The sequence below is a fragment of the Aureispira sp. CCB-E genome (genome assembly GCF_031326345.1).
Classification (GTDB): domain Bacteria; phylum Bacteroidota; class Bacteroidia; order Chitinophagales; family Saprospiraceae; genus Aureispira.
In genome coordinates this window covers 6,193,357-6,605,000 of sequence record NZ_CP133671.1, presented here as the reverse complement: position 1 = coordinate 6,605,000, position 411,644 = coordinate 6,193,357, and the positions used below count along the sequence as shown (strand labels likewise).

Here is a 411,644-nt window from a genome sequence, read left to right as displayed (position 1 = left end):
GGTGAGAGTCCCGTATTCGTAAAATTTGTAAAGAGTCAGGATCCTGAGTAGCACGAAACCAGAGGAATTTTGTGTGAATTTGCCGGTACCATCCGGTAAGGCTAAATACTCCTGAGAGACCGATAGCGAACAAGTACCGTGAGGGAAAGGTGAAAAGAACTGCTAGGAGCAGAGTGAAAAGAACCTGAAACCATACGCTTACAAGCGGTCGGAGCGAAAGTGACGGCGTGCCTTTTGCATAATGAGCCTACGAGTTACACTTCACTAGCAAGGTTAAGGTATAGAGTACCGAATCCGTAGGGAAACCGAGTCTGAATAGGGCGAATAAGTTAGTGGAGGTAGACGCGAAACCAGGTGATCTACCCATGAGCAGGTTGAAGTTGTGGTAACACACAATGGAGGACCGCACCAATATACGTTGAAAAGTGTTTGGATGACTTGTGGGTAGGGGTGAAAGGCCAATCAAACCTGGAGATAGCTCGTACTCCCCGAAATGCATTTAGGTGCAGCGTTGGAGTTAATTTGTGATGGAGGTAGAGCTACCGATAGGGCTAGGGGGAGTCAAATCCTACCAACCCCTGACGAACTCCGAATGCCATTACAAAGAACCAGCAGTGAGGCTATGGGTGCTAAGGTCCATAGCCAAGAGGGAAACAACCCAGACCACCAGCTAAGGTCCCCAAGTATATATTAAGTTGAAAGAACGAGGTGGAGTTGCTATGACAGCTAGGATGTTGGCTTGGAAGCAGCCATTCATTTAAAGAGTGCGTAACAGCTCACTAGTCGAGTGACTCTGCGCGGAAAATACTCGGGCATCAAATATATCACCGAAGCTGTGGATCGTAAGATGGTAGGGGAGCATTCTAAGGTCAGCGAAGATGTGCTGTGAGGCATGTTGGAGAGCTTAGAAAAGAAAATGTAGGCATGAGTAACGATAAAATAGGTGAAAGTCCTATTCACCGAAAGACCAAGGATTCCAATTCTATGCAAGACAGAGTTGGGTTAGTCGGGACCTAAGGCAAAGCCGAGAGGCGGCGTCGATGGCGAACTGGTTAATATTCCAGTACTTGCTGTAATTGTGAAGCAGGGACGGAGCAGGCGGTTGGCTGCGAGCTGATGGAATAGCTCGTTGAAGAGTGGACGTAGGATGTGTAGTGAAGTACGCACATCACAGGAAACTCGATAGTACTAGAAACTCTATGGAGTGGATAGATAATGCCATTAGTCATACTTCCAAGAAAAGCTGCTAAACTATAGATTACAGGAACCCGTACCGTAAACCGACACAGGTGGTCGAGGAGAGTATCCTAAGGTGCACGAGAGAATCATGGCTAAGGAACTAGGCAAAATGGGCGCGTAACTTCGGGAGAAGCGTCGCTCGGTGTAAAAACTGAGCCGCAGTGAAGAGGCCCAGGCGACTGTTTAGCAAAAACACAGGACTCTGCGAAGCTGAAAGGCAAAGTATAGGGTCTGACACCTGCCCGGTGCCGGAAGGTTAAGGAAGGGGGTTAGCTTCGGCGAAGCTCTTAACTGAAGCCCCGGTAAACGGCGGCCGTAACTATAACGGTCCTAAGGTAGCGAAATTCCTTGTCGGGTAAGTTCCGACCTGCACGAATGGTGTAACGATCTGGGCACTGTCTCAGCCATGAGCTCGGTGAAATTGAAGTATCGGTGAAGATGCCGATTACCCGCAACGGGACGAAAAGACCCCGTGAACCTTTACTATAGCTTAACGTTGTCTTTGAGTAGTTGATGTGTAGGATAGGTGGGAGACTATGAAGCTGGTACGCTAGTGCTGGTGGAGTCGTTGTTGAAATACCACCCTTCAATTGCTTAGAGACTAACCCCTGTGTGGGGACATCGTTAGGTGGGTAGTTTGACTGGGGTGGTCGCCTCCTAAAAAGTAACGGAGGCTCCCAAAGGTTCCCTCAGCATGGTTGGTAATCATGCAAAGAGCGTATAAGTACAAGGGAGCTTGACTGCGAGACAAACAAGTCGAACAGGTACGAAAGTAGGGTTAAGTGATCCGGTGTTTCTGAATGGAAGGGACATCGCTCAAAGGATAAAAGGTACTCCGGGGATAACAGGCTGATCTCCCCCAAGAGCTCACATCGACGGGGAGGTTTGGCACCTCGATGTCGGCTCGTCACATCCTGGGGCTGGAGAAGGTCCCAAGGGTTGGGCTGTTCGCCCATTAAAGTGGCACGCGAGCTGGGTTCAGAACGTCGCAAGACAGTTCGGTCTCTATCTGTTGTGGGCGTAGGAATATTGAGAAGCTTTGACTCTAGTACGAGAGGACCGAGTTGAACGAACCACTAGTGTATCTGTTGTACAGCCGTGTGCATTGCAGAGTAGCTATGTTCGGAATGGATAAGCGCTGAAAGCATCTAAGCGCGAAGCCAACTTCAAGATGAGTATTCCATGAAGGGACGTTAAAGATGATGACGTAGATAGGTTGCAGGTGGAAGCGCAGTGATGTGTTAGGGAGCCGAGCAATACTAATGACCCGAAAGCTTTCTATTTTTTAAAATAGAAGAATCTATAGCTAAATTGCTTTAGTTTATCTCCATTGTATGTTAATAAATCGGCAATAGAAATTGTTGATTAACAAGAAAAAGAAGTTCAGAACAAGAACAGAAGAAACGTCTAGAAATAGACAAAGAATAGTAGGCGGCAATAGCGAAGGGGAGACACCTTTCACCATTCCGAACAAAGAAGTAAAGTCCTTCAGCGCCGATGGTACTGCCTTATGGTGGGAGAGTAGGTCACCGCCTTCTTTTTTTTTCTTAAAAAATCTGTTGAAAAGTTAGGAACGATATGCCAAAAGCGGCGATAAGATCTATAGGATTTTATCGCCGCTTTTTTTGTTATGATAAATAATTTACCAATTTTACATGTGAATAAAAATAAGGATTCTACTAAAAAAGGAACCTTTGAAAAGATTTTTTCGTTCTTTTTTTGATTATCTTACACAAGATTGGTGAATTATTTGTTTCACCTTCATTTTTACATTAGATTAAATAGCTTTGAGATGTTCAAAAATTTGAAATCTTTATTTATAATTGAAACAACAGAGGATAATCAAAAAAAAGAGGAAGAATTAACTTCAGATAGTTCTGTCGAAAATGCAGAGTATCTTTTAGGAGAATTGGATGATTTTGATGATTTTGATGAGAAATTAGAAGCTGCGTTGAGTGGCGAAATGATTGAAAAGGAAGGGGTCATAGATAATCAAATTATTGAACAATTATTATTAGAGGTTGAAAAGAATGATTTAGAAGGCTTTGATTATTTTGAATATAAAAAAGCATTAAAAGCATTGGATAAAATGCCAATGAATGAAGTTACTAAATATCGATCTGCATTTGCGACAGCTTCAACAATGGGGGTCACTTTAGATGATCTACTAAAAAGTGCGGCATTTTACGTATCTATCCTTGATGCTGAAAATGAAAAAGTCAACACAGATTTTGAAAAAAAAATCACAGAAAGTGTCGGTAAAAAGGAAGAAGAAATAGCGGATCTTAAAAATACGATTCAAGAAAAAAAAGCTTTGATTAAAAAGCTGACAGAAGAAATCGAGACGCATGAAAACCAAATCACAGATTTAAAATATAAAGTAAAAGATGCCAAAAAGGAACTGACTGAAAACCAGAATGATTTTAAAGTTTCTTTTGATTATTTAAAATCTCAGTTTACAATAGATATTGCTAGAATGAAGGAATATTTAAAGTAAAAGATACATATCTTATGTTATGTAGTAACTCAGCAATTTGTAGATATATAGCTTCAATCCAATCTTACTTTTATTGAAAAGTTTGCCTTTATTCTTTTCATCTGAATAGTACTCAAATAAGGAAAATAGAGCTGTATATTAAGTTTATTATCACTATTATTTACAAACAAATTAGACACACTTAGAACTTATTAAAATTATGGCGACAGCAAAATTAACTCCCTTGTCAAAAATATTAATTGCAATTATCGTAGCAGGAGCAGCCTATTATGCTTATACTTTATTTGCAGGTGGAAAAACAAGTGAAATTTCATCACCAGATGGAACTTCAACAGCAACAAAAGAAGGTTATAAGGATGTAATAAATATTGGTGTTGTTACTTGGGGAGGTTATGCTGGAGGACAATATTTTAATGAAGGTTTCAAGGCTAATACTGAATCTAGGTTTTTTAAAGAGTATGGGTTTAAGGTTAATTTTGAAGTAATTGATGATTTTGATGCTTCTAGAGATGCTTTTAAAAATGGCTCTATTGATTTGATGTGGGCAACTATTGACGCCTTTCCTACAGAGGTTGAGGGATTGGCACAATATCAGCCTCAGGTTGTTTTTCAAGCAGACTGGAGTCGTGGGGGAGATGCCATTGTTGCTAGAAGAGGGATCTCAAAAGTGAGTGACTTAAAAGGTAAAAAAATCGCTGTAGCTCCAATGACTCCTTCTCATTCATTTTTGATTTGGCTATTAGAAGCAGGAGATTTATCTACCAAAGATGTGACAATTATAGAAGTACCAAGTGCAATTGATGCTGCTGATGCGTTCAAAAGTAATACGGTTGATGCTGCTGTGGTTTGGAGTCCAGATGATATTGATTGTGTCAGCAAAGTAGCTGGTTCTAGAGTGCTTGAAAGTACTAAAAATGCAACGCATATTATTGCAGATGTTTTTGTTGCTAAGAAAGAGTTTATTGAAAAAAATAAAGATCAATTAAAAGATTTGTACGAGGGGTGGATGACTGGTGCTGCTGAATTGAATGCTTCTGAAGAGAATAAGAAAAAAGCAGCTAAAATTTTGGCAAAAGGCTTGTCTCAGCCTGAAGGTTTCTGTTATGACGCTATTAATAACGTACGTCTAGCAACGCATGAAGATAACAGAGATTTCTTTGGGCTTAACACAGATTATAATGGAGTGACTGGCGAGGATTTGTATAATAAAATGAAAGTGAAGTACAATGAGTTGGGGTATAATACGAGTGGCGCAAAAAGTTGGAGATTATTATCGACCAAAGACTTAGTCAACAGCGTTGCGCTTTCTGGTGCTGAACACAAGGCAGAAGAAGAAAAGACATTTACAGAAGTGAGCGAAGATTTAGAAACCAAAGAATCTATTTCAACCCTAAAAGTTAGTATTAGTTTTAGAACTGGAGAGTACGAAATTGATGATAATGCTAAGCAACTGATTGATATTAAATTTACACCTATCGCAAAGGCTTTTTCTAATGCACGTATTAGAATCGAAGGGAATACAGATAATGTAGGTTCTACAAAATCGAATATTGAGTTGTCAAAAAAGAGAGCACAGTCTGTTGCGAACTATTTGATTGAAGAGCATAACATGCCTGCTAATCGTTTTATTATTGTAGGAAATGGTCCTAATAAACCTGTAGAAGGTTGTGAGGGAAATCAAAATAATGCTTGTAAAGCTAAGAATAGACGAACAGACTTTGAATTGGTTACTGACTAATCGCTCATTTTATGAATACTAAAAATTTATTCGAATTACGAGGAAGTTTATCTTCTAGAGATAATTTTATTCTTTCGTTGGTAGGAGTAGTTATTCTAATTGGGCTTTGGTTTGGTCTAGCCGAATTTTTAGCTCAAAAGGTGATTACTCAAGATGATAAAATTGATGTGAGTACGCTTGCTCTAGAAAAAAGAGTTTATTATGAAAGTGACTCATTATTAATTGCAGAATACGATCAATTAGAAAAGTTAAGTACTGAAGAAATAAAGAGCTATGGACTAAAGAGCAACAAAGTGTATCCTTTGTTGCCTTCTCCTATGCAAGTAATTCAGGCCTTTCCTGATCTAAATAACAACGATGATGTGGTGAGCAATACCATCTATTCTATCAAACTCAATGTCTTAGGTTATTTATTAGCAATACTTATTTCGATTCCTTTAGGGTTTTTATTAGGCTTAATTCCTCTATTTCGAGGTTTGTTTAGCCAAATTATAAATTCCTATCGTTTCATACCATTAACAGCTGTTACAGGGATTTTTATTATGTGGTTGGGATTAGGAAGCAGCATGAAAGTTACCTTTTTAGCTTTTGGTATTATTGTTTACTTGATACCTGTTATTATACAAAGAATTGACGAAGTACAAAAGGTATATCTAAATACTGTTTTTACATTGGGCGCAACCTCTTGGCAGACGGTGAGAACGGTATATATGCCTTATGTGTTTTCTAAAATAGTTGATGATATTCGAGTTTTAACTGCCATTTCATGGACGTATATTACTATTGTAGAGATGTTGAACAAAGGGGGAGGAATTGGTGAGTTGATTTGGACAGCAAAACGGCAAAGTAGAATTGATAAGGCTTTTGCAATTTTGATTATTATTGTTGTAATTGGTGTTATTCAGGACAAACTCTTTGTTCTGATAGATCGCATGCTTTTCCCTCACAAACACGTTAATAAAGTGAACAAACACTAAATATTATGGGATTAAAGTTTGAAAATACTTCAGCTGAAAATTTGATAGAATTAAGAGGGGTTGATCAGTCCTATGGCGATACAAAGATTATTGAGAATTTAGATTTATTAATAGAAAACAAGCCCATGCAAGGACAATTTGCTTGTATTTTGGGCATGTCTGGATGTGGAAAGTCTACCATACTGAGATACATTGCAGGTTTGCAACAACCAACTAAGGGAACGGTGTTGGTAAAGGGAGAACCTGTCAGCGCTAATAATAGAGTAAGTATGGTTTTTCAGCAATACTCCTCTTTGCCTTGGATGACGGTTTTGGATAATGTTAGCCTTGGTTTACGATTTCAAGGTGTTCCAAAAAAGGAACGAGATGAAAAGGCAATGGAAATGATTCAACTGGTTGGTTTGGAGGGGCATCATGATAAATATGCACAATATCCCAATCTGTCGGGAGGGCAATTGCAGAGAATTGCGATTGCTAGAAGTCTAATGTCTAATCCTGAAATTTTGTTAATGGATGAGCCGTTTGGCGCATTGGATATCAAAACTAGATTGCAAATGCAAGATTTACTGATTGGAATTTGGGAAAAGTTTAATCCAACCATTCTTTTTGTAACACATGATATTCAGGAGGCAGTATACTTGGGGGATGATATTTTTATTATGAAGCATGCGCCATCAAATTTCGTTAAAAAAATTCATGTAGATTTACCATTCCAAAGAACAAGGGCAACAAAGCGTTTGCCTCGATTTGATGAATTGGTGCATGAGGTAGAGGATGCAATGATGCAGATTGATACAGAATAAGGTGGTCGAGCCTAGGAGACTGTTGTTTAGAAATAGAAGATTGGGACGAAGTTGATACAAGTACTTAAAGTACTCTTTAATCTCAATTAATGTAGATAATGTCTATAAAACGATATCGCCCAAGATGGTTCTTTCCGTCTTGGGCGATGTTGTGAGGAGCTATTGATAGTAATCAAAACAAGGTGATTTCAGAAATAAAATCCTTCGATTGTTAGCAAATATTACCATTTGGTAAAGGGCAAAAAACGAGGAACTGTTTTTTGATACTCCTTATATTCAGGATATTTTTTGGTAGTAATACTTTCTGAAAAGTCAGAGCTGCTTTTGAATAAAATAACGAGTAATAAAGCCCCTGCAATACTCCAGTTTAAAATTTCACCTGTTGCGACAATACTGAAGCAATAGAATACAATCCAAATGGCTTGTTCTGCCATATAGTTAGGATGCCTCATAATGCCCCAAAGTCCCGTTCTAATAAAACCGTGTGCATATTCTCCAAGTTCTTCATTGGCATTGATACGACGGTATTTTTCGGTCTGAAAAACCCATTGTTGTTGATCGGCAATAGTTTCTATAATAACAAAGAAGATAAATAAGGCTGCCAACAAATAATCAGTCCAAATAAGACCAGTAGGAGCCGCTTCGCTCAAACCAGTTAAAATAGGTAACGTAAATAAGTAAATCAGGGTCATTTGGTAGGCACAAATAAAGAAAAGATTGAAGAGAAACCAAATTGCCTTATTATTAAAGCCTGGTCGTTGGCGCAGGACTTCCCAACGATAGTCTTCTTCTCCTTCCCAAAACTTGATGGAATATCCACCTCTACGGGCAAAATTTAAAGATAAACGGATGCCCCAAATAGTTACTAAAACGGACATCAGAACCATACGGCTGTCCCAACCTCCTGCATAAGTAATATACCAAGCATAGACAATTGGTATGATGCTCCATAATTTATCGACTTGGCTATTATTGCGTGCTAATTCTCCGACAATAAAACAATAGGCGGTAGCACCAATTAAAATATAAGAACTATCCCAAAGAATCATTTCTTGCAGTTCGGTTAGCGGAGTCCCATAGTTGAAGGCTACATAAGGAACAACCAAAAGTGTAAAGATTAAGATAATTATCGTAACTAACATTTGATTATATTTTATAGTTTTTGGATAAGGTTTGCTCAGGGTAAACAACTAGTAAATCTATACAAAACTTTTGGGATAGGGGAGTATTGAAGTTAAAAAATGCCATTAGAAGATATTTCTAATGGCATAATAAATCGTATAGAAGATTTCTATTTTTGTCGGAAGAAAAAGACAACGGGTGAACCTGTGAAGTTAAATTGTTCCCTAAATCTATTTTCTAAATAGTTTTTATAAGACTCCTTAATGTGTTTTGGGTAATTACAAAACATGGCAAACGCAGGATAAGGAGTATGTATCTGTGTTGCATATTTGATGCTAATAAAATGACCCCGATGCGGTGGTGGTGGATGTGCAGCAACAATTTCTTGCACGAACTCATTTAGTTTAGAAGTGCTGATACGAGTCGCTCTATTTTGATATACTTCTAAGGCAACATCGATTGCTTTGTAAATACGTTGCTTTTCTAATACAGAAATGAATACAATTGGTACGTCATTGAATGGCGCAATACGTTCTCTAATTTTATCTTCAAAATCTTTTGCCGTATTGGTTTCTTTATTTTCTACCAAATCCCACTTATTGACCAAAATAACAATCCCTTTGTTGTTCTTAATAGCCAAACGGAATATATTCAAGTCCTGTCCCTCAATCCCTTTGGTTGCGTCCAGCATCAAAATGCAGACATCTGCATTTTCCAAAGAGCGTACAGCACGCATTACTGAGTAAAACTCCAAGTCTTCAGAAACATTTTTCTTTTTGCGAAGCCCTGCTGTATCAATTAACAAGAATTCTTTGTCGAATTTGCTGTATTTAGCATGAACACTATCTCTAGTTGTCCCAGCAATCTCGGTAACGATACTACGATCTTCTTCTAACAAAGCGTTGGTGAACGATGATTTTCCTGCATTGGGTCTACCAACAATAACAAACTTAGGAAGCTCGTCTTCGACCAATTCTTCTTCAGGAAGAAGTCGTATGACTTCATCCAACAAATCTCCCGTACCACTTCCTGAATTAGAAGAAATAGGAAACATTTTGTCAAAACCTAAAGACCAAAATTCATGCGCATCCAAATGGCGGGCACTGTTGTCTACTTTGTTGACAACCAATAATACTTGTTTTTTGGTACGATGCAAGATTTCTGCAAGATGCTCATCCAAATCGGTGACACCTGTGTTGACATCTACAACAAAAAGAATGACTTGCGCTTCTTGAATTGCAGTATGAACTTGAGTGCGAATAGCTGCTGCAAAGTCATCTTCTGAGTCTCCAATAAAACCTCCTGTATCTACCAACATAAACTGTTGACCATTCCACTCTGAAGAACCATATTGACGATCTCTAGTGACGCCACTAACATCGTCTACAATAGCTTTGCGCATCCCTAGCATTCTATTAAAGAAGGTCGATTTACCAACATTGGGGCGACCAACAATAGCTACTAAATTGCCCATTATAAATGTTTTAATTTTTCTTGGTACCTTATTATTATAAGGTAAGTAATCGTTCAAAAAAAAATAATCCCATTTTTTGTTCTTATTTTTTCTGACCACTTACTTAGTCAGTAAATGCACCAAAAAAATGATTTTTTTAATATACTTTGAACCTAAAAAAAGCCATCCCGAATCAGGTTCGGAATGGCTTTTTATCATTGGTAGTGTAATTATACTACATGAATGAAGGTACGATTCTTGTATCCTTTTTTGAATTCAACGATACCATCTTTTAAAGCAAAGATAGTGTGGTCTTTACCTATTCCTACACCATTACCTGGGTGGAAGCTAGTACCTCGTTGACGTACGATGATATTTCCTGCAATAGCCGACTGGCCGCCAAACAATTTGACACCAAGACGTTTACTTTTACTATCACGTCCGTTATCCGTACTACCTACCCCTTTCTTATGAGCCATGATTTATACTTTTTATAAGTTATTGACTTAAGGTTAAATAATAAGATCCAGCATTATGCAATGCTATCAATTTTGATTTTTGTGAATTGCTGACGGTGTCCGTTTTTGCGACGGTATCCTTTGCGGCGTTTTTTCTTGAACACGATGACTTTATCACCTTTTACTTGCTCAAGAACAGTAGTGTTTACTGTTGCTGCCACACTAGGAGTTCCTACTTGGAAGTTTCCTTCCTTCGCTACGAGGAGTACTTTGTCGAAAGTAACTTTATCACCCTCAGCAGCTTCTAAGCGATTTACGAAGATCTCTTGTCCTTCGCTCACTTTGAACTGTTGTCCTTTGATTTCTACTATTGCGTACATTTTTTTAATTAAATTGTTATCTACAAATCACAAATAGGTCACAAAGATAGTCTTCTTTGGGAAAGAATCAAAAAAAATGTAAGTAATTAGTGTTTTTTTTGAGAATTAACTCAAAAATATCGTTTAAAACCCAAATAGAGGACTTGGAGGAAAGAGCTTTTAAATAAAAGCTAGCGTTTGAATAGCAAATACCACAGCTAACACTATCTCGTCAACTGTGGCAAACTCTAATTAACCAACATTCTATAATCCTCTTGTTATTTGACGGTTAAACTATATTGTTCTGTTGGATTCAATGGGCAAAAATAGATGTACTCCCCTTTTTTTAAAGTAACTTTTTGTGTCAATGAGGATTCGCCATCTTTGATCGTTTTTTGCACATATCCTTCTTTTATATGATGTTTTTGTTCTGGTTTACCTTTGGGAGCTATGACAAAGCCTATTTCGTGATCTACCCCAACATTTGCAATTTCGAATTGATATGTTCCTGCTTCTAAAGTTAAACTTTGAACCGTAAACTTACCAGGTGTTTGCTCTAATTTTATCACTGGAGTTTGCATTGCGTCTTGTGCAAAACCCAAACTAACAAAGCCCATAACCAAAATAACGATTGCAAATAATTTATTTTTCATTGTAATAAGAATTTAACTGAAGTTGTTAGGTATTGTATCTTCTGAATTTGAATTCAATAACAGGTGTTAAGACCAGCAACTTCATGATTTAATAATGTGTATTTGAATTACTTAATACAAAGGTGAGACATTATGCTTGCTTAGAGTTAGGCTTCTTTTCCCTAGAAGTTGGCTAAATTACCTTTGTTATTAAAAATTAATAGCTGAACCCCAAAAGCAACCTGCATTATGGGTAGAAAAGCCTTTAGTTGAATTAGCTAAAAAATTTTTAATTACAATATTTTGTATAAGGTGTGGTAGAATAATACTAAAGAATTGCTACTAGATTTTCTCTTTAAAAACAATATTTCAAAAAGTGAACTTCGCACAAGTGTATCTTTTGATTAATAATGAATTATGAGGGAAATGAAATGAGAATACTATGGCAATTTATCGAATTATAAGTTTATACTTAGGTTTATGGTGGGTGCTTGGTTGCCAAGCACCTGCTGAAGAAAGGATACTCGCAAGGAAGTCTGAAAATGCCTTTGTTGATACGAATGTTTTACCCTTGCAGGAAGATGCAATAATGTCTGATGCATCAATTTATGGAGACTTACCAGATAGTGTTGTTGCAGAATTAAAACTAATGGATAGTTTATTGTTATTATCAGATGCTAAAATTAAGAAAATAGCAGCAGAAAAAGAATCACTAGAAACGGCTTATTGGTTAGATATAGCTGCTTTGGATACTGTTTCACTAGAACATTGGGAGGATTTGAAATCAGGACATTTCAAACAACAACAACTCTCTTTTGACAATGTGCAATCGATTTATCAGAGCAATTTTAAACAAGTGAAGCAGTTGTTGGCTACCCAAGGAATTTATTCTTTTGATATAGATCTATATTTACGTGCCTTTAAAGAGGAAGGAAGGCTGGAGTTGTGGGCAAAACCTAAAACTAAAAAACATTATACATTAATTACAAGTTATCCTTTTTATCAAGGCACGAGTCGTTTGGGACCTAAGCGCCGTCAAGGAGACCACCAAGTTCCAGAAGGGATATATTATATTGATTATTTTAATCCAGAGAGTACTTTTAAGATTTCATTGCGATTAAACTATCCCAATGCTGCAGATAAGATTAGAAATGCAAAAGAGGCGGATTTGGGAGGGGCAATTTGTATTCATGGAACGGACGCTTCTATCGGTTGTTTGGCGATTACAGACTTAAGAATTCCTAACGTATATATTTTAGCAACAGAAGCAAAAGATAAAGGTCAACAAGAAATTCCAATCCATATTTTTCCTACTCGTCTAACATGGGAAAATATGGAAGCATTGAACAACCGTTTTGCCGATAACAAAGAATTTAGAGATTTATGGGCAAGTATGGCACCTATATATACCTATTTTGAAAAAAATCAAGCATTGCCTAATATAGAAATTACGGCAAAAGGCATTTATAGTCTAAAATAAGTTAGCATACCAGCATAGGATTTTTAATGTCAATCAATTATCTAATTTTGTTGTGCTATATTCACAATAATGTGTATTTTTGATAGAAGAACCGCCCCTTTCTTATCATATAAATATACAAAACAAACATGAAAAAATACCTACTACTGAGTTTGATCTCTTGCTTAATAATTGGATCGAGTTTTGGACAAATTACGTACACGTCGATTAGTTTTCCGCAAGCTGGCGATATTCTTTCGATTTCTACTGCTGTAGATTCTTCCCTAACGATTACCCCCCCTAGTGCCACTGCAACCGCTTGGGATTTTTCGCAACTGGTGGCCATAAATACCAATTATGATACGATACAGGCTGCCTCAACAGGCGGTTTTTATACGCAATTTTCAGATGCAGATATTTTACAGCCACTTCTAGGGCAAGTAGGGGTAGCCTATACCGATGTGACCGCTACTCAAATGGAACGTATAGGAGGAGGTTTTGAGATATTAGGAATTTCTTTTGTCAATGCTTTTGCCAATACGCATGTTACACAGGTAGTTCCATTAACGTATAACGACATGGCATCTGATGTATATGCATTTCGATTTAGCGAACATATTGATAGCGTGCCTTTTTTGCGCCAATTAATTGATTCTTTAGTAAGTGGATTGCCATTTGGTTTGAGTCCTGATTCTGTTCGAATTGCAATTGATGGAGATGAAGATAGAGTTGTAGATGCATGGGGAACTTGCGCTATGGCAGACAGTACTTATGACGTTTTGCGTCAAAAAGTAGTGACAGAGTTTGAGGTGAAATTTGAAGTAAGCGTGAATGTACCTTTTTTAGGAAACCAATGGGTTAATGTTGCCAATTTTATACAACTGCCTTTCCCTACCAGAGGAACAACAGTACAATACAATTTTTTGTCCGAAGGCGTAAAACAACCTTTGGTAAGCCTAACCTTGGATAGTGCAGAAACAATGGTGACTAATATCGAGTTTTTGGATACCACCATCAATAACCCACCAAACACCATTGATGTTCGTTATGTGGAAGATGAAATTGCTGCGCAAATTTATCCAAACCCTGCGCAACAACAGGTGCAAATAAAAATGAATGCTGCTGATTTGCCTACTGATGGTTATAACTTATTGTTGGTAGATATGTTGGGACGGGTTGTTTTGTCAACATCCAACATTCAAAATGAGAATCATGTAGTAGATATACGCACTATTGAGAATGGCCATTATATTCTGGTCTTGCAAAATCAAGTCGGTAAAATACTTAAACGAGCAACCCTCGAAATACATAAGTAATAATTACTCGTAAGAGAATAAACAGTCTGCTAGCTAGGCAACTATAAAGTGAGATAGCAGGCTGTTTATTGTATTCAATAGTTAGCTTTGTTGCTATGTATTGTAATCAAGCAGATTAATCCCAAGTATTGTTTTTGGACATCGCATATTTTCCTGCTCCTGTAAAAAACAAAGCAACTGCACCAAACAAATAGAGTCCTAGTAATTCAATGCCCCAACCTCCATGTTGGTTTAAAGTGAAAATATCTCCCATGTGTACCAATAAGATTGCTACCAAACAATTGAAGGCATAAATAGCCGCTGCTATTCGAGTTCTAAAGCCAGCTAAAATAGCGATAGGAGCAAGAACTTCTCCGACTATAACTCCATAAGCAATAAAGGTTGGAATTCCTTTGTCTGCTAAAACGCTTTCAATAAAGCCCAGACCTCCTCCTAGTTTTCCAATACCATGCAACAACATTAAAACTCCGATAGAAATTCTAAGTACTAATAATCCTAGATCTGTGTTCTTTTTCATGTTCTTTTTTTTTTGATAAGAGGTAGAACTAATAGACCTTAATTGATCAACTAGCTTCTCTGTTTTTGAAAATTATTTTTTGAATGATCGCTTGATTTTTTAATAATTAAAGACAACTTTGAAAATGCTATATCTTTAATAGCCAAAAATCTATGAGCAGAAAACAAAGGTCTGAAAAATAAATAAGAAAAAAATTGAACTAGATTAAGAAATCATTTGGTACGTCTATTTCTTAAAATACTCAAAAATTCAGGTGTGATGCCCAAATAGCTTGCAATGTGTTTTTGAGTGATTCGTTGAACCAAGTGAGGATACTGGTGGATAAAAAAATCATAACGTTCTTTTGCGGTAAAGGACAAACTTTGAACAATTCTATCTTGCTGCCCAATAACAGAGTTTAAAAATAAAGCATGAGAGTACTTCAAAAAGCTAGGAACTTCTTCTATTAAAATTTTCCAGTTTTTACTGGTTATAGCCAAGACAGTCATGTCTTCTAATGCTTGAATACTAAAAGTAGCAGGGCTGTTGTTGATAAAGCTCTTTAAATCCCCTGCCCACCAATTTTCTACTGGAAAAAATGAATTGTGCTCTACTCCATTGTAATCGGTAATGTATACTCGTGCACAACCTTGAATTACGAAAAATTCGTATCGGGCTAAATTTCCATACTGAAGCAAATGCTCTTTTTTTCTAAACTGTTTTTGTTCAAATTTTTGTAAAATCACTTCCAATTCATTGTCAGGAATAGAGACTTGATTTTTTAGATGTTTGATTAATGGCTCCATTGTATTTACTTATTTGGTATAATATAATGATAGCCAGCTAAATTTTTACTTTTTTAGCAAGAAACATAAAAAGCATCTAGTATTAAATAGCTACTATCTTGCATTTCATGAGCGTTACGCAATTAATCGTCAGTATTTTAAGGTTCAGAAGGCTTGGATGGTATGCTGTTGATTATTAGTGTGATACAGTTTTGAGAAAAAACAGTGCTCTAAGGAATAAATCTCTTTTTCAACCAATCTTTTATTCATTTGATTTTTATTCTCAAAATACTTATTTTTGATGCTCTTTTACGCAGAAGAGTTACAATTATACGATTGTAGATATTCATCAAATAAGTAAATTAATAGTTCGTTGAAACCACGCAGTAACAGTGAACCGAGCTATGCGAGCTCACGACTGTAGGGAGTAACAAAGCTAACTAAAAGCAAAGCGCTCACGCAGTACCACGAAGTAGCAGCGCAGCTAACTAAAAGCGCAGCGCTCACGAAGTAAACTAATATGAATGTGTTTTTTTATCTTTTTGGTAAAAAAATCAACGAACTACTATAAATTGTAACGATTATAAACAAAGTAAGCAACACATTAGATTAAAAAGTATGATAAACAGAATAGCTCAGGCATTAAACTTAAGTCCAAAGCCAGTAGAAAATGTCATTGAATTATTTGAGGATGGAGCAACCATTCCATTTATTGCACGTTATCGAAAAGAAGCAACAGGGAGTTTAGATGAGGTAGCCATCATGGAAATTTTTGAAGAATGGGAACGTCAAAAGGATATTTTGAAACGTCAGGAATCTATTCTAAAAACAATTGAAGCACAGGAAAAACTGACACCTGAATTAAAATCTAGAATTGAACGTACGTTTGATTTGACAGAGTTGGAAGACATCTATTTGCCATACAAAAAGAAACGCCAAACTCGTGCCGCAAAAGCTAGAGCAAAAGGATTAGAGGGATTGGCAAAATTACTTTTGGAACAGCGAATTGGTAATGTATCGAAAGAAGCACAAAAGTTTGTAAAAGGAGAGGTAGTAGATGTTGATGATGCTTTGCAAGGGGCAAAGGATATTATTGCAGAATGGATCAATGAGGATGAAAAAGCTAGGAATGCTGTTCGTCGTCAATTTGAACGATACGCTAAGAGTGTCGCTAAATTGGTAAAATCAAAAGAGGAGGAAGCCATAAAGTATAAAGATTACTTTGAGTTTGAAAAATCTTTGGATAGAGTACAACCACACCAGTTGTTGGCGATCTTGAGAGCTGAAAAGGAAGGCTTCTTGAAAGTAAACATAGAGCCAGAGGAGTTCCGTCCTCTAGAGAGTTTGGATAGAATTTATCTAAAAGGTGGCAAGGACGAAGTAGAGGATGTGGTAGCCGATGCCATCACAGATGCTTATAAGCGTTTGTTGAAACCATCTATTAGCACAGAATTTAGAAACAAAGCAAAAGAAAAAGCAGACGAACACTCTATCAATATATTTGCGACCAATTTGCGTCAATTATTGTTGGCTTCTCCTTTGGGACAAAAGCGTATTTTGGCCATAGATCCAGGTTTTGCAACAGGATGTAAAGTAGTGTGTCTTTCAGATACAGGAGACTTAAAAGAGCATGCGGTAATTTATCCTACACCACCTCGCAACAAAACAGCAGAAGCAGAACGTATTCTAACTCGTTTGGTTCAAAAATATAATATTGAAGCGATTGCTATTGGTAATGGAACAGCTGGTAGAGAGACAGAAGCTTTTGTACGTGGCTTGAAATTTCCGAATAAAGTAGATGTATTTTTGGTAAACGAGAGTGGAGCTTCTATTTATTCTGCATCAGATATTGCTCGCAAAGAATTTCCAGATGAAGACATTACAGTGCGTGGCTCGGTATCTATTGGTCGTCGTTTGGCGGATCCATTGGCTGAGTTAGTGAAGATAGACCCTAAATCGATAGGAGTAGGACAATATCAGCACGATGTAGACCAAAAGAAATTGCAATCCAAACTAGATGCTGTCGTAGAGAGTTGTGTGAATGCTGTAGGGGTTGATTTGAACACTGCCAGTGAGCATTTATTGACGTATGTGTCAGGGTTGGGGTATAGTATTGCTCGTAATATTGTGGCGTATCGCAAGGCAAATGGTTCGTTTAAAAGTAGAAAAGAATTACTTGATGTGCCTCGCTTGGGAGCCAAAGCATACGAGCAAGCAGCTGGGTTTTTGAGAGTTAAAAATGCTAAAAATCCATTGGACAACACAGCCGTACATCCAGAGTCATACCCTTTGGTTAAGCAAATGGCTAAAGACCTTAAATGCAAGGTAGAAGACTTAATTGCAAATGCAGAGTTGCGCAAGCAAATTGATTTGCATACTTATACTTCTGAAAAAGTAGGTTTGCCAACCTTAAAAGATATTCTAGGAGAGTTAGAAAAACCAGGGCGTGATCCTCGTTCTACACGCCAAGTCTTTTCTTTTGCTAACATTAGTACAATCGAAGAACTAAATTCAGGGATGAAATTGCCTGGAATTGTAACGAATATTACGGCTTTTGGTGCTTTTGTAGACATAGGAATCAAAGAAAATGGGTTGATTCACAAATCAAAAATGAGTCACAAATTTGTAGACGACCCAGCGACTGTATTAAAGCTTGGACAAGAACTAGAAGTAACTGTAATGGAGGTAGATTTAGGACGCAAGCGAATTCAATTGTCTTTAATAGATTAATTGGATCCTAGTATCCTATATTTAGCTAAGTATTGTAATTAGGCTGCTTTATTTTAAACTTGTATTGCAAAGAATAAGTTTAAAATAAAGCAGTTTAATTTTTACATTACTCCATTAAAAAATCAATGGAGATTCGTTTTACAATGTTTAGCTAACTACTAGTTTTATATACCTCTAATTATTTACTTAATGGGTATTTTGATGGTATACGTACGGTTTTCTGTGTTGCTCAAGGTTGCATCCAATAACCAAGGATTATATAACTTGAGCATTCGATAAGAAATATGGTGTTTCTGAGCATAGGCAGCCAGATCAGGGATATTGCCTTTTTCCGTTATTGCCTTGAAACGAGGCATTGGAGGATAGAGATCTTTTTGAGAAAGCTGAAAACCATAGGTCTCTGGAGCTTGCATAATGGTTTTTATAGCCATAATTCTAAGAATATAACGAGCTGTTTCAGCATTTAAATCCAAATCAAAATAGCTTGTTCCGCCTTGCTTTTTTAATTGCTTTCTGAGTCCAAGGCTTCCCATATTGTAAGCAGCAGCAGCTAATGTCCAAGAGCCTAATTGTTGGTAAGCCTCTTTTAGATACTGACAAGCGGCAACCGTTGCTTTTTCTAAGTGATAGCGTTCATCTACCTCCGCATTAACTTCTAATCCTCGTTCTTTGGCACTTTGAGGCATAAATTGCCAAAATCCTTTGGCACCAGCAGGAGAAGTGGCGTTGGATAATGCTGATTCGGCTACTGCCAAGTACTTGATGTCATCAGGAACGCCTTGTTGGGCTAAAATAGGTTCGATAATAGGAAAGTATCGATTCGCCTTTTTTAGAAATAGTAGTGTAGATGAATGACGAAAACAATTGGCAATTAATTCACGGTCAAAGCGCTCTTTGGCATCAAAATTATCCATAGGCAAAAGTTCTCCAGCAAAATCAACTTGTTCAGGAATAGGAGGTGCTGTAACGCCATCTCCTGTTGGAAGGTTTGTTGCTGTTTGGGGAGCTTGAAAGCTGAAAAATGAAAATAACAAACCTATGACAGGAAGCAGTAAAAATAAACGAAAAGCAGTATGTTTTTGAAATGATTTATTTTGAGCGATCATTTTGATACGATTTAATGTTAATGAATGACTAAAATGGTTGCTAAAAGCAAACTGATTGGATAGAGAGGCATATTTGGCAATGAGTTGTTGATACTGTATCGCATCTACTCCTTGATCAATAAGTACTTGATCTACTTGATACTCATGCACCTCAATTAGGTTTTTTCGGAACCAATATATAAAAGGATTAAACCACTGAAAAAGACAAACAATTTCGGTTAGAAAACGGTCAATACTGTGTTTTAAATTAGCATGGATACACTCATGCTGGACGATTAATGTTTTGTCTTTCGATTCCCAAATATTTCTACTAATTAAAATATAATGCAAAAAGGTAGCGGCATAATTGGGTTGATGGAGTAAGACGAAACAATGACCATCTTTTCTTATGTTATGGTGACTAAAAACAGCACAAAAAAAATAAAACAATTGAATTAAAAAGCGACCACTTACAATGCACAAACCTAGCCCATACAATACAAGCAACCAGTAGATTTTGGGTTGGTTAGAAGAAGAGGGGTTCGCAATTTTTTCTGGTGAAGCAGTAGCACTAAGTATCGAGTCTTTTGCCCCAATCAAACTTACAGTAGGCACTATTTCGTGTGCCAAATCATCTTCGGTTAGACTGTATTGTTCTGTAATCTGTGTGACAAAAAGTGTATCAAAGGTGAAGGAAAAATCAACATTTGATTCAACTTTAATAAAGGGTAAAAGCACACTTATTATTAGTATAAATAATAGGCTGATTCGCCGTATACGTATAGATGTTTTCTGACGAATTGCCAAGTAATAAATAATTGTGAGCAAACTTAGTGTTGAAGCAGAAACTAAAAGGCATCGCATTAAGTCCATAAATAGCTGTTTTGTCAAGAACTAAACATTAGTACTTGGGTAAGAAAGGCTTAGGATCTACTTTTTGACCTTCAACAACGATTTCAAAGTGCAAGTGTGGGTTGGTACTCGAACCTGTTGAGCCAACCGTTCCAATCTCACTTCCTTGAACCAAGAGTTGTCCTGCTTTTACTTGAATGGAGTCCATGTGAGCGTACATTACTTGAGTCGTTTCATTAATTTGAAGAACAACGTTATTTCCATAGCCTTTTTGGGAATGTTGGACTCGTAAGACTTGTCCATTTTGAACCGCTAAAATGGGCGTACCCAAAGGCGCTGCAAAATCTACTCCTTTGTGCAGCTTTTTAACTTTTTGAATAGGATGCATTCGCAGACCATAACCAATCGTTTTTTTGTATTTGCCTTTTTCTATTGGTAAAATAAAAGCCCCATTAGTAGGTTGAATATTTAGTGTATTGGGAGTTGGAGCTTTCGTGAAAATCGTGCTTTGAAAAGCAAATAGAGTGAATAATATTGTTGTTACAGGAATAAGAAATAAGATACGATATATGCTGGATATAGGGAACGATTTATTTTGAGCAATCATTTTAATACGATTTAAAGTTAATGAATGGCTAAAATGGTTTCCAAATGCTAATGACTTAGACGAAATAGCATGTTGAACAATGAGTTGTTGATATTGAATGGTATCTACACCATTGCGAATCATGGCTTGGTCAACTTGAAATTCGTGCAGTGCAATTAACTCTTTTCGAAACCAATAAATGAAAGGATTGAACCACTGAAAAACGCATAAAATCTCGGTCAAAAAACGGTCTATACTATGCCAAAAATCAACATGTTGGCGTTCATGTTGGACAATGGGTAATTTATCTTCTGCTTCCCAAATATGCTTGCTAATAATAATATAATGCATAAATGCTGCAGCATAATTAGGAGAATCTATCAGGACATAACGATATTTGTTTTCGTGGATGGTTTTATAATGTAAAACTAACCTCAATAATTGTCCTAGTTGTACTAAAAATCGGCTTCCGAATACGACAACACCAATTCCATATAAGGATAGAAGTATTGGTTGGAAGTCTATGCTATTATAGAATGATAATTGATCTATAGGCACATCAGAAATAGGTGTACCGTTAATCCAATTGTCTATGAAATCCATGTCTTCCCAATAAGTAGAAAGCACAGGAACAAAAGAGCGATTCAACCATTCTACAGGTATGAAAGGCAACAAAATAGAAGCAACTAAAATGAAGCACAAAGCAATGCGTTGTGCTTTGAAAGTTGTCTTTGATCGAATGGTTAGTTTGTACCAAAGTAGTAGCACTGTTAGGGTGCCTACAGAAATAACCAACCCTCGAATTAGACTCATTTATCAAAGCGTTTTTTATCAGCAATCTGTTGCTCTATAATTTGTTTCATTTCTTCTAACTCATCTATTGTCAACTCGTTGTCTTTTGCAAAAAAAGAAGTGAAACGAGTCGCTGAATTGTTAAAAAATCGTGCAAAAAAACCTTTGAAAAAACCAGAAAAGTATTCCTCTTGACTAATAAGAGGGTAGTATTCGTTGGTTTTTCCATAAGTATTAAAACCAATGTATTTTTTCTTAACCAAAACTCTAATCACTGTTGATACCGTAGTGTAAGCAGGTTTAGGGTCTTGATAAGCATCTACAATATCTTTTAGGAACGCTTTTTTTAACGCCCATAGATGATGCATTACTTGTTCTTCAGCTTTTGTTAATCCTTTCATGTTTCAAATGTATGACTATTTTTATAGTAATACAACTATTTTTATAGTAATGTTGATTTTTATTTTCAAATTAAGCCAAAAATGCTTCTAAACCAAAGGTTGATTTTTAGTGTTATGATACTGTAAACTTAGTATCACTTGTTTTTATTCTCATAAATAAGAAAGGTATGAATGGGCAAGCAATAGGATGATTGCTAAGTCTTGTGTAAAACTTTTGCTCTGTACCAAAAATTTTTATCTTATAGGGGAAGTTGTTGTTGTAAATCGAGCCAATTTTTAATCGCTAAAAAATTTTATGAAGACATTATACTTAGTACGCCATGCAAAATCCAGCTGGAAAGATGAGCATTTGTCAGATATTGATCGTCCTTTAAATTCTAGAGGAAAACGAGATGCTCCGTTTATGGGAAAACTTTTGTATAAAAAGGGGATTGATCCCGATGTATTAATATCTAGTCCAGCAAGGCGCGCACGAGCCACTGCTTTTGCTTTTGCCGAAGCATTAGATTATCCTAAAAATAGAATCAAAATCAACCCAATGGTTTATGAGGCTAGTGTGCCTGATTTGTTCCAAGTAATAGAGCATTGGCACGATGATTTGGATGCTGTTATGTTGTTTGGGCATAATTTTTCTTACACAGAATTTGCAAATCTCTATGCAAAATCACCAATAGATAACGTACCTACAACAGGTGTTGTCGCTATTGAATTTAAGGTAAATAGGTGGAAGGATGTTTCCGCAGAAAATGGAAGAATAGTATTCTTTGAATATCCCAAAAAGTATCTATAACTCTGTTTGGGTGTCAATATTTTGATAATTAGGTTTTTATGAGTGGTTTGGAGAGTTGGATCTATAAAAAAAGCATTAAAGTTGGTTTGATTTTTTTTTCTACTACTGCTACCTTTGCTTTACCTCTTATGAACAAACTATATTTTTAATTGTGTGAATATTTTGATGACAATGTTAGGCTCTTATAAACCTATTTATCAAAACACCAATATTTTATTTTTAGCATTCTTAATGTAGAGCCCCCAATCTCAAACTGATTAAGGAGCAAAATATAACCCAAATTATTAAATGGTTGATTTAGAATATTTAGCACCTATAAATGATGCAACTTATAAAATAAGTGTATATGGTGAAGTTCTTTCTCCAAGATTACAAACTGCCAATGAAGGTAGTTGTAATTGGATGAATAGGATAAGCTATTGTGGAAATAAATTAGTGCAATTGAGACAAAGATATTTCCATGGATTATTTGCTACACCCAAGCAACTATTTTCTTTTGTCCATTCTCTGTTTTATAAAAAACTACTGCTAACGAAGCGACTACGTTTTACAATAGGAAAGTATACCGATGTTATGCGTTAAAAATTAAACTAGTTTGCTCTATCAATTCCTCCATAAATTTCTAAATGGAGTGAATTCCTAAAAATAAATGATGTTTTAGCCATTGGCTTTATAGTATAACTCTTTCAATTGAATAGAATTCTCTTGAGAAGAGAACCCCTCTGTGTGCTTACTGAAGGAGAAACGGTATGGTTAAATCATGTTATATGTGAATATGAATTATTATTAGTGTTGTTATGTTTTTTGACAGCCAAAATAAAGAGGGAGTACACAGATACCCCTTGAAAGAGTATCTTTTATAATTAAAAAATTAAAAAATGAAACGATTAAAATTAGATGATTTTAAACTGAAAAGTTTGAATAATGAAACAGAAAAAAATGCTCAAAAATTGTTGGGACAAGTCTTGGGAGACTGTCATGATGAACCTTACTCAATAATGGTGATGCATTTTGATCATAATAGTGAAACAGGCGAAATACTAAATCCTAGATAAGACGAATTGTAGTCACCTCTTTATTGATATAGCGTTAGATGATACTGAGTTTTGAGTATTCTATTTTGCGTTGTATTTCTGAGAAACGTGAAGGGATTTTATAACATCACAAAAAGATGAAATGATTTGAATTAGATGACTTTAAGTTAAAAACCTGGAAGAAGAATAAAAGCAAGAAATGAATCAGTTACTAAGATTAATGCTCCATTGATTACGTGAGCGCTGCGTTTTTACTTAGCTGTGCTGCTACTGCGTGGTTTCAACGGAGTAATGTAAGATAAGTCTTAGGAAATTGTCATGATGAACCTCTGTCAGATATAGTATTTCTTGGAACGTTTGAAGCGTGTACTGCTCTACTTCCATTTAGCGTTTTATCGCTACATTCTAGTTATTATTTTTAAATCTTTATAAATCATTAAATCATGAAACGATTAAAATTAGATGATTTTAAACTGAAAAGTTTGAATCGTGAAAATGAAAAAAATGCTCAGAAATTGTTGGGACAAGTCTTGGGAGACTGTCATGACGAAGGCTCTATTCTAGTTCCCATTATTTTGCCTGATGGTACCTTTATCGGTGCAGATGATTTATCAACAGGAGGTAGCAATGAATTATCTAGTAATGCACAATAATAGCTCTATTAAGAGTAAGGCGGTGCTGCTTCATTTAATAATGACAAAAATCAAAAAATGCAACGATTAAAATTAAATGACTTTAAGTTGAAAAACTTGAATGCAGTTGATGAGAAGAGGGCAGAAAAACTGTTGGGACAGGTCTTGGGAGATTGCCATGACGAGCCTCAATGCGATTTCTGTTACGGAGATGCTTTAGGTTGTGATGAGCGTTCTGGAGGAGGAGGAAAGCCAAGTGCTATTCTTTAAGTAAATGAAGTCTTTGGGTTGGGTAAGGTGAAGCTCGACTCAAGGACTTCTATATGGCGTAATTGCAATTTGTTACAGAATAAATGAACTCAATAGTTTTTATAATCCCTTAAATGAAACATTAATATGCTTGGTTATTGGTTAGCGAAACTAACGACATTTGAAATTATATTTATTTAATTCATAAATCAGTGCCTATCGATACTTGCGAAGTTTCAAAAGGAAACTATAAAATTTAACATCCCAAAATAATGTCTAAAAAATGCTCTAAAAGCCCTTGTTTTAGGGATTTTTCAGGTCTTTTTTTTGCGATTTTAGCACTCTATTTTGACTCGTATGTCCTATAAATGCAGACTTATGGTAAAATTAAATATAATTCCGTTTATCGTTAGAACCGCTGGTTATTGGTTACACGTAGAGTGGTGCTGTCAGGATGATAGGGTTTTGTGGACACTGTTTGGATCATCTGAACTTAATAAGCCTTATAGAATATTTGAGGATGATATTGTTATGTGAATTGTAAATGTTGTTCCATAAATAGAATTGGATACTGGATAGATAGGTATTGCCTACAATTATAAAACGCTTATCATTTAGTTTAATACTCCGTTGATTATTCCCTCTGGTCATGAGGGCGCAAGCTTAGTTTTTTAGTTTTCCTACGAAAAACGTAAAAAAGCATCTTGCATTAGTTTGATTATCAGTCTTTTAGTATAAAAGTCAACAAGAGTGCATCTTGCTGATAATCAACTGCGAAGCACTCATGCAATAAACTAATACGATTTTTTAACGGAGTAATGTTAGTTGCTTGTTTTTGATAAAAAACACAAAATACACAGAGTAGCATTATTATGATGGATATTAATAAAAAAGAAACATGGTTTAAACTTCATTCGTCTTGCATTCCTGTAAAAGGGAAAGATAGCAGTCTAATTTACGATATAGAAAAAGAGCAATTATATCCTATATCAGGCGATCATTATGAATTGTTGCGTCTTTGCAAAACGAATAGTTTGTCTGAAATAGAGCGTATTTTGTTAGAGGTTTCAGAAGAAGAGCTTAAAAACTTTTTAGAACAATTTATAGAAGAGTCTCTAGGCTTTTACACCAGTAATCCCGAAAGTTTTCCTGAATTAGACTTGGAATGGATGGCTCCTGCTGTGATTACAAATGGAATCATTCAACTCAATGCAACTAGCCAATTTGATTTTGAAAATTTAGTCGAGCAATTTCAAAACTTGGGTTGCGATGCCATTCAAGTACGGTTAGAAGCTGACTTTGAATGGTCAACAATAGAAAAGTTGATGCTAGCTTTTGAAACGACTAGAATTAAACTAGTTGATTGGATAATGCCGTATCGTCCAAGTTTAGATAAAGAGGTCTTGTTAGAATTAATGGGGAGGTACAAACGAGTTGGATTGTTGAGAATATATGGAAGCCCAAAAAATGATTGCTGGGAGTCAAAAGATGGAAAAGTTACAATATTATTACTACAAAAAGATATTCGATTAGATCCTTCAGAGATTATCACCCCTGACCGATTGACGGTTAATTCTTATGTTTTTATGGAAGCTCAGCGACACAATGTAGGCTTGAATAGAAAAGTCTGTGTAGATGCAGAGGGCAATATTAAAAATTATTTGAGCCATGCCAAAAGTTGGGGGAATATAACAGAAGTAACTTTAAAGGAAGTTGTCAATCGTCCTGATTTTCAGGAAAAATGGTTTGTGACCAATGACAAGATTGAAAGGTGTTGTGAATGCTCGTTTCGTTACTGTTGTGTTAGCAATTCGGATGTAGAGTTTCAACAGGGAAGCTATCGAAAAGTGGAGTATTGTACGCTTTAATATAAGGAGTTAGGAATAGTATTGTTTAAATCTTTATAAATCTAAAATTATGCAACGATTAAAATTAAATGATTTCAAGTTAAAAAACTTGAAAGATGAAGAAGGAAAGCATGCTCATAAGTTATTGGGGCAAGTCTTGGGCGATTGCCATGATGGACCTAGATGTATTCCTGTTGGAAATCCTCTTTATGGTTTGGATATTCCTGCGGGTAATGAAGAAGCATAGTCGAGTGCTAGTTATTTGTTAGAACACCATTAACTCTTGACCTATTTATTAAAATCAATGTTCAATTAAAAATTCAAAAAATGCAACGATTAAAATTAGATGATTTTAAGTTGAAGAACTTAAAAGATGAAAAAGAGACCAAAGCGAATCACTTGTTAGGACAGGTCTTGGGAGATTGTCATGATATAAGTGGTTGCGATTGGTGTGGAGTTGGTTTGTCTTGTGATGAACGTTCTGCCAATGGCGGCGATGGTATTATACAATAGAAGTTAACTTGGAGCGTATTCAAAATAACAAATAGTGCTTAGTTTGAATGTTGGATGCGCTCTTAATTTTGCATCAGCAAAGGCGGATAAAGCACGTCTTTATCCGTCATCTTAAACTTAATTATTAATGATTATCATAGCATCTAGCGAGGAAGATATTTCTACTAATAAAGTCATTGATTGGTTGGCGCATACTTATGAAGTTGATTATAGAAGGATTAATGGTTTAGAATGGTTTGGTTATCAAACGAAAACTTCTTTTCGATTTAACAAAAATCAAGTACAAGCTAATTATAGCGACTCCAATAAGAGATTTAGTATCGAGGAAGTTACTTCTATTTGGTTTCGAAAAGATACTTACGCTATTTTTTCAAAAGAAGTTGGGTGAGGGAAGGAAATAGACGCTCAAGTCAATAATCACTTAAAAGAAGAGCATTACTACGCAAAAGAAGGTTTTTATGAGTTGTTAAAAAAACAAGCAAAGCAGGTAATTGGTCATCGAATTATTAGCGAGCCAGAAAAAATAAACAACTTACTAATTGCCAAATCTATTGGGATTGATATTCCAGATACATTAGTAACAACCAATAAAGCGGACTTATTGGAGTTTTTTAAAGAAAACAATGGCGCGATTACGAAGCCAATTAAAGAATCTAGGCGTATATCGGATGGAGAAAGTGCAGCGACTATGTATGTAGCTAATATTGATCAAACAGCTTTAGAGGAAATTCCCGATTCTTTTATGGTTTCTCTTTTTCAAGAACGTTTAGATATTGCATTTGATATTCGGGTTTTTTATTTGGATGGTCAGTTTTATCCTATTGCGATATTTACGCCCAAGGGATCGGAGCGGGTTGATGTTCGGGATACCAGTTCAAAAGATAGGGCATTTCGAGAAACTAAGTACAAATTGTCGGAAGCGTTGGAGAACCAGTTGAGGCAATTTATGGATGAATTAGATTTGGTTTCTGGTTCTTTGGATTTGATTCATACCAAGGACGGACGAACTGTTTTTTTGGAAGTGAACCCCTGGGGGCAATATGGCAATGTTTCTCGCAGTGGCAATTATTTTATCAATCAAAAAATCGCTCAATATTTAGTTTATGGAAGTGAAAGAACCTAAGGAGGAAAAGACTTATTATTATCCAACAGAATTAAGAACAGAATTGCCTGTAAATTTCTTTTTGAGCAAAATTATTGCTCAAAATGCGTCTGCTAAAATTCCTTATTTAAAGGAAAAGGTTTATTGCAAGATGCACAATACAAAATGCTATCCTGTTGGAACATTCCAAAAACCTATTTCAAATATTTTATAACAGGTAGGGATAGACTCGTTGTCGATAAATGATTTGAAACTACGACGTAGCAGTATGACTAATTATTAACTAGTTATCAAAAAATTAAAATTGATGAAAAAAAATATTTTTTTAATCATTCTTGTAATGTTTATTACTTATTCTTGTTCCATCGAAATTCAAGGTTTTTTCTCTGGGTACAAAAAAACGATGAAGCGTGACCCAAACTTGCTTAAAGTCATTGCTGACAGCGAAGGAATCTGTGAAGCTAAATACTCTGATTCTTGTAAAGTTTTAGTCTTAAATGGCAAAGATTTGCAGCAGTGTATTAAGACAGAAGAACGAACGGTAATTTATTTGTGGAGTCCACATTGCACGAGTCGATATTGCTATGGTTTGGATAGATTGCAACAATACATGAACGACAAAGGCATTGTATTTTATGCTGTTGCAGATTATTATGACAGTAGACCAATGAAGGCATATTATAACCTTGAGTATCCTATTATTGGTGTAGATGTAACGTATTACAAAAGTTATACAATCACATCTTACTTAAAAAAGTTTTTGGCTGATTTATCAATAAATGATACTGCAAGTGCTAGATTATTCTATTTGGAAAGAGGAAAATTTATAAGGAGCTTTCGTGAGTTAGAAGAGATTCAGTAAAAGTGTGTTCCAATTCAGAATTACTAGTCTATTGGTAAATAAAATATAAAGTATCAAATGGTTAACTTAAAGGATATTTCATCTGTAGGTGTTGGGACTTATAGAATGAATGTAGACAATGAGATTCATTTTCAAGCAATAAAAACGGCTGTAGAGGCTGGATATAATTTAATTGATACGGCTACAAATTATCAGAAAGGCAAATCAGAGGAACTTATTGGTCATTTTTTGAAAAAATATCCTGAGTTTGCAGGTAAGTTGTTTATTATTTCTAAAGCAGGTTACTTTCCACCACAAACCTTACAAAGTTCTGATTTTGTCAATTATGTGAATCAGAAAGCTATTGAGAAAGCCGAAATAGAAGCAGATTTTGCCTATTCTTTGGATCCGAATTTTATAGCCTATCAATTAGAATCTAGTTTAAAAAAGATTGGAAGAGAGTATCTTGATGCTTACTTGTTGCACAACCCTGAGCGGCTTTTTCAAAGCAAAAACCTTGCTTCTACTGCTTATCTGTATCAGGCTATAGAGCGAGCTTTTATGTTCTTAGAAAAAAAAGTAGCAGAGGGCAAAATTCGTTATTATGGCATTAGTTCGGGGGCTTTATTTGACCCATCAAAAGAGGAATCTATTGATTTTGAGAAATTGTTGAGTATGGTCAAATCTATCCAAGAAAATCATCACTTCAAAGTGGTTCAATTTCCATTTAATTTTAAAGAGCAAGCTGCTCTTCAAAAAAATTATGATCAGCAGTCATTATTGGATTTAATTCATAAAAATGGATTGATAGCTATTGGCAATCGTCCGCTGAATATGAACGATAATGGAATGGAATTTAGGTTGGTAACACATGAAAAAAGCTTGGAAGCTTGGAAGGAAGAGGATGCTCAAAATTGCTTGAATGATTTGCTAACACAAGTAGAATCGAGAATTAAAACACTAACAAATGGGAACAGCAGTAGTGATGATTTTGAACCCATGGTTTTGCTAAAAAAGCATTATACTCATTTTTATGCAGCAGAGGCTGTTGAAACTTTTTTTCAAAAGCACTTGCTTCCTTTTTTACAGTTAATTTATGAAGAAGAAACCAGTCTAATTGAGGATGTTGTTCAGACTGTCAAAGATCACGCAACGTGTTATGCACACAAGAATCAAACGACTAAAACCAAGGCATTTCTTAAACAAGAGGACATTCCACTAAAATCCAATAGTGTTTTGACAGCTTGTGATGCTTATCTCAATCATTTTCATCTGAATCATATCTTGGTGGGCTTACGAAAACCTCAATATGTAATGGCTTTAGAAGGAGCATTTACCAAGCTAATGTAGTCATTTTAAATGCGCTCTAGGGGTAGGGGGAGTTTTGATGATTTGTCAATGAAAAAGAAAAAAAATGGAGGAGATGCATTGGTTTTCTACAAAAATAGAAATCATGATTCAAAGTGAAAATAGTAGTTTTAAAAAAGTTTTTAATTGTTTAATGTGTTTGTTATCAGTTTTTAATGCTCGAAAATATGCCAGTAATTTTTGAGAATGCCCAAATAATGTTTTTTTTCTATTTTTCTTTAGATGATATATTTGATTAATATGAGTAATAAAGATGTGATGTTGAGATAATTTTTAATCTAAAGCATCTGAACAATATCTTTAATAACTCGTGCATAAAAATTTATATCACAATTAAAATTAGAATTAAAAAATGAAACGATTAAAATTAGAAGATTTCAAAGCAAAAAAATTGACGAATCAAGCTGATGAAACAACAGAATCGAAAGTCGATCAATTGTTGGGTCAAGTACTAGGTGATTGTCATGATGACGACATTGATAATAACAATGGCGGTGACAGAGGTGGAGATATTTTTCAACAGAATCTTGTGTAATAATCTTCTTTTATGATGGGGCTTTTTAAGTTAACAGAAGAGAGTAGAATCGTTCTTCTGCTATAAAAAAATCGACCTGTCATATGTCTTAATTTTACTGGTAATCCGCTTTTTGCTTTTAGCAAAAGAGCGGATTACTAATAGATACTATGTGCGTTATTGTCCTTGTTTACTAGATTAAAACGAATACAAAGTCCCCTAAATTAAACAGATTCCAATACTTTATGCTCGGTATAAAAAATAAAATCAAATCGCTTTTTTATGCACAACAATTTCCTGTATTTAAGCAGACCGACCGATTTGATTGTGGTCCGACCTGCTTGAGAATGTTGGCGAAGTTTTATGGAAAAAACTTTAGCATGGAGTATTTGCGGTACCAATGCAAGATTGGTCCGAACGGTGTCTCTGCCAAAAATTTGATTGCAGCTGGTGAACGCTTGGGCTTTCATATTATACCTGCTTTGATTGATTATGAAACGCTAGCAGTAGAAGCACCTTTGCCTTGTATTGTATATTGGCGAGACCGGCATTTTGTCATCGTTTATAAAATAAAAAAAGATAAAGTATACGTTGCAGATCCTGTTTATGGTCGTATTGTATATAAGAAAAAAGAATTCATCAAAGCATGGCAAAATAGTAGTCGAGCAGATGGTAGCGAAGGAGGGATGACAATTTTGTTGGAACCCACCGCAAGTTTTTATCAACAAGAAGAGGACGAACCCGCTACAGGATTAGCTATCATATTGCCCTATTTATCGGCACACAAAAAATACATTGTACAAGTTTTTATTGGAGTTCTAGTCGGAATGGTTGTACAATTAATTATTCCTTTTGTCACTCAAGCCTTGGTTGATAAAGGAATCAATTATGGTGATTTGCAATTTGTATACATTTTATTGTTGGCACAGTTGGTTCTTTTTCTGAGTGCCTCTTTTCTAAATATCGTCAGGAGTTGGCTGTTGCTGTATATTGGTGCTCGAACCAGTATGTTAATTACGTCAGATTACTTAACCAAATTATTAAAAAAGTCGGTAGCGTTTTTTGATGGCAAGACACCAGGAGATATTTTGCAACGAATCAATGAGTCCAATCGCCTCGAAAATTTTTTGAATGCTGCCCCAGGGCAAATTTTTTCTTATGTTAATGCCTTTGTCTTTCTATTTATTTTAGCCTATTACAGCTTGATAATTCTAGGGATTTTTACAGTAGGAATTATAGCCTATACAGCTTGGGTATGGTTTTTTATGAAGCGGCGAGAAGAACTAGATTTTAAACGTTTTGATGCGTCTTCTAGCATCAACTCAACCTTAATTCAAACAGTAAATGGCATACAAGAGGTCAAGGTCAATGCCTCTGAAAATCGGCATATATGGAGTTGGGAAAAAAATAGGGTCCAATATTATAAGAATGCCGTTTCTACTTTAAAACTAGGTTTGTTTCAATCGATAGGAGGCGACATTATTAATCAACTAAAAAATATTGCGATTACGTTTACAGCAGCTTTATTGGTTATTGAAGGTAAAATTACCTTAGGGACAATGTTAGCCATACAATATATCGTTGGGCAAGTAAATACTCCTTTGCTAAGTCTAATCGGTTTTTTTAGGCTTGTGCAAGATGCTCGACTGAGTGTAGAGCGCTTTGAAGAAATTGAGTTTGTTAGCCCAGAAGAAGCTGTTTTGAATGCTCCCAACTTATTGACGTTGCCCCAAAAATCAGAAGATATTATTGTTGAAAATCTTAATTTTTCTTACAGTGGTAGTGCTAATGATTTTGTATTAAAAAATATCAATCTCAAGATACCCAAAGGCAAAACAACGGCTATCGTTGGAACAAGTGGAGGAGGAAAAACGACACTTATCAAATTACTCTTAAAATTATATTTACCAACCGAAGGAGCGGTTAAAATTGGCTCTACGAATCTCAATCATATTGATACGCAAAGTTGGCGTTCGTTGTGTGGGACGGTTTTGCAAGATGGCTATATTTTTTCAGATAATATTACCAACAATATTACCGAATCTGCTCCAAACGAAATGGTAGACACAGAGCAATTACTCAAAGCTGTCCAATTAGCAAATATTGAAGAACTCATCAATAGTTTGCCCTCAGGATTTAATTCTATGGTTGGTCCTGCTGGATCTACTGGGCGTACTTTGAGCGGTGGACAGCGGCAGCGGCTATTGATTGCTAGGGCAATTTATAAAAATCCTGAATTTTTGTTTTTTGACGAAGCGACAAGTGCTTTAGATGCTAATAATGAGCGCATTATTATTGATAACCTGAATGCCTTTTGTCAAGGAAAAACAGTGGTTGTCATTGCTCATCGATTGAGTACGGTAAAAAATGCCGATCAGATTGTTGTCTTGGATCAAGGCAGTATCCAAGAAGTAGGCACACACGAAACATTGATTTCTAACAAAGGTTATTATTATCAACTTATAAAAAATCAACTCGAACTTGGCAATTGATAAAGATAAAATCATCCGAATTGAGGATAAAAGTTACTTTTTTCAAGATATCTTGGAAAAAACACCATCGTGGATTGTTCGATGGGGCAACACGGTTTTTTTTGTTGTCTTTTTCCTTTTGATATTGGGGCTTTGGCTAATAGAATATCCAGATGTCATTGTGTCAGAAGCAAAAGTTCTGACTGAAAATCCTTCAATAGAGGTCTATAGCGAAAGCAGTGGACAGATCGCTTATATTTTGGAGAAAGATAAGACAAAGGTTCAAAAAGGGGCTTGGATTCTAATCTTAAATAATAGTGCAGACTATAAAAGTATTCTAAAGCTTATGGAGCTTACTCAAAAATTGGAAGGAGGTACCTTTTGGGAGCAAATCGAGCAAATACGCCTAGACGATCAATTGCGTTTGGGAAACTTGAATGATGAGTACTTAAATTTATTTAGGAATATTAGTGAATATCAGCTCTTTCAAAAGCTAAATCCTCAATTTCAACAAATCGGAATTAATAAAAATCGAACCAAGAACCTAGATGAAATTTTATTGAACTTAGAACGTCAAAAGCGATTGCTAGAGCAAGAATTGAAGTTGGTTCGAGGAGATTATGAACGGATGCAGTTGCTGTTTGAGGACAAGGCTGTTGCCAAGATAGAAGTAGAGCAAAAGGAAATGCAGTGGTTGGCGTTAAAGAGTCAAGTAGAGGAGCTCAATAGTTCGATCTTGAATGCACAACTCCAACAGCAGGTCATTAGCAAAGAAAATTCTTCTTTGGTCATTGAGCAATCGGACCGATATTTACAATTGCGAAACAACATTTTGAGTAGCTATAATCGCCTTCTTTTTTTATTAAAAGAATGGGAGCAAAAAAATGTCTTATCTGCCCCTGTCGAAGGGATTTTAAATATGTATGACATTCGTTCTAAACGGCAATTTTTGGCACAAGAGCAGCATGTTTTTACCATTAGCCCGATAGGCAAACAGACTTATTATGCTTGGGTGAAAATGCCCATTGCCAACTCAGGAAAAGTAAAGATCAAACAAGAGGTTTTAATCAAATTGTTAAACTATCCTCATCGAGAATTTGGAACCCTAAAAGGACATATTCTCTCTATAACGAGCGTGCCAAAAGATGGCAACTATTTGTTGAAAGTTGCTTTGCCTCAACAATTAAAAACGAGTGCTAATATTGAGTTAGAAGCCAAACAAGAATTAATAGGAACTGCTGAGGTGATTACAGAGAAGCTTTCTTTATTGCGCCGAATATTTAACTTTTTGGATTTGAATTAGGAAAGGAAAATTTAATCCTTCCAAAAGAATGAAAATAAAAAGAAATGGTTTTTGATTATTTGCCAGAAGAAGAAAAGGTTTATTGGTTGAATTATCTTGTTAGAATGGAGGTGTTTCATGAAAATATGGCACGTCGGGCAGAAACGGTAGACGATTCAACAGGCATGCACCCTAGACGTTGTGCCTTGCTAAAAGAAGCAAACTTGTTCTACAGGGATTTCTATGCAACAGCTAAATCAGCTTTGTCCCCCTTGGTGTCTAAAGATGCCATGCTTGATGCCAAGGTATTGGATTTTGATTATAAGGGCATAGGAACATTTTCGTTCAACTATTTAATTCGAGATTGGGCAGTCAAGCCAGCCTATCAAGAAGAAGTTATTACAAAATCAATCGTACAAAAATTAGTAGACTTAGAGCTGGATTGCTCAGCTGCCACCGCTCTTTTTTTAGGATGTGGCACAGGAAAATATGCTGTCAATCTTGCGCCTAATTATAAACAAGTAGAAGCTTTTGATGCTTCAGTCTTGATGATTTGGTGTATCGAGCGTTTGCAACAATTAAAAACATGGGAGGTACTCCGAAAAGTAGAACGTAACTGTCGAAAAATTGAAGATACGGTAGAGCGAGTTCGTCTAGAAATGACAACCAGCGAGTTGGATACGATAGCATCAAAAGTACACTTTTTTGTAGCCGATGCCCTTAAACTTCCTTTTAAACCCAATACCATCCAGCACATCCATTCTATTTATTTTACGGATGTACTGCCTTTGCATCAACTCTATGATCGAATCATTGATTATTTGTTGGTAGAGGAGGGGGTATTTATTCATTTTGGACCTCTAGAGTATTTTTTTAATAACTCTCAAGAAATGTTGACAGCAGAGGAAGTGCGTTTGTTTTTTGCTCAAAAAGGCTATCGTATTTTATGCGATGAATTTTTAGAGACCAAGCACTTATTTAATCCCAATAGTATGCGCCATCGAGTGTATGAAAATTGGTTTTTTATTGCTCAAAAACCTGTTGCATCTAAGACAGCTGCTCTAAATGTAGATAGTTGTTTGTCTTTAAATTCTTCTATTAATTTACAAAAAACAGCTGTCCTAAATCAAGGTGTTCCAATTGAGTATGAATATAGTATTGCATTAGATGAAGCTGCCTATCAATTGCCAGAGGTTGTCTATGAAATGCTGTTACATTGCAATGGCAGCACTAGTATTAATAGGATACTTGAGGTTTTGGAATTACAAGACATTGCCAAAGAAGAACAGCGCCAATTGCTATTTATTTTGCAAGAATTATTGGATGCCAAAATGATAAAAATTTAAAAAATCCACGATCCCACAGTAGCAGCATAGCTAAGTAGTTTAAATATTAATAGAAAAAAGAACAGTCATGAAAGATGAAACAACACGATTAGAAGAAGGGCAAGGGGCGTTTTGTGATATTATTAAAGGAGCATTGTACCAAGAAGACGAAAGTATTTTTGACCGACTGGATTTTTATAACGATACAATTTTTTTGGAGCCTATGTTATTTGGGTACTGCACTTCTAAAACAGTACCTTATAATCGAGAACAAATTTTGTTTGGATATTATGATAAGGAGAATCGCCCCTCTAATATTGAGGTATACACGAATAAAAGGGGCGTCGTTTACTTACCTCAATATGGTTACCTCAAGACAGTTTTTCCAAGTACCTTATTACAATTGAATTATGATGCTAAGGCAGAAGTTATATATTTGGAGCAAAACGGTCAGCATGTTGAATTTGAGTGGGAAGCGTTGCATTATTTAGATGTACTTCCTAATGTTGAAATTAGTACTTCTTTGGATGCTTATTCAGAGGGATTGATTGCAGCTTGGCCGAATGTAAGTCCAACAGCTATTCATAAAGTATTGCAAGAAGATAATATTTCTATAAAAACGTATCAACCTGCTTTGGAAGAAGCATTTAGAATTTTGAAAACTTATTTTCCTGAAGAATTTAAATTCTATACGACTACAACGCGGCGTATCCTTTTATTTTCGTCGCCAGAGCTTCGTAATTTTGCAACAAGAGAAGCACATGGCGTAATTTATCTCAACGTAAATGCACAAAGTACTGTAGCCTTTTTCTTAGAAGAACTTATTCACCAATGTTCGCATACGGTTTTTAATGCCATGACTTGCGATACACAAGCATTATTTTTAGTTGATTACAATCGTCCAGTAGGTGATTTTGTACCCAACTATGACCGCCGAACACTATACAGTGCCTTGCATGGTATTTATACAACAGGGCGTATTGTCGATTTGTTGTTGCAACTTCTCAAGCAAAAGCCTCCTTTTGATGTAGAGTTATTGTATGAATTGGAAGGGCGTATTGCTATTAACAAGAAACGACATAATATAGGTTTAGAACGTGTTCCATTGGATGAAGTATTTACGCCAAAAGGAAAAGCATTGTTTAATTATTATTATCAACAGTTGGATCATAATATAAAGGCAAATACGTCATTTTTTGATTATAACATGCAGACCCATCCTGTTGTTTTTAACTATCAAAAATTTAAAGCGGACAACCCTTTGGTCAAAGGTTGAGTGTATAATTGATCGGCTAAATCGAAGAAAAAGAGCTATTCATCTAAAATAAATGCCCCATCGTCTGTTTATCGTAACTTTGTATTAAACTAAGTGGTTAGAGAGCTGTCTAATTAATTAGAACAAAAGTGTGTCTGAACATCATTTTAAGTCCACCCAATTGATGTTAGAACACTATATTAGGAACACTTACTTACCAATACGATAAATTATGAAAGTTTTATGTACCCTACTTTTTGTCCTATCAACTAGTATTTTATTGTTGGCTCAGCCAGGAGGCAAAGATGGTCGATCAATGCCTAAAATCGCTAAAATTACAGGAACCGTATACGATTCTGTTAGCCGCAAACCACTAGAATTTGCTACGGTGTCTGTATTCAGGATACGAGACTCGGTTTTAGTTGGAGGAGTTATTACCGATGAAAAAGGAAAGTTTGAAATAGATAAATTACCCATTGGTAGACATCGAGTAACGATCAATTATATGGGCTATGAAACGTATACTATACAGCCTGTTGCCTTACCACCAAATGAGCCAATTGCGAGTCTAGGGAAAATTTATGTTAGCCCAACGGCGGCGACACTTGAAATTGCGGAGGTGACTGCCGATAAAGCTGTTTTTCAATTGGGTTTAGACAAAAAGGTGTTTAATGTTGACAAAACGAATCTAGGCGATAGTGAAAATGCTACCGAAATTCTAAGAAATACCCCTACTGTAGAAGTAGATTTTGATGGAGCTGTTAAAATTCGTGGCTCGGAAGTTCAAGTGTATATCAATGGAAAACCAACGGGGTTGACAGGCGATAGTCAAGCTGAAATTCTAGACCAATTGCCTGCTAATAGCGTCAAGAAAATAGAGCTAATTACAAGCCCATCTGCTAAGTATGATCCTGAAGGTGGTTCTGGAATTATTAATATTGTGTTGAAAAAAAACGTGTTGGAAGGATTCACAGGCTCTGCAAATGTATCGGTCGGGACTTCTACATGGAATCCTTTTAAGCGTTATCGAGGAGGTTTGAGCTTAAATTTTAGAAATAATAAGATCAATATTTTTTCTAATTTTAGTTATAACTATGGTGAAAATTTAAGCCGTGGATACAACTATCGCCGTACAACAGCGCCACAAGACACTTCTTTCTTGGAACAATATACCAATGGAACTCGCATTCGAAACGGTGGTATGGCTAGAATTGGTATGGACTATTATTTTGACGATTACAATACCTTAACAGTAGCTGCGCGCCTCCGCCCAAGTGGTGGTGGTAATAACAACCGCATTCAATACGATTTCTTCGATGACAATCAAGACAAAACACAAATTAACGAGCGTTTGAGCGATGGGGATCGGAATAGGTTTAGCATGACATACAATCTAATCTATGCCAAAGTTTTTAAACAGAAAAAAGACAAAAGTGGGGCAGGACCTCGCCGAGATAATTCTAAAGATTCAGGAGGTGGGCGTAGACATTGGCGTGGACATGGAGATGGTCGAGCGAGTGGTCGTTCGGGAACAATGGGGGACAAACAGGAGCTGGTTATTGATTTGCAATATTCCATGAATGATAATGCTAGTTACGAAACGTTTTCAGAGCAATTGTATACCCCCGACTGGTCGGAAATTAACAACACGCCTGATTCTCAACAAACGGCAAGTTACAATAAAATGCACCAAGGTACTGTGATGATTGATTATACGCATCCTCTAGGCAAGGAGATGAAGTTTGAAGCAGGGTACAAAGGGAATATTAGATGGATTGGCAATGATTTTAAATCAGAAACATTTGATTATACTCAAATGCAAATGATTCCTGATACAGGAAGAACCAACAACTTTCAATACCAAGAGCAAGTACACGCTGTGTATGTAACCTTTGCACATAAGATTGGTAAGTTTAATTACAAATTGGGTTTGAGAGGCGAATATACATTAGCCAATTCTAGATTGGTATTTCCTACCGATTCTACTTTTGTCAATAACTATCCTAGTATTTTTCCAACCGTTAATTTGTCTTATGCATTGGCTAAAAATCAACAAATACAGTTAGGGTTTAGTAGACGAATTCAACGTCCTTCTTCTTGGGCTTTAAATCCATTCCCAAGTTATAGTGATCCTTTGAATTTAAGATATGGAAACCCCTATTTGTTGCCTCAATATACCAATGCTGTAGAATTGAGTTATGTGAATTATTGGAAAGGAGGAAATACCATTATGTTAACCGCATTCTATAAATACAACACCGATCTAATGGAGCGTTTAAGAACCTTGCGTTCGGATGGAGTTTCTGTTGTCACACAATATAACTTTAGTACTAGCCATATGTGGGGAGGAGAGGTTGTGACACGATTTGCACCTTATAAGTGGTTCAATTTTGGAATTACAGGTTCGGTGTACCAAAATATACAAAACGGAACAAACATAGATGCTGCTTATACCTTGAATGCTATTGCAGGAAATGTTAATGCATATATGAATTTTGTGTTTAAGTTTGGTATGCGTATTTCTGCATATGCTTGGTATTCCATACCAACACGAGTTGCCCAAGGTTGGACAGGGGGATACACATGGAATTCGTTCTCTATTAGTCAAAAAGTATTAAAAGACAAGGGAACAGTGACATTGAGTGTTCAAAACCCTATCTTGGGTGGACGTTATCAATTTGAAACGGCCGATGGGAATACTTTTTATCAAGTAGGAAAAAGAGAATGGGAATCTCCTGTATTTGAATTGCGTTTTTCTTATCGTTTTGGTAAGGTTAATGTGCGTGATGGTCGCTCAAAAAATGCTGGTCGTTTGAACAGTAGTGGCGATGGTGGAAGCGAAGGCGGAAGTGGTGGTGGAATTGATTAGATGCTAGTCATTGATGGTTTGAAATGCTTCATTTTGAATGGTTACACATTCAGAATGAAGCATTTTTTAATTGAAATTGTTATTTAGAAGTTGTTTGTTTTGAAGAAGGCGTGGACGATGAATTGTCTTCAAAATAATCGGGACGCCAAGTTAGTCCACCAAAGATGATTTTTAGCCGATCTTTCCAAGAATGACATTTTTTAACATCATTCCAAATGTGTTTAAATTCAACAAAATTGATTACAATGGGGTTGTTACTATGGATGTTTTTGGTCAAACCATAAACGACTTTTTCATCTTCTCGTTGAAACGTACCAAATAGTTTATCCCAAACAATGAGTACCCCACCATAATTTTTATCAAGATATTGAGTATTAGAACCATGGTGTACTCGGTGAACAGATGGTGTATTAAAAATTTCGTCTAGCCAGCCTAATTTTCTTATCCGTTCGGTATGAATCCACGTTTGAAATTGTGCCACTAAAATAAGACTTACAATAGCCTGAAAAGGAGTAAAGCCAATTAAAATCATTGGAATTAAGAAAATCCATTCAAACAAACTTTCGATAATACTCAACCGCATTGAAACAGTTAAATTATAATCCTCTGAAGAATGGTGAACACTATGTACAGCCCATAAAATCCTGTGTTCATGTTCCATGCGATGCATCCAATAATAAGTAAAGTCTGCTACAAAAAAAGCAATCACCCAAGTTCCTGTATTCAGAGGAATATGAAAAGGCGTTATCCATGAAATTGGAACAAGGAAAAGAATTCCAAAGATACCTAAACCGATTCGTTCTGTCAGCAAACCTAAAAAGAAGATACTAATATTGGCAATGGAATCGCCCCATCTTCTTTGCCTAGACGTCCATAAATCCAAGGCTATTTCAAAGGCAACCAACCCAAGGTTAAACATAAAAAAATAGGCAACGTAACGCATGATACCTGCCGTATCAAATAAATAAGTTAATTGATCAAAGCTCATAAAATATTCTTTTAAATATTGGTAGCGAAAAAGTGACTTAGGGGGTGTTTTTTTGAGGCAAGAAATGCAAAAACCAGAAAAACCATAGTAAGTTGGCAAGATCCCATACGGAACCATCTCCTTGAAAATAAACAATGACTTTAGGCAATTCATAGATGCCTACAAAGCCTAAAAAACCTAAGTACCAATATTTGTCAAATGTGTATGTTGATTTATTCATACAGCAAAACTAGAGGAATAAAGACATACTTTTTTGTCCATTTTGGACAGTTTGGAAGAAACAATTATTTTGTTGAGCTTTATTGTTAAAAAAGGTTCTAGTTCATTACCAACAAGCTACTCGATAGGGATGTATATTTCAGTAATCAATTCGTTGATAGGTGTAGAAGGAAGGTCGTTGGGATAAAATTCAAGCGTAGGCGCATCTTTGAGTTCTAAACCAACATCAAACATCCAAAAGGCATATATTTTTTGATATGTTTCAGGGCAGGTTTCGTGAGATCCTTGATGAATGAATTTAGCATATTTTTGTTGAGAATGCCTTTTGGTTTGAAATAACCCATCGGGCTGAAAGTCTAAAGGACGATCTAAAAGAAGTGAGAGTCGATAACGGCAATGAATCGCATCACTGATAGCATCGTCGTCTAAGCATTCGCCCATAAAAATAGCTTGTTCTGAATATAAATTTTTTTGCTCTAGGTAGGTGAAAAAATGTTCCCACATTTGTTGTAATTCAGAAATGTTGTCATAAGCTCCTTTGTATTCTAGATATAAGGTTTCAAATTGCGGCAAATACTCGATTTTATAAGATAGTTGTTCTCTTTCGTTGTGGGAAGGAAATAGTGTTTTTCTCGTAATATCTTGAAGTGTTTGGCATCGGCTTCGAAAAGCAGAAGGCGTACAGCGGTATCTTTTTTTGAATGCTTTGCTAAATGCTGCAATATCTTCAAAGCCCACTTCAAAGGTGATGTCGGATATTTTAATAGAAGAATATTTGAGGTATTCTGCTGCTTTTTCGAGGCGAATTCGTTTGATGTATTTGCCAATTGTCTCGCCGTGAATTGCTTGAAAAATTCGATTGATATTTCGATAAGAATAGTGACAAATTTCTTCGATACGTTTGATGTTAATAGCCTCCTTAAAATGTTGGTCGAGATAAGCCATCAATTTTTTATAGTTGTCCAACTGTACTTTGTTCTGCATCTTTTTAGAGGTAAAACTATGCTAATTTAAAGGAAGAAATTTGTCTTTTTTGGACAAGTTGTTTTTCTTTTTAGGCATCACAATCCAAATTATAGTTGCTATTGGTTTGGCTAGCTGTTTGAATAATTCGTTCGTATGCTTCTTCCATTGACATTCCTTGCCCTTGGTTTTTCTCCATTAGGTAGTCAAATGTTGGTCCATTAGGATTGCCATACTTAGCCAAATCACGTTTTTGAAGCAGGGCAACTTCATCTTTGTTGGGCATCATATGTCGAGCATGAATTCTAGCTTCGTGTCGCAGGGTATAGGCTTTGAGGGCCCGTTCCTCTAATGAAATTCCTTGACTCAACCAATATTCATTTAGTTTGGGAATGGCTAATACTTGGAAATTATACCATGTACGAATATCACAATTATTATTAGGAGTATCAATACGAACAGTGGCAGGAGCAATGATTTTGTGCCCAAGCATCCAGTAAGTGCTACCCGAAGATAAGACAATTAAAAAAATGCTGTAAATGATTAATTGTACAATTGTTTTGCTGTTCATGTCTTGAGATGCTTTTTAATATCTTGTGCAACGTCTTTATCTTCAATTCTTTTTTGAATAAAAGAAGCTAGTTGCTGATTGTATTCCTTCCATATTGTTTCAAAATTCATAGATTTAGATTTATAAATAAAAAGTAATCGTGTAAAAAATTAGTTAAAAATTAGATGCGCTTTAATACCTTACAAAGGTTTTACCAAACCGATCATTTCTAATAAATGTCGCCCATAATTTACTTTTTTATAAAGCGCTGCATCTCTTTTCGCACGGCGACAAGCCCCAACTTGATCTTGGATAGGCTTTTCTAATTGCTGCAAATCATATTCTAAACGTTCGAGTTGCTGTAAACTAATTCGTTGCTCCTCAATTGTAATTTTAATCCTTTTTTCCTCTTCTTTACCTATTAATTGATGATAACGCCTGATATCTTCTATTAAATCTTGGTGCTTTTGCGTACAACGGTAAATGATATCTTGTGTTTTTTCAAAATAATTACTTTCCAATTCTGCCAACTCGATTTCCTGTTGTGTCAAAAGCTGCTCTAAAATTTGCAGATGATCATTGTACTTTTCTAAGTCTTGTTGACTAAGCTCATGGAGGCGTTTTTTTCGTTTTAATAGCAATATTTTTTGGCGCAATGTCTGTGCTGTTAAAGCGGGGAGGGTCGTTTGAGTTTCTATTTTTTGATGATAATAATCGTATAATTCTTCGTAGTGGGCTTTTTCTTCCTGTCGAAGTTGGCTTAATTTATGTTTTTCCTGTTTGACAAAAGTTGCAAAAGCATGGATTTTATTTTGGATGATGGTCTTATGATCTATACAATCTTTAATGTACTCTTTGGGGGTCTTGGCTTGTATTGTGGCAATTTTTTGTAAATAATTGGCAATACTTTTTTCATATTTCTCAGCTGTTTGAATTAAGTCATTAAAATATTGCATTTGCTTATTAAGAATGCTTTTGATGGTATCTTTTTTGTCGGCATATTTTCGGCTTCTATAAGTCAAATAATTAAAACCAAAATAAGCAATCGCCCCAATAAGCGCTGCGAAAAACCAAGGCATCATAATAGACAAGGCAGCTGCAATGACAAGAATTAACAAGAGAACAACAAAATTAAAGAAACGTTGTGATTGAACCTTCTTAGGGTCTTGACTATGAGTAAGCCCCATTGCTTGTTGCAACTCTTTTTTTTCTATTGGCTTTTTTATCTGAATTTTGGGCGCAGGGCTAATAGATCGAGTAGCAGGAATCACAAAGAGTTGATCCAAATTAAGATTTTTAGGCAGCTGTTGAAGGGCTATATTGGGAATGCTAATTTGCTCATCAGACAACGTTCGCTCCAAATTGTACGTTCTCAATACTCGAACCCATTCTTCTGCACTTGGTCGAGCAAAGGGGGTGTGGTGCCCATCTATAAAACAACGTTCAAACAGTTGCTGAATTTTTTGAGGCAACTTTTGGTATCGTTCATGTCGCTCAGGAATCGTTAATAGTTGAGGACGGATGAGAGGATTTTGGACAAATAAACCCTGTTCTATTTTTTGATAGAGCCCCGTGTATTGGTCGTAAGGAGGTTTGGCAGAAGCTGCATATGGGTGGATTCCCAATAGAAGTTTATAAAAAATAACAGCCATTCCAAAACGATCCCAAGGGTCTTCTTGGGTAGGATCGACCGCATTATTTTTTAAATAACTATCTGGCGGAGTATATTCAGGGGTTGCAACAGGGGCATCATAAATAGTTGTCCCATTTTCGACGACTTCTACAGAATCTAAATCCACCAACGCAACTTTCCCATCAGGGCTGACCATGATATTGTCAGGTTTCATGTCGACCAGAATATAACGCTCGGTATTGTGAAGGTATTGGATGCTAGATGCTATTTTATAACAAAGATCTAAGCGTCTTTTTAATTTGGTATCTACCTCAAAGTCAAATTTCTCCCAAGTTGCCAGATGTTTTTTAGGAATATTCGGTAGAGATAATAATTCTAATTTTTCACCAAGAACCTTGGGCATTAGAAAGCCGACAAATTGATTGTTGGCATCCAATAGCAATTCTTGTGGCCAGACTAACGTAATTGGACTATTTGCAGGGAATCGTTTTGGTGGATGTTGTTGTAGATAGCGTATTTTTTGATGCCTAAGTGTTGTTCTGCGTTTGGGATGATAAATTTTAGCAACCAAGTGTTGATAATTGCTAGGCGATAAAATGTTGTATAGATTTCCCTCGCCACCACCTGCTAGAGGTGTTTCGTGAAGTTGAATGGGAGTAGAGCTATTATTTTGAATCCAAACTTTCATGGGCAAAACAATTTTTAATCTTTGGTCTGTCGTATGGAATTTTAGAGCAAATGGAATGAGATGATAATCGTTGTTAATGAATGTAAGTTAAGGAATAAAGTTCTGAATGAAAACGATTTTTATAGGATCTCTAAAGGGTTTTCTTTGAGTTAGAATAAAATTTGTGATTTGAGCGAACTTTTTTTGCCCTTTTGTAGTTCTAATTATATATTTAGATAAATGTCTAAATATTGAAAATGTAACTACTGTTACAATAAAAATAAAACTTAAAAGTATGGTAAAAGACTTGATGTAAGATTAGTCCTACAGAAAGGTTGTTTTACAATTATCAACAAATTAATACTACAAACAATGAAACACCTAATAATTAGCACCCTTATTTTATTGATGACGACAAGCCTTTGGGCTCAGAATGATTGGGAAGGAACTTGGGAAGGAAATTTGAATGTTGGCATGCAAGAACTTCGCCTTGTTTTTCATATTAAAAAAGGAGAGAACAATACTTGGACTGCGTTAATGGATAGCCCTGATCAAATGGCTTATGACTTGAAAATGGATGATGTGGTTATTCAAAAAGATAAAACAATTAGCATGAGTTTGAAAGCAGCACAGGCAAAATTTGTCGGTGAGTTGAGCGATGATAAACAGCAAATAAATGGTGAATGGATACAAGGTCAATCGTTTCCTTTGGAATTGAAAAAAGGTAAAACGAAGCAATTAGCTCGTCCACAAGAACCTCAAGCCCCTTTTCCTTATTCGATTGAAGAGGTGCAATATGAAAATAAAAAAGCCAAAATTAAATTGGCAGGTACATTAACCATTCCTGAAGGAAATGGTAAACACCCTGCGGTGATTTTAATTTCTGGGTCAGGACCACAAGATCGAGATGAGACTATCTTAAAACACAAGCCATTTTGGGTTTTGGCAGATTATTGGACTAGAAATGGTTTTGCTGTTTTGCGTTTTGATGATAGAGGAGTCGGTAGTTCTGAAGGTGATTTTAGCAAAGCAACTAGTGCGGATTTTGCAACAGATGTGGAGGCTGGATTTAATTTTTTGAAAAAACATGATCGCATTGATGCGAAAAAAATAGGCTTGGTAGGACATAGTGAGGGAGGAATGATTGCACCGATGGTTGCCAGTAAAAACAAAGGTGTTGCTTTTATTGTCTTATTGGCAGGTCCTGGAGTTCCTGGCAATGAATTGTTGATAAGACAAAGCCATGATATTATGAAACAACAAGGCTTGAGTGACGAAGCGATAGAGGGAACACAAAAGGTAACTCGCAAAATTTACGAAGCAATTATACAAGACAAAAAAGATGAATTAGGAGTTGGAGATATTGTAAAAATGGTGCGAGGAGATGTAGAGCTGTTGGATGAAGAAACTCGAAAGGCTGTCGGGCTTAGTGAGGGAGCTTTGAGGCAAACCGTTTCAACAGTACATAGCCCATGGATGCGTTATTTTATTCGCTATCAGCCTCAAGCATATTTAAAAAAGGTAAAATGCCCCGTATTGGCAATCAATGGAGAAAAAGATTTGCAAGTTGCTGCTACTCCTAACTTAGAGGCTATCGAAGCAGCTTTGAAAATGGCCAAGAATCAACAGGTAAAAACCGTTGCCATACCTAATTTAAATCACCTCTTTCAAACAGCCGAAACAGGCGCAGTAGACGAATATGTTAAGATTGAAGAAACCTTTTCACCTGTTGCGATGGAGTTGGTTTTAGATTGGATGAAAAAGCAATAGGTACAATAGTTTGGATTGCTCAAGCTAATCGCTGACTACTAAGATAAAATAAAAATGGGATGTCGAACAATTTGTTGTGACATCCCATTTTTGTATTATGGATTCCAATCAAAATAAGTAGGCGCAGAATTATTTTGAGTTAAAAAATCAATAGTATAGGTATTGGCAGTTCCTGTTGGAGGGGGAACGCCAGGAGGTAGATTGACCAAGTATTTTCTTAGTTGATAAGGATTAGCCGTAACACTACCTCTATTCGTCTCTTTATAATAATTTTCAGCATTATTTAAGGTTGTACTTTGTGTAGTTATACGGTTGGTACTTCCTTGGTAACTATAAGCAGCAACTGAATAAGCCGTATAGTTATTTTCGCTCCCATTGGTAATCAGACCAATCGTTGCATTATCACTCGCTTCATTATAGGTAATACTATGATAATAAGGATAGGATTGACTGCTATAAGAAGACGAAGAAGGTGAATAAACACCATCTTCTGTAGCAAATTGTTTGCCAAGACTGCTATTGCTAAAATTAACACCAACACCATGATAATACTTTCTTAAAGACGAAGTGGGGGTAAATGGACGTTGAAATCTATAAGTAAATAGAATATCCAGATTATCATTAATAGATAGAGCATCAACGGCTCGAAATGTTACATCAGAAGGAAAGGCATAACTAAAAGGATCACTACTAATGGCTAAGCTTGGACCATAAAATTCGATGGTATTATTTACCAAAATGACCAAAGTTGGGTTGCCATTGTTTTTGTGCCAAAAAATATCAGAAACGTTGTTGTACTGACTTAAAACAGCAATTTGTGCTCCTACTGTATCAATAATAACAGGCGTTTTATTAGCATTTAAATAGGCAATTTTATCGTGTTTAGGACTAAGAGCTATATGTGTTTTAGAACTAGTAGGAGAACTAGTTAATTTTTTTCGCTCAGATAGTATTTCGTTAACTAAGTAAATATCGTTGCGATGAATATAAGCCAAGTCCTTTTTCAATTCAACAGAATTGGTTGCTGAATTGCCAGCAACTCCATAGATTGGATCGTATTTGGTACAACTACCAATACCTAGCAACAAAACGATTGCCAAGCAACTTAAATATAGATGTTTCATAATAGAATAGATTTAATCAGGATAAGAGTTAGATTAGGTTTAAATGGACAATATATTTTTAGCCTCAAATAATACTCCAAATTATTGGCACATCTAAAAGAGTAGCGCACCAACTCCAATATGTATCCCAAAAAGGTAACGATCTTGAATGCTGCGGATGGTTTCTAATTGATAAACATGGATTTCTTGATTATTGCCACTTATATTAAAAGGAGTGGGCAATGGACCTCCAGGATTTCCAACAAAAATGTATTGAGGGAAAATAGTAGTTTCAATTCCAACTCGAAAGGTTATTCGGTCGGCAATAACAGTTCGATAGCCCCAACTAGCTGCAACACCCAACATAAACGTGGAAGTTTCGTGCGTCAATGCAGCTACTTGATCTGGATAAGGTCGATTATCGGCTCTATTGTCAGCATATTCTACGCGTTGATCTCTCAAGTTGCCATTTACAAATACAAAACGCAATCCAAAGTCCCAATAAAAACCTAGAGGGGCAAGATTGGCAGTGGCTCTTCCATATAAATTAATACCCAAGTTAATGTCATGAGCATGGAGTTGATAAAATAGATTGTGAATATCTCTGCTTGACTGAAATAGGCTAGGAGTAGAGGTCGTAACATTCAAACCAGATACTTGATAGTTGTAGGCTAGTTTGAGACTTTGTTTTCTTCCAACTACATATTGTAAACCTATATTATAACGATCTTTTAAGGTAAAATGTCCCGTATGAGCATCAAACGGAAATGATTTTGGTCCTTTGTTTTGAGCTGTAGGGTAACCCAGGTTAAAAAAGAAAGAACCACCTAGTTCTATAAAAAAACGTTTCCCTTGATAGCCAGGAACTTGGGCTTGCATAGACGTAGACTGTGCTAAGCAAGAAAGGGTAATTACAAAAATTAAAAAATACTTCATGGTTTTATAATTGTATGATGGTGCTAAGAGCAATATTTAAAATTTAGAAAATGAGGTTAATAACCTGCTTTGGGTTTAGATTTTATTTGAAACAGCGCATCAAATAAATGTGCATTTAATTGCGTTTTGGTATCTTTTCTTTTGTAATAATCTTCTTTTATAACACTATAGCGTCCCGTTGTCAAATCAAAAACGACAGACCAATAAATCCAATGTGTTTTGCGGCGTTGAAGGGATGCAATTCCAGTAAATAGAAGGTACTTAACACCATATTTTTTGACAATAGCATCTGTTGCGCTTTGATTAAAGCCTTTCATGAGTAGACTTCCGCCAAAACGATTTTGTTGCGACATCCATTCAGACAAAACACGAAGTTCGTTAAACGCTTCAGCATCGGTATTGGATAAGTTAGCTGTGTTGAGTAACGTAACATCCAATTTAGCAAGTTGGGCATTTTTGAGTAGTAAATCTGTCAGCAGGGCTTGATTCTTCTCTGAAGTCAAATGATCGACTTTAGTTTTTCTACCATCTATGATCTTAACATAGTAAGGAGCATATACCAAAACGGAATCAATTCCAAGTGCAACGGCATTGCGTTTTTTGCGTCGACGCATTTCAGCTCTACCTTCATGACTATTGTAGTATTCTGTGCGATTGTTTCGTTCCTTTTTTTCAAGTTGTCCCTTAGAAAATAAGTCGATGAATTCTTCGGACTCTAATATATCTCTAAAAGCATATATTTCGTAATCTTTCTCCTCAACCTCATCCTCTGTAATAACTTCTTGTTGCTTTTTTTGTTTTTTGATCTTGTCGTATTTGGACAGTTTCTTATTAGAAGTAGAATTGTTATTAGCTTTGTCAATACTATCTTGCTGTTGTTTTGCTAATTCTGCCACTTCAACCTCAACGATACTTTGCGTCGAAAACTCAGAGCGTTTGTCATAGTGGTAAGCCAACTCCAAGAATAAGTCTTCTTTGATGTGGTTGAGCTCACTATCATTAGGATGTTCTGCTGTCAAGTCCCAAATATAACGGAGTGCAAATACCGTTAATTCATTTGGTTTTAGTTGAGATAAGAAATAGTATACCTGCTGAGAAGGACCCTCTATTTTCTTGTAAGCACTCTTGCTCATGTATTCAGAATCTATGCCCTCATTGCTATAAGAAATAGAATAGGTTTTTACGCCCTTTATTTCATTTTGAAATTTTGTAAAGCCGTAAAGTGACTTAGCAATTATTTTCTTTAAAAAGAAGCTGTTAGGATATTTTTGCATCAAAATATAGCAAGCATAGATCGCATCTTGGTATCTAAAGGCATGCAAATAGTAATAAGCCAATTCAAAACGAGCAATGTCTCTAATTTTTAAAAATGCTTCTTGATTGTTAACAATAAAAGATTGGCGATTGGCAAAGCTGTTTTTAGCAACAATATCGGCACAGGCTGCCCTTCTTTTATCAATACTAGGATGTGTGCTTTTCGATTCATCTTCCTCGTATTCGCCATTAATTTCACTAATTTCTTCTTCTGGCAAAAAATAATCTTCTGGAAATTCAATGAATTCATTCTCAAAGAATTCTTTTTTAAAAGTTAAGATGTCAAAAGGTAGGTAGGAGTATTGTAGAACATCAAAAACGCCATCTAAATCATCTAAACTATATTGACTAGCTAAGTACAAGTCTAACCCTTCTTTGTCTGCGGCAGTTTCTAGTTCTTTGGAATAGTAATTAGTAGCGACCATTTTATCGTCAAAAGAAGTGTTTTCAAGCAAATCAGATCGACTAGAGTAACGGTTGATTTTTTGAGCTTCCATATACATATCTAACGCATGACCATGACGGACATGGGAGATTTCATGAGCTAAAATAAAAGCCAACTGAGCTTCATTTTCCAATTGTGCCAACAGTCCGATGTTGACAAAAATAATTCCTTGATTGGTAGCAAATGCATTTACAGCTGACGAACGAACAGCGTAGAAGCGTACCTTTTTACGGAGTTCTGGATCATTTTTTAAGAGTTCATCAGCAACTTGGTTGATATACTGAGTAATTGGGTCGTTGAACAAAACTTTGGCACTTTGTAACAAATCATCAACAACAAAATTACTTTCTAAATAAAATTGTTTCTCATCTTTTTGATCTGATTTTTTAGCCTCTTGGTTTACTTTTTCCAACTCCTTCTTGTACTTTTCTGACGATGGAGTTAAAAATTCTTGAGGAATCGTACCTGTGCTTTTTAACAATTCATAATTGTCAAAATCAACATTTTGAGCCAATAGGCAAGCGCAGAAACAAAGACTTAACAGTAGGGAAATTGTGTACTTTAACATGAATTTTTTAGTTCTAGTGATTTGAATAGATTAGTGTTTAAGGGAGAGGAATGTAGTTTATGGCATTATCTCAACTTAAAACGATAATTGACCTTTATACGCTTGAGAAAGATACTTTCAAAAACGATAGGTTTTAACATTTGATTATAAGCTCCTATTTTATATAGGAATGTTTATGGGTGTCCCAATATCAAAATTTATACAATGTGTTTTTGATAAAAGAAAATCGTTGACGCATTATTTACTTCTTTAGTATTTGTTAATAGACTATTGTGGTCTACTTGAAGTTAAAATCAATTGAATTTTGACCCTATATTCGGTGTTCAAAGATACTACTTTGCTATCTTAATAGCAAATGTTTGGTCTTTGGGATATGAGGAGTTTAAAGGTGTGCCAATCAGGAAATCGTCAGATTTCTGGTCAAGGGATTAATTAAGAGGCGTTTTTTAGTTAAAGATAAAGGTAAATGTTAGATTTGTACCAATCGGTCGTTCTAAGGTAGATTGATTGTAGGAGATTTGAAAGAAGCACTAGTTTACTTTTATAAATATTGTAAAGGTCTTCTTCGACAAATTTTAATAAATAGCGTTTATGAAAACTGCTGAATAGTTTGCATAACCTTACCCATTTTTGCTTTTGGTATGTTGTACAGCGTTCATATAACGCATGGTAACTGTACTACCTAAATGCTCGTTAGCTTACTTTTAAAACATTATTTCGATAGAAAGTTGCATAAGATTAGCCGCACCGCTAAGTAGTATTAAAAAGAGACGTATCAAAAATTTATCAACAAAAGCTCAGAAAGTAACCTTAAACAACTGATTAAAAAGACCACCATAAAGATTATTTAGAGGAGCAGACTTTTGTGCATCTTGAATTGTGTTTTTGAATCCAACTTTTAGCCTCCTATAGTCTGTATAACTTTCTATTATGAAAAAAATTTTACTAGTCGTTTTTATTGCGCCACTTATTTTCTTGTTATTTAGTAGAGAACAGTATAAGGCACCTTATCAGCCAGATACGTTCTATTTAGGCGGTATTCAAATTAATGAAGCAAATAATGAGGACTGGGTTAAGATGTTGCAAGATGCAAACATGAATACTGTTGAGGTAACCATATATGCTAAACAAGGAGAGTGGGACAGTGATTCTTTGAGTTTTGATGATGAAAATCAAGGGGTATTATCTGAAATAAGAGCAGCCAAAGCAGCAGGTTTACATGTTATTTTGATTCTTCGAGTATCCTTAGATCACGCCTTTGTTCGCAATCGTTTTATGTGGCACGGTATGGTATTGCCCAAGAACGATAGTTTGTTGGTCAATTGGTTTGGTCGATATCAAGCTTTTGCCAAGAAGTGGGCTACTATTGCTGCCCAAGAAGGAGTCGATGTGTTTTGTATTGGCAGCGAAATGAATGCTTTAGTTTCCACGTTTGAAGTGAACTCAATGCCTTCTTTGTATGCCTATTATAATAGTGTGCCTGCTCAAAGAAAATTTGAACAGCGAGCTTTGAAGTATAAAAAGCAACTCAAGGAAGAAGATTTGTGGGTAAGAGGTTATGATAATTATAAAAATTTAAGAGCCTATATAGACGACCGCATCAAATACAATCATACATGGGGGCAGCAAGCGACTTTTGCAGGAAAAAGAAACCGATTGGCTTTGATGAATCAAAGGAGAAAACAAGCTCTTTATCAGTGGAAGAAGCTAATCAAAGAAGTCCGAACAATTTATAAAGGAAAGCTAACTTATGCGGCTAATTTTGATAATTACCATGAAGTTGCTTTTTGGGATGACTTAGACTTTATAGGAATCAATGCTTACTTCGCGCTTAGAAATGCCAATCAAACAATTGTGAGTCCTCAAAAGATGCAAAAAACGTTAAAAAGAGGTTGGGAAAATGTATTTGATCAAGTTGATGCTTTTCGTGCCCAGCATGATTTAAAAGATAAACCGATGCTTTTTACAGAACTAGGATATATCAACCGCAAAAATACGACTATAGAACCTTGGACAGGTTTTGGTTTTTCAATAGTCGGCTCTAATCAGAATGAGCGTCTTATTGTTTGGGATAGGGAAGAAGCAGATTGGGAAGAACGAAAATTTGCGATTGATGCTTTGTATGAGGTGGTTAAAGAGCAGCGAATTAACTTAGAAGGAATTTTATACTGGAAACTAACAACACATGATTATCACTTGCCCTACGAGCCATTTGCTTTGCACTTGACACCTGAGGCGAAGGATTCATTGCAAACAAGTTTGGGATTATTTTCTAAGTTGGACGACTAAATTTCATTTATAGAAGTTATAATACCTAATAAAAAAAAGCTTTCTACAATGTAGAAAGCTTTTTTTATCTATTTTTTATAATCAACTTAGTTCTTTTTTAGAACATCAGGATATTTTTTTGCTTGTGCATTGGCATTAATCCAAGGCGGAATTGTATGTCCAGAGCCACCGATATAAGCAACTTCACCTCCTTCGCTTACCGTAAATTTCCATTCATGGAATTTTTGACATTGGTTCACACAGTTACCAAATTTAACACTGTAGACAATTTCCCACCCGTCATTCGTACGAGCAATATTGATATCATTGCCATCTCCATAAGGTAAAATTTCTTCAATAGAACCAACCCCTTCGCTTGTAAAGAACTTCATCATTAAAGCAGGCATATTTAATGGTTCTCTAGATTGAAGAACTAAACCTGCTCGTTCTTCGTCAAGATAAACCATGCGAGTCATTACTAAATTGTATTCTCGAATGAGGTTATTGATAGAAACACTTCCTGTGGTATCTTGGCGTTGTTTTAGTGGTTCCACCCAAGGAGCATCGTGTTCAAAGACCAAAATGATACTTTCTACATTAGGAATAGGAAATGAACGAACGTTGTACTTGGTTGAAATGGTATCAATCGCACCATAATCAGAAGTACGAACCGCTACCAAAGCATTGTAGATAGCTTGCACCAACTCCTCTGGCACACGTATCGTTTGTTTTGAAATACGTTGTTCTTTGTTGATTAGACGAAGAGCCAAACGGGCAGCGTCTTTTTTATAAATGACTTTTAAATATTTAGGTAGTAGATTATCGTTTACAAAAAACTCAGGCAAGTTTTTTAAGATTGTCAATTCTCCCCCTTTGCCTTTTTTACCACGTTTACCTCGCTTTCCACGCTGAGCATCAGCGTCATCGGCAGAAAACATAATAACAAGGGCAATTAGAGCTAAACATTTAGTGAATCTGAGTACAGTTCTTACAACCATAAAATTTTAGTTTTTAGTCAAATTACAGAATTTGTAAGATAAGATAATGCTTTGTAAAGATAATTATTTGATTTTTATTATCAAAAAAAATAAAACTTTAAATAAGCAAATGCAATCTAACCTTATTTAGTCAAAAAAAGAAGAAGTTTGATACAAAAGTGACAAGAATACAAAGACAAGACTTTTCTTCTTTTGAGGTAATTAAATGTAGAAGCATTATAAAAGATATATCTATTGTACGTAGTATTTGTCAATTTGTTGCTGCAACTTCAGCGCTTTATCTTTGTGAGCATGTGGTGTTTGGGAATTCAGAATGTTGTTCAATTCTGCTTTTGCTTGCTCTACACTATCCTCTTTAATCAAAGTTAGTACCAAATACCACTCTGCATCTTGTTTAATACGCTTTTTTTCTGTTTTTATTATGGTTGTTAGTAATTTTTTTGCCTCAAGTGGTTTGTTATCAGCTAAATAAGCTTTGGCTAAATAAAGCTCAATTTTTGATTTATTTTTGATGAATGCATTAGAGGCTAGATAACTTTCAAATAAGTTAATTGCTTCCGAGTATTTTTTTCCATTATAGGAAATAATAGCTTTGGAACGGATACGGGCACTTTTTTCTGCTTCAAGTTCTTTTGAATTCAATTTGTCCTGTGTTTCATCAAAGCCACGTTGATTCTTGAAATCTGAAATTTTTTCAGTTGTAAAGTTAGCAGCAAAAATTTCTTCTGCACTCATTCCTTGGCTCAAGAATTGATACCCTAGAGGCAAAAAAGATAACAAAAGAATAGTTGCAACGGCGTATTTGGATAAATTAGTCATTTTTCAAATCTTTCTGGATATACATGGAGTGTTTGATTCCCAATAGTTTAATTTAAGTGATTGTTCAAGGAAAAGTAATAATAAGCATGTAGTAGCATTGCAAATAATAGTACTCTTTTCCTTCGATTAGCACTAAAAATAAGATTATTTTTTATCTATGTTTTTTATGAACAGATAGTTATCTTGAAATTTTTTATTTCAAGTTTCAAGCAGGTTTAAAAATAGGTTTCTTTGCTAAATAGAGCAGAAAGTACGCTGCTGTATTTGATTGGTCTAGTTCAAGTTCTCTGTACGTGGTTGTAAGAATAATCATTTCATTTGCTAATCTCAATAACATTTTGATATCGTTTCTGAGAGTGCTTGTACAAAATTATACTTCTTTCTGCTTAATGTGTTGGGAATATATTGTAATGCAAGAGTTTGATTAACAGTGTGTAAGTGCGTTTCGTTTCTTGCTTTTGTTTATGGAGGAAACAATCGTATTGTTACCCTCATTTTGATAATCCATTAGATTTTTACTCTTAGGGTTTTTGGGTGTTTAAAAAAGTAATTAATTGATTTTTTGATGTTGATTGTTATGAGTAAATGAAAATTCTACTGAATTATGTATTTGTGTTTTAGTATTTTTAGTTTTACATAAGTAATCGTCCATAAAAAATTCTATAAACCACGAAGTCGCACTGTTTGGCTATGCCTTTGGTACACTGTACCAAGCTCTCGCAGGTTGATAATGATTATATATGATAATTTAGCTTCATTTGTTTTTTGTTAAAAAATGAAAACTTTATTGGCAATTGATTTTGCTTATAATTACGATTACTACAAAAGTAATAAAAAAAAAGAGAGCAAGTGGTTTCATTTTTGCCATGAAACGGCTCATTTGTGCCAAGTCCTTCAAATTAACAGTGTTTTAGACTTGCGTATTTTATCTATAAAAACAATAAATATTTAAAAAATGCAAAAGAACTAAAAGAAGACTTCTAATCTATCGGTTTTTTCATTTCTGTTTATGCTGTAATTATAAAATCCTTTGTTACTTTTGGTGTATAATACAGCATCAAAATTTTTATTTTTTTACTACTGAGATAGTTCATCCGAATTAGAAAACTAAACAATTGTTTAAATAATTCCATTGGTCTACTTAAACTATATTAATATTGCTTTGGGAGTGCTATGCAGCTGATAACCCATATGCTGTTTTTTATATGATATTTGAGTGTTGGGTATTAGAGGGATATAAGACGATTCTTTGGTTGATTAAAACCACCATTGGACAGGGGGGAGAGTTGTATGTTTTATAGGCATGAGTTAGTATGGATAGATATTGGTTGCTGTTATGGACTTTTTAAATGCTATGAAGTTGGTAATCATCTTTTTAATACTTTGAATAGCAGAGGCACAATGTGCTGCTGCTCAATTTGATATAATTTATTCTGGATGATTGTTTAAATAAAGTTGTTAAAGTTATTACACAAATAAGCTTTTACCCCTTTATTTAGGAATCTAGAAATCAACTAAATGATTGAAAAACGATACATTTATGTTTAACAAAAAAGATATTCCTTTTATACATAGAGACATTAGCTGGCTTTCATTTAATTATAGGGTACTCCAAGAAGCAAAAGACCCGTCTGTACCATTGTTTGAACGAATTAAATTCTTAGGTATCTATTCTTCCAACTTAGATGAGTTTTTTAGAGTGCGCGTTGCTTCTATCAAAGCTTTGATTCGTTTGGGAAAAAAGACCAAGAGTCAAATGGATTTTTCCCCAGAGTTGATTTTGAAGCGAATTCGCCAAATTGTGACAGAGCAGCAACTGGAGTTTGATTCGATCTACAAAGAGCAAATCTTACCAGAACTAGCTAAACACAGTATTTATATACTTCGCCCTAAAAATTTAAAATCTTATCATAATTTATTTTTAGATCGATTTTTTGAAGAAAAATTAATACAACATCTACAACCCATATTGTTGGTAAAAAATAAGATTAAAACTTTTTTGCCTAGTAATGCCATATATCTAGCAGTTCGGTTAAAAACAGCAGGTCATATCAATCGATATGCTGTTGTGAGAATACCTTCTGAAAAGTTTCCACGATTTATAGAACTGCCTAGCCGCAACGCAGAACGAAAAGAGCTTATTATCTTAGACGATGTGGTACGATATTGTTTGCCTCGTTTGTTTCCAGGGTATCATATTCGGGATGCCTATTCTATCAAAATGACGAGAGATGCTGATATTTACATAGAAGACGAATATACTGGAAACTTAATTGAGAAAATTAGAAAGGGAATTGCAAAGAGGACGATAGGGCGAGGGACTCGTTTTGTATATGACAGAAGGATGTCGAATAGGACATTGAATTTCTTGACGGCAGCTTTGCAAGTGAAAGAAGGTGATTTGCAACCAGAAGGTCGATATCATAACAATTATGATTTTTTCAAGTTTCCGAACTTTGGGATTCGAGAATTACAAGATATTCCTTTGCCTCCACTTAATCATGTGGATTTGCACAACCAACCCAAGCTGTTTCCAGTTATAGAGAAAAAGGATCATTTGTTGCATTTTCCATATCAAAAATACGAATATGTTATTCGTTTGTTGGAGCAAGCAGCTTTGGACCCAGAGGTGACCGACATTAAAATTGCACAATATCGAGTTGCTAAGGACTCAAGAATTGTTGCTGCTTTGCGTTTTGCTATTCAAGAAGGTAAAAACGTAATGGTCTTTATGGAAGTAAAGGCTCGTTTTGACGAAGAAGCCAATCTGTACTGGGCAGAACGGCTAGAAACTTGGGGAGCAAAAGTAATTTATAGTATTCCTGAGCTCAAGGTTCATGCGAAGCTGTTGCTGATTACTAGAAAATCTAAGCATTACGCTTATATGGGGACGGGAAACTTTAACGAAGATACGGCTAGAATTTATAGTGATTTCGGTTTTATGACGGCTGATAAACGATTGACAAAGGAAGTAGAGCAGGTTTTTGATTTTTTGGAGTACAAAAAACGTCCAGAAAAGCCGTTTAAACATCTGTTGGTTGGGCAGTTTAGAATGCGACGAAATATATACCAGTTAATTGAACAAGAAATAGAACACGCCAAGGCTGGTAGAAAGGCTGCAATTACTTTGAAGTTGAATAGTATTCAAGATTCTAGAATGATTGCTCGTTTGTATGAGGCTAGCAATGCAGGGGTGAAAATTAAGATGATTATTAGAGGGGTTTGTAGTGTGGTTCCCAATCAAAGTGGTTTTAGTGAGAATATAAAAATTATTAGTATCGTTGATCGTTTTCTGGAGCATACTAGAATTTATCGTTTTCATAATAATGGAGATGAAAAAATATACCTTTCATCTGCCGATTGGATGACACGTAATTTATTCTATAGAATTGAATGTGCGTTCCCGATTTATGCCAAAGATTTGCAAAAAGAAATCAAGGATTTTTTGAACATACAATTCAAAGACAATGTCAAGGCTCGGATTATAGACGCTAAGCAAAAGAATGAGTATAAGCACAACGATTCTTCTCCAAGGAGATCACAACATCAGATGTATGTGTATTATCAAGATAAATTATTACGAAAAACAGATAAATAGAAAGCAGTAATTGTCTAAATTTGTGCGGTTTTGGGGTATGAAAAATGACAAGACTACAATTTTGACACTGTGAAGAGCAGCAATTGGTTGGTAACAGGTCAATTAGAATAGTAGTTCGTTGCTTTTTTACTTTTTTACCAAAAAGATAAAAAAGCACATTTATATTAGTTTACTTCGTGAGTGCTGCGCAGTTGATAATCAAAATTTTAACACAAAACGCAACAAAGGCGCAACTTGCTGATTATTAAACTAATAAAGTTTAGCTTCGCTGCTACTGCGTGGTTTCAACGAACTATTGTTAGAAATAAAAAATAGCAAACTACTAACTAAAATATAAAGTAAAATAATGTTAAAAAACGATTTATTTTTAAGAGCAGCAAGAGGAGAAAAAACAGAACGTCCCCCCGTATGGTTGATGCGACAAGCTGGGCGTATATTGCCACAATATAGAGCATTGAGAGCTAGTTTGTCGGGTTTCAAAGAACTGGTTGAAACACCAGAATTGGCTTGCGAAGTGACGATTCAACCTGTTGACGAGTTGGGAGTAGATGCCGCAATTATTTTTTCAGATATTTTAGTTATCCCAGAAGCGATGGGACTGCCGTACGAAATGATTCCAGGCAAAGGACCGTTTTTTCCAAAAACAATTCAGTCAGAAGCAGATATTGATGCTTTGTTTGAAGGAGAAGCTGCTGCTGCTACATTGGGGTATGTTTATGATGCCTTGAAATTGACCAAGAAGGAACTTAACGGAAGAGTACCATTGATTGGCTTTGCCGGTGCTCCATTTACCATCTTTTGTTATATGTTAGAGGGGCAGGGAAGTAAGACTTTTTCTAAAGCTAAAAAATTGTTGTACCAAAATCCTGCTTTAGCACATCGATTGCTAGACAAAATTACCACTTCTACCATTGCTTATTTAAGAGAACAGGTTAAATCGGGCGCAGATTTAATTCAAGTATTTGATTCTTGGGCAGCTGTGTTAACGCCTGATAGTTTTAGAACGTTCTCTTTGCCTTATATGCAACGAATTGCCGAGGCTATTGATGTTGTTCCTGTAACTTTATTTGCAAAAGGGGCATGGCATTCTTTGCCAGAAATAGCAAAAGCAGGTTGTGATGTCGTGGGGCTGGGGTGGTTGCAGACACCTAAAGATGTTCGCTCTTTGTTGGGAAAAACACAAGTTGTACAAGGAAATTTGGATCCTTGTGCCCTGTATGCTGATCATAAAACAATTCGGTCTATGACACAAGAAATGTTGCGTGCTTATGGTCCTCATCATATTGCAAATTTAGGTCATGGGGTGTATCCTGATACTCCTTTAGATGGAGTTAAAGCATTTGTGGATACCGTGAAGTCGTTTGATTACGCTTCTAACTTATAATTATAGAAATTGAAGACATGGGATTTTTTTCGAAAATAAGACAGTGGTTTTTGCCCAACGAAATGCCGCCTGTTTCTGAGAAAACAGAGCTAGAAATATTGGAAGAGGAGGCACAACCGATGGAGACAGAAGTGCTAGTCGAAGAAAATTCCTTGTCTGAGGAAGAACAACAGTTTGCACAGATTAAGCAGCTTATTGCAAGCGACGATATGAGCAATCATGAGTTGGCAGCTATGTTTATGTTGGGCTTAGAATTGGAGTGGGATGATGAAATGTATGGAATGGTTGAGCAGTCGGCAGAAAAAATGACTTTCTGGGCAGAAAAAGAGGAAAACGATGCTTTCTTAAATCATTTCGAACAATTAATTATTAGCCCCAAGTTTTTTGGGCAGTATAGCGAAATTGCAACCTTTGCTGCTATTTTGCCTAAGTTTAAACGGATTGAAGAACTGCAATGGAAAGCAAAGCATTATTGGAATCAGCACCCTGTGCTAGTTGCAGCCAGCGAATTGCCTAATTTAAAGCGGCTATATGTTGAAGATTGTCGAATGAACTTTCTTCCAGAAAGCTTAACCAATGCAACTAGTTTGGAAGAACTTTATTTATCCAATAACAAATTAACCGAAATGCCAGCGGATCTAGGACAATTGGTTAATTTGAGAATTCTGGATTTAACTTCTAACGAACTAAAAAATTGCCCTCGCTCTGTTTGTGATATTAAGAGGTTAGAAGTCTTAAAAATGCAACACAACCCCATGGTTGATATAGAACCTAGAATGTTGGGGCGTCTCTATCGATTAAGAGATTTAGAATTGCCTGAAGTAGTGGCTAAGTTTAATTTAGATAATTTAAAAGATTGGCTACCAGATGTAGACTTTGATAAACCTTATTGGAAATTTGATTGATATGAAATAGGAAGAACAATTTGCTATGACAAGATTTAAAAAATATATACTAGTATGGGCAGCCTGCTGTTGGTTTATAGGTTGCCAATCATCTTCTAATATTTCAGTTAATAATAATCGAAATACAGGAAAAGTAGACAAGGGGGAACAAGAGTTTCAGGCATATTTGGATCGAAAAAAAAATAAGTACATTGGTACTAAAGTTCCAGAATTGGTTCTAAAAACCTTAAAGGGGAAAACATATAATTTGGCTGATATGGGGGGCAAAATTGTTCTGTTGAACTTTTGGTTTGCTGCATGTAAGCCATGTATAACGGAGATTTCTAGTCTTAATGAATTACAGGAGCAGTATAAAAGTAAAAACTTGGTAGTTCTTTCGGTAGGAACGGATAAAAAAGAAGTAGCCGAAAAATTAGTGACCGAGAAAAATATGCGCTATCCAGTAGTAGCAGATAGAGCAGATATTGCCAAACAAATGGATGTTTCTACGTATCCAACATCATTTTTGATAGATCAAAAGGGGGTGATTCAGCAAGTGTTTATTGGAGCAAGTGCTTTTGATGCAACACATACCTATACCGAAGTAAAGCCTCACATTGAACGGTTGATAAAAAAATAAAAATACAAAAGCTATCCTCTACTTGAGAATAGCTTTTTTACTAAATGAAACTGAAAAAGCATACTATTTATCTGTTATAGACTAGTTGAGAGAAACCTGTATTTTGTGGAGTGTTTTCTTTTAAGACAACATGAAAAACAGTACCAAATGAACTTGTATTTATCCTAGCAATAGTTTCACCTTTTTTAAAAATAGTTTGATGCAATACTTTACCATCTAAGCTAGCTATTAGTATGGTTACATCCTCTGTTAGAGGAACACTAGTTTGTAAAACTAACTCATCTGAGGACTGAAATAAATGATAAGAATCAGATCCATTAAAATGAATGTTTCTAACTTTTGAATAAGTCGTTGTTAAATCAACATCAACCATTTTTAAACGGTAGTAATTGTCTTGAAGCATAGGATAATAATCCGTACTAGTATAACTATTAAAGACTTGATTCTTTGCTTTTATTTCGGCAATTGTTTCAAATTCAATTCCATCTCTAGACCGTTGAACTTCAAAGTGACTTACATTAAGTTCTTGCGCAGTAGTCCAATGTAGTTTTACAGTTTTTTGTTCTCCATTGCCATTTTGTTGTTCTTTTTGAGCATCAAAGCTTAATAAATCTAGCGGGAGTGTACCTGCAACAACTGAGAAGATGGCATAAAGTCTTAATTCTGTAAACAAGCCAATACTAGGGGCTACTCGTCGAACTTCAACCCGATCAACTGTTTTGCCTTGCGGGATATCAAAGACAACTTGGAATCTTCCAGATCCTTTACCAATAGATTTAGCATTGAGAAAACTAGAATTGTTGCTATATATGCTACTAGTTAAATCTGTATAAGTCACTAGAAATTCAATACCGCCACTATTCCAAAGATTAATTCCCAAGTCAGCAAGCCCCATATCAATTAGATCAACTTCTTGTAAGACAAAGGTAAGTGCATCAGGAATTCCATCTTGATCTCCTAACAAATCATAATTAGGAGTGTTTCCCCAGTCGTACTCTATATATTGATACTCTGAACCAAGTAAACTCAAACCGAGTTCCCATCGATAAGTTGCGTATTCCATGTTAGGGTCTGCAAAGTAGGTTGTTGCAAGACTCTCTTGGGCTACCTCACAGTTTAAACAGACCAATAATGAAGCACCATGTTGCCCTGAGTGTCCTGTAAATCTGGAAGCATAATAACGATTAGTCATTGTAGAAGTAATATCATATACATTTAGATTAGTTGGAGTAATTCCTGTGCCAATACCGGCTAGAGCTCCTGTTTTGATTCGGATTCCATCAACAGTAGTTGTTGGAACTTTTATAACCATATTAAATCTGGAGGTATTAAGGTCGATAATGTCGATTTCTGTTAATCGACTCGCTAACCCATTGCCTCCATATCTAGCGACAACAGTATTCCCATCAAGCAGTTCTATTTCTACTCTATTGAATACAATAGCATTGGCTGTCGTTGAAATGAGTGAGCCAAAAATATTAGGATCATCAAAAGACATCTCTAGCTTAATTTCATCCGTCATAGGAAGGTCTGTTGGAAAGCAATAATCTCTAGAGATGTAGCCCAACACGTTAATAAGCAATGGAGAGACATCAAATGTAGAAAAAGTATTGGTATTTAAATCATACGAATTTTCTGATGAGACAACATTGCAAGCAATACAGGTAGCAGATTGTTGTGTATTTTGATCTTTATCTGGGCGTGTTTGCGCTTGAGCTTCTTGGATCAATAATAAAATGACAATGGGTAGTAATATTTTTTTCAGTAATGTGTTCATTGGTTCTAATTTACATTTTTTAATAAAATAGGGACATACGGGTACTGTCCATTATCAGACAAATAATGGTTTCGTTTAAACATGACGAGGGACATGAAAGAGGAACACAGCTGTGCTTACAGTACACACTAAGACTTATGATTAAGCAAGAAGGCAAGGAGGTGTTTTGTTGTTAGGGATAGGAAGATGACAAAACAAATCCCGTACGTTCGCTTATATTACAGCTGTAGACAAAAAATTACTTTGTTTTACAATGAGAAAACTCAATTTGTGTGAATAACAAGCATTTTTGATTTGGTAAGAAGTAGTTTTGTGTGATCATTGTACGACTTTTTTTAGAGTGAATAATAAAGTGAGTATATGGGTTATTCAGTTATTATGCTTGTGAGAACATAATAATAGAGCGCATACTAGGCTTGTTGTTTAGGTGTAGTGATGACTTAACAACTTAGCTATTAATAAAATGTGTGTGACTAAATAGGAACTGTGCTTGTGTTAATTCATTAAATGTATCATGTGAGAAACCTAAAAATGCATAACAGTCCATTCGTGTATGAAGAATCTGTGTTGCTTATTTGTTTTCACAAATACAATGAATGCTCATGAGCAAGTTGCATGCGGATATTCTAGTACTTGTGTATTTTGTATTGTTTTAAAATGTTTACCTATGATGAAGTGTGAAGAAAGTAAACGTAACTTCAGTTTATAAAAAATTTAGTATGAAGTTGTTTTAAATTAAATAAGATTTTAATTTAAAAATACAAAATTATTGAGGTGAGAAAGTAGTGAATTCCTTTGTAGGATTCCTCACTTTATATAAATGTAATAAAAAAAAATATAAAAAAACAAGTGTTGGTACGAGTTTTTTTATTAGTATTTTATTTTAATTGATTTAATATTGATTGATTAGTAGTTGTTTATGGTTTTTATTGTTTTTGGTCAATCTATTTTTATGAAAAAAGAATAAGACACTAACAAAATATCCCCTCGCAAAGATATGTTTACTCTTTGTGAGGGGAATCTATTTACTCTACGATGGAAATTAATTTAGTAAACTGCCCTTGAGAGTTTTTGATTCTAATGGCAAATAACTGTCCTAAAGTGCTACAATCTACGATAGTAAGCCGCTCTTCTTTGTTTTGGATCAATTGTTTTACGACACGACCATTTAGATCCATTATAGTAATAATGGCTTTTTCAGTTATTGGAGTATTGTTTTTGATAAAGAGTTGGTTCTGTTGTGCATAAATGTGGTAAGAGTTGGGAACATTAAAATGAACATTCTTAATAGGAGAGTATTGAACTTCCTCATATTCATCGATAACTTTTAACCGATAATAGTTGTGAGCTGGTACAGGTTGGTTATCAGTAAAAGTATAGAGAGAGGCACTAGTTGCAGCAACTACGCCTAAAGAAGTAAATTCTATGGCGTCAGTAGAATGTTCAATTTCAAAATAGTCTATATCTTTCTGTTGGGTCGACCAATTTAGTTGTACACAATTTTTGTGTTGTACGGCATCAAATGCTTCAAGCTCCAAAGGCAGTAAATCGTTGGGGATGCTATATATGGAATATAATCTTAATTCAGAAAATAAGCCCGCTGTTGGGGCAACTCGCCTTACTTCAATTTGATCGACAGTTTTGCTAGATGGTATATGAAATATGATATCAAATCTGCCAGAATGCCTACCTAGTACTTTGGCTGTTAAAAAATTGGAAAGATTATTATACGTTTCAGTTGTTAGATCGGTATACGTGACAAAAAGCTCAATTCCTCCTGAGTTCCATAGGTTGAGTCCTAAGTCTGATAAGCCTAAATCTGCTACATTAGATTCTTGTAGAGTGAGTACGAGCGCATCTGGAATACCATCTTGGTCACCCAAAAAATTGTAATTAGGACTTGCGCCCCAGTCAAACTCTGCGAATTGATACTCTGAACCCAATAACGTAAGTCCTAAATCCCATCTATAGCGAGCGTATTCTAAATTGGGGTCAGACAGGTAGGTTGTAGCCAAAGCCTCTTGAGTTACACCACAACTGATACAAGACAATAAAGAAGCACCAACTTGCCCAGAGTTGCCTGTAAATCTAGATGCATAATAACGATTGGTGATTGAGGAACGTATGTCGTATACAAGCAAATTGGATGGGCTGACGCCTGCTCCAAGAGAAACCAACGCTCCTGTTTTAATACATATTTTGTTGACATTGTTAGCAGGGACTTTTATAATGACTTGAAAACTACCTGTAGATGGGTTGAGAACGTCTACCGTAGCAAGGTTAGAAAGCAAGCCGTTGCCACCATATGTCGCAATTGAATTGGTACCATCTAGTAATTCTATCTGTAAGCGATCGAAAATAATTGCTGTGGCAACATTTGTTCCTAGAGAGGCTAATAAGCTATTGTCCGAAAATTGGAAATCAATAGTAATTTCTTCATCGATAGAAAGGTTAGAGCTAAAATTATAATCTCTAGAGAGAAAACCTAAAATGCCTACGGGTAACCCTGTAACATCAAAAGTCGCAAAGGTGGTAGAAGAAGCATCTCTAGCTTGTATTGCATTGCTAATAGTACACCCCAGACAAGTGCCTGATTGTTGTGTATTGCCATCACTATCAGGTCTTGTTTGACCCATGGTAGAATAAGATAAAAAATAGAAAAAAGTTAGAAGTACGAATTGGTGTAAATGTTTCATATTCATATTTGTTAGGTTTGGTGGTTAAGTAATGTTATGGAGTTATGGACATAGGAAACCTGTTGTTGAAATGTCGTTACATTTAACAAGAGCTATTTTTTAATATTGAAGGGGAGGTTTTAAAAGAGGGATTTACTTACAACAAGTTGGGGAATAAATGGAATTATGGACAGGTGTAAGTAGTAGGATTCTGATTTGTCTGTAAGGGACATTCAGACAAAATCACGGGTATTCAATTTGAGAAGTATAGGGGAAATAAGACATTTTTTGAGGGTTATGCAAATTTCGTTTCTTCAATTATAGGTTAATATAATATGAAAAACTAAGAAAATGAAATGTATTATACATTTATTTAAAATTTTATTTATTTAATTATTCTTTATTTTGTGTTGATTAGTAGGTGTGTATGCAGGTGGTTTTAAGGGGGCAAAAAGTTAACTTTATTGTAAGTAGGCTTATGTCATTAGATAACTGCTGTTTAGTTCATTGGGTTGTATTGTATGAGCGTGATGCGTTTTAAGAAATCTAAAATTGCTAATGTTTTGATAATTAATTTGATGTAAGAGAGATTTTCTTTTTTGTCTAGAAAATGAAAAAATACACGAAGTATTCATTATACTAAACTTGATTTTTTTAAGTTTAAAGACTATCTTTAGCCAGCACTTGCAAAAACGTGTCATTCTATTCTAACCAATTAGAATAAATCAAGAAACAAGAATCCATTAAAATCACATCTTAACTGTGTTTAGTTGCAATCTAATAAATGCATACAGGGAGCAATAAAAATAGTTTGGTCAATACTTAAATACCATCTATGGAGTTATAAGAATATATCTCTAAAAAATTGTTGAGGTATTTGTAACAAACAGACTTGTGTGAAACAGGTAAGATTAGAAGGATTAATGGACAACTAAATAAAAATAAACCAAGCTTATTGAGCGTACCTCTACACTTTCAAGGCATTTATAAATAAACAACACAAATGATCTCTTATTGTAAGAGAAAAGTAGTGTTATTTCACTTTTACAAATTCTTAAGCTAAATGGACAATATCACAATACTGTGGGCTGATGATGAGATTAGATTGCTCAAGCCTCAAATTATGTTTCTAGAAAAAAAAGGCTACAAAGTGATTACGGTATCGAATGGTCACGATGCAATAGAGGAAGTCGAGGAGCATATGGGAAACATTGATGTCATCTTTTTGGATGAAAGTATGCCAGGTATAACAGGGTTAGAAACCTTGCCTAGAATCAAAGAAATATTGCCAAGTGTGCCCGTGGTTATGATTACCAAAAATGAAGAAGAGGGCGTTATGGAACAGGCTATTGGTTCTCAGATTAGCGATTATCTAATCAAACCAGTTAACCCTGTACAAATATTGACTTCAATTCGCAAATTGATTGACTCAGATCGCTTGGTGCGCGAACAAACGGCTACAGATTATCAGCAAGAATTTCGGAAAATTTTTATGGAAATCAATAGTGGTCTAGAATTTCAAGAATGGGCAGAAATTTATAAAAAGATCATTCATTGGGAACTCAAATTGGATGAATCCAATACAACAAGCATGGCGGAAATTCTGGCTACTCAAAAAGAGCAAGCAAATGCAGAGTTTTCAAAATATGTAGAGCGCAATTATTTGCATTGGATCAATAACGATGATGATGCGCCCGTTATGTCGCATGATTTGCTGCGGTCTATGGTTTTTCCTGATGTGAATTCAGATCGACCAACCTTCTTTTTGTTGTTAGATAATTTGCGTTACGACCAATGGAAAATGATAGAGCCGATTGTGTCGGAGTATTATAGAATCGAAGAAGAAGATTATTTTTATAGCATCTTGCCAACGACAACGCAGTATAGTCGTAACTCCATTTTTGCAGGTTTGATGCCAAGCGAAATTCAAGAGTATTATCCCGATTATTGGTTGAATGACAATGAGAAAGGTGGCAAAAATATGCACGAAGAAAAATTGCTTTCAGAGCAAATTCGACGTACTTTCCGCAAACCTGTTAAACACGCTTATTATAAAGTAACTACTGTAGACAAAGGCAAGCAGTTGGTGGATACGATTCAGAATTGCTTGAATAATGATTTTACAGCCATTGTCTATAACTTTATAGATATGTTGTCTCATGCTCGTACAGAAATGGAAATTTTAAAAGAATTGGCAAGTGACGAAAAAGCATATCGTTCTTTGACACGTTCTTGGTTCTCTCACTCTGCGATTTGGGAGGCACTAAAAATTATAGCCGAACACGATGTTCAGTTATTCATAGGAACAGATCATGGCAGTATTCGTGTCAACGAGCCGTCTAAAGTTGTTGGAGATAGAGAAACAACGACTAATTTGCGTTATAAAGTAGGAAAAAATTTGCAATACGATCGCAAAGACGTACTAGATGTACGCCGCCCTGCTGATGCTAAACTGCCTACGCCTAATGTAAGTTCGACGTTTATTTTTGCTAAAAACAATAAATTTTTCCTTTACCCTAATAATTATAATCATTACAATAAATATTATCAAAATACTTTTCAACATGGAGGGATTTCTTTGGAAGAAATCATCATACCAATTATTAAGTTGAGAAGCCGCAAATTATAATTGACAGACTATATTGTTCTTCAAAAAAATGGCTATTTCGTTTAGGAATAGCCATTTTTAACTATCTAATTAGAGAACGCAGAGAAAACCCAAAATACCTTTTGCCTTGCAAAAAAAAATCTTATACATGTGTTCTATTGCACGGTAATAATCTCTAATATAAAAAATTACAAAGCTTGATTTTTGAATGAAGATATAGTATATTGTCCTGCAATGCTATTTTGAATCTTAATATAGGTAATAAAGCTCATCTATTAAACAGGTTTTACAGATAAATTAATATGCCAACGATTAAAAAAATACTATTTCCAACTAGTTGTAGCGAAAGTTCCAAAAAAGCTTTTGAATACACTCTTGCAATTGCTCGACGATTTGGAGCTGAAATTGATTTGCTGCATATCTGTGAGCCTAATATGGATATTTTAGTACCTGGAATTTTGCGGCATCAACTGTTACAAGAACAGAAACAGGCTGCTCAGCGTATGCTTCAAAATTGGTTGAATGAGTTTGAAGTAGAACAGGTGAAAGTTAGCCAAGAAGTAGAGTTGGGATATGCTAAAGAAATGATTGCTACCTATGCCAACCAGCAGAAAGATTTGGATTTGATTGTTATAGGAACGAAAGATAGTAGCAGTAGTTTTAAGAAAATTATTTGGGGGACCATCATTTCTACAACCATAGAAGCCGTTGTAAATGTACCCGTTTTGGTTGTTCCTAAAGGAATCGTTTTTCAAGAAATTAAAAACATTGCCTACGTTACTCCTGTCAACCCAGCTTGGCAAGCGGTATATCCTAGAGTAAAAGAAATTGCCGCAGCTTTTAAAGCTAAATTATACGTAACTCATTTACCACAAGGAAAGTATGACGATGTTGAAGGCGAAAACCATGTGGTGATAGAGGATTATGCGTCTGCTTTGCATGCTTTTTCGTATAATAATAACCTTCACTTGCTAGTCACAGTTGCGTCTGTTCGAAATACATTTCAAAAGATACTACAATATAGCAAAGCTCAAAAGATGGCTTTTGAGACGATTATCCCTTTGTTGGTACTAAAAAAAGGGGCATCTCAAGGATAGATTCTAAAGGAAGACAGAAAGAAGGAGAATTCTCGTCATAGGGCGTAAGACAAACAACTTTCTTTAAAATCGTTCAAACAAAGTTCCTTAAATACAAAAGGATTCTCTATTTTTGAAGGCTCTTAGGAGAAATAGACTCTATGGAAAAATAATAGGAGTCTAAAAGGTTGTTTGGAACAACCAAAATCATCGTAAATTTTATAGGCTAATACACACATAATAAGAAACAATGTTTCAATATATCATTAAACGTATATTGATTTTTATTCCAACCTTTTTTGTCATTTCTCTACTTATTTTTGGTTTAAGTAAAATGGCGCCAGGTGACCCTGTGTTGGTTGTAATGGGAGGAAATGATAGCAATGGCGTTGGACAACGATCTGATTTGGTTAACGGAGAAAAAGCATATGCACAGGTGGCGGCAAGTTTGGGCTTGGACAAGCCTGCTTTTTATTTCTTGTTTACTTCTGCGGCTTATCCTACCGATTTATACACGATCAACAAACGAAACCATCGAGAAACCATTAGTAGATTGATTGATGAATATGGAAATTCGGCAGCTGTAATGGATTATTACGAAACGTTAAAAGCTATTCATTACAAATCTGCAGATGTTGAAGATGCTCGATATTCTACACAACGTACAGCAAGAAACTGTATTAATGATTTGTTTAATGAGTATGAAGATGGTGCCATTCAGTTTAAACTGAATTTACTAAAAGATTCTTTGGCAACCCCAAATAACGGCATGGAATCTATTCGAGAAGATTGGAATAGTTTGATTGATAAATATAACTATCTAAAAAACAATCCCACTAGATTACAATTGTATCTTCCTGCGGTTCGATGGTATGGCCTCAACTCTCAATATCACACTTGGATGTTTGGCGATTATCCTTGGTTTAGCAAAGTAGATAGCTCTAGCCATTATAGAATAGAGGAATTGTCTACTGAAATTACAGATTTAGTGCCTCAAAAAAGACGTCTAAATAACTCTATTAGTAAGCTGAGAGGTCGAAATTATACGATTCAGCAAGAATTAGATAGTGCGACGACGAATGCCAATCCAGATAGTTTGCGTCAAGTGTTTGCAACCAATGAACTACAAATTGAACAATACTTACAGGATCAGGAAGCTTTAAAGGCATCTTTGAATGTCTTGTCTTCTGAACGAGATAGTTTGTCTGCCAATTTGACTAGATATGCTAGTAAAGGATTTTTAAGAGGTGATTTTGGGCTTTCTTATATTGATCGAAAGCAGGTGTCACTCAAAATGAAGGATGCTTTGTATTGGACTTTGATCATGAACTTTTTTGCCATCTTAATTTCCTATTTGATTTCTATCCCTTTGGGGGTTAAGAGTGCTTTGTGGAAACTAAAAGGAAAAAAGGTGATTGATAACATTAATACGGCGGTGTTGTTCATTCTGTATTCCTTGCCAAGTTTTTGGATTGGGACGATTTTATTAGTTTTCTTTACTACCGCAGAATACAGCGAGTTATTAGATTGGTTTCCGACTAGTGGGGCTCAAGATTTGGATTTGGTAGAAGATCCTAATGCTACTACATGGATGAAATTTTGGGATGCAGCACACCACCTTGCCCTGCCAATTTTCTGCATCACGTATGGTTCGTTTGCTTATTTATCACGTCAAATGAGAGGCTCTATGCTGGGAGTTATTCGCCAAGATTATATTCGTACGGCAAGAGCCAAAGGATTGAGCGAACGAAAAGTAGTTTGGAAACACGCTTTTAGAAATTCTTTATTCCCAATTATTACGTTGTTTAGTTCGGTTTTTCCAAGAGCATTGTCGGGGTCTATTGCCATCGAGTTGATTTATGCCATACCAGGAATGGGACAACTAGTATTGATGTCTATTACATCAAGAGATTGGCCTGTTGTGTTTACAATTGTAATGTTTGCCGCCATACTGACCATGATTGGTAATTTGATTGCAGATATTTTATATGCTATTGTGGACCCACGTGTATCTTTTAAATAAATAAGTATGTTTTTTCTAAATAAAAAAAGAACGGATATAATAGCTAAGGCGATTGAAGAGTCGGAAGATAGAAGCTATTGGGCAATTGTTCGAAAACAGTTTTTCAAAAATAGGTTGGCTGTATGGTCGTTACGTGTTTTTTATGTGATATTGTTTATAGCCATTTCTGCTGATTTTATAGCGAACGAACGTCCATTTTATTGTGAACTAGATGGAGAGACCCACTTTCCTATTTTTCATCAATACTTAGTTGATTTAGGTTTGTCCACATGGGACGAAAAATTTATCTCGACCAAATGGTTAGAGCAGGACTATGACTACGCTATCTTTCCTCCAATTACTTACTCTGCAACAACCAGAGATGCTCAAAATAATAAATTCAAAAGCCCATTTGGAGAGCAAAATTTTGAGGAGGGGACAAACCGAGGTTGGCACTATTTGGGAACAGAACGAATTGGACAAGATGTAGCAGCAGGAATGATTCATGGAACTAGAACTGCTATGTTGGTTGGTTTGGTTGCGATGTCTATAGCAACATTGATTGGATTGTTTTTTGGCGCTATTTCGGGGTATTTTGGTGATGAGCGTTTGAAGGTTTCTAGGATTAGAATTGCCTTGAATATAATTGGTTTTATATTAGCTGTTTTTTATGCATTTATTACAAATGGTTATGTCATCGCTGATTTGATTGGAGAAGGGCGCTTATTAAGCGGCTTAGGCGTTATATTTGCGTGGTTTATCGGTTTGTTATCTTTGGCGAATTTGTTAGCAATACCACTGAAACGAATTCCTTTCTTGGGTAAAAAGGTTACGGTTGCTTTAGATATTATTGTGATGCGTTTTATAGAAATAGTAAACTCGATTCCATTGTTGATTTTAATTTTAGCCATCGTTGCTATTATAGAAAAACCTTCTGTGCTATTTGTTATGGTTATTATTGGAACTGTAAGTTGGACAGGTATCGCAAAATTTATTCGAGCAGAATTGCTTCGAATTCGACGTTTGGAATATATTGAAGCTGCTCAAGCTTTTGGATATAGTGAGTTTAGAATTATATGGCGCCATGCTTTGCCAAATGCTTTAGCACCTGTTTTGATTGCCATTGCTTTTGGAGTAGCCACGGCTATTCTAACAGAAGCCTTTCTATCGTTTATTGGAGTAGGAATCCCAGACGATCAAGTTACTTGGGGATCATTATTACAACTATCAAGAGATAAATTCTCTGCTTGGTGGTTGGCAATTTTTCCAGGGTTTGCCATTTTTATAACGGTAACCATTTTCAATTTAATAGGAGAAGGTTTAACAGAAGCACTTGATCCTCGATTAAGAGAATAAGGGCAGCCCCTTATAGAGTAGGGGCTTTTAAATAAGCATTGAACTTAAGAACTGATTGAGCGAATTGCAAAAAGAATTATCTTTTTCCAATTCGCTTTTTTAGTTGCTCGTCTAAGGCATAGCGTCCAGGTCCAAGCAGAAATAAAGCAATATAAGTCGCTCCATACAGAATGGCTTTTTCTTGCTTGGGAAATGGGTCTGACAAATGAACCAGAAATAAAGCAACAAACATTGTAAAAATTAACGGAACTAGGGCTGCTCGAGTAAATAAACCTAGCATTATAAGAATAGAACAGAGTACTTCCGCAAAAACAGCTAAAAATAAAGAGATTTCAACGCCCATTCCTAATGGATCAGGAAAAGAGATTGCTCCACCTCCAAAGAGCATTTTCATCTTGCCAATTCCATGCCCAAAGAGCATTCCGCCACCAATAATAAGACGTAAAAAAAGTAAGCCTGCATCCTTGCTTCTAGGGGGCAAATCAATTAAGAGGAAATTAAGTACTTTCATTATAAGAATAATTTAATTTGTAGAAGATTATTTTGATAATTAATGATATATAGCTTTTTTAGAGCCAATGAGGCTATGAAATTGGAACAATAGGAGAATAAACTTTGTTTTCTGTTTTTACTTTCCTTATCAATAGAACAATGAATTGTATTATAATAGAAGATCAACCACCTGCTCAGCGAATTTTGAAAAAGTACATCAGTGAAGTAGGTGCTTTAACACTAGACGCTACCTTTTCGAATGGAATTGAAGCCATCAATTTTCTTCAAACCAACTCTGTTGATGTCATCTTTTTAGATATTCACTTGCCTAAAATATCAGGTCTTGATTTTTTAGAAACAATCACGAATCCGCCACATATTATATTGACGACAGCATTTCCCGATTATGCGCTAGAAAGCTATGAATGGAGTGTTGTAGATTATTTATTAAAGCCATTTTCTTTTCAACGTTTTGTTAAGGCAATTGCCAAGATTCCTCAGAGCATCCCCCTCTCTAATTCAGAAAAAAGAACTACTTTCCCAGATGCCTTATTTATAAAATCGGGATACGATCACATCAAGATTCAGGTGAATGATATTTTATATATAAAATCTGACGGAGATTATACAGAGCTATTTTTGGCGCAGAAAAAATACCTATCTTCAGAACCGTTGCGTTATTGGGAAGAATGTTTGGACAACCAGCAATTTGTACGGATACAAAAGTCTTTTGTCGTTAATACCGCGCATATTGAGAAAATATCTGGCAATCGTGCTTACCTGATAGGAGGAGCTAAAGTTCCTATTGGTAGAGCTTACAAAGAAACATTCCTTAATCAGTTGTACAAAACTTAGGGTACTGGGCGCTTGCTTTTCAATTGCAAGGACAAAAAGACTTGATACATTTGCCCATTTTCTTGAATGTCCAATTGATGGCTTTGTGGATAGAGTAATTGTAGTCTTTTTCTGACGTTAGCTAAACCAATTCCATGCGATAAATTTTTTGTATTGGATTGTTTGTCAAAAGAATTGGTGCATGTGAATTCTAAGTATCCAGATGCAGTGATTTCTAATTGAACATTAATTGTAATTTGTGCCACTTGACTAGCAGTACTATGTTTAAAGGCATTTTCAACAAAAACAATCAAGATTAAAGGTGCAATCTCATAATATTGCGCTAAGTCAGGGTAGTGGAATTGAACATGACCTCTATCTTCAATTTGCAATTTGCTGATGCGAATAAAGTTTTCTAGATGTTCGATTTCTTTTTTTAATGGGACTGAGGTAGCCTTGCAGTCGTACAGCATATAACGCAGTGTAGCGGATAAATCTAAAATTATTTCAGGGGTTTGAGGCGATTCTTCAATGGCGTGAGCATATAAATTATTGAGGTTGTTAAATAAGAAATGAGGGTTGATTTGAGAATTTAAATATTGCAATTCGCTTTCTTGTACAATCGCCTTTAGGTGCTCTAGTTGTTGCTGCTGTTCGATCAAATCCCAACAAAATTTAAACCCTACTAGAATCGTTACAACAGGCAAAATTCCGATTGAGGTATAGAAAATACTAGAAAATCGGTGCCCTCTTGTATCTGGAAAATAAATTTTCTCCAATACGAGTTCTTCCATCAATACAGCGGCTAAAATGACAACTCCTAAACCTACAACAAAATGAAAATACTTCTTTGCATAAAAAAAACAGGGAAGTAAGATGTAGTTAATTAGAAATGCAGAAGTTGCCAAACTCAAAAAAAAGGCAATTTCGTAGGCTTCTATTTGAGGGTTTTTTCGATCAATAGCATAGAAGATAAATACCAAAAAAGTTAGGATGGTTTGGAAAATAAATTCTTTGAAAAAAGGGGCTATTTTTTCTAAATACGCTTTCATTAGTAGTGTACTAACTTTTTAGTTTTTATGATTTTGTTTTAGGACTAAGCAACGATTTTATGATCTGGCATAATCGAATTACCAATGTCAAATAACAACTTTTTTTTGCGTGATTTCAACATAAATCAGGTAAACGACAGTTTTTTGTGGTTCAACGGAGGGTGTTACCCTAATATGAGTTAAGAATGTTGTTTGTCCAATTAAAAATGCTGTTCAAAGAATTCATTTTCTTTTTTAGAATTATCCTTCGTTCTTTGTAAAGCAGCACTAAAAACCAAAGATATCGATAAAGTAAATGACAAGATTATGGATTAGGTAGTTGCTCTTTTAAACACTATAAATTTATCTAAAACAATTCGTTACAATGAAAACGATCATTAGTTTCACACTTTGTATGGTGCTGTTTTTTGCTTTTGAGCAGAATGCATGGGCTCAAAAATCCAAGCCATTAAAAGTATTTGGCAAAGTCATCGAAAAAAGTGGCCAACAGCCCGTCGAGTTTGCGACGATTATGGTGGCAAACCAGCAAACGAAACAACTCATAACAGGAACAACAACAAAAGAAGATGGGAGTTTTGAATTAGAAGTAGACTCTAATAATTTTTACATCGAAATTAGCTTTATAGGATTCAAAACGCAAAAAATAAGCAACCTATCTCTAGAAGGAAATCAAATAGATGTTGGAACAATCGAACTCTCAGAAGATGGAGAGGTGTTGGAAGATGTGGTTGTGCGTGCAGAAAAATCTCAAATGGAGTTCAAGTTGGATAAAAAAGTATTTAATGTTGGCAAGGATTTGAGTAGTACGGGAGCAAGCGCCTTGGAGTTATTAAATAATGTGCCTTCTGTCGATGTGAATATTGAGGGGCAAGTTAGTTTGAGAGGAACGAGTGGGGTACAAATATTGATTAATGGTAAACCATCTATTTTGGCAAGCGATGAGAGCAATGCTTTGGGGACAATCACTGCTGATATGGTTGAAAAAATAGAGGTTGTGACCAATCCATCGGCTAAGTACGATGCTGAAGGAACGGCTGGCATTATCAATATTGTTCTAAAAAAAGAAGAGCGAAAGGGGGTAAACGGCTCCATTTCTTTAAACACGGGGTATCCTCATAACCATAGCATCGGGTTTAGTTTAAATCAACGAACAGAGAAATTTAATTTATTTAGTCAAATAGGAGCAGGGTATCGTTCCTTGCCAAGAAATAATGAGAATATCAATCGAAACTTAGTTACTGGAACAAGTATTTTGAGCGATGGAGTGGAATATAGGAACGAAACTTTTTTTAATGTTTTGTTAGGAGCAGATTATCATATTAATGATCGTAATGTGCTAACCTTATCAGGAAACTTTGCTTACGAAATAGAAAGCCAACCCTCTCAAACAAATTTTAAAGAGATAGACAACAATGACTTTACAGTAGCAGAGTGGTATCGAAAAGAAACAACAGGGGCAACCAATCCCAAAGGGCAATATGAATTGATTTATAAAGGGGAGTTTAAAGACAACAAGGAACATACCCTACAAATTAGTGCTTTGGGTAATTTCTTTAGTAAAGCGCAAAATTCAGAGTTTGAAAATATTACCACATCAGGAAATTTAGAGAATAGCTATCAACAAACCAATACAGCTTTTAAAGAGGCACGATATACGTTTCAGGCAGATTATGTAAAGCCTTTTGGTAAGAAAGTTAAGATGGAGTTGGGAAGTCAATATGTTATCATGGATATTAGCAATGACTATGCTGTTTCTGATCTGATTAATGACAACTGGGTACTGAACCAAGGACTAACGAATGTATTTGAATACGATCAAAAAGTATTGGCATTTTATGGAACGGGCTCTTATGAAGATAAAAAATGGGGCGTTAAAATAGGTTTGAGAGTAGAAAATACCGACCTACGAACCTTTTTGGTGAATACGAACGAGGCGAACAATCAAAATTACACCAACCTGTTTCCTAGTGCCCATGCCTCTTACAAAATTAACGAACGTTTCTCTATGCAGGCGGGGTATTCTCGCCGAATATTCAGACCTAGGTTATGGGATTTGAACCCTTTCTTTAATATTCGAAATAACTTTACGATACGTTCTGGAAATCCTGATTTATTACCAGAATTTACAGACTCGTATGAACTGACAGGAATTTATATTCTAGATAAACTCTCTTTGAATTTGAGTGTCTACCATCGTTATACAACAGCTGTCATTGAACGAGTATCTACTTTTGAGAACAATGTTAATACATTTATGCCAATGAATATTGGTCAACGAAATGCGACAGGAGTAGAGTTTAATGCGAAGTATACACCATTGAAATGGTTAACGATTAATGGTGATTTTAATTATAACTATTTTAGCCGTCAAGGAACCTTTGGTACCGCAGAGTTTGATTTTAAGGCAGACCAGTGGTCAACGAAATTAACAACGAAATTTCAATTGCCTTATGATATTGATTTTGAACTGATGGGAGATTACCGTTCTAAATATAAAACCGTACAAAGTACAGTAGGGCAGAGTTTTGCTTTGAATCTAGGCGTTCGCAAAAAGTTGTTGAAAGGAAAAGCTGTTATAAGTTTGAGCGTGCGAGATCTTTTTGCGACTCGTGTTCGAGAAACAGAAATAGAACAAGAGGATTTTTATATCTATAGTTTTGGACAACGTGGACGTTTTATAACGCTTGGATTTAGCTATGGATTTGGCAAAGGAGAAGCCATGGAGTATTCGGGAGGTCGCCGTCGTTAGGATTTAAGGATTCAAAAATTGAGAAATACTTAATGTTGAATGGTACTATTGGATACCATTCAACATTAATATTATTCCGTTTATTTTTCAGAGAAGTATATGAGTGTTAGAACAATCATTGAACACCAAACAGTTCTAGGGCTGTAGCACTGGTTACCTTGCCGACTTCTTCTACGGAGATTCCTTTGACTTCTGCTAGTTTTTCGGCAATAATCTTAATATAAGCACTTTCATTTCGCTTGCCACGATAAGGAGTTGGAGTCAGATAAGGAGCATCCGTTTCCAAAACTAAGTGTTTTAGATCAATGTGTTCAACAACGGCACCTAAGTTTGCCTTTTTAAAAGTTAAAACACCTCCTAGACCCATTAAAAAACCTAATTCAATGATTTGGTTTGCTTGTTCGAGACTTCCGCCAAAACAGTGAAAAATACCTCTAAAATTAGCGGTTTTTTCTTCTCTTACAATTTGAATTAAATCGTCTAGCGAATCGCGGGCATGAATGACAATAGGAATATCCAGTTCTTTTGCCCAACGGCATTGAGTGCGAAATGCATCTTTTTGTTCAGCAACAAACTCTTTACTCCAGTAATAATCCAAACCAATTTCACCAACAGCACAGAAAGGACGTTTGTCGAACCATTCTTCCATCATGGCGAGTGTTTTTTTATAATCAGCATCGACAGAGCAAGGATGTAAGCCCATCATAGCGTGGCATTGATTGGGATAAGCTTTTTCTAAAGCTAGCATACCGTCGATAGATTGAGCGTCTATATTGGGCAAAAATAAATGCTCAATGCCATTATCAAAAGCACGTTGAATCATTTCTGCTCGATCATCTTTGAATTGAGAGGCGTATAAATGTGCGTGTGTATCTACTAACATAAGGTTATTTGTGAATAAGTATAATTTTTGATGATTGTTGATATAATTTGATAGACTATCTATCAAATAGATGGAGGATTATTATTTTTTGCCTACTGGCTTAAAAGCCTCAAAGGTATAAAAAAAACAATAGAGAATGGTATAAGTATATGGTTGTCGTACAAAGCTATTGATGTACTTTGTTGTTCATCGCTACCAACATCGAACGCTCAAAATTAGTTCAAGAGCAACCTGTGAATGGTAATAAAATAGAGTTGAAAAGAGGAACTACGTTGCTGTTTGAATGGAGCGAATGGAAATATTAACAATGCTTTAGCAAAATGTTAAAGAAATTTTATTTTCAAAACTTACTGAAAGTTTAGAAGAAAATTTCTTTTTACGGAACATTTTACTAGTTTTGTTCGTTTCTTTGAAAGAAAATTTAACCAAAAAGTTAATCAATTATACATCAAAACAATTAAATCAATTAAAATTATGATGATGGACACAGAGCAAAAGCTATTGAAAGGTGGTGAGTTCTTGATAACAGAGACAGATCCCTCCAGTGTATTTATAGTAGAAGATTTGACAGAAGAGCAGAATATGGTCTTAGGAATGGCCAATGAGTTTGTGAATAAAAAGGTACTTCCTGTTGCAGATCAAATTGAAAAATTAGATTTGGAGTTGACCAAAAAGCTACTAAAAGAAGCTGGTGACTTGGGACTGTTGGGAACTTCATTTCCTGAGGAATATGGAGGGTTTATGCAAAACTTTGAGACCAACATGGCTTTGACCGCAGCTTTGGCACCTACGCGTTCTTTCTCCTTGTCGCATGGAGCACATACAGGGATTGGAATGTTGCCAATCTTGTATTTTGGTACAGAGGCTCAGAAGCAAAAGTATTTGCCACCTTGCATTGCAGGAGATAAGTTTGCTGCCTATTGTTTGACAGAGCCAACATCTGGTTCAGATGCTTTGTCTGCCAAAACTCAGGCGGTATTGTCTGAAGATGGAAAGCACTACATTGTAAATGGTCAAAAAATGTGGATTACAAATGCTGGATTTGCAGATGTATTTACCGTATTTGCACAAGTAGACGGAGATAAATTTACAGGGTTTATTATAGAAAAAGACTGGGAAGGCGTTTCTTTAGGAGCAGAAGAGCAAAAGCTAGGAATTAAAGGTTCTTCTACTCGTCAAGTATTCTTCGAGAATGTAAAAGTTCCTGTAGAAAACTTGTTGGGAGAAATAGGAAAAGGGCACAAAATTGCTTTTAATATCTTGAATATTGGTCGTATCAAATTGTGTGCGGGCGTTTTAGGTGCTTCTAAAACATTGAGTACTTTATCTATTCAATATGCTAATGAGCGCAAACAATTTGGCAAAAATATTGGTCAATTTGGAGCAATTAAATACAAATTAGGAGAGCAAGCAACTCGTATTTACGCTGTAGAATCAGCAATGCACCGCGCAGGAAGAGATATTTCTCGAATGGAGCATAAGTTGACAGAAGAAGGAAAACCTCTAGCAGATGCTTTGTTGGGAGCAGCAGAAGAATACGCTATCGAGTGTGCTATCTTGAAAGTATATGGTTCAGAATGCTTGGATTATTGTGCAGACGAAGGTTTACAGATTCATGGTGGAATGGGCTATTCAGAAGAAATGCATATGGCTGGTGCTTATCGTGATGCTCGTATCAATCGTATTTTTGAAGGTACCAATGAAATCAATCGTATGTTGACAGTGGATATGTTGATGAAACGTGTTCTAAAAGGAGAAATGGATATGATGACTCCTGCTATGGCTGTTCAAAAAGAATTGACAGGAATGCCTTCAATGGGAGATATGGCAAGTGGTTTGTTAGCAGATGAGAAAAAATATGTTGCCAACTTGAAAAAACTATTTTTGGCAGTAGCAGGAGCTACCATTCAGAAATTAATGCAAGCATTACAAGATGAGCAAGAAATCTTAATGAATTTAGCAGATATTATGTCTGAAATTTATGTCTGTGAATCAGCTATTTTAGCAACGCTAAAAGCATGCAGTGTTCGAGGAGAGGAAGCTTGTAAGTCAGAAATAGCAATGACTCAATTGTATGTGAACGATGCGATTGAACGTTGTGGCATTCATGCTAAAAATGCAGTTGCTGCTTGGGCGGATGGAGACACCAAGCGTATGATTATGCTAGGAATTAAGCGTTTTACCAAGCATGAGTTTTTGAATACTAAAGAATTGCGTCGAACAATTGCAGATCAATTGTTGGAGGCTAATCAATACTGTTTTAAATAAACATACGTTGTATCGAATAAATAACAAAAGGCTGTTGGAGCGAGGTGCTTCAACAGCCTTCTTATTTTACTGTGGGCTTAGTGTAGCATTTTGAATAGAGTCTTGAACTCGAATAAATTCTTCGACAACAGCTTCCGTTTCTTTTCCTAGATTTTTTAAGCCACTTCGAGCAGATTCCGCAACTTCATAATTGGGGAAACGCTCAATAATTTCTTTATATAATTTCCCCCCTTCTGCAATTACATCCATATTTTTTAATTTGGCAGCTGTAATATTATCATTTAAAGGAGAGGAAACAACCTTGTTTTTGCGAAGATAAAGCGTAATGTTGGTATCGTATTCAACGGCTAACATCAACATTGCATCAGCGTATTGTTCAAATTTAGGGTAACTTGTATAGATCTTGTCTAAAAACTGTATTGCAATCAAATGCTCCTCTAAGCGAACAGCTAACCGAGCCCCTTGTAAGCAATAGGTAGGCGATAGAGGACTATCTGGATTGCTTTTAACAAAATTAGCATATAAAAACATCAATTTTTTTAAGACCGTTTCGCTAGGACTAGCACCTCTTGGAAGGCTGTTAATTTCTTTTAATACTTCGTCAATTCGATCTTGTAATTTCTCATTCTCTGGTCGAAAAAAATAATTGGCTTCGGCAATACCTTTACCTTGTGGATATTTTTCTAAATATTCCTTGTATATTTCTTCGGCACGAGATTTTCTTCCCACAGGACTGGCTTGAATCATTGCCAAAAAAAGATAGGTATCTTCCAAAATAGGCGTTTCGGGATACTCTCTCAAAATCGTTTCCAAATGTTTGGATGCCTCTCCATGATTATGAAGTCTATAGTACAAAACAGCACAACGATAAAGATAAATAGGTGCCATTTCATCTTCTTTAAAATCTTTGTAATATTGGAGGTAATTGGCAATCAAAGGACGCAAAAACTTATCTTCCGTATTTTTAGCTACAGCAGCTTCCATTCCTGTAATTATCTCGCGTTGATTGTTTCTTTCTGTATTACAGGCTGTAAATGCGAATAATACGAGTAGCAAAAGTAAGTATCTCATTTTGGTAGTAGTTTTATTTTTTTTGAACATCCATTAACTCGATAAAAAAGATAACCCAAGAGTTGGGAGCAATGGCATCGCCATTGCCTTGAGTACCATAAGCCAAGTTAGGAGGGATAAACAAGACTGCTTTTCCGCCTTGGCTTAATAAAGTTGTTCCTTCTGACCAACCTTCAATCAAAGATTGACTTCCAACAATAAAAGACAAAGGAACCATATTGGTATAAGAATCGTCAACAATTTTTCCTGTATTAGAAAAACAAATATAATGAACACTAACCGCATCGCCCAAAGCTGCTCTAGGTCCTGTTCCATTTTCAAAAATTAGATAGGACAAACCCGATGGCGTTGTCTGTAAATTAGGGAGTTCTTTTTTGTCAAATTGAGCAATTAACTCTGGAATTTTCAAACGAACAGAATCTAAGTAAACTTGTTCTGCTAAAATTTCTGCTTGAAGATCAGCTTGGCTTTTAATTTGGTGCATCTTATAAGTAAATGTAACCAAATCTTCTTCTTCAAATTCTAATACATACTGACCTAATAACTCTGGAACCTCTGCCGCAGGGATTAACAATCGAAGGCTGTCTCCTTCTGCCATCAATTTGAGTGCTTTGGTGAAAAAGTTGTCGTAACGTTCTTCTGGAATTTGTACTAAAACAGGATAAACATTATCATAGGAATGATCTAAAATTTTATCTCCTTTTCTTAAGGTATAGTCAATTCGAACTTCTTCACCTACTTTGGGAAGGCGATTAGTGGATGTTTTGGGAACTTTTTCATACCAAAATTCATGTTTGTTATAAGGCTTTAAGCCTTTGATTTGCTTGCGCCAAATGGCGGGTTGGCAGCTGCTGAGTATAAATAAAATTGATAATAGAAAAAAGAAGGTGGGGCGCATAAAATTAGTTAATCTTCAATACTTTATATATAAATGTTGCCTTGTCTCCAGCATTAAAATGCTCTTTGTAGGCAGATAATTCTAGTTTTGCATCGGCAGCATCAATTGTTGCGACACAACTATCTCCTAATCCTAACCAAGTAAGTGGATATTGGAATTTATCTAGACTTTCGTTTGGGGGTATTGTGATAACAGAAGGTTCAATGGCATCATCAGAACTAGCAATGACTTTATCTTTATTTTTGAGGCAGTAATAAATAGTAACTTTGTCGCCTGTTTTTACTTTAGTTTTTGATGTGTCTGTTGTGAAAATCGTTTTCTCATAAAGCTCATCTAGGGTTTGGGTAGGCTTAGGAGAGCAGCTGATTATAAAAAGTAAAACAAATAAAAAGAGAGATAACTTATTGATTAGTATAGCCATTGATATATCGTTAAATCCTCTTCTAATTGCCGTTGTAGCAATTAGAAGAGAAAAAATGGAGTCAAATTAGAACCAACCAGCACCTAGTGCTGCTCTAAATGGCCAAGGAATACCAGCTAAAATGAGCACCAAGCCAATTAAATAGGTCATAAAAACAAGTCTAAAACGTAATGGGGTTTCTTTTATTTTCTTAGAACGGCTAAACCCAATTGTAATAACAATCATGGCAATTAGCATCATGGTCATGTGTTCGACTGTAAAAAATCGAATCATTGGGCTTTCTTTAATGGCTCCAAAGTTGACTTTGCCACCTAAATTTAAATAATAAGATATAAAACCAATAAGTACTTGGATGTGAACAAAAATCATGGCAAAAAGATGGATCTTTTTGTCTTTGTCAGTATAAGATTTTTTACTGCGCCAGCCACTAAAAGCATTGGCAATGGCTAGAAGTAGCAAAATAAGAACAATCCATCGAAGCCCTGAATGAGCATGTCTAATACCTGATAACATAAGTGTATTTTTTTCAAGTGGTCAAAATATGAGTCTATCTGTTTTGTTGTGCCTCAAAGTTAGGGATTTTTGCTATTTTACTTTAGTGAATAGTGTGCTAATTTTTATGTTTTTTAACAGGAAACTTAAAAAAGTACCTTGTATTAAGTTGATAATTAGATTGTTAAAATTTTGTGAGGTTTGATTGTATAAGACTGATTATCAACTGAACAGCACTACTGAAATAGCCTATACTAGTAATGTAGTTGGCTAATAAAGTGCTTGTATAAAATAATAATACTCCGTTGATTAGCTTCGTGAAGGCTACTCGGCAAGCTTAGTTTTTTAGTTTTTACTTCGTGAGTCTTCGGGTTCTATAAAAAATAGAAGAAAGCATCTTGTTGATAATTAGGATGATATGCTTTTTAGGTAATCTGTTTTTAGTAGTGGTTTTAAAAGATATTGCGAATAATCTGTAAAAGAGAGTTTTTTAGACCACTTTTTGTGGAGATAAGAGTGGTCACAATAACCATTTTGGGGTGTTTTTCAAAATGTATAAAAGGTTACCTTGGCGAACGATTAACTTTTGAAAAGGCTTGGTAGATTGGTTTAACAGATTAAAAAATGGATGAGGATAAAAAAATTGAACGGATAAAAAAGAGTTTTTGGATTACGTTTGTTATAGGAGTAGGAACTTTTTTGTGTCCATTTTTAGAGGGGCATAATCGGACAGAAGTTTATTGGAAAATTTTTGAGTTTTATTACTTAGAAAGAAGACGTGCGCCAATAGATGTGATGATCATCATAACCTTAGTATTTAGTACTTTATTTTGGTTGCCTATTATGGGTTATGCATTTTATAAATATACCATTAAGAAACGCTATTATTCCACTCGCCAACGAATGATCAATTATTTTCTCTTTGGCGTTGGAAGTGTGGTGTATTTATTGCCACTTTATGCATTATATGATCGTGGTTTTTCAATGGCAAGCTTAAGGATGTTTGACTGGGGGTATTGGGTATTATTAACGTGTACGACTGTCTTATTTGCTTGTTATATAAATATACAAAAGATACAATTGATAGATAAAGATTTATCAGAACATTTGATTATAGATGATAAAAATTAATAAGAAATGGATTGGGTGAAAACCTTTTATGAGGCGCAAAACGAATGGTTTGGTGTGTATCTGGGACCTGTTGAAGAAAGTCATAGAGAACGGGCGTTGTTGCTCAATAAAATGACAGACTCAAGTGCTAAAAAAGTTTTAGAGCTGGGAGCAGGAGGGGGGCAAACAGCAATTGCTTTGGCAGAATTAGGGCATGAGGTGAGCATGATTGAGTTGTTGGAAGAATCGGTGTGGCATGCTCAAAAGTTAAGTCATCAAATGAAGGTGGAAATTGCTATTCAACAAGGCGATTTTTATACATTTGCTTACAAAGAACAATTTGATTTGATTTGCTATTTTGATAGTTTTGGGATAGGAACGGATGAAGATCAAAGAAATTTACTAAGACGAATGGCAGCTTGGTTAAAGCCTAATGGGAGTATTGTTATCGAGGTAGGGGCAACTTGGTATTGGGCTGGGATTGCCAATGGTAGGACAATGGATTTAGGAGCTTGTTTTCGGCAATATAATTTTGATGTTTTGGAGGCTCGATTGGTAGATAGTTGGTGGCGTAAGGATGACCCTAATACGGTCGTTCGTCAATTTTTACGTTGTTATACTCCTGTAGATTTTCAACTTTTGCTGGAAGGAACAGGATTGCAATTGATGGATATTCAAGCAGGTGGGCGTGTCGATTATGAACAGATGGAATTTATAAAAGAAGCTAACTTGGAAGAGGCCATGACTTACTATGTTAAGTTATCGAAAGAAGATATTTAATGAAAGTTAGCCCAAACGCTTTGTGTGTATTGTTCGTAATTAAGGTGATGTGTTTTTGTGTGAAGTGAAATAAGTAAAACAAAGAGTATAAAATGAAAAAAAGATATTTTATAGGGATTGTATTTTGTTGGTTGTTCATGGCTTGTGAAAAAGCAACACCTGAGCATAAGGCGGAGATCCTCGTAGGCAATTGGTTGCGAGTGAGTAGTACAGATGCTCGGTCAGATAGTATGACCATACATATAGCAAAAGGAGATAGTGCTGTGATCACTTCTGTGCCTCCTAATAGCAATTTTCGTTTGCAAGAATTGAAATGGAGAAATATTACAGCAATAGCAGAGTCCGGTGATTTTCAGTTCTTGGATTTGAGTGCTGATGGTACACTTTGGAAAGCATTTATAGAAGTAGAATCAGCCAGTCAACTCAAAATAATTAACGCCAAACATCCCAATGCTCCAGGGGGCAAACAAATTTGGACGAAGTTCTAAATGTCTGGAGGTGCATAGAGTATTGTTTATAAAAATATACCAATCGGTATTTTTTATGCTTTTAAAATTATACCGTTTGGTATATTTTTGTATCTTTGTATTCAAATCATATTAAGAAAATAGAAAAAATGGCTAGAAAATCTGCTGAAACAAGCTTGTATATTCTCAAAAAAGTAGCTCCTATATTCAATAAACATGGATATATGGGAACGAGTATGAAGGCAATTACAGATGCAGTAGGGTTGACTAAGGGAGCTATTTATGGTAATTTTAAAGACAAAGAAGAATTAGCCATAGAGGCATTTAATTACAATGTTCGGTTAATTATGGGGCAGGTCTCTGCTCGAATTAAAGCCGAAACATCTCCATTGAACCAGCTGTTTGCCATTACCGATTTTTATAGAAACTATTTAGATTTTACAGATTCTAATGGTGGCTGCCCAATTTTGAATATTGGTGTTGATGCCAACAATCAAAACGAACGCTTATTGGCTAGAGTAAAATATGTTATTCGCAAATTAGAGCAAAGTATGGCGAATATTATTCTAAAAGGAATTGAGCAAGGTGAAATGAAAGCTGGAGTAAATGCAGAACAGTATAGTAAGCGTTTGTTTGCGATGATTCAAGGCGGTATTTTTATGACCTTGACTTTAGGGGACAAAAGTTATGTAGTTGATATGATGAATCATATTGATAAAATGATAAAATTAGAATTGAAGTATTCATAGTAAAAATATTTTTTTACCTAATAATATACCGATCGGTATATTATTGATAATGAAAGATTATGCAAAAATTAGAAAAGGTAATCAGTAGTAGAACAAAGGTTAGGTTTCAAGATTCAGATCCTTTTAATCATCTCAACAATGGAAAATACATTGATTATATGATGAATGCTAGAGAAGATCAAATTCAAGAACACTATGGCTTGGATTTATTTGATTTGGCTAGAAACAAAGGTATTGGATGGGTCGTTGCCACCAATCAAATTTCTTATATCAACTCAGCTGTTACCATGGAAGATTTGTATATGGACTCTCAGTTGATGAATTTTTCGGAGAAACACCTTGATGTGGAAATACGAATGTGGAATAAAGATAGAACACAATTAAAAGCATTTTTGTGGGTACGCTTTGTCCAAGTCAACTTGAAAAATCAAAAAGTGGGCACTCATTCAGAAGAATTGATGGAACTGTTTGGACAAGTGGTATTGCCTGTAGAGCAAGCTAATTTTGATGCTCGTAACCAATATTGGAGAAGGAATGCTGTTCAGCAAGAACCTGTGTTAGTGTAATCTGTTGACTGATAGAAGGGCTTGTTTTTTAGAACTTCTTTCAAAAAAATAAAGAACATGATGTTATCAAAAATGTATTTCAAAATAATGAATACCTTGTTTCCTAGTGTTTTGGCTAAACAAGTGTATCAATTCATGTCTAACCCTAGAATCAAAAAGTTGCGTGCTTTTGAGGATGAAGTTTTGGATCGAGCTAAACAAGAGCGCATTCGATTCAAGCAATTTGACATACAAATGTATATGTGGGGAAACCCTAACGATAAAACAGCTTTGTTGATACATGGTTGGGAAGGGCAGGCAGGTAATTTTGGGGCAATGGTAGATATTTTGTTGTCAAAGGGATACTATGTAGTTGCTTTTGATGGTCCCTCGCATGGTCGAAGTTCAAAAGGCAACACTAGTATGTTTGAGTTCTCAGAATTGGCAACGGATCTTTTGAACCAATATAAGCCGACCACGATTATAAGCCATTCTTTTGGGAGTGTTACCAGCATAATTGCAATGAGCAACAATATCGAAATACCAATCCAACAATGGATGGCTGTAACGACCCCCCATGATTTTAGAGATCGTATAGAGCAGGTTTCTAAAACGTTGGGTGTTGGGACTCGAACGGTCAATAAAGTAATTGAATTGGTAGAATCGGATATGGGAATTCCAATTAATGATATGAATATCAATAACTATGGAACGAAGGTAAAGCATGTGAAAAATGCTCTAATCGTACATTCTAAAACAGATCGAGTAATTCCCATTGATTCTGCGAGAATTGCGCACAAAGCAATTCATCAGTCTCGTTTAATTGAGCTGGATAATCTGGGACACTATTCTATTCTGTGGTCAGATGAACTTAAAAAAATTGCTACAGAACAACTTAACTAAGTTAGCAGCCTATTAGGCTTTCTTTTGTTGTTTGTGGAAATGAAAAATACTTTTGTATATACTTGACAATCATTTGTTAATTTTTGGTTGTCTAAAATAAAAATCACCTTATGAATAAAATCTTATTGGTCTTGTTCTTTGTCAGTTTTTCTTTGCATCTAATGGCGACAGAAATAAAATTAGAACAAATAAAAGCCAATGACTTTGAGTTTAACTGTCGAACAATTGGCACTCCTTCTGATGGTCCTGCTGTCATTCTATTGCATGGGTTTCCTGAAACTTCTCATATGTGGGAATCTACGATGGAACATTTGCATCTTCAAGGCTATTATTGTATTGCTCCTGATATGAGAGGATACAGTCCTAAGGCAAGACCAAAAGGAATTAAAAATTATGCGATTGAAAAGATTGCCAAAGACATTATTGAAATTGCTAAAGCTAAAGGAATCGAAAAATTTCATCTTATGGGGCACGATTGGGGTTCTGCAATTGGCTGGTCTATTGTTGGTTTGTATCCTCAACACGTCAAATCTTGGGTGGCTTTATCGGTTCCGCATCTAACTGCATTAGGAAATGCGGTTAAGAACGACGAAAAACAAAAAGAAATGAGTTCGTATGCTAGGTTGTTTCAATTAAGTTTTTTGCCAGAAGCGGTTCTAAAAGCCAAAGATTTTAAACGGTTAAAAGAATCGTGTTGGTATTTATCAACACCTGAACAAGTGGCAGCTTATCAAGCTGTTTTTAGTGGAAAAAGAGCCTTGACCACTTGTTTGCACTATTATCGCAAGAATTGGAATAAAATGATTCAAATTTCAGAAAATTTGAATATTGCTGAAGTTCAAATACCAACAACCTTAATTTGGGGCAACAAAGACCAAGCTTTAGGCCGTCAATCTGTAGAAGCTACTCAACAGTATATGAAAGGCGAGTACCAACTCATTGAGTTAGATGCTAGCCATTGGTTGGTACAAGACCAGCCTAAAGAGGTTTGGAAAGCGATGGATGCTCATTTGAAAAAGTACAATTAATCAATCAACCACAATACTATGTCAATCTATCAATCAATTGCCAAAATTGGCTCCAAGTATATTGGAAAGTCCACCTTGTTTAAATATGGTTTCAACTGGTCTCCTATGTATCGAAGAAGTACGGCTAAGATTTCGGAGGTATCTACAGACTTAATGACAATTAAAATTGAACTGCCAATTAGTTATAAAAACAAAAACTATGTCAATTCTATTTTTGGTGGAAGTATGTTTTCTGCTGTAGATCCTATTCCGATGGTTCAGTTAATGAATATATTGGATGAGAACTATGTTGTGTGGGATAAAGCTGCTGAAATTTTCTTCAAAATACCTGCTAGAGAAAATATCTATGCTAGTTTTACATACACATTGGACGAAGTGGAAGCAATCAAGAAAAAAGTAGAAACGGAACAAGAGATAGAAATTGTAAAAACAACTTATTTAACCAACAAAGATCAAACGAAGGTTTATTGTGAAGTAAGAAAGACAATTTATATTGCCAACAAATCTTATTATAAAGAAAAGCGCGCCAAGCGAAAAGCTGCATCTGTATAAACCAACAGTTAAAGTATCAGAAAGAATTAAAAACATAATTTTAAATACGAGCTACTTCATAAGTTGGAGTAGCTCATTTTTTATTGTTACTTTGTTATACAATAGTTTGTTGCACTGCTACTGCAAGGTACTTGTTATTTTTTATATTCAATTGATAACAAAAGAGAAAAATAAACGATTTTGAATGTATTGCGTTACATATTGTATCCATTTTCGTTGTTGTATGGTAATTTAGTTAGATTGCACAGAGCCTTTTATCAGTACGGAAATAAAAAAGCAAAGTCATTTGACATTCCTGTGATTAATGTGGGCAACTTATCGGTAGGTGGAACAGGAAAAAGTCCTCATGTCGCTTATTTTACTCAAATGCTACAACCCATTTTGACGCCTGGAATTGTTAGTCGAGGTTATCATAGACAAACAACAGGAGTTCGATTGGTTGAAACAAATAGTCTTGCTAGTGAGGTAGGGGATGAGCCTTTGCAATTGAAACAACGTTTTCCCAATAATACAGTGGTAGTAGCCGAGCGCCGAGTGTTAGGGGTAGAAGCTGCCTTAAAAGAAAACAAGGCAATTGATTGTATTTTGTTAGATGACGCCTTTCAACATTGGGCGATACAGCCTAGCTTACAGATTATGTTGACTACGTTTGAACAACCTTTTTTTAGAGATTGGGTACTGCCAATGGGGCGTTTAAGAGAGTTTAGAAGTGGTTATCAGCGGGCGGATATTATTATTATTACCAAGTGCCCTAGGATCATTAGTCAGGCACAAAAAGTTGCCTTCCTTCAAGCTATAAAGCCATTGCCTTCTCAACGTGTTTTCTTTTCTTATTTTAAGTATCAAGCCTTGTATCAATTGTTTGATAAACAACAATTGGTAGAGTTAGACCAATTGAAAAACCAGAAAATTACTTTGGTAACAGCGATTGCTACTACTCATTATTTGGAAGAATATATTACATCTTATGCTTCCGAGGTTCAAGCACTAAAATTTCCTGATCACCATCATTATACGCTAAAAGATCTTGAAAAAATCAAAAAAATAAGTTCAAGTCAACTTATTATTACAACAGAAAAGGATGCAACTAAACTAAAGCCATATCAGGCTTACTTAGCACAAGAGAATCTGCTAATATATGTATTACCAATTGAAGTTCAGATTGCTTTTAACGAAGAGAATTTACTCCGAGAAACTTTATTAAATCATTTGAATAGGGACTGAAATAAAAAATTCCTGCTAGTACCCCTACTAGCAGGAACAAAAGTAGCAACGAACTACTTATAACCAACTTTCTATCTTGTTATTATTTTATTTCTTGAGTGTTGTGCAGTTGATTATCAGTTTTTTAGAATTAAAACAGGTGAAAGTGTACCTTGTTGATAATCAATTTAATGCGATTTTATTGGTATAACCTTTATTTATTTTATTATTAATTTTCCAGAGTCGATAAACTTGCCTTGAGCTTCTATTTGATAAAGATACATACCTTGCAATAAGTTTTCTCGCTCAATTTGGAATGTTCGTTGACCTTCAATTTCCATGATACGGACTATCTTGCCTGTTGCATCATATAATCTAAACATGAATCGGTCAGCTATAGGACCTTCTATTTCAACTGTTGTATAGTAATTAAATGGATTAGGGAAAACTTTTACAGTTGTTTCGGCTACTTCTAATTGTTCTAAATCGGAAGTATTTCCATTATTATTACTGTTAGTTGTTGAACTATTATTGTAATTAGGCGATGAATTAGCGGCAGGAATAAAGGATGAGTTGGTCTGAGCCGTTGCTTCTCCATTGATAGCGCAACCTTGACTAATAGACGGCAATATACCGCCATTTCCAAATTGATTCAAGTGTTGGTGTGTGTGGAATGTATTGATAACAACATTTTGAGAGCCTGCATAACAATTGTTTACTCTTGAGTGTACCAATTGATTGCCTTGTCCATCTGTTAGTTTGAGTTCATAATGTTGTTGCCCTCCAGTAAAGCCACGAACAAAAGTACCCTGACTTTCAAGCTCCAAAGTGTCATCCAAATAAACAGCAGGTGTGCCTCCTGCCAATAAGTGATCATCAATAACAATTAATTGCATGTACTGATCTAATGTAACTTCAGTACCATGATTATTAAGAGTAAAAGTTGTTTTTCCTGCTGCATTACAATTAGCATTGACAGTTATCAAAGGCGTATTTTGCACACTATTGCAAAGCGTGTCAGGATAAATATGTGCTTGAATACAATGTTGATCTCCTATAAGACTAGAATCACAAGTTGTTGTAAAATAAAGCTCAAATTGATTGCAATTAGCAACAGGAATATTGCCAAGTTGAAAGCGGTACACATTAGCTCCTTGAACTGTATAGGGAATTTCAGCACTATCCAATGATAACTCCGCAGGCAACTCAACATCAACGTAAGAATTTATTGCTGTTGCCGTTCCATGATTACAGTAGTCTATTTGAGCAACTGAATTGACACAACTTTGCAAAAAAGGAATGGTTACCTGTACATACATCATCGGACAATTAACAACATCGTTATTGCTATTGCTATTGCTGTTGCTTGTCATATCTCCACCAGCAGAAGTTAAAATATTATTGGTATAAACATTTCCAGGAATAACTCCTAAGCTAGTTCCAGAAATTTTACGCTCTTGCTGTGCCGTTGTGCTAGACGTAATAGAGAGGTTTCGAATTCTATTTGATTGTATTTGTGTCGTTCCTGTTTGACCATTGTTATTACTTAGAGTGACACTGCCTGTGTTGACTTGTTTTTGTGCAAATAAAGAAAAGCTGCTTATTGCAAATAGGACTAATAGGAAATTTGAACGGAGATTGTGTTTAGATTTATCCATGTGTACTTTTTTTTTTCGTCTAATCTCTCAGTTGAACGTAGAATGTTTGGTAGGTTCAACACCTCTATGGATTTATGATTTTAATGGTGGTGGTGCTGCGTATATTTTTGATTCAGCAGGTAATAATCATATAAATCCGTGCTAGATTATAATAGGTTCTCTTAATGTATCAAAAATCGTACTACCTAGGTGTACGATGACTTTTTTTTAGAAAAAGGAGCTAAAGTTTTTTTTCGTTCCCCAACTTAATAACAACTTTAGCTCCTAAATTTTTACTAGATTTCTCTAATAAACCTTCCATCTTGCTTGAATGATTCAAAATTTGAAAACCCCTTTTCAAATTTAAGATGGAAGTAACCAACAAATTCTGTATTTAATGAACATGCTTTTACACATATTCTAACCAAAGTAAGACAACCAGACTTTTTCTAGTTGCTGCCAATTCTAATATTTTAATAGTATTGGCTTCTTCTCTTATACAAATATCTAAATAGATTATCGTAGAAAAAAAGACAAAAAAGTTCAATTCTCTAATTAATTTAATTTAATTTAGCCTTAATATAAGCTTTACACTGTCATTTTCTCAAAAAAAAAAGTTATGTATAGTAGTAAATTGGTCGATATTTTTTATCGTTTGTCGAAAAGTCAGCTTAGAGGTTTGCGTAAATTCGTATGCTCTCCTTATCATAATAAGCGGGAAGATGTGATTGCTTTGTTTGAGCTTTTGTATAAAACTCCTTTAGAAAATCGAGTTGCCCTTCGAAAAGAAAAAGCATTTCCCAAAATATTTGGCAAGAAAAAATATAGTTCTGACCAGATGGATTATACAATGTCTTTTTTATTCAAAGTCATTGAACAGTTTTTGGTGTACGAAAATGCCGTCGAGAATAAGATCAATGTGCAAATAGCCTTGATGGAAGAATATCGAAAGTTGGGGCTGTCCAAACATTATCGACAAGCATTAGTAGCTGCAGAACGGTACCAACAAAAAAGTCCTTTGAGAGATATTTATCACCACAAAAAGGCATTGGCAATAGAGTTGGATTATTGTACTTTCTTGTCGGTACAACAACGTAATACCTCCAAAAATTTGCAAGAGGTAAATACAAAGTTAGATTTATATTTCTTGTCTCAAAAATTAAAAATGGCTTGTGTGGCTCTAGCGCATGAGACAGTTTATAAACAAAAATATGATTTGGGTTTGTTGGATGTTGTGTTGCCGTACATCGAACAAGCGCCAGAGTTATTAGAGTATCCAGCAATTTCCTTGTATTATTATTATTATAGAGCAACTACATTAGATGGGGAAGAAGCCGAAGCTGATTTTCAAAAGTTTAAAACCATCTTTTTAGCTTCGTTAGAAGCTTTTGATCACGGGGAATTAGAGGATTTGTATACATTTGCTTTGAATTATTGTGTACGGAAAGTAAACCTTGGGCAGAACGAATACCGAGAGGAACTCTTTCAACTATATGAAGCAGGGTTAGAATTGAAAATTTTGATAGATGATGGAAAGTTAAATCAATTCAAGTTTAATAACATTACAAAATTAGCCTTGCATCTAGGCAAAATTGATTGGACAGAGCAGTTTATTGAGGAATACAAGCCATTTGTAGAACCTCAGTATCACGAAACCTATGTTCACAATGCTTATTCAATGCTTTACTTTGCGCAAGAGAAATACGAGGAAACAATGATTCGCTTACAGCAAGTGGATTATAAGGAACTTTTTATTACGATGGATGCCAAAGTATTGTTAATGAAAGTCTATTACCAACTAGATGAGTACGATGTTTTGGAATCATTTATCAATAGCTTTAAAGTATTTTTGCGACGAAAAGAAATCTTGGCTTACCATCAAGAGATTTATAAGAACTTTATTCGGATGATGCAAAAACTCATCAATTTACCTCCCTTTAATAAGAAGGCAAGAGAAAAATTGTATAAAGAGATAGAGGGAACTCAAAAATTACTGGAGAAAAAATGGCTCTTGGAGCAATTGAAGTAAGATCAAACAAATGAAAACACCCTATAATTTTAATCAAACTACAGGATGTTTTTTGCCTTATTTGCACTTACAAAATAACTAATATTTATTTTGTGAAGCCGATGTTGGTAAACTAGTTTCAGGTCTTTTGGGTAATAAGCAATTGTTTAGAAAAGTAAAAAATTAGAAGACAATGGCTGTAATTCTTACATTGGTTTCATGGCTATTATTTTCATAGTGAAACGATAGATTACCAGAAGTGTTGGGAGTCCCCCAGAAAACGGCTGTCATAGTTTCATCATTTCCAACTAGCGGAATTTCTTTTTCCATCCAGACACCATTGCCATAAAGCTTATGAGAAGAAAGGTAACCGCCATTAGCTCTTCGGTCTCCTGTACCTGTTACCTGCTCAATTAAGAACAGTATTTTGCTACCAGCTCTACAATTATTAACGGTAAACGAATAAAGATAACCATAGCCACTTGTATTCCAGTTGGTAATATTGCTACCAGCTCCATCTAAACTGGAGTTGACCCCATCTCTTAGCGAAAAAGTTTGGATATAGGGTTCTCCCGCACAACGCCAAGAAGAACCGTCATAAAATTCAATGCATTTTTTGGTCGTATTATAACGCATCGCCCCCTCTACGTCTGCTCCACCAGTAACATCTGTTCCAACTTCTATATAACCATTGACATCTAGTTTATTAGATGGGGTAGTTGTGCCAATTCCAACATTTCCTGTTATGCGTTCTATTCTAAACCGAGAAGTGAAACTTGTATTGGCATTGTCAAAATAACCAAAATCTATATTGTGATCTGAGTTGCCCCCAAAGGCGACAACTTGATTGGAAGGGGTGGCTAATCTCCACGTTGCATTGACATTGTCTGTTCCTAAAACTTGAACATGAGCGCCATTGGTATTACTCAAAATATGAAGTTTAGCTCTAGGATTGGATGCTCCAATCCCGACGTTTTGCGCTTGTGCAATAGAGCAAAGTGAAAAAAAAATAACAAAGGAGTACATTTTCTTTTTCATAATAAAATTACATTGATATAGTCTTAATTAGGAACGGTGGGGGAGCCTACCCCTAAAATTAAGCTACTAGATTAGAAAAAATTAATAGCAATATTAAATAAGACTTTTAAGAAGGGTATTTGAATATACGACATTAAATAAATACGGTTGCTATATTGAGCATTTTTATTGGAATAATTAAACAATAAAAAAAGCGTTCTTAGTTGATTGTAACTAAGAACGCTTATATATAATAAAGGTGTATTTTTAGCCTACTATTTCATTAAATCGACCGATTTTTTGATGAAATTGGTCAATTCACCTCCTTTTAGCATACCGTTGTGCAAACGAGCCAAATCATAAAGATGTTTTGCTTTAGATTCGTCGTTGCCCTTTAATACATTGCCTACTACTTCGTGGTTGGTATTAATAACAACATTGTACATATCTCCCATGTTCATTGTCATACCTTGCATAACCGACATTTCTTGCATACGGCGCATGAATTCTGGGCGAGTGATAACGATTGGCAAATCAGAAGGTGCCAAGGCTTCTAGTTTTACAGTAGCTCCTTGTTCTGTCACGCATTTTTTGAAAATTTCTTCCAAGTTCTTTTGCTCATCATCAGATAGAACCGATTCACGTGTTTCATCTTTAGGAATCAAGTTGGTTGGTGTGTCGGAATCAACGCGAACAAAGTGTACATTTTGCAACTTACGCTCTAAGGCTTGAATGAAGTGAACATCAATCATAGTATCCATGTGTAGAACATCGTAGCCCATTTCTTTAGCCGCTTGGATATAAGCATCGTGCTCATCTCTGTCATTGGTATACAAAACAACCGTTCTATTGTCTTTGTCTACTTGATTAACGCCTACTTTTTCTTGATATTCCTCGATGGTAAAACGCTCTCCGTCTACATTTTCTAATAAGATGAATTTTTGAGCTTTATCTGCAAATTTTTCTTCTGTTACATAACCATATTTAACAAATACGCTCATGTTCTCCCAGTTTTTATCAAACTCTTCCCGTTCTTTGCGGAACATTTCGTCCAAGCGATCTGCCACTTTACGAGTGATGTATTCTGTGATTTTCTTTACATTACGATCACTTTGTAGGTAAGAGCGAGAAACGTTTAGTGGAATATCGGGAGAGTCAATAACACCATGCAACAAGGTCAAAAATTCTGGTACAATTTCTTTGACTTCATCCGTAACATAAACTTGGTTGCTATACAAGTGAATTTTGTTGCGTTGAATTTCTAATTGGTTGCCCAATTTAGGGAAATACAAAATACCTGTTAAGTTAAATGGATAGTCAATGTTCAAATGTACCCAAAACATTGGAGGTTCGCCAGAAGGTAACAACTCTGTATAAAAACTGCGGTATTCTTCATCGCTTAACTCAGAAGGTTGTTTCTTCCAAGCAGGATTAGGGTTGTTGATAACATTAGGAACTTCGATGGATTTTTTCTCTTCAGTACCATCTTCTTTTGTAATGGTTTCATCCTCTAAGTATTCGGTACGCGTTCCAAATTCGATTTCGATAGGCAAGAATTTACAGTGCTTGTTCAACAATTCACTAATTCTGTATTGTTGCAAGAACTCCTCGCTATCTTCACTAATGTGCAACACGATATCTGTTCCATAGTCTGCTTTTTCAACTTCTTCTAGTGTGTACTCAGGATCTCCTGTGCAAGACCATTTTACAGGAGCACTATCTTTTTTGTATGATTTGGTGATAACATCTACCTTATCCGCTACCATAAATGCAGAATAAAAACCAAGACCAAAATGTCCGATAATAGATGCTTCCTCTTTATATTTTTCTACAAATTCTGTTGCAGAAGAAAAGGCTACTTGATTCAAGTATTTTAAAACTTCCTCTTCTGTCATTCCGATACCACGATCAGAAATCGTTAATGTCTTAGCATCAGCATCAATAGACACACGGATTCTAGTGTCGGTAACTTCATGTTCTACTTCGCCACGTCTAGCTAAGGTAAGTAGTTTGCTTGTCGCATCTGTTGCATTGGCAATTAGCTCACGCAAGAAGATTTCTTGGTCAGAATATAAAAATTGCTTAATGATTGGAAAAATATTTTCCGTTTCTACAGAAATACTGCCCTTTCGCATGATTTAATTTATTTTTTGAGTTAATAATTTACATTTTTATAATAATAAACTATTCTTACCAAAATGTATTCCATCCAAAAAATGACTGACAAAATGACTTTATAGCTGTCAGATGTTGTTAAGAAACATTTGAAAAGGGTACTTTTGACGGAAAATGTGCGAGAAGTGGGGAAGGTTTAGCAAAGCTGTTTTTTATATTTCTTCCTTATGTTGAACCTATTGGGTATTTATAGAATAGTTTTTAAATCATCAATATCAACAGGTCCTGCCCATGTTTTTAAGTTCCAAATATTTTCAAAATGTCCGTTGGTACTATAAAAAATAGAAGCAGCAATATTTTTTAATTGAGATTGATGTGCTGTTTCTAGCATCCAAAGTGTAAAAATATGGTTGAGCTGAATGCTTGTTTCTAACCATAAAAAATCACTGATAGGATGTTCTGGATTTTCGTCTTCTGTATCCCATAAGCCAAATGCTTGATGGTCGCTAAAACTTACTTCAAATTGGTCTAAACTTGTCCAGTCTTCATTCTTATCAACAATAGAGACATTTTGAAAGAACTTAGTCTCATGATTAACAATAAAAAGGTGTTCAAAGTCATGCTGTTCTTTTAGTTGCTTATAACTTGAAGCAAGTTGGGCATAATAATCTAAAAGGCGAGGAGTATTCTTCTGCAAAATGTTTTTTTGTTCTGCGAAACAATTGAATAAATTATTCATGTTTATCGTATTAATTTATAATTAAACAAATAGCCCCTTGATTTTATGCCATTTGAGACAACAACCAAGGGGCTATTAAAAATAAATAAAGGATTAAAAAAGGCTATAGTTTTTTAGTGCCATCTTCACTCTCTTCCTCTTCGTCATAAACAGGCTCTTCGTCACGACCTCCCATTTTGCTTTCCATTACTTTAAGCATTCCATCAACCATGATTTGTAGAGAGTTAGCATCTTTGTTTTTGAAAATTAGACGCATATCTGATTTAATTTGATTACCCTCAGGAGCAAATGTTTTAATTTCAAACTTGTTTAGATTTTCTTCTACAGTAGCCAACTCTTTGGGGAAGGTTTGCCCCATTTCCTTCATAGTTGATTTAGAAGTGCTAATCATTTTTTGAGCATCCAAGAAACCATATTGCACTAGAGCCGTAATATCCTTTACAGCTTTTGCAGGCATCTGTTTGTTTTTGGGAAGACCATTGAGATTTTTGGTAATATTTTCATCATTGGTAAACATTAAAACACCATCTTTGATAATGACAAACATATCGACACCAATCTCTTCTCTAACACCACCAACAGCCCAAACGCCATCTGCTCTTTTGGAAAGTACACCAGCATTGGCACCAAAATCAATGAATTTCATAATATTTTCTTCGCTGCCATAAGAGAACATCATAACAGCCATAGGCATGGGCTCTTTTACGGTTGTTGTAATTTCTTCCCATTTATCGGTTTCTTCGTCGTATTCAAAGTCAGAAGATTTGCGATCCAATACTTTTATATCGGTAACAGCAAACAACATATCTCCTTTTAGCAAGGTATAAATTTCTTCTTCATCAATAAAAATATCAACGATATCAAGCATATTGGCAACAAGTGCTCCTTCTTTACTTTTCTTTAATGCTTTGTAAACCTCAGAGCTGTAAGAATCCATAAAACCTTTGGGACTCATGGCGAAGGTATACATACCCATTAGGTTAGTATTGTCAATATATTTGAAAAAGTCTTTGTTGATTTTAAGGTTGTATGCTTGGTTAAAAACGCGAGCCATAGATTCGTTGGCATACATTGTTGTTGTGAATTCACCTTCTCCTTTTTTTGCATAACCGTGACCACTAATTTTAATGCCGCCAACAAGATCATACAAAGAACCTACCAAGTCTCTAGCTTGCATGGGAACTTGCGCTAAAGGAGGCATTAAATTGTTGTAGTCCATCCAAATGCTAAAGTCAGCGTCTTTGTCCAATTGTTGTTGATAATCGGTGTCTTTTGCCAATGAGTTATCCAAGGTAACCGAACCCAAAGATTTGGCATGTTCCAAATACATTTCAGATTGACGGCTTTCAAATTCCTCTCTTTCTTCAAAAAAACTTTGCTCACTAGTAGATGCAGTTATAATTAAGCGTTCTTTATTCCAGTTAATGAGCATACCATTGTGTACCATATTTAGTGCCTCCCCTTTAGGAATCATTGATTTGATTTTGTCTGCACCAAACAATTGATCTAGAAAGGATCTAAATTTGTCGCCATCTGTCACTGGAACGATTAGATTAATAAATAAAGCTTCTGGGTCTTCTTCGTTCATTTCGTTTGGACGTTGTGCCCAAATGTAAATATCTTCTTGAGTGTTTAACCCCACTTTTTTGGTGTCAGCCAAATCTTGTTCTACTTTTTTGACGTTTTCTTCGGACATATCCCCGCCAGCAATTCCAAGCAACATGGGGGCAAGAATTTCACTAACATTGTATTTGTCTGTAGTGGCTTTGTCTAGTTTGCTATAAGTTTGGTAGGGAGATAACGTTGCGATAAAAGCAGCTTTGTCTTTATCAATAAATCGTTGCATTGTATTTTCTTGAGCAACTAGCAGTTGTGTAGCCATAAAGAGTACAATTAGGGTGGAAATACTTTTCATAATTTATTTTATAATTTTGTTGGTTAGTAAAGATTGAAAAATAAGCTATCAAAAATTTGCAACGATATTTTTGGATTCATTTTAGACTAAGATTGTGGTGCATAATAGATAAAACGCACAAATTTTAGGTTGAAAGGAAACAAAAAGATTAGGCAAATCGACAAATTATTTTTTAGATTTACTTAGTATATTTATTGTGACCTTGCATACTTTAGTACACTGCAACATAAATTTTTAAGCAAGCCTTTGGCAAGTCTTATATCCTATCCTCACTCTGATAGTTAAGATTATCAAGGTGTAGAATGTTTTGAGTTTTTGCCAAAATACTCTAGATAACAATCAAAAATTCTTATTACAATATACTAAGCTTTTGAGGATTCAAAAAATCAGCAGTTGTAGCATATAAAATACAAAATTAGACTAATTATAGTTCAATACAAAATTCTTTATTTAATAAACAAGAGACTATATGTTTGATCAATAACATTCTTAAAAATGTAGAAAACCTCTGTTGGATTTAAATTTTGTGTTGGTTTATCTTTTGTCTCAAAGGCTTTCCAATAGCAATCATAAAACTACTATAAAAATCAGTATTTTTCTTCTTTGCAAATTAATTCACAATAAAGTCTCCTTTAATAAAGAAAAGGTTCTATTTTTACCAGTACTTAAAACTTCCAATAACAATAGACAGTTGTTTGTCCCCACCAATTATTTGAAGTGTTGATGATTGTTAAGAATGAAACTTGTTAATATGAACAGTGTTTTGGTTTTTTGTTCAAAAAATCAAAAATTGGTATTCTTATAGAGTAGAGACGATAGGTCTTTTAAAATAATGCTAATAAGTAAAAAAATGTAGTCAACAGCAGTTAGTTGTGCTGCTACTACGTGGTCGTTGAAATCATGCAGTAGCAATGTCGTTAACTAAGCTTGTCGAGGAGGCTTGTGCGGACGTAGTGCCAGAGGTTATTTAATGAACGACTATATTCGACGATATCGATATTATTACTTTAGAACAGCATCAATTATGAATTAATCTCGTGCAAATATTATAATGACTCAAAATATCGTAAAAGTAGCAGTAATTGGATTTGGATACTGGGGCCCCAATATGGTGCGAAATTTTAATGCACAAAAAACTGGGGAAGTACTCTATGTCGCCGATTTTCGTGAAGAGCGCCTACGGGTAGCAGAACAATTATATCCTGCTATCAAGACAACTAAATCTCCTGATCAAGCAATTTTAGATGTTGAGGTGGATGCTGTTGTAATTGCAACCCCTGTATTTACACATTTTGAATTGGCAAAAAAAGCACTAGAGGCAGGCAAGCACGTTTTGTTGGAAAAACCGATGGTGACTACTTCTGAAGAAGCAGAAATACTCATCAACTTAGCAGAACAAAAGCAACGGATTCTTATGGTGGATCACACGTTTTTGTATACGGGAGCGGTACAGTCGATTAAGCGATTGGTAGACTCAGGGATGATTGGCAAATTACAATACATAGACTCTACACGAATTAACCTAGGATTATTTCAGCCTGATGTGAATGTATTGTGGGATTTGGCACCCCATGATATTTCTATTCTAAACCATTTGACAGATGAAAAGCCTTACAGTGTGCAAGCAACAGGGGTTTCGCATACCAATAATGGCATAGAAAACATTGCTTATTTGACAATGAACTACGAGAGTAATATCATCGCACACTTTAATTGCTCGTGGACTTCTCCTGTAAAAATACGCAAGTTCTTAATCGGTGGAGATCAAAAAATGATTGTTTTTGATGATACAGAACCCACCGAAAAAGTACGTATTTATGATACGAGTTATCACTACACCGAAAAACGCAGTGATGAGGAAAAGAGAAGGGTTTTGGTAGATTATAGGGTAGGAGATATTCAAATTCCTAAAATACCTATGATAGAAGCATTGTCTGGAGTTGCAGCGGATTTTATTGCTGCTATTTTATACCAAAAACAACCCCTCTCAGATTACGTTTCAGGAATCAATGTCATCAAAGTTTTAGAGGCTTCTCAGTTATCTATCAAAAATGGAGGTAAAGAGGTAAAAGTTTCTTATTGGTAATAAGAGCCGAAATAGTAATTAACTATTGAAAGTATATAAATGAAGATTAAAAATGAAAGAATTAACATGGAATGCCAATCAGCAAATTCTTAACCATGTAAAGGTTGGTAAGGATGTTAAAATATATAGTTTTGTGAATGCTTATCATTGTTCTATTGATGATGGTTCAAAAATTGGTACCTTTGTAGAAATTCAGAAAGGAGTACGAATTGGCAAAAATTGTAAAATATCCAGCCATTCTTTTATTTGTGAAGGTGTGCAGATAGAAGACAACGTATTTGTTGGTCATAACGTCTCTTTTATTAATGATATGGTACCAAGGGCAACCAATCCAGATGGAAGTCCTCAAACAGAGAAGGATTGGACATTAGTAGAAACCTTGGTTAAGAAAGGGGCTTCGATAGGAACGAGTGCTACGATACTAGGAGGCGTAACTATTGGTGAAAATGCCTTGGTAGGAGCTGGTTCTGTGGTTACCAAGGATGTTCCTGCAAATGCTGTAGTTGTTGGCAATCCTGCTAAGTTGGTGCGATTTATAACCTAGCAGATCGAGGCTCAACTATACGAATTTTTATATCACAGGCACTAAACGTTTATCAAATTGTCAGAAGTTGCGAATCAGAGTTGGTCAATTGTTGTTCTTTGTTTTAATGAAGCAGAAAACATTGTACGTGTTATTCAGCATGTTCAAGCTAAGTTAGCCCTTATTTCTAACCCTCAAGGAGAGATTATTGTGGTAAACGATGGTAGTTCTGACAATTCCGATGCAGTAATTCGAGGATTGCTGGACGAACCACAGCACAAAAACATTAAGTACATTCACCATCCTATAAACTTAGGCATCGGAAAAGCCTTGCATTCGGGGTATCGACAAGCAACAGGGGATAATGTAGTGATGATTCCTGGCGATGGTCAATTTGACTTGGGAGAGTTGCTGCCCTACAAAAATATACCAGAAAGGACAATTATAGCTTTTTATCGAGTAGAGAATACTACTTATACACTGTCTAGAAATATTTTGTCTTTGTTCAATAATGTTTTAAATTGGCTGTTTATTGGTCTCAAACTCAAAGATGTGAACTGGGTAAAGGTCTATAAAAATAACGCTTTACAAGATTTGGAACTAGAAATAACAAGCTCTTTGGTAGAGTCCGAAATATGTAGCAAACTAATGTATTTGGGACATCAAGCGATAGAAGTAAAGTCTAAATACTTGCCAAGACAGGCAGGGAAAAGCAAAGGCGCTTCATGGGCTATTGTGAAGCAAGCTGTGATTGATATTCCCCGTTTGATTCTAGTTTTTAGACGATTTAAACGAAAAAATAAAAATAAATTATCAAAATAGGACACAATAAATTGTAGTTTTGCTCTTAAAATCAATACCCAATACGTTCTCTAACTAAATTTAGTGTGAGAAAAGTAGCAATACAAGTTAAACCTAATAATTATATGGCGGCTAAAAATAAGAAGAAGAGTTCTCGACAAGCCCAACAGTCAAGAAAATATCCTGAAAATAAATATCAAGGTAAGTTGTCTATCGTTATTCCTGTTTATAACGAAGAGGATGGACTTCAAACAATATTTAGGGAGCTTCAAAAAGTGGAGCAAAACTGGAAATTACCTTACGAAGTTATTTTTGTTAATAATGGAAGTAGTGACGATACCTTATCTGTCATCAACCAAACTTATAATAACGAGGGACAATCTGAACAAGTTTCTTATGAGGTAATTGATTTAGAAGAACACCAAACAGTAGCCGCTGCTCTAAAAGCTGGTGTGGCTCAAGCTACTGGGAATCATATTTTGACTTGGTCTCGGAAATCTCAAGAAGAAGGAGAGTCGCCTATTAATTGGTTGAGAAAACTCGCCCAAGAGGATTGGGACGATAGTAGTATTATCGTAGGAGTTAGGAATTATGTAGAAGGCGAAAGTACAACAGACGGCATTGTGAAGAAGTTGTCAAATGGATGGGTACAGTTGTGGTCGGGTATGAATGTAGTTGATGTAGAAGCTCCTTTTAGATTGTATCCTCAAACAGTTGGCAAATTATTATTTGATAAACTTAGCTCCAAAAGTAAGACGCCTGACCTAGAAGTAATTCATTATGCTCATTTGTATGATCTGGCTATTGTAGAAGCATCTATTGATAATGTAAAAAAAGGAGCATCTTCAACAAGTACAGGGAATGCTTTGACCAACTTTGTGAATATTTTCAAGAATATATTCAATTTCTTTTGGATTGACTCTATCAAAGAAATGAAGGTTGAACATAGTTTGAGCAATTGGAAGCAAGCCAATTCTATTTATAGATTCTTATTTGCTGCTTTGTCTTTGTTGGTATTGTTTATGTTGCCTTACTTGAGCTTTGATTATGGTATTACAGGAGACGAAGGATTTCAGGAAAAATATGGGACACATGTTTTAAATTATTTTGAGACAGAAGGCGTAGATGATAATGCGCTTAATTTTGTCAATTTATATTTTTACGGAGGGATATTTGACTATACCGTTACTTGGATGCACAAGTATGTATTTACAACTTGGGATTTGTTTGAAGTAAGGCATATGTTTAATGCTTTGGTAGGAGCTATTTTGTTTGTGTTTGTTGGTTTGTTGTCTTATTCAGTCACAAGAAAATGGAAAATAGCTTTTTGGACAATTATCTTAGTCATTTTCTTCCCTCGCCTTTTTGGTCACGCAATGAATAACCCTAAGGATATTCCTTTTGCAGCAGGATATATCATCAGCATTTATTTTATGATGAATTTTGTTCGCCAACTGCCCCGACCTTCTTTAAATTCTATTGTTGGGCTTATTGTAGGCATTTCATTAACTATGGGAATGCGATCGGGAGGAATTATTATCATTCCTTATTTATTCTTATTTACAGGAGGAATGCATCTCCTCAATACTAAGTTGCGAGCTCAGTTGTTTAACTTTAAGTATTTGATAAAACTGGGGAGTATTTTGGTAGCTATTGTTGTTTTAGGATACTTTGGTGGTATACTGTATTGGCCATACGCTTTAGAAGATCCACTAAACAATCCGTTTTACGCTTTGCAAGAAATGTCTAATTTCTCTGTTGGAATACGCATGTTATGGGAAGGGCAACATTATTGGTCTGAGTATTTGCCATGGTATTATGTGCCTAAGTGGTTGGTAACGGTATTGCCTTTGGTTGTTTTATTGGGATTGATATTTGCTATCGTGCCAATTGTCAAAGATACGCGCAATAGAATAATAACATTGATGCTTGCATTTACAGCCTTGTTTCCTGTAGCTTATGTTATTTATAAAGATTCTGCTTTGTATGATGGGATAAGACACTTCTTATTTGTTTGTCCCCCATTAATTATTTTAGCAACCTATGGATACTTTTTCACGATTGATTATCTAAAACCCAAAGCAGCTAAAATTGGTGTTTATGTCATTTTCTTTGGTTTATTGGCGTTGCCAGTAAGATGGACTATTGCGGCACATCCACACCAATATACCTACTTTAATGAATTCATGGGAGGAATAGAAGGCGCTTTTGGTGCTTATGAAACTGATTATTGGATGAATTCAACCAAAGAAGCAGTAGACTGGGTCATAGAAAATATACCAGAGGTAAAAGCAGGAGAAGAAGTGCGATTTGGAACGCAAGCACATTTACCAATCAATCATTATTTCAAAGATTATCCTAATGTAAAGGTGATTTATACTCGTTATCATGAACGGGCTAAACACAATTGGGATTATGGAATATACATTTCTAGATTTATCAATAAAAAAGCATTAGAGCAGGATGTTTGGCCAGCAGGAAATGAATTGTTACATGCTGTAAAAGTGGATAATGTGCCGCTGTGTATGATCAGCAAGCGTTCTGAGACGAACAAAAAATCTGTAGAAGCGGCAGCTGCATTTAAGGCTAAGGATTATGCCAAGGCAATTGCTTTGTTACAAGAAGTACTAAAAGAAAATCCCAAAGATGATAGTGCTTTGATGTTGTTAACTCAATACGCATTGCAGGCTGGCAATACGCAACTAGCCAAAGAAACAGTTACAGAATTGCACAAATATATGACCGATTATTCTAATGCTTATGGGATGGAAGGAATTTGCTATATGCAAATGAAGGATGCTGAAAATGCCGAAAAATGTTTTAGCAAAGCAGTAGAGTGCAATCCTAAATATACTTTTGGTCATTATCACTTGGCTAACTTATTGGTACAAAAACAAGAGCTCAATAAAGCAATAGAACACCTAGAACTCTTTGACCAATATGGCGGAAAACCAGCGCAGGGATATGACTTGGCAATTAATATTTGTCAACATCTAGGAAATGACGCTAAGAAGAGTTTCTTTATGGCCAAAAAATTGTCTACCCAAGGAAAATGGCAAGAGGCAATGCAAAACTTGAATGTGGCTCTTAGCATCTTGCCAGACTATAAGCCGGCCTTAAAAATGAAAAAGATGTATGACGATGCTGTTCGTAAACAAATGTTAGCAACAGCTAGAAAGGAGCGTTTGAAAAGGGAGGGAAAGATTAAATAATAAACGGTCGTTTGATAACAAGCATGAATAGGGTAGGATTATTTGAGCACCTTCGGAGCATGAAACAATTGTGCTAAAAATAATCATACTCACAGAGTAAGTATTAATTAATACAATGACATGGAAAAAAATAAACCACAAGTCAACTTACTAATTCCTCTTTATAACGAAGAAGAGGTCTATGATAAATTGATAGAGCGACTAACCAATGTAATTGAAAAAACTACATTGGACGTTAGTGTGATTTTGGTAGATGATGGGAGCAAGGACAAAACGCCTTTTTTTATGCGAGAGACGGCTTTAAAAGACGAACGATTTAGCGCTGTTTTCCTGTCTAGAAACTTTGGACATCAATTAGCATTAACAGCAGGATTAACGTGCATCAATGCAACAGAGGCAGTTTTGATTTTGGATGGTGATTTGCAAGATCCTCCAGAGTTGCTAGATAAATTTTATGCGTATTACAAAGAAGGCTATGATGTTGTATATGCCGAGCGCTCTTCTAATGCTGAAAAGTCGTTTAAAAGGTTAACATCTAGATGGTTTTATCAATTGTTTGATAGAATGACAGAAACTAAAATCCCTTTGAATACGGGGGATTTTGCCTTAATAAGTCGTCGAGTTGCTGATATTTTAAATCAAATGCCCGAAGAAAGACGCTTTATTCGAGGTATGAGAAGTTGGGTCGGATTTAAGCAGAAGGGAATCTTTTTTGATCGCCCACAAAGAGAATATGGAGAAACAAAATATCCATTAACAAAAATGCTTCGACTTGCTTTGGATGGTATTTTTAGTTTTAGCGAAGTGCCAATCAAATTGATTATCAACCTAGGGATACTCGCCGTCTTATCAAGTTTTATATTCTTAACGATCACCTTGTATAGAAAATTTTACTTGGATGTTGTCGGAGAAGGATTTACAGCTTTAATCTTTGCAATTACCTTATTTGGTGGGGTACAACTGATTTCGATAGGTGTGTTGGGAGAATATATTGTAAGAATATTCTTTCAAGTCAAAGAACGCCCTTTGTTTATTATAGAAAGTAGAATAGAAAAACAAAAAGAAATAAATGGACAAGAAATTTTATAAAGAGTATTATAAACTAGAGCGAAGCCATTGGTGGTTTACAGCTCGCCTAAATATATTAGAAACTCTTTTTGTCAATAGAATACTCAAGAAAAGAAAAAACCTAGATATATTAAATACTGGAGTGGCTACAGGCGCAACAACAACAATGTTAGAACAATATGGAGCAGTCACTTCATTGGAGTACGACAAAGATTGTTGTGAGTTTTTGGATGAGGTGGTTGGCATCAAAGCAATTAATGCTTCTTTGACAGAACTACCTTTTGAGAGCAATTCATTTGATGTTGTTTCTGCTTTTGATGTAATTGAACACATAGACGACCACGTATTGGCGGTACAAGAAATTAAACGTGTTCTAAAACCCAACGGAACCATTTATTTGACCGTACCTGCATTTAATTTTTTGTGGAGTAACCATGATGTGATCAACCATCACTATCGAAGGTATACCAAGAAAGAATTGGTTACTATTTTAGAAAAAGAAGGGTTTAAAATCGATTATGGTTCTTATTTTAACTTCTTCTTGTTTTTGCCCATTTTGGCCGTTCGAATGTTGTTTAAGATAATTCCTAGGAAAAAAAATGAAGGACAGACAGGATCAGATGGCGAAATTTTACAGTCAAATGGTTTTGTGAATAAAGTACTGCATTGGTTGTTTAACAAGGAGTTAATCTTTTTAAATCGAGGAATTCGTTTGCCTTTCGGAGTTTCGGTTTTGGTCATAGGAACAAAGTCTTAACGGCTAACGGTTTTTTTCTCTTCAACTTATTCTTTTTTTTCTAAAAAAATTCCTTATTCTTTAATTTTATGTTACCTTTGTACCTGCAATTCACGAAATTGCCAAAGTGACCTTAAATAAAAATAAAAAAACAACAATAGAATTATCATGAAAAAAGATATTCATCCAGAGAGCAATCGTCTGGTATGTTTTAGAGACATATCTACAGATACCACTTTTTTAATGCATTCTTCTGCACCTTCTAGCGAAAATATTGAAGTTGATGGTGTTGAATATCCACTAGTGAAAGTAGAGATTAGCTCTGCTTCTCATCCTTTCTACACTGGTAAAATGCAATTCGTGGATACTGCTGGACGTATTGACAAATTTAACAAGAAATTTGCTAAGTTTGACAAGTACATGGTTAAAGACGAAGAAAAAGCTGCTGAATAAAAAGTACTATTGGGTGTAATCCATTAGTGGCTTTCTATTGATAGCATGAATATATAGGGTTAATCAACTTTGGTTGGTTAACCTTTTCTTCATTGGGGTATTATGCTTACTTTAATAGTATTGGGTAAACCTGTTTGTATACATTGATCGTGGAGGTGGCACAAGATGTTCCTTATGTTTTTTATCAAAAACTAAAAATACGTGAAGTATTATTCTAATAAATAGCTATTTTAAAGAACCAGTAATGTCATTGTTTATTTTGTATAAAAATTATTGCCATGAAAGCTTTTTCGTTCTTTTGTATCAGTTACTTAATAGGTGGAGTCTTATGGGCACAATTGCCTTCTAATATATACGCCGATGCAGCCTATGCCCCTTTTTTGTATGGAGTTGCATCGTTTGACCCAACGGATAGTCAAGTGATTCTATGGACACACATTACTCCTAACAATACACAATCTACGATTAATGTTAATTGGGAAGTAGCAACGGATAGCAACTTTTTAAATGTGGTGCAAACAGGAACAGTAGCAACTGATTCGACCAAAGACTGGACCGTTGCCGTAGACGTATCTAGCTTAAACGCCTATACAACATACTATTATCGTTTTCAAGCACCGAATGGCAATTATACTCGAAAAGGGAGGACAAGAACGGCACCTGCTGCTTCAGGCAGTTCTACTGTCAATCACTTGCGTATGGCAGTTGCTTCTTGCAGTTCTGTTTTCTCTGGTTTTTTCAATTCTTATCAACAAATTGCACAGCGTTTGGATCTTGATGTGGTGCTGCATTTGGGGGACTATATCTACGATTTTGTCGATCCCGATGAGGAAATTCGTGTTCCTGTACCGTATCCTAGTACTCCAACTACTAAGCAAGAGTGGAGAGAACGACAGCGATACTATTTGATGGATCCTGATTTGCGGCTAGCTCGTCAGATGCACCCTTGGATTGTTATTTGGGATAACCACGATACGGACTACAATGGAAGTCCTACTCAAGCGGAAGATAGTAGAGCGGCATTTTTAGAATATGTGCCTATGCGACTTGTCACTCCTACGGATACCAAAAAAATCTATCGTAAATTTAGCTATGGTTCTTTGGTCGATATTTTTATGATTGATATTTTGCTGTATCGAAATATAGATAATCTGCCATCAGGAGAGCCTAGTATCTTGGGGACGAGCCAATATAATTGGCTGACAACCGAATTGCAAAACTCTACCGCAAAATGGAAGTTGATTGGAAATCAAAAAATGATGTGTGGTTGGTCGGTAGCTAATATCCCACCATTTTTTCCTGCAACAATAGGAAATGGTTCTGTGCTAGATCCTAAAAGTTGGGATGGCTTTGATGGTTCTAGAGATCGTTTATTAGATTTTATAGAAAATAATGCTATTAATAATGTAATGGTTTTAAGTGGGGACGCGCATGTTTCTATGGCAGCCGATTTGCATCAAGCTCCGACGGGCAGTGGATATAATGGAAGTACAGGAAATGGTTCTGTAGCGGTTGAATTTTTGCCAACTTCTATCACTAGAGGTAATTTTGATGAAATGGGGTACCCAAGTTGGGTGGTTGGTGCTGTAGAAGGTTATATGGCTACTGCTAATCCCAATCAAGTTTTTTCTAATATTGTAGAGCATGGTTACGGTATCTTAGATATAAAATCGGATTCAGCTATTGCAGAATTTTGGTACATGGATATCTTAAATGCTACAACAAACCAAACATTTGAAAGAGGTTTACTGCTAAAAGATGAAGAAAATCATTGGCATCGAACGCCCCTAACTACTCCGACAAGCCCAAAGGACTATAATGCTACGATTACCAATCAGAAAAAAATAACGAATCGAGTAAAAAATACGACAGAACTAACTGTTTTCCCCAATCCTTCTGATGGGCAATTCTCGATAACATTTTCACTACATAACAGCCAAGAGCTTTCTATCGAAATCGTAGACGTTGCTACAGGAAAGATGCTCCAGACAGTACTTCAACAGCGCTTTAAAAGCAATGTCCAACATAAGGTTGAACTGGATTTAAAAAAGCTATCGGCGGGGTCGTATTATTTGCGTTTAAAAGGAGAATCCTTAGAAACAGGGAAGGTAATCGTTATTCAGTAAGCATTTTTATTTGTAGTTTTGAGTGTATTTGAAGGTTTAAAATAATATTAGTAACACAGGACAAGGCTTCGTGGGAAAATTGATACAAAGATGTGTGCAATAGCAAAGCGATAACGAAGTACTAACAAGAAGAATTATATGTATAATCGACGATCATTTTTAGGAAAATTGGGTTCTTTGGCAGTTGTAGCGGGTAGCACTAGTATGATGCCTAGCTTTTTAAAGGCTGCATCTTTTAGCAGCGAAGAAGGGCGATTGCATAAATTGACAATTTTACATACAAATGATGTACACAGCAGGATCGAACCCTTTCCAATGGATGGAGGAAAGAATGAGGGACGTGGAGGTATTGCCAAACGAGCAGCACTGATTAATAAAATTCGCCAAGAAGAAGAACATGTTTTGCTATTGGATGCGGGAGATATGTTTCAAGGCACTCCTTACTTCAATTATTTTGGCGGAGAGTTGGAGATGAAATTGATGAGCAAAATGGGCTATGATGCTGGCACAATAGGAAATCACGATTTTGATGGTGGAATTGATGGCTTGCACAAACAGTTGACTACTCAAGCTAATTTTCCATTGGTCAATTGTAATTACGACTTTTCAGACACGATTATGAATGGGCATACCAAGCCCTACCAAATTTTTCAAAAAGGACCTATAAAAGTTGGTGTACTGGGAGTTGGTGTAGAGCTAGAAGGATTGGTACCTAGTCCATTGTATAAAAAGACTAGATATACAGATCCCATAAAGAAGGCAAACCACTATGCTAACATCTTAAAAAATGAAGAAAAGTGTGATTATGTAATTTGTTTGTCGCATTTGGGGTATATGTATAAAACCAACAAAGTTTCAGATGTAGTACTGGCAACTAGTACTCAAAATATTGATTTGATCATAGGAGGACATACCCATACTTTTTTAGATAAACCTACGATTATAACGGTGGATAACAAAGAAACTTTGATTACCCAAGTAGGGTGGGCAGGAATGGTTTTAGGGCGATTGGACGTTTATTTTGAGCGGAATTGCCAAGACAAATGTATTCAATGTAAAAATCAATCGATTGGATAATTGAATTGTTCGTCAGGATTTCTATTGGTTGTTTTGGTCAATTTGGAAAGAAAAGAATGAGCAGAGTTAGGCTTTAAAGTGTGTAAAAAGTACTTTCATTCAAAGTAGGCATGATTTTTTGCAGAGATGTTGTCATGAAGAAAAAAGATTCAAGTTCCAAAAATTAAAAACTTCCTATTTAAATACTTTTATTTAGTGTTATAAGGTGTAAATTATTTGCTTATGTTGCAAGTAAGGTGTTTGTAATAAGTAATTTATGTTGTCTTAAGTAGGGTTAAAAAAAAAGATTTTTTTTGCTTTTTTTTTTGGTAAATAAATAGTTCTTTTTTTTGTCAATTGAAATTCCTTTTTTTTTTCCATTCCCATTTTTTTTAACGACCTTAGCCAAACTTCTCTAATTAGTTTAGGAACTTTTTGTGGAAAACAAGCTTCATTTTTTGCTTATTTGATTAAAAATGTATCAAAAACAAGCATAATTTGAAATATACAGAAAATATTTATACTATAGGAGATTCCCATTAAAACACTATTAATTTGTAATAGTCTGTGTAAGATTTTGTCAGCCAAAAATTCAAAAAGAATAATGACTTTTGACGGCTTCAGACAATCGCCATTTTTGCATGAATTATTGTAGTTCTTAGCGTTGGCTCAAATAACCAAATCAAATTTTCAAGTCCGTATTATTCAGTAAGAATAACCCTATATTATAATAAAGCCATTATGAGTGCAGATCATGTCCAAGTTTGGCAAAATTGTTTAGCAAAAATAAAGGAAAGTGTTAACGCACAAAGTTTCTCTACTTGGTTTGAGCCAATTAGACCGTTGCGCCTAGACGGTTCAGTTTTAACAATACAAGTTCCAAATAAATTTTTCTATGAATGGCTAGAAGAACACTATGTTGTTGTCTTAAAAGAAGCGATTCAAGTAGAAATTGGAGCAGATGCTCAATTGGAGTATTTGATTCCTAAAAAAACAAACATACCTAAAACACCCTCTTTTAAGAAAGAAAATCTAGAGGCAAATGCTTCTAAGAGTGGTTTGAAAGGTGGAAAAATTAAAAATCCTTTTGTAATACCTGGTATCCAAAAGTTAAAAATAGATTCTCAACTGAATCCTAACTACACCTTTGAGCATTTTATTGAAGGCGACTGCAACCGCTTGGCACGTTCCGCAGGCTTAGCGATTGCCAAGCGTCCAGGAAAAACCGCCTTTAATCCTTTGATGATTTTTGGCGATGTAGGTCTAGGAAAAACACATCTGGCACATGCAATTGGCAATGAGGTTGCGACACAATTTCCAGAAAAAGCAGTGTTGTACGTTTCTTCAGAGCGATTTACCAATCAATTTATTGAAGCGCTTCGAAACAACGCCATTAGTGATTTTGTGAAGTTCTATCAAATGGTCGATTTGTTGATCGTAGATGATATTCAGTTTTTGGAAAACAAACAAAAAACACAGGATATTTTCTTCTCTATTTTTAATCACTTGCATCAAGGAGGCAAGCAGTTGATTTTGACTTCCGATCGTCCACCAAAAGAAATGGCAGGCATCGAAGAACGTTTAATTTCTAGATTTAAATGGGGTTTGTCTGCGGATTTGCAAATTCCTTCCTTAGAAACTCGTATGGCAATCATCCAAATGAAAATGGATAACGATGGAGTTGATTTGCCTCCTAATGTACTCGAATTTATATCGTACAACGTGCGGACAAATGTTCGTGAAATGGAAGGGGTATTAATTTCTATTATTGCTCAGGCTGCTTTAAACCAACGAGATATTGATATTGATCTGGCAAAAGAAGTGATTAGTAAATTTGTTGACAACATATCCAGTGAGGTTACGGTTGAATTAATTCAAAAAATTGTAGCCGAACACTACGATTTGCCTGTTGAAAAATTAAAAGAAAAAACAAGAAAACGCTTTGTTGTTCGAGCCAGACAGTTGTCTATGTATTTGGCAAAACAATTGAGCAATAAGTCTTTGAAACACATTGGAAATGCTTTTGGAGGACGAGATCACAGTACTGTAATACATGCTTGCCGTTCTATCGAATCTTTATTGGAAAACGATACACGTTTCAAAAGTGAAGTATCTGATATCTCAAAACGCTTAAAATCAACAGGCTTGTAGTGTAGACAAGGAAATAAGTGGTACTATTTAGTAGTTATTAAGTTCATCAATAGAGAGATTTGAAAATTAAAAATTTAATGTGATTCATTATTTTAATTTTCAAATCTTTCGTTTTTTTAGAAGGAATGGTTTGCTGAAATGAGGAAGGAGTAAGGAGTAATGCTACGAATGATTGATGGATTACGATTTACAAAGAATTTGCTTATTTTTAAATGAATTGAATTTGTTTAAGTGGCATCTATACTATCGATCTTCTAATCCTCTAGTATGTTAAAACAACTCTTATTTTACTTAAAGGTATCCCGTCCTGGCCTTTGGTTTGCAACACTTTGGTTGTATTTGTTGCCAACGAGTCAAATGAGTACAATCGTAAGCACTTGGGAATTTTGGTACGGGCTTTTTTATGTCTGCTTTCCGCTCAATTTTCTGGTGTATGGTTGGAATGACATTGTTGATTATGAGACAGATGCTTTAAACCCTAGAAAAGATAGTTTTTGGTTTGGTGCTAGGGGGACAAAGAAAGATTTAGACGTTTTGTGGCAAGCGATTGCAATTAGTCAGCTCCTATTTTTTCCTGTATTGATTGGTATAGGAGGTTGGGAGGTTGGGTTATTTTTAGTCCTGTTTATTGTAATAAATGGTTTGTACAACCTGCCAGAAAAAGGTTTGAGGAGCCATCCTCCTTTAGAATTGTTGTGTCAAGTGGGATATTTATTAGTAGTTCCTTTGAGTATATGGATCAATAATTTAGAGGGTTTGCCTTGGCAAACCTATGTCTATTTATTTCTATTTGCAATACAATCTCATATGATGGGAGAAGTAATGGATATTGAGCCTGATAAAAAAACTGGACGAAAAACAACGGGAACAATTTTAGGCATTCGAAACACAAAATTACTTATTATAACTATTGTATTGTTAGAAGTTATTTTGCTGTTAGTTGTTTATCAAGAATATATTTTTGGAGGAATATTGGCAATGGGCTTAATGTGGTTGCTGTTGGATGTTTTTCTTTTATATAAAGACAAAACTTACTCCGTTTGGGAGATGAAATTATTTGCATTGATGTCCAATATAGTTGCTATATTTAGTATGGCCTATGTTTGGTGGTCGGGCTGTTTGTTACAAACGGCTTTTTAAGCCTAGAGCCAACATCCATTTCTACACAAAAATTGCCCTAAAAAACGAATCATAAAACATAAAGACAGAAAAGATGCGAGCAATTATGAATTGGAGTGGTGGAAAAGATTCTACCTTAGCACTCTACAAAACATTGGCAGGAGGCATTCCTCTACACGGTTTATTTACAACCATAAGTCATCAGTTGCGTCGAATAACCATGCATGGCATTCGAGAGGAATTGCTAGATGCTCAAGCAGCAGCTTTAGAGCTTCCCTTGTATAAGTTAGAATTACCTCCTTCGGATACGATGGAGGTTTACAATGAGTTGATGCAAACTAAAATGAATGTTTTTAAAACCGCAGGCGTGACTCATTCTATATTTGGGGACATTCATTTGGAGGATTTAAAGACGTATCGAGAAGTGCAACTCCAAAAAGTAGGTGTCAAGGCTTTTTTTCCACTGTGGCAATTGCCTGTAGAAGCAATTCTAACAGAATTTATTAGCCTTGGCTTCAAAGCAATTGTTGTTTGTGTCAATGCTAGGTACTTGGACAAGAGTTTTGTGGGAAGAAGACTAGATATGGATTTTATCAATGACCTGCCGCCCAATGTTGATATTTGTGGTGAGAATGGAGAGTTTCATAGCTTTGTATATGATGGACCTATTTTCAAACGACCTGTTCCAATACAATTAGGAGAAGTAGTTTATAAAGATTATTCTAATGGAAAAGAGACGCTAGAGTATGATACAGGGTTTTATTTTCAAGATATATTACTGGCTAATACAGATGGTTAACAACGATTGTAGGCTATATCTAAGGGACAACATAGCTAACATTTTCTAAAAAAAACTTTAAAGTCGATAAAAATAGTTTAATGTCCCGTTAAATGTTAAAATTAGAATCAAACATCTTTTTTTAAGAAGAAATAAAATTCCTACTTTGTGATTAAACCAATAAAACTTAGAATCGACTAAGATAAAACAAAGGCTATCTTTTGTATAAGAGTATAGAATTTCTACCTTTGTATGTCCTAAAAATGAGTTTAAAAAACTTAGGATAAATTTTTAGACCAAATTTGATTTTACCATATCATATAGCATCACAACAATTTAAAAAATAAGAATGAAATCATTTAATAGACTCAGTACTATTACTGGATGGTTGATGTTTGCTGTTGCGGCAACAGTTTACATGTTAACGGCAGAACCAACCTCAAGTTTGTGGGATTGTGGAGAGTTTATCTCAGCAGCGTATAAATTAGAAGTTGTGCATCCTCCAGGGGCACCCTTATTCTTAATGATTGGATCCATTTTTGGATGGATAGCTACGTTATTTTCTGACGATCCTTCAACCATTGCTTATTCATTGAATGTGATGTCAGGACTTTGTACGGCATTCTTAGTTATGTTTGTCTGTTGGTCTACCATTATGCTGAGCAAATTAGCAATGGTAGGGCGTTATGATGCTCCGCAAGAAGGAGGAGAGACTTTAGCCATATTAGGTTCTGGAGTCGTAGCTGGTTTGGCAACTACTTTTGCCACTTCTGTTTGGTTCTCTGCGGTAGAAGGAGAGGTCTATGCGATGTCTTCTGGCTTTACAGGTTTGGTTATGTGGGCAGCTATTAAGTGGTATGTTACCGACCATCCGAAAGCAGATCGCTGGTTGATTTTTATAGCCTATATGATGGGCTTGTCTATCGGAGTGCATTTGCTGAGTTTGTTAGCCATTCCATTTTTGGGTGTTTTATTCTATTTCAAAAAGAAAGAATTGGAAGATGGAGACACGAATTTCTCTTGGAAAGGGGCTATTATTGGCTTTATAGGAGGTTTTGGTGCCTTGGTTGCCGTACAGTATTTTATCATACCTCGTTTGCCTCAAATGGCTGCCGCTGTTGATTTCTTCTTTGTCAATACCTTAGGTACAGGCTTGGGAATGGGTGTTTTGTTCTTTATCATCCTTTTGGTTGGAGGAATTATAGCAACCTTGCGTTACGCACATCAAAAAAAGAACTATTACCTACATTTAGGAACAATGATGTTTGCTATGATATTGATTGGATTCTCTTCTTATGGTATGGTTGTCGTTCGTGCCAATGCTGAGACCGCTATTAATATGAATAATCCAAGTGACCCATATAGTATGTTGTCGTACTTAAATCGCGAACAATATGGAACTCGTCCTTTGATTTATGGTCCTCATTTCGCATCTGAACGCAGTGGTGAATATCCTAAGGATAAAGATGTTTGGAGACCAGTAGAGAAAGATGGGAAAATGGTTTATGAGATTGTGGATGAAAAAAGAGATGTAGGGTATAAGTCAAGTGACATGATGTTTTTCCCTCGATTGGGACACTTTGACCGTGCAGGAGAATATATGAAATGGATGAGCCTTGGTCCTTCAGGAAAACCAACCATGGCCAATAATATCGGTTTCTTTTTTGAATACCAATTAGGGTATATGTATGGACGTTATTTTGCTTGGAACTTTATTGGTCGACAAAATGCGTTGCAAGGAACAGATGGTAAAGTGACTAGAGGAAACTGGTTGTCGGGTATAGCTCCTATTGATGCGATGCGTTTGCACAGCCAATCTAATTTGCCGAAATACATCAAAGAAGATAAATCGAGAAATACATATTACTTTTTGCCATTTATTTTTGGTTTAATTGGATTGATTTTTCATGCTTCAAAACGTTCAAGAGAAGCAGCCGCCTTGGGAGTGTTGTTCTTAATGACAGGAATTGCCATTATTGTCTTTACCAACCAACCGCCTAGAGAGCCTAGAGAGCGTGATTATGTAATTGTGGGATCTATCTTTACCTTCTGTATGTGGATGGGAATGGCTGTGCCATACATTTACGAGTTATTGAAAGACAAAATACCAGGAATAGGAGCAGCAGGTTTGGCAACTGTTTTGGTGTTAACAGCCCCTGTTATTATGGGAGCAGAAAACTGGGACGATCATTCTCGTGCCGACCAATATGGTGCTAGAGATTATGCCATCAACTTCTTGGAGTCTTGTGCGCCTAATGCCATTATATTTACCTATGGAGACAACGATACCTATCCATTGTGGTATGCTCAAGAGGTCGAAAATATTCGTCCTGATGTTCGTGTCATCAACTTTAGTTTATTGGCTGTGGACTGGTATATCGACCAGTTGCGTCGTAAAATTAACGAATCGCCAAAAATAGAAATGACCATACCTAAGGCAGCTTATAGAGGAAAACTCAGAAATTACTTGCCTTTCCAAATTACACAAGGAGAACGTTATATCAATTTGCACGATGTCATTAAATTTGTAGGTTCTACGCCAAGTAATATGAATCCACAAATGCTAGAGCAGTATGCTAGTTACATTCCTGCTAGAAATGTCTACCTTCCTGTTGATAAGGAAAAAGCAATTAAAAATGGAGCTATCAACGAGAGTATTCCTGATTCTATGATCTTGCCTGCTGTCAAGTTTAAATTGAAAGAAGGGCAGTTTATGATGAAAGATGAGATTGCTTTGATGGATATTATTGCGACCAATGCGCAACGTGGTTGGGAACGTCCTATTTATTTTGCGGTGACTTGTCGCCCAGAAAAAATTATGGGACTAAAAGATTACTTGATGTTAGAGGGAATGGCCTTACGTATCGTTCCTTATAGAACTCCAAGTCAATCAACAACCGCTATCTTGATGGGAAAAGTCGATACCGATTTAATGTATGAGAATATGGTAGGAACAGAGGAGCAACCAGGTAAGTTTAGATGGGGGAACTTTGATAAGAAAGACTTCTTTATCAATGAGAGTTATATGCCTTCTGTACATAGCTTGCAGTATGGATTTGTTCGCTTGACGGATGCTTTAATTAGAGAAGGAGACAAGAAACGTGCAGAAGCGACTGTAGACAAGTTCTTTGAGTCGTTCCCACATATGAACTTCCCATACGAACAAAGTAGAATGTCCTTGCAAGGAATTCGTTTCTATTTAGTAGAATTAAAGTCGGAAGCAACAGAGGAAAAAGCTAAACAACATATGGATATTTTGGCAGAAGCCTTGATTGATCGTTTATCGTTCTACAATAGTTTAACTTCTGCGGCAGATCAAAAAGCTTTTGCAGGAGAACGCAACGAAATGTTGGGAATGATTCAGCAGCTGATGCAGTTTGTCAGTTTGACTTCTGATGAAGCCTACAAAAAGGAAATGTTAGCGCGTTTGCAACCTTATGCTCCGCAACAACAAGCACCTCCAACACCTCCTGTTAAATAAAAAAATAAAAACACAGAACAAGACCTCAAGCACGATTGTTTGAGGTCTTTTTTTTTGCAAATTGGGGGGCATTTTGATTTATGACTAAAGAAAAGCCAAAAATTAGAGGGCTAATCACTAAATATTCGCTTTTTTTTAAGAAATTTGCAGTTCTAAAATAAAAACCAACTATGAAATTACAGGAGCGTTTGGCTTTATTGGTAAAATTAGGAGCTTATATACAGCAAGATACCGAAGCAAGACAATATGCAATTGCTTACACAGAACGAAATAATCGTTGGCTGACAAAGGAAAATTCACGAAATGCCTTGCAAAATTTTGCAACCGAATTTTTAACCGCATCGGCTTTAGAAGCTTGGATCGCTAACTATCCATCTTTGAAGGAAGAGAGAAGGTCTAAAAAAATTGGTCTGGTCTTGGCAGGTAATATTCCTGCAGTTGGTTTTCATGATGTATTAACAACGTTTATCGCAGGTCATCAAGCTATGCTCAAGTATTCTGAAAAAGATCAATACTTGATTCCATACATGATTGACTTTATGATAAAAGAAGATCCAAGAAGTGCTGCTTACTTTAAGCCTGTGTTGCGATTGAAAGATTTTGATGCGGTTATTGCTACTGGAAGTAATAATTCAGCCTTATACTTTGAGCAATATTTTAGCAAATATCCCAATATCATTCGAAAGAATAGAAATTCAATTGCCGTTCTGGATGGGACAGAAACAGAGGAAGAATTGTTGGCTTTGGGAAGCGATATTTTTGCCTATTTTGGCTTGGGGTGCCGTTCTGTTGCCAAACTATATGTACCCAAGGAATATGATTTTTTCAATTTCTTGAGCCTAATGGATCAGCATTATAAAACGATAATGGATCACAATAAATACAAAAATAATTACGATTACAATCGTTCTATTTATCTGTTGAATAATGTCCCTCATTTAGCCAATGATTGTTTGATGTTATTGGAACATGAAAGTTTGTTGTCTCGTATTTCTTCGGTACATTTTGAGTATTATAATAATGAAGAAGATCTACAAGCAAAATTGGAAGGAGCAAAGGAGCAAATACAATGTATTGCGACAAAAATGAACCTTCCACAAAAAAATACGGTTCTTTTAGGGCAAGCTCAAAAGCCTGCTTTGGAGGACTATGCAGATGGCGTTGATACGCTACAATTTTTAATAGAATTATAGTTTGTTAACAAGAATAGGGTAGGAGGCGCTCTACTATTTTTAGAGTAGCACTATCATTATAAAGTAGTTGCAAACTAAAAAAATATTACGTCACGACCAACTGGCTATTCCCCAGAACAACTGAAAATTAGTTGATAGGTACAAAACGTTGAATAAGAAATGATTATTTATTTAACTCGTAGAGAGAATTTTAATGCTGCTCACCAATTGTGGGTACACGAATGGTCTGAAGAAAAAAACTTTCAAGTATTTGGCAAATGTGCCAATAAAAATTTTCATGGCCATAATTATGATTTAATGGTGACCATCAAAGGTAAACCTGATCCTGTGACGGGGTTTATTATGGATGCGAAGAAATTGAGTACAATTATTAAAAAAGAAGTTTGCGATATCTTAGATCATAGCAATCTAAACATGGACCCTAATTTCTTGCCGAAAGGAACACCGCCAACAACTGAAAACTTGGTGTATTATATCTGGAAACAGATAGAGCCTCATTTGGATGCCAACTGTCGAATGCATTGTGTGAAGTTGTATGAAACGCGCAATATCTGGGCAGAATACTATGGCGAAGAAGATTTTTAGGGCGACTAAAAAACTTAAAACCGATTCATTAACTATAGGAATGATGCTGAAAAGTTATAGAAATATTGAGTACTTTTAGTTAGCCTTGTTATGGAATAGAGTTTAAAAACGGAGTGACAAAAAAGAATTGTTATTCCGTTTTTTTTGTTAAGGTTTTTGAGGTTGAATGGTTTATGTCGGGGTGGAAGCATCTTTTTTGCTGCTTTTTGTCTCAATTATAAAAGTATTTATCCTTTATTCAATTTCGTATAATTGCACTGCAGTCCCATAAGCCAAAATTTCAGAGACGCCTTCTATCGTTGTACTAGAAAAACGAAGCCCAATGATAGCATCTGCTTTTAGTTTTTGGGCGGCTTGAATCATTTTATTTAAAGCTTCCTCTCTTGCATGAGCTTGAATCAAAGAAAAATCTTCTATTTCCCCTCCCATTAGATTGGCTAAATCAACCCAAGTATTTCGACTTTTGTTTCTAGCAAAAGCTATATTACCTCGTACCAGTCCAACAATTTGACGAATTTGTCTTTGCGGGATGATTTCAGTTGTTGATAAGATCATAATACTTAGTTTGCAATAGCATAAGTGCCATTAGGTTTTATCCAAACTTTAGGTAGGGTATGTTTGGTTTCAAAGTAATCAAAAATAGGATATAAATTTTGCCAAAATACCATATGTTGGGTGGCATTATTAATCAACGACTTCATTTTGTTGGATGGGAAAATATGGACTTGAATTTTTGTTTGCCCCAAGCGTTGTGCTTCGGAGGTTAAAGCATAGAGTTCTTCTATTTTTCTATTGGTAATGGGAATACAACCAATACTAGCACAACCGCCATGAATGAAAATATCACCGCCAGGATATTGAGCATGCCCCAATTTTCGATCAGAATCATTTGGGTAATTTAAACCGAGTGATAAATGAAATTTACTATTGGGATTAAAGCGATCGATCCAGTAACACCCTTCAGGAATTTGCCGATCTCCTTCCTGGCGTTTAGGTCCCAATAAGCCCGAAGAAGTACAAAAAGAATACGTTTGTATTTTTTTAAATTGCTGCCCAAGTTTCTCTTTTGCCCAAACTTCTAAGATTTGCTCTTTTTTAAATGCTCTTAAAAACAGTTCAAAATTGGTAGAGTCAATTTGTTGTTTTTGTAATAAAAGTAACGGACTAGAGGAGACCGTTTGAGGTCTAGGAGAAGAAGGGTTATTACAAGCTGTTGTTAGTAAAATAAAGGAAAATAAGAGCAATATAGGATTCATCAAATTATCTGTTTAAGAAATAGATAGCTAGTAATGTTATTGTAATTGTAGCAATAATAAAAAATACCAGCATTAAACGTGTATTTTCGTTGTTCTTTATTTGCTCTAAATGTTGTGCTGCTTTGGTGCGTTCCGTTTGGCTTGCTTTTTTAAATACAAGTGGTGTTGTGCCAATAGATTTGTCAAAATCTTTGGTTGGAAAAGGAGTGTGGCTTCGCTTGTTTTCTCGTAATGAGACAATAGCATGCAGCATGCTTCCTGCGCCAGGCATAATGATTGATATTTTTAGATGAAAAAATAGTTTTGTGATAAAAGTAACGTTACCTAACCCCAATAAGCAGCAGCAAGTATTAAACAAAAAATACTTAAAAGAATACTTCCCCAAATAAGTAAACTTTGTGCCTTTTTATATGCGCTATGATTGGGGGTTGACAAAGGCACTTGCTTGTGCTTTTTAGCACGGGACGAAAATTGTTGCGCTAATATGGCAGGTCTTGTGAAATTTAATATCATAATAGTAAAGCTATTTGTATTGATAATGATACTATTGTAACAAGGTTTGATCCTAATTTAGTTCCCAACAATACCTAATAAGCAACAAAAAACCTCCTGTACAACAAAAATGCACAGAAGGTCTTATAGTATTTGTAGAATTGATCTGAGTTAGCATCAATAATTGCAACTCGTACTATTTCTTTTTAGCTTTAGCTGCTTCTTTTTCCGCTTTTTTCTTTGCCTTAGCCACTTCTTTTTCGGCTTTCTTTTTAGCTTTGGCAGCAGCTTTTTCTGCCTTTTTCTTCGCCTTAGCAGCAGCTTTTTCGGCTTTTTGTTTCTCTTTTAAAGCTTTTAGTTCTGCTTTTAACTCTGCTTTTGTTTTTTCCTTTGTAGGTTCTTCGACCACAACAGGTTCTTCTTTGATGACCTCTTTAACTTCTTTGACCTCTTTTTGGGGGTCTGCCTTTGGTTCTTTGACAACAACAGGATCAGAAATGGTATAAGGAAACTTTTTAGGATTGGCACAAACCTCTTTTGCTGCAATGGCAAAGTTATTTTGATCTACCTCACTTAAAATTAAATCACCAACCACTTTGATTTGTTTAGGAGTCATGCATTGACCTTTGATACCATCTTGAGCAATATTTAAGCGTTGGTCAGCAGCGGCATTTTGAACTTTGTCTTTAAGAGCAAGAAAAGCATCTTTTTCCATTGGTAGGCAAGTCAAATCGGTTGGTGTTAAGGCAACACTTCGTTTGGTGCGCATTTGACGTTGACCATTTCTCTCAACGATTTCCTTAATTAATGTGGTTGTCTCCTCTACAATGCTCGTTGTTCCGTCGGCATTGGTTGTTGTGATGTATTTGTTAATAATCGTGGTCCCCTCTTTTTCTTCTGCTTGAGGTGCTGGCGTAGCTGCCGCTACTTCTGTCTCTCCTTCGATATCGGCAGAAGAACCACTAAATTTACCAGATCGTTTACTTTCTGCTTCTTCTTCTAATGTTCCATGTACTCTGTTAATTTCAGGATCACGTTCTACCATATCTTTGCTTATATCATTGGCACTCTTCATACCTTGAATGCTAACCCCTGCGTCATTGTAAGCCAAGACGGTTTGTTTGTTGCTAACAGATTGAACTTGTGCTAAAGGAACAGAACTGTACTGCTTTAGTTTCCAAGAATTATCGTCTTTTTCAATTTGAAACGAAGTTTCTTTCTTTCCAAGTATTCTAACATTAGACTTAAATGCTTTGCGGGTTTTGTCTGTAAAAAACACCGTTACCCAATAGTCTCCTTCAGGGATATCTGTTACTTTGATATTCGTATTGGCATCTTTATTCTGAAATTTGTTATCCAAAGCTATATGAAATGTAGCACCATCAGTGGAAAAAACAACACAATTTCCCTCTTGTGCATTCAATAGAATAGGAAGACTGACGAGCAGTAAGATGTAGTATAGATTTTTTAAATTCATATTTGATCAATTTTTGTTAGAGTAAAAGGTTCTTGATAAATAGTTTGATAATCAGTAGAAGTCATCTTTTATGATCAACTCAAAGTTAGTTAAAATTAAACACTCTAAGTCATTTTGCCAAAGAACGAAATAAGATAAGTAAGTGAGCATAAAAAATTATAGGTGAAAAATAGCCTTATTTTTAGTGCTAATCGAAAAGGAAAAGTGCGGTTTTACCTGTGGTGCTACTGCGTGGTAGCGAGTTAAAGCAAATTTTCCCGATGAAGAGTAGTGCAAAAAGAAGGTTGCTTTTATAGAATTTTTTCTGAACGATTACTTATTATCAACTAACAGTGCTTAGTAGGGTAACAATATCTTAACTTACTTGGTTGTCAGTATTTCTTCTGTCGGCATTTTAGCAAGCATAGAGCTAAAAATAGATAGCATACAGTAAGAAAAGAAAAAGTACAAGCCAATGGCCATATTGCTATGCGTGCCTATCCCTACTTGTAGATTTTTAAACGCTAAAAAGCCTAAAAAAATTGCAACGACAAATACATCTGCCATAGACCATTTACTAAGGTTGAGAACAAAATTCTTAAACCATTTTTGATTCGCAATTTGAGGTCTAAAAACAAATCCAATCATTAATAATGTTTTTGCAAGAGGAAAAACAACACTAAACAACAAGATGCTAAAGGCAACTAAAAGATTGCCTTGTTGGAAAAGCAGTTGAATAAGCTGAGCAATGGACTTACTTTGATAATAAAAATAAATATCTCCTTCAAATTTTTTATGGACTGTTAAGTCAATCTTTATTCCAAAAACCTCTTTTTCTACAGGAATATCCCCTAGGTTTAAATTTCTTTCTATTGCTGCAATTTCCAACATAGGTGTAAATAACCCTGCATGTAAACAGATTATAGATAAACTAATAAGTCCAATTAAGAGGATGGACGGAGGTTGGTAGAGAAATTGTAAAACTAGCAATACCAATAGATAACAACAAATCCAACCCAAAATGTAATACGTTTTTCGTTGGATGTCATTTTCTGCCTGTTGAATGTTTTCTAACAAAATGCTTTGTTGCTTTTTTTGTACGGAAGAACTGCCAAAAAACAAATCAACATCAATTGTTTTGTCTTTATAATCGAATCCATTAGAAATAGAATCATTTTCTATTGGCACCCATTCTTCTCCATCCAAAAAACGATTTTTATAACTCAACGTATCTGCCAATTCTTCTTTAGTTGTTTTATAAAGGCTGCTAGCTTGGATAAGAAAACTATTGAGAATAAACCCAATAACTAAGAATAAAAGGCTTGTAATAATAACAATTGATTTTTTGTTCATAAGCTGGTTTTATGTGGTTTGTGAGTAATAACTTTAGCAAGTTAAGGCTATTTTTAGCTAAGTAAGTGGACAGAAAAAAGTATAGTTAAAAATGTAATTGTTTTTAGTGCTGTTCAAAGAAAAGAATTGAAGTTTTACCTGCGGTGCTACCTCGTGGTAGCGGGCTAAAACGAGATTTTTTGATGAAGAACAGTGCAAAAAGAATTCTATTTTGCCTATAAATTTTAATGAACGATTACTTATATAAATTAATTCATGATAATCCCTAATCTGATAGAAATATGCTAACTTTATAAGGAATACAAAAGTAAGTAGAACAACTTTGGCAAGAATTTTTCTTTTTTGGCAAGATTAGTTAAAGCTTCTTGCTGAGAAATAACGTTTTTGTAGCAGAAATAATTTTTAAAAACTTAAGTTTTAAACCAAAAGATATAAACTATTATGGATTTAATGAATATGTTCAAGCAGCAAATGACCAATGCTGTTGTTAGCCAAATGGCTCAAAAAGTAGGCTTAGGGGGAAATGAACAGCAAACTTCTCAAGCTGCTCAAAATGTTTTTACAACATTAATGGGAGCCGTGACCAAAAATGCTTCTACTCCTCAAGGAGCAGAATCGTTGAATAAGGCATTAGAAAAAGACCACGATGGAAGCGTGATGAATAATTTGATGAGCTTTTTAGGCAGTGGTCCTACTCAGAACGTGGCGCCAAGAGCTGAAGATGGAAATGGTATCTTAAAGCATATGTTAGGCAACAAGCAAGCCTCGGTGGTGCAGGGCTTGAGTCAAATGAACAATATGAGTCCTGAGGCAACACAATCGTTGATGACTACTGTTGCACCAATGGTCATGAGTTTACTTGGAAAAGCAAAGCAGCAGCAAGGCTTTGATGCTTCGAGTATTACACAGTTTTTAGGAAATCAACAAGCGCAAACCAATAACAGCCAATTGAGTGGCATTATGTCTATGTTGGATAGCGATGGAGACGGAAGTGTAATTGATGATTTAGGAAATATGCTAGGTGGATTCTTTGGGAAGTAAACCTTGTTAAAATATAAGAAGATTTGAAAATGTTGTTGTTAAAAGGAACTAACTTAATAGCAACATTTCAAATCTTCCATTCTTATATGATTTTATTTTTAAAGGTTAGAACTCATGCCTTGAATAAAGCGTTTAGACATATTAACAAAGTTGCGCTCTGAAATGAGACCAATCAATTCTTCTCCTTTTACAACAGGGAGTACCTTTAGGTTGTGTTCTTTCATCAATTTAATAACATCTACTATTTTCATTTGTTGGGTGACTGTGTAAGGATTATGATCCATAATATCACCTACTGTCGTATCAGCGTTAATTTTGCCTTTTTGAGCAAAGAATTTTAATATCTGAGTAGATGTAATCAAACCAATTAAATGCCCTTTAGAGTCTTCAACAGGCATGGACGAAATATCGCCCCAATCCATTAGCGAAGAAGCAAATTCCAACAAATCATCTTTTTGCAAGGTAAAAATATCAGTAGTCATAAACTCTTCAACAAGCAATTGTGAAGGGTTGTAATGGTGGAACTCATTTAGTTCAGGCAAAGGCCATTCGTGTGCAGGTTTACTTTGTTTTTGATTGTTGTAAATGGCTGCTGTCAATGAAGTTAAGCTTTCGTCAATATGTGTTTCTTTTTGAAATTTAGTATAGGCTTGCAAAATCCATCTAGAGCCATTCATATGGCGCTTGGCACGTTCTTCTATGATGCCCAAATAGCGATCTATATCAGCCCCATCAATATTTCGTTTTTCTAATCCATGGCGAGCAATAGGAAGTAAAATTTCTTTGGTTAAATCACGAGCAGATATCTTTTGATTGTTAATCCAAGTAAATTTACAATCCATACCAGAACGGGCGCCTTTCATGAAGTTGTCCCGAGCATCGTCAAAACTCATGTACTTTCGAATATCATCGAATTGATCGGCCATTCCTTCCATTGTACCCAACCAAAATGCAGTACTAGCCATTTCATCCAAAACGGTAGGACCAGCGCCCAATACTCTATTTTCAATGCGTAAATGAGGCTTTCCATTAGGGCTAATTCCATAACAGGGGCGATTCCAACGATACACTGTTCCATTGTGGACTTGCAAAGCTTGGAGTTTGGGGGCTTTACCAGCCTCAATGGCCTCTAAAGAATTTTGCTCAATTTCGGCTCCTAGCAAAATTCTATAGCGAAGAATATCTTCTTTGTAAATTTCTAAAATAGACTTGTCCAACCATTGATTGCCAAAATTAACGCGGGCACTTTTATGCCTAAGATGATCCTTAGATTTTCTATTGTCAATAGATTGAGCAAAAAGAGCAATTCTAGTTTCGTGCCACAAACGTTTACCAAATAACACAGGAGAATTGGTACACATAGCTAGTGTAGGTCCTGTAATTGCTTGTGCAATATTGTACATTTTGACAAAGTTCTTAGGAGCAACTTGCAGATGTACCTGAAAACTTGTATTGCAAGCCTCTAGGAGTGGTGAATCATGCAATAAATTAAGCTCATCGATGCCATCTAATCGAAGTTCATAATCAGACCCTCTAAGCATTTTAAGCGCCGTCATCAAGGCGTGATAGCGAGGCTTTGGAGTCAGTTGATCCATACTCAGGTCAAATTTGCGTAACGAAGGTAAGATACCTGTTAACAAGATTCGAGTATCGTGTTTGGACGCAGCATTATCAACTTGGTTCAAATAATCCCTAAGCTCTGTTTCCATTTTGCTCAAAGCAGTTCCTTCAAATACCTGAGGGCTTAAATTTAGCTCTAAATTAAATTTAGCCAACTCGGTAGTCAACCATTCTGGATGAAAATCTTTTAAGATATCCATCGCTTTATAAGCAGGCTTGTAATGTTTGTTAATCAAACACATTTCTTGTTCTGCGCCAATACATTTTACATCATCCTCAAACCAGTCGTTTTTTAGCATGTATTCTAATGCTTCAACATCATTGAGTAATTGTCTTACAAAATTGCGCATTTCGTCTTTGCCTTGCGAAGAGGCTAATTTGACACGTTCTTCTCCCATTGATAGTATTTTTGTAGGTCGTTTTAACAGCACTTACGAAGTCATGTATTGCAAGGTGCTTGCTTGTTTCTTAACGTTGTGTGTCTGTTTTTTAGATGATCCCAATAAATAGCAATAACAAGTTATGAGAAGTGGTGTAGCATTAACACATTACTGCTCATTTTTAGCCCATAATACTTGGTAAAGGTTACTAAAGGGTAGCTAAAAACAATGTTTTACAACCTCACTTAAAGCTAAAATTTAGATAATAATTAAGAGTGATTTTAACTTTATGGTTTATGTTCGGTGTCACAACTTACTAAAGCTAAAAACTAATCTTTAATATTTGAAATATTGAAGGCGATAAATTTTACTCAAAATGGAATTATAAAAAAAACACTACAAACTGATTTGTAGTGTCCTTGTATATTAAACATTATTAAGAATCGTCTTTTCTGACAATATAGCTCTTGTTTTTTATTTTAATAGTTAGCTGCGCTGCTACTACGTGGTACTTTGTGAGTGCTCCGCAGTTGATTATCAATTTTTAAAAAAAACTAAGTAGTGAAAATTTATTATTCTGATAATCAAGTTTATATGATTTTAATAAGTGATGTTATTTCATGAAACAATGCTATTCTAAGACAAGAAATGTTGTTCGTCGATTTCTTTGATGTTCTTCTTCGGTACAATCAGAGCATTTACAGTCCACTGCGAGTGAACTTTCTCCATACCCCTTAGAGGTTAAGCGTTCAGGATTGATTCCATTTTGAATAAGATATTGAACGGCAGCATCGGCCCTTCTTTGTGATAATTTTTCATTATAACCTGTTGCGCCTTGACAATCAGTATGCGAAGAGAGTTGGATATTAATATTCGGATTGCGTTTTAAAATTGAGATCAGCTCATTTAGAGCAGGTTTGGCATCATCTCGAATGAATGATTTATCTAAGTCATAATAGATGTTCTCTAGCACAATCTCTTGATTGGCATATATTTTTTCCATAATAATTTCAAGCGTCAACGTTGTATCGGGATTAGCTTCTGTTAGTACAATTCCTTTTGTACTGATTGTGGCTACTTGTGTAAAATAACCTGGTTTTGTTGCTTTAAAATTATAATCTGTTGCCGTGTCTAATTGAACGAAAAATGTTCCGTCTACATCAGAGCCAAGGGTAAATGCCGTATCTATAGTGCTTATTTGCACAGAAGCCCCCATAAGGTTTTCATAGCCAGATAGACCACTATTAGGGTTACCAGCTTCGTTGAATACTTTTTCTTTTACCAAACCCTCTAAATTGATTGCCAATATAATTTTAGGCGAATCTATAACAATAGTAGTATCTGGTGGGGGAGGAATTTGTTGTTGAAACTTATAAATATCGTCACTGCCCTGACCTCCTAGACGATTAGAGGAAAAGTACCCTTGTTGAAGAATCCCTTTGGGCAGAGCATTCAAATGATCTATAATAAAACCAAAGTCATCGCCTCCTGAATTCATCGGTGCTTTTAGGTTTTGGGGAGTCTGCCATTTGTGTGCCTTTTTTTCAGACCTAAAGATATCTAAGCCCCCCATTCCAATGTGTCCATCCGAAGAAAAATAAAGCGTGTCTTTGTCCAAGAAAGGAAATACTTCGTTCCCATCGGTATTAATTTTATTGCCCAAATTGACAGGAGCAGACCATTTGGCTTCATCATCTGCTCCAATTTTGATAGAATAGTATAAGTCATATCCTCCAAAACCTTCTTCCTTGTTGCAGGCAAAAATGAGTAATTTCCCATCTTCTGACAAAACAGGATGGATATAATTTTGAGCATTATCACCCAAATCAATTGCTTCTGGTTTGGACCAAACATCACCTTCTTTTTTACTAAACATTATTTGACAATAGTCAACCGCAATTTTTTCATCACTTCCGCATTGAGTAAAGAAGACACTATTTTGATTTTCTCCAAAGCTCGGAGCCCCTTGATGAAACGATTGATTAAAAGGAGCTTCAAAGCGTTCGACCGTTTCAGCATTAATATTCAAAAGGTAAAGATCAAAAAACTTTTCTCCTGTCCATTTATAGTGCTCCTTTCCTTCACTTTCTGCTCGATCAGAAGTGATGATGAGCTGATCTGCATTGTATAGAACAGGACTAAAGTCCGTGGCAGAAGTATTCGTACCAAGGGACTCAATTTTGTATAAATTCTTATCTGCTGCTGTGAGCCATTGTTTTGCTTTTTGACAAGCAATCATTTCTTCTTGATACAGTCGGACATTGCCAGCATAACGTCCTGCACTCTGAAAAGCACGGCGAGCTTCATCATAATCTTGCAATTGCTGTAGCATACGAGCATATTTGATGTCGGTGTCTTTGCCATAACGTTGTGTTTGGGCTCTTTTGTACCAATCTGAAGCTGCTTGAGTTTGGTTGGTACGTCGGTACGATTCTCCAAGCATATAAGCTGTTTCCCCTTTCACTTGACTATCTTTTGCTTTTTTGAACTCCTCTTCGAGCATGGGAATAGCAACGTTAAATTGTTTTCGAGCAAAAGCTGTTTTGCCATCTTTAATACGTTCAGTGTACGTACAAGCGGTCAAACTAACGATAACAATGGTGATAAAAGCTAATTTGAATTCCTTCATTTATAATTTGTTTTTCATTATTTTCCCCAACTGCCGTGCCGAACTATCCGAAATAGTTAGCAAACCTTCAGCAATTGCTTGTCGTTCTTTTTCTGTTTTGTTCTGACTTAGTTTTTCTTTGCCTTCCAATGTTTCTATTTTAATTCGAAAGGCAACCATACTGTTGAGCAAGCGTTTTTTGTAACCATCATCTAGATGTTCCCATTGCTTTTGGAAGCCTTTTTCAAAGGTAGTAATAGATTTTTCCAAAACCTCAATGGCCTGTTCTGGTTCTAGAAGCATTTCTACGGTTCCATAAACATGAACGGCAATATAATTCCATGTCGGTACATTTTCTTCCTTTTCATAATAGGTAGGAGAGATGTAAGCATGTGGTTCTTGAAAAACAACAAGTGTGGAGGTATTTTTTAGCTGTCTCCATTGTGGATTGGCTTTAGCCATATGGCTCAATAAATACCATTCGCTTCCCTCTTGTTCTAATATAAACGGCAAGTGTGTGGCAATGGGATAGTTATCAACAGCAGTTATTAATGTTGCAAAGGGATATTGACAAATATAAGCTCTTATTTGAGATTCGTCAGTGAGTTTAAATTTGGGTGGTATATACATTTCTTTGAAGACTAAATCATTCGTTTACATCATTTTATTGCGTTTAACCAAGTAAGAAGTTAACACCTGCTTGAATCCTTCATTTACATCTGCTTCTACAAAGTCAATTTTATATTGTAAACACTTTATTTTTAATTTTTGTTTGTATTTCTTGACTTGATCAATATAAAAATCTTTGACTTGGTTGGATTGCACACGAACTTTTTCACCTGTTTCAATATCAATAAATACATAAGGGCGATTTTCAAACTCAAAGTCCAATTCATAGCGTTTATCGACAACATGAAATAAAATGACCTCATGTTTGTTGTATTTTAGATGTTGGAGTGCCGCAAAAAGTTGTTCGCTTTCATCCGTTTGCTCAAACATATCGCTGAAAATAACGATTAAGGAACGTTTATGCGTGGCTTCTGCAATTTTGTGCAAGGATTTTGCAATAGAAGTACTATGATTGCGAGTAGGATTGTCTAGCAATTGATCCAAGTGTGCCATAATGAGATTATAATGGCGAGTGCTTGATTTTGCTTTGGTATGTTTTTCCAAGTCATCGGCAAAAGTGCTTAGTCCAAAAGCATCCCTTTGTTTTCTTAATAAATTCATCAAGGTAGCAGCAGCTAAGGTGCTAAAGGCTAATTTGTTGACATAAGGTGTTCCTTTTTTGCTAGGAGCTTCGGGAAAATACATGGAAGAAGAGGTATCTATCACAATTTGACAGCGCAGATTGGTTTCTTCTTCATATTGTTTGGTATACAAACGATCCGTACGAGCAAAAACCTTCCAATCTATATTTTTGATAGAATCACCTGGATTGTAAATCCTATGTTCAGCAAATTCTACCGAAAAACCATGAAAAGGACTTTTGTGTAGCCCAATAATAAATCCTTCTACGACTTGCTTGGCTAATAATTCTAAATTGCCCGTTTGTCGAACATCAAATTCTTTTAAAATACTCATTTATGCTATCTTTCTACTATTGCAGGGGGATTTTGTATGCCCTACTTTTAGTTATGTTGTCAATATTAATATGCTAATATGCCAATAAATAAGTGAATAAAGGAATCATCTATTGACTTATTGGTCTGTTAAAATTATTAAACTACATAATACAACTATTTATAGAAATGTTTAGTTGTGATTTTGTTAAAGCTTTTAATGGATATAAAAAAAGCTACCCACAAACAAAGTTGGGGTAGCTCTAAATTTATAATGATTGATAACGGAACTTGTCAATAAAATACCTAATCGTGCTATAAAATAATCGAAAACGATGGGTACTTTTACTTAATTATCTTTTTATAATTTTTTGTGTAGCGACATTTTTGTGATCCATTACTTGTAAGTAATATAAACCTGCAGGTAAATTACCTAAGTTGAGACCAATTGTTTGGGCACCACTGTTTAGTTCTTTAATGGTTTGATATACTGTTCTACCTGTAGCATCCAAAACACGGATTGTATGAGAACCACTTTGTTCTGCCAATATTCCTGTAGAAATATAATCTACAAATGGGTTTGGTTGAACAGCAACTTGAAGAGATGAAGCATCTTCTAATTCAAATAAACTTGTCGCAGTTGTGACAGCATAACGCTCGTGGCTAGTTTCTGAGGAATCGGCAGCATAGCAAATTTCACTAACCCCATTGGTACAACCAATGTTAGACAACGTACCAATTTGAGCATTAATTCCCACCAAAACAGCATTTAGTCCACGCAAAGATACAGAGCCTCCACCATTAAAAGCAGATAAGAAAACCAATAAATCATTGATATTATTAACATCGCTACTATCATTAATGCCTGCTGCATTTAGAGAATCACAGATCCCTGGAAATGGTGCTTGCGAATCCAATATAGAACAACAAGTGCCGAAAAATGGAACAGAATTTTTTAGGATGCCCTCTACGGCTAGTTTTATTTGTTGAATATCATAAGAAAAAGAAGCAATATAAAAAGTATCTCCAGCACTTAAGCCTAAACTAGCAGGAGAAACACGCCCATCAATACTGGTTGCTATAATGGCATTGCCAAGTGTATCGCTAGCCATACTGTCTTGCAAAATAACAACAAATTCTGTTGTAGGAACAGTAGAAATAGGTCCTGGAGTGTTGACAAAGACAGCGGCAGGAGTTGTATCCATTTCAAAAACACTAGAAGTGTTTCCACTTAATGTTCCAGCTGTTGCGCCACAGGTTGTCCATCCATTTTGAGCAGATAATTGAGAGGAAAGTAAAATACATGTAAAACATGCTAGCAATTGTAAAGATTGAATTATACGCATTTTTTTTAGTTTAAGTTTGTTAATAACAATTGATGTATCTGTATCTTATAGGCAAGGATTCTTTATCTTTTTTTTGCAAATCGTTCAGTTCTAGCTAAAAGAGTATCCTAACAAATATAAATAAAAAAAAGTATTTTTTTACAAAAAAAATAATTAGTTCAATCAGATATTTTAAACAAACAGTTAAATAGATTCTTTTGTAAGTTATAAAAAGCAAAAAAGCCATTTTCAACAACTTGAAAATGGCTTTTTTATATCGAGTTGCTAAATATAGCAACTCATCTAATTATTTTGACTATCAGAGCTTTCTTTTTCAATCATTGCCGAAGGGTTAGCGTTTTTGCCTGTGCGATTAATTTCGGCAATGGCTCGTTGAACCATTTCATCAACAGAGAAAAGCGTTTTGTAGTAGGCTTTTTCTCCATAAAGTTGATCGGCTAAATTGGCTTTGATTTCAATTTTTAAATCGTCTTTGTAGCGATTTAGTAGTGTATTGTTGCGTTCAAGTTCTTTCGTTTCTGTGTATTGAACCAATTGATGAAAGAACTGATCGGTTATGGTATAGTTTTGTTCAAAATCTTCAAAAGTAGGGTATTGCTCTAGCAAAAGACTGCGTTTGTTGTCCAAGAATTTATAAATATAATCTCGTCCCAATAAGCTAGTAGATTGAAAATAAGCATTGATTCGGGAAGTATCCAGAGGGATAAAAATATCGGGAACAATACCGCCTCCACCATGTACAATTCTGCCATTGATGGTTCTATATACCGTAGAATCAGAAATGTGAATGCTATCTCTACTATACAATTCTCCCGACTCATAACGATTGCGTAAATCATCTCCATACAAACCTTCGGAGCCATCATAGGGTTTTTGAATATATCGACCAGATGGGGTAAAGTAACGAGCCACAGTTAAGCGCAAGGCTGATCCATCGGTCAATTTGTACTGTTCTTGAACCAAACCTTTGCCAAAAGAACGGCGACCAATAACTAAGCCACGATCATTGTCTTGAATAGCACCAGCAATAATTTCACTAGCTGAAGCCGAACTTTCGTCAATCAAAACAGCTACTTTGTTGATATCAAACAACGCCTTTCCTGTAGAGTTGTATTCTTTGCGACGGTAACTACGTCCTTCGGTATAAACTAAGAGTTTCCTAGATGTAAATAACTGATCTAGAATTTTGGTAGCAGCTTCGAGGTAGCCACCAGGATTGTGGCGCAAATCAAGAATCAAATGTTTCATTCCTTTATTTTCTACCAAATCGTTTAGTGCCTTCATAAACTCATCATAAGTAGTCCCGCTAAACCGATTGATTTTGATCAACCCCGTATTATCGTTAAGCATACAAGATGCCAATACGCTATACATTGGAATTTCGCCACGAGTGATTGTTACATCTTTGAGATTAGGCATACCTGCTCGTTTAATTTTTAATTCTACAGAACTGCCTGCTTTGCCTTTTAAGTGATTAATCACATTGGTATTGTAAATTCCTTTTCCTGCCACCAAGGAATCATCAATCATGATGATCTTGTCACCTTTGAGCAAGCCAGCTTTGTCTGAAGGACCGTCTTCGATAACACCAACAACATAAATCGTGTCTTCAAGAATATAAAATTCAATACCAATGCCCTCAAAATTTCCGTTCAAAGATTCGTTTACTCGTTCAATATTATCCAAAGAGATATAACTAGAATGAGGGTCAAGTTCTTTTAAAACAGCTTCAATAGCAGCATCTTCTAGTTTAGAAGACGATTCATCTTCTAAGTAGCGGGCATCTATGAAGCGAAGAATTTCTTCTACTTTTCCTGATTTGGCGGGATATTTTCCCTGATCAGAAACCACGACATAAGATTTGTTTTTGTTATTGGCCATTTCAAACCCTAGCCAAGTACCTCCTGCCAGTGCCAGTGCTAAGACAAGAGGCAGAAAGATATTAATTTTCTCTTTGTTAGAAAGAGGCTCGTTTTCTTGCATACGAATCGTTATTGATGATTTAAATTCTTAAGTTTTACAGTTTAACTATTAGACTTGTACTTTGGTTTATTCAGACCTTTGTTTGTTAGAGCTTAATAGTTTGACCTTCGAGTTTTTGATGAATTAATAGTACCTTTGTGTTGAAGGGAAACTCTGGTAGGTAAAACAATTTGCAAGATAGTGCTAAGCATAGATAAAACCAAACTTTAGGGACAAAGGCCAAGCAATTAATACTAGACTATTCTACCAAAATTATTATTTATAAGATAAAAGTTGAGTTGAAATAAACCAATATACAAACTACTCATTGAAAATAGTTTATGAAGTTAATCGCAGACAGTGGTTCAACCAAAACAGATTGGTACTTAATAAAAGAACAACAATTGTTACGATATACCACGCAGGGATACAATCCTTATTATTGTACAACAGAAGAAGTTAAAAAGAGTTTGAAAGAGGAATTGCTGGAGGAATTCGAAGGTGCTCAAATTCAGGATTTGTATTTTTATGGTTCTGGTTGTTCCAATTCGTTGACTCAACAGGTTATTAAGGATGCTCTTGTGCCTTTTTTTCCGAATGCTTCTGTGAGTTTGGGAGATGATTTATTGGCTGCTGCTCGTGCTACTGCTGGGCACTCTGAGGGGATTTGCTGTATATTAGGAACAGGGTCTAATTCTTGCTTTTATGACGGCAAGGCTATAAAAGATAAAATACCTTCTTTGGGATATATTTTGGGAGATGAAGGTGCTGGGACATTCATAGGACGACAGTTGTTATCGGCTTATTTTTATCGTGAAATGCCTAAGGATTTGGCGGTAGAAATGGAGCGAATGTACAATATGGACAAGCATATCATTATTAGTGATTTGTTAGATAAAAAGAACCCCAATCGAATATTGGCTTCTTATGCGATGTTTGCATATCAACACCAAACGAATCCTTTTATACAAGCGTTGTTGTTGAGTTGTTTTGATACGTTTATTATTCGACACGTCTTAAAATATCCCAACGCTCAAGAGGTGCCTGTCCATTTTATTGGCAGTATTGGATTTGGATTTCGAGATTTGTTAATACAGGCATTGGAGAAACATCAATTGAAGGTCGGAAAAATATATAAAAGTCCTTTTCCAACCTTATTGGAGTATGCTCGTTGACAGTTGTTATTAGAAAAGAACAGAAATTGTACGTATGAAACTAGATGCTATTGATAGGCAAATATTACAAATTTTGATGCAAGATGCGAATACATCGTATGTAGATGTCGCTAAACAGATTCATGTTTCTGCTGGTACCATTCATGTTAGAATGAAAAATTTAAAGCGTTTGGGAGTGGTAGAGGGTGCTCAGTTAACGATCAATCATAGTCTACTAGGATTGGATATGGTGGCTTTTTTGGGAATTTATTTGGAACGTAGTTCTATGTATCCAGAGGTTTTGTTGAAAATCCAAAAAATTCCAGAAGTCGTCAATGTGCATTATACAACTGGCCCCTATACAATGTTTGCTCAAGTCATTTGTAAGGATAGTCAAGATTTGTATGATATTTTACACAATCAGATTCAAGAAATAAAAGGAGTGCAACGAACGGAGAGTTTTATCTCTCTTTCAGAAAGCATTCGACGTCCCATCCAAATTCTAGGAGAGGAGTAGTAGTTGTTAGAGATAAAATAGCCATAGATTGTGGCCACCTAGTTTACTTTAAGTTTAAGCCTGATCGTTTGAATAAAAGCCATTGTGCCAATCCTCGAATCGCTAAAAAAGTAATTAGTGATAGCCAAAGAATATTGGGCAAAAAAGCAGGAGCAGGGTAAAAATGACTTAACACTAAATAACAGCCCAAATAGGCAACCAAGGCGATGACCATGCTATTTCGCATGGATTTTACGGCAGTTAAGCCAACAAAAATACCGTCCCAAATATAACAAGGAGTTCCTATAATAGGTAATAAAACCATCCACCAAAGGTAAGGAATCGCCGCTTCTATGACAAGTGGTTTGTTGGTGAAAAGATGCACTAAATTTACTCCCCATATGCCATATACTATGCTAAAACAAGCAGCCAAACCCATTCCCCAATACATTGATAATTGAATCGTTTTTCGAGTGGTGTTGGGTTGATTAGCTCCTGTATATTTACCCACCAAACTTTCAGCAGCATAGGCAAAACCATCTACGCCAAAAGACATCCAGTTCAAGAATTGCATCAAAATTGTGTTCACAGCCAATATCTCTGTCCCCGCAGTCGCCGATTGACTATAGAAAAATCCAAAGGCAATGGTCAAGCAAAACGTTCTTAAAAAGATATCACTATTGACTTGAATGAAGCCTAAAAATTCTTGGCTAGAAAGAAAAATAGATCGCTCAAAACTTTTTATTAGGTACTTGTATTTAAATAAAAATAGCAGCAAGGCAGCCGTGACACCAACATATTGGGCAATGACCGTTCCGTAAGCAACTCCTGCGACTCCAAGGTTGAAATGATGAACTAAAATATAGCTGGCTAGAATATTGGCAACGTTAATGATAATGGTTAGTATAAGTGGGTAAATCGCATTCTGCATCCCAAAAAACCAACCCATCATGACGACAAGAACCAAACTTGCGGGAGCTGCCCAAATTCTTATGTTAAAATACGTAGCAACTAAATCGTATTGATCATGGGAGACATTCATTAATGAAAAACCTAAACTAGCCAATGGTTGTTGAAGGAGTAAAATAACGGCACTTAGCAGCAGCGCAATTAATAAAGCCCGTCCCCATGTATGAATCATTGCAGCAGTATTGTTCTTGCCATAGGCTTGCGCGGTCATGCCTGTAGTTCCCATTCTCAGAAAACCAAAATTCCAATAAATAAAATTAAAGATCATTGATCCCAAGCCAACGGCACCAATGTGTAAGGCAGACAAACTACCCATCAAACCGGTATCTACAGAACTAATTAGAGGAACAGAAATATTGCTGATAATATTGGGAATTGCGAGTTGTAATATCTCTTTGTTAAGTTTCATGAGAAATGTCGATGATAAGATAGTTTTGGAATACCACTATGGCTACTTTGGTGCAAAGGTATCCAATTAAGAATATTTAAAAACCCATTGGGTTTTATTTTTATTTATAGGCTGAGTAAGTGAACTAGTGTTAGAATGAGAATGATTGGAAAACAAAAAGCAATTTCAAGGTCAACTGAAATTGCTTTCATTTTTTGAACGAGCAAAGACATCATCAACACATGATAACTAAAGTGTTGTTTGTTGCCAACTACTCCGCAAGCATTTTTTCTACTAGTGCAATCGTTTTGTCTACATATTCTTGATATAAATCACCTGTTCCAGGACCAGAGAAGCCCGTATGAATTTCTTTGATAACCCCATTTTTATCAATAAAAATGGCCGTAGGATAAGACATGATGTGATTCAACATGGGCAATGTTTTGACTGCTTCTGATTTTTTGGCAGGTCCTCCAAATACAATAGGATACTCAATGCCAAGATGTTTTTTTATGCGAGTTGCATTCTTTTGAAAGGTGTTAAAATCATTGACAACTTCGTAGTCAATAGCAATAATTTCCAAGCCTTTATGTTGATATTTTTTGTAAACATCCACCAAAAAGCGCGTTTCATCCATGCAGTTAGGGCACCAAGTTCCTGTAATTTGAACAATAGTTGGCTTTCCTTGAAAACGTTCGTCTTCTAAGCTTATAGTGTCCCCATTGATTGTTGGAAAACGAAACGCTAGTTTGTCATAGCCTTCTTTGAGATAAGTTAATTGGTTCATTGGGACCAACTCGAAAGTTTCGTCAGGCACAGCTACCCATGGTTCGTGCCAGTGATTGCCAGACCAAAAATCACCTTTCAAACTCCCGTCATCTTGCAGAGTTGCTTTGAATAAAAAGGCGTGTGCACCGTCAAAGCAAGATAGTTTTAATTCCTTGCCATTTAAAGCACCTTCCAAATAACGATAATCACCTGTTTGAGTTAAAAACGTCCCCGTTGCTTTTCCATTTTCTAAAATATTAAACAGACCAATAGCAGGATAACTATTTTCTGTATTGGGGCTAAATGTTACTTTCCATCTTTTTTCTAAAGCTATAACTTCGGTAGAGGTACCAGTACTTTGAAAACGTTCAGGCGTATTATTGATGGCTTCAAATGGAATTTTGTAATCTTTTTTATTGTAATTATACCATTCTCCTTCCCATCTATTTTGGTGATTAACTAACTTAAATTCTGACCCAAAAACAGGCATTTTGATAGAGAAGCTATTGTTCTTCTCATTATAATTAATGTCCGTTACTTCTATGTGCTCATCTCCGTTGTGAATGACAATTTTTTGATCATTAACAACTTCAAAATTAAATGGGATTTCTAAAGGATTGGTATCATTTCCTATATTCAAAACACCTCGCCAAATTCCTTCTGTTAGGTTTAAAATGGACTGTGAATCAAGGTTGACGGTGGTGGGTGAGCTGCAAGCATAGAAACCAATAAGCAGGCATGCGACAAAGTATAAAAAGTGTTTCATGATTGATTTTTTAGTGTGCAAATGTAAATATGAACTTCTAGTACTTTTACGTTAGAAGCAATTGATTTAATTACTTTGGTCGTGTCAGTAATTAAAGGTGGTTAGGTACGGTGTAAAAATCCAACACTAGGTGTGGATAGTGGGGATGAGAATAAGCGAAATTTTCTCTAAAATTTCAAATCTTGGGCAAAGATACAAATAGTTATATAAAGATATGTACATGTTTGGATATTTATGTTTGTTGACTGCCAAAAGTACTGATTGGAACAAAAATAATTACATCAAATATTTGATAATCATAGTTCAGTACTTAAAAGGGAGGGCTAGAGCAAGTGTGAATTTTTCTTTTGAAGAACTTATAAGAAGTAGAGAGAATGGACGTGCGCACATAGCATGGCAAAAAACTTTTAAAAAAAATTACAAAAAAATTAAAAAGGAAGCAGCATATTCAGATTTCCCTTCGTATTGCTAGTATTCCAATGTGAAATTTTCTATTCACAAGAATAATTACTCAACTTTATTTTGAGATAATTATAAATGAACAACAAAAACAACAACAAATTATTTTAATACTTCTTATTTATGCAAAAACTTTACACGATTTTATTTTTTACTATTCAGAAAATAATAAACCACTCTAAAATGAGTAATGGAACGTGTATAAGTAGCCTGAGACATAACGTTGTTTTTGTCAAAGTATAATCCTATACAAACTTAAGTAAGCTGTTTGTCATCACGAGTGATGGCTTGATACCAATCTACTTATGTAACATTTCCATTTTTATAAAAAAAATATTGCCGAGTCAGTTGAATCAACGCTTCGAGTACGTTCGTGTTGGTGGCACAAAAGTGCTGTTGATATATATAGCAAACTAATCTACGAAGTGGTAATTGAATAAGACAGAGGCGAAAATAAATAAAACTTGTTTTGCTGCGAGCGAAACAATTGCCTTGGAGAGCCGTTTGGTCGCGGCTCTCTTTTAAGAAAATACCACATTTTGGTAGGCTATCCTAATGGTATAGGAGCATGTCGGAAGTGTAGGAGGCTCCTGCATGCTCGCATATCGCGACTCAAGAAGATAGTTTTATATAGGGTAAAACTATTGCGTGGGGGACTGCTCATTAAATTGAGTAGTCCCTTTTTTTGTGAAAACTAAAAAATAGCAGAGGACAATACCGTAAAATTTATAAAAAAACTAAAACAATTTGTTTGCTTTTTTGTATGTTTGAATTATGAAGAACGAACATTTAGATCCTACTAATGAGAATTATGATAACAGCGAATTGGCAGTTGAAAAAGCACTGCGTCCCAAAATGCTGGAAGACTTTAGTGGGCAAAAAAAATTGGTTGAAAACCTTAAGGTATTTATTGAGGCTGCTAAAATGCGAGAAGAAGCATTAGATCATGTGTTGTTGCATGGACCTCCTGGTTTGGGTAAGACTACCTTGTCGTTGATTATCGCCAATGAATTGGGAGCAGATATCAAAATGACTTCAGGTCCTGTTTTGGAGAAAGCAGGCGATTTGGCGGGTTTACTAACCAACTTGGGCGAGAACGATGTCTTATTTATAGATGAGATTCACCGATTAAATACAGTCGTTGAGGAATACCTTTACTCTGCTATGGAGGATTATAGAATTGATATTATGATAGATTCTGGTCCTAATGCTCGTACTATTCAGATTGCATTAAATCCATTTACATTAGTAGGCGCTACCACTCGAATGGGACTGTTGACTTCTCCTATGCGTGCTCGTTTTGGTATTACTTGTTTGCTCAATTATTATGATATAGAGACATTAGTCAACATTATCAAACGTTCTGCTAATATCCTAAATGTGCCAATTACACAAGATGGGGCCGAGGAGATCGCGAGAAGAAGTAGAGGAACGCCTCGTATTGCCAATGCTTTACTACGCCGAGTTCGCGATTTTGCCCAAATAAAAGGCAATGGGACGATTGACTCTAATATTGCTAAATATGGTTTGGATGCCTTGAATGTTGACGATAGAGGACTAGACGAGATGGACAATAAGATTCTTAGAACGATTATCGAAAGCTTTGGAGGCGGTCCCGTTGGTTTAACGACTATCGCTACCGCAGTTGGTGAAGAGCCAGGAACCGTTGAAGATGTACATGAGCCTTACTTAATCCAACAAGGTTATTTGAAGCGGACGCCTAGAGGAAGAGAAACAACACTTAAAGCGTACGAACATTTGGGAATTGCGCCCAAACAAAACAATGATGGTTCACAAGGCTCGCTTTTCTAATTATCTTTAGAAGGTTTTTAGTATGATCTAAGAGATTACAATTCAAAAGTAAAATAAACGATGAAAGAACACATTCAATTACTTCGACAAATTAGAACTACCTTAGTCAAAGAGCTTGATGGTTTGAGCTTGGAACAATTAAACTATATTCCAGAGAGTCACAAGAACAATATTGTTTGGAATATTGGTCATTGCTTGGTTGTGCAACAATTATTGTGCTATGGGTTGTCCAATCTTACCCCTTATGTGGATAAATCAATAGGGATAAAATATAAAAAAGGGAGTGCCCCTGAAGCACCTGTAACTCAAGAGGAGGTTGACTGGTTAAAGGAAATGTTACTAAAATCAGTCGATTTGTTAGAAAAAGATTTAGAAGAAGGAAAGTTTCAGACATTCAAGCCTTATACAGTAGGTTTTGGAACTCATCTTACCTCTATAGAAGATACGGTTCGTTTTAATAATGTACACGAAGGAATTCATTATGGCTATTTGTTAGCACTCAAAAAATTATTATAAGTTGCTGTTAAATTATTTACACAAAGATAAGATAGAAGCAGGATGTGACGAAGCAGGACGAGGGTGTTTGGCTGGGGCAGTGTATGCCGCCGCCGTAATCTTACCGCCTGACTTTGAATGCCCATTGCTAAATGATTCGAAAAAAATAAAAGAAAAGGATCGTTACAAGCTGCGAACGATTATTGAAAACGAAGCTGTAGCTTGGGCAGTAGGGGTTGTTGATGAAGCAGAAATTGATGAAATCAATATTTTAAACGCTTCTTTTTTGGCAATGCATCGAGCTGTAGAGCAGTTGTCTGTGCAGCCCGAACACTTGCTTATTGATGGCAACCGTTTTAAGCCTTATAAAAAACTAACACACGATTGTATCGTAAAAGGAGACAGCAAATACATGTCTATTGCCGCTGCTTCTATTTTGGCAAAAACGTACCGAGATGATTATATGCTTGCCTTGCATGAAAAACACGCAGCATATGAATGGAAAAAAAACAAAGGCTATCCCACCAAAGCGCATCGTCAAGCACTCGTTGACCATGGTTATACCCAATACCATCGCAAAACCTTTCGCCTCAAAACAGATGATTTAGACTTAGTCTCTGTTGACAAAAAAAAATAAGGTGCATTTTTAGAGAAAAATAAGGTGCTTCTAATAGAATTGATTAATTTTGTACCTTATAATGGGGCTTTGTTTTTTATAAAACTTCTTATCTAATAAAGTTTAGAAAGGAAGGCTATTATTAAATAGTAGTTCGTTGATTAGTTCGCTACGCTCATGAGGGCGCAAGCTTAGTTTTTTACTTTTTTACCAAAAAGATAAAAAAACACATTTATATTAGTTTGATAATCAAAATTATAACAAAAAAAAAACAACAAATCTACAATTTGTTGATTATCAAATTAATAAAGTTTAGCTGCGCTGCTACTGCGTGGTTTCAACGAACTATTGCTTAAAATAAAGAACAAAGTATTGTTGTATAAATGGGAGTATGGGGTTTTGCTTATAAAACAACTTGCTATTACAGAACAATTGGTAAAGAGCAAATCTCTGTTAACTATACTATTGCGGACCATTTACTTTCTAACAAGAACTTATATCTTATGAATGTACCAAATTCATTGACCATACTACGAATTATATTGGGATTCATTGTGCCTTATATGATGGTGAAAGGAAATTTTAATATTCGTATGTGGGCTGCAATTTTATTTGCAATTGCAGCATTTACAGATTGGTTAGATGGCTGGTATGCTAGGCGTTATAATTTGATTACAAAATTAGGTAAAATTTTGGACCCCATAGCAGATAAAATAATTGTATTGGGGAGTTTTGTCGCTTTGTCCAATGTTTTTTTTGAGAATATGTATTCGATATGGTGGATTGTCCCCATCTTTTTAAGGGAAGTGGTGATTACAGTTTATCGACTCATATTTTTGCTCAGAAAAAAGCCTATTGTTGTAGCAGCATCTTGGTCAGGAAAAGCCAAGACAGTGATGCAAATGATTACATTACCATGTGCTTATTTTTATCTAATGTTTAATCTGTATCCTGAAGCCAATCCTGTCGGAACTCCTGCTATTATGTGGTGGTTGATGCATTTAATGATTTTGGCTTCTTTGGCTTTGACGGTAGGTTCGGGGTTGCGTTTCTTTATGAAAAACTGGAAGGCCGTTAAGGAAGTAACAACCTATGAATAGCAAACGCATTGCCTAAATTTTTTTTGACAAATTCATAACATTACTTATATTAATATTTCGTGGATTTTTTCGTTTTTTGCAAAAAAATAAAAAAAGTACTTTTGCAGCAGTTGGTGTAGTGAGTGCTTTGTGGTTGATTAGCAACTTTTTAGGTTTTTTTTGATGAAAGATTAATGCGATTTTGCCACGAAGAAAAGTTATTTTAATATATACTTTTCAAAATCGATTATACAATGGAAGATAAGGAAGTAGAACAGGTGTCTTTGAAGAAGACCAAATATGCAGAGTATATTCGTGATTTTACGGCAATAGGAAATCCCTTTTTGTTGTTGCTAGTAACCTTAGCAACTCTATCAAGTCACCCTCAATTCAAAACTTATTTTCCCATTTTGTTGGCAGGCTTTTTCTTGAACGAAATAGTTTGCTCTGCAATTAAATATTTTTGGCACAAACCAAGACCTAATGGACAAAAATTTAAAAATGGATTTGAAAAGATAGATGCAGGAAGCTTTCCTAGCATCCATTCCTCTAGAATCTCTTTTGTTTATTTATCGTTGTCTTATATACAGTATATGGCAGGGAATTTGTTGATTGTGCCAGTGTTTTTAATTGTTATAGTAGTAGTTGGGTATTCACGCGTATTTTTAAAGAAACACTTTCTAGTTGATGTACTAGCAGGATATTTTTTTGGTTCGCTACTTTTTTTTATAATTACTTTTTTGTTAAAATAAGGGCTTTAGACTTCATTAATAAGCGTTTATATGTTATTTTTTTCAAAAAATGTACAAAAAAAACATACTCAATTTCTCTTTTAAAAAAAAAAGTGAGACCTTTGCCTCACTTTATGAGTAAGAGCATAATTAGTTTATTTACACTTTAAAACGAAATAATATACAAATGAGAAAAGCTGATTTGGTTTCTCGAATTGCTGAAAAGACAGGCGTTCCTAAGGTTGATGTATTAATGACTTTGGAAAACTTTTTCTCTGAAGTTAAAGAAAGCTTAGCGAACAAGGAAAATGTTTACATTCGTGGATTTGGTAGCTTTATAGCTAAAAAACGTGCAAAGAAAATTGGTCGTAACATTAAGCAAAATAAAGCGATCGTGATTCCTGCACATTATATCCCTGCTTTTAAGCCTGCTAAAGCGTTTGTTAACAAAGTTAAAGACCAAGTTGAAGTAGAAGAAACAGCTAAGTAATAGCCTTTCTTTTATAACAACTCTTATGACAAAATTTCAGAATCTCTGTCTTTGTTAGAAATACTTTATGAACTTATCTAAATTACAAATTGGTGTTCTCACCAGTTCTTTGGTGTTATTGTTGAGCTTAGTTGTTTTAGGACAAATGGGATATACTGTGCCTAAAACAAAAAAGGGTGAAACAACAGGGGATGAACCTAAAGAATTATTAACAGAAGAAATTGTGCTGGCAGAAGCTAGAAATGCATTGGATTCTTCGCAAACCGTTTGGTTGGCAGAATTGGATAAAGAGAAGGCACAAGCAGCGACAACAATTAAAGAGGCAGAGGTTCTGAAACTTATTTCAAGAACCTGGTTTGAGTATGGCAATTATATTGTCAGTGGGTATTATGCACGTAAAGTGGCTGAATTATTAGATACTGGAGAAGCCTGGGGAATTGCCGGTACAACGTACGGTATGGGTTTTAAAACCAGTGCAAAAAATGATGAAAAAATTCTTGCTGCTCGTCAGGCAATTGCAGCTTTACAAAAAGCTCAAGAATTAGAACCTGATACGTTGCAACACGCCCTAAACGAGGGGTTGATGTATTTAGAACTAAGCGCTGTAGATGCAACGGTTATGCCAATGAAAGGGGTACGAATGCTTCAAGATTTGGACAAGCAGTTTCCAGACAATGTGATGGTTAATATGACATTGGCACGATTATCGGTTACTCGTTCTGGTGACCTTGCAAAAGCAAAACCAAGATTAGAGAAAGTATTGGAGATAGCAGAAAAGAAAACGGTTTCAAGTGAAATCTTGCTAGAAGCAAATTACTTCCTAATTGATTGTTATAAAGCAGAAAATAATAAAGAAAAAGTTTTGTTCCATTATGATAACACCATTCGTTTGAGTGCTCCTAAGCCTTCTATGCAGGAGCAAATGATTCGAGCAAAACAAAATTATATAAATAATAATTAATAACAAACGTAAAATATCAAGAATATGCCTTGTGGAAAAAAACGTAAAAGACATAAAATAGCAACTCACAAACGTAAGAAAAGATTGCGCAAGAATCGTCACAAGAAGAAGAAGTAATTTCTTTTAAGTGATAACTATATAAAAACACAAGGGCAAAGTAATTTACTTGCCCTGTGTTTGTATAGGGCTATGAGCAAAAGATAAAGCAAATAATTGCTTTGCTGCTGCTGCTAATAGCAAAAAAACTTGGAATATTATTAAAAGTAGTCTCCAGTTAAATACAATAAGACTACTTTGAAAGTCCAAAAACTAGATGCCCAATACTCAAAAAATGAATTGGTTTTACTAATTCGCTTCTATTATTCTCTCCTATTCTCTTTTTGATTGATGGTTTTAGATGTTTTTTAAAACTATTAATCTGAACATGTTTTACATGTTCATCTTGTACTATAATTATTTAACTTCCTTTGGGTCTACAAAAGGGGGAATGGAATTTTTTTGGCTAGAAAGTGCTGTATTTAGGCTCTTTGATATGTAGCCATAATTGATATCAACCAACAGTTGGTACCGTTCACCAGCTAATGATTTTTTGATAGTTCTTATCAACGGTGATAATAACATATTCTATAGTTAAATGATTTAGGTAACTGTGTATGAAACTAACAATGAACAGTTACTAGTAAGTATTGGCTTTATTCTTCTTGATAATAACAAGTATTTGACGATATACTAAATACTTAGAAGCAAGATGAAGATGATGCAATTTGATTTTTTGTACCAACAAAAAAAATACACCAATCAAATTTCCAAATTGTACCTATCCACTTAATAGAAGGGATATATAAATTGGAGTGTATGGATATACACGCATATTTATGAGATTGAAAAAAATATTAAAAATATAAGAGTGTTTATAAGCTAAACACTAAAGAGTATCTAAACATTTTAGAACCAGAAATAATTTGTTGTGAATTATGCTGTTCTTGTTATAATGTTAATCGGATGGATTGAAGAAACTCTTACGAAAAAAGAATAATAAAGCTTTGGAAAAAGAATTAATCATTAACTCGAACCAAAAAGAAATTCAGTTAGCATTAATTGAAAATAAAAAATTGGTAGAGTTGCATAACCAGTCCCTTAAAAACAACTTAATTGTTGGTGATATTTACCTTGGGCGAGTAACCAAATTACTGCCAGGCTTAAATGCTGCATTTGTAAACATTGGTCACTCCAAAAAGGATGCTTTTTTGCATTATACAGATCTAGGTCCCAAGCTAAAATCTCTGATTAAATTTACAAATGGAGCCATAGAAGGGAGCTTGCCCACGCATCTTTTGAAAGGATTTAATATAGAGTCCGATATCTTGAAAAAAGGAAAAATCAACCAAGTATTGACCAAAGGTCAAAATGTTTTGGTGCAAGTACTCAAAGAACCCATATCAACCAAAGGTCCTCGTCTGTGTTGTGAAATTACAATTGCAGGACGTTACGTTGTCTTAACTCCTTTTACAAATGTCATTGCTGTTTCTAAAAAAGTTACTAGCGATGAAGAAAGAGAGCGTTTAAGACGTTTGATGGAAAGTATTCGACCTAAAAATTTTGGCTTTATTGTACGTACAGCTGCCGAAGGAAAACGAGTGGCAGAATTGCACGATGATATCACTGAATTAGTCAATAAATGGGAAAAAATTTACAAAGAGTTATATCAAGCATCTGCACCAATCAAATGTTTGAGCGAACTTAATAAAACAAAGAGCTTGATTCGTGATTTTTGGAACGAGTCTTTCTCTAGGGTGATTGTCAATGACCGAAAAGTACAAGAAGAGGTTGTTAGCGAGATCAAAAAAGTAGCTCCTAAAAAAGTAGATATTGTCAAACATTATTCTGGCTCAAGACCTATTTTTGACCAGTTCGGAATTACTAAGCAGATAAAATCTTCATTTGGCAAGACTGCGACAATGGCTTCAGGGGCATACTTGGTTATTGAAAGCACGGAAGCCATGCATGTGATTGATGTTAATAGCGGTCACAAAATGGTGAGCAATGATCAAGAGGAAAATGCGCTTCGTGTTAATCTAGAATCTGCTGAAGAAATTGCCCGTCAATTGCGTTTGAGAGATATTGGGGGAATTATCATTATCGATTTTATTGATGTTCGCAAGAATGAAAATAAAGTGAAATTGTTTCATGCTATGAAGCAGTTTATGTCAGAGGATAATGCTAAGCATACCATTTTGCCTTTGAGTAAATTTGGCTTGATGCAAATTACACGAGAGCGAGTTCGCCCTGCTGTAACGATTTCAACAGCCGAGCAGTGTCCTGTTTGTACTGGAACAGGAAAGATTAACCCTTCCATTTTATTATTGGACGATATCAAAAGAGATTTGGAATTTATTATCAAATCTCAAAGCCCTAATAAGTTAACAATTCATGTGCATCCTTTTGTGAATGCTTATCTCAAAAAAGGCTTTTTATGGAGTTTGCTCATGCAATGGAGAAAAGAATATCGCCGTTGGATTCGTGTGACAGTCGACAATAAGTATCACATGATGAAATATTGTTTCTTTGATGAAAATGATGATGAAATTCGCTTGAATTAACAACTTGTGTTATCAACAATAGAAACTTATAGAGTTATTTTAAGAAAGTCCTTTGATTCATACCAACTAGTATTGAGTCAAAGGACTTTTTCCGTTATAATTATGAAATTAAAATCTCTAAATGAGGATGTGCTTTTTGTAGTGTAAGTAGTTCCTGAGTAGAAAGGTAGCGCTTGAGCTTTTTTAACTTAGGTAATTGTTGTAAGGCAGTAATTAGATCCTGAAGTTCAATATTATTAAAGGACAATTCTAAATACTCTAAATGCTTGAAATGAGGCAGCATTGATTTTAGATTAGTGACATTGCCGTTAATGGTCATTTTTTTTAAATGAGTCAAATTCTGTAGCTGAGTATACTGGATAGGGGAAGGAGCATGGTAACTCGTTTTGATAAAAAGTGACTCTAATTGAGGCATGGGAGGAATGGTATCAGGTAGTACGAGTGCTCCTGTCAAACGCAATGATTTTAAGTATTTGAACTCCGCAATACGTGGGGTGACTTGATAAATAGTTTCATTGTGAAAAGACAATGCTTCGAGATTTTCTAAAGCTAAGTAGCGGTCATCTAAGTGCTCAGAAGTAGTATCTAAATTTAGGTATTTTAGATGAGGAAGTTGTGCAAGTACGGCGATACTTTGGGTAGATAATAGGGTGCGATTGCAAACAAAATGTTCCAACTGCTGTATTTTGGAAATGTCTGGGTGCAAGCCTGTTTCCATAGAGTGCCAAATGGATAGTTTTTTAAACGTTGTAATTTGACTAAGTTGAGTCAATAAGCTTGCCCAATTCTTGCTATAAGTTTGAGTCAAACGAATTGATTTTAAATTTGGCAGCAAGTATAAATCGTTGGGAATATGCGCATCTTTGACAAAATAATAGGTAATTTTTTCTAATTGTGTCAAACTCGAAATGCCATCAATGTTTTGAGCAATCCGATGGAATTTTATGTCTTTTAAGAAGGTACAGTTTTGATACAGTAGTTGAATATGAGGAAGTAGATTTGGTTCAATAGTATAAGAATTGGAGGACATTGCACGAACGACTTCCACTAAAAAGTTAATGGCTATATCTTTAGGGGCATTTTTTAGTCCTAAAGGGACTTTCGGTGCCCATACTTTAGGACGATATCGATAAGCATACTGTGCGATTTTCCAAACTTCTAAGCTAGTACCTTCTGTAAGGCGTTCTAATTTATTTTCTGTTTTGTAGTGATCTTTTACAATTTTTAGATTAATTCTTAGTTTTAGTTTTTCTAATATTTCTTTTGAAGCATTTGCACTTAACAATTTTTTAGCTTTAGCAGCTATTTTTTTGTCTTCGGAGAACTTAAAGACAATAAACAATTCAGTCAACAATTCTTTTGGAGTCCCTCCTCCCTGTAATAATTCAATTCCTAAACTTTGATTTTCTAGATTTTGACTCAATAGCAAACTTGAAAGATGGTCGAAACTGTTCTTGTTTTCTTGTTCCAACAAATAAGGTTTTTTTATGGTATTAACATACTGTTGAAAAGCCTGTTGGCTAACTAAAGTATGTTCTTTGTCTGATAAGAGACTATAGTCTGTTATTCCTGAATTGCCAACTAGTATATGTGTGGTTTGAGCGTCTATTTTAGTTTGATAATTAACCCCATTTTCTTTCAGAATGCTACGTATTTCATTTTTAGGAAGTGTAGCTTTACCCAAAGCAACCAAGGTGTCGCCAGAGCTTAAACCGTTCTTATCGAATCGTTTTTTTTCGTAATCTAGCAATTGGTTAATAACTGTAGAGCGAAATGTTTTGTCCTCAAAGGATAGAATTTCTAGAAAATCAGAGCGTTCAAATGCTCCTGTTTTTAAGGGCTGTTGAGACTGAATATCAAAAAAAAGTTTTTGCGCTTTCGGAGTAAATTTTTGCTTTCGGACACGGCTTATAAAATGCTCATATTGCTTAGATGCATTAGTTTTCGTGTGCGGGTTGGTTACATTGGTAGGAAAAAGGAGTAATGCTTGATCGTATTTTCCAAAGGAATTATCTTTCCAACCGATATGCTGAATAGAGGGCATCTGTGCTAGAAAAACAGGAAATTTTTCTACTTGGTTATTTTCAAAATTGAGAACTTTTAGCTTGGGCAGTTGTGCCAAAAAGTCAGGGATTGTTTTTAGCCTATTATTAGAGAGAACAAGATTTTGTAGTTGTTTAAGTCGTAATACTTTTTGGGGAATGTTCGAAAGAAAACTGTTGGTTACCGTTAACTTAGTTAAATGCTCAAGTTCCCATATTGGTGAAGCAGTTTGATCATCTAGTGGATTCTCTGTGATATAAAATTCCTTTAAGGCTTTAAAGCCATGGCGAAGGGCTGTTAAATCTGTCATATTGCCCCAGTATATAGAAATACTAGTTAAAAGAGGCAGTTGACTAATACTAGCAGGCAGTTTGGTAATATTGGGAGAACGCCAAATGCTAAGACTTTTTAAATGAACTAAATTGGATAGGCTCTCAGGTAATTTAGAGAGTACGTTGCCTTTAATAGACAAATAGCGTAAATTTTTGAGTGTTCCAATTTCTTCAGGAAGTTCTGTCAGTAGATTGGATTCTATACTTAAATGTTCTAATTGTTGTAAGTTTGAAATTTTGGGGCTTAAGGATACAAAGTCACCAGAAATATACAATTTTTCTAGAGCCGTGAAGGTGTATATTTCTTCTGATAATTGGTGATTTTTGATGCCTCCATCTCTATAATTATTAATAGAAATATCCTTAACAGTAGCTTTGTTTTTGGATAAAGCAGTACGTAGATACATATGGAGCGAGAATTTTGATTGGTAGATTTTTTTATAAAATGACTCCACGAGGTTTTATGGAGGGAGAATACAAGGACGGCATTAGTACAACAGGAAGCAACCAAGCATTAGAATGGTAGCAGTCCACTAAAAACAGCAGAACACGAGTATAGTTCTATTAAGTATCGCCCTTGTGCAAGACCAAAGAATATTTGTCTAAAGCTAAAAATCAGGTGTTTCAGAGTTGCCTAAGTGATCTGCCATATGTTCTAATTGTTCATAAAAATCAGCTCCATATTTTCGAATGAGAGGTCCTTTTACAAACTTATAGATGGGTACCCCCAATTTGGCACCATTGTCACAAGCAGCAGAGCAAATATCCCAACGATCATAGTCCAACTTCTCAAAACTAGAATTGTTTAATTGTTCTACTCGAATAGGGTAGAGGTGGCAAGAAATAGGTTTGGGGTAATCAACAGCACCCGCTTCATAGGCTTTTTCGATACCACATTTAGCCACCCCGTTGTCTTCATACGTCATATAAGCACAGGCAGCGTTGTCAATTAAGGTTGTTCCAAATTCTTGCTCTTGTGGGACATAAACAGCGACACCTTGCTCTTCAATGGCTTTAATGCCTTCGGAGGTTAGAAAGGGTTTGACTTTTTCATAAATATTTTCCAACACTTCCAATTCTTCTGTTTCCAAAGGTGCACCATAGTCCCCTTCCCAACAGCAAGCTCCTTTGCAAGCATTTAAGTTACAAACAAATTCTTCGTTAAAAATTTCGGGAGAGATGACTTTACTATCAATGATTAACATAATTATTCTTTTACTTCAAATTTAATAGGTGCAGTATAATATTCAATGGTAAGCATTTGAGTAAGCTTATTTTCTTGTTTGATAACCGTTCTTTTTCGAGTAGCAAGTACAGTAGCCGTGCCCAACTCTAGTCGATTAGCATGTTCAGGGATAATCTGGAATTTGTTGCCTCGGCTAATGCCGCTGTGATTGATAGAAAATGTATTTCCTTTAGAATCGGTAAAGATAAGCACCAAGCCATCTTCTGACCCAAGTGCTGGTCCCTTCCAAGTGAGTAAGCCCCCTTTCGTTTTACTAACACCATCAGAAGCAATTTTAAGGCTATCAAAAGAATTCAGTTTGATTGGCAACTTAACTGTACTTCCGTCTTTCTCGGTATAACTAAAGGTATATTGATTTTCAAATGGCACAGAGTTCTTGGTTAGGCTGTATTGCAAACCAACTTCAGGGCGTTTTCTGAAAATTAAAGGCATATCGTTCAAAAAAACTTCTCCTTCAATGGCTTGGGTAGAGTCCGTTCGGAATGTCATATCTGCTTTTAGTTCTCTTGTCTGTTGCAGATAACGAACATAACAATTGATCTTAGAAAATGCATACTTATCAGGTGTAGATGGAGAGGAGTTGATAGGACCACAGCTCGTAATGTATCCCACTACTAAAGCTCCAAAGAGTATTTTAAAAAAATATTGAATAGAATGCTTCCAATTAGTAATCATATTAACCTTTATTTTAGTAGTTTTATGAGGCCTAAATATACAGAATTTCTACAAGATGTGTTGTTACTTTTGTTTCTTTAGCATTATTTTTGGTAGACTAATGACCAAGATTTGTCCATAATCTTGTAAAACAATATAATTTGGTCTAGATTATTAGACTTATAAAATAGGGGCTTTAGTATAATTTCTATATTTTTGCACTGTTTTAACGAAAAAACAAATTCCTTTCGTTAATAATGTGTTGTAGTTTGCTTTTTAATGCTTCTACAGCAATAGATATTATTATGAAATGCGTTTATGAACCAGTTTGTAAATAAGTATGAGCGAAGAAACCAATTATATTTTCATACTTTATGTCTGACAATCTACTAAAAATAGAGCGACGTACCAGCTATTGGTAGATAATTACATAACTAAAGGAAAAAATTATTTTACAATTAACTCAAAAATTAAATAGACAGATATGCTCAATCGTATAGGTGCCATTTTTATGGCTGTAGCGTTATTGCTTACTTCTAATATTCAAGCACAAGATGACCCAGTACTGTTTAAAGTAAATGACAAAGAAGTTCATGTTTCTGAGTTCAAATATATTTACAATAAAACAAATGGTGAAAAGGCAGATTACAGTGAAAAGTCGCTTAAAGAGTACTTGGATTTGTATGTAAACTTTAAACTTCAAGTTGCCGAAGGTATTGATATTGGTTTGAATGATAAGCCAGAAGTAAAACGTGAGCAAGATCAATATAAACGCCAATTGGCAAGTACATATTTGACAGATCGTGAAATTACCGAAAAGTTAGTTCGAGAAGCATACGAAAGAAGCAAAGAGGATCGTAAAATTAGCCACATTTTTATTGCTGCGGACCAAAATGCAGATGAAAAAGTAAAAAGAGAAGCTTTTGAACGTGCTAAAAAAATTAAAAGTGAATTGACAGCTCAAAACTTTAATGATTTGGCCAAGCAGTATTCTGATGATCAATATAGTAATGCAAAGGGAGGAAATTTAGGTTGGTTCACAGCTTTGCAATTGCCTTATGGTTTAGAAACAGCAATGTATGAAACCAAAAAAGGAGCGTTTTCGGAAATTGTGACGACAGACAAAGGGTACCACATTGTACGTGTCGATGATGTACGCCCTGCTTACGGAAGAATTAAAGTAGCGCACATTTTACTAAGAACAAAGAAAAATCCTGACCGTGCGAAAACTCTAGTAGACTCGTTGTATAATGTGTTAAAAGAGGGTGGTAAGTTCGAAGAATTGGCTAGTAAATATTCTCAAGATAATGCGACTAAGAATAGAGGAGGACAATTGGGATGGATTGGAATTAACAATTATGCACAAGACTTCGAAAAAGAAATTTTTGCATTGGAGCAAGATGGAAATATTTCTAAACCAATAAAAACTGAAGCAGGTTGGCATATTCTAAAGCGTTATCAAGGAATCAAAAATCCTAAATATCAAGATGTAAAGTCAGAAATTACTAATAAAATCAAGCGCAAGCCTCGTTTCCAAATTATACAAGATGCTTTGGTAGCGGATATCAAAAAAGAAGGAAATTATCAAGAGAATGAGGCTGTGAAAAAAGAATTGATTGATCTGTTGAAAAAAGATAATACGTTCTTGACTTACAAATGGAAAGCAGAAAAAAATCAAGACCTAGAAAACAAGGCTTTGTTTACAGTTGGAAACTTGAAAGGAACTGTTCGCGAGTTTATGTCTATTGCTCAACGTGCTCATAGTGAGCGAATGAACGAGCAACCTCGTACGATTGAGGCTGCTGTAGATCGTATCATCAAGAAATTGGCCATCCAAAAATGTTTGGCTTACGAGGAAACACAGTTGGACAAACGTTATCCTGAGTTCAAGGCCTTGATGCGTGAATATGAAGAAGGAATTTTGTTGTTTGAAGTAAAAAAACAACTGGTATGGGACAAGGCATCTAGCGATGAAGATGGTTTGAAGAAATTTTATGAGGAGAACAAAGAAAATTATAAATGGAAGCAACGTGCCAACGTAACGTTTTATACACTTCGTACAGATGATAAAAAAATGGTTAAAAAAATCCAGTCCAAAGCGAAAAAGAAAAGTGCAGAGAGCTTAAAAGCTATGTTTAACAAAGATCGTGAAATTGTGCAAACAACTAGTGGCGTTTACGAGAAGGGCAAAAACATGGAGTTGGATAAATTGAAATGGAAAGCTGGAACGGTTAGCAAAGGGTATAGCAAAGATGGATCAACGTATTTTACAAAAATAGAAGAGATTATCGAGCCATCTATTAAGACATTAGATGAGGCAAGAGGCTATGTTGTTGCTGATTATCAAGATAGCTTGGAAAAAGAACTCATTAAAAAATTAAAAGAGAAATTTACTGTTGAAATTAATGAGGAAGTATTAAAAAGTATGGTTAAATAGGATTTGAAAACATACTTTTATCCATAAAAAAATCGGTCTGCCATTCTACATGACAGACCGATTTTTTATGGATGTTTATATTAATGCTTATCTCGGTTGAAAATTTCTCGCTCCAACCATTTTTCACTGGCTTTTTTCTCAGGAACTTTTTCGGGTTCTTCCTCACATTTTTCTTCCTGATCTCCAGCAATATCTGGCACCTTGTCTTCTATTTTAGGAACATAAAGTGTTCGAATAGGGAATGGTATATCTATATTATTGGCATCAAAGGCTTTCTTCAAAGCAATCATGGCTTTACTTTTGGCTTCTAAAGCTGTTAATTTCTTCGTTGCATTCACCCAGAAACGCAGCTGAAAATCAATAGAACTACCCCCAAATTCCAAATAATGAAATTCTATTTCTTGTCCTCCTTGAGGTGGGTAAAGTTCTTTGATGGCTTCCTTAGCTATTTCTTGAACCGCTTCAAGGTCGGAGCCATACGCTACGCCACATTTGATTGTAGATCGAATTTTGGTTGTTAATCCGTAATTTTTAAAAGGATTGTCTAAAATCATTTGATTGGGAATGACAACAATATTATTATCTGCTTCTTTCAGCTTTGTATTTCTTAAATCAATTTCTACAATAGATCCTGAATAGCCATTGGTCTCTACCCAGTCGCCAACACTAATGACGTCCCTAACAGCTAAGAATATTCCAGAAAATGTATTGGCTAGAGTTCCTTGTAGAGCCAAACCTACAGCAAGACCGGCTACCCCTGCCCCTGCTAGAATAGATGTTAAAACATCATTTAGATTTAATACATTTAAAGCTAAGATCAGCCCTAATGTAATAAACACAATAGATGCAATATTTGAAATTAAGCCTCTAATAGACGCTTCTTTTATGGGTTTCCTAAGCAATTTGTTTACCCAATTTTTGACATATGTTGACAACCAATAAGCAATTGTAAAAATAAGAATTGCTAAAATTAAATTGGGTAAGTTTAATATAATCGCATCGACCCAGTGAGCCAACTTATCCATAATTTTGTCCCAAGAGGAAGTCATTTGATCTTGGAATTGATCGGTTATTTTTTCGTCCATTTGTAAATATATATTTTGTATTTTTTTGAAAATGATGCATAGATTCTATCGGATTAATCTGTGGCAAGGCACATACATCCTTTATGGCATAGACTAGCCCTACCACTTATGGCTTTGTGTCTAATAGAATGACCCTACTATCGCTTAGGCTTCTATATTTGAAGGAGATAAAAGTTATTTAAACTAAAGGATATATGGAATTATCAATAGTATCAAATACTGTACAAACAATTGCTAAAACGCAAAGAACAGGACACTACTTTTGCTTACATGTTGGTGTAACAGAAAGCTAGAATCTATGGAATAGTCTTTCTAAACGATTGTCTTAAAAACTATACTATTATAACAAGTTAGTCGACAAATTGTTTTTAAAAATATTAGTTTTGTCTTAAAAAAAAGAAGACCAATACTAGCGTTGGTCTTCTATATACTTAGCAAAGTTATTGCTTTATTTTTTGTCTCCAATTGAAAATTTCCCTTCTATAGGATTCCACAACAACTGAATAGAAGAGTAGGTGATCTCGTGAAGCGAACCGCAGTATTCTCTTACTGAGGGGTCATTGTTTTGGCACTTTTCTTTTAATATTTGAGTTTGCATTTGAGCAGAAGCCGTACTTCCCGTTCGAGGCAGTTGATAACCAAACTCTAAATGATGGTTTAGAGCAGGGTTGAATGCTGCGGCTGCCAAACCCATGGTTTGTTCTGAAAAATCTCTATATGTCAATTCGGGAACAACTTGTTCTGTTATATCATTCCATCGACCATTACGGAGTTTGAGAATATGAATTTCACCATGAAGGAAAATGTCCATGTGATTTTTTACAACTGCAGCAATTGTTTCTCCATTAGATTTCTTCAATAAACTCACTTGTAACGTAAAAATATCGCCAAATGCCTTGTCTTTTATCTCAATAAAATTGTTTTTTTCATCGACAAAAACTGTCGCATTGCTAGACTCCACACTTTGGACAATCCATTTTCCATCTTTGGATACAATAGGATGTATTTTTATATCATCATCGTAGTCTGCTAATAGGTTGTAATAATCTATAATAGCTTGAGCCTGAACAGAAGATGTTGCCCAAAAAGAAAAGCAACAAAGTAGTAGTGTTACAGGAAGTGTCTTCATGATGTATTTGGTTTGGTAGTTAATGATAATAAGCAATATACGCAATTCTTTCTGAATCATCAATTAAGTAGTTGGGCAATTTATGGTTCTTTTGGAGGGGCGGCTAGAAGCAAAAGAGGTGCAGACAAATTACAAATGAGCAAATACAAGAAAGAATCTTTAAACACAGTGCAACTCTAACAATAAAGCCTTACCTTTGTTGGTATCAATAAACAGACTGTGAATACAAGAGATATGGTAAGTTTTGAAGAATTAAAACTAACGAGACAATACATCAATGCCTTGGATGATTTGGGATTTGAACAAGCAACTCCAATTCAAATTAAGGCTATTCCTGCTATTCGATCAGGGCAACACGTTATTGGTATTGCTCAAACAGGAACAGGGAAAACAGCCGCTTATGTGCTACCGATATTACAACGGTTGAGTTATGCACAAGGCATAGCGGCAAGGTGTATTATTGTGGTCCCAACCAAAGAGTTGGTTGTGCAAGTGACACAACAAGTCGCTGAGTTGGCAAAATATACAGATCTTCGCTACCAGGGCATCTATGGTGGTGTTGGGCGCAAATCCCAAGCAAAAGCAATTCAGGATGGAGTAGATCTTATTATTACAACTCCAAGACGAATTCTCGAACTGTATCAAAAGGAGAATATCAAACTGAATAAGGTAGAAATAATGGTCTTAGATGAGGCAGATAGAATGATGGATATGGGGTTTATGGGACAGATAAACACTATTTTAGAAGTAGTGCCTACCAAAAAACAAAATCTTTTGTTTTCTGCAACCTTCTCTCCAAAAGTAGAAGAATTGAGTTGGAATTTTATGGATTTTCCCATCAAAATTGAGATTACGCCTGAGGCAACGCCTGTAGAAACGGTAGAACAAACACGTTATGCCGTGCCAAATTTTCTAACAAAGTTGAATTTATTAGCGCATCTGTTAAAAGATGAAGAGGCATTTCATCGAATTATTATTTTTGTTAGAACCAAACAGTCCGCAAACTTAATTTTTGACCGACTACAAAAGTATGGGAAAGACAACATTCGCTTGATTCATTCTAACAAGGGGCAAAATACGAGAATTAATGCGTTTCAAGATTTTAAAAATGGTGCTATACGCATTTTAGTAGCCACAGATGTTATGGCTAGAGGGATTGATATTAAAGATGTCAGTCATGTTATTAATTTTGATGTTCCTAGAATTTATGAAGATTATGTTCATCGAATAGGACGGACTGGGCGTGCTTTTAGAACCGGTGCAGCGATTACCTTTTTCACAAAGGCAGAAGTTTATCATATTGATAAAATAGAGAAAAAGATTAGAATGTCTATTCCAATATGTAACTTACCTGAAGAGGTAGAGGTGACCGAAACCCCATTTTTTGAAAATCAAGAAATGGAACGTGAAATTGACGCACAAAAGCACAAGGAAAATCCTGATTATAAAGGCGCATTTCATGAGAAAAAGAGTCATATTACTAAGATTAAGAATAAGAAAAGCAAACGCCCTAAAAAATATACTGGAAAATCCAATTCAGGGTATATTTCAAAAGCGAATAAAGGGAAAAAAAGTACGTCTAAAAAAGGACGCCACAAAAAAAGATAAGAGTCGCTTGTTTGTCAAGAGTGTATCTTGTTAGTAGTCAGAAGGAAAGGTGCAAGCGGAGTGACGTTAGAGCATAAATTGCTTAAAATTAAAACTATAAAAAGAATAATGACTTATAAAGAATTAATTCCTGCCTTATGTGATATTGCTGTTGATGCAGGAGCGGCTATTTTGGAAATTTATAAAGACTGCGAAGGAATCGAAATTATCAAAAAAGCAGACGACTCTCCTCTAACAGCTGCTGATCAAGCTTCTAATGCCGTTATTTGCAAAGGGCTAGAGGCATTGCCAATACAGTATCCTATTATTTCTGAAGAAAACAAGGCGGTGGCTTATGCAGAACGCAGCCAATACGAGTATTATTGGTTGGTAGATCCCTTGGACGGTACAAAGGAATTTATCAAACGCAATGGTGAGTTTACGGTAAATATTGCTTTGGTTCATGCTGGCAAAGTAGTCATGGGAATTGTATATGCTCCTGTGCTCGACGAATTGTATTGGGCTTCTATTGGTGATGGTGCATTTTTGAAAAAAGATGGCCAAACGCAAGAAATCCAAGCCCCTACATTTACTATGCAGGACAAAGGAATCAATGTGGTTTGTTCTCGTTCGCACTTAAATGATGAAACAAAGGCATTCATAGAGGCGTTGGACGAACCTAATATGGTTTCTAAAGGGAGTTCGCTTAAGTTTTTGTTATTAGCAACAGGAAAAGCACACTTATATCCTCGTGTAGCTCCTACCATGGAGTGGGATACAGCGGCGGCTCAAATTGTTTTGGAAGAAGCAGGAGGCAAGGTATTGCAGTATAATACAACCGATCCAGTTGTTTACAACAAAGAGAATATGCTCAATCCTTACTTTGTTGCTTATGCAAATTTGGAAGAGTAGGAAAAGTGTTTTCTCTCCCAGAGGATTATTGAAATGCTATAAATTATAAATACTACACAAAGTACTCGAAAGTAGTTTGTGTAGTATGCTTTTTTAGAAATACTAGTTAATAATACACTTTTCCATCAATAATCTTTAGACGAGCTTGACTTTCCATTTCTTTTATTTTTCGAATCGTCGTTTCGGTAGTTAAGCCTGTCAATCCTGCAATGTTCTTGCGTGTCAAATCGATTCGACAACTAAAATCTTCTGTTTGGTTATAGACATTAAATTTGATGTAGTTGAATAAAGAAATGATTGCTTCCTCTGCCGAGTTGGAGGTAATCCCATTTGCCATCACTGCTTTAAAGTATAGACGTTTGGAAAGCATTTTGGTAATGTTTAAGTGGATCGAGTGGTGGTCGGTTAGTAGTTGCTCAAAACTGCTTTTAGGGATTTGAATGATAGAAGATTTGCTTAGAGCAATAGCATTGGCAGGGTATTTCAAATTGGCAATCAAAGGAGGTTCTCCAAAACTTTTATTCTTGCCAAAAATCCCTTGTATAAACTCATTGCCTTTATCGTTGTAATAGCTCATTTTAATTCCGCCTGAAATAATTTGGAAGTAATACCTTGGGGTATTGCCTTTTTCAAATATATAGGCTCCTTTTTTATAATTGATTATTTTAAACGGGTATTGTTGTAAAATCTGTCGATCTATCATTGTTCTATATGATTTGAATCATAAGTTTTCTCCTAACACTTGAAGTATATTTGCAAGTATAAGGACAATTTAATAATTATGATGAAAATCATCGTATATAAAAATAAGAGAAATGATTGCAGATAAAACGATAGAAATCGTAAAGTCAACAGCGCCAGTATTAGCAGAACACGGAGAATCTATTACAAAAGTCTTTTATAAGCGTATGTTTGCTAGACATCCAGAACTAAAGAATATCTTTAACATGACGCATCAAAAGAAAGGATCACAGCCAAAAGTACTGGCTAATGCGATTTTTATGTATGCTAAGTATATTGATCAATTAGAGGTATTGGGGGGAGCAGTAGAGTCAATCGCTCAAAAACATGCTAGTTTGTATATCACACCAGATATGTATCCTATTGTTGGTGAAAATTTATTGGCTGCAATAGGAGAAGTACTAGGAGAGGCTGCCACTCCTGAAATTGTCAATGCTTGGGCAGAGGCTTATCAGGCTTTGGCTGATATTTTGATTAATAGAGAAGAAGACTTGTATGCGAATAGAGCGCAAGATAAAGGAGGATTTAGAGGTCAGGAAGACTTTGTAGTAATCAAAAAAGTAAAAGAAAGTGCTGTTGTGACTTCATTTTATTTACAACGCAAAGATGGAACGACCGTCCCTAAATTTTTACCTGGTCAATATATTGGATTAACTCTAAATATTCCTGGTACAGATCACTTACATACTCGAAATTATAGTTTGTCAGATTGTAATTGCAAGGATTATTTGAGAATTAGCGTGAAGAAGGAAACGGGAACTCCAGACGGAATTGCTTCTGTTTATTTGCACGATCATATAGAAGAAGGAGCCACATTGAGTATCGGAATGCCTTCTGGTGAATTTGTGCTCCAAGCAGAAGAAAAGCCTGTTGTATTGATTGCTGGTGGAGTGGGGATTACCCCTTTAATGAGTATGTATCATTATTTGACTCGCCAAACAGATAGAACTGTTACTTTGGTTCAGTGTGCTTTGAACAGTGACGTGCGTGCTTTTGGCGGCGAAATTGAAGCAGGAAAGAGCAAGAAAGTAAATACAGTATTGGTGTATGATCAGCCTTTGGCGACGGATGAACTAGGGAAAGATTTTGACCATAAAGGTTACTTAGATATGAGTATTTTGGCATCTATTCCAAATTTGAAAGAGAGTGCTATTTATTTCTGCGGACCTACACCATTTATGGCCAAGACACTTCAGCTGTTAGACAATTGGGGGATTGAGGCAGAGAATATTCATTATGAGTTTTTCGGTCCAGCAGAAGAGTTAGAAGCAGCTAATATTTAGAGCAAAAAGTATTCGTATATTAATAAAAAAACAAAGCCTTGCTCAGAAATTAAGGAGCAAGGCTTATTTTTTAAAAAGCTAAAATTTTGGATAAATCTTCCAAAACAGTGCTCATTTTCTTGTGGTGTTTAATTGCTTTTTCAAAAGGAGTAGCGTGAATTTCTCGGTGCAATTGCCCTAACATAACTCCTTTTTGCCCTTTTTTGAGTGCTTCTACAGCAGCAACGCCAACTCTACTTGCCAAAACCCGGTCCATACAAGTGGGAGAGCCCCCACGTTGCATATGCCCCAAAATGGTAACACGAATATCAAAAATATCTGTTTGAGCTTTTACTTTTTTAGAAATTTCTAAAGCACCTCCTTCATCATCCCCCTCTGCAACCACCACAATATTTGACAACTTCTTCTTGGCAGCATTGTCTAGTAGTTGTTGAACCAATTCATCAATGTTGGTTTTACTTTCAGGAATAAGAATGGCTTTGGCACCTGCTGCAATTCCTGCACGAGCAGCAATAAACCCAACATCACGTCCCATTACTTCTACAAAAAACAATCGGTCGTGAGAGTCGGCAGTATCTTTGATTTTATCAATAGCTTCCATAGCGGTATTGATTGCGGTATCGTAACCTATCGTAAAATCGGTTCCGTACAGATCGTTGTCAATTGTTCCTGGCGTCCCTACTATGGCGATATCGGGATATTCTTGCATAAATATATTGGCTCCTGTAAACGTTCCATCGCCACCAATAGCAACAATTCCGTCAATACCATGTTTTTTTAGGTTGTTATAGGCTTTTTTTCGTCCCATAGCGGTTCTAAACTCATCGCTCCGAGCAGAACCTAAAATGGTTCCTCCTTTGTGCAAGATATAGCTTACAGATTTGGAATTCATTGGAATAAAATCATCGTTAATCATGCCTTTGTAGCCTCTGCGAATGCCGACCACTTCGATGTTATAATGAATGGCAGCACGAACAACGGCACGAATACAGGCATTCATTCCAGGAGCATCGCCTCCAGAAGTAAAAACGGCTATTTTTTTCATATAAATTTAGGTTAGTTAGATTTTTATTTTTTGAAGGATTGTAACAATAACAGCACAGCTAGTTATTGTTAGAAAAACAAATGGATAACATTTTTTTTGTTAGATAAGTTTAGGGTGTATGATAGACATTTGCCTAATAGATAATTTAAATTAAGAAAAAAGCGCACATTATTACAAACATGAGTCATCCCGAATTTTTCGGCGATGACTTTTTTTTTGGAAAAAAGATAGGAATCTACTAGATTTAATTACCACAAAAAATTAGAGATTCCTATGTATTATAATAAACTACAAGATACAGAAAATATCAATAAAGAGAATGGAGCAGGATGGACAATTTTACATCGCTCACATCAATACTTGTCTAAATTACTCTTAAAACTAGATGAAGATTTAGATAAACGTTTGGTGCGTACATTTTATAATGTATTTATAGCAGTTTTAATGTCAAGAAATCGTTCAGATGCCTTGCTATTGACCGAGTTAGGCGCCTTAGTTCTTGGTCCTAAAAAAGCTAAAGCAGGAGTAAAACGTGTGAGTAATTTATTTCGCAGTAAGAAATGGGATTACCAAATAATAGATCAACATTTAGAAGAAGAGTTTGTTGCTAGATTGGAAGATAAGCAAGAATTAGGAAAAAGTTGGTTGATGCTCTGGGATGATAGTGTACTAGAAAAGCCCGAAAGTTGGTTTAGTGAAGGGCTAAGCCCAGTACACAGTAAGAAGAGTCAACGGTTAACACGAATAAAACCAGGTTATTATGATAAGCATAAACGTATTTGTGTTCCTGGATTTGAGTGGTCGGGTGCAGTTTTAACCTCCTTGCATGCGAAGGAAGTTCCTCAAATATCTAAAATGCGTTGGTTTGCCACAAGAGGTAAACATAAAGAGGAAAGTTCGGAGATATTTTATCGGATGTTTAATGCTCTAAATAAACGTGTAGCATCTACACAAGCGGATGTGCTTCATGTCTTTGATAGAGGTTATGCCAATGGTGTTTTTGTAGAACGTATGCTCAACTTTAAAGCAAAGTTTCTAGTTCGTTGGAAAAAGCTTAATAATTTGATTGATGAAAATGGAGTGAAGAAAAATACCTATCGTCTTTCTCTGGGACAAAAAGCTAAGGATCATCGCCTAATATGGGATAATATTCGGAAAGAAACGAGAAGCGTCAAAATACTCTACCGAAAAGTAGCTCATCCATGGTTTCCCCAAACAGATTTATACCTCGTTATTGTTCGTGATAAACGCAAAGGCACTTCTCCTATGTACTTGCTAACCAATGAAGTAATTGACACTTGTGGCAAAGCATGGGAAATGTTCTATTCTTATATGAAACGATGGGATATTGAACAGGTTTTTAGATATGGAAAATCAGAGTTGGGTATGGAGTCTCCTAGGCTTTGGTTCTTTGAAAATCGTCTTAAAATGTTGATGTTAGTTACTTTGGTAATGGATTTTTTGTTTCGGATGTTGAGGAACTTTAGAGCAACTATGACTACTATCATTAATATTTGGTGTCCTAGAACAGGAAATCGGCACCGAAAGACTTCGATGCCGATTTACAGACTTAGAAAAGCCATCCATTTTATCTTAACATTTTTATTTTGTCAATGTGCTTTAGAAAATTCGGGATGACTCATGTTTGAAAAAAAATATTGTGGGGACAATTGATTTAATTCCTTATGATCTTATTCGTGATCGTTTTTCCATTGACTTGGAGTTGGCTAATATAAATGCCTGTAGGTACCTTGGTTCCAGCATCATTGGTGCCATCCCAAGAGGTGTAATGTTCCCCTTTGGGAGTATTTCCTACAATCAGTTGCTTTACCAATTTTCCTTGTAAGTCATAAATGCCTAAAGAGATGTCTGTTGTGTGTTGCAAATAATACTGAAGCATTGTCAAGTCATTAGATGGGTTGGGGTAAGAGGTTAAAAACAATCCTCCTTCATTGATTGCAATAGGTTCTGTTCCTGTTGGTGTTTGCAATTGTAGCAAACTATCAATATTAATTAACTCATCTCCTTGTTGATAATTCATATACTGAAAGTAGACCAAAAACATTTCATCTGTTGTATTTAACCCAAAACTTATATTTTGAGGAGGATTGTTGGGGTTAAATGGGTTATTGGTTGTATTGTCATAAATGGCTTTCCCATATAATTTGTAGCCTACAGGTAGTTTTTGTAGGTATTTGAACACATAAAAGCCTTGCCAATCAAAGTCCCATTTTGGAATGTGAATTAATGGAATTCTGTCGTATGGAGGGGAGTGATTAACAGCATAAACAATAAAGCTTTGCCCTAATAGATGGGCATGAGGAAAAATACTGAATAAGGATAAATTGGTAGACATTGGCAAGTTGCCACCAGGAGGGAACCAAGCATCGACGCTATCTACAGTATTGGCATTGATGCTAAAAGAATAATCGGATAAAACGGGGTTGGCGGTAACTTGGCGAACACCACTTGTTCCTTGTGGGTAGAAGTGAAAGTTGATGCGGGTACTGTCTAGTATTCCTTGGCTACCTTCGGGATAGTGCATTGCAAATATAATTCTTGAATTGGCGGGTAAATTAATTCCCATTTTAAGATTTGCAGTGTTTGGAAATTGAGCAGGAGAACTACCTGGCGCAAATCCTGCTATCAAAGGCAAATTAGTAGGACCACCGCAATTATGACTGCTTGTATCTGTCCCATAAGTATTGTTGGCATCGATGTAAACTAAGACATGATGTACGATAGAAGCATTGCCAGGGATGACTTCAATTGCTTGGATGGTTTCAGAAGTAGGCCAATTGGTTGGAATCGAAAAGCAAACATAATCGTCATTTCCAAAGGTGGCTTTACTCACATAATCAGGAATGCGGACACTCATATCTGGTGTGCCCAATTGCCAGTTGTTAGGATTGTATACTGGGGCAGCGGGCGTGTTTTGTGGATTTCCTTGTGGTGCGCCAGCATTGACCCAATTATTAATTGTAGCAATTTCAGTAGAAGTAAGACTTCGTGCATGCGCAAACTCCGAATAATTATCATCTGGAGACCAAGGAGGCATATTGCCATTGTTTACTTCTGTTTGGATCGAAGATGCCATGCCGAAGACATCCGAGTAAGTCATTAATGAGAATGGTGCAATTCCTCCTGCGTGATGGCATGACGTACAGTTGTCAAAGATAATTTGAGCGACATCATCGGCATAGGTTTGTGCCATAGATTGTCCTGTTAATAGGAGTAAAAGGCTTATAAGTAAGTAACTTTTTTTCATAAAGCATAATGTTGTTTGGTGAGGTAAGTTCGGATTCAAACTATTAAATTACAATTTTAAACACGAAATAGCAAGCCTTAAAAGTTAAAAGCTTAGACCTTGAAACCTCAAAAGGTTTAATATTAGCTGTTAAAAAGATGTTATTCTCAATGGTAAGAACAACAATTACTTAGGTTGATCGTATACTAATTGTGGGTTCTAGCTTTTTTTTTGTAACTTTAATTAAACATTACTCTGTTGAAATCACACAGAAGCAGCGCAGCAAATTAAGCAAAGCGATCTGATGAAGTCAATCATCTTGTATGATTCAATGAATACAATTTTTAAGCGGACTGATGTTAGCCTACTAATTAAATATTATAATTATTTTATTATGAAATTACTTGCTCTGTGCTTCTTGTTGTTTGGAATGTTATCTTTTTCTGCTTGTAACCAAGGACCTGCCTGTCCTGCGTACAATAGTGTGCACAACACAAAAGATTATGGGTACAATCCCAACAATGCTGCTCGTGCTAAAGAAAATAACAAGGCAGATATTGAGGCACGAAAAAAAGCTGCTTTGAGTCCTAAAGCTGCTAAACGCGGGAGAACTTCTTTGTTTCCTAAAGGAATGGTGAAGTAGGAGTGGTGACATCTTTCTTATAAGGTAAGAAGAAGCTGCAAGGGGATTGATTGTTAACGATTAAAACGTTCTACAAGAATAGAAGCCATTAAGATGCCTATGATATCGCTGAGGATGTCTAGGCTATCAAATGTTCTAGTGGGAAAGAACAGCTGCGAGGCTTCTTCTACTAATGCAAAGATTAAAACCCCAAAACTCCCTTTTAAAACGTTAAATCCAAATAACTGAATAGTGGTACAGCGAAGGGCATAATTGAACAATAATGTCAAGCTACCAAATATGCACAGGTGCCCTATTTTATCTCCTAAAGGGATGCTATGAGCAAAATTCACAAAAAAGTTTTGAGTTCCTAAATCGGCATCAACAATAATCCAAATTAGAAATAAAAAGAAGCCTACAACAGGAATGAATCTCAATGAAATATGTCTAATGGTTTGAGTTTTCGGCTTCATGAAGGCGTTTTTCTTCTTGTTCGGCGTGTCGTAATTCCATCAACTCACGACCTAAGAAATATCCTATAGATGTTCTAAGAATAACAATGATACCTAAGTTTACCAAATCATTAAATTCTGGTTTGATGACAGAGTGGAGAATGTCAGAAATAATTAAGAAATCTAAAGAAAGTATGATGTACCAACCCAATGTACTGCGAAGTGCCATGATGTCATCGTAGATGTCGCCCCCTTTAAGATTGTCAATTTCCCATTTTATGAAAACCAAAATCCCTTTGATAAAGCCAACGATTAGAATTGTAATCCCAACTAAGTCGACTATAAATTCTACCCATTCTAAAATCTCAAAAATAAGACTGTTGTGATGTCCATCGGCTTGGTGGGTTGGTGGTTCAATATGTTGCCCAAATAAAAAAACAGGAAGTAGTGTGCATAAAGCAACGATAAAAATGAAAATTGGACGAAAGGTTTTCATTGTCGATTTTTGATGTTTGTGGTATAATGTGATATAGGATGCAAGATATAAATAGGGCGTAAGAATTAAAAGTAAAGTGTCAAAAAAAATGAGATGACTTTTAGTAGAGGGGCTTAGATTAAATTGTATGGACTCATAACAAAAATAATAAGCGTCTAAGAACGAATATCTCTTAGACGCTTAAATTATTCTGTTTGTATGGAAAGCTCTTTAGTCAATGTGTTCCAATTGCACAAATAAAGTAGCAATAGATTTTCCTGTTGCTTCTGCTTTGAAGCTCATTTTACCATCTTGAGCATTATAAACTATTTCATCGCCTGACATTAATTGACTACCTAAAACCCGTTGTACTTTTTCTTGGAAGCTATAGCGACTACTTTGTCTACTGATTGATTTTTTGATGTCTTCCAAATTCAAAGGCAGTTTGGAGTAAATCACACAAAGGTAGTCGGTGCCAACATTGCCGTCCATACGAACGTGTTGTGTTTCACTAGGAATCGGAACACTATTTTTGCTATAATTCAAGGCAGGGCTAACGCCCTTTTTATGGGGAAATACTTGATAAATCTTATTACTATTATCAGAACCTAAAGCATAAACATAGGCTGGTTGATTGTTGTTTAAGTAAATTCTAAAGCGAGTACCAGAACGATACGCCTTATTCATTTCATAATAATTTCCCCCCTTTAAACTGGCTTTCATTTCTTGTCCTGTATTTTCGACTAATTGTAGAGAACCTGCCAATTTATTTTTTTCATCCTTTTTGGCAATAGAAGGCATTTTGAACATTTCTACTGCTTGATAAATAAACTCAGCAGCATCTTCATACTTTACCCAAATAAAGCCATTGTCAGCCCAAGCAGGTCCCCAACTGTTCTGAACTCTAAAAGCCCCACCATCTTGTTCATCATCATAACCAATAAGGCACATAGCATGGCGACCGTGGGCATGTCCTTGATTACCATCAGCAATATCAGTACTTTTCTTTATCCAAGTAGGTCCCTTGCTATAACAAAAAGAGTTGGGAACATACATGGCAATAACAACAGGGTTGCCTTCATCAATACTTTTTTTGAGAGCCTGCACCCGTGCTTTTTCTGTTAGAGGATTGGCGGTATTCCATAAGGTCGCATAGCCTGTCATTTTATAAGGTTCTGCCTTTTTGTAAACACTTTTGGGAATGGCTGTCTGTGGACAATCTTCATCATAATCACTTAACTTTGGAATCCCAATTGTTTGGATGTTTTTGACACATTCAGATACAAATGCCCCATTACAACTAGTTTTAGGAGTAGTAACTCGATAGATAAAACCAGGTGAAAAAGCATGCTCATCAATCTTAGATTGCGATTCCCACCCTTGTCGTTGTGCTTCTAAAATCGTTCGACCGCAATAACCAGCTGCCCAAGCCGTACAAGTACCATATTGACCTTGGCTTTTTGCTGTAGGAGCATATTTTTCTAAGGATGCTTTTGTGTCTACTGCTCTATAGCTTTCGTTTGTCAATTTTGCTTTGATAGGCAAATTGTCATACTCTGCGTCAGGACCCTCAGGAATGCCCATTCCAAATTTAAAGTTTTCGGGTTGTGCCCAAGCATGAACACTCAGTAAAATACCAATTCCGATTAATGCTACCTTGTCTCTCATTGTATTATGTGTTCTATTCGTTTTTATAAATAGAGGAGCTGTAGCTAGTAGTTAGCTACGCTGCTACTTCGTGGTGCTTCGTGAGCGCAGCTAACTATATGAATAAGCCCAACAACTCCATTATTTATATAATAGGCAAACTTAAAGCCAAATTATCGTTTTCTAAAAATAAAGTTTCCTCCTTCATCGCCAGTTTGTGGCATTACTCCAAATTGAGGAATATGATTGTTTGGACTGTTGTAAATGACTGCTGGTTTTACTTTGGAATAAAGCGTTTCAGCGGACAAGCAACTGGTATTGTTCTCTCTTAGTTTTTTTAGCAAATATTTGAAAAAGACGCTGTTGTCAGGAACCACCGTATTGGCACCACTTGTCATGGCACGACGACTAGGAATTTTTTCCATTTCCGCACAGGCAAATTCGGTGACATCTCGATAGCCTCCTGTAAAAATAGAACCACTGAAACAAGCATCAGCAATTACTAAGGTATGTTGAGTTTGAATACTGTTGACATAATCTCTTAGTTCAGAATTAGAGAACCATTTTAGACGATTATCTTTTTTAGCATCCGATGGCAACCAATAACCAATTTCGTTTTTGACTACCCCATGCCCTGAGTAAAAGATGAGTAGTTGATCTTGTTTTGTCAAGCGTTCTTGCAGGTAGATTAATTTCTCTAAAATTTGCTCCTTGGTTGGATTTTTTAAAACATGCACATCGTTTTTTTCAAAGGTATAGTCATTTACCAAGGTGCTTTCTAGTGCTTGACAATCATCAATAGGTTTTTCTAAGTCATTGATGGCAAAATCATCATAGTTTTCAACACCAATTAATAGAGCGTGATAATGACCACCGCCACTAGATTTGTACTCAATAATACGTTTTTCAGAACGTACGGTTGTGTAAGGCGTTTCAACAACAATCTCCAACTCATTTTTTCCATTTTGTAACTTAACCGACTCATTCACACTTTCAGTACAGTCCGTATCAACTCCAAAACCTCTAGAAGTAAAGGTTTGACCATTTAAATACAATTGAATGCTTTTGATTTCGACATTAGAATGAATGCAGGCTTTGACATTATAAGTAGGTTCTGTGCTAGATACAAAAGCATTATAAGGATAATCCCAAGTGATGGTAGGTTTTTCTTGTTCTCCTTGTTTTTTGACTAGTTTAGCTTTTTCTGTGCGATAGCTAGAGCTATTGCTAGCATCCAATGCTATTGCTTTGTCATAGTCCGCAATAGCATCTTCGATATTACCTAAACAAACTCTAGCCTTGGCACGATCTGCATAATAGTATCCCTTTTTATCATTAGTGACATTGATAGTAGCATTAAAATCACTCAAAGCTTCTCTACAACGACCTAAGCAATTATAAATAGCTCCACGAGTATGATAACTATATTCAGTGGGGGATAAGTTAATCGATTTATTCACATCTCCTAAGGCACCCAAGCATTGACCATTTAAATATTTTGCCCATGCTCTATTGTTGTAAGCAGTTGCGTGGTTGGGATTTATTTTTAGGGCTTCTGTATAATAATAAATCGCAAGATCTTGATTGTTTTTGTTTGCTGCAGCTAATCCAGCATTAAAATACTCATCAAAGGACTTGGTTAAATCTCGTTCGTAATTAAAGAGAATAGCTTTGATGCGTTTTTTATTATCCCATTGATATTGTACAAAATCCTTAGGGAATTCAGAAGAGACGATGTATCGCTCGCTTTTGTTGTTACTATATTCAGACATAACAACCACCCAAAGCCCTTCTCCATAAGCCAAGGAGGTGATGTGTTTTCCTTCTTTATATTTGGCATTCACCCAATCCGTCGGGAACTGACTGCCCCAATTGTAAACTTGTTTGTGATAATCAGCGCCTTTAGCTAATACAGCAACCCATTCTCCATTTCCAAATGAAATATCAATAATATCTTTTCCGTCATTCCATTTTCCTAAAATAAACTCCTTTATTCCTTCAAAGTTTCCTCGTTTGCCCCAGCTTTCGTTAGTCAAACCAGCTCCTTTGGACATGACCACTACCCATACATCGGAACCATAAGCTACTTTGGTAATGTCAAATCCTTCTTTCCATTTTTTTTCTACCCAATCTCCTGGAAATTTTTTGTCTTTGTAATAAGCTTGTTGTGAGTAGGACGTAGCACTTGTTACAACATACCATTCTCCCTTACTGTAAGTAAGGTCGGTAATGTATTGCCCTTTATTCCATTGAGTTTTGATAAATGCAGCAGGAAATTCAGGATTGTTGTCATAAGTTTGGGCATAATTGCCTTCCATCATAACCGCACACCAAGTATTGTTTTGTGCTTGTATTGATGTCGTTAATTCTAAAAGAAAAAAGACTTGGAGTATCAAAAAAAGTTTCGTTTTCATAGAGGACCGATATTTTGCTGAAAAAAAAGAAACAAGATTAAAACATTAGAATAATTCCCAGTTATCCTACATCAGTGTTTCGTGAGAATTCTATTTAAAATAAAATATAGTACTTTGTCAAAATGGCAATAGTCATGTGTGTCACGAACTATTACGAAACAGTACTGTAGGTAGTTCATCAACGAACTACTAAAAATGAATCGCACGAAGTTTATTTTAAGTATACAATAATCTAGAACTATGCCAACCTGTTTTTTATAAACCATTGAACGTTATTGGACAATCAAGTACTTTGTCTAAATACTCAAAAATCCTGCTTGCATCAACATGTGTTTGGTATGCAATTTGCCCAAAACAGAAATAAAAAAAGAGGGAATAGGTGTTCATGAAAATTGAGACGACTGTACTCTAAAATAAACTTTCTTTGAGTTAGATTTATTATGCTTTTATGCTCAAAGAATGATTCTTTTTAATAAAAAAAAAGTGAATTTTGTTACTGTTTAACTCTAAATATGTTAAACTTTGCTTTGTTGAGTTTATAATTATAGTCGTTTAAAAAGTAGAAAACACTCACAAACAAATAAAATTGGGGTGCTAAAAATATAAAAAGTAAATTGAATCAATGAAAATGACACCAGAATATATTGAAGAATATGCTCAACAGCATACTAAAGTATATGAATCGGACGTATTAGATAGATTGGAACGCAAAACACATTTGGAAGTGATGCGCCCGCAAATGCTCTCTGGTTATTTGCAAGGTCAGTTTTTAGCTTTTTTTAGTCGAATGAAAAAGCCCAAGAGAATCTTGGAAATTGGTACTTATACGGGGTATTCTGCTATTTGTTTGGCACAAGGTCTAGAGGAAGGAGGAATGTTGCATACCATTGATGTTAATGAAGAATTGGAGACTATTGCAACTCAATTTATACAAGAATCTGGATTGGTAAGTTCTATTCAACAACATCAAGGAGATGCTATGCAGATTATTCCACAATTAAACGAAAATTGGGATCTCGTCTTTTTGGATGCTGATAAAATCAATTATAGCAATTACTATGATTTATTGTTACCCAACTTAAAATCGGGTGCTGTTATTATTGCTGATAATGTGTTGTGGCATGGAAAAGTTCCAGAAGGTAGTCGAGAAAAAAGAGCTAGTGCTTTGGCACTTTTTAATCAAAAAGTAACCGATGATCCTCGTGTAAATAATGTCTTGCTTCCCCTGCGAGACGGACTCATGCTAATAGAGGTAGTTTGAGTAACAGAATCATAGAATAGAGTAGTTATTGGTACCCCCCATTGGCGTTGTTGTTGTCCTTAGCATTTAGGGAACAAAGCTCTGTTCAAATTTTCAACGTATACAAAATTTGAATTTTGAATTTTTTATTTGTATTATTATGTTAATTGATTGATAAATAGAAGGTTTTGTTTCTAGTTCACTAATATCTAATTAACTCTTAATTGTTAATTTTGGGTGTTTTTTAGGAAACAGACAACAATCACACTTAATTTTTTGTATTTAGTAGAGTATAAAGTTTTATACAGCAAAATAGAGTAGCATTTTTGTTTAATGTACTATATTTCTATATATTGGATGTTGAAAAAACTAGTTTAAATTATCAAAAGCTTTGATGTGTACCAAGAAACACTATGCATCAAGAAAACACTCAAAAACTAAGTTTTGGAAAATCATATAGGGTACTATTATAATAAAAAAATAAAATAATTTCTTCGGATCGCTTGGAATTACTTTAACTAATATATATATTTGCTCTAATTTTGCATGGAAAGGGTATACTCACAACCTTTATTTTTCAAATCAAACACTTATTCCTAACTTTTAAGTAGTGTTGGTTTGAATAAAAAAGAAAAATCAATTGAGAGCTTTTTTAAGGGATTTTCTCCTTAAAGCCTGATTTTTAATTGGTTTTTTTGCGCTTTGACAAAATATAAAGGCGTATTTTTTTCTGATTACGCAAAACTTCTTTAGTTTTGTAGACGAACTTAGCAAAATATTATTCAGGATGACATTAAGACCAATTTTATTATTAGCAATCCCCCTATTGCTTGTTAACAATGTTGTTGTTGGTAGCACCCCAATCACTTCGACAAAATTGTTAACCTCGGAAGATTACGCTCCTCTTGCGGAGAAATACATCAAAGAACACTATAGTTTGGCAGTTGCAGAAATGGAACGAACCTCTATTCCTGCAAGTATTACATTAGCCCAAGGCATGTTGGAGTCTGGATATGGAACAAGTGAATTGGCGAAGCATGCAAATAATCATTTTGGTATCAAATGCCACAAAGGATGGGTTGGGGAGACGTATACACACAGAAGTAGCGAGAATGCAAATGGTTCTATGATTGCTCGTAAGTCTTGTTTTCGTTCTTATGGAACGGTAGAGGAATCTTATGCCGATCATTCTGATTTTTTGGCGTCCCGATCTAACTATTCCGAATTATTCCTAGCTAATACGACTGATTACAAATTTTGGGCAGAAGGCTTATTAAAAGGTGGTTATGCAACAGATCCTTCTTATGCTAATAAGCTCATGACAACAATAGAAAATTATAACCTAAATAAATACGATAAACATACCAATACAATTTTAGCATTTAATAATTCTACAGAAGAGTTAGAATATAAAGAAGATTTGCATGCGCTCAAAAGAAGAATTCAAACCTTAGAGTCTATTCTATCTCAAACAGAGTTGTACAAGTTGGAATTAAAAGAATGTTTGAGTGCTAAACAACAAGAAGTAACTAATCTTAAGGTCAAGCAAGAGGATCTAAGAAGACAACTCAATGAGAAAATATCTATCTTAGATAATAATCTTGCGGTGCAATACGATATGATTGCCAATCTACAGCGTAGATTACAGCGAGTGGAAAATATTCAGCAAGATATGATTAAATCTGACCCTTTGATGGGATATTTTAATGCTGATGGCACTCCAAAAAATCAAGTGCGCGTTTTCCCTGTTCGCCAAATGAACAACGAAGGTATTTTTTATCAAAGTGGACGAAAAGCTACTATTGCTTCAAAAGATAGAAATCTATTTGAGATTGCTGAAGAATATAATATTTCATTCAAAGATTTGTTGAGATACAACGATTTGGAAAATGATTCTGATTTGCCAGATGGGTATTATGTTTTTATTGAGCCTAAAGCAAATTACGTGAAAAATCAAACAGCACCTCATCAAGTAGCTATAGGAGAAACCATCCATACAATTTCTCAACGTTATGGAATTAAAGCTTCTAAATTGTACCAACGCAACCATTTGAAGAAAGGAGACGAGCCAAAATCAGGTGAGTTTATCTTTTTGAACAAGACGAGTGAAAAACAACCTAAATTAAAAGAAACTCCTACTCAAAACAACTTTGATTCTAAGTTTGGTGGCGGAGGAACTAGAGGAAAGTAGTCTAGAATAAACTATAACAATCATAAGAAAAAGATGCAAAACTATAGTTTTGCATCTTTTTTTTATATTTTTAACTAAACTGAAATACCTGTATAGGATGGGTAAAACGTTCTATTTTTATAAAAATTAAGCTCGTAAGCTCTATTTTTTTATAAAAAGATGCCATTTTGTGGGAATTTTTTTATCGTGTTGCTTCGTACAGGCATTATAATGTAGTTTACAATGATACTTATTGTTATCAAATTTAATGATTAGCAACCTGTTAAAAGCAACCATTTTTGATTTTAAACCATTAGCATTTATTGAGTAGTTTGGAGATCAATCCAAGAGAAACACCACTATTCATGGGCTATTATTATTAGGTGAAACCTATCAATTGCATGCAACGAAACACATATTTTATACTGGCTATTTTAGCGAGTTTATCCAACTTCCTTTTTGCGCAAAATTTGGACAAAGGAGAGTTAACTGTTGACGAGTATATTAGCAAATATAAGGATATTGCAATCCAAGAAATGGAACGGAGTGGAATTCCTGCTAGCATTACACTAGCACAGGGAATTCATGAATCTGCCTATGGCAATAGTCGTTTGGCAAAATCGGCAAACAACCACTTTGGGATCAAGTGTACTAGCGATTGGGAAGGCAAAAAAGAATACAAATGGGACGACGAAGCACGCAAATCTTGTTTTAGGGTATATGTCTCTGCCGATGATTCTTATGTAGATCATACCGATTTTTTATTAAATCGGAAGCATTATGCTTTTCTATTTGATTACGATAGAAGTGATTATAAGCGTTGGGCTAAAGGATTAAAAAAAGCAGGTTATGCAACCGATCCCAAGTATCCTGATAAGTTGATCAAGACCATCGAAAAGTATAAATTAGCAGAATATGATAAGGCAACGGGTATCTTGACCTATGATACTTCTAATGTTAAAGGGATTAAAAATTTGCCGATTTACGCATCTTCAGGAAAACATAGAACCAAACCTAGATCTTTTTTCTTTAAATCTTATAAACCAGGGTTTTATAGAATCAATGGGGCTACTTATGCTATTTCTAGAAAAGGAGAGTCTGCGTTGGCTGTAGCCAAAAGATTTGGCATTCCTTATAAGCGTTTTTTGAAGTTTAATGATTTGGAAGATGGTGATAATTTACTGGATTACCAACCAGCTTATATTCAACCCAAGCGCTCGGTTTATAAGGGAGAGGAGACGTTTTATCGAGTAGAAAAAGATATTACAATGTATGAGATTGCCCAAGAGTTTGGAATTAAATTGTCTAGTTTGTTGGAGATGAACTTGCTTGAGAAAGGAGAGGAACCTGAAAATGGGGAGTTAATCTTACTCAAAGAGAAAGCGTTGACAAAACCTAAGCTGAGACCTAAAAACCATGTGGATTTATTACCATCGCCTTATATTGATGATGAAAAAGCTAAAAAATTGAAGTCGCCTGTTAAATCAACGACTAAATTGCCTACAAAGGTCGTTGTTCCAAAAGTAGAGCGTCCTAAACCACAGGATATTGTTATCAATACGCCTACATACGATAATACGGTATATGCAGACACCACCAAAATCAATACATCAAAATCTAAAGACAAAGAGTTTTTGAATGTTAACATAAGTGCTGGGGGAAGCTCTACAACAAACAATACAGGGTCAAGTTCAACCAACACCGTTATTAGACGCCCTCGTCCTACCTCTAACGGTTCTAACTCAACACATACACATACATCTGGAAATAGGACGAATCCAGATGCGTTGTTTCCTAGCACAACAACAACAACAACAACAAAAGGAACAACCAATACCAATAATTCTGACCATAATACAACGACAAATACAACATCAAATACAACGACCGTTTATAATGGAAACAGTACTGGTAATAGTTCTAATTATGGCAGTACAAAAGATTATCAAAAAGGAAATACAACCACTTCTACAACTACAACGGTGACTACTCCGACAACAACTCGATTCATTACACATGTAGTTCAAAAAGGAGAAACGCTTTATCGATTGCATAAAAATTATAAAGTTTCTGTTGAATCTATTCAGCAAGCTAATAATTTGACAAGTACAGTATTGAATGTAGGCAGTGTTCTAAAAATTCCTGTTAAATAATTGATAAAACAAAGGTTGTTTGTTGGCTTGGAATGATGTTAGAATAAGAGAAAGCAGGCTTCTGTATAACAATGGTTTGTTGAAACCACGTAGTAGCAGCGTAACTAACGATGACTTAAATGTTCATTAGACGTCTACTAAAATAGAAAACACATTTGTTTTTGGTCAAATGATCAAGAATTGCTTGAAATAATTTCTAGGAATTTTACAAAAAATATCCTTTCAGGATGAAGAATTATAGAACCTTTATAGTTGGTACAATTTGTTCCCTGTTTTTGGTGACAATGACAAATGGGCAAAATGAAAACAAGACTTTTATAGATATTCATGTGAATACTAGTAAAAAGCCATTTAATTCCCGTTCTATTGGTCTCCAATATGGTTTGTGGGAACCCATGTTTCACGAATGTGGGACAGAAGAACAGCGTTCTAAGACGGTTATGCAAAACATAGGCGAGGTTGTCCCCAAACAATCTCAATCCCATTTAGAGGCACTGGTAAAAGGAAATACTCGGATTGCATGTATGAACTTGTCGCCCATCGAGCAGCCTTTTATCGGAACAAATAGTGCCTTGACGGACAAGAATAAGAAAAAAACAATTTCGTGTGTTTCTGGAGTAAATGCGAACCAATTGTTTTTGCGACGAAAAGAAATTGACTACTTCAAAGATTTGGTAGAGAATATTAACTTTATTGAACGTTTTGAGAATAAACCATATATGGTGAATGGCTTTGAGTATCAATTCTCTTTGATTCGAAACCAAAAACAACTAGAAGAAATTGCGCAAGATAACAATCGGGTAGGAATGGTACTAACCGTAGAGGGAGGACATTCTTTGGGACATTCTATTTATATCAATGATAAAATTACGAACCTAGAAGAATATCAAACCTTGGTTTTGGAAAATGTAGAACGATTGAAAGGTTCTCGACCTTTGATTGATGGATCTGATATTTATTTAGATGTTCCTATTCTTTGGATTTCCTTAGCCAAAAGTTATAGCAATGGTCTTGGAGGGAACGCCAATTCGCTTAATAAAGCACAACAGAGTATCTATGCTAAGCCTGAAGGCTTGAATGCTAAGGAAACAAAGCTGGGGGTAGAAGTAATTGAGCGTTTAATCTCTAAAGATAAAGGCCGTAGAATATTGATTGATATTAAGCATATGAGCTTGGAGTTCAGAACAAGATACTACAAGACTATAGAACGATCAGAAATTTTAGGAGATGGTATTCCCGTTGTCTGTAGTCATTGTGGAATTAGCGGTTTGTCCAAAAGAAATGCATTGTACAAGAAGAAAGATGAAGATTCTAAGAACAATAACTACTATCTAAATCACTGGCAGCAAAACTTATCGTTTGAGGATATTGGCAAGATTTTTTTGTCCAAAGGTTTGATTGGTATTACCTTGGATAAAACGGTGCTAGGGGGACAAACAGCTTTGACGCAAATTAATGAAACGTTACCCAATACGGTTCAAAAGCGAAAGGCTTGTGTAAAATTATTGATGGCAAATATTTTGACGGTAATTCAAACCATTAACGATGCTGCTGCATGGGACCATATTGCTATTGGTTCTGATTTTGATGAAATGGTAGAACCTTTGGATCCTTATCAAACAGCAGAAGATTTACCTCAACTAGCAGTCGATATTCAACGATTTTTAGAGCGCCCAGAATCTATCAACGATTTGTTTTCGGAGGAAGATATTCGAGAGTTGATGTTTGATTTAACGCCTACCGAAATTACAGGTAAAATCATGAGTTTAAATGCGTACAACTTTATTAGCCGTCATATTGGTAATATAAAGAAGCAGTAAATGATCAATTATAACAGAGAAAGACTGCCTGCTCGATCGCTAGTTAGCAGACAGTGTGTTTCAGCTCTAAAAGCAGCATTTTGTTCTATGTTTAGATTTTTCGTTTGAATAAATCTTCCAAAGCAGGAACCAAATCAGGAAATTGGAAGTCATGCTGCATTTTTTGCAAAGCTTGAGGTATCGCTCTAGTACTATTTAAGACAACTGCTGACATTTCTCCTAACAGCATTTTGATGGCACAAGGAGGGGCAGGAACCAAGAGTGTTTTTTGGTCGTGTGCTTTAGCTAATGCTTGTGCTAAATTTTTGTTGGTAGTGGGGATAGGAGCCGTTCCATTATATATACCAGTCATTGTTTCTTTTTGCAACGCCTTGATAAAAATCTGACAAATATCATCTAAATGAATCCAAGGATAATATTGTTGCCCATTGCCAAAATAAGAGCCGATTCGAAAAGGATAGGTCATATTTAGCTTGGGAAGAGCACCGCCTTGTGTCGACAAAACAATACCAACACGGATGATTGGGGTACGAATCCCCATTGCTCGAATGCCTTCTACGGATTGTTCCCATTTTACGCATACTTCACTCATGAAACCAGTTCCAGAGCTTGCATTTTCATCCAAAACTTCCTCTTTTCTATTGCCATAGTAGCCCACCGCAGAACAGGCAACAAAAACCTCTGGTTGATCCTTGCGTTCGCTTAGGGCTTTAGTTAATAGTCTGGATGAGTCGATACGACTTTTTAAAATTTCTTTTTTTCTACTTTTTGTCCAACGAGCATCGGCAATTCCTGCTCCAGCTAAATGTATAATACCATCCACGTTTTCCAACGCTTTGGGATCAATGGTTTGGGCGTCTAAATCCCACTTGTAAGCAGGATAAGTAGCCTTTAAGTTTTCGGTTCTGCTCAAATGTCGAACATGCATGCCTTGTTCTGTCAATAAGAAACTGATGCGCATTCCTAATAGCCCAGTGCCGCCAGTAATTAGTATGGTTTTCATGATATTTATATAAAAAAAATATGTCTCAAAAAAAGGTCAATATTCGACATTTTATTTGTTGAGATTGCTAAATAATTAATTATATTTGTTTGAATTGTTACTGAAATAAAAACTCTTTCACTTGTACGTACTTTTTTATTATTAGAATGATAATAATGAGTTAATTAACACAAGAGATAAAAACACCACGTCGACTTTTTTTTAATAAAAGAATTAATTCTATGAGAATCTCCAAAACCTTAAAAAATCTAGGATTTGCAATAGGCTTCTTGTCCATGACCGTTGCTTGTGAAACTCCTTCGGATAAACCAGAGGACAAGACAACAGAAGAAAAGCAAGAAACTACTGAGGGGAATGCTGAATTAACGATCCATGAAATATCTGACCCAGATGGAATGAACCCCATTATTTCCAATGCGGCTAATGCTCTTTATATTCAAAACAACATTTATTCTAAATTGTTGGTGTACGATCAGCAAACACTAGAATTAAGTCCACAATTAGCGGTTGGTCGTCCAGAAATTAAAGCTTTGGAAGACGGAGAATATGCAGGTGGTATGTCTTTGACGTATGAAATCCATCCTGAAGCTACTTGGGATAATGGTACGCCAATTACGGCAGAGGATTATATCTTTACCATCAAGGTGATTAAAAATCCAAGGGTAAATAGTGCACAAATCCGTCCCTACTTTGAGTTTATGGATAAGGTGGAAATTGACCCAACAAATAACAAAAAATTTACAGTTTACTCTAAAGAGCGTTATTTTAGAGCAGAAGAGTCATCGGGGCAGGAGCCATTTATATTACCAGAGTATCACTACGACTCAGAAGGGTTGATGAGCCAGTTTACAATTGAACAGTTGAGTGACCCTGAACAAATGGATGCTTTGATGAAAGATCAAAAAATTATGCGTTTTGCAGAGCAGTTTAATGCGCCTAAGTTTAAAAGAGTGCCTGAGGCAGTTGTTGGGAGTGGTCCTTATCAGTTTGTAGAATGGACAACTGGACAACGTGTTGTGTTGGAGCGCAAAAAAGATTGGTGGGGTGATAAAGTAAAAGGCAATAAAATGTTAGAGGCTTATCCTCCTAAAATTATCTATAAAACAATTCCTGACTTGACAGCAGCAATTACGAATGCTAAAGATGGTCAGGTAGACGTTATTAGAAGTATTCAACCAACCAAATTCATCGACTTAAAAGACGACCCTAAATTTAGTAGTAACTTCGATTTGAGTACTCCTGACCAATTTGCCTATTACTATATTGGTTTTAATATGAAAAAACCTCAATTTAGAGACAAAAGGGTGCGTCGAGCTATTGCGCATTTAATTGATCGAGATGAAATGATTGAATCTATATTTGAGGGAATGGCGATTAAAACGAATGGTCCAATCAATCCTAAGAAACCTTATTACAATAAGAATATGCCTGATATTGAATACAATATTGAAAAAGCAAAGGAATTGTTGAAAGAAGCAGGGTGGGCAGATGCCGATGGCGACAATATTATGGATAAAAAGATTGATGGGAAACAAGTTCGCTTTAGTGTAGAATACAAGTACCAACAAGGAAATATTGTTCGCAAGAATATTGGTCAATTGCTAAAAGATGAAGCATCACGAGTTGGTATTGAGGTAAATCTAACGCCTGTTGATTTTTCGACTTTATTGGAAGATGCTGATAAGCGTAATTTTGATATGGTTGCTTTGGCTTGGGTCAAAACGCCTGGGTTGGATGATATGAAACAAGTGTGGCATACCGCAGCCGACAAAGAAGGTGGTGCCAATCGAGTAGGGTTTGGAACAGCGGAGTCAGACAAATTGATTGACGAAATTCGTGTTACTCTAGATCCCGAAGTGCGCAAAGAGCTCTATTTGAAAGTACAAGATATTATCTATGAGGAACAACCGTATGTATTCTTGTTTGTGCCTTCAGAATTGATTGCGATACACAACCGATTTGATGGTACGGAAACTTCTCCAATGCGACCAGGCTATAGAGAGGCTTCGTTTAAGTTAAGAAAATAAAGAAGATACAATATTTATGGAACAGGGTAGGGACTTAAAAGACCTTACCCTGTTTTTTTGATCTATAGAGCTTACTCTGACATCATGCCAGCACGACTTTCTGCTTCCCAAAAGTAGCCTTTGTTGTTTAGTTTCAAATTACCTTGTGTTAGTTGTTTAGAGTTTTCAATATTGGCACTAATCCAGCAAACTGTCTTCCCATCAAAACCTGATAAATAAATTTTGGAATCTTGAACAGTGCCTTCTAAATGTAATTGTTTGGGATAGGTAGGAAACTGTAGGCTTGCGGCAGCTTTGTTTTTACCATCAGTAGAAATGCGAAGGGTTCCTTCTAAGGTCGAATCTTGGTCAATTGTTGCTACTAACTTCCATTCTCCTGTCAAGTTAGCTTTAGGTGTTTTACGAACATCAGGGAAACGCTGCTGAATACCATAAATGCCTGCAAATGGAATGGCATACTCTTCTCCTGTATTATCATACAAAAAGCCATCCATCTGGTCAACTTGGTGAATAATCTTTAGATAGGTATTGGCAGCACCAAAGTAAGCAAATAGGGTGTCTCCAAAAATAATGGCACTATCGGCAGCTACATCGTGCTTTTCCGTTTTAAAAATAAACTCAATGGGCTTGTCATTATTAGAGTTCTTGATTTCATAAATAACAGGGACGGCTTGGTCTTCTAATTTAAAAACGCCTCGCCATGTACCGGGAGCAAAACCTTCGATAGCAGTGTCTGCTTGTAAATCCCAACAGCTTGCCAATAAGATCGAGATAGAAATTAGGAGGAATAAAATACGCATGATAGTGAAATATAGTTGTATACAATTGCTTTCTATCAGGTGAGAAAGCAGCTTGTAGAATTGATTATTATAATGTCGCAAAGATACGCTATTTATAAGAACCTAATCTTAAAATAGCTAATAATTCCTTTAAGTTTACTCTTTGGACTAGTCCAATAGTAAGTGCCTATTTAGCTATGATGATCTAGTCTCAAGGGATTTAGATTCTAAAGAGTTTATTCTTTAAGAAAAGATGAAAAATAATTTTGACCGTTAAAATTTTCATATTTTTATGAACTTATTAGGGCTTAATTATGTAAGCTTATTATAATTTTGTATATTAGAAGTAATGGCTTATTGCTTTTAAGAACAAAAGTTAATAAACTATTATTAGAGTTAGAGATCAATAAACACGATCAAATCAAACTAAAAAAAACTATGTTGGAGCACACACATCACATGTCTTGGCAAGACAAAGAAGAAGAAATTGCCCTCCAAGAATTGATTGGTAATCATTCGAAAGTAATTGTTTACAATGATGATCACAATACCTTTGATTGGGTAATAGAATCCTTTGTTGAGGTTTGCCGTCATAATCCTGCACAAGCAGAACAATTGAGCTATTTGATTCATTTTAAAGGAAAGGCTACTGTTAAAACAGGGTCAAAAAAAGAATTAAAACCAATTAAAGATGCTCTAGTAGATAGAGGCTTATCTGCTGTTATCGAGGATTAAGTATTACAGAAGAATTTATAGGAAAATAAGGGAAATATCATGAATGATACTTCCCTTATTTTATGATTATAGTTAGCTAACTACTATTAACTATGTTTCTCAAATAAAAAAGCATAAGGTTCTAACCCTTCGATATGCTTAAATAAAACCTTCATAGTACCCACCGTAGGCAATGCTACAATGGCACCTGGCGCACCCCACAAACTCGAAAATACAATGACCCCAAAAATGGTCATAAATGGATTTAGGTCAATTTCATCGCCTACAATCCAAGGTGTTAATAAATAGCTTTCTACAAATTGAGCAACCGAAACAACTACAAATACCATAATACCAGCAAAAGCACCAGAGTATAGATAGGCTAGTATCATGGCTGCCCCTCCACCAATTAAATTACCAATATAAGGGATAATAGAAAATAGAGCCGCAAAAATTGCCAAAAATAAGGCGTAAGGAACACTTCCTAATAAAAAGCCAATATAGTAGGCTACAAATAAGATCAACATAATTTTGCCTTTCCCAATAAGATATTTGTTAACAATAGAGCTAGACTCTTCCAACATGACACAGATGGTTGCTTCTTCTTCTTTTCGAACAAGCTTTTTGAAAAAATTGTGAAACATTTCTTTTTGGAGTAGAAAAAGAATAATATAAATTAAGGTTATCAAAGCTTGAGAAGCAAAGGTCATGGCAGACCCAAGCATACCTGTTGCAAACGAACGCATTTTCTTATTCGTAAAATCAGACTCAGACAAATATCGAAAAGGATTGATACCAAAAGATTTTGAAAACCATTGGTTGAGTTCGGTGATTTTTTGAGAGGCTTTGTTTTGTATTTCAGCCCAATCACTGACAATAATGTTGATTTGCCAAGAGATGATGATAAAAATAATAGAAAACAAACTAATTAATAAGATCATCACAATAGTAATTGCTACTCCTTTGGGAAGCCCTAAGTTTTTTAATTTTTCTGTAGGACCATTCAAGGCAGTGGCAAACAATGCCGCAACCAACAAAGGAAGCAAGAGTGATGCACCTAAGTAAAGCATTATTGCAATTCCTATAAAAACTAGAATTGCAATGACAAAATTTTTTGGAGCGATGGTTATTTTAGGTGTATTGGCCATAGTGATAACGTGAAAACCTTAGGTGATGAGCTCGATGTTTATCTAACCTTTTGTAAAAGGAGGCAAGCCCTTATTGTATGTATCCTGGGCACGCTTGATCTGTTCTGCTTCCGTTGTATCTGGGTAGAGTAAGTATCGAGGTGCTAGAATTTTTTTACTAGTATTAATTTTGATTTTAATAATACTTTGAAAAGGAAATAGTCCTTTTGTTAACTCTAATAAGAACGGTTCCAATAGTTGAAATTCAGGATTGGATGTTGGAATAACAGTAGCGGTTCCTTTTAATTGATAGCCTTTTTGAACGAAGACATCTATAAAACTAACACATACATTGGGATTTTGTTCTAAATTTCGAACAGTTTGAGGCGAAGCGATATTAGCAATTAAAAGGTATTTGTCTTGATAAAGGGTGAAAATTTCCTTAGGAGATACGTTGGGAATATAATCGGGGGAACTGGTCGCCAACCAGCAAAGTACACTCTGTTGAAGATACTTCTTAATGGCTTCTATTTCTGCTAACATAAGAGATAGATTGAGTCTGTTTAATATAAAATAGTCTACTAATGAACGTTAGTGAGCAATGAGAATTGTCATAAGTTCGTTTTCCGAATAGAGTCAATTGATTTTCTGCAATTTAGCGTAGCACTATATAATATTCTAGTATACCCTTATTCTTTGTCTTTAGGTAAGCTGCTCAGATCATTTTTTGCCTTCTCCAACTTTTTATTCAAGCGCTCCACCTTTTGGGCTAGACGTTCCTTCTTTTTGCTATCTTTAGTACGTTCTATCTCTTTATTTAGCTCTTTTATTCTGTCGGTAAATTTGTCGCGACGTTTGGTGTAACGTTCTTTTTTATTCTTTTTTTTGTTTGCTTTTGCTGCATCAATTAAATCCTGAAGCGTATCAAATTCTTTTCTAAAAGAAATACCAATTCCCGTTCGAATACTTTGTCCCAAAATAGTGGATTCTGTTCGATTATAAGCCTTAATTCTCAATCGACCGTCCTCCGTAATAAAGTATTCAACCTTAAAGTCACCTCCAACATAGTTGTTGCTACTAGCATTGATATTATTAACCACCTGATCGTCTCCTGCAATATCAATGTTGGTACCCGCATATACGGTCAAGCGATCGTCCAAAAATTTGATGTTTCCACCCAAACGCACATTAGAAGTCGTAGAACGAATATTGGCGCTTTCGTTATCTCTGATATTAAAATTAAAATCAAACTCTAAGCTTGAAATAAAATCCACATCTTTGATAACTCCTTCCAATAAATCATTGACATAAAGAGATAGTTGTTGAGAAACCAATTCACTCAAGGTACTAATACCCGTATTGATTCCAGAGGAAACTACATCAAGATTACCAGCGTTGCCCAACGGCAAAAACTGTTGCAAAGCAATGATACCAAATACTTGGCGGTTCAACTCATTCTTATCGGCATTAATGGTTGCTAGTGCTAGTCGTACAGGGGTTTGGAGAGCTGGATCTACATTTTCAATCTGAATTTCAAAATCAACATTAGGAGAAAAGAGTTCGCCCTCTAAATCCATCAATAAATTGACTTCATAAGGCTTGTTGGCTAGGCTAGAAAGACCTGGATTGCCAGCAATGTATTCTTTGACCAAGTTGGCGACTCCCAACTCTTTCGTATAGACCGCTTGAATATCTAATTTTGCTTTAAAAGGGTCGCCATCGTTGTCTCCCCAAGTGATTGTTCCTCCTTGTCTAACTTTGAGAGGTTTATTAATTAAGTTTTTAAATGTAAATAGATATTCTCCACTCTCAATGGTATAGTCTCCAAATATTTTAAGTTCTCCTGTTGGGGTATAGTAGACACGCATATTATTACTACTACCTCTTCCTTCGATGATATCGCCCGCTTTTTCATCGATAATCAAACGAGCAAGCGCATTGGGTTTGATTTTGGCAATAATTTCAATGTCTAATCCTGTGAGCACTTGATCTTTGATGCTTTTCTCATTTGTAGAATCTTTTTTTGCTTTGGCATCAAAAAAGCTAATATAATTGGTCTCAGTGACCTCCATGGGACCACCAATCGGCAAGTTGAAAACACTATTATCTTCTGTTTCAACATCCAATTTTAGTTTTAATCGCTCAAATGGTCCTTTGAACTCTACGGTACCAGAAGCATAGACTTTGCCATAGAAAGTATTGTTATCTTCTATGGTGGTGTTCATTGCTAAGTTGTTGTTTAGGATTGCGGTAACATCCAAGCCAAAATTTTTGAGGTGATCGTGTACCAAACTGCCTTCAAGATAAGCTACAGATGGCTCGCCTTCTACAAGGACAGGAACCCCACCCGATTGGTATTCGTTATAACGATTGTAAGTAATAGGAGGATCTATATGAAATCCTTGGTTGTCAATTTTTATCTTAGCATCAGATACAATATATTTGGTTTGTAGAAAGTTAACTTTGGTTTTGACGCCTGTTAACAAACCATCTCCTTCTATATTCATTACTGTTTTGGGACCATCAATGTTTCCAAATATTCTAGCTTGTGCAAAGGCATTTCCTTCTGTTTCAGAAATTTGATCTTGCAAGAAATATTCTAATATTTTGGCTTTGGCACCTTCTGCATTGATGTCAATATCTAAAAGATTTTGCAAGTATTTTTCTTTCGTTGCAAATTTAGGTGTAAAATTAGCAGAAGCATACAAACTATCTACAAAATTACTACTATGCGTAAAATCTCCTCTAAATGTTGATTTTAGGCTATCGGCATGAACTAAAAGTCTAGAGTTACTCCCCCAATAATCTTCATTAATAATAAGTGTGTCAATCAAAACATCTGCATCGATTCCTTTTTGAGTGAAGACGTCTTGCATAGAGGCTTCCCCCGAAAAAATACCTTTAATATCAATTTGAGGAAGCGGTTCCATCATTCCGTACAACCAACCTAAGCTAATATTTTGAAAATCGACTTTGGCACCTTTGTTATCGTTAATAGAACTCAATTCAACCAATTTGTTCCCACTAGAAAGCTTTATATTTTGGACATCAAGTACCTTATCTCCAATTTTGATATGATTGTTGTCGTTAATCGTCCACTTTTCATTCAAAATATATAGGCGAGAGGTGTCTAACTTCAAGACGATTAATTTTTCTTTGATTTCTAATTGACCGTTAATAGACAATTGTTGGGCAATTTCTCCCACTGCATCTGCATGGACATTAAATCGAACAGAATCCCCCACGGCATCTAAAGAAAGATTAATATTGGGTATGAATGGTTTTCCATCAATATGGAGTGTATCCACAGAACCTAATACATCAAAGGTAGAACCCAATGCTTGCCCACTATCCAATTGAATGTTATCTACCTCAATGTTTCCTATATGAATTTTTCCAACTTCTCCATTAATAGTGAGGTATCCTTCTGACCCATCATATTCTCCAGTCAAAAAAACATCTTCCAAAGATTTGAAGTTCTTGTCAATTAACTGGGTGATATTTTTTGTGTTTCGAGGAATAGAGATGATAATGTTAAAATCTTGATGAGGAATTGTATCAATACTTATCTTATCCACATTCACAATGACATCCATTAAAGGCTTATCTTCTACAACTTCTTCGATATCTTCTACTTGCAAAACTTGCCGCTGGTAGAGTTCTTGGTACAAATTGGGGTGATTGATTTTTATGAAATTCTCAATAGAACGAACCAAATTCACTACGTCGTACTCCCCAAATACGTCAATGCTGACAATATCTGATTTTAGGTTGATGGTTCGGGTGTTCTGAACAAACATGGTGCTATCGCCATCTGAAACCACATAAATGGTATCTTTAGGAATATTGTCTGCTTTAACCTTGATTTCATCCAATTCGGAATGAACGTTGCCTCTATAGCCTTTGATACCACGAATAAACAAATTCCCAACAAAATTATCAATATTGGTTCCTTTGGCGTTGATGTCAAAGGTATCTAAGTGTAGTCCAATAAGCTCTTCAGATATGTTGACCTTATGAAAGTCGATGTTTTGAACATTTCCCAAAATATCAACACTAGGTAATTCTCCACTCAAGTCAACGATACCACGAATAAAAACATTCATATTAGTATCCTTGGAAATGATGTCCCCATCAAATTTCTTTTGTTTGAAAAGCCCGTCAATTGCAATATCTTCGTACTGATATTCTTTGAATGTAAAACTATCTATTTTAGCATTTTTTAGCTCTGCATCTAAGGTTTCGAGGGTCAACCCCGTTCCTTCTACATCTGTTTGCAGGGTAATTTGTCCGACATCATCATTATCAATAAATGCGCCGACATCAAAATTATTAAACCGAAAGCCTCCATTGTAAGCAGCCGCAGAACGCCCCTTGCGCAAATTGAGTTGCAAATCTGAGTTGATGCGCCCCAATTTGGTATCTAATTGCCCATAAGCAACAAAATCTTGGAAGAAGCCAGTGTAAGATCCTTCAAAGTTCATTTGCCCTAGAGAGGCTAGATTGGGAGGAAGATTGACAAAAGAGATGATTTGCTTTAAGTCCTTATAGTCGGTAGAAACTTTCTTAAGCTTTAAATCCATAAAAGCCGCATCAGGAACCGTAATGTCGTTCATCGAAAGGTTGCCAATGATTCTAGAATTATGCACTTGAATATCAACATCTCTGGCTCTAAAGTTATTAACCGTTCCTCTAAATTTGCCTTTAATTGCTATTGGATTATCTAAGTTGTTTTCAATAAAGACATTCTTTTTAATTTCAGGAGCAAAAGCGGCTATATCTCTGAATGTAATGCTCGTAGTACTATCAAATGTACCAATAATTTTCACCTTGTCAGGGAATTGATAAAAATCCCTGTAAGCATCGTATTCTAACTTCAATGCATGACCAATATTACTAGAGTTTGTTTCTAATTTGAAATTACTTAGGGCAATGGTTTGGGGGCTTATAATGGCATCTCCAGAAAGATGTTTTAGTTCAAAACCACCATGATTCAAACCATGAATCTTGTTGACATGCCCCGTAAATACTTCGTGCTGTAGTCGGAAAGAATCCACATCTAAGTTGATGTTCTTAAAGTTAAGATTGGCAAAATCCAAAGAAAGAGAAGTGTCTATTGTTATCCCTGTTCGCTCATTGATTAGACGAAAGTTGACATTACTTAATAAAAGCTTTTCGCAACCAACATCCCAGTCGGCAATTGTGGTATCAACAGGAACTTCCCAAAAGGAGGAGTCAATACCAGGAATATCTACTTTATCAAATACATGCACCTTAATACTAGCATTGGACAAGTGTGCAATGTCACCCCAAACTTTTTTGCCAATCATGTCTACCCCCTCGGTATCATGTCCATGAACGTATCCTGTATCGCAGGTCACAAATGCAGCGGTGCCAATGGCGGTATCTGCCAAATGTACCCTTGCATTAACCAGTTCTGCGCCACCAAAATAGAGTTTAAATTTTTCGGGACGAGGTTCGACAACTTCTCCTGATTCAAAAAAGTCGATTAAAAAGTGAATGTTAAAATTTTCTTCCTTAGGATGACGGAGTACTTTGAACACAGCATCTCGAACAATAATATTACCAATACTAACTTCCTTATTTAGGAGCGCTAAAATATCATATCGTTGCGCTTCGGCCGAACTAGCGTAAATTAGTGTGTCTTGATAGTGATCGGCAATAAATACGTCATAAAACTTAAAATTGGAAAAAGGCGTAATTTCTACTCGTTCTATTCGAACGGTTGTATCCCATGCTTTGGATAAAAGATTAGCAGCTAGATGCCCCAGTTGAGTTTGTACCCAAGGAATCCATAGCAATAGATAGACAATTAACATGATGGCAATGGTGGCTTTTAGTAAGCCTGTAAAGATTTTCCAAATTCGACCAATGATAAGTCGACCCAATCCTTTTTTAGGTTTGGCTTCAATGGTTTCCTCTTTAGGATTTGTATGTTCTGGTTGATGCTTAATGTTATCTGTCTTTTTTAGGGATAATTGTTATCTTTGCAAGCCTATTTTAAATAATATACTAGATATAGACCCAATAGGACTTTATTTTTTTGAAAAGTTGTATCCAATTATTGTCGTAGCAGCAAAACGAAATACCTTTCTTTTTCTGGTGATTTACTTATTAAAAATAATTCGTGTATTATTGGCGGATGCTACTTCAATTATTAACTATTATTATGCTAGATTTAGTTTCTTTATTAGTCTTAACATAAGAGTAACTATTAACTAAACCATTTCTATATAAAACGGTTTAAAAAAAGGAAAGGATAAAGATATTAAATTTATTTTTTAAGGAATAAAAAAAATCCCTAAGAATTAGATAGGGGCTAGGCTAGCATTTGTTCTTTTAGGGATCAACGATCGTTAGAACTGCTTTAAAAATTAGATGCTATATGACAATAATTTTAGCTATTGAATCATCTTGTGATGATACCTCTGCATCCATCCTCAAAGATGGAAAAATTTTATCCAATTGTGTCGCTAGCCAAAGTGTACACAAAGAGTATGGTGGTGTGGTTCCTGAGGTTGCTTCGAGAGCCCACCAAGCGAATATAGTTCCAGTAGTGGAAATGGCATTGCGGAAGGCAGAAGTTGATAAAAAAGAGTTGAGTGCAATTGCCTTTACACGAGGTCCTGGGTTGATGGGGTCTTTATTGGTTGGTGTTTCTTTTGCCAAAGGACTAGCATTAAGTTTGGATATTCCGATGATAGAGGTAAACCATATTCAAGCTCATATATTAGCACATTTTATAGATGCTCCGCAACCTAAATTCCCTTTTTTGTGTTTGACAGTATCGGGTGGACATACGCAGATAGTTTTGGTAGAAGATTATTTGTCTATGAAAATATTAGGGACAACAATTGATGATGCTGCGGGAGAAGCGTTTGACAAAACAGGAAAATTGTTAGGCTTGGACTATCCTGCAGGACCTATTATTGACAAAATGGCACAAAAAGGTCGTCCAGTATTTGATTTTACAGAACCTAATATTGCCAATCTAGATTTTAGTTTTAGTGGTTTAAAAACGAATATCTTACGATTTTTACAAAAAAATACAAGGCAAAATCCTGAATTTATTACAGAAAATCTTGCTGATATTTGTGCTTCTGTACAGGATAGAATTGTGTCTATTTTATTGAATAAATTAGTTCAAGCTGCGGCAGAAACAGGAACCAAACAAATAGCCATAGCTGGAGGCGTGTCTGCCAATTCTGGTTTGAGAACTCGTTTGGAAGAAGTGGGAACCGAAAAAGGTTGGGAAGTGTTTATACCTAAGTTTGAGTATTGTACAGATAATGCAGCAATGATAGCTATGACTGCGTATTACAAATACCAAAACAAAGAATTTGTAGGGCAAGAGGTGGCACCACTGGCTCGATACGAGTTTTAATTAAAAAATACATTCGTGTCAATAGCTTAATAATGAAGAATTAATGAGCTACTACTGATGCAAAGTGATGAAAATGAAATTATGAACTATATCATCTACGATTTAGAAGCTACTTGTTGGGAAACAGAGATAGAGACTAGGGGAAAAAAGAGGGAGATTATAGAAATAGGAGGCGTTTTAATGGATGAACACGGAACGATAAAGAGTCGTTTTGAAAGCTTTGTGCAGCCTATTGTATATCCAATGTTATCCGATTTTTGCCAACGTTTGACAACGATTTCTCAAGTAGATGTCAATCAAGCAGACAAATTTCCTGAGGTTATTGAGGATTTTCAAGATTGGATTGGACTCAATGATGGAGAAGAGTATTTATTATGTTCTTGGGGATTTTTTGATAAGAGTGCATTGGTCAAAGATTGTCAATTGCATCGATTAGATGGGCAGTGGGCTAAAAAACATATTAGTTTGAAAGACCAATATCCTAGAATTAAAAACATAGGACGAGCAATTGGTTTGAACAAAGCTTTGGAAAGAGAAGGGTTTGAATTTGAAGGAACCATGCACCGAGCTATTGATGATGCTGTTAATTTGGCAAAGATATTTCGTAAGTATCTAAATCTTTGGCGTTATTAAGGGTTGATAATTAGAAGATTAGTTTAGCTGCGCTGCTACTTCGTGGTATTGCACGTATTGTTGATTAATACTCCGTTGATTTTTTAGTTTTTCTACGAAAAACGTAAAAAAGCATCTTGCATTAGTTTGATTATCAGTCTTTTAGTATAAAAGTCAATAAAAGTACATCTTGCTGATAATCAACTGCGAAGCACTCATGCAATACCACGTAGTAGCAGCGAAGCTAACTAAAAGCGTAGCGCTCACGAAGTAAACTAATACGATTTTTCAATGGAGTAATGGTTGATAATAAAAAGCCTACAACAAAAATTCATTGTTGTAGGCTTTGCCGTTTCTATTCGTGCGAAATAGGTTGTAATAACCTATTGTTTGATAAATCGTTTGGTTACTTGTTCTCCATTGTCTAGTTCGATCGACAACATATAAATTGCTGGTGCTAAGTCTTCTACCACATCTAAAGGTAAGGTTTGATAAGACAAAACATTTGTGTTCAATTGATAAATTTGTTGCCCTCTAGCATCTAAAATACTGATCTGTGCGGTTTTGACACCTTTAGGAAGTATTTCAAAGTAAATGGATAATTGTTGGTCAACAGGGTTCGGGTAAACATCAATATTAATTTCACCTCTATGATTACCCACACCACGAACAGCTTTGATCTCTGAGTATTCTATAGAACCATCACTATCGAGTTGTTTTAAACGGTAGTAAGTAATACTTTGATAATCGTTGTTGTCTATTAATTCATAATGAGTTGTGTTTGGCGTAGTTCCTTGACCATCGACCCAAGCAACTTTACTAAAAGTACTTTCATGTTCAAACATACGTTGTACCTCGAAGCCTTGATTATTCGTTTCAGAACCCGTTGTCCAATCTAATTTTACTTCTTCTGCGTTGATACGTTTCGCTTCAAAGCTGATTAATTCAACTGGCAAATCAGAGTTAGGTCCTATATTCAGAACAACAATTTGAGAAAAACTGGTAATATTGTTACTAGTATTATAAGCAACAGAACCATTAGAACCCGCTGTAACATTATCTGCTCCACCTAAAGTTGCGCCCCAAGTTCCTCCAAAAGCATTGGAAGGACGTTTGTACAATTGTAAAGGAGAACTAGCTTGTGGCTCTGCAGCATCTACAGGAGCAATATAACTCATGCGGTTGAGCGTCAAATCAATCAACGGACTAAACGTTGTATTACTACCATAGTTGTTAATAATAAAATATTCATTATCAACATCACCAGATAGGGTTCCCGCACCATGTGGCTCTTCAGTTTCTAATCTAGAAACAACCAATTCACCATTAGGGGTGGTTGCGCCAAATTCAATTTCAATCCCTGTATTAGGAAACGTGTAAACACCTCCTGCGCCAATAGTAATGCGATCGGAGGTTCCACCTGCTACCGCAACTTCTGATTTTATATAATCTGTTGCCGTCATGTTTTGAGTAGTACCATGATTGCCACCAACAGCATCTTTGACACCATTAACAGTGCCGACTAAATTATCGTTATTAAATTGATAATAAGATAATAAACCTGTTTCATTACCTTTTAGCGTTAGGTGTCTATTTTCTCGAATTTCTGCTTGCGTACGAACGGTATTCCATATTCTAAACTCGTCGATAGCACCATCCATAGAGTTGTTTCCAGCAGCAGCGGTAGGAATATGACCACCTATATTCATTCCAAGAGCACCACTAAAGTTGCCTCCAGCAATATCAGTTCCAATAGAGATTCCATCGACAAAGATTTCTCGTTGACGGCTTACAGCATTATAAACAAAGGCCAAATGATGCCATTCTCCATCTGTTGCAGCAGTTGTAGGCAGAGTCAAGTCGTCCAAAAAGAAATCAAACGAAATAGTTCCATTGTTATTATAACGAGCATGAAGTCCTGATCGCAAGGCTCCTGTACCTTGACCAAAGAAGTGATCTTCGGTAGTAGTGCTATTTCTTTTAGCCCAAAGTTCTATGGTAAAAGACGTATTGGATAAATCAACGCCAGGACAAGAAATATGTTCTCCATTTTCACTAATAGCGTACATATTACCACGAACATCAGAAACTAAAGCTTCAGATTCCATAACAACCATAAATTGCCCTGTCAATGCGACACTACCAAAACGAATGGTAGAAGCTGTCATTCCTCTAGCAACATCTAGTTTTGTCCAATTGCCTCCTGCATGCATTGGTCGCCAGTATAGAGCATATTTTTTAGGATCTATTGTAGTAAATGTTCCCGAAGGGTATCTAAATTCTAAATTGGCTAAAAAGGTTGTGGTGGCAGTTGATTTGTTAATTGTCCACATTGGATTTTGATACAAGGTAACCCCATCTATTCCACTGACTGCATTGGGGGCAAAATTTTGATACGTAACTGTAAAGTCTTCAGCGGCACTATGCCCAACAATTTCCATTTCTAGATTGGCATTATTAAAATTGAAAATCCCAGTATTGGCATTTGTAATAGTTTGGCTGTTAGAATTATTAGCCAAGTCATTGCCTACGTTTACATCAGAACCAACCCAAGCAGAAGCAACATTAAAATTAGTTAAGGTGGCATCATTGAAGCCAACTTTGTCTGTTAAAGTACTAGCTCCACTAGCTTCATTCATTTGGAAATAAACTTGAATGCCATTTTCGCAGCCTGTTAAGGTTAGGTGCATTCGTTCTCGAATCTCAGAAGGTGAAAGTGCTCGGTTCCACAAGCGAAGTTCTTCCAATCGACCATTAAAAAACGAACTATTATCAGAACGAGCACCTAATCTAAAGTCAGTGGCACTAGTTGTAATAGGAGTTGTCAGAGGATTGGCGCCATTATTAACCGCACCTGTTGCAATCCCATTGATATAAATTTCACCCAAAGACGTACTAGGGTCGTAGACACAGGCGATGTGATTCCATTGATTAGGAAGGAAGCTTCCTGTAGGAGCATCTAAGTATACAGCTGTAGTAGGAATAAACCGCAGGGAATTAGCCCCCGAACCGCCTGTATGAATTTCTAATTCTTCAGTGGCTTTAGCCGTGATGAACTCTACCGCAGCACCAGAGCCTGTCCAATATACCCAAGCTTCGATACTAACCGCAGGTATATTAAACAAGCTATTGTTAGGTACATTAACAAAGTCATCTGTGCCATCAAACTCTAATGTATTGTTTCTAGATAAATCCGTGTCAGCCGTTTCGACTACCATAAATTGCCCTGTCAAAGAGACATTTTCAAATGTAACAGTAGTCGGAGAGAAGCTACTAACTGTTGTGCTAAGTTCTGTCCAGTTGCCATCACTTCCCATTGGACGATGGTATAATTTAAAATTACAAGCGTAGGCAGCAGATAAGGTAGCGACAGGATAGGTAAATTGTAAATCACCTGTATAGCTTGTTGTATTCGTAGAGGTATTGATTGTCCACATTGGATTTCTGTGAACAGTTCCTATTGCAGGGGCAATGCTATTGGGATTAAAGGCTTGATAAGTAACGGTAACATCCTCATTAGAAGTGTGTGCTGTAAAGTTGATATTCAGATTAGCAGCTCCAAAATTCTGATTGCTAACTCCAGCAGGAACATTTAAGGTTTGACTGTTAGAGTTTCCCGCAAGATCATTGCCGACATTCACACCAGAGCTTGTCCATACACTTCCAGCATTCATATTCGTTAAGGTACCATTATTGCCTGTTATTTTATCGGATAAGGTTGTATTTCCTGTTGTTTCATTCATTTGATAATACGCAAGAATGCCTGTTTCACAGCCTGTTAAGGTTAAATGCATTTGCGCTCTAATTTCGCTTGCAGAGCGTGCTCGATTCCAGAATCGAACCTCGTCAATTTGACCATTTAAAAATGCTGAATTATTCGCACGAGCACCCAATCTAAAATTTGTAGCACTGGTTGTTATAGGAGAGTTTAAGGGATTGGCACCATTATTAACCGCACCTGTTGCAATTCCATTGATATAAATTTCTCCAAAAGAAACACTAGGGTCGTAAACACAGGCAATGTGGTTCCATTGATTGGGAACAAAACTTCCAGTAGGGGCATCCAAATAAACAGCAGATGTCGGGATGAAACGCAAAGAATTTGCTCCAGCTCCTCCTCCTGTGTGAATTTCTAATTCTTCACCAGCCTTGGCAGTAATAAATTCAACGTCTGTACCTGAGCCTGTCCAATACACCCAAGCTTCAATCGTTACGGCAGTAACATCAAATAAATTATGATCAGGAATATCGACAAAGTCATCGACTCCATCAAAAGATAACGTATTGCCTCGCACTAAATCAGGGATATTAACCACGATGTTAAGTGGGCTTCCCATGTCGCCATTTGTGGCTGCAAAAACATTTGGATCAGCAGTGTTGTTATTGGATTGATAGCCTAATGAACCTGTAATATCGTTTCCGTTACGGACAATGCCAGGAGCCGCTTTGCTTCCCCAAGTTCTATTTGTAAAAGTTGGACTTTCTGTATAAAATGTTGCGCGTCCTATTGTAGCATCATTGTTATAAGCGACCGACCAAATGATTGAACCTGCACTATTCTCTAAAATGATTTCATCACTAAGGTTGTCTAATTCCAAATTGGCGACTTCTAATACTTCAGATTTAGAGCAACCATTAAACCATAGCGATTCAAAGTTGCTTTTATTGTTAGCAATAACAACATAGCCACCAACAGGGATAACATAACTAGAGGTTGTAAGAACAGCATCATTGCCATCTTCGTCCTTGATGCGCCAATTTTGCAAATCAACAGGAGTACTACCATAGTTGTAAATTTCAATCCATTCCTCTTGTGTATTGGTTCCTGATGGATTGGTCAACCATTCAGTAATCGCAATTTCTTCTAAAACAACTCCTGTTCCTTGAATAGAATAGATGTAATTATTTTCATCACAATCATCATTAACAACAATTAAGGTAGCACTTTTTAAGCCCAAAGAAGTAGGGTCAAAAGTAACAGTAAACGTGGTCGATGCTCCAACAGGAATAGCCGCAGGAAATGTAATGCCCCCTACTGTAAATTCACCTGTATTGGTGTTGAAGATACTGCTTACATTCAAAGTGCCTGTACCAGTTGTATTGTCAATTGTAAACGTTCTGACGACTGTTCCCGAAGCAGGGTCTGCACCACCAAAATCGGTGTGGTCGGCTAAAGAAGGAGTAGCATCGTTGTTGGTAATAGATACACCATTTCCTAAAACATCAATTTCGGGAAAAGCAGAAGAGCAATTTCCAGCAACACCATTAGACGAACCATCGATCCAGTTAGAGGTAGCAGTGTTTAGTGCAAAGCCATTTAAAGTGCCGTTTTGAGCCCCAATATTAGTTTGGCGATCGAATAAGGTTGTTTCTGCTCCATTAGCGCCACCAGCTTCTCCCTGATTGAAGTTGTAGTAATGTACCAAATTAGGTTCATTACCAATTAACTGACAGTCTTTTCTAGTTGTAACTTTGGCTGCACAAAGTGCCTCAGACCAAATACGGACTTCATCCAATTGTCCATCAAAAAAGCGTCCTGTTGAATAACGGACATCTTTTCCAAGATGCAAACTAGCACTAGCATTGTTCTGAATAGCCGTACTAATACCAGTTGACGTAGCTTCTTTGTTGCCATCAACGTAAATTGCCGTTTCTGTTGGGCTTGCAACGCCGACCACATGATGCCAACCTGTTCCATTAATAGCAGTAGTTGATTTGGCTGTCCTAAATGTTCCTCCATCGTTAATCAAAAAGGAAATCGTATTGTCTAGGTTGAGTGATAAAAGCCAAACATTAGAACTCATATTATCAACGTTAGCAGTGGCTTGCCCCAAACCAGTACCACTAGCAGTGATCGACTGTACATTAATCCATGCTTCTACTGTAATTTCATTGGTATAAGCAGTAAAAGGAGTGCTTACATTGACAAAATCGTTGGTTCCATCAAAGTCCAGTGCCGTTGCTGGATTGACAGATTCTACGCTTCCAATTTCAGGATTGCCAAACCAAGTTGTACCACAAATATCACTTGGCGGTGCGCCTACTGTTGTTCCATTGTTAATGGCATTAGAACCAGTATTGGGACGAAAAACGTCTTGCAAACCACACTGACTGACGGCTGCCAAGTTTGGATCTGCGTTAGAAAAGAAGCTAACAGAAGGACAAAAGCTCGCATTGAAACCTGCACAAACTTCGACAATATTTTGATTGTTGGTTCCTGTATAAGTTGGTGCCAATGAATTAATATCTCTATTTAATGTCCCCGATGCGGTATAAGTATTATTTGCCAAGATGGTGTTGGTCATGTTTAGTACTCCTTGATGATAATACACACCACCACTTGAAAAGCCATCATTACTAGAAGCGTTGTTTTCAACAATTGTACAGTTGATTAGATTTAAGGTTGAGGTGCTATTGGCAAAAATTCCTCCACCATTATTGCCACTTGCATTTCCATGAATGGTGCAATTGGTCAACGTTGCTGTTCCCGATTCCATATTGAGGGCACCACCTCTACCTAGAGATCCAGCAGTATTGTTTTTTAGAGTAGAATTATTGATGAATAGTGTTCCTGAATGACTAATGGCACCACCGTGAGCTCCTGATGAGTTGCCAGAACGATTATCTTCTAGGACACAATTATTTAAGGTTAATGTTCCTCCCGCATTAAGAATACCACCACCAGGATTTGATCCTCCAGAGTCTCCTCCTTGTAGCGTTAGGTGATTAAGAGTGACGGTAACGGTACCATTAATATGCAACAAACGGTAATTGGGATTGGTAGAAACCCGAAAGATTGTATTTCCCGAAGTTTGACCTGTTATAGTAATATGGTTGCTAATCGTGGGCAGTGCTGAAGCCGTGTTGATTTGTCCTGCTACAGAAAAATTGATTAGATGCGGGCTGCCTGATGTGGCAGAGCCATCTGCATTGGCATCTAAGATAGCTTGTCGCAAGGAGCCCGCGCCTGCGTCATTTAAATTCGTCACTACGAAAGTAGTTGCCCATGTAGGTTCTAATAGGCAGGAAAGGAGTAAGATGTAAAAAAAGTGTTTCATGAAAATTGTTTTGTGTAAGGTAAATAATTGCTCAGAAAATGAATAAAAACGACGAATGAGTAGTGTGCGCTCATACAACCTCGTTAGTAATTAGCAATGTGGCTAGTACTTATTCTTTTCTGTCGACTTACTTTAGTTTAGTAATTTGTTGACTATGCTGCTGCATGGTATGAGTTACATTGCTGAGGGAGCTTATTTAATTGAGAAGACCTTCAGATGAATTAACGATGCAGTTGTATTCTTAGTAGTTCGTTGATTTTTTACTTTTTTACCAAAAAGATAAAAAAGCACATTTATATTAGTTTGATAATCAGAATTTTAACGCAAAACGCAACAAAAGTGCAACTTGCTGATTATCAAACTAATAAAGTTTTTCAACGAACTATTGATTCTGGTTTCAACGAATTATTGTTTAGTAAAAATACATTCTTAGTTTTGAAATACGGTTCAATAATATTGGGGAAATATTGGAGGTGAAGTGATTAGAACAAATGAGTATTAAGGTTCAATTATTTGGTTAGTTTGGTCTCAAGGCTTAACGCTCTACAAATGCTCATGATCTACTTAGCCTTTAAATATACAACAATCTTTTGATAAAATTATAGGAGTATTATATCAATAGTTAATGTAAAAAAAATATAAAGTGACTTTTAATATGTTTATCTTTGGTAAGTTTTTTGTGTTAATTGATTGATTTATATTGATTTGTGTGAAGTGCAGAGTTCGTGATAAATGTAAAATAGGCTATATTAAGTAAGTATTAAGTAAGAGAAATTGTAGTACTGCAACTTTAAAAGAACAAAGATAAGTCAATAAATAAGATCGCCATTATTCATAGATGTTCCAAGCTATTTTGTCGAAAAAATATTTTGCCAAAGGATATCTTCTACTTTTTTTGTATTTTTGCCCTAGCAAAAAATACATCCCAGAGGATGGAACAAGAATCGTTTATTACAATTTTAAAAATACAATTAAATATGTATAAGTCCGTATTATTTTCACTTGCAATGACCGCAGCCTCTTTTGGTGTGATGGCGCAAGAAACTGAAAAAGAAACCAATAAGGAGGGAAGTCAATATCAATTTACTGTACTTAAAGATATGGAAGCAACACCTGTGCAATCGCAAGGAAGAACAGGAACATGTTGGACGTTCTCTGCTTTATCTTTTTTGGAGTCGGAGTTGTTGCGAATGGGAAAAGGAAAACATGAATTGTCAGAAATGTGGATTGCTCGCAATGCATATCATGATAAAGCGATCAATTATGTACGTATGCACGGTAGTTTTAACTTTAGTGCTGGTGGTGCATTCCATGATATTCCTTATGTTATCAAAAAATATGGTATTGTTCCTTTATCTGCTTATGAGGGATTGAATTATGGTAGCAAAACGCACAACCATGCAGAAATGGATGCAATGTTAAAAGCAATGGTGGATGTTGTTATCAAAAGTCCTCAGAATAGAGTGTTGACACCAGTATGGACAGATGCTGTAGATGGTGTATTGGATGCTTATTTAGGCGAAAAACCAGAGGAATTTGAAGTAGACGGCAAAAAATATAATGGAAAAACATATGCTAAGGAATTGGGCTTAAATATGGACGATTATGTTGTTTTGGGTTCTTTTACGCACCATCCATTTTACGAAAAATTTGTATTGGCGGTACCAGATAACTGGGCTTTTGGTCAAGTGTATAACTTGCCATTGGATGAGTTGATGGAAGTAGCAGAAAGTTCTTTGATGAAAGGATATACATGGGCTTGGGCTGCGGACGTTTCCGAAAAAGGTTTTTCTTTTAGAGATGCGTTGGCAATTGTACCTGAAGATGAGTCTACTATCAAAAAAAGAGGGCGTGACAACAAACACTTTAGTAATGCTGGTGCAGAAAAAATCAGCGATGCTTTTATGCAGCCTGTTCCTGAGAAAAAAATCACTCAAGAAATGCGTCAAATAGCTTATGATAATTATCAAACTACAGACGATCATGGTATGCATGCAACTGGAATGGCAAAAGACCAAAATGGTACTAAGTATTTTATTATTAAAAACTCTTGGGGGACAGGCAATCATTGTGATGGATATTTTTATGCTTCAGAAGCTTACTTCCGTTACAAAACGATGAATATGATGGTTCATAAAGATGCTTTGCCAAAGAAAATTGCTAAGAAGTTGGGGATTAAATAATCCTAAAAAATAGTTTGCATTGATGCAAAAATAGAAGGCTATTGGATCTGTCCAATGGCCTTTTTGTATTTTTATTAGATAACGTGTATCTCAACTCAATTACTTAACCTAGGTCAAGGTCATCTTGTTTTATTTAAGTTACTTTCGTTGTGCGCTGAAATCGTATTGTAAACGCTGTTTAAATCATTATTAAAATGAACGATCAAAAACAAGGTTGGGTAGTTGTTATTGTCTTGATGTTGGCTTATGTCTTTTCATTTGTAGATCGTAATATTGTCGTGTTATTGGTGGAGGTGATGAAAAAAGATATGGAGCTTAGTGATACCAAAGTAAGTTTGTTGTTGGGCGCTAGTTTTGCACTTTTTTATTCCATTCTTGGGATTCCTCTAGGAAGGCTTGCAGATGTTTATAGTCGCAAGAAAATCATAGCAATCGGTGTTGCGCTTTGGAGTTTGATGACGGCTATTTGTGGTTTGGCTAAAAATTATGGACAACTGTTTCTAGCAAGAATGGGAGTAGGAGTAGGAGAAGCGGCTTTGTCTCCTGCTGCATATTCTATTATCAGCGACTATTTTCCAAAAGAAAAATTGGCAACGGCAATTTCGGTTTATTCTTTAGGAATTTATATTGGGTCTGCTTTAGCTTATGTGGGAGGGGGATATCTAATTGGTATTCTATCTGAAATGGATAATTTGGTAATACCTTGGGTCGGTGAAATTTATGCTTGGCAATTGGTTTTTATCATTGTAGGTTTGCCAGGTTTGTTGATGGCAGGACTAGTTTTATTAATCAAAGAACCAAAGAGAAAAGGACGGAATGCCGATGAGGCACTTCCATTTGGCGAAGTATGGGGTTATCTAAAAGAGCATGGTCGTACTTTTTTTCTATTGTGTGCCGCTTTTGCTTTCTTTTATGTTGCCGTCTATGCGACAAGTACTTGGATTCCAACTTATCTGATAAGACTGCACGGTTTGAGCGAAGAACAAGTAGGTATTATTGCAGGGGTAGGGTTGTTGCTATTTCCTGCTATAGGGGTACTTTCAAGTGGTTTTATAGCGGATCGTTGGACAGCAAGGGGTGTTCCTAATGCTAAAATACGTTGGTCGTTATGGGCAACGCTATTTTTTATTCCTGCCACAGCAATTTATCCTTTTATGCCAACAACCAACAGCACCTTGATTGCTTTGATTCCTTATGGTATCCTAGTAAGTGCAACGGTAGGCGTCGCAGCTGCTGCGATTCAAGAAATTATGCCCAATAGAATGCGGGGTATCGCTTCGGCTCTGTTAATTTTAGCACAAAACTTATTAGGATTAACACTAGGACCTACAGGAGTAGCTTTATTGACAGATTATATCTTTAAGGATGAAATGGCTTTGGGGTGGTCGTTGGTGATTATGTCGGTGACAGCACTTAGTATTGCCACAGTATTGTTTTATTTTGCCTTAAGGAGCGCAACAAGAACAGAAGCAATAGAAAATATATTGGATTCTTAATTAAAATTCCCGTTCTTTGCAAAGCAATTTTCAACATAGGTTAGAATGGAAATGACTATTCTTTAAACAAAAAAAAGAAAGTGTTGTTAATGTATATTCTAGACAAAGAATGGCTTTTAAAATTTTGATACAGTCAACGTTTGGATACAAAAATTAGAAATAGATTGGTCTAAAACAATTGAGAGCTCAAGTTGAATGCGGATAAGAATACAGGGGGGAGCCATTAGCTTAATTAAAAGGGACATGTTGAGTCCTTACAATGCAAGCGGATAGCGTTGATTTTACAAGTTGTTCTTGGGGGCGAATAGAGACCCCGCTTAGCTGGCGACGTTTTTTTACAAACTATCGAATCGGCAAATAAAGGAAGATTATTAATTATAATAAAGCATACACACGTTAAGATGGGAAAGAAAGGTGTTTTGTTGGTAAATTTAGGGACTCCAGACGAACCTACTCGAGGAGCCGTTTATCGTTATTTAAAAGAATTTTTGCTGGATCCTAGAGTCATAGACATACCAGCTGTGCAACGAAATTTGCTGGTGCGTGGAATTATTGCACCATTTCGTTCTAAGCCAGCTTCTAAGTTGTATCAAGAGCTATGGACAGAAAAAGGCTCTCCTTTAAAAGTTTATGGGTATCGACTAAAAGAGATGCTTCAAGATGAAATGGGGGAGGAGTATCTGGTAGACCTAGCAATGCGTTATCAAAACCCTTCCATAGAGTCCGTAATTTTAAGTATGTTGAAGCAACATGTTTCAGAATTGATTATTGTTCCTCTATTTCCGCATTATGCATCTGCTTCTACAGGTTCTGTTTATGAAGAAGTGATGCGAGTATTGGCAAAAGTACAGGGAATTCCCAAGCTTCGATTTGTTAATTCGTTTTACGATCATCCTGATTTTATTGCTTCTATTGTTGAGCGAGCCAAGGAACATGATATTAACGATTATGACCATGTTTTGTTCAGCTACCACGGTTTGCCTGTTCGTCAGTTGGTAAAGGCAGACTTGAGCAATCATTGTACAAAGGCAGAGGATTGTTGTTTGACGATTTCGGATAAAAATCAACATTGTTACAGCGCTCAATGCCACGCTACGACCAAGGCATTGGTAAAAGAATTGGGATTAAAAAAAGGGCAGTACACAACTTGTTTTCAATCTAGATTGGGAAAAGAACCTTGGGTAGAACCATATACAACGGATGTGCTTCAGCAACGTGCTGATGCAGGAAACAAGCGATTGTTGGTTTTTTGCCCCGCTTTTGTTGCCGATTGTTTAGAAACAACAATAGAGGTGTCTGTAGAATACATGGAAGAGTTTGAAGAGATGGGGGGAGAGCATGTACAGCTAGTAGATAGTTTAAATGACGACCCTCGATGGGTAGTTGGTCTTAAAAATATAATACTAGAAGCTTAATAGCGATGCATTTTTGTGAAGCAGCATTTCTTGATCAAGAAATGCTGCTTTTTTTTGGACTAAATATCATAATTATATATAGTTTTGTTTTTAAAATGCAAAATTTTATTTTGATGTTCATGTTGTTTTGTGAAACTATTTAACATTTTTTTCGTAAAATAAAGAATATATATAGCTGAAAATGAGTTAGAAGAGGGTCGGACTTGAAAAAATGCGCCAATTAATATTCAAAAATATATTTTTATGAAAAAGATTATTACACTGTGCATTTTTGTGGTCAGTTGGTTGGCAACAATGAATGCACAAACGACCAAGACGCTCTCAAAGAGCATCAATCTAGCTGCTACAAAGACGATCTACATTTTACTGCCAGGAGCTGTAGAAGTCAATGAATGGGAAGAGGATTATATACGTGTTGTAACAAAGCTATCCGTTGAGAATATGGATGAAAATATTGTAAAGCGATTAATAATATTAGGTCGCTATAATTTGGTGACGGAGACAGACAAGTACGGAAAGTTAATGGTTTTGAAAATGCCTAATGTAGCTAATTTTGTTACTGTAAAAGGTGTTGATCTGGCAGAGTACTATACATTTGAAATTAGTGCCCCAAAAAATTACGAAGTGATTGTCAAAGAAGATTTAGTCCCTAAAGGATCTCATTACAAAAATACATCTAAAAGCTCTATGTAAAGCTTTGAGGACATTGAATTTATTCTCAATTCAACATGAGTCATCCCGAATTTTCTAAAGCACATTGACAAAATAAAAATGTTAAGATAAAATGGATGGCTTTTCTAAGTCTGTAAATCGGCATCGAAGTCTTTCGGTGCCGATTTCCTGTTCTAGGACACCAAATATTAATGATAGTAGTCATAGTTGCTCTAAAGTTCCTCAACATCCGAAACAAAAAATCCATTACCAAAGTAACTAACATCAACATTTTAAGACGATTTTCAAAGAACCAAAGCCTAGGAGACTCCATACCCAACTCTGATTTTCCATATCTAAAAACCTGTTCAATATCCCATCGTTTCATATAAGAATAGAACATTTCCCATGCTTTGCCACAAGTGTCAATTACTTCATTGGTTAGCAAGTACATAGGAGAAGTGCCTTTGCGTTTATCACGAACAATAACGAGGTATAAATCTGTTTGGGGAAACCATGGATGAGCTACTTTTCGGTAGAGTATTTTGACGCTTCTCGTTTCTTTCCGAATATTATCCCATATTAGGCGATGATCCTTAGCTTTTTGTCCCAGAGAAAGACGATAGGTATTTTTCTTCACTCCATTTTCATCAATCAAATTATTAAGCTTTTTCCAACGAACTAGAAACTTTGCTTTAAAGTTGAGCATACGTTCTACAAAAACACCATTGGCATAACCTCTATCAAAGACATGAAGCACATCCGCTTGTGTAGATGCTACACGTTTATTTAGAGCATTAAACATCCGATAAAATATCTCCGAACTTTCCTCTTTATGTTTACCTCTTGTGGCAAACCAACGCATTTTAGATATTTGAGGAACTTCCTTCGCATGCAAGGAGGTTAAAACTGCACCCGACCACTCAAATCCAGGAACACAAATACGTTTATGCTTATCATAATAACCTGGTTTTATTCGTGTTAACCGTTGACTCTTCTTACTGTGTACTGGGCTTAGCCCTTCACTAAACCAACTTTCGGGCTTTTCTAGTACACTATCATCCCAGAGCATCAACCAACTTTTTCCTAATTCTTGCTTATCTTCCAATCTAGCAACAAACTCTTCTTCTAAATGTTGATCTATTATTTGGTAATCCCATTTCTTACTGCGAAATAAATTACTCACACGTTTTACTCCTGCTTTAGCTTTTTTAGGACCAAGAACTAAGGCGCCTAACTCGGTCAATAGCAAGGCATCTGAACGATTTCTTGACATTAAAACTGCTATAAATACATTATAAAATGTACGCACCAAACGTTTATCTAAATCTTCATCTAGTTTTAAGAGTAATTTAGACAAGTATTGATGTGAGCGATGTAAAATTGTCCATCCTGCTCCATTCTCTTTATTGATATTTTCTGTATCTTGTAGTTTATTATAATACATAGGAATCTCTAATTTTTTGTGGTAATTAAATCTAGTAGATTCCTATCTTTTTTCCAAAAAAAAAGTCATCGCCGAAAAATTCGGGATGACTCATGTTTCTTTTGTCAAAAAATATTTTTTGGGGGTATTTTTTTAAATTTTGATGCCTATAGTTTAAAAAGTAGATTATATGGTTTTTTTATTTTTTTCAACTATAATTTCTTTAAAATGTTAATTTTGAAAAATTTTATTTTTAAAAAATGCTTTATTTTTTATTTTTTCAAAATTTTATTTTGTTTAAAAATTTGTAAAATTGAACTAACCCCTCTATATTTGCGTTATCAATAATAAACGATGATGAACCGCATCAACGTTCTCTCCCTTAGAAAGTTGGGGGCAATTAATCTAAAAAAAATGTAAGGTAGTTAGGCACATAATACCAACTACGCTAACACTGAAAAATATAAGTTTATGAAAAATTTAATTTTACTATTGAGCTTAGTTTGTGGTTTGGCAACAACCATGAATGCACAAGTTGAAAAAACGCTGGTTAAATCTGTAGCTTTAGCAACGTCTACTTCTGCAATTGTTAATTTGCCAGGAGAGGTAAGTCTACAAGAATGGGATAAGGACTTCATTAGAGTAACTACTCATTTGAAAGTAGATAATATGAGTGAAAATATTGTTAAACAATTGGTTGTTGTTGGGCGATATACTTTGGCGACAGATGTGGACCCATCTAATGGGACATTGATTATTACAATGCCTAAGGTTGCTAATCAAGTAACTGTAAAAGGTGTATTACTGGCAGAGTATTTGAGTTTTGAAATCAATGCACCTGAAGGGTATCAAGTAATTATTGAAAGCGAAGAAAATTTAGATAAAGCATCTGAAAATGGGGCGGTTGGTCAAGCTATGTAATTGCTAAATAAAGGGCAAAATAATCAAGTGATTATATACGAGCAAGCAAACCAGAGGTTTAAAAAAGGCACTATAAAAGCGCAAGAAGGTTGTTAGAAGTAAAATTCGAGCAACCTTTTTATTTTTTAGCCAAATCTATATAAGCCATGTGTTGGGGAATATATATTGTATAAGAAACATTTTCTTGAAGTTGTTCTCCTTTTACTACGAGTAAGTTTTCATTTTTTCTGGGAGTTAGCTTTAGACATTTTGTATTGGGATCTATTTCCTTGATCAAATCGTAACGCCCTTTTTGAGCAATAAACTCTAATAGTGCGGTGTTGTCAATTGCAAGGCTAACCCTTGTTTCTACCAAAATTCTACTTCCTTGAATATATTTAATATTTAGATTGGGGCTATTGACTTGAATACTGATAGATTGCGCCGCATCTATTGTAAAGCTTTGGTTGAGAGAGGTGGATACCTGAGCAGAAAGCAGAATAGGAAAAATAAAAAATATCCAAGCATAAAAATATTTCTTTGTAAGGGACGTCATATTTGTACTCATTGGTTAATTCTTTTTCATTGTAAATGAATGTATGGTGATACTAAGTTCTAATATGTTAATTAAATGCAACTGTTTATTCTTGCCAATGTTTTGATGGCAAAATTATGCCTTGCTTGATGGCAGATAGATTAGCTGCAATAAAAAATAAACTATATAAAGGCAATAAGTAATCGTTCATAAAAATTTATAGGCAAAAAGAATTACATTTTTAACTATACTTTTTTCTGTCCACTTACTTAATTATTAATAAATAAGCCTAAAAGACAATGCAATAGCGAGCTTTTATAAAGCTTTTTGGAGAAGCCAGAAGCAAGATTTTGCTATTATTAGACTAATATTTATTTAAATCAGGGACTTATTCTCTATAGATGTTATTATATTAGAACTTATAATTTTTGCTAATAATTGTTATTTATTACTCTGTTAAAAATCGTATTAGTTTGATTATCAGTAGAATATAGTTTTGTTGATTTTGGTGCTAAAAAGCTGATAATCAAACTAATGCAAGGTGATTTTTTATGTTTTTTATAGAAAAACTAAAAAATTAACGGAGTATTAGTTATTATTAAACAATATATAGCAATGTCGTTTCTTTTTTGCACCTCCCCCAAATGACACCACGTTAATTTTATCATCTATAAAGACAACACTAATTTGAGCGTTCAAAAGCAAACATCTAATGATTCCATTGAGCAACTATTTCACCTGAATTATTTGGCAAATGCCTGTACGGTGGGGGTACGACTTTTAACCCATTTTATATCAGGGTTTGGATGGGCTGCGTTTGTCGTAGATGGAGGATTATTGTTACTGCTACTTTGTTTTTTCTATTTATCGAAGTACAAGAAAGCTTACCTAAAGTTAATTTTACCTTTTATCATAACAACTCAAATTTTTGTAGCTGTATTGTGGTTAAGTTTTAATCAGATGGACAGCATGTTGGCACCAAGTTACTTGCTGGTAATCTTGTTGTATGGGCTTTGGACCAAACAAAAACACTATCAGCGGTTAATATTGGGGGTGACAATAGCCGTCATTGTCGTTGCGATCATAATTTCTTTGTATTTGAAATGGTGGATAGACAGAGGCTACATCGAACCATGGACGGAGTATAGCTTGATTACGCTTTATATTACTGGTCTGATTGCAATGGCTTTAAGGTTTTTGCACGATCGTATTCAACGAGAGAGGATCGAGTCAGAAAAAAATGCAGCTAAATTGAGTGCTGAAAAAAAAGAAGCCGAGCAAAAACGAGACTTGCTAGCGATGCTAAAAGACTTGCAGTCTGATTTCTTTTTGGAAGAAGATTTGAAAAATGCTTTTGATAATTTATTGGCTCAATTACTCAAATTAACAGGGAGTACTTCTGGGTTTGTAGGAGAGGTTATTTTAAAAGAAGATGCTTCTAATTTGGAAATTCATGCCTTCTCTACAACTCAATCAGATATTTCAGGCAAAGTGCTAGATCGTTTGTTTCCTTATATTATGGAGGCAGAGAACTATGTAATCATTAACGATGCAGCTACTCTAAAAACAGCGAATACCATAGAAAATAAACAACTAATTCGTAATTTCTTAGGTATTCGTGTAACGTACCATTATGAAACAGTGGGCGTTATTGGAATTGCCAATAGAGCAGGAGGGTATGACGAAGAATTGGTTCATTTGTTATCTCCTTTTTTGTCTACTTATGGCTCTATCTTGCAAAATATTCGACTTAAAAGAAAACAAAGAACTTACGAAAATGAATTGAAGGAGGCCAAAGAGTTGGCAGAATACTCGAACCGATTAAAGTCTCAATTTTTAACCAATATCTCTCACGAATTAAAAACACCACTATCTTTAATTTTAGGCCCTATTGATCTTCTCATGAAGAAACCCATCGCAGAACTGAACGAAGGGGAAATGAGAAGCTATCTAGGAATTATGCAGAAGAATGGTAGGAAAATGTTGGAGTATATTGAAGATATTATGGATTTAGCAAAACTAAATTCCAATGAACTTAAAATAGAGACCGAACCTGTTGTTTTGTTTCCATTTATTCAAAACTTATATACCTTATTTAAAACAGAAGTTGCTTACAGGGATATTAATTATACGCTTAACTACCAAGTAGATAAAAAGTTGGTTGTTCCACTGGACGCTAAGAAAATAGAAAAGATTATTAATAATTTGTTGTCCAATGCTTTTAAATATACAAAGGATGGAGGGCGGATTGTATTGAGTGTTTTGGTTGTAGGGCAAGCAATTAAAATTAAAGTAGAGGATACAGGAATAGGAATACCTGAAGAACATTTACCTTATATATTCAATCGTTTTTATCAAGTAAAAGGAGAAGGCGAAACGATTTTTGCAGGAACAGGAGTTGGTTTGGCTTTGGTCAAAGAATTGGCGGATATTCAAGGTATTGATATAAATGTAGAAAGTACCTTATCAGAAGGATCTTGTTTCTCTTTTAATTTGCCCTATCGTTTGCCTGATTCTTATGTCCCTGTAACTTCGACAATTACTTCAAAAGAACCCATTTCAAAAATTGCGACAACTGTAGAGGGAGAAAAAGATACTATCTTAATCGTAGAGGATAATTATGACATGCGACTATTTCTAAAAAAAATACTGCAAGATGAGTATGCTGTGATATTAACGGAAAATGGTTTAAAAGGTTGGCAAACCATACAAAATAGAGGAAGTCAATTAAGTTTAGTTATTACCGATTTAATGATGCCTGAAATGGATGGATTTGAACTCTTGGAAAAGATAAAAGGACAAGCTCCTAACGTAGATGTACCCGTTATTGTATTAACGGCCAAGCATGAAAAGGATAGTCGACTAAATGCACTTAGAATAGGAGTGGATGAGTATTTAACCAAGCCTTTTTCAATTGATGAATTGCTTGCTACTGTTCAGCATTTGATACAAAATTATCATCAAAGAAGAAAACTGAAGAGCTAGCAACAGGTTTTTATTACACACACACACACACACACATTTTATAGATACCATACTACATTGATCAATCACTACACCAAAGCTATGTCACAACAACAAAAACCTATTTTATATAAAGAACCAGATAGAAAGCTATTGCAGTCCATTTGTCTCTATGGACTAGGTATTATTTTCGTACGCTTAGTAACCAATTTGTATATCAGTATGTCATGGTTGCCTATTGTTGCAGATGTTATCATGGGGACAACAGCTATAGGAATTTATTTTTTATTAAAGAAAATAGAGAATTTTACGTTTTTATTTTGGCCTGTTGTGTTGATTACGCAGATAAGTTCTGTGTTTTTGTGGTTTGGGATGGGAGGCTTGTTGGGACCAACAATTGCATTTAATTTGGCGCTTTTGATGATTTATATTGTGACAGATCCTAATAACCAATATTGGAGAGTAGGAGTTGTTGTTGGGCTGTTTACACTAGTTACAATTGCTGTAGAGCAATTAAATCCTACTTGGGTTGCCTCATACCCCAGTTTCAAGCACCAAGCCATAGATACTTGTATTGTGTTTGTCGCAATGATTGTATTAGTGACATTAACAACACGTTTTATGAAAAAACGTTATGAGGAAGAACAGGAACTTGCAGATAAGAAGACCAAAGAATTGGCACTGGCCAAAAAAAGTGCAGAGGAAAATCGAGATTTACTGGCAATGATAAAAGAATTTCAATCTGGTTTTTTGTTGGAAGAACAAGCCGAATATTCTTTTGATACATTGCTTAAGCAATTGTTGGCAATCACGAGTAGTCAATATGGATTTATTGCTGAGTTAATTCATAAAGAAGATCAGATCGCTTTAGAAGCATTGACGGTTATGGATACAAAAGGTGCTTTGGAGCAAGGAGATTTGCTGCATGATACCAACTGGCAAAAAAATGGGCAGTCTATATTAAAACCATTACTAGATAAAATTCTAAAAGAAGAAACGTATATCTTGTCGGATAAAATTCCTCAAAAATATTTAGAATTAAAGCATTTTTTGGGATTTCCAATTACACACAATAATAAAATAGTGGGAATTTTGGGATTGTCCAATGTTATTGGCTACAAAGATCTATTGGCAGAAACGCTAGCACCTTTCTTATCTACTTATGGAACTATTATTCAAAATATTAGATTAAAAAGAACGCAAAGAAAGTACGAAGAAGAGTTGCGAAAGGCAAAGGAAACCGCAGAAGAAGCCGTATTAGCGAAAAATCGCTTGTTTACCAATATTTCTCACGAATTTAGAACGCCTCTCTCATTGATTGTAGGACCTGTCTCTGCTATTTTAAAACAGCCTCATGGAAGCATGGAGGAAACAGAAACACGCGAGTCTTTAGACATGGTTTTGAGGAATAGTAAGAAGGTGTTGAAGTATATTGATGATATTATGGATTTGGCAAAACTGAATTCAAATAAGTTAGAAGTGAGAAGACAAACGAATCACCTCCATTCTTTTATCGTCAACATTTATAATAATTTTAAAGTACAGACAAGTTATAGAAATATCAATTATCAATTAGAGTATAATGTTGATTATAACTTATTGGTGGATTTTGATACTTCTAAAATGGAGAAGATTATCAATAATTTACTCTCTAATGCTTTTAAATATACAATGGATGATGGCGCCATTACGTTGGCTGTAACAGATGTTGGAACAGCAATCAAAGTAGAGGTCAAAGATACTGGTATTGGTATCAAGGCAGAAGATTTGCCGTATGTGTTTAAACGGTTTTATCAAACCAAAGAGGCTGAAAAAAGAGCTGTTTCTGGTTCGGGCGTAGGACTTGCATTAGCACAAGAGTTGGCTTCTTTGCAAGGATTTGAAATTTATGTACGCAGCATTCTCAACGAGGGAACTACATTTTCCTTTTTGATGCCGAAAATAGAAGAAATTGTATCCCAACCGACAGTAGTACCTGTCAATCCTTTGGTGATTGAAAACAACTTGTTAGAAGAGACCAAGGATGTGAAAGAGGGCACTTCTGTTGTATCGCCAAGCCCTAAAAGTGACCAACCTCGTATTTTGGTAGTTGAGGACAATAACGATATGGCTGCGTTTATTAAAATGATTTTGGGGGCAGATTATGATATTTCATTAGCCGAAAATGGTTTGGTTGCATTGAATCTCTTGAAACAAGAGGGGGGACATTCATTTGATTTAGTTATTACCGACTTAATGATGCCTGAAATGGATGGGTATGAATTGTTAGAGCATATCAAAGCGGCTTCTTGGGGCAATAATTTGCCCGTTATTGTTTTGACTGCTAAATCTGGTGAAGCTAGCAAACTCAAGGCATTGACGATTGGTGTTGATGAATATTTGACGAAACCATTCTCTGTCGATGAGTTGAATATTCATGTTAAAAGACTGATTGAGAACGCTTTGGTTCGAAGAGATTGGCAGCAAAAAGCAAATGAGACGATTGAAGAGAAAGAGGACGAAAAAGCGACATCAGTTACAGATACCAATACATCGGTTGTCGAAAAGGAATCGGCATCGTCGATTGCTGCTCGTGAAAAAATAGAGGAAGCAAGAGCGGTTGTACTTAAAAATATTGATGAGACAGAATTTACTGTAGATGATTTGGCAAGAGCAGTGGCTGTAAGCAAACGCCAATTGTATCGTTTTATGCAAACTCATGTAGGGTTAACACCTTTAAAGTTTATCAATGAAATTCGTCTGCAAGAAGCTAGACGTTTGTTAGAGGAAGGTGCTTGTCGTACAGTAAAAGAGGTGTCTTATTCTATTGGTTTTATGTCTACGCGTCATTTTTCCAAAAATTATGTCAAGCGTTTTGGCAAAAAGCCTTCAGAGTATTTTAAGTAACAGTCCAATAGTTCTTTCACTAAAAAAATAGGAGACTCGTACGATTAGTTAGTACGAGTCTCCTATCTAATATTAGAACAGATCAGGTTTTACTTGAAATTAAGTTCCACAATCAAGGCATTGTGGTCAGATATTTCTTCGTTATTGGTGGGGAGGATAGAGGTTTTAATTCCCCATTGTTTTTGTTTGGGATTGTTGTGTTTACAAGCATTTTTAAGACTCAAAGAGAGTAAAATATGGTCAATTTGTTCTTGTTGCCCTTTGTAACTATACGTCCATCTTGTGGTATAATCTTCAAAATAATAACTATCGCCTGTTTGTATCAATTCCGTTTGAATGTCTTTAAATCCTCGAATGGTCAATAAAGCAGGGTGTCGTCTTTCACTATTTAAATCTCCCATAACAACCACGTGTTCCTCTTTTTGTAGATAAGGAATCATCACTCGTCGAGCAATTTCGGCTTGCATCAAGCGGCGTTGGTCGCTATCTTCTCCGCCTCGCTCTGATTTAAGATGAAATAAAAATAAATGAATGGGAGTACCTTTGTAGCTAATTGTTGCTTTCATCCCTTTACTAATTCCTGTTTCTTCTACCTCGTCTTGGTCAGATTCGACAAAATATAAACCTCGATTGGGAAAAGCTGGGACAATATCAGTTAACTCATATTTAGACAAGAAAGCGACATGTTGCCCTGTAGCAGAATCATGCGATTTGCAGACTTTCCAGTATTTATACTCCAATCCTTCTTTTTTTAATGTTTCTACGAGAAGCTGAACTTCAGAAGTATTACCAACCTCTGTTAAGCCTAAAACATCCGCATTAATAGTTTTGAGGTGTGCCGCAACCTTTTTAGTTGCTTCTTCAAATTTTTTTTGTCTATAACGATCGTCTTTCCATTCTTGCTTGGCATCTCTTGAGGCATATTTCATGTCATAAGGTAGACCATATTTCATATGAACTTTTCGTTTGAGTAAAAATTCACAATTAAAAGTTGCCAGCTTTAAGTCTTGCCCTATAAGCCATTGAAACGGGATTAATAAGACTAGCAGCAGGATTGTTTTTTTCATAATAATTATTGATTTGGTAATTTCTGTAAACGATTACATATTGATTAGTACATGGTGGTCTATTGCTAGAGAAAACAATAGAATAAAAAATGTTGAAGTTTGAACAAGCTGCTAATTAGCAATGACTTGTCGTTCAAACTTCAACATTTAAATTATTGGATCAGTTTTTTAGTAAAATGCTGTTTGCAAAACAGCAGCTAAAGTACGATTTTAATATGAATTAATAGAATATTAAATTGTTGTTGAACAATGAGGCAACTAGCAGCCCGAAGAAGGACGTTCCCCAATTCCCGACTCTTTGACCAGTCTCTTTAATGTTTTTTCATAAAAGTCTAGCAATAGATTCGTGATGTTTAGTTCAATATCAATCTTTCTAAATTCACCCCCTTTTTCTGTTTCTGGATGTTCATACGCCCCAATAGTAATAGGTACTTTCATAAAATCCAATTGTGATTTTACTGTCCAAGCACGAGCAATACCCAATTCCATATTTGATTTTAACTCACGAGTAATGTGACGAGTTGCTTTTTGAAGTGTATCTACTGTACCATCTTTATTTCCTAGAAAGTGTGTATAGGGAGTGCCATCGGGAATATCCAACGATTGATCGTACTTGCGACCAGAAAAACGGTAGCCATCGGTATGCCCTTCCAAATAAATGAAAAAATCTTCCTTACAACGCATACTAGCTTCACAATACTTGCTCAAGACTTCATTATCAACCCAAGTAGCAATTTTTTTGTAATACTCAGGATCACCCATTTTAGCCAAGTTTGTTTTTTGACATAAGTGAGGAGCCACGATATAACGAACACCAATATATCCCAATGGTTCGTATTCAACTGTTGTTTCGCAAGGTTGTTTGTCAGAGTTTAATTCTCCATACATAATTTGAGCAGACTTAGGACCAAAGGTTTCTCTTTCTAAGTGGGTCACACGCCTTGCTTCACGCACAAGCGTCCAGTATTTACACTGATAAGCTTTCCCTTCTAAGCGGCGAACTTGACAGGCTAAGTCATTATCATAAGACAAACCATGTTTGCGTTTTAGGTTGTTGATTTTTGCCAAATAAGCATCTCCTTTTTCACAAGGATCCAACAACCCTTTGATGACCCAAGATTTGGTTTGAGCGATTTTATCACAATAGAAATCAACCAAACGAATTTGGTGACGGACAACAGTATCAACAGCAGGATACCCCTCTGTCCAAGACATAATCGTATCTGTGGCAACATACAAATCCCAAGCAGCGCCGACATCTTCTAAATCTTTTGCCGCTTGTTTAACTTTGTTTTCCAAACTTTCTAATTTGTCTTCCGTTTCGCTGTCTAAAGTCAATAAATAGTCCTCTCTAAGTTTGTAAATATCTTTGACACGCTGTTCTCCTTTCTCACAGAAATTAACCGTACCATCAATGATGTAGGAACGAGCTTGAGCAATTTTATCACAATACTCAAACACAATATCCAAGTCACTAGACAACTTTTCGTCTGGCACAAAGTCTTTCCAAGTCTTATTAAGTTGCGCCAAGTTTTGATTTTCATTTTTCAATCGAGCTTTGAGTTGGTTCAATTGAGTTTGAGTGGCACTACTCAAATTAGGATTGTATTTATCAATTACTTTCTGCGCTTCGTCCAAAGCATATTGACCACTTTGGCAAGGATTGGTAAACCCGTCTAAAAGGTAGGATTGTACATCTCCTTCACGATTACACATAAATTCGTGTTCATATTCTAAGTCTTTGCTAACCTCTTTATTAGCTAGCAAATAGTCCCAAGCCTTTTTTAAATCAGCAGCTTCTTGTGTCAATCGAGCGACCTCTTTTTGCAAAAAGTCGATCTTAGCAGTTGTTTTAGAAGTTAATTCAGGGCTATATTCTGCTTTGAGTTTTTCCAAGTCGTCCAAACGTTGTTGACCTCGTTCACAGATATTTAGAATCCCATCCATTGTATAAGCTTTGGCAACAGCTGCTTTATCACAATATTCGTATCCAAAGTCAGCTTTACCAGATAATTTATTGTCTGGTAAAAAATCTTCCCAAGCTTTATTTAATTTAGTTAATTCTGCTGCTTCATTGCTAACCAAATTTTTAAGCTTCTTTAACTTAGAGGTCGTGACATCATCCAAAGACGGTTGGTGGTCTTTGCGAATTCTCGCAATGCTATCCAAGGCATTTTGACCTTCTGTACAAGGATTGCTCAAGCCATCCATTAAATAGGCTTTTACTTCTGCGGAACGATCACAAATAAATACATGCTCGTATTGGGCACCACTAGGCAATTTTTCTTTTGGTGTAAATTTAGCCCAAATGCTATTTAAATTGGCTAAACCTTGATCACTTTTGTTGACCTCTGCTTCCAACCATGCTATCTTATCCGCCACATCTCCAGGCACATCATGCGACATACTAGCTTGAAGCTCTTTGATCTTGGCCAACATTTCGGAACCTGTATTACAAAAATCAGCAGCAGCTTTTAAAAGACAAACTTTGATATTGGGAACCGTGTAGCAACCAATGACAGGAATGTCTGTTTCAAAACCTGGTGACTGATCGGTTTCTATAAACTTAGTCCATACAGGATTGAGCGCATCAATACCTGCCCAGAGGGATTTCATCATTTCAATTTCCTCATTTAATCCCTCGACACTTTTCGGATCAAAACTTGTTTTAGCCAATTTCAAAACACGGTTTTCAAAATGATTTCTCGCATCTTTAAGGTTGGCTTCACAATAGTAAGCATGTGCCGTCATATAAAAGAACTTGCAAAGCGTTCCTTTTTCGCAAACCGTTTTGGCTTCTGGAACGGCTGCAATATCTTTGCGCGTCACACTGCTTTTGTCATTTAAGAAGCGTTGCCAAATTGGAACCAAGTCTTTATATGCTTTAATTTTTACCTTCATTAATTCATAACGCTCCTTGAACCCTGGGACTTTGTCTTGGACAGCCGTGCCCATGGACTCAATTTCTCGCATCATTTTGTCGGCACTAGGAAGATTATCAGCACAAAAATACGAGTTGGCATACATCAGAGAGTATTTGATATAGTTGGCTGGTTGAGATTTCTCAGGCTTCACCAACTTGGATACATTCGATGTTTTTTGATTACCTAAAAACTCTTGCCAAGTTTCTTCCATGTTGACCAACTGCGCTTGCATGTAGTTCGGTAATAATAATCCGATATTCAAAAGAAAAGGAACTAAAAATAGTCGATTTGAATGCATAATTTTATGTTGTTTTGTAAAATGGATATGGTATTGGTGTATATCTATCTCTAGACACCCAAAGCAATTTTAGCATAAAAAAAGCTTGGGGATTTCTTAAAATTAATGATTTTTTGCTTAAAAATGAAGAACGCCTTACACAAGACAATCTGTGCAGACGTTCTATATTTAGTTTTGGAGTACATAAAAATGAGGATTCTAAAGAGAGAAATTTTACGGACATTTACCAATATTAACCCGCAACAATTCTACTTGGTAATCCAATTCATCTCCGTATTTGACAGCTTCTTTTCGCTTTAGGTAATCAATCTTAGATAAGTAAATTTGTCCTTCTTTACAAGGTCTCATCAAGCCTTTCATTACCCATGCTTTAGTTTGTGAAATAGGATCACAATAGACCTCTGCTAATTTAATTGTACGCTGATCTACTTTAGAAAAATCATCCATACTAATACAGGTGTTCCAAGCCTTATTCAAACCTTCTAAACCTGGTTTGCCCTCTTCAACCATTTTGTACAAAATTTCTAATTTATCCTCCATGATTTGATCCAGTGTCAATAAATAATCTTCTCTCAACTGGGTAATATCTTTGAGACGTTTTTCGCCACGGTCACAGAAATTGATAATTCCATCCATGATATAAGCACGGCATTCGGCAATTTTATCACAGTAACTAAAGATGAAATTAATTTCTCCAGAGAGTTTATTGTCAGGAACAAAATCTTCCCAAGCTTTGGTTAACGTGGCAACATTGCCTCCTTCGTTGGACAATCTACTGCGTAATTTTTTTATTTGTGCTAATGTTTCATCGCTTAATTTAGGATTGTGTTTAGACATGACTTTATCTACTTCAGTCAAGCCATATTTACCACTCAAACAAGGGTTGGTGTAACCATCTAGTAGGTAGGCCTTAACATCCATTTCTCGATTACAAGGAAATTCATAATCATATTCATAATTATCACTAACCTCATCATTAGCTAACAAATACTCCCAAGCTTTATTGAGAACCTCATGTTTAGCATTTAACTTACTAGATTTGGCTTCCAAAGCATCCAATTTCGCTTGTGTTTCCGAATCTATCGTTACCTCATTTTCATCCAAAACATTTTCAATATCGTCTAAGCGTTGTTGTCCTTTTTCACAAACATGAATGGTTCCATCAATAATAAACGCTTTAATTTCTGCTAGTTTATCACAATATTCAAATGCCAAGTCATAATTTTTGGAAAGAGCATCATCGGGTAAAAAATCTTCCCAAGCGTCGTTTAACACCGTTTCGTCACCACTGCTCACACTTACAGCCGCTTTGAGTTCTTTGAGTTTTTCCATGGTCAATGAAGCAAGGGCAGGTTTGTGTTCTTTGCGCACTTTAGAAATATTTTCCAACGCCTCTTTCCCTTTTCTACAAGGATCCATTAAGCCATCCATCAAATAGGCTTTGACCTCTGCTTCACGATCACAAGCAAAGACATATTTGTAAGCAACATCGCTAGGCAGATTGCCTGTTTGTGTAAATTTTTTCCAGTAGGTATTGACAATCGCCAAATCTTTTTTGATGTTGCGCACCTCTTCTTCGATGAAATCCATTTTATCAATAATAATAGAAGGAATTGGGTAAGTGCTTTTCTTTTGCAACTCTTTGAGTTTGTCCAACATTTTTTCTCCAACGCCACAAATGTCATAAGTAGCTTTAAGAATACAGGCTTTCATATTAGGAATAACATAACAATCAATAACAGGCATTTCGGCTTGCATGCCAGGAGAAATACCTGTTTCGATATAAGCTTCCCAAGCAGGAGTTAATTCATCCATTGCGTCCCAAAACTGTGTCATGCGCTCTACTTCCTCGCCCAATCCTTCTATATCATTGGGATTAAAAGTTGTTGCTACAAGCCTACGAATGCGACTATCAAAAACATCTCTTGCTTTTTCTAAATCTTTTTGACAGAAGTAATCGTGCGAAATCATATAAAAGTACTTACACAATGTTCCTCGCTCACAAATCTTTTTGGCTTCGGGATGTGCCTCCACTTCTTCTTTTGAAACGCTTGTTTTGTTATTTAAGAATTTTTCCCAAATAGGGTCCAATGCTCTATAAGCCTTCATGTTTTCTTTTAAGCCCAAATAACGTTCTTCAAATCCAGGAACACGATCCCAGACTTCTTTGCCCATAGCTTCTATTTCGTGAATCATTTCCTCCGCACTTTCGATATTATCACCACAAAAGTAGGTATTGGCATAAATCAAAGAATATTTGATATAATTAGCAGGTTGAGACTTATCTGGCTTTTTCAATTTAGAAATATTAGCCGTTTTTTTGTTGCTCAAAAATTCTTGCCAAGTTTCTTCCATATTGACCAATTGCTGAGCTTGAGAAAACTGTGGCAATGAAATCAGCAAAGCTAAAGAGCATACTGTTAAAAGATATTTGTTCAAAATCATAATTATAATAGTCTGTGTGTTTTAAAGCATCTCTAAAAATAAGAATCGTTTTTTAGACAAGTGCTTATGATGTTTGTTAGAATAGAGTTTATTTGAATAATACTCCGTTGATTTTTTAGTTTTCCTACGAAAAACGTAAAAAAGCATCTTGCATTAGTTTGATTATCAGCCTTTTAACGCAAAAGTCAACAAAGGTACATCTTACTGGTAATCAAACTGATACGATTTTTCAACGGAGTAATGTTTGAAAGTTGAGAGACTAAAAATTAGAAATAGTTTTTATGATTTGATAAAAAATAAAACACTTTATCTTATACAAGAACCAACCCAAAAAATATTTTAGAGCCATAAAAATATAAAGAAAAGGTTCTATGGGCTTCTACCAAAGCATGTTATTGACCCTTTGAAATTGGGAGACAAGGCAATTTATAAAAGCATCCAAAACAAATAATCTCCAAAAATAGAACGTCCATATCAACATAAAGTTAACATGAACGTTCTCAATATTATTGTGTTACCAATCGTTTCTTTTCTCAAAAAAGGAGACACGAACAGTGCCCAAAAACGATTAGAATTGTATAAGAAGGGGCTTAGCAACCTAGTTTTGGACGGTTACCAATACCTGATTCTTCTACTAATTCTTTTAATGTTTTTTCATAGAAATCCAACATCAAATTGGTAATATTCAATTCAATTTCGATGCGACGGAATTCACCTCCTTTTTCACTAGAAGGATGCTCATAAGCTCCTACCGTAATCGGAACTTTCATAAAATCTAATTGTTGTTTTACCGTCCAAGCACGAGCAATTCCCAATTCCATATTAGATTTTAAATCGGTGGTGATATTACGAGTTTCCTTTTTCAAGGTATCAACAGCACCACTGCTTTTTCCAACAAAGTGCGTATAAGGTGTACCCTCAGGGATGTCTAAAGAATTATCATATCTACGACCAGAAAAACGATTTCCATCGGTATGCCCTTCTAAATAAATATAAAAATCCTCTTTACAGCGCATATTGGCCTCACAATATTTGCTCAAAACTTCATTATCAACCCAAGTAGCAATTTTTTTGTAATACTCAGGATCTCCCATTTTAGCCAAGTTAATTTTTTGGCAAAGGAAAGTAGTAATGGTATACTGAATACCAATTTTACCGAGTTGTTTGTACTCAACCGTTGTTTCGCAAGGCTGTTCTTCCGAGTTAAGGTCTTCGTACATAATTTTAGAGGAGGCAGGACCAAAACGTTCACATTCTTCGTAAGTGATTTTCCAAGCTTTTAGTACCAAAGCCCAATACTTACATTGATAAACCTTTGATTTCAAACGGCTAACTTGACAAGCCAATTCTTTGTCGTACTTCAGATTGGCTTCTTTTTTTAGTTTATTAATTTTAGCCAAGTAAGCATCGCCTTTTTCACAAGGATCTAAATGACCTTTGATGACCCAAGATTTAGTTTGAGCAATTTTATCACAATAGAATTTTACCAAACGAATGTTATCACGCACGGTTCCTGTATCTTTTTGAGGGAAACCTTCTTGCCATTCCATTGTCTTGTCGGTGCTGGTATACAATTCCCATGCACTGTTTAAATCTGTTAAGTCTTGGTCAGACTCGTCTTGTTTAGCTTGTAGATTATCAATTTTTTTGAGCACAGCATCTGCCAATTCAGGGCTATCGCTATCACGTAATTTAGCAATATCTTCTAAACGACTTTTTCCTTTTTCACAGAAATTAATTGTTCCATCCATGACATAAGCTTTTACTTGAGCCTCTTTGTCACAGTACTCAAACACAAAATTAATTTTGCCTTTGATTTTATCATCAGGAACAAAATCTTCCCAAGCCTCATTTAATTTCGCAAGATTTTCAGCTTCTTTATTAACTCTAGCCTTCAATTGCTTCAACTTAGTCATTGTTTCAGTATCTAAAGAAGGATTGTGTTCCTTTTTTATGGCTTCAATTTTGTCCAAAGCCGCTTTTCCACCACCACAAGGATCTGCATATCCATCCATGATATAGGCTTTTACCTCAGCTGCTCTGTCGCATACAAACTCATGACCATAGTCGATTCCACTAGGTTTGCTTTCTGGCAAGAATTTTTTCCACGCTTTGTTTAAGGTAGCTAAGCCGTCATTATTTTCAGCAACAGCCTTTTCTAACCATTCAATTTTATCTGCTACATCCGAGGGAATAGGATGCGTATTGGTTTTTTGAAGTGCTTTAATCTTTTTGAGCATTTCATCTCCTACGCCACACAGATCAGCCGTAGCTTTGAGAATATACTCTTTCATATTAGGAATCGAATAGCATTCAATGAGTGGTAATTCTGTATCAAAACCAGGAGATTTGTCCGTTTCAATTAACTTTTCCCATGCTGGATCTAGTTTGTCAATACCAGCCCAAAGTTTTTTCATCATTTTCACACGTTCATCCATTCCTGTTACGTCCTTGGGCTCAAAAGACGTTTTATCTACTAGTTTTTGGACACGATTTTCAAAATGTCCTCTAGATTTTTTCAAATCACCTTGACAATAATAATGCATGGCAGTCATGTAAAAGTACTTACAAAGCGTTCCTTTTTCACAAACAGTTTTAGCATCTTTTACTTCATTTTTTTCCAATTCAGCAATGTCAATGCTTTCTCCATCGAGGAAGCGAACCCAAATTTTACCACAAGCTTTGTAAGCAGCAATTTTAGTTTTTAGGTCTTCGTACTTATCCGTAAAGCCAGGAATTTTAGCATGTGCTTCGGTACTAATAGCAGCTACTTCTCGCATCATTTTTTCTGATTGGGTCAGGTCATCGGCGCAAAAATACGAATTGGCATACATCAAGCAGTATTTCAAATAATTAGCTACCTGTTCTTTGCTGGGTTCTGTTAGTTTACTAATGGCAGAAGTTTTGGGATTTTTTAAAAATTCTTGCCAAGTTTCTTCATAGTTAACTAGTTGAGCTTCTGCCGTGGGTAGCCAGAAACCTATTCCTACTATTAGGCAAAGTAAATAATGTAAGTTCTGTCTCATACTTTTTGTTTTTAGAATTTTAGAAACAGCTAAGGGTGTTGGAATAAGAAGTAGCCATTCCTAAAAAATAGTATGTTAGTTAAATAATGTGTTTTTTAGAGACGAAAAAAATTTTATGTGTGAATGATTACGTGCAAATTGATCTCTAAGAGATTTATAGTTGTGGATACCTCTATATTGGAATGATAAAACGAAATTCTAAGCTAAGGTAGTATAAACGTATTAACAATTCGTTAAGAAATTCAATTACATATATAAGGAATTACAAGCGGATTCCATAATAGTACTTCATTGATTTTTTGCTTTTTGTTAAAAATGAGGCACAAAAGAAAAAGCTTTGCTTCAATAGCTTCAAAAGCTATTGAGGGAATAATGCCTCTTTCAGACTATTTTTGATAAAAAATAAAGCACTTTGTGAGAATAGAAACAAAAAGAACCAATTTGACCTTCAAAGATCAAATTGGTCCATATATAATTAAGTAGGTGAGCGATTTACTTTTGAAGAATAACCTTTTTAGTAATGGTATAGTTATTCATTCGGATTTCAACTAAATACAAACCACTATTTTCGTTAGTTAGTGAAAGGGTGTATTGACGATTGTGATTGTCAATCGCTACAGGTGGTGTAATAGCTTGACCTAAAACATTTTTAATGCTTAGGAAGCCTTCAAAGCTGATGTTATTATCAATATTAATGTTAATATCACCAGATGTAGGATTAGGAGATAAGTGAATACCTCGGCTTAGAATTTGCTCAATTTGATCTACTGCTACAAGGTTGTTGTTACGCAGACAAATATCAAAGTTGTGGCTATCTGCTGTGCTCATGCTATAAATTCTAAGGTAATAAACAGCACCTGTTGTCAAACCAGATAACGCATTGTTGCCTGCGTTGCCACAACCTAAACTACTCAAACTATCACAAGCTCCTTCAAATAATTCATAAGCCATAGCAGTAGAACTGCCTGTAATATTGTTAATATTAGAAACTTCTAAAAGTAAGTCAGAGCTAGTAGCGGTAAAGGAAAACCAAACATCATTGGCGATGGTTCCCATACAAGGAGCATCAGGCATAGAGGCGGAAGCATTCATATTGGTTGCCGTAAAAATACTAGTGCAGCTACTGCCTGTATTAACGGCTAATACTTCAGCGTGATAAATAGCATCGTAAGCAGGGCGGATTTTGACAGGAGTAGTTGACAAACCTGCACGAGGACCATTTAAAACTCCTTTCATGTGATTTTTTTGCCCAATGGTAAAACTATTCATACACGATTCAGCAGAATAATCCATATAGTTTTCTATCATGTCGGGCATATCGTTGACTAATGTTGTATCACAACTGTTTTTGGTGGTATCACAATCAAATTCAGAGCGATCCAAACAATTTGGAGTATCACCAATACCATCATCAACAGAACAGCTTGGTTGAGGAAAAATTCCACCGCCAGCACCATCGCCCCAAATATGGCGCAATCCTAAGTAGTGCCCAACTTCATGAACAGCGGTTCTGCCTTGTGTATTAACGGTTGTTGGAGCGCCAAAACCACCTCCAAAAGTAACACTTCTAGGTCCTCCAACGATTTCGTAATGAAGCACAACGCCTTCTCTGTTTTTGCTAGGTGCTGATGCTCCTGCTGGCCAATTAGGCAAACTATCAGGAGGATAAGCATAGCCTAATAGACCACCAGAACCCAAATTAAGCGTCCAAATGTTTAGATATTGATCAGGATCTAAAGGTGGGCTTGTTCCTTTGACACTATCAATAGAAGTGGGGTCGGGGAACAGTCCTCCAAAAGGACCTAAGCTAGCAAAGTCTACATTAGATTGTGTCCAGATAATCGTATCTAAACGAAACTCTATCTCTGTATCAGCAGCGATGCTATTGAAGATAGGACGCAAATTGCTAGCATCTGCATTTTGACGACGATAGTCGTCGTTTAGAATTTCTATTTGTTCGTTGATGGTACATTCAGATAGTTTTTCGTTGGGCGTTTTCCAAACAACATGAACGGCAACAGGTATTGTATGAATGGAGCGGCTGTGTTGGGTTTGTTGCCCTATTCGGTTCGACTCATCAAAAACAGCATCAATATGTTGTTTGTAACCAGGGTGTTGTTGTTCTAATTGATAAATCGCATGGTCAAAACCACATTTATGCCACGTTTGCTGCGCGAGGAGGTGGTTGGTGGTTAGTAATAGACAGAGAACGGCTAGGTATATTAATTTCATTGTTGTTAATAATATAGTTTAATTTGTTAGTTAATTGTTGATAATGAACTCTAATGTAAACTTTTTTTACATATTTTAAGAGCATATTAAAAGAATAGTCTATTGAATAGTAGTTCGCTGTGTTGCTACGGTATGGTCATTGCTTTTTTTTACAAAAAATAAAAAAGCAAGAAGTTATATAGATAGAAATGTACAATAGAATAGCTGTATGAAGGTAGGTTGTGCTGTTGTTTTGGAATGGGGAAGCTATTTTATATTCATGTTATTAGTCAATGAATATAGCCAGAATACAAAAAATTATAAATATTACTAAAGATAGTAAAAAGCTGATACTGAGTGCGCCAAGTATTCTAATCTTGGGGTTGTATGCTGTAATGACATCTATAATGGCAGCGCTGATCATGATGAAGATATGCAAGAACCAACTCATTGCTGTTACCAATATATACATGCCGCCTGCAACCGTCAGCATTTCAATTAATGCATCTTCACTATGACCTGCTTTGTAGCAAATAATAAGTGTGGATAAACTGTTGAATAGGACGGCACCTAATATTTTAAGCAAACTATGTTTGGACTCAATATAGTTCAAAAAACGCTCATACGAACCCATCGTAATTGGCGCTTCAAAATCTAATAAATCGTGATCTTGGGGCATTGGTAGAAAATCTTGATAAAAGAGATATTATCCTAATAGGATAGGAGGATATAGCAACTATAATAATAAGCAATGTTAAAATTATTCTATTGGATAATAGGCAATTTTTCAATATCTAACTAAAAGAAAGCCTAGTAATGTATTATTCTTTGCGTTGAATATTTTCAACAGTGCTAGCTTTTTGGGCAGGAAGCCACGCAGCACTGGTTCCAATTCCTAAAACAGTTAAAATTACGACTACAAAATCTCCCAAACGCATCTCAACAGGATAGGCATTAATAATAAATTCACCCGAACCACTTAATTTTACTAAGCCATATTGTTGTTGCAAGACACAGAGGACGATGGCTAAAAAACAACCCAATAACAGCCCAATTAAAGACAGTAAAAAACCTTCCATAAGAAAGATTTGGCGAATGAGTTTACTCGTTGCACCCATCGATTTTAGGATAGAAATATCCTTCTGTTTGTCCAAAACGAGCATCCACAAAGCACCAACCATATTAAAGGCAACCAATACAAGCGTAAATGCAAAGATAAAATAGGCAACGATTTTTTCTAGTTGGGTAATATTATAGAGTGCTTCGTCTTGTTGATAGCGATTTTGAACAATATAGTCGTCACCTGCAATATCCCGAATGGCTTGCAAGGTTTGAGTCTCATTAAAGGCAGGATCCAATTTTATTTCCAGAGCAGAAATTTCCCCGTTTTTATAAGATGTAATTTCTTGAACAAAGGCTAGGTTCGTAATGGCGTAATTATCGTATTCAGATTGTTGAACTTCATAAATTGCCGAAGGGTAAGCTTTTCGTTTTTTAAAAGGTTTTTTGGTTGGGTTAGTTGATATTCGCCCTTCTCTTTTGGGCATATAAATCGTTATTGGACGATTAAACGCTTGACCAACACTAATATTGAGTGGATATGCCAAATTAGCACCAATAACCGTATAGTTTATATCCTTGATCGTATCATAAACTAGATACTTTTGATTTCCCTCTAAGCAGGTGTCAATGGCTGTTACTTGTATGTAGTTTTCATCGACTCCTTTGATGTGTGCAATATTCTGAACGCCATCATACTCAAATAGGGCAATTTCTTCCAAGGTTTTGGAAATACTGTGTACGCCTTCTAGCAAACGAATATTTTGAATCATGCTACTGTCTGCAACAAATACTTTTCCTTCATTGACAGTAATTTTTACATCAGGTTTGAAACTACCAATCAAGTTGCCCAACAATCCCTCAAAACCATTAAATACAGACATAATGATAATGAGTGCCATACTTCCAATTGCAATTCCCAATACAGCAATACTAGAAATAATATTAATGGCATTGGTTGATTTTTTGGAAAAGATATAGCGTTTGGCAAATTTGAATGGTAGATTCATGTGTCGTACTTGTATTTGTATCCAATTACTAGTAGGCGTAGGCTATTGTAAGCTATCCCCAAGTAGAAAGACAAAAATAATTATTCTTCTTCGTCTTGGCTTAATTCGTCTAATTTTTTTCTAGCTTCCATTGCTTCTTTCATTGAACGGTTTTGTGTGTTCTTTTCAGAATGAATTCTAGAGAAGAGGTTATCCAAATGTTCTACCTCATCCAAAGTATCATCAATGAAGAATTTTAGCATCGGGATACGACGTACTTGCTTGCGAATGCGTTTGCCCACTTGACCACGTAAATAAGCTAAATTTTCCCACAATTCTTTGACCACTTCTTGTTTGTAGGGAACGTTATACACACTAACATAAATATAAGCAATTCCCAAATCCGAACTCATTTTAACATTCGTGACAGTAACAAGTGGTTCAACACCATAAATAAAGGCTCCTTCTGTCTGCAAGACAGTACTGAATTCGTGTTGTATTAAACTACCAACTTGGCGTTGTTTTTTTGTTTGTTCCAAACTATTAATTAATTTTAAAATGACAAAACAGGCGTTATCCAATCGAAAAAAACGTTAACAAACTTAGATCCATGAACTAGTCTACTTGTTGAGAGGTAACGCTTGATGATAAGATTGCATCAAATAGTATAGCTAAAAGTACAGCATCTAGCAATAATATAACCATCTATTTTGCAATAGGGTTTCGTTAGATAACGGGTATTTTGAAAATAAATTCGCAAATTACCACTAAAAATTAAGAAAAACCTTAATTTTCTATTTAATAATCATAAATCCTTCGTAGTATTTTTTACTATCCCCAATTACTAGTCCAATATTTCCTATTTATAAAGTCCTAAAAGTGCACAAATATCAGTTCCTTTGTAGCTTTTTGCTACTTAAAGAAGCACTTATCTTAAAGAAATCCCTAATCGTCTAATAGAGCCATTGATGGAGCAACAGAAACTAACTATAAAAGATATTTTTTTGTTGATTGTACCAATTGTAGTTGGTATAATTGGCTTGTTAATGTGGTGGTATGAGCTACATGAACTAATTGGCTGGCAAGGAATGAAGTGGATTCGCCAACCTATCACAAGCGTCTATATCATTCCATTCTTAATTGTCTTGGCTTTTATTTTGCCGATGCGAATAGAACTAGAAATGCCTATTGGATGGACGATTTTGTATATAGGATTACTATATGGTGCAAGTCTAGGAGCCTACTTTTTGGCGAAGCAAATTTTTTATACCTTGTATACAAGAGGGCTAATAGGAGGCGATAACGGAATTATTACCTTGTCTATTTGGAAATTAATGGCAACAGTTATTTTACTATCTATTATCTATTTTATACCAATGCGGCATTTTCATAAAACGACAGATGGTATGCATATATTAACCATTATGGTGGCAATTATTTCTGTGGTTCCAGCTAGTTTGATTTGTGTTGAGCAATTCCCCTTGTGGACTCGAGGTACTGCGTTTATAGATGCCGTCAAGTTAGGCTATCCCATCTTTTGGATGCCCATATTCTTAGGATGGCTGTCAACGGCAGCTGCCAAGGAGTGGGTTTGATGAATAATGATCTTCCAAAATCAATCAATAAACAAAAGTTGTCTTAACTATAAACTGAATAAAGCGCTTTTAACAAACACATATGAAACTATTTTTATTAATATGCTTATACGGCTTGTTAGGCATAAACACAACAACGACAGCACAAGAGAAACCCGAAATAGTCGTAACAAGTGGGCATATTGCGAATGTATATGCAATTAGTTTTAGTCCCAATAATAGATTTGTTGTAACAGCGGGAATGGATAAAACTGTTCGAATTTGGGATCGAAGTTTGTGCCAAGAATTTAGAGTGTTGTACGGACATGTTGGAGATGTTTGGAAAGTAGAGTACACTTCAGACAATCGTTATATTTTGAGTATAGACGACAAAGGAACGATGATTACTTGGGAGCATGCAACAGGAAAGATTGTACAACGAACAAAATTAGAAATGTATACCCGTTCGTTTACCTATATCTCTAATACGACACATGTACTTGTAATGAAAGGAGGTGAAATTGTCGAACTGGATATTTTGACAGGAGCCGAAATTACCAAACATGGAGCCATTCCAGATACCGAAATTAGACTGACAAAGGATGGAGAACATCTGATTACTAGAGATGCTGCCAAAATTAACGCCTTGTCTATATATAATTATAAAACAAAGACAATTGATGGTACGTTGACTGCTAATCACGACCAAGCTTTGATGAATGTTGCTGTTAGTCCCAATGGGAAGTTTGTGGCTGGTTTTAGTATTGCTAATAAGATGATTACTATTTGGAATTTGGAAACACAAAAAGTCGTTTCGGATTTTGAATATACTAGTCAGAATATGATAGAAATGGTGTTTACACCAACGAATCGAAATCTATTGGTAATGGATAGAACGGGAGCAATTGCAGATTATAGCATTCAAAAAGGCAAGTTAAAGCGAGTCATGAACGAGTCAACTAGTCAAGATATGACAACGCTCAAAAATGGGGTTTACCGTATTGGGGTCGCATTCGACTTGGCAATTAGTCCAGATAACACTATGGTAGGTGTAGCAGGAATGGTAACAGAAAGTGAGGGCTATGGTTTGCAACCGACTGTTTTTATGGGAGGAACATTGTTTGATTTTAAGCACAATAAGGAATTGGGGCGTTTGAAAGGGTATTTTAAAATGTCTACTCATCTATCGGTAGGGTCAAATTCGAAGTACTTGGTAAATTCGGTGTACAATAAATTTCCAGGAATTCGTGTGTGGAATATGAAAGAAGGTGATTTGGAACAGTACATCAAAACTTCGGGGGTTGCTAGTGCTAGTGCGGATGGTTCTGTTTTTGGAACGTGGGTAGTCGGAGACAAGGAAAAGCCTGTTTTGACTGTTTTTGATGCCAAAACAATCCAACCAATTTTTGAAAGTACAGCAGTTGAAGCCTTGACAGAGATTTCTTTTAACCATGATGGCAGTCGATTGTTGACACAAGAAGTAACGATAGACTTAAAAAATTATCAAAACAATCAATTCTTTTTTAGAATATGGGATGTTAAAACGCAAAAGCAAGTAGGAGATGCTGTGTATTTCAAATCTACAGAAATGCCTATATTTAAGAGTGTCAAATTAAGCCCTAAAGGAGATTATATCATTGCTCAAACCAATGGTTCTAAAATAGTAGCATGGGAAGTTGCTACAGGCAAACAAGTTCATACTATCCCATCACAAATAGCGTATGAATTTTTATTGGATTTTGTACCAAATACAAACAAAGTCTTAATTAGCAAAACGACACCAGAATACGATGCTAATCTCAAGCGTTTGAAAGCAGAAATGACGTGGTTTGAATGGGATTACACAACAGGAGAAATCTCTAATACTTTTAAGACAGGCAAAGAAGGTATTTTATTTTCGGCAGATTTTAATGAGGATGGAACGGCTTTAGTTACAGGACAAGGAGGCTATTTTAGTGAAGTGAATTTTGATGTTGTGGTTTGGGATTGGGCAACCAAAAAGAGTGTTTGTACCATGTCTGGCCATCATGGTGCTATTAAATTCGTTTGGTTTGGAGCGAAGGGAAAACGAGTGTATTCTACAGCCGAAGATGGTTTTATAAAAGTTTGGGATTTAAAATCTTGCCAAGAGGCAGCTTCATTGATTGCTATGGAGGAATTTGATTATATTATTTTGTCTCCTGATAATTATTACAAATCATCTAAAGGCAATAATACAGGAATTGGATTTCGATTTAAGGAGAATTTATACTCGTTTGATCAATTTGATGTTCGATTTAATCGACCTGATAAGGTGTTAACAAGCTTAGGTGTTTCAAAATATTCGGTTAAACTGTATACCAAAGCTTGGGAAAAACGCCTCAGCAAGTTAGGGTTTACGCCTGATAATTTAGAAGGTGAGTTAGCATTGCCCAATATAGAGTTGAGTAATAAAGTTACATTGCCCGTTACGACAGAAAACAAACAGTTGAAGTTAAATATCAAAGCTTGGGACGAAACGCATAAATTAGATCGTATTTCTATTTATGTCAATGATGTTCCCGCTCCTGAGTTGAAAGGAATTTCGTTAAAAGAACGGTATACCAATAAGATAGAAGAAGAGTTAGAAATTAGTTTAAGTGCAGGAAAAAATTTGGTTAAAGTATCTGTTTTTAATGAAGAAGGGCTAGAAAGCCTGCGAGAGACTTTTCAGGTTACTTACCATCCCAACTCGACTAAAAAGCCCGATTTATATATTTTTACAATAGGGGTTTCTGAGTTTGAAAATGAGGAACGGAACCTAAAGTTTGCCACCAAGGATGCCAAAGATTTGATCGCTAAATTTAAGACCTCTAACTATTTTGGAAATATTCATACTCAAGAATTATTTAACGAGTCGGCAACCAAGGATAATGTTCTGAAAGCTAGTAAGTTTTTGGACAAAGCCAATATTGACGATCAAGTAATTATTTACATTTCTTCTCACGGATTATTAGATGACCAGCTAGATTATTACTTGGCAATGCATGATGTTGATTTTAATAATCCACAAGCCAAAGGTTTGCCATACGATGCTATTAATACGATGTTAGATGGAATGGAATGTCGAAATCGTTTGATTATGATTGATGCTTGTCATTCGGGTGAAGTAGATAAGGACGAAGCTGTTGTACGCTCGTCGATTGCAGCTAATGATAAGGTTCATATCAATCAAAAGTCAGGAACGACAATGGTTCGCCCAAAAGCTGGCTTAAAAAATTCTTTTACATATATGAAAACCTTGTTTGGCGATGTGTCAAAAGGAACGGGAGCAACGGTTATTTCTGCGGCAGGAGGCTATGAATTTGCGCTAGAGTCAGAAGATTGGAACAATGGGGTTTTTACATATGCTGTTCTAGAAGGACTGACTTCTGGCGAAGCAGATCGAAACCACGATGGATTGGTTCATGTATCTGAACTAAAAGATTACGTTACATTGCAAGTTGTTAAGTTAACAGATGGCAAACAGCACCCCACAACTCGCACAGAAAATGCCTTGAATGATTTTATTTTATTTAAAGTAGAACACCAGTTGCCCAATGGAAAAATTATTGGGAAATAATATTTTATTAATAACGGAGTAGTTTCAATGGAGTAATGATTTTATAATAATTATTATAATAACTGAAGGGCACGACATTTAAGGATTAAGCCATTTCAAAAAAAAGTTTGAGAACTCTAATTCCTTCCACTTCATTTTGGTTTTGATCTTCAATTAATCTCTTGAATATTGCTTGATCGTCTGAATTGATTGATGTTTGAAAGACGGCATGATTGGTACTGACATTTTTATATCCCATATGCCAACTAGGAAACAACCGATTCTCAATAGGAGAGTAGTACCTCAAATTAACTCCTCCGTGTCTATCATCGCCTTTAATGGCTTCAAACAGTCCCATAATTTCATCCTTATCTCCTTCTAGGTATTGGATGAAGCGACGATCAGAGTGTAATAAAACTCCTGTGATATTTTTACTAGGGTTATTTTTTCGACAAGAAGCTAGGATGTTCTCAATTTCTGTCGTATTACAGCTCGACTTGCGACTGCTTGTGTAAACTAATTTGTATAAATCAGGCATTTTGGGAGATTTGAAGTATGGATGATAAAATACTTATCCTAGATGTTAGGGAAAACTCCATCGATACCGTTGTGTTCCCATAACATGAAGTAATGATGGATTCCTTAACTAAAAAAACAGGAGTACCTCAAAAAAGTTTACTCACGAGGTGTGTTTTTAATTTGTATTTTAAGGGTGTTTTTTTAGCAGCGCAGCGAACTAAAAGCAAAGCGTTCATACAGTAAAGTAAGTTTGCTGTATGAGTATTGTAGAGTTGATAATTAATAAGTTGTAAGTAATCGTTCAGAAAAAATTCTATAAAAACAACCTTCTTTTTGCACTACTCTTCATCGGAAAAATTTGCTTTAGCTCGCTAAAACCGCACTTTTCCTCTTCGATTAGCACTAAAAATAAGGCTATTTTTTACCTATAATTTTTTATGCCCACTTACTTAGTTTTTTATATTTTTTGATTGTTAAAGTAAAAAAGGACAGAAGAGTAAATTATTTTCCTACTGTTAAAAATCAAAAGATACCGCAACTGTTTTCATAACTTTTACAGGCATAACCTTTAATATAAATTTTATTTTTTGTCCTTTTTGGCGGGAAAGTTAAAAACTAAACTTGCCAAGTAGCAGCACAAACACCAGAGCTACAAACTTAACGGAGGGTTCTGCGAAGTACGCCGTATCACTAACGATTACCTGATGTAATGCTATAAAATAAAAATGGAATATTTTCTTTATAGTGGCAGTAGCATTAACGATTGTTCTTATGAATAGTTATGTATTGATAATGTATTAATGTGATTTAGAAGCCTTATACAATGCCAATTTTAACCATAATTTAATCTATCTTTGTTGTAGATAGATGTTATCTTTCTTTTCTTTGCAGCAAAGACAACGGTCTGTCCCCCTTATTGTTAATAATTCTAGTTGTGCCCCTCACAACTAATTAAAGTATTGGATGCCTTCCTTGTAGGTAACCGTACCATTGAGTACAAAGAGTACTCAAAAGCTTAGTAATGTATTATTTTAAACAATAAATTCCATTTTCAAATGGAGTTTAAAGCGAATAGTCTTGTACTTGCACTAATCGGATCACCCCAATAGTGTTTGGTTAAGAATTATTGCATTCATTGTCACCTTGAATTAAAAAACAATAGGATCATGAGAATTGTATTCTTATTATTATCATTTTCCATATTAGTGGGATGTGGTTTTGTTCCCAAGAGTAGTCTAAAAAAACAAAAAGAAATAACGCCAACTGTATTTGAATCTGCGTATTATCAAGATTTAGGGAGAAATATTAAGCGCTTGCATCATTTAATGCAAGGAACATTTATTGCGCACAAGGAAGGGCATAGCAAAAACTTAGAATCTTGGACTGTATCAGAAGGTGATAGTGTAATTTTATATAGTGTACCACTTGGAGAGGTTGAAAAACATGGTTACTGGTTGTACAGCTATGAATTTATGACGTCATTACCCAACAAACCCATCTATACCTCTATCAAGCAAATTAAACAAATTTCAAGAGATACTTTGGAGGTGCTCTACTACGAAACCAAAGAGCCCGTGGAGATTACCCTAAACGAGGTCTTAAACAAGGAATTGTTGAACGGGAGAATTTATTTAGACAATTTAATATTAAGAGACAAAAAGGTGGTTTACGTACGAAAATCAGCCTCTCAGTTTGTTGGTTTTTCTAAAGTATATGAGGATGAGCAGTTTAATTGTTTGCGCCAAAATAAATACGATTTGTCTCCCAATTATTATAAGGTTGAAACGGCATTTTTTGACAAAGAAAACCAAGAGGAGTTATTGTTGAAAAAACGCCCGAATCTACTGGTTAGAAGAGCAATAGACTCTAAAATATTGAATGAGATTGCAAAGAAATAAGGAGACATAAAAGCCTCCTTTATATCACAAACTATTCTAGAATTAAAAGGATAGGAATACGATAACATTGATCTGGTCTCTACTACTATTGTTAAAAAATTGATTCATGTATCCTAGCTCAAATCGGATTAACTGGTTTAATTTAAAACCAACTCCTGCGTATAATCTATTGCGATCAAAAAAAGTTTGGGTAGAATTGATGAAAATTTCATTGTATAAAGCAGCATAGACTGTTTTATCGGTCATTTCTTTATTATTGATAGGAATATTAAGAGACAAAAAGTATCGAAACCTTAGTTTGAAGGGTTGATTTTGTACCCAGCGTTGTTCTAGCCTGTAACGATGCTGCAAGTTGAATCGACCAAATTTTTGCTTTGTTATAAATTGTTGAAAAACCCTATGTTCATTAACTTGTTCTTTGTCGTTTGTATTTGCTAAATAGTTTTGGCTGTGGATAAATCCATAACCAAGCAATATATTATTGTTATTCTCACTAAGGTTATAGCCAATGCCTGTGCGCAAAAGAAGCTGCTCTAAATCTCCAATGACATTATAATTTCTGTATTGAACTTCGTGGTGCCAATTCCATTTAGGGCTAATTTTTTTATTTCCTAAGTAGATAATCCAATTGCCAAGTTCACTTTGTTGGCAAAAGCTAAAAAAGGGAAGTAATAAAAATGTTAAGGTGATAAATTGTTTCATAAACTGATTCAGTGGTTAACCAATTAATATTATTATTAAAAAGGCAAACGTCTGCTATTCGTAAATTAATTTGATGAATTGGGAGTAGATGGCAGATGTATATTGATTTAGCCTCCTACTCGTTTGGTTTGAGAGTAGCCCATATTTTTAAGCAAATCAACAACTTTTTCAACCCAGTTGCCTTGCAAGATAATTTCATTGTCTTTGGTACTACCACCTACACCACATTTAGATTTTAAGGTTTTTCCCAAGTCTTTTAAATCTTCTTCTGTACCTACAAAACCTGTTACAAGCGTCACTTCTTTTCCTTTGCGTTGTTTGCGATCTCGCATAACCCGAAGTTTTTGTTGTTGGGAGGGGAGGGTATCAACCTCATTGTCTTCATCATCAAACCATTCCATTTCAGGGTCAGTAGAGTAAAAATTGAGCTTTTTCTTTTTCTTTGCCATAGTAACTTTTCTTTTTAGATTCCTTGAATTGATTTAAGAATTGTTTCGATTGTGCGGGCATTTTTGGTAATGTCCTGAAAATCTCCCCAAAAATACACTAAATATTGTACATTATTAAAAGAAGTCGAAAAACGCAGCACTGTAGATTCTTTGTCTTCATTCCACGTTGACATCGCTTTTTCAAATACAAGGAATTCCGTTTTCAACACCTCTAATTCTGTTGATGTGGGGGCAAAACTATAGCCCCATACTTTTTGGGTTTTTAAGTCATTGGTATCTTCTTTATCAGAAGAAAAAATAACCATACTAATGGTTTGATCTTTTGAGGCATTAATAGTGGCACCACTACAGTTGCAGGCTTTCCCAGACATATAGCCCCCAACATACCAACCTTGTGGAATGCTGTATTTTAATTTTATAGGTGCTTGATTTAATTCCTTCCAATTTTGAGCAGAAGAAACTGACATCAATAGGACAAAAAAGAGAAGGGCAAAAAGGTACTTCATATTCCCATTTTTTATTACATTTAGAGCTCTTAGAACTTAATACAAACGTTCTAAAATAATCATATTATACATTAGTAGCCTGTTAATCATGCACTTTGTTCGTGAGGGGGCTATACCTAAATGACTAACCTTTACGTAAAAAAGCGAATAGTTGATTTTTTAGGCGTTGCTTATCAGTGAATTGTGGTTGAGGGCAGACTACTAATACAAAAAGAGCTAAACATAATACAATCTTTATTCTTTCAAAGAATGTTGATTTAGCTCTTAAGGGGGTAGAATATTAATCTGTAATATAGCAAAAAAAACATCGATTCTATGTTTGAAGATGACGAAAATCTAGATAAAGCTGCAAAAAGCGCAGCCTCTAATTCATACGAAGAAACATTGGAGCAGTTGCAAGAAATCTTGAAAAATATTGAAAATCAAGGAAATGAGATCGGAGGACTGTTGCAAAATGTGGAGCAAGCCAATGCTTTGGTGCAGCAGTGTAGAGACCAATTGAGAGGAATCGAAAACCGTGTAAATAATATTTTATAGTTTTGTTAACTAAATTTTTAGTTATAAGGTTGTATATTTGTTCACATCATCATTTAAATTAACAAAAAGTGCCTAATCATACATTTGAACAATACCTAAATGAGACAAAAACTTGTCGCACACTTTTCTTAAATAAAAACAAGGATTATGGAACCGCATGGCGTATTTTGCGTCCTTCCTCTTTGACCGATCAGCTATTTATTAAAGCAAAACGTATTCGAGAAATCGAAATAAAAGGTTCTATGAAAGTAGACGAAGGTGTGAAAAGTGAGTATATTGGTTTGGTAAATTATTGCATTATGGCATTAATTCAACTGGAGTTGCCAGAGGATGCTCCGTTGGAGTTGTCAGAAGAACAGGTGATTGCTTTGTATGACAAGCATCATGAGGCTACGTTTGAGCTCATGAAAAAAAAGAACCATGATTATGGAGAAGCTTGGAGAGATATGCGTAGAAGTTCTTTGACTGATTTAATTTTAATGAAAATCTTCCGAGTGAAACAAATCGAAGATAATAAGGGAGCTACTTTGGTTTCGGAAGGTTTAGATGCAAATTATCAAGACATCATTAATTATGCTGTTTTTGCCCTTATAAAAATAGCTGAAGAAGGGGAGTAGCCTCCCAATAAAATAGCTTGAAATTAGGTATTATTACCAAATATAGTTTATACAGCAGTAGTTTGTTAAAATCACGAAGCAGCACAGCTGCCTATTGTACTCGATAATCGTCCGTTAAAAAATACACATAAAAAACAAAGAACATGACAGTTTATACTCTATTTCTCTATATTGCGATTGCAGCAATAGCCTTAACTGCCACCATAGGTGTGGGACATTCAAAACTCAAAGAACATGCTGTTATCCATCCTTTACAGTGGTTTGTACAGTATTTTGTTGGTTCCTTACTGATTTTTTCAGGTTTGGTCAAAGCTGTAGACCCATTAGGAACAGCTTATAAGATGCAGGATTATTTTACCGAGTTTGCCGCACAAGGGCTTCCTTTGATGGATCTTATGCATGATAATGCTTTGCCATTTTCTCTAATTATGTTGGTATTGGAGTTGGTTTTAGGAGCTTGTTTAATTTTGGGAGTAGGAGACCGAAAAACTACTTGGACCACGCTAAGTATGATGGTGTTTTTTACTTTCTTGACAGGATTTAATTACTTGACAGGTTATACGTCCAAATCAGAACAAATTGGCATCTTAGATTTTGCAAACTGGGAGAATTTTAGCGATGGAAATATTCGTATTACAGATTGCGGCTGTTTTGGAGATTTTTTAAAATTAAAACCAATAGAGACCTTTGTAAAGGATATTATATTTACAATTTTATCGTTGTTTTTGGTTTTAAATACCAATAAGTTAAAAGAGCTGTTGCCAAGAGATAAAAAGATAGCTTCCTTGAATGTTAGAACAATTGTTGTGACTTTATTGATTGTTTTAGCAACTTGGTTCTGCTTCCAAAATTTCTATTTTAACAAACCAATGGTTGATTTTAGACCTTTTGCAGAAGGAACGGATTTAAAAGCAGCTAAAGCAGCTTGTGACGCAGATGTTGCTATTGTAGAAACGGTTTATACTTATGAGAATACAGAGACAGGAGAAATACAGTTGATCAATTCCGCCAAGATCATGGAGCATGCTTATTTGTGGGAGGATAAAAATGCGGAAGGGAAAGCCATTTGGCAGGTTGATAAAGAAAAAACACAAACCAAAACTATTCACGAAGGTTGTAATTCTCAGATTCAATACTTTAGATTTGACGATGTTTTGAATAACCCAACGTATAATTTCTTAGTAATTGGTGGCGATTTGGATAAAGCGAATAAAGAGGCGTTTAAGCAAATCAGTGGATTAGCTGCCAAGGGAGAAAAAGAAGGATATACAACCAAAGCATTATATTATTACACAGGCAAGCAGACTATAGATGAGTTTAGACACGATGTCAATGGAGCCTATGAGTTTGATACCGCAGATGATAAATTATTAAAGACAATTATTCGTGCTAATCCTGGTTTAGTGTTGCTCAAAGATGGTAAAGTTGTGAAAAAATGGCACCACAAGCACATTCCTACTTACGAAGAAATTAAGTCTTTGATGAATTAAAATGATGATACTTGTCAACTAATTGCCTTATAGAGTACTTAGAACATTTTTAAAACAAAGCTTATTTTTTGCTTATTGTTATTTTAAAAATTGATAGAAGGCAAAAAAAAATCCTGCTTAGCATATTAGTTAAGCAGGATTTTTTATGTTTCGTTCTAAACGATGGTTGATCTAAACGTCAAAGTTTACTTCAATTTCATCTGTAGTAGGAATCGCCGAACAACTCAACAAATAGCCATTTTTGACCTCATCATCACTCAACGCTAAGCAACGCTCCATTTCAGCATCTCCACTAACGATTTTACACACACAAGTAGAACAAGCACCACTCATACAAGAATAAGGTGGGTCTTCGTCTATGCGTAACAAACCATCTAAGATAGATTCGTTGGGTTGAAGTTTTAATTCGATTTTTTTGCCATTCATGGTAACAATTGCTTTGGCACCATTGCTATTCCCAATGCCATCAGTTACTTTATCTTCTACGACAAACCATTCAATGTGAATGTTTTTATCATCAACACCCAATACTTTGAATGTATCTTCAGCTGTACGCATCATTCCTTCAGGACCACACATAAATGTTTCTACAGGAGTATTGCCACGATGATATTTGGTATAAACCTCTTTGATTGTTTTGGCATCAATACGACCTTTCATGCCATCCCAGTCTACCACTTTTTTAGCAAACAAACCAAAGATACCACCTTCTTTACGCTCTTTGGGTTTTGAAAGGGTATGGATAACGTTTAACTGCCCTGCATAACGTTTTTCCAATTGTTCCAACTCTGCTTTGAACATAATCGTATCTTCATTTCTATTCCCGTACAAAAGGCAGACCTGACTTTTAGGTTCCTCTTCAAGAATCGTTTTTAGAATAGAAAGCATAGGAGTAACTCCAGAACCAGAACACAACAAGAAGTAGTCTTTAGACTGGTTGGGATTCAATTCAGTGTTAAAATGCCCTTGCGGAGGCATTACTTCGATTTCTGTACCAACCGTAACATTGTCATTGATATGATTAGAAACCAATCCTTTAAAGACACGTTTTACACCGATTTTTAAATCTTTATCCATGCTAGGGCTAGAACAAAGCGAGTAAGCTCTACGTTCTTGCTTGCCTCTGAACATAAATTTCAAAGTCAAATATTGCCCATGTTTATATTGAAATGTTTCTTTTAAATTATTAGGAACGTCAAAACTAAGCACAACAGCATTGTCTGTGTCTGTTTGAACGCCTTTTACTTTTAGCTTATAAAAATTAGTATCAGCCATTATTTAGCGTTGATTAAATTAGAGAAAACAGCCTCTTAAATTTTTTTGCAGGGCAAAATAAAGCAATTTTTAGGAATTTATTGGCATAAATGAACCCAAAATTGCACTTACTTTACAGAGGACCATTATTATCAACAGCATTCTAGTAAAGAGGTTTAATCCAAGCAGTATTGTTTGGAAGTTAAATAATTAAAACCACTAAAAGGTATCATTAATTTGGAACATCGTTTGTATATTTATACTCTAAACAATCAAATTTGATGGTATCTTTGGTTGCCATAAATCAGACAAAAATGAATAAAATATTGTTACTAATGTTGGGAGCCTTGTTATTGAGTGCTTGTGTCGAGGAACCTTGTATTCCTGCCAGCGAAAATATAGAAGGAGAGTGGATTTGTAATCTTGGTCCAGATTATACGTTAGAGTTTAAAAATGGTAAATTAAGTGATCCTGGAAATCTATTGAGTTATTACAAAGATACAGAAGGAGAATACAAATATAAAGAGTATACAATTGATTATGATAGCTTATATATTTTTTCTAGATTGACACCAACGAATAGTTTTTTTTATAGAAATAGCTATGCAATAACAATGGACGAATGCGATTACTTAACTCTGGAACTTAGTACGATTATCAATGGGCAACCTCATACCAACGCTATTCCTACACAATTGGTACGAGTTCGAGAATAAGAAATTCTTGAAGTATTAATAGGAGAGTAGCTCGCTATGAACGTAGCAATTCCTTGGATAGAAAGCTTAGCTGATAATGAAGGACAATGTCTTAATCTACTATTTCAGAAAAGCTAATTTTGTAATAATTTTAGCAAAGCCAATTCCAATTCTTTAGAGTCAAATGAACTGGGGGTAAAAGCAAAATTTCCTTTTTTGGTAATTAAAAAGAACTTGGGCACTGACAGGACTTCATAATCATCCGTAATGTTAGAACGACTAGGATCAAAAAATAAATGTTGTCCACTAAATTGTTTCTCTTCTAATGTTTTTTTCCAAGTTTGAGGAGAGCGATCCAATGAAACGTGCAAGAATACTACTTCTTTATCTGTAAACTGTGTCTTTAGAGCTTGTAGTGCCTCTATTTTTTGCATACAGGGGCGACACCAAGATGCCCAGAAGTCCAAATAAATTACTTTGCCTTTGAGTTTTGACAATTGGACGACTTCATCTTGAGCATTTTTTAAGGCAAAATCGGGAGCAGTTGTTCCTGCTGCAAACTGATTGGCTTTTTGAAAGGGATCTAAGACGACCTTATCCAATTCGTAATAAGGATTTTCTTTTATAAAATCTTCGTAGATGGGCAAAATAGCTGTTGGATTATCCTTGCGCAAAGCTGTTGCTAGAAATTGTGCCATCGTAAAATACTTTGTTCGTCCTGTTAAGTAATTTTTGCTGTAATGGTATAATTGCGTGTAAATACTTTCATAGGTATTGGCTTTGTAGCGGCAGCGGTAATGAACAAATGCGGTAATGAAATCTCGATAGTGTTCGTTGCCCAACGATAAATCATTCAAGACTAGTGCCGTATCTAAGAAGCTCAAAAAGCTAGTGTCTAAACGATGCCTACCTTGATAGACATCTCCATATATCAACAACTTTAGCCATTGGTCATAATCAAATTCAGTTTGCAAAAACGTTTTAAATTCCTCTGTTAACTTCTTATCAGGGTCTTCCTTAAAAAGCAAGTACATAGATTCCTTCTTTTGTCGTTCTGTTTTTAAGAGGTAGACAAATTCAGTTGGTGGCGTTTGCTGCATTATTTTGTCCAAATCTTCGTGAATCTTATAGTAGTGAATTCCTTTTCTGTACTGGCGGTAATTGAAAATAACAGGATCTTTAGGAAATTGTTTTTGATAATTTTGCCACAAGCTATTGTTGTCTTTTCCTCGCTGTCCAAAGCTAATCTTTTCAGGAAAGGTTCGACTGTCAAATTTTACGTGAAGAGAATCGTTGGGTTCTAAAAACAATTGGCACTGTTGATCTCCATAACGGAGTGTAACCAACTGTGGAATTTCGATGCGGCAGGCAATCCCAAAGTTTTGAGTCGCATTCAGTGCAGCACTGTATTCTTCAACAGTGTTGTTGATGTATCGTTTGTTAATTTCTAAAATTACTTCGCCAATAGAATCGTTAAGAACCGTTCCTGTCAAAAGCGTATTTGCTTGTTGTGCTGAAAGCAATGTCCAGTTACAAATAACAACAAAAGAAAAAAGCAAAATACGCATAGTTGAAGATTTAAAACGTAAAATTCAATGTCACACGAACAGAAAAACGTTGGGCATCTCTATTATCTAAGTAGTTAATTCTCCACAAAGCATCTACGCGTATGAACTGCAAAATATTTTCAATACCAATACTTACTTCGGTATAGGGACCCTTATCAAACGTGCCGTAAAAAGGACCTTCTGTGAAAGGACGTTGGCGATCTTTAGAACGCTTAATACTTCTGTCGTAGTGATTCAAGTGATTGGCTTTTTCATGCTTGGCAGACAAAGTCCCCCAACTGGCACGAGCAGCTGTAACCAAACGCCATTTTAAGTAATCACGTATAAATTTAATACGATTTAAGATAAAACCATCCCAATGGTGCTCAATTCTAGCATGAACAAAGAAATCACTTACAAATTCAAAGCTATTCATGCTGTTAAAAGAGGTTTTGTTGTAAAAATAAGCCTCATTACCAGGATGTACTTCCAACAAAAGGTAGGGGAGCGCAGTAGCACTAAATATTTTGCCAACCTCCAACTCGTATTCAACCCACCCGACAGGACTTGTAAAAAACCAATGCTTAATGCCTAGTCTGACTTTGTGAAAATTAAATTGAGATTGTAAAATGCCTTTTACGCCCAAGGTGTAATCCAAGCTAACAATTGGAAATTTAGAGCCAAGACTCAAATCTTTGAAAGGACCCGAAATTTTGCGCTCTTTGTAAGCGAAACGGGTTTTGAAAACCATTTCTGTTGAGCGAATTTGGGTAATCGTATCTACCGAACCATTCTCTGCATTTTCCTGCAAAAACTTAAAATTAAGTCCTCCAAATCTAGTGTTTTCATGTCCAACAGGATTTAGGCGACGGTGCATGACTGCTAAGCGATTAGAAAAACCTTTTTTCCAAGTGTGGTGAAACCAAACTTTTCCTTCTTGGACATACATCATTTTTTGAGGAATCGCCCGTCGCAACCATCCCGCAAACAAACTTTGGGTTTTGCGTTCTTCTGAACTTCTATTTTCAAAAGTAGCATCATTAAAAAAACTGGCACCAATAGCAGACCTTCGGTAACGATTGAATACATATTGGGTATTGCCTCCATATTTCCATCGTTTGTCTTTAAAACCATAACCTACATAACCATAGATTTGGAATTTTTTGCTCAATTTATTGCTTGTTCCAACTCCCAAACTTAAGCGCACCCCCTCTACATCGTTCCAAGTAAAGAGTTTTGAATAGGGACCAATTTTGATAGGACCAATATCTTTATAACCATTAACAACAATGGTTGCAATTTCAGCGATGGTTTTGAACAAAGGAATATTTTGAACACTATCTACCATCTTATACACGCCTTTTTCATTCTTAGAAAGTTCTTCGTGTCGGTTTTGAGTCCAAAATGTATCCGCTTTGGCTAATTCGTCATAACGAATATCTTCGGGATCTTTTTCTTGAAACGTTTGTTCTGTTTCGTTTTGGTCGATTTTAAAATCTTTAAAAGAAACGGTTTTTCGACCAATAATACCAAGACCTTTGTCTTTTTTAGTCATTGCAAAATCAATGACCGTTTTTTGTTTGAGTGGAATCCAGTATTTTTCTTTATAACGATCGTATTCTTGATAAATGATAATTCGATTAACAAGGTTGACGTTTGCCCCTGGATTCATACGCATATTTACGAGAAGCAAGGCATAGTCCTCCATAGAAACCCAAAAGTCACCGTAAAATGTATTGCCGCTTTTGTCTTTTGGTTTAAATTTCAGTTTGTAACTCCATTGTCCTTTGACTTGAGTACTATCCATGATATAGTATTCATAAAAAGTTAGGCCTACATTTGAAAACGGACTGATAAACTCTTTACCTAATATCTTTATAGTGTTGTCATAAATGTTGTACTCTTGATTCATGCTACCAATAAACTCTACAACAGTTTGATTTTTAACACCAGAGACACGTTGTGCTTTCAACATCTCTTTCTTTTCTTTGCCCTGAACATAATACACATCAGAAATGCTTTCTGCAACATAAGCAGGCAAAAAGGGTTTAACATCAGAAACGGTATCGATATTGTCAAAAATGAATTGAAGTTTTTTAAAGATTTTCATATCTTTCATGTCCTTAGTAATATTTACCAAGTCCAATTCAACTTTGGTGTATTGTTCCGTTTCGTAAGAAGCAACCACTCCTTCCAAATCATTTTGAGGTTTGTGTTTATTGATTTGGCGAATGATTTCATTTGCAGGATTTTCACCAGCAACAACGGTAATATCTAGCCCCATGTCTATGCTACTAGATTTCATTCTAAAGTTAATCACCTGTTCACTCTTGGTACTGTCTATTGGTTTCAAAACATCTATATAACCTAGCGAATTAGTAGCCAAGGTATCTCCCTCTGAGATATCAAATTGAATGATATAATTGCCATCAATGTCAGTTGTAACCCCCGTGCTAGTACCGTATACATATACGTTGCAGAAAGGCATTGCTTCTTCTGTATCGTCATCAATAACAGACCCGGTGATTGTAATAGTCTGTGCAAAATTTAGGGTAGAAAAAAATAAAAATAAGCTAAGCGTTAGAATTGTGTTTTTCATTGATGGTTTTTCACGAACTTTTGAAAAGATTTAGATGTACGTGTATTTATCTAAAAGGTTTTAGTAAATATCTAATTTACACAAAAAAAATGAAACAAAGCTCAAAATTCGATTTTCTAAGGTTTTAGAAGGACGAATAGCAAGCCTGTATTTAGATTATTAATGAATTAGTTATAAAAATGTTACTATCCAACCAAAGACTTTTCTCAACGAAGAAGTATCAGCATAGTCAATCTTTGATAAAATAACTTGAAAATCAATAAAAACCTATCTTTTTTAGTATTTTGACTTTATCAGTAGGTTGATGTTGGTATTGCATGATATTCATTTTGTGAGATGGCTATTTGGCTCTAAAGAATATTACATTGTTAACGAACTAAGTTTGCTTAGTAAGCTTGTACTAGCAGCATGAAGCTGCTAATCTTGTAGAATTAACCGTTTCACATACAAGCCTCCCTACCTTTGGGACAGAAAAAAAGTCACTTTTAGCATTATCGACCAAAAAATCTTGATAGATGGCTATTACAAAGAACGACGCTTATTGTTGATTAGGCAATTATATACTTGCTTATTTTTGAGAAAAAAAAGTACTGTGGCATAAAAATAGATATATGAGAGAGCAACTAATTATTCTTTTTTTCGTTCAGTAATAATGGTCCATTAAAAAAGAATTTGCTACTTTAAATTGTTATAGATCAGTTTGGTAGGGCGAAATTAGGAAGGACATTTTTTATAGATATAATTATATGACAAAAACAACACTTATTATTATAAGTATATTCATTATACTCTTAATGGGATCTAGTTATGCTTATTGGAATGCTTCTTCAATTTCTAATAAAGCATATCATTATATCCATCAGGTAGATTTATCGCTTTATACACATCGAGGAGTTGTTTCTACGTTGGAGAAAGAAGTGGAAGAACAGCGTTCGGTCAACGAACAAATTGCAGCAATCGACCAAATGTTTGCAGCAGGGGACGAACTGTCCGCATTGGCAGAGTATCAGGAATTACTCAAACAAGATCCTAGTAATATGGAACTTTTGTTGAGAATGGGCATCATTTATCTGCAAAAAGAGGAATACAGCTTGGCACAAGAACACTTGTCTACTGTTTATGGATTTAAGGCATCTATTTTCTCTATGGATGCTGCTTGGTTCTTAGCCTTATTGAATGTAAAATACGAGCAGTGGGATAACGTAAAACCATTGCTACAAGAAATTGTTGATAGCAGAGGAAATTATCATTTGCAAGCAAAAGAGTTGTTAAATTGTTTGTAATAATTAGTAATACTCCGTTGCTTTTTTAGTTTTTCTACAAACCCGTAGGCTCACGAAGTAAAAACATAAAAAAGCATCTTGCAGATAATCAACTGCGAAGCACTCACATGGTACCACGTAGTAGCAGCGCAGCTACTGCATGGTTTCAACGGAGTAAAGAATTAGAAGATGACTCTTTATAAAGAAAAAAAGGTTTAGCAATATGTTCATTGCTAAACCTTTTATCTTTTAAGTAATCGTTCAGAAAAAATAATCCCATTTTACTTGTTATTTTTTTTGAACGATTACTTATTGTTGAATTTATTTTTTTTGCTTTGCCCAAGAATCCTTGAGTGTCACAGATCGGTTAAAGATTAAATTATCTTTGGTAGAATCTTTATCAACGCAAAAATACCCTAAACGCATGAATTGGAATGAATCGCTAGGTTGAGCATTAACTAAACTAGGCTCTAAATAAGCCGAAACAGTTTTTAAAGAATTTGGATTTAAGAATGTTTTGAAGTCAATACTTACTTCAATTTCTTCTCCTTTTTCATTGACACCTTTTTTCTTGTGTCCCGTTGGATTTTGGTCGCTAAATAGGCGATCGTATAAATGCACTTGAGCAGGAACAGCGTGTTCGATAGATACCCAATGAATCACTCCAGCTTTAATTCCACTAGTATCTTGTCCTGAGCGGCTATTCTCATAATAGGTACAATGCACTTCTACAACGGCTCCATTTTCATCCGTTTTGAAATCGGTGCAATGAACAATATAAGCTCCTTTTAAACGAACATCTTTTCCAGGAGCTAAGCGACGCCATTTGCGATTGGCCTCAATTGCAAAATCTTCTTTTTCAATATAGACCTCACGAGAAAAAGGAATGGTACGACTTCCCATGCTTTCATCTTTTTGATGGTAGTCAACTTCCAAGTTTTCTGTTGTTCCTTCGGGGTAGTTGGTAATGACTACTTTGAGCGGATTTAATACCCCCATAACCCTAGGAGCATGTTTGTTTAGGTCATCTCGGACACTTCCTTCTAAAGATGATAGAGCCAAATATTGGTCTCTTTTGGAAACTCCTGCTCGATCAATAAAATCTCGAATGGCAGCAGGCGTATAGCCTCTGCGACGCATCCCCGAAAGCGTAGGCATACGAGGATCATCCCAGTCTTGAACCAAGCCCAGTTCAATTAATTCTTTTAATTTACGTTTGCTGGTAACTGTATAGTCTAAATTAAGGCGTGAAAATTCAATTTGTTGAGAACGATAAATTTCTAATTTTTCTTGACACCAGTTGTATAGTGGACGGTGGTTTTCAAATTCCAAAGAGCACAACGAATGCGTAATACGTTCAATAGAATCCGATTGACCATGAGCCCAGTCGTACATTGGATAGATGCACCATTTATCCCCTGTGCGGTGATGTGGTGTTTTTAGAATACGATAAATAACAGGATCACGCATCTGACGATTGTCTGCTTGCATATCAATTTTAAGGCGCAGCACACAAGTGCCTTCTTCGTAGGCACCATTTTTCATTTTATCAAACTCAGCTAGATTTTCTTCTACCGTACTATTTCTATATTTGCTTTCTTGACCTTTTTTCTTTTCGTCATCCATTACTTTAGGAGTAGAAAAATCAACATAAGCCAATCCATCCTTGATGAGTTTCAAGGCATACTCGTATAAAGTATCGAAGTAGTCGGAAGTAAATAAGAGTTTTTCCCATTCAAATCCCAACCATTTGATGTCCTCTTGGATAGAATTTACAAAACGAGTTTCTTCTGTTAGTGGATTGGTATCGTCAAAACGTAAATTAGTCTTACCTCCATATTTTTGTGCAATTCCAAAATTAATGCAGATAGCTTTGGCATGTCCAATGTGTAAATATCCATTGGGTTCAGGAGGGAAACGGGTTAATACTCGGTTGTCAAATTTTCCAGTTTCGTTGTGTTCTTCTATGATTCGCTCAATGAAATTCAAAGATTCTGTCTTTGGCGCATCGTTATTTTTATGACTCATTTTACGCAGTCTATTATTTTTAATAATCGGCTTATTTTTCAAAGCCCTAAAGTTAGAACTTTTTTATTAGAGTTGTATATGAAAAGTCCAATTCTTAAATTGGGAAATTGCCTTCTATATAGTGTTTGACTAAGAAGGCATGAGACAAAGGTTTATTTGGGTCGTTAATATCTCCATTGGTTTCGTAGTCTAATAGCACAATGGTGTCATGTTGTTGAGCTAATTGCTTAAGTTGTTCAACTTCTTTTTGAAGTTTATTTTTCAATACCCAAAGATACATTGGAGCATAAATTTGTTTTCGAGCCTCGATATAAGAAAGCAACTCTGTCGAATCAAGTCCCTTTTGATGCCCCAGTACCTGTCCAAATTTTCTTATCGTGCGTTTTAGCCCTTTTAGCGTTCTATTTTCAAATTTTTTAGCATCTATTCCTGTTGTTTCAAAAACCTTTAAACCTTGCCAAATCCCTTCTACTGAAGCACCTGTTTTGTCTCCCGAAAAAGGAATAGGAATTTCTTCCAATGGATAAAAAGGACTGAATTTAATCCATGGCTCATCTGCCTTCGATGTTAAGTCTAGAATAATTGCATTAGGAAAATTTTTCTCCAATGTTCTAGTAGCATTTCGACGGCTTTTGACAATGATATTCATGCGATAGCGTTTTTATTGAAAGATGAATTAATGAAATGAAAAACAGGGAGATTTAGTTCCTTCCTAGTTCGTTTTTTTATGAAAATATTATTTTTAGAAGTTTATAGATTGAATTTTATTGTTTATTGAAGGTTATGTGGTTGATAAATAGTTGTTTGTGTTAGTTTGGGTAGAGGTGAATATATGAATATGTATAAAAAGAAGACTTTTGATAATCAATAGATAAGCTTACATTGAATGCTGTTCTTTTTTGTGGGGATAGCGTCGAAATATAATTTTTATAAAAAATAAACCAATAGAGATGAGTTTCTTTGACAAAATAAAATCGAAGTTGAAATCAATGCTTGAAGACAAATTAAATGAAATGGTTCCAGGGGCTTCGATGGAAGAATATAACAACACTAAGACAAATACAGACCAAGTAGCAGCCTACCCAAATGATTATGTAGACGATGGAGAGGAATACCATGTGATTCCAGAAGAGTATAAATTTACTTATTCTTCTGTAAAGGGGGACTTTCGGTTGCATCGTTTAAACAATGGATTTTGTGCCTCGTGGAAAACGTTTATAGTTGCCAGAGATTGGGATGGGAACCAATTGTATCGGATCAACGGATATGGAAGGTCTGTGGCTTTGAGTCCTGACAAAACCAAACTAGCAGCGAGTTCTAAAAATAAGTCGATTGCCATTTTTGATGCGGCAACTGGTGAGATGATTGGTGAGCCCGTATATGGCGATGCTTATTTATCAGATTTGTTATGGACAAACAATGGTCATATCCTTGCCAATAATTCTGATAAAATTTTTGTTATGAACGAACAAGGAGAATTAGAATATTCTTTTGGCAAACCAGAAGGAGGAGATTTTGATTTTATAGATGGATTGTGTTTGTCTCGTTATGATAATGAACATGTTATTATTGCAGAGAGTAACAGCAAGCGATTGAGTAAGTTGAACTTTAAAACGAAAGAAATTATACATGAAGTTGTGCATCGATTTCAAATGTCAGAAGTCTTTTCAAATCCCAAAAACAATGAGTATTGGATTGTAAAAGATACCAATGGAAAAATTAAAATTCATCGATTTGATGCGCATTTGGAACATGATTATACCGTCGATTTTCAAGGGAAGCGAGGGGTGCGTTTTGTAGGACAGGCGGAACATTCTTGTACCGCATGGACGCCTTTGCCTGCATTGAGTCCTGATGGTACTCAATTTCTGGTCAATGATCAGTCGGGATTATTATATCTTATGAGTGCTCGACGAGACAGCAAATGCCATCGAATTTTTAACCGAGACTTAGTAGATTATGCCTATGCTATGATTTGGGAAGATGATGATAATTTTGTGGCTATATTGGATAATTATAGAGTAATCAAAGTTAATACACGAGGCACAGAACCTCTATTTACACAATCGGATCAATAAAATAAACGATTGGCAAATTATAACAAAACAGAAGCATTGATATTCTGTAAAACTCTTTAGGCACATTCTATTTGTGCCTATTTTTTTGTACCTTTGCAGCGTTTTAAGGAATTATTTGACCTACTGAAGGGTTGATAGTTCCAATAATCATTCAAAAAATGTGAACCCAAAACTACTTGCATTGATAGAATAGTTTTTTGTCTACTTGTGTTCTCGAATCTTTAAGTGTAGCCAAGAACAATATGATCAGCTTGTTGTTGCTTAAGTAAGCATTCAGAGAAAATACTAAAGTACCAAAAAGTAACAGTGTGGCTAAACTGTATTTCTTTTTGTTCTTTGATTAGGACTAAAAGTAAACTCAGTTTTTAGTATTATTTTTTGAACAGATTATTGATTCATTCATAACCAATAAAATAGATTTAACATGCGTGTTCGTTTTGCGCCAAGTCCAACAGGCGCCTTGCATATAGGCGGAGTCCGTACAGCGTTGTACAATTACTTATTAGCTAAAAAACATGGAGGAACTTTTGTCTTAAGAATAGAAGATACCGACCAAACTCGTTATGTAGAAGGAGCAGAGCAGTATATTATAGATGCCTTAGAATGGTTAGGCTTAGAGTTTGATGAAAGCCCTGCCAAAGGAGGTCCTTATGGTCCTTATCGTCAGTCGGAACGCAAAGAAACTGGTATTTACAAAAAATTTGCAGAGCAACTGATTGCAAACGGGTATGGTTATTATGCTTATGATACGGAGGAAGAGTTAAAAGCAGCTAGAGAAGCAGCAGAAGCGCAAGGAACCAAATTCAAATATGATGCTGTTACACGTATGCAAATGAAAAACTCTTTGACTTTGTCAAAAGAGGAGTGTGCTTCTTTGGTCAAAGGGGGAGCGCCAGAAGTTGTTCGAGTAATGATCCCTGGAGAAGGTAATGTGACCTTTGAGGATATGGTTCGTGGTGTCGTGACATTTAATTGTGCTGAAATGGACGACAAAGTCATGTTAAAAAATGACGGGATGCCAACGTATCATCTAGCCAATATTGTCGATGATTATCACATGAAAATTACGCATGTTATTCGAGGAGAAGAGTGGTTGCCATCAACGCCTCTGCATGTGTTGTTGTATCAGTTTCTGGGGTGGGGAGATGCGATGCCTACTTTTGCACATTTGCCTCTAATTCTAAAACCAGAACCAACTGCTTATTTGAATAAGAAAACCATACAGTCGTTTACCGAGCGTTTTACAGAAGATTTTGTACTCAAACATGAAGCCTATGCTCCTAAAAAAGAGCAAGTGGCTAAAATTATCCAGCCACTGTTGCAAGATTTTAAAAATGTATCTGAGCGCATTCGAATCAACGAGAAGAAAGATTCTAATTTGCAGAAGGAAGTAAAGACTTTCTTGCGTAGTAGTATGTATGGTAAATTAAGTAAGCGAGATGGGGACCGTTTAGGAATGCCTGTATTTCCTTTAGATTGGATTGGTCAAACTCAAGCGGATAGCTTTAGAGGGTTTAAAGAATGGGGCTTTTTGTCAGAAGCTGTTTTGAATATTTTAGCGTTGTTGGGTTGGAATGATGGAACAGAACAAGAAATCTATTCTAAAAAAGAAATGATTGATGGGTTTAGTATGGATCGAGTTTCTTCTTCGGGAGCACGATTTAATTTTGAAAAAGCCAATTGGTTCAACAAACAGTATTTGGCACAAATGGAGAACGCCGATTTGGTAAATTTGGTGCGTGTTGATTTGGAGTCAAAAGGTGTTCAAATGCCTGAAGAGAAATTGAATGCTGTAGCAGGATTGCTGAAAATGCGAATCAATTATGTAACAGATTTTTACATACAAGGGCATTATTTCTTTCATGACTTAGATTTGGAGGCGGTTGTTGCCAAACATCAAAAGAACTTTCAAAAGAAAGTACTGAACAAGTGGAATGAAGATTTGGAAGCATTGTTGAAAAAATTAATGGGTGCGTTGGCAACGTTAAGTCCATTTGATGCGTCTAACTTAGAGAAAACAATAGAACCTTTAATTGAAGAGAAAAAAGGAGAGGTACTGCCTATTTTTAGATTGGGCTTGTCAGGAGAAATGGGGGGACCTAGTGTTTATGAAATAATGGCAATTTTGGGGCAAGAAGAGACCTTAAACCGTTTGTCTAGTTTTATAACGTTTATCAAAGAGAAGCTTTAAAGCGTACAAAAAAAATCGTTGTAGGGAGTTTGTATGAAGTTGTTTAAAAAATAAGATGCTTTTTAAACAACTTCTACACCTATTAAAAAAAACAACTTTTGCCATGAATGGTTAAAATAAAGGTGTTGTTGGGTATAGAAAAAAATAACAAGCACTCAACATAAAATTAACAAATTCTTTAACTACTAGGGCTATTGTAACTATTTGGTCTCTTTTTGTCAGGAAGGGTACATTTTATGGATAATAATAATTGGTAAGAAAATTGCATGCATAATAGGCAGTTAACCATAGAGAACTGTCGTTTTTGTGTTCGGTTAACTATTTGAAGGAGAATGGTTTTACTTCTTTTTGTTTTATTTGCAACAATATGCTGTAAAGTTAATATGACCACAAATGAACTGTCGGGTAATGAAAAAATAATGAAATTAATTTCTAATTTTTGAAACTTTGCGGTATAATTGTCCGTTTCTTGTGCATTACTAGAGTAGAACAAGTGAAACGTTTTGTTTTATTGTTTTTTACAAATATTGTTGACTTATTTATAATTCTAGAGAAGTAAGTCTATCCTTTTTTAATCACAAACCTCTCAAAAGTAGCACCGCTCTATTGGTAGAGTTTAATTAGTGAGGTTGTAATGAAACATATAAATTATCACCCAAATAAATTATTTATAGAACTTAAAATAGACATCTATGAGTGAAGAGAATAAAAAGAGAACTAGATATAGTGATGAAGATTTAGCGGAGTTTGAAATCATGATTAATGAAAAATTAGCAGATGCTAGACAACAGCTAGATGATTTGAAGGACCAATTACAAGAATTGAACAATAGTGGAGATGAAAATCGTGCAGGAACATTCGATGATGGCGCTTCTAATTGGCAAAGAGAGCATTTGAGCAAGTTGGCAGCTCGTCAACAAAAGTTTATTCGAAATCTAGAGTATGCTTTGATTCGCATCAAAAATAAGACATATGGTATCTGTTCTGCAACAGGGGTGTTAATTAGCAAAGAACGATTGATGTTGGTTCCTCACGCCACCAAAACAGTCGAAGGCAAACATTCTACACAAGGCAAAGCGAAACATCAAGAAAAACCAAAGTTCTTCAAGGAATAATTTTTTGCTAAGATTCCTAACTAAAAAAAATATAAAATAAAAGAGGTTGTTTCGAACTAAATGAAACAGCCTCTTGTTGTTATGAGACAAGTGTATGCTCAGAAGTAATTTGGTTTTATGGGCAATCAAAAAAAAACTTTGAAAAAAAATGATTTTTTTTTGCCAAAAGTTTGCAGATTTAAAAACTGTGCGTATATTTGCAACCGCTTAGCGAGATAAGCAATACAAAATAAACTTGGTTTTTTCGCTGATTAGCACCGGCTTCATAGCTCAATTGGATAGAGCATCTGACTACGGATCAGAAGGTTGGGGGTTCGACTCCCTCTGAAGTCACTAAAATAGGAGATAATAATAAAACAATCAGTCCCGTCCAATCTTAGTGTCGGGACGTTTTAAATTAGAAGAAAGTCATGTCTAAAATATGCCAATTAACCGGAACGAAACCTCTAGTAGGTAACAATGTTTCTCACTCAAAGCGTAGAACAAGAAGACGCTTCAATCCAAATCTACAAACAAAACGTATTTATGTTAGAGAGATTGATGCTTGGATTAAATTGAAATTGACTACTAGAGCGTTGCGTAATATGGAAAAAATTGGCACGTTTAAGTATCTAAAGCAACAATTAGCTGCTGGTTTTGATCCTAAAGTATGGGTAGAAGATGCAAAAAGTATAGAGGCTGCTAAAAATGCGAAACGTGGGTATAGAAGAGTAGAGCATGTTGATGCTAATGGACACAAGTCTTACTCTATCACTTACGAACCAGAAGGTTTGAATAACAAAAAAGTGAAACTTTCTTCTGTTATTAAATAAGAACAGTTCGCTTAATTTTTATTAGCAACGAACAAGTTGGCAATTCTCGAAAAGATTAAAATCATTATAAGCTATGGCTAAGAAGAGTAAAGGTAATCGAGTTCAGGTTATTTTAGAATGTACAGAACACAAATCAACTGGTATGCCAGGTACTTCTCGCTACATCACGATGAAAAATCGTAAAAACACACCTGATCGTATGGAGTTGAAAAAATTCAACCCTATCTTGAAAAAATATACTATACATAAAGAAATCAAATAATTATGGCTAAGAAAGTATCAAAAAACCAGAGAGCTGGGCAACGTGCTCAGAATGGTTCAGGAAAAGATCACGTTAAATGCGTAAAATCTGTGAAAGATCCAATTACTGGAAAGATTTCTTATAAAGAAGTAATCATTCACAAAGATCAAGTAAACGAGTTTTTTAAAGCTAAATAATCAAGCTTTCTAAAATTAATAATAATATACAACAGGCTTCTCCTTATTCTTGGGGAAGCTTTTTGTGCTTACACCCACTTTTAGAGCAGGTCTAAATTTTAGCTTCAAAAGCTTAAAATTTAAACGCACTTTCATAATAATTGAACACACTATGGGATTTTTCAATAAGCTCTTTGGCAAAAAAGAGGAAGAAAAGGAAAAACTTAAAGAAGACCTAAATCAAGGATTAGAAAAATCAAGAAAAGGTTTTTTCTCTAAAGTAGCCACTACTTTTGCTGGTCGAAATACTGTTGACGAAGAGGTCTTGGATGACTTAGAGGATATTCTAATTGCTTCGGATGTGGGAGTAGAGACAACAATCAAAATCATCAAACGTATTGAAGATCGTGTTGCACGCGACAAATATGTAACTATGAAAGAATTGAACGAAATTCTACGTGATGAAATCGTTCAGTTGTTGGCGCTTAATAATTCTAACGATTCTGTTACTTATGAAGTTCCTGAAGGTGTTAAGCCTTATGTTATTATGGTGATTGGTGTAAATGGTGTTGGAAAAACAACTTCTATCGGAAAATTAGCCAATAAATATAAGGAAGCAGGGAAGAAAGTCTTGTTAGGGGCAGGAGATACATTTCGTGCCGCAGCAGTAGATCAGCTAGAAATTTGGGCTAACCGTGTTGGTTGTGATTTTTATAGCAAAGGAATGAATGTTGATCCCGCTGCCGTTGCTTATGAAACAGTTCGCCATGCCAAAGAGAATGGACATGATGTTGTTTTTATTGATACTGCTGGTCGTTTGCACAACAAAAAAGGATTGATGCGGGAGCTTGAGAAAATTAACAAATCTATTGGCAAACAAATACCTGGGGCTCCTCATGAGGTCATGTTAGTGTTAGATGGTTCTACAGGGCAAAATGCTTACGAACAAGCAAAACATTTTGCATCTGTGACAAATGACGGAATTACGGCTTTAACGGTAACCAAATTAGATGGAACAGCAAAAGGAGGGGTTGTTATTGGAATTAGCGATCAGTTTAATATTCCAATTAAATACATTGGAGTAGGAGAGGGAATGGATCATTTGCAAGAGTTTGATAAGCGAGAGTTTGTTGATTCATTCTTCAAGAATAGTAAATAAAAACATCTAACGCTTAATTTTTAGCTGTTTAGAGACATAAATAGATCCTATACTAGCCTTTGGGTTGGTATAGGATTTTTTGTGTAAGGTGTTGGCAAAAAAATTATACTCTATTGCTATTGCTATGGCTAGGTCGCAATGAGTTTTGTCGTATAAAATTTAGCTATCTGTTTGGTCTGTTCTCTGATTTGAACTTCTTAATTCAAGAAACTAAAAGAAGCAAAGCCAAATAAAAAAACAACTGTCTTTTGAGGCAGTTGTTTGATATCGTATATATCTGGAAATATTTCTAGCTAAAGGCAGCCCAGAAACCGTCAAATTTTAAAACAGGAATTCCTTCTTTGCTCTTGTCGATGATAAATTTCAAGAACTCTACATCAGGCAGCATATTTTTGTCTTTATTTGCAAAATCCTTTTCTTTTTTCTCTTTAGAAGCATCTTTTGGGGGATCGATGATTACTACTTGTGTGGAGTTATTTTTAGCATTGTGAATCACTACTCGCTTCTCTTGAGGTCCTTTTCTTTTTACAAAGTCCTCGTTTAAAAGCATCGATTGATTATTCAAAAATAAGTATGAATAACCACTAGTGAAGCAGATAATTGGTAAACAAAGATATTTTAAAAGAAAAATTTTCATGTTTGGTAATGAATGAGTGATTTTTAGGTGGATTATTTTATCCACAAATACTAATAAGAATAAGTAGATATTATAATCTATAAATATAAAGAGAAAGTGCTTAAATTAAAAGTTTCTTCAAAATTTTAATTTAAGTTTAACTATTTTTGTAGTTGTATATGGGGTGTATTTAATACTCCACTTCATTGGCTGCTTCGATCAAAAGTTCAATATTAGCCAAGGCACGCTTATAGACTTTGGAATAAATAGGCTCTGTTTCAATTACATTTAATTGTTCTTCGAAAAATGGCAAAACAGTTTCTAGTTTTTGTTGATTGTCTAAAGTTGTTTCGAATACAATTTCTTTGAGCGCTTCTACATCTTCAGGAGAGTTGATTTCGATGATTCCAGCATCAATAGCACGTTTTAGCCTAGGTTCGTTAAGCCCCTCTATAAAAACTGTGAATTCATCTAAAGTGATAATGACCAAACTAAATGCATAAGGACTACGCAAATCATTTTGGTTTATCTTTTTCCAAAAAATTGGTTTGGATTGGCTCAAATCTTGTTTGTAGCCTAGCGGGAACAACAATTGTTCTAATTTATTTATGCCCAACTCAACGTCCATACGACTCAAAAAATTTCTATATTAGACTCAAAATATTAAACTTACCCAAAACACCTTTTAATAGATTGGTGTTTTATTACACCTTACTTAGTACGCAGGAAAAGGTGTAAAGGTTTTGTGTAAAGTTAAAATTATAACAAAAAAATGTACATTTAGTAGTAATAGTTCGTAGTTTTTAGTTTTTCGATAAAAAAAGACTTAAAATGACAATTAAAGTAGTTTTCAAGCACAACTTGTATTCAATAGTTGAGCATTTGCTAGAAAACGATTCTTTTTAACCTTTAGTTCTAAGCTCGTGAAGTTACTTTTATCCTTATTCTTTCTTGTTGCCACTTTCTCGTTGACCAATGCACAAGTTCAATTATCTACTCCATTAGAAATCTTGACTTTTATGGAAGCATCGCCTACGCAGTATGAACTAGAGCAACTGTATGGGGAAGTACCTGCGAAAGAGCGAAAAGTATTGCCGCATGGGGCGTATATTCAAGCAATAGATGGGAGAGAGCATCAATTAGAGTATAAAGATACTGAAACCGAAGAACAAATTGCTTGGCGAGAGAAGGCAAGAGATATTGTAAGTATAGAGAATCCTAATTATGAAAAAGCTCGTCGTTATTATCATAAAATATTGAAGAAAAATCCTCAACATGCACAAGTTTATACTTGGATTGGTGAGAGTTATTACGAAGAAAAAAATTACAAAAAAGCGGCAACTTGGCTAAATAAAGCAATTGAATTAAATCCTATTGATTATCTAGCTCGATGGCTTTCTGCCGAAATTTTATTAAAAAAAGGTCAAATAGATTCTGCTCTTTATACCTTGACACTAGCACATATTTACAATAGAAATCATCCTAGATTGATTAAGCGATTGGTTGAGGTATACGAACAACAGGGGCAATGGTATTACAGGAATTGGGGATTTGATCCACTCATGTACATTTACAAAGATGGAGAAACAGTTGTAGTAACTGCTGAAGGTATTTGGTTGACTTATGGAATGTATAAAGCAGTTTGGAATTATGATACAGATTACCAATATATCAAAGAACAACAAGAAGTGACCGACTATTTATTTCAACAAGAAATGGAAGCCATCATAGGAACGTATATGACTTATACCAACTTGAAGAAAGATGACAAGCGAAACTATCCTGTTATGAATGCTTTTGGTTTGTGTTTAGATCATGAGATGGTAGAAGAGTTTGTTTTGTACGAAATTCTTTTAGTAGATAAGCCTTCTTTATCACATCATATAACGCCTTTATTTATGAAAAGAGTCATTAAATATATTGCCCAAATACGCTCTGTAGATTATGTTATAGATGAAGAATAAACTGTTTGTAGAAAAGAAAAAAGCAGCTTCAACAAATTGTTGAAGCTGCTCCTATATATAACTGTTTGATCTAGTAATAGTTCGTTAAACAGCTTTATTAGTTTGATTATCAACTGCGCAGCACTCATGAAGTAAAATAATAAAAATGTGCTTTTTTATCTTTTTGGTAAAAAGTAAAAAATAAACGAACTACTAATCTAAATTACTAAGCAGTTCTTCCTAAAACGCTTTTGTAATTTCTAAGAACAGCACTCTTTAACTCTTTACGAGCAAAGAAAATACGACTTTTGATAGTTCCCAAAGGCAAATTTAATTGCTCCGCAATCTCTTGGTATTTGTAACCATAGTAGTGCATCATAAAAGGAACACGAATGTTGTCTTCTAATTTGTTCACCAGTCCTTGTAACTCGTTCATCATAATAGAAGAATCAGCATCATTGACAATGGTAGGTCCTCCAGAATTAAGGTAAAAATTATTGTCTGTGGAATCTAAAATTGTATTGCGCTTCATTTTTTTGCGATAGTTGTTGATAAAGATATTGCGCATCATCGTAAATAACCATGCCTTGAGGTTGGTTCCTACTCGAAACTTATCTTTATTAACCAAAGCCCTATATGCCGTCTCTTGATAAAGATCTTTAGATTCCTCTCTATTTCTAGTTAGCTTAAATGCAAAATTGCTTAATGCATTTTCTAAAATAGAGATTTCTTTTGCGAAATTGATCGTTGACATAATATAGTATTTTTTGTTTTTGAGTAAAATAACTCTCCGTTTGTTTAAACAAAGATAGGGTAAAAATAAACAAAAAGCAAATTTTGTTTAATGTTTTTGTGTTTAAGTGTAAACAATAAATGCTTTTTTACTCTCTATTTTTGGTTTTAGTTTGTTGATTATTAGTTAATTGGGCTTGTTTGATTGTTTTATATGGAATTGTTTTTTTTTTATTTGTTTAATGTTGAAGTGTTCCACAAAAAACACAAAAAAAAGGAGCAGTGTTTATAGTGTAGAGCTAGTTTGGTATGGTTTAAAATAGAAAAAGCAGCTTCAACAATTTGTTGAAGCTGCTCCTATATAAACTGTTTGATTAAAATTACTAAGCAGTTCTTCCTAACGTGCCTTTGTAATTTTTAAGAACAGCATTCTTTAGCTCTTGACGAGCAAAGAAAATACGACTTTTGATAGTTCCCAAAGGCAAATCCAATTGCTCGGCAATTTCCTGGTATTTGTAGCCATAGTAATGCATCATAAAGGGAACACGGATGTTGTCTTCTAATTTGTTCACCAGTTCTTGCAGCTCGCGCATCATAATAGAAGAATCAGCATCATTAACAATGATAGGTCCTCCAGAATTAAGATAAAAGTTATTATCTGTAGAATCTAAAATTGTATTGCGCTTCATTTTTTTACGATAGTTGTTGATAAAGATATTGCGCATCATCGTAAATAACCACGCTTTTAGGTTAGTTCCTACTCGAAATTTCTTTTGATTGACTAATGCCCTATATGCTGTCTCTTGATATAAGTCCTTAGAATCTTCTCTATTTTTAGTTAACTTAAATGCAAAATTACTCAATGCACCTTCTAGATTCGAAATTTCTCTACTAAAATTGATTGTTGACATAACATGTATTTTTTTGAGTGTTAACTAATGTGATTTCCGTTTGTTGTTAACACAAAGCTATGGAAAAGTTCCACAAAAATCAAGTTTTGTGGAACTTTTTTGTGAAACATGTTAAACGGTAACTTTTGTTAAAACATGTTAAATGTTTTGATTATTAGTTTGTTAGGTGCTATGTGGGCTTTTTTAGGGGGAAGCAATTTTTTTTGTTTAACGTTTTTGTTTAACAAAAAATGAGATGAAAAAACTAGAACAAAAAGGTGGATAAAAAACAAAAAAGGCTATTCCAAACATCGTTGAAATAGCCTGCATTTTTAATTCTAATGATTATTTAAAATTGGAACATTTTATAGTTGTTTTTGACAGCATTCCTTAACTCTTTGCGAGCAAAATGAATGCGACTTTTGATGGTTCCCAATGGAACATCTAATTGCTCCGCAATCTCTTGGTATTTGTATCCATAATGATGCATCATAAATGGAACTCTAGTTTTGTCATCTAACTTGTTGACCAATTCTTGTAGTTCGTTCATCATAATAGAAGAGTTTGCATCATTAAGAATGGTAGGTCCTCCAGAATTCAAATAAAATTGGTTATCGGTAGAATCTAAAATAGTATTGCGTTTTATCTTCTTGCGGTAATTATTAATAAAAATATTGCGCATCATCGTAAATAACCATGCTTTTAGGTTCGTACCTACCTGAAACTTGTTTTGATTAACCAAGGCTCTATAAGTAGTTTCTTGGCACAAGTCTTTGGAATCTTCTTTATTTTGAGTCAATTTATAGGCAAAATTGCTTAAGGCGCTATCTAGATTTGAAATCTCTCTGCTAAAATTTATTGTTGACATAATGTATTCTTTGACTATATAAAAATAGGTTGTTTCGTTTGTTGGAATAAAGGTAATGTACCATTTCACGAAAAGCAAGTTTTTAGTAAAAATAGATTTATCAACAATTAATGTCTATACATCTATTTATGTTTTAAAGGTTTGTTTTTTAGGTTTTTATGATGAAGTTTTAAGCATGGTTAAATAAAAGTTAAACAAAAATAGAGCTTTGAAATAGGCGTTTTTGGGGAGCTTTTGAGCTTAAGTCTAATATAGTTTTGCTGTAGGATAGGAAGGTTATAAACACAACTGGCTGCCTCAATATGAGACAGCCAGTTGTTCCAATTATAGACAAATTTACATTTTTAGGGAGCAGGAGATTAAGCAGTTCTAGTTCTATTTAAAACTTCTTTGTAATTCTTTAAGATAGCATCTTTTAATTCTTGACGCGCAAAAAAGATACGGCTTTTAACAGTGCCTAAAGGAACATCTAATTGCTCGGCAATTTCTTGGTATTTGTATCCATAGTAATACATCAAGAAAGGAACTCGGATATGATCTTCCAATTTGTCCATTAAATTTTGTAGCTCTTTCATCATAATAGATGAATCGGCATCATTCACAATAGCAGGACCGCTAGAGTTGAGGTGAAAACGGTCGTCGGTAGAGTCTAGAATTGTATTTCTTTTTACTTTCTTTCGATAGTTATTGATAAAAATATTTCGCATCATCGTAAATAACCAGGCTTTTAGATTTGTGCCTACACGAAATTTATTTTGATTGGTCAACGCTCGATAAGCCGTTTCTTGATATAAATCTTTGGCATCATCCTTATTTTTGGTCAACTTATATGCGAATTTACTAAGAGCTTCTTCTAACTTAGAAAGTTCCTCGTTAAAATCGATAGTAGTCATAATTGTAAGTTTTGCTTTAATTGGCGGATTAATTTTTGTGTTTAAATAAAGATACTTTAAAGTTAAACAAAAAACAAATTTTGCAGAAGCTAATATTTAAACATATTTCTAATGCATATAGGCAAAGGTGTTCTGTGAAGATAGAGCGCCATTTAAGATTCAATAGATTGAACTAAAACAGCTTGATTCACAATAAACAACAAGCAGGAATTACTTTGAATCAAGGAGTATAGAAACCCAAACTAGATACTAGTTTTTCGACAGTGTTTTTATAATTTTTTAAAATGGTAATGGTTAACAAGATAACTAACTACTACTATTAAGTACTTATGTTTATTTGGATTGAGTATACCAATATAATTTGGATTTGATAAGAAGAACAAAAGATTAAAAATAAGGTTTTCTTAATATGCTTTTTTTTAAAAAAAAAGCGCTTTCAACATTTGTTGAAAACGCTATTATATTTATCGGTTATTCGCTTGATTTTCGCTTGTTACGACGTAATTTAAGCAAACTAATACTTGTATTAAAGTGTTTTTATGCTCAATTAAGCCGTTCTGCTCAAAACGTTTTTGTAGTTAGATAAGACAGCCCCTTTTAGTTCTTTGCGAGCAAAGAAAATGCGACTTTTTATTGTACCCAAAGGTAGATCTAATTGTTCAGCAATCTCTTGATATTTGTAACCATAATAATGCATCATAAAAGGAATGCGAGTACTATCATGTAGCTCATCGACCAACTCTTCTAATTCATCCATCATCATAGAAGAATGAGCACCATTTAAGATGGCTGGTCCACCAGAGTTCAAGAAAAATTGATTGTCAGTAGAATCAAGGATAGTATTTCTTTTGATCTTTTTTCGATAGTTATTGATAAAGATATTACGCATCATTGTAAATAACCATGCTTTAAGATTAGTTCCTACTCGAAATTTATCTTGATTAACTAAAGCTCTATATGCCGTTTCTTGATAAAGATCTTTTGAGTCTTCTCTATTTCTGGTAAGTTTAAATGCAAAATTATTTAATACACCTTCTAGATTAGAGATTTCTTGTGTGAAATTGATCGCTGACATAATGTATTATTTTTTTGTTCTGAGTAATATCACCCTTTGTTTGTTGAAACAAATATAACTCAAAGTTAAACAGAAAACAAGTTTTGTGTAAAGTAATTTGTAAAAAACTTAAACAAAATTAAATGTAGGTACAATTGTTTTTGCTTTAAAGTGTTGATCTTTATTTAGTTATGTTGTGTTTAATTTTTTAGTTAAAAAGTTAAACAAAAATAAGAATTAAGTCTTGTTGAACCGTTTTGTTGAAGAATTTGGGAGTTTTTTGCCTGATAATTCGAGAGGAAAATGAGCGAGAAAGTTTGTTTGAACTATTAAATGAATCGAATCAATTTATTTTTTAAGTAATTCTTAACGTATCGTTTTAAACTATTTGGCATATCAATTGCGTTTATAACAGTAACGAACAAACATAACCAACTTTCGATGAGTATTTACCAAACTTACGAAAATCAAATAGCTCAGAGCAACCTACTCTGGGCTATTTTCTATTATTATATAAAGGGATTGAAAAACGTAAATTTAAACAACGTCATTGAGTTGAGGATGACGGGATTTGGTGTTGAATATAGTTTAACCAGCACAAGAATTTAGAGGCAGTTATTTCATAGTTTGCTCAAACTAAAAAACTGGGATGCAAGCTCACGCATAACAGGGGGACTGTCAAGCCTATTTGTTTCAATTTTTCTTTTAGCCTAATGTTTCAGACCAGCCATTTGCAATAAAATTTAGTCGTTGACAATTTTCTTTCCAGCACTTTAATTATCAAATTTTTTAGACAAAGTTGTAGCAATTATAAGTGAAATTAGGGCTGAGAAAATGTTTTAAAATAAAGAAAAATTAATAGGAGGATACTTGACGTGAAACAAGCATATAGTCAAGCATTGAGGCATTTCTGAGACTTAAATTTAGGACTTCAAAATAGAAAATAGAACCAGTCTTAGAGGAAAAAAATAATATAATTTTTCGCTAAAAATGATAATTGAAATCATCTTTTATTTGTTTTTTCATTTATGAACTTTTGGATAAATATTTAAAAAAAAAATAACGTTTTGATTGTCTATGAAATTGTTTTTAATTAATTGATAATCATTTGTTATTGTATTTGTTTTAATCTATATTGAAGCTGTTTTGTATTCTTTTCTTATTAAGTTTTTTTATACATTTGAATACCTGAAAAGAAGCTTAGCAATTACTAAGAAAAAATAAATAAATTTATATCTTTGCTGGCACATTTTTGAAAAATGACACGTTATTAGAGTGTCATTATCAATATGATATATTTAATCACACTTTTAAAACAAAATTTAGAACCTTTTAAAGTAATCGTTTATGTTTAAATCAACTTCAAAGTTTTTGCAATTAATCTGTTGCTTAGGAACTCTACTGTTCTTTTCTTCAGAAGCTAGTGCCTCTCACTCCATGGGACTAGACCTTACTTATCGTTGCGTGGGTAACAATCAATATGAAATTAATTTGACTTTTTATCGAGACTGTAATGGTATTGGAGTACCTCAAACAACGAATGTCAACTGGGCCGCTGTTTGTGGTTCTGGATCGGTGAGATTGTCTCAAGTTAGCATGCAAGAAATTACACCGTCTTGTCCAGGTATTGTTGGAACAGCTTGTAATGGAGGCAACGGTGTTTATGGAATTGAAGAGTATAAATTTCAAGGAATCCTTACTCTGCCTGCAGGGTGTAGTAATGTGACTTTGAGCTACTCTAATTGCTGTAGAAACAATGCCATTACAACATTGAATTCACCAAGTGGTGAGCGTATTTATGTGGAAACAGAAATCGTAGACCCTGCTTTGTGCAACAACTCACCTATATTTACAAATGACCCAGTGCCTTTTGGCTGTGTTGGTCAACCTGTTTTTTACAATCATGGAGCGTCAGATGCTGATGGAGATGATTTAGTCTATTCATTAGTGGATTGCATGGACGATTCTAGTACGACAGTTGGTTATGCTGCTGGATATAGTGCAACAGCTCCATTAAGTACTACTAATGGCGTAACGATTGATCCTGCTACTGGAGCTATTTCATTTACACCAGATGTTGCTCAAGTTGGTGTTTTCTGTGTGTCTGTAAAGGAATATAGAAATGGTGTTTTTATTGGAGAAATTATCCGCGATATTCAATTTACAGCTGTTCCTTGTTCTAATAATGTTCCTACATTAAGTGGAATTAACAATACAACTGACTTTTCGACAACAGCTACTGTTGGAACTCAATTGTGTTTTGATGTATTTTCAACTGATCCAGATAGAGGACAGACAACATCTTTATCTTGGAATAATGGCATTGCTGGAGCTATTTTTACAACAGGAGGAACGCCTCATGCTACAGGAACATTCTGTTGGACGCCATCTTCAAGCGATGTAGGCATACATACTTTTACAGTGACTGTATCCGATGATTATTGCCCGATAGTAGGTCAAAATATATACACTTTTACAATTTCTGTTCAAGATAACTCTGTTCCTTGTGATAGTATTGATGTTAATATTGTATCAACCAATGATGTTACATGTTCTAGTAATGATGGTGGTGCTGTATTGGTTGCAAGTAATGGTGTTGCTCCTTATAACTATCAATTGGTAAATTGGACAACAGGTGAATTTTTCTCCAATACAACAGGTATTTTTAATACGTTAACACCAGGATCTTATAGTGTGTGGGTAGAAGATGCAAATGGTTGTACTCCTGCTTGTTCTGGACATACGTTTGTTATTGGAGGAAATGTAGTGCCTTTATCTGCAACGGCAGCAGGTCAAGATGTGCCTTGTCCATCTAATTCTACTAATGTAATGGACTCTACCAATAGTGGAGGTTCTGTTACTGTAACAGCAACAGGAGGTACCGCACCCTATTTATATTCTATAGATGGTGTTAATTTCCAAAGCTCAGGTGTTTTTGCCAATCTAGGTGTCGGGACATATAATACTATTGTAATGGACGCAAATGGTTGTAGTGCTACGGCTACGGCAACTGTTGGCGAACCAGATCCTATCAATATTGGAGTGGTTTCAGTAACACCAGCAACTTGTGGTTTAGCAAATGGTAGTATTACAATTTCTGCAACAGGTGGTGATGGAAATTACTTATACTATATCAATGGTCAATCACAAAGTAGTCCAACATTTACCAACTTAGCAGCAGGTACGTATACCTTCAGCGTTTGTGATATGAACTATTGTTTATACGATACAACTATTGTTATTCCTGGCGTTCCTGGTTTCACAGCAACAACAACTACTACTAGTCCTTCTTGTGAAGGTGATTGTAACGGAACAGCTACTGTAGCTATCAGTGGAGATAGTTCTAACACTTACACTGTAGTATGGAACAATGGTCAAACAGGTCTTTCTATTGCTAATCTTTGCGCTGGTGTATATACGGCTACCATTACAGATGCTAATGGCTGTGAAGTAACCGTAACGGCAACTGTTAGTGATCCTGATCCAGTTAGTGTTAATTTAGTTGCTAGTTCTGATGAAACTTGTGCAGGAAACGATGGTACTGCTGTTTTGAATATAACAGGAGGAACACTTCCTTATGTTATCGATTTAGCTAACTTTACAACAGCAACGACTTTGTCTAATGCAACAGGTGTCTTTACAAACTTAAATGCAGGTCAGCATGTTGTCAATGTAACAGATGCGAATGGTTGTAGTGTAAACTGTGCAGAGAACTTTGTTTTGGAAGGATGTGGATCAGGAGTAGATGGTCGTGCCCCTGTATCGTTAGGAACAGCTACTGGTTTAGGTCCAATCTTGTCTGTAAATCCAAACCCTGCTTCTTCTTTGGTTCAAGTGCGTTATCAAACATCAGCAACAGCTGTTAACATTGCTATCTTGGATGCAAATGGTAAGTCTGTTTATAGCCAAGAACAAAGCAAAGGTAGTGGAAGTCTTGAAATTATGATCAACAATTGGTCAAACAGTACTTATTTTGTAGTGATGACTGATAATAGTGGAAAGCTAATCAAAACGGAGAAATTAGTAATCTCTAAATAATAATTGTTTTTAGTAACTAAAAGAGGCGTTCAGAAATTTCTGAACGCCTCTTTTGCTTTTTAAACAGCACTTCGTGCTCTAATTTCAGTTGGTTTTTAAGGACTAACCAATTCTAATACTTGAGTCGTAGACTTGGTTTCTATCCGAACAAAGTAAATAGAGGAAGCTTGTTGCGGGAGCTGAATGGGAGTGTGATAAACTCCTGCGGGTTGGTTTTTAAATATTTTTTTGTGCAGTTCTTGTCCTAAAAGATCGTAAACACTAATGATAACATCGGTAGACTGAGTTAGAGTATACTCTAAAGTGCTTTGGAGTTGAACAGCGGGATTGGGATAGAGGTTAATAGTTGCGATATCAGAGTTGTTGGATATTTGATGGATAGAGACGGTTGTGTCCATACTAAATCGACCCAAAAATACATCGTATCCTTCTTGACTTATTAAAGTATCGTTGACAAAGATAGAGGTGTCTTGATAACTTCCTACGATGTATACTGTAGTCGGATCATGAACGATTAAATCAAAACAGAAGTCGTTGTAGTAATGTCCTAACGTTTGCCCCCATTTGTAATTTGAGTTCTCATCTATTTTGATAACAAATATATCTGTGGGGCGATTTAAGTGACGATTGGTTAAAGAATCCCCACCTATCACCAACAAACTATCGACCGTTCCCAAGAGATAGATATTATCATCTGAATCAAAGTCAACGGCATACACTCGTTCGTCAAATGTCCCAGCCAATGGGAATGCCCATGTTAAGTCTCCGTTGGGTGAAAATTTTACAGCAAATCCATCTTCTTCTTTTGCACCATTTAAGATAAACGTATCAATTTGCATAGAGCGATCATACCAGCCAACAAGGACAGGGTTTTGCTTACTGTCAATGTTAACATAATACCCTTCGTCTACACTAGGACCACCCATTACCTTGATCCACAAGAATTGCCCTGTAGCGTCGTATTTTGCTAAAAAAGCATCGTAGCTTCCAAATCCATAAACCGTAGTAGCGCTATTGGGGTATAAGGCGTCTCTAAAGGCTCCAGCAACATAGATATTATTGCTACTATCAATAGCAATAGATCGACCATACTCAATTCCCGGCCCACTCAATGTTTTTAACCAAACAGGATTACCTTGTTGATCAATGGATACAATAAATATATCCCTTAAGTTGTTTGCTGTCAGACTAAAAGCACCTATCGTTAAATTATTTTCATAATACCCCGTAACGATAAGTTGCCCATTGTTAGATATAGAAACATCGTAGGCGCTTTCTTGTCCCCATCCTGTTAAGCTAGTTGCCCATTGAAAATTTCCAGAACTGTCTATTTTTGCAATCAAAACATCTAGTTCGTCAAAACTAACCAAACTATCATTATTATATCGGAAAGTACCTCTAAACTCTCCAACAATATAGATTTCATTATCGTTGCCAATAGTAATACTATTAATGCGATCAATGCTATTGCCAGCGAGTTGTTTTAACCACAGAAGTTGCCCTTGTTCATTGTATTTAGAAATAAAGCCTTTTTCGATTCCAGCACTACTTAACGAACCAAATGAAGCGCCTTGAAAAAAGCCAACGGTATAAATGTCACCACAAGGAGCCTGTGCCATATTGCTATTTTGCTCAAAGGCATCTCCTGGAATAGAGGTAACCCAATCTGTCGTTAGAGCTTGCCCGTAGTTGTAACTGGCTAAAAGAGAGAAGAATAAGAAAAGGAAAGATGTTTTCATGATTATTTTTTTAGATAAAATACTTGTCCTATATAACGATTCAAAATTACTTGATGTAACTTTAAGTAGATAATATTTCTATTGTTTTGTCAATCAACGAATTATGGTTTTGTTGCGTTTTGTGTTAAGATTTTGATTATCAAGCTAATATTAAATGTGCTTTTTTGTCTTTTTGCTAACTAAGCTTGCGATCTCACGAGCGCAGCGAGCTAAAAAAGTAAACAACTAAGCGATAGTAATCTCATGACAGCAGGGAACTAGCCTTGCGCTCTCATGAGCGTAGCGAATAATAATCAACGACCACGAAGTAGCAGCGAACCGAGCTATGCGAGCTCACGACCGTAGGGAGTAACAAAGCTAACTACTAACAAAAATAATACAAATATTACGTGTTTCAGCTTCCTAAAGCATGAACTTGGTAGGTAATTGATACTTTAACAATTAATTTGAACAGAACAAAATGAAACAATTTTTACTTTTAATTTTTGCACTTCCCAATTTATTACTGGCTCAAAAACAAATTAATCATATCCAACAGAAGCAAATTACACAAAATAGTTTTCAGCTTTGTTGGGAAAGTAGTTGGGCAGGAAAAGCTGCTGTGCAATACGGTTTAACTCCTAATTTGGAGATAGGCGTACAAGAGGCATCCCCAACCAAGAATGCATCTAATTATCAAGTTACACTACACCATCTTCAGGCAGCTACTTTTTATTATGTTCGACCATTTGTAACGAATGGAACCGATACAATTTGGGGAGCAACAGGATACTACAGTACACAGTCTAATTCTACAGGAGTGATTCATGTAATGTTTAATCAAGGTATTGACCCTTTGTACTCCAATGGTTCGATTCCTTACATTAATTCAGGAGGAAGTAATATTGAAAATGAAATTATTAGTAGGATTAATCAGGCGACAACTAGTATTGATATTGCTGTCTATAATAATACAAGAAGTGCCATTGTAACAGCATTAAATAATGCACAAAGCAACGGGGTGCAAGTTCGTTATATTGCCAATAGTGGAGCAATTACTAGCAATGCTGCTTTGAATAATTCTACCCTTACATTTCCTGTTTTTTATGCCAATACAGCCGATTTGATGCACAATAAATTTATGGTTATAGATGCCCATAGTGTTAACAATTCGTGGGTTTGGACTGGATCCTGTAATTGGACGTATACAGATATGTATACCAATTATAATAATTCTGTTTTGATTCAAGACCAAGCATTGGCGCAAGCCTATATCTTAGAATTTGAAGAAATGTGGGGGAGTAATACCGCAAGTTACAACGCTAGTAATTCAAAAGTTGGTGCTCAAAAATTGAATAACACGCCTCATACATTTAATATTGGTGGTCGGTTAGTGGAGGCTTACTTTTCACCTTCTGACAATACAACCAACGAAATTGAATCCAGTCTTTATTCTGCGGATAATGACATTGAATTTTGCTTGTTATCATATACAAGAAATGAACTGGGAACAGCTATTCGCAACGAACATCAATCAGGAACTTTGGAACATGGTATTATGGAAAATATCAACGATCCTGGTTCAGAATATAATTGGTTGACGGGGCAAGGGGTTAACTTATTGGCGGATAACCATAGCACGATGTTGCACCACAAATATGCAGTTGTCGATGCAGGTAATATAAATTCTGACCCTTTGGTTATTACAGGTTCTCACAATTGGACAACAGCTGCCGAGGAACGTAACGATGAGAATACTTTGATTATTCATGATGTGGATATTGCTAATTTGTATTTACAAGAATTTACTGCTCGTTGGTGTGAGGTTAAGAACAATGTCAATTGTAGCTTGCCATTTTCTGTTTTCTCAAATACGAAGCGTGTGGAAAGAGTAGAAGAGGCAATTCAGATTTATCCAAATCCAGCTACAGGCAGCATAAGCATTGAAATTGAGGAGGGGACAGATGAGCGAGTTGAGGCAAAGTTGTATAGTCCAACAGGACAGTTGTTGCAACGTGCTATCTTAGGAAACCAATATGGAACTTATTTTTGGGAAATAGATGTTGATAAGAATGGAATTTATTTCCTGTCGATTCAAAGTAAAACAAAGATTTGGAAAAAATCTATTCATGTGATTCGATGATTTTATCAAGAAAATATTTAGAGATGTTAATGACAACCACTAGTACCCTAGAAAATAAAATTATTAAAGAATATGTTGGTGTTGTTTCGGGAGAAACGATTATTGGTGCCAATATATTCAAAGACTTTTTTGCTGCCATTCGAGATGTTTTTGGTGGTCGTTCTCGCTCTTATGAAAGGGTATTGCGCCAAGCCAAAGAAATTGCCATGAAAGAAATGGGCGAAAATGCCAAAGCTTTAGGAGCCAATGGTGTTATTGGAATTGATTTAGATTACGAAACAGTCGGTAAAGGAATGTTAATGGTAACCGCTTCTGGAACAGCGATAGATTATGAGTAGTGTTTAGATCAATGAAACTAACTTTAGTTGCTACTCTGTTATTTTTATTGTATTTATTCTTGAGATATGTTGTTTGGTTTTAGTAGCAAAGCTTGAGATTCAAGATAAAGGCGAGCTTAATTAAATTAATTGATGTTTTATGAAGCAATGAGTAAAAGAATGAATAAAGGATTATTTAAAGAAAATAGATGGATATGGATTGGAGTGTCATTGTTTATTAGTTGCTTATTGCTTGGATGCGAAGTAAGGGAAGAAGAACATAAAATCATAAAACAAGACGACTTTTTTATGACTATTTCTAGGGTAGAATGCGTAGCATATGAAAAGCAAAATAGAACAACTCTTTCTAAAGACTGTTTACTATTAAAAACCGAAGTTGTTTTTCATAATGAATCTAAGGATACTATAAAATTAAGGAGTATGTCTTGTTCATATGATGCTGAATTCATGGTTTCAACAACAGATATTTCTATTCAGCCTTTTATTTGCTTTGCCAATTTTCCAATTACGATTTTAATTCCACCTCAACAGCAAGTTGTCCGAGGATTGAATTTAATTTGGGCAAATCCCACAGATAATGAAACAGTGTTTTCTCTAGCTTATATTCCTCATAAATCCTTAAATACTCAAAATATATTAGATACATTATGGACCAATACTCAAATATTAAATTGGGAAATAATTCAAGAAAAGTGTTTGCAATAAAATAAAAAACGGGGTGCTACATTTTTATGCGGCACCCCATCTTTATATAAAGAATACAAGATTCCCAAATTATCTTAAAAACTTGAAAATTGAACGACCAGGATAGTAAGCAGAATCTCCTAACTCCTCTTCGATGCGAAGTAGTTGATTGTATTTAGCAATTCTATCAGAGCGAGAAGCCGATCCTGTTTTGATCTGTCCTGTATTTAAGGCAACAGCCAAATCAGCTATCGTTGTATCTTCTGTTTCTCCAGAACGATGACTCATGACGCTAGTATATGCGGATTTATGTGCCATGTTTACCGCCTGAATGGTTTCTGTAATACTTCCAATTTGATTCACTTTGATCAAAATAGAATTAGCTGTATTTTCTTCAATACCTCTAGCCAAGCGTTCTGTATTGGTTACAAATAAATCGTCTCCGACAATTTGCACTTTGTTTCCTAGTTTTTCAGTCATCAATTTCCAGCCCTCCCAATCATCTTCGTCTAGACCATCTTCAATAGAAACAATTGGATATTTGCTGCACCATTCTTCCCAAAAAGCAACCATTTCACCCGAAGTCAACTTACGGCCATCTGATTTATGGAAGTGATATACTTTTTCTTCTGCATTATAAAACTCAGAAGCAGCTGCATCCAAAGCAATCAAGACATCTTCTCCTGCTTTGTAACCTGCATTTTCGATAGCAACTAAAATAGTTTCGATGGCTTCTTCGTTAGAGCCCAAATTTGGAGCGAAACCACCTTCATCTCCTACGTTGGTAGAGTGGTTCTTACTTTTTAGTACTTTCTTTAAGTGATGGAAAATTTCTGTCCCCATACGCAATGCCTCGTGAAACGTATCTGCTCCAACAGGCATAACCATAAATTCTTGAATGTCAATAGAATTATCTGCATGAGAACCTCCGTTTAAAATATTCATCATTGGAACAGGTAAGGTAGTTGCACCAACACCTCCAATATAACGGTACAAAGGCAATCCAGCCTCTTGAGCTCCTGCTTTGGCTACGGCCATAGAAATAGCTAAGATAGCATTTGCTCCTAATTTTTCTTTATTATGAGTACCATCCAAATCCAACATGATTTGGTCAATAATACCTTGGTCCAAAACACTGTGACCAATAAGTTCAGGAGCAATGTGTTCCATTACATTGATGCAAGCGTCAATGACGCCTTTTCCTAAGTAACGATCTTGATTTCCATCTCTAAGTTCTACAGCTTCATATTTTCCTGTAGATGCTCCAGAAGGAACAATCGCACGACCCATAATTCCACTAGAGGTATATACTTCTACTTCTACAGTAGGATTTCCTCTTGAGTCTAAAACTTCTCTTGCAAAAATATCTTCAATAATCATGATTGATAAATGACTTGAAAAAGTGAATAGTTAGTTGTCTAAATCACGGGCAAAGATAGAAGATTTTTGACAAACCTACCTAGTCTACTGCTTATAATACCAATTGAAGGGCAAAATATAATTTGATTAAGTTCCTAAACGGTTGCGATACAAGAGATCTCTACGTTGACATATTTTGGCAAATTAGAGACTTCTACGGCTTCTCGTGCGGGAGCTGTATCGTCATTAAAATAGCGAGAATAGACTTCGTTAATGGCAGCATAATTGCCCATATCCGTCATAAAAATAGTGCACTTAATTACATTCTCAAAAGTTGTATTAGCTTCAGCCAATACGCCTGCAAGATTTTGCATGACACGTTCGGTTTCTGATTTTATGCCCCCAGATTCCAATTCTCCAGTTTCTGGATTAATGGCAATTTGACCAGAAACATACAAAATTCCATTGGCAACAACAGCTTGGTTGTAGGGACCTACAGGAGCAGGCGCATTTTTAGTTTGGATGATTTGTTTCATAATATATGTTTTTTTAGTAGTGTTATTCGAATTAGCATTACTCTGCTTAAAAAACGTATTGTTTGTCTATTAGTAAAATGTGCTTTTGTTGATCTTGCTGCTAGAAAGCTGATAATTAAACTAAAAAAGCAACAGAGTATTAAATTGGATGACAAGAGCCTAAGCAAGATGTTTTAAGATGATGACTTCTTTTTTTGTCAAAAATCGACATTTGCCAACAGGAATATTCTTTTTGGTTAATGAAGCATAACGAACTCGGTCAAGTTTTACAACTTCGTATCCTAAGTGTTCAAAAATTCGGCGAACAATACGATTTCGACCAATATGGACTTCTATCCCAATGGTTTTGTTATTTTCTCCATATTCAATAGCATCGACAGGCGCAGGACCATCGTCTAATTGCAAGGTGTTGCGAATTTTTTCCAAGTCATCAGGATGTAGCGCTTTATCCAGTTTGGCTTTGTATACTTTTGAAACCCCAAAACTTGGATGAGATAATTTTTGAGCAAAGGCTCCGTCATTGGTTAACAAAAGTAGCCCCGTAGTGTTTCGATCCAAACGACCAACAGGATAAATACGCTCTTGAGTTAAATCTGAAACAAAATCCAAAACAGTTTTTCTACCATTTTCATCTTGCAGTGTTGTAATGACATTTTTAGGCTTGTTAAGCAAGATATAGACGTGATTTCTAGTAGGCTGGATGACCTTGTCTTCAAATTTTACCACATCATCTTTTTGAACTTTGTACCCCATTTCTTTTATCACAAGGTCATTGACCGTCACCAAGCCTTGTTTGATGTACTCACTAGCTTTTCTTCGAGAGCAAATGCCCGCATGTGCAATGTATTTATTGAGGCGCATATTTTCCTCAACAGGTGCTTCGTGTGTCTTTGGAGAAGCCTCTTTTTTTGAGAATTTATTTCCTTTGCCTTTGGGTGTAAACTTCTTCTTTACTGTTTTAGGAGGAGTTCGTTTTTTCTTGGAAGGTTTGTCTTCTGCATCGGCATAATAAGATGGCTCATCAAAATTATAATCAGTAGGCTTTTTTTTGTAAAACTTGCTGAAAGGTTTGTCTTCTTTATTTGGCTTACGCTTCATGTCTAATTGATTGATTGCCCAATTCTTAATGATATGAGCAAATGTTTTGATTGTCGTTAGCGATTGGGAAACTACTTTATTGTTGCAACCTTATGTGTCAACAATGTATATACTAGTATGAATACCAATATTATTTCTCAAATCTAGCTTAAAAATACAAAGTTAAGGAACTTCACGTCATGCTAACTAATGTTGCATCGAAATTTTTTGAGAGAGGCAAAAATAATCGATCCTATTGCAATACACATAAATGATTTATCCTATTTTATACCTCCTTTTGAGGCGGCGGTGGGGGCGTACTCGTTTTCACAGGAGAAAGGTCATCGTCAGGATTAATAGGGGCATTGATAGAAAGAGGAGCTTTGTTTTTATCATTAAATGGAGGCGCGTCAATATCTTCATTGGGGTGGGGATCTTCAGGCATTTCTTCCTCTTCTACCCCCAAACTTGTTCGCAATGATTTAGACATAATATTAAACACAGGCGTAATGATATATTTTTCTTGATGTTTGATGATATAAGCAGCTGCCCCAATTAAAACAAGAGCAATGAGTAAAAAACTTAAAGTATATGCAAAAGAAGCCATGAAAAAAGAAAGCAACCATCCTAATAACAAAGCAACGGCTATAGAAAGGAACATTGCAGAAATAATGGCAAGACTCCATACCGCAACCAAACCAGCTAGTGAGCCAAGACCTCTCGCCAAATCTAAAGCAATTTGACCACGATAATCTTCAAACTTATCGTCTAGATAATCTGTTAAGGACTCTTTTACGCGGTCGGTAATACTTTTTTTGCTGCCAAACATTGATTTATTAGTTTTCAATAGTTCGTTGAAAAACTTTATTAGTTTGATAATCAACAAGTTGCAGATCTGCTGCATTTTGTGTTAAAATATTGATTATCAAACTAATATAAATGTGCTTTTTTGTCTTTTTGGTAAAAAAGTAAAAAATCAACGAACTACTAAGTTTTATAAGAAATGTCTTTTTAGGAGTTCTCAAATATAGCCTATTCCTTCTTGTGTATGCACGAGGTCATCATTTTTTATGAGAAACGATTAAGCTAAAATACAATAAGTCAAACTAAATTTAAAATAAAAGAGAAAGACGGTTTTGAAAATGATTCATTATATTGTTGAATGCTTGATCAATAGTTCGTTGAAAAACTTTATTAGTTTACTTCGTGAGTGCTGCGCAGTTGATAATCAGTAAGTTGTTTCTTTGTTGCGTTTTGTGTTAAAAATTTGATTATCAAGCTGATATAAATGTGCTTTTTTGTCTTTTTGGTAAAAGAGTAAAAAACTAAGCTTGCGCCCTCATGAGCGTAGCGAACTAATCAACGAACTACTACTTGATGTCTCCAAGTGAAATTATGATAAAATTAGTCAATAATTTTTTCTAGATAGCAGATCTGAACATTTAGATAAACAGTTTTTAGATGAATTAGTTTACAAAATTGATTTAGAGGTAGATGAAGTCATAAAGATCGGTGATTTTCTAAAAAACGAGTTTAGAATCTATGCTTAAAATATAGAAAAAAAATAGTACATTTATGAGTTAATGTCTACCTAGTAGACCATCTATGAGCAACAAGTTTGGATTCCAACCTAATACTATAATATTGCCAATAAATCGAAGGTGAATAAAGATGAAAAAAAGCATTTTAATAACATTGTTAATATTGAGTGGCGGCTATAAAAGTATGGCTCAAACACCAATGTTGAGCAATCAAGGCGCATTAATTTCAGTGAAAAATAACGCTGTTGTCTCTGTACAAGGCAAGGTTCAAAACGATCGGAATGGAACATTTCATAACAGTAATGAAATTTATGTTTCTGGAGACTGGGAGAACAATGCCAATAATGAAGCTTTTGTGAGTAATGGGGAGGGAATCGTTCATTTAAATGGAAATAATCAAACGATACAAGGAAATTCGATTACTCGATTTTACGATTTGCGTTTGGAGAATATAGGAGTTAAATATGCCACCATAGATGTTTATGTAGATGGTTTTTTGAGGTTAAATGACAGAGAGTTTGATGTTGATACGAATACAGCGCATGTATTTAATACCGACTTGGTGGCTGTGGAACATCAGCAAGGGGGCAATGGCTGGGGTTTTGTTTCTAGCTTAGAAAATGGAGGCTTGTTGAGGCATATGGATAGGTCTAGTGTGTACTTTTATCCTGTTGGTTCCAAGTTAGGTACAGCTCGTTTTCGTCCAGTTAATATTAGACCAACGAGTAATAATGCTGTAGCATTTAAAGTACGCATGGCAAATGTAGACCCAAGTTCTGAAGGCTGGGATCGAAATTTTAGGAGTAGGCAAGTCTGTGAAATTAACCCTAATTTTTATCATAGAATAAGTCGAACAGGTGGAGCAACAGATGCTTTTGTAGAGTTTTTATTTGATGCTACACAGGACGGATCTTTTCAAGATATTGCCAGATGGACGAACACAGCGATTTGGGCAGCTGCCTCTACGGGAATATCAGGTACCAATACGACGTATAATTTAGATACTAGAACCAGTAGTCAACCTATTGCTAATTTCTCACCGAATCCATTTGCTTTAGCGCGTCTAAGCCCAGAGGTAACGGCGACTGTTGCACCCAATCCTATTTGCTCGAATGATACAACAATCATTACTGCCAGTTCTAGTGCTACTGCTTTTACAAATTATGATTTTTATGTAGATTCTTTTTTGGTGCAATCAGGACCTTTTGATCGTTATGCCTTGACAGATGCAAGAGTAGGAGAAGTGCCTATTTGGGTAGTAGGAAGCCTTGCTGATTGTGGGGATATTAGTGATACAACCGTTTTAACCGTTTATCAAGGCGTGGTGGCAAATGTCTATTCAGATACAATTATTGTAGCAGGAACAAGTGCCAATTTATTGGCGACAGGAGGCGATTTTTATAATTGGTTGCCTGATACTGCCCTAAGTTGTAACATTTGTGCTGCAACGGCAGCTAGCCCTGTTGAAACAACGACCTATTGGGTAGAAGTAGAAAATATGGATGGGTGTAAAGATACGGCAAGTGTTGTGGTGGATGTTCGGGAGGATGTTAATCAAATTGTATTTATACCAAATGTACTGACTCCAAATAATGATGGTTTTAACGATACTTGGTTTATTAAGAATATTGAGTTTTTTCCTAAGAATGGGGTGAAAATTGTCAATCGCTGGGGGGATATTGTCTTTCAAACAAACAATTATCAAAATGATTGGGATGGTCGTTACAGTGGAGGACAGTTGCCTGCGGGTACCTATTATTATATTCTCGATGTTGGAGGTGAGTGGGGCATTCTGAAAGGAGATGTAACTATTATTAGGGAGTAAGTAGTTTTAGAAGTCTTATTTTCAGTTTTTTAGGCTGAAAGAGAGTGTTGTCATGTAATCAGTAGGTTACAACGTAATTTAATATGATTTCCTAGCGGACTAATGATATAATCAAAATGAAAAAAATCTACAATCTTATATTAGGCTTTATTATATTAACAAGCGGTACTAGTTGGGGACAACAAATGCCATTGTTGAGCGAATACATGCACAGCCCTGCATTGATTAACCCTGCAATGGTGGGCTGGGAAGATTTGACAGCGATCACAGCTACTTATCGGCATCAGTGGACGGGAATGAAAAACAATCCCATTACTTTTGCACTCAATTTTAGGCATTTTGATGAAAAGCGCAACATGGCATTTGGAGGAGGTTTAACGCACGACCAGACAGGACCAACTTCATTTACAGGTTTGAATATTCAATACGCTTATCACTTGAAATTTGGTTCTGAGAAAAAGAAAGAAGAAAAACGCCACCGTTTATCTATAGGGCTTTCTTTAGCGGCAAATCAATATCGATTGGACGGCTCCAAACTGCAATATAATGATGCCAATGATCCTCTAATTGTAGGCAATAGCGATTTTAAAATACTACCAGATGCAGGTTTAGGGGTGTTTTATTATAATGATTTGTATTATGTTGGTTTTTCTGTGCCTCAAATGATCTCGATGAATGTAAAGTTTGATAGTGATAATGCTTTGTCAAACATTCAACGGATTGCTCATTTTTATTTGAATGCAGGAGTCAAAATTGAGTTAAGATCCCCAAAAGATGGCTTGAGCAAACGTTCTTTAAAAGAAAAATCTAAACATTTGCTAATTCCATCGATTTGGTTTCGGTATGCTCCATCAAGCCCCATTAATATGAATTTGCACTTACGTTATGTTTGGCATCAAATGTTAGGCATAGGTTTTGGAGGGTCTACGGATGGGACGATTTCTTTTGATGTGAATGTCCATGTTAAAAAACGCTTTAGAATTGGCTACGCCTTTAGTTTGCCCGTTAATGGTCTGACCAGTCAATTAGGAACCAACCATGAAATTATGTTAACATATGTGTTTGGTAGCAACGGCAATGGATGGACTTTTGAAGCAGCAGAACAGCAAATCAACTTAACGAAAAAAGATAAGAAAACGTCTAAGGATAACAAAAAACAAGGAACCTTATAACGAAGGATTCGATTCGAGACAACAAACAACACGGTATGGAGCATTATTGGTGGAGTAAGTGGATGCTCATTCTATTTTTGACCATTAGCTTTGGCGCTTGTAAAGGCATTTTATCAAAAAGAAAAATGGAAGAGCAATTAAAAAATTTGGAGCGATTTACGTATGAATTCACAGATTCTTCTGTTCCTCCACCTTTTCATCGTAGTTATACCATCGATGCCAATAAGGATTCTATTCGCTTGACAGTGGATAGTTATGGAGATACATTGGCACAGAAAGAATATCCAATGCCTGAAAATGGGTTTGAGAGGATAGGAGTAGCTTTGCTGAAACATAAGATAAATCGACGTTTGAAAGAAAAGCAAAGCAAGGGATGTACGGGGGGGACAACAGAATCAATTTCTTGGTCTGCAAAGAACGAAGCAAACGCTTTTGATGCTTTTGTTTATCATTGTGGAAGCAAAGACTATGGAACTTTGGTAGGAGATGTAGATAGTTTTTTAGTAGACATCCAGTTTCTGACACCAGACTTGGAGGAGGTCATTCAGACTACTCGATAGAATCCATGTGAATAGATGTAATGTGTGTAAAAAAAAGCCTGTTTTTCGATATAAAGAAAAACAGGCTTTTTTTGAAATAGAAGATGGTGTTACTTAGCAATGATGAATTTCTCTACACGCTTGGTTCCCAAAGAACCTTCTACCTCAAAGAGGTAAACTCCAGAAGGTTGATCTTCTAAGTTCAACTCTAACGTTGAATGAGTCGTGTTTTGAACTCGTTGTTGATGTACTAAAACCCCCATCATATTATAGACACGACAAGTGTAGTCTTGCGCTTCTGGGCTACCAATTTCTACGGTACAAACTCCCGTAGTTGGATTGGGATATAAAGCATGTGTTAGCTCTGTTAAGGTTGGAATGACTTCTTTCCCTGTAATCAAACTACAAGCACTTTGAATGCTATCAGTACTTGTCCATACAAAATTATAATCAATAGAATTACCAAAGTCAATAGCAAAATTCTTTAAGGTGATAAAGGTAAAGATAGGACTAAGAATACGAACATGACCACTTCCTTGTGCTGTGTTTGCCCACCAACCTAAGCCATCACCTCCGCCATCGTTGACCGTTAGATTATAACATCCATCAGACAAGAAAATACTATCTTTATAAACCGTATTAGGAGCCATAGAACCTTGAATACGCTCGAAAATGATGTTACCATCTTTGTCTTTTACAGCATAACTAGTTTCATTGGCGTAGTTGTTCGTTTGAACACTTAACAACAAAAATGGCAATGTATGAATGTCTGGAACATCATAGGTTGATTTTAACGTATTATCTTGTGGGAATTCATCGGCTACGCCATTTACACTCACAATGGTTGCAGTAAAGGTAGGGTCGTTGGGATTTGCACCTTGCCATTGTAAGGTCGGTAGCTCAATGTCTGTTTCTTCTAAAAATGGAAGATTACCTGTCCATGTATAACGGCAAGTGCCAGCACCGTTTAAGCCATACTCAATGACCAAAGTAGTGATTGGTGCGGCTCCCAAGTTTTTAACTTTTACAACAGGGTTGCCACAAAATGGATTTTTGCGCAAATGTTCTTCATGCTTGCTTGGAGCAATAATATCTATTAAAGAAGCATCATTGGTATAGTTGTTATTACCATAAAAAACAACATGTGCATTGACCGTATAAGAAGGTGCTTGATTGCCCGACCATGTATAGCTTTGCATATCAAAGTCAATTGTATTGGCAGCACCTGCATTAAAATTCGTCCATTCAAATTCGTGAATATCTCCCTTGGAGCCAGGACACCAACCCGCACGATCGTAAATCCATGTTCCGCCTTGTGGATAAATTGGGTTAGAGCCACAGTCATCTTTCCAAATCATGGCGCTATTAAGTGGGGCACCGTTGGTCTTGACGGTGTATTGTCGTGGACAAAATTCGGCACAATTGACGTTATTATCAAAGCCATGCCCTGTAATTGTTGAAAAAATTCTAGCTCCCGTAGCATTGGCAGGAACATCGACGGTTTTTGGGGTGAAATAAGTCGATTCAAAATCGCTGAAAGTAGAATAACCTTTGGAACCTTTGTACAAGTTGTGAATGCTTAAAATGTCTCTAGGTGGGGTACCTTCTATAAAATCAAATCGGAGGGTGACACTAAAACCACTGCTCCATCCACTATAATGAGCACGAATATCACAAGTGTCTTTTAATAAGTGCACATAGTCTGTTACATCAAAAGTATACCGATGAGACCATGAATTGTTAAAACCATTGCTACCATTGTCCATGTAGGTCCCGTAAGGTGTAATGACTCGTCCTAATTCCATGTTTTCGATCACTTCATATACATTCCATGTTGTGTCTACTACTAAAGGATTGGTAGAAACGGTATCCAAATTAGTTACGGTAGAGTCAAGTGTTCCTGTCGGTCTTCTAAACCATATTTGTGTGGTATAATCCCAATCGCTACAACCCCCAGAAGCACAACCTAATGTATAGGTCATGATTACTTTTCGATAAGTTGTACTACCATCTGGAAACACTCCTTGTTGGTCATAATTGCCGAACCAAGTCATGTCTACAGCATTATGTACCAATACGGTAGTGGTATCTCCAGGCGCTGCATAGCTCGAAATGCTACAATATAGCATACTAAGTAGAAGTGTTGTATAAAGTCTCATGTTGAAAGAAAGTAGTTTTGAAGTGTTAATTTAAAATATAAATTTTCGGTCGGGGGCATGCGGAGAAAATACGAAAGGGATTAGGATTAACCAATTATTTAACTATAAAGTTAGTGTTAACTTTATAACTGGATGTACAATCCAAAATAGAAGAACACAAATTTTTTGTATAGAAAGAAAAAAACTTTGCTCCAATTATTCAACTTGGAATAGATTTAGCTATAGAGTAAAAATAATAATACATTAAAGCGATAAAAAGGAGAGAGGTTACTTACTGAAACCAAATACGTGGAAATGTAAATTGCAAAAATAATTACTTAAGATATTACACGTTCAAGAAATCACAACCTATCTTTGTTGCATATTTTTTTACCAAAGAAAAAAGTGATCACGGACGATATAAAGATAAATAACATGAAAAAAATACTCTTTATTGGCCTTTTGTCTTTATCTACCTTGTTACTTATGGCACAATCAGACAGTGAGTTAGTAAGCATGTTAGAAGAACTCAAGCCTGTTTATGTAGAGTATCAAAAGGCAAATCAACAAAACCTTTTAAACACCGTTAGTATTACGATGGATAAAGATGGGAACAGGATTTATTTCAAAACACCTCATCGAATTGAAGGAGTAAATATTACGATAAAGGATAGAGGGGAGAAGATTGTAATTCAACAGAATAACGTTACTATAAATAAGAATTATTCGATTTCATTCGCAGCAAATCCAGGACGCTATACGGTCATTTTACAAAAACAAAATCATCTTTTAGTCGAGCGTCTAGAAAAAGGATAGAAAAAATAGATACCATAGGTATTAGTAGGTAGAACATCTTGCGTTCTACCTTTTTTTATTTAAAAAATAATAACTTTAGGAGAATTTTAAACTCCTTAGTAGACTGTCTGTTAAATAAATAGTGCTTGTATAGCAAACAGCAGAATAAGGAACCATTCTTTAAATCATTTGGATTATGAAACATATATTATGGGGTTGTTTGTTTGTTGGTCTTATCGTATTGGGCACTGCTTGTAAAAAAGAAGTGTCAAAAATGTGTACCAATAGTTTTGTAGATGAGCGAGATGGTACCGAGTATTGTATGGTGACGATAGGTAATCAAGTATGGATGGCTGATAATTTGAATTATGCTTCGGATAGTAACACCTACACCAATCCATCTAGCCCTAGTTCTGTCAATGCTGTGTATGGGCGTTTGTATACCTTTAGCGAAGCTAACAAAGCTTGTCCGAATGGATGGCATTTGCCAACTGATGAAGAATGGAAAACATTGGAAATGAATTTAGGGATGTCTGTAGCAGAAGCCAATGGACTCAATGAACGAGGTGTAGATCAAGGTGGACAGCTAAAGTCAATAGATGGTTGGGTAGCTAGTGCGAATGCTGGAGTAGTGGGAACTAATTCTTCAGGTTTTAATGCCTTGCCCTCTGGCGAATGGAATCCTAGTTTTGGTCCTTTTTTTCATTTAGGCGAGGAAGCAAGTTATTGGACGGCAACGCCCTATGATACTACAAATACAGCTTGGATGCGTGCGTTGTCTTATGATAAAGCATCTATTCGACGAAGTTATGCTACTCAAAAAATGGGTTTTGCCTGCCGTTGTGTACAAGATTAATATGAAAAATAAAATAGTGGTTGGCTATAACCAAAAGCTCAAAAGAAATACCAAATACACAACTTAGGTGTATAATATCTAGATACCTTCTTTTTTGTGTTTCGAATAGAATAACTTTGTTCGAGAACGATTCTTCGGAATAGGAAAGAACCAAATATTGCATATCAGAATAAGAGTAGATGATTATAGATTTTTTTAAGAATTTTTGGGCTTATCTATTGAGACCCATGCTGTATCGATATCGCCGACAACTGTTCGGAGTGTTATTAGGGATAGGGATGATTGTATCGGTAGGAACTAGTTATCACCTGTTTAGACTTCCTTTTGTAGCAGTAGGAGGAATGGAGGCAATGTCCGAAAATACAACAGCACTTGTTCTTGAAACTACTCATTATCAAAGAACACTTAACCAATTAGAACAAGCAGCTTATTATCAAGATTTAAAGAGCATTTCGCTTTTGAGCAAATGGGAACGAGGTTTAAAACTGATGGATTCTCTTTTTCATGCTACCAATTCTTATGCAAATTTACTTCATCAAGCAACGATTACTAGTGGTGCTCAAATTACTAGCAACGAAACCGCAGATTGGTTGTATGCCCTAGAATCTTACGAAATAGACTTTGAGATAACTAAGTTCATCGAAGAATTAGCTCCCCAGCACACCTTAAAAACGTTATACAGGGGGTACCCCATCTACAATCTATCTTTGGGGAATGGACAAGAAATATCTATGTCTATTTTTCGGAATCTAATTTTGATCAGCCCAATTACTATTTTAGTGGAATCGGGGATAGAGCAACTGGATAATATCAGCTCTAGTGTAGCAGAGAGCCCTTCTTTTACCAAAATAGAGCAAGACATTAAAGACAATGATAAGACAAGGAATTTAGTGGTTTATCTTAATTTAGAAACTATTTCAAGCTTGACAAGTGTACTTACAAAGTCAAATCCTAGAGCTATTGTTGGTTTAATGTCAGTAGGAGCATGGATGGGGTTGGATACCCAGTTTCTGAAGGAAGGGTTTTTGTTAAGTGGGCACTTGCATCCTGCAAAAGAAAATAAATTTTTGCAAGCATTAGCACAACAAGAGGCACCTAAAAATAGTAGAATTGCAGAATATTTGCCTCAGAATATGGGAGCTATGCTTTACTTAGGTTGGAATGATTTCAAAACTTTTTATAATAGTTATAAGGAGGGAGAAGACAAAGATTTTGAAAAATATTTTATGCCTTGGATTGGTCAAGAAGTAACCTTATTTATAGAAGATCCAACCGATGATGAAAATGCTTTTGTAAAGGATAAATTGGTTTTTATCCAGAGCACCGATACAGCTTTAACTTGGAGGTTGCTCAACCGATATGCCCATCAATTTGGAGAACTTAATAGAGCTGCTTACCAGAATTTTATGGTGACTCAAATTGCAGCCAACAGCCCTTTAAAAGCACTATTTGGAGAAGATTTAGCCCCATTGCAGAATCCTTATTATACTATTATTGACAATTATATTGTTTTTGCTAATGCACGGACTACTTTAGAAGGCTGGATTAAGAGCTTTAATACACGGCAGATGATTTTAGATTTACCCGAATACCATGCTTTTTTTGCGCAGGCTAAGAATAAGTCTAATATTTATGCTTTGTTAAATACGCCCAATGCCGCCAAGTTTTTGCAATATTTGGTTCGACCTCAACTACATGATTATCTAAATACTGCCTTTCAAAAGTTTAGAAATATCTACCCTATAGGAGTTCAGTTATATGGATTTGAAAACCATTTTTTAGTCAATTTATCAACAGCTTATAATGTGTTCAAAGAGCAAGAAGAAGTTAAAGCAACCTCTGCTTGGCAGGCAGATTTGGATGCCACAGCAGCAATTGCTCCCAAGGCATTGCGTTCACACGATGGGAATTACTATATTTTGGCTCAAGATGTTAATAATCGGTTGTATTTTTTTAATAAGAATGGGGAAAATTTATGGGGAAAAGACAAAGTATTGACTCGAAAAATTAATTCAGATATTTTTGAAATCGATTTTTATTCTAACAACCAAATTCAATATGCTTTTAGTACCGATTCTGCTATTTATGTGATGGATAAAGCAGGAAGTTATTTGAAGATTATTCCGTTAATTAGCAGGGCGTCTAATGGCGTTCTAGCAGTGGATTATGGCAAAGGACCTCGCTTTTTTATAGCTTGTCGAAATGGTGCTTTTTATGCTTATGAGCAAAATGGGAAACCATTATCAGGTTGGCAACCATTGGAACGGGTTGGTCGTGTGTACTACCCAATGGAATACATGAACTATCAAAATAAGCGCTATTTCATCATGGCAACTAAAGCAGGGAATTGTAAAGCATTTAAACGAAATGGCGAACCTTATTTTAAAGGTGGGAAATTGCCTGGAAATATGACAGGATGGGGAGTAGATGCTCCTATTGGTCGGATTGCAGCAGGAAATGGCAATGGAAAAATTCGCATTTTAAATACCAAAGGAAAGGGATTTGGGTTGTCGCCAGTAAAGGGAGTGAATAAAAATGTACAATTTGTTTATGCTGATGTTTTGGGGGACAAACGGAAGGACTACATTCGTATAGGGGAGGATAAAATGGCTGTGCATTACTACACTAAGGAAGAAGATAAAAAAGGACGATTGAAAGATGTTTTAAAAGAGGCTGGGGTTTATCCTTTGGGAGCCAAGGCAAAACGAAAAGCTTTTGCTGTCAATCTGTTGGGAATAACGAAGCAGTATATCGGTCTTTGGGAACCAGAAAATGCTAGTATTTCTCTAGTCAATGCCAAAGGAGAAGTGCAAAATGGTTTCCCCTTGGCTGGAACTTCTGAATTTCAAATAGTAGATTTGTTTGGTGAGCGGGGTAATACCTTGGTTGTTGCTAATAACAATCGGGTGTATACTTATAAATTGAAGTTTTAGTCTTACTGTATTAGATTTTCAATGATATTGTAAATATTATCTACCTTGATAAATTTATCTGTATGCAACAACCCCTTATATTGTACTTTAGATTGTTGATTTAGAACAATAATCTGTGGAACACCATTAATATCGAATGCCTCTTTGTAATAGGTAAAACTAGAATCAGCCTTGAATACAGGAAATGTATAGCCTTTATTGTAAACATGAGTTTTTACTCGATTAAAAAATAGAGAATCTGATTCTACTTTTCCCCTACTATCTAAAGGAAGATTTACTGCTAAAACTTCAATATTGGGATTGTTTTTATATTTTTTGTGAACTTCTTCTAAGTCTTTGAATTTTTTAAAGCAAATCCCACAGTTAGTAGTCCAAAAGTCTAAGACTATAATTTTACCTTTAATTTTGTTTAAGTCAAGCGTTTCTGAATTTTTAATATTTCTAAATGTAAAACCTTTAATAGAACCGTTTTTATCGTATTCCTTTTGAGCTAACCAGACTTCATAATTACTTACACCATAAAGAGCTAAGCATAGAATGGCTAGAGTGTAAAAAGCTAAAATACTAATTGAGCTTTTTAGGCTTTTATCTGAAAAACTTTGATAGAAAACTTTCCCAATATATGTTGCAAAAAATGTTAAGAAAATAGAAGGAATTGCTCCATAACTACCAAATGGTATACTACTTCCTCCTATAAATATTAGCATAGGCATTGTTAACCACCAATAGTCTCTGCTGTAATTGGGAGAATACTTAGCAAGTAAAGTACCACTTATTACATAAGTAATTGCTATAGTAATGAATTTTATTTGACTAGTATATTCTGATTGTAATACATGAAAAGCTATAAATATGCTTAGTACACTGAACAAAAAAGAAGTAGCTGAAAGTGTCCATAATTGTTTATACCACTGTGTTTTTAATGCAAAGCGATACAAGAAAAGTATAATTATGCCTACGATAAGTGATAAGGTAGTCGTTATTATAAGAAACAATATTGGCTTTGATTGGATTATAACAATAGTACTACAATACAATACTAATAACAGTAGAAAAGGAATGGTTGTTTTAATAAAATTTGTCTTTAAACAGCCTATTATGGAAAAGGAAATAATTTGGATAAAAAGATACGCTTGTAGATCAAATTTTGCAAGAAAAAGAAACAATGAAGGAAGGGATAAAAAAAAGGCAATTTTATAATTGGGTTTCATAATGAAAATAATTAAATAGAAAAAGCTGTAATTTGACTTAATCAAATTACAGCTTTTTAATTTTGAACCTATTTACAAGTACCTAAACATCTATATCCATAAAATGGACCACAGCCATCAGTTGTTCTTTCACATCCAACGTCTGAACAGTCATTTTTACCACCAGCTGTATGCACAGTACAACCTAAAAAGCTATACTGGCAATCACATGACCCAGTTGGAGCTGGAGCTGGCGTTGCAGTGCCATTATCGATAGCATTTAATCGAGCGGTAAACTCTGTAGGTGTAAACAGAGTACTAGTGATAACTAAAGCCTCTCTTTCAGACCAACTAAGGTTATTTTGAGCATCTTCTACCCATTGAGTTACAAAGTCGAAAGTAGCTTGTCTGTCAGCGTCAGGTTGAAAGAAGCTAAGACTAAGTTGTGTTTCTAATAAACTAATGTGATCAAGTTCTTGTTGATTGAAGTTTTCTTGAGTTAATAAGATACTAAATTTATCTGACCAAATACTTAGTTTTTGATCTGGAGATAGGTTACGATACTCAGTTTTAAGAGCACTAATATCTAATTCAAGTAACTCCTCTCTAGTAATTTGATTTCTAAAGGAACTTTGCTCTACTTCTATTTTTACTTCTTCTTTAGCGATGTTTTCTACTTCTTTGTTACAGGCCCAGATTAGACCAGAAAAAATTACTAGGATTACTACAAAAATTTTAAAATTCATTTTTAAGTTTAGGTTTAAAAAAATATGGAATGATTATTATTTACAACTTATGGAAAGAATAATTAGAGTTCTATAAAGGGAATATCTCTAAATAAAGTATAATTACTTGCAATAATAGGAGTATTACTTTTAATTTGAAAACAAATAGATATTTTTTTATAAAAAACAAGAACTTAGAGCTTTCGAAGTTCCTCGATTTGATGGTAAACATATTTTACATTAGGAATAGCGTCAAAGCCAAGCCCCATACTAAGTGGGGCAAAATTAAGATTAGAGGAACTATTTCGATTACTCTTTTGGTCAAATTTGCTATTAAACAAAATAGAGCCAGAGCCATCTTTTTTTTCTAATACTTGAATGTCTGTCAAGGCGGACAAATCAACAAAGCGTAGGTTGTCACCCCGTTTGATAACAATTCTTTTTTCTGTTAGACCATAAATGATTTTCTTGCGAATATACATGTCGTGAAAGAAGCGACCAATAATCAAGTAAAGCCCAATTAGGACAAAAGGAATTCCAAACAAAGCCATAAAAATAGGAGCGTCCATAATAATGACCATAGATTCCCAAAAAATAGCAAAACCTCCCCAAGCCAAACTGAACGGAATTAAACAACCATCAGAGGCACGAAAAATAATGCCCTGTTTAGGTCGATTGGCCCAAATAATGCGTTCTCCTTTATTCACATGTTTTTTTAGATGTTGTTTTGCTGAATTGCTCAAAGGAGAAAAGTCATCTAGAATATCATTTTTCATAGTTCACATCAATTAGATTTATCATTATTTTATAGAGGAATTGCATGCGCTTGATGATTAATAGATACGACTACCGAAGTAGTTTTAAAGCATGATTACAAGTCTCTTTTAAATCACTCGCAATCAAAACAGCTGGATTTTGTTGTTGCAAACGCCTGCGAATGTATCGAGCACCACTAAAGCCCTCCTCAATACCAACCACTAGATTACAATTGAGTGCAGCTTGTTTTGCTGCCCATTCTCCAAGTTCAAATCGAGACGTTTGAGCATAGGCACGTTCTGAGAAATGTTCTTTTTCTTTTGCTAACCAAAATAAAATACAGCCACAGGTTGCCGCTCTTTTCAAAAAGTAACTTTCCCAATCAACTTGTTGCTCATAAACAAAGTCTTTATCAAGATAAGCTTTTTTGGGAGAAGCAACGAATGTATTAGAGGCTTGTCTTTGCAAATAATCAATAGCTTCTGAATGCCAAGCAGGCGCCCCTTGAATTGGACCTGCTAAAAAAATAACAGGCACTTGTGTGTCTATTTTAGGATAATGCGGCGGGAAAATAGTGTTGTGGTGCATGATAAAATACAAATTATAAATTAGGAGGCGTAGCTTGTTCTAATAATTCAAAAACACGTTCAGCATCCGTATAGTTCGCCAATAAATGAAAATCGCCTAATACGCCAGTTTGCAAGGCGTGATTTTCTGCATCAATTCCTACAAAAGGCATCTTCAAGGAAGCACAACTATGTTTATCCCACAAGCCATCACCAATGTAAACAATGTGTTCAAAATCCTCCACTTGATGCAAGGTTTTGGCACGCTCAACAGCCGTTAACATCACCTCTTGTCGAGTAATTGCATCGCTAGCTGTTGCTAGGGGATAATTGCTAATATCAACACCTCCGCCCTTGAGTTTTATTTCTGCAGATTCAACCCAGCAACCTGTTGCTAGAGCGACTGCCCATTCGTCTGAAAAAGCATGTAGAATTTCGGGGGCTCCTTCTATAGCTTGAAAGTAATGAGGATTGGTATGCAACGAATTATTTAAGGCTTCAAAGTAATATTTTTTAAAATCTACTTCCTCTGATTGGCTTGGGACACGTTGGTGAAAATGCTCATAAAGCTCAATGAGTATAGAACTATCTGTAAAATGTTTGAACATGCTTCCGTCAAATGTGTCAAATTGCTTGGTAATGAATTTTTGAACGGTATCTATATAACAAACGTGATCAATTTCGTTGGTTTGGGTTAGTGTGCCATCAATGTCAAAGATGGCGAGCTTTGTTTTTTTCATAATAATCCTAAAAATGAAAGTCCGAAAATGAGGATAATAGTAACTGTTAAAATAGCTCCAGAATAGAGCCAAATGTTTTTGTGGTTAGATTGACCGGTTTTGCCATTATAAGTCTTGCCACAAGAGTTGCATTTTACATGATTTAACAATTGAGGTCCTAAAAGACCGCCCCACCAAGTTGATTTTACTTTGGTATAGTCTGTCTTTTGGCAATTATAACAAGGTTTATAATGGTATGGATTAGAGGCAGTAGGCTCATCTAGTATAGAAGACATTTTAGTAAATAATTAAAAAAGATAAACAGATATTGTTAAGTAGATCATTGAAAAGAGGGTTAAAATAACCAGAAGTGGCGTTACAAATTTTATCCATTTGTCATAGGTGACGTTTACCATTGTTAAAGAAGCTAAAATTAAGCCTGTAGGGGTGATAAATGCCATCAAGCCCATTCCGTATTGATAAGCGTCCACGACAATTTCACGAGGTGCACCGACAACATCTGCTAATGGTGCCATAACAGGCATTGACAATACAGCCATTCCTGAAGAAGAAGGAATAAAGAAGGATAAACCAGCGTAAATGAACAACATAACATTGGCAAATAAAGCTTTAGGTATGCCTTCTACTGCACCAGAAGCGTAGTAAAGTAAGGTATCACTAATCAATCCTTCGTCCATTAAGAAGGTAACACCTCTTGCTATTCCTATAATTAGCGCCACATTTAACAAGTCATTGGCACCTTTGACAAATTCTTGCACAAATTCTTTTTCCTTTATTCCGGCGACTACACCAATTAGAATAGCGCCCACAAAAAAGACCGTTGTCATTTCCATAAACCACCAACCTAACTGAGAGACACCAATAATCATGACAACAAAGGAGAGCAAAAATAAAAGGAGTACCAATTGTATGGATAAGGTGAATTGGTGTTCTTTATCCAGATTGGTATTCATAAATTGCGCCTCAATAGATTCCTTTTGATCATAAATTAAGGAAGAATTTGGCTCTTTTCGCACTTTTTCGGCATAACGGATAATATACCAAAGGCAAATGCCCATTCCTAAAATCAACATTAACAAACGCCCATAAAGTCCACTCGTCCAACTAATACCTGCCGAATTAGAAGCAATGATGGCACTAAATGGGTTAACCGTAGAGGCCATTGTTCCCATGGAGGAACCTATATAAATGGTCGCCAAAGCAACCATAGCATCGTATCGAGCGGCTAAAAAAACGGGAACTAATATAGGATAAAAAGCAATGGTTTCTTCTGCCAAACCAAAAGTCGTTCCTCCTACGGCGATCAAAGAAGAAATAATGATAATCAACCAAGTTTCTCGTCCTTTTAAGCGATTTGCTAATCGAGCAACTCCCGCATCAAAAGCACCTGTATGGTTAACAATACCTATAAAACCACCAATAATTAAGACAAACAAAATAACTTCAATAGCGTCCTTGATTCCTTTTAGAGGAGACTGAATGAAGTCTACGATTCCTTGTGGATTCGCTTCTACTTGATGGTACGTTCCCGGTATCCCTACTGCCTTCCAAATATCCCCATTCTCAAACTTTTGAATATCTATTTTCATACCTAAAGCATCTAAGGTGGCTTGAGTGCCTGGAAGTTCTCGATCGCCATCTTGTGCGTGATGAATGAATAGAGCTGCTGTGTTTTCGGTAGCAGCTTTGTATTCTAGTTTATCGTATTTTCCAGCAGGAATTAGCCAAGTAGACAAGGCGACTAAGGCCGCAATAATCAATAAAACCGTATGGGCAGTGGGAAAGCTGAAAGAAGATTTTTTTTCTTTTTCATCTAATGGTTGGTGCATATTTCTTTAGATTCACTTAGGTTAGCTAATAACTTTAGAATGATTAGGTGATATATGGGTTCACTACTTTGAGAATTTTTTTGTAGAAAAGTCCTTAAAGTATTATTGATTACAAGGAAAGCGTTAAACCAATGACACCTCCATAGCGCAGTGGTTCGCCTACTTTATACCCCATAACAAAGTCGACACGCAGAAAACGAAACAAATTCCATCCAATTCTATCCAAACCAAGGTTAAACTCCATGTATTCTCCTTTTTCTGGTGTGTATAGCAGGTGATAACCTGTTACAAATTCAAAACCAAGTGCTTTGAGACCTGGTATTTTATTCCAAATAAAGCCATTAAAATCGTGTTGTACGTGTAGCATACCAAAGGCTGAACTAGTGCTGTATTCGTAATAGGGTAATAACTGAAAGGTACTTAAATATTCACTAGTTTTAGCAATAATGGTTTGGTTTCCATTAAAATGCTGAAAATCCATGAAGTAAAGTTTGGGCTTATAAGGAAACCATCCACCTGTTGCTTTGAAACTCAATAAACCTACGGTACCAATTTTGATGTTGTCTTTTTCTACTTTTAATTCTAAGTAATCATAGTTGGTGCCACCGCCTAATATTGGGATGCCTCTTTTGTATCGAATCCAAATATCTGGAAATTTTGATTCGGTGTAGAATCGACGGTTGGGGTAAGAGATGTATTTTTGTCCAAAACGGATGCGCAAGGCGAGGGAAATTTCTAAATGATTGTGCGCTAAAAAGCTAGGAGCATCTTTTATGGTTCTAGGATGTCCTAGATCAGTAGGGTTATTTGAAAAAAAACGATTGGTGTTTTTGGGCACCCAGTTGCCTTCTGCTGTATTGGTCAGGGCTATTCGGTGAGCGTATTTGATGCCTCCTCTAAGCAATAGCCCATTGACAACCTGTTGAGAATAAAAAACTCGACCATAATACTCGTCATAGAGTTTCATGTAATTGAGTTTTAGTAGTAAGGTATAATAGGTATTGACAATATCAGGAATAGGTTTGCTAGGGTTAAATTGTCTTTTCATACGACCACCCTCTACATGGAGAAAAGCATTATCAATGGCATTAAAACGGATTTGAAAAAAGCCCATGCCCCTAAATTGATTGTCATCAAAAGAATATTCCCCTTCGGCATGTAATCGAAACCACTGCCGCTTTTCTTCATTGATTTCTTTTCTAAATTCGACGCCCAAACCTATGATTTGTCCTTGAACCGTATTAAAATGCAAGGTATTGATAGGAGAAAGAAACGTTAGTTTGTAGTTTCGATAAGAATTTTGAAAGGTGTAGCCCCCCAACAAGTCTAACAGTTTAGGGCGATTGGCAATTCGATCAATAGAATCTTTATAAGCCTTCGTTTGGGTTACTTTTTCGACACTATCCTTGACGTGATAATCCGTAGCTTCTTCTACCGACAAAGGAACTGGACGAATGGAATCCCAAAAGGCATTGATTTTTTTATTGGCTAAATCTTCTACTTTAAAAATTTCGGCATTAAAGAATTTGGGATCAAAAGAAGGGGTTAAGTCATAATTCCTAAAAACGCCTACAAAATTCCCTCTAGTCGCAATAATTAAAAAACGAAGGGTGAATTTAATGTCTTGTGAAAAAAGACGCCACGTTTCATTATTTAGTTTAATATGGGTTTGTTTGAAATAAACGGTATCTAAAACGGAGATGTTGACGGCTTTGCCTGTCGTGAATAAATCGGTACTGTGAATAGCCCAATCTTCATCTACGATATAAATATAACCACTAAATACCGCTCCCAATTTATTTTTAGGAATCACCTCAATTTTATAAACCAAATGCCCTTCATTATCATAAAAAGAAGTCTCTAAGCGATATTTGTAAGCCCCCAAAGCACCATTTGCAATGGGAGATAGAATTTCAGTATCGCCCAATTCAAAGGAATTTTCATAAAAAGACATGCTCGCCATTGCTGCCCCAGAATTGAAACTAAACCCATTGTCATTGCCGCTTACCTTGGAAGAGGACATGATTTCCTTGAATGCACCATCTTTGTAATGCAATTTGGAAACGGATTCAGAGAGATAGATAATTCCCGTACCCGTAGAATCCAAACCTTCCCGAAGCATATCCAAGGATTGCCCCATAAATGTTTTTGGCAAATTTCGAATGTGTTGAGTGCCTTTTACATAGGTCTCACAGCTATATTGTTTTACTTGATTGAGATAAAATTTACGTTTTTTTATTGCTTTTCGGATGATTCGATAAGCAGGATCTTCACCAGCCGTTACAACAACTTCCTGAATATTATTGGCAATTGGGTTTAAGACAATATCTAATGTAATATCTGCTTTTTCGATAACAACCGTTTCTGTTTTAGACTCATAACCAACATATTGAAAAACAATTTCATAAGTTCCTTCTTCCAACACCAAGTCGTATAAACCATCAATATTGCTAGTTGTTCCTGTGGAAGTTCCTCTAACATAGATGCTGGCAAATGGAAGGACGTCTCCTTTTGCATCCGTCAATTTTCCACGAATGTGTGCTGCAAAAGTTGTTGTCACAACTAGGCAATAAAGGACAAAGGACAATAGGTGTTTCATGAATCTTATTTCAAGTAGTTAAAAAATGGGAACTCAAGACGAGTAGTCAGACTAACTAAAATAAGAATACTAATGAATAAGTTGGGGTTTTGTACTGAATTTAACGTCGAATAACAAAAAAGAGCCGTTCTTTATACTTTATTTTTCCTATGTTATGAGGTTTTTATTGTTGCAGGGCAAATGGTAGGACAGAAGTAGGTTAGATGAGAATATTTAATTAATAGACTATGTTTAGCAAACTAAGTACTTGCTAAACATAGTCTTGAGGAAGAGGAGTAATTGGATAACTTTGCAACAAAGAAATCATTGTAAATTTTATACATTGATTTGTTGTATAAACATTTCTTTGTGATGGCCAATGTAGAGTTGGTTGATTATTAAGGTTTAAGTGTATGCTGTGTTATTTTGTATTATAATAATACTAGATTAAACCACTTCGCCAACAACAAAAATACTACCTCCAACAAACACACAATCATCGTCGCTAGCCTGTGCCTGTGCTACCTCAAAGGCTTCTTGAACAGAAACATAAGCCTCTCCATTCAAACCATAAGCTTCTGCAAATTGTTGAAGAGTGTGCGCATCCAATCCTCTTGGTATATCCGCCTTACAAAAGTAATAAATAGCGTCTTTGGGTAAGAGCGGAAATACCTTACTTAAATCTTTATCATTAACAGTTCCAAATACAAAATGAATTTGCTCTTTGTTTAATTCTTTCAAAGCTTGAAGTGTGTACTGCAAGCCGTGCCCATTGTGTCCAGAGTCGCATATTGTCAATGGAAATTCAGACAAAACTTGCCATCGACCCAACAAATGACTGATGTTTTGTACATCTGCACAAGCGGCTCGAATATGAGCAGGAGTAATATTGAAATTTTCTTTTAATAAAAAGAAGGTTGCTAATAAAGCTGTTTTTAGATTGTGAATCTGATAAGCACCTGTTAAATCAAAAATAAGTTCGTGAAAGTTGAGGTTATAAGGCTCGCTTGTAACGGTATAGATTGCTTTTTGATAATCTTTTTCGATCAATTGAGCTTCTACCACTTCATCGACAAAAATAATTGCTGCATTTTCTTGTACTGCTTTTTCGACAAAGACAGGAGCCGTTTCAATATGTGTTTCTCCTATCAAAACAGGAACATTAGGCTTGATGATTCCAGCCTTTTCTCCAGCAATTAACGCCAGTGTATTGCCTAGCATGGCTTCGTGATCCATTCCTATATTGGTGATAATCGAGAGCAGAGGAGTAAGAATATTTGTTGAGTCAAGTCGCCCTCCCAAGCCTGTTTCAATAATGGCAATGTCTACTCGTTCTTGATGAAAGTAGTCAAAAGCCATTGCCACAGTCATTTCGAAAAAGGAGGGTTGAATTTGCTCAAATATTGCTTGATTATTGGCAACAAAATCAACAACAGATTGCTCCGAGATATACGAACCATTAATTTTGATCCGCTCCCGAAAATCTCTATAATGAGGAGAGGTGTACAATCCTACTTTGTAACCTGCGGTTTGTAGAATAGCTGCTAAAATATGTGCTGTCGAACCTTTTCCATTGGTTCCAGCGATATGGATACTTTTAAATTGATTTTGTGGTTGTCCCAAGTACTCACATAAAGCAGTGATGTTTTTTAAATCCTTTTTGAATGCTTGATTGCCTACCCGTTGGAACATAGGTAGTTGGCTGAAAAGCCATTGTATTGTTTCTTGATAATTCATAATGTAGTAATCGTAAAAAAGTCAATAGACAAAAACGCAATTTTAAACAACTTTACCAATAGCCTATTATAACAAACAAGATTACCTGTTGTAAAGTTTATTAGATAAAGAACTCCTTGTGTTATTAACATAAAAAATAACAATGCCCCACCTATTGATAATATACACCTTTCATCAAATAATTTTCAACATAATCTTGAATGCCTTCTTCTAAACTATAGAAATCTTTTTGATAACCAGCAGAGCGCAATTTCGACATATCTGCTTCTGTAAAATATTGATAATTGCCTCGGATATCTTGTGGTGTATCTATAAAGCTAATGTCGGGCGTTTTGCCCATTGCTAAAAAAGTATGTTTGGCTAAGTCGTAAAAGGTGCGAGCAGTTCCTGTGCCCACATTGTATAAACCAGAGGCAACAGAATGATGCATCAAAAAGTCAATAATAGACAATAGATCTTTGATATATATAAAGTCTCTGCTTTGTTCTCCATCTTTAAAATCTGGACGATGTGAGCGGAAGAGTTTCATCTGGTTGGTTTGTTGGATTTGGTTAAATGCGTGAAAAATAACCGATGCCATACGCCCTTTGTGGTATTCATTAGGACCATAGACATTAAAAAATTTAAGACCAGCCCAAAAAGGTGGTTGTTCTTCTTGATTGAGCAACCAATTGTCAAAATCATTTTTTGAATCTCCATAAGGATTGAGTGGTGTCAAGGCACTTGGGTGAGTTTGGTCGTTATAGCCTTGTTCTCCTAGACCATAAGTTGCCGCGCTAGAAGCATAAATTAATGGAATTTGATGTTGCGTGCAGATTTTGGTAATAGACTTACTATAATTCAGATTCAGTTGATCAAAAATAGCCACATTTTTTTCGGTAGTATCTGTTCGTGCCCCTAGGTGTAACACCAATTCTATCTCTGTAGCATGTTCTGAGAACCAAGGCAAAAAATCTTGCCGATCAATTTTATACAAATATTGTGCATTGGCTAAGTTTTTATTTTTATCAGCTCGATCAAATTGATCCACAACGACGAAGTCTTTGCTCGGCTTTTTATTTAAGTGCGTTAATAAGCAACTGCCAATGAATCCTGCGGCTCCTGTTATTACAATCATAATCTACAAGGTTTAATTTATTATTAGATGTTAGAGGGCTTGGCTTCTAATTTTAAAACTCTTTGAGTCGTTTCTAAAACTTTAAAGCGTTCGTCTGCTCGTTGCCCAAGCACCCAAAGAATAGTATCATTCGCATCGCACAACAACCAAGTTGCATCTTTATCAAAACGATTCATTTTAATATCTTTAAAAAATTTGCTCAATTTTTTCTTTTTACCTCGCATACCTAATGGATAAAAAATATCTCCATCTTTCCAATGCCTCAAATGCAGTGGGAAATGTAGGACATCCATATCCAAATAAACAGTTTGTGGAGTTGTTTTTAAGTTAATTTTTTGGTTTGAAATTTCCCATTGTAAGCTTATATCTGCAATATTTAGGATGCCTTGAGAAGTATCAAAAGGGGCTAAGGTGTGCAATGCTGTTTTGTCATGAGCAATAGGACTCACAATCCAATGGGTACGATCTCTCAATAATTGATGAGTTTTGCTAGTATATAGAGCACCAGATTCTTCTTCTTTTCTATGAAAGATGTATTGAATTTTGGAGGCTTTGAAATGATAGGGACGCAAAATCTCATAAAGCAAGCTAATAGGAGAGGGAGCTTGGGTAATCCCCGCAATATCAATCCAAAGGCTAGTTCCTTTTTGAGTTGTATGTTCTTTTTTTAATTGTTGAATGGCATAATCATACAATGCTTCGGTCTCTCTGAAACGGATGAAATTTTCTTCAAAGGTTTGTTCTAAATTGGGATTGATTCGCTGAAGCTGTGGCACGACCAAATGTCGCAAAGCATTTCTAGTGTATTTTGTACTACTGTTAGAACTGTCCTCCCTGTATTGAAATTGATTTTTTTGAACGTACGTTTCAATATCTGCACGAGTGCTAGATAGTAGTGGGCGAATAAGGTATCCATTTTTAGGCAAAATACCATGCAAACCACGAATACCACAACCCATAGTTAAGTTGAGGAGTAAAGTTTCAATAGAATCATTAATATGATGCCCTACAGCAATGTATTGATAGTCGTATTGAACTCGAATATTTTCAAGCCATTTGTAACGCAAATCTCTAGCGGTAACTTGAATACTTTTTTTGGTATGTGCAGCCTCTTTTTTAGTTTCAAAACGGACACTGTGAAATGACACTTCAAGCTGTTGAGCCAATTGCTCTACAAACAGTGCATCCGCCTCAGATTCGTCAGCTCTTAGTTGAAAATTACAGTGGGCTATACCAAATTTAACACCTGCTTTTTTACACAGTTGGACCAAAGCAATTGAGTCAATGCCACCACTAACTGCAATCAAAATACGATCTCTAGACAGTCGAAATAATTCTTGTTGTTGAACATAAGTAATAAAGGTGGACAACATACGGCTTGTTTTTATAAATGGCGATTATTGATATTAATTCGCTAAGATAGCCTAATACTTGGTAGATTTTTCTTCTTTTTATAGAAAATCAAAAAAACATTGCTGCACCATTTTTGATTTTTGATATAGAGCAATTTTATAATTTAAAAGTTGACGGTGTTGATTACTAATAGTGTATGTTTTTATTGAGTTGTTGTTGATCAAAAAAATAGTTTTTCTAAGCCTTCTCCCAAGTTGGGAAGATCGATCAACGCTTCGTAAATATCTCGCTCGTTTTCACTTTCAAAAAAGGGAATCGTAAATGTTTTCTGGTAAGCTTCCAGAGTAGTTTCTTGCTGTTTAACTTTTCGTTCAATGGATAGATAAGGGGCTTCAGACAAGTCATCCCATTGATGTTCCGCTAAAAATAAAACATCATATTCTAAGATGGAAACTTGATATTGACTAACACCCCAAATGCTAAAATCCTGCTGATCTACAATTTGTAATTGCTCAAATGCTTTTATAAAATTAAAGCCTAATTGCGAACGTAGAAGTGTTAGCGCCAAAAAGTTATTGGTAGCGTCATTAGAAGCTATAATTTGTCTAATTCTAAAAGGAATGGTTTCATCTAGCATGATTTAGATAACTTGATCAATGAATTGTTGAGTGCGGTTCCGTTAGTATTGGGTTAATTTGTGTCATTTGAATAGGTTTAAAATAGGTTGTAGTCCAGAAAGCAGATAGCGTGGCTATACCAAAGGTAAGGATTAAATAGAAAGGTTCCCTATACCAATCATTAAATAAAATGATGCCAATAGGGACGAAGATGAGTCGAATAAGCTCAGAGGTAAACAACCATGATTTAGATTCTAAAATACCACTTAGATTAACAATGGTATGCCATAAAAAGGCAGCGCCTATCCAGCGCTCAAAAGTAGTCCAAGGTGAATGACTGTTGATGATGAATAGCATGATGATGAGCCCAATTAGAGTATGCAGAATAAGATATATTTTTGAATGGCTAAACATTACTGATTGGTAACGAACTTGATTTTTTAAAGTGATTTCTTGATTGGGAACATAGGGAGGCAAGCCTCTAGGCTGCCAAGTCAAAGGCATGAACCAAAGACGTATTTTGTCCCACCAATAAGGAGCCGCCAAAGCTTTGTTCCAAAGGATTATATAGTAATGAAAATTAATCTTGATTGGGTTCCACGATTTTGGGCCATTATACATCCCATAGACAACCTTGTCTGTTTCCTCTTCAAAAGTGCCAAAAAGCCGATCCCAAATAATTAGGAACTCTGCATAGTTCTTATCTAGATATTTAAAATTGACTCCATGATGGACTCTGTGATGAGAAGGGGTATTAAAAATAAATTCAACCCACCGCCAAAACTTTGGTAGCACTTCTGTATGATGCCAATAACCTATGAATAAATGAATGCCTGTCATCATATAAATATCAAAAGGCTCAAAACCAATGATCGTTAAGGGCCAAAAAAAGAAGAAGGACATAAGACGTTGAGTAATGCTAGCACGTAGACCAACCATCAAGTTCATTTCTTCGGCAGAATGATGGGGAGAATGAGCTGCCCACATGATATTGATTTCATGCCCCCAGCGATGTACCCAATAAAAAATAAAATCAATGCCTAGTAGTAACAATAGCCAGTTGTACCAGTGTGCTGCATCCATTGAGATGTCGAACCAATGAAACTGTTCCCAAAGATAACCATAAGAAAAATAAACGGCTACGGCAACAAGTACGTTGGTACTTTGATTGCCCATTGCCGTACAAAAATTAGCAATAGACTCTTGAAATGTAAAATATGATTTGCGAGCCAACCAGCAATAGATTAACTCTAGAATGACCAGTCCAACAGCCAAGGGGGTTAATAGACTGTAGATGTTTTTAGCTGTTTTGGAAAGGTTTGCAGTTTGACCAAAGTCTGTAAGACAGTAGACGGTCATGAGTATGGATAAGAAAATAGTCCATAAGATATGTGAAGTTCTTATCATGACAATGTTTATTAAATAGGGGAAAAATGGTTGTTCAACTTTATAACTTTTGAGTATACTAAAAAAAAGAGTAACAAACAAACACATTTGAGAAGAAAGTATTTTTATACGCCTTTGGAAAGCAAAAGATTATAAAGTGTAACTTATTTGTTTATTTGTGATTTTTTTTTATCAAAAAAATTATATTTTATTTGCTTTTAAAATAAATTAAAATTAGTTTTGTTATCTTTCTCCTTAGCGAAACTAACGACATTTGAAATTATATTTATTTAATTCATAAATCAGTGCCTATCGATACTTGCGAAGTTTCAAAAGGAAACTATAAAATTTAACATCCCAAAATAATGTCTAAAAAATGCTCTAAAAGCCCTTGTTTTAGGGATTTTTCAGGTCTTTTTTTTGCGATTTTAGCACTCTATTTTGACTCGTATGTCCTATAAATGCAGACTTATGGTAAAATTAAATATAATTCCGTTTATCGTTAGAACCGCTGCTTTCTCCTTGAAAAAGAGACCAAAACAATTTATAAACACTCAAGAATTAAAATTATGATTTTAGATGAACCAAGATCAATTTCCTTTTCTTTTAAAGGGAATGGCGGAAAATTATTAGGCATTTATATTGTCAATATGTTTCTAATTGCAATTACAATCGGATTGTATTATCCTTGGGCAAAGGCAAAGATGACTCGATATATACATAGCGAAACAGAATTAGAAGGAGAACCTTTTGTCTTTCATGGAACAGGGAAAGAAATGTTTATTGGATTTATCAAGTCAGTAGGGATTGTTCTTTTGTTTGGTATTAGTGTGCAGCTTTTAACAATGTTGTTTGGATTATATGGAGCAATCATAGGGGGGCTTCTTTCAGTAGCCTTTTTTCTGTGCGCCTTTCCGTATGCCATACATGGTTCTATGCGTTATCAAACATCTAGAACTTCATGGAATGGTGTGCATTGGGGATACCGAGGTAATTTGGGGGTATTTATACGCAAATTTATTATAGGATATTTTATGACTGTATTTACCTTAGGAATTTATGGGGCATGGTACGCTCAATCACTCCGAAAGTATATTGTTGGCAATACTCGTTTTGGAAACATTGAATTTGAGTATGATGGAGATGGGTTGACCTATTTTGTCATGCACTTAAAAGGCATTGTTTTGACCATTTGCACCTTAGGGATCTATTTTTTCTGGTACAACAAAGATATTTTTAACTATCTAGTGAACCAGACCTCAGCAAGACACGAGGAAGAAGAGATTGAGTTTACTTCTGAATTAACTGGTGGAGCTTTGTTCGGGCATATGTTCACCAATGCATTGTTAGTGGTATTTACCTTAGGAATTGGTTTTCCTTGGGCGATTGTTCGTACCCTTCGTTTTGTTTATAGTAATATAAGTATCAATGGTAATTTTAATGTCGAAAAACTAGTAGACACAGAACCTGCTTATAACGATGCACTAGGCGAAGAGTTAGGAGGTGTAATAGAAGCAGCTTTGAGTTAAATGCTTGTAATAAGTACATAAGAAGATATGATGAAAGCGATTCTAGGCAACAAACTTAGAATCGTTTTTTATTAGAAGCTATAGAATAGGAGTTAGCTGTGCTGCTACTGTGTGGTAGTTGATTATTATTCGCTACGCTCATGGAAGCACAAGCTTGGTTTGTTAGTATAGTATTTTAAAATTGAACATCTGTATTGGGAAGCCAAGCTCGAATCTCTGCAATATGGGAAGTTGAAATGGGGTTATTAAATAAATAAAGTCCCGTCAAATTAGCTAATTTATGAATGCTTTCAGGAATGGAACTGACTTTGTTGGAAGGTATTTCTAATAAACTCAAGTTATTTAGATTCCCAATACTTTCGGGCAAAGTAGTTAGTTGATTGTTTTGAAGGTGCAATCCTTGAAGGTGCTTTAGGTTGCCAATACTTTGAGGCAGGCTTTGCAATTGATTGTACTCTATTTTTAGAAGCTCTAAGTTAGGCAATTGCCCGAAACTTTCTGGTAGGGTTGTTAGTTGGCCTTCTTTGATGTACAGACGTTTGAGACCAGCCATATGGTGGATATTGTCAGGCAAACTAGTGATTGAAGTTTTGTCCAAGATCAACTCCTCCAAACTACTATGTTGCGTAATCGCATTAGGCAACTCTGACATTTGAGCAAGACTCAAATCCAGTTTTTTGAGACTGCTTATTTGCGCAAAATCAGCAGGCAAGCGCTCTAAGTTGAGCCCCCCAAGTTCTAAAGTAAACAATTTGTTCAAATTGATAAATACCGGGATGCATTGTGTTACTTGCAGTCCTGTGTGCCCCATATAAAGCTCCTCTAAATTGGACAACATTTGAAAACTAGACGGTAAGTTTTTAATTGGATTGCCACTAAAATTGAGCTTCCACATAGTCGACAGAGCACCAATATTTTCGGGCAAATTTTGAATGCTATTATAAGCAACTTCCAAAATTTGTAATTCAGGAAGTGTTGTTAAAACCTCAGGCAATGCAGCAAATTTGTTATCACGAATATCCAATAGCTTGAGGTTGACCATTCGTTCCATTCCTCTCGGAAGTGCTTGGATATTATTGTATTGGAGGTAAACTTCTTCCAAGTTTTTTAATTTGCTAAAACTCTTTGGCAGCGATTCTAGTTGATTTTTGTTAGCCTGCAAAATTTGCAAATTTAAACACTTGCCAATTCCTTCAGGAAGGGTTGTCAATTCATTTCCATCCAAATATAATATTTGCAGTTTTGTTAATTTGTGAATATCCTTTAATTCTGTCAAACGCTGCGACCTAAGGTCCAATACATAGACAAAATCAGGATTAGCAATCGCTTCATCTAAAGAGGTATAAGTTTGCGTTTGTGATAATTCTTCTGGACTCAATAAATATTGAGCTTGAATAGAAGAAAGGGGTACGATATAGATAAAAAGAAGAAGGTAAAAGTATCTCATTAAATTATGATTTGGTTACTACTACATAGTAGTTCGTTGATTTTTTACTTTTTTACCAAAAAGATAAAAAAGCACATTTATATTAGTTTGATAATCAAAATTTTAACACAAAATACTGTAAAGGTGTAACTTATTGATTTTCAAACTAATAAAGTTTTTAAACGAACTATTGTACTACAAATACCAATGATGTATATTGTTTTTCTATAATAAATAGAGCAACAACGCGTGCTTCAACTAAATAATAATTTGTTTTAAGTTTGTAGCAACTTAGAATCTTAATAATTGTTCCAAATTTGGATAAGGGGGATAATGATGATAAATAAAAGTACAAAAAAATCACTAGAAGAATGTTAAAAACTGCATTGGAGTTAAATTTTAGACCTAATTAAAAAATTGTTAAGCTTTCATGAAGTTGAATAAAACCAGAGCGATTCGTTTCTTTTCTTTTGAAATTCTATATTTTTGGGACATTATCCACCAACCAATCGTCCAGTTTTGAAGGAACGAAAAGTAAGGGAACAAAAAATTAATCAATCGATGAATCAAAAATTTGCTAATGACATTCAGTCAGGTTTAAGTGCTACTCAAAAGTCCATTCCTTATATTTATTTTTACAATGAACGAGGTTCATGGCTATTTCAACAAATCATGCAATTGCCTGAATATTACTTGACAGCTTGCGAAATTTGTATTTTAGATACTTATAAAGGCAAACTGTTAGAGTATTTTCAAGCCAAAAAGAAAGGGTTTAATTTAGTTGATCTTGGAGCAGGAGATGCTTCCAAAACAAAAATTCTTTTGCAAGATTATGTAGAAAAAGGCGTTCCGTTTACCTACACACCAGTTGATTTGTCGACCTCTATCTTATCGGCTTTGTCCGAAAGCTTGGATGCTGCTTATCCTGATTTGAAACATCAGGCAATGAATAAAGAATACTGGGATGCCATGGAAATCCTAAAAGATAATACGCCCAAATCAGAACGAAAGGTGGTTTTATTTTTAGGGGCAAATATTGGGAATTTCACCTACGAAGAAAGTGTTGATTTTTTGACGACACTCAAAAGCTACTTAAATCCAGGTGATCAAGTACTAATTGGTTTTGATTTGAAAAAACGTCCAGAGATTATTTACAAAGCATATCTAGATTCGAAGGGCATTACAGCAGCATTTAACCTCAATTTGTTGCATCGAATCAACCAAGAACTGGGTGGAAATTTTAAACCCAACTACTTTAGGTTTTATCCTTATTATAATCCTCAAACAGGGGAGTTGAGAAGCCACTTGGTAAGTCAAAAAGACCAAACGGTGACGATTGATGCATTAAATATGGAAGTGAAATTTGAACAATGGGAGTCTATCCATACCGAAATTTCTAAAAAACATACCATCAAAGAAATAGAAAGCCTAGCAGCAGCAGCAGGATTTACAATAAAGGAACACTTTTTGGATAATAAAGCTTATTTTGTAGATACATTGTTAGAAATTTAGAACCAACTGCTGTTTGTTGTAAGGAGTAGTTGCCAACAACAAATCGTATGAAACAAGCATTGATAGCTCTATTGCTAATAGGGTGGGTAGAAGCAGCTTTGGCGCAGAACCTAACCGAACAGTTATACCAACAATTAGGTCCTTGTGCCACTACACTCGAAGAGGAAGGGAAAGAATTTTATACCCTAAAGGATGTGTATGCCAAACAGGGCTATTTATCTATATCAGGAGGATGGCCAACTTGTGGCTGTGGTTGCAATGCCACTGTTGCTGCTTTTAGAGATGCTCAGAAAAAATATACATTTGTCCGTTGGGAATATTGGGATTGTGCGCAAGAGTTTGGACTTTATACTTCGAGTAATATAGAGGAGGTACTACCAAAAGGATGGAGTATCAATTCTTTTGTTGATGCTCAAAAAACACCGATAACAGAATTAACCAAAAGCTATTTTTACATAGCTGTTGAGCTGCCGATTTATGGGACAGATGTACACATTAAGTTAAAACCCTTGCCTTTGGGAATGTTGGGTAAAAGCAATAATGGTCTTGTGTACAATACCAAGTCGGTTGAGGTCATGGATGCTACGGCAGCGAATCTTCGTTCTATTGCCAATTTATTGGAAACGGAAGCACAACTAGATTTGCTACAGACCAAAGGGATAGGAGCATTGCCAGAATTATTGCAATCCAAAATCCGAGCTATCTTAAAGCAGAACCATGGCTATACAGAAGCGAAATTTGAACGCCTTTTGAACGAAGCGCATCGAGCCTATCGCATTTATAAACAATTAGATTTTGATGCAGCCATCTGGGGATGGGATCGAACTCAAGCACGCTTTTTCTTGAAAAGTAAGACAAAAAAGAATGGAACAAAGACGTTTTGGGAGTTTTTAAAAACTGCGAAAACGTATGAAGTATTGTGTTAGTTGGCACAATAATAAGCATGCTCTCTTTTTGAAAAGGGGGCATTTTTTTGTTTGAGGGATGTGTTTAGCAAATGACAACCACCCTTAATGACAATTGGCAGGCATAATCCAAGAGGTCACCTTACTTTGCAATACTGGACTAAGATAAGGAATGCCCAAGTTGAGCCCCCGAATGATAAATAAGACCGCCATAAACCCTACAAAAAAAGGAACTATTTGGCGCATTCTGTTCCGTACCGAAATAGAAATAAACCCTCGAAATTGACTGGCTAAGATCATGATAGGTAAGGTGCCTAAACCAAAACAAATCATATAAAGTGCGCCCAACCAACCTTGTCCTGTAGCAATAGCACCCGCCAAACCTGCATAAACCAAACCACAAGGAAGCAAGCCATTCAGCAAGCCAATACCATACAAAGCTTTGGTCGAATTATTTTGAAACAACAAGCCCATTTTTTGACGCACCCACAACTGAAGTTCTGCTAGTAGGCTGCTCTTGTTTTTTTGTAATTGAACATATTTGGGGAATAGGAGCACCAGCAAGATAAAAACACCTAAAAAAATCGACAATCCTTGTTGAAATCCTGCAAAAGAAAATCCTTTTCCTAAAAGCCCTAGTACAAATCCTAGTAGGCCATAAGTGCTGATTCTACCCAAATTATAGATGAAACCACCCCAAAGTTTGCTATACCAGTTTTGCTCTTGCAACGGTAAAGAAAAGGCTATGGCACCACACATACCAATACAATGAAAGCTACCTAGCAACCCGACTGAAAATGCTGTTAATAACGCTATCATATTGATTGGTTTAAGGAATGAAAATCTGTTGTTCAATGTAGTAATCCTTCTCTTGATCTGACCAACTTAATTGCACTTTATAAATACCCTTTTTGAATTTGTTGAGTGCTATTTGTTGTTGTTGGTTGGCATCGATTTGCAAGGTTTCGCCAAAGTCTAGATTCTTGTCAGAAGGTCGAAAAAAATGAATTTCTCCTTTGCTAAATGAATTCGGAAAAGAGAGCTTAAAATAATCCTCTTCAATCTGCCAACTAGGCTTTGTGTCTAGTGTCAACACATTATTTTGTTGATCAATTCGATTTTGGAATGTCACTTCTTGTGCATAATAATCTTCAGCTACCAAATCAAAATTTTGTTGCACGCATTTGTAAAGCATGAATAACATGAACGTTATAAAAGCAACAAAAAAAACAGCAATTCTATATCCCCAATTCATCTTTTTTAAATTTTAAGGGTAAAAAATAGACCAATAATTGCGACACGTTATGCGTTTTTATAAAAAACAGTTAATGAGTAGTTCAGTTCGTTATAGTATTAGGAGGGTAGGGGGCTAATCGTGTCGGGTATTAGCCCCCTGTTTCAAGTTGGTTATTCTCCTAAAAAGTTGGTTTCTACTTTATCAACTTGTTTGCCATTATTATAGATACCAATGACAACAGGTATTTGACGGGTAGCATTTTTTTGTTCAGGTATAATGACAAAAAGAGATCCAGATGTTTTGCTTCCTTTGGCTAATGATACAGTGCTGTCGCCAATAATTTGGACATCTCCTTGTGGTGTTTCCAGTTTAAATTCTAAGACAAAATCTTCGTTCGATTTATTGACAATATTATAATTGTATAAATTACTCCATCGACCATCGGCTTGTTTTTGTAAAAGCGTTCCTGGAGTTCTCAGAATCGTTGCCTCAATTTTATTTCTAAATAGAAGCAAACCGAAAATAACAGATGTTAAAGCGATCAAGAGCAAACTAAAACCAATGGTTCGTTTGTTCAACTTTAGTTTTGATTCATTTTTGATATGATACTCAGAAGTATAACGAATCAATCCGCCTGGCATAGACAGTTTATCCATGATACTGTCACAAGCATCCATACAAGCAGTACAATGCACACATTCCAACTGTGTCCCATTACGAATGTCAATTCCTGTGGGGCAAACATTGACACACTGATGGCAATCGACACAGTCGCCTTTTGCTTGTGCTGCTCGATCTTCGTTCTTTCTAAATTTTGCCCTATTTTCTCCACGTTTGTAGTCATAAGCGACCACAATAGAGTGTTCGTCTAGCAAAACCCCTTGCAAACGACCATATGGGCAAACAGAAGTACAGATTTGCTCTCGTAGCCTAGAGAAAACAATGTAAAAGGTAAAGGCAAATAGAAGAATACTCAAGAATCCTACAATATGCTCGCTAGGTGGAGCGGTGACAATTGAGGTCAATTCTTCAATACCAATAATGTACGCTAAAAATGTATTAGAAATAAGAAACGAAACTGCAAAAAATAGGATATGTTTAAGCACTTTTTTGAATACCTTAGAAGGAGTCCATGTGGCTTTGTTTAAAGCTTTTTGTTTGTTCCAATCTCCTTCAATCCAATATTCGATTTTGCGAAAAACCATCTCCATAAATATCGTTTGAGGACAAACCCAACCGCAAAATAAGCGCCCAAAAACTAAGGTGAAAATTCCAATGGCAATGACCCCAACAGCCATGACAAACATGAAGATATAAAAATCTTGAGGATAAAATATGCTGCCAAAAATGACAAACTTTCGTTCAATGACATTCAGCATCAAAATGGGATTGCCGTTTATTTTGATAAAAGGTCCCGAGAACAATAAAGTAAGTAAAATAATACTGACCAGTACTCTATAGTTGTGGAATTTTCCAGAAGGTTTTTTGGGGTATACCCATTTTCGATTTCCCGCATCATCTACTGTAGCTAAGGAATCTCTAAATGATTCTTCCATGTTGTTTGGCTTTTTAGTCTTAGTACTTAGTGAACGCAAATTTCTCCTTGTGGCTCTTTAGCTTTGGCAGGCGTTGTGCCTTTTAACGTCAGGATATAACTGGCAATTTGCTGAATTTGTAAAGGGTTAAGTTGTGTTTGCCAACTAATCATTCCTTTGGCAGGAACACCATATGTAATGGTTTTAAAGACAGATTTTATGTCACATCCATGTAGCCAGTTCTCGTCAGTTAAGTTAGGTCCAACATTTCCGCCTCCATCTTCTACGTGGCAGGACGCACATTTTTTGACGTACAATTCTTTTCCAGTAGCTAAGGCAGTTGCATCGGTCAAGGCTTCTACTGTATTTTCATTGATTTTGGCGTATTTAGTCGCCAGCAAGGCTTCTTTTTTAGCTTGAGCAATAGCTACTTCTTTTTGGTATTCTAGTGTTTGTAAGCCTCCCATACCAAAAGCATGATAATACAAGATGTATCCAACACCAAAGAGCACACAACCTGCAAAAAAATACGTCCACCAAGGAGGCAAGGCATTGTCCAGTTCTTGGATGCCATCGTGTTCTCCTTCTAATAAAATTTTTTCTTCTTCCTCAACGGGAACTGCATTGTTTATATTTGAAATAAAGTCCTTTGCCATGATATTTTGGTTTATATTTTGGATAATAATACTAATCCTCTAAAGGGATGTTTCCCATCGTTGTAATATGTGCTTTGCTGGCTCTAACAGCTATCCAGCAGGCGAATAGAAAGACAAAAAAGAAAATTAGGAACGAGATAATAGGGTAGATTTCGATGTTCCCAATACTCGTCATATGATGTTTGATGAATTTAAGCATGATTCCTATGGTATTAATAATAATGATAAACTGTTTAGTAGTGTTTAGGGAGTAGATAAGCGCATAAAGTGAGGGGAATGCAAATGTCTACATCTGCAATTTCCCCTCTAATAGCCTTTGAGCTATTCCTCCTCAACAGTTTCTTTTTGCATAATATCCGTTCCGAGACGTTGTAAGTAAGCAATAATTGCAATTACTTCTCGGTCACTTTCTGCACCATCAATGGTCGCAGCTATTTCATTGGCTTGTTGGTGTAAATCTTCCATGGCTTGTTCTTTTTCATATCCTTCAGGATAAGGCACTCCAAGGGTACGCATCGCTTTAATTTTTGCTTTGGTTTGACTTACATCTAATTGATTTTCTAGCAGCCAACTATATTTAGGCATGATACTTCCTGGAGAAATTTCTTGTGGATTTCTAAAGTGTTTATAATGCCAATCATTACTTTTATAATTTCGACCGCTAACAACACCTTCTCTAGCCAAATCAGGTCCTGTACGTTTTGATCCCCACAAAAATGGGTGATCGTAGACAAATTCTCCAGCTTTAGAGTATTCGCCATAACGTTCCGTCTCTGAACGGAAAGGACGAATCATCTGACTATGACAGTTGTTACAACCTTCCTTGATATATAAATCCCTTCCTTCTAGTTCTAGTGGTGTAAGTGGTTTTACACTAGCAATTGTAGGGACGTTGCTTTTGATCAAAAAGGTGGGTACTAATTCTAAGGCAGTACCAATAACAATGGCAACTGTACTTAAGAACAATAGTTGCACAGGGCGACTTTCAACGGCTCTATGCCAATAACCATCTTCATGAGAAGGCATTAAAGCAGGTGCTTTGGCTTCTGTGTCTGGAGCAAAGGTTCCTTTTCTGGCTGTTTTGTAGAGGTTGTATACCATCATCAACGTACCAATAAAGAATAACAAACCTCCAATTGCTCTTAAGCCATACATGGGAATAATTTGAGTAACGGTATCCAAAAAGTTCTGATAAACTAACATACCTTCTTCGTCAAATTCTTTCCACATCAAACTCTGTGTAAATCCAGCCCAGTACAATGGAATCGCATACAAAATAATCCCTAACGTTCCTATCCAGAAATGATAATTGGCTAATTTTTTAGAGAACAACTCTGTTTTGTATAAAACAGGGAACAACCAGTACAACATTCCAAAAGTTAAAAATCCATTCCATCCCAATGCACCAATATGTACGTGAGCAATTGTCCAGTCGGTATAGTGACTAATGGCATTGACATTTTTTAAGGATAATAAAGGGCCTTCGAACGTTGCCATTCCATAACAAGTCAAGGCTACTACCATGAATTTTAGAACGGGTTCCTCTCGTACTTTATCCCAAGCTCCTCGAAGTGTCAATAAACCGTTCAACATACCTCCCCAAGAAGGAGCAATTAACATGACAGAAAAGGCAACTCCTAAGGATTGAGCCCAGTCGGGTAAGGCGGTATATAACAAATGATGTGGTCCTGCCCAGATATAGAGGAAAATCAACGCCCAAAAATGTACAATAGACAATCGGTAAGAGTAAACAGGGCGGTTTGCTGCTTTGGGAACAAAGTAGTACATTAGTCCCAAATAAGAGGTGGTTAAGAAAAATGCTACGGCATTATGACCATACCACCATTGTACCAATGCATCTTGCACGCCTGCATAAACAGAGTATGATTTTAACATACTTACTGGTAGCTCAAAAGAGTTGACAAGGTGCAATAAGGTAACGGCTACAAAGGTAGCAATGTAAAACCAAATAGCTACGTATAGATGTTTTACTCTACGGTGTAGGATGGTTAACATCATATTCAATCCAAAACTAACCCAAACTAAGGCAATCGCAATGTCTATCGGCCATTCCAATTCGGCATATTCCTTTCCTGTGGTAATCCCAAAGGGCAAGGTTAGGGCAGCCGAAACAATGATTAATTGCCAACCCCAAAAGTTAATTTTACTGAGCAAATCACTGTACATTCTCGTTTTACAAAGCCGTTGCAAGGAATAATAGACTCCTGCAAAAGTTCCGTTTCCAACAAAAGCAAAAATAACAGCATTGGTATGCAAAGGACGCAAGCGCCCAAAGGATAAAAAGCTGGCGAGGTTTAAACTCGGAAAAACTAGTTGAAAGGCTATGATTAAGCCTACCAACATCCCTATAACACCCCAAAATATGACGGCAATAGAGAAGTTTCTAACCGTGGTGTTATCATAATGAAAGGTTTCTAAATTTTGTGTATTCATCGCGTAATGGTTAGTTCTATGATGATAAATAGTTATTCGATCGGATTTGTAAGATTAAAAGCACCCCACTTGTATGTTGTCGGTGTCGTTCTTTTTAATTTCTGGATTCGCTTTGTTCATCGTCAAACAAAATTCGAATAGAAGGAGTATGTGTATCGTCGTACTGTCCTGTTTTGATTGCAAAAAAGAAAGCCATTAAAAAGCCTAAAGCAATCAAAAAACTGACAGCAATTAATAAATAGATTGCGCTCATAATTTTGTTGTTTTTACAAATGTACGGAGCTATAGTTTGCTTTGAAATGATGCATTTGAGCCTTAAAAATGATTCTAATCAATGTGCTTTATTTCTATGTGTGCTGACCTATACTGTTTGACTGAAAATGGGAGTGTTGGGGCGTTTTTGCCACAAATACTCGTCAAAGCACATACAAACATTGCGTACATATGGTCGACCTTTTTCTGTAATCAACAATTGATTGGGAAGGCGTTCAACTAAACCGTCTTTTTCCATTTCTTCCAATTTTCGAAGCCCTTTGTAAATAGCAGGATTGTTTAAATCGTCATGTGACCATTGAGTAGAGAGTTGGCACATTAGGTTTAAAATGTGTTGTCTAATGATTAAATCTTGTTCGCTAAGTTGATGTCCTTTAGAGAAAGGAAAAAGCCCTTGGTCTACTAAGTCTGCATACTCTTCTACCTTTTTGACATTTTGAACAAAGCCTGTCCATGAGTCGCTAATGGATGAAGCACCTAAACCGACCATCAAGCGAGTATGGAAAGGGGAGTAGCCCATAAAGTTGCGATGCAACTGTTTGTCTTGGCTAGCTAGATACAGAGGATCTGTCGATAGAGCAAAATGATCCATGCCGATCTCGTGATAGCCCATTTCTTCAAAACGCATTTTTCCTAATTCGTACAAAGCACGTTTCTCTGCATCAGAAGGTAATGTTTCTGGTGCAAAGCTGCGTTGACTAGGTTTTAACCAAGGTATATGGGCATAACTATAAAATGCAATTCGGTCTGGTCGCAATTGGTTGACTTGTCGAATGGTTTCATCAACAGATGCCAATGTTTGAAGTGGAAGCCCAAATACTAGGTCAAAATTGATAGAGGTGTAACCTATTTCTCGAGCATTTTTAGTCACTTCCTCAACCATTTCATAAGGCTGAATTCTATTGATAATTAACTGAACTCTTGGATCAAAATCTTGAATGCCCAAACTAACACGTCTGAAACCAAGGTCGTATAGTGTTTGCAGATGTTCTTTAGTGGTATTTTTGGGATGTCCTTCAAAACCCAAAACGGCATTGGGTGCAATGACTGATGTTTTTCGAATGCCTTCTAGTAATACGCGTAAATTTTTAGGACTAAAAAACGTAGGTGTTCCGCCTCCTAGATGGATTTCCTTGATGTTGGGTTTTTCTTCAAATGTATCTAAATACAATTGCCATTCTTTTAGCAAAGTGCGAATATAAGGTGATTCGACCTCATGATTGACGGTGATTCTTGTGGTACATCCACAATAGGTACACAGACTACTACAAAATGGTAAATGAATGTATAAACTAATACCATCCGTGGTATTGCTAGCCTCAAAAGATGCTTTGACAAGGTTTTTCCAATTGGTTTCACTAGGACTATTGTACCAAAAAGGTACGGTTGGATAGCTGGTATATCTCGGACCAGGAACATTGTATTTGCTAACTAGTGTAGCCGATGGGTCTAAATTAGATGCGTTGTTTGTCATAACAATATTTCATTTTGTTCCGTGCTAAATTGTGTGCAAGATATTCCAGTTAATTAGTAGGAAGACTATAAACTACTTCAAGTATTTGGGTGTTGGTTCTGTTAATGAGGTGGAAGTTGGTGACACAATTTTCAGAGAACCTGTTCAAGAATAAAAGAATCAATTAAGTTGTACAAAGGACGAGAAGAATTGGAATTTAAATGCTAAGGAAAATCATTTTGAGTGATGTTTTACATCATTTCCAATGTAGTAGAGAGCAGCTATATTTGTATCATAAAGATTTTGTAATACAAAAAATAACGTCTCATGAAAAATACAAAAGGTCTTATGGTAGTTGCTTTTATGGCGATAGCAGAGCTAGCTACAGCTGCCAATACAGAAATGATGAATACAATTGATGCCAACGCAACAAGAGAAGCAGTAGGAATGACAGCGATTACATTAGTGCCTGTTTTAGTACTAGTTGTTTTCTTAGTAGTATTAGGGTTTGCGACTCAAAAAATTCCTGGCTTAAAAGGATAAAATAAATGTTATGGTTGCCTGCGAAATTCAATGTTATCACTGTGGAGAAGATTGCGAAACAGAAGCAATAAAAGTTCAAGAAAAGCATTTTTGTTGTGATGGTTGCAAAATGGTGTATGAGTTGCTAAGTGAGAATAATTTAGATGCTTATTACCAACTTGAATCCCGTCCTGGGAATGCCGTTCGACAAGAAAACTCTAAGGAGCAATACGCTTATTTAGATTTGCCTGAAGTCCAAGAAGCTTTGCTTAATTTTAGAGAAGAGGGCTGTTCTAAAATTACAATTACAATCCCTAGTATTCATTGTAGTTCTTGTGTGTATTTGCTTGAAAATTTGCCTCGTATAAATCCTGCCATTGAACAGGTTTTAGTAGACTTTGTTCGTCGAGAAGCAGCCATAACATTTGATGATAGAAGGCTTTCGCTGAGAGCTTTGGTAGAGCTGTTGGTTAAAATAGGATATACGCCTGATTTGACACCAAACAAGACATCAAAAAAGAAGTCTATCAATAGAAAGCTTTATCTAAAAATAGGCTTAGCAGGGTTTTGTTTTGGAAATATCATGCTGCTAAGTTTTCCCGAATATTTTATTGTCAATGAGAATGATTTGGTCAACTACAAAACCTTTTTTGGTTGGCTGAATTTCTTGTTGGCATTGCCTGTTTTGTTGTACTGTGCACAAGATTATTTAAAGTCTGCTCTTGCTAGTTTGCAACAAAAAATGATTGGGATTGATGTGCCCATTGCTTTGGGAATAATTGCCTTGTTTACGCGGAGTAGTTATGAAATATTTACTCAAACGGGGGCGGGGTATATGGACTCCTTTGCGGGGCTCATTTTCTTTTTGTTAATTGGAAAATGGTATCAAAATAGAACGTATGAATCCTTATCTTTTGAACGAGATTATACTGCCTACTTCCCAATTGCAACTACCAAAGTAAATTCAGATGGAAGCGAAAAGCAGGTGTTGATAGAACAGTTGAAAGTAGGGGATGTTATTAAAATTAGAAATCAAGAAATTATTCCAACTGATAGCATCCTAAAAAGCAAAGAGGCTTCGATAGATTATAGCTTTGTGTCAGGGGAGTCGATTGCCATTTCCAAAAAAGAAGGAGATAAATTATATGCAGGAGGTCGACAAATTGGACACGTTATTACACTAGAAGTACTCCAAGAAGTTAACCAAAGCTATTTTACACAACTATGGAACCAACCTGTTTTTCAGGAAGAAAAAACAGCGGTATTGTCCAAAACAGTAGATGCCATTAGCCGCTATTTTACCATTAGTATATTGAGTATAGCAATGCTAACATTATTGTATTGGTTGTGGGTGGATGCATCTATTGCATTGCTCTCTTTTAGCGCAGTATTAATTATTGCTTGTCCTTGTGCCTTGGCACTGTCAGCCCCATTTGCTTTTGGAAATGTATTGCGGCTGTTTGGTCAAAAAGGATTGTTTCTTAAAAATGCTTTGGCTGTAGAACAGTTGGCAGAAGTGACGGATGTTATTTTTGATAAAACAGGCACCTTGACCACCAATGATGTTGCCAATGTTCAATTTGTTGGCGAGACATTATCCGAAATTCATTATCAACAAATTTATGCTTTGGTGCAGAACTCAACTCATCCGTTGAGTCAAATGTTGGCAAAATACATTCAGGGGCTAGATTTTGTAGATACCCAAAAAGATTTTCCAATAAAAGCATTTGTGGAAACAAGTGGTCAAGGGATCGAAGCTTGGATTGACGACCATTTCCTAGAAGTAGGATCTTCTAAGTTTGTAGGAAAGTCAGCCTATCAAATGGAAGGCTTGACAACGGCAGTGTATGTAGCAATTGACCATTATTGTTTGGGGTATTTTATCATAAAAAAAGAATATCGAAAAAACATAGAGACGGTGCTAGAAAATTTGAGTAAAGATTTTACGCTGCACCTTCTATCTGGAGATAATGATGCAGATCGAGCTTATTTACAGCATCTTTTTCCTGCGCATGAGAGTTTGCATTTTCAACAAACTCCTGTTGATAAATTAAACTATGTAAAGATATTGCAACAAACTGGAAAAAAAGTATTAATGATAGGTGATGGGTTAAATGATGCAGGAGCCTTGCAACAGGCAGATGTAGGTATAGCTGTCGCCAACGACGTGCATAGTTTTTCGCCTGCCAGTGATGGCATCTTAGAAGCTTCCAAAATTAGTAATTTAAACCACTATACTACTGTTGCTCAACGTACCTTGTCAGTTGTCAAAGCTAGCTTTATACTCTCTTTACTATATAATAGTGTTGGTTTATTCTTTGCTGTGCAAGGATTGTTAACGCCTGTTATTGCGGCGATACTCATGCCGTTAAGTTCTATTTCTATTATTATTTTTACAACTATTTTGACCAATTGGATTGCTAGGAGATAGCGATAGCTTTATTCACTACATTTGTAACTCTGGGTTTTGTATTACATATGACAAGCTTATTGGGTAAGTGTAATGAACTATTGAGTTTAATAAAATTAGTTAACATAGAGTTAGGTTATTTTGTTAGTAAATGAAATGAAGTGTAGTGTTTTTTATATGTAAAATATTTTTTTTATTTTAATTAAACAATTATCCTGTTTTGCTTGTTATAATAGTATAAATGTATTATAAGGATGCTTTTTGAAGTTGTAATTTTTGTTTTTTTGTAAAGTTTTGTGACTTTGAATGAAAAGTGTTCTAGTCTCTTAAAAGAAAATGAATTATGAAAATTATATCAACATTATATACCACTTTATTTTTGATGACCAGCTTTTTTTCAGCGAGTAGTCAAGTTTTAGAAAACAATAATTTGATTCAGCAGCCTACATGAACAAACTTTAATGCAGCAATCGTCAATTATACACCAGAAATCAGTGTTTGGGATTTGGAACGCTTGTATTGTGAAAATGCTTCTTTGGTGAAATTTGAAAGTGTAGATGCTGAGCTAGTACGTCCTTACGAAATAAGGGTAACTTGGTCAACAGCACTAGAAATGAATAATAATTATTTTGAAATACAACATTCTGAAACGGGCGTTTATTGGGAAACAATAGGCGTTGTAGAAAGCAATGGAAGTGCAGATGTTATTCAAAACTATCAATTTATTGACAAGCGACCATTGGTAGGGTATAACCATTATAGAATCAAACAAGTAGGATTTAATAAGGATCATTCGTATTCAGAATCTGTTGTTGTTTCTACAGAAAGAGATAAAGAAGCATTTGTTGTTGCTCCTAATCCTGTATATGAAAATCAAACGCTGGTACTGATGAATATAGAGGGAATTGAGCATATTGAAGTCATTAATCGCTATGGAAAACATGCGCGACAATGGCACGAACCAAGAAAAAGAATCCCTATGGATTTTGGCACAGGAATCTTTAGTTTAAGAGTTAAAACCGATCGTGGTTGGCTGACAAAACGTATTGTCGTACATTAATATCAATTGTAAGTTACTTAGGCTAATAGTTCCGTTTGTAATGTTATAGAAGGTCTTGTATTGCCTTACTATAACATGAAGAGTCACCTATGAAGATATCAATATCTTCAAGGTGACTTTTTTATTTTTATTAAAAATATTTTTGTCCATGCGTTGTGCATATTCTCCCCATAAAATACTAGTCCATATCTCAAATACAACTACTCCAAACTATCAAGATTACTCAGGGAGGAGTTAATAGAGTTTTCTTTCAAGCAGTTATAAGCAAGCTTATATTCATAGTTTGTATTGACGATACAAACTAGTATAAAATAGATACCTACTTCAATTTACGCATAAAAAAGAGATAATCAAAATCATTAGGCTGTTTATCAACAACGCAATCCTCAAGAAGTATCACATAGTCGCAGCAAACTGAGTTTATTAAAGGAAGTAATAAAACTAATCCAATAAGTGATTTTGGAGGTAAATAAATCTAAATTGCTTCATATGTTAAAGTCCAGATACTTTTGTTAGCTTAAATGATTTATTTATAACCATTTAGATGGTTTTTGTTTTTTATTGTTTATAATAAGTCTAAATAAAAATTGGTTTTTTAGAAATTCAGAACTACATTTGCGGTGCGTTACTTTTATTTAGACTTAATATTAATAATTATATAAAAATGAAAACACTACTTCAACTAACTCTATTTTTGTGTTTGGGCAGTAGTTGCCTTTATGGTCAGACCACCCACAATTTTTCAGCTGGCGCAGCTTATGCCAATAGTCAGTATTACAATCTAGCTACCGATGTTACAACAGATGTGGCACATACTACTTGGGATATTGCTTTTAGTGTAATAGGAGGAACAGATGCAGGAATATTTATCAACGAAGGAGCTTCTTTTTCGGGAACAGCACCCAAGGTATATCATATCCCCAATAAAACATTTGGAGATAATATCGTAACTGCTGATTTGGGAGACGAGCTAAAGAACACAGAACAGTCTTGGAAAGAAGGCGCTTTGAACAGCATTAAAGTGGCTTCTAACTGGGCAGACTATGGTTGGGGAACATACAACATGACCAACCACAAAGTAGAAGGAACAGCTTTATATGCCATCGAATTACCGAATGGAACTTACAAAAAGCTATTTATCGATGAATTAGCTGGAGGTAGTTATTCCTTTAGATATGCAGACTTTGATGGCACTAATTTGCAGCAAAAAACAATTAGTAAAAGTGCTTATCCCGATCAAACCTTAGCTTATTTTTCTTTTACAACAAATACAACAGTAACAGTAGAACCTGCTACAGGTTGGGATTGGGTGTTTACCCGTTATGAAACAACTTTGTATAGCTCTGGAGCACCAATGCCATATACAGTGACAGGAATTTTGACAAATGATAAGGTAGAAATAGCCTTAGCGGATGGTATTAATCCTGCTACAGTCGATCCTGCAAATTACACAACAACTGCCGATAGTTTGACAGCGATTGGGCACGATTGGAAAGCCTATGATTTTTCAAATGGTTGGACAGTAGATGCTGATCGTGTATATTTTGTTAAGACAGCAGATAGTACTTTGTACAAAATCCAATTTGTAGATTTTCAAGGCTCTTCAACAGGGCAAGGAACGTTTGTCAAGACACATATAGGGCAGTGGACTTCTATTGAGTCAACTCAAAAATACCGTCTTTTAGAACAATTCCAAGCTTTTCCCAACCCTGCTTCTGATTATGTAAACATCACATTTACTTTAGCTCAAGCAGAAGAAAACTTAAAGATAGAGTTAAGAGACATATTAGGAAGGTTATTGGTTGAAAAAACAGTGGATGCTCAATCTGGTTTGAATGGAGTGGAACTTAATGTATCAAGTTTTGAAGCAGGAAACTATGTATTGACACTACAATCAGACCAAGTGTTAAAAAGTCAATCTATCCTGATCAAATAGTAGCCTAGTAATCAATTTTAGGCACGACTAACATTTTTGCCAGTGATATGGTGGATTCGTTTGACACAGTCTTGCCGCAAAGCAATATAATAAACATACAATGAAATCAATATCAATATATTGGATCTTAATAGTTGGACTATTATTAACTGTCAGTTCTTGTAGTTCCGAAGCGTCAACAGATAGTCAAGTTGCAGATACACCTGCGGATGTCACAGAAGAAAAAGAGTGGCGCATTGTTTCTCTAAACGGAACGATTACGGAGTTACTTTATGAATTTGGTTTGGAAGAGAGTATTGTAGGGGTAGATGTAACGAGTAATTATCCTGAAGGAACTAAGTCCATTCCTAATTTAGGGCATAGTAGTCAACTCAACACCGAGGCAATTTTGGCATTAAAGCCTAACCTTATCTTGATGGACGAAAAAATGCAAGGCAATAAAGCTTTGAGTGGTTTGGAAGCTTCAGGGATTAAAATTAAAACAATAAAAGTTCCTCATACCTTGGAAGGATCATTGGAAGTTGCAGAGCAGTTAGAGACAGTATTAGAAAAAAGCATTGAAACAGATGCTTTGAAGGCTAAAATCTCAAAAAACAAGCAGCAACTAGAACGCATTTTGAGCCAAACAACAGAGCGACCTAAGGTGCTGTTTATTTATGCTCGTGGGGCACAAGCTATGATGGTGGCAGGTAAAAATACCTTTGCAGAAGCAGCTATTACTTTAGCAGGAGGAAATCCTGTTGTTCAGGAATTTGAGGCATTTAAACCATTAACACCAGAAGCTTTGTTGCAATATCAACCAGAAGTGATCTTGATGTTTGATTCAGGATTGGCGAGTTTGAGAGATGCGACTAATAATAAATCAGGAGAAGAACAATTGTTAGGAATACCTAGTGTGTCGCAAACACCTGCTGGTCAAAATCGTCGGATTATTACCATGGAAGCCCTTTACTTATCAGGGTTTGGTCCAAGATCTAGCGATGCCATTTTAGAATTGGCAACAGCACTACATCAAAAAGAATTAAGTTTGTTAAATGAAGTTGAATAGAGTATTTATGGCTTCCACCAAAGCACCTATTTCCATTGTTGTAAAGTTAAGTTTGCTACTTTTATGCACTGTCTTTTTTTCCCTTTGCGTGGGAGCTTACTCTATTTCATTTCAAGAGATGATACATATTTTAGGAAGTTGGTTAACTGCCAAGGAGGTGGATGAAAGCAGTGTGTTTTTGATTGGCCAGATTCGGCTGCCTCGCATTATGCTTGGTTTACTAGTTGGAGCAGCGTTGGCTATATCAGGGGCAGCGATACAAGTTGTTTTTAGAAACCCCTTAGCAGAACCAGGTTTGATTGGTATTTCGAGTGGGGCGATGTTTTTAGCTGCTGCCTTTATTGTACTAAAAGACTATTTGCCAATTGATTTAGGAATTTTGGGGCATTATATAGGTTTGTCTTGTGCCTCTTTTTTGGGCGGTTTATTGGCAACTGCCTTTGTTTATAACTTATCAACTCAGAATGGTCGTACAGCTGTTAGTGTTATGTTACTAGCAGGAGTAGCGATGACCGCATTAGGAGGAGGTTTAACAGGTATTTTGATTTTTTATGCTACAGAAGCACAATTGAGAGATATTACTTTCTGGAGTTTTGGCTCTTTGAGCGGTGCTAATTGGGGAATTGTTAGTTTATTAGCCTTTATAATTTTGCTTTCAATGATCGGCATTATTCGGTCGGCCAAACAATTGGAAATTATGCAATTGGGAGATCAAGAGGCAAGTTATCTTGGAGTAGAAGTAGAAAAGATAAAAAGAAGGGTTGTGATTTGGGTGGTTTTGATGGTTGGTGTTTGTGTTGCCTTTACAGGATTAATTGGTTTTGTTGGTTTAATGGTTCCTCATTTGGTGCGGATTTATTTCAAAGAAACCTCATTTGCAAAAAATGTCCTGTATACAGGTCTGTTGGGAGCCGTACTATTGAGTTTGGCTGATACAGTTGCTCGAACAGTCGTTGCTCCAGCTGAACTACCGATAGGTATTTTAACAGCACTACTAGGCGCTCCTTTTTTTCTTTGGTTATTAATCAAGCAAAAGTCTGTTGGTTATTAAAATCAATCGTCCATTGCTTGGCTATGGTGCTATTGCGTGTTGTCCAGTGTGTACTATACAGTTAATATAAAATGTAAAACTATGTTGAATGTTAATAACATAAGTGTCTGTTTAAATAGAAAACAGTTGTTAAAAGGGATTAACTTTGATTTGGATCATGGTGACTTTATGGTGCTTTTGGGAGGCAATGGAGCTGGTAAGTCAACCTTACTAAAGACATTAGCTAGAAGTTTGCCATATCACAAAGGTCAAATTTCGTTTAAAGGAGAAGATTTGAATTATTGGACACAAATAGCCTTGTCTCAACAACGAGCCGTTTTATCTCAACATACCTTTCTAGTTTTTCCAATGAATGTACTAGATGTTGTTTTGTTGGGACGTTATCCTTATACCCAAGGAGCTAAGCCTAATACAAAAGATGTGGCAATAGCCTATGAATTGTTAGATTTAATGGGAGTTGCTCAATATGCCGAAGAAGATATTACTTGTCTATCGGGGGGCGAACAGCAACGAGTACACATTGCCCGTGTTTTAGCGCAAGTGTGGGAGAGCAATGCCGAACAATCTAAATTACTGTTTTTGGATGAGCCTACTTCTAATCTAGATATTGCTTATCAACATATTTTATTAGAACTATTACAAGATAGGGTACAACAGCATGGCTTAACGGTTCTAGCTGTTTTGCACGATATGAATTTAGCAGCTCGATATGCTACAAAAATTGCCTTACTAAAAAAGGGCGAATTATTAACCGTAGGAACACCTTTAGAAGTTTTGACAACCGATTGGATTAAGCAAACTTTTGGCGTTTCTTCTATCATACAAACGCATCCAATTTTTGATTGCTTGCAAGTGTCAACTTATTAACAAAATCAATGACCAAGTAGTAGCTGCAAACCGAGTTGTGTGAGCTCACAACCATAGGAAGTAACAACGCTAACTACGAATAAAAATTACAACTATGAAAACAATCACATTAAAAGAACAATATACATTGTATAAAGAAGCACATCCGAAAGCGCGAATCAGAGATATTTCTATTGCATTAGGAGTTTCAGAAATGGAATTGTTAGAAGTAGCAGAAGTAGAGCAATTGACTTATTTGGGGAATAATTTTAAAGCAGTTTTGAAGGAAGTGCATGCAATGGGGCATGTGATGGCACTAACTAGAAACGAGCATGGTGTCCACGAAACCAAGGGGGTGTATGAAAATGTTAGTTTTATGGAAAAAGCACCAATGGGGATTGCACACAACCCTATTATTGACTTGCGTTATTTTTTGAGTAATTGGGCACATGTTTACGCTGCTGTTTTTCAATCAGGCAAACGTGTTATGCATAGTCTTCAGTTCTTTGACAAATATGGAAATGCCGTTCATAAAATTTATGCTACTCCTAAATCAAATTTAGATGCTTATCATGCATTGGTTGAAAAATATACGACAGGGAATCGAATGCAAGTTCCGATGGAAGTCGAAAAAGTAGAACCTTCTGCCAAAACAGATACGGCTTTAGATATTGGTGCTTTCCAAACGGCATGGTTGAATATGAAAGATACGCATGACTTTTTTGGTTTGTTGAGAAAATACAATTTGACTAGACAAGCCGCTTTTTGTATTGCACCAGAAGGAACAACCTATCGAGTACAAAAAAATGCAATTGTTGATATGTTGGAAATGGCTGTCGCAACAGGAACTCCTATTATGGTTTTCTTGGGGAACAAATCTTGTCTACAGATTTTTTCTGGAAACATACACAAAGTAGTGGAAATGAATGGCTGGTATAATGTTTTAGACAAAGACTTCAATTTGCACTTAAAATTGGATGCTATTGATGAAGCTTGGGTGGTAAAAAAATATACGACAGATGGGATTGTAACAAGTTTGGAGTTGTTTGATAAAGAAGGCAATCAAATTTTGTATTGTTTTGGACAACGCAAACCTGGTATTCCTGAGTTAGATATGTGGCGCAAAATTGTTGCTAAATTAACTCCATTAACAACATAATCTTCACGAATAGATCAGCGTAATCATGAAACATTTTTTTTGGATTTTATTGTGGAGCCATCAACTTGTTGCTCAAGAAATGTTGGATAGCATACCGCTTTCTGTTTCTTTTGATGAAGAAATCGTCGTGACAGGACAATATAGTCCAACAGAAATGCAAGCCTCCACACTACCAGTTCGAGTGATTACCAAAGAGATGATTACCCAGCGGGCAGCAACCAATTTAACGGAAGTTTTTCAGCAAGAGGCCAACATTCGAATTGCACAGGATCCTGTTTTAGGAACCATTATGACAATGAACGGTTTGGAGGGACAACATATCAAAATTTTGATAGATGGCGTACCTATGATTGGGCGAAGTGATGGAAATTTGGATTTGGATCGGATTCAAGTGCAAGATATAGAACGCATAGAAATTATTGAAAATGCAATGTCCGTAGCTTATGGAACCAATGCGTTAGGTGGGATTATTAATATCATTACAAAAAAGAGTCCTTCAGGTGACTGGACAGCTCGATTGACAGGACAATTACAAAGCAATGAACAATATAATGCTAGTCTTGCCTTAGGCAAAAAATGGAAACATATTGCTTTGGATTTTAACTACAATTTTAGTCATTTTAATGGCTTTTCTACAGATACATTACGTAGTCAAACTTGGAACCCCAAGCAACAACATTTTGTAGGAGGAAGGTTATTTTATACAATTCCTTCGAGTAGAATTAATTTATCATATCAATACAATTATTTAAACGAAGTTATCCAAGATAGAGGAAACATTAAGCTAGCCGCTTTTCCTGCCTTAGCTTATGCAAAAGATTATGATTTTGTAACGATTACACAAGATCATACCGTTGCTGCTACAGGATACTTGGATCAAAAGCAGCGGTATTATTTAGATGCTTTATTGGCTTTTAACGACTACCAACGATCCAAAAATGCTTATTTCCGTTCTATGAAAGAGAACATAAGCGAAGACACTTTAGATCAACTGGATTCAGATACAACTGCTTTTCAAGCTTGGAACCTTCGAGCAACTTTAGCGAGTCAGTATCGCCAACGGTTAGATTTTAAGGTAGGAGTTGATATTCGATATGATTATACAACAGGACAAAGGCTTCAGAATAAACGTGCAGCATTAGGCGACTTTGCAGCTTTTGTCAACCTTCGTTACCAACCCATCCAACAATTATATCTTGAAGGAGGCGTGAGGGCAGCTTATAATACAACAGGTTTGGTTCCCATCACTTATTCGTTAGGACTGAAATGGAAAGTTATAGATGGGATGAATGTTCGCTTTTCGTATGCTAGAGCTATTCGAACGCCCTCTTTAAAAGAACTTTACCTCAATTTTGTAGATGTCAATCACAACATTCAAGGAAACCCTAATTTAAAGCCAGAGTATGCGCATACCTTGAGTTTAGGATGGGCGTACAACAAGGTTTATAAGGGAGGACATATGGCGAATATTGCAGTAAATGGCTTTTACAACTATATTCAGCAACAAATAACCCTTTATAGTTATGAGAAAGATAGTTTGGGAAATTTTGTTATCAACGACCAGTCCAACCAGTATGCTTATTTTAATTTGGAAGAGTACCAGAATTGGGGAATCAACAGCCATCTTAAATATCAATACAAAGGATTGAAAGTTCGATTTGGAGCAACCTTAATTGGGCATTACAATCAATTGAGTCAATCAGAAGAGAGCATTCAACCTTTTCAGTATACTTTGGAGTTTACACAAGAACTAAGTTATACGTTCCAAAAATTGGGCTTGACATTAGCGCTCTTTCGCAGAGATTATGATAAACAGATTAATTATGTGGCTGTAACAAATCCTATGACTCAAGAGAAAGAAATTGTACGAAATGAATTACAAGGCTATGGTTTGATGGATGTGGTGGTAACGAAGCACTTTTTTAACAAAGGTTTGTCTATTAGTGCTGGTGTGAAAAACGTATTGGATGTACAACAAGTTAATCGATTGGGAACAGCTGTTGCGCATGGAGGAGGAGGAAGTGGTTCTGCTTCTGTAGCAATGGGACGCATCTTTTTTGTACGTTTAATTTGCGAGCCTTTTCAAATTGCAAGGAGTAAATGGAACGATTAGATTGGGTTGGGATATTGACAATATAACCAGAAAAATTCAAACATGGAAAAAGAATTTTCAGAAGACGAATTGCAAGAGCTGGCAAAACAATTGAATTGCCCAAGTGGCATACAAGGACTGGCTGTTGCCGATAACATGGATCAATCGAATAGAAGTATGAGTCTAGAAACTATTCGAACGATGGAGGTTAAGGACAATCAATGGCTCTTAGAGTTAGGGCATGGAAAAGCGGGACATTTGGTTGACCTCCTAAAGCAAGCTAAAGGGCTTCGTTATTGGGGAATAGAAATTTCTGAATTGATGCAGCAAGAAGCCATAAAGGAGAATAGTATCTTGGTAGAAGAAGGACTTGCTAATTTCTCTTTATACGATGGATTACAATTGCCTTTTACAGCAGAGATGTTTGATGCTATTTTTACAGTTAATACACTTTATTTTTGGGAAAATCCTGTCGCATTATTAAATGAAATGCATCGAGTTTTGAAGGAAAAAGGGCGCTTGTATATTACATTTGCTCATCAAGACTTTATGCAAGAATTGCCATTTGTTAATGAGCGATTTCGGTTGTATGATACGACTAAACTGCAAGCTTTAATTTCCCAGACCGCTTTTCAGATAACAAATATTAGCAATAAAACAGAACAAGTTAAAAGTAAGACAGGAGCAGAAGTCATTCGAAATTATTCGATCGCATGTTTGGAAAAGTGCTTATAATATTGGAAGCTAGATTCTTAGAAGAACTATAAATTTATGCCAGTTAAATTTATTTAGATTAAGTCTATTTAAATTTTGTTTTTGCAATTTGAAACCCTAGATTTGCCTGTGGTTTTATTTAGACTTAATCTTAATAATTATAAAAAATGAAAAATCTTAAACACACTTTGTTGCTAGGAGCTGGATTATTGTTCTGGACTTCTTGTACCCCCGAAACAACAGATCCTAATGCGGATTTAAAAACCAATGTTGTTAACAATTACTGTGAAATAGTATATGCTTCTTACGAAGATTCTTACAATAAAGCGGTTGATTTGCAAACAGCAATTAATGCACTAGTAGCTACACCAACACAAACTACTTTTGATGCTGCTAGAAATGCTTGGTTTGTTGCTAGAGAACCTTATGGGCAAACAGAAGCGTATCGTTTTTATGATGGACCAATTGATGATGCGGATGGACCAGAGGGAGCTTTGAATGCTTGGCCTTTGGATGAAAACTACATTGATTATACGAGAGACAATGCAGGAGGTACTGCCAATACAGGAATCATCTATGATGTGACCAATTATCCAAATATTACAGCATCTGTATTGTCAGGAGCGAATGAGGTAGGCGGCGAGAAAAATATTAGCATTGGGTACCATGCAATTGAATTTTTGTTGTGGGGACAAGATTATATTGATGTTAATACCAATGCAGGTCAAGGAGGAAACCGTTTGCACACAGATTACACCAATATAGCCACCAATCATGTTAGACGTGGTGAATACATCAAAGCTTGTGCTCAATTGTTGGTAGATGACCTAGCAACATTGAAAGCAGAGTGGGCGCCAGGAGGTACGTATAGAACATACTTTGAAGGTTTGTCTACAGATGTGGCTTTATCAAAAATTCTTACAGGTATTGGCGTTTTGAGTAAATCTGAATTAGCAGGGGAGCGTATGTTTACAGCATTAGAAGCCAATGCTGTTGATAATCCGCAAGAAGATGAACACTCTTGTTTTTCGGATAACACACACCGTGATATTATCACTAATGCAGCAGGAATTACCAATGTATTAAAAGGAACGTATACACGTGTATCTGGAACAACAGTAGGAGATGCCCAATATTCTATTCTTACTTTGGTCGCTAAAATTGATGCAACTAAAGGAGCTGACTTGACAGCAAAAAATGTAGCTGCTACGGCAAAAGTTTTGGCTATTCCGACACCATTTGATAAAACGGTAACAGAAGAAAATGTAACTGATAATGGACCTGTATTGCAAGCAGTAACAGCGTTGCAAAATCAAGGTGATGCTATTGCAGAAGCTGCAACAGCACTAGGATTGACAATTAGTACCGAACTACCTGAATAATTAGCGTTATTTGTTATTTAATTTATGGACTCAGCAATCATTTTGGTTGCTGAGCTTTTGCATTTTTATAGTTAAATTTGTTTTATCATTATAATATTAGTAGTTAGCTACGCTGCTACTTCGTGGTCGTTGATTTTTACTTTTTTAGCTCGGTTTGTTACTCCCTTCGGTCGTGAGCTCGCAAGCTTAGTTGCCAAAAAGATAAAAAAGCACATTTATATTAGTTTACTTCGTGAGCGCTGCGCTTTTAGTTAGCTGCGCTGCTACTTCGTGGTACTTCGTGAGTGCTGCGCAGTTGATAATCAAAATTTTAACATAAAATACAGCGAGCTTGTAACTTGTTGATTATTAAATTAATAAAGTTTTTTAACGAACTATTGAATATGAAAACTCAACTTTATTATTGTTGGTTACTAATTGTTGGGATTAGTTTGAGTGCTTGCCAGAAAGAACAAGTACTTTATGCTGAAAAAGGCGAGGAATATGCAGGAGGAGCAACCACTTTTTTTAATACCTCCAGAAATGCGTTTAGTTTTGCTGCACCGAATCTCAAAGGTTTGGAAGCCTTGCAGTTTACTACTGGAAATTCTTTTTTTAATCAAAGTTGGGTGAGTGCCGTTGCTTCAACTACTGGACGAGATGGCTTAGGACCCTTGTTTAACGAAACGGCTTGTTCTGGCTGCCACTTTAAAGACGGCAGAGGAAGAACCCCGATGTTTAATGAAAAGTTTGGTCATGGGATGCTGATTCGATTGAGTGTGCCAGGTGTCAATGCACATGGTGGTCCGTTGGCAGCGCCTATGTATGGTGGACAGTTGAGTCCTGGAGGAATTAACGGGATTCAAGGAGAAGGTACTTTCGAAATTCACTACACAGAAATTGCAGGAACCTATGGCGATGGAACCAGTTATTCGTTGCGGAAGCCTACCTATGTTTTTCAAAATCTTGCTTATGGAAATATGGATAACAGCATCCTTTTTTCGCCAAGAGTTGCCAACCAAATGGTCGGGATGGGGCTGCTAGATGCGATAGAAATTAGTGCCATAAAAGCATATGTTGATGAGTCTGATGCGGATGGCGATGGGATCTCAGGAAAAGCAAACTTGGTCTACAATCGTGCAACCAATACAATGGATTTAGGGCGATTTGGATGGAAAGCAGGAGAGCCTACTGTCCGTCAACAGGTGGCAGGAGCCTTTGTTGGTGATATAGGTATTACCTCTAGTTTGTTCTTAGATGAAAATCACACTAATCTGCAGACAGATTGTCAAACTGTTCCAAATGGTAATAATAACAATGGGTATGAACTGGATGATCAAGTATTGGATCGAGTAGAGCTTTATTCTAGTACGCTAGCAGTACCTGGGCGTAGAGATTGGAACGATCAAGCTGTTTTGAAAGGGAAAGAACTATTTTTGAAAGCTAATTGCCAAAAGTGCCATGTTCAAAAATATAAGACAGGAACGCATCCTAAATTTGATGCTTTATCCAACCAAACCATTTATCCTTATACGGATTTATTGTTACATGATATGGGAGAAGGTTTGGCAGACAACCGTCCTGAATATTTAGCAGATGGGCAAGAGTGGAGAACGGCTCCTCTTTGGGGTATTGGATTGATTGAGAATGTTAATGGGCACACAGAGTTTTTGCACGATGGACGTGCTCGAAATTTGGCAGAAGCAATCTTGTGGCATGGAGGAGAAGGTGAAGCGTCTAAAGAAGCATTTAGAACCATGTCTGCTGAAGAGCGGGAACAACTTATTTTATTTGTAAAGTCTTTGTAGCTACTCAAGTAATTTGCGTAGACTAGTAAAATTAATAAACACTGAGTTATAAAAATTAATACTTTGTTGATTTTTTAGTTTGATTGTTAATCTTTTAGTGTAAAGACTAGTAGAAGTGCATTTTGTTGATAATTAAACTAATATGATTTACTGCGTAAGCGCTTTGCTTTTAGTTAGCTGTGCTGGTACTGCGTGGTTTCAACGGAGTAATGAAAAATAATTGGTATGCGAATAGTTTTAAAAGCACTGATGCTCTTAATAAGTGTTGGTTTGTTAAATATAGTCGCTTGTAAAAAGCAAGCTGATTTTGATAAAAAATCTATGTTAACGGGGATTATCAACGATTATGTATTGCCTAGTTATCAAGAATTACAAGTGGATAATCAAGCGTTAGAGGCTGCCTGTATTTCCTTTGGAAATACACGGACAATGGCACAATTAGAAATAATGCAAAATGCTTGGAAGAAAAGCATGCAATCGTGGAGTAGGGTAGAAATGTTGGTATTTGGACCAGGAAGAACAAACTATCGCTATACTCAATTGGATAATACGCCCATTAAATCCATTTCTATAGAAAATTCGATTAGTGATACAACAATAATAGATTCGATTTATATTGCTGGTAGAAGTTCTTATACTAAAGGATTAGCGAGCATTGAATACCTGCTTTTTGATGAGAATAATGATCAGGTCGCTTTATTGGGACTTTATCAGACAGATATCAATAAAGATAGGCGTTTTGCCTATTTGTTGAACTGTATAAAAAATACAAATGCTTTGATTCGCACTATTGAGTCAGAATGGCGAAACGCTTATGGGAAAACTTTAAGCGAAGGAACAGGAAATACAAGTCAGGAAGGTATTGCAAGTTTTAGCAATGCTGTTGTACATATGAGCCAAACATTGGCAGCCAAAAAACTAGCCAAGCCACTAGGAAAGGAAAGTGCGGATCAATTGGTGCACCCCGAATACTTAGAAAGCCCCTACGCACACTTTTCTTGGGATATTATTTTGTACAATCTACAAGGAATTCAGCAAATGTTTGGAACTACCGAGCGAGGTTTAGGAAGTTATTTGACTTACTTGATCAATGATGAAACGCCAACCAACCGTATTGTAGAGCAAGCAAAAAAAGTAGAAATACTTATCAAAGCAAGGCAATTAACTATGCTGGATGATCTCACAGGAGATACGGCGGCTGTAGAAGAGATTTATCAAGAGATGAGAGCTTTGTATACCGATATTAGCAATAATATTTCAACATACTTTTCTATTACAATCTTAGCAAATCCAGATGATGGAGACTAAAATGTTTACTATTATAATCAATAGTTAGCTGCGCTGCTACTGCGTGGTTTCAACGGAGTAATGTATAACAATAGTTCGTTGAAAAACTTTATTAGTTTACTTCGTGAGTGCTGCGCAGTTGATAATCAGTAAGTTGCACCTTCGTTGCGTTTTGTGTTAAAATCTTGATTATCAAGCTAATATAAATGTGCTTTTTTATCTTTTTGGTAAAAAAGTAAAAAAGCAACGAAGACTAGTATAAGTAATCGTTTAAAAGATAATCATCAATAAAAAAGCGAGCCATTTTCATTAATTGAAAATGACTCGCTACAAAATTGAACAACGATTATTTATGAAGTAATTGTTCTGTAGAAATTACTTGTTATTTCTGTTGTTTCTATTTCTATCATTGCTTTTGTTGTTTCTATTCCTGTTATTACCTCTATCTTCACGAGGTTTGCGAGGACGCTCAACATAGCCTTCTGGTTTGTCCATCAATACTTTGCGAGAAAGTTTGTATTTGCCAGTACGCTCATCAATAGCCAATAATTTAACTTTAAGAACATCTCCAACTGCTACAGCATCTTCTACATTCTCAATTCTAGCCCAAGAAATCTCAGACACGTGTAGCAAACCTTCTTTGCCAGGCATGAATTCAACAAAAGCTCCATAAGGCATGATGCTAACAACTTTTGCATCGTATTCTTCGCCAACTTCTGCTTCCGCAGCAATTCCTTTGATAATTTTCAAGGCAGCATCTACAGTATCTTTACCAACACCAGAGATGAATACAATTCCTTTGTTATCTTCTTCTTCGATTGTAATTGTTGATCCAGTATCTGATTGAATACCTTGAATAATTTTACCACCAGGTCCAATAACAGCGCCAATTTTGTCGCCAGGAATTTCGTAACGAATGATACGAGGAGCATGAGGTTTTAAATCCTCATTGTGTGCAGGAATGGTTTCGTTCATCAAGTTTAGGATGTGTAGACGACCTTCGCGAGCTTGTTGCAAAGCGGTTGCCAAAAGATCGTAATCCAAACCATCAATTTTGATGTCCATCTGACAAGCACAAATACCTTCAGCAGTACCAGTTACTTTAAAATCCATGTCTCCTAAGTGATCTTCATCACCTAAGATATCCGACAATACAACAGCACGATTTCCATCTGAAATTAGTCCCATTGCAATTCCTGAAACAGCAGCTTTGATAGGCACACCAGCATCCATTAGAGCCATAGAGCCCGAACAAACAGAAGCCATAGAAGAAGAACCATTAGATTCTAATACATCAGAAGTAACACGAACCGTATACGGATAATCCGAAGGGAAAACCATTTCTAAGGAACGACGAGCCAAATTACCATGACCAACTTCTCTACGAGAGACACCTCCGACACGTTTGACCTCATTGGTACAGAAAGGAGGGAAGCTATAGTGCAAAAAGAATTGATCGTAACGTTGATCCATAGCTGTGTCTACCATAGGTTGATCTAGCTTAGAACCCAATGTAACTGTTGCCAAGGCTTGAGTTTCTCCTCTATTAAAAATAGAAGAACCGTGTGGAGAAGGAAGAGAATCTACCTCACACCAAATCGGACGAATCTCGTCTGGTTTACGACCGTCCAAACGAATTTTTTCAGCCATCACCATTTCACGAATGGTGTTTTTCATATTGTTATAAAAATACTCACTAACAAAGTGACCATTTTCTTCCATATATTCTTCGCCATATTTTTCTAGCAAGCTTTCTTTTAGTTCCTCTTTTATTTGAGAGAAACCTTCTTTGCGTTGTTGTTTGCTAAGTGCTCCTTTGGCAATGGCATAAATTTTATCCGTAGTAGCTTCGTTTACTTCAGCTTCTAATTCAGGATTGGTTTCTGGTTCTTCGGTAGGTCTATTTTCTGTAATCCCCAAAGCCTCACGCAAATCTAATTGCAATTGACATTGCTCTTTGATCGCTTCGTGACCAAATTTAATAGCATCAATCAATTCTGCTTCAGAGCATTGGTCCGCTTCACCTTCTACCATTGCAATATTATCCATTGTACCACCAACGATAAAAGTCATATCGGCAGTTTCTAATGCAGATCGAGTTGGGTTGATGACAAATTCACCGTCAATACGTGCTACACGCACTTCAGAGATAGGATTTTCGAAAGGAATTTCGGAAGCAATTAAAGCTGCAGAAGCAGCAAAAGCAGCGTAAGCGTCTGCCATGATTTCAGTATCACCAGAAATCAACGAAACAAAGATTTGAGTTTCGTTCATGTATCCGTCAGGAAACATAGGACGGATAACACGGTCAATCAGACGACAAACTAAAATTTCGCTATCTGAAAGACGAGCTTCACGTTTGAAGAAGTTGCCAGGAATACGTCCCGCAGCAGAAAATTTTTCGCGAAACTCAACCGTTAGAGGAAAAAAGCTCTGATCTGGTTTGGCTTCTAATACTGATACTGCGGTTGCTAATAGCCACATGTCTCCGTGGCGCAATACAACTGAACCATCTGCTAGAGCAGCTAATTTGCCACTTTCTAGCGTAATTTCTTGTCCAGAAATTACTTTAGAAACAGTTGTTGGAATTTGTTTACCCATGTTGGTAAAAATTTTAAGTTTTAAATAATATTATCCATCATGATATGCCATTTACATATCACGTCATCCAAAAAATTGCAGCCTTGAAAACTGCAATCGAAACCAAGGTATAACTAAATATCAACAGGTTCCTTAGTTTGCAACATAGACAACATCGTATTGTCTTTTGTTAGCGTCAAAATATATGATAATTTACTAATAAGTAATCGTTCAGAAAAAACTATATAAAAAACAACCTTCTTTTTGCGCTACTCTTCATCGAAACATCTTGCTTTAGCCCGCTAAAGCTGCACTGTTCCTCTTCGATTAGCACTAAAAATAAGCCTATTTTTAGCTATATTTTTTTCTGCCCACTTACTTATCACGAAAAAATCTTTGAGAAGATCTTTTATTAGTAAGTTATAGTTGCAGCAGCCGCTTCAAAAATACTATTCTAGGTATAGAATAGACCTTTAAAAGCCTACCTGTAAAAAGCAAGAAAGTGCTCCGACAGGAAGCACTTTCAAACGTATTTGTATGTATCATTATTTGTTTTTACCAAGAACGTCTCTTATTCCAAGTTCTTTGATAAGCTCACGATATTTGATAACATCTTTGTCAGCTAAGTAACCCAATAAAGAGCGTCTATGTCCAACCATTTTCAACAAAGAACGTCTAGTAGAGTGATCTTTGTGGTTTGCTTTTAAATGCTCAGAAAGGTTTTGAATACGAAAGCTTAACAATGCAATTTGACCTTCTGTAGAACCTGTGTTCTTTTCTGAACCACCAAATTTTTTAAAAATTTCAGCAGTTTTTTCTTTTGTTAGGTAAATACCCATTTTTTGAATTTTTTTGTATTGATTACTAATCAAGATATTCTAAATCATATTTTAGCTCTGCAAAAGTACGGTATTTTTTGATAAAAAAAACTTTTACTTTAAGAAAAGTACAAATTTTATGATATATTTACCTTATACCGAGGTAAGGCAACCTTTGAAAATATGAGGGAATCTCCTCTATATGAAGAAGGGAGGAAATACCCAACCTATATAACATTCACTAAAAATTATCAGAAATAACTAGAGAACAAGAATAGAAAATTGATGCATTAGATTTGCCAATGTATTCTTACCCAAAAATCATTTCGTGATAATATCTAATAGACCAAAGATAAACTAAGATGGCAAAACAAGAAATTAAGGCCTTAAAAGATATTGTAACTTTTAAGAATCAAATTAGAACATTAGACGAGTGTGAAACAATGGTGCGCTATGCACAGTCGCAAGGCAAAAAAGTTCCTTCGCATGTTCTTAAACAGATGTCTGATTTAAAAGCCATTGCTCATGAGCTAAATGATGAGTTAAAAGCAGGAAATATAGAGAACTTAGACCCACGTTCTTTAAATATGGCTTTGATTGGTCAACTGCATCGTGAAATGGCAAAAGTAATTGCTCCAGCAACTCCTGCGACGGTATTATTGATGGAAGAGAATAAGCACGGTGGGATGTTTGGACTTTTGGGACCAGTACCATTGGTGCGTCGACTCAATGTAATTACCATGCTTTGTTTGTTGACTTTCTTAGGTTTGTTCTTTTTGCCAGAAGTAGATTCCTTGACGGTGAATGGCGATATTTTGTCTTATGAAGGGATGGCTTTTGTTTACAATGAGTTGGTGATTTTGTGTATAGCAGCACTAGGTGCTTCTTTTTACGCTTTGTTTGAAGTTTATAAATACATTACCAAAAACTCTTACGATCCTAAATATGATTCTATTTATTGGATTCGATTTGTATTGGGGATTGTTTCGGGGGTTATCTTGGCACAATTTATTTTCGTATCTCCAGAGATTTTAGGAGAAGATGTCGGAGATGTAGCAGATAATGTTACTAGATCTAGAGAGTTAGGCGGTTTTATGACTTACAAGCCAGTCTTAGCTTTTTTGGGTGGTTTTTCTGCTAGGGTAGTACACAAGATATTAAATTCTATGGTAGAGGCAATAGAAACCTTTATCAGTGGTTCTGCTCGTGATATGGTGGTGGCAAGAGAAGAGGCGGCTAAATTAAAAATGCAACAACAAATTGATAGCATTAAACTAAAAACAGCTCAAATAGAAGGTGCTGAACGTATGAAATCTACGATCAAATTGATGCAATTAAAAGAGGAGTTGAATTACGGGGCTAATAAAGATGATATTGCCTTTAGGCTAAATCAAATTATGAATGAATACATGAAGCCTGTAGGTGGTGTTGATATTGATTTTACTAAAACACACCAACCTGTCCAACCTACAACAAGTAAGGGGGATGTGCCTATTGTAGAGGATAATTACCAACCAGAGGTAGTCGATAATTTTGATGAGCCTATTGTTAATGATAAAGGCGAAGTGGTGGAAATAAAGGATGTGGATACAATTGATATTCCTGATTTTCCAGACGATTTAGATAATCCTGATTTTCCAATGCCTGGAGATATCAAAGATGATTTTGATCCCAATGATCCTAACTTAAAGGTTTAAGGTTTGCTTGCCTCTAACTAAGGGCACAACAATTATGAATCGTATGTGTTGTTTTCTAAAATTCAATACATACGATTTTTCTTTTTAATAATTGTGGATTAGTATTTTCAAAAAAAACAAAACGATGTTTATAATAGATATAACCTATAAAGTAGAACTTAACCAAGTAGACGAACATTTAGAGGCTCACATCGAATATTTGAAGGAGCAATATGCCAATGGTAATTTTATTGTATCAGGACGCAAGGTGCCTAGAACTGGAGGAATTATTCTTAGCAACCTTACTATCCAAAAAGAATTGGAAGAAATTTTGGATAAAGATCCTTTTAAAATAAACAATGTAGCAACGTATACAATTGTTGAATTTGTGCCAAGTATGACAAGCAAAGAGTTAGAGGTTATTAAGGCGTAATTTTTAACATAGCTATGAATCGAAGTCTTAACAGAGTAATAGGAGGCTCGATGGTTGCACGAATGAGTTTTTGTTAAAAAATAAAGTATATCTGATCTATGAGAATCGTATTTTTTTTATCTTTTTTTCTATTAATGACGTTAACTGCTATTGCTCAAAATGTAGATGAATCGTTGTTGATAGCTTCTTTAGAAAGAACAACTTGTTATGGAAAGTGCCCTTATTATGAGGCAAAGGTATATTCTAATGGTATTGTCACGTATAAAGGGCGAAAAAATGTAGCGAATATTGGACTGTATCAGGGAAGAATTTCTGCCAAACAAATTCGTCAATTGTTAGACAAAGCAAAATCTATAGGGTACATTCATTTGGAAAATAAATATCCTATCAAAGGGCTTGGAATTATTGACTTCCCTGTATGTATAACAAGTGTTCGTGATGGCGATCAGAAAAAAATGATTTATAATCGGAACGATTCTCCACAAAGATTGGTTGAATACCAAGACTTCTTTGATGAATTGATCGAAGAAATAGAATGGACAAAAGTAGAGGATTATAAATAGAAAGATTCTACTAAAAAAAATATTTTTTTTAAAGCTCTGGAAATGAGTTGTATAAAAAATAAATGCAAAATTACTTTAAAAAAAGTCATCAAAAAACTTGTACTTTTATAAAAAGAAGGTATATTTGCATTCCATCAAGGAACGATGGTCGGGTGGCCGAGCGGCTAGGCTGGGCTCTGCAAAAGCTCCTACAGCGGTTCGAATCCGCTTCCGACCTCTACTAAAAATCCTGCAAACTTAAAAGTTTGTGGGATTTTTCTCTTTTAAAGAAACTCATCTTTTTACTTAGATTTTATCTCCTTTCTTCTTGCTTAAAAGGATGTTTATACCTATACTTGTGAGCAAAATAATGAAAATAGACCAATTCAACATTTTAGATAGCCCAATTTTAGTTATATAGATATTTTGATGCATGTGTGACTAAATTTTTATTAGGTAGAATGCCTTCTAAAAAACGGGGTGAAGATTGAAAATGAGAAAAAATAGATCAAAATATAGGCTTATAGCGCGGCGGATTGTAGACAGCAAATGGTTTACATTAGGAATTATGTTTCTCATTATCCTAAATGGATTATTGATTGGAGTTCAAACTTATGACAATGCCCCCGATTCTATTCGAGTGATTCAGTTGTCCATTTTATTTGTTTTCTTTTTGGAAATCATTATTCGTTGGACTGGACGAAGAACAACAGAGGAGTATATTGGAGATTGGTGGAACTGGTTTGATATCTTTATATTAATGTTGGGCGTTATTCCTGAAGTAGCCGATATTTTACTCGAAAACAGTAGTGCAGAGCAACAAAATATCATGTCGACACTGCGAATACTAAGGGTTGTCCAATTGACACGCTCTATTCGCGCTATTGGAGAACTTCAGTTGCTAATTGGTGTCTTGATAAAGTCGATACGATCCTTATCGTATATCGCTGTTCTTTTCTTGCTAATCATGTATATTTATGCGATCATAGGAGTTACTTTATTTAAAAATCCCGATTATGCTAATTCGGAGCATATCAAATTGACATCTAGTAATCCTGACCCTTACGGTGATTTAGGAGAAGCATTTTTTACGTTGTTTAGAATTTTAACGGGGGAGGACTGGACCGATTTGAGATACAACTTATTATCAGGGAAAGAAGTGACTGGAAGTGTACCTGTCGCATCGAATACGGTGATTACTTTTTATCATGTTTCTTGGATGATTATAGCAGCTTATTTGCTTATTAACTTGGTAATTGGCGCTATTGTAAACAATTTCCAAATTGTTTTGGAATCACAAAAAGAAGCCGAAGATAAATTAGTAAATTCCAAAGGAAAACCTTTAGCGAGTGGTGACGGTGATCGCCCCGATGATGATAGCAGACGTCCTATTAAGAGACCTAAGGTTTAGATTCAACTTCAAATAGAAAATTGAATTTGTCCTTGCAATTCCTATAATCATTACTCCGTTGAAACCACGCAGTAGCAGCGCAGCTAACTAAAAGCAAAGCGCTCACGCAATAAATCGTATTAGTTTAGCTACGCTGCTACTACGTGGTATTACATGAGTGCTTCGCAGTTGATTATCAGTAAAATGAACCTTTTGTTGGTCTTTGCAATAAAAGACTGATAATCAAACTAAAAAATCAACGGAGTATTAATAATATCAATACAGCTTCTTAACGATTAAAAATTCATAGAGTTCATGATAGAACTAACCTACAAAGCTATTCAGCCTTATATTGTCGCAGAAGTACAACAGGGAGAAATGATGTACTGTCGATTTTTAATAGAGGAGCGAGAGTTTGAAGCCGATGCAACGATAGAAAAAATAGAGGATGCTAGTGGCTTAGGGATTATTGTTAAGAATCCCAATAAGATGCGCTCCATGTTGTTGAGGGCTCTAAACAAAGGGGTTAGACGAAAAGAAACGGCTACAGAAAATACGCCACCAGTTTATTTTGCCAAAAAGGAATTGGAAGCGGCTGTCGTTCGTGCTTTTGAATCTATTTTAGATGAGATTGTTTATATTGAAACAACAGGAAAATGGCGTTTGGCAACTCATTTTTCAGAATTTGAAGTCTATATTCGACAACACCCATTGACAGAGAATTATGATAAAAAAATTATGTCTCGAATGTTGGTCGAGATGGCTCGTGCGGATGGTCGGATAGAGCAAGAAGAACGCTTGTTTTTTAGCCATTTTTTGAATAATGAAATGGGAAAACTAAGTGATTTAATTACTGCTCCTTATTTAACAAAGTCGGATTGCCAAAAAGTAAGCTTGCATGGTCGTTTGACGATTTTTGTTATTGTAGCTGCGGTTGCTTTGACTGACAACCAATTTCAAATAGAGGAGCAAGAGAAGTTAAGTCGTTTTGCAGAAATATTTGAATTGACTGCTGAGCAAGAAAAGGAGTTGTTTCGGATGGCACAGGATTATACCTTAGAAATTAAGTTAAAGGTAACAGGCAAAGCTCTTAGTATAGAAGCTTTGCACGAATTTGCAGACAAAATAGCTATGGAACGCCAGCGTGCCGAACAAATACAAGCCAAATTTAAAGCTTAGTGACTGCTTCTTGCAAAATTGCTTCATAAACAGCTCGCCATCCTTTCCATTGAGCTTGTTCACAGAAAGAGTTATTGTGCCAAATACTAATTAAATGCCCTTCTACTTGCTTGGTTTGCTCAATAATCTGATGAGCTTGTTTAATAGCTTCTTTGGGAGTAAGGTTTAGATACGTATTTAAGGTAACATCCATCAACTGAAATGGAAAAACTTGGAGCTCGGTACATTCTTCTGTTTCCAAATTATACCAATAAAATGGATGGGCTATACTAGCTCTAAAACCTAGCTGTTGGGCATAACCCATGGTATAATCTTCCTGAATTCCTAATTGGGCAAGTTCAGAATATGTTTTAGGGAATTGCAACATTAAAAAATGTTGCCTACTTTTTTGTATGGATTGTTGCGTAATGTCTCGTAAACGATAAAGCTCTTTTTTCGTAATGGCTTGATTTCGATTAGATCCAAAAGAGGGGTGTATTCCTATTGGATGTGTTTGGCTTTTGGTCTGAATCAGCTCTCGAAAATGTTTATTACTATGATGAATGTTTTTATCATAAGTCCCATAATCACCTACCAACCAAAAATAGATGGGATGGATTTGATAGGTTGAATCTAAACTGTCTAAATAATCAAACGTATAATAAGGGTCCTTTTGCAATCGTAACCAAGTCTTGATTTGTGCTACAAGAGTCGTGCGGTCTAAACGCAAGAGGTTTTTGGCAAAAGCTGCTCCTTGTCGAAGCCAACCTTTGTTTAAAAAAGCATAGGCATAATCAATATCGTAAGTAGGCGTGTATTGATAAGAAGGGGAATGGTATTCGAGGTAAGGATAGTGTTGTTGTAACAATCTTTTAATTCTTTGAGCCCAAAGATTGACCAAGGGTTGTTGCAAAAATCCATGTTTATAAGCTTGGCTGTTATTGGCTGAAAAACGCCCAAACTGATCGGCATCAAAAGGTAGGTACTCTTCGTAACGACTGACAAGATAAAAACTAAGGGCAAATGGGTCAAAAGGAAAAATAGCCTGTTGATTATGAAGGGTAGAAGGGTGAAAAAATGCAGCCATTAAGTTTTTATGCTCTTTAAAATCAAGACGAATGGCTCGTATTCCTGTTTCGAATAAAAAAGAATGTGGAGAAAACTGCAACACATCTTCAATAAAGTGATTGCTATAATTGATTTTGGCGACTTCTTTTGTTTGGTTAAAAGCATAAAGATCAGTGCTAAGGCTTACCTTAGGAATACCTAAAATTTGATTGAATATTAAGTCAAAAATATAAGAAATCCTAGGGTTTAGAGTAGGGGTATAGATGAAAATTTCATTCATTTTTTGGATTTGATGTTTGTGTTTAAGTGGTTGTTATTTAGTTGTTTATGTGTTTTTGTTGTAAGGGGGGAGGTAATTCTACCTTAGATATGCGTACCAAATAATTGCTTTTTGTAATAGAAGCCTTATATTTGTTTCAAATTTCTTTTATCTTTCTGGTATTAGAAATGGGTAAAATTGACTTTTTTAAGTCCAAATTACAAAATTTAATACAAAAAAAATACTAGTGGCTACAACATCAGATATTCGCAAAGGAATGTGTCTTGAACACAACGGGCAGACATATATCATCGTGGAGTTTCAACATGTGAAACCTGGTAAAGGAAACGCATTTGTACGCACGAAACTAAAGAACTTAACAAATGGAAAAGTAGTAGATCACACTTTTCCTGCAGGACACAAGATTGAAGATGTGCGCGTGGAGCGTCGTCAATATCAATATTTGTATGATGATGAGGAGCGTCTGTACTTCATGAACAACGAAACATTCAACCAGATTGATGTCATGAAAGAAATGGTAGACAATCTTCAATTTTTGAAGGAAGGTATGGACGTAGAAGTATTGTTCCATGCAGAAAAAGAAATTCCATTGGCTTGTAGTTTGCCACAATATATTATCTTAGAGGTAACAGAGGTAGAACCAGGAGCAAAAGGGAATACAGCAACCAATACCTTAACACCTGCTATTGTTGAAACTGGAGCGGAAGTACGTGTTCCTTTATTTATTAAGCAAGGAGATTTGATTCGTATTGAGTCTGAAACAGGCGCTTATATGGAGCGTATGAAAAAATAACCTTGTGGTTAAAAGACTTAAAAGACTATAGAAACTTAATATTTTATACCTAATAAAAACGAACTTATTATGGAGTTTGAGAAAATCAAAGAACTCATTAAGTTGATTCAGAAAAGTAAAATCAGCGAATTTAAATATGAAGACGAGGCTTCTAAAATTAGTATTCGTACTAAAAACTATTCTGCTCAGAAAGAGGTTATTGTACAGCCTTCTGTTATGCCAGGAATGCAAGTACCAAGTGTTGCTGCTACGCCTGTAGCTCCTGCTGCTAACAATGATAATGCTGCCACTCCTGCCGCTACCAAAGAAAGTGCACCAGCAGCAGAAGAATCAAATAATTATATTGAAATTAAATCGCCAATGGTAGGTACTTTCTACCGCTCTGCATCACCAGAAAAACCAGCGTTTGTAAAAGTTGGAGATTCTATTGGTGGTGATGATACGGTTTGTTTGATTGAGGCTATGAAATTGTTTAATGAGGTTAAAGCAGAAGTTGAAGGTCGTATTGTGAAAGTAATGGTAGAGGATGCTAGCCCTGTTGAATATGGACAAGTATTGTTCTTAGTTGAGCCAGCTTAATATTAGATAACGTCGTGTAGATGGACTGTTTTGTAAGCTTTATTGTGCAAGCAATAAAGATAAATAAGTGCTATCTACAAGGGATGAATTCTATTAAAGTCCTAATCAAAAACAAATAATATGTTCAAGAAAATATTAATTGCCAATCGAGGCGAGATAGCTTTGCGTGTTATTAGAACATGTAAAGAAATGGGCATCAAAACTGTTGCTATTTATTCAACAGCAGATGCTGACAGTCTACATGTGCGCTTCGCTGATGAAGCAGTTTGTGTAGGACCTCCAGCAAGTAATTTGTCGTACTTAAACATTCCTAATATTATGGCTGCGGTAGAAATTACCAATGCCGATGCCGTGCATCCTGGATATGGATTCTTGGCAGAGAATGCTGAGTTTGCTGAAATTTGTGCGCAAAGTGAAGTGAAATTTATCGGTCCAGATCCTGACCATATTCGCAAAATGGGAGATAAAATTACCGCTAAGGAGACAATGGTAAAAGCAGGCGTGCCTGTTATTCCTGGTTCTGATGGCTTGGTAAAAAATCTGGATGATGCTAAAACCATTGCTCAAGAAGTTGGGTATCCGATCATGCTTAAAGCTACCGCTGGTGGTGGTGGTAAAGGAATGCGTTTGGTTTGGAATGAAGACGAGTTAGAGTCTAATTTGACTGCTGCTCAAAATGAGGCTAGAGCTTCTTTTGGTAACGACGGTATGTATATCGAGAAGTTTGTAGAAGAGCCACGTCACATTGAAGTGCAAATTGCTGGTGATCAATATGGTGAAGTTTGTCACCTTTCAGAGCGTGAATGTTCTATCCAACGTCGCCACCAAAAATTATTGGAAGAATCACCTTCTCCTTATTTGACAGATGAATTGCGTGAAAAAATGGGAGCTGCTGCGGTTGCTGCTGGTAAAGCAATCAACTATGAGGGAGTAGGTACTGTAGAATTCTTGGTGGACAAACATCACAACTTCTACTTTATGGAAATGAATACTCGTATTCAAGTAGAACATACTGTAACGGAAGAAGTGATTGATTATGATTTGATCCGTGAGCAAATTAAAATTGCTGCTGGTGAGAAAATTTCAGGTGAAAATTATTATCCAACGATGCACGCAATTGAGTGCCGTATCAATGCAGAAGATCCTTTCATGAACTTCCGTCCTTGTCCAGGAAAAATTACATCTTTCCACAGTTCTAAAGGACACGGGATTCGTGTAGATACACACGTATATGCAGGATATACGATTTCTCCTTATTATGATTCTATGATTGCAAAGTTGATTTGTAAAGCTAGAACAAGAGAGGAATGTATTAGCAAAATGCGTCGTGCCTTGGATGAATTTATTGTAGAGGGAATTAAAACGACAGTTCCTTTCCATCGTATGTTGATGGATAATGAGAACTTTATCTCTGGTAACTTTACAACCAAATTCATTGACTCGATGGATTTAGATAAGTTAAAACCAAAAGAAAGTTAAGTGCTTTTTTTTGAAAATATAGTGGAGTCTAGCCATATTGGTTAGACTCTTTTTATTTTTATAGGGAGTATTTGGGTTTGATACGCTGATATTGAAAAGAAATAGGGAAGTGAGGATAGTGGTGAGCACTTGTCGTTCGTTTGATTATGATAACATACACCAATATCAAATTCTATGGATCAAATTATTGGTACCGCATTTGTAACACCTTTTGTATGATGAACTATTTTTTATACTTCTGCTTTTTTATTGGATTACTTCCCTCTTTTTTGTTGGCACAAGAAAACCCCAAACTAGCTATAGCCAAGCTAGATAGTCTCGGTGTATTAGCTTATTATCAAGAAGATTTTAGGCAAGCCACTCATTTTTGGGAACAAATGAAAACAACTATAGAAACGCATGGCTTAGAGGAAGCATATTTAGGAGAACTCCAATATCTTGCTGCGTTGTATTTAGAAACCGAGCAATATACCTCCGCAGAACGCTTGTATTTAAAGTTGCTTGAATTGCAAAAGGCTTCCAATCAGGTTGAACATCTCTTTTATATTCAATGTATCGGTCAGTTAGGGTATTGTTACTATGGAATGGGGCGTTATGAAGCGGCAGAAGTATCTTATTTAGAAGCATTAAAAATCGCTCGTTCTATATTGGAAGACGAGGCACCTACCTATTCGAGTCTACTCAATAACTTGGCATTATTATACAATACGCTAGGAAAATATGAAGAGGCGGAACAACTCTATTTGGAAGTTCTAGAAATTGATAAAAAAAGTAATAGTACGCATTATTATGCAACAAGTCTCAATAATTTGGCGGTTTTGTATCAGGATATGGGGCATTATGAAAAAGCTGAAAAACTATACTTGGAGTCACAAAAACTTAGAGAAAAAATATACGGAACGAATCATGTAAATTACGCTTTAGGATTAAATAATATAGGTAATTTATATGCTGCTATGAATCAGTTTTTTCAAGCCGAAACCTATTATCAACAAGCTCGGAAGATATTAGATGCCCATAGTCCTTATTATATTTATAATCTAAATGCTTCCGCCCAATTGCACTTTAAACAAAAAAACTATGAAAAAGCAGCATCGTTGTGGCAACAAGCATTAACAAGTAGCCAAAAGGGACTAGGAGAAAAGCACCCTTCTACGGCTCAATATTGGGACCAACTAGCTAGGTTGTATTTAGAGCAGGGAAGTGAAGAAAAGGCTTTAATATATTGCAGAAAAGCGATTCTAGCGAATATTCCTAATTTGGAAGATGCGGAATTTACAGATTGGCAACAATTGGATACCATAACTTATTTTAGTAACGAGCGTGCAAGAACATCTTTGTTGACTTTGTTAGAAATATTTGAGCAAATCTGCAAGGAAACAATACTCCAAAAGAAGTGGGAAGAATTTTTTACCATTAGTATGGTTGTTATGCATCTGAATGAACGAATTAGAAACGATTTTACTAGTAATGCGAATAAACTAAGAATTTTAGAAAGCAATGTAAAAAGTCTAGGATGTGGAATTCATGCGGCTGTTTTTTTAGGCGGCAATTCGTATTATAAAAAAGCGTTTGCATTTGCAGAACAAAACAAATCCATTTTATTAATGGAAGCCTTAAAAGGTCAGCAAACTCGTGTTTTGGGAAATTTGCCCGATTCTTTGGTCTGGTTAGAGTCTAGTTTGCAACGACAACGGGAGCAATTGTTTCAAAAAAAGCTCTTGGCGACAACTTTGGTTGAAAAACAGAAATTGACAGAGCAGCTCAATAAACTGAATCTAAAAATTGAACGCTTTGTGGCAAAGATACGGCATCATTACCCTCAATACCACCAACTAAAATACAATAGCTTAACCGCTAGTGTAGAAGAAATACAGGCTCTATTAGAACCACAAGCTTTGTTATTGGAATATTTCATCTTGGAAGACTCTACCTATCTTTTTGCCATTTCTAAAAATAAGATAGAAGTGATTAATATCTCTTGTGCAGAACACAAATTATCAGAGTATATTCGGAGCTTGCGATTGTCTTTGAGCGACTATGACTTACTTGATAAAGCACCTAGGGAGGCTTATCTACTTTATATCAAATCGGCAGAATGGCTGTATCAAACGTTATTAAAACAAGTATTAGATAACAACAAGGATATTAAGGATTTGATTGTGGTGACAGATGGGGAGTTGGGACACATTCCTTTTGAGGTATTACTATCTCAGCTTGGTCCACAAAATGGCGCCAATTATAGCGCGTTGAAATATTTGGTAAGGGATTATAATATTAGTTATAGTTATTCGGCTAGTCTTTGGGTCGAAAATTTGAAACAGTCTGCTAGTATTGCTCACACTGGTGTTGAACAACAAGTATTGGCTTTTGCTGCCAGTTACCCCAAGCCGCAGCACAGTTTGTATAGCTTACGTTCAGAAAATGTTTGTGCTATTCGAAGTGTTTTAGAAGATTTGCCAGCTGCAACGAAGGAAGTCAAAGGTTTGTCTAAGATGTTTTATGGAGAATTTTTGACGGGAGAACAGGCAAGTGAAACAAATTTTAAAAAATTAGCAGCTCAGTATAGTGTGATTCATTTAGCAATGCACGGAGTATCAAACGAAGCAGAACCAATTTTATCAGCTTTGGCCTTTTCAGAGGATTATCAAGCAACGGAAGATAATTTTTTGCAAGCGTATGAAGTCGCACAGTTGCCCCTCAATGCCAATCTTGTCGTTCTATCTGCTTGCGAAACAGGATACGGAAAATTTCAACAAGGGGAAGGAATCATCTCATTAGCTCGTTCGTTTATGTATGCAGGTGCCCCTTCTTTGGTCGTGAGTTTGTGGCAGGTTAACGATCAAGCCACAGCTATTATTATGCGTTTGTTTTATCAGAATTTAGCAGAAGGAATGACGAAATCGGAAGCACTTCGTTATGCAAAATTGAACTATTTAGAGTTGTTTGACGGCATGGCAGTCCATCCTGCACTTTGGTCTGCATTTATACAAATAGGAGATAGCCATGCGATAAAATTGGAAACGAAAAAACAGTGGTACTGGTGGTTGGTGGCTGGCACAGTCGGTGTACTTATACTAGTTCTAGGTTACAATCAATACAAGAAGAAGCAAAACGAATCTTTAGATATAACCGAATAAGCACATACTTTTCCCAAAGTATCTTTTTTACTAAAAGCCTTTGCATCCTTTTCTTAGGAAGAATTTTTCCTGAATTTTCTTTATTTTTAAGTATTGTCTTACCCTGTCTCTAAGGATATTGTGTGAATTGATACAGTTCTTTTTTTTAATTGCTAGTTTTATATTAAATTGTGTTTATAAGTCCGTTGAGTTTTTTTTGCTTCAAAAATACTCGTTTTAGTCGTCCACTAAAGCTCCGTTTTTTGAACGATTACTTACTTATTTCAGAAAAATTCCCCTTTTAAAATAACGATTATCACCAATGATTTTATAAGAAGTAGGCTATTTTGATTAGTTCTTTTATCCAAGAAGTGAAAACAAGCATCTGAGGAGAGGTGGTTTCTCTTTTGATGATGCTGATAAAGAGAAAAAGGCTACAGCCAATCCTTATTATTATAGAAACGACGTTTCGTGATAATTGTTAATAGCAACAAATATTTATGCATCCCATTAAACTACATTTATTTTATTATATATTCCTACTCCTTTTTTTGAACGGTTTTGCTGCAAAGGGGCAGTCGTATTTGGTACAAACAGAACAATTATCAATAGAAGATGGTTTGTCCAATCGTTTTGTTCGTTCTATTCTTCAAGATACAAAGGGGTTTATGTGGTTTGCTACCAAGAACGGTCTAAACCGTTACGATGGTTATACCTTTGATGTGTTCACAGAAAAAAATACCAATCTACAAAGCAGTTTTATTGATAAAATCTTTGAGGATGCTGATAGTAATCTTTGGATAGGACATGCTGTTAACGATGGAGCAACAGAGAGGTTTTCAGCTATCGATATCATGGATATCAATACTTTTGAGATAAAACCTTTGGAAAAACACCTAGCAGATGAACTGCCTTGCCAAATTCAAGACATTTATAAGATCTATAGTATCTCTGAAAATAAGAATTTGTATATAACGACTCAAAAGGGAGCGATTTACATTTATAAGGGCAACAAAAAATTTGAATTGTATTATAAACACCCAAAAGCATCTACAATACGTGCTTTTTTTTGGGGAACGTTGTACAATTGGGTAGTTTGTGAAAATACATTAATGGCACTAGACAAACAGGGGCAGGTTGTGTATCAAAAGGATATAAAAATAGATGCTCTTTATCGATGCAGTTTTATGGGGGAGGAGAGTCCGTATACAATTCGTCTAGAGACGAATGATAAATTTCATGCTTATGATAATTACTATTGGAATGTAAAAAAAGATTCATTGGTAATCAACAAGCCTTTTGATTTTTTAGGAAAGACGATTCCTATGGAAGTAAATGCCGGATTTGAGCACCGTCCTAAAACCAATTGTTTGGTGTATCAAGATAGAAAATCTGTGTGCATTTTTGCCCCCAACCAAAAAGTGATCTATAGCCAATCCTTTTTCAAAGGAAGACGTTTTGTAAGAACCGTATATGTTGACCGCCAAGAAAATGTTTGGATTGGGGTACTTGCACAGGGGCTAGTAAAGGTCAGTTACCAAAAAAATCGATTTGAACCATATTTGGTTGATACGTCTGCACGTTCTGTTATTGAACTATATCAAGATAGTGTTTTGTTGTTGAATAGTTATGGGGGGCAATATGCGTATCATTTGTTTACACAAGAAAAAAAATTATTGGATACATTGGCTTATTTGGATGCTCAAAAAAGTCAAGATGGGCGTTTTATCTGGTTGAGTTCTCCTGGATTGCATGTCAAGCGATTAGAACGAATGCCTCCTTTTAAGGAACAATTTTTCTTTTACAAGAAAAAAGACCAGAACAAAAAGGAGCAGCAAACGGGAATGCGTTTGTCCGCAGCTTGGTCTATTTATGAGGATGAAAAAGGACGCGTATGGGTAGGGACTGTGAATGGATTGAGTTATATTCAACAAGGAGAAGATTCTATTTCTGTATTTGATAATTATGGCGATTATCCAGAATTAGCAGGTGCTATTGTTAATTCTCTGCATGGCAACAAACATGGTGTTTGGTTGGGGACTTCTCAAGGACTCTATTTGATGAATTTAAAAATGGAGGTAATTCAACGTTACAGCAAAGAAATGAAGGCGCCTTATAAGTTGCCGTACAACCATATCTATCATATTCATGAAGATAAGAAGGGGATTTTGTGGCTATCGACCAAAGGAGGCGGAGTCATTCGTTATCATATAAAAACAGGAACGTTTAAGCAATTTACAACCGAAAATGGTCTATCTCACAATGTCGTAAATGCTATTTTAGAAGATGATTATGGCTATTTTTGGATGAGTAGCGATTACGGCTTGATGCGTTTAAACCCTAAAAATGATATCATTAATACCTATCTAACAGAAGATGGTATTTTGCATACAGAGTTTAATCGAAAATCAGCATACAAAGCTTCTACGGGAAAGCTTTATTTTGGGGGCTTGTCGGGAATTATGGGGCTTGATCCTGCTGATTTTTTAGAAGAAAAACTACAAGATGTACCACTTCATCTTGTCCAATTTCAATATTTTAATGGCAAAGAGGGAGCCTTGATTGATGCGACCGAAGAAGTCGTAAAACAGGGAAAGATTGTATTGGATTATACGGATCGTTTTTTTACGGTAGAATTAGCATTGCTAGACTACAAAGCTTCCAACAAACGACAATATGCCTACAAAATAGAGGGGTTGGAAAAAGATTGGAATTTTACAACTAATAATTCTATTCGAGTCAATAGCTTAGCAGCAGGGAACTACACCTTATTGGTAAAAGGAGAGGGTAGCAATGGTTTGTGGTCAACAGAGCCATTAAAAATTCCTATTATTGTAAAGCAACCGTTTTACCTAACTTGGCAATTTTTGCTTTTTATTGCTATTTTGCTTTTTGTAGTGGTGTTATTATACTCTAGGTGGCGGGTGCAGCGTTTGTACCGTGTCAAGATGCACTTAGAACAAGAAGTCTCCAAGCGGACACAAAAGATAGAGCAACAGGCAAATGAACTAAGGGAGTTGGACAATGTAAAGTCTCGATTTTTTGCCAATATTTCGCATGAATTGAGAACGCCTTTAACATTGATGTTGGGACCAATTGGGGCGATTTTAGAAAAGCACTATGGAGAAAAGTTCGAAGATATTGAACAAGTACTAGAATTGGTCAAACGAAATGGTATTCAATTGCAAGGACTCATTGAAGAAATTCTTATTTTATCAAAGCTAGAGGCGAAGAGTGTTGAAATAGAAGAAAATGAGCTGCAACTCATTCCTTTTCTCAAACGTTTGTTTTTTGCATTTGAGGCACAAGCAAATCTACAAGGACTGGATTGGTATTTTAATAGTGCTATATCAGAGGATTTATATGTCGTATTGGATGCTAGTAAAATTGAAAAAATTCTAAATAACTTATTGTCGAATGCGTTGAAGCATACTCCAAGAGGAGGGAAGGTTGAGCTTAAAGTAACTAATAAATGGATGGATAATAAAGCATTGATGCTTTTGATAGAAGTTATCGATTCAGGAACAGGAATTCATCCAGATGATTTGTCTCATTTGTTTGATCGGTTTTATCAATCCAAACAAAAGGAAGCGATTGTTCAAGGTGGAACTGGGATAGGCTTGGCTTTGACCAAAGAATTGGTGCAGTTGCTAAAAGGTAGGATAGAGGTACATAGTGAATGGACAAAAGGTGCTAGTTTTTTGGTAACGATCCCTTCTACTAAAGTGGAGCATCCTGTACAAGAATGGGGGTCAGAGCCTGAAAAAGAGGCGTCTGTTCCAATTGTTACTTCGACTATTTCTAAATCTACGACAACTATTTTGATTGTTGAGGATAACAACGATATGCGGAGCTTTCTGGCAGATATATTACAAGAATATCAGATTATAACTGCCGAGAATGGTCGTATTGGTTGGGATATTTTATCCAAACAAGCGCATCAAATTGATCTAATTCTTTCCGATGTCATGATGCCAGAAATGGACGGTTTTGAATTATTGCAAAAGGTCAAATCACATACTGAATGGCAACAATTACCTATGATTATGTTGACAGCAAGAGCAACCGAGCAAGATAAGTTGTTTGCACTTAGAATAGGAGTAGATGATTATTTGCAAAAGCCTTTTTCTCGTCAAGAGTTGCTTATCCGTATTCAAAATTTATTACAAAACTATGCGCAACGCAAAGCTTGGCAACTGGAAGCAGCTAAAGAGGAAGAAACAAGCCCCAAACTGTCAGTTAATGATTCTAAAGTAGGAGGAGATAAGTGGATGGAAAACTTAGAAGCCATTGCAAAAAGAGAGGTTGGAAATACACAGTTTACCATTACTAGTCTAGCCTATGACTTAAATCTTAGCGAACGACAATTGCGTCGTAAAATAAAAACCAAAACGGGCTTGACTCCCAATCAATATTTTAGGGTTGTGAAATTGGAAAAGGCTAGAGAGTACCTAGAGAATAGACATTATGAAACTGTTTCGGAAATTGCTTATAAGATAGGGTTTTCGAATGTGCACTATTTTTCTAAAATTTATCAAGAGCAGTATGGAAAGAAACCTAGTGAATATTTGAAACATTAGTTATTTTGTTGTAGCTTTTTTCGCAACCGACTCAAAGATTCAGGGGCAATACCTAGGTAAGATGCTATGTGGTGATGGGCAATTCTATTGGTAATCTGCGGGTACTTTTCTAATAACTCTACGTAACGTTCCGTAGCAGTTTTGTGCTGCAAATCATAGATGCGAGTTTTAGCGAGCACGTACATTTGTTCTATCAGCAAACGCCCTAGCCGTTCAAAAACAGGTTTTTCTTCATATAACTTTTGTAAATGGTCATAATGCAAGACCAACAGCGTGCTATCTTCTAAGGCTTGTATCGTTTCTATAGAAGGAACTTGATCAATAAAACTATGATAAGCTGATAGCACAGGGTTGCGTCGTTCAAAAGAAAAGTATGAAACCATTTCTTTTCCATTTACTGTAGAAAAAATTCTAAGTACCCCTGTCTGTACAAAGCCAATATATTGACAAATAGCACCTTCTTGTACCCAATATTCACCTTTTTTTAACGAGATTGTTTGGGCATTGGACAAAGCTCTATCCCAGTCTTTGGGTGACAAATGAGCAAATTGTGCTACTAATTTTTGTAGTCTAGGGAGCATTGTATGGTGTAAGTTATAAATGTCTGTTCTATACGATTGTTTATAACAATTCTCAAAAGGCAAACTTGTATAGAATGTTTAGATAATGGAAAGAAAAATAATTAAGGCAACTAAAACGAAGAAGCCAACGACAAGCACCATATAGTTGGTATTACTTTTATAAATTTCATACATAATGACAAGCAAATCTGTCCACTCCATTCTTCGAGCTAGGGATTCGGTTGCAACAAAAAAGTACTTTGAACGATTGCCTTTAGAGGTGTGGTCACCGTGTTTTTTTAAAATAAAGAAACTTTCGTTGAGAAATACTCGTTCGTATAATTCGTGGCGTCCAGCAAATTTAATTACTAATCCCCCCAAGGTATATTCCCAACTACCTGTAGAAATATCTCCATCTAAAATGCGTAGATAACTACCATTATCTTCAAAAATATGTAAAATAGCTTCCTGAAAATGCACGTCATCTCGAACTTCCATCCAACGTCTATTGACATAAAATTCTTGCTCGTACAAATCTTCGCTAAAACGAGCCAGATATCTCATTAAGAAGTCAATTCCTTCATCCAATGATTTGAATGTGGGAAGCTCCTCGTTCATTGAATTAAATATCTTATTAAAAATATTCATCTAGTGTTTTAGATATATTGTTCTGAGTAATAGTTATCTAATTGTTTGCTTGAGAAATTAACAAACGATGTTACAAATAAACCTTAAATATAGTAAAATTCCTATGAGTAAGTAGGAGGTTATAATTAGTTTAATGAATTTCTCCTAAAATAATACCTGTTAATGATACTTATGGAACTACTTTAAAGATGCTCTATAAGTTATTAAAAGTAAATTTTTATAAAAAAAAGTCCTACTTTTGACAAATACTTCAGATTACCATAACTTGCGTTTTGCCTTTGCTTAAAGAAGTCATTAGACCGAAACAAAACGCTAAACAATATTAGTTCTATCCAATGAATCAATCATTTCCCAAAGTCTCTATTATTACAATCTGTTATAATGCTGCTGAAACCATCGAAAAAACGCTTAAAAGCGTTGTAGCACAGGATTATCCGAATATAGAATATTTAATCATAGATGGAAAGTCCAAAGACAACACTTTAGAGATCGTATCGAAGTATAAAGATCAAATTGCACTTATACTAAGCGAACCAGACAAAGGAATTTATGATGCTATGAATAAAGGCATGGAAAAGGCAACAGGGGATTATATTTGGTATATGCATGCTGATGACCAAATTTATGCCCCAGATACACTAAGTATTATCATGAAAAATCACCAATACGAGGATTTTATTTATGGCAAAGCTCTATTGATTGATGAGAAAGGAAATGAACGTAGTTTGGAGACTAGAAAGCCCCATCCTAAGGATAAAGACTTATCGTGGAAAACGATGAAACAGGGGATGGCGATCAGCCATCAATCCATGCTTGTCAAGCGTTCTATTGCTCCGAAGTACGATTTGCAGTATCGTTATGTTGCAGATTTTGACTGGTTAATACGAGTCTTAAAAGCATCTCAAACGGTTCGGGATACAGGAACCTATTGGTGTCGTTTTGCTGAGGGAGGCATCTCCACTCAACATAGGAATGCATCTTTGAAAGAACGATTTGCAATTCTTCAAAAACATTTTGGACTCGTTTCAACACTGTGGCAACACGCTTGGATAGTTGTCAAAGCTCTAAAACGAGGTTCTATTCGTTAAGGTCTAACAGGGCTTTTATTTTCGAACGTTTGGATAGTTGTTTTCAAACCATTCTACCGTTTTCTTTAAACCTTCATAGAGGGGTGTGAATTGAAAGTCTGGTAAATAGCTGCGTAATTTAGAATTGTCGCTTGGTTTGCGAAATTGCCCATCAGGTTTGTCACTCAACCAAATAAGTTTGCCTTTGAATCTCAGAAGTTCGGCAATCATTTCTACCAACGTTTTGATACTCACTTCTTCTGAAGTAGAAAAGATAATAGGCTCGGATTCTTCGTATTTTTCCAGTGCCCATTCGGATAATTGAGCGACATCTTCAGAGTAGATAAATTCTCTCAGAGGTTTGCCTGATCCCCAAACTTCCAAATCCTTGCCTTGTTCTCTAGCTAAAAAGCAACGATGTATGAGCGAAGGAACAACATGACCATTTTCTAGATCAAATAAATCTTTGGGACCATAGATATTGGTAGGAATGACTGAAACGTAATTTAGTCCATATTGTTCTCGGTACGCCCTAATTTGAACATCTGTCATTCGTTTGGCATAGGCATAAGCATCGTTGGAAATATGAGGTGGTCCTTGATGAATTTTTTCTTCAGAAAGCGGATATTCTACGGTATCAGGAAATATACAAGTAGACAAAAATGCGACAAGACGTTCTACTCCATGTAAACGAGCTGCCTCAATAATATGCGTATTCATTAGAATGTTTTCTCTAAAAAAATCACCTTTATAGTGCATATTTCCCCAAACACCACCAACTTTTGCCGCACAATGAATGACTTCTTTCGGCTTATGCATTTCAAAAAAATCATTGACAGCATTCCAATCTGTCAAATTACAATCTTTACGACCAATTTTTAAATCTGCATGAATTGCTGAACCAACCATTCCTGTACCACCTGTTACTAATCTATTTGCCATGTTACCGTGTAATTTATACTAAGTGAGAACTCAGACACCAATACAAAATATAATTTAAACTAATTCTGCTTTCTTACTTAAGACTATTATTATTCTTAATACTCCGTTGATAGACCAGTTAGGTTTTATCTTTTTTGATAATCAAGTAAATATAATTTAGATGCGCTGTTGTTGCGTGGTTTCAATGGAGTAATCTATTCTAGAATAGAACAAAAATAAGATAAAATGTGAATTCAACTTATTAAAGTTCTAATTTTATAAATACTGTTAGAAGGAGATGGTATTGATAGTACAAAAAAAAACAAGCTACCTTAAAAAAGAAAGCTTGTTTCATACACCTTTAAAACTTAGCATAATTAAAAAGGTAATGTGACTTTAAAAGTAAGATTAAAATTCATTTACTTCATCGGCAGTGGTGTTTTGTTTTGTAATTGAACTTTAATGCATTTTTTATTTTAAATGTTACCTATTTTTTGAAATAAAAAATGGCAACTTTGGTTAGTGTAATGATAGTAGAATTAGTGAAATGTGTTAAGGCTTTACTAATAGTTGTTTATCAATAATGTTAAAGACAAAGCATCCCACTAATTAATTTTAGGATATTGGCGAACACGTTTAGGAGGAAGTAGAACTTTTATTATCATCGTCATCTAAAGTAATGTAGCCCCAATCAATACCCTTCTCAATCTTTCTGAGTTGAGCCATTGTAATATTGAAGTTTTTAGCCAAAATTTGTTTTTTGGTTTTTCCCTCTTTGAGACGTTGTTTTAGCAGACGAACTCTCGTCGGGTTCATTTTATTCAATGGAGAAGGTTTTCTATTCTTAGGATCATAAACGCCATTTTTAATCTGAAAATCTGTCATTTCTCGCTGCGACATCCATTTCAAATTTTGGTAATGGTTGTTTAAATTATCTTGGTCCAAATGAACTACAAATTTTTGATTTTCATTGTCTTTAGGACAAAACTCCTCTGCTACCAGTTTGTGAATATAGCACCCTTGTGTTGAGTCACCTTCTAGCCTTAAATTCAAAAGCATAAAACCTTGAACGGTTTTTGAACCTTTCAAAAGTTGCTCCTTTTTTGTGACTTTGTCTATACTTTTAACTCGACCATAATCGGAAAAGTAGTAATCTTTTTGTTTGGTGGGAACTCTAGTTTTTACTTTCGCCCAACGCTCGTTCCAGAAGCTCTTGATAGTATTAGTAGTTTCCATGTGTGTATAATATTTTAATCATTGACATGCATAGTTAGGTGGTATGAATTATATAATACAAATTATAATTCATTCCCTGTCAACTAGCTGTGCAACTATTGTTGTTGCCGAATGAAGAGTCTTTGCATAAGACTCTTGTTTTATATTCTTACGGTGTATCTGCTAAGGTTCTAAAGGTTACATTAGAAGGAATAGATACCGATAAGTGATTGTATTATAATTAACAAGGAATCTAAATTAATGTTGACTGTAAAAAAAAGTTTTTTTCAAAAAAAAATGTTAACTTTTTGTTATTGTTCTCATAAGCAAAAGAAAAACGATAAATTTTCCTTAGAGAAAAATACCAAGGCTTGCGTATAGGCTAGAATGGAACATCATCAATCCCATTATTGTTTTCATTAGCTTCATTCATCTTAGACGAAAAAGTTTCTCCGCTTAATTCGTTGTTAGCTTGATCAAAGAAACTTGAATCATCCAAACCAGTAAAGGCATCATCATCTAAATTTGAGAATTTTGCATATTGCCCATCCCACTTAAGGCGAACAGAATCCAACGCTCCGTTACGGTGTTTAGCGACAATAATTTCTCCAATACCTTTGAGCGAATTCCCTTCTTCATCTTCTAAAATTTGATAATACTCTGGACGATAAATAAAGGATACAATATCTGCATCTTGCTCGATGGCTCCAGACTCCCTCAAATCCGATAATTGAGGACGTTTAGACCCTCCACGAGTTTCTACGGCACGAGACAATTGAGAAAGTGCAATAACAGGAACATTTAATTCTTTTGCCAATCCTTTTAAACCACGAGAAATCATCGAAATCTCTTGTTCTCGATTGCCTTTATTATCGCCACCACCAGTCATCAATTGTAGGTAGTCAATAATAACCATCTGAATGTCGTGTTGCATTTTTAAACGGCGGCACTTAGCGCGTAGTTCAAAGATACTAATACCAGGTGTATCATCAATATACAATGGAACATTACTTAGTTTATCGACTTGAGCATGTAGTTGTTGCCATTCGTAGTCTTCCAATTGTCCTTTACGTAATTTTTCAGAAGCAATTTCTGTTTCCATAGAAATTAAACGATTGACCAACTGCAATGAAGACATCTCTAAAGAGAAAAAGGCAACTCCTTTGTTGAACTCAATAGCAGCATTTCTAGCAACAGCCATTGTAAAAGAAGTATTGTGTGTCACAGTCATATCCTCTAATAAAAACAGGTGGTTTTTATCTAGAGTAAAACCATAATAATCGTCTACTATGTCTTCTTCAACTCGAATATCCGTTAAGCGCCAATCTTTTTGATAAGCACGAACTTCGGCTTGGTTGTTGATCCTTACAGGAATATTGGCAATATTACCACGAATAGAAAGGGTATAAGTAGCAAGGCTAGATGATGAGGTTTGGGATGTTTCGGTGCTTACCAATGAGGTTCTAAATCCTAGAGAATCACATAAAAACTTAAGTTGTTCAGCGATAGATAGCCCTGTTATGGCAATTTCATAGCAATCGGATGCAGCGATATAACGCCCACTACTATCAATGAACCCTGCCAATAAATCCAAACGCTTGTTTGAGGAGTTGATAAGATATTCTGTCGGAATATGTTTGTTTTTAATTAAGTTCGATTGCTGTAAATCATTCATCAAACTATAACCACTAGATATTTGAGAGTGCTCAACAGTAGACTGAGAAATATTTTCTCTTAACTGTCTGGTTTCAATTGACAAGTTTTGTTGTGTCGCAAATTGACGAATATAACGAACCGCTTTTTGGTTTTGTGTTTTATATGATGCATGATTAGCTGTACCTGTACCAAGACCTAACCACAACCCAATGAAATAAGAAGGCAATGAGGTTGTTTGTGCTTGAAAATCAACAGGAACTTTATATCCTTTGAAATTAGATTTAAAAGAATCCGATTTGCCAAGCCAGTCTTTAACAGAAATATTTAAGACCTCTCCTTTGGCATAAGAATCATAAGTAGCACTAGATTTTAGTGACAAGACATGACTTTCATTGACTCTGTAAGGAATGCCTTCATTTTGATAAATCCAGTACATTTTTTCTTTGCCACGAGCAATAGACGCAACTGTTCGAGGCGTGGAATCATCTCCCATCAATAAATCTCCAACTTGGATATTTTCGACTTTTTCAAGTTGTCCATCATATTTGAGCACTTTCGTGCCTTTGCCCAAACACTTTCCCATACCTGGTCGAGCTGCAATAATAATTAAATCAGAAGGCTGCCAACCCGATGTCAATTTATCCAAATTGACAAAACCTGTAGGAACCCCTGTTAAGCCCTCTTCTTTTCCACTCATTTCCTCCAGCTGTTTAACAGCCATATTGACCAATGTACTCATACCCAACGAGCCACGGCTTAGGTTCTGTTCTGTGATGTTGAATAAATTTTGCTCTGCGCTATCGAGCAAGTCAAAAACATCTACCGTATCTTCATAAGCAGCTCGGATGGTTTCGGTAGAACTTCTGATTAGTTCTCTCTGAATAAATTTTTGAGCTATGATTCGGGCATGGAATTCAATGTTAGCAGACGAAGCGACACGATTGGTCAATTCTACTAATTGATAAGGTCCTCCGACCATTTCCAGTTTCCCCATTTTCTTCAACTCCTCTGTCACTGTTAACAAGTCAATAGGATGGCTTTTTTCAAAGAGTACACAGATAGCTTTATAAATATGCTGATGAGCTTCCCTATAAAAAGAAGCAGGACGTAAAATATCAATAATCAAAGCAACGGCATCTTTATCAAGCATTAATGCACCAAGTACCGCCTCTTCTAAGTTAATAGCTTGAGGTTGCACCTTCCCGTGCTCAGAGAAAGCATCTTTCTTTTTAGTAAATTTTTTTGTGAAATTTTTATTCTCGTCCATTATATCCTTGTAATCTATACTGGTTAGTTGATGTTAGAGTTGATGTTGTAAATGCTACAAAATCATTTTTTTAATTCTAATGTTTTTTTAATCGTAGTCTGCCCAAAGGAGTCCGTCAACTTAGTTATTAATTTAAGGCAAGTTGCCTTTTTTAGTTTATAAGAAATTGAAAAACTAAGTTGATGTCTTTACAAAAAAGGTTGTTTACTTCGTGAGCGTTTTGCTTTTAGTTAGCTACGTTGCTAGCGTGGTTTATATAATTTTTTCTGAACGATTACTTAAACATGAAATGATTCGTAAATACTTCTTAAGAGTAAGCCTACAAAAATACGCTTTATTTTTAGCAAGGACAAAAAAGTGCTTAGATAGATTCTATCTTTTTTGTGAATAATGTGTCAAAAAAATCTTTCTGTTTTTGAGATTTTTGCTTGTTAATAATAAGCTTTTTATTCTTCAAAGCAGTATGAATAGGCAGTTATAAAAGTAGAAGAGGGTATGCCATTCAATAGGCAAAACGACTAAAATTTTGCTCTTTTATTAGGGTTATCTTTTAAAAAACTACCCCAGTCGTTGTATTTTTTTTGCCCTAAAGCCATTCCTTGAGTTTGGATGTGATGACAAAAAGCAACCCCTAGGGCATCCGTAGCATCCAAGAGGTCTGTTTTAATATCTCCATCTACGACGTGTGGCAACATCCTAGCAATCTGTTCTTTGGAGGCATTTCCATTACCTGTAACAGCTTTTTTTATGCTACGAGGAGAATATTCTTCAACGGGAATGCCTTTCTGGGCAATGGCTACCATAGCAACTCCTTGAGCTCTACCTAGTTTTAGCATAGATTGCACGTTTTTACCATAAAAAGGAGCTTCGATGCCTGCATCTGTAGGTTGGTAAAGTTGGATAAGTTTTTGAAGTTCTGTAAAAATATGTGCTAACTTTTGACCATGATTGTCATATTTAGCCATACTGAGGGTGCCCATTGTAATAATGCGCGGCTTTTTTTTGTTAATAACTTGTATAAAGGCATAGCCCAAGACATTGCTACCAGGGTCTATGCCCAATATGATTTTTGGTTTTATGCTCATACGTTTAGTTCGTTATTTGCTAATTGGTAAAAGACAAAGATACAAACAAGTTTAAAAAACAAAGCGAAAAACAAATTGTTTCTTTTTTTGAGACACAAAATTAGAAGCTTACGATCTTACAGAAGATTAGTAAATTCTTGTAAATTTGCAACATGCATACAAATACAACATCATCGTTATCTATTAAAGGTAAAGGCTTTCTTTTTAAGTCGTTAGCACAACATAAATTTTTTGTACGTATTCTAAAACTGACATTGGTTATTGTTTTGGGAGCTATTCTATATCATCAAATTTTTGGCAGAGAAGATTTGACCTTGCAAAAATTAGGAGTAGAATTTTGGCAGCATTTGTCTTGGAAAAAAGTTCCTTTATTGATGCTTGTACTTGTATTAATGCCTTTGAATTGGTTTTTTGAAACTCAAAAATGGCTAGCTTTGATGCGTAAAATTGAATCTATTTCATTTTTCCAAGCCCTAAAAGTAGTGCTAATCGGATTGAGTTGTTCTTTGTTTACACCCAATAGAGTAGGAGAGTATGGAGGACGTGTAATGATGGTATCTCCCCAAAACCGCTTATTGGCTATTTGGGCAACAATGGTTGGTATTTCTAGCCAATGGATTGTTTTGGTTGTTGGAGGATGGTGGGGATTGATGGGCGCATTTTATGGGGGACTTATTCCTATCCATGAAGCATTGTTAAGTAGCTTGATCTTAGTGGGGGGAGTCGCATCGAGTTGTTTGTTGGGAATCTATTTTAATCTACGAAAAATTGTGCCGTATAGCATGAAGTTTAAATGGACAAGAAACTGGGCGATGAAGATGCAACGTTCTTCTTTTGATTATTACAATAACAAAGAATTAATAGAAGCCTTAGGCTATTCAATAACACGTTACTGGATTTATTCTTCTCAGTATGTTTGCCTGCTGTTCTTTTTTGGATTTGATGCAAACATTTTAAGCACTTTTTTGGGGGTCATAATCGTCTATTTATTGCAAACAGGAATACCGTTACCACCCTCAACAGGTCTATTGGCAAGAGGTAATATTGCCGTGTTAATCTTGGGATATTTGACTGTAAAAGAAGATGCATCAATGTCGATCTTGTCTGCTACGTTTAGTCTTTGGATGATCAATGTTGTGTTGCCATCTGTTGTTGGGGCTTTTTTGATTGCTCGCTTAGGATGGAATGAAAAAGAAGCTGAAAGCGAGGAGCAAATGCCTGTTACTTCTAGTAGGGAATGCACTATTCAGCCTTAGTAAAGGAATAGGAATACAATAGCCCATTCATTTTGGAACGAACTATTGTACCCATTATAGATAGCTTTATACAAATAAAGGCGTAAATTTGAAATCACCTCCATCAAATAGCCCTTTGTCACTTAATTTTAATCTAGGAATAACCAACAAAGCCATAAAAGATAGGGTCATAAAAGGGGCTCTTAGGCTACAGCCCAATTGCTCCTTTGAAAATCGGTCAATTGTAGAATATAAATTGGCGACAAGCTCACCTTCATCGGTTGACATAATACCAGCGACAGGAAGTGGCAAAACGTGTTCTTGTTGAGAACCAATTGCCGAAATACCCCCTTTGTTTTTTATAATCAAATTAACTGCTTTACAAATGGCATCATCATCTGTTCCGACCGCAATAATATTGTGAGAATCGTGTCCTACACAAGATGCCAATGCCCCTTCTTTTAAATTAAATCCATTGATAAAGGCAACAGCAGGAGGTGTGTTGGAATAGCGATTCACAACGACCATTTTGAGAACATCTGTTTCGGTGTTAGATATGGTATTGCCCTGCTCAATTTTGGCAGGGGCTTCAAAACTTTCAGTAATCAAGGCGCCATCAATTGCTTTGATCACATGAAGGGTTTCTGTTTGAGGAACACAGACAAACTCTTTAGCCTCTTTAGGGTAGGTATTGAAGTTATTAATAGCTACTTCATCCACTCTATGAATAAGTGATTTACCGTCTTGAGCAACAAGTTGCCCATTGATATAGGTAGCTTCAACTTCAAAATTCTGTAGATCTTTTACAATGGCAAAGTCTGCCCAATCGCCCACTTGTAATAATCCAATATCTAAATTGTAATGTTGTACTGGGTTGATGCAGGCAACTTGAAGGACATCAAATAAGGGAATACCCTGTGCCACTGCTCTTGCTGCTAGTTGGTTGATATGACCCAACATAAGGTCATCAGGATGTTTATCATCCGAACAAAACATAACGTTAGCTGTATGCTCGGGAAGTATAGAAATTAAGGTGTCAAAATTTTTAGCAGCAGAACCTTCTCGAATGATAACTTTCATACCCAAGCTGAGTTTTTCCAAGGCTTCTTCCAATTCAAAACATTCGTGATCGGTACTAATACCTGCCTGAATGTATTTTTGAATTTGTTCCCCTCGAACACCTGGAGCATGCCCATCAATAGGTTTGTTAGCAGCCTTGGCAGCTGCTAGTTTAGCCATAACCATGGGATCCTCAAAAATTACCCCAGGGTAATTCATCATTTCTGCCATATATTTGATGTCGTTGTCCGCCATCAATGTTTTGATTCCTTCCACATCAATTTCTGCTCCTGCTGTTTCAAAACTAGTAGCAGGAACACAAGAAGGAGCCCCAAAATTAAACTTAAAGGGCACTTTTTTCCCATTTTCAATCATATAATAAACCCCTTCAAGCCCCATTACATTAGCAATTTCATGAGGATCAGAGACCGTTCCGACGGAACCGTGAATGACTGCTAAACGGGCAAACTCAGAAGGAATGAGCATAGAACTTTCTATGTGCACATGTGCATCGACAAATCCAGGAATAGCATAACCTTCCACTGATTCATTAATGGGAGTAATTTGAGCTATTTTTTTGTCCTTTAGCTCAATTTTAGCAGCAAAAATGGTTCGATTGTTTATATCAACGTAATTAGTTTTGATTATCATACTTAGTCCAATTTGAGTAGTTTGAGAGACAAAAAGTTAAATCCAAATTTAATTAAAATAACTAATCGTTTAGAAAAAATACAAGTAAACTGCATTTCTTTTTGTACGATTTTTTATCAAAAAACATCTTAGGGGCTACTGTATCGTAACATCGAACTGTTTCCTCTTTGCTTTTCGATTAATACTATAAATAAACTTAGTTTTTATGCTCATCTACTTCAACAAAAAAAGGTTGCATTCATTGAACACAACCTTTGATTTATATTAAATGTATTGTATAATTCGAGTCTTAAAACAGCGCTTTTCCTAGTCGCTGCTTACGGAGCAATTTAGGCAATTTGACTGATGTTTTGTAATTTTTCTGCCAAACCTTCGATAGATTCAATTTGGTCTTTGTATTTAGATAATAACTGAGCTGCCTTGTTGCTAATACCGCTAGTTAAGGTGTCTAAATTACTATTAGATTTTTCTCCTTGTTTTGCTCTAATTTTGTCAATATGAGGTTGAAGTTTACTCTGAATAGTTTTAGCCGCTTCATTAATTTTTTTAGCCGCTTCTACTTGTTTGTCTTTATCAGAGCTAGAAATGAAAGTCTCCAATTGAGGCATCAATTCTTCAATTTTATTCCAAGCAGAAAGTATTACCTTAGGTTTTTTAGAACTGTCTACTTTTGCAACTTGATCGTAAATCTTTTTAGCCTCTTGGAATGCGCTTTTCAAGTCACCTAATGTACTTAGTTCCGTTTCTTCTTCAAGCGTATCGTCCGTGTTATTATTGGGTTCTGTCTTAGTTTCAGGTTCAAGCTCTGTATTGGTATCAATTTCAGAAGCATCTTCTGATGTACCCGTTACATTTAGTTTTAATTTAATTGTTTTGTCAAATAGCTCGTTCAATTCTTCTACAATGACATCTGCTGTTAGACCTCCTTTTTTGATTTCTAAAGTGATTTCACCTTTGCCTTGAGTTGCTTTTACCAAAGAAGTCCATTTAACTAAGTGGATACTCTTGTCTTTTTTTAATGCTTTATAGGCTTTGTCTGCTTCGTCCCATTTTAGAAAAGGAATAAAAACAGCAATTTTCTTTTTGCTACCAAGGTTATACTTTGTAAATACTAGACCTGCTTTTGCTTTTTTTACAACAGCTGTTTTAGCGTGTTGTTTTTTGTATTCTGCATATTTTAATGCTTGAAATGCCTTAAAGTCAAATAATTCCTTTGCCATTGGTTTTTATGTTTTTTTAAGTGTGAATGTTAAAATTACAGATAAGAGTAATCCATGGAGCAAAATGCTATATTTTATCCAAGTGTTTTAAGGTTTACTCGTTTCAAAATTGTTTTTATTTCAGATCGGCGTTCATTCATTTTTTCAACTACTCCTAGTAGTGATTTTTTTAATGTTGCCCTACTTTCTGCTTTGCTTTTTTGTGAATGAATTCTTGATTCTAACTCTTTCCATTGAGGTAATCCAGATTCCAAAACTTTTTTCTGAGAAGTAAAACTATTTCTAGTTTTTTCATCGGTTTGAGTCAATTGCGCTAAAAAAAGATGCCCTGCTTTTCGAAGCGCTTTTACAAAAGCAGCATCGTTATTGGTGGTTTCTCTCTTTTTATAACGAGGCATGACATCCTTTACCAATTTTTCAATTCCCCGTTTTAAGTTTTTGGCTTTATCTACAATTTCCTCTGTACTAACCAGTACCGTTTGATTGTTTTCAGTATTCGAAGTATTGGGGTCAACAACCTGTTCTATTTTCGAAGGATCTTTAGAATCGACCATAAGAGGAGCATCTAACCAACGAATTTCATCAATTAATTTTAATGAAGTACGTTGCATTTTTTTTAGTGTCCTCATGACACTAGCTTTTTTGCCTTTAGCTAGCGATAAATTGGGATAAAGACAAAGTACTTTGCTGCCTTTTTCGTTCAAAATAAAACAAGTTCCCATCGAGACTTTTGTCTTATCAAATCCTTCTTGCCCTTTTCCTGCTGCCTTAAATAGCATTTTTTGCGTTGCTGTGGGTGTACCAAAAACTAGTAGATGCTCATCAGCAGTATAATTCTCACAAAAGAAATACTCTGTTGTTTGCTCAACATGCGTCTTTTGAATCAATATGTTTTGTATACCTTTATAATACTTACTCAAAAAGCCAGTATCAAGATTTCTACTTTTTATTTGATCCGGTTTGAATTTGGTTAGAATATTAAATGCCACAGTAAAAATGGGTTAAAAAATGATTGATAGAAACAATTACCTACAAAGCCCAATACTCCAATAGGTGGACTTTAAGAATTCGAGTAAATTTAAGAAAAAAAAACTGAAAAAACAAACCATTTTTCTTTTTCTATTGGAGAGGATGCTGCATTATATTAAAAATAAAAAAACTAAAAGAAGAAAATGAAGCATAAAAACTAGAAGGAGAATTTCATTTTGTTAAAGAAGAACAAATGTTTTTAGACCAATAGGTTTAAATTATAGTTGGTTCTTAGTACTTTTGTGGCTAATTCATATAAGATATCAACAAACTTGTGTGATAATATGTTGTCTGAAATACAGCAGGCAAACTTTTTAGTTTAAACAAAACTGTTCTTTGATAAATAATGTGTATTTATATATAAGTAGTTCGTTGATTTTTTACGTACTATAATAATAGTAAAAACATGATTTGTACAAGAACCAACAAAATGAGAACAAATAAAACGTTATGGCAAAAATTCCAATAGACTTAACGAAGGGAACATTAAAAGAAGTAGAAGTACCAAAAGAAAACGTTATTATTGGTATAGACCTAGGAACAACAAATAGTTTAGTTGCTTATATGTTAGATGGAACGCCGACTGTTGTTACGGATCATATTGGTAAAAATGCCTTAGTCCCATCTATTATACATTTTGAAAATGAAAATTCTGTAGTGGTAGGGCATGATGCGATTGAAAAATTAGTGACAGATCCAGAGAATACCATTTTTTCGATTAAGCGATTGATGGGAAAATCGTATCAAGATGTGGAAGACTATAAGCGCTTTTTTTCTTATCAAATTATTGATAATGAGGTAGAAGATAGCTTGGTTAAAATTAGGATTAAGGATAAATTTTATACGCCAATTGAATTGTCGGCAAAAATTTTGGCACAACTCAAACGACGTATTGAGAAAACGCTTGGTGCTGAGGTGACTCGTGCCGTTATTACAGTTCCTGCTTATTTTAACGATGCCCAACGTCAAGCAACACGGGATGCAGGGAAATTAGCAGGACTGGATGTCTTGCGTATTGTCAATGAACCCACTGCGGCAAGTTTGGCATATGGAATTGGGTTGGATGCAGATGATATTAAAACGGTTGCTGTTTATGATTTGGGAGGCGGAACATTTGATATTTCTATTCTTAAGATAGAACATGGTATCTTTGAGGTGTTGTCTACAAATGGAGATACTTTCTTGGGAGGGGATGACTTTGATCGTGCGATTCAGCAATATTGGATGGATACCTACAAATTTGATACAGATAATAATGCCGCACTGACACAAGAACTTCGATTAGCAGCAGAAGCAGCCAAAAAATCTTTTGCAAAGAAAGCTACTTTTGAAACAACTATCGCTGGAATTACTTGCCAAATGACCAAAGATCAATTTGAAGAAATGGTGCAACCTTTGGTACAACGAACTTTGGCAGCTTGCGAAAATGCACTCAAAGATGCGGAGTTAAGTATTAGAGATATTGATGAAGTTATTATGGTAGGTGGCTCGACTCGAATGGATTTAATACAGCAACGGGTAGGACAGTTTTTTGATAAAAAGCTTAACAATACGCTTAATCCAGATGAAGTTGTTGCTTTGGGCGCCGCAGTGCAAGCGGATATTTTGGCAGGAAATAATCAGGATATATTGTTATTAGATGTAACGCCTTTGTCGTTGGGAATTGAAACAGTAGGAGGGCTAATGGATACCATTATAGCGAGAAATACAAAAGTTCCAATCAAAGCTGGTCGTCAATATACTACTTCGGTAGATGGGCAAACCAATCTAAAAGTAGCTGTATATCAAGGTGAACGTGATTTGGTTGCTGATAATAGAAAGTTAGGAGAGTTTGTTTTGCGTGGCATACCTCCAATGGCGGCAGGAATTCCCAAAATTGAAATTCATTTTCTGTTGAATGCGGATGGTATTTTAAAAGTTCGAGCAAAAGAATTACGCTCAGGGGTAGAGCAAACAGTAGAAATGCGTTCTCCTTATGGGATTTCTGAAGAAGAAATGGGGCGTATGCTATTAGAGTCAATTCAGAATGCTAAAGGAGATATGGCTGTACGGGCGTTGATTGAGGCTCGTACCGAAGCTCAAAATGTCGTATTGGCTTCTCGTAAATTTATCCAACAAAATGTCACCATATTGACCAAAGAAGAGGTAGAGAAGACAATGGAGTTGGTAACAGCTCTTGAAACAGCTTCTAAGGGTGAAGACAAAGATTTGATTCATCAACGAATGGAAGAACTAAACGAATATACAACGCCATTGGCACATCGAGCTTTGGATGCTAATATCGCCAATGCGATGAAGGGAAAAAAACTATAAACAGAATAGTTGTTAAGAAAAGGAAGGGAACTGTTTGCAGTTTCCTTTTTCTTTTAATAATAGCTCATTAAGGCAAGCAACTTCATGTAGTAGCAAGCATCGTTGAATTTATCTATACTTTTTTATGCCATTGATCTAAAAACTGATATCTAAACACATCAAAATGGAATATAAAAGAACATTAGTTATCGGAGATATTCACGGCAGTATTGATGCACTAGAAAGTGCTTTGAAGGTAGCCCATTATTCTCCTAGCGAAGATCGAATTATTTGTTTGGGAGATTATATTGATGGTTGGAAGTATTCTTATGAGGTGGTAGATAAGTTGATTGCGTTGCAAGCAGCATCGCCCTTTGAAAATATTTACTTGAAAGGGAATCATGAAGAATGGTTTTTGGAGGTACTGAATCAAAATTTTGAACAATTTAGAGTAGATCGATTTATAACTACCAAATACAGAGACTGGATGCTGAGTGGTGGTTTGTCTACCTATCTATCTTATGCGCAACGAAGTGATGCGGAAATTTTGAGGCATAAAACGGCATTTTTTGATAAGTTAAAATTATATCACATCGAAAACCAAAAATTATTTGTACATGCTGGGTTTGATTATCAAATGGGCTTTGAAGCATCGTTGCAATTTTATCCAGAGTCGTTGCTATGGGATAGAACCTTGTTTCGAAAAGTGGTACAATTATGGAATTTGGAACAGGAGGGTGCTTGGGTTGATAAAAAAGTAACAAAAATAGATCAATTTGAGAAAATTTACATCGGGCATACGCCAACGATTAAGTATAATTGGTCGATTCCACAAAAAATGGGTAATGTTATCAATCTAGATCAAGGCTGTAAGACAACAGGGGTTTTAAGTATTTGGATAGAGGAGCAAGACGTTTTTTTTCAGAATAAGTAAGGAGGCTTTAAAGCTAGTTTTAGAACTTGTTCTTACTTACTACAAATCTGCTCAATGCTCCCAAAAAAAGACATTATCACGAATTGGTTTTATGAGAAATTGGAAAATGCTATTTTTTAGCTATACAAATTAATTCGTGATAAGTAAGTGGACAGAAAAAAGTATAGTTAAAAATGTAATTGTTTTTAGTGCTGTTCAAAGAAAAGAATTGAAGTTTTAGCGGGCTAAAACGAGATTTTTTGATGAAGAACAGTGCAAAAAGAATTCTATTTTGCCTATAAATTTTTATGAACGATTACTTAATGTCTAATAAGCGCCATAAAAAAACAAAACACATACTAGTTTTAATATTAAGACGTTTTTTATTTTACCAAGGATTGGTACATTTATAAAATCAAGGACTATAATTTAAAATCGATATGCATTATAAAATCAGTATTTTTTTTACCTTATTTTTTACGTTACAAATAGCTGTCGCACAGCAGGATTCTAGTAATTATCAAAAAAAATATGCCTTTCAAATTAAAGACCCAACAGAAGGTTTGGAAAAAGGGCAGGAGTTTTTGTATGTAGATGGTATTTATAAAGTTTGGGATGGAGAGCGATTTAATTGGGGATTTTATGATGATAAAACCAAAGAAAAGTTAACCAAGGCTAAGTATGATACTATAACTTATCGTTACTTGCATCAAGAAAAAAAAGGTTTTTATAGAATCAAAGAAAATGGCAAATGGGGAATGTTGGGGGACGATCGTAGCGTTTGGGTGCCTGTACAATACGATGCTTTAAACTATATATCTAAACGTCAACATCCTTATATCAGTATTGAAATCGGCGATAAATATGGTGTCCTAAATACTGATGGAACCCCTGTTTTAGAAGCGATCTACGATGATATTTTGTTTGATGGTTACCGTTATAAGGTCAAAAAAGGAGCTAAGTGGGGGCTAAAAAATGCCAAAGGAGAGGAGTTAATTCCTACTTGTTTTGATCAAATAGGGGATCACCAATATATTAGCCACACTCGTGTGAAAATTGGCAAGAAATGGTCGGTTTATAACTGGATTAAGGATAACCCTTGTCAGACAGAAAAAAAATACGATGATATTGATTATTTCTCTCGTTACTTTGTGGTTAGAGAACAGGGTAAGTTTGGTTTGTTAGATATTAATGCAAAAGAAATTCTGCCTTTTGAATATGATTTTATGTCTCCATTTTTCTTGAAATACTTGAATAGTGTCTTGGTAGGGAAGGATAAAAAAGTAGGCTTGTTGAGGATAGATACTAGTGACCAAGTACATACTGCGGTACCAATTGAATATAGCGATATTTGGATTGATGAAAATAACTTTAAACTAAAAGTTCGATTAGGCGATAAAATCGATTATTATTATAATGATCAAACGCTTTTTGATTTGGCGTATAACGATGTGCAATACTATGAAGATATTAATCGTGTGATGGTCAAAAAAGGCACTAAATGGGGGATGTTAACGGTAGAAGGTGAACAAATTATTCCCATTGCTTATTCTAAAATTCATGTTATGAATGCCAATCAGTTTATGGTGCAAAAAGGGACTAAATGGGGAGTGTTAAATGGGCAGGGAAAGGAAATGATTCCTGTTATTTATGATCAATTTGATTATCGACCTAAAAAGAAATTTTTCTTTGTCTTAAAAAATGGTAAATGGGGGATTGTCTCGATTACTAAAGGAGTTATTTTGCCTCCTAAGTATGAAGATATGTATGCGCTTCCGAATAGAACTTATATGGTCAAAGTAAAAGGACTTTGGGGAGTTGTAGCTGCTGGAGGACGTGTCATTGTTCCAGCTGAGTATAGTTCTTATAAATACAAATATAAAAATAAAGAAGTAGTTTTGATACACCCAGATGGTCATGTTAAAAAATACCCGCTTCGGTAGAAGCATCGGATACTATTCATTCATTTCCAATAGTACGAATAGTAGTTACGGTATTGCCTCTAAGAAAGAGCGTTGCCATTCCTTTTTTTCCATAATATATTTTGGTATTGGGCAGCCATTTTTGCAATGTTTCTTCTACAAAAGCACGGTTCCTTTGTTTTTCTTCGTGCCACACCAATATTTTTAGATTTTTTAATTTTTGAATGCTTTGTGGGAGCGTTTTACGACCAATAAATGAAAGGTCTAAGGCAATAAGATCGGGAACATTCGCCAAAGCATTAAATGCTTGATTTAGGTTGATGACACGATTCCCATTCAAACTCAAAACTTGAAGCTTTGTCATATTTTGAATGCTTTTAGGCAAGCTTCGTATGGGGAGTTTCTCCAAAAACAATTTTTCAACGTTTGACATTCGAGTTAATACCATAGGAAATTTAGTAAAGTTATTGTAAAACTCAGACATTCCTGTGTGTAGATTGCTGATGTCAACTGTTTTTAAATTGGTTAAATTTGAAAAGTAATTGGGTAGCGAATTTAAGCGATTATCAGCCAATACCAATTCGTCAATCTGTGTAAGCAATGATAAACCCATAGGGAGTTGTAACATGCCATTGGACGAAAGGTCAAGCTTTCTAAGTTGTTTGCAAGAAGCCAAATTAGGGTTGAGGGCTTGAACCCTATTATTGCTCAACGATAGATACTTTAGGTTGGGATAGTTGGCAACTTTATTGGGGATGTAGTAGATGTTTTGATAGGATAAGTCTAAATGTTTGGTGCGTTCGTAAGCATTATTTTGATAAGGGGTTGCAATATTTTGATAGACCTTTCTCAATGACTTTCTACTGCCATGTTGTAAGGCATTCAGTTGCAAATTTCCAAAAAAATTCTTTGTGTCAGGAAGCTTGGGCAATGACTTAATATAAAGCTCTTGAGCAATGGTATCTTGTATGATTTCAGGAATTGCTAATAAATTTTGTTCCCATGCTGTTAAGCTATCTGTGATAGATGGATTAGGAACCTCCACAACCGTTGATGTCGATTCTGCCGATTGGCAAGAGCAGCAACAATAGTATAGCCAAAAGATAAAAAAATAGTGCATGGAGTAATTTCTAGAAGTTGAAAAGTTAACAAGAGCCATCACGATATAAAAATGTTACAAGTACATTCCCGATTGTTCTATTTCTTCCAAAACTTTATCAGGAACCCAGTATCGAATAGACTTACGCTCTTTAATTAATTTTCTAATAACAGAGGAAGAGATTTCCATCAAAGGGGCTTCCACCATATGAATACTAGGATGTTCTTGTAGGGCACCTAAATCATAATTAGGACGACTATAGACATAAATTTCGTAGTTAGCTAAAATGACTTCGTAATTTTTCCATTTATGGAAAGACCCTAAATTATCTCCACCCATAATCAATACAAAATCATGCTCTGGGTGTTTTTCTTTGAGATAGGTTAGAGTATCAATGGTAAAAGAAGGTTTGGGTAACTCAAATTCAATATTACAAGATCGTAACTTCAAATGTCCCTCAATACTTAGATTGACCAAATGCAATCGATCATAATCATTCGCCAAAGTAGCCCGTTTTTTATGTGGATTGTGTGGGGTAACTACCAGCCAAAGTTCTTCCAAAGGAGTATTTTCTACAATGTGATTAGCAATGATTAAATGTCCTGTATGAATGGGATTAAAAGAGCCAAAAAAAAGTCCTATTTTCATGTATTCTATTCGTTTTTTCAAAAATACGAAAAAAAGGTGAGTTTATGGTCTAATACCAATCCATATTCTAAGCATGGATTGGTATTATAATTGGCTCTATTCTTTTAGATAGGGTCTTTTGATTCAATGAAAGAGCAGTTTTCTTTTGACAGAGACCACTTTTTTGATATTACGAATAGACGAATCAACGACCACGAAGTAGCAGCAAACCCAGCTTGCTGGCTGATGACCGCAGGGAGTAACTAAGCTAACTGCTAACAAGATAGCATTGTTAATTCTAGAAATATGAAAAGTTTATTCTGGAGTGCCATTTTGAATCCAACAGTAGATTTTTTGCAAGTCAGAAGTGCTTAATTGAGCTTTTCCTTCTGGCATTCTACTATAACTGCCTTCGTGCTGCATACTTCCCATAAATCTTGCTCTAGAAGATTCTGAAACAACAGCACCATAGTTACTAAGGTTAATCCCATCGGCTTTTGTTGTAGCATCATGACAACCACTATAAGCACAGTTAGCATCCATAATAGATTTTATATGATTGGTATAGGTAGGAGCAACAGCCGTACAATCATAGGTAATGGCTTCGGTTTGACAAGAGGAGAGGGAAAGAAGGACGAAAGACAAGCCTATAAAAAAAATAAGAATTTGCTGATTCATCATAATTAAAACAGTTTAGATAAAAGAATTTGTTTACCTAAAGTCGTTTGCTGTTTTTTTAATCCCCTAAAATTTGTCTTTATAAATTGTTTTCTTGTTGGCAAGAAGGTAAAAAAAAAAAGTGCTTCCCATTAATTGAGAAGCACTTTTTATATCGTTACTATTATAAAAATAGTTTAGTTTAATTTGAATCGAACAGGCAAGTTGTATTTTACACGTACAGCTTTACCACGTTGTTTTCCAGGAGTCCATTTTTGAGGCATTCTATTCATCATGTTAATGATTCTTAATGCTTCTTTTCCACATCCTCCTCCTGGATCACGCAAAATCTTAGCATCTTTGATAGAACCATCTTCCATGACGGTAAAACTTACAACAGACATTCCTTCAATTCCGTTTTCACGAGCCATAGTAGGATAGCTGATGTTTTCGTAGATGAACTTCAATAATTTCTGATCCGCACAAGCTTTTTTTGCATTATTGTCACCTGCTTGATCTTCACAACCAGGGAAGCGAGGCATTTGCTCTACAATTGTAAAGATTTCTGGCTCTGGCTCTGGTTCCGGCTCTGGTTCTGGCTCCGGTTCTGGAGCTGGACCATCTCCATAAGGACCATCATAGTCGGTAGGAGTATCATTAATTTCTGTATCCTCTTCTATTTCTTGATCTTCCTGTTCCACTTCTTCTACTTCTTCCTCCACTTCCTCGATTTGAGCTGGTGGTGGTGGTGGTGGTGGTGGCGGTGGTGGTGGTGGTGGTTGAGGTGGTGTATTTGGTGGTTCCGTCATAATCTCTTCGATGTCAGGAATATCATCAAAAGTCAACAACTGAGTAATGGTAACATTTGTCCAGTTGATGATTAGATAAATTGCCAACAAAGCAATAACACGGCTACCATAGGTAATCGTACGTGTTTGCTTGAAAACATCTACCTCTTGATATTTCCGAACCAAAGCAGATTTGCTTTCAGGGCTATCACTGTTTTTGCTTAAAAGTTCCTGAGATTTTTTATTCAGGTAGAATTTGTAGCCGAGAATCATACCATATACTAATACGGCAATACCTATCAAGCTCAAAGCCAATTGACCACCTGTTATCTCTGGACCTGCGTACAGCAAAACACCACCTAATTGCAGTCCGTTGATTAACATAAAATATGCGTTTTAATTAAAAAATAAATTTCTAAAAAATTTAGTGTATAAACCTTCAGACAAATATAACTAAAATCTTTGCCCGAACGAATGTTCTAAAAAATTAATTTCTGTTATCAAACCATTATTAGTAATAATAGTTGTACAGCAAGTTATATTTTAAAGTATTTATTGTATGCACTTTTATAATAAACAAAAGCACCTACCAATGTTCCAACAAAATTGGCAAGCATATCAGCATAGTCAAAAGAACGACCTGGAATAGTTGCTTGCACAAATTCTAAGCTAATCCCATATGTTCCTGCAAGGATCATGCAAAATACAATCCAAGATTTTGCTCCTTTTCGCTTCCAAGAGAGGCTGCGAGCTACTCCGAAAATTAATAGAAGCGTTAAGATGGCATAAAAGATCAAATGCCCCACTTTATCTGGAGACAAAAAATTCCAAGGAATGTGTGGTAGATTAGAAGTCGTTGACAACGACCATATCAAGACAGCCCAAGCAATTGCTGGTATAAAATACTTAATGTTTGTCCAATTAGGCACTAACACTATCTTTGTAAGCTGCAGCATCCATCAACTCATCCAATTGAGCAGGGTCTGAGAGCTTAATTTTTATCATCCAACCTTCACCATAAGGATCTGAATTGACTAATTCTGATTCATCTTCTAGTTGTGTATTGAACTCTAAGATGGTACCAGATACTGGCATGAATAAATCAGAAACAGTTTTTACAGCTTCTACACTACCAAAAACCTCTTCTTGGTCTAGGGTTTCTCCCTCACTATCGATGTCAATGTAAACAATATCACCCAATTCACCTTGAGCAAAATCAGTAATACCAATATAAGCTTCATCTCCTTCTACACGAACCCATTCGTGGTCTTTTGTGTATTTTAAATTTTCTGGAAAGTTCATAGAACAAAATCTATTGATTGAATTAATAAAAATTGTAGAAATATTATTGGTTCCAAAGTTAATTTTTTTTTCGAACCTAATAGCATAAACTTCCTAAAAAACATTTTTGCATCAGAACTTTTTCTTTTGTACAGAACACCTCTTATTGTAGAAGATGTTGCAAATGTTATTTTTGGTGTGTTGAGCAATAAAAAAAGTTTAAGAAGGGCTCTAATCACAAATATTTTCTATATTTGCCTTATAATCATTTCTACCATGTTAAGAGCATTAGCCATATTGTGGGTTTTATTAATCAGTATTCAATCTTTCTATCAAGGATTGATTTATACTTATTATGTCCTTAACAAAGATTATATTGCTGTTCAGCTTTGTGAAAATCGGGCAAAACCAGAATTAGAGTGTGATGGTAAATGTCATCTTAAGAAAGTTTTGAGAATTTCTAAAGAGCGAAAAACACAAGAACCTCAGCCATTTTTACCTAGCTTAGAAGAGATTAAACCACCTGTGTTATTTTATGAGCAGGTTACCTTTCATTGTTTAAAACCAATCCTTAGCAGGCAATTCTTCTTTGATAAAAGAGCTCTTTTTGAGTATGCTTTTAACTACCATTATATGCCTGTATTTGCTGATTTTGAGCCTCCTAGGGCTTAACTACTATTGCTTTATGTGATGGTTGCTATTCAACTTATATTGATCTAGTTGATGAATAAAGGGCTCAATTGTTATATGTCCTAATGTCAATATTCAATGGATTGCGAATGTCTATACAGATCGTCTTTGAACTATTAATAGATTGTTATTAAGTGAGTTGTCATGCCGTATTGTAAGAATAGGTCTTTTGTACGGAAACTTTTGAGGCAATTACGTAAGTCTATTTCTATTTTTGAATCTAATATTATTAGGTTAAGGGGACACCCTTGCCTAGTATAAGTGGTTGTTTAATAGTTTGTTTAAGAGATTTGTATCGTTGTTAGTAAAACCAAGAGGTATAAGTATGAGGTGTCATTAGTTTGGGTGAACAATACCAATGAACTCATGATGTCTTCCTTTCCAATAGAATCAGCACTAAATTTAATATTAAAAATAAGATAGGTCTATGTACTAGATCTCTAGACTAAATGCTAATCAATTAATGGTAGCATTATATCCAGCTTAAATGTCATATTTTGATATGCATATAGGCTAAGGTTTTTATTGTCTAAGCTCAACCTAATGCAAATTAAGCAAGTCAAGCCATGGGCATGATGGTAGGAGAGTACTAGAGCTTTTGGGTATACGAAATTCAGAATGTTTACTCAGTTGATCTAAACGACACAAAATGCACTTAGTCCTGTGTTCTTTGAGCGCTCAAAGGATACTTTATCACTAGAATAAGTAAAAGGTCAGAAAAAATAAGAACAAAAAATGGGATTATTTTTTTGCTAATCAAAGAAGAAAAAGGAAGGCTGTTTTAGCTACGCTGCTACTGCGTGGTGCTTGTTATTTTTTTTGAACGATTACTTAGCTGCTTAGTATTTAACGAAATATCTAAGTACAGGATTCTTATGTCCTTTTATACCTAAAAATTTTTCTATAAAAATTGTATTATGAAAAAAGCAACTATTATTTGTCTAATGGCTTTTATGGCCATTATAACCCCTCAGTTAATTATCGCTCAAACTACAACTGTTACAGGAAAAGTTGTAGATGGACAAACCCAAGAACCTTTGGTTGGAGTGAATTTGTGGATTGAATCAAAAACGACAGGTTCTATAACCAATACAAATGGAGAATTTGTGCTAACGGCAACGGCTTCTGATATAGTAAAGATTTCCTTTATTGGTTACGAAATCCAAGAATTAACAATAAGCGAATTGCCACCTATAATACGATTAGAACCAAGCATAGCCGAGTTAAGTAAGGTTGTTGTTTCTGCTAGTCGAAATCAACAAGATCGGGCAGAAGCCCCCGCAGCGATTGCGGCTGTAACGGCAACGACGATTGATGACACTAGAGCTACTTCTTTGGATCAACTACTCAACAAAACACCTGGTGTTTTTATGGTAGATTTGGGAAATGAGCAACACAGTATGTCCATTCGCCAACCGTTGTCTTACAAAAGCTTGTTTTTGTATTTAGAGGATGGCTTACCCATTCGCCCAACAGGTGTTTTTAATCATAATGCCTTGTTAGAAATGAACCAAGCCAACATCCGACAAATAGAAGTCATTAGGGGACCTTCTTCTTCTTTGTATGGAAGTGAGGCAATAGGAGGAGCCGTTAATTTTATTACTTTACGCCCAACTTCTATTCCTACAGCAAGTATCCGATTGCAAGGAAACACCTTAGGATACAAACGAGTAGACTTGAAGGCCGCTACTACTATTGGCAAATTGGGGCTTGCTTTTTCTGGATATTACGCCAATCGAAGAAACGGATTTAGAGCGCACAGTGATTTAGATAAACTGGCAATGACTTTAAAAGGGACGTATAAGGTTTCTGAAAAAGATTTTTTATCGGCTGATGTCACTATGATTGACTATAAATCGGATATGACAGGCAGCTTGGATAGTGCACGTTTTTATAGTCGAGAATACAGTTCGCTTCATACTTTTACCAATCGTGCTGTTTGGGCATTGCGTTCCAAAGTTCAATACAAACGTTATTGGACAGATCAAGCCAAGACGAGTGCGACTATCTTTTTTAGAGACAATTCCATTCGACAAATCCCCTCGTATCGGGTTAAAGACGATTGGTCGCCTTGGGGAAATCCAACAGGAAATAAAAATTTGGCACATGGAGAAAGCAATAACAATAGCTATAAAAGTTTTGGAGCGTTGGTACAACATCGTCAAGAGTTTGATTTTTGGCAAACAGCACTGACCGTAGGTGCTTCTATAGATGTAAGTCCCAATACTTACCAAGCAAATTATATTTCTATTGTTAAAAATGATGAAGGGGTTTATACCGATTATGTTAATGAAGTAGATTCTATGCTGACCAATTATGAAGTGGGATTGGTAAATCCTGCAGGTTACGTTCAATTAGAAATGACACCTTTTAGAAATTTTAAATTAGTAGCTGCTGCTCGTTACGATGCTTTTATTTATAATTATAATAATCATCTTCCTACTACGGCATTTTCAGGTGCTCCAGATAATGTAGATCAATTCTGGGCATTAACCCCAAAAGTTGGCGTTACCTATAAAATTGCCAAAACATCTGGTGTATATGCTAATTTTAGTCAAGGTTTTGTACCGCCTCAAATTGGAGAGTTGTACAGAGGAGTAAGTGTTCCTGTTTTAAAACCTGCTACTTATAATAATTTTGAATTGGGAAGTTGGATCAATTTGCTAAAAGGAAAACTACATTTGGATTTGAGCCTCTATTTGATGGATGGATTTAATGAAATTATCTCTGTTCGTCAAGACAATGGTGCGTCTATTAATCAAAATGCAGGACAAACTAGGCATATGGGGGTAGAGTATGGAGTTTATTTTAGTCCTATCAAAGATCTTTCGATTCGAGTGACTGGATCTAATGCTGCTCATGTTTTTATAGATTATAAAGAAAGTGGAAACGACTATACTGGAAATAGAATGGCACAAGCGCCTACTTGGCTATTGAATGCAGAAATAACTTACAAACCACGATTTATCAAAGGGTTCCGTATTAGCCTCGAAATGATGCACATGAACCAATATTATATGGACGCTGCGAATACTAAAACTTACCCTGGATTTTTAGTTTTTAATGGTCGTGTAGGCTATACGATCAAAGGATTTGAACTATGGTGCAACGTAATGAATTTTACCAATCAACTCTATTCCCCCAATGCTAGTTTGTCTAGGTGGGGAGAAAGACTAACGGTAGGAAACCCTATCCATCTGAATGTGGGGGTTGGATATAACTTTGTTGCGGGTATGTATAAGAAGCAATAATTTGAAGTTGGGACTGTTCTGTTGTGTCTTTATGTTTGTTATTCAGGTTACTGTTTATACAAAATAACCTACAACAGGCAGTCCATTTTTTGTGAACTAGTGGCTTTTTGAAAGCCTATTTAAAAGCAATCGTCTGTCTTAGATTAGAATGTCTTAAAGGTTGAGGAAAGACGGATGATTATACGATCAAAATCATGTTTAAAAAAATATATCAATGGCATCATCGTATTGGGTTGCTTGTTTCTATACCTGTATTGGGATGGTGCATTAGTGGTTTGACGCATCCAATGATGGCGCATTTATTTAAAATAAAACCTGCTCAACGCTTTGTTGTGCCCCAACCAGTTGCTTTGGACACAACTAGCATTGCTTTGGGAGAAGCTTTGGAGCAACATGGTATCACATCATTTAGTAATTTTAGATTGGTGCACTTTGAGAAAGAAACCTATTATCAAATTATCAGAGAGGGAAAAGAAACAGAGTATATTAATGTTAAGAATAACACATTGTTAAACAATGGAGACCAACGTTATGCAGAATATCTAGCGCGCTACTTTTTAGGCGATGAGCAGCATCCAATTGCCAGCTTAACAAAGCTAAACCAGTTTACCTTCGAGTATAAATTTATCAATCGACTATTGCCAGTTTATAAGGTTTCTTTTGATCGTTCAGATGGTATGGATGTTTATGTAGAAACGAATAGTTCTAGGCTGGGAACAATGAACAACCGAACAAGAAAAATTTGCATTGCTATTTTTAGTTATCTCCACAATTGGAATTTTTTGCAAGGGATGCCAAAACTAAAGCTTTTCTTAATGCTTTTATTTATGATCATGGCTTTTGGGGTGGCTTTTAGTGGTTTGGTCATCTATGGTTTTTTATGGAAACGAGTATTTCCTACTCATGCTGTCGAAGCTAAGAACCGAAAATGGCACCGTCGCATTGGTTTAATGGTGGCTATTTCAACACTGGGGTTTGCTTTTAGTGGTGGTTATCACGCGTTGGCTAAAGCAAATACTGCACAAGTCATTTCTGAAAAAGCACCTGTATTTTCTTCTACAGAGGTAAAGCAGCTGCCTGCTTTGGTTCGTAAAATAGGGGATCGTTTGGTAAAAAATATTTCTATTGTATCGATAGACCAAGTCAACTATTTTCAAGTAAATTGGATGGAAAAAGCAACAGAAACCAGTTATTTTAAAACGACTACTTTAGAACATTTAGGAAAAGGGGAGGAACGTTACGCTATTTACCTAGCGAATCAATACACACAATTGCCTGCTAAAAAAATTGTCTCTGTAACTCCTATTCAAGCATTTGGTGGAGAATATGGTTTTATCAACAAGCGTTTGCCTGTTACTAAAATTCAATACGATACCAAGCAGCAACATAGTGTGTATGTAGAAACTTCTTCTGGCAAATTGGCGGCAACTATTTCTGCTTCAAAACGCTTGGAAGCATTTAGTTTTTTAATGTTACACAAGTATCATTTTATTGACCCAATAGGAAAAACAGTTCGAGATATTATTATTGTAATTATAATGATAGGAATTATTTTGGTAAATGTTTTGGGAATTGTTTTGTGGTTGAATAGACCAATAGTTCGTTGAAACCACGCAGTAGCAAAGAAGTAATCAATAGCCAAGTAGCAGTGTATCTAATTACTAAAAGATAGCGAATAGCCATTTTTTATACTAAAAAAAATGGAGTTTGCAGAAGTAGAATTACTTAGCAAACTCCATACCTTTATAACAATACAAATCTATGATAGATATAAGGCTTTAAGGTTTAGTTTTTTTGTCAATAGTTTGTTGGAACCACGCAGTAGTAGCGTAGCTAATAACTATTGTTTGTTATTAAAATGAAAAACTTACTCCCAAGAAAATTCTACGAGGACGAGAAATATTGAGAGGGTTGTTCATGCGCAAATTGTATAACATCTCGTAGGAATCTGGTTGAGAAGCAGCAAAACCAGGTCCAGAGCTATTGGCTGTTGTCAAAAATCCGTCGTCATAAGGAGAACCCGTAACTGGATAAACAGCGTGTACATTTTGGGTGTTCAGCAAGTTGGTAATACGTAGATAAACGTTTAAGTAAAGTGGATTTTTTGAATTTTTTCCAATAACAAAGCTGCGATCTAACTTCATGCCCAAGCGGAAATTCCAAGGAGTTCTTGCTCCATTGATACTACCTTCTGTAATTCTGTCAGAGAAACTATTTCCAACATCTCCAGGAATTCTTTTTCTAGTATAAGGACGTCCAGAGTTGGCATTAACACTAACGCTCAAACCTGTGTTTCCAAATAATTCAAAGTTGCCAATTTTAGGACCAAAATATTTATCTCCACTTTCGAAGCGGTAATCAATATTGGTGTAAAAAGTATGCCGCTGATCAAAATCCAAGGCAAATACATATTTTAATTCTTCTGCTGCTACTCCTGTAGAAGATACTGGATTAGAACCTGTTCCCTCCGAAAATTGCAAGGCATAGTTGGCAATAATTCTAAGGTTTTTGTGGCGTAGCGTTTCGTATTCTAACTTAAATGCTTTGGTGGTAGAAAAATCATCGTTTCCAAACGTAGAATAAGTATTAGGATAAGCATTGGTATATTGTTGTACTTGAATCAAATCACGCTCCTCTTTGTATACCATAGACACTTTTACTTTAGAAAACCTTGTTAACGCTTGTTGAAAACCGACTTCGTAGTTAATAGTGCGTTCTGGCTTCAAATTAGGGTTGCTGATAATGCCTCCTCCATTTGTTATTTCTCTAAAGTTGTAATAATCCAATGCAGAAGCATAAGCACCTACAGGCGGACGTTGAGATAAAATATCGTAATTAGCATAGAAATTAGATTCATTAGAAATGGGGAAAGAAATAGAAATACGAGGCATTACAATGACAGTAGGTTTATAATCTACAAATGCTTTGTTGGGATCATAGTTTTGACCTTGAGGATCTATCTCTGAAGTACCAAATCCTTTTAAAGCAGGAATAAAGTTAGCTCCTAACTCGCTTGCTGAATTAACAGGGAGACCTTGTGCATTGTACCATTGGTTGCCATCTCGATAACCAACAATATTAGCATCTTTAGTATTTTGATTGACATAAACGGCGAAGTTATCACCAATATTACTAGGTCTGTTGTACTCCGATGTTTTTCCCGCATCGTACAAAGAAGAGCTACTTTCAAATTCCGCTGCTGTTTCATAACCTGTGATGCTGTAAGGATCTTTCAAAACACTGGTATTGGCATCATAACTATCGAAGCGAACCCCAAAATTGCAGATAATGTCTTTGTAAACAAATTTATCTTGAATGTATCCTGCCAAATAAATCGGCTTGTGAGGAGCAACTGGGCGTGTTTTGATGCCATTGGCATCCGTTGCCGTAAAGAAATCATTAAATTGAACATTAGCTCCCAGTGGGTTTCCTTTATAGTCATAACCATAATAATTGATAATTCCTTGACTACCTGTAATAAGCGTTGACGGTTCAAACCATTCCAATTGCATTTGATCTGGTGTTAATTCGTGGACAGATATCCAATCTCTTTTGTCATATCCCAGTGCTTCTCTCAAATTTTTTCCAAATTCAGTCATGGCAGTTTCATTCCCTTCGGCATCTTTTCTGATTAAACTTTCATACAATTGATAATTGCGTTGTGTAAAAGGGTCGTAATAACTTTCACCAGTAGGGCGAGAGCGATCTGTTGCATTAGAAATATGTGCATTGGTAGTTTGATAAGCAAAACGCCATAATGCAGTTGGATTGATGTTGTAGCTACGCTCGATGCGTTGCTCAAACGTTCCCCCTAATTGCAATTGATGACGAATAGGGTTACCTGAACGTTGATTGGTAACCAAGTCAAAATTGACTTGAGCGTTTCCACGTATTTGCGATTGATTGCTTTTGCTAAATCCAGCGCCTGTTTGGTGAGGAGCATTATACAAACCGTAAATACTGTTGCGGCTTCCTGTATTCAAACCATTGATAACCTCCATCTGATTGAGATTAGTTGGTGCATCTGAATTCAGAGGGTCTGGTTGAGGAATCAAATTATTATAGGCAGCCAGACCTGGATTAATGTCCCAATTCGGTTCGTATTTATCAAACGCATTAAAGAAAGAAGCGTGCCCCGTTTGAGCTTTGTAAGCAATAATCTCTCCTTGAGAATTATAAATAGCCAGAGAGTCTACGACTCCAATAACAGGACGTCTACTTTCGTAGAATTTCCCAACATAACCATATTCCCAAAAGCGATTCCCATAACGAGCATCTTGCGATTCAAAGTTGGTTTGATTGTAACTTGCTGTTAATTCATAACTAAGGTTTTGAAAGGCAGGTTGCAAACTTTTTTCATCTTGTTCTTCATCTGAATAATCTGGAATCGTAGAGTTTACGACATGCCTAAAACGGGCATTAAAACCAAGGTTATTTGATTTTCTATCAGGATTAAATTCATAGTTTAGGAGTTGATTGCCAATGGAAGCTGTTTTTCCCCAATTAAAAATACCTTCTGAACCAATTGTAAGAAAGAATTCTTGAGAAGGCTTATATTCTATGGTTCCTGAATACTGTGCATAAGAAGAACGAGCATTGGAGCGAACATTTGTTTTTTCAAAATCATCTTCTGTCAAAAAATCAGTGGCATACACAGACCCAGCGCCATTAGGATTAGCAATCAAAGGATTGGCTAAGATTTCTTTTCGCTTTTCATCTTTGAGTTTTAAGGTACTCAAAGCCGATGGGCGAGGATCTTTTGTGGTAAAATAGGAACCAGAAAAACGATATCCCAAAATGGTAGATTTGACAACTTTTTCTCCTCGTTTGACAGTATCGCCTAATGCGGTTAAAATAGGCTTGGCAATAATTGGTCCAGAGAAAAAGCCATTGACTGTATTCTCGCCAAAATTGTCTAAAAACTGAGAACTTTCAAGTTGAACTCCTCCGCTAAAGCGATTAGATGGTCCTTTGGTTATAATATTCGTAATAGAACCTGTTGCATTTCCATATTGAGCGGGAATACCACTTGTCATAATCTGAATTTCCTCTACTTCTAGATCTGCAATGGGAGCACTACCGTTTAACACAGGAACACCATTGACTAGAACCAAATTACTAGTTGTTCGACTGCCACCCGAACTAACCGCTTCTCCTGGTTCCAAGGCATTGACCGTAGCAGTACTAAGAATAGCACTACCAATACCTCTATCAGGATTGTTTTGGATGAAACTGGCATCTCGTGTAGCACCGCCTATATTTTTTCCTGCATCAATGATTTTGGTATCATATATTGTTGTCTCTGGACCTTTAACAGTAGCACTAATCAAAATGTCAAATTGCTTTGTCTCGTTGGTAGAAATCTTAATTCCTTTAATTGTTTTGGAAGGATAACCTGTAAAAGCAATAATGATATTGTAAGTGCCACCATCAATATTAGAAAAATTATAATTACCATCAAAATCAGTGGTTGTAACGGCAATTTGATTGTCGTCTTGCATGAGGGCAAGGGTAGCATAAGGAAGTGTTTCCTCTGTGTCTTCGTCAATCACTTTGCCAAGTAGGCTAGTTTGTGCCCATGATGTGCTACTGCCAATAAGGAGTAGACTTAGGAGTATTAGGTATCGCATAACCAAGTAAGCTTTTATTGTTAGTAAAAAAGCCTTTTCGGTTGAGTTATAACAAGATTGAGAGTGGCATTTTTTATTTTCTGATAATCAATGTGATGTAGCAATATGTATATCGCAAGAATTATATAAAAAATGCCTAGAGAGTAGTAGGAATTGATTCAATATGCCCGTATTGTCTCTTTTCCATATTACAAATATGAATAGAATAAAAAATTAAACAAAGCACAAAAAATAGCCTTTCTCTAAAAAGAAAATAATATATCAGAGCTCAATTCTTGACTTTGAATGCTTATTTCCCAAAAAAAAAGAATAAAGAAACCTCTAAAAAATTGTTAAAGAATGTAAAAAAAATCCTTAAAATTGAAATCGAGTCCTACTTAAAAGGTTTTATATTAATAATTTTGTATATTATATAGTACGTCATCCCTCTATCATCAAAATATCCCCACCAATGCATAGATACTTATTTTTGGGAGTGCTACTATTTTTTATAGTTTATTGTAGTACAAGCGCGAACAGCCAAGACAACAATAAAGGTCAACTAGTAAGAGGTTTTATATTAGATAAATTTTCTAATGTGCCTATAGAAGGAGCATTGGTTGAATTGCTAAACCACTCGCCACGAATAACAGCAATCTCAAATGCTGATGGCAGTTTTGAAATGCAAGACATTCCTGTAGGGCGTCAACGAATAAGAATAGAACACGAAGGTTTTTATGAGAATATTGTTTCTATTTTAGTTGACGCAGGAAAAGAAGTTGTCTTAGACATAGATTTGGAAGAAGAATACAAGGCAGTCGCTACCATTACCTCCAAAAGGAAAAGCAAAAAAGAAGATAAACGAAGACTCCGAAATAGTCGCTTGGAACCAAGCAACAAAATGATTACTGTAAGTTATCGAAAGTTTGAAATAGAGGAAGTTACACGTTATCCTGGAGGTTTGGAAGATCCTGCTCGATTGATTGCCAATTTTCCAGGTATGTATAATATCGACGACCCTCAAAACTACATTGTGTCAAGAGGAAATAGCCCTTTTGGAATTCATTGGCAAGTAGAAGGAGTCCCTATGGACAACCCGCATCATCTAGGGCGCATAGGTAATTCGGGAGCAATTTTTCCTGTTTTGAATACGAATTTATTGGCAGACTCTGACTTTTTAAACGGTGCTTTTTCGGCAGAATACGGCAATGCTTTTTCGGGAGTTTTTGATATTAATATGCGAAAAGGGAACAACCAACGATTTGAGTTTACAGGAGAATTGAGTTTGTTGGGAGCGGAAGTTTTTGTGGAGGGACCTTTCAAGAAGGGAGGGGCATCTTTTATGATTAGTTGCCGCTATTCGGTTTTGCAATTGATCAAGTTATTGGGCTTTGATACTGGGAGTAGCTCTAGTCCTGGATATGGAGATTTAAACTTCAAAATTGATGTCCCAACTAAATCAGCAGGAAGTTTTTCTATCTTTGGAATCGGTGGTCTTGCAGATGTGGCATTTTTAGCTAATAAATATGATCCTAATGATATTTTTGCCAAAGAAAATGTTGATATTTATACCGAAACTCAATTGGGGTTGGTTGGCATTTCACATAAGAAATTTATCAAAGAAAAAAGTTATTTAAAGACAACAGCTTCTTATTTGTTTGAAAATTATACGTCTAATAAAGATTCATTAGATCAAGGGGGGGGAGGAGCAAAAATTCCTTATTATACTGCTAGAGTAATGCGACACAGAGGAGGGCTAAGTAGCACGTTTAATACAAAACTCAACACACAATTAACATTTAGGACAGGTGGCTATGGCTACTTATTTTTGTTTGATATTAAGGATAATGACTTGATAAAAGGGCGATTGGTATACGATTCGGAAGATATTTTGTTTCATTTAGGCGGTTTTGCGCAAGTCCAATATAAAGTTTCCCCAAGATTTGTTATTAATGCAGGAGTTCATGCTCAATATTTTAGTTTAAACAACCGTTCTTGGGCTGTAGAGCCTCGCATAGCGCTGAATTGGTATCTGGGAAAACGGCATCAATTGAGTTTAGGATATGGATGGCATAGTAAAATTCAACCTTTTTCGGTTTCCTTTTACGTTGAGCCAGAAGGAGTGGGACAAAATGCTTACAATACAAGCAATCGAGATTTAGGCTTTATCCGAAGTCATCATTTGGTATTGTCTTACAATTTATATTTGGCACAACAATGGGCCTTAAAAGCAAATGTGTATGGTCAGTATAATACTAATATTCCCATTAGTCAGACTTCAAGTAGCTTTTCCTTAATCAATCATGGTGTCTATGAAACACCACAAAGAGTAGATTTAATAGACGATGGAATAGCTTTTAACGCAGGAACAGAATTATCTATAGAGAAATTTTTTAGTAAAGGGTATCATGGGATAATTTCTGGGGCTTATTTTCGTTCCCGTTATAGGGGAAGTGATGGTGTTTGGCGAAATACTGCCTTTGATGTTCAATATGTATTGCAAGTTTTAGCAGGAAAGGAGTTTAAAATTGGGAAACAAAAAAGAAACGCAATCACTTTAGACCTTCGATTCAACCACAGAGGAGGTACACCCTATATCCCAATTTTATTAGAAGAATCAATTGCACAAGGAAAAGAAGTTCGAGACTACGAAAATTCATACGCTGTAAGAAATGAGTCTTATACTCGAATTGATATAAAAATAGGTGCTCGATTTAACCCCCGTAAAAAGAAAATTTCCCATTATTTCTTCATTGATTTTATCAATGTTGGTTTGTTTCAGAATGCACGGCAAGTTCGATACGATGCCGAGCAACAAAAAATAGTACAAGGCGAACAATTTGGATTGATTCCCAACCTTTTTTACCGCATACAGTTTTAAAATAGCGAATTAAGGTGCATTTTTGTAAGGAACGATCGTTATTGCTTATCGTTTTACCTATAATTAACAACAGTCAGCTGTGATGCTACTAAATTTTAAAAAAAATATTTCACCTACAATTGTCCCATTATAAAATAGGCTATGAATTTAGGGCTTAATTCTGTTGAATAAAGTGCTATGAGAATATTCCCACTTACTTATAAATGAATAGTTTGATTCGTTGAATAATTGAAAAATTGAATGGATTTGCGCTATTGTTATTAATGATGTAGTAGTCTGCGACTTATTTCATAAACTAGTAAACTAAGTTGTGCCATCTAGTTTGGTTAAGCGGTCTACTGAATGATGAAACCTATATTATAATAATTAGATAATGAGAGATGAAATGAGAAACATTTACACTTTAGTTTTTATCGTTTGTTGGTGCTTTGGGGGACAAATTTATGCTCAAAACATTACCATAAAACAACAAGTTATTAGAGGTTATGTAGTTGATCGAACGACAGAAAATGGTATCAAAGGTGCTTTTGTCGAACTCTTAAATCATTCGCCTAGAATAACTGCAATTTCTGATGAAAATGGCGCGTTCAATTTAGAAGGAATTCCAGTAGGACGGCAACGTATTCGGGTTGAGTATCAAGGTTATTACGAAACAATACAAGAAGAATTGGTCGTAAGTGGAAAACAAACGGTGGTTACTATTCTGATGGATGAAGAAGCAGAAAGTTTTATTACCATAGAAGCAGATCGAAGTACGATTAAGGATAAGGGGCGGTTTCGCAATGAAAAAATGGAAACTATAGACGAAATGAACCCGATTAGTGCTAGAGCTTTTAATGTTGAAGAGGTATCGAAGTATGTGGGAGGTTTTAATGACCCTGCTCGTATGATCACTAATTTCCCTGGTATGTTTAATATAGATGATTCGCAAAACTTCATTGTATCAAGAGGAAATAGCCCTTATGGGATGCAGTGGATGATAGAAGGAGTACCTGTCGAAAACCCGCATCATTTTGCTACGATGGGAAATACAGGGGGAATCTTTCCCTTAATCAATACGAACCTATTGGATAATTCAGATTTTGTAAATGGAGCTTTGGCGGCACAATATGCTAATGTCTATTCTGGGGTTTTTGATGTTAATTTGAGAAAAGGAAATAATACACAACATGAATTTCAACTGCAACTTAGTTCTTTTGGTTTTGATGTAATGGCGGAAGGACCTTTTAAGAAAGGGGGAGCTTCTTATGTGGTTGGTGCTCGAACGGGTATTTTTGATTTGATTCAATTAGCAGGTATAGATATAGGTACTAATGCTGCGCCACATTATTATGATTTGAATTTTAAAGTAGAAATTCCGACCAAAAAAATGGGGAAATTTTCATTTTTTGGAATCGGAGGGCTTTCAGATGTTGCTCTGTTAAATGAAGGAATAGATACTAGTGATATTTTTTCAGAGCAGGGAGTTGATCTTTATATTAATGCTAACTTTGGCTTGTTGGGGGTAAAACATCAAAAGTTCTTAGACAAACAAACGTACATAAAGACAACACTATCTTATCTGTTAGAAGATTATAGGTCTCAGAGAGATACAATTTATCCAGATAGTATCGTGCCTTATTTTTCGGTTAAGAATTTTCGCCAGCGAATTGGTTTGTCTAGTGTGCTTAATAAAAAAATTACACCCAAATTTACTTTTAGGACAGGAATTCACGCTTATCTGCACTTTATTTCTATTTGGGATCGCTGGTTGCAACGAGACGAAACGCATTCTCGTGCGAATGACATTCAATTGTTAGCCAGTGGCTTTTTTCAAGCAAGGTATAAGTTTTCGCCCCGTTTTGTCATCACATTAGGTGTACAAGGTATGTATTGGACACTCAATAAGAACTCTTGGGCCATAGAGCCTAGAGTAGCCCTCAATTGGTATATTGCTGCCCGTCACAAACTTAGCTTGGGATATGGTTGGCATAGTAAAATTCAGTCGTTTACGATGTCGTTTTTTGTTCAAAAACAGTCAGATGGTAGTTATGATGAAAGTAATCGGGAGTTGGGAGCCACAAGAAGCCATCATTTGGTATTATCTTATGATGCTTATTTAGCTAAATACTGGGGATTAAGAGCGAATATCTACGCTTTATACAATACCAATATCCCTGTATTAAAAACACCAAGTAGTATTTCTTTGGCTAACCATGGAGCATTCTCGTTGTATCCTGAATTGGTAGGATGGGAGAGTACAGGTGAAGGTTTTGGATATGGTGCAGAGTTGTCCATCGAGAAATTTTTTAGCCAAGGCTATTATGGTGTGCTCTCAGGAGCTTATCAACGAGCATTGTATAAAGGAAGTGACCAAATTTGGCGTAGCAGTGCGTTTGATGTGCAATACATTGCGAATATCGTTGTTGGAAAAGAATTTAAAATAGGGAAGAAAAAACGAAATGTGCTCTATACAGATGTTCGATTTAATGTTCATGGAGGTTTGCCCTATACGCCGATTGATTTGGAGGCATCTAGAGCAGCAGGAGAAGAGGTTTTATTAATGGATCAAGCCTATTCCGAACGCTTGGGGATCTACAAACGTTTAGATTTGAGACTTGGTGCTCGTTTTAACCATCGCAAAAAGCGTATTTCGCATCATATTTATATTGAGATTTTGAATGTGGCTAATTTTAAAAATGATTTGCAAGTCAAATACAATCCTTCAACAGAGATGATTGAGCGAGCAAAGCAATTTGGTTTTCTTCCGAATTTATACTATCAACTTCGTTTTTAAGAAATAACCTCTTTAGATAGATCATTTTTTCTGAACTATGCTTTAGAAACAATAAATTTTGTAACTTGTGTGTAGAAATTTTATATTGTTTTTTGATGAATTGTATAGGTTCTCATTCAATTGAATGGAGTGTTGTTAGAAATTTTTGACCAAGAAAAGAAGGACAGAAGTGTAAACTACTCCCTAGTGTTAAAAATCAACGAACTACTACTTTAATAATACTCCGTTGCTTTTTTAGTTTTCTACGAAAAACATAAAAAAACATCTTGCAATAAACTAATACGATTTTTCAACGGAGTAATGACTTTAATAGAAAATAAAAAAAAATGAAAATAGGTGTCTTATTGGCAGGAAGTGGCGTATATGATGGTTCTGAAATTCAAGAAGCCGTTTTTACATTACTTGCTATTGACGAATGTGGGGCAGAAGCAGTTTGTATTGCTCCTAATGAGGAACAACATCATGTCGTTAATCATTTGACAGGAGAAGAACTACCAGAAAAACGAAATGTTTTGATAGAATCAGCACGCATCGCTCGTGGCGCTGTTAGTGATTTGGCAAATGCGACGATTGATGACTTTGATGCGTTGGTAATTCCAGGGGGCTTTGGCGCTGCAAAAAATTTGAACCAATGGGCAATTGCTGGACCAGAAGGAGCTATTCATGCAGATGTAAAGCGTCTCATTTTGAATATGGTAAAAGCAGGAAAACCTGTAGCTGGATTGTGCATGGGACCTACTGTAATTGCTAAGGCATTGCAAGGAGAAGATATCAATGCTAGTCTGACAGTTGGAACAACCGAAGCTTCTTCTCCTTACGATATAGAGGGAATTAGCAATGGCTTAAATGAGATAGGAGCGTTGGCAACAATGGCAACGGTTGAAGAGGTGATTGTTGACCATACCAACAAAATAGTGACGGCTCCTTGTTATATGATGGATGCAAGTGTTCGAGAAGTTCGTGAGAATATTGCTATGGCAATTGTTGAACTGATTCATTTGGTACAAGGGGAACAACAAGAAACAACTTAAATAATGCAATAGGTGGTGATAGAGCTACCACGCAGTAGCAGCGCAGCTAACCAACGAACTACGAATAATAAATATCTACCCTTTTTAACATCAATAGCCAGTGTGGGAGTCCATTAGCAATAATTTAGATTGGAGTATCATAAGCTTACCTTTTATTTCTGCGATAATAGGATGGGGAACGAATGTCCTAGCCCTAAAAATGACCTTTTATCCTCTGGAGTTTATTGGTTTTAAAATACAAGGTATAAAAGCGATTGGTTGGTCTGGGTTTCCTCCAATTGGTTGGCAGGGAATTATTCCCTCCAAAGCAGAAAGTATGGCTAGTAAGGCAACAGACATGATTACGACAAAACTAATTGATGTAGAAGATCAATTTGCTCGAATTAGTCCTGCAATTGTTGCCAAAGAAATGGAGCCAAGCATTTTGCGACTTGCTAGAGAGGTTACCAATGAAGTCATGACGAAGCACGTACCGATGTGGAAGTTGTTGCCCAATGCCCAAAAAGAGAAAATCTACGCTCGTGCTGCCGAAGAAATACCAAGCGTTATTGAGGAGATTATGGAGGAGGTAAAGGTCAATATTACCGATGTTTTTGATCTCAAAGCAATGGCCGTTAATCATTTGACCAATAACAAAGACTTGCTCAATCGAATCTTTTTGGAAGTAGGCGACAAAGAATTTACTTTTATTGAGCGTTCTGGTTTTGTTTTCGGTTTTATATTTGGTGTATTTCAAGCTATTTTATGGCTTTATTGGAGAGCAAATTGGCAACTACCAGTCGGTGGCTTGTTGGTGGGCTACCTAACCAACGTATTAGCATTGAAAATGATTTTTTCGCCAACTAATCCCATCAAAATTTTAGGTTTCAAAATACAAGGCTTGTTTATCAAACGACAGAAAGAAGTTTCTAGAGGCTATGCTCGGTTGGTCTCAGAAAATGTCATGACTATGGACAATGTGTTTACACAAATGTTCAAAGGCAAAGGTGCTGATAAGCTGATTAAAATCATTGAAAAGCATTCTAAAGAAGGAATTGACAAAACAGCGGGATTTAACAGCTCTTTGATCAAGTTTACATCTGGAACAGACACCTATGATGAAATAAAAATGATTGCTGTAAATCGTTTTATAGAGGCAGCTCCAGAACAAATTCATGTGGTGTTTGATTATGCCAAACAAGCATTAGATATTGAAGAAACAATGTATACTCGTATGACAAACCTTCCGCCAGATGAGTTTGTTGATTTCTTGCGCCCCGTTTTTCAGGAAGATGAGTGGAAGCTAATCTTAACAGGGGCTATATTGGGAATGATCGCAGGATTTTTGCAACTCTTGTTGGTTTTATAAAGCATACACAGCCTCGTCCGTGCTGCTAAAGGAACCTTACCCGTCACATCAATACTAAACAACTGCTAAATTGTGTTAATAGAATAATAAGGTAGCTGCATTTTATGTCATTTGTCCCAAGACCTACGTTATTAAAAATATGTTGTCTATTATGTTTTAGTAGTTCGTTGATTTTTTACTTTTTTACCAAAAAGATAAAAAAGCACATTTATATTAGTTTGATAATCAAATTTTTAACACAAAACGCAACAAATTTACAACTTATTGATTATCAAACTAATAAAGTTTTTCAACGAACTATTGATGTTTTATAGCAATGTTATAACTACTGATAATTAGAAATGTTAGTAGTTGTTATGTAAGGCTTGTTATTCTATCTTATCACTTCTCTATGTCTGCTAAAACACTATACTACGGATCTATTTTGGTCTTGGGGGTAGGTTATTTTATTTTTCTACAAAATAAGCTCCAAGCTAAGAAATTGCAAGAAAAGAATCTATATGAAGTGTCTCAGCAGGAACCATTGTGGGACGAAAGTGTCGAATTAGAGTATACCTCAAGAAAGGAGGAGCTATCGGACTGGGCGAATCAAATGTCTTGGAACGAGCGCATGAAGCAAAAACATACTTCTTTTATCTGTGCAACTTGTGGGGCAAAGGGCGAGAGGGTACAGATTGTGTTGTTATCCAATGCAGAATTTATGATTTTGTTGAGAACCAAAGACTCAGAAGAAATTTATGCACATGGTGAAATTATAAAAAGCTACAGCGACAGTACCATTCGCTATGTTTTGGAAGCGCCTGTTTATTCCAAAGAAGAAGGGATTAGTTTACAACAATACAATTTTTCGGGGCGATTTTATCAAAATGATGGAAAACGAATAGAAGATTGGAACACATTTGAGGAGGATTCTAGAACTGTAGAGCAAGTTATGGACGTTTCTTGGAATTCTAATTTTGATACACCTAGTTCCTATCTTGAGCGATGGGTTTTTGAAGAGCACAAAAAAGGTTGGAAGAATGCATGGACTGGAGAATTGTATCAAAAAATAGTAAGTGGGCATAAAAAATTATAGTCAAAAAATAGTCTTATTTTTAGTGCTAGTCGAAGAGGAAAAGTGCGGCTTTACCTGCGGTGCTACTGCGTGGTAGCGAGCTAAAGCAAATTTTTCCGATGAAGAGTAGTGCAAAAAGAAGGTTGTTTAGCTGCGCTGCTACTTCGTGGTTTATAGAATTTTTTCTGAACGATTACTTACCTCAACTTATAACACAGTAAACCTCAAACATCCTCAAAGTAATAATTTATAGAATCTTCGAGCAACTGAATCAATTCTTCATCCATATAAGGATAAAGATCAGGAATATCTAAAACGACAATATCTTGATTCTGCAAAGCTGCTCGAAAGCGTTGTTGGATCTTAGATTTGTGTTTGTTTTCCATGACAAATATCACCTCCGCCCATTCAATCATTTTTTGAGTTAGACGCACCTGCGCAGAGCGTTCCGTGCCCGCAGAACGAACATGGAGACCATTTCTATTTTTAAAAATAGTCTCAGCCGTTCGACTTCGCCACTTATTTTTACTACAAACAAAAAGGACTTTAATCATTAGAAGCTCGTCTAGGTGATAAATAACGTTTGTATGCCTTCAGAGCTTCAAGTAGTGCCATTTTTCTCAATGGATATTGAGCATGCAAATCACCTGATGCTTGCTGAAAGTAGTTGTAGAAAGGATCGTTGTACATTTGATTTCCAGCAGCACTATCCTTGGCTGTTGCATATTCTTTGGCTACTGCCATTGCTTGAAGTGCAATACCAACATGTCCTGTCGAGGTTGTTGTTTCATCCAATAATTTGATTAGGATATCCATTTCCTCGATTACTTCCATTGTAGTCATTTGCTATTATTTTAAAGCGTTTAAAATCATTTTATTTATTTAGCAGCAGCAACCTAGCCAACTGTCATTATTAGAATACTTGTAAGCTATAAAAAAAACTTACGTTTGATTGATTATCAGTTTTTATTTTCTAGAGAGTAGTGTGAATAATTAACTGTGTAGCAATTGGAAGTAGCAAGTTGATGTTATTCTTTTATAATTTGAATGGACTCACTAGTATCCATATCCGATTCTAGAACAATCAATTTATGCCCTTCTTTCCGTTCTACTTCTATCGCTGCGGTATTGGGAGGAATTTCTCCTAAGTTGTGAGCAATCAAAGTTAGTGTATTGACACCAGGCAATAATGGCACTCGAAATCCTTTTTTATTACGTGTTAGTGTATGCTCTTTGAGGAGAATTTGACCATTAAATTCTAGAGAAATAATATCACCATCTTCTCGATTAGAGTCCCAAACTTGAACCCATATAGAATCTTTAGGAACATGAATGGTTTCTTTCACAATCTGCTTTCTATTACTATAAGCAGGTTTAGCGACTAAAGGTTCCTTGGGAGAAGTACTAGTTGTTGTCTTGGTAGCAACAATATTCATTTCTACCACCGTATCTATTTTTTCTACGGTAGCAAGAACGGGTACAGGAGGACTACTAAATCTTTTCTTTCGGCGTACCCAAATATGTGCAGGGGCACATGTTTTCTTTTTATCATCCCAACTTGTCCAAACTCCTTGTAAGTATTCGTATTTTTTATCTTCCGACCAAGTTAACTGAGCCTCACTAAAACAAAATCCACGATTTCGACTGTTTTTAGTTTCAAATATTTTAGCATCAGCTTTGTAATTAATTCCTTTGTTGCTTGCTGTTGCACGAACTGCAAAACGAGCAAAATGTGTTTTTTTAGAAGCTTCTTCTATGTAGTATTCGCCTGTATAACGGTTTTTTTTCTTGTCGAAAACCAATGTTAATTGCACATTATGCGTATTGGTACCTTCTTTCCATACGCCTCGTTCCCAATATTCCTTATAACCATCCTTAGAAGAAGCCCCTTCACTATGATCCAAATAACCTTCCCATCGTCCGGCCATATTTTGAGCACATAAGATTTGAAAGCTAAACAGGTGCATTAAAAAGACAAATTTTATTTTCATTGATTGAAATTTTGCTGATAATGTTATTTTTCCCTTTCCTAAAATTAACAGGATTTTATGTTTTTGCAAAGGAAGAGAGTAAAAGTAATTGCAGGATAAAAATAATGTCCATTTAATTGTAAGCATTCAGGGAAAGCTAGCCTTATTTTTCTTGATAGGGGATATTTTGAATGGCGCAAATTTCTTGTAAAAATACTCTTAAAGTAGCAAAGCTTTCAAAATTTCGAATGACAACAGAAAAAGGATCGTAAGACGTACTAGGATTGATGTAACCATGGCATCGAATCTTTTTGACATAGGTTGTTCCATTATTTTGATAGGTAAATACCAAACTTTTAAAATCACTATTAATTTGGCTTTCGGTTCCCAATCCCCATGCCTCAATCTTGACCAAGTCTTTTATTAAAATTGAAACAACTTTATTTTTTGGAAAAAAAGTTCTGTAAATTTCAATTTTGTCTGGATGAATATAAAAATCACAGTTGGTTAATTGCAAATACACCAAAACAATTATGGCAAAACAAATCATTAAAGCAACTGTTCCGCCAATAAAAATAGGATCTAAATAGGACCCATCATAAAAGCTAGTACTAATATACAGACTAACAGGAAAGCCAACGGCTAGAAGAAAGAACAAAACCATGCCATCAAACCCTCGAGTAGATGGACTAAAATGCTTTACTTTTTTGTGAGTGAGAATTTCTTGATAACTACTAATGCTGGAGCCATATAAAGCCGTTTCAATTTGAGCAGCTAAGTTATTGACGTCAACTAAGTAATACAGCCCTTTTTCTTCTAAAAGTCGCAGTTTGTTTTGACCAACTTTTTTATACAAAACATTATCCAAAAAATTGATGTTATCTTCTTCGTTTTCATAATGTTGCTCTAGTTCTTTAATGTAACCCTTTTCTTTAGCAATACGCCATATATCATCTACCCATAACAAACGTTGGGTCTCCTCTAGTACTCTATAAGCTAGTTCTAAATACGTCATAAGAAGAAGATAGGTCGATAATAAGTAAGTGTCCTAAAGGAACCATGCCATCAAAACAGCTCTTTTTAGCGTAGGAACTTTGGGGATATTACTTGAATAAATAGTTATAATATTTGATGATTAGTTAAATCATTACTCCATTGAGACCAAGTGGTAGCAGCGCAGCAAGTGACAAAGCGAACGAACTAACGGAGTATTATTAAATATAACGTTTATGTTTTGCTTTTTTGATAAAATCAGCTATTTTTCAAGCATTTAAGACTTAATAAGGTGGTTTTTGCCTAATGATACAAGCGTTGACAGATCAATTCAAGCATTTAGAAAATGGTCTTCTTGGAGTTGTGGAACTCGTTGTTTGGAAAGATTTTAAGAAATGGTATCAATTTCTTGAAATCGAAGAATGTAGTATGTTCCAGACTTTTCCATATCTTTTTGAATGCTTCCATTTAATTGTATCGCTAATTGCTGAATTAGACGAAGCCCCAAAGATTTTTGCTTTTGAGAATTAAAATCCCCTGTATAACCTGGACCATTATCACCAATTTCCAATAGAAAGTTAGGAGCATCTAAAATTTGCATTTTTAGAGTTAATTGACCTGTTTGAGCATCTGGCATTCCGTATTTAAGAGCATTGGTAATGATTTCTGTAATTAACAATCCTAAGGGAATAGCCGTGTCTATGTTTAGAAACAATTCAGGAACATCAAGATCTATTTTTACTTGATGGTTGATGCCTTTAAAGGAGGATACCAGTTTTTCTACCAATTGATCTAAGTAACTTTTATAATTAATTTTAGACAAATCGTTAGATTGATACAGCATTTCATGAATCATTGCCATAGAATTAATTCTATGTTGACTTTGACTAAAAAGCTCTTTGGTGGTAGGGTCAACAATACTATGGCTTTGAAGACTGAGTAGGCTCGTAATTACTTGAAGGTTATTCTTAACACGGTGATGGATTTCTTTGAGTAATAAATCCTTTTCTTTGTTTTTCTCATTGATTTGGGCTAAACTATCAGCAAGCACTTTATTTTTCTTATTCCTCAATCTGAGAATCATCAAGGTGAAAATTAACACACTGAATAAGCTAAGAATAGAAGCCCATTGAAAATAATCTTTGAGCTGATTGTTTTGCTGTTCTACTCGACTCTTATCTTTGAGGTAAGCCAATTCATTTTCTTTCTCATTGATCAAAAACTCTGCTTCAATCTCCAAAGCAAGTTTTTCATTTTGCTGTTGATTAATAACTTTACTTAGGGTAATCCATTTTTTTTGGAACAACAAACAGGAATCTAAAATATTCTGGTGCTCATATATTTCTGTTAATTGCTTATAGGTGGCTAGTAAGGTATTTAAATCCCCTAAATCTTGAGCGATAGTTATGTTTTTTTTGCTCCATAGAGCAGCTTCATGTACCTTATTTCTTGATTTGTTATAACTAGCATAGTTGGTGTAGCACAACATAAGCATTTTAGGATTGTTTGTTATTTGCGCTATGTGATAACTTTGATCGTAAAATAATTTAGCAGAATCATTCTGATTTAATAGAGTATAGATTGCTCCAATATTAGATAGATTGATAATCATTCCCAACGAATCTTGGATAGACATTTTTATGTCAAGTGCTTTTTTGTAAAAAGGCAAGGCATTTTGCCAATCCCCTTGAAGCCGCTTTATCTCTCCCAAATTGTTTAGAATACTAGAAAGAGGCTTAATTTGTTGATTGTTTTCTGCAATTTCACGAGCAATCTCCCAGTATTTTTCGGCTTTGATATACGCTTCTTGATTAAAATAAACACCACCAATTCTATTGTATAAGTTGGCAATTATTTCAGCTTCTTGTGGAGGATAGGAGTGTTTTTTTTCGTTAGAGTCAATGCCCGAAATAATAATATTGGATCGAGTTCGATTCAATTTATTTTTAATAATATTAGTCCCCTTAAATAAACAATCTAATGACTTATTGTGATTTTTTTTGTTGTCGTAAAAGACTCCTAACTTGTAATAAATCTTTGTAAGTAAATGATTGTTCTTTTGTGCGACACCTTTATCAATTAACTGATTAAATGTTTCTGTGGCCTCTGCATACTTTTGTTGTTCATACAACAATTTGCCTTTGTCAAACAGCAAGTCTAATGATTTGGACAAAGTTTGTGCTGTACCAATAACATTGTATAGGCAACAAAAAAGAATGATACAGACTTTATAGTGATTCATTTATAGGGAGTTATAAGATGGTAACATAGGACAAGTTATCCCAGTAAATTTACAAAAAAAAGAATGTATAGAAGTAATTATTTCCCCAAAAAACAAGCAGCATCCATCTAGTCGCAGTGGAGATGACTGTTGTTATTAGGTTTTTTACTAAAATAGTCTATTTATAATGAGGATATACCGCTTAATTAGGTACAAGTATCTTGCCTAAAAAAGAAGTAATCGTGTTGTAACGTTAAATAGAGCAACTTTTTTAACAGTAGTAGTTAGCTACGCTGCTACTTCGTGGTTTCAACGAACTATTGTAACAGAGAATAGCAATTTGTGTTTACAACGCAAGAACTATGAGACTATATGTTTGGTTAGCTTTGCGGATAGTTTGAGAGATTGATTAGGTGAAAACTTTAAAAGTTGTAGCATCGGACAAGCTTTGTTTTGAAGAGGACAATGAAAGTGAGCTGGAATTATTCCCTTTTGACCTACTGCTATAGCTTGTTGATGCGCAGAACAAACTCCTCCAACATGAATGGAAAAGTCTTTTAAATAAATCTCATGATTAACCAAGTATTGGTACAAACCACCAATCGTCCAAAACTCATTTTCAAAATCATCCTCTTCGTCTATAAATTCCCCACAAAGCTCTATTGAAACACCTTCTTCCAAGTCTGTTTCATTATATAGAACGGATATAATTTGCTGTTCTTCCAAACTTAATTCATCCCACCAATTGGTAATATTAGGAATTTGATTGGGCAATAAATTCTCTTGGATTTTTTGTGGTAAGTTAATCATGTGTTATATTTTAGTTTTTAGGTGGAAAACAATTACTAAAGTTTTTGTGCAAGGCAAAGGGGGACACTTCTTGGAGGATTGTAGATTACCAATATTTGAAAACAGGATACTCTATCGGTTGATTATTTACGCCAAGTTGGTAAAGCACTTTGTCAAAGAAATTCCAAGTAACCAAACCATCGTCAGATTGAGGCTCTAATAAGTAAAAAATTAAGTTGGCCAAAGGTTGAGCAAGGTCAACTTTATAAGAACCTTTTGGGAACGATTTATTCGCAGGCGCAAAGTTTCCTTTTAAAGTGACCATATTATGTCGTTCAAAAGGTTTTTTATTTACATCTAATTGTTCAATCGTAAAAACTTCACCAGAAAAGCTAGTTTTTTGTGTCAGTTCTTCTACTACGATACCATGTGCTCGCAAATGCTCTACAATGTTTTTTAATTCGGCAGGGAGAATATAACCTCTAGGAACAGTAGAAGTAACAGTGGCTTCAAAAGCGCTATAATTGGTAACATTAGGAACATCAATTCTATTAGCAGTACGTGCGTATTTTGTTTTTCCTGTACTATCGGTATAAGGAAGGTATTCATAAGTTCTCAACTGAAACGGCTTTGTTGTTGGTACCATCTTAAAACGAACGCCATTTTTGTAAGTACCTGCTTGGGTTTTTATTTTATGGATGGTTTCAGTGGCGCTTTTTTTATTAATGGTCATAATTTGTCGTCCATGCAAACTAGTATATTCAAGTATTTCTAAGGCAAACTTATGAGCAGAATTAATACGATGATAAAATTTGTCATGTGCAAATGTTTCACTAAGAATGGCCATTTTGTTACGCAAACCGAACTGATTGACCAGATAACGAGGGTGGTGATTATAGGTGTAGAATTTTTTAGGAGGCCAACCTTCCGCCAATGAATAACCGCCATAGATATCAAAATGCAAATCGTATTTATCTAGGACATTTTTTTTGATTTTAGGCAACATGATATCCTTAGTATAATCAGAGGTAGCAGGATGACCTGCGTAATGATAACTATGCGCATAGGTTAGTTCATTGCCATGCCAAACCCCATTGGTTGTGTGCATATCGACAAAAACATCAGGGTCCCATTTTAGAATTAAATTTTTCATCAATCCTTTGGTTTCTACCGCGTCCATTTTTATTCCATCTCGATTCAAATCCCAATCCCCACCACTACGCCGGCTTCCCGCTAGATGAGGACAATGCTCTTGAGATTTTCGATGTTCAGAAGAAAGTTTGTTATTGCCATCTGGATTATAATTAGGAACAAAAATAACAATTTGATTATTGAGCAAATAGGCTTTGTCACCGAATAAGATTTCTCTCATTAAAATCATCAATGCTTCCTTGCCTTCTACCTCTCCACCATGAATATTACCTTGAAAATAGATAATTGGTTTTCCAGAGGCTTTTGCTTCTTCTGGTGTTCTAACAGCAGGATTAGCCATGACGACCAATGGAACTGACCGACCGCTATCGCTTATCAGCAAAACTTCTGTATGGACTTGATCGCTTCTTTTTTGAATGGCTTCAACAAAGGCAACCACTTCCTCAGAGGTAGATGTTTTCTCAAAAGCTGTTTTTTCAGGTGTCGTGAGCAATTCAAAAGGTAATTGAGCTGCTATTTCTAGGCTAAAAAAAAGAAATAGGAGAGTTGTTAAAAAAACTTTCATAAGTTATTGATTGAGTAAGTCAAAACAAGGAGCAAAATGTGAAGCTGGCATTGCTTTTTTGGATGTAAAAAACTCTATAGGAAAAGTAGTCATCGTGGTGGCTAAAGAAATTTTACTGCGCAAATGGTTGATGGTGCCTTCATTGCCATCCAATATACGAATGTGCGAAGGAATAAGCGTTTGGATGATTGGTTTGAAATAGATAAAATGAGTGCAACCTAATACAATGGAGTCAAACTCTTCCCAGTTGATGTTTTGAAAAGAATGGTTGAGGTAGTGAACAACCTCAATGCCATTAAAATTAAAGTTTTCGGCAAAAGTGACCAAACCTTGAAGTGAAAGACGTTTGACCTTGTCGGTAGCATTTAGATTTTCGATGAGCAACTGAAGTTTGTTTTCTGCCAAGGTTTTTTTTGTTGCACAAATCAGTGTTTTTTTATGTTTGGCCAATTCGATGGCAGGTTTGACAGCTGGTTCCATGCCTATGATTGGAATGGTATATTGTTGGCGCAAATCCTTGACAACAACACTAGTGGCCGTATTGCAGGCCAAAACTAAAGCTTTAAGATCTTGTTGCATTAAAAATTCAACGGCATCAAATACCAAGGTTTTGATCGCAGCAGTAGACTGAATGCCATAAGGCGCATTGTCAGAATCTGCAAAATAGATATACTGCTCGTTTGGCATTTGCTTTAAAGCTTCGTGCAATACCGTTAAGCCACCCAACCCAGAATCAAAAAATGCCAATTTCTTCATGTATTACTTTGCCTATTTAAAAATATTTAATGTTCTATTTTGTATTAGTAAAAGTACAAAAAAGCCCCAAGTAGCGAAAGCTACTTGGGGCAAATTCCACATTTCATGAGTTTTTGTTCTTGGAGAGGAATTATTCTTTGATAATTTTTTCTGTCAATTGAGTATTTCCGTTAACAATGTGAAGGATATACATACCACTGATTTCTTTACTCAAGTCAATTTCGATGGTATTCGTATCTTGAACTTGTTTTTCTATTACAATTTGCCCCAATGTATTGAGAACTTGAATGCTCGTTTCCGAAGTTTCAGCATTTTTTAGCTGAACATTAACCAAGCCTGTTGTTGGATTGGGGAAGGTTTCAACACTTGTTGGTTCAAAATTCAAGCTGTTGTTATCGTTAGAAACCTGCTCACGTCTTACTTTTCTAAAGTTGTCCAACCAAGTAAATTGATTAACAAACACCTGACAGTGACTAGGAGACTCTCTTCTTAATGTAACTGTATATTCAACTCCAGTTGTATAAGAGAAGCGAATACCAGAGCCATAAGGAGCCGTAGAAATGGTAGTTCCAAATTCATCAACAACTGTCCATATATCATTGACTCCAGACATGCTAACATTGGGTTGGCAAGAAACCTGATTTCCAAACAAAGGCGTAAAGCTAAAGGCTGCATTACCGTGGTTGTTGTAAACTTGCAATAAGTCAGTTACGGTGATGCTAATGGTTTCTGTACATCCATTGGCATTCACAACAGCTGTGTAGGTACCTGGTCCAAGGTAAGGAACTTGATAGCCTGGACCTGAGTTGGCAATAGAAACTGTTGTTCCGTTTTCGTCCGTATAAGTCCAGTCGAAGCTATAGCGAATTGGTCCAAATGGATCGCTATGCCAACCAACGTAACTAGGGCCACGCTCTGTTAAAGAACAGTAGGTAATATTAGCAGGGTGCTTGATGCCAACTCCTGGATCGTATACTGTAAACGTGTGTCTAACTTCACAGCCAAACTCATCATAAGCTCTTACTGTGTAGGTCCCATAAGATGAAGGCGTAAAGTAAGGTCCTGTTCCTACAGAAAATGGAACGCCAAATTGTGTCCAGATGTAGGTAATGCCAGGTTGTCCTACAATACCACCAGAGGTAGCAAAGATGGGTTGGAAATTGCTATTACAGAATGCATAAGCACTTTGCATATTTAGGACAATTTCTGGATGAATAATCATCTCATAAGTCTTGGTGCAGGTAAGACCATTTTTAGAGTAGGTATATTCAAATGTGTAGGTTCCTGCACCTGTTGTAGGACCATCTAGAAGATAAGGGAAATTAAACACATTAGCATTGGCATCAAATATAACAGCACCGTTGACTGTCAGTGATAAAGGAGTTGTAGAATTGCCATACAGTTCATAATAATCATCTTCTGTGAATTGAGTACTTTGGTTGTAACACAATTGGTTGGGCATAGATAGTTCTGCATCAGGGTAGTTAACTCTAATGGTAAAAGCATCTGTTGTTGTACAGCCTGTTGCTGTATGAGTAATGTCTACCGTATAATTGGTATTGGTAGTTGGAGTAGTTACGTTCGGGTTATTAGGACTCCAGTTGCTATAGGTAAAACCGCTAGTAGTCGGAATTGTAACAGAAGCGTCAGGGCAAATAGTCAAGTCACTAATTGAAGTACTTGGTGCTAAGTTGATTTTAGTAAACGAGTAACGATGCCCACAACCACAATTACTAACAGGTGTTCCCATGATACCATACGAGAACATCAAAAATGTATTTCCTGTTGTAGAAGAATATGGGGGTAAATTGATTGTAATATAAGTACCCCAGTTCCAAGTATTGAAATGTTGAGGGGCAGTTGTACAGCCAGAAACACCTTGACAGACATCAGCAATATGTGTCAATGGGTTTGGGTTTGCGGGTGGACCTACAATAGAACAACCTATTTTGCTTGTTAAGCCTATTGTAGCTTTTTTATTTACCCCATCAAAAGACAATTGAGTGCCATTTAATGAACAAAGATTTTGTATAACTAGTTGGTCACCAGGGCAAAGTTGACTTGTCATGTCTGATGTAACATCATAAAAATCTGTTCCATTCGTATATGCTGTATATTCTCCAAGATAATTGGCAACAGAAACTGAGTTTCTCCAGATCTTGAATTTAAACATGACATTTGTTTGAGCAGATACACTACCAATTGTCAAAAAGCAAGCACTAAAGAATGCAATTAAAAAATTAAATTTCATATTTATCAGGTTTTAATTAAAAAATAAAATAATGGAATTTTTAGACAAAAAAAGAGTTCGTTACGTTATTATAATAGAGAAAGTACTATTATATGTATATTGTTGATAACCCCATTTCTTATCTACAAAAATATAATTGATTTGATATTTTATATAACCAATATTTATTGTTTCTTTACATCCCTAATTGAATTAGAATTGAAATAAATAATTGATTTTTAAAAGATTAGTTGCCATGTCAATTACACCCAAAAGCAATTTATTAGAACTCATAAACTCTCTAAGTACCAGCGAAAAAAGATATTTAAAACAATTCATAAACAAATCAGGAGAAACAAAAAGCAACCATGCTAAACTGTTGAATGCAATCGAAAAACAGGAAGTATATGACGAAGAAAAATTAAAGAAAAAACTAAAAAACACGACAATTGTCAAACAGTGGAGTCGCGTCAAAAATTACTTGTACAACTACATCCTCCGAGTCCTACAAAATTACTATCAACAAGATGCTGAGTTTGAAATTTTAAATAACCTACAACAGATTTTTTTGCTTTATAAAAAAGGAATTTATGAAGATGCCTATAAACTGTTGATGAAAACAAAATATTTGGTCTACGAGGGAAGTTATCCAACACTGCTTCCTTTTATTGCGGATTGGGAAATGAGGATGGGGCATATTGTACATCATCGTGTCTTGGAAAGTGAGCCGATTAATTATGAAGAAAATAATCAATGGGCAATAGATGTCGCTAGCAATCTACTGTTTTACAATAAGATTCGCGTAGATGTTATGAGCAACAAAATGAATAAAGGGCGTTATCTTAGAATGAAGGATGGCAATGAAGTCATTTTAAATAAAGATATCTTTTGTTCTTTGGATTTGGCTAAAAGTCCAATGGCAAAGTGGTCTTTCTTGTCTTTAAAAAATCTATTATACGGACAACAAGGAGCTTATCTAAAGGGATTTTATGAAATGAAAAAATGCATGGAATTGCATGAGGAATACCCTTTGCTAGAAAAGCAAACACCATTTTCATACATTACTACTATTAATAATTTTATTATAGATGCCATAGAGACAGAGAATTGGGAAGATATACCATTTGTTATTGAAAAAATAGATGCGTGTATTAAAGAAAACAAAGCGTCTACGGTTCATGTTTTGTTGACGAGCATTAAATACAATGCCTTGCTAAAGACTAGTATTGGACAGCTAAATTATGAAAAAGGGTTGGAGTATGCAGAACTAGCAGAAGAGTTTGTTGCTCAGAATGAACATGTAACTAATATGTATGTACAAGCACATTTGCTGTTGCACTATTCTGCTCATATTTACGTTGTAAAAGGGGCTTATGATAAGGCGTTGGTTGCTATTGAAAAATTGGAGAAAATCCAGAGAATTCCTATTTTTAGAACGGCTATTTTGCTACTAAAACTTATCTGTTTGTATGAACAGGATGAAGTATTGTTGCTACCATATACCTTGCGTTCTGTGTACCGAAATTTGTTGGGCAAGAAAGATTTGTATGGTGTAGAGCGTATTATCTTAAATTTGCTAAAAGCTGGGATGAAAGTTGTTTCAAAAGAAGAACTGGCAAAAGTATTTCAAAAGTATTTGGTTAAGTTAGAAGAGTATATTGCTAGTGCACCTAAAGAAGAATTAGAATTGCTGCAACACTTTAATTATGTCGCTTGGGTGGAAAGCAAAGCCAAGCAGCTTCCATTAGAAGAGGTCTTAGAAAGAAGCTTAGGAGAGAAAGCAGCGCAAAAATAAAGTGAAGAAAAGATAATTCTATGCTAGAATAAGAGTATCTTTAGCAGTCCAAGAATGATTCCAATTATTAGACAAAACAATTGATAATAGGTAATAATATTGCTAGGTTGAAGCAACGTAGTAGCACAAAGGAGCTGCTTACGGAGTATTATAATAAGTAATCGTTCAAAAAATACTTAGACTAAAAAAGAATAGAAGCAAAATGGGAAAAAATAAGAACGAAGAAGAGTTTGATTATGACTACGATTATGATTACAACTACGATTATGATTATAAAAATCAAGGTAAAAAACAGCAAGAATCGGCTGATGAACTGGATGATGAGGCAAATGTAAGAGATAGCAATGGAAATGTTTTGAGAGATGGAGATGCTGTGATGCCTATTAAAGATTTGAAGGTTAAAGGGGCTTCGCTAAACTTAAAACGTGGAACGGTTATTAAGGGAATCCGTCTAACAGGAGATGATAATGCTGTAGAGTGTCGAATAGGGAAAAAGACAATTGTCTTGAAAACGGAGTTTTTGAAAAAGAAATAATTGTTTGTATCAAGACTAAGCATCTCTAAAATGCAATAGGTCGCAAATGATCTTTTAACACAGCCAAAGGGGCAATTATTAGAGCAATGTTTTTAGGAAATTGATGTATTGAGGATGATAATTCATACCATTGTGCCCCGCTTTTGGGAGGGCTATAAACTGGTCGGTAGGTTTTAAAAGTTTTTGGAGACGTACGGATGAGTTAAAGGGAATTACTTGGTCTTGGTCTCCATGAAAAATGCTAATCGGAACAGTTATTTGTGGCAAATAGCGGTATGTTTCAAAGTGATATTTCAGCAAAAAGGTAGGGATAAAGGCATAGTATGCTTGCATCATGTCTACTAAACTGTAGTAAGGTGCTTTTAAAATTAATTGTTGTGCTTTGTTGTTAGCTGCCAAGTAGGCAGCAACTCCTGTACCAATGGAATAGCCTATGATGGTAATTTTTTCTGAAGGATATTGTTGCTTCGCCCAATCATAGGCTTTTTGGGCATCTCCAAAAAATTGTGCCTCACTGTAAATGCTTCCTGTACTCTTACCAAAA

At 35.7% G+C, this 411,644-nt stretch carries 312 protein-coding genes, 2 tRNA genes and 2 rRNA genes (2 of these 316 only partly in view); 169 read left to right on the top strand and 147 right to left on the bottom strand.

All coding sequences use genetic code 11. The features are described from left to right. The 6 genes from QP953_RS25615 to QP953_RS25590 form a co-directional block, all read left to right on the top strand. Positions 1 to 2,522, top strand: a 23S ribosomal RNA gene (locus QP953_RS25615); it begins 346 nt to the left of the window's first position. A gap of 144 nt (positions 2,523 to 2,666) precedes the next feature. Then, positions 2,667 to 2,777, top strand: a 5S ribosomal RNA gene (gene rrf, locus QP953_RS25610). 266 nt (positions 2,778 to 3,043) lie between these two features. Continuing rightward, the gene (locus tag QP953_RS25605; protein WP_309553346.1) at positions 3,044 to 3,736 is read left to right on the top strand and encodes a hypothetical protein; all 693 of its coding nucleotides are present in this window, start codon (positions 3,044 to 3,046) and stop codon (positions 3,734 to 3,736) included. A 199-nt stretch (positions 3,737 to 3,935) separates the two neighbouring features. Beyond that, the gene (locus QP953_RS25600; RefSeq protein ID WP_309553345.1) at positions 3,936 to 5,474 is read left to right on the top strand and encodes a phosphate ABC transporter substrate-binding/OmpA family protein; all 1,539 of its coding nucleotides are present in this window, start codon (positions 3,936 to 3,938) and stop codon (positions 5,472 to 5,474) included. An 11-nt stretch (positions 5,475 to 5,485) separates the two neighbouring features. Beyond that, on the top strand, positions 5,486 to 6,451 hold the full coding sequence (locus tag QP953_RS25595; RefSeq protein ID WP_052597784.1) for an ABC transporter permease: 966 nt from the start codon (positions 5,486 to 5,488) through the stop codon (positions 6,449 to 6,451). A gap of 5 nt (positions 6,452 to 6,456) precedes the next feature. Further along, complete coding sequence (locus QP953_RS25590; RefSeq protein ID WP_052597783.1) at positions 6,457 to 7,254, top strand: ABC transporter ATP-binding protein; 798 nt, start codon at positions 6,457 to 6,459, stop codon at positions 7,252 to 7,254. Positions 7,255 to 7,475: 221 nt separating this feature from the next. Here the strand turns inward: QP953_RS25590 and QP953_RS25585 are convergent, their stop codons facing one another. The 5 genes from QP953_RS25585 to QP953_RS25565 form a co-directional block, all read right to left on the bottom strand. Continuing rightward, positions 7,476 to 8,396: a DUF1295 domain-containing protein gene (locus QP953_RS25585; protein WP_052597782.1), complete on the bottom strand. Its 921-nt coding sequence runs from the start codon at positions 8,394 to 8,396 to the stop codon at positions 7,476 to 7,478. 149 nt (positions 8,397 to 8,545) lie between these two features. Next, positions 8,546 to 9,850 (bottom strand): ribosome biogenesis GTPase Der, encoded by a 1,305-nt coding sequence (gene der / locus QP953_RS25580; protein ID WP_052597781.1) that lies wholly within the window; start codon positions 9,848 to 9,850, stop codon positions 8,546 to 8,548. Between the two features lie 209 nt (positions 9,851 to 10,059). Continuing rightward, the gene (gene rpmA, locus QP953_RS25575; RefSeq protein WP_052597780.1) at positions 10,060 to 10,308 is read right to left on the bottom strand and encodes a 50S ribosomal protein L27; all 249 of its coding nucleotides are present in this window, start codon (positions 10,306 to 10,308) and stop codon (positions 10,060 to 10,062) included. A gap of 53 nt (positions 10,309 to 10,361) precedes the next feature. Next, positions 10,362 to 10,667 carry a 50S ribosomal protein L21 gene (gene rplU, locus QP953_RS25570; RefSeq protein WP_052597779.1) on the bottom strand — a complete coding sequence of 102 codons (306 nt, stop codon included), beginning with the start codon at positions 10,665 to 10,667 and terminating at the stop codon, positions 10,362 to 10,364. Positions 10,668 to 10,924: 257 nt separating this feature from the next. Continuing rightward, entirely contained in the window at positions 10,925 to 11,299 is a 375-nt protein-coding gene (locus tag QP953_RS25565; protein WP_052597778.1) for a cupredoxin domain-containing protein, read from the bottom strand. A 421-nt stretch (positions 11,300 to 11,720) separates the two neighbouring features. On the opposite strand from QP953_RS25565, the gene QP953_RS25560 reads away from it, so the two are divergent. Both QP953_RS25560 and QP953_RS25555 read left to right on the top strand, forming a co-directional pair. Then, positions 11,721 to 12,758, top strand: coding sequence for a L,D-transpeptidase family protein (locus QP953_RS25560; protein ID WP_309553344.1), 1,038 nt, complete (start codon positions 11,721 to 11,723; stop codon positions 12,756 to 12,758). Between the two features lie 128 nt (positions 12,759 to 12,886). Then, a complete protein-coding gene (locus QP953_RS25555) occupies positions 12,887 to 14,053 on the top strand; it encodes a T9SS type A sorting domain-containing protein (RefSeq protein ID WP_309553343.1) in 1,167 nt (388 codons plus the stop codon). Between the two features lie 115 nt (positions 14,054 to 14,168). Here QP953_RS25555 and QP953_RS25550 read toward each other — a convergent pair whose 3' ends face one another. Together QP953_RS25550 and QP953_RS25545 are read right to left on the bottom strand one after the other, a co-directional pair. Continuing rightward, positions 14,169 to 14,570, bottom strand: coding sequence for a DoxX family protein (locus QP953_RS25550; RefSeq protein WP_052597775.1), 402 nt, complete (start codon positions 14,568 to 14,570; stop codon positions 14,169 to 14,171). Between the two features lie 212 nt (positions 14,571 to 14,782). Further along, a complete protein-coding gene (locus QP953_RS25545; RefSeq protein ID WP_309553342.1) occupies positions 14,783 to 15,355 on the bottom strand; it encodes a Crp/Fnr family transcriptional regulator in 573 nt (190 codons plus the stop codon). A 597-nt stretch (positions 15,356 to 15,952) separates the two neighbouring features. Here QP953_RS25545 and QP953_RS25540 point away from each other — a divergent pair. Then, on the top strand, positions 15,953 to 18,064 hold the full coding sequence (locus tag QP953_RS25540; protein ID WP_052597773.1) for a Tex family protein: 2,112 nt from the start codon (positions 15,953 to 15,955) through the stop codon (positions 18,062 to 18,064). A 182-nt stretch (positions 18,065 to 18,246) separates the two neighbouring features. On the opposite strand, the gene QP953_RS25535 is transcribed toward QP953_RS25540, so the two are convergent. Genes QP953_RS25535 through QP953_RS25525 form a run of 3 tightly spaced genes read right to left on the bottom strand, consistent with a single transcriptional unit; the run spans position 18,247 to position 21,780 of the window. Continuing rightward, the gene (locus tag QP953_RS25535; RefSeq protein WP_309553341.1) at positions 18,247 to 20,022 is read right to left on the bottom strand and encodes a M56 and MltD domain-containing protein; all 1,776 of its coding nucleotides are present in this window, start codon (positions 20,020 to 20,022) and stop codon (positions 18,247 to 18,249) included. A gap of 28 nt (positions 20,023 to 20,050) precedes the next feature. Continuing rightward, complete coding sequence (locus QP953_RS25530) at positions 20,051 to 21,400, bottom strand: M23/M56 family metallopeptidase (protein WP_309553340.1); 1,350 nt, start codon at positions 21,398 to 21,400, stop codon at positions 20,051 to 20,053. Further along, a complete protein-coding gene (locus QP953_RS25525; RefSeq protein ID WP_052597771.1) occupies positions 21,397 to 21,780 on the bottom strand; it encodes a BlaI/MecI/CopY family transcriptional regulator in 384 nt (127 codons plus the stop codon). The genes QP953_RS25530 and QP953_RS25525 overlap by 4 nt, the downstream gene beginning before the upstream one ends. Positions 21,781 to 22,075: 295 nt before the next feature. On the opposite strand from QP953_RS25525, the gene QP953_RS25520 reads away from it, so the two are divergent. From QP953_RS25520 to QP953_RS25430, 19 genes are all read left to right on the top strand, one after another. Then, positions 22,076 to 22,570 carry a histidine phosphatase family protein gene (locus QP953_RS25520; protein ID WP_309553339.1) on the top strand — a complete coding sequence of 165 codons (495 nt, stop codon included), beginning with the start codon at positions 22,076 to 22,078 and terminating at the stop codon, positions 22,568 to 22,570. Between the two features lie 288 nt (positions 22,571 to 22,858). Next, on the top strand, positions 22,859 to 23,152 hold the full coding sequence (locus QP953_RS25515; RefSeq protein ID WP_052597769.1) for a hypothetical protein: 294 nt from the start codon (positions 22,859 to 22,861) through the stop codon (positions 23,150 to 23,152). 296 nt (positions 23,153 to 23,448) lie between these two features. Next, on the top strand, positions 23,449 to 23,625 hold the full coding sequence (locus tag QP953_RS25510; protein WP_156039796.1) for a hypothetical protein: 177 nt from the start codon (positions 23,449 to 23,451) through the stop codon (positions 23,623 to 23,625). Between the two features lie 422 nt (positions 23,626 to 24,047). Then, a complete protein-coding gene (locus QP953_RS25505; RefSeq protein ID WP_052597768.1) occupies positions 24,048 to 24,257 on the top strand; it encodes a hypothetical protein in 210 nt (69 codons plus the stop codon). A 57-nt stretch (positions 24,258 to 24,314) separates the two neighbouring features. Next, entirely contained in the window at positions 24,315 to 24,506 is a 192-nt protein-coding gene (locus tag QP953_RS25500) for a hypothetical protein (protein ID WP_052597767.1), read from the top strand. A gap of 851 nt (positions 24,507 to 25,357) precedes the next feature. Then, positions 25,358 to 26,353 (top strand): grasp-with-spasm system SPASM domain peptide maturase, encoded by a 996-nt coding sequence (gene gwsS, locus QP953_RS25495; protein WP_309553338.1) that lies wholly within the window; start codon positions 25,358 to 25,360, stop codon positions 26,351 to 26,353. A 49-nt stretch (positions 26,354 to 26,402) separates the two neighbouring features. Next, positions 26,403 to 26,579: a hypothetical protein gene (locus QP953_RS25490; protein WP_309553337.1), complete on the top strand. Its 177-nt coding sequence runs from the start codon at positions 26,403 to 26,405 to the stop codon at positions 26,577 to 26,579. A gap of 80 nt (positions 26,580 to 26,659) precedes the next feature. Further along, positions 26,660 to 26,845: a hypothetical protein gene (locus QP953_RS25485; protein ID WP_052597765.1), complete on the top strand. Its 186-nt coding sequence runs from the start codon at positions 26,660 to 26,662 to the stop codon at positions 26,843 to 26,845. Positions 26,846 to 26,972: 127 nt separating this feature from the next. Continuing rightward, positions 26,973 to 27,233: a hypothetical protein gene (locus tag QP953_RS25480; RefSeq protein WP_309553336.1), complete on the top strand. Its 261-nt coding sequence runs from the start codon at positions 26,973 to 26,975 to the stop codon at positions 27,231 to 27,233. Between the two features lie 75 nt (positions 27,234 to 27,308). Then, entirely contained in the window at positions 27,309 to 27,968 is a 660-nt protein-coding gene (locus QP953_RS25475; RefSeq protein WP_309553335.1) for a hypothetical protein, read from the top strand. Continuing rightward, the gene (locus tag QP953_RS25470; RefSeq protein ID WP_052597763.1) at positions 27,949 to 28,161 is read left to right on the top strand and encodes a hypothetical protein; all 213 of its coding nucleotides are present in this window, start codon (positions 27,949 to 27,951) and stop codon (positions 28,159 to 28,161) included. Before QP953_RS25475 ends, QP953_RS25470 begins: the two co-directional genes overlap by 20 nt. 93 nt (positions 28,162 to 28,254) lie before the next feature. Beyond that, complete coding sequence (locus QP953_RS25465; RefSeq protein WP_052597762.1) at positions 28,255 to 28,809, top strand: hypothetical protein; 555 nt, start codon at positions 28,255 to 28,257, stop codon at positions 28,807 to 28,809. 57 nt (positions 28,810 to 28,866) lie between these two features. Next, a complete protein-coding gene (locus QP953_RS25460) occupies positions 28,867 to 30,138 on the top strand; it encodes an aldo/keto reductase (RefSeq protein WP_309553334.1) in 1,272 nt (423 codons plus the stop codon). A gap of 370 nt (positions 30,139 to 30,508) precedes the next feature. After that, the gene (locus tag QP953_RS25455; RefSeq protein WP_052597760.1) at positions 30,509 to 30,691 is read left to right on the top strand and encodes a hypothetical protein; all 183 of its coding nucleotides are present in this window, start codon (positions 30,509 to 30,511) and stop codon (positions 30,689 to 30,691) included. A 224-nt stretch (positions 30,692 to 30,915) separates the two neighbouring features. Then, complete coding sequence (locus QP953_RS25450; protein WP_309553333.1) at positions 30,916 to 33,162, top strand: peptidase domain-containing ABC transporter; 2,247 nt, start codon at positions 30,916 to 30,918, stop codon at positions 33,160 to 33,162. Next, the gene (locus QP953_RS25445) at positions 33,152 to 34,444 is read left to right on the top strand and encodes an HlyD family efflux transporter periplasmic adaptor subunit (RefSeq protein ID WP_309553332.1); all 1,293 of its coding nucleotides are present in this window, start codon (positions 33,152 to 33,154) and stop codon (positions 34,442 to 34,444) included. The genes QP953_RS25450 and QP953_RS25445 overlap by 11 nt, the downstream gene beginning before the upstream one ends. 44 nt (positions 34,445 to 34,488) lie before the next feature. Further along, positions 34,489 to 35,769: a hypothetical protein gene (locus QP953_RS25440; protein WP_309553331.1), complete on the top strand. Its 1,281-nt coding sequence runs from the start codon at positions 34,489 to 34,491 to the stop codon at positions 35,767 to 35,769. Between the two features lie 67 nt (positions 35,770 to 35,836). Next, positions 35,837 to 37,024 carry a hypothetical protein gene (locus tag QP953_RS25435; protein WP_309553330.1) on the top strand — a complete coding sequence of 396 codons (1,188 nt, stop codon included), beginning with the start codon at positions 35,837 to 35,839 and terminating at the stop codon, positions 37,022 to 37,024. Positions 37,025 to 37,235: 211 nt separating this feature from the next. Then, the gene (locus QP953_RS25430; protein WP_309553329.1) at positions 37,236 to 39,872 is read left to right on the top strand and encodes a TonB-dependent receptor domain-containing protein; all 2,637 of its coding nucleotides are present in this window, start codon (positions 37,236 to 37,238) and stop codon (positions 39,870 to 39,872) included. 79 nt (positions 39,873 to 39,951) lie between these two features. Here the strand turns inward: QP953_RS25430 and QP953_RS25425 are convergent, their stop codons facing one another. From QP953_RS25425 to QP953_RS25405, 5 genes are all read right to left on the bottom strand, one after another. After that, positions 39,952 to 40,860: a sterol desaturase family protein gene (locus tag QP953_RS25425; protein ID WP_052597754.1), complete on the bottom strand. Its 909-nt coding sequence runs from the start codon at positions 40,858 to 40,860 to the stop codon at positions 39,952 to 39,954. Positions 40,861 to 40,897: 37 nt separating this feature from the next. Continuing rightward, positions 40,898 to 41,080: a hypothetical protein gene (locus QP953_RS25420; RefSeq protein WP_052597753.1), complete on the bottom strand. Its 183-nt coding sequence runs from the start codon at positions 41,078 to 41,080 to the stop codon at positions 40,898 to 40,900. Positions 41,081 to 41,196: 116 nt separating this feature from the next. Continuing rightward, on the bottom strand, positions 41,197 to 42,063 hold the full coding sequence (locus tag QP953_RS25415) for an AraC family transcriptional regulator (protein ID WP_309553328.1): 867 nt from the start codon (positions 42,061 to 42,063) through the stop codon (positions 41,197 to 41,199). Between the two features lie 70 nt (positions 42,064 to 42,133). Continuing rightward, positions 42,134 to 42,613: a hypothetical protein gene (locus tag QP953_RS25410; protein WP_052597751.1), complete on the bottom strand. Its 480-nt coding sequence runs from the start codon at positions 42,611 to 42,613 to the stop codon at positions 42,134 to 42,136. A 179-nt stretch (positions 42,614 to 42,792) separates the two neighbouring features. Then, positions 42,793 to 44,913 (bottom strand): protein kinase domain-containing protein, encoded by a 2,121-nt coding sequence (locus QP953_RS25405; protein ID WP_309553327.1) that lies wholly within the window; start codon positions 44,911 to 44,913, stop codon positions 42,793 to 42,795. Between the two features lie 351 nt (positions 44,914 to 45,264). Between QP953_RS25405 and QP953_RS25400 the strand changes: the two genes are divergently transcribed. After that, a complete protein-coding gene (locus tag QP953_RS25400) occupies positions 45,265 to 46,662 on the top strand; it encodes an alpha/beta fold hydrolase (protein ID WP_309553326.1) in 1,398 nt (465 codons plus the stop codon). 95 nt (positions 46,663 to 46,757) lie between these two features. On the opposite strand, the gene QP953_RS25395 is transcribed toward QP953_RS25400, so the two are convergent. The 3 genes from QP953_RS25395 to QP953_RS25385 all read right to left on the bottom strand — a co-directional run bounded on the left by QP953_RS25395 (position 46,758) and on the right by QP953_RS25385 (position 51,028). Next, entirely contained in the window at positions 46,758 to 47,786 is a 1,029-nt protein-coding gene (locus QP953_RS25395) for a hypothetical protein (protein WP_052597746.1), read from the bottom strand. A gap of 93 nt (positions 47,787 to 47,879) precedes the next feature. After that, on the bottom strand, positions 47,880 to 48,701 hold the full coding sequence (locus QP953_RS25390) for a hypothetical protein (protein WP_052597745.1): 822 nt from the start codon (positions 48,699 to 48,701) through the stop codon (positions 47,880 to 47,882). Between the two features lie 56 nt (positions 48,702 to 48,757). Next, positions 48,758 to 51,028 carry a M48 family metallopeptidase gene (locus tag QP953_RS25385; RefSeq protein ID WP_052597744.1) on the bottom strand — a complete coding sequence of 757 codons (2,271 nt, stop codon included), beginning with the start codon at positions 51,026 to 51,028 and terminating at the stop codon, positions 48,758 to 48,760. A gap of 930 nt (positions 51,029 to 51,958) precedes the next feature. On the opposite strand from QP953_RS25385, the gene QP953_RS25380 reads away from it, so the two are divergent. Further along, the gene (locus tag QP953_RS25380) at positions 51,959 to 53,317 is read left to right on the top strand and encodes a glycoside hydrolase family 113 (RefSeq protein ID WP_309553325.1); all 1,359 of its coding nucleotides are present in this window, start codon (positions 51,959 to 51,961) and stop codon (positions 53,315 to 53,317) included. An 86-nt stretch (positions 53,318 to 53,403) separates the two neighbouring features. On the opposite strand, the gene QP953_RS25375 is transcribed toward QP953_RS25380, so the two are convergent. Both QP953_RS25375 and QP953_RS25370 read right to left on the bottom strand, forming a co-directional pair. Continuing rightward, the gene (locus QP953_RS25375) at positions 53,404 to 54,294 is read right to left on the bottom strand and encodes a hypothetical protein (protein WP_052597742.1); all 891 of its coding nucleotides are present in this window, start codon (positions 54,292 to 54,294) and stop codon (positions 53,404 to 53,406) included. Positions 54,295 to 54,525: 231 nt separating this feature from the next. Next, the gene (locus tag QP953_RS25370; protein WP_309553324.1) at positions 54,526 to 55,029 is read right to left on the bottom strand and encodes a hypothetical protein; all 504 of its coding nucleotides are present in this window, start codon (positions 55,027 to 55,029) and stop codon (positions 54,526 to 54,528) included. Positions 55,030 to 55,888: 859 nt separating this feature from the next. Here QP953_RS25370 and QP953_RS25365 point away from each other — a divergent pair. The 5 genes from QP953_RS25365 to QP953_RS25345 all read left to right on the top strand — a co-directional run bounded on the left by QP953_RS25365 (position 55,889) and on the right by QP953_RS25345 (position 61,619). Continuing rightward, positions 55,889 to 56,065, top strand: coding sequence for a hypothetical protein (locus QP953_RS25365; protein WP_309553323.1), 177 nt, complete (start codon positions 55,889 to 55,891; stop codon positions 56,063 to 56,065). 588 nt (positions 56,066 to 56,653) lie between these two features. Next, the gene (gene ppk1 / locus QP953_RS25360) at positions 56,654 to 58,711 is read left to right on the top strand and encodes a polyphosphate kinase 1 (RefSeq protein ID WP_052597740.1); all 2,058 of its coding nucleotides are present in this window, start codon (positions 56,654 to 56,656) and stop codon (positions 58,709 to 58,711) included. Between the two features lie 346 nt (positions 58,712 to 59,057). Then, on the top strand, positions 59,058 to 60,095 hold the full coding sequence (hemE, locus tag QP953_RS25355; RefSeq protein ID WP_052597739.1) for a uroporphyrinogen decarboxylase: 1,038 nt from the start codon (positions 59,058 to 59,060) through the stop codon (positions 60,093 to 60,095). Positions 60,096 to 60,112: 17 nt separating this feature from the next. Further along, the gene (locus QP953_RS25350; RefSeq protein WP_309553322.1) at positions 60,113 to 61,000 is read left to right on the top strand and encodes a leucine-rich repeat domain-containing protein; all 888 of its coding nucleotides are present in this window, start codon (positions 60,113 to 60,115) and stop codon (positions 60,998 to 61,000) included. Between the two features lie 25 nt (positions 61,001 to 61,025). Next, positions 61,026 to 61,619, top strand: a complete 594-nt coding sequence (locus QP953_RS25345) for a peroxiredoxin (protein ID WP_052597737.1) — start codon at positions 61,026 to 61,028, stop codon at positions 61,617 to 61,619. A 67-nt stretch (positions 61,620 to 61,686) separates the two neighbouring features. On the opposite strand, the gene QP953_RS25340 is transcribed toward QP953_RS25345, so the two are convergent. Both QP953_RS25340 and QP953_RS25335 read right to left on the bottom strand, forming a co-directional pair. After that, positions 61,687 to 63,396, bottom strand: a complete 1,710-nt coding sequence (locus QP953_RS25340) for a peptidase S8 (protein ID WP_309553321.1) — start codon at positions 63,394 to 63,396, stop codon at positions 61,687 to 61,689. Positions 63,397 to 64,421: 1,025 nt separating this feature from the next. Beyond that, positions 64,422 to 66,032 carry a peptidase S8 gene (locus QP953_RS25335; protein ID WP_309553320.1) on the bottom strand — a complete coding sequence of 537 codons (1,611 nt, stop codon included), beginning with the start codon at positions 66,030 to 66,032 and terminating at the stop codon, positions 64,422 to 64,424. 1,102 nt (positions 66,033 to 67,134) lie between these two features. Here QP953_RS25335 and QP953_RS25330 point away from each other — a divergent pair. The 4 genes from QP953_RS25330 (at position 67,135) to QP953_RS25315 (ending at position 73,113) form a co-directional block, all read left to right on the top strand. Further along, positions 67,135 to 68,700 carry a response regulator gene (locus QP953_RS25330; protein WP_052597734.1) on the top strand — a complete coding sequence of 522 codons (1,566 nt, stop codon included), beginning with the start codon at positions 67,135 to 67,137 and terminating at the stop codon, positions 68,698 to 68,700. Positions 68,701 to 68,981: 281 nt separating this feature from the next. Further along, on the top strand, positions 68,982 to 69,776 hold the full coding sequence (locus tag QP953_RS25325; protein ID WP_052597733.1) for a universal stress protein: 795 nt from the start codon (positions 68,982 to 68,984) through the stop codon (positions 69,774 to 69,776). A 229-nt stretch (positions 69,777 to 70,005) separates the two neighbouring features. Then, positions 70,006 to 71,778, top strand: coding sequence for an ABC transporter permease subunit (locus QP953_RS25320; protein WP_052597732.1), 1,773 nt, complete (start codon positions 70,006 to 70,008; stop codon positions 71,776 to 71,778). 6 nt (positions 71,779 to 71,784) lie between these two features. Continuing rightward, on the top strand, positions 71,785 to 73,113 hold the full coding sequence (locus tag QP953_RS25315) for an ABC transporter permease (RefSeq protein WP_072011002.1): 1,329 nt from the start codon (positions 71,785 to 71,787) through the stop codon (positions 73,111 to 73,113). Between the two features lie 76 nt (positions 73,114 to 73,189). Here QP953_RS25315 and QP953_RS25310 read toward each other — a convergent pair whose 3' ends face one another. Beyond that, positions 73,190 to 73,624, bottom strand: coding sequence for a DoxX family protein (locus QP953_RS25310; protein WP_052597731.1), 435 nt, complete (start codon positions 73,622 to 73,624; stop codon positions 73,190 to 73,192). Positions 73,625 to 73,764: 140 nt separating this feature from the next. Here QP953_RS25310 and QP953_RS25305 point away from each other — a divergent pair, with 140 nt between their 5' ends. Beyond that, a complete protein-coding gene (locus tag QP953_RS25305) occupies positions 73,765 to 74,460 on the top strand; it encodes a LytTR family DNA-binding domain-containing protein (RefSeq protein WP_309553319.1) in 696 nt (231 codons plus the stop codon). Here the strand turns inward: QP953_RS25305 and QP953_RS25300 are convergent. Further along, on the bottom strand, positions 74,457 to 75,491 hold the full coding sequence (locus tag QP953_RS25300) for a histidine kinase (RefSeq protein WP_309553318.1): 1,035 nt from the start codon (positions 75,489 to 75,491) through the stop codon (positions 74,457 to 74,459). The two genes, QP953_RS25305 and QP953_RS25300, sit on opposite strands and share 4 nt — an antisense overlap. 364 nt (positions 75,492 to 75,855) lie before the next feature. Between QP953_RS25300 and QP953_RS25295 the strand changes: the two genes are divergently transcribed. Beyond that, positions 75,856 to 78,240, top strand: a complete 2,385-nt coding sequence (locus tag QP953_RS25295; protein WP_309553317.1) for an outer membrane beta-barrel family protein — start codon at positions 75,856 to 75,858, stop codon at positions 78,238 to 78,240. A 115-nt stretch (positions 78,241 to 78,355) separates the two neighbouring features. Here QP953_RS25295 and QP953_RS25290 read toward each other — a convergent pair whose 3' ends face one another. Then, positions 78,356 to 79,123: a TatD family hydrolase gene (locus QP953_RS25290; protein WP_052597727.1), complete on the bottom strand. Its 768-nt coding sequence runs from the start codon at positions 79,121 to 79,123 to the stop codon at positions 78,356 to 78,358. A gap of 474 nt (positions 79,124 to 79,597) precedes the next feature. On the opposite strand from QP953_RS25290, the gene QP953_RS25285 reads away from it, so the two are divergent. Then, a complete protein-coding gene (locus tag QP953_RS25285) occupies positions 79,598 to 81,391 on the top strand; it encodes an acyl-CoA dehydrogenase family protein (protein WP_052597726.1) in 1,794 nt (597 codons plus the stop codon). Positions 81,392 to 81,457: 66 nt separating this feature from the next. Here QP953_RS25285 and QP953_RS25280 read toward each other — a convergent pair whose 3' ends face one another. The 4 genes from QP953_RS25280 to QP953_RS25265 all read right to left on the bottom strand — a co-directional run bounded on the left by QP953_RS25280 (position 81,458) and on the right by QP953_RS25265 (position 84,294). Beyond that, positions 81,458 to 82,462: a tol-pal system YbgF family protein gene (locus QP953_RS25280; protein ID WP_156039793.1), complete on the bottom strand. Its 1,005-nt coding sequence runs from the start codon at positions 82,460 to 82,462 to the stop codon at positions 81,458 to 81,460. Positions 82,463 to 82,475: 13 nt separating this feature from the next. Continuing rightward, positions 82,476 to 83,360, bottom strand: coding sequence for an FKBP-type peptidyl-prolyl cis-trans isomerase (locus tag QP953_RS25275; protein WP_309553316.1), 885 nt, complete (start codon positions 83,358 to 83,360; stop codon positions 82,476 to 82,478). 4 nt (positions 83,361 to 83,364) lie between these two features. Then, positions 83,365 to 83,781 carry a hypothetical protein gene (locus QP953_RS25270; RefSeq protein WP_052597723.1) on the bottom strand — a complete coding sequence of 139 codons (417 nt, stop codon included), beginning with the start codon at positions 83,779 to 83,781 and terminating at the stop codon, positions 83,365 to 83,367. Between the two features lie 66 nt (positions 83,782 to 83,847). Then, on the bottom strand, positions 83,848 to 84,294 hold the full coding sequence (locus tag QP953_RS25265; protein WP_309553315.1) for a cytochrome B: 447 nt from the start codon (positions 84,292 to 84,294) through the stop codon (positions 83,848 to 83,850). Positions 84,295 to 84,897: 603 nt separating this feature from the next. Between QP953_RS25265 and QP953_RS25260 the strand changes: the two genes are divergently transcribed. The 9 genes from QP953_RS25260 (at position 84,898) to lpxK (ending at position 91,631) form a co-directional block, all read left to right on the top strand. Further along, complete coding sequence (locus tag QP953_RS25260) at positions 84,898 to 85,404, top strand: hypothetical protein (protein ID WP_052597721.1); 507 nt, start codon at positions 84,898 to 84,900, stop codon at positions 85,402 to 85,404. Between the two features lie 6 nt (positions 85,405 to 85,410). Continuing rightward, positions 85,411 to 86,163 carry a class I SAM-dependent methyltransferase gene (locus QP953_RS25255; RefSeq protein ID WP_309553314.1) on the top strand — a complete coding sequence of 251 codons (753 nt, stop codon included), beginning with the start codon at positions 85,411 to 85,413 and terminating at the stop codon, positions 86,161 to 86,163. 92 nt (positions 86,164 to 86,255) lie between these two features. Continuing rightward, positions 86,256 to 86,651 (top strand): hypothetical protein, encoded by a 396-nt coding sequence (locus tag QP953_RS25250; RefSeq protein ID WP_309553313.1) that lies wholly within the window; start codon positions 86,256 to 86,258, stop codon positions 86,649 to 86,651. A 128-nt stretch (positions 86,652 to 86,779) separates the two neighbouring features. Beyond that, positions 86,780 to 87,379, top strand: a complete 600-nt coding sequence (locus tag QP953_RS25245; RefSeq protein ID WP_052597718.1) for a TetR/AcrR family transcriptional regulator — start codon at positions 86,780 to 86,782, stop codon at positions 87,377 to 87,379. A gap of 59 nt (positions 87,380 to 87,438) precedes the next feature. Beyond that, complete coding sequence (locus QP953_RS25240; RefSeq protein WP_309553312.1) at positions 87,439 to 87,945, top strand: acyl-CoA thioesterase; 507 nt, start codon at positions 87,439 to 87,441, stop codon at positions 87,943 to 87,945. A 57-nt stretch (positions 87,946 to 88,002) separates the two neighbouring features. Beyond that, positions 88,003 to 88,827 (top strand): alpha/beta fold hydrolase, encoded by an 825-nt coding sequence (locus QP953_RS25235; RefSeq protein ID WP_156039792.1) that lies wholly within the window; start codon positions 88,003 to 88,005, stop codon positions 88,825 to 88,827. Between the two features lie 110 nt (positions 88,828 to 88,937). Continuing rightward, on the top strand, positions 88,938 to 89,855 hold the full coding sequence (locus QP953_RS25230) for an alpha/beta hydrolase (RefSeq protein ID WP_309553311.1): 918 nt from the start codon (positions 88,938 to 88,940) through the stop codon (positions 89,853 to 89,855). An 18-nt stretch (positions 89,856 to 89,873) separates the two neighbouring features. After that, on the top strand, positions 89,874 to 90,407 hold the full coding sequence (locus tag QP953_RS25225; RefSeq protein ID WP_309553310.1) for a DUF4442 domain-containing protein: 534 nt from the start codon (positions 89,874 to 89,876) through the stop codon (positions 90,405 to 90,407). Positions 90,408 to 90,596: 189 nt separating this feature from the next. Further along, on the top strand, positions 90,597 to 91,631 hold the full coding sequence (gene lpxK, locus QP953_RS25220) for a tetraacyldisaccharide 4'-kinase (RefSeq protein ID WP_309553309.1): 1,035 nt from the start codon (positions 90,597 to 90,599) through the stop codon (positions 91,629 to 91,631). Positions 91,632 to 91,828: 197 nt separating this feature from the next. Here the strand turns inward: lpxK and QP953_RS25215 are convergent, their stop codons facing one another. Then, positions 91,829 to 93,268 (bottom strand): T9SS type A sorting domain-containing protein, encoded by a 1,440-nt coding sequence (locus tag QP953_RS25215; protein ID WP_309553308.1) that lies wholly within the window; start codon positions 93,266 to 93,268, stop codon positions 91,829 to 91,831. 598 nt (positions 93,269 to 93,866) lie between these two features. Between QP953_RS25215 and QP953_RS25210 the strand changes: the two genes are divergently transcribed. Further along, positions 93,867 to 95,276 (top strand): hypothetical protein, encoded by a 1,410-nt coding sequence (locus tag QP953_RS25210; protein ID WP_309553307.1) that lies wholly within the window; start codon positions 93,867 to 93,869, stop codon positions 95,274 to 95,276. Between the two features lie 162 nt (positions 95,277 to 95,438). Here QP953_RS25210 and QP953_RS25205 read toward each other — a convergent pair whose 3' ends face one another. The 4 genes from QP953_RS25205 to QP953_RS25190 all read right to left on the bottom strand — a co-directional run bounded on the left by QP953_RS25205 (position 95,439) and on the right by QP953_RS25190 (position 101,041). Continuing rightward, positions 95,439 to 96,293, bottom strand: coding sequence for a hypothetical protein (locus tag QP953_RS25205; RefSeq protein ID WP_309553306.1), 855 nt, complete (start codon positions 96,291 to 96,293; stop codon positions 95,439 to 95,441). 254 nt (positions 96,294 to 96,547) lie between these two features. Then, entirely contained in the window at positions 96,548 to 98,407 is a 1,860-nt protein-coding gene (gene htpG / locus QP953_RS25200) for a molecular chaperone HtpG (RefSeq protein WP_052597710.1), read from the bottom strand. Positions 98,408 to 98,634: 227 nt separating this feature from the next. Beyond that, a complete protein-coding gene (locus QP953_RS25195) occupies positions 98,635 to 99,126 on the bottom strand; it encodes a hypothetical protein (RefSeq protein ID WP_052597709.1) in 492 nt (163 codons plus the stop codon). 103 nt (positions 99,127 to 99,229) lie between these two features. Then, positions 99,230 to 101,041: a DUF4836 family protein gene (locus QP953_RS25190; RefSeq protein ID WP_052597708.1), complete on the bottom strand. Its 1,812-nt coding sequence runs from the start codon at positions 101,039 to 101,041 to the stop codon at positions 99,230 to 99,232. A 1,051-nt stretch (positions 101,042 to 102,092) separates the two neighbouring features. On the opposite strand from QP953_RS25190, the gene QP953_RS25185 reads away from it, so the two are divergent. The 15 genes from QP953_RS25185 to QP953_RS25115 all read left to right on the top strand — a co-directional run bounded on the left by QP953_RS25185 (position 102,093) and on the right by QP953_RS25115 (position 122,409). Then, positions 102,093 to 103,127, top strand: a complete 1,035-nt coding sequence (locus QP953_RS25185) for a Gfo/Idh/MocA family oxidoreductase (RefSeq protein WP_309553305.1) — start codon at positions 102,093 to 102,095, stop codon at positions 103,125 to 103,127. 52 nt (positions 103,128 to 103,179) lie between these two features. Next, positions 103,180 to 103,671, top strand: a complete 492-nt coding sequence (locus QP953_RS25180; RefSeq protein WP_052597707.1) for an acyltransferase — start codon at positions 103,180 to 103,182, stop codon at positions 103,669 to 103,671. Positions 103,672 to 103,728: 57 nt separating this feature from the next. Beyond that, complete coding sequence (locus QP953_RS25175; RefSeq protein WP_052597706.1) at positions 103,729 to 104,472, top strand: glycosyltransferase family 2 protein; 744 nt, start codon at positions 103,729 to 103,731, stop codon at positions 104,470 to 104,472. A gap of 104 nt (positions 104,473 to 104,576) precedes the next feature. Next, positions 104,577 to 107,663 carry a glycosyltransferase gene (locus QP953_RS25170; protein WP_052597705.1) on the top strand — a complete coding sequence of 1,029 codons (3,087 nt, stop codon included), beginning with the start codon at positions 104,577 to 104,579 and terminating at the stop codon, positions 107,661 to 107,663. A 120-nt stretch (positions 107,664 to 107,783) separates the two neighbouring features. After that, entirely contained in the window at positions 107,784 to 108,752 is a 969-nt protein-coding gene (locus QP953_RS25165; protein ID WP_309553304.1) for a glycosyltransferase family 2 protein, read from the top strand. Then, positions 108,733 to 109,488, top strand: coding sequence for a class I SAM-dependent methyltransferase (locus QP953_RS25160; RefSeq protein WP_052597703.1), 756 nt, complete (start codon positions 108,733 to 108,735; stop codon positions 109,486 to 109,488). The genes QP953_RS25165 and QP953_RS25160 overlap by 20 nt, the downstream gene beginning before the upstream one ends. 147 nt (positions 109,489 to 109,635) lie before the next feature. Then, positions 109,636 to 109,920, top strand: a complete 285-nt coding sequence (locus QP953_RS25155) for a type B 50S ribosomal protein L31 (protein WP_052597702.1) — start codon at positions 109,636 to 109,638, stop codon at positions 109,918 to 109,920. A 278-nt stretch (positions 109,921 to 110,198) separates the two neighbouring features. Beyond that, the gene (locus tag QP953_RS25150; RefSeq protein WP_309553303.1) at positions 110,199 to 112,046 is read left to right on the top strand and encodes an alkaline phosphatase D family protein; all 1,848 of its coding nucleotides are present in this window, start codon (positions 110,199 to 110,201) and stop codon (positions 112,044 to 112,046) included. A gap of 138 nt (positions 112,047 to 112,184) precedes the next feature. Next, a complete protein-coding gene (locus QP953_RS25145; protein ID WP_052597700.1) occupies positions 112,185 to 113,123 on the top strand; it encodes a bifunctional UDP-sugar hydrolase/5'-nucleotidase in 939 nt (312 codons plus the stop codon). Between the two features lie 720 nt (positions 113,124 to 113,843). Beyond that, positions 113,844 to 115,253 carry a chromosomal replication initiator protein DnaA gene (gene dnaA / locus QP953_RS25140; protein WP_052597699.1) on the top strand — a complete coding sequence of 470 codons (1,410 nt, stop codon included), beginning with the start codon at positions 113,844 to 113,846 and terminating at the stop codon, positions 115,251 to 115,253. Between the two features lie 267 nt (positions 115,254 to 115,520). Continuing rightward, positions 115,521 to 116,393 (top strand): UbiA family prenyltransferase, encoded by an 873-nt coding sequence (locus tag QP953_RS25135; RefSeq protein ID WP_309553302.1) that lies wholly within the window; start codon positions 115,521 to 115,523, stop codon positions 116,391 to 116,393. Positions 116,394 to 116,466: 73 nt separating this feature from the next. Continuing rightward, on the top strand, positions 116,467 to 117,171 hold the full coding sequence (locus QP953_RS25130) for a diphthine--ammonia ligase (protein WP_052597697.1): 705 nt from the start codon (positions 116,467 to 116,469) through the stop codon (positions 117,169 to 117,171). Between the two features lie 328 nt (positions 117,172 to 117,499). Beyond that, a complete protein-coding gene (locus tag QP953_RS25125) occupies positions 117,500 to 120,631 on the top strand; it encodes a DUF2723 domain-containing protein (protein WP_309553301.1) in 3,132 nt (1,043 codons plus the stop codon). 170 nt (positions 120,632 to 120,801) lie between these two features. Further along, on the top strand, positions 120,802 to 121,824 hold the full coding sequence (locus tag QP953_RS25120) for an acyl-CoA reductase (RefSeq protein WP_309553300.1): 1,023 nt from the start codon (positions 120,802 to 120,804) through the stop codon (positions 121,822 to 121,824). A 159-nt stretch (positions 121,825 to 121,983) separates the two neighbouring features. Next, the gene (locus QP953_RS25115) at positions 121,984 to 122,409 is read left to right on the top strand and encodes a 6-carboxytetrahydropterin synthase (protein ID WP_052597694.1); all 426 of its coding nucleotides are present in this window, start codon (positions 121,984 to 121,986) and stop codon (positions 122,407 to 122,409) included. Positions 122,410 to 122,643: 234 nt separating this feature from the next. On the opposite strand, the gene QP953_RS25110 is transcribed toward QP953_RS25115, so the two are convergent. The 5 genes from QP953_RS25110 to QP953_RS25090 all read right to left on the bottom strand — a co-directional run bounded on the left by QP953_RS25110 (position 122,644) and on the right by QP953_RS25090 (position 126,966). After that, positions 122,644 to 122,964, bottom strand: coding sequence for a YbjQ family protein (locus QP953_RS25110; RefSeq protein WP_052597693.1), 321 nt, complete (start codon positions 122,962 to 122,964; stop codon positions 122,644 to 122,646). A 5-nt stretch (positions 122,965 to 122,969) separates the two neighbouring features. Continuing rightward, on the bottom strand, positions 122,970 to 123,665 hold the full coding sequence (locus QP953_RS25105; RefSeq protein WP_309553299.1) for a L,D-transpeptidase family protein: 696 nt from the start codon (positions 123,663 to 123,665) through the stop codon (positions 122,970 to 122,972). 4 nt (positions 123,666 to 123,669) lie between these two features. After that, positions 123,670 to 123,936, bottom strand: a complete 267-nt coding sequence (locus QP953_RS25100) for a hypothetical protein (RefSeq protein ID WP_052597692.1) — start codon at positions 123,934 to 123,936, stop codon at positions 123,670 to 123,672. 417 nt (positions 123,937 to 124,353) lie between these two features. Next, positions 124,354 to 125,634, bottom strand: coding sequence for a hypothetical protein (locus tag QP953_RS25095; protein ID WP_309553298.1), 1,281 nt, complete (start codon positions 125,632 to 125,634; stop codon positions 124,354 to 124,356). Between the two features lie 360 nt (positions 125,635 to 125,994). Then, a complete protein-coding gene (locus QP953_RS25090) occupies positions 125,995 to 126,966 on the bottom strand; it encodes a paraquat-inducible protein A (RefSeq protein WP_309553297.1) in 972 nt (323 codons plus the stop codon). Between the two features lie 441 nt (positions 126,967 to 127,407). Between QP953_RS25090 and QP953_RS25085 the strand changes: the two genes are divergently transcribed. After that, positions 127,408 to 128,007 carry a DUF937 domain-containing protein gene (locus tag QP953_RS25085; RefSeq protein WP_052597688.1) on the top strand — a complete coding sequence of 200 codons (600 nt, stop codon included), beginning with the start codon at positions 127,408 to 127,410 and terminating at the stop codon, positions 128,005 to 128,007. A 98-nt stretch (positions 128,008 to 128,105) separates the two neighbouring features. Here QP953_RS25085 and QP953_RS25080 read toward each other — a convergent pair whose 3' ends face one another. From QP953_RS25080 to QP953_RS25055, 6 genes are all read right to left on the bottom strand, one after another. Beyond that, complete coding sequence (locus tag QP953_RS25080; RefSeq protein ID WP_052597687.1) at positions 128,106 to 130,025, bottom strand: CBS domain-containing protein; 1,920 nt, start codon at positions 130,023 to 130,025, stop codon at positions 128,106 to 128,108. A gap of 613 nt (positions 130,026 to 130,638) precedes the next feature. Next, the gene (locus tag QP953_RS25075; RefSeq protein ID WP_309553296.1) at positions 130,639 to 132,636 is read right to left on the bottom strand and encodes an OmpA family protein; all 1,998 of its coding nucleotides are present in this window, start codon (positions 132,634 to 132,636) and stop codon (positions 130,639 to 130,641) included. After that, the gene (locus QP953_RS25070; RefSeq protein ID WP_309553295.1) at positions 132,637 to 133,245 is read right to left on the bottom strand and encodes an FMN-binding negative transcriptional regulator; all 609 of its coding nucleotides are present in this window, start codon (positions 133,243 to 133,245) and stop codon (positions 132,637 to 132,639) included. It lies immediately after the preceding gene. Between the two features lie 24 nt (positions 133,246 to 133,269). Then, entirely contained in the window at positions 133,270 to 134,199 is a 930-nt protein-coding gene (locus QP953_RS25065; RefSeq protein WP_052597684.1) for a DUF58 domain-containing protein, read from the bottom strand. Between the two features lie 331 nt (positions 134,200 to 134,530). After that, on the bottom strand, positions 134,531 to 135,523 hold the full coding sequence (locus QP953_RS25060; RefSeq protein WP_309553294.1) for a T9SS type A sorting domain-containing protein: 993 nt from the start codon (positions 135,521 to 135,523) through the stop codon (positions 134,531 to 134,533). 282 nt (positions 135,524 to 135,805) lie between these two features. Then, the gene (locus QP953_RS25055; RefSeq protein WP_309553293.1) at positions 135,806 to 137,506 is read right to left on the bottom strand and encodes a S41 family peptidase; all 1,701 of its coding nucleotides are present in this window, start codon (positions 137,504 to 137,506) and stop codon (positions 135,806 to 135,808) included. Positions 137,507 to 137,826: 320 nt separating this feature from the next. On the opposite strand from QP953_RS25055, the gene QP953_RS25050 reads away from it, so the two are divergent. Then, entirely contained in the window at positions 137,827 to 138,660 is an 834-nt protein-coding gene (locus tag QP953_RS25050) for a hypothetical protein (RefSeq protein ID WP_309553292.1), read from the top strand. 34 nt (positions 138,661 to 138,694) lie between these two features. After that, the gene (locus tag QP953_RS25045; protein WP_309553291.1) at positions 138,695 to 139,156 is read left to right on the top strand and encodes an Lrp/AsnC ligand binding domain-containing protein; all 462 of its coding nucleotides are present in this window, start codon (positions 138,695 to 138,697) and stop codon (positions 139,154 to 139,156) included. Between the two features lie 43 nt (positions 139,157 to 139,199). Here QP953_RS25045 and QP953_RS25040 read toward each other — a convergent pair whose 3' ends face one another. Both QP953_RS25040 and QP953_RS25035 read right to left on the bottom strand, forming a co-directional pair. Then, the gene (locus QP953_RS25040) at positions 139,200 to 140,513 is read right to left on the bottom strand and encodes an MATE family efflux transporter (RefSeq protein ID WP_309553290.1); all 1,314 of its coding nucleotides are present in this window, start codon (positions 140,511 to 140,513) and stop codon (positions 139,200 to 139,202) included. 250 nt (positions 140,514 to 140,763) lie between these two features. Beyond that, positions 140,764 to 142,026, bottom strand: a complete 1,263-nt coding sequence (locus QP953_RS25035) for a TlpA disulfide reductase family protein (RefSeq protein ID WP_309553289.1) — start codon at positions 142,024 to 142,026, stop codon at positions 140,764 to 140,766. A 1,233-nt stretch (positions 142,027 to 143,259) separates the two neighbouring features. Here QP953_RS25035 and ruvB point away from each other — a divergent pair. The 8 genes from ruvB to QP953_RS24995 all read left to right on the top strand — a co-directional run bounded on the left by ruvB (position 143,260) and on the right by QP953_RS24995 (position 151,269). Continuing rightward, a complete protein-coding gene (gene ruvB, locus QP953_RS25030; RefSeq protein WP_052597677.1) occupies positions 143,260 to 144,297 on the top strand; it encodes a Holliday junction branch migration DNA helicase RuvB in 1,038 nt (345 codons plus the stop codon). A gap of 60 nt (positions 144,298 to 144,357) precedes the next feature. Continuing rightward, on the top strand, positions 144,358 to 144,813 hold the full coding sequence (locus tag QP953_RS25025) for a DinB family protein (protein ID WP_309553288.1): 456 nt from the start codon (positions 144,358 to 144,360) through the stop codon (positions 144,811 to 144,813). Position 144,814: 1 nt separating this feature from the next. Then, complete coding sequence (locus QP953_RS25020; RefSeq protein ID WP_309553287.1) at positions 144,815 to 145,429, top strand: ribonuclease HII; 615 nt, start codon at positions 144,815 to 144,817, stop codon at positions 145,427 to 145,429. Positions 145,430 to 145,911: 482 nt separating this feature from the next. Next, positions 145,912 to 146,508 carry a CDP-diacylglycerol--glycerol-3-phosphate 3-phosphatidyltransferase gene (gene pgsA, locus QP953_RS25015; protein ID WP_197043860.1) on the top strand — a complete coding sequence of 199 codons (597 nt, stop codon included), beginning with the start codon at positions 145,912 to 145,914 and terminating at the stop codon, positions 146,506 to 146,508. A 233-nt stretch (positions 146,509 to 146,741) separates the two neighbouring features. Then, positions 146,742 to 147,239 (top strand): phosphatase PAP2 family protein, encoded by a 498-nt coding sequence (locus tag QP953_RS25010; protein ID WP_309553286.1) that lies wholly within the window; start codon positions 146,742 to 146,744, stop codon positions 147,237 to 147,239. 166 nt (positions 147,240 to 147,405) lie between these two features. Then, the gene (locus QP953_RS25005) at positions 147,406 to 147,708 is read left to right on the top strand and encodes an HU family DNA-binding protein (protein WP_052597672.1); all 303 of its coding nucleotides are present in this window, start codon (positions 147,406 to 147,408) and stop codon (positions 147,706 to 147,708) included. 67 nt (positions 147,709 to 147,775) lie between these two features. Further along, positions 147,776 to 148,669, top strand: coding sequence for a lipopolysaccharide assembly protein LapB (locus tag QP953_RS25000; RefSeq protein ID WP_052597671.1), 894 nt, complete (start codon positions 147,776 to 147,778; stop codon positions 148,667 to 148,669). Positions 148,670 to 149,712: 1,043 nt separating this feature from the next. Further along, the gene (locus tag QP953_RS24995) at positions 149,713 to 151,269 is read left to right on the top strand and encodes an Rne/Rng family ribonuclease (RefSeq protein ID WP_052597670.1); all 1,557 of its coding nucleotides are present in this window, start codon (positions 149,713 to 149,715) and stop codon (positions 151,267 to 151,269) included. A 100-nt stretch (positions 151,270 to 151,369) separates the two neighbouring features. Here QP953_RS24995 and QP953_RS24990 read toward each other — a convergent pair whose 3' ends face one another. The 3 genes from QP953_RS24990 to QP953_RS24980 form a co-directional block, all read right to left on the bottom strand. Next, on the bottom strand, positions 151,370 to 154,051 hold the full coding sequence (locus QP953_RS24990; protein WP_309553285.1) for a leucine-rich repeat domain-containing protein: 2,682 nt from the start codon (positions 154,049 to 154,051) through the stop codon (positions 151,370 to 151,372). A 201-nt stretch (positions 154,052 to 154,252) separates the two neighbouring features. Next, the gene (locus tag QP953_RS24985) at positions 154,253 to 154,849 is read right to left on the bottom strand and encodes a DUF3109 family protein (RefSeq protein WP_052597668.1); all 597 of its coding nucleotides are present in this window, start codon (positions 154,847 to 154,849) and stop codon (positions 154,253 to 154,255) included. A 2-nt stretch (positions 154,850 to 154,851) separates the two neighbouring features. Then, on the bottom strand, positions 154,852 to 155,565 hold the full coding sequence (locus QP953_RS24980; RefSeq protein ID WP_052597667.1) for a hypothetical protein: 714 nt from the start codon (positions 155,563 to 155,565) through the stop codon (positions 154,852 to 154,854). Positions 155,566 to 156,028: 463 nt separating this feature from the next. Between QP953_RS24980 and QP953_RS24975 the strand changes: the two genes are divergently transcribed. Continuing rightward, on the top strand, positions 156,029 to 157,981 hold the full coding sequence (locus QP953_RS24975; protein WP_309553284.1) for a peptidylprolyl isomerase: 1,953 nt from the start codon (positions 156,029 to 156,031) through the stop codon (positions 157,979 to 157,981). 80 nt (positions 157,982 to 158,061) lie between these two features. Here the strand turns inward: QP953_RS24975 and QP953_RS24970 are convergent, their stop codons facing one another. Then, positions 158,062 to 159,066 carry a mechanosensitive ion channel family protein gene (locus tag QP953_RS24970; RefSeq protein ID WP_063833119.1) on the bottom strand — a complete coding sequence of 335 codons (1,005 nt, stop codon included), beginning with the start codon at positions 159,064 to 159,066 and terminating at the stop codon, positions 158,062 to 158,064. A gap of 448 nt (positions 159,067 to 159,514) precedes the next feature. Next, the gene (locus QP953_RS24965; RefSeq protein ID WP_309553283.1) at positions 159,515 to 160,195 is read right to left on the bottom strand and encodes a hypothetical protein; all 681 of its coding nucleotides are present in this window, start codon (positions 160,193 to 160,195) and stop codon (positions 159,515 to 159,517) included. Between the two features lie 234 nt (positions 160,196 to 160,429). Here QP953_RS24965 and QP953_RS24960 point away from each other — a divergent pair, with 234 nt between their 5' ends. Beyond that, on the top strand, positions 160,430 to 161,803 hold the full coding sequence (locus QP953_RS24960; protein ID WP_408913552.1) for a DEAD/DEAH box helicase: 1,374 nt from the start codon (positions 160,430 to 160,432) through the stop codon (positions 161,801 to 161,803). A 108-nt stretch (positions 161,804 to 161,911) separates the two neighbouring features. Next, entirely contained in the window at positions 161,912 to 162,694 is a 783-nt protein-coding gene (gene cysQ, locus QP953_RS24955; protein WP_309553281.1) for a 3'(2'),5'-bisphosphate nucleotidase CysQ, read from the top strand. Between the two features lie 106 nt (positions 162,695 to 162,800). Here cysQ and QP953_RS24950 read toward each other — a convergent pair whose 3' ends face one another. Then, the gene (locus QP953_RS24950; RefSeq protein WP_309553280.1) at positions 162,801 to 163,397 is read right to left on the bottom strand and encodes a Crp/Fnr family transcriptional regulator; all 597 of its coding nucleotides are present in this window, start codon (positions 163,395 to 163,397) and stop codon (positions 162,801 to 162,803) included. Positions 163,398 to 163,509: 112 nt separating this feature from the next. On the opposite strand from QP953_RS24950, the gene hmpA reads away from it, so the two are divergent. Further along, positions 163,510 to 164,718, top strand: coding sequence for an NO-inducible flavohemoprotein (gene hmpA / locus QP953_RS24945; RefSeq protein ID WP_052597661.1), 1,209 nt, complete (start codon positions 163,510 to 163,512; stop codon positions 164,716 to 164,718). Between the two features lie 70 nt (positions 164,719 to 164,788). Here hmpA and pfkA read toward each other — a convergent pair whose 3' ends face one another. Continuing rightward, a complete protein-coding gene (pfkA, locus tag QP953_RS24940; protein ID WP_052597660.1) occupies positions 164,789 to 165,763 on the bottom strand; it encodes a 6-phosphofructokinase in 975 nt (324 codons plus the stop codon). A gap of 273 nt (positions 165,764 to 166,036) precedes the next feature. Between pfkA and QP953_RS24935 the strand changes: the two genes are divergently transcribed. Beyond that, positions 166,037 to 167,401 carry a hypothetical protein gene (locus tag QP953_RS24935; protein WP_052600389.1) on the top strand — a complete coding sequence of 455 codons (1,365 nt, stop codon included), beginning with the start codon at positions 166,037 to 166,039 and terminating at the stop codon, positions 167,399 to 167,401. Positions 167,402 to 167,438: 37 nt separating this feature from the next. On the opposite strand, the gene QP953_RS24930 is transcribed toward QP953_RS24935, so the two are convergent. Then, on the bottom strand, positions 167,439 to 169,031 hold the full coding sequence (locus QP953_RS24930; RefSeq protein WP_309553279.1) for a FlgD immunoglobulin-like domain containing protein: 1,593 nt from the start codon (positions 169,029 to 169,031) through the stop codon (positions 167,439 to 167,441). Between the two features lie 373 nt (positions 169,032 to 169,404). On the opposite strand from QP953_RS24930, the gene QP953_RS24925 reads away from it, so the two are divergent. Further along, positions 169,405 to 169,653 (top strand): hypothetical protein, encoded by a 249-nt coding sequence (locus tag QP953_RS24925; RefSeq protein WP_052597658.1) that lies wholly within the window; start codon positions 169,405 to 169,407, stop codon positions 169,651 to 169,653. A gap of 53 nt (positions 169,654 to 169,706) precedes the next feature. Here the strand turns inward: QP953_RS24925 and QP953_RS24920 are convergent, their stop codons facing one another. The 4 genes from QP953_RS24920 to QP953_RS24905 form a co-directional block, all read right to left on the bottom strand. Next, positions 169,707 to 170,105 carry a VanZ family protein gene (locus tag QP953_RS24920; protein ID WP_052597657.1) on the bottom strand — a complete coding sequence of 133 codons (399 nt, stop codon included), beginning with the start codon at positions 170,103 to 170,105 and terminating at the stop codon, positions 169,707 to 169,709. After that, a complete protein-coding gene (locus QP953_RS24915) occupies positions 170,080 to 170,580 on the bottom strand; it encodes a DUF1622 domain-containing protein (RefSeq protein ID WP_052597656.1) in 501 nt (166 codons plus the stop codon). Before QP953_RS24915 ends, QP953_RS24920 begins: the two co-directional genes overlap by 26 nt. A gap of 210 nt (positions 170,581 to 170,790) precedes the next feature. Continuing rightward, positions 170,791 to 172,227, bottom strand: a complete 1,437-nt coding sequence (locus QP953_RS24910; protein ID WP_052597655.1) for a C1 family peptidase — start codon at positions 172,225 to 172,227, stop codon at positions 170,791 to 170,793. A 152-nt stretch (positions 172,228 to 172,379) separates the two neighbouring features. Continuing rightward, on the bottom strand, positions 172,380 to 174,620 hold the full coding sequence (locus tag QP953_RS24905; protein ID WP_309553278.1) for a caspase family protein: 2,241 nt from the start codon (positions 174,618 to 174,620) through the stop codon (positions 172,380 to 172,382). Positions 174,621 to 175,242: 622 nt separating this feature from the next. Between QP953_RS24905 and QP953_RS24900 the strand changes: the two genes are divergently transcribed. The 4 genes from QP953_RS24900 (at position 175,243) to QP953_RS24885 (ending at position 182,003) form a co-directional block, all read left to right on the top strand. After that, positions 175,243 to 175,881 carry an O-methyltransferase gene (locus tag QP953_RS24900; protein WP_309553277.1) on the top strand — a complete coding sequence of 213 codons (639 nt, stop codon included), beginning with the start codon at positions 175,243 to 175,245 and terminating at the stop codon, positions 175,879 to 175,881. A 766-nt stretch (positions 175,882 to 176,647) separates the two neighbouring features. Continuing rightward, the gene (locus QP953_RS24895; RefSeq protein ID WP_052597652.1) at positions 176,648 to 178,051 is read left to right on the top strand and encodes a glucosaminidase domain-containing protein; all 1,404 of its coding nucleotides are present in this window, start codon (positions 176,648 to 176,650) and stop codon (positions 178,049 to 178,051) included. Positions 178,052 to 178,431: 380 nt separating this feature from the next. Further along, a complete protein-coding gene (locus QP953_RS24890; RefSeq protein ID WP_309553276.1) occupies positions 178,432 to 180,183 on the top strand; it encodes a glucosaminidase domain-containing protein in 1,752 nt (583 codons plus the stop codon). Positions 180,184 to 180,410: 227 nt separating this feature from the next. Next, a complete protein-coding gene (locus QP953_RS24885) occupies positions 180,411 to 182,003 on the top strand; it encodes a membrane dipeptidase (protein WP_052597650.1) in 1,593 nt (530 codons plus the stop codon). 91 nt (positions 182,004 to 182,094) lie between these two features. Here QP953_RS24885 and QP953_RS24880 read toward each other — a convergent pair whose 3' ends face one another. Beyond that, the gene (locus tag QP953_RS24880; RefSeq protein ID WP_052597649.1) at positions 182,095 to 183,006 is read right to left on the bottom strand and encodes a TIGR01777 family oxidoreductase; all 912 of its coding nucleotides are present in this window, start codon (positions 183,004 to 183,006) and stop codon (positions 182,095 to 182,097) included. A 221-nt stretch (positions 183,007 to 183,227) separates the two neighbouring features. Here QP953_RS24880 and QP953_RS24875 point away from each other — a divergent pair, with 221 nt between their 5' ends. Further along, entirely contained in the window at positions 183,228 to 185,033 is a 1,806-nt protein-coding gene (locus tag QP953_RS24875; protein WP_309553275.1) for an ABC transporter substrate-binding protein, read from the top strand. 71 nt (positions 185,034 to 185,104) lie between these two features. On the opposite strand, the gene QP953_RS24870 is transcribed toward QP953_RS24875, so the two are convergent. Further along, on the bottom strand, positions 185,105 to 185,833 hold the full coding sequence (locus QP953_RS24870; protein WP_052597647.1) for a hypothetical protein: 729 nt from the start codon (positions 185,831 to 185,833) through the stop codon (positions 185,105 to 185,107). A 417-nt stretch (positions 185,834 to 186,250) separates the two neighbouring features. Here QP953_RS24870 and QP953_RS24865 point away from each other — a divergent pair, with 417 nt between their 5' ends. Next, positions 186,251 to 186,547 (top strand): ATP-dependent Clp protease adaptor ClpS, encoded by a 297-nt coding sequence (locus QP953_RS24865; RefSeq protein WP_052597646.1) that lies wholly within the window; start codon positions 186,251 to 186,253, stop codon positions 186,545 to 186,547. 86 nt (positions 186,548 to 186,633) lie between these two features. Here QP953_RS24865 and QP953_RS24860 read toward each other — a convergent pair whose 3' ends face one another. From QP953_RS24860 to QP953_RS24850, 3 genes are all read right to left on the bottom strand, one after another. Then, positions 186,634 to 187,674, bottom strand: coding sequence for an AI-2E family transporter (locus tag QP953_RS24860; protein WP_309553274.1), 1,041 nt, complete (start codon positions 187,672 to 187,674; stop codon positions 186,634 to 186,636). A 42-nt stretch (positions 187,675 to 187,716) separates the two neighbouring features. Beyond that, positions 187,717 to 188,196, bottom strand: a complete 480-nt coding sequence (locus QP953_RS24855; protein WP_052597644.1) for a pyridoxamine 5'-phosphate oxidase family protein — start codon at positions 188,194 to 188,196, stop codon at positions 187,717 to 187,719. Positions 188,197 to 188,342: 146 nt separating this feature from the next. Then, a complete protein-coding gene (locus tag QP953_RS24850; RefSeq protein ID WP_309553273.1) occupies positions 188,343 to 193,562 on the bottom strand; it encodes a translocation/assembly module TamB domain-containing protein in 5,220 nt (1,739 codons plus the stop codon). A gap of 497 nt (positions 193,563 to 194,059) precedes the next feature. Between QP953_RS24850 and tsaD the strand changes: the two genes are divergently transcribed. Beyond that, positions 194,060 to 195,058, top strand: a complete 999-nt coding sequence (gene tsaD, locus QP953_RS24845) for a tRNA (adenosine(37)-N6)-threonylcarbamoyltransferase complex transferase subunit TsaD (RefSeq protein ID WP_052597642.1) — start codon at positions 194,060 to 194,062, stop codon at positions 195,056 to 195,058. Positions 195,059 to 195,139: 81 nt separating this feature from the next. Beyond that, positions 195,140 to 195,691, top strand: a complete 552-nt coding sequence (locus QP953_RS24840; RefSeq protein WP_052597789.1) for a 3'-5' exonuclease — start codon at positions 195,140 to 195,142, stop codon at positions 195,689 to 195,691. A gap of 362 nt (positions 195,692 to 196,053) precedes the next feature. Here the strand turns inward: QP953_RS24840 and QP953_RS24835 are convergent, their stop codons facing one another. Further along, positions 196,054 to 202,728 carry a LamG-like jellyroll fold domain-containing protein gene (locus tag QP953_RS24835; RefSeq protein WP_309553272.1) on the bottom strand — a complete coding sequence of 2,225 codons (6,675 nt, stop codon included), beginning with the start codon at positions 202,726 to 202,728 and terminating at the stop codon, positions 196,054 to 196,056. A gap of 977 nt (positions 202,729 to 203,705) precedes the next feature. Here QP953_RS24835 and QP953_RS24830 point away from each other — a divergent pair. The 4 genes from QP953_RS24830 (at position 203,706) to QP953_RS24815 (ending at position 208,515) form a co-directional block, all read left to right on the top strand. Beyond that, the gene (locus QP953_RS24830) at positions 203,706 to 204,911 is read left to right on the top strand and encodes an aminopeptidase C (protein WP_052597640.1); all 1,206 of its coding nucleotides are present in this window, start codon (positions 203,706 to 203,708) and stop codon (positions 204,909 to 204,911) included. Positions 204,912 to 205,105: 194 nt separating this feature from the next. After that, positions 205,106 to 206,407, top strand: a complete 1,302-nt coding sequence (locus QP953_RS24825; protein ID WP_309553271.1) for an MFS transporter — start codon at positions 205,106 to 205,108, stop codon at positions 206,405 to 206,407. Positions 206,408 to 206,808: 401 nt separating this feature from the next. Further along, on the top strand, positions 206,809 to 207,822 hold the full coding sequence (gene hemH, locus QP953_RS24820; RefSeq protein WP_052597638.1) for a ferrochelatase: 1,014 nt from the start codon (positions 206,809 to 206,811) through the stop codon (positions 207,820 to 207,822). 243 nt (positions 207,823 to 208,065) lie between these two features. After that, complete coding sequence (locus tag QP953_RS24815) at positions 208,066 to 208,515, top strand: hypothetical protein (protein WP_052597637.1); 450 nt, start codon at positions 208,066 to 208,068, stop codon at positions 208,513 to 208,515. Between the two features lie 40 nt (positions 208,516 to 208,555). Here QP953_RS24815 and QP953_RS24810 read toward each other — a convergent pair whose 3' ends face one another. Further along, complete coding sequence (locus QP953_RS24810) at positions 208,556 to 209,920, bottom strand: hypothetical protein (protein WP_052600389.1); 1,365 nt, start codon at positions 209,918 to 209,920, stop codon at positions 208,556 to 208,558. 450 nt (positions 209,921 to 210,370) lie between these two features. On the opposite strand from QP953_RS24810, the gene QP953_RS24805 reads away from it, so the two are divergent. Next, on the top strand, positions 210,371 to 210,820 hold the full coding sequence (locus tag QP953_RS24805; RefSeq protein WP_052597635.1) for a hypothetical protein: 450 nt from the start codon (positions 210,371 to 210,373) through the stop codon (positions 210,818 to 210,820). Between the two features lie 118 nt (positions 210,821 to 210,938). On the opposite strand, the gene QP953_RS24800 is transcribed toward QP953_RS24805, so the two are convergent. Further along, positions 210,939 to 211,367, bottom strand: a complete 429-nt coding sequence (locus QP953_RS24800) for a hypothetical protein (RefSeq protein ID WP_156039790.1) — start codon at positions 211,365 to 211,367, stop codon at positions 210,939 to 210,941. A 654-nt stretch (positions 211,368 to 212,021) separates the two neighbouring features. Between QP953_RS24800 and QP953_RS24795 the strand changes: the two genes are divergently transcribed. Continuing rightward, the gene (locus QP953_RS24795) at positions 212,022 to 214,319 is read left to right on the top strand and encodes a response regulator (RefSeq protein ID WP_309553270.1); all 2,298 of its coding nucleotides are present in this window, start codon (positions 212,022 to 212,024) and stop codon (positions 214,317 to 214,319) included. An 81-nt stretch (positions 214,320 to 214,400) separates the two neighbouring features. Then, complete coding sequence (locus tag QP953_RS24790; RefSeq protein WP_052597632.1) at positions 214,401 to 217,184, top strand: response regulator; 2,784 nt, start codon at positions 214,401 to 214,403, stop codon at positions 217,182 to 217,184. 89 nt (positions 217,185 to 217,273) lie between these two features. Here QP953_RS24790 and QP953_RS24785 read toward each other — a convergent pair whose 3' ends face one another. From QP953_RS24785 to rbfA, 8 genes are all read right to left on the bottom strand, one after another. Next, on the bottom strand, positions 217,274 to 218,251 hold the full coding sequence (locus QP953_RS24785) for an endonuclease/exonuclease/phosphatase family protein (protein ID WP_052597631.1): 978 nt from the start codon (positions 218,249 to 218,251) through the stop codon (positions 217,274 to 217,276). Positions 218,252 to 218,509: 258 nt separating this feature from the next. Next, entirely contained in the window at positions 218,510 to 221,473 is a 2,964-nt protein-coding gene (locus tag QP953_RS24780) for a hypothetical protein (protein WP_309553269.1), read from the bottom strand. 213 nt (positions 221,474 to 221,686) lie between these two features. Then, the gene (locus QP953_RS24775; RefSeq protein ID WP_309553268.1) at positions 221,687 to 223,918 is read right to left on the bottom strand and encodes a hypothetical protein; all 2,232 of its coding nucleotides are present in this window, start codon (positions 223,916 to 223,918) and stop codon (positions 221,687 to 221,689) included. Between the two features lie 590 nt (positions 223,919 to 224,508). Beyond that, positions 224,509 to 226,944, bottom strand: coding sequence for a hypothetical protein (locus QP953_RS24770; RefSeq protein ID WP_309553267.1), 2,436 nt, complete (start codon positions 226,942 to 226,944; stop codon positions 224,509 to 224,511). A 492-nt stretch (positions 226,945 to 227,436) separates the two neighbouring features. Then, positions 227,437 to 229,176, bottom strand: coding sequence for a M43 family zinc metalloprotease (locus QP953_RS24765; RefSeq protein WP_309553266.1), 1,740 nt, complete (start codon positions 229,174 to 229,176; stop codon positions 227,437 to 227,439). 265 nt (positions 229,177 to 229,441) lie between these two features. Continuing rightward, entirely contained in the window at positions 229,442 to 229,834 is a 393-nt protein-coding gene (locus tag QP953_RS24760; RefSeq protein ID WP_309553265.1) for a hypothetical protein, read from the bottom strand. A 142-nt stretch (positions 229,835 to 229,976) separates the two neighbouring features. After that, the gene (locus tag QP953_RS24755; RefSeq protein WP_052597625.1) at positions 229,977 to 231,224 is read right to left on the bottom strand and encodes an FtsX-like permease family protein; all 1,248 of its coding nucleotides are present in this window, start codon (positions 231,222 to 231,224) and stop codon (positions 229,977 to 229,979) included. 80 nt (positions 231,225 to 231,304) lie between these two features. Continuing rightward, positions 231,305 to 231,742: a 30S ribosome-binding factor RbfA gene (gene rbfA, locus QP953_RS24750; protein ID WP_052597624.1), complete on the bottom strand. Its 438-nt coding sequence runs from the start codon at positions 231,740 to 231,742 to the stop codon at positions 231,305 to 231,307. Positions 231,743 to 232,171: 429 nt separating this feature from the next. Here rbfA and QP953_RS24745 point away from each other — a divergent pair, with 429 nt between their 5' ends. After that, entirely contained in the window at positions 232,172 to 232,798 is a 627-nt protein-coding gene (locus QP953_RS24745; RefSeq protein WP_052597623.1) for a hypothetical protein, read from the top strand. An 82-nt stretch (positions 232,799 to 232,880) separates the two neighbouring features. Beyond that, positions 232,881 to 236,357 carry a caspase family protein gene (locus QP953_RS24740; RefSeq protein WP_309553264.1) on the top strand — a complete coding sequence of 1,159 codons (3,477 nt, stop codon included), beginning with the start codon at positions 232,881 to 232,883 and terminating at the stop codon, positions 236,355 to 236,357. Positions 236,358 to 236,442: 85 nt separating this feature from the next. On the opposite strand, the gene QP953_RS24735 is transcribed toward QP953_RS24740, so the two are convergent. Further along, on the bottom strand, positions 236,443 to 236,874 hold the full coding sequence (locus tag QP953_RS24735) for a BLUF domain-containing protein (protein ID WP_052597621.1): 432 nt from the start codon (positions 236,872 to 236,874) through the stop codon (positions 236,443 to 236,445). Positions 236,875 to 238,021: 1,147 nt separating this feature from the next. Between QP953_RS24735 and QP953_RS24730 the strand changes: the two genes are divergently transcribed. Further along, positions 238,022 to 238,753 (top strand): hypothetical protein, encoded by a 732-nt coding sequence (locus tag QP953_RS24730; protein ID WP_052597620.1) that lies wholly within the window; start codon positions 238,022 to 238,024, stop codon positions 238,751 to 238,753. 42 nt (positions 238,754 to 238,795) lie between these two features. Here the strand turns inward: QP953_RS24730 and QP953_RS24725 are convergent, their stop codons facing one another. From QP953_RS24725 to QP953_RS24715, 3 genes are all read right to left on the bottom strand, one after another. Further along, positions 238,796 to 239,455 carry a DUF2490 domain-containing protein gene (locus QP953_RS24725; protein WP_052597619.1) on the bottom strand — a complete coding sequence of 220 codons (660 nt, stop codon included), beginning with the start codon at positions 239,453 to 239,455 and terminating at the stop codon, positions 238,796 to 238,798. Between the two features lie 107 nt (positions 239,456 to 239,562). After that, positions 239,563 to 239,904 carry a translation initiation factor gene (locus QP953_RS24720; RefSeq protein WP_309553263.1) on the bottom strand — a complete coding sequence of 114 codons (342 nt, stop codon included), beginning with the start codon at positions 239,902 to 239,904 and terminating at the stop codon, positions 239,563 to 239,565. 14 nt (positions 239,905 to 239,918) lie between these two features. Next, entirely contained in the window at positions 239,919 to 240,410 is a 492-nt protein-coding gene (locus QP953_RS24715) for a hypothetical protein (protein ID WP_052597617.1), read from the bottom strand. Between the two features lie 315 nt (positions 240,411 to 240,725). On the opposite strand from QP953_RS24715, the gene xseB reads away from it, so the two are divergent. From xseB to QP953_RS24700, 3 genes are all read left to right on the top strand, one after another. Then, positions 240,726 to 240,947: an exodeoxyribonuclease VII small subunit gene (gene xseB / locus QP953_RS24710; protein ID WP_052597616.1), complete on the top strand. Its 222-nt coding sequence runs from the start codon at positions 240,726 to 240,728 to the stop codon at positions 240,945 to 240,947. Between the two features lie 68 nt (positions 240,948 to 241,015). Beyond that, on the top strand, positions 241,016 to 241,564 hold the full coding sequence (locus tag QP953_RS24705; protein WP_052597615.1) for a DUF1599 domain-containing protein: 549 nt from the start codon (positions 241,016 to 241,018) through the stop codon (positions 241,562 to 241,564). Between the two features lie 143 nt (positions 241,565 to 241,707). Continuing rightward, the gene (locus tag QP953_RS24700; RefSeq protein WP_309553262.1) at positions 241,708 to 243,054 is read left to right on the top strand and encodes a MauE/DoxX family redox-associated membrane protein; all 1,347 of its coding nucleotides are present in this window, start codon (positions 241,708 to 241,710) and stop codon (positions 243,052 to 243,054) included. Positions 243,055 to 243,225: 171 nt separating this feature from the next. Here QP953_RS24700 and QP953_RS24695 read toward each other — a convergent pair whose 3' ends face one another. Further along, positions 243,226 to 244,329 carry a ferredoxin--NADP reductase gene (locus QP953_RS24695; protein ID WP_052597613.1) on the bottom strand — a complete coding sequence of 368 codons (1,104 nt, stop codon included), beginning with the start codon at positions 244,327 to 244,329 and terminating at the stop codon, positions 243,226 to 243,228. Positions 244,330 to 244,622: 293 nt separating this feature from the next. Here QP953_RS24695 and QP953_RS24690 point away from each other — a divergent pair, with 293 nt between their 5' ends. Next, positions 244,623 to 245,024 (top strand): hypothetical protein, encoded by a 402-nt coding sequence (locus tag QP953_RS24690; protein ID WP_156039789.1) that lies wholly within the window; start codon positions 244,623 to 244,625, stop codon positions 245,022 to 245,024. Between the two features lie 113 nt (positions 245,025 to 245,137). On the opposite strand, the gene QP953_RS24685 is transcribed toward QP953_RS24690, so the two are convergent. Beyond that, the gene (locus QP953_RS24685; RefSeq protein WP_309553261.1) at positions 245,138 to 246,571 is read right to left on the bottom strand and encodes a TlpA disulfide reductase family protein; all 1,434 of its coding nucleotides are present in this window, start codon (positions 246,569 to 246,571) and stop codon (positions 245,138 to 245,140) included. Between the two features lie 10 nt (positions 246,572 to 246,581). After that, on the bottom strand, positions 246,582 to 249,149 hold the full coding sequence (locus tag QP953_RS24680; RefSeq protein ID WP_052597610.1) for a DUF5686 and carboxypeptidase-like regulatory domain-containing protein: 2,568 nt from the start codon (positions 249,147 to 249,149) through the stop codon (positions 246,582 to 246,584). 746 nt (positions 249,150 to 249,895) lie between these two features. On the opposite strand from QP953_RS24680, the gene QP953_RS24675 reads away from it, so the two are divergent. After that, a complete protein-coding gene (locus QP953_RS24675) occupies positions 249,896 to 250,432 on the top strand; it encodes a tetratricopeptide repeat protein (protein WP_309553260.1) in 537 nt (178 codons plus the stop codon). A gap of 300 nt (positions 250,433 to 250,732) precedes the next feature. On the opposite strand, the gene QP953_RS24670 is transcribed toward QP953_RS24675, so the two are convergent. Together QP953_RS24670 and QP953_RS24665 are read right to left on the bottom strand one after the other, a co-directional pair. Continuing rightward, positions 250,733 to 252,439, bottom strand: a complete 1,707-nt coding sequence (locus QP953_RS24670) for a glutamine--tRNA ligase/YqeY domain fusion protein (protein ID WP_309553259.1) — start codon at positions 252,437 to 252,439, stop codon at positions 250,733 to 250,735. Positions 252,440 to 252,533: 94 nt separating this feature from the next. Beyond that, positions 252,534 to 253,088: a DUF6939 family protein gene (locus QP953_RS24665; protein WP_309553258.1), complete on the bottom strand. Its 555-nt coding sequence runs from the start codon at positions 253,086 to 253,088 to the stop codon at positions 252,534 to 252,536. 301 nt (positions 253,089 to 253,389) lie between these two features. Between QP953_RS24665 and QP953_RS24660 the strand changes: the two genes are divergently transcribed. The 8 genes from QP953_RS24660 to ftsY all read left to right on the top strand — a co-directional run bounded on the left by QP953_RS24660 (position 253,390) and on the right by ftsY (position 260,211). Beyond that, on the top strand, positions 253,390 to 254,517 hold the full coding sequence (locus tag QP953_RS24660; protein WP_309553257.1) for a hypothetical protein: 1,128 nt from the start codon (positions 253,390 to 253,392) through the stop codon (positions 254,515 to 254,517). Positions 254,518 to 254,941: 424 nt separating this feature from the next. After that, entirely contained in the window at positions 254,942 to 256,708 is a 1,767-nt protein-coding gene (gltX, locus tag QP953_RS24655; protein ID WP_309553256.1) for a glutamate--tRNA ligase, read from the top strand. A 692-nt stretch (positions 256,709 to 257,400) separates the two neighbouring features. Continuing rightward, the gene (locus tag QP953_RS24650) at positions 257,401 to 257,823 is read left to right on the top strand and encodes a molecular chaperone DnaK (RefSeq protein ID WP_052597604.1); all 423 of its coding nucleotides are present in this window, start codon (positions 257,401 to 257,403) and stop codon (positions 257,821 to 257,823) included. Positions 257,824 to 258,082: 259 nt separating this feature from the next. After that, positions 258,083 to 258,156: transfer RNA gene (locus tag QP953_RS24645), tRNA-Arg, on the top strand. Positions 258,157 to 258,233: 77 nt separating this feature from the next. Continuing rightward, on the top strand, positions 258,234 to 258,635 hold the full coding sequence (gene rpmB / locus QP953_RS24640; RefSeq protein WP_052597603.1) for a 50S ribosomal protein L28: 402 nt from the start codon (positions 258,234 to 258,236) through the stop codon (positions 258,633 to 258,635). A 73-nt stretch (positions 258,636 to 258,708) separates the two neighbouring features. After that, positions 258,709 to 258,897, top strand: coding sequence for a 50S ribosomal protein L33 (rpmG, locus tag QP953_RS24635; RefSeq protein ID WP_052597602.1), 189 nt, complete (start codon positions 258,709 to 258,711; stop codon positions 258,895 to 258,897). A gap of 2 nt (positions 258,898 to 258,899) precedes the next feature. Next, positions 258,900 to 259,073: a DUF4295 family protein gene (locus tag QP953_RS24630; RefSeq protein ID WP_072011001.1), complete on the top strand. Its 174-nt coding sequence runs from the start codon at positions 258,900 to 258,902 to the stop codon at positions 259,071 to 259,073. Positions 259,074 to 259,224: 151 nt separating this feature from the next. Continuing rightward, positions 259,225 to 260,211 carry a signal recognition particle-docking protein FtsY gene (ftsY, locus tag QP953_RS24625; RefSeq protein ID WP_052597601.1) on the top strand — a complete coding sequence of 329 codons (987 nt, stop codon included), beginning with the start codon at positions 259,225 to 259,227 and terminating at the stop codon, positions 260,209 to 260,211. Between the two features lie 289 nt (positions 260,212 to 260,500). On the opposite strand, the gene QP953_RS24620 is transcribed toward ftsY, so the two are convergent. Next, the gene (locus tag QP953_RS24620; protein WP_052597600.1) at positions 260,501 to 260,761 is read right to left on the bottom strand and encodes a hypothetical protein; all 261 of its coding nucleotides are present in this window, start codon (positions 260,759 to 260,761) and stop codon (positions 260,501 to 260,503) included. A 256-nt stretch (positions 260,762 to 261,017) separates the two neighbouring features. After that, the gene (locus QP953_RS24615) at positions 261,018 to 261,455 is read right to left on the bottom strand and encodes a hypothetical protein (protein ID WP_052597599.1); all 438 of its coding nucleotides are present in this window, start codon (positions 261,453 to 261,455) and stop codon (positions 261,018 to 261,020) included. A 295-nt stretch (positions 261,456 to 261,750) separates the two neighbouring features. Between QP953_RS24615 and QP953_RS24610 the strand changes: the two genes are divergently transcribed. Further along, complete coding sequence (locus QP953_RS24610; RefSeq protein ID WP_063833117.1) at positions 261,751 to 262,791, top strand: M48 family metallopeptidase; 1,041 nt, start codon at positions 261,751 to 261,753, stop codon at positions 262,789 to 262,791. A 205-nt stretch (positions 262,792 to 262,996) separates the two neighbouring features. Here the strand turns inward: QP953_RS24610 and QP953_RS24605 are convergent, their stop codons facing one another. The 5 genes from QP953_RS24605 to QP953_RS24585 all read right to left on the bottom strand — a co-directional run bounded on the left by QP953_RS24605 (position 262,997) and on the right by QP953_RS24585 (position 267,228). After that, entirely contained in the window at positions 262,997 to 263,524 is a 528-nt protein-coding gene (locus tag QP953_RS24605; RefSeq protein ID WP_052597597.1) for an RNA polymerase sigma factor, read from the bottom strand. A gap of 361 nt (positions 263,525 to 263,885) precedes the next feature. Continuing rightward, positions 263,886 to 264,413 (bottom strand): RNA polymerase sigma factor, encoded by a 528-nt coding sequence (locus QP953_RS24600; RefSeq protein ID WP_052597596.1) that lies wholly within the window; start codon positions 264,411 to 264,413, stop codon positions 263,886 to 263,888. Positions 264,414 to 264,741: 328 nt separating this feature from the next. Then, entirely contained in the window at positions 264,742 to 265,260 is a 519-nt protein-coding gene (locus QP953_RS24595) for an RNA polymerase sigma factor (protein WP_309553255.1), read from the bottom strand. A gap of 359 nt (positions 265,261 to 265,619) precedes the next feature. Beyond that, entirely contained in the window at positions 265,620 to 266,153 is a 534-nt protein-coding gene (locus QP953_RS24590; protein ID WP_052597595.1) for an RNA polymerase sigma factor, read from the bottom strand. Between the two features lie 547 nt (positions 266,154 to 266,700). After that, the gene (locus QP953_RS24585) at positions 266,701 to 267,228 is read right to left on the bottom strand and encodes an RNA polymerase sigma factor (protein ID WP_052597594.1); all 528 of its coding nucleotides are present in this window, start codon (positions 267,226 to 267,228) and stop codon (positions 266,701 to 266,703) included. Positions 267,229 to 268,554: 1,326 nt separating this feature from the next. On the opposite strand from QP953_RS24585, the gene QP953_RS24580 reads away from it, so the two are divergent. Then, complete coding sequence (locus QP953_RS24580) at positions 268,555 to 271,245, top strand: T9SS type A sorting domain-containing protein (protein WP_309553254.1); 2,691 nt, start codon at positions 268,555 to 268,557, stop codon at positions 271,243 to 271,245. A 95-nt stretch (positions 271,246 to 271,340) separates the two neighbouring features. Here QP953_RS24580 and QP953_RS24575 read toward each other — a convergent pair whose 3' ends face one another. Next, positions 271,341 to 272,984 carry a T9SS type A sorting domain-containing protein gene (locus tag QP953_RS24575; RefSeq protein WP_309553253.1) on the bottom strand — a complete coding sequence of 548 codons (1,644 nt, stop codon included), beginning with the start codon at positions 272,982 to 272,984 and terminating at the stop codon, positions 271,341 to 271,343. 460 nt (positions 272,985 to 273,444) lie between these two features. On the opposite strand from QP953_RS24575, the gene QP953_RS24570 reads away from it, so the two are divergent. From QP953_RS24570 to QP953_RS24560, 3 genes are all read left to right on the top strand, one after another. After that, on the top strand, positions 273,445 to 275,106 hold the full coding sequence (locus QP953_RS24570) for a phospholipase D-like domain-containing protein (protein ID WP_309553252.1): 1,662 nt from the start codon (positions 273,445 to 273,447) through the stop codon (positions 275,104 to 275,106). Positions 275,107 to 275,129: 23 nt separating this feature from the next. Continuing rightward, positions 275,130 to 275,444, top strand: a complete 315-nt coding sequence (locus QP953_RS24565; protein ID WP_309553251.1) for a heavy metal-binding domain-containing protein — start codon at positions 275,130 to 275,132, stop codon at positions 275,442 to 275,444. A gap of 159 nt (positions 275,445 to 275,603) precedes the next feature. Then, a complete protein-coding gene (locus QP953_RS24560) occupies positions 275,604 to 276,149 on the top strand; it encodes a hypothetical protein (protein WP_309553250.1) in 546 nt (181 codons plus the stop codon). A gap of 69 nt (positions 276,150 to 276,218) precedes the next feature. On the opposite strand, the gene eno is transcribed toward QP953_RS24560, so the two are convergent. The 4 genes from eno to QP953_RS24540 form a co-directional block, all read right to left on the bottom strand. Continuing rightward, positions 276,219 to 277,508 (bottom strand): phosphopyruvate hydratase, encoded by a 1,290-nt coding sequence (gene eno, locus QP953_RS24555; protein WP_052597589.1) that lies wholly within the window; start codon positions 277,506 to 277,508, stop codon positions 276,219 to 276,221. A gap of 134 nt (positions 277,509 to 277,642) precedes the next feature. Next, complete coding sequence (locus QP953_RS24550) at positions 277,643 to 278,023, bottom strand: Rid family detoxifying hydrolase (RefSeq protein ID WP_052597588.1); 381 nt, start codon at positions 278,021 to 278,023, stop codon at positions 277,643 to 277,645. Positions 278,024 to 278,182: 159 nt separating this feature from the next. Beyond that, the gene (locus QP953_RS24545) at positions 278,183 to 279,121 is read right to left on the bottom strand and encodes a pseudouridine synthase (protein WP_309553249.1); all 939 of its coding nucleotides are present in this window, start codon (positions 279,119 to 279,121) and stop codon (positions 278,183 to 278,185) included. A 265-nt stretch (positions 279,122 to 279,386) separates the two neighbouring features. Next, positions 279,387 to 279,929, bottom strand: coding sequence for a phage holin family protein (locus QP953_RS24540; protein ID WP_309553248.1), 543 nt, complete (start codon positions 279,927 to 279,929; stop codon positions 279,387 to 279,389). An 842-nt stretch (positions 279,930 to 280,771) separates the two neighbouring features. Here QP953_RS24540 and QP953_RS24535 point away from each other — a divergent pair. The 3 genes from QP953_RS24535 (at position 280,772) to QP953_RS24525 (ending at position 284,198) form a co-directional block, all read left to right on the top strand. Continuing rightward, on the top strand, positions 280,772 to 282,466 hold the full coding sequence (locus QP953_RS24535) for a gliding motility-associated C-terminal domain-containing protein (RefSeq protein ID WP_309553247.1): 1,695 nt from the start codon (positions 280,772 to 280,774) through the stop codon (positions 282,464 to 282,466). Positions 282,467 to 282,582: 116 nt separating this feature from the next. After that, positions 282,583 to 283,638, top strand: coding sequence for a type IX secretion system membrane protein PorP/SprF (locus QP953_RS24530; RefSeq protein ID WP_309553246.1), 1,056 nt, complete (start codon positions 282,583 to 282,585; stop codon positions 283,636 to 283,638). A 35-nt stretch (positions 283,639 to 283,673) separates the two neighbouring features. Further along, positions 283,674 to 284,198: a hypothetical protein gene (locus QP953_RS24525; protein ID WP_052597584.1), complete on the top strand. Its 525-nt coding sequence runs from the start codon at positions 283,674 to 283,676 to the stop codon at positions 284,196 to 284,198. Between the two features lie 89 nt (positions 284,199 to 284,287). On the opposite strand, the gene QP953_RS24520 is transcribed toward QP953_RS24525, so the two are convergent. Next, the gene (locus QP953_RS24520) at positions 284,288 to 286,336 is read right to left on the bottom strand and encodes a peptide-N-glycosidase F-related protein (protein WP_309553245.1); all 2,049 of its coding nucleotides are present in this window, start codon (positions 286,334 to 286,336) and stop codon (positions 284,288 to 284,290) included. Between the two features lie 465 nt (positions 286,337 to 286,801). Between QP953_RS24520 and QP953_RS24515 the strand changes: the two genes are divergently transcribed. The 3 genes from QP953_RS24515 to QP953_RS24505 all read left to right on the top strand — a co-directional run bounded on the left by QP953_RS24515 (position 286,802) and on the right by QP953_RS24505 (position 290,899). Further along, entirely contained in the window at positions 286,802 to 287,131 is a 330-nt protein-coding gene (locus QP953_RS24515) for a DUF3244 domain-containing protein (RefSeq protein WP_197043859.1), read from the top strand. 175 nt (positions 287,132 to 287,306) lie between these two features. Beyond that, on the top strand, positions 287,307 to 287,966 hold the full coding sequence (locus tag QP953_RS24510) for an FISUMP domain-containing protein (protein ID WP_309553244.1): 660 nt from the start codon (positions 287,307 to 287,309) through the stop codon (positions 287,964 to 287,966). A gap of 179 nt (positions 287,967 to 288,145) precedes the next feature. Further along, positions 288,146 to 290,899, top strand: a complete 2,754-nt coding sequence (locus tag QP953_RS24505) for a DUF3352 domain-containing protein (protein ID WP_309553243.1) — start codon at positions 288,146 to 288,148, stop codon at positions 290,897 to 290,899. Positions 290,900 to 290,901: 2 nt separating this feature from the next. On the opposite strand, the gene QP953_RS24500 is transcribed toward QP953_RS24505, so the two are convergent. Then, a complete protein-coding gene (locus QP953_RS24500) occupies positions 290,902 to 291,837 on the bottom strand; it encodes a TlpA disulfide reductase family protein (protein ID WP_309553242.1) in 936 nt (311 codons plus the stop codon). 13 nt (positions 291,838 to 291,850) lie between these two features. On the opposite strand from QP953_RS24500, the gene QP953_RS24495 reads away from it, so the two are divergent. Further along, a complete protein-coding gene (locus QP953_RS24495) occupies positions 291,851 to 292,099 on the top strand; it encodes a hypothetical protein (RefSeq protein WP_309553241.1) in 249 nt (82 codons plus the stop codon). A 79-nt stretch (positions 292,100 to 292,178) separates the two neighbouring features. Here the strand turns inward: QP953_RS24495 and QP953_RS24490 are convergent, their stop codons facing one another. From QP953_RS24490 to QP953_RS24435, 12 genes are all read right to left on the bottom strand, one after another. Beyond that, positions 292,179 to 292,835, bottom strand: a complete 657-nt coding sequence (locus QP953_RS24490; protein WP_309553240.1) for a bacteriocin fulvocin C-related protein — start codon at positions 292,833 to 292,835, stop codon at positions 292,179 to 292,181. Between the two features lie 173 nt (positions 292,836 to 293,008). Next, complete coding sequence (locus QP953_RS24485) at positions 293,009 to 293,590, bottom strand: hypothetical protein (RefSeq protein ID WP_309553239.1); 582 nt, start codon at positions 293,588 to 293,590, stop codon at positions 293,009 to 293,011. A 70-nt stretch (positions 293,591 to 293,660) separates the two neighbouring features. Continuing rightward, positions 293,661 to 294,158 carry a nucleoside 2-deoxyribosyltransferase domain-containing protein gene (locus tag QP953_RS24480; RefSeq protein WP_081909563.1) on the bottom strand — a complete coding sequence of 166 codons (498 nt, stop codon included), beginning with the start codon at positions 294,156 to 294,158 and terminating at the stop codon, positions 293,661 to 293,663. A gap of 13 nt (positions 294,159 to 294,171) precedes the next feature. Continuing rightward, on the bottom strand, positions 294,172 to 294,876 hold the full coding sequence (locus QP953_RS24475; RefSeq protein WP_052597574.1) for an HAD family hydrolase: 705 nt from the start codon (positions 294,874 to 294,876) through the stop codon (positions 294,172 to 294,174). Further along, positions 294,873 to 295,151 (bottom strand): hypothetical protein, encoded by a 279-nt coding sequence (locus tag QP953_RS24470; RefSeq protein WP_309553238.1) that lies wholly within the window; start codon positions 295,149 to 295,151, stop codon positions 294,873 to 294,875. Before QP953_RS24470 ends, QP953_RS24475 begins: the two co-directional genes overlap by 4 nt. 12 nt (positions 295,152 to 295,163) lie before the next feature. Continuing rightward, the gene (locus tag QP953_RS24465; protein ID WP_309553237.1) at positions 295,164 to 296,705 is read right to left on the bottom strand and encodes a YfcC family protein; all 1,542 of its coding nucleotides are present in this window, start codon (positions 296,703 to 296,705) and stop codon (positions 295,164 to 295,166) included. Between the two features lie 109 nt (positions 296,706 to 296,814). Beyond that, entirely contained in the window at positions 296,815 to 299,304 is a 2,490-nt protein-coding gene (locus QP953_RS24460) for a DUF5686 and carboxypeptidase regulatory-like domain-containing protein (protein ID WP_309553236.1), read from the bottom strand. Between the two features lie 426 nt (positions 299,305 to 299,730). Beyond that, on the bottom strand, positions 299,731 to 301,020 hold the full coding sequence (locus QP953_RS24455) for a folylpolyglutamate synthase/dihydrofolate synthase family protein (protein WP_309553235.1): 1,290 nt from the start codon (positions 301,018 to 301,020) through the stop codon (positions 299,731 to 299,733). Positions 301,021 to 301,171: 151 nt separating this feature from the next. Next, positions 301,172 to 302,137, bottom strand: coding sequence for an ADP-glyceromanno-heptose 6-epimerase (rfaD, locus tag QP953_RS24450; RefSeq protein WP_309553234.1), 966 nt, complete (start codon positions 302,135 to 302,137; stop codon positions 301,172 to 301,174). Positions 302,138 to 302,160: 23 nt separating this feature from the next. After that, the gene (gene tilS, locus QP953_RS24445) at positions 302,161 to 303,510 is read right to left on the bottom strand and encodes a tRNA lysidine(34) synthetase TilS (protein WP_052597568.1); all 1,350 of its coding nucleotides are present in this window, start codon (positions 303,508 to 303,510) and stop codon (positions 302,161 to 302,163) included. Positions 303,511 to 303,710: 200 nt separating this feature from the next. After that, positions 303,711 to 304,127, bottom strand: coding sequence for a hypothetical protein (locus tag QP953_RS24440; RefSeq protein ID WP_309553233.1), 417 nt, complete (start codon positions 304,125 to 304,127; stop codon positions 303,711 to 303,713). A 16-nt stretch (positions 304,128 to 304,143) separates the two neighbouring features. Next, positions 304,144 to 305,514, bottom strand: coding sequence for a sterol desaturase family protein (locus QP953_RS24435; protein WP_309553232.1), 1,371 nt, complete (start codon positions 305,512 to 305,514; stop codon positions 304,144 to 304,146). Between the two features lie 548 nt (positions 305,515 to 306,062). Between QP953_RS24435 and QP953_RS24430 the strand changes: the two genes are divergently transcribed. Beyond that, positions 306,063 to 307,022 carry a DUF898 family protein gene (locus tag QP953_RS24430; RefSeq protein ID WP_309553231.1) on the top strand — a complete coding sequence of 320 codons (960 nt, stop codon included), beginning with the start codon at positions 306,063 to 306,065 and terminating at the stop codon, positions 307,020 to 307,022. A 175-nt stretch (positions 307,023 to 307,197) separates the two neighbouring features. Here QP953_RS24430 and QP953_RS24425 read toward each other — a convergent pair whose 3' ends face one another. Next, positions 307,198 to 308,469: a hypothetical protein gene (locus QP953_RS24425; protein ID WP_052597562.1), complete on the bottom strand. Its 1,272-nt coding sequence runs from the start codon at positions 308,467 to 308,469 to the stop codon at positions 307,198 to 307,200. A gap of 540 nt (positions 308,470 to 309,009) precedes the next feature. Here QP953_RS24425 and egtD point away from each other — a divergent pair. Together egtD and QP953_RS24415 are read left to right on the top strand one after the other, a co-directional pair. Continuing rightward, entirely contained in the window at positions 309,010 to 309,960 is a 951-nt protein-coding gene (gene egtD, locus QP953_RS24420) for an L-histidine N(alpha)-methyltransferase (RefSeq protein ID WP_309553230.1), read from the top strand. Between the two features lie 47 nt (positions 309,961 to 310,007). After that, entirely contained in the window at positions 310,008 to 310,886 is an 879-nt protein-coding gene (locus tag QP953_RS24415) for a hypothetical protein (protein WP_309553229.1), read from the top strand. A gap of 84 nt (positions 310,887 to 310,970) precedes the next feature. Here QP953_RS24415 and QP953_RS24410 read toward each other — a convergent pair whose 3' ends face one another. From QP953_RS24410 to hemN, 7 genes are all read right to left on the bottom strand, one after another. Further along, positions 310,971 to 311,684, bottom strand: coding sequence for a sulfite exporter TauE/SafE family protein (locus QP953_RS24410; protein WP_052597557.1), 714 nt, complete (start codon positions 311,682 to 311,684; stop codon positions 310,971 to 310,973). A gap of 10 nt (positions 311,685 to 311,694) precedes the next feature. Then, positions 311,695 to 312,120 (bottom strand): FixH family protein, encoded by a 426-nt coding sequence (locus QP953_RS24405; RefSeq protein WP_052597554.1) that lies wholly within the window; start codon positions 312,118 to 312,120, stop codon positions 311,695 to 311,697. A 152-nt stretch (positions 312,121 to 312,272) separates the two neighbouring features. Beyond that, a complete protein-coding gene (gene ccoG, locus QP953_RS24400; RefSeq protein WP_309553228.1) occupies positions 312,273 to 313,658 on the bottom strand; it encodes a cytochrome c oxidase accessory protein CcoG in 1,386 nt (461 codons plus the stop codon). Between the two features lie 26 nt (positions 313,659 to 313,684). After that, positions 313,685 to 314,293, bottom strand: a complete 609-nt coding sequence (locus QP953_RS24395) for a cbb3-type cytochrome c oxidase N-terminal domain-containing protein (RefSeq protein ID WP_052597549.1) — start codon at positions 314,291 to 314,293, stop codon at positions 313,685 to 313,687. A 321-nt stretch (positions 314,294 to 314,614) separates the two neighbouring features. Continuing rightward, complete coding sequence (ccoN, locus tag QP953_RS24390; RefSeq protein WP_309553227.1) at positions 314,615 to 316,747, bottom strand: cytochrome-c oxidase, cbb3-type subunit I; 2,133 nt, start codon at positions 316,745 to 316,747, stop codon at positions 314,615 to 314,617. Positions 316,748 to 316,841: 94 nt separating this feature from the next. After that, positions 316,842 to 317,000: a cbb3-type cytochrome oxidase assembly protein CcoS gene (ccoS, locus tag QP953_RS24385; protein ID WP_063833116.1), complete on the bottom strand. Its 159-nt coding sequence runs from the start codon at positions 316,998 to 317,000 to the stop codon at positions 316,842 to 316,844. Positions 317,001 to 317,108: 108 nt separating this feature from the next. Then, a complete protein-coding gene (hemN, locus tag QP953_RS24380) occupies positions 317,109 to 318,494 on the bottom strand; it encodes an oxygen-independent coproporphyrinogen III oxidase (protein ID WP_052597543.1) in 1,386 nt (461 codons plus the stop codon). A 306-nt stretch (positions 318,495 to 318,800) separates the two neighbouring features. Here hemN and QP953_RS24375 point away from each other — a divergent pair, with 306 nt between their 5' ends. From QP953_RS24375 to QP953_RS24315, 13 genes are all read left to right on the top strand, one after another. Then, the gene (locus tag QP953_RS24375) at positions 318,801 to 319,016 is read left to right on the top strand and encodes a hypothetical protein (protein WP_052597541.1); all 216 of its coding nucleotides are present in this window, start codon (positions 318,801 to 318,803) and stop codon (positions 319,014 to 319,016) included. Positions 319,017 to 319,026: 10 nt separating this feature from the next. Continuing rightward, positions 319,027 to 321,426, top strand: a complete 2,400-nt coding sequence (locus tag QP953_RS24370; RefSeq protein ID WP_309553226.1) for a heavy metal translocating P-type ATPase metal-binding domain-containing protein — start codon at positions 319,027 to 319,029, stop codon at positions 321,424 to 321,426. A 517-nt stretch (positions 321,427 to 321,943) separates the two neighbouring features. Continuing rightward, positions 321,944 to 322,465, top strand: coding sequence for a T9SS type A sorting domain-containing protein (locus QP953_RS24365; RefSeq protein WP_309553225.1), 522 nt, complete (start codon positions 321,944 to 321,946; stop codon positions 322,463 to 322,465). A gap of 664 nt (positions 322,466 to 323,129) precedes the next feature. Beyond that, a complete protein-coding gene (locus tag QP953_RS24360; RefSeq protein ID WP_052597535.1) occupies positions 323,130 to 324,401 on the top strand; it encodes a T9SS type A sorting domain-containing protein in 1,272 nt (423 codons plus the stop codon). A 100-nt stretch (positions 324,402 to 324,501) separates the two neighbouring features. Beyond that, positions 324,502 to 325,449: an ABC transporter substrate-binding protein gene (locus QP953_RS24355; protein WP_309553224.1), complete on the top strand. Its 948-nt coding sequence runs from the start codon at positions 324,502 to 324,504 to the stop codon at positions 325,447 to 325,449. After that, positions 325,436 to 326,500, top strand: a complete 1,065-nt coding sequence (locus tag QP953_RS24350) for an iron ABC transporter permease (protein WP_052597531.1) — start codon at positions 325,436 to 325,438, stop codon at positions 326,498 to 326,500. The genes QP953_RS24355 and QP953_RS24350 overlap by 14 nt, the downstream gene beginning before the upstream one ends. Before the next feature lie 81 nt (positions 326,501 to 326,581). After that, on the top strand, positions 326,582 to 327,367 hold the full coding sequence (locus QP953_RS24345) for a heme ABC transporter ATP-binding protein (protein ID WP_052597529.1): 786 nt from the start codon (positions 326,582 to 326,584) through the stop codon (positions 327,365 to 327,367). Between the two features lie 94 nt (positions 327,368 to 327,461). Further along, positions 327,462 to 328,505, top strand: a complete 1,044-nt coding sequence (locus QP953_RS24340; protein WP_052597527.1) for a hemin-degrading factor — start codon at positions 327,462 to 327,464, stop codon at positions 328,503 to 328,505. A gap of 25 nt (positions 328,506 to 328,530) precedes the next feature. Further along, positions 328,531 to 330,618: a TonB-dependent receptor domain-containing protein gene (locus QP953_RS24335; protein WP_309553223.1), complete on the top strand. Its 2,088-nt coding sequence runs from the start codon at positions 328,531 to 328,533 to the stop codon at positions 330,616 to 330,618. Positions 330,619 to 330,660: 42 nt separating this feature from the next. After that, positions 330,661 to 331,332 (top strand): class I SAM-dependent methyltransferase, encoded by a 672-nt coding sequence (locus QP953_RS24330; protein ID WP_309553222.1) that lies wholly within the window; start codon positions 330,661 to 330,663, stop codon positions 331,330 to 331,332. Positions 331,333 to 331,478: 146 nt separating this feature from the next. After that, the gene (locus tag QP953_RS24325; protein ID WP_052597521.1) at positions 331,479 to 332,693 is read left to right on the top strand and encodes an imelysin family protein; all 1,215 of its coding nucleotides are present in this window, start codon (positions 331,479 to 331,481) and stop codon (positions 332,691 to 332,693) included. A gap of 383 nt (positions 332,694 to 333,076) precedes the next feature. Beyond that, positions 333,077 to 334,480 carry a di-heme oxidoredictase family protein gene (locus QP953_RS24320; RefSeq protein ID WP_052597519.1) on the top strand — a complete coding sequence of 468 codons (1,404 nt, stop codon included), beginning with the start codon at positions 333,077 to 333,079 and terminating at the stop codon, positions 334,478 to 334,480. A gap of 225 nt (positions 334,481 to 334,705) precedes the next feature. Beyond that, the gene (locus QP953_RS24315) at positions 334,706 to 335,788 is read left to right on the top strand and encodes an imelysin family protein (RefSeq protein ID WP_309553221.1); all 1,083 of its coding nucleotides are present in this window, start codon (positions 334,706 to 334,708) and stop codon (positions 335,786 to 335,788) included. Between the two features lie 354 nt (positions 335,789 to 336,142). Here QP953_RS24315 and pnp read toward each other — a convergent pair whose 3' ends face one another. Further along, entirely contained in the window at positions 336,143 to 338,368 is a 2,226-nt protein-coding gene (gene pnp, locus QP953_RS24310; protein WP_052597514.1) for a polyribonucleotide nucleotidyltransferase, read from the bottom strand. 524 nt (positions 338,369 to 338,892) lie between these two features. Next, positions 338,893 to 339,180: a 30S ribosomal protein S15 gene (rpsO, locus tag QP953_RS24305; RefSeq protein WP_052597787.1), complete on the bottom strand. Its 288-nt coding sequence runs from the start codon at positions 339,178 to 339,180 to the stop codon at positions 338,893 to 338,895. 347 nt (positions 339,181 to 339,527) lie between these two features. Here rpsO and QP953_RS24300 point away from each other — a divergent pair, with 347 nt between their 5' ends. The 6 genes from QP953_RS24300 (at position 339,528) to QP953_RS24275 (ending at position 344,385) form a co-directional block, all read left to right on the top strand. Continuing rightward, on the top strand, positions 339,528 to 340,862 hold the full coding sequence (locus tag QP953_RS24300; protein WP_052597513.1) for a hypothetical protein: 1,335 nt from the start codon (positions 339,528 to 339,530) through the stop codon (positions 340,860 to 340,862). Positions 340,863 to 340,986: 124 nt separating this feature from the next. Next, entirely contained in the window at positions 340,987 to 341,274 is a 288-nt protein-coding gene (locus QP953_RS24295; protein WP_052597510.1) for a YciI family protein, read from the top strand. Between the two features lie 98 nt (positions 341,275 to 341,372). Next, a complete protein-coding gene (locus QP953_RS24290; protein ID WP_052597508.1) occupies positions 341,373 to 341,837 on the top strand; it encodes a DUF6438 domain-containing protein in 465 nt (154 codons plus the stop codon). A 146-nt stretch (positions 341,838 to 341,983) separates the two neighbouring features. Further along, positions 341,984 to 342,054 (top strand) — tRNA-Cys (locus QP953_RS24285). Between the two features lie 330 nt (positions 342,055 to 342,384). Further along, positions 342,385 to 343,227 (top strand): ion transporter, encoded by an 843-nt coding sequence (locus QP953_RS24280; RefSeq protein ID WP_052597505.1) that lies wholly within the window; start codon positions 342,385 to 342,387, stop codon positions 343,225 to 343,227. Positions 343,228 to 343,521: 294 nt separating this feature from the next. Further along, positions 343,522 to 344,385, top strand: coding sequence for a hypothetical protein (locus QP953_RS24275; RefSeq protein WP_309553220.1), 864 nt, complete (start codon positions 343,522 to 343,524; stop codon positions 344,383 to 344,385). On the opposite strand, the gene QP953_RS24270 is transcribed toward QP953_RS24275, so the two are convergent. Continuing rightward, the gene (locus tag QP953_RS24270) at positions 344,375 to 345,712 is read right to left on the bottom strand and encodes a polysaccharide deacetylase family protein (protein ID WP_309553219.1); all 1,338 of its coding nucleotides are present in this window, start codon (positions 345,710 to 345,712) and stop codon (positions 344,375 to 344,377) included. The genes QP953_RS24275 and QP953_RS24270 overlap by 11 nt on opposite strands. A 226-nt stretch (positions 345,713 to 345,938) precedes the next feature. On the opposite strand from QP953_RS24270, the gene efp reads away from it, so the two are divergent. The 5 genes from efp (at position 345,939) to QP953_RS24245 (ending at position 356,262) form a co-directional block, all read left to right on the top strand. Next, positions 345,939 to 346,505: an elongation factor P gene (gene efp / locus QP953_RS24265; protein ID WP_052597499.1), complete on the top strand. Its 567-nt coding sequence runs from the start codon at positions 345,939 to 345,941 to the stop codon at positions 346,503 to 346,505. A 69-nt stretch (positions 346,506 to 346,574) separates the two neighbouring features. After that, positions 346,575 to 347,084, top strand: coding sequence for an acetyl-CoA carboxylase biotin carboxyl carrier protein (accB, locus tag QP953_RS24260; RefSeq protein ID WP_052597497.1), 510 nt, complete (start codon positions 346,575 to 346,577; stop codon positions 347,082 to 347,084). A gap of 120 nt (positions 347,085 to 347,204) precedes the next feature. Next, positions 347,205 to 348,563, top strand: coding sequence for an acetyl-CoA carboxylase biotin carboxylase subunit (gene accC / locus QP953_RS24255; RefSeq protein WP_052597494.1), 1,359 nt, complete (start codon positions 347,205 to 347,207; stop codon positions 348,561 to 348,563). 215 nt (positions 348,564 to 348,778) lie between these two features. Next, complete coding sequence (locus QP953_RS24250; RefSeq protein WP_309553218.1) at positions 348,779 to 351,703, top strand: CHAT domain-containing tetratricopeptide repeat protein; 2,925 nt, start codon at positions 348,779 to 348,781, stop codon at positions 351,701 to 351,703. 479 nt (positions 351,704 to 352,182) lie between these two features. Then, a complete protein-coding gene (locus QP953_RS24245; protein WP_309553217.1) occupies positions 352,183 to 356,262 on the top strand; it encodes a two-component regulator propeller domain-containing protein in 4,080 nt (1,359 codons plus the stop codon). Here QP953_RS24245 and QP953_RS24240 read toward each other — a convergent pair. Both QP953_RS24240 and QP953_RS24235 read right to left on the bottom strand, forming a co-directional pair. Then, positions 356,259 to 356,843, bottom strand: coding sequence for a Crp/Fnr family transcriptional regulator (locus tag QP953_RS24240; protein ID WP_052597488.1), 585 nt, complete (start codon positions 356,841 to 356,843; stop codon positions 356,259 to 356,261). The genes QP953_RS24245 and QP953_RS24240 overlap by 4 nt on opposite strands. A gap of 78 nt (positions 356,844 to 356,921) precedes the next feature. Beyond that, positions 356,922 to 357,470, bottom strand: a complete 549-nt coding sequence (locus QP953_RS24235) for a hypothetical protein (RefSeq protein WP_052597486.1) — start codon at positions 357,468 to 357,470, stop codon at positions 356,922 to 356,924. Between the two features lie 335 nt (positions 357,471 to 357,805). Between QP953_RS24235 and QP953_RS24230 the strand changes: the two genes are divergently transcribed. Beyond that, a complete protein-coding gene (locus tag QP953_RS24230; RefSeq protein WP_052597484.1) occupies positions 357,806 to 358,558 on the top strand; it encodes a glycosyltransferase family 2 protein in 753 nt (250 codons plus the stop codon). Between the two features lie 15 nt (positions 358,559 to 358,573). Here QP953_RS24230 and QP953_RS24225 read toward each other — a convergent pair whose 3' ends face one another. From QP953_RS24225 to ruvC, 4 genes are all read right to left on the bottom strand, one after another. Next, on the bottom strand, positions 358,574 to 359,479 hold the full coding sequence (locus QP953_RS24225) for a GDP-L-fucose synthase (protein ID WP_052597482.1): 906 nt from the start codon (positions 359,477 to 359,479) through the stop codon (positions 358,574 to 358,576). A 615-nt stretch (positions 359,480 to 360,094) separates the two neighbouring features. Further along, positions 360,095 to 360,694 carry an NUMOD4 domain-containing protein gene (locus tag QP953_RS24220; RefSeq protein WP_052597479.1) on the bottom strand — a complete coding sequence of 200 codons (600 nt, stop codon included), beginning with the start codon at positions 360,692 to 360,694 and terminating at the stop codon, positions 360,095 to 360,097. Positions 360,695 to 361,055: 361 nt separating this feature from the next. Next, positions 361,056 to 363,596 (bottom strand): replicative DNA helicase, encoded by a 2,541-nt coding sequence (gene dnaB, locus QP953_RS24215; RefSeq protein ID WP_309553216.1) that lies wholly within the window; start codon positions 363,594 to 363,596, stop codon positions 361,056 to 361,058. 518 nt (positions 363,597 to 364,114) lie between these two features. Further along, the gene (ruvC, locus tag QP953_RS24210) at positions 364,115 to 364,681 is read right to left on the bottom strand and encodes a crossover junction endodeoxyribonuclease RuvC (protein WP_052597475.1); all 567 of its coding nucleotides are present in this window, start codon (positions 364,679 to 364,681) and stop codon (positions 364,115 to 364,117) included. A gap of 152 nt (positions 364,682 to 364,833) precedes the next feature. Here ruvC and QP953_RS24205 point away from each other — a divergent pair, with 152 nt between their 5' ends. Beyond that, positions 364,834 to 365,937 (top strand): lysylphosphatidylglycerol synthase domain-containing protein, encoded by a 1,104-nt coding sequence (locus QP953_RS24205; protein ID WP_309553215.1) that lies wholly within the window; start codon positions 364,834 to 364,836, stop codon positions 365,935 to 365,937. 66 nt (positions 365,938 to 366,003) lie between these two features. Here the strand turns inward: QP953_RS24205 and ade are convergent, their stop codons facing one another. The 3 genes from ade to QP953_RS24190 form a co-directional block, all read right to left on the bottom strand. After that, on the bottom strand, positions 366,004 to 367,626 hold the full coding sequence (gene ade / locus QP953_RS24200) for an adenine deaminase (RefSeq protein ID WP_052597472.1): 1,623 nt from the start codon (positions 367,624 to 367,626) through the stop codon (positions 366,004 to 366,006). A gap of 329 nt (positions 367,627 to 367,955) precedes the next feature. Beyond that, positions 367,956 to 368,846, bottom strand: coding sequence for a hypothetical protein (locus tag QP953_RS24195; RefSeq protein ID WP_309553214.1), 891 nt, complete (start codon positions 368,844 to 368,846; stop codon positions 367,956 to 367,958). Between the two features lie 74 nt (positions 368,847 to 368,920). After that, complete coding sequence (locus QP953_RS24190; RefSeq protein ID WP_309553213.1) at positions 368,921 to 369,835, bottom strand: hypothetical protein; 915 nt, start codon at positions 369,833 to 369,835, stop codon at positions 368,921 to 368,923. A 490-nt stretch (positions 369,836 to 370,325) separates the two neighbouring features. Here QP953_RS24190 and dnaK point away from each other — a divergent pair, with 490 nt between their 5' ends. The 3 genes from dnaK to QP953_RS24175 all read left to right on the top strand — a co-directional run bounded on the left by dnaK (position 370,326) and on the right by QP953_RS24175 (position 375,023). Continuing rightward, positions 370,326 to 372,188, top strand: coding sequence for a molecular chaperone DnaK (dnaK, locus tag QP953_RS24185; RefSeq protein WP_052597465.1), 1,863 nt, complete (start codon positions 370,326 to 370,328; stop codon positions 372,186 to 372,188). A gap of 163 nt (positions 372,189 to 372,351) precedes the next feature. Next, positions 372,352 to 373,101, top strand: coding sequence for a metallophosphoesterase (locus QP953_RS24180; protein ID WP_309553212.1), 750 nt, complete (start codon positions 372,352 to 372,354; stop codon positions 373,099 to 373,101). A 419-nt stretch (positions 373,102 to 373,520) separates the two neighbouring features. Beyond that, positions 373,521 to 375,023: a WG repeat-containing protein gene (locus QP953_RS24175; protein WP_052597461.1), complete on the top strand. Its 1,503-nt coding sequence runs from the start codon at positions 373,521 to 373,523 to the stop codon at positions 375,021 to 375,023. Positions 375,024 to 375,039: 16 nt separating this feature from the next. Here QP953_RS24175 and QP953_RS24170 read toward each other — a convergent pair whose 3' ends face one another. The 6 genes from QP953_RS24170 to gcvH form a co-directional block, all read right to left on the bottom strand. Further along, positions 375,040 to 376,122 carry a leucine-rich repeat domain-containing protein gene (locus tag QP953_RS24170; protein WP_309553211.1) on the bottom strand — a complete coding sequence of 361 codons (1,083 nt, stop codon included), beginning with the start codon at positions 376,120 to 376,122 and terminating at the stop codon, positions 375,040 to 375,042. A gap of 54 nt (positions 376,123 to 376,176) precedes the next feature. Beyond that, the gene (gene nadD / locus QP953_RS24165; protein WP_052597457.1) at positions 376,177 to 376,749 is read right to left on the bottom strand and encodes a nicotinate (nicotinamide) nucleotide adenylyltransferase; all 573 of its coding nucleotides are present in this window, start codon (positions 376,747 to 376,749) and stop codon (positions 376,177 to 376,179) included. Between the two features lie 294 nt (positions 376,750 to 377,043). Next, positions 377,044 to 377,409: a hypothetical protein gene (locus tag QP953_RS24160; RefSeq protein ID WP_156039786.1), complete on the bottom strand. Its 366-nt coding sequence runs from the start codon at positions 377,407 to 377,409 to the stop codon at positions 377,044 to 377,046. Positions 377,410 to 377,582: 173 nt separating this feature from the next. After that, on the bottom strand, positions 377,583 to 378,557 hold the full coding sequence (locus tag QP953_RS24155) for an energy transducer TonB (RefSeq protein ID WP_309553210.1): 975 nt from the start codon (positions 378,555 to 378,557) through the stop codon (positions 377,583 to 377,585). A 152-nt stretch (positions 378,558 to 378,709) separates the two neighbouring features. After that, positions 378,710 to 379,102, bottom strand: a complete 393-nt coding sequence (locus QP953_RS24150; RefSeq protein ID WP_052592746.1) for a VanZ family protein — start codon at positions 379,100 to 379,102, stop codon at positions 378,710 to 378,712. Further along, positions 379,095 to 379,475 carry a glycine cleavage system protein GcvH gene (gene gcvH, locus QP953_RS24145; protein ID WP_052592748.1) on the bottom strand — a complete coding sequence of 127 codons (381 nt, stop codon included), beginning with the start codon at positions 379,473 to 379,475 and terminating at the stop codon, positions 379,095 to 379,097. The genes QP953_RS24150 and gcvH overlap by 8 nt, the downstream gene beginning before the upstream one ends. A gap of 255 nt (positions 379,476 to 379,730) precedes the next feature. On the opposite strand from gcvH, the gene QP953_RS24140 reads away from it, so the two are divergent. The 3 genes from QP953_RS24140 (at position 379,731) to QP953_RS24130 (ending at position 385,002) form a co-directional block, all read left to right on the top strand. After that, positions 379,731 to 380,126, top strand: a complete 396-nt coding sequence (locus QP953_RS24140) for a hypothetical protein (RefSeq protein WP_052592752.1) — start codon at positions 379,731 to 379,733, stop codon at positions 380,124 to 380,126. A gap of 935 nt (positions 380,127 to 381,061) precedes the next feature. Beyond that, on the top strand, positions 381,062 to 383,395 hold the full coding sequence (locus QP953_RS24135; RefSeq protein WP_309553209.1) for a TonB-dependent receptor domain-containing protein: 2,334 nt from the start codon (positions 381,062 to 381,064) through the stop codon (positions 383,393 to 383,395). Between the two features lie 194 nt (positions 383,396 to 383,589). Then, positions 383,590 to 385,002: a PepSY domain-containing protein gene (locus QP953_RS24130; RefSeq protein WP_309553208.1), complete on the top strand. Its 1,413-nt coding sequence runs from the start codon at positions 383,590 to 383,592 to the stop codon at positions 385,000 to 385,002. A 246-nt stretch (positions 385,003 to 385,248) separates the two neighbouring features. On the opposite strand, the gene QP953_RS24125 is transcribed toward QP953_RS24130, so the two are convergent. Next, the gene (locus QP953_RS24125; protein ID WP_309553207.1) at positions 385,249 to 389,025 is read right to left on the bottom strand and encodes a TonB-dependent receptor domain-containing protein; all 3,777 of its coding nucleotides are present in this window, start codon (positions 389,023 to 389,025) and stop codon (positions 385,249 to 385,251) included. A 451-nt stretch (positions 389,026 to 389,476) separates the two neighbouring features. Here QP953_RS24125 and QP953_RS24120 point away from each other — a divergent pair, with 451 nt between their 5' ends. The 5 genes from QP953_RS24120 to QP953_RS24100 all read left to right on the top strand — a co-directional run bounded on the left by QP953_RS24120 (position 389,477) and on the right by QP953_RS24100 (position 398,115). Further along, entirely contained in the window at positions 389,477 to 391,885 is a 2,409-nt protein-coding gene (locus QP953_RS24120; RefSeq protein ID WP_309553206.1) for a TonB-dependent receptor, read from the top strand. Between the two features lie 385 nt (positions 391,886 to 392,270). Continuing rightward, the gene (locus tag QP953_RS24115) at positions 392,271 to 394,661 is read left to right on the top strand and encodes a carboxypeptidase-like regulatory domain-containing protein (protein ID WP_309553205.1); all 2,391 of its coding nucleotides are present in this window, start codon (positions 392,271 to 392,273) and stop codon (positions 394,659 to 394,661) included. Positions 394,662 to 394,987: 326 nt separating this feature from the next. Next, complete coding sequence (gene elbB / locus QP953_RS24110) at positions 394,988 to 395,692, top strand: isoprenoid biosynthesis glyoxalase ElbB (RefSeq protein WP_052592761.1); 705 nt, start codon at positions 394,988 to 394,990, stop codon at positions 395,690 to 395,692. A gap of 100 nt (positions 395,693 to 395,792) precedes the next feature. Further along, positions 395,793 to 397,040 carry a DUF445 domain-containing protein gene (locus tag QP953_RS24105; RefSeq protein ID WP_052592763.1) on the top strand — a complete coding sequence of 416 codons (1,248 nt, stop codon included), beginning with the start codon at positions 395,793 to 395,795 and terminating at the stop codon, positions 397,038 to 397,040. A gap of 391 nt (positions 397,041 to 397,431) precedes the next feature. Next, the gene (locus QP953_RS24100) at positions 397,432 to 398,115 is read left to right on the top strand and encodes a hypothetical protein (protein ID WP_309553204.1); all 684 of its coding nucleotides are present in this window, start codon (positions 397,432 to 397,434) and stop codon (positions 398,113 to 398,115) included. A gap of 203 nt (positions 398,116 to 398,318) precedes the next feature. Here the strand turns inward: QP953_RS24100 and QP953_RS24095 are convergent, their stop codons facing one another. From QP953_RS24095 to QP953_RS24055, 9 genes are all read right to left on the bottom strand, one after another. Further along, the gene (locus QP953_RS24095) at positions 398,319 to 398,648 is read right to left on the bottom strand and encodes a low molecular weight protein tyrosine phosphatase family protein (protein ID WP_052592767.1); all 330 of its coding nucleotides are present in this window, start codon (positions 398,646 to 398,648) and stop codon (positions 398,319 to 398,321) included. Then, positions 398,641 to 398,937 (bottom strand): hypothetical protein, encoded by a 297-nt coding sequence (locus QP953_RS24090; protein WP_052592769.1) that lies wholly within the window; start codon positions 398,935 to 398,937, stop codon positions 398,641 to 398,643. The genes QP953_RS24095 and QP953_RS24090 overlap by 8 nt, the downstream gene beginning before the upstream one ends. 185 nt (positions 398,938 to 399,122) lie before the next feature. Beyond that, the gene (locus tag QP953_RS24085; protein ID WP_052592771.1) at positions 399,123 to 400,085 is read right to left on the bottom strand and encodes a hypothetical protein; all 963 of its coding nucleotides are present in this window, start codon (positions 400,083 to 400,085) and stop codon (positions 399,123 to 399,125) included. 142 nt (positions 400,086 to 400,227) lie between these two features. Next, complete coding sequence (locus tag QP953_RS24080; RefSeq protein ID WP_309553203.1) at positions 400,228 to 401,079, bottom strand: HTH domain-containing protein; 852 nt, start codon at positions 401,077 to 401,079, stop codon at positions 400,228 to 400,230. A gap of 366 nt (positions 401,080 to 401,445) precedes the next feature. Then, the gene (locus QP953_RS24075; protein WP_309553202.1) at positions 401,446 to 403,299 is read right to left on the bottom strand and encodes a histidine kinase dimerization/phosphoacceptor domain -containing protein; all 1,854 of its coding nucleotides are present in this window, start codon (positions 403,297 to 403,299) and stop codon (positions 401,446 to 401,448) included. A 339-nt stretch (positions 403,300 to 403,638) separates the two neighbouring features. Next, a complete protein-coding gene (locus QP953_RS24070) occupies positions 403,639 to 404,088 on the bottom strand; it encodes a hypothetical protein (RefSeq protein WP_309553201.1) in 450 nt (149 codons plus the stop codon). 85 nt (positions 404,089 to 404,173) lie between these two features. Continuing rightward, on the bottom strand, positions 404,174 to 405,784 hold the full coding sequence (locus tag QP953_RS24065; RefSeq protein WP_309553200.1) for a M14 family metallopeptidase: 1,611 nt from the start codon (positions 405,782 to 405,784) through the stop codon (positions 404,174 to 404,176). Between the two features lie 3 nt (positions 405,785 to 405,787). Further along, the gene (gene murI / locus QP953_RS24060; protein WP_052592780.1) at positions 405,788 to 406,540 is read right to left on the bottom strand and encodes a glutamate racemase; all 753 of its coding nucleotides are present in this window, start codon (positions 406,538 to 406,540) and stop codon (positions 405,788 to 405,790) included. 130 nt (positions 406,541 to 406,670) lie between these two features. Then, positions 406,671 to 408,791 carry a T9SS type A sorting domain-containing protein gene (locus QP953_RS24055; protein ID WP_309553199.1) on the bottom strand — a complete coding sequence of 707 codons (2,121 nt, stop codon included), beginning with the start codon at positions 408,789 to 408,791 and terminating at the stop codon, positions 406,671 to 406,673. 235 nt (positions 408,792 to 409,026) lie between these two features. Between QP953_RS24055 and QP953_RS24050 the strand changes: the two genes are divergently transcribed. Both QP953_RS24050 and QP953_RS28650 read left to right on the top strand, forming a co-directional pair. After that, positions 409,027 to 410,565, top strand: a complete 1,539-nt coding sequence (locus QP953_RS24050) for a hypothetical protein (protein WP_052592785.1) — start codon at positions 409,027 to 409,029, stop codon at positions 410,563 to 410,565. 376 nt (positions 410,566 to 410,941) lie between these two features. After that, positions 410,942 to 411,100, top strand: a complete 159-nt coding sequence (locus QP953_RS28650) for a PhnA domain-containing protein (protein WP_408913551.1) — start codon at positions 410,942 to 410,944, stop codon at positions 411,098 to 411,100. A gap of 78 nt (positions 411,101 to 411,178) precedes the next feature. Here the strand turns inward: QP953_RS28650 and QP953_RS24040 are convergent, their stop codons facing one another. Continuing rightward, positions 411,179 to 411,644, bottom strand: the 3' portion of a protein-coding gene (locus QP953_RS24040) for an alpha/beta fold hydrolase (RefSeq protein ID WP_309553198.1). Its footprint extends 338 nt past the window's final position; the window shows 466 of its 804 coding nt (coding positions 339–804); its start codon lies beyond the right edge, outside the window — the gene reads right to left on this strand; it ends in the stop codon at positions 411,179 to 411,181.

Excerpts from the sequence above, each read along its gene's own strand:
- QP953_RS25600 (WP_309553345.1), top strand. The coding sequence starts at position 3,936 with ATGGCGACAGCAAAATTAACTCCCTTGTCAAAAATATTAATTGCAATT.
- QP953_RS25595 (WP_052597784.1), top strand. The coding sequence starts at position 5,486 with ATGAATACTAAAAATTTATTCGAATTACGAGGAAGTTTATCTTCTAGA.
- QP953_RS25590 (WP_052597783.1), top strand. The coding sequence starts at position 6,457 with ATGGGATTAAAGTTTGAAAATACTTCAGCTGAAAATTTGATAGAATTA.
- QP953_RS25585 (WP_052597782.1), bottom strand. The coding sequence starts at position 8,396 with ATGTTAGTTACGATAATTATCTTAATCTTTACACTTTTGGTTGTTCCT.
- der (WP_052597781.1), bottom strand. The coding sequence starts at position 9,850 with ATGGGCAATTTAGTAGCTATTGTTGGTCGCCCCAATGTTGGTAAATCG.
- rpmA (WP_052597780.1), bottom strand. The coding sequence starts at position 10,308 with ATGGCTCATAAGAAAGGGGTAGGTAGTACGGATAACGGACGTGATAGT.
- rplU (WP_052597779.1), bottom strand. The coding sequence starts at position 10,667 with ATGTACGCAATAGTAGAAATCAAAGGACAACAGTTCAAAGTGAGCGAA.
- QP953_RS25565 (WP_052597778.1), bottom strand. The coding sequence starts at position 11,299 with ATGAAAAATAAATTATTTGCAATCGTTATTTTGGTTATGGGCTTTGTT.
- QP953_RS25560 (WP_309553344.1), top strand. The coding sequence starts at position 11,721 with ATGGCAATTTATCGAATTATAAGTTTATACTTAGGTTTATGGTGGGTG.
- QP953_RS25555 (WP_309553343.1), top strand. The coding sequence starts at position 12,887 with ATGAAAAAATACCTACTACTGAGTTTGATCTCTTGCTTAATAATTGGA.
- QP953_RS25550 (WP_052597775.1), bottom strand. The coding sequence starts at position 14,570 with ATGAAAAAGAACACAGATCTAGGATTATTAGTACTTAGAATTTCTATC.
- QP953_RS25545 (WP_309553342.1), bottom strand. The coding sequence starts at position 15,355 with ATGGAGCCATTAATCAAACATCTAAAAAATCAAGTCTCTATTCCTGAC.
- QP953_RS25540 (WP_052597773.1), top strand. The coding sequence starts at position 15,953 with ATGATAAACAGAATAGCTCAGGCATTAAACTTAAGTCCAAAGCCAGTA.
- QP953_RS25535 (WP_309553341.1), bottom strand. The coding sequence starts at position 20,022 with ATGGACTTAATGCGATGCCTTTTAGTTTCTGCTTCAACACTAAGTTTG.
- QP953_RS25530 (WP_309553340.1), bottom strand. The coding sequence starts at position 21,400 with ATGAGTCTAATTCGAGGGTTGGTTATTTCTGTAGGCACCCTAACAGTG.
- QP953_RS25525 (WP_052597771.1), bottom strand. The coding sequence starts at position 21,780 with ATGAAAGGATTAACAAAAGCTGAAGAACAAGTAATGCATCATCTATGG.
- QP953_RS25520 (WP_309553339.1), top strand. The coding sequence starts at position 22,076 with ATGAAGACATTATACTTAGTACGCCATGCAAAATCCAGCTGGAAAGAT.
- QP953_RS25515 (WP_052597769.1), top strand. The coding sequence starts at position 22,859 with ATGGTTGATTTAGAATATTTAGCACCTATAAATGATGCAACTTATAAA.
- QP953_RS25510 (WP_156039796.1), top strand. The coding sequence starts at position 23,449 with ATGAAACGATTAAAATTAGATGATTTTAAACTGAAAAGTTTGAATAAT.
- QP953_RS25505 (WP_052597768.1), top strand. The coding sequence starts at position 24,048 with ATGAAACGATTAAAATTAGATGATTTTAAACTGAAAAGTTTGAATCGT.
- QP953_RS25500 (WP_052597767.1), top strand. The coding sequence starts at position 24,315 with ATGCAACGATTAAAATTAAATGACTTTAAGTTGAAAAACTTGAATGCA.
- gwsS (WP_309553338.1), top strand. The coding sequence starts at position 25,358 with ATGATGGATATTAATAAAAAAGAAACATGGTTTAAACTTCATTCGTCT.
- QP953_RS25490 (WP_309553337.1), top strand. The coding sequence starts at position 26,403 with ATGCAACGATTAAAATTAAATGATTTCAAGTTAAAAAACTTGAAAGAT.
- QP953_RS25485 (WP_052597765.1), top strand. The coding sequence starts at position 26,660 with ATGCAACGATTAAAATTAGATGATTTTAAGTTGAAGAACTTAAAAGAT.
- QP953_RS25480 (WP_309553336.1), top strand. The coding sequence starts at position 26,973 with ATGATTATCATAGCATCTAGCGAGGAAGATATTTCTACTAATAAAGTC.
- QP953_RS25470 (WP_052597763.1), top strand. The coding sequence starts at position 27,949 with ATGGAAGTGAAAGAACCTAAGGAGGAAAAGACTTATTATTATCCAACA.
- QP953_RS25465 (WP_052597762.1), top strand. The coding sequence starts at position 28,255 with ATGAAAAAAAATATTTTTTTAATCATTCTTGTAATGTTTATTACTTAT.
- QP953_RS25460 (WP_309553334.1), top strand. The coding sequence starts at position 28,867 with ATGGTTAACTTAAAGGATATTTCATCTGTAGGTGTTGGGACTTATAGA.
- QP953_RS25455 (WP_052597760.1), top strand. The coding sequence starts at position 30,509 with ATGAAACGATTAAAATTAGAAGATTTCAAAGCAAAAAAATTGACGAAT.
- QP953_RS25450 (WP_309553333.1), top strand. The coding sequence starts at position 30,916 with ATGCTCGGTATAAAAAATAAAATCAAATCGCTTTTTTATGCACAACAA.
- QP953_RS25440 (WP_309553331.1), top strand. The coding sequence starts at position 34,489 with ATGGTTTTTGATTATTTGCCAGAAGAAGAAAAGGTTTATTGGTTGAAT.
- QP953_RS25435 (WP_309553330.1), top strand. The coding sequence starts at position 35,837 with ATGAAAGATGAAACAACACGATTAGAAGAAGGGCAAGGGGCGTTTTGT.
- QP953_RS25430 (WP_309553329.1), top strand. The coding sequence starts at position 37,236 with ATGAAAGTTTTATGTACCCTACTTTTTGTCCTATCAACTAGTATTTTA.
- QP953_RS25425 (WP_052597754.1), bottom strand. The coding sequence starts at position 40,860 with ATGAGCTTTGATCAATTAACTTATTTATTTGATACGGCAGGTATCATG.
- QP953_RS25420 (WP_052597753.1), bottom strand. The coding sequence starts at position 41,080 with ATGAATAAATCAACATACACATTTGACAAATATTGGTACTTAGGTTTT.
- QP953_RS25415 (WP_309553328.1), bottom strand. The coding sequence starts at position 42,063 with ATGCAGAACAAAGTACAGTTGGACAACTATAAAAAATTGATGGCTTAT.
- QP953_RS25410 (WP_052597751.1), bottom strand. The coding sequence starts at position 42,613 with ATGAACAGCAAAACAATTGTACAATTAATCATTTACAGCATTTTTTTA.
- QP953_RS25405 (WP_309553327.1), bottom strand. The coding sequence starts at position 44,913 with ATGAAAGTTTGGATTCAAAATAATAGCTCTACTCCCATTCAACTTCAC.
- QP953_RS25400 (WP_309553326.1), top strand. The coding sequence starts at position 45,265 with ATGAAACACCTAATAATTAGCACCCTTATTTTATTGATGACGACAAGC.
- QP953_RS25395 (WP_052597746.1), bottom strand. The coding sequence starts at position 47,786 with ATGAAACATCTATATTTAAGTTGCTTGGCAATCGTTTTGTTGCTAGGT.
- QP953_RS25390 (WP_052597745.1), bottom strand. The coding sequence starts at position 48,701 with ATGAAGTATTTTTTAATTTTTGTAATTACCCTTTCTTGCTTAGCACAG.
- QP953_RS25385 (WP_052597744.1), bottom strand. The coding sequence starts at position 51,028 with ATGTTAAAGTACACAATTTCCCTACTGTTAAGTCTTTGTTTCTGCGCT.
- QP953_RS25380 (WP_309553325.1), top strand. The coding sequence starts at position 51,959 with ATGAAAAAAATTTTACTAGTCGTTTTTATTGCGCCACTTATTTTCTTG.
- QP953_RS25375 (WP_052597742.1), bottom strand. The coding sequence starts at position 54,294 with ATGGTTGTAAGAACTGTACTCAGATTCACTAAATGTTTAGCTCTAATT.
- QP953_RS25370 (WP_309553324.1), bottom strand. The coding sequence starts at position 55,029 with ATGAGTGCAGAAGAAATTTTTGCTGCTAACTTTACAACTGAAAAAATT.
- QP953_RS25365 (WP_309553323.1), top strand. The coding sequence starts at position 55,889 with ATGAAAACTTTATTGGCAATTGATTTTGCTTATAATTACGATTACTAC.
- ppk1 (WP_052597740.1), top strand. The coding sequence starts at position 56,654 with ATGTTTAACAAAAAAGATATTCCTTTTATACATAGAGACATTAGCTGG.
- hemE (WP_052597739.1), top strand. The coding sequence starts at position 59,058 with ATGTTAAAAAACGATTTATTTTTAAGAGCAGCAAGAGGAGAAAAAACA.
- QP953_RS25350 (WP_309553322.1), top strand. The coding sequence starts at position 60,113 with ATGGGATTTTTTTCGAAAATAAGACAGTGGTTTTTGCCCAACGAAATG.
- QP953_RS25345 (WP_052597737.1), top strand. The coding sequence starts at position 61,026 with ATGACAAGATTTAAAAAATATATACTAGTATGGGCAGCCTGCTGTTGG.
- QP953_RS25340 (WP_309553321.1), bottom strand. The coding sequence starts at position 63,396 with ATGAACACATTACTGAAAAAAATATTACTACCCATTGTCATTTTATTA.
- QP953_RS25335 (WP_309553320.1), bottom strand. The coding sequence starts at position 66,032 with ATGGGTCAAACAAGACCTGATAGTGATGGCAATACACAACAATCAGGC.
- QP953_RS25330 (WP_052597734.1), top strand. The coding sequence starts at position 67,135 with ATGGACAATATCACAATACTGTGGGCTGATGATGAGATTAGATTGCTC.
- QP953_RS25325 (WP_052597733.1), top strand. The coding sequence starts at position 68,982 with ATGCCAACGATTAAAAAAATACTATTTCCAACTAGTTGTAGCGAAAGT.
- QP953_RS25320 (WP_052597732.1), top strand. The coding sequence starts at position 70,006 with ATGTTTCAATATATCATTAAACGTATATTGATTTTTATTCCAACCTTT.
- QP953_RS25315 (WP_072011002.1), top strand. The coding sequence starts at position 71,785 with ATGTTTTTTCTAAATAAAAAAAGAACGGATATAATAGCTAAGGCGATT.
- QP953_RS25310 (WP_052597731.1), bottom strand. The coding sequence starts at position 73,624 with ATGAAAGTACTTAATTTCCTCTTAATTGATTTGCCCCCTAGAAGCAAG.
- QP953_RS25305 (WP_309553319.1), top strand. The coding sequence starts at position 73,765 with ATGAATTGTATTATAATAGAAGATCAACCACCTGCTCAGCGAATTTTG.
- QP953_RS25300 (WP_309553318.1), bottom strand. The coding sequence starts at position 75,491 with ATGAAAGCGTATTTAGAAAAAATAGCCCCTTTTTTCAAAGAATTTATT.
- QP953_RS25295 (WP_309553317.1), top strand. The coding sequence starts at position 75,856 with ATGAAAACGATCATTAGTTTCACACTTTGTATGGTGCTGTTTTTTGCT.
- QP953_RS25290 (WP_052597727.1), bottom strand. The coding sequence starts at position 79,123 with ATGTTAGTAGATACACACGCACATTTATACGCCTCTCAATTCAAAGAT.
- QP953_RS25285 (WP_052597726.1), top strand. The coding sequence starts at position 79,598 with ATGATGATGGACACAGAGCAAAAGCTATTGAAAGGTGGTGAGTTCTTG.
- QP953_RS25280 (WP_156039793.1), bottom strand. The coding sequence starts at position 82,462 with ATGAGATACTTACTTTTGCTACTCGTATTATTCGCATTTACAGCCTGT.
- QP953_RS25275 (WP_309553316.1), bottom strand. The coding sequence starts at position 83,360 with ATGCGCCCCACCTTCTTTTTTCTATTATCAATTTTATTTATACTCAGC.
- QP953_RS25270 (WP_052597723.1), bottom strand. The coding sequence starts at position 83,781 with ATGGCTATACTAATCAATAAGTTATCTCTCTTTTTATTTGTTTTACTT.
- QP953_RS25265 (WP_309553315.1), bottom strand. The coding sequence starts at position 84,294 with ATGTTATCAGGTATTAGACATGCTCATTCAGGGCTTCGATGGATTGTT.
- QP953_RS25260 (WP_052597721.1), top strand. The coding sequence starts at position 84,898 with ATGGATGAGGATAAAAAAATTGAACGGATAAAAAAGAGTTTTTGGATT.
- QP953_RS25255 (WP_309553314.1), top strand. The coding sequence starts at position 85,411 with ATGGATTGGGTGAAAACCTTTTATGAGGCGCAAAACGAATGGTTTGGT.
- QP953_RS25250 (WP_309553313.1), top strand. The coding sequence starts at position 86,256 with ATGAAAAAAAGATATTTTATAGGGATTGTATTTTGTTGGTTGTTCATG.
- QP953_RS25245 (WP_052597718.1), top strand. The coding sequence starts at position 86,780 with ATGGCTAGAAAATCTGCTGAAACAAGCTTGTATATTCTCAAAAAAGTA.
- QP953_RS25240 (WP_309553312.1), top strand. The coding sequence starts at position 87,439 with ATGCAAAAATTAGAAAAGGTAATCAGTAGTAGAACAAAGGTTAGGTTT.
- QP953_RS25235 (WP_156039792.1), top strand. The coding sequence starts at position 88,003 with ATGATGTTATCAAAAATGTATTTCAAAATAATGAATACCTTGTTTCCT.
- QP953_RS25230 (WP_309553311.1), top strand. The coding sequence starts at position 88,938 with ATGAATAAAATCTTATTGGTCTTGTTCTTTGTCAGTTTTTCTTTGCAT.
- QP953_RS25225 (WP_309553310.1), top strand. The coding sequence starts at position 89,874 with ATGTCAATCTATCAATCAATTGCCAAAATTGGCTCCAAGTATATTGGA.
- QP953_RS25215 (WP_309553308.1), bottom strand. The coding sequence starts at position 93,268 with ATGGATAAATCTAAACACAATCTCCGTTCAAATTTCCTATTAGTCCTA.
- QP953_RS25210 (WP_309553307.1), top strand. The coding sequence starts at position 93,867 with ATGTATAGTAGTAAATTGGTCGATATTTTTTATCGTTTGTCGAAAAGT.
- QP953_RS25205 (WP_309553306.1), bottom strand. The coding sequence starts at position 96,293 with ATGAAAAAGAAAATGTACTCCTTTGTTATTTTTTTTTCACTTTGCTCT.
- htpG (WP_052597710.1), bottom strand. The coding sequence starts at position 98,407 with ATGCGAAAGGGCAGTATTTCTGTAGAAACGGAAAATATTTTTCCAATC.
- QP953_RS25195 (WP_052597709.1), bottom strand. The coding sequence starts at position 99,126 with ATGAATAATTTATTCAATTGTTTCGCAGAACAAAAAAACATTTTGCAG.
- QP953_RS25190 (WP_052597708.1), bottom strand. The coding sequence starts at position 101,041 with ATGAAAAGTATTTCCACCCTAATTGTACTCTTTATGGCTACACAACTG.
- QP953_RS25185 (WP_309553305.1), top strand. The coding sequence starts at position 102,093 with ATGACTCAAAATATCGTAAAAGTAGCAGTAATTGGATTTGGATACTGG.
- QP953_RS25180 (WP_052597707.1), top strand. The coding sequence starts at position 103,180 with ATGAAAGAATTAACATGGAATGCCAATCAGCAAATTCTTAACCATGTA.
- QP953_RS25170 (WP_052597705.1), top strand. The coding sequence starts at position 104,577 with ATGGCGGCTAAAAATAAGAAGAAGAGTTCTCGACAAGCCCAACAGTCA.
- QP953_RS25165 (WP_309553304.1), top strand. The coding sequence starts at position 107,784 with ATGGAAAAAAATAAACCACAAGTCAACTTACTAATTCCTCTTTATAAC.
- QP953_RS25160 (WP_052597703.1), top strand. The coding sequence starts at position 108,733 with ATGGACAAGAAATTTTATAAAGAGTATTATAAACTAGAGCGAAGCCAT.
- QP953_RS25155 (WP_052597702.1), top strand. The coding sequence starts at position 109,636 with ATGAAAAAAGATATTCATCCAGAGAGCAATCGTCTGGTATGTTTTAGA.
- QP953_RS25150 (WP_309553303.1), top strand. The coding sequence starts at position 110,199 with ATGAAAGCTTTTTCGTTCTTTTGTATCAGTTACTTAATAGGTGGAGTC.
- QP953_RS25145 (WP_052597700.1), top strand. The coding sequence starts at position 112,185 with ATGTATAATCGACGATCATTTTTAGGAAAATTGGGTTCTTTGGCAGTT.
- dnaA (WP_052597699.1), top strand. The coding sequence starts at position 113,844 with ATGAGTGCAGATCATGTCCAAGTTTGGCAAAATTGTTTAGCAAAAATA.
- QP953_RS25135 (WP_309553302.1), top strand. The coding sequence starts at position 115,521 with ATGTTAAAACAACTCTTATTTTACTTAAAGGTATCCCGTCCTGGCCTT.
- QP953_RS25130 (WP_052597697.1), top strand. The coding sequence starts at position 116,467 with ATGCGAGCAATTATGAATTGGAGTGGTGGAAAAGATTCTACCTTAGCA.
- QP953_RS25125 (WP_309553301.1), top strand. The coding sequence starts at position 117,500 with ATGAAATCATTTAATAGACTCAGTACTATTACTGGATGGTTGATGTTT.
- QP953_RS25120 (WP_309553300.1), top strand. The coding sequence starts at position 120,802 with ATGAAATTACAGGAGCGTTTGGCTTTATTGGTAAAATTAGGAGCTTAT.
- QP953_RS25115 (WP_052597694.1), top strand. The coding sequence starts at position 121,984 with ATGATTATTTATTTAACTCGTAGAGAGAATTTTAATGCTGCTCACCAA.
- QP953_RS25110 (WP_052597693.1), bottom strand. The coding sequence starts at position 122,964 with ATGATCTTATCAACAACTGAAATCATCCCGCAAAGACAAATTCGTCAA.
- QP953_RS25105 (WP_309553299.1), bottom strand. The coding sequence starts at position 123,665 with ATGAATCCTATATTGCTCTTATTTTCCTTTATTTTACTAACAACAGCT.
- QP953_RS25100 (WP_052597692.1), bottom strand. The coding sequence starts at position 123,936 with ATGCCTGGCGCAGGAAGCATGCTGCATGCTATTGTCTCATTACGAGAA.
- QP953_RS25095 (WP_309553298.1), bottom strand. The coding sequence starts at position 125,634 with ATGAATTTAAAAAATCTATACTACATCTTACTGCTCGTCAGTCTTCCT.
- QP953_RS25090 (WP_309553297.1), bottom strand. The coding sequence starts at position 126,966 with ATGAACAAAAAATCAATTGTTATTATTACAAGCCTTTTATTCTTAGTT.
- QP953_RS25085 (WP_052597688.1), top strand. The coding sequence starts at position 127,408 with ATGGATTTAATGAATATGTTCAAGCAGCAAATGACCAATGCTGTTGTT.
- QP953_RS25080 (WP_052597687.1), bottom strand. The coding sequence starts at position 130,025 with ATGGGAGAAGAACGTGTCAAATTAGCCTCTTCGCAAGGCAAAGACGAA.
- QP953_RS25075 (WP_309553296.1), bottom strand. The coding sequence starts at position 132,636 with ATGAAGGAATTCAAATTAGCTTTTATCACCATTGTTATCGTTAGTTTG.
- QP953_RS25070 (WP_309553295.1), bottom strand. The coding sequence starts at position 133,245 with ATGTATATACCACCCAAATTTAAACTCACTGACGAATCTCAAATAAGA.
- QP953_RS25065 (WP_052597684.1), bottom strand. The coding sequence starts at position 134,199 with ATGAGTATTTTAAAAGAATTTGATGTTCGACAAACGGGCAATTTAGAA.
- QP953_RS25060 (WP_309553294.1), bottom strand. The coding sequence starts at position 135,523 with ATGCGTATAATTCAATCTTTACAATTGCTAGCATGTTTTACATGTATT.
- QP953_RS25055 (WP_309553293.1), bottom strand. The coding sequence starts at position 137,506 with ATGCAAGAAAACGAGCCTCTTTCTAACAAAGAGAAAATTAATATCTTT.
- QP953_RS25050 (WP_309553292.1), top strand. The coding sequence starts at position 137,827 with ATGAAGTTAATCGCAGACAGTGGTTCAACCAAAACAGATTGGTACTTA.
- QP953_RS25045 (WP_309553291.1), top strand. The coding sequence starts at position 138,695 with ATGAAACTAGATGCTATTGATAGGCAAATATTACAAATTTTGATGCAA.
- QP953_RS25040 (WP_309553290.1), bottom strand. The coding sequence starts at position 140,513 with ATGAAACTTAACAAAGAGATATTACAACTCGCAATTCCCAATATTATC.
- QP953_RS25035 (WP_309553289.1), bottom strand. The coding sequence starts at position 142,026 with ATGAAACACTTTTTATACTTTGTCGCATGCCTGCTTATTGGTTTCTAT.
- ruvB (WP_052597677.1), top strand. The coding sequence starts at position 143,260 with ATGAAGAACGAACATTTAGATCCTACTAATGAGAATTATGATAACAGC.
- QP953_RS25025 (WP_309553288.1), top strand. The coding sequence starts at position 144,358 with ATGAAAGAACACATTCAATTACTTCGACAAATTAGAACTACCTTAGTC.
- pgsA (WP_197043860.1), top strand. The coding sequence starts at position 145,912 with ATGAATGTACCAAATTCATTGACCATACTACGAATTATATTGGGATTC.
- QP953_RS25010 (WP_309553286.1), top strand. The coding sequence starts at position 146,742 with ATGGAAGATAAGGAAGTAGAACAGGTGTCTTTGAAGAAGACCAAATAT.
- QP953_RS25005 (WP_052597672.1), top strand. The coding sequence starts at position 147,406 with ATGAGAAAAGCTGATTTGGTTTCTCGAATTGCTGAAAAGACAGGCGTT.
- QP953_RS25000 (WP_052597671.1), top strand. The coding sequence starts at position 147,776 with ATGAACTTATCTAAATTACAAATTGGTGTTCTCACCAGTTCTTTGGTG.
- QP953_RS24990 (WP_309553285.1), bottom strand. The coding sequence starts at position 154,051 with ATGTATCTACGTACTGCTTTATCCAAAAACAAAGCTACTGTTAAGGAT.
- QP953_RS24985 (WP_052597668.1), bottom strand. The coding sequence starts at position 154,849 with ATGTTAATCATTGATAGTAAAGTCATCTCTCCCGAAATTTTTAACGAA.
- QP953_RS24980 (WP_052597667.1), bottom strand. The coding sequence starts at position 155,565 with ATGATTACTAATTGGAAGCATTCTATTCAATATTTTTTTAAAATACTC.
- QP953_RS24975 (WP_309553284.1), top strand. The coding sequence starts at position 156,029 with ATGCTCAATCGTATAGGTGCCATTTTTATGGCTGTAGCGTTATTGCTT.
- QP953_RS24970 (WP_063833119.1), bottom strand. The coding sequence starts at position 159,066 with ATGGACGAAAAAATAACCGATCAATTCCAAGATCAAATGACTTCCTCT.
- QP953_RS24965 (WP_309553283.1), bottom strand. The coding sequence starts at position 160,195 with ATGAAGACACTTCCTGTAACACTACTACTTTGTTGCTTTTCTTTTTGG.
- QP953_RS24960 (WP_408913552.1), top strand. The coding sequence starts at position 160,430 with ATGGTAAGTTTTGAAGAATTAAAACTAACGAGACAATACATCAATGCC.
- cysQ (WP_309553281.1), top strand. The coding sequence starts at position 161,912 with ATGACTTATAAAGAATTAATTCCTGCCTTATGTGATATTGCTGTTGAT.
- QP953_RS24950 (WP_309553280.1), bottom strand. The coding sequence starts at position 163,397 with ATGATAGATCGACAGATTTTACAACAATACCCGTTTAAAATAATCAAT.
- hmpA (WP_052597661.1), top strand. The coding sequence starts at position 163,510 with ATGATTGCAGATAAAACGATAGAAATCGTAAAGTCAACAGCGCCAGTA.
- pfkA (WP_052597660.1), bottom strand. The coding sequence starts at position 165,763 with ATGAAAAAAATAGCCGTTTTTACTTCTGGAGGCGATGCTCCTGGAATG.
- QP953_RS24935 (WP_052600389.1), top strand. The coding sequence starts at position 166,037 with ATGTATTATAATAAACTACAAGATACAGAAAATATCAATAAAGAGAAT.
- QP953_RS24930 (WP_309553279.1), bottom strand. The coding sequence starts at position 169,031 with ATGAAAAAAAGTTACTTACTTATAAGCCTTTTACTCCTATTAACAGGA.
- QP953_RS24925 (WP_052597658.1), top strand. The coding sequence starts at position 169,405 with ATGAAATTACTTGCTCTGTGCTTCTTGTTGTTTGGAATGTTATCTTTT.
- QP953_RS24920 (WP_052597657.1), bottom strand. The coding sequence starts at position 170,105 with ATGAAGCCGAAAACTCAAACCATTAGACATATTTCATTGAGATTCATT.
- QP953_RS24915 (WP_052597656.1), bottom strand. The coding sequence starts at position 170,580 with ATGAAAACCTTTCGTCCAATTTTCATTTTTATCGTTGCTTTATGCACA.
- QP953_RS24910 (WP_052597655.1), bottom strand. The coding sequence starts at position 172,227 with ATGAGAGACAAGGTAGCATTAATCGGAATTGGTATTTTACTGAGTGTT.
- QP953_RS24905 (WP_309553278.1), bottom strand. The coding sequence starts at position 174,620 with ATGAAAACGAAACTTTTTTTGATACTCCAAGTCTTTTTTCTTTTAGAA.
- QP953_RS24900 (WP_309553277.1), top strand. The coding sequence starts at position 175,243 with ATGAAAATGACACCAGAATATATTGAAGAATATGCTCAACAGCATACT.
- QP953_RS24895 (WP_052597652.1), top strand. The coding sequence starts at position 176,648 with ATGACATTAAGACCAATTTTATTATTAGCAATCCCCCTATTGCTTGTT.
- QP953_RS24890 (WP_309553276.1), top strand. The coding sequence starts at position 178,432 with ATGCAACGAAACACATATTTTATACTGGCTATTTTAGCGAGTTTATCC.
- QP953_RS24885 (WP_052597650.1), top strand. The coding sequence starts at position 180,411 with ATGAAGAATTATAGAACCTTTATAGTTGGTACAATTTGTTCCCTGTTT.
- QP953_RS24880 (WP_052597649.1), bottom strand. The coding sequence starts at position 183,006 with ATGAAAACCATACTAATTACTGGCGGCACTGGGCTATTAGGAATGCGC.
- QP953_RS24875 (WP_309553275.1), top strand. The coding sequence starts at position 183,228 with ATGAGAATCTCCAAAACCTTAAAAAATCTAGGATTTGCAATAGGCTTC.
- QP953_RS24870 (WP_052597647.1), bottom strand. The coding sequence starts at position 185,833 with ATGCGTATTTTATTCCTCCTAATTTCTATCTCGATCTTATTGGCAAGC.
- QP953_RS24865 (WP_052597646.1), top strand. The coding sequence starts at position 186,251 with ATGTTGGAGCACACACATCACATGTCTTGGCAAGACAAAGAAGAAGAA.
- QP953_RS24860 (WP_309553274.1), bottom strand. The coding sequence starts at position 187,674 with ATGGCCAATACACCTAAAATAACCATCGCTCCAAAAAATTTTGTCATT.
- QP953_RS24855 (WP_052597644.1), bottom strand. The coding sequence starts at position 188,196 with ATGTTAGCAGAAATAGAAGCCATTAAGAAGTATCTTCAACAGAGTGTA.
- tsaD (WP_052597642.1), top strand. The coding sequence starts at position 194,060 with ATGACAATAATTTTAGCTATTGAATCATCTTGTGATGATACCTCTGCA.
- QP953_RS24840 (WP_052597789.1), top strand. The coding sequence starts at position 195,140 with ATGAACTATATCATCTACGATTTAGAAGCTACTTGTTGGGAAACAGAG.
- QP953_RS24835 (WP_309553272.1), bottom strand. The coding sequence starts at position 202,728 with ATGAAACACTTTTTTTACATCTTACTCCTTTCCTGCCTATTAGAACCT.
- QP953_RS24830 (WP_052597640.1), top strand. The coding sequence starts at position 203,706 with ATGTATAAGTCCGTATTATTTTCACTTGCAATGACCGCAGCCTCTTTT.
- QP953_RS24825 (WP_309553271.1), top strand. The coding sequence starts at position 205,106 with ATGAACGATCAAAAACAAGGTTGGGTAGTTGTTATTGTCTTGATGTTG.
- hemH (WP_052597638.1), top strand. The coding sequence starts at position 206,809 with ATGGGAAAGAAAGGTGTTTTGTTGGTAAATTTAGGGACTCCAGACGAA.
- QP953_RS24815 (WP_052597637.1), top strand. The coding sequence starts at position 208,066 with ATGAAAAAGATTATTACACTGTGCATTTTTGTGGTCAGTTGGTTGGCA.
- QP953_RS24810 (WP_052600389.1), bottom strand. The coding sequence starts at position 209,920 with ATGTATTATAATAAACTACAAGATACAGAAAATATCAATAAAGAGAAT.
- QP953_RS24805 (WP_052597635.1), top strand. The coding sequence starts at position 210,371 with ATGAAAAATTTAATTTTACTATTGAGCTTAGTTTGTGGTTTGGCAACA.
- QP953_RS24800 (WP_156039790.1), bottom strand. The coding sequence starts at position 211,367 with ATGAGTACAAATATGACGTCCCTTACAAAGAAATATTTTTATGCTTGG.
- QP953_RS24790 (WP_052597632.1), top strand. The coding sequence starts at position 214,401 with ATGTCACAACAACAAAAACCTATTTTATATAAAGAACCAGATAGAAAG.
- QP953_RS24785 (WP_052597631.1), bottom strand. The coding sequence starts at position 218,251 with ATGAAAAAAACAATCCTGCTGCTAGTCTTATTAATCCCGTTTCAATGG.
- QP953_RS24780 (WP_309553269.1), bottom strand. The coding sequence starts at position 221,473 with ATGCATTCAAATCGACTATTTTTAGTTCCTTTTCTTTTGAATATCGGA.
- QP953_RS24775 (WP_309553268.1), bottom strand. The coding sequence starts at position 223,918 with ATGATTTTGAACAAATATCTTTTAACAGTATGCTCTTTAGCTTTGCTG.
- QP953_RS24770 (WP_309553267.1), bottom strand. The coding sequence starts at position 226,944 with ATGAGACAGAACTTACATTATTTACTTTGCCTAATAGTAGGAATAGGT.
- QP953_RS24765 (WP_309553266.1), bottom strand. The coding sequence starts at position 229,176 with ATGAAATTAATATACCTAGCCGTTCTCTGTCTATTACTAACCACCAAC.
- QP953_RS24760 (WP_309553265.1), bottom strand. The coding sequence starts at position 229,834 with ATGCCCCAAGATCACGATTTATTAGATTTTGAAGCGCCAATTACGATG.
- QP953_RS24755 (WP_052597625.1), bottom strand. The coding sequence starts at position 231,224 with ATGAATCTACCATTCAAATTTGCCAAACGCTATATCTTTTCCAAAAAA.
- QP953_RS24745 (WP_052597623.1), top strand. The coding sequence starts at position 232,172 with ATGGAGCAACAGAAACTAACTATAAAAGATATTTTTTTGTTGATTGTA.
- QP953_RS24740 (WP_309553264.1), top strand. The coding sequence starts at position 232,881 with ATGAAACTATTTTTATTAATATGCTTATACGGCTTGTTAGGCATAAAC.
- QP953_RS24735 (WP_052597621.1), bottom strand. The coding sequence starts at position 236,874 with ATGCCTGATTTATACAAATTAGTTTACACAAGCAGTCGCAAGTCGAGC.
- QP953_RS24730 (WP_052597620.1), top strand. The coding sequence starts at position 238,022 with ATGAGAATTGTATTCTTATTATTATCATTTTCCATATTAGTGGGATGT.
- QP953_RS24725 (WP_052597619.1), bottom strand. The coding sequence starts at position 239,455 with ATGAAACAATTTATCACCTTAACATTTTTATTACTTCCCTTTTTTAGC.
- QP953_RS24720 (WP_309553263.1), bottom strand. The coding sequence starts at position 239,904 with ATGGCAAAGAAAAAGAAAAAGCTCAATTTTTACTCTACTGACCCTGAA.
- QP953_RS24715 (WP_052597617.1), bottom strand. The coding sequence starts at position 240,410 with ATGAAGTACCTTTTTGCCCTTCTCTTTTTTGTCCTATTGATGTCAGTT.
- xseB (WP_052597616.1), top strand. The coding sequence starts at position 240,726 with ATGTTTGAAGATGACGAAAATCTAGATAAAGCTGCAAAAAGCGCAGCC.
- QP953_RS24700 (WP_309553262.1), top strand. The coding sequence starts at position 241,708 with ATGACAGTTTATACTCTATTTCTCTATATTGCGATTGCAGCAATAGCC.
- QP953_RS24695 (WP_052597613.1), bottom strand. The coding sequence starts at position 244,329 with ATGGCTGATACTAATTTTTATAAGCTAAAAGTAAAAGGCGTTCAAACA.
- QP953_RS24690 (WP_156039789.1), top strand. The coding sequence starts at position 244,623 with ATGAATAAAATATTGTTACTAATGTTGGGAGCCTTGTTATTGAGTGCT.
- QP953_RS24685 (WP_309553261.1), bottom strand. The coding sequence starts at position 246,571 with ATGCGTATTTTGCTTTTTTCTTTTGTTGTTATTTGTAACTGGACATTG.
- QP953_RS24680 (WP_052597610.1), bottom strand. The coding sequence starts at position 249,149 with ATGAAAAACACAATTCTAACGCTTAGCTTATTTTTATTTTTTTCTACC.
- QP953_RS24675 (WP_309553260.1), top strand. The coding sequence starts at position 249,896 with ATGACAAAAACAACACTTATTATTATAAGTATATTCATTATACTCTTA.
- QP953_RS24670 (WP_309553259.1), bottom strand. The coding sequence starts at position 252,439 with ATGAGTCATAAAAATAACGATGCGCCAAAGACAGAATCTTTGAATTTC.
- QP953_RS24665 (WP_309553258.1), bottom strand. The coding sequence starts at position 253,088 with ATGAATATCATTGTCAAAAGCCGTCGAAATGCTACTAGAACATTGGAG.
- QP953_RS24660 (WP_309553257.1), top strand. The coding sequence starts at position 253,390 with ATGAGTTTCTTTGACAAAATAAAATCGAAGTTGAAATCAATGCTTGAA.
- gltX (WP_309553256.1), top strand. The coding sequence starts at position 254,942 with ATGCGTGTTCGTTTTGCGCCAAGTCCAACAGGCGCCTTGCATATAGGC.
- QP953_RS24650 (WP_052597604.1), top strand. The coding sequence starts at position 257,401 with ATGAGTGAAGAGAATAAAAAGAGAACTAGATATAGTGATGAAGATTTA.
- rpmB (WP_052597603.1), top strand. The coding sequence starts at position 258,234 with ATGTCTAAAATATGCCAATTAACCGGAACGAAACCTCTAGTAGGTAAC.
- rpmG (WP_052597602.1), top strand. The coding sequence starts at position 258,709 with ATGGCTAAGAAGAGTAAAGGTAATCGAGTTCAGGTTATTTTAGAATGT.
- QP953_RS24630 (WP_072011001.1), top strand. The coding sequence starts at position 258,900 with ATGGCTAAGAAAGTATCAAAAAACCAGAGAGCTGGGCAACGTGCTCAG.
- ftsY (WP_052597601.1), top strand. The coding sequence starts at position 259,225 with ATGGGATTTTTCAATAAGCTCTTTGGCAAAAAAGAGGAAGAAAAGGAA.
- QP953_RS24620 (WP_052597600.1), bottom strand. The coding sequence starts at position 260,761 with ATGCTTTTAAACGAGGACTTTGTAAAAAGAAAAGGACCTCAAGAGAAG.
- QP953_RS24615 (WP_052597599.1), bottom strand. The coding sequence starts at position 261,455 with ATGGACGTTGAGTTGGGCATAAATAAATTAGAACAATTGTTGTTCCCG.
- QP953_RS24605 (WP_052597597.1), bottom strand. The coding sequence starts at position 263,524 with ATGTCAACGATCAATTTCGCAAAAGAAATCTCTATTTTAGAAAATGCA.
- QP953_RS24600 (WP_052597596.1), bottom strand. The coding sequence starts at position 264,413 with ATGTCAACAATCAATTTTAGTAGAGAAATTTCGAATCTAGAAGGTGCA.
- QP953_RS24595 (WP_309553255.1), bottom strand. The coding sequence starts at position 265,260 with ATGTCAACAATAAATTTTAGCAGAGAGATTTCAAATCTAGATAGCGCC.
- QP953_RS24590 (WP_052597595.1), bottom strand. The coding sequence starts at position 266,153 with ATGACTACTATCGATTTTAACGAGGAACTTTCTAAGTTAGAAGAAGCT.
- QP953_RS24585 (WP_052597594.1), bottom strand. The coding sequence starts at position 267,228 with ATGTCAGCGATCAATTTCACACAAGAAATCTCTAATCTAGAAGGTGTA.
- QP953_RS24580 (WP_309553254.1), top strand. The coding sequence starts at position 268,555 with ATGTTTAAATCAACTTCAAAGTTTTTGCAATTAATCTGTTGCTTAGGA.
- QP953_RS24575 (WP_309553253.1), bottom strand. The coding sequence starts at position 272,984 with ATGAAAACATCTTTCCTTTTCTTATTCTTCTCTCTTTTAGCCAGTTAC.
- QP953_RS24570 (WP_309553252.1), top strand. The coding sequence starts at position 273,445 with ATGAAACAATTTTTACTTTTAATTTTTGCACTTCCCAATTTATTACTG.
- QP953_RS24565 (WP_309553251.1), top strand. The coding sequence starts at position 275,130 with ATGTTAATGACAACCACTAGTACCCTAGAAAATAAAATTATTAAAGAA.
- QP953_RS24560 (WP_309553250.1), top strand. The coding sequence starts at position 275,604 with ATGAATAAAGGATTATTTAAAGAAAATAGATGGATATGGATTGGAGTG.
- eno (WP_052597589.1), bottom strand. The coding sequence starts at position 277,508 with ATGATTATTGAAGATATTTTTGCAAGAGAAGTTTTAGACTCAAGAGGA.
- QP953_RS24550 (WP_052597588.1), bottom strand. The coding sequence starts at position 278,023 with ATGAAACAAATCATCCAAACTAAAAATGCGCCTGCTCCTGTAGGTCCC.
- QP953_RS24545 (WP_309553249.1), bottom strand. The coding sequence starts at position 279,121 with ATGAAGCGTAAGCCAAATAAAGAAGACAAACCTTTCAGCAAGTTTTAC.
- QP953_RS24540 (WP_309553248.1), bottom strand. The coding sequence starts at position 279,929 with ATGTTTGGCAGCAAAAAAAGTATTACCGACCGCGTAAAAGAGTCCTTA.
- QP953_RS24535 (WP_309553247.1), top strand. The coding sequence starts at position 280,772 with ATGAAAAAAAGCATTTTAATAACATTGTTAATATTGAGTGGCGGCTAT.
- QP953_RS24530 (WP_309553246.1), top strand. The coding sequence starts at position 282,583 with ATGAAAAAAATCTACAATCTTATATTAGGCTTTATTATATTAACAAGC.
- QP953_RS24525 (WP_052597584.1), top strand. The coding sequence starts at position 283,674 with ATGGAGCATTATTGGTGGAGTAAGTGGATGCTCATTCTATTTTTGACC.
- QP953_RS24520 (WP_309553245.1), bottom strand. The coding sequence starts at position 286,336 with ATGAGACTTTATACAACACTTCTACTTAGTATGCTATATTGTAGCATT.
- QP953_RS24515 (WP_197043859.1), top strand. The coding sequence starts at position 286,802 with ATGGCACAATCAGACAGTGAGTTAGTAAGCATGTTAGAAGAACTCAAG.
- QP953_RS24510 (WP_309553244.1), top strand. The coding sequence starts at position 287,307 with ATGAAACATATATTATGGGGTTGTTTGTTTGTTGGTCTTATCGTATTG.
- QP953_RS24505 (WP_309553243.1), top strand. The coding sequence starts at position 288,146 with ATGATTATAGATTTTTTTAAGAATTTTTGGGCTTATCTATTGAGACCC.
- QP953_RS24495 (WP_309553241.1), top strand. The coding sequence starts at position 291,851 with ATGCCTACGATAAGTGATAAGGTAGTCGTTATTATAAGAAACAATATT.
- QP953_RS24490 (WP_309553240.1), bottom strand. The coding sequence starts at position 292,835 with ATGAATTTTAAAATTTTTGTAGTAATCCTAGTAATTTTTTCTGGTCTA.
- QP953_RS24485 (WP_309553239.1), bottom strand. The coding sequence starts at position 293,590 with ATGAAAAATGATATTCTAGATGACTTTTCTCCTTTGAGCAATTCAGCA.
- QP953_RS24480 (WP_081909563.1), bottom strand. The coding sequence starts at position 294,158 with ATGCACCACAACACTATTTTCCCGCCGCATTATCCTAAAATAGACACA.
- QP953_RS24475 (WP_052597574.1), bottom strand. The coding sequence starts at position 294,876 with ATGAAAAAAACAAAGCTCGCCATCTTTGACATTGATGGCACACTAACC.
- QP953_RS24470 (WP_309553238.1), bottom strand. The coding sequence starts at position 295,151 with ATGTCTTCTATACTAGATGAGCCTACTGCCTCTAATCCATACCATTAT.
- QP953_RS24465 (WP_309553237.1), bottom strand. The coding sequence starts at position 296,705 with ATGCACCAACCATTAGATGAAAAAGAAAAAAAATCTTCTTTCAGCTTT.
- QP953_RS24460 (WP_309553236.1), bottom strand. The coding sequence starts at position 299,304 with ATGAAACACCTATTGTCCTTTGTCCTTTATTGCCTAGTTGTGACAACA.
- QP953_RS24455 (WP_309553235.1), bottom strand. The coding sequence starts at position 301,020 with ATGAATTATCAAGAAACAATACAATGGCTTTTCAGCCAACTACCTATG.
- rfaD (WP_309553234.1), bottom strand. The coding sequence starts at position 302,137 with ATGATTGTAATAACAGGAGCCGCAGGATTCATTGGCAGTTGCTTATTA.
- tilS (WP_052597568.1), bottom strand. The coding sequence starts at position 303,510 with ATGTTGTCCACCTTTATTACTTATGTTCAACAACAAGAATTATTTCGA.
- QP953_RS24440 (WP_309553233.1), bottom strand. The coding sequence starts at position 304,127 with ATGCTAGATGAAACCATTCCTTTTAGAATTAGACAAATTATAGCTTCT.
- QP953_RS24435 (WP_309553232.1), bottom strand. The coding sequence starts at position 305,514 with ATGATAAGAACTTCACATATCTTATGGACTATTTTCTTATCCATACTC.
- QP953_RS24430 (WP_309553231.1), top strand. The coding sequence starts at position 306,063 with ATGATTTTAGATGAACCAAGATCAATTTCCTTTTCTTTTAAAGGGAAT.
- QP953_RS24425 (WP_052597562.1), bottom strand. The coding sequence starts at position 308,469 with ATGAGATACTTTTACCTTCTTCTTTTTATCTATATCGTACCCCTTTCT.
- egtD (WP_309553230.1), top strand. The coding sequence starts at position 309,010 with ATGAATCAAAAATTTGCTAATGACATTCAGTCAGGTTTAAGTGCTACT.
- QP953_RS24415 (WP_309553229.1), top strand. The coding sequence starts at position 310,008 with ATGAAACAAGCATTGATAGCTCTATTGCTAATAGGGTGGGTAGAAGCA.
- QP953_RS24410 (WP_052597557.1), bottom strand. The coding sequence starts at position 311,684 with ATGATAGCGTTATTAACAGCATTTTCAGTCGGGTTGCTAGGTAGCTTT.
- QP953_RS24405 (WP_052597554.1), bottom strand. The coding sequence starts at position 312,120 with ATGAATTGGGGATATAGAATTGCTGTTTTTTTTGTTGCTTTTATAACG.
- ccoG (WP_309553228.1), bottom strand. The coding sequence starts at position 313,658 with ATGGAAGAATCATTTAGAGATTCCTTAGCTACAGTAGATGATGCGGGA.
- QP953_RS24395 (WP_052597549.1), bottom strand. The coding sequence starts at position 314,293 with ATGGCAAAGGACTTTATTTCAAATATAAACAATGCAGTTCCCGTTGAG.
- ccoN (WP_309553227.1), bottom strand. The coding sequence starts at position 316,747 with ATGAATACACAAAATTTAGAAACCTTTCATTATGATAACACCACGGTT.
- ccoS (WP_063833116.1), bottom strand. The coding sequence starts at position 317,000 with ATGAGCGCAATCTATTTATTAATTGCTGTCAGTTTTTTGATTGCTTTA.
- hemN (WP_052597543.1), bottom strand. The coding sequence starts at position 318,494 with ATGACAAACAACGCATCTAATTTAGACCCATCGGCTACACTAGTTAGC.
- QP953_RS24375 (WP_052597541.1), top strand. The coding sequence starts at position 318,801 with ATGAAAAATACAAAAGGTCTTATGGTAGTTGCTTTTATGGCGATAGCA.
- QP953_RS24370 (WP_309553226.1), top strand. The coding sequence starts at position 319,027 with ATGGTTGCCTGCGAAATTCAATGTTATCACTGTGGAGAAGATTGCGAA.
- QP953_RS24360 (WP_052597535.1), top strand. The coding sequence starts at position 323,130 with ATGAAAACACTACTTCAACTAACTCTATTTTTGTGTTTGGGCAGTAGT.
- QP953_RS24355 (WP_309553224.1), top strand. The coding sequence starts at position 324,502 with ATGAAATCAATATCAATATATTGGATCTTAATAGTTGGACTATTATTA.
- QP953_RS24350 (WP_052597531.1), top strand. The coding sequence starts at position 325,436 with ATGAAGTTGAATAGAGTATTTATGGCTTCCACCAAAGCACCTATTTCC.
- QP953_RS24345 (WP_052597529.1), top strand. The coding sequence starts at position 326,582 with ATGTTGAATGTTAATAACATAAGTGTCTGTTTAAATAGAAAACAGTTG.
- QP953_RS24340 (WP_052597527.1), top strand. The coding sequence starts at position 327,462 with ATGAAAACAATCACATTAAAAGAACAATATACATTGTATAAAGAAGCA.
- QP953_RS24335 (WP_309553223.1), top strand. The coding sequence starts at position 328,531 with ATGAAACATTTTTTTTGGATTTTATTGTGGAGCCATCAACTTGTTGCT.
- QP953_RS24330 (WP_309553222.1), top strand. The coding sequence starts at position 330,661 with ATGGAAAAAGAATTTTCAGAAGACGAATTGCAAGAGCTGGCAAAACAA.
- QP953_RS24325 (WP_052597521.1), top strand. The coding sequence starts at position 331,479 with ATGAAAAATCTTAAACACACTTTGTTGCTAGGAGCTGGATTATTGTTC.
- QP953_RS24320 (WP_052597519.1), top strand. The coding sequence starts at position 333,077 with ATGAAAACTCAACTTTATTATTGTTGGTTACTAATTGTTGGGATTAGT.
- QP953_RS24315 (WP_309553221.1), top strand. The coding sequence starts at position 334,706 with ATGCGAATAGTTTTAAAAGCACTGATGCTCTTAATAAGTGTTGGTTTG.
- pnp (WP_052597514.1), bottom strand. The coding sequence starts at position 338,368 with ATGGGTAAACAAATTCCAACAACTGTTTCTAAAGTAATTTCTGGACAA.
- QP953_RS24300 (WP_052597513.1), top strand. The coding sequence starts at position 339,528 with ATGGCAAAACAAGAAATTAAGGCCTTAAAAGATATTGTAACTTTTAAG.
- QP953_RS24295 (WP_052597510.1), top strand. The coding sequence starts at position 340,987 with ATGTTTATAATAGATATAACCTATAAAGTAGAACTTAACCAAGTAGAC.
- QP953_RS24290 (WP_052597508.1), top strand. The coding sequence starts at position 341,373 with ATGAGAATCGTATTTTTTTTATCTTTTTTTCTATTAATGACGTTAACT.
- QP953_RS24280 (WP_052597505.1), top strand. The coding sequence starts at position 342,385 with ATGTTTCTCATTATCCTAAATGGATTATTGATTGGAGTTCAAACTTAT.
- QP953_RS24275 (WP_309553220.1), top strand. The coding sequence starts at position 343,522 with ATGATAGAACTAACCTACAAAGCTATTCAGCCTTATATTGTCGCAGAA.
- QP953_RS24270 (WP_309553219.1), bottom strand. The coding sequence starts at position 345,712 with ATGAATGAAATTTTCATCTATACCCCTACTCTAAACCCTAGGATTTCT.
- accB (WP_052597497.1), top strand. The coding sequence starts at position 346,575 with ATGGAGTTTGAGAAAATCAAAGAACTCATTAAGTTGATTCAGAAAAGT.
- accC (WP_052597494.1), top strand. The coding sequence starts at position 347,205 with ATGTTCAAGAAAATATTAATTGCCAATCGAGGCGAGATAGCTTTGCGT.
- QP953_RS24250 (WP_309553218.1), top strand. The coding sequence starts at position 348,779 with ATGATGAACTATTTTTTATACTTCTGCTTTTTTATTGGATTACTTCCC.
- QP953_RS24245 (WP_309553217.1), top strand. The coding sequence starts at position 352,183 with ATGCATCCCATTAAACTACATTTATTTTATTATATATTCCTACTCCTT.
- QP953_RS24240 (WP_052597488.1), bottom strand. The coding sequence starts at position 356,843 with ATGCTCCCTAGACTACAAAAATTAGTAGCACAATTTGCTCATTTGTCA.
- QP953_RS24235 (WP_052597486.1), bottom strand. The coding sequence starts at position 357,470 with ATGAATATTTTTAATAAGATATTTAATTCAATGAACGAGGAGCTTCCC.
- QP953_RS24230 (WP_052597484.1), top strand. The coding sequence starts at position 357,806 with ATGAATCAATCATTTCCCAAAGTCTCTATTATTACAATCTGTTATAAT.
- QP953_RS24225 (WP_052597482.1), bottom strand. The coding sequence starts at position 359,479 with ATGGCAAATAGATTAGTAACAGGTGGTACAGGAATGGTTGGTTCAGCA.
- QP953_RS24220 (WP_052597479.1), bottom strand. The coding sequence starts at position 360,694 with ATGGAAACTACTAATACTATCAAGAGCTTCTGGAACGAGCGTTGGGCG.
- dnaB (WP_309553216.1), bottom strand. The coding sequence starts at position 363,596 with ATGGACGAGAATAAAAATTTCACAAAAAAATTTACTAAAAAGAAAGAT.
- ruvC (WP_052597475.1), bottom strand. The coding sequence starts at position 364,681 with ATGAGCATAAAACCAAAAATCATATTGGGCATAGACCCTGGTAGCAAT.
- QP953_RS24205 (WP_309553215.1), top strand. The coding sequence starts at position 364,834 with ATGCATACAAATACAACATCATCGTTATCTATTAAAGGTAAAGGCTTT.
- ade (WP_052597472.1), bottom strand. The coding sequence starts at position 367,626 with ATGATAATCAAAACTAATTACGTTGATATAAACAATCGAACCATTTTT.
- QP953_RS24195 (WP_309553214.1), bottom strand. The coding sequence starts at position 368,846 with ATGGCAAAGGAATTATTTGACTTTAAGGCATTTCAAGCATTAAAATAT.
- dnaK (WP_052597465.1), top strand. The coding sequence starts at position 370,326 with ATGGCAAAAATTCCAATAGACTTAACGAAGGGAACATTAAAAGAAGTA.
- QP953_RS24180 (WP_309553212.1), top strand. The coding sequence starts at position 372,352 with ATGGAATATAAAAGAACATTAGTTATCGGAGATATTCACGGCAGTATT.
- QP953_RS24175 (WP_052597461.1), top strand. The coding sequence starts at position 373,521 with ATGCATTATAAAATCAGTATTTTTTTTACCTTATTTTTTACGTTACAA.
- QP953_RS24170 (WP_309553211.1), bottom strand. The coding sequence starts at position 376,122 with ATGCACTATTTTTTTATCTTTTGGCTATACTATTGTTGCTGCTCTTGC.
- nadD (WP_052597457.1), bottom strand. The coding sequence starts at position 376,749 with ATGAAAATAGGACTTTTTTTTGGCTCTTTTAATCCCATTCATACAGGA.
- QP953_RS24160 (WP_156039786.1), bottom strand. The coding sequence starts at position 377,409 with ATGATGAATCAGCAAATTCTTATTTTTTTTATAGGCTTGTCTTTCGTC.
- QP953_RS24155 (WP_309553210.1), bottom strand. The coding sequence starts at position 378,557 with ATGTTAATCAACGGACTGCAATTAGGTGGTGTTTTGCTGTACGCAGGT.
- gcvH (WP_052592748.1), bottom strand. The coding sequence starts at position 379,475 with ATGAACTTTCCAGAAAATTTAAAATACACAAAAGACCACGAATGGGTT.
- QP953_RS24140 (WP_052592752.1), top strand. The coding sequence starts at position 379,731 with ATGTTAAGAGCATTAGCCATATTGTGGGTTTTATTAATCAGTATTCAA.
- QP953_RS24135 (WP_309553209.1), top strand. The coding sequence starts at position 381,062 with ATGAAAAAAGCAACTATTATTTGTCTAATGGCTTTTATGGCCATTATA.
- QP953_RS24130 (WP_309553208.1), top strand. The coding sequence starts at position 383,590 with ATGTTTAAAAAAATATATCAATGGCATCATCGTATTGGGTTGCTTGTT.
- QP953_RS24125 (WP_309553207.1), bottom strand. The coding sequence starts at position 389,025 with ATGCGATACCTAATACTCCTAAGTCTACTCCTTATTGGCAGTAGCACA.
- QP953_RS24120 (WP_309553206.1), top strand. The coding sequence starts at position 389,477 with ATGCATAGATACTTATTTTTGGGAGTGCTACTATTTTTTATAGTTTAT.
- QP953_RS24115 (WP_309553205.1), top strand. The coding sequence starts at position 392,271 with ATGAGAAACATTTACACTTTAGTTTTTATCGTTTGTTGGTGCTTTGGG.
- elbB (WP_052592761.1), top strand. The coding sequence starts at position 394,988 with ATGAAAATAGGTGTCTTATTGGCAGGAAGTGGCGTATATGATGGTTCT.
- QP953_RS24100 (WP_309553204.1), top strand. The coding sequence starts at position 397,432 with ATGTCTGCTAAAACACTATACTACGGATCTATTTTGGTCTTGGGGGTA.
- QP953_RS24095 (WP_052592767.1), bottom strand. The coding sequence starts at position 398,648 with ATGATTAAAGTCCTTTTTGTTTGTAGTAAAAATAAGTGGCGAAGTCGA.
- QP953_RS24090 (WP_052592769.1), bottom strand. The coding sequence starts at position 398,937 with ATGACTACAATGGAAGTAATCGAGGAAATGGATATCCTAATCAAATTA.
- QP953_RS24085 (WP_052592771.1), bottom strand. The coding sequence starts at position 400,085 with ATGAAAATAAAATTTGTCTTTTTAATGCACCTGTTTAGCTTTCAAATC.
- QP953_RS24080 (WP_309553203.1), bottom strand. The coding sequence starts at position 401,079 with ATGACGTATTTAGAACTAGCTTATAGAGTACTAGAGGAGACCCAACGT.
- QP953_RS24075 (WP_309553202.1), bottom strand. The coding sequence starts at position 403,299 with ATGAATCACTATAAAGTCTGTATCATTCTTTTTTGTTGCCTATACAAT.
- QP953_RS24070 (WP_309553201.1), bottom strand. The coding sequence starts at position 404,088 with ATGATTAACTTACCACAAAAAATCCAAGAGAATTTATTGCCCAATCAA.
- QP953_RS24065 (WP_309553200.1), bottom strand. The coding sequence starts at position 405,784 with ATGAAAGTTTTTTTAACAACTCTCCTATTTCTTTTTTTTAGCCTAGAA.
- murI (WP_052592780.1), bottom strand. The coding sequence starts at position 406,540 with ATGAAGAAATTGGCATTTTTTGATTCTGGGTTGGGTGGCTTAACGGTA.
- QP953_RS24055 (WP_309553199.1), bottom strand. The coding sequence starts at position 408,791 with ATGAAATTTAATTTTTTAATTGCATTCTTTAGTGCTTGCTTTTTGACA.
- QP953_RS24050 (WP_052592785.1), top strand. The coding sequence starts at position 409,027 with ATGTCAATTACACCCAAAAGCAATTTATTAGAACTCATAAACTCTCTA.
- QP953_RS28650 (WP_408913551.1), top strand. The coding sequence starts at position 410,942 with ATGCCTATTAAAGATTTGAAGGTTAAAGGGGCTTCGCTAAACTTAAAA.